Source organism: Armatimonadota bacterium (genome assembly GCA_031459855.1).
Taxonomy (GTDB): Bacteria; Sysuimicrobiota; Sysuimicrobiia; order Sysuimicrobiales; family Humicultoraceae; genus Fervidifonticultor; species Fervidifonticultor primus.
Genome location: JAVKHP010000001.1, coordinates 633,332 through 1,094,704 on the forward strand (window position 1 = coordinate 633,332; position 461,373 = coordinate 1,094,704).

General features: G+C 71.4%; 422 protein-coding genes, 4 tRNA genes, 2 pseudogenes and 2 riboswitches (1 of these 430 running past the window's edge). Of the genes and pseudogenes, 230 read left to right on the top strand and 198 right to left on the bottom strand.

Annotated elements, in window-relative coordinates; translation table 11 throughout:
- Positions 1-9 precede the first annotated feature (9 nt).
- From holB to QN157_02910, 6 genes are all read right to left on the bottom strand, one after another.
- Positions 10-1,053, bottom strand: coding sequence for a DNA polymerase III subunit delta' (holB, locus tag QN157_02885; protein ID MDR7554529.1), 1,044 nt, complete (start codon positions 1,051-1,053; stop codon positions 10-12).
- A gap of 11 nt (positions 1,054-1,064) precedes the next feature.
- The gene (locus tag QN157_02890; GenBank protein MDR7554530.1) at positions 1,065-1,394 is read right to left on the bottom strand and encodes a cyclic-di-AMP receptor; all 330 of its coding nucleotides are present in this window, start codon (positions 1,392-1,394) and stop codon (positions 1,065-1,067) included.
- 5 nt (positions 1,395-1,399) lie between these two features.
- Positions 1,400-2,122, bottom strand: a complete 723-nt coding sequence (tmk, locus tag QN157_02895; protein MDR7554531.1) for a dTMP kinase — start codon at positions 2,120-2,122, stop codon at positions 1,400-1,402.
- Positions 2,123-2,127: 5 nt separating this feature from the next.
- Positions 2,128-3,669: a R3H domain-containing nucleic acid-binding protein gene (locus QN157_02900; GenBank protein ID MDR7554532.1), complete on the bottom strand. Its 1,542-nt coding sequence runs from the start codon at positions 3,667-3,669 to the stop codon at positions 2,128-2,130.
- A gap of 215 nt (positions 3,670-3,884) precedes the next feature.
- Positions 3,885-5,150 (bottom strand): endonuclease Q family protein, encoded by a 1,266-nt coding sequence (locus tag QN157_02905; protein MDR7554533.1) that lies wholly within the window; start codon positions 5,148-5,150, stop codon positions 3,885-3,887.
- A gap of 272 nt (positions 5,151-5,422) precedes the next feature.
- On the bottom strand, positions 5,423-6,751 hold the full coding sequence (locus tag QN157_02910; protein ID MDR7554534.1) for an NAD(P)/FAD-dependent oxidoreductase: 1,329 nt from the start codon (positions 6,749-6,751) through the stop codon (positions 5,423-5,425).
- A 275-nt stretch (positions 6,752-7,026) separates the two neighbouring features.
- On the opposite strand from QN157_02910, the gene QN157_02915 reads away from it, so the two are divergent.
- The 3 genes from QN157_02915 to QN157_02925 all read left to right on the top strand — a co-directional run bounded on the left by QN157_02915 (position 7,027) and on the right by QN157_02925 (position 10,034).
- Positions 7,027-7,572 carry a DUF192 domain-containing protein gene (locus QN157_02915; GenBank protein MDR7554535.1) on the top strand — a complete coding sequence of 182 codons (546 nt, stop codon included), beginning with the start codon at positions 7,027-7,029 and terminating at the stop codon, positions 7,570-7,572.
- A gap of 28 nt (positions 7,573-7,600) precedes the next feature.
- On the top strand, positions 7,601-9,271 hold the full coding sequence (locus tag QN157_02920) for a GAF domain-containing protein (GenBank protein ID MDR7554536.1): 1,671 nt from the start codon (positions 7,601-7,603) through the stop codon (positions 9,269-9,271).
- Between the two features lie 190 nt (positions 9,272-9,461).
- Positions 9,462-10,034 carry a response regulator gene (locus tag QN157_02925; GenBank protein MDR7554537.1) on the top strand — a complete coding sequence of 191 codons (573 nt, stop codon included), beginning with the start codon at positions 9,462-9,464 and terminating at the stop codon, positions 10,032-10,034.
- On the opposite strand, the gene QN157_02930 is transcribed toward QN157_02925, so the two are convergent.
- Together QN157_02930 and QN157_02935 are read right to left on the bottom strand one after the other, a co-directional pair.
- On the bottom strand, positions 10,000-10,848 hold the full coding sequence (locus QN157_02930; GenBank protein ID MDR7554538.1) for a metal ABC transporter permease: 849 nt from the start codon (positions 10,846-10,848) through the stop codon (positions 10,000-10,002). The genes QN157_02925 and QN157_02930 overlap by 35 nt on opposite strands.
- Positions 10,849-10,925: 77 nt before the next feature.
- Complete coding sequence (locus QN157_02935) at positions 10,926-11,768, bottom strand: MBL fold metallo-hydrolase (GenBank protein ID MDR7554539.1); 843 nt, start codon at positions 11,766-11,768, stop codon at positions 10,926-10,928.
- Positions 11,769-11,792: 24 nt separating this feature from the next.
- Between QN157_02935 and hemH the strand changes: the two genes are divergently transcribed.
- A complete protein-coding gene (gene hemH / locus QN157_02940) occupies positions 11,793-12,704 on the top strand; it encodes a ferrochelatase (GenBank protein ID MDR7554540.1) in 912 nt (303 codons plus the stop codon).
- Between the two features lie 135 nt (positions 12,705-12,839).
- Here the strand turns inward: hemH and QN157_02945 are convergent, their stop codons facing one another.
- The 3 genes from QN157_02945 to QN157_02955 form a co-directional block, all read right to left on the bottom strand.
- A complete protein-coding gene (locus tag QN157_02945) occupies positions 12,840-13,649 on the bottom strand; it encodes a metal ABC transporter ATP-binding protein (GenBank protein MDR7554541.1) in 810 nt (269 codons plus the stop codon).
- Complete coding sequence (locus tag QN157_02950; protein ID MDR7554542.1) at positions 13,646-14,563, bottom strand: metal ABC transporter substrate-binding protein; 918 nt, start codon at positions 14,561-14,563, stop codon at positions 13,646-13,648. Before QN157_02950 ends, QN157_02945 begins: the two co-directional genes overlap by 4 nt.
- Before the next feature lie 135 nt (positions 14,564-14,698).
- A complete protein-coding gene (locus QN157_02955) occupies positions 14,699-15,094 on the bottom strand; it encodes a transcriptional repressor (protein MDR7554543.1) in 396 nt (131 codons plus the stop codon).
- 525 nt (positions 15,095-15,619) lie between these two features.
- A riboswitch (cyclic di-GMP riboswitch) is annotated at positions 15,620-15,702 on the bottom strand.
- A 223-nt stretch (positions 15,703-15,925) separates the two neighbouring features.
- On the opposite strand from QN157_02955, the gene nadE reads away from it, so the two are divergent.
- The 8 genes from nadE (at position 15,926) to QN157_02995 (ending at position 24,728) form a co-directional block, all read left to right on the top strand.
- On the top strand, positions 15,926-16,660 hold the full coding sequence (nadE, locus tag QN157_02960) for an NAD(+) synthase (protein MDR7554544.1): 735 nt from the start codon (positions 15,926-15,928) through the stop codon (positions 16,658-16,660).
- Positions 16,661-16,838: 178 nt separating this feature from the next.
- Positions 16,839-20,237 (top strand): transcription-repair coupling factor, encoded by a 3,399-nt coding sequence (gene mfd / locus QN157_02965; GenBank protein MDR7554545.1) that lies wholly within the window; start codon positions 16,839-16,841, stop codon positions 20,235-20,237.
- 130 nt (positions 20,238-20,367) lie between these two features.
- Positions 20,368-21,348 carry a peptidylprolyl isomerase gene (locus QN157_02970; protein ID MDR7554546.1) on the top strand — a complete coding sequence of 327 codons (981 nt, stop codon included), beginning with the start codon at positions 20,368-20,370 and terminating at the stop codon, positions 21,346-21,348.
- 4 nt (positions 21,349-21,352) lie between these two features.
- Positions 21,353-22,021 carry a MazG family protein gene (locus QN157_02975; GenBank protein MDR7554547.1) on the top strand — a complete coding sequence of 223 codons (669 nt, stop codon included), beginning with the start codon at positions 21,353-21,355 and terminating at the stop codon, positions 22,019-22,021.
- Positions 22,022-22,054: 33 nt separating this feature from the next.
- Positions 22,055-22,315 (top strand): S4 domain-containing protein, encoded by a 261-nt coding sequence (locus tag QN157_02980; protein ID MDR7554548.1) that lies wholly within the window; start codon positions 22,055-22,057, stop codon positions 22,313-22,315.
- A gap of 15 nt (positions 22,316-22,330) precedes the next feature.
- The gene (eno, locus tag QN157_02985) at positions 22,331-23,617 is read left to right on the top strand and encodes a phosphopyruvate hydratase (protein MDR7554549.1); all 1,287 of its coding nucleotides are present in this window, start codon (positions 22,331-22,333) and stop codon (positions 23,615-23,617) included.
- 312 nt (positions 23,618-23,929) lie between these two features.
- Positions 23,930-24,286, top strand: coding sequence for a septum formation initiator family protein (locus tag QN157_02990; protein MDR7554550.1), 357 nt, complete (start codon positions 23,930-23,932; stop codon positions 24,284-24,286).
- A 67-nt stretch (positions 24,287-24,353) separates the two neighbouring features.
- Complete coding sequence (locus tag QN157_02995; protein MDR7554551.1) at positions 24,354-24,728, top strand: S1 RNA-binding domain-containing protein; 375 nt, start codon at positions 24,354-24,356, stop codon at positions 24,726-24,728.
- A gap of 139 nt (positions 24,729-24,867) precedes the next feature.
- Here QN157_02995 and QN157_03000 read toward each other — a convergent pair whose 3' ends face one another.
- From QN157_03000 to QN157_03035, 8 genes are all read right to left on the bottom strand, one after another.
- Complete coding sequence (locus QN157_03000; GenBank protein MDR7554552.1) at positions 24,868-25,506, bottom strand: hypothetical protein; 639 nt, start codon at positions 25,504-25,506, stop codon at positions 24,868-24,870.
- A gap of 105 nt (positions 25,507-25,611) precedes the next feature.
- The gene (locus QN157_03005; protein MDR7554553.1) at positions 25,612-28,113 is read right to left on the bottom strand and encodes a copper resistance protein CopC; all 2,502 of its coding nucleotides are present in this window, start codon (positions 28,111-28,113) and stop codon (positions 25,612-25,614) included.
- A gap of 14 nt (positions 28,114-28,127) precedes the next feature.
- Positions 28,128-28,481, bottom strand: coding sequence for a hypothetical protein (locus tag QN157_03010; GenBank protein ID MDR7554554.1), 354 nt, complete (start codon positions 28,479-28,481; stop codon positions 28,128-28,130).
- A complete protein-coding gene (locus tag QN157_03015) occupies positions 28,478-30,316 on the bottom strand; it encodes an ABC transporter ATP-binding protein (protein ID MDR7554555.1) in 1,839 nt (612 codons plus the stop codon). Before QN157_03015 ends, QN157_03010 begins: the two co-directional genes overlap by 4 nt.
- The gene (locus QN157_03020) at positions 30,313-32,346 is read right to left on the bottom strand and encodes an ABC transporter ATP-binding protein (protein MDR7554556.1); all 2,034 of its coding nucleotides are present in this window, start codon (positions 32,344-32,346) and stop codon (positions 30,313-30,315) included. The genes QN157_03015 and QN157_03020 overlap by 4 nt, the downstream gene beginning before the upstream one ends.
- A 61-nt stretch (positions 32,347-32,407) precedes the next feature.
- The gene (locus QN157_03025) at positions 32,408-33,169 is read right to left on the bottom strand and encodes a 5-oxoprolinase subunit PxpA (protein MDR7554557.1); all 762 of its coding nucleotides are present in this window, start codon (positions 33,167-33,169) and stop codon (positions 32,408-32,410) included.
- Positions 33,170-33,253: 84 nt separating this feature from the next.
- A complete protein-coding gene (locus tag QN157_03030; GenBank protein MDR7554558.1) occupies positions 33,254-33,901 on the bottom strand; it encodes an MBL fold metallo-hydrolase in 648 nt (215 codons plus the stop codon).
- On the bottom strand, positions 33,898-34,209 hold the full coding sequence (locus QN157_03035; GenBank protein ID MDR7554559.1) for a hypothetical protein: 312 nt from the start codon (positions 34,207-34,209) through the stop codon (positions 33,898-33,900). Before QN157_03035 ends, QN157_03030 begins: the two co-directional genes overlap by 4 nt.
- 33 nt (positions 34,210-34,242) lie before the next feature.
- Here QN157_03035 and QN157_03040 point away from each other — a divergent pair, with 33 nt between their 5' ends.
- The 9 genes from QN157_03040 (at position 34,243) to tcuB (ending at position 44,406) form a co-directional block, all read left to right on the top strand.
- The gene (locus QN157_03040) at positions 34,243-34,803 is read left to right on the top strand and encodes a thioredoxin family protein (GenBank protein ID MDR7554560.1); all 561 of its coding nucleotides are present in this window, start codon (positions 34,243-34,245) and stop codon (positions 34,801-34,803) included.
- A 22-nt stretch (positions 34,804-34,825) separates the two neighbouring features.
- On the top strand, positions 34,826-35,527 hold the full coding sequence (locus QN157_03045; GenBank protein MDR7554561.1) for a putative N-acetylmannosamine-6-phosphate 2-epimerase: 702 nt from the start codon (positions 34,826-34,828) through the stop codon (positions 35,525-35,527).
- Positions 35,528-35,655: 128 nt separating this feature from the next.
- Positions 35,656-36,906 carry an extracellular solute-binding protein gene (locus QN157_03050; GenBank protein ID MDR7554562.1) on the top strand — a complete coding sequence of 417 codons (1,251 nt, stop codon included), beginning with the start codon at positions 35,656-35,658 and terminating at the stop codon, positions 36,904-36,906.
- The gene (locus QN157_03055; protein ID MDR7554563.1) at positions 36,890-37,924 is read left to right on the top strand and encodes a sugar ABC transporter permease; all 1,035 of its coding nucleotides are present in this window, start codon (positions 36,890-36,892) and stop codon (positions 37,922-37,924) included. Before QN157_03050 ends, QN157_03055 begins: the two co-directional genes overlap by 17 nt.
- A 109-nt stretch (positions 37,925-38,033) precedes the next feature.
- Positions 38,034-38,861: a carbohydrate ABC transporter permease gene (locus tag QN157_03060; GenBank protein MDR7554564.1), complete on the top strand. Its 828-nt coding sequence runs from the start codon at positions 38,034-38,036 to the stop codon at positions 38,859-38,861.
- Between the two features lie 61 nt (positions 38,862-38,922).
- The gene (locus QN157_03065; GenBank protein ID MDR7554565.1) at positions 38,923-39,870 is read left to right on the top strand and encodes a pyridoxal-phosphate dependent enzyme; all 948 of its coding nucleotides are present in this window, start codon (positions 38,923-38,925) and stop codon (positions 39,868-39,870) included.
- Positions 39,871-39,881: 11 nt separating this feature from the next.
- Positions 39,882-41,651 (top strand): ABC transporter substrate-binding protein, encoded by a 1,770-nt coding sequence (locus QN157_03070; GenBank protein ID MDR7554566.1) that lies wholly within the window; start codon positions 39,882-39,884, stop codon positions 41,649-41,651.
- A gap of 195 nt (positions 41,652-41,846) precedes the next feature.
- The gene (tcuA, locus tag QN157_03075; GenBank protein ID MDR7554567.1) at positions 41,847-43,247 is read left to right on the top strand and encodes an FAD-dependent tricarballylate dehydrogenase TcuA; all 1,401 of its coding nucleotides are present in this window, start codon (positions 41,847-41,849) and stop codon (positions 43,245-43,247) included.
- The gene (tcuB, locus tag QN157_03080) at positions 43,240-44,406 is read left to right on the top strand and encodes a tricarballylate utilization 4Fe-4S protein TcuB (protein ID MDR7554568.1); all 1,167 of its coding nucleotides are present in this window, start codon (positions 43,240-43,242) and stop codon (positions 44,404-44,406) included. The genes tcuA and tcuB overlap by 8 nt, the downstream gene beginning before the upstream one ends.
- A gap of 202 nt (positions 44,407-44,608) precedes the next feature.
- On the opposite strand, the gene QN157_03085 is transcribed toward tcuB, so the two are convergent.
- Entirely contained in the window at positions 44,609-45,037 is a 429-nt protein-coding gene (locus QN157_03085; protein MDR7554569.1) for a YbaK/EbsC family protein, read from the bottom strand.
- A 566-nt stretch (positions 45,038-45,603) separates the two neighbouring features.
- Here QN157_03085 and QN157_03090 point away from each other — a divergent pair.
- The 5 genes from QN157_03090 to QN157_03110 all read left to right on the top strand — a co-directional run bounded on the left by QN157_03090 (position 45,604) and on the right by QN157_03110 (position 51,846).
- Positions 45,604-45,735, top strand: coding sequence for a hypothetical protein (locus QN157_03090; protein ID MDR7554570.1), 132 nt, complete (start codon positions 45,604-45,606; stop codon positions 45,733-45,735).
- 9 nt (positions 45,736-45,744) lie between these two features.
- Positions 45,745-47,025 (top strand): DUF4010 domain-containing protein, encoded by a 1,281-nt coding sequence (locus QN157_03095; GenBank protein MDR7554571.1) that lies wholly within the window; start codon positions 45,745-45,747, stop codon positions 47,023-47,025.
- Between the two features lie 234 nt (positions 47,026-47,259).
- Positions 47,260-48,672 carry an efflux RND transporter periplasmic adaptor subunit gene (locus tag QN157_03100; protein MDR7554572.1) on the top strand — a complete coding sequence of 471 codons (1,413 nt, stop codon included), beginning with the start codon at positions 47,260-47,262 and terminating at the stop codon, positions 48,670-48,672.
- A 49-nt stretch (positions 48,673-48,721) separates the two neighbouring features.
- Positions 48,722-49,429, top strand: a complete 708-nt coding sequence (locus QN157_03105) for an ABC transporter ATP-binding protein (protein ID MDR7554573.1) — start codon at positions 48,722-48,724, stop codon at positions 49,427-49,429.
- A complete protein-coding gene (locus tag QN157_03110; protein MDR7554574.1) occupies positions 49,426-51,846 on the top strand; it encodes an FtsX-like permease family protein in 2,421 nt (806 codons plus the stop codon). The genes QN157_03105 and QN157_03110 overlap by 4 nt, the downstream gene beginning before the upstream one ends.
- A 52-nt stretch (positions 51,847-51,898) precedes the next feature.
- On the opposite strand, the gene QN157_03115 is transcribed toward QN157_03110, so the two are convergent.
- A complete protein-coding gene (locus tag QN157_03115) occupies positions 51,899-52,279 on the bottom strand; it encodes a spore germination protein GerW family protein (GenBank protein ID MDR7554575.1) in 381 nt (126 codons plus the stop codon).
- A 168-nt stretch (positions 52,280-52,447) separates the two neighbouring features.
- Here QN157_03115 and QN157_03120 point away from each other — a divergent pair, with 168 nt between their 5' ends.
- Positions 52,448-53,035 (top strand): DoxX family membrane protein, encoded by a 588-nt coding sequence (locus QN157_03120; protein ID MDR7554576.1) that lies wholly within the window; start codon positions 52,448-52,450, stop codon positions 53,033-53,035.
- Between the two features lie 774 nt (positions 53,036-53,809).
- Positions 53,810-56,704, top strand: a complete 2,895-nt coding sequence (ppdK, locus tag QN157_03125; GenBank protein MDR7554577.1) for a pyruvate, phosphate dikinase — start codon at positions 53,810-53,812, stop codon at positions 56,702-56,704.
- A gap of 204 nt (positions 56,705-56,908) precedes the next feature.
- Here ppdK and QN157_03130 read toward each other — a convergent pair whose 3' ends face one another.
- Entirely contained in the window at positions 56,909-57,979 is a 1,071-nt protein-coding gene (locus QN157_03130) for a CBS domain-containing protein (GenBank protein ID MDR7554578.1), read from the bottom strand.
- A gap of 217 nt (positions 57,980-58,196) precedes the next feature.
- Here QN157_03130 and QN157_03135 point away from each other — a divergent pair, with 217 nt between their 5' ends.
- A complete protein-coding gene (locus QN157_03135) occupies positions 58,197-59,576 on the top strand; it encodes a cyclic 2,3-diphosphoglycerate synthase (protein MDR7554579.1) in 1,380 nt (459 codons plus the stop codon).
- On the opposite strand, the gene QN157_03140 is transcribed toward QN157_03135, so the two are convergent.
- A complete protein-coding gene (locus tag QN157_03140; protein MDR7554580.1) occupies positions 59,548-60,651 on the bottom strand; it encodes a VLRF1 family aeRF1-type release factor in 1,104 nt (367 codons plus the stop codon). The genes QN157_03135 and QN157_03140 overlap by 29 nt on opposite strands.
- 174 nt (positions 60,652-60,825) lie before the next feature.
- Between QN157_03140 and QN157_03145 the strand changes: the two genes are divergently transcribed.
- From QN157_03145 to QN157_03175, 7 genes are all read left to right on the top strand, one after another.
- Positions 60,826-63,552, top strand: a complete 2,727-nt coding sequence (locus QN157_03145; GenBank protein ID MDR7554581.1) for a GNAT family N-acetyltransferase — start codon at positions 60,826-60,828, stop codon at positions 63,550-63,552.
- A gap of 6 nt (positions 63,553-63,558) precedes the next feature.
- Complete coding sequence (locus tag QN157_03150) at positions 63,559-64,311, top strand: DUF1751 domain-containing protein (GenBank protein ID MDR7554582.1); 753 nt, start codon at positions 63,559-63,561, stop codon at positions 64,309-64,311.
- Between the two features lie 15 nt (positions 64,312-64,326).
- A complete protein-coding gene (locus tag QN157_03155; protein MDR7554583.1) occupies positions 64,327-65,088 on the top strand; it encodes a CBS domain-containing protein in 762 nt (253 codons plus the stop codon).
- A gap of 184 nt (positions 65,089-65,272) precedes the next feature.
- Complete coding sequence (locus QN157_03160; GenBank protein MDR7554584.1) at positions 65,273-66,598, top strand: BMP family ABC transporter substrate-binding protein; 1,326 nt, start codon at positions 65,273-65,275, stop codon at positions 66,596-66,598.
- Between the two features lie 146 nt (positions 66,599-66,744).
- Positions 66,745-68,310 (top strand): ABC transporter ATP-binding protein, encoded by a 1,566-nt coding sequence (locus QN157_03165; protein ID MDR7554585.1) that lies wholly within the window; start codon positions 66,745-66,747, stop codon positions 68,308-68,310.
- On the top strand, positions 68,276-69,316 hold the full coding sequence (locus tag QN157_03170) for an ABC transporter permease (GenBank protein ID MDR7554586.1): 1,041 nt from the start codon (positions 68,276-68,278) through the stop codon (positions 69,314-69,316). Before QN157_03165 ends, QN157_03170 begins: the two co-directional genes overlap by 35 nt.
- Complete coding sequence (locus tag QN157_03175) at positions 69,313-70,287, top strand: ABC transporter permease (protein MDR7554587.1); 975 nt, start codon at positions 69,313-69,315, stop codon at positions 70,285-70,287. The genes QN157_03170 and QN157_03175 overlap by 4 nt, the downstream gene beginning before the upstream one ends.
- 75 nt (positions 70,288-70,362) lie before the next feature.
- Here the strand turns inward: QN157_03175 and QN157_03180 are convergent, their stop codons facing one another.
- Positions 70,363-70,839, bottom strand: coding sequence for a universal stress protein (locus QN157_03180; GenBank protein MDR7554588.1), 477 nt, complete (start codon positions 70,837-70,839; stop codon positions 70,363-70,365).
- A 317-nt stretch (positions 70,840-71,156) separates the two neighbouring features.
- On the opposite strand from QN157_03180, the gene QN157_03185 reads away from it, so the two are divergent.
- Positions 71,157-71,711: a CBS domain-containing protein gene (locus QN157_03185; GenBank protein MDR7554589.1), complete on the top strand. Its 555-nt coding sequence runs from the start codon at positions 71,157-71,159 to the stop codon at positions 71,709-71,711.
- 19 nt (positions 71,712-71,730) lie between these two features.
- Positions 71,731-72,420 (top strand): deoxyribose-phosphate aldolase, encoded by a 690-nt coding sequence (gene deoC / locus QN157_03190; GenBank protein ID MDR7554590.1) that lies wholly within the window; start codon positions 71,731-71,733, stop codon positions 72,418-72,420.
- A gap of 10 nt (positions 72,421-72,430) precedes the next feature.
- Here deoC and QN157_03195 read toward each other — a convergent pair whose 3' ends face one another.
- Entirely contained in the window at positions 72,431-73,102 is a 672-nt protein-coding gene (locus QN157_03195) for a CBS domain-containing protein (protein ID MDR7554591.1), read from the bottom strand.
- Between the two features lie 222 nt (positions 73,103-73,324).
- On the opposite strand from QN157_03195, the gene QN157_03200 reads away from it, so the two are divergent.
- Together QN157_03200 and QN157_03205 are read left to right on the top strand one after the other, a co-directional pair.
- On the top strand, positions 73,325-73,690 hold the full coding sequence (locus QN157_03200) for a hypothetical protein (protein ID MDR7554592.1): 366 nt from the start codon (positions 73,325-73,327) through the stop codon (positions 73,688-73,690).
- A gap of 372 nt (positions 73,691-74,062) precedes the next feature.
- Positions 74,063-75,001 carry a sigma-70 family RNA polymerase sigma factor gene (locus tag QN157_03205; protein MDR7554593.1) on the top strand — a complete coding sequence of 313 codons (939 nt, stop codon included), beginning with the start codon at positions 74,063-74,065 and terminating at the stop codon, positions 74,999-75,001.
- Between the two features lie 188 nt (positions 75,002-75,189).
- Here QN157_03205 and QN157_03210 read toward each other — a convergent pair whose 3' ends face one another.
- Entirely contained in the window at positions 75,190-75,597 is a 408-nt protein-coding gene (locus QN157_03210) for a cupredoxin domain-containing protein (GenBank protein ID MDR7554594.1), read from the bottom strand.
- Positions 75,598-75,670: 73 nt separating this feature from the next.
- Here QN157_03210 and QN157_03215 point away from each other — a divergent pair, with 73 nt between their 5' ends.
- Positions 75,671-76,459 carry a MarR family winged helix-turn-helix transcriptional regulator gene (locus tag QN157_03215; protein ID MDR7554595.1) on the top strand — a complete coding sequence of 263 codons (789 nt, stop codon included), beginning with the start codon at positions 75,671-75,673 and terminating at the stop codon, positions 76,457-76,459.
- Positions 76,460-76,539: 80 nt separating this feature from the next.
- Here QN157_03215 and QN157_03220 read toward each other — a convergent pair whose 3' ends face one another.
- The 3 genes from QN157_03220 to QN157_03230 form a co-directional block, all read right to left on the bottom strand.
- On the bottom strand, positions 76,540-77,193 hold the full coding sequence (locus QN157_03220) for a dienelactone hydrolase family protein (protein MDR7554596.1): 654 nt from the start codon (positions 77,191-77,193) through the stop codon (positions 76,540-76,542).
- 463 nt (positions 77,194-77,656) lie between these two features.
- Positions 77,657-78,631: a CapA family protein gene (locus QN157_03225; GenBank protein ID MDR7554597.1), complete on the bottom strand. Its 975-nt coding sequence runs from the start codon at positions 78,629-78,631 to the stop codon at positions 77,657-77,659.
- A 198-nt stretch (positions 78,632-78,829) separates the two neighbouring features.
- A complete protein-coding gene (locus tag QN157_03230) occupies positions 78,830-79,330 on the bottom strand; it encodes a universal stress protein (protein MDR7554598.1) in 501 nt (166 codons plus the stop codon).
- 199 nt (positions 79,331-79,529) lie between these two features.
- On the opposite strand from QN157_03230, the pseudogene QN157_03235 reads away from it, so the two are divergent.
- The 10 genes and pseudogenes from QN157_03235 to QN157_03280 all read left to right on the top strand — a co-directional run bounded on the left by QN157_03235 (position 79,530) and on the right by QN157_03280 (position 90,300).
- Positions 79,530-80,789: pseudogene (locus QN157_03235) on the top strand (malic enzyme-like NAD(P)-binding protein).
- Positions 80,790-80,841: 52 nt separating this feature from the next.
- A complete protein-coding gene (locus QN157_03240) occupies positions 80,842-81,960 on the top strand; it encodes a sensor histidine kinase (GenBank protein MDR7554599.1) in 1,119 nt (372 codons plus the stop codon).
- Positions 81,953-82,615 (top strand): response regulator transcription factor, encoded by a 663-nt coding sequence (locus tag QN157_03245; GenBank protein MDR7554600.1) that lies wholly within the window; start codon positions 81,953-81,955, stop codon positions 82,613-82,615. The genes QN157_03240 and QN157_03245 overlap by 8 nt, the downstream gene beginning before the upstream one ends.
- Positions 82,616-82,756: 141 nt before the next feature.
- A complete protein-coding gene (locus QN157_03250; protein MDR7554601.1) occupies positions 82,757-83,911 on the top strand; it encodes an FAD/NAD(P)-binding oxidoreductase in 1,155 nt (384 codons plus the stop codon).
- Positions 83,912-83,922: 11 nt separating this feature from the next.
- Positions 83,923-84,408, top strand: coding sequence for a hypothetical protein (locus tag QN157_03255; GenBank protein MDR7554602.1), 486 nt, complete (start codon positions 83,923-83,925; stop codon positions 84,406-84,408).
- Positions 84,409-84,413: 5 nt separating this feature from the next.
- Entirely contained in the window at positions 84,414-88,025 is a 3,612-nt protein-coding gene (gene nifJ, locus QN157_03260; GenBank protein ID MDR7554603.1) for a pyruvate:ferredoxin (flavodoxin) oxidoreductase, read from the top strand.
- A gap of 19 nt (positions 88,026-88,044) precedes the next feature.
- The gene (locus QN157_03265; GenBank protein ID MDR7554604.1) at positions 88,045-89,070 is read left to right on the top strand and encodes a dihydroorotate dehydrogenase-like protein; all 1,026 of its coding nucleotides are present in this window, start codon (positions 88,045-88,047) and stop codon (positions 89,068-89,070) included.
- 41 nt (positions 89,071-89,111) lie between these two features.
- On the top strand, positions 89,112-89,498 hold the full coding sequence (locus QN157_03270; GenBank protein MDR7554605.1) for a cupredoxin domain-containing protein: 387 nt from the start codon (positions 89,112-89,114) through the stop codon (positions 89,496-89,498).
- A gap of 147 nt (positions 89,499-89,645) precedes the next feature.
- Complete coding sequence (locus tag QN157_03275; protein ID MDR7554606.1) at positions 89,646-89,858, top strand: hypothetical protein; 213 nt, start codon at positions 89,646-89,648, stop codon at positions 89,856-89,858.
- A 133-nt stretch (positions 89,859-89,991) separates the two neighbouring features.
- The gene (locus tag QN157_03280) at positions 89,992-90,300 is read left to right on the top strand and encodes a hypothetical protein (protein MDR7554607.1); all 309 of its coding nucleotides are present in this window, start codon (positions 89,992-89,994) and stop codon (positions 90,298-90,300) included.
- A 62-nt stretch (positions 90,301-90,362) separates the two neighbouring features.
- Here QN157_03280 and QN157_03285 read toward each other — a convergent pair whose 3' ends face one another.
- The 4 genes from QN157_03285 to QN157_03300 form a co-directional block, all read right to left on the bottom strand.
- Entirely contained in the window at positions 90,363-91,688 is a 1,326-nt protein-coding gene (locus QN157_03285) for a citrate synthase (protein MDR7554608.1), read from the bottom strand.
- 52 nt (positions 91,689-91,740) lie between these two features.
- Complete coding sequence (locus QN157_03290) at positions 91,741-92,244, bottom strand: OsmC family protein (protein MDR7554609.1); 504 nt, start codon at positions 92,242-92,244, stop codon at positions 91,741-91,743.
- A 92-nt stretch (positions 92,245-92,336) separates the two neighbouring features.
- Positions 92,337-92,567, bottom strand: a complete 231-nt coding sequence (locus tag QN157_03295; GenBank protein ID MDR7554610.1) for a DUF2892 domain-containing protein — start codon at positions 92,565-92,567, stop codon at positions 92,337-92,339.
- Positions 92,568-92,640: 73 nt separating this feature from the next.
- Positions 92,641-93,315 carry a Crp/Fnr family transcriptional regulator gene (locus tag QN157_03300; GenBank protein MDR7554611.1) on the bottom strand — a complete coding sequence of 225 codons (675 nt, stop codon included), beginning with the start codon at positions 93,313-93,315 and terminating at the stop codon, positions 92,641-92,643.
- A 203-nt stretch (positions 93,316-93,518) separates the two neighbouring features.
- Here QN157_03300 and QN157_03305 point away from each other — a divergent pair, with 203 nt between their 5' ends.
- From QN157_03305 to QN157_03370, 14 genes are all read left to right on the top strand, one after another.
- Positions 93,519-93,743: a hypothetical protein gene (locus QN157_03305; GenBank protein MDR7554612.1), complete on the top strand. Its 225-nt coding sequence runs from the start codon at positions 93,519-93,521 to the stop codon at positions 93,741-93,743.
- Positions 93,740-94,066, top strand: a complete 327-nt coding sequence (locus tag QN157_03310) for a hypothetical protein (protein ID MDR7554613.1) — start codon at positions 93,740-93,742, stop codon at positions 94,064-94,066. Before QN157_03305 ends, QN157_03310 begins: the two co-directional genes overlap by 4 nt.
- Positions 94,067-94,333: 267 nt before the next feature.
- Positions 94,334-94,813, top strand: a complete 480-nt coding sequence (locus QN157_03315) for a hypothetical protein (GenBank protein MDR7554614.1) — start codon at positions 94,334-94,336, stop codon at positions 94,811-94,813.
- Positions 94,810-95,985 carry a molybdopterin-dependent oxidoreductase gene (locus tag QN157_03320; GenBank protein ID MDR7554615.1) on the top strand — a complete coding sequence of 392 codons (1,176 nt, stop codon included), beginning with the start codon at positions 94,810-94,812 and terminating at the stop codon, positions 95,983-95,985. Before QN157_03315 ends, QN157_03320 begins: the two co-directional genes overlap by 4 nt.
- A 114-nt stretch (positions 95,986-96,099) precedes the next feature.
- Positions 96,100-97,188, top strand: a complete 1,089-nt coding sequence (locus tag QN157_03325; GenBank protein MDR7554616.1) for a molybdopterin dinucleotide binding domain-containing protein — start codon at positions 96,100-96,102, stop codon at positions 97,186-97,188.
- A 2-nt stretch (positions 97,189-97,190) separates the two neighbouring features.
- Positions 97,191-97,802 carry a 4Fe-4S dicluster domain-containing protein gene (locus QN157_03330; protein ID MDR7554617.1) on the top strand — a complete coding sequence of 204 codons (612 nt, stop codon included), beginning with the start codon at positions 97,191-97,193 and terminating at the stop codon, positions 97,800-97,802.
- The gene (nrfD, locus tag QN157_03335) at positions 97,799-98,848 is read left to right on the top strand and encodes an NrfD/PsrC family molybdoenzyme membrane anchor subunit (GenBank protein ID MDR7554618.1); all 1,050 of its coding nucleotides are present in this window, start codon (positions 97,799-97,801) and stop codon (positions 98,846-98,848) included. The genes QN157_03330 and nrfD (QN157_03335) overlap by 4 nt, the downstream gene beginning before the upstream one ends.
- A gap of 148 nt (positions 98,849-98,996) precedes the next feature.
- Entirely contained in the window at positions 98,997-99,446 is a 450-nt protein-coding gene (locus QN157_03340; GenBank protein MDR7554619.1) for a rhodanese-like domain-containing protein, read from the top strand.
- A 327-nt stretch (positions 99,447-99,773) separates the two neighbouring features.
- Positions 99,774-100,811, top strand: coding sequence for a substrate-binding domain-containing protein (locus QN157_03345; protein MDR7554620.1), 1,038 nt, complete (start codon positions 99,774-99,776; stop codon positions 100,809-100,811).
- A gap of 76 nt (positions 100,812-100,887) precedes the next feature.
- A complete protein-coding gene (locus QN157_03350; GenBank protein ID MDR7554621.1) occupies positions 100,888-102,375 on the top strand; it encodes a sugar ABC transporter ATP-binding protein in 1,488 nt (495 codons plus the stop codon).
- A gap of 5 nt (positions 102,376-102,380) precedes the next feature.
- On the top strand, positions 102,381-103,391 hold the full coding sequence (locus QN157_03355) for an ABC transporter permease (GenBank protein MDR7554622.1): 1,011 nt from the start codon (positions 102,381-102,383) through the stop codon (positions 103,389-103,391).
- Positions 103,384-104,355 carry an ABC transporter permease gene (locus tag QN157_03360; protein ID MDR7554623.1) on the top strand — a complete coding sequence of 324 codons (972 nt, stop codon included), beginning with the start codon at positions 103,384-103,386 and terminating at the stop codon, positions 104,353-104,355. Before QN157_03355 ends, QN157_03360 begins: the two co-directional genes overlap by 8 nt.
- A gap of 63 nt (positions 104,356-104,418) precedes the next feature.
- Positions 104,419-104,772 carry an aspartyl protease family protein gene (locus QN157_03365; protein MDR7554624.1) on the top strand — a complete coding sequence of 118 codons (354 nt, stop codon included), beginning with the start codon at positions 104,419-104,421 and terminating at the stop codon, positions 104,770-104,772.
- A gap of 42 nt (positions 104,773-104,814) precedes the next feature.
- A complete protein-coding gene (locus QN157_03370) occupies positions 104,815-105,300 on the top strand; it encodes a ferritin-like domain-containing protein (GenBank protein ID MDR7554625.1) in 486 nt (161 codons plus the stop codon).
- Between the two features lie 147 nt (positions 105,301-105,447).
- On the opposite strand, the gene QN157_03375 is transcribed toward QN157_03370, so the two are convergent.
- The 11 genes from QN157_03375 to QN157_03425 form a co-directional block, all read right to left on the bottom strand.
- Positions 105,448-106,806, bottom strand: coding sequence for a HAMP domain-containing sensor histidine kinase (locus QN157_03375; protein MDR7554626.1), 1,359 nt, complete (start codon positions 106,804-106,806; stop codon positions 105,448-105,450).
- The gene (locus QN157_03380) at positions 106,806-107,429 is read right to left on the bottom strand and encodes a V-type ATP synthase subunit D (protein ID MDR7554627.1); all 624 of its coding nucleotides are present in this window, start codon (positions 107,427-107,429) and stop codon (positions 106,806-106,808) included. The genes QN157_03375 and QN157_03380 overlap by 1 nt, the downstream gene beginning before the upstream one ends.
- Positions 107,426-108,817, bottom strand: a complete 1,392-nt coding sequence (locus QN157_03385) for a V-type ATP synthase subunit B (protein ID MDR7554628.1) — start codon at positions 108,815-108,817, stop codon at positions 107,426-107,428. Before QN157_03385 ends, QN157_03380 begins: the two co-directional genes overlap by 4 nt.
- Positions 108,814-110,634: a V-type ATP synthase subunit A gene (locus QN157_03390; protein ID MDR7554629.1), complete on the bottom strand. Its 1,821-nt coding sequence runs from the start codon at positions 110,632-110,634 to the stop codon at positions 108,814-108,816. Before QN157_03390 ends, QN157_03385 begins: the two co-directional genes overlap by 4 nt.
- A 16-nt stretch (positions 110,635-110,650) precedes the next feature.
- Positions 110,651-110,968: a V-type ATP synthase subunit F gene (locus QN157_03395; GenBank protein MDR7554630.1), complete on the bottom strand. Its 318-nt coding sequence runs from the start codon at positions 110,966-110,968 to the stop codon at positions 110,651-110,653.
- Complete coding sequence (locus QN157_03400; GenBank protein ID MDR7554631.1) at positions 110,961-111,968, bottom strand: V-type ATPase subunit; 1,008 nt, start codon at positions 111,966-111,968, stop codon at positions 110,961-110,963. Before QN157_03400 ends, QN157_03395 begins: the two co-directional genes overlap by 8 nt.
- Positions 111,965-112,543: a V-type ATP synthase subunit E gene (locus QN157_03405; GenBank protein MDR7554632.1), complete on the bottom strand. Its 579-nt coding sequence runs from the start codon at positions 112,541-112,543 to the stop codon at positions 111,965-111,967. The genes QN157_03400 and QN157_03405 overlap by 4 nt, the downstream gene beginning before the upstream one ends.
- Positions 112,544-112,580: 37 nt before the next feature.
- Positions 112,581-112,799: an ATPase gene (locus QN157_03410; GenBank protein MDR7554633.1), complete on the bottom strand. Its 219-nt coding sequence runs from the start codon at positions 112,797-112,799 to the stop codon at positions 112,581-112,583.
- A 4-nt stretch (positions 112,800-112,803) separates the two neighbouring features.
- Entirely contained in the window at positions 112,804-114,669 is a 1,866-nt protein-coding gene (locus QN157_03415) for a V-type ATPase 116kDa subunit family protein (protein ID MDR7554634.1), read from the bottom strand.
- Entirely contained in the window at positions 114,666-115,010 is a 345-nt protein-coding gene (locus QN157_03420; protein ID MDR7554635.1) for a V-type ATPase subunit subunit G family protein, read from the bottom strand. The genes QN157_03415 and QN157_03420 overlap by 4 nt, the downstream gene beginning before the upstream one ends.
- A gap of 329 nt (positions 115,011-115,339) precedes the next feature.
- Positions 115,340-115,822: an adenosine-specific kinase gene (locus QN157_03425; protein MDR7554636.1), complete on the bottom strand. Its 483-nt coding sequence runs from the start codon at positions 115,820-115,822 to the stop codon at positions 115,340-115,342.
- A gap of 399 nt (positions 115,823-116,221) precedes the next feature.
- On the opposite strand from QN157_03425, the gene QN157_03430 reads away from it, so the two are divergent.
- Both QN157_03430 and QN157_03435 read left to right on the top strand, forming a co-directional pair.
- Entirely contained in the window at positions 116,222-116,482 is a 261-nt protein-coding gene (locus QN157_03430) for a type II toxin-antitoxin system prevent-host-death family antitoxin (GenBank protein ID MDR7554637.1), read from the top strand.
- Positions 116,479-116,916 carry a type II toxin-antitoxin system VapC family toxin gene (locus tag QN157_03435; GenBank protein MDR7554638.1) on the top strand — a complete coding sequence of 146 codons (438 nt, stop codon included), beginning with the start codon at positions 116,479-116,481 and terminating at the stop codon, positions 116,914-116,916. Before QN157_03430 ends, QN157_03435 begins: the two co-directional genes overlap by 4 nt.
- A 19-nt stretch (positions 116,917-116,935) precedes the next feature.
- Here QN157_03435 and QN157_03440 read toward each other — a convergent pair whose 3' ends face one another.
- The 8 genes from QN157_03440 to QN157_03475 all read right to left on the bottom strand — a co-directional run bounded on the left by QN157_03440 (position 116,936) and on the right by QN157_03475 (position 125,958).
- The gene (locus QN157_03440) at positions 116,936-118,852 is read right to left on the bottom strand and encodes a molybdopterin-guanine dinucleotide biosynthesis protein MobB (GenBank protein MDR7554639.1); all 1,917 of its coding nucleotides are present in this window, start codon (positions 118,850-118,852) and stop codon (positions 116,936-116,938) included.
- A gap of 42 nt (positions 118,853-118,894) precedes the next feature.
- Positions 118,895-120,028 carry a zinc-binding dehydrogenase gene (locus tag QN157_03445; GenBank protein MDR7554640.1) on the bottom strand — a complete coding sequence of 378 codons (1,134 nt, stop codon included), beginning with the start codon at positions 120,026-120,028 and terminating at the stop codon, positions 118,895-118,897.
- Complete coding sequence (locus QN157_03450; protein ID MDR7554641.1) at positions 120,025-120,681, bottom strand: ATP-binding cassette domain-containing protein; 657 nt, start codon at positions 120,679-120,681, stop codon at positions 120,025-120,027. Before QN157_03450 ends, QN157_03445 begins: the two co-directional genes overlap by 4 nt.
- Positions 120,678-121,424: an ATP-binding cassette domain-containing protein gene (locus QN157_03455; protein ID MDR7554642.1), complete on the bottom strand. Its 747-nt coding sequence runs from the start codon at positions 121,422-121,424 to the stop codon at positions 120,678-120,680. Before QN157_03455 ends, QN157_03450 begins: the two co-directional genes overlap by 4 nt.
- On the bottom strand, positions 121,421-122,362 hold the full coding sequence (locus QN157_03460) for a branched-chain amino acid ABC transporter permease (protein MDR7554643.1): 942 nt from the start codon (positions 122,360-122,362) through the stop codon (positions 121,421-121,423). The genes QN157_03455 and QN157_03460 overlap by 4 nt, the downstream gene beginning before the upstream one ends.
- Positions 122,359-123,255 carry a branched-chain amino acid ABC transporter permease gene (locus QN157_03465; protein MDR7554644.1) on the bottom strand — a complete coding sequence of 299 codons (897 nt, stop codon included), beginning with the start codon at positions 123,253-123,255 and terminating at the stop codon, positions 122,359-122,361. Before QN157_03465 ends, QN157_03460 begins: the two co-directional genes overlap by 4 nt.
- Before the next feature lie 119 nt (positions 123,256-123,374).
- Positions 123,375-124,709, bottom strand: coding sequence for an ABC transporter substrate-binding protein (locus QN157_03470; GenBank protein MDR7554645.1), 1,335 nt, complete (start codon positions 124,707-124,709; stop codon positions 123,375-123,377).
- Positions 124,710-124,725: 16 nt separating this feature from the next.
- Positions 124,726-125,958, bottom strand: coding sequence for an ABC transporter substrate-binding protein (locus tag QN157_03475; GenBank protein MDR7554646.1), 1,233 nt, complete (start codon positions 125,956-125,958; stop codon positions 124,726-124,728).
- Between the two features lie 164 nt (positions 125,959-126,122).
- Here QN157_03475 and QN157_03480 point away from each other — a divergent pair, with 164 nt between their 5' ends.
- From QN157_03480 to QN157_03510, 7 genes are all read left to right on the top strand, one after another.
- A complete protein-coding gene (locus tag QN157_03480) occupies positions 126,123-127,697 on the top strand; it encodes a PucR family transcriptional regulator ligand-binding domain-containing protein (protein MDR7554647.1) in 1,575 nt (524 codons plus the stop codon).
- A 275-nt stretch (positions 127,698-127,972) separates the two neighbouring features.
- A complete protein-coding gene (locus QN157_03485; protein ID MDR7554648.1) occupies positions 127,973-129,457 on the top strand; it encodes an NAD(P)-dependent oxidoreductase in 1,485 nt (494 codons plus the stop codon).
- A gap of 321 nt (positions 129,458-129,778) precedes the next feature.
- Positions 129,779-130,909: a PstS family phosphate ABC transporter substrate-binding protein gene (locus tag QN157_03490; GenBank protein ID MDR7554649.1), complete on the top strand. Its 1,131-nt coding sequence runs from the start codon at positions 129,779-129,781 to the stop codon at positions 130,907-130,909.
- 75 nt (positions 130,910-130,984) lie between these two features.
- A complete protein-coding gene (gene pstC / locus QN157_03495) occupies positions 130,985-132,025 on the top strand; it encodes a phosphate ABC transporter permease subunit PstC (protein ID MDR7554650.1) in 1,041 nt (346 codons plus the stop codon).
- Positions 132,022-132,903 carry a phosphate ABC transporter permease PstA gene (pstA, locus tag QN157_03500; GenBank protein ID MDR7554651.1) on the top strand — a complete coding sequence of 294 codons (882 nt, stop codon included), beginning with the start codon at positions 132,022-132,024 and terminating at the stop codon, positions 132,901-132,903. The genes pstC and pstA overlap by 4 nt, the downstream gene beginning before the upstream one ends.
- A 96-nt stretch (positions 132,904-132,999) precedes the next feature.
- Positions 133,000-133,749: a phosphate ABC transporter ATP-binding protein PstB gene (pstB, locus tag QN157_03505; protein ID MDR7554652.1), complete on the top strand. Its 750-nt coding sequence runs from the start codon at positions 133,000-133,002 to the stop codon at positions 133,747-133,749.
- A gap of 241 nt (positions 133,750-133,990) precedes the next feature.
- Positions 133,991-134,935, top strand: coding sequence for a DUF47 family protein (locus QN157_03510; GenBank protein ID MDR7554653.1), 945 nt, complete (start codon positions 133,991-133,993; stop codon positions 134,933-134,935).
- 91 nt (positions 134,936-135,026) lie between these two features.
- On the opposite strand, the gene guaB is transcribed toward QN157_03510, so the two are convergent.
- The 4 genes from guaB to QN157_03530 all read right to left on the bottom strand — a co-directional run bounded on the left by guaB (position 135,027) and on the right by QN157_03530 (position 139,170).
- Positions 135,027-136,466 carry an IMP dehydrogenase gene (gene guaB / locus QN157_03515; GenBank protein MDR7554654.1) on the bottom strand — a complete coding sequence of 480 codons (1,440 nt, stop codon included), beginning with the start codon at positions 136,464-136,466 and terminating at the stop codon, positions 135,027-135,029.
- Between the two features lie 167 nt (positions 136,467-136,633).
- On the bottom strand, positions 136,634-137,398 hold the full coding sequence (locus QN157_03520; protein MDR7554655.1) for a ZIP family metal transporter: 765 nt from the start codon (positions 137,396-137,398) through the stop codon (positions 136,634-136,636).
- A 244-nt stretch (positions 137,399-137,642) separates the two neighbouring features.
- A complete protein-coding gene (locus QN157_03525; protein MDR7554656.1) occupies positions 137,643-138,452 on the bottom strand; it encodes a hypothetical protein in 810 nt (269 codons plus the stop codon).
- Between the two features lie 331 nt (positions 138,453-138,783).
- The gene (locus QN157_03530; protein MDR7554657.1) at positions 138,784-139,170 is read right to left on the bottom strand and encodes a DUF3795 domain-containing protein; all 387 of its coding nucleotides are present in this window, start codon (positions 139,168-139,170) and stop codon (positions 138,784-138,786) included.
- 357 nt (positions 139,171-139,527) lie between these two features.
- Between QN157_03530 and glnA the strand changes: the two genes are divergently transcribed.
- Entirely contained in the window at positions 139,528-140,850 is a 1,323-nt protein-coding gene (glnA, locus tag QN157_03535; protein MDR7554658.1) for a type I glutamate--ammonia ligase, read from the top strand.
- On the opposite strand, the gene QN157_03540 is transcribed toward glnA, so the two are convergent.
- The 3 genes from QN157_03540 to QN157_03550 form a co-directional block, all read right to left on the bottom strand.
- Complete coding sequence (locus QN157_03540; GenBank protein ID MDR7554659.1) at positions 140,801-141,175, bottom strand: nucleotidyltransferase domain-containing protein; 375 nt, start codon at positions 141,173-141,175, stop codon at positions 140,801-140,803. The two genes, glnA and QN157_03540, sit on opposite strands and share 50 nt — an antisense overlap.
- 101 nt (positions 141,176-141,276) lie before the next feature.
- Complete coding sequence (locus tag QN157_03545; protein ID MDR7554660.1) at positions 141,277-141,531, bottom strand: HEPN domain-containing protein; 255 nt, start codon at positions 141,529-141,531, stop codon at positions 141,277-141,279.
- A 146-nt stretch (positions 141,532-141,677) separates the two neighbouring features.
- On the bottom strand, positions 141,678-142,406 hold the full coding sequence (locus QN157_03550) for a DUF881 domain-containing protein (GenBank protein MDR7554661.1): 729 nt from the start codon (positions 142,404-142,406) through the stop codon (positions 141,678-141,680).
- Between the two features lie 179 nt (positions 142,407-142,585).
- Between QN157_03550 and QN157_03555 the strand changes: the two genes are divergently transcribed.
- Entirely contained in the window at positions 142,586-143,155 is a 570-nt protein-coding gene (locus tag QN157_03555) for a DUF420 domain-containing protein (GenBank protein MDR7554662.1), read from the top strand.
- Between the two features lie 97 nt (positions 143,156-143,252).
- On the opposite strand, the gene QN157_03560 is transcribed toward QN157_03555, so the two are convergent.
- Positions 143,253-143,918: a hypothetical protein gene (locus QN157_03560; GenBank protein ID MDR7554663.1), complete on the bottom strand. Its 666-nt coding sequence runs from the start codon at positions 143,916-143,918 to the stop codon at positions 143,253-143,255.
- Positions 143,919-144,147: 229 nt separating this feature from the next.
- Between QN157_03560 and QN157_03565 the strand changes: the two genes are divergently transcribed.
- From QN157_03565 to sfsA, 7 genes are all read left to right on the top strand, one after another.
- The gene (locus QN157_03565) at positions 144,148-144,489 is read left to right on the top strand and encodes a hypothetical protein (GenBank protein ID MDR7554664.1); all 342 of its coding nucleotides are present in this window, start codon (positions 144,148-144,150) and stop codon (positions 144,487-144,489) included.
- Between the two features lie 118 nt (positions 144,490-144,607).
- On the top strand, positions 144,608-145,531 hold the full coding sequence (locus tag QN157_03570; GenBank protein MDR7554665.1) for a 4Fe-4S dicluster domain-containing protein: 924 nt from the start codon (positions 144,608-144,610) through the stop codon (positions 145,529-145,531).
- Positions 145,532-145,541: 10 nt separating this feature from the next.
- The gene (gene nrfD / locus QN157_03575) at positions 145,542-146,771 is read left to right on the top strand and encodes an NrfD/PsrC family molybdoenzyme membrane anchor subunit (protein MDR7554666.1); all 1,230 of its coding nucleotides are present in this window, start codon (positions 145,542-145,544) and stop codon (positions 146,769-146,771) included.
- On the top strand, positions 146,768-150,022 hold the full coding sequence (locus tag QN157_03580; GenBank protein ID MDR7554667.1) for a molybdopterin-dependent oxidoreductase: 3,255 nt from the start codon (positions 146,768-146,770) through the stop codon (positions 150,020-150,022). Before nrfD (QN157_03575) ends, QN157_03580 begins: the two co-directional genes overlap by 4 nt.
- A 95-nt stretch (positions 150,023-150,117) precedes the next feature.
- Positions 150,118-150,267, top strand: a complete 150-nt coding sequence (locus tag QN157_03585; protein ID MDR7554668.1) for a hypothetical protein — start codon at positions 150,118-150,120, stop codon at positions 150,265-150,267.
- A gap of 57 nt (positions 150,268-150,324) precedes the next feature.
- Positions 150,325-150,597 carry a DUF411 domain-containing protein gene (locus QN157_03590; protein ID MDR7554669.1) on the top strand — a complete coding sequence of 91 codons (273 nt, stop codon included), beginning with the start codon at positions 150,325-150,327 and terminating at the stop codon, positions 150,595-150,597.
- Between the two features lie 75 nt (positions 150,598-150,672).
- On the top strand, positions 150,673-151,404 hold the full coding sequence (sfsA, locus tag QN157_03595; GenBank protein ID MDR7554670.1) for a DNA/RNA nuclease SfsA: 732 nt from the start codon (positions 150,673-150,675) through the stop codon (positions 151,402-151,404).
- Between the two features lie 76 nt (positions 151,405-151,480).
- Here the strand turns inward: sfsA and QN157_03600 are convergent, their stop codons facing one another.
- Entirely contained in the window at positions 151,481-151,996 is a 516-nt protein-coding gene (locus QN157_03600; protein MDR7554671.1) for a Uma2 family endonuclease, read from the bottom strand.
- Positions 151,997-152,040: 44 nt separating this feature from the next.
- Here QN157_03600 and QN157_03605 point away from each other — a divergent pair, with 44 nt between their 5' ends.
- The 7 genes from QN157_03605 to QN157_03635 all read left to right on the top strand — a co-directional run bounded on the left by QN157_03605 (position 152,041) and on the right by QN157_03635 (position 161,193).
- A complete protein-coding gene (locus tag QN157_03605; GenBank protein MDR7554672.1) occupies positions 152,041-155,616 on the top strand; it encodes a molybdopterin-dependent oxidoreductase in 3,576 nt (1,191 codons plus the stop codon).
- Positions 155,617-155,622: 6 nt separating this feature from the next.
- Entirely contained in the window at positions 155,623-155,952 is a 330-nt protein-coding gene (locus tag QN157_03610) for a hypothetical protein (protein ID MDR7554673.1), read from the top strand.
- Entirely contained in the window at positions 155,945-157,198 is a 1,254-nt protein-coding gene (locus QN157_03615) for a 4Fe-4S dicluster domain-containing protein (GenBank protein MDR7554674.1), read from the top strand. The genes QN157_03610 and QN157_03615 overlap by 8 nt, the downstream gene beginning before the upstream one ends.
- 20 nt (positions 157,199-157,218) lie before the next feature.
- On the top strand, positions 157,219-157,968 hold the full coding sequence (locus tag QN157_03620; GenBank protein ID MDR7554675.1) for a molecular chaperone TorD family protein: 750 nt from the start codon (positions 157,219-157,221) through the stop codon (positions 157,966-157,968).
- Complete coding sequence (locus tag QN157_03625) at positions 157,965-158,888, top strand: hypothetical protein (GenBank protein ID MDR7554676.1); 924 nt, start codon at positions 157,965-157,967, stop codon at positions 158,886-158,888. Before QN157_03620 ends, QN157_03625 begins: the two co-directional genes overlap by 4 nt.
- Positions 158,889-158,968: 80 nt before the next feature.
- On the top strand, positions 158,969-159,895 hold the full coding sequence (locus QN157_03630; GenBank protein MDR7554677.1) for an ethylbenzene dehydrogenase-related protein: 927 nt from the start codon (positions 158,969-158,971) through the stop codon (positions 159,893-159,895).
- Between the two features lie 176 nt (positions 159,896-160,071).
- Positions 160,072-161,193 carry a TIGR04053 family radical SAM/SPASM domain-containing protein gene (locus tag QN157_03635; protein MDR7554678.1) on the top strand — a complete coding sequence of 374 codons (1,122 nt, stop codon included), beginning with the start codon at positions 160,072-160,074 and terminating at the stop codon, positions 161,191-161,193.
- Between the two features lie 125 nt (positions 161,194-161,318).
- Here QN157_03635 and QN157_03640 read toward each other — a convergent pair whose 3' ends face one another.
- Positions 161,319-161,606 carry a hypothetical protein gene (locus QN157_03640; protein ID MDR7554679.1) on the bottom strand — a complete coding sequence of 96 codons (288 nt, stop codon included), beginning with the start codon at positions 161,604-161,606 and terminating at the stop codon, positions 161,319-161,321.
- Between the two features lie 184 nt (positions 161,607-161,790).
- Between QN157_03640 and QN157_03645 the strand changes: the two genes are divergently transcribed.
- The 32 genes and pseudogenes from QN157_03645 (at position 161,791) to QN157_03800 (ending at position 190,266) form a co-directional block, all read left to right on the top strand.
- Positions 161,791-162,285 carry an Rrf2 family transcriptional regulator gene (locus tag QN157_03645; GenBank protein MDR7554680.1) on the top strand — a complete coding sequence of 165 codons (495 nt, stop codon included), beginning with the start codon at positions 161,791-161,793 and terminating at the stop codon, positions 162,283-162,285.
- Positions 162,286-162,292: 7 nt separating this feature from the next.
- Positions 162,293-164,290, top strand: a complete 1,998-nt coding sequence (gene nosZ / locus QN157_03650) for a Sec-dependent nitrous-oxide reductase (GenBank protein MDR7554681.1) — start codon at positions 162,293-162,295, stop codon at positions 164,288-164,290.
- Between the two features lie 220 nt (positions 164,291-164,510).
- Entirely contained in the window at positions 164,511-164,984 is a 474-nt protein-coding gene (locus tag QN157_03655; GenBank protein MDR7554682.1) for a hypothetical protein, read from the top strand.
- Positions 164,981-167,008, top strand: a complete 2,028-nt coding sequence (gene nosD, locus QN157_03660; protein ID MDR7554683.1) for a nitrous oxide reductase family maturation protein NosD — start codon at positions 164,981-164,983, stop codon at positions 167,006-167,008. Before QN157_03655 ends, nosD begins: the two co-directional genes overlap by 4 nt.
- Positions 167,005-167,931: an ABC transporter ATP-binding protein gene (locus tag QN157_03665; protein MDR7554684.1), complete on the top strand. Its 927-nt coding sequence runs from the start codon at positions 167,005-167,007 to the stop codon at positions 167,929-167,931. Before nosD ends, QN157_03665 begins: the two co-directional genes overlap by 4 nt.
- On the top strand, positions 167,928-168,755 hold the full coding sequence (locus tag QN157_03670; protein ID MDR7554685.1) for an ABC transporter permease subunit: 828 nt from the start codon (positions 167,928-167,930) through the stop codon (positions 168,753-168,755). The genes QN157_03665 and QN157_03670 overlap by 4 nt, the downstream gene beginning before the upstream one ends.
- A 97-nt stretch (positions 168,756-168,852) precedes the next feature.
- Complete coding sequence (locus QN157_03675) at positions 168,853-169,512, top strand: thioredoxin domain-containing protein (protein MDR7554686.1); 660 nt, start codon at positions 168,853-168,855, stop codon at positions 169,510-169,512.
- Positions 169,481-170,002 (top strand): vitamin K epoxide reductase family protein, encoded by a 522-nt coding sequence (locus QN157_03680; protein MDR7554687.1) that lies wholly within the window; start codon positions 169,481-169,483, stop codon positions 170,000-170,002. Before QN157_03675 ends, QN157_03680 begins: the two co-directional genes overlap by 32 nt.
- 101 nt (positions 170,003-170,103) lie before the next feature.
- Positions 170,104-170,601 carry a hemerythrin domain-containing protein gene (locus tag QN157_03685; GenBank protein ID MDR7554688.1) on the top strand — a complete coding sequence of 166 codons (498 nt, stop codon included), beginning with the start codon at positions 170,104-170,106 and terminating at the stop codon, positions 170,599-170,601.
- 13 nt (positions 170,602-170,614) lie between these two features.
- A complete protein-coding gene (locus QN157_03690; protein MDR7554689.1) occupies positions 170,615-171,340 on the top strand; it encodes a CBS and ACT domain-containing protein in 726 nt (241 codons plus the stop codon).
- Positions 171,341-171,667: 327 nt separating this feature from the next.
- Positions 171,668-172,810 carry a multicopper oxidase domain-containing protein gene (locus tag QN157_03695; GenBank protein MDR7554690.1) on the top strand — a complete coding sequence of 381 codons (1,143 nt, stop codon included), beginning with the start codon at positions 171,668-171,670 and terminating at the stop codon, positions 172,808-172,810.
- Positions 172,811-173,070: 260 nt separating this feature from the next.
- On the top strand, positions 173,071-173,778 hold the full coding sequence (locus tag QN157_03700; GenBank protein MDR7554691.1) for a CBS domain-containing protein: 708 nt from the start codon (positions 173,071-173,073) through the stop codon (positions 173,776-173,778).
- Positions 173,779-173,930: 152 nt separating this feature from the next.
- On the top strand, positions 173,931-174,359 hold the full coding sequence (gene hypA / locus QN157_03705) for a hydrogenase maturation nickel metallochaperone HypA (GenBank protein MDR7554692.1): 429 nt from the start codon (positions 173,931-173,933) through the stop codon (positions 174,357-174,359).
- Positions 174,307-175,530 carry a hydrogenase small subunit gene (locus QN157_03710; protein ID MDR7554693.1) on the top strand — a complete coding sequence of 408 codons (1,224 nt, stop codon included), beginning with the start codon at positions 174,307-174,309 and terminating at the stop codon, positions 175,528-175,530. Before hypA ends, QN157_03710 begins: the two co-directional genes overlap by 53 nt.
- A pseudogene (locus tag QN157_03715) lies at positions 175,530-177,239 on the top strand (nickel-dependent hydrogenase large subunit). The gene QN157_03710 and the pseudogene QN157_03715 overlap by 1 nt, the downstream one beginning before the upstream one ends.
- A gap of 5 nt (positions 177,240-177,244) precedes the next feature.
- Positions 177,245-177,937, top strand: coding sequence for a Ni/Fe-hydrogenase, b-type cytochrome subunit (gene cybH, locus QN157_03720; GenBank protein ID MDR7554694.1), 693 nt, complete (start codon positions 177,245-177,247; stop codon positions 177,935-177,937).
- On the top strand, positions 177,934-178,464 hold the full coding sequence (locus QN157_03725; protein MDR7554695.1) for a HyaD/HybD family hydrogenase maturation endopeptidase: 531 nt from the start codon (positions 177,934-177,936) through the stop codon (positions 178,462-178,464). Before cybH ends, QN157_03725 begins: the two co-directional genes overlap by 4 nt.
- 277 nt (positions 178,465-178,741) lie before the next feature.
- Positions 178,742-179,401 carry a hydrogenase nickel incorporation protein HypB gene (gene hypB, locus QN157_03730; GenBank protein MDR7554696.1) on the top strand — a complete coding sequence of 220 codons (660 nt, stop codon included), beginning with the start codon at positions 178,742-178,744 and terminating at the stop codon, positions 179,399-179,401.
- Complete coding sequence (locus QN157_03735) at positions 179,398-179,886, top strand: NAD(P)H-dependent oxidoreductase subunit E (protein ID MDR7554697.1); 489 nt, start codon at positions 179,398-179,400, stop codon at positions 179,884-179,886. Before hypB ends, QN157_03735 begins: the two co-directional genes overlap by 4 nt.
- A complete protein-coding gene (locus QN157_03740; protein MDR7554698.1) occupies positions 179,876-181,522 on the top strand; it encodes a NuoF family protein in 1,647 nt (548 codons plus the stop codon). The genes QN157_03735 and QN157_03740 overlap by 11 nt, the downstream gene beginning before the upstream one ends.
- A complete protein-coding gene (gene hoxU / locus QN157_03745; protein MDR7554699.1) occupies positions 181,519-182,235 on the top strand; it encodes a bidirectional hydrogenase complex protein HoxU in 717 nt (238 codons plus the stop codon). Before QN157_03740 ends, hoxU begins: the two co-directional genes overlap by 4 nt.
- A complete protein-coding gene (locus tag QN157_03750; protein MDR7554700.1) occupies positions 182,235-182,825 on the top strand; it encodes an oxidoreductase in 591 nt (196 codons plus the stop codon). The genes hoxU and QN157_03750 overlap by 1 nt, the downstream gene beginning before the upstream one ends.
- Positions 182,826-182,906: 81 nt before the next feature.
- Positions 182,907-184,352 (top strand): Ni/Fe hydrogenase subunit alpha, encoded by a 1,446-nt coding sequence (locus QN157_03755; protein ID MDR7554701.1) that lies wholly within the window; start codon positions 182,907-182,909, stop codon positions 184,350-184,352.
- A complete protein-coding gene (locus tag QN157_03760) occupies positions 184,349-184,816 on the top strand; it encodes a hydrogenase maturation protease (GenBank protein MDR7554702.1) in 468 nt (155 codons plus the stop codon). The genes QN157_03755 and QN157_03760 overlap by 4 nt, the downstream gene beginning before the upstream one ends.
- A gap of 188 nt (positions 184,817-185,004) precedes the next feature.
- Complete coding sequence (locus QN157_03765) at positions 185,005-185,583, top strand: hypothetical protein (protein ID MDR7554703.1); 579 nt, start codon at positions 185,005-185,007, stop codon at positions 185,581-185,583.
- Between the two features lie 9 nt (positions 185,584-185,592).
- Positions 185,593-186,237 (top strand): CBS domain-containing protein, encoded by a 645-nt coding sequence (locus QN157_03770; protein MDR7554704.1) that lies wholly within the window; start codon positions 185,593-185,595, stop codon positions 186,235-186,237.
- Positions 186,238-186,260: 23 nt separating this feature from the next.
- Positions 186,261-186,722 carry a universal stress protein gene (locus QN157_03775; GenBank protein ID MDR7554705.1) on the top strand — a complete coding sequence of 154 codons (462 nt, stop codon included), beginning with the start codon at positions 186,261-186,263 and terminating at the stop codon, positions 186,720-186,722.
- A gap of 31 nt (positions 186,723-186,753) precedes the next feature.
- Positions 186,754-187,524 carry a CBS domain-containing protein gene (locus QN157_03780; protein ID MDR7554706.1) on the top strand — a complete coding sequence of 257 codons (771 nt, stop codon included), beginning with the start codon at positions 186,754-186,756 and terminating at the stop codon, positions 187,522-187,524.
- Positions 187,502-187,780 carry a 4Fe-4S dicluster domain-containing protein gene (locus QN157_03785; GenBank protein MDR7554707.1) on the top strand — a complete coding sequence of 93 codons (279 nt, stop codon included), beginning with the start codon at positions 187,502-187,504 and terminating at the stop codon, positions 187,778-187,780. The genes QN157_03780 and QN157_03785 overlap by 23 nt, the downstream gene beginning before the upstream one ends.
- Before the next feature lie 17 nt (positions 187,781-187,797).
- Positions 187,798-188,859 carry a 3-methyl-2-oxobutanoate dehydrogenase subunit VorB gene (gene vorB, locus QN157_03790; GenBank protein ID MDR7554708.1) on the top strand — a complete coding sequence of 354 codons (1,062 nt, stop codon included), beginning with the start codon at positions 187,798-187,800 and terminating at the stop codon, positions 188,857-188,859.
- A gap of 32 nt (positions 188,860-188,891) precedes the next feature.
- A complete protein-coding gene (locus QN157_03795; GenBank protein MDR7554709.1) occupies positions 188,892-189,704 on the top strand; it encodes a thiamine pyrophosphate-dependent enzyme in 813 nt (270 codons plus the stop codon).
- A gap of 13 nt (positions 189,705-189,717) precedes the next feature.
- Complete coding sequence (locus tag QN157_03800; protein ID MDR7554710.1) at positions 189,718-190,266, top strand: 2-oxoacid:acceptor oxidoreductase family protein; 549 nt, start codon at positions 189,718-189,720, stop codon at positions 190,264-190,266.
- A gap of 81 nt (positions 190,267-190,347) precedes the next feature.
- Here QN157_03800 and QN157_03805 read toward each other — a convergent pair whose 3' ends face one another.
- From QN157_03805 to QN157_03830, 6 genes are all read right to left on the bottom strand, one after another.
- Positions 190,348-190,599 (bottom strand): hypothetical protein, encoded by a 252-nt coding sequence (locus tag QN157_03805; GenBank protein MDR7554711.1) that lies wholly within the window; start codon positions 190,597-190,599, stop codon positions 190,348-190,350.
- 175 nt (positions 190,600-190,774) lie between these two features.
- Positions 190,775-193,495, bottom strand: coding sequence for an aconitate hydratase AcnA (acnA, locus tag QN157_03810; GenBank protein ID MDR7554712.1), 2,721 nt, complete (start codon positions 193,493-193,495; stop codon positions 190,775-190,777).
- 276 nt (positions 193,496-193,771) lie between these two features.
- Positions 193,772-195,046: a hypothetical protein gene (locus tag QN157_03815; GenBank protein MDR7554713.1), complete on the bottom strand. Its 1,275-nt coding sequence runs from the start codon at positions 195,044-195,046 to the stop codon at positions 193,772-193,774.
- Position 195,047: 1 nt separating this feature from the next.
- The gene (locus QN157_03820) at positions 195,048-195,704 is read right to left on the bottom strand and encodes a response regulator transcription factor (GenBank protein MDR7554714.1); all 657 of its coding nucleotides are present in this window, start codon (positions 195,702-195,704) and stop codon (positions 195,048-195,050) included.
- Positions 195,680-196,882 carry a GAF domain-containing sensor histidine kinase gene (locus QN157_03825; protein ID MDR7554715.1) on the bottom strand — a complete coding sequence of 401 codons (1,203 nt, stop codon included), beginning with the start codon at positions 196,880-196,882 and terminating at the stop codon, positions 195,680-195,682. Before QN157_03825 ends, QN157_03820 begins: the two co-directional genes overlap by 25 nt.
- Before the next feature lie 73 nt (positions 196,883-196,955).
- Entirely contained in the window at positions 196,956-197,984 is a 1,029-nt protein-coding gene (locus QN157_03830; protein ID MDR7554716.1) for a 4-hydroxythreonine-4-phosphate dehydrogenase PdxA, read from the bottom strand.
- Positions 197,985-198,308: 324 nt separating this feature from the next.
- Here QN157_03830 and QN157_03835 point away from each other — a divergent pair, with 324 nt between their 5' ends.
- The 11 genes from QN157_03835 to QN157_03885 all read left to right on the top strand — a co-directional run bounded on the left by QN157_03835 (position 198,309) and on the right by QN157_03885 (position 209,531).
- Positions 198,309-199,118 carry an ABC transporter ATP-binding protein gene (locus tag QN157_03835; GenBank protein ID MDR7554717.1) on the top strand — a complete coding sequence of 270 codons (810 nt, stop codon included), beginning with the start codon at positions 198,309-198,311 and terminating at the stop codon, positions 199,116-199,118.
- On the top strand, positions 199,115-199,984 hold the full coding sequence (locus tag QN157_03840) for an ABC transporter permease (GenBank protein ID MDR7554718.1): 870 nt from the start codon (positions 199,115-199,117) through the stop codon (positions 199,982-199,984). Before QN157_03835 ends, QN157_03840 begins: the two co-directional genes overlap by 4 nt.
- 24 nt (positions 199,985-200,008) lie before the next feature.
- Entirely contained in the window at positions 200,009-201,025 is a 1,017-nt protein-coding gene (locus QN157_03845) for an ABC transporter substrate-binding protein (protein ID MDR7554719.1), read from the top strand.
- Positions 201,026-201,077: 52 nt separating this feature from the next.
- The gene (locus QN157_03850) at positions 201,078-202,511 is read left to right on the top strand and encodes an MmgE/PrpD family protein (GenBank protein ID MDR7554720.1); all 1,434 of its coding nucleotides are present in this window, start codon (positions 201,078-201,080) and stop codon (positions 202,509-202,511) included.
- 97 nt (positions 202,512-202,608) lie between these two features.
- The gene (locus tag QN157_03855) at positions 202,609-203,331 is read left to right on the top strand and encodes a GntR family transcriptional regulator (GenBank protein ID MDR7554721.1); all 723 of its coding nucleotides are present in this window, start codon (positions 202,609-202,611) and stop codon (positions 203,329-203,331) included.
- Positions 203,328-204,305 carry an aminopeptidase gene (locus QN157_03860; protein ID MDR7554722.1) on the top strand — a complete coding sequence of 326 codons (978 nt, stop codon included), beginning with the start codon at positions 203,328-203,330 and terminating at the stop codon, positions 204,303-204,305. Before QN157_03855 ends, QN157_03860 begins: the two co-directional genes overlap by 4 nt.
- A gap of 64 nt (positions 204,306-204,369) precedes the next feature.
- The gene (locus QN157_03865; GenBank protein ID MDR7554723.1) at positions 204,370-205,335 is read left to right on the top strand and encodes a tripartite tricarboxylate transporter substrate binding protein; all 966 of its coding nucleotides are present in this window, start codon (positions 204,370-204,372) and stop codon (positions 205,333-205,335) included.
- A 13-nt stretch (positions 205,336-205,348) separates the two neighbouring features.
- Positions 205,349-205,801: a tripartite tricarboxylate transporter TctB family protein gene (locus QN157_03870; protein ID MDR7554724.1), complete on the top strand. Its 453-nt coding sequence runs from the start codon at positions 205,349-205,351 to the stop codon at positions 205,799-205,801.
- Entirely contained in the window at positions 205,801-207,303 is a 1,503-nt protein-coding gene (locus QN157_03875) for a tripartite tricarboxylate transporter permease (protein ID MDR7554725.1), read from the top strand. The genes QN157_03870 and QN157_03875 overlap by 1 nt, the downstream gene beginning before the upstream one ends.
- 3 nt (positions 207,304-207,306) lie before the next feature.
- On the top strand, positions 207,307-208,083 hold the full coding sequence (locus QN157_03880; protein ID MDR7554726.1) for an SDR family oxidoreductase: 777 nt from the start codon (positions 207,307-207,309) through the stop codon (positions 208,081-208,083).
- Entirely contained in the window at positions 208,080-209,531 is a 1,452-nt protein-coding gene (locus tag QN157_03885; GenBank protein MDR7554727.1) for a DASS family sodium-coupled anion symporter, read from the top strand. Before QN157_03880 ends, QN157_03885 begins: the two co-directional genes overlap by 4 nt.
- A gap of 213 nt (positions 209,532-209,744) precedes the next feature.
- Here the strand turns inward: QN157_03885 and QN157_03890 are convergent.
- Positions 209,745-209,820: transfer RNA gene (locus tag QN157_03890), tRNA-Glu, on the bottom strand.
- Between the two features lie 490 nt (positions 209,821-210,310).
- On the opposite strand from QN157_03890, the gene QN157_03895 reads away from it, so the two are divergent.
- From QN157_03895 to QN157_03905, 3 genes are read left to right on the top strand one after another with little or no spacing between them, the layout of a single operon-like run.
- A complete protein-coding gene (locus tag QN157_03895) occupies positions 210,311-210,949 on the top strand; it encodes a methyltransferase domain-containing protein (GenBank protein MDR7554728.1) in 639 nt (212 codons plus the stop codon).
- 3 nt (positions 210,950-210,952) lie between these two features.
- Positions 210,953-212,527: a PIG-L family deacetylase gene (locus QN157_03900; protein ID MDR7554729.1), complete on the top strand. Its 1,575-nt coding sequence runs from the start codon at positions 210,953-210,955 to the stop codon at positions 212,525-212,527.
- 13 nt (positions 212,528-212,540) lie between these two features.
- Positions 212,541-213,524 carry an EamA family transporter gene (locus QN157_03905; GenBank protein ID MDR7554730.1) on the top strand — a complete coding sequence of 328 codons (984 nt, stop codon included), beginning with the start codon at positions 212,541-212,543 and terminating at the stop codon, positions 213,522-213,524.
- A gap of 2 nt (positions 213,525-213,526) precedes the next feature.
- On the opposite strand, the gene QN157_03910 is transcribed toward QN157_03905, so the two are convergent.
- The gene (locus QN157_03910; GenBank protein MDR7554731.1) at positions 213,527-214,534 is read right to left on the bottom strand and encodes an LLM class flavin-dependent oxidoreductase; all 1,008 of its coding nucleotides are present in this window, start codon (positions 214,532-214,534) and stop codon (positions 213,527-213,529) included.
- Between the two features lie 41 nt (positions 214,535-214,575).
- Here QN157_03910 and QN157_03915 point away from each other — a divergent pair, with 41 nt between their 5' ends.
- The 5 genes from QN157_03915 to QN157_03935 all read left to right on the top strand — a co-directional run bounded on the left by QN157_03915 (position 214,576) and on the right by QN157_03935 (position 220,101).
- Positions 214,576-215,313, top strand: coding sequence for an L-2-amino-thiazoline-4-carboxylic acid hydrolase (locus tag QN157_03915; GenBank protein ID MDR7554732.1), 738 nt, complete (start codon positions 214,576-214,578; stop codon positions 215,311-215,313).
- Positions 215,314-215,396: 83 nt separating this feature from the next.
- Positions 215,397-216,896 (top strand): ABC transporter substrate-binding protein, encoded by a 1,500-nt coding sequence (locus tag QN157_03920; protein MDR7554733.1) that lies wholly within the window; start codon positions 215,397-215,399, stop codon positions 216,894-216,896.
- A gap of 79 nt (positions 216,897-216,975) precedes the next feature.
- Positions 216,976-217,902 (top strand): ABC transporter permease, encoded by a 927-nt coding sequence (locus QN157_03925; protein MDR7554734.1) that lies wholly within the window; start codon positions 216,976-216,978, stop codon positions 217,900-217,902.
- Positions 217,903-217,972: 70 nt separating this feature from the next.
- Positions 217,973-218,806: an ABC transporter permease gene (locus QN157_03930; protein MDR7554735.1), complete on the top strand. Its 834-nt coding sequence runs from the start codon at positions 217,973-217,975 to the stop codon at positions 218,804-218,806.
- Positions 218,803-220,101 carry an amidohydrolase family protein gene (locus QN157_03935; GenBank protein ID MDR7554736.1) on the top strand — a complete coding sequence of 433 codons (1,299 nt, stop codon included), beginning with the start codon at positions 218,803-218,805 and terminating at the stop codon, positions 220,099-220,101. The genes QN157_03930 and QN157_03935 overlap by 4 nt, the downstream gene beginning before the upstream one ends.
- A 6-nt stretch (positions 220,102-220,107) precedes the next feature.
- On the opposite strand, the gene QN157_03940 is transcribed toward QN157_03935, so the two are convergent.
- From QN157_03940 to QN157_03955, 4 genes are all read right to left on the bottom strand, one after another.
- Positions 220,108-221,367 (bottom strand): MFS transporter, encoded by a 1,260-nt coding sequence (locus tag QN157_03940; protein ID MDR7554737.1) that lies wholly within the window; start codon positions 221,365-221,367, stop codon positions 220,108-220,110.
- Complete coding sequence (locus QN157_03945) at positions 221,364-222,101, bottom strand: glutamine amidotransferase (GenBank protein ID MDR7554738.1); 738 nt, start codon at positions 222,099-222,101, stop codon at positions 221,364-221,366. The genes QN157_03940 and QN157_03945 overlap by 4 nt, the downstream gene beginning before the upstream one ends.
- Positions 222,102-222,109: 8 nt before the next feature.
- Positions 222,110-223,525 (bottom strand): MurT ligase domain-containing protein, encoded by a 1,416-nt coding sequence (locus QN157_03950; GenBank protein MDR7554739.1) that lies wholly within the window; start codon positions 223,523-223,525, stop codon positions 222,110-222,112.
- A 114-nt stretch (positions 223,526-223,639) separates the two neighbouring features.
- Complete coding sequence (locus tag QN157_03955) at positions 223,640-224,185, bottom strand: LemA family protein (protein MDR7554740.1); 546 nt, start codon at positions 224,183-224,185, stop codon at positions 223,640-223,642.
- 216 nt (positions 224,186-224,401) lie between these two features.
- Here QN157_03955 and QN157_03960 point away from each other — a divergent pair, with 216 nt between their 5' ends.
- On the top strand, positions 224,402-224,902 hold the full coding sequence (locus tag QN157_03960; GenBank protein MDR7554741.1) for a bifunctional nuclease family protein: 501 nt from the start codon (positions 224,402-224,404) through the stop codon (positions 224,900-224,902).
- 120 nt (positions 224,903-225,022) lie between these two features.
- Here QN157_03960 and QN157_03965 read toward each other — a convergent pair whose 3' ends face one another.
- From QN157_03965 to QN157_03990, 6 genes are all read right to left on the bottom strand, one after another.
- The gene (locus QN157_03965) at positions 225,023-225,703 is read right to left on the bottom strand and encodes a metal-dependent transcriptional regulator (protein ID MDR7554742.1); all 681 of its coding nucleotides are present in this window, start codon (positions 225,701-225,703) and stop codon (positions 225,023-225,025) included.
- Between the two features lie 28 nt (positions 225,704-225,731).
- Complete coding sequence (locus QN157_03970) at positions 225,732-226,904, bottom strand: metal transporter (protein MDR7554743.1); 1,173 nt, start codon at positions 226,902-226,904, stop codon at positions 225,732-225,734.
- Positions 226,891-227,970, bottom strand: coding sequence for a multicopper oxidase domain-containing protein (locus tag QN157_03975; protein ID MDR7554744.1), 1,080 nt, complete (start codon positions 227,968-227,970; stop codon positions 226,891-226,893). The genes QN157_03970 and QN157_03975 overlap by 14 nt, the downstream gene beginning before the upstream one ends.
- A gap of 202 nt (positions 227,971-228,172) precedes the next feature.
- Positions 228,173-228,337, bottom strand: coding sequence for a hypothetical protein (locus QN157_03980; GenBank protein ID MDR7554745.1), 165 nt, complete (start codon positions 228,335-228,337; stop codon positions 228,173-228,175).
- Positions 228,334-228,765 carry a CoA-binding protein gene (locus QN157_03985; protein MDR7554746.1) on the bottom strand — a complete coding sequence of 144 codons (432 nt, stop codon included), beginning with the start codon at positions 228,763-228,765 and terminating at the stop codon, positions 228,334-228,336. Before QN157_03985 ends, QN157_03980 begins: the two co-directional genes overlap by 4 nt.
- The gene (locus QN157_03990; GenBank protein ID MDR7554747.1) at positions 228,762-228,941 is read right to left on the bottom strand and encodes a glutaredoxin family protein; all 180 of its coding nucleotides are present in this window, start codon (positions 228,939-228,941) and stop codon (positions 228,762-228,764) included. Before QN157_03990 ends, QN157_03985 begins: the two co-directional genes overlap by 4 nt.
- Positions 228,942-229,438: 497 nt before the next feature.
- Between QN157_03990 and QN157_03995 the strand changes: the two genes are divergently transcribed.
- Positions 229,439-230,110, top strand: coding sequence for a response regulator transcription factor (locus QN157_03995; GenBank protein MDR7554748.1), 672 nt, complete (start codon positions 229,439-229,441; stop codon positions 230,108-230,110).
- Between the two features lie 553 nt (positions 230,111-230,663).
- Here QN157_03995 and QN157_04000 read toward each other — a convergent pair.
- From QN157_04000 to QN157_04015, 4 genes are all read right to left on the bottom strand, one after another.
- On the bottom strand, positions 230,664-231,338 hold the full coding sequence (locus QN157_04000; protein MDR7554749.1) for a response regulator transcription factor: 675 nt from the start codon (positions 231,336-231,338) through the stop codon (positions 230,664-230,666).
- A gap of 67 nt (positions 231,339-231,405) precedes the next feature.
- A complete protein-coding gene (gene gnd, locus QN157_04005; protein ID MDR7554750.1) occupies positions 231,406-232,308 on the bottom strand; it encodes a decarboxylating 6-phosphogluconate dehydrogenase in 903 nt (300 codons plus the stop codon).
- Between the two features lie 40 nt (positions 232,309-232,348).
- Positions 232,349-233,986, bottom strand: coding sequence for a hypothetical protein (locus QN157_04010; protein MDR7554751.1), 1,638 nt, complete (start codon positions 233,984-233,986; stop codon positions 232,349-232,351).
- A 9-nt stretch (positions 233,987-233,995) separates the two neighbouring features.
- Positions 233,996-234,916, bottom strand: coding sequence for a cation diffusion facilitator family transporter (locus tag QN157_04015; protein ID MDR7554752.1), 921 nt, complete (start codon positions 234,914-234,916; stop codon positions 233,996-233,998).
- A 385-nt stretch (positions 234,917-235,301) separates the two neighbouring features.
- Between QN157_04015 and QN157_04020 the strand changes: the two genes are divergently transcribed.
- The 3 genes from QN157_04020 (at position 235,302) to QN157_04030 (ending at position 240,872) form a co-directional block, all read left to right on the top strand.
- The gene (locus QN157_04020; protein ID MDR7554753.1) at positions 235,302-237,725 is read left to right on the top strand and encodes a 3-hydroxyacyl-CoA dehydrogenase/enoyl-CoA hydratase family protein; all 2,424 of its coding nucleotides are present in this window, start codon (positions 235,302-235,304) and stop codon (positions 237,723-237,725) included.
- A gap of 22 nt (positions 237,726-237,747) precedes the next feature.
- Complete coding sequence (locus QN157_04025; GenBank protein MDR7554754.1) at positions 237,748-238,923, top strand: acetyl-CoA C-acyltransferase; 1,176 nt, start codon at positions 237,748-237,750, stop codon at positions 238,921-238,923.
- A 167-nt stretch (positions 238,924-239,090) separates the two neighbouring features.
- A complete protein-coding gene (locus QN157_04030; protein ID MDR7554755.1) occupies positions 239,091-240,872 on the top strand; it encodes an acyl-CoA dehydrogenase family protein in 1,782 nt (593 codons plus the stop codon).
- Between the two features lie 40 nt (positions 240,873-240,912).
- On the opposite strand, the gene QN157_04035 is transcribed toward QN157_04030, so the two are convergent.
- Together QN157_04035 and QN157_04040 are read right to left on the bottom strand one after the other, a co-directional pair.
- Positions 240,913-241,779, bottom strand: a complete 867-nt coding sequence (locus QN157_04035; protein MDR7554756.1) for a thiamine pyrophosphate-dependent enzyme — start codon at positions 241,777-241,779, stop codon at positions 240,913-240,915.
- A 2-nt stretch (positions 241,780-241,781) separates the two neighbouring features.
- Complete coding sequence (locus tag QN157_04040) at positions 241,782-243,665, bottom strand: 2-oxoacid:acceptor oxidoreductase subunit alpha (GenBank protein MDR7554757.1); 1,884 nt, start codon at positions 243,663-243,665, stop codon at positions 241,782-241,784.
- A gap of 217 nt (positions 243,666-243,882) precedes the next feature.
- Here QN157_04040 and QN157_04045 point away from each other — a divergent pair, with 217 nt between their 5' ends.
- The 6 genes from QN157_04045 to QN157_04070 all read left to right on the top strand — a co-directional run bounded on the left by QN157_04045 (position 243,883) and on the right by QN157_04070 (position 250,197).
- Positions 243,883-245,172, top strand: coding sequence for a transposase family protein (locus QN157_04045; protein MDR7554758.1), 1,290 nt, complete (start codon positions 243,883-243,885; stop codon positions 245,170-245,172).
- A gap of 247 nt (positions 245,173-245,419) precedes the next feature.
- Positions 245,420-246,421, top strand: coding sequence for a branched-chain amino acid ABC transporter permease (locus QN157_04050; GenBank protein MDR7554759.1), 1,002 nt, complete (start codon positions 245,420-245,422; stop codon positions 246,419-246,421).
- A gap of 14 nt (positions 246,422-246,435) precedes the next feature.
- Positions 246,436-247,353 carry a branched-chain amino acid ABC transporter permease gene (locus QN157_04055; protein ID MDR7554760.1) on the top strand — a complete coding sequence of 306 codons (918 nt, stop codon included), beginning with the start codon at positions 246,436-246,438 and terminating at the stop codon, positions 247,351-247,353.
- Between the two features lie 34 nt (positions 247,354-247,387).
- On the top strand, positions 247,388-248,572 hold the full coding sequence (locus QN157_04060) for an ABC transporter substrate-binding protein (protein ID MDR7554761.1): 1,185 nt from the start codon (positions 247,388-247,390) through the stop codon (positions 248,570-248,572).
- A gap of 48 nt (positions 248,573-248,620) precedes the next feature.
- Positions 248,621-249,415: an ABC transporter ATP-binding protein gene (locus tag QN157_04065; protein MDR7554762.1), complete on the top strand. Its 795-nt coding sequence runs from the start codon at positions 248,621-248,623 to the stop codon at positions 249,413-249,415.
- Positions 249,412-250,197, top strand: coding sequence for an ABC transporter ATP-binding protein (locus tag QN157_04070; protein MDR7554763.1), 786 nt, complete (start codon positions 249,412-249,414; stop codon positions 250,195-250,197). Before QN157_04065 ends, QN157_04070 begins: the two co-directional genes overlap by 4 nt.
- 13 nt (positions 250,198-250,210) lie before the next feature.
- Here the strand turns inward: QN157_04070 and QN157_04075 are convergent, their stop codons facing one another.
- Positions 250,211-252,040: an AMP-binding protein gene (locus QN157_04075; GenBank protein ID MDR7554764.1), complete on the bottom strand. Its 1,830-nt coding sequence runs from the start codon at positions 252,038-252,040 to the stop codon at positions 250,211-250,213.
- A gap of 233 nt (positions 252,041-252,273) precedes the next feature.
- Here QN157_04075 and QN157_04080 point away from each other — a divergent pair, with 233 nt between their 5' ends.
- Complete coding sequence (locus tag QN157_04080) at positions 252,274-253,053, top strand: SDR family oxidoreductase (GenBank protein ID MDR7554765.1); 780 nt, start codon at positions 252,274-252,276, stop codon at positions 253,051-253,053.
- A gap of 15 nt (positions 253,054-253,068) precedes the next feature.
- Here the strand turns inward: QN157_04080 and QN157_04085 are convergent, their stop codons facing one another.
- The 5 genes from QN157_04085 to QN157_04105 form a co-directional block, all read right to left on the bottom strand.
- Positions 253,069-254,067, bottom strand: a complete 999-nt coding sequence (locus tag QN157_04085) for a radical SAM protein (protein MDR7554766.1) — start codon at positions 254,065-254,067, stop codon at positions 253,069-253,071.
- A 4-nt stretch (positions 254,068-254,071) separates the two neighbouring features.
- On the bottom strand, positions 254,072-254,938 hold the full coding sequence (locus QN157_04090; GenBank protein ID MDR7554767.1) for a carbohydrate ABC transporter permease: 867 nt from the start codon (positions 254,936-254,938) through the stop codon (positions 254,072-254,074).
- Between the two features lie 73 nt (positions 254,939-255,011).
- Positions 255,012-255,950 (bottom strand): sugar ABC transporter permease, encoded by a 939-nt coding sequence (locus tag QN157_04095; GenBank protein ID MDR7554768.1) that lies wholly within the window; start codon positions 255,948-255,950, stop codon positions 255,012-255,014.
- The gene (locus QN157_04100; GenBank protein MDR7554769.1) at positions 255,937-256,986 is read right to left on the bottom strand and encodes an ABC transporter ATP-binding protein; all 1,050 of its coding nucleotides are present in this window, start codon (positions 256,984-256,986) and stop codon (positions 255,937-255,939) included. Before QN157_04100 ends, QN157_04095 begins: the two co-directional genes overlap by 14 nt.
- A 75-nt stretch (positions 256,987-257,061) precedes the next feature.
- Positions 257,062-258,528, bottom strand: a complete 1,467-nt coding sequence (locus tag QN157_04105; GenBank protein MDR7554770.1) for an extracellular solute-binding protein — start codon at positions 258,526-258,528, stop codon at positions 257,062-257,064.
- A gap of 270 nt (positions 258,529-258,798) precedes the next feature.
- On the opposite strand from QN157_04105, the gene QN157_04110 reads away from it, so the two are divergent.
- Positions 258,799-259,743, top strand: a complete 945-nt coding sequence (locus QN157_04110) for an MBL fold metallo-hydrolase (protein ID MDR7554771.1) — start codon at positions 258,799-258,801, stop codon at positions 259,741-259,743.
- Between the two features lie 355 nt (positions 259,744-260,098).
- Complete coding sequence (gene proC, locus QN157_04115; protein MDR7554772.1) at positions 260,099-260,902, top strand: pyrroline-5-carboxylate reductase; 804 nt, start codon at positions 260,099-260,101, stop codon at positions 260,900-260,902.
- A gap of 21 nt (positions 260,903-260,923) precedes the next feature.
- On the opposite strand, the gene QN157_04120 is transcribed toward proC, so the two are convergent.
- From QN157_04120 to QN157_04135, 4 genes are all read right to left on the bottom strand, one after another.
- Positions 260,924-262,555: a peptide ABC transporter substrate-binding protein gene (locus QN157_04120; protein MDR7554773.1), complete on the bottom strand. Its 1,632-nt coding sequence runs from the start codon at positions 262,553-262,555 to the stop codon at positions 260,924-260,926.
- Positions 262,556-262,741: 186 nt separating this feature from the next.
- On the bottom strand, positions 262,742-263,683 hold the full coding sequence (locus QN157_04125; protein ID MDR7554774.1) for an ABC transporter permease: 942 nt from the start codon (positions 263,681-263,683) through the stop codon (positions 262,742-262,744).
- Positions 263,640-264,614, bottom strand: a complete 975-nt coding sequence (locus QN157_04130; protein ID MDR7554775.1) for an ABC transporter permease — start codon at positions 264,612-264,614, stop codon at positions 263,640-263,642. The genes QN157_04125 and QN157_04130 overlap by 44 nt, the downstream gene beginning before the upstream one ends.
- Complete coding sequence (locus tag QN157_04135) at positions 264,611-266,404, bottom strand: adenine deaminase C-terminal domain-containing protein (GenBank protein MDR7554776.1); 1,794 nt, start codon at positions 266,402-266,404, stop codon at positions 264,611-264,613. Before QN157_04135 ends, QN157_04130 begins: the two co-directional genes overlap by 4 nt.
- Positions 266,405-266,631: 227 nt before the next feature.
- Here QN157_04135 and QN157_04140 point away from each other — a divergent pair, with 227 nt between their 5' ends.
- The 7 genes from QN157_04140 (at position 266,632) to QN157_04170 (ending at position 278,467) form a co-directional block, all read left to right on the top strand.
- Entirely contained in the window at positions 266,632-271,017 is a 4,386-nt protein-coding gene (locus tag QN157_04140) for a DEAD/DEAH box helicase (protein MDR7554777.1), read from the top strand.
- Positions 271,018-271,068: 51 nt separating this feature from the next.
- Positions 271,069-272,424 carry an extracellular solute-binding protein gene (locus QN157_04145; GenBank protein ID MDR7554778.1) on the top strand — a complete coding sequence of 452 codons (1,356 nt, stop codon included), beginning with the start codon at positions 271,069-271,071 and terminating at the stop codon, positions 272,422-272,424.
- 169 nt (positions 272,425-272,593) lie between these two features.
- Positions 272,594-274,324 carry an iron ABC transporter permease gene (locus QN157_04150; protein ID MDR7554779.1) on the top strand — a complete coding sequence of 577 codons (1,731 nt, stop codon included), beginning with the start codon at positions 272,594-272,596 and terminating at the stop codon, positions 274,322-274,324.
- Positions 274,321-275,415, top strand: coding sequence for an ABC transporter ATP-binding protein (locus tag QN157_04155; GenBank protein ID MDR7554780.1), 1,095 nt, complete (start codon positions 274,321-274,323; stop codon positions 275,413-275,415). The genes QN157_04150 and QN157_04155 overlap by 4 nt, the downstream gene beginning before the upstream one ends.
- A gap of 419 nt (positions 275,416-275,834) precedes the next feature.
- The gene (locus QN157_04160) at positions 275,835-276,779 is read left to right on the top strand and encodes a dienelactone hydrolase family protein (GenBank protein MDR7554781.1); all 945 of its coding nucleotides are present in this window, start codon (positions 275,835-275,837) and stop codon (positions 276,777-276,779) included.
- Positions 276,780-276,857: 78 nt separating this feature from the next.
- A complete protein-coding gene (locus QN157_04165; protein ID MDR7554782.1) occupies positions 276,858-277,814 on the top strand; it encodes a sugar kinase in 957 nt (318 codons plus the stop codon).
- Between the two features lie 5 nt (positions 277,815-277,819).
- Complete coding sequence (locus QN157_04170; GenBank protein MDR7554783.1) at positions 277,820-278,467, top strand: bifunctional 4-hydroxy-2-oxoglutarate aldolase/2-dehydro-3-deoxy-phosphogluconate aldolase; 648 nt, start codon at positions 277,820-277,822, stop codon at positions 278,465-278,467.
- A 10-nt stretch (positions 278,468-278,477) separates the two neighbouring features.
- Here QN157_04170 and QN157_04175 read toward each other — a convergent pair whose 3' ends face one another.
- From QN157_04175 to QN157_04185, 3 genes are all read right to left on the bottom strand, one after another.
- Complete coding sequence (locus tag QN157_04175) at positions 278,478-279,644, bottom strand: M20 family metallopeptidase (GenBank protein ID MDR7554784.1); 1,167 nt, start codon at positions 279,642-279,644, stop codon at positions 278,478-278,480.
- Positions 279,641-279,976: a helix-turn-helix domain-containing protein gene (locus QN157_04180; GenBank protein MDR7554785.1), complete on the bottom strand. Its 336-nt coding sequence runs from the start codon at positions 279,974-279,976 to the stop codon at positions 279,641-279,643. The genes QN157_04175 and QN157_04180 overlap by 4 nt, the downstream gene beginning before the upstream one ends.
- A gap of 154 nt (positions 279,977-280,130) precedes the next feature.
- Positions 280,131-281,723 (bottom strand): glycosyltransferase family 39 protein, encoded by a 1,593-nt coding sequence (locus QN157_04185; protein ID MDR7554786.1) that lies wholly within the window; start codon positions 281,721-281,723, stop codon positions 280,131-280,133.
- Positions 281,724-281,939: 216 nt separating this feature from the next.
- Between QN157_04185 and ugpB the strand changes: the two genes are divergently transcribed.
- From ugpB to QN157_04245, 12 genes are all read left to right on the top strand, one after another.
- The gene (gene ugpB, locus QN157_04190; protein MDR7554787.1) at positions 281,940-283,316 is read left to right on the top strand and encodes a sn-glycerol-3-phosphate ABC transporter substrate-binding protein UgpB; all 1,377 of its coding nucleotides are present in this window, start codon (positions 281,940-281,942) and stop codon (positions 283,314-283,316) included.
- A 171-nt stretch (positions 283,317-283,487) separates the two neighbouring features.
- On the top strand, positions 283,488-284,402 hold the full coding sequence (locus QN157_04195) for a glycerophosphodiester phosphodiesterase family protein (protein MDR7554788.1): 915 nt from the start codon (positions 283,488-283,490) through the stop codon (positions 284,400-284,402).
- Positions 284,403-284,637: 235 nt separating this feature from the next.
- Entirely contained in the window at positions 284,638-285,519 is an 882-nt protein-coding gene (gene ugpA / locus QN157_04200) for a sn-glycerol-3-phosphate ABC transporter permease UgpA (protein MDR7554789.1), read from the top strand.
- Entirely contained in the window at positions 285,519-286,370 is an 852-nt protein-coding gene (gene ugpE / locus QN157_04205; protein MDR7554790.1) for a sn-glycerol-3-phosphate ABC transporter permease UgpE, read from the top strand. The genes ugpA and ugpE overlap by 1 nt, the downstream gene beginning before the upstream one ends.
- Complete coding sequence (locus QN157_04210; protein MDR7554791.1) at positions 286,367-287,476, top strand: proline racemase family protein; 1,110 nt, start codon at positions 286,367-286,369, stop codon at positions 287,474-287,476. The genes ugpE and QN157_04210 overlap by 4 nt, the downstream gene beginning before the upstream one ends.
- Before the next feature lie 286 nt (positions 287,477-287,762).
- Positions 287,763-288,920 (top strand): acyl-CoA dehydrogenase family protein, encoded by a 1,158-nt coding sequence (locus tag QN157_04215; GenBank protein ID MDR7554792.1) that lies wholly within the window; start codon positions 287,763-287,765, stop codon positions 288,918-288,920.
- A 156-nt stretch (positions 288,921-289,076) separates the two neighbouring features.
- On the top strand, positions 289,077-289,598 hold the full coding sequence (locus QN157_04220; protein MDR7554793.1) for a MaoC family dehydratase: 522 nt from the start codon (positions 289,077-289,079) through the stop codon (positions 289,596-289,598).
- Positions 289,599-289,813: 215 nt separating this feature from the next.
- The gene (locus QN157_04225) at positions 289,814-290,620 is read left to right on the top strand and encodes a putative hydro-lyase (protein MDR7554794.1); all 807 of its coding nucleotides are present in this window, start codon (positions 289,814-289,816) and stop codon (positions 290,618-290,620) included.
- A 92-nt stretch (positions 290,621-290,712) separates the two neighbouring features.
- Complete coding sequence (locus QN157_04230) at positions 290,713-291,993, top strand: ABC transporter substrate-binding protein (GenBank protein ID MDR7554795.1); 1,281 nt, start codon at positions 290,713-290,715, stop codon at positions 291,991-291,993.
- 261 nt (positions 291,994-292,254) lie between these two features.
- The gene (locus tag QN157_04235) at positions 292,255-293,118 is read left to right on the top strand and encodes a branched-chain amino acid ABC transporter permease (GenBank protein MDR7554796.1); all 864 of its coding nucleotides are present in this window, start codon (positions 292,255-292,257) and stop codon (positions 293,116-293,118) included.
- Positions 293,115-295,055: a branched-chain amino acid ABC transporter ATP-binding protein/permease gene (locus QN157_04240; protein MDR7554797.1), complete on the top strand. Its 1,941-nt coding sequence runs from the start codon at positions 293,115-293,117 to the stop codon at positions 295,053-295,055. Before QN157_04235 ends, QN157_04240 begins: the two co-directional genes overlap by 4 nt.
- Complete coding sequence (locus QN157_04245; protein ID MDR7554798.1) at positions 295,052-295,864, top strand: ABC transporter ATP-binding protein; 813 nt, start codon at positions 295,052-295,054, stop codon at positions 295,862-295,864. Before QN157_04240 ends, QN157_04245 begins: the two co-directional genes overlap by 4 nt.
- A gap of 8 nt (positions 295,865-295,872) precedes the next feature.
- Here QN157_04245 and QN157_04250 read toward each other — a convergent pair whose 3' ends face one another.
- The 4 genes from QN157_04250 to QN157_04265 form a co-directional block, all read right to left on the bottom strand.
- A complete protein-coding gene (locus QN157_04250) occupies positions 295,873-296,874 on the bottom strand; it encodes a uroporphyrinogen decarboxylase family protein (GenBank protein MDR7554799.1) in 1,002 nt (333 codons plus the stop codon).
- A 90-nt stretch (positions 296,875-296,964) separates the two neighbouring features.
- Positions 296,965-297,147, bottom strand: coding sequence for a twin-arginine translocase TatA/TatE family subunit (locus QN157_04255; protein MDR7554800.1), 183 nt, complete (start codon positions 297,145-297,147; stop codon positions 296,965-296,967).
- A 57-nt stretch (positions 297,148-297,204) separates the two neighbouring features.
- A complete protein-coding gene (locus QN157_04260; GenBank protein MDR7554801.1) occupies positions 297,205-297,861 on the bottom strand; it encodes a class I SAM-dependent methyltransferase in 657 nt (218 codons plus the stop codon).
- Positions 297,862-297,902: 41 nt separating this feature from the next.
- Positions 297,903-297,977: transfer RNA gene (locus QN157_04265), tRNA-Thr, on the bottom strand.
- A 362-nt stretch (positions 297,978-298,339) separates the two neighbouring features.
- Here QN157_04265 and QN157_04270 point away from each other — a divergent pair.
- Complete coding sequence (locus QN157_04270) at positions 298,340-298,612, top strand: hypothetical protein (protein MDR7554802.1); 273 nt, start codon at positions 298,340-298,342, stop codon at positions 298,610-298,612.
- 125 nt (positions 298,613-298,737) lie between these two features.
- Here the strand turns inward: QN157_04270 and QN157_04275 are convergent, their stop codons facing one another.
- The 5 genes from QN157_04275 to QN157_04295 form a co-directional block, all read right to left on the bottom strand.
- A complete protein-coding gene (locus QN157_04275) occupies positions 298,738-299,841 on the bottom strand; it encodes an aminopeptidase (protein MDR7554803.1) in 1,104 nt (367 codons plus the stop codon).
- 70 nt (positions 299,842-299,911) lie between these two features.
- Positions 299,912-299,987: transfer RNA gene (locus QN157_04280), tRNA-Val, on the bottom strand.
- A gap of 65 nt (positions 299,988-300,052) precedes the next feature.
- Positions 300,053-301,456, bottom strand: coding sequence for a glycosyltransferase family 39 protein (locus tag QN157_04285; protein ID MDR7554804.1), 1,404 nt, complete (start codon positions 301,454-301,456; stop codon positions 300,053-300,055).
- Between the two features lie 161 nt (positions 301,457-301,617).
- On the bottom strand, positions 301,618-302,364 hold the full coding sequence (locus QN157_04290) for a uracil-DNA glycosylase (GenBank protein ID MDR7554805.1): 747 nt from the start codon (positions 302,362-302,364) through the stop codon (positions 301,618-301,620).
- Positions 302,361-302,933, bottom strand: coding sequence for a hypothetical protein (locus QN157_04295; protein ID MDR7554806.1), 573 nt, complete (start codon positions 302,931-302,933; stop codon positions 302,361-302,363). The genes QN157_04290 and QN157_04295 overlap by 4 nt, the downstream gene beginning before the upstream one ends.
- A gap of 54 nt (positions 302,934-302,987) precedes the next feature.
- Here QN157_04295 and QN157_04300 point away from each other — a divergent pair, with 54 nt between their 5' ends.
- The 3 genes from QN157_04300 to QN157_04310 are packed head-to-tail and all read left to right on the top strand — an operon-like array spanning position 302,988 to position 308,440.
- Positions 302,988-303,929, top strand: coding sequence for a DUF1177 domain-containing protein (locus QN157_04300; protein ID MDR7554807.1), 942 nt, complete (start codon positions 302,988-302,990; stop codon positions 303,927-303,929).
- A 36-nt stretch (positions 303,930-303,965) separates the two neighbouring features.
- The gene (locus QN157_04305; GenBank protein MDR7554808.1) at positions 303,966-305,360 is read left to right on the top strand and encodes an efflux RND transporter periplasmic adaptor subunit; all 1,395 of its coding nucleotides are present in this window, start codon (positions 303,966-303,968) and stop codon (positions 305,358-305,360) included.
- On the top strand, positions 305,357-308,440 hold the full coding sequence (locus QN157_04310; GenBank protein ID MDR7554809.1) for an efflux RND transporter permease subunit: 3,084 nt from the start codon (positions 305,357-305,359) through the stop codon (positions 308,438-308,440). The genes QN157_04305 and QN157_04310 overlap by 4 nt, the downstream gene beginning before the upstream one ends.
- 213 nt (positions 308,441-308,653) lie before the next feature.
- Here QN157_04310 and QN157_04315 read toward each other — a convergent pair whose 3' ends face one another.
- From QN157_04315 to QN157_04350, 8 genes are all read right to left on the bottom strand, one after another.
- A complete protein-coding gene (locus QN157_04315; protein MDR7554810.1) occupies positions 308,654-308,797 on the bottom strand; it encodes a hypothetical protein in 144 nt (47 codons plus the stop codon).
- Between the two features lie 171 nt (positions 308,798-308,968).
- Positions 308,969-310,120 (bottom strand): PQQ-dependent sugar dehydrogenase, encoded by a 1,152-nt coding sequence (locus tag QN157_04320; GenBank protein ID MDR7554811.1) that lies wholly within the window; start codon positions 310,118-310,120, stop codon positions 308,969-308,971.
- Positions 310,121-310,404: 284 nt separating this feature from the next.
- Positions 310,405-310,482 (bottom strand) — tRNA-Glu (locus QN157_04325).
- A 402-nt stretch (positions 310,483-310,884) separates the two neighbouring features.
- On the bottom strand, positions 310,885-311,694 hold the full coding sequence (locus QN157_04330; protein ID MDR7554812.1) for an SDR family oxidoreductase: 810 nt from the start codon (positions 311,692-311,694) through the stop codon (positions 310,885-310,887).
- Positions 311,621-312,487 carry a LytTR family DNA-binding domain-containing protein gene (locus QN157_04335; GenBank protein MDR7554813.1) on the bottom strand — a complete coding sequence of 289 codons (867 nt, stop codon included), beginning with the start codon at positions 312,485-312,487 and terminating at the stop codon, positions 311,621-311,623. The genes QN157_04330 and QN157_04335 overlap by 74 nt, the downstream gene beginning before the upstream one ends.
- Positions 312,488-312,625: 138 nt before the next feature.
- Positions 312,626-313,237 (bottom strand): histidine kinase, encoded by a 612-nt coding sequence (locus QN157_04340; GenBank protein ID MDR7554814.1) that lies wholly within the window; start codon positions 313,235-313,237, stop codon positions 312,626-312,628.
- Between the two features lie 46 nt (positions 313,238-313,283).
- Positions 313,284-313,826, bottom strand: coding sequence for a sigma-70 family RNA polymerase sigma factor (locus tag QN157_04345; GenBank protein MDR7554815.1), 543 nt, complete (start codon positions 313,824-313,826; stop codon positions 313,284-313,286).
- Positions 313,721-313,993 carry a sigma factor gene (locus tag QN157_04350; GenBank protein ID MDR7554816.1) on the bottom strand — a complete coding sequence of 91 codons (273 nt, stop codon included), beginning with the start codon at positions 313,991-313,993 and terminating at the stop codon, positions 313,721-313,723. Before QN157_04350 ends, QN157_04345 begins: the two co-directional genes overlap by 106 nt.
- A 318-nt stretch (positions 313,994-314,311) precedes the next feature.
- On the opposite strand from QN157_04350, the gene QN157_04355 reads away from it, so the two are divergent.
- Entirely contained in the window at positions 314,312-315,109 is a 798-nt protein-coding gene (locus tag QN157_04355; GenBank protein MDR7554817.1) for an alpha/beta hydrolase, read from the top strand.
- Between the two features lie 25 nt (positions 315,110-315,134).
- Here the strand turns inward: QN157_04355 and QN157_04360 are convergent, their stop codons facing one another.
- From QN157_04360 to QN157_04440, 17 genes are all read right to left on the bottom strand, one after another.
- Complete coding sequence (locus QN157_04360; GenBank protein MDR7554818.1) at positions 315,135-316,277, bottom strand: citrate synthase; 1,143 nt, start codon at positions 316,275-316,277, stop codon at positions 315,135-315,137.
- Between the two features lie 255 nt (positions 316,278-316,532).
- Complete coding sequence (gene dnaB, locus QN157_04365; protein ID MDR7554819.1) at positions 316,533-318,872, bottom strand: replicative DNA helicase; 2,340 nt, start codon at positions 318,870-318,872, stop codon at positions 316,533-316,535.
- Positions 318,873-319,168: 296 nt separating this feature from the next.
- Entirely contained in the window at positions 319,169-319,615 is a 447-nt protein-coding gene (gene rplI, locus QN157_04370) for a 50S ribosomal protein L9 (protein ID MDR7554820.1), read from the bottom strand.
- Entirely contained in the window at positions 319,612-320,628 is a 1,017-nt protein-coding gene (locus tag QN157_04375) for a YybS family protein (GenBank protein ID MDR7554821.1), read from the bottom strand. The genes rplI and QN157_04375 overlap by 4 nt, the downstream gene beginning before the upstream one ends.
- Before the next feature lie 76 nt (positions 320,629-320,704).
- Positions 320,705-320,956, bottom strand: coding sequence for a 30S ribosomal protein S18 (rpsR, locus tag QN157_04380; protein MDR7554822.1), 252 nt, complete (start codon positions 320,954-320,956; stop codon positions 320,705-320,707).
- 102 nt (positions 320,957-321,058) lie between these two features.
- Complete coding sequence (gene ssb, locus QN157_04385) at positions 321,059-321,454, bottom strand: single-stranded DNA-binding protein (protein ID MDR7554823.1); 396 nt, start codon at positions 321,452-321,454, stop codon at positions 321,059-321,061.
- 25 nt (positions 321,455-321,479) lie between these two features.
- On the bottom strand, positions 321,480-321,866 hold the full coding sequence (gene rpsF / locus QN157_04390) for a 30S ribosomal protein S6 (protein ID MDR7554824.1): 387 nt from the start codon (positions 321,864-321,866) through the stop codon (positions 321,480-321,482).
- A gap of 277 nt (positions 321,867-322,143) precedes the next feature.
- Entirely contained in the window at positions 322,144-323,238 is a 1,095-nt protein-coding gene (gene ychF / locus QN157_04395; GenBank protein MDR7554825.1) for a redox-regulated ATPase YchF, read from the bottom strand.
- Between the two features lie 45 nt (positions 323,239-323,283).
- The gene (locus QN157_04400) at positions 323,284-325,539 is read right to left on the bottom strand and encodes a diguanylate cyclase (GenBank protein ID MDR7554826.1); all 2,256 of its coding nucleotides are present in this window, start codon (positions 325,537-325,539) and stop codon (positions 323,284-323,286) included.
- A complete protein-coding gene (locus tag QN157_04405; protein ID MDR7554827.1) occupies positions 325,536-325,772 on the bottom strand; it encodes a DUF951 domain-containing protein in 237 nt (78 codons plus the stop codon). The genes QN157_04400 and QN157_04405 overlap by 4 nt, the downstream gene beginning before the upstream one ends.
- Before the next feature lie 375 nt (positions 325,773-326,147).
- Positions 326,148-327,653, bottom strand: coding sequence for a fused MFS/spermidine synthase (locus QN157_04410; GenBank protein ID MDR7554828.1), 1,506 nt, complete (start codon positions 327,651-327,653; stop codon positions 326,148-326,150).
- A gap of 210 nt (positions 327,654-327,863) precedes the next feature.
- On the bottom strand, positions 327,864-330,488 hold the full coding sequence (gene clpB, locus QN157_04415) for an ATP-dependent chaperone ClpB (GenBank protein ID MDR7554829.1): 2,625 nt from the start codon (positions 330,486-330,488) through the stop codon (positions 327,864-327,866).
- Positions 330,489-330,508: 20 nt separating this feature from the next.
- Positions 330,509-331,489 carry a DnaJ C-terminal domain-containing protein gene (locus QN157_04420; protein ID MDR7554830.1) on the bottom strand — a complete coding sequence of 327 codons (981 nt, stop codon included), beginning with the start codon at positions 331,487-331,489 and terminating at the stop codon, positions 330,509-330,511.
- Between the two features lie 26 nt (positions 331,490-331,515).
- Positions 331,516-332,181 carry a nucleotide exchange factor GrpE gene (locus QN157_04425; protein MDR7554831.1) on the bottom strand — a complete coding sequence of 222 codons (666 nt, stop codon included), beginning with the start codon at positions 332,179-332,181 and terminating at the stop codon, positions 331,516-331,518.
- Positions 332,182-332,191: 10 nt separating this feature from the next.
- Positions 332,192-334,093 (bottom strand): molecular chaperone DnaK, encoded by a 1,902-nt coding sequence (dnaK, locus tag QN157_04430; protein MDR7554832.1) that lies wholly within the window; start codon positions 334,091-334,093, stop codon positions 332,192-332,194.
- A gap of 178 nt (positions 334,094-334,271) precedes the next feature.
- Complete coding sequence (locus QN157_04435) at positions 334,272-334,721, bottom strand: Hsp20/alpha crystallin family protein (GenBank protein MDR7554833.1); 450 nt, start codon at positions 334,719-334,721, stop codon at positions 334,272-334,274.
- Positions 334,718-335,077 carry a MerR family transcriptional regulator gene (locus QN157_04440; GenBank protein ID MDR7554834.1) on the bottom strand — a complete coding sequence of 120 codons (360 nt, stop codon included), beginning with the start codon at positions 335,075-335,077 and terminating at the stop codon, positions 334,718-334,720. The genes QN157_04435 and QN157_04440 overlap by 4 nt, the downstream gene beginning before the upstream one ends.
- A 522-nt stretch (positions 335,078-335,599) precedes the next feature.
- Between QN157_04440 and QN157_04445 the strand changes: the two genes are divergently transcribed.
- Positions 335,600-336,757 carry a carboxypeptidase regulatory-like domain-containing protein gene (locus QN157_04445; protein ID MDR7554835.1) on the top strand — a complete coding sequence of 386 codons (1,158 nt, stop codon included), beginning with the start codon at positions 335,600-335,602 and terminating at the stop codon, positions 336,755-336,757.
- Positions 336,758-336,877: 120 nt separating this feature from the next.
- Here QN157_04445 and QN157_04450 read toward each other — a convergent pair whose 3' ends face one another.
- The 3 genes from QN157_04450 to QN157_04460 are packed head-to-tail and all read right to left on the bottom strand — an operon-like array spanning position 336,878 to position 339,036.
- Positions 336,878-337,162 (bottom strand): PqqD family protein, encoded by a 285-nt coding sequence (locus QN157_04450; protein ID MDR7554836.1) that lies wholly within the window; start codon positions 337,160-337,162, stop codon positions 336,878-336,880.
- Positions 337,163-337,186: 24 nt separating this feature from the next.
- Positions 337,187-338,035, bottom strand: coding sequence for an ABC transporter permease (locus tag QN157_04455; protein MDR7554837.1), 849 nt, complete (start codon positions 338,033-338,035; stop codon positions 337,187-337,189).
- Positions 338,032-339,036 (bottom strand): ABC transporter ATP-binding protein, encoded by a 1,005-nt coding sequence (locus QN157_04460; GenBank protein MDR7554838.1) that lies wholly within the window; start codon positions 339,034-339,036, stop codon positions 338,032-338,034. The genes QN157_04455 and QN157_04460 overlap by 4 nt, the downstream gene beginning before the upstream one ends.
- A 430-nt stretch (positions 339,037-339,466) precedes the next feature.
- On the opposite strand from QN157_04460, the gene QN157_04465 reads away from it, so the two are divergent.
- Together QN157_04465 and QN157_04470 are read left to right on the top strand one after the other, a co-directional pair.
- Complete coding sequence (locus QN157_04465; protein MDR7554839.1) at positions 339,467-341,263, top strand: asparagine synthase-related protein; 1,797 nt, start codon at positions 339,467-339,469, stop codon at positions 341,261-341,263.
- A 4-nt stretch (positions 341,264-341,267) separates the two neighbouring features.
- On the top strand, positions 341,268-342,200 hold the full coding sequence (locus QN157_04470) for a hypothetical protein (GenBank protein MDR7554840.1): 933 nt from the start codon (positions 341,268-341,270) through the stop codon (positions 342,198-342,200).
- Between the two features lie 431 nt (positions 342,201-342,631).
- On the opposite strand, the gene QN157_04475 is transcribed toward QN157_04470, so the two are convergent.
- From QN157_04475 to QN157_04600, 26 genes are all read right to left on the bottom strand, one after another.
- Entirely contained in the window at positions 342,632-343,852 is a 1,221-nt protein-coding gene (locus QN157_04475) for a hypothetical protein (protein MDR7554841.1), read from the bottom strand.
- A 3-nt stretch (positions 343,853-343,855) separates the two neighbouring features.
- Entirely contained in the window at positions 343,856-345,232 is a 1,377-nt protein-coding gene (locus QN157_04480; protein MDR7554842.1) for a glycosyltransferase, read from the bottom strand.
- Between the two features lie 28 nt (positions 345,233-345,260).
- Positions 345,261-345,878 carry a sugar transferase gene (locus tag QN157_04485; protein MDR7554843.1) on the bottom strand — a complete coding sequence of 206 codons (618 nt, stop codon included), beginning with the start codon at positions 345,876-345,878 and terminating at the stop codon, positions 345,261-345,263.
- A gap of 116 nt (positions 345,879-345,994) precedes the next feature.
- Positions 345,995-347,224, bottom strand: a complete 1,230-nt coding sequence (locus QN157_04490) for a glycosyltransferase family 4 protein (GenBank protein ID MDR7554844.1) — start codon at positions 347,222-347,224, stop codon at positions 345,995-345,997.
- A 42-nt stretch (positions 347,225-347,266) separates the two neighbouring features.
- Positions 347,267-348,556 (bottom strand): glycosyltransferase, encoded by a 1,290-nt coding sequence (locus QN157_04495; GenBank protein MDR7554845.1) that lies wholly within the window; start codon positions 348,554-348,556, stop codon positions 347,267-347,269.
- A 106-nt stretch (positions 348,557-348,662) separates the two neighbouring features.
- The gene (locus QN157_04500; GenBank protein MDR7554846.1) at positions 348,663-349,868 is read right to left on the bottom strand and encodes a DUF1972 domain-containing protein; all 1,206 of its coding nucleotides are present in this window, start codon (positions 349,866-349,868) and stop codon (positions 348,663-348,665) included.
- Positions 349,869-349,924: 56 nt separating this feature from the next.
- Positions 349,925-350,998: a nucleotidyltransferase family protein gene (locus tag QN157_04505; GenBank protein MDR7554847.1), complete on the bottom strand. Its 1,074-nt coding sequence runs from the start codon at positions 350,996-350,998 to the stop codon at positions 349,925-349,927.
- Positions 350,999-351,164: 166 nt separating this feature from the next.
- Positions 351,165-352,577, bottom strand: coding sequence for a hypothetical protein (locus tag QN157_04510; protein ID MDR7554848.1), 1,413 nt, complete (start codon positions 352,575-352,577; stop codon positions 351,165-351,167).
- A 74-nt stretch (positions 352,578-352,651) separates the two neighbouring features.
- Positions 352,652-353,626, bottom strand: a complete 975-nt coding sequence (locus tag QN157_04515) for a glycosyltransferase family 2 protein (GenBank protein ID MDR7554849.1) — start codon at positions 353,624-353,626, stop codon at positions 352,652-352,654.
- A gap of 87 nt (positions 353,627-353,713) precedes the next feature.
- A complete protein-coding gene (locus QN157_04520) occupies positions 353,714-355,231 on the bottom strand; it encodes a flippase (protein MDR7554850.1) in 1,518 nt (505 codons plus the stop codon).
- Positions 355,232-355,274: 43 nt separating this feature from the next.
- Positions 355,275-355,889 (bottom strand): DapH/DapD/GlmU-related protein, encoded by a 615-nt coding sequence (locus tag QN157_04525; protein ID MDR7554851.1) that lies wholly within the window; start codon positions 355,887-355,889, stop codon positions 355,275-355,277.
- Between the two features lie 134 nt (positions 355,890-356,023).
- Positions 356,024-357,358 (bottom strand): glycosyltransferase, encoded by a 1,335-nt coding sequence (locus QN157_04530; GenBank protein ID MDR7554852.1) that lies wholly within the window; start codon positions 357,356-357,358, stop codon positions 356,024-356,026.
- A gap of 54 nt (positions 357,359-357,412) precedes the next feature.
- Positions 357,413-358,720 (bottom strand): SAF domain-containing protein, encoded by a 1,308-nt coding sequence (locus QN157_04535; GenBank protein ID MDR7554853.1) that lies wholly within the window; start codon positions 358,718-358,720, stop codon positions 357,413-357,415.
- Between the two features lie 67 nt (positions 358,721-358,787).
- The gene (gene rfbC, locus QN157_04540; protein ID MDR7554854.1) at positions 358,788-359,324 is read right to left on the bottom strand and encodes a dTDP-4-dehydrorhamnose 3,5-epimerase; all 537 of its coding nucleotides are present in this window, start codon (positions 359,322-359,324) and stop codon (positions 358,788-358,790) included.
- 27 nt (positions 359,325-359,351) lie between these two features.
- Positions 359,352-359,996, bottom strand: a complete 645-nt coding sequence (locus QN157_04545; GenBank protein MDR7554855.1) for a hypothetical protein — start codon at positions 359,994-359,996, stop codon at positions 359,352-359,354.
- A gap of 142 nt (positions 359,997-360,138) precedes the next feature.
- Entirely contained in the window at positions 360,139-361,260 is a 1,122-nt protein-coding gene (locus tag QN157_04550; protein ID MDR7554856.1) for an SDR family oxidoreductase, read from the bottom strand.
- A gap of 124 nt (positions 361,261-361,384) precedes the next feature.
- The gene (gene rfbF / locus QN157_04555) at positions 361,385-362,161 is read right to left on the bottom strand and encodes a glucose-1-phosphate cytidylyltransferase (GenBank protein ID MDR7554857.1); all 777 of its coding nucleotides are present in this window, start codon (positions 362,159-362,161) and stop codon (positions 361,385-361,387) included.
- Positions 362,158-362,742 carry an SIS domain-containing protein gene (locus QN157_04560; GenBank protein ID MDR7554858.1) on the bottom strand — a complete coding sequence of 195 codons (585 nt, stop codon included), beginning with the start codon at positions 362,740-362,742 and terminating at the stop codon, positions 362,158-362,160. The genes rfbF and QN157_04560 overlap by 4 nt, the downstream gene beginning before the upstream one ends.
- Positions 362,720-364,063, bottom strand: coding sequence for a sugar transferase (locus tag QN157_04565; GenBank protein MDR7554859.1), 1,344 nt, complete (start codon positions 364,061-364,063; stop codon positions 362,720-362,722). The genes QN157_04560 and QN157_04565 overlap by 23 nt, the downstream gene beginning before the upstream one ends.
- Before the next feature lie 19 nt (positions 364,064-364,082).
- Positions 364,083-365,117 carry a GHMP kinase gene (locus QN157_04570; protein MDR7554860.1) on the bottom strand — a complete coding sequence of 345 codons (1,035 nt, stop codon included), beginning with the start codon at positions 365,115-365,117 and terminating at the stop codon, positions 364,083-364,085.
- An 89-nt stretch (positions 365,118-365,206) separates the two neighbouring features.
- The gene (locus QN157_04575; GenBank protein MDR7554861.1) at positions 365,207-365,884 is read right to left on the bottom strand and encodes a CpsD/CapB family tyrosine-protein kinase; all 678 of its coding nucleotides are present in this window, start codon (positions 365,882-365,884) and stop codon (positions 365,207-365,209) included.
- 13 nt (positions 365,885-365,897) lie between these two features.
- Positions 365,898-367,487, bottom strand: a complete 1,590-nt coding sequence (locus QN157_04580) for a GNVR domain-containing protein (protein ID MDR7554862.1) — start codon at positions 367,485-367,487, stop codon at positions 365,898-365,900.
- Between the two features lie 34 nt (positions 367,488-367,521).
- Positions 367,522-368,649, bottom strand: a complete 1,128-nt coding sequence (locus QN157_04585) for an SLBB domain-containing protein (protein MDR7554863.1) — start codon at positions 368,647-368,649, stop codon at positions 367,522-367,524.
- A 155-nt stretch (positions 368,650-368,804) separates the two neighbouring features.
- Positions 368,805-369,365, bottom strand: a complete 561-nt coding sequence (locus QN157_04590) for a transcription termination/antitermination NusG family protein (protein ID MDR7554864.1) — start codon at positions 369,363-369,365, stop codon at positions 368,805-368,807.
- A 610-nt stretch (positions 369,366-369,975) separates the two neighbouring features.
- The gene (locus QN157_04595; protein MDR7554865.1) at positions 369,976-370,614 is read right to left on the bottom strand and encodes a response regulator transcription factor; all 639 of its coding nucleotides are present in this window, start codon (positions 370,612-370,614) and stop codon (positions 369,976-369,978) included.
- Between the two features lie 395 nt (positions 370,615-371,009).
- A complete protein-coding gene (locus tag QN157_04600; protein ID MDR7554866.1) occupies positions 371,010-372,311 on the bottom strand; it encodes a UDP-glucose/GDP-mannose dehydrogenase family protein in 1,302 nt (433 codons plus the stop codon).
- A gap of 404 nt (positions 372,312-372,715) precedes the next feature.
- On the opposite strand from QN157_04600, the gene QN157_04605 reads away from it, so the two are divergent.
- Genes QN157_04605 through QN157_04615 form a run of 3 tightly spaced genes read left to right on the top strand, consistent with a single transcriptional unit; the run spans position 372,716 to position 376,216 of the window.
- Positions 372,716-373,657, top strand: a complete 942-nt coding sequence (locus QN157_04605; GenBank protein MDR7554867.1) for a GDP-mannose 4,6-dehydratase — start codon at positions 372,716-372,718, stop codon at positions 373,655-373,657.
- Positions 373,654-375,240, top strand: coding sequence for a cellulose synthase catalytic subunit (locus QN157_04610; GenBank protein ID MDR7554868.1), 1,587 nt, complete (start codon positions 373,654-373,656; stop codon positions 375,238-375,240). Before QN157_04605 ends, QN157_04610 begins: the two co-directional genes overlap by 4 nt.
- Positions 375,155-376,216, top strand: coding sequence for a glycosyl hydrolase (locus tag QN157_04615; protein MDR7554869.1), 1,062 nt, complete (start codon positions 375,155-375,157; stop codon positions 376,214-376,216). The genes QN157_04610 and QN157_04615 overlap by 86 nt, the downstream gene beginning before the upstream one ends.
- 108 nt (positions 376,217-376,324) lie before the next feature.
- Here QN157_04615 and QN157_04620 read toward each other — a convergent pair whose 3' ends face one another.
- Positions 376,325-377,698 (bottom strand): glycoside hydrolase family 2 TIM barrel-domain containing protein, encoded by a 1,374-nt coding sequence (locus QN157_04620; protein ID MDR7554870.1) that lies wholly within the window; start codon positions 377,696-377,698, stop codon positions 376,325-376,327.
- A 66-nt stretch (positions 377,699-377,764) separates the two neighbouring features.
- Positions 377,765-378,754, bottom strand: coding sequence for a beta-galactosidase (locus QN157_04625; protein MDR7554871.1), 990 nt, complete (start codon positions 378,752-378,754; stop codon positions 377,765-377,767).
- 226 nt (positions 378,755-378,980) lie between these two features.
- Positions 378,981-379,057, bottom strand: a riboswitch (cyclic di-GMP riboswitch).
- A 404-nt stretch (positions 379,058-379,461) separates the two neighbouring features.
- On the opposite strand from QN157_04625, the gene trxB reads away from it, so the two are divergent.
- Complete coding sequence (gene trxB, locus QN157_04630; protein MDR7554872.1) at positions 379,462-380,382, top strand: thioredoxin-disulfide reductase; 921 nt, start codon at positions 379,462-379,464, stop codon at positions 380,380-380,382.
- 235 nt (positions 380,383-380,617) lie between these two features.
- Here the strand turns inward: trxB and trxA are convergent, their stop codons facing one another.
- Complete coding sequence (trxA, locus tag QN157_04635) at positions 380,618-380,956, bottom strand: thioredoxin (protein MDR7554873.1); 339 nt, start codon at positions 380,954-380,956, stop codon at positions 380,618-380,620.
- Between the two features lie 388 nt (positions 380,957-381,344).
- The gene (locus QN157_04640) at positions 381,345-381,887 is read right to left on the bottom strand and encodes a tetratricopeptide repeat protein (GenBank protein MDR7554874.1); all 543 of its coding nucleotides are present in this window, start codon (positions 381,885-381,887) and stop codon (positions 381,345-381,347) included.
- Between the two features lie 676 nt (positions 381,888-382,563).
- On the opposite strand from QN157_04640, the gene QN157_04645 reads away from it, so the two are divergent.
- The gene (locus tag QN157_04645; protein ID MDR7554875.1) at positions 382,564-382,920 is read left to right on the top strand and encodes a hypothetical protein; all 357 of its coding nucleotides are present in this window, start codon (positions 382,564-382,566) and stop codon (positions 382,918-382,920) included.
- A 285-nt stretch (positions 382,921-383,205) separates the two neighbouring features.
- On the opposite strand, the gene QN157_04650 is transcribed toward QN157_04645, so the two are convergent.
- The 19 genes from QN157_04650 to rpmH all read right to left on the bottom strand — a co-directional run bounded on the left by QN157_04650 (position 383,206) and on the right by rpmH (position 398,583).
- The gene (locus tag QN157_04650) at positions 383,206-383,655 is read right to left on the bottom strand and encodes a reverse transcriptase-like protein (GenBank protein MDR7554876.1); all 450 of its coding nucleotides are present in this window, start codon (positions 383,653-383,655) and stop codon (positions 383,206-383,208) included.
- A 319-nt stretch (positions 383,656-383,974) separates the two neighbouring features.
- Positions 383,975-384,601, bottom strand: coding sequence for a transcriptional repressor LexA (lexA, locus tag QN157_04655; protein MDR7554877.1), 627 nt, complete (start codon positions 384,599-384,601; stop codon positions 383,975-383,977).
- A gap of 423 nt (positions 384,602-385,024) precedes the next feature.
- Positions 385,025-385,972 carry a threonine/serine dehydratase gene (locus tag QN157_04660; protein ID MDR7554878.1) on the bottom strand — a complete coding sequence of 316 codons (948 nt, stop codon included), beginning with the start codon at positions 385,970-385,972 and terminating at the stop codon, positions 385,025-385,027.
- Positions 385,969-387,447 (bottom strand): aminomethyl-transferring glycine dehydrogenase subunit GcvPB, encoded by a 1,479-nt coding sequence (gene gcvPB, locus QN157_04665; GenBank protein MDR7554879.1) that lies wholly within the window; start codon positions 387,445-387,447, stop codon positions 385,969-385,971. Before gcvPB ends, QN157_04660 begins: the two co-directional genes overlap by 4 nt.
- Entirely contained in the window at positions 387,444-388,814 is a 1,371-nt protein-coding gene (gcvPA, locus tag QN157_04670) for an aminomethyl-transferring glycine dehydrogenase subunit GcvPA (protein MDR7554880.1), read from the bottom strand. The genes gcvPB and gcvPA overlap by 4 nt, the downstream gene beginning before the upstream one ends.
- A complete protein-coding gene (gcvH, locus tag QN157_04675; protein MDR7554881.1) occupies positions 388,811-389,197 on the bottom strand; it encodes a glycine cleavage system protein GcvH in 387 nt (128 codons plus the stop codon). The genes gcvPA and gcvH overlap by 4 nt, the downstream gene beginning before the upstream one ends.
- Before the next feature lie 18 nt (positions 389,198-389,215).
- A complete protein-coding gene (gene gcvT / locus QN157_04680; GenBank protein MDR7554882.1) occupies positions 389,216-390,319 on the bottom strand; it encodes a glycine cleavage system aminomethyltransferase GcvT in 1,104 nt (367 codons plus the stop codon).
- Positions 390,316-390,969, bottom strand: a complete 654-nt coding sequence (locus QN157_04685) for a phosphoribosyltransferase (protein ID MDR7554883.1) — start codon at positions 390,967-390,969, stop codon at positions 390,316-390,318. The genes gcvT and QN157_04685 overlap by 4 nt, the downstream gene beginning before the upstream one ends.
- Positions 390,970-390,984: 15 nt before the next feature.
- On the bottom strand, positions 390,985-391,443 hold the full coding sequence (locus tag QN157_04690; protein ID MDR7554884.1) for a DUF4446 family protein: 459 nt from the start codon (positions 391,441-391,443) through the stop codon (positions 390,985-390,987).
- 77 nt (positions 391,444-391,520) lie between these two features.
- A complete protein-coding gene (locus QN157_04695; GenBank protein MDR7554885.1) occupies positions 391,521-392,264 on the bottom strand; it encodes a DUF554 domain-containing protein in 744 nt (247 codons plus the stop codon).
- Complete coding sequence (locus tag QN157_04700) at positions 392,261-392,836, bottom strand: HDIG domain-containing protein (GenBank protein MDR7554886.1); 576 nt, start codon at positions 392,834-392,836, stop codon at positions 392,261-392,263. Before QN157_04700 ends, QN157_04695 begins: the two co-directional genes overlap by 4 nt.
- A complete protein-coding gene (locus tag QN157_04705) occupies positions 392,836-393,726 on the bottom strand; it encodes a ParB/RepB/Spo0J family partition protein (GenBank protein ID MDR7554887.1) in 891 nt (296 codons plus the stop codon). The genes QN157_04700 and QN157_04705 overlap by 1 nt, the downstream gene beginning before the upstream one ends.
- Positions 393,698-394,474, bottom strand: a complete 777-nt coding sequence (locus QN157_04710) for a ParA family protein (GenBank protein MDR7554888.1) — start codon at positions 394,472-394,474, stop codon at positions 393,698-393,700. The genes QN157_04705 and QN157_04710 overlap by 29 nt, the downstream gene beginning before the upstream one ends.
- A 1,070-nt stretch (positions 394,475-395,544) precedes the next feature.
- Positions 395,545-396,507 (bottom strand): 16S rRNA (guanine(527)-N(7))-methyltransferase RsmG, encoded by a 963-nt coding sequence (gene rsmG, locus QN157_04715; protein MDR7554889.1) that lies wholly within the window; start codon positions 396,505-396,507, stop codon positions 395,545-395,547.
- Entirely contained in the window at positions 396,398-397,141 is a 744-nt protein-coding gene (gene jag / locus QN157_04720; GenBank protein MDR7554890.1) for an RNA-binding cell elongation regulator Jag/EloR, read from the bottom strand. The genes rsmG and jag overlap by 110 nt, the downstream gene beginning before the upstream one ends.
- A complete protein-coding gene (locus tag QN157_04725) occupies positions 397,138-397,845 on the bottom strand; it encodes a YidC/Oxa1 family membrane protein insertase (protein ID MDR7554891.1) in 708 nt (235 codons plus the stop codon). Before QN157_04725 ends, jag begins: the two co-directional genes overlap by 4 nt.
- 21 nt (positions 397,846-397,866) lie before the next feature.
- Positions 397,867-398,079 (bottom strand): membrane protein insertion efficiency factor YidD, encoded by a 213-nt coding sequence (yidD, locus tag QN157_04730; protein ID MDR7554892.1) that lies wholly within the window; start codon positions 398,077-398,079, stop codon positions 397,867-397,869.
- The gene (gene rnpA, locus QN157_04735; protein MDR7554893.1) at positions 398,079-398,438 is read right to left on the bottom strand and encodes a ribonuclease P protein component; all 360 of its coding nucleotides are present in this window, start codon (positions 398,436-398,438) and stop codon (positions 398,079-398,081) included. Before rnpA ends, yidD begins: the two co-directional genes overlap by 1 nt.
- Positions 398,439-398,445: 7 nt before the next feature.
- On the bottom strand, positions 398,446-398,583 hold the full coding sequence (rpmH, locus tag QN157_04740) for a 50S ribosomal protein L34 (GenBank protein MDR7554894.1): 138 nt from the start codon (positions 398,581-398,583) through the stop codon (positions 398,446-398,448).
- An 881-nt stretch (positions 398,584-399,464) separates the two neighbouring features.
- On the opposite strand from rpmH, the gene QN157_04745 reads away from it, so the two are divergent.
- From QN157_04745 to QN157_04810, 14 genes are all read left to right on the top strand, one after another.
- Complete coding sequence (locus QN157_04745) at positions 399,465-400,253, top strand: ATP-binding protein (protein ID MDR7554895.1); 789 nt, start codon at positions 399,465-399,467, stop codon at positions 400,251-400,253.
- Positions 400,254-400,289: 36 nt separating this feature from the next.
- The gene (dnaA, locus tag QN157_04750; protein ID MDR7554896.1) at positions 400,290-401,633 is read left to right on the top strand and encodes a chromosomal replication initiator protein DnaA; all 1,344 of its coding nucleotides are present in this window, start codon (positions 400,290-400,292) and stop codon (positions 401,631-401,633) included.
- Between the two features lie 232 nt (positions 401,634-401,865).
- Positions 401,866-402,975, top strand: coding sequence for a DNA polymerase III subunit beta (dnaN, locus tag QN157_04755; protein ID MDR7554897.1), 1,110 nt, complete (start codon positions 401,866-401,868; stop codon positions 402,973-402,975).
- Positions 402,976-403,179: 204 nt separating this feature from the next.
- Complete coding sequence (gene recF / locus QN157_04760) at positions 403,180-404,322, top strand: DNA replication and repair protein RecF (protein MDR7554898.1); 1,143 nt, start codon at positions 403,180-403,182, stop codon at positions 404,320-404,322.
- A gap of 829 nt (positions 404,323-405,151) precedes the next feature.
- A complete protein-coding gene (gene gyrB / locus QN157_04765) occupies positions 405,152-407,059 on the top strand; it encodes a DNA topoisomerase (ATP-hydrolyzing) subunit B (protein ID MDR7554899.1) in 1,908 nt (635 codons plus the stop codon).
- Between the two features lie 4 nt (positions 407,060-407,063).
- Positions 407,064-409,514 carry a DNA gyrase subunit A gene (gyrA, locus tag QN157_04770; protein MDR7554900.1) on the top strand — a complete coding sequence of 817 codons (2,451 nt, stop codon included), beginning with the start codon at positions 407,064-407,066 and terminating at the stop codon, positions 409,512-409,514.
- Positions 409,511-410,158, top strand: coding sequence for a site-2 protease family protein (locus QN157_04775; protein MDR7554901.1), 648 nt, complete (start codon positions 409,511-409,513; stop codon positions 410,156-410,158). The genes gyrA and QN157_04775 overlap by 4 nt, the downstream gene beginning before the upstream one ends.
- A 15-nt stretch (positions 410,159-410,173) precedes the next feature.
- A complete protein-coding gene (locus QN157_04780) occupies positions 410,174-411,001 on the top strand; it encodes a GNAT family N-acetyltransferase (GenBank protein MDR7554902.1) in 828 nt (275 codons plus the stop codon).
- 17 nt (positions 411,002-411,018) lie between these two features.
- Positions 411,019-412,428, top strand: a complete 1,410-nt coding sequence (rmuC, locus tag QN157_04785) for a DNA recombination protein RmuC (GenBank protein ID MDR7554903.1) — start codon at positions 411,019-411,021, stop codon at positions 412,426-412,428.
- Between the two features lie 79 nt (positions 412,429-412,507).
- Positions 412,508-412,969: a DinB family protein gene (locus QN157_04790; protein ID MDR7554904.1), complete on the top strand. Its 462-nt coding sequence runs from the start codon at positions 412,508-412,510 to the stop codon at positions 412,967-412,969.
- A 143-nt stretch (positions 412,970-413,112) separates the two neighbouring features.
- On the top strand, positions 413,113-413,931 hold the full coding sequence (locus tag QN157_04795; protein ID MDR7554905.1) for an ABC transporter permease: 819 nt from the start codon (positions 413,113-413,115) through the stop codon (positions 413,929-413,931).
- Complete coding sequence (locus QN157_04800) at positions 413,931-415,103, top strand: ABC transporter permease (protein MDR7554906.1); 1,173 nt, start codon at positions 413,931-413,933, stop codon at positions 415,101-415,103. The genes QN157_04795 and QN157_04800 overlap by 1 nt, the downstream gene beginning before the upstream one ends.
- A 16-nt stretch (positions 415,104-415,119) precedes the next feature.
- Positions 415,120-415,863, top strand: coding sequence for an ABC transporter ATP-binding protein (locus QN157_04805; protein MDR7554907.1), 744 nt, complete (start codon positions 415,120-415,122; stop codon positions 415,861-415,863).
- On the top strand, positions 415,860-417,314 hold the full coding sequence (locus tag QN157_04810; protein ID MDR7554908.1) for a hypothetical protein: 1,455 nt from the start codon (positions 415,860-415,862) through the stop codon (positions 417,312-417,314). Before QN157_04805 ends, QN157_04810 begins: the two co-directional genes overlap by 4 nt.
- A gap of 227 nt (positions 417,315-417,541) precedes the next feature.
- Here QN157_04810 and QN157_04815 read toward each other — a convergent pair whose 3' ends face one another.
- The 3 genes from QN157_04815 to QN157_04825 are packed head-to-tail and all read right to left on the bottom strand — an operon-like array spanning position 417,542 to position 420,887.
- Complete coding sequence (locus tag QN157_04815) at positions 417,542-419,089, bottom strand: ABC transporter substrate-binding protein (GenBank protein ID MDR7554909.1); 1,548 nt, start codon at positions 419,087-419,089, stop codon at positions 417,542-417,544.
- Between the two features lie 23 nt (positions 419,090-419,112).
- Positions 419,113-420,000, bottom strand: coding sequence for an ABC transporter permease (locus tag QN157_04820; GenBank protein MDR7554910.1), 888 nt, complete (start codon positions 419,998-420,000; stop codon positions 419,113-419,115).
- The gene (locus tag QN157_04825) at positions 419,997-420,887 is read right to left on the bottom strand and encodes an ABC transporter permease (protein ID MDR7554911.1); all 891 of its coding nucleotides are present in this window, start codon (positions 420,885-420,887) and stop codon (positions 419,997-419,999) included. The genes QN157_04820 and QN157_04825 overlap by 4 nt, the downstream gene beginning before the upstream one ends.
- 221 nt (positions 420,888-421,108) lie before the next feature.
- Between QN157_04825 and aroC the strand changes: the two genes are divergently transcribed.
- The 6 genes from aroC (at position 421,109) to aroA (ending at position 426,612) form a co-directional block, all read left to right on the top strand.
- Positions 421,109-422,233 carry a chorismate synthase gene (gene aroC / locus QN157_04830; GenBank protein MDR7554912.1) on the top strand — a complete coding sequence of 375 codons (1,125 nt, stop codon included), beginning with the start codon at positions 421,109-421,111 and terminating at the stop codon, positions 422,231-422,233.
- Between the two features lie 70 nt (positions 422,234-422,303).
- Positions 422,304-422,870: a GNAT family protein gene (locus QN157_04835; GenBank protein MDR7554913.1), complete on the top strand. Its 567-nt coding sequence runs from the start codon at positions 422,304-422,306 to the stop codon at positions 422,868-422,870.
- The gene (gene aroB / locus QN157_04840) at positions 422,870-424,456 is read left to right on the top strand and encodes a 3-dehydroquinate synthase (protein MDR7554914.1); all 1,587 of its coding nucleotides are present in this window, start codon (positions 422,870-422,872) and stop codon (positions 424,454-424,456) included. The genes QN157_04835 and aroB overlap by 1 nt, the downstream gene beginning before the upstream one ends.
- Positions 424,438-424,893, top strand: coding sequence for a type II 3-dehydroquinate dehydratase (aroQ, locus tag QN157_04845; protein MDR7554915.1), 456 nt, complete (start codon positions 424,438-424,440; stop codon positions 424,891-424,893). Before aroB ends, aroQ begins: the two co-directional genes overlap by 19 nt.
- Positions 424,893-425,333, top strand: coding sequence for a chorismate mutase (gene aroH, locus QN157_04850; GenBank protein ID MDR7554916.1), 441 nt, complete (start codon positions 424,893-424,895; stop codon positions 425,331-425,333). Before aroQ ends, aroH begins: the two co-directional genes overlap by 1 nt.
- Positions 425,320-426,612 (top strand): 3-phosphoshikimate 1-carboxyvinyltransferase, encoded by a 1,293-nt coding sequence (gene aroA, locus QN157_04855; protein ID MDR7554917.1) that lies wholly within the window; start codon positions 425,320-425,322, stop codon positions 426,610-426,612. Before aroH ends, aroA begins: the two co-directional genes overlap by 14 nt.
- 247 nt (positions 426,613-426,859) lie before the next feature.
- Here aroA and QN157_04860 read toward each other — a convergent pair whose 3' ends face one another.
- Positions 426,860-427,564 carry an esterase gene (locus QN157_04860; protein MDR7554918.1) on the bottom strand — a complete coding sequence of 235 codons (705 nt, stop codon included), beginning with the start codon at positions 427,562-427,564 and terminating at the stop codon, positions 426,860-426,862.
- A gap of 84 nt (positions 427,565-427,648) precedes the next feature.
- On the opposite strand from QN157_04860, the gene QN157_04865 reads away from it, so the two are divergent.
- From QN157_04865 to QN157_04880, 4 genes are all read left to right on the top strand, one after another.
- Positions 427,649-428,608 (top strand): MoxR family ATPase, encoded by a 960-nt coding sequence (locus QN157_04865; protein ID MDR7554919.1) that lies wholly within the window; start codon positions 427,649-427,651, stop codon positions 428,606-428,608.
- Positions 428,609-428,676: 68 nt separating this feature from the next.
- A complete protein-coding gene (locus tag QN157_04870) occupies positions 428,677-429,900 on the top strand; it encodes a DUF58 domain-containing protein (protein MDR7554920.1) in 1,224 nt (407 codons plus the stop codon).
- A complete protein-coding gene (locus QN157_04875; protein ID MDR7554921.1) occupies positions 429,872-431,461 on the top strand; it encodes a DUF4129 domain-containing protein in 1,590 nt (529 codons plus the stop codon). The genes QN157_04870 and QN157_04875 overlap by 29 nt, the downstream gene beginning before the upstream one ends.
- A gap of 14 nt (positions 431,462-431,475) precedes the next feature.
- Entirely contained in the window at positions 431,476-432,135 is a 660-nt protein-coding gene (locus QN157_04880; GenBank protein MDR7554922.1) for an O-methyltransferase, read from the top strand.
- A 93-nt stretch (positions 432,136-432,228) separates the two neighbouring features.
- Here the strand turns inward: QN157_04880 and QN157_04885 are convergent, their stop codons facing one another.
- From QN157_04885 to QN157_04900, 4 genes are all read right to left on the bottom strand, one after another.
- On the bottom strand, positions 432,229-433,425 hold the full coding sequence (locus QN157_04885; protein ID MDR7554923.1) for a Xaa-Pro peptidase family protein: 1,197 nt from the start codon (positions 433,423-433,425) through the stop codon (positions 432,229-432,231).
- 169 nt (positions 433,426-433,594) lie between these two features.
- Entirely contained in the window at positions 433,595-434,548 is a 954-nt protein-coding gene (locus tag QN157_04890) for an ABC transporter permease (GenBank protein MDR7554924.1), read from the bottom strand.
- Positions 434,541-435,485, bottom strand: coding sequence for an ABC transporter permease (locus QN157_04895; GenBank protein ID MDR7554925.1), 945 nt, complete (start codon positions 435,483-435,485; stop codon positions 434,541-434,543). The genes QN157_04890 and QN157_04895 overlap by 8 nt, the downstream gene beginning before the upstream one ends.
- Before the next feature lie 90 nt (positions 435,486-435,575).
- Positions 435,576-437,093, bottom strand: coding sequence for an ABC transporter substrate-binding protein (locus QN157_04900; GenBank protein ID MDR7554926.1), 1,518 nt, complete (start codon positions 437,091-437,093; stop codon positions 435,576-435,578).
- A gap of 345 nt (positions 437,094-437,438) precedes the next feature.
- Here QN157_04900 and QN157_04905 point away from each other — a divergent pair, with 345 nt between their 5' ends.
- The 19 genes from QN157_04905 to QN157_04995 all read left to right on the top strand — a co-directional run bounded on the left by QN157_04905 (position 437,439) and on the right by QN157_04995 (position 457,128).
- A complete protein-coding gene (locus QN157_04905; GenBank protein ID MDR7554927.1) occupies positions 437,439-438,407 on the top strand; it encodes an aminopeptidase in 969 nt (322 codons plus the stop codon).
- 43 nt (positions 438,408-438,450) lie between these two features.
- The gene (locus QN157_04910; protein MDR7554928.1) at positions 438,451-439,119 is read left to right on the top strand and encodes a cyclase family protein; all 669 of its coding nucleotides are present in this window, start codon (positions 438,451-438,453) and stop codon (positions 439,117-439,119) included.
- Positions 439,112-439,585 carry a VOC family protein gene (locus QN157_04915; protein MDR7554929.1) on the top strand — a complete coding sequence of 158 codons (474 nt, stop codon included), beginning with the start codon at positions 439,112-439,114 and terminating at the stop codon, positions 439,583-439,585. Before QN157_04910 ends, QN157_04915 begins: the two co-directional genes overlap by 8 nt.
- Positions 439,582-440,481, top strand: a complete 900-nt coding sequence (locus QN157_04920; GenBank protein ID MDR7554930.1) for a nitrilase-related carbon-nitrogen hydrolase — start codon at positions 439,582-439,584, stop codon at positions 440,479-440,481. Before QN157_04915 ends, QN157_04920 begins: the two co-directional genes overlap by 4 nt.
- Before the next feature lies 1 nt (position 440,482).
- Entirely contained in the window at positions 440,483-441,280 is a 798-nt protein-coding gene (locus QN157_04925; GenBank protein MDR7554931.1) for an SDR family oxidoreductase, read from the top strand.
- A gap of 112 nt (positions 441,281-441,392) precedes the next feature.
- On the top strand, positions 441,393-442,613 hold the full coding sequence (locus QN157_04930) for an amino acid ABC transporter substrate-binding protein (protein ID MDR7554932.1): 1,221 nt from the start codon (positions 441,393-441,395) through the stop codon (positions 442,611-442,613).
- On the top strand, positions 442,614-443,360 hold the full coding sequence (locus QN157_04935; GenBank protein ID MDR7554933.1) for an ABC transporter ATP-binding protein: 747 nt from the start codon (positions 442,614-442,616) through the stop codon (positions 443,358-443,360).
- Complete coding sequence (locus QN157_04940; protein MDR7554934.1) at positions 443,353-444,054, top strand: ABC transporter ATP-binding protein; 702 nt, start codon at positions 443,353-443,355, stop codon at positions 444,052-444,054. The genes QN157_04935 and QN157_04940 overlap by 8 nt, the downstream gene beginning before the upstream one ends.
- Positions 444,055-444,067: 13 nt before the next feature.
- Positions 444,068-444,961, top strand: coding sequence for a branched-chain amino acid ABC transporter permease (locus QN157_04945; GenBank protein MDR7554935.1), 894 nt, complete (start codon positions 444,068-444,070; stop codon positions 444,959-444,961).
- Complete coding sequence (locus tag QN157_04950) at positions 444,958-445,917, top strand: branched-chain amino acid ABC transporter permease (protein ID MDR7554936.1); 960 nt, start codon at positions 444,958-444,960, stop codon at positions 445,915-445,917. The genes QN157_04945 and QN157_04950 overlap by 4 nt, the downstream gene beginning before the upstream one ends.
- Positions 445,914-448,193 carry a xanthine dehydrogenase family protein molybdopterin-binding subunit gene (locus QN157_04955; protein ID MDR7554937.1) on the top strand — a complete coding sequence of 760 codons (2,280 nt, stop codon included), beginning with the start codon at positions 445,914-445,916 and terminating at the stop codon, positions 448,191-448,193. The genes QN157_04950 and QN157_04955 overlap by 4 nt, the downstream gene beginning before the upstream one ends.
- Entirely contained in the window at positions 448,190-450,538 is a 2,349-nt protein-coding gene (locus QN157_04960; protein MDR7554938.1) for a xanthine dehydrogenase family protein molybdopterin-binding subunit, read from the top strand. The genes QN157_04955 and QN157_04960 overlap by 4 nt, the downstream gene beginning before the upstream one ends.
- Positions 450,539-450,641: 103 nt before the next feature.
- Positions 450,642-451,235 carry an XRE family transcriptional regulator gene (locus QN157_04965; protein MDR7554939.1) on the top strand — a complete coding sequence of 198 codons (594 nt, stop codon included), beginning with the start codon at positions 450,642-450,644 and terminating at the stop codon, positions 451,233-451,235.
- 13 nt (positions 451,236-451,248) lie between these two features.
- Positions 451,249-452,334, top strand: a complete 1,086-nt coding sequence (locus QN157_04970) for a BMP family ABC transporter substrate-binding protein (GenBank protein ID MDR7554940.1) — start codon at positions 451,249-451,251, stop codon at positions 452,332-452,334.
- Between the two features lie 192 nt (positions 452,335-452,526).
- On the top strand, positions 452,527-454,026 hold the full coding sequence (locus QN157_04975) for an ABC transporter ATP-binding protein (protein MDR7554941.1): 1,500 nt from the start codon (positions 452,527-452,529) through the stop codon (positions 454,024-454,026).
- 4 nt (positions 454,027-454,030) lie between these two features.
- Complete coding sequence (locus tag QN157_04980; GenBank protein MDR7554942.1) at positions 454,031-455,137, top strand: ABC transporter permease; 1,107 nt, start codon at positions 454,031-454,033, stop codon at positions 455,135-455,137.
- Positions 455,134-456,057, top strand: a complete 924-nt coding sequence (locus QN157_04985) for an ABC transporter permease (GenBank protein MDR7554943.1) — start codon at positions 455,134-455,136, stop codon at positions 456,055-456,057. The genes QN157_04980 and QN157_04985 overlap by 4 nt, the downstream gene beginning before the upstream one ends.
- A 2-nt stretch (positions 456,058-456,059) precedes the next feature.
- Entirely contained in the window at positions 456,060-456,776 is a 717-nt protein-coding gene (locus QN157_04990; GenBank protein MDR7554944.1) for an isochorismatase family cysteine hydrolase, read from the top strand.
- A complete protein-coding gene (locus QN157_04995; GenBank protein MDR7554945.1) occupies positions 456,769-457,128 on the top strand; it encodes a cupin domain-containing protein in 360 nt (119 codons plus the stop codon). Before QN157_04990 ends, QN157_04995 begins: the two co-directional genes overlap by 8 nt.
- A gap of 52 nt (positions 457,129-457,180) precedes the next feature.
- On the opposite strand, the gene QN157_05000 is transcribed toward QN157_04995, so the two are convergent.
- The 5 genes from QN157_05000 to QN157_05020 form a co-directional block, all read right to left on the bottom strand.
- Positions 457,181-457,885 (bottom strand): ABC transporter ATP-binding protein, encoded by a 705-nt coding sequence (locus QN157_05000; GenBank protein ID MDR7554946.1) that lies wholly within the window; start codon positions 457,883-457,885, stop codon positions 457,181-457,183.
- Positions 457,886-457,952: 67 nt separating this feature from the next.
- Positions 457,953-458,735, bottom strand: coding sequence for an ABC transporter ATP-binding protein (locus QN157_05005; protein MDR7554947.1), 783 nt, complete (start codon positions 458,733-458,735; stop codon positions 457,953-457,955).
- Between the two features lie 72 nt (positions 458,736-458,807).
- On the bottom strand, positions 458,808-459,764 hold the full coding sequence (locus QN157_05010) for a branched-chain amino acid ABC transporter permease (GenBank protein ID MDR7554948.1): 957 nt from the start codon (positions 459,762-459,764) through the stop codon (positions 458,808-458,810).
- Positions 459,765-459,875: 111 nt separating this feature from the next.
- On the bottom strand, positions 459,876-460,742 hold the full coding sequence (locus QN157_05015) for a branched-chain amino acid ABC transporter permease (GenBank protein MDR7554949.1): 867 nt from the start codon (positions 460,740-460,742) through the stop codon (positions 459,876-459,878).
- 138 nt (positions 460,743-460,880) lie between these two features.
- Positions 460,881-461,373: the 3' portion of an ABC transporter substrate-binding protein gene (locus tag QN157_05020; protein MDR7554950.1), read on the bottom strand. It continues 806 nt past the right edge of the window; 493 of the gene's 1,299 nt are visible here — the last part of the coding sequence; its start codon lies beyond the right edge, outside the window; its stop codon occupies positions 460,881-460,883.

Sequence of the window (461,373 nt, forward strand, 5' to 3'; positions counted from 1 at the left end):
TTCCCGCGCCTACGGCACCGGCGTCGCCGCAGGCGGTGCGCCAAAGGAGAGGAACAACCGCTCCAGCACCAGCCGCGGGTTGGCGTTGCGCCGCAGGGCCTCCTTGGCGTCCTCCAGGGCTGCGATCCGCTCGCCCAGGCGTGCGTCGTCGTAGCCCGGCGCCAGGCGGGTGATCGCCTCCAGACGGTCCTGGTTGGCCAGCCGGGACGGCTCGCCCAGCTGGCGGTAGACCAGCAGGTCGCGGTACCACAGGATCGCCAGGTCCAGGAGGTCGGGCAGCAGCTCGGGCTCCTTGGCCAGGGCCTCGGCGGCGTCCAGCTGCGCCAGCAGGTCGCCGCCTTCCAGCTGCGGCAGCAGGTCCAGCAGGCGCTCGCGTGCGGCCAGGCGCGGCTCCGACTGCGCCCACTCCAGCGCCCGTCCCAGCCGGCCGTCGGCCAGCAGGGCCAGCACCCGCGCGCGCGCATCGGGGACCTGCCACCGGACGCACAGCGCACGCTCGATCTCGTCGGCGCGCAGGTACGAGCAGCGCACCAGCTGACAGCGGGACACGATGGTGGGCAGCAACGCGGTGGCCGACTCGGCCACGAGGACGAACACCACGCGCGCGGGCGGCTCCTCCAGCGTCTTGAGGAGACTGTTGGCTGCCGCGGGGCTCATCCGCTCGGCATCGGCGACGATGTACACCTTCCACGGGGCCTCGTAGGGCGGGAACGCCGCGTCGCGCCGCAGCGCGCGGATCTGGTCGACCGGGATCTCCTTGCCCTTGTAGTCGCGCGGGGGCTGGTCGATGAAGCGCTCGTGGGCGACGTCCAGCACGCGCACGTCCGGGTGGGCCCCGGCAGCGATCCGCCGACACGTCCCGCAGCCCCCGCACGCATCGCCGTCCGCTGGCCGCTCGCAGTTGAGCAGCTGCGCGAACGCCAGCGCCACCTGCCGGCGCCCGACGCCCGCCGGGCCCACCAGCAGGTACGCGTGCCCCACCTTGCCGGTGCGCACGGCGGTGCGCAGCAGCAGGATCGCATGGTCCTGGTTGACGACGTCGCGGAAGGGCATCCACCTGCCCGCTAGACCCGCTCCATCCGCTCCACGTTGAGCACGAACGCGATCGCCCCGCCCACCTCGACCTTCACGGGGTAGGTCACGTACGAGTCGACGGGCTCCACCACCGGGGGAATGGGCGTCATCAGCTGCTCCCGCCGCTGACAGGTGCGGCGGACGATGCCCAGCACCACGTCGACCTGGTCGTCCTCGACGACGGTGAGGATCGTGGCGTTGCCCTCCCGCAGGAAGCCCCCGGTGCTCGCCAGCATCGTTGCCTGGAGGTCCGCCTCCGTCAGTGCCTCCAGCAGCCGTCCCGCGTCGCGGCTCTGCACGATGGCCAGCACGAGCTTGATGGGGCTCACCCCTCTCCCGGCCGGCCGCCGACCGGGGCATCGAGCCCCTCGACGCCCCACCCGCGGGCGACCAGCAGCCGCCGCACCGCCGCCAGCGCCGCCGCGAAGACCGCGTCGGGTGCGCCGGCACCGTCGATGACGACAAATCGCGCCGGTTCTTCGCGCGCCAGCTGCAGGAATCCTGCGCGCACGCGCTGGTGGAACGCGAGCGTCTCCTGCTCCAGCCGGTCGCCGCGCCCCGGCGTCCCCTCCTTGCCCGCGGCGGCGCGGGCGCGGGCCAGGCCCACGGCGGGGTCGATGTCCAGCAGGAGCGTGAGGTCCGGGCGCACGCCGCCGGTGGCCAGGTCGTTCACCTGCCGGACCACCGCCACGGGCAGCCCGCGGCCGAACCCCTGGTAGGCCACGGAGGCGTCCACGTAGCGCTCGGAGAGCAGGCACACGCCGGCCGCCAGCGCCGGCCGCACGACCTCGGCCACGTACTGGGCCCGGCTCGCCGCGAACAACAGCATCTCCGTCTCGGGCCGCATCGCGCGGTGCGCCTCGTCGAGCAACAGCCGGCGGATCGCCTCGCCGATGGGCGTGCCACCCGGCTCGCGGGCCAGGCGCACGGGCACCCTCCCGCGCAGCGTCTCGTAGAGCCGGCGCGCCGTGGTGGTCTTGCCGGCACCCTCGGGGCCCTCGAGGGTGATGAACACCCCCTGCCGCGGTGCGGGCGCGGACGCGGGCACGGTGGTTACTTGGGGAAGATCACCACGCGCCGGAACGGCTCCTCGCCCTTGCTCTCCGACGCGAGGCCGTAGCGCTGGACGAGCTGGTGCTGCAGGCGGCGGATGTACGCGTTCTGCGGGGCGAGTTCCACCGGCTTGGCCGACTCGAGGACGGCGGCGATCGCCCGTTCGACCTCGGTCAACGCGGCCTCGTGCTCGGCGGCCCCCTCCTCGATCTCGAACACCTCGCGCAAGAACTCCTGGATCTGGCTCACCGTGTTGCTGCGCAGTACGTGGACGGGCACACCGCGGCCGGCGGCGTCGTGCAGGCGCCGGGGCTGGCGCTTCTCCTGCGACTTGAGGGTCAGGACCAGATCGGCCTCGGCCAGCGACTCGGCGACGAAGGCCGGCACCCCCAGCTCCCGGATCGCCCGCTCCAGGCGGTTGCGGCTGACCGCGTACGGGTAGATGCGCAGCGCGCGGTGGCCGGGCCGCCTGGCGTCCTCGGCCGGAGCCGGGGCGAACGGACCTTCGGGCGCCCAGCGCGGGGTGGGCGCGGGCGACGCCGAGATCTCCACCTGACCGCCCTCGGTGCGCACCCGCAGCTCGGGGCGGGGCGCCACGCCCCGCAGGTAGCGGTCGACGACGGTGGCGACGTCGTGGTGCACCGCCAGCCGGTCCTTGTCCTGGATCTCGATGACGACGTCGAAGGTCGGCGGGGCCTTGCGCTCCAGCACGGTCTTCTGCGTGCCGCGCCGGCGGGCTTCCTCGTCGGAGAGGGTCACGGCCTGGATGCCCCCCACCAGGTCGGAGAGGGTGGGGTTCTGCAGGAGGTTGTCCAGGGTGTTGCCGTGGGCCGTCGCGATGAGCTGCACGCCGCGTTCGGCGATGGTGCGGGCGGCCAGCGCCTCGGCCTCGGTGCCGATCTCGTCGATGACGATCACCTCGGGCATGTGGTTCTCCACGGCCTCGATCATCACCGCGTGCTGGAGCGTGGGCACCGGCACCTGCATCCGGCGCGCCGCGCCGATCCCCGGATGGGGGATGTCGCCGTCGCCGGCGATCTCGTTGGACGTGTCGACGATCACGACGCGCTTGCGCAGCTCGTCGGCCAGCACCCGGGCGGCCTCGCGCAGGAGCGTCGTCTTCCCCACGCCCGGCCGCCCCAGCAGCAGGATGGAGCGCCCCGACTCGATGACGTCGCGGATGATGTCGACGGTGCCGAAGACCGCGCGCCCCACGCGGCAGGTCAGGCCGATGATCTCCCCGCGGCGGTTCCGGATGGCGCTGATGCGGTGCAGGGTGCGCTCGATGCCCGCCCGGTTGTCCTTGCCGAACGCGCCCACCCGCTCGGTGACGTACTGGAGCATCTCGCGGGTCACGAAGTCCTCGCTGAGGTAGAGCGCCTCGCTGGGGAACCGGGCCTCGGGCCGGCGGCCGAGGTCGAGCACGACCTCCAGCAGCTGGTCGAGGTCAGGCCGGCGTTCCAGCGCCGCGCGGAGTTCCGGCGGCAGGACCGCCAGCAGCAGGTGCAGGTCATCGGTGATCTGGATGCGCCTGGCGGTCACGCGTGCCGGTGCTCCCCGCGCGGACGTGGAAATGGCAGGAGGCCCCGGGGGGCCTCCTGCGTCGACGCCGGCGGTATACGGCTGTTGCCCTCGTAGCGTCGTCACTGCGCTGCGAACGCGATCGACCATCACCCAGAGCCATTATACTACCCCGGCTGCGGGGTCGGAAAGCCGTCCCGCCGCTCCGGCCGCAGCGGCGTGACGGCCGGGACGGCTCAGAACAGGCTGGTCTGGGCGGGCTCGGGGGTCCGGACGGGCACAGCCCCTGCTCCGCCTGAGGGCGCGCTGTCGGCGAAGATGCTGATGGTGCCAAAGACGCCGTCGTAGCCCGGCGCGATCGTCACCCGCCCTTCGCGGACACGGCGCAGCCCCTCCGCAACCCGCGCCGTCGTCACGCGCTCGACCTCGGCGACGGGCACGTCCAGGAGGACGGCGAACTCCCCGCCGAACTCCTGACAGAGCGTGGAGTACGCTTCCCGCACCGCCACCGTGCCGGGCTGGGCGCCCATGGCCTCCGCGATGATCTCCTCCAGCGGGATCAGGTTCCGGTACGGGATCGCCCCCTCGGGCACGAACCCCTCCTCGCGGTCGGCCAGGACCTCCACGCGGTGCAGCACCCCCACCGTGGGCGGCTTGCCGCACACGGGGCACCGGCCGCCAGAGGCCCGCGTCTCCTTCGGCGTCATGCGCCGGTTGCACGCGCGATGCCCGTCGTAGTGGTACTTCCCCTCTTCGGGGAAGAACTCGATGGTGTACAGGAAGCGCGCCGTGTCCTTCTCGCGCAGCACCCGCACGATCTCGAAGTAGTCGAGCTCGCAGGCGAAGACGTTGGCCTCGCGGCCCAACTTCGCCGGCGAGTGGGCGTCGGAGTTGCTCACCAGCACCACCCGGTCGAGCTCCGAGAGGCGCCAGTTCATGGGCGGGTCGCTGGACAGGCCGGTCTCGACGGCCGCGATGTGTCGCAGCTGGTCGCCGAAGCACTCGGCGATGGAGTCGAAGCCAGAGTGGCTGCCGTACAGGGAGAACCACGGCGTCCACGCGTGCGCGGGGATGACCAGGCAGTCGGGCGAGATCTCCATGACGTACTCGACCAGGCGATCGCTGGGCAGGGTGAGGGTCGGACGCCCGTCGGCCAGCAGGTTGCCGAACCGCCCGAGGACGGCGTTGATGCGGTCCACCACCTCGAACGACGGCGCCAGGATGATGTTGTGGATCTTGCGCAGCCGTCCTCCGGCCGGGTAGACGTTGGAGACCTCGACGGTGAGCATGAAGTGCGCGCCGCCGTGGGTGTACAGCCCGCGGTCGGTGGGGCGCAACTTCGCCCGCAGCTCCCGCAGCCAGACCGGGTGCGTGAAGTCGCCGGTGCCCAGCAGCGTGATCCCCTTCAGCCTGGCCCACCGGGCCATGTTCTCCACGTCCATGTCCCGGCTGGTCGCCCGGCTGTACCGCGAGTGCAGGTGCAGGTCGGCAATGATCCGCACGGCAGCTCGCTCCCCTACCAAGATGTAGTGGATCTTCCGTCTCTTTCGGCACGATATATAGTAGTTCCTTGCTGGCAGGAACACTACCTGGTGCCTCGCCCCGACGGCTCCTTCCCCCGAGATCTTGGGCTGGTCAGGCACCCGACGCGGCGCCCGGGTGGGCGGCCAGGTCGTTGGAACGCCAGGCCGGCCTCGGACCGGTCACGATTCCGTCTGGCGTGGTAAAGACGATACGCTGGCCGCAGACCATCGCGGTCATCGTCGGTGCGGGGTCACGACTCCGGCCGACGCGGTGGGGACGACAGGAACCGTCCATCGCGCGGGGCCCTGTCGGCAAGGGCGCCATCGCCACGTGCGCCGTCGCGCCACAACGCGAGCGCTGCCGCGCCCAGGGCCGCCGCCACCGTCGGGGTCAGGCGGACGTCGCGTACCCCGGCGCGCAGCACCGCCCCCAGCACCGGGCGCAGCAGGCGGGACTGGTACTGCGTGTCGCCGTGCTCCTCCACCGCCCGGCGCAGGCCGGCGTCGGTGGCCAGCGCGCGAATCGCCATGTTCAGGTGGCGGTCGGGGAGGCGGTTCAGGGCTGCGCGGACGATCGACGTGAACCGCACCTCGCGCCCGAACGCCGCCTGCCAGGCGCGCTCGTAGCCGGCCAGCGCGCCGGCGGCGACCGCCCCACCCGCGACCACGTCTGCGGCCGCCCGCGCGGCCAGTTCGCCGGCCAGCATGGCGAAGTAGATGCCGCCCCCGCTCGTCGCCTTGACGTGTCCCGCAGCGTCCCCGACGACCAGCATGCCCGGCACGTAAGAGGGCCGGCGCGGGCCGAGCACCGGGATCCGGCCGGCCAGGCGGCGGACGATGCGGGCGCCTCGCAGGCGGCGCGCGGCCAGCGGGTGCTCCGCCCGCAGCCGCTCGAGGTAGTACGCGGGCGACCGGGCGGTGAGCCGGGGATCGATGGCCACCCCCAGCCGTCCGCGGTCCCCGCCGATCGGCATCAGCCAGCCGAAGAAACCAGGCGCCACGTCGGCACCGAAGTAGAGCTCCGGGGTATCGTCGGCGTCGATGCGCGCGCCCTCCACCTCGTACTGCAGGCCGTGCACGAGCCGGCGGCGCAGGCGCAGCCCGAGCTGGGCCGGCAACACGGGATGGGCCCCCTCGGCGTCGATCACCACGACCGCGTCGATCGTCAGCCGCCCCCGCGGCCGGTCGGCCACCACACGCAGCCGCCCGCCGGTCCGCTCGACCAGGCGCGCTCTGGCCTCCGTGATCACCTCGGCGCCGGCGGCGGCCGCACGGTCGGCCAGGAAGCGGTCGAACACGGCCCGGTCGACCACGTACGAGTCGATCGCCGCGCGCCGCACCACGGCCGTGCCGCCGTCGGGGGCGCACAGGACCGCCGCCCGCAGCGCGGTCTGCGCGAGCGCGACCGGCAGCGCGAACCGGCGGAACGCATGGACCGACAGTTTGCCGGTGCAGTGGGTGGGGCACCCGACCTGGCGGTGCGCTTCCAGCACCACCACGCGCAGCCCGGCCAGCGCAGCGGCACGGGCCGCGCTGGCACCGCCGGGCCCGGCCCCGACCACCAGGACGTCGCAACGCACGATGGGCTCCTCGACGCGCATGCGCCGCGGGCCGCGGCTCGGTCCCGCGACGACGCCGGTCTGTGGTACCGTAGTGAAAGAGTCTACCACACGGGCGGCGCGGTGTGCCGCGGCATCGGGGTGCCGGCGTTGCGGCCGCCACCCCGCCGCCGGGGACAGGGTCTGCGAGCACGAGCCGAACGCAGCGGGGAGTACTGCCGACGATGCCCACACCTCGGGAGCCTGACACGCACGGCGACCTGCAGGCGCCCCCCGGAGCCCTCTCGCAGGGCGCGATGCCCGCACCCCGGGCGTCCGCAGCCGCCGCGCCCGCGGCCCGCAGCACCGCACGCCGCCGCGTGGCCGCGACGCTCGTCGTCGCCGCCATCGGCACTGCGGCGCTGTGGGGGCTGCGCGAGCCCTCCGTGCCCGCCGGTCCGCAGCCACGGTTTGGCCGCGGCACCCTGGTGTTCGTTCAGGACGGGCGGCGCGTGCGCCTGGCGGTCGAGATCGCCGACACGCCCGAAGCCCGCGCCCAGGGCTTGATGTACCGGCGGCACCTGGACGAAGACGCGGGGATGCTGTTCGTCTTCGACGAGGACGCCCGGTGGGGCTTTTGGATGAAGAACACGTTCATCCCGCTGTCCATCGGGTTCCTCGATCGCTCCTGGCGGCTGCTGGAGATCCTGGACATGGCGGTGGCGGCCGATCCGGAGCGCGGGCCATGGCCGATCTACGAGCCCGCACGCCCCTACCGGTACGCGGTGGAGGTCAACCAGGGCTACTTCCTCCGCCGGGGGATCACGCCCGGCGCGCGGGCCGAACTGGTGGTGCACAACTAGCCGGACGCGACGGCGAGGACGACCGGAGATGAGCCTGAGATCGTCGGAGGTCGAGCAGGCCCAGCGGCTGGCCCGCAAGGAGGCCGAGATCGCCGCGCTGCGGGAGATCAGCCGCGCCATCTCCGCCGCCCTCGACCTGGAGGCGACCCTGCAGCTCATCACCCGCACCACGGCCGAGGTCATGAAGATGGACTCGTGTTCCATCTACCTGCTGGATCCGGCCGGCGAGTGGCTGGTCCTGAAGGCCACCACGGGCCTGGCGGCGGAGTCCATCGGGCGCGCGCGGCTGCGCTTCGGCGAGGGGCTGACGGGCTACGCCGCCCAGGCGCGCACGCCGGTCTACAGCAGCGACGCCGCCAGCGACCCCCGCTTCGTCTACGTCCCCGGCACGCGGGAGTACGCGTTCCGCTCGCTGCTGGCCGTCCCGCTGCAGACCGCCGGCAAGGTGCTGGGTGCCATGAACGTCCAGACCACCGCCGTCCACGAGTACGGGCCCGACGAGATCGAGCTGCTGTCGATCATCGCCGACCTGGCAGCGGGCGCCATCGAGAAGGCCACGCTCTACGACAGCATGCGCCGGCAGATCGCCGAGCTCTCCACCCTGGCGGAGGTCAGCAAGACCCTCACCGCCCCGCTGTACCTGGAGGAGATCCTGCGGCTGATCTGCGAGATGGCCGCCGGACTGCTGGATGCCCGGCTGTGCGCCCTCATGCTGCTGGACGAGCAGACGGGCGAGCTGGTGCTTGCGGCCTCCCACCGGGCGGGCGAGCGCTACCAGCGCAAGCCCGCGCTGCGCGCCGGCGAGGGCATCAGCGGCCTGGTGGCCGCCACGGGCGAGCCCGTCGCGGTCCCCGACGTGCTGGACGACCCGCGCTTTATCCACAAGGACCTGGCCCGCGCCGAGGGGCTACGGGCCCTGCTGACCGTGCCGCTGCGCGTGCGCGATCGCATCATCGGCGTCTTCAACTGCTACAAGGATCGCCCCTACCAGTTCAGCCGCGACGAGATCTCGCTGCTGTCCACCCTGGCGAACCAGACGGCGCTGGCCATCGAGAACGCATCGCTCGTGGTGCGCTCGGCCATCGTCCGGGAGATGCACCACCGGGTCAAGAACAACCTGCAGACCATCGCCATGCTGCTGCGCCTGCAGCTGCGCGACGGCCGCGAGGTCTCGGGGCGCGAGGTGCTCACCGAGACGATCAACCGCATCTTGAGCATCGCCGCGGTGCACGAGATCCTCTCGGTCGAAGGCTTCCGGCTCATCAACCTCCGCGACCTGCTCGAGCGCGTGACCCGGACCGTGAGCCAGACCATGGCCCGGCCGCCGTTGCAGGTGGCCATCACCGTCGAGGGCGAAGCCCTGTTCCTGCCCTCGCAGCAGGCGACGTCGGTGGCCCTGGCGGTCACCGAGCTGGTGCAGAACGCCATGGAGCACGCCTTCCCCGAGCGGACGACGGGCCGCATCCGCATCGTGCTGGCCCAGACCGACCGCGACTGGCTGCTGGAAGTGACCGACGACGGCGTGGGCCTGCCGGCTGGCGCCGACCCCCTGGCCACCGACAACCTGGGGCTGAAGATCGTGCGCGCCCTGGTCACCGAGGACCTGCAGGGGCGCTTCGACCTGGAGGGCGCACCCGGCGCTGGCACCCGGGCGGTGCTGACCATCCCCCGGGTGCGCGAGACGGGCCCGGTGCGGTGACCATGGCGCGCCCGCAGCGTCCTGTCACCGTCGCGCACGCCCCCCGGCACGGCACCCGCCGTGCACCCGCACGGGCGTGGGTGCCCGCACGGAGTCGGAGATCCGCACGGCCCTGCCTCACCCCGTGCTGCTGGCCGCGCGCGCGTCCTGGCCGAGGCCGGCGGGCGCCGCGCGGATCGACCTGTCGCCGATGCCGCCGCTGCGGGTCCTGATCGCCGACGACGAGGCCCTGATCCGCATGGGCCTGCGGGCCATGCTCACCGAGGCGGGCTACCAGGTCGTCGGTGAGGCGGGCGACGGGCGGCGCACGTTGGACCTCATCCGCAAGCTGGACCCCGACCTGGTCTTCCTGGACATCAAGATGCCGCCGCCCGATGGGCTCGCCGTCGCCGAGCAGGTCATGGCCGCGGCGCCGCGCCCGATCATCCTGCTGACGGCCTACGGCGACCGCGACTACATCGAGCGCGCCCGGGCGGCGGGCGTGATGGCGTACCTGGTCAAGCCCATCAAGGAGGCCGACCTGGTGCCCACCATCGAGCTGGCCCTGCAGCACTTCCGCACGCAGGGGGCGCTGGCCGACGAGATCCGCAGCCTCGAGGACGCCCTGCAGACGCGCAAGCTGGTGGAGCGGGCCAAGGGCGTGCTGATGGAGCGCGAGGGCCTCTCGGAGGTCGACGCGTTCCGCCGCATCCAGCGGGCCAGCCGCGACGAGCGGCGGCCCATGAAGGTCATCGCGCAGGAGATCCTGGAGGGGAAGCGCTAGGGGGCGCGCCCTCGCCTCGCCGGCGCCCCACGAGCGACGCCGCACCGAACAGCCCCAGGGCCACCAGCACGATCGCCCCGCCGGCGGCCAGGTCGAGGTAGAAGGCCGCCACCAGGCCCAGCAGCACCGCGGCCAGGGCGAAGGCCACCGCGGCCACCACCGTGCCGCGGAACGACGTGGCCACCCGCATGGCCGCCAGCGCGGGGACGACCAGCAGCGCGCTCACCAGCAGGATGCCCACGACCCGCATGGACAGCACGACCACCAGCGCCGTCAGCACCGTGAGCAGGGTGTTGAGCGCACCGACGGGCATGCCGCTGGTGCGGGCGGCCTCCTCGTCGAGCGTGACCGCGAAGAAGTCCTTGTAGAGCACCAGCACCACGGCCGCCGTCGCGGCGCCCAGCCCGGCCATCACCCGCAGGTCGGCGGGCTGCACGGTGGCGATGCTGCCGAACAGGTACCCGAACAGGTCAACGGTGAAGCCCCGGGCCAGGCTGATCAGCACGATGGCCACCGCGAGCCCGCCCGAGAGGAACACGGCCAGGGCAGCCTCCCCGGACAGGTGGCCGCGCGTGCGCAACGCCTCGATGCCGACCCCGCCCGCCACGGCCACGATCAGCGCGCCGGCCAGCGGCGGCGCGCCGGCGAACAGCCCCAGGGCCACGCCGGCCAGGGCGAGGTGCGCCAGGGTGTCGGCGATCAGTGCGAGCCGCCGCAGGACCAGGAAGACCCCGATGAGCGGGCAGACCACGGCCACGATCACGCCGGCCAGCAGGGCCCGCTGCATGAAGGCGTGCTGGAGCACCTCGGGCATGGCCGCCTCAGGCGACGCGCAGCGCCCCGGCGTCGTCCCAGGGGATCTCGGAGGGCGCGCGCCGGCGGCGCACGGCGCTAGCGGGCCAGGTGCGCGCGCAGCCGGGCCACCGCCGTGGGCAGCACGACCTCGAGCCGGTAGCCCGGGAACCGTGTGCGCAGCGCCTCGACGATGCCCTCGTCCGTCCAGCCTGCGGCCAGGCCGTCGCGCACCACCGCCTCCACCGCGTCGTGGTAGGCGGCCTGCAGGTCGATCACCTCGGCCCCGGCGACGGGACCGTGCCCCGGGACGAAGACGTCGGCGTCCAGGGCGCGCAGCGCGTCGAGCCCGCGCCGCAGCTGGTCCAGCCGCGCGTGCTCGTAGTTGTAGTGGTAGCCGTTGAAGAGCAGGTCGCCCGCGATGGCCACGCGCTCGGCCGGCACGTAGACGAAGGCGTCGCCGGGCGTGTGCACCCATCCCGGGTGCCACACCTCGACCTCGAGCCCGCCGGGGTGCACCGTCAGCGTCTGCTCGAAGGTGACCAGCGGGGCCACCACCTCGGCGTCGGCGAACAGGTCGGCGAGCTCCGGACGGGCCCGCCGCTCGGCGAGCAGGGCCGGGTGTTCGGCCAGGATGCGCTCGCGGCAGGCCTGGTGGGCGATGACCGCCGCGCCCTGACGCGCGAACAGCGCGGCGCCCAGCGTGTGGTCGGTATGGTGGTGCGTCAGCACCACCGCCCGCACCGGCGCCGCCGTGTGCGCCCGCAGCGCGGCTTCGACCTCGCGGGCGTGCGCCGGCGCGATCAGCGGATCGACCAGCACCACGCCCTCGCTGCCGACGACCGCGGCGCAGTTGGTCCCGTACGCGGCCTGGATCGTGTCCTCCCCGAACGTCCAGACGAACACCCGGTCACCGATCTGGTACTCCGTCAATGCGCTCATGCCTATGGTATTCTGTGTGGAGCCATGAGTCCCTCGGCCGTCCTGCTGATGGCATACGGGACGCCGGCATCGCTGGCCGACGTGCCCGCGTACTACACCCACATCCGCCAGGGACGCCCGCCGACGCCCGAGCAGGTGGCGCACCTGGTGGCGCGCTACGAGGCCATCGGCGGCACCTCGCCGCTGCTGGCCATCACCCAGGAGGTCGCCACGGCGCTGGCTGCGCGCTTGGCCCTGCCCGTGTACGTCGGCATGAAGCACTGGCACCCATTCATCGCCGACGTGGTGGCGCAGATGCACCGCGACGGCGTCGCCCGGGCCGCGGCGATCGTCCTGGCGCCCCACTACTCGCGCATGAGCGTGGGCGTCTACCTCGCCACGGCGCAGGAGGCGGCGGCCCGGTGCGGCGGGCCCGCGCTCGTGCCCGTGGAGGCGTGGCACCTGCACCCCGGGCTGGTGGCCACCCTGGCCGACCGTGTGCGGGCCGCGCAGGCCGGGCTGTCCGCCCGCGCTCATGTGCTCTTCACCGCGCACAGCCTGCCCAAGCGCATCCTCGCGTGGGGTGATCCGTACCCGGGGCAGCTCGTTGCCTCGGCGCGCGCCGTGGCGGCGGCCGCGGGCGTGGGGCGGTGGTCGTTCGCCTTCCAGAGCGCCAGCGCCACCGGCGAGCCGTGGCTGGGCCCTGACGTGCTCGAGGCCCTCCGCGACCTGCACGCCGCGGGCGTCAGCGAGGTGGTCGTCTGCCCCATCGGCTTCGTCGCCGACCACCTCGAGGTGCTCTACGACCTCGACGTCGAGGCCGCGGCCCTGGCGCGCGAGCTGGGCGTGCGCCTAGTGCGCACGGCCTCGCTGAACTGGTCGCCGCCGTTCATCGACGTGCTGGCCGACCTCGCCGCGACTGCCCTCGGCCTGCGCTACCCTGCCGCCCATCGGTGACCGCAGCGCCCCGGAGCGCGCGCCCGACCGGTCCACACGGCACCCGGCACCCGCTGTCCGACGCCGCGGGCACGCTCGCCCGAGCGCTCGCGGCCACCCACCGGCGTGTGCGCCGTGGCCGGTGGCGCGTGCCCGTCAGTGCACGTGGGAGACCACGCGCACGCCGGTGCGGTAGACGGCGCGCAGGGCGTCGCTCTCGAGGAAGCCTGCGGGCGCGCCGTGGTAGACCAGCACCCCATTGAGGCAGGCCAGCGTCGTCACCTCCGAGGCGATCACCCCCACGTCGTGGGACACCATGACGAGCGTCACCCCGAGGTCGCGGTGGAGGTGGCGGAGCAGCGCGTAGAAGTGCGCCTGGGCGTCGGCGTCCACGCCCACGAGCGGCTCGTCCAGCACCAGCAGGTCGGGCTCGCTGGCCAGCGCACGGGCGATGAACGCCCGCTGCTGCTGGCCGGCGGAGAGCGCTCCGATGGGTCGATCGCGCAGCGCGGCCAGCCCCACCGTCTCCAGCGCCTGCACCACGGCGCGCTGGTCGGCGGGCGAGAACCGACGTCCGACCCCGGCCCGCGCGGCCCGACCGCTGGCGACGACTTCCGCCACCGTGGCCGGGACGCGCGCCTCCAGGCCGACGACGCGCTGCGGGACGTAGCCGATCCGGCTCCACTGCCGAAACCGCGCGATCTCGGTCCCAAACAGCCGCACCGTCCCGCACTGGGGCCGCAGCAGGCCCAGCACGATCTTGACCAGGGTGGTCTTGCCCGACCCGTTCGGGCCGATGATGCCCAGGAAGTCCCCGGCGGCGACGGTGAGGGTGATGTCGTCCAGCACGCGCTGCCCGTCGTAGGCGAAGCAGACGCCCGCCACTTCCACGACGGGGGTGCCCCGCGCCGGTGGCCGCCGCCGCTCCCGCGGGCCGACGAGGCCGGGGCGCTCGGGTGTGCTCATGGCGCGCACCCCAGCTCGGCGCGCAGCGTGCGCAGGTTGGAGCGCATCGCGCTGAAGTAGTCGCCGCCCGCAGGCGGCGGGCTCTCCACCGGATCCAGCGGCACCGTGCGCGCGCCGATCTCCTGCGCCAGCGCCTCCGCCAGCCGCGACGGGCCACCCGGTTCCACGAAGATCGTCCGCACCCCGCGCGCCCGCAGCGCCCCGGCCAGCCTGGCGACCGCGCCCGGCGCCGGGTCCGCTTCCGGGGTCGCGCCGGCCAGCCCGACGTGCTCGAGCCCGTACCGCCGGGCCAGGTAGGCGAACGCGGTATGCGAGGCCACCAGCAGGCGGCGCGCACAGCGCTCCAACCCCGCCTGGAACTCGGCGTGGAGCCGGTCGAGCTCTGCGCGGGTCCGCGCCGCACCGTCGCGGTAGATCCGCGCGCCGTCGGCGTCGGCGGCGATCAACGCGAACGCGATAGCTTCCACGACCTGCTGCGCCAGGACCGGATCCAGCCAGACGTGGGGATCCCAGCCCTCCTGGCCGGGGCCGCCGGGGCGACCCGCCGCCGGCAGGAGCGGCAACCCGGCGGTGGCCCGCACCACCCCCACGCGCCGCGGCAAGGTGGGCACCACGCGGCCGACCCAGGGCTCGAACCCTGCGCCGACGTAGACGAACAGCCGCGCGCGGCCAAGCGCGACCAGGTCCTGCGGCGTGGGCTCGTAGTCGTGGGCTTCGACGCCCGCGGGCACCAGCACCCGCACCGCCACGCGCTCGGCGCCCACACGGCGCGCGAACTCGGCCAGGGGGGCGATGGTGGCCACCACCTCAAGCCGCGGGCTCCCCTGGCGCCATCCGGCGAGCCGCGCGGTAACCACCAGCGCCGCCACCAGCGCGGCCACCACGCCCACCACCGTCGCGATCCGGCGCGTCACCCCCGATTCCCCCACGCCGTGCGCAACGACGGCGCAGCGCCTGCAGCGGACGCTGCCGCGCGCCGAGGACACGCCGCGCGCGGACGGTCACCCCACGCCCCGTGCACGGCCATCGAGCGGATCGTCGCCATCGCCCTACCCGCCGCCGGCCTGGCAGGCCGCGCAGATCCCGTAGATGCCCAGCTGGTGCCCGGTCATGCGGAACCCCGCGGGCAACAGGCGCGGGACGTGGGGCACGATGCACTGCCGCAGCGCCTGAAAGCGTCCGCAGCGCACGCAGACGGCGTGGTCGTGGTGTTTGGCCGCGAGCCCGTAGCGGACGCCGCCGTCGGCGAGGTAGGCTGGCTCCACCAGCCCGCTGCGCACGAACAACTCCACGGTCCGATAGACCGTGGCCAGCCCCACCCGGTGCCCGCGCCGCCGCAACCGGCCGTGGATCTCGTCCGCCGTCAGATGACAGCCTGCCGCCGCGAGGATCTGGAGGATACGCGCGCGCTGGCGTGTCTGCCGTGGTGTCGCTGCGATGTGCATGCACGCCCCGCCCGGTTTTACTTGAGAATTATTTTCAAATTCGAGCCCATGGTAGGCCCACCGCGGTGGACCTGTCAAGTGCGGGCACGGCTGCGCGGGTACGGCGGTGGTGGCGTGGCGGAGGACGCGGTGCCCGGCACGGGGCTCCGCCGAGGCCGCGGCCGCAAGCCCGCGTGGTGGGCCCGTTCCTCGGAGGCGTCCGGGCAGACCGGGACGTGCCCGCGAGGGCGTTGACCGGTTGCCCGAGGCGTTCCCCGTCGTGCTGGAAACCGTCGACGCAGGCTGGCACGGCCGGCCCGGGGGAGGCAAGGGGATGCGACGGTGCGCCCAGTTGCCCGCAGGGCGCTGCGCAGGGGAAGATCAGGTCGGCGTCGGTACGCCGTGCCGGAGTCGGCGACCAACGCGTGCTCCCCGGTGGGCCGGCCGCGCCATCTCCAGCGTACTGGTGAGGACGCGGCCCCAAACGGGCCCCGCAAACAACGACGCGAGCGCCGGGGAAGCACTCGCGTTCGCCTGTGCTTCCTCTTCGGCAACCCGGCCGACCACCGCTCCCGGTGGTCCCGTCGGCTTTGCGTCCCCGGATTACTCCGGGTTTGCCCGTTCGGAGGTTCGCCGCGCTATGCGATTGGTGCCTTGCATACTAGCGCATCCGCGCCGTTTTGGCAACGCCAGTTCGGGAGAGGTTCGTGGCGAAGCCAAGGGAACTTCCGCGTGTGGCCGTCGTGGCCCCACCGGCCGAATTCGGGCGCGCAGGTCCCCACCTCCGCCAGCGACGACGCTTCCACAACAGGACGCAGGAGGACCCACGGCACTTCGCCGAAGGCAACGCCCGTGCAGGATGCCGAGTACCTGATCCGACACCTGGTGGACTGGCTGCGGGCACGTGCCGATGAGGCCGGCGCCGTGGGTGCGGTGGTGGGGATCTCCGGCGGGGTCGACTCGGCGACCGTGGCCGCGCTGTGCCTGCGTGCTTTCCCCGACGCCACCCTGGGCGTGGTGATGCCCTGCCACTCCGACCCGCGCGACCTCGACGACGCCCGCACGGTGGCCGGGGCGCTGGGTCTGCCGGTGACGACCGTGGTGCTCGACGGAGTCTACGACGCCCTGGTGGCCGCGCTGCAGACGTCGGCCTACTACGCCGACCACCGCCTTGCGCTGGCCAACCTGAAGCCGCGCCTGCGCATGACCACGCTCTACTACTTCGCCAACCGCCTCAACCGGCTGGTGGTCGGCACCGGCAACCGCAGTGAGCTCGCGGTCGGATACTTCACCAAGTACGGCGACGGCGGTGTGGACGTGCTGCCGCTGGGCTGCCTGACCAAGGGCGAGGTGCGGGCGCTGGCCCGGGCGCTCGGCGTGCCGGAGGCGATCGTGGACCGCGTGCCCACGGCCGGGCTGTGGCCGGGCCAGACCGACGAGCAGGAGCTCGGCCTAACCTACGCCGTCCTCGATCGGTACCTCCTCACGGGCGAGGCGCCCGCCGACGTGCGCCAGCGCATCGAGCGGCTGCGCGCGGCCAGCGAACACAAGCGGCGCCCCCCACCCGTTCCCGAGTTGCCCCGCTGAGCGCCGGCGCTCCGCGGGCACCGCCTCCCGGGCGCCGTCGGGGATTGCCACCCCAGGGAGGACTCCCGGGGTCTGGCGGTCGTCTCCCAGGCAACGCACGGCATCGCGGAGCGCGCGGGGTCTCCGCGGGATCGCCACGGTATAATGAAAGTTACGGCCGAATGATCCGGAGACACGCGTGCTGACGGGAGTCCTGGCGCTCCTGCGGGAAGCGCCGCAGTACCATCTGGTCCGGGAGACGTTGCGGGCGGGCGCCGCGCCGGCAGTACTTGGCCCGTCGGCGACCGCGGCGGCGGCGGTGCTCGCGGCGGTCCTCACCGATCCTGCGCTCGCAGCCCAACCTGCGCTGGTGGTGACGCCGTCGCAGGACGTGGCCGAACGCCTGGCCGACGACCTGCGCGCCCTGCTGGACGGCACCGACCTGCACGTGCGCGTCTACCCGGCGGGTTCCGGGCCGGGGACGCGTGACGAGACGACGGACGACGAGCGTGCGGCGGCCGCCGCCGCTGTGGCGGAGCGCCTTGCGATCGTCGAGGCACTGGGGCGCGGCCTGGCATACGCTGGACCCGCAGGCACAGGACCTGCAGACGCGGGACTCCGTGAGACCGACCCGGCGCCTCCGCGCCCCGTGGTGGCGGTGGCCTCGGTCGAGTCGGCCATCGAGCCGCTGCTGGCCCCGCCAGCGCTGCAGGCCGCCACCCTGACGCTTGCGCCCGGCGCGTACCTCCCGCGCGACCAGTTCGTCGCCCACCTGGAGGAGGCGGGCTACACGCGCGTGAGCCTGGTGGCCGCACCAGGGGAGTTTGCGGTGCGCGGCGACGTGGTCGACGTCTTCCCGGTCGGCGCGCCCGCGCCGCTCCGTGTCGACCTGTGGGGCGACGAGGTGGAGCGGCTGCGGACCCTCGACGCCGCGACCCAGCGCGCGGGACCCACGGTGCAGGCTGCGCGCCTCCGGCCGGCACGCCTGGCCGCACCCACCCCTGCGGTCGCAGCGGGACTGGCCGCCCATCTGGCACCGGGAGGCGTGCTGGTCCTCTACGAGCCCGCAGAGAGCGCCGCACGGGCAGCCGAGCTGGCCGGGCACGCCGCGCACGGCGGCGTGCCACCCCTCACCTGGACGACGGCGGTCGACGTCGCGCCCGACCGGATGCGCCTGGCCATCGCGGGAGCGCGGTGCAGCGAGGACGCATGGGTCGAGATCCGCATCCCGGTCGGCGGCATCGAGGCGTTCGGGGGACAGACCCATCTCCTGGCCCAGACCCTGCGCGGGCTCGCCGGCGAGGGGCTGCGCGTGGTCGTCGCCTCGGCCCAGGCGGCGCGCGTCGTCGACATCCTGACCGAGGCCGGGGTGGACGTGGCGCGCGCCGACGCGCTGGAGGTACCGCCGCCTGTCGGGCGCATCGTGGCGATTCCGGCACGGCTGCACCGCGGCTTCCGCGTGGACGCCGTCGGCCTGGCGGTGCTCACCGACAGCGAGATCGTGGGCTGGCGGCGGCGCCGGGCACGCATGCGGTACCTGCGCGACGGCGAGCGCCTGACCTCGTGGGCCGACCTGAGGCCCGGCGACTACGTGGTCCACGTCCACCACGGGATCGGGCGGTACCGCGGGCTGGTGCAGGTGCCCGCCGACGGCGCGGCGCGCGAGTACCTGTTGCTGGAGTACGCGCAGGGCGACCGGCTCTACGTGCCCGTCGAGCAGATCCACCTGGTGCAGCGCTACGTCGGCGCCGAAGGCGAGCACCCGCGGCTGCACCGGCTGGGCGGCGCCGACTGGGAGCGCGAGAAGCGGCGCGTCAAGGAGGCCGCGCGGGAGATGGCCGCCGAGCTGCTGAGCCTCTACGCTGCGCGTGCCTCCACGCCGGGGCACGCCTTCGGTCCCGACACGCCGTGGCAGCGCGAGATGGAGGCCGCCTTCCCCTACACCGAGACGCCCCACCAGCTCCGGGCCATCGAGGACGTCAAGCGCGACATGGAGGCCCCGCGGCCCATGGACCGGCTCGTGGCGGGCGACGTGGGGTACGGCAAGACCGAGGTGGCGCTGCGCGCGGCGTTCAAGGCGGTGATGGACGGCAAGCAGGTGGCCGTGGTCGTGCCCACGACCATCCTGGCCCAGCAGCACTACGCCGTCTTCGCCGAGCGCTTCGCCAAGTTCCCCGTGACCGTGGAGCTGCTCAGCCGCTTCCGCACGCCTGCGGAGCAGAAGGAGATCCTGGCCCAGACCGCGGCGGGGGTGGTGGACGTGCTGATCGGCACCCACCGGCTGCTGGCCCGCGACGTGGTCTTCCGCGACCTGGGGCTGGTGATCATCGACGAGGAGCAGCGCTTCGGCGTGCGCCACAAAGAGCACCTCAAGATGCTGCGCAAGCACGTGGACGTCCTGACGCTGACGGCGACGCCCATCCCGCGCACGCTGCACATGGCCCTCAGCGGGCTGCGCGACCTCACGGTGATGGAGACGCCGCCCGAGGCGCGGCTGCCGATCCACACCGAGATCCGCCCCGACGACGATGGCGTGGTGGCCGAGGCGATCCGCCGCGAGCTGGCTCGGGGCGGGCAGGTCTACGTGGTCCACAACCGGGTGGAGACCATCGAGCGCGCCGCCCGGCGCATCCGCCAGCTGGTGCCCGAGGCCACGGTGGCGGTCGCCCACGGCCAGATGCCCGAGGAACGCCTGGAGGCCGTGATGCTGGACTTCCTGGGCGGGCGCTTCGCCGTGCTGGTGTGCACCACCATCGTCGAGATCGGTCTCGACATCCCCCGGGTCAACACCATCATCATCGAGGACGCACACCGGCTGGGCCTGGCGCAGCTGTACCAGCTCCGCGGCCGCGTGGGCCGGGCCGACCGGCAGGCGTACTGCTACCTGCTCTACCCGCGCCACGTGCCCCTGACCCCGGAGGCCGAGCAGCGGTTGCGCGCCATGGCCGAGTTCGTGGAGCTGGGGTCGGGGCTGGGGCTTGCGATGCGCGACCTGGAGATCCGCGGCGCGGGTAACCTGCTGGGCCCCGAGCAGCACGGGCACATCGCCGCGGTGGGCTTCGACCTCTACTGCCGGTTGCTGGACGAGGCGATCCGGGAGGCGAAGGGCGAGATCGTGGAAGAGCCCCGCGACCCGGTCCTGGAGCTGGGCGTCGACGCCCGCCTGCCGGCAACGTTCCTGCCCGACGAGAACGAGCGCCTCCGGATCTACCGGCGGCTGGCCGCTGCGCGCAGCCTGGACGACGTCGACGACATCGCCGCCGCCCTGGCCGAGGCGGGGCCGCTGCCCCCGCCGGTGGAGGCGCTGCTGGACGTGGTGCGGGTGCGGGTCGTGGCCCGACAGGTGGGCGTGGCCGCCATCACGCGCGAGGGCGACCAGTACGTGGTGCGCCTGGCCGCGGCCGGTCACCTGGACGGCGCCACCCAGCGACGGCTGCAGCAGGCGCTGGGCACCCGGGCGCGGGTCACCGCGGTCGGGCTCGCGGTGCGCACGGGCGGCACGACGTTCGCCGAGCAGGCGGCCAGCCTGCGCGAGGTCCTGGCGCTGCTGGGGTGGGTGGGCGCGGGCGCTATGCCGGTGCCCGCGGCCTCGCGGTAGTCGCCGCTGGGGCTGTGCGCGTGGGGCCTCGCCACGGCGTCCCATGCCAGGGCACATCCGGCGCCGTGCGCTGGCCCCGCAGCCCCTCGTGCGGTATGCTGGACCCGCTGTCCAAAAGGAGGGAGCGTGCATGACAGTCCGCAGAGTCGCGGTGGCCGTGGCCGTGGTGGTCGCGCTGGGCGCGGCCGGCGTGGGCGCCTGGTATCTGTCGACCCAGGCACGACGGGGCGCAGCCGTGGCCGTCCGCGTGAACGGCGAGGCGATCTACTGGTCCCAGGTGGACGCCGAGGTCAGGCGCGCCGCCGCGCAGTTCGGGGTCGACCCGTCCACCCCCGAGTTCGAGAAGCAACGGGAGCAGATCACCAAGATCATCGTCGACCAGATGGTGGCCCAGCGCCTCATCATGCAGGAAGCCCGCAAGCGCCACCTGACCGCGACCGACCAGGAGGTCGAGGCACAGCTGGCCGAGATCGTCAAGCGGTTCCCCGGCAAGGCGGAGTTCGAGCAGGCGCTGGCCCGCAACCACCTCACCCTGACCGGGCTCCGGGACCTGCTGCGCGTGCAGCTGACGCAGCGGCGCGTGGCCGAGGCCGTGGCGCAGGTGACGGTGAGCGACGACGAGGTGCGCCGGCAGTTCGACAGCAACCGGCGCCTCTACGATCGGCCCGCGCAGATCCGCGTGAGCCACATCCTGGTGCGCGTGGCGGACAAGACCCAGGAGGCCGTGGCGCAGGCGAAGGTCAAGGTCGTCCAGGCCCGCCTCGCGGACGGCGCCGCCTTCGACGCGCTGGCCCGGCAGTACTCCGAGGACCCGGGCAGCGCGCCCCAGGGCGGTGACCTCGGCTACGTCAGCCGGGGAACGCTCGTCAAGGAGTTCGAGGACGCGGCGTGGGCGCTGAAGCCCGGCCAGGTCAGCGGGCCCGTCCGGACCCAGTACGGCCTCCACATCATCAAGGTGACCGACGTCCGGCCGGCCGAGGCCGCAGACTTCGCCAAGGTCAAAGAGCAGATCCGCCAGGAGCTGCTGGCGTCCAAGCGGGAGAAAGCCTTCGAGGCCTGGCTGGCGCGGGTGCGCAAGGAGGCCGCGATCGAGCAGTTCCCGCGCATCTAGGACGATGCGGTTTCGGTTCGACGACCTCGTGGCCGTGATGGCGCGACTGCGCAGCGACCAGGGGTGCCCCTGGGACCGCCAGCAGACCCACGCCACGCTGGGCCGCTACCTCCTGGAAGAGGCTCACGAGGCCCTGGAGGCCATCGCCCGGGACGACCCCGCCGCGTTGCGACAGGAGCTCGGCGACCTGCTGCTCCAGGTCGTCTTCCACGGCCAGCTGGGCCGCGAGGCAGGCACGTTCACGGCCGACGACGTGGTCGACGGGCTGGTGCGCAAGCTCCTCGCCCGCCACCCGCACGTCTTCGGCGACCTGCACCTGGGCACGGCGCGCGAGGTCGAGGTGCAGTGGGAAGAGCTGAAGCGTCGCGAAGAGCCTACCCGCGGCCCGCTGGACGGGATCCCGGCGACGCTCCCGGCCCTCGCGCGCGTCCAGGCGATGGTCGAGCGGCTCGCCCGGGCCGACGACGGACGCCACCTGGCCGATCCGACGGCGGCGGCCGCTGCCCTCCGCGCCGCCGTGGACGCCGCGCTGGCCGCGACGCACGCGCCGGAAGCCGCGCGGACCCGCGCGTTGGGCGACCTGCTGCTGGCGGCGACGCGCCTGGCCGTGGCCCTGCAGGTCAACGCGGAAGCGGCCCTGCGCGCGGCGGGCGAACGTATCGCGGCAGGGTGATGGCCGGAGCGTCGATGCGGGCGCGGTATCGCCGTGCGGCTGGATAAGTTTCTGCAGGTCAGTCGCCTCGTGCGACGCCGCGTCCTGGCCAACCGGCTGTGCGACGCCGGACGGGTCACCCTGAACGGCAGACCCGCCAAGGCGGCCGCGCCGGTGCGCGCCGGCGACGTGCTGGGGATCGCTCTCGGGGCGCGGCGCCTAGTGGTGCGGATCGTCGAGGTGCCCGACGGACGGCCCGCGGTGGACCCGCCCTACGAGGTGCTGGAGGACCAGCGGGTCGCCGACGCCTGGTGAGAGGCAGGGGTGCCGATGCCCACGATCGCCCGCATCCTCGCCCGCGAAATCCTGGACTCGCGTGGCAACCCCACGGTGGAGGCCGACGTCGTGCTCGACGACGGCACGGTGGGGCGCGCGGCCGTGCCGTCGGGCGCGTCGGTCGGCGAGCGCGAGGCACTGGAGCTCCGCGACGGCGACCCGCACCGCTACCTGGGCCGGGGCGTGCTGGGTGCGGTGCGTCGCATCACCGAGGACCTGGCGCCCCTGCTGGTAGGGCGCGACCCCACCGACCAGACGGCCATCGACCGGCTGCTGATCGACGCCGACGGAACACCCAACAAGAGCCGGCTCGGCGCCAACGCGCTGCTGGCGGTGTCGCTGGCCTGCGCGCGGGCCGCGGCCGCCGCCCGTCGCGTCCCACTCTGGCAGCTGCTGGGCGACGCGGGGGTGCTCCCGGTCCCGCTGCTCAACATCGTCAACGGCGGCGCCCACGCCCAGAACCGTCTGGACGTCCAGGAGGTCATGATCGTCCCCGCCGGTGCGCCCACGTTTGGTGAGGCGTTGCGCTGGGGCGTCGAGGTCTTCCACTACCTCCGGCGGCTGCTGCACGCGCGCGGGCTGGCCACCGGGGTGGGCGACGAAGGGGGCTTCGCCCCCGACCTGGCCACCACCGAGGACGCCCTGGCCGTGGTGCTGGAGGCCATCGTGGCCGCCGGCTACGAGCCGGGGCGGCAGATCGCCCTGGCGCTGGACGTGGCCGGAAGCACGCTCTACCGCGACGGCGCCTACGTGTTCGCGGGCGAGGGACAGCGCCGCGAGCCGGCGGCGATGCTCGACTACCTGGCCGGATTGGTCGAACGGTTCCCGCTGGTGTCCATCGAGGATGGCCTCGACGAGGACGCGTGGGCCGACTGGCAGGCCCTCACGCGCCGTCTCGGCGGCCGGGTACAACTGGTGGGCGACGACCTCTTCGTCACCAATCCGACGTTGCTCCGTCGCGGAATGGCCGAGGGGGTCGCCAATGCCGTGCTCGTGAAGCCCAACCAGATCGGCACGCTCACCGAGACGCTGGAGACGATGCGGCTGGCGCGGGAGGGGGGTTACGCCGCCATCGTCTCGCACCGGTCGGGCGAGACCGACGACGTGACGATCGCCGACCTGGCCGTGGCCACCGGCGCCGGCCAGATCAAGACCGGCGCACCGTCCCGCGGCGAGCGCGTGGCCAAATACAACCAGCTGCTGCGCATCGAGGAGGCGCTCGGGCCCCGCGCGCGGTACGCCGGCTGGGCCGCGTTCCCCCCGGGTGCACGACGAGGGTAGCCGGCCCGCAGGTACCGTGGGGCCTGAGGCTACCCGGGGCGTTCGGCCGCGCGGGCGGATGCCAGGCCGGGGCAGGCTGTCGGGAGCATCACCCGGGAGGTCGGGCCGCGGCGGGGTGGCTGGGGATCCAGCCATTCCTACGCGGCGCAGGCCGTCAGGGCACCACACGAGACGCTGGAGCCGGTGGCTCCGGGGCAGGAGTCAGGCGCCCGTGCGCGAATGGCCCTGTAGTCACCCGGTTCGGGCCGCCGTCGCAGCGACATGGCATCCTCCGCGCACCCTTCCCTCCCGCCCCGCCCGTTTCGCCGTACCGTGCCGCGCTGGCTCGGGCCGCTGGTGGCCATAGCGCTGCTGGCAGGGGCCGGCGCGGTCTTTGGGGGAACCTACTGGGGCACGTACGAGCTGCGCCGCGAGGCGGCACGGCTCGCGCAGGAACGGGATGCGCTGGTCCGGCAGAAGGCGCAGTTGCGCGAGGAGATCCGGTTGCTCCACCGGCCCGAGTACATCGAGCGGCTGGCGCGAGAGCAGCTCGGGCTGGTGCGGCCGGGGGAGATCGCGGTGATCGTGGTCGAGCCCACGCCGGCGCCGTCGCCTGCGCCCGCGGACGGCGTCCCGCGGTGGCCCCGGCAGGGCCCGGGACGCGCCAGCCCGCCGGACGGTGTGCGTTGACACCCGCGGGGGGTGTCGGTACAATCACCCCGCCACATCGCAACGGAAGGAGCGGAGCCGACAGGGAATGAGCGTGGAGCCGGGAACGATCGTCGAGGGCACCGTGGTCAAGATCACGCCCTACGGAGCGTTCGTCGAACTCCCCGATGGCAAGAGCGGCCTCGTGCACATCTCCGAGATCGCCGACACCTACGTCAAGGACGTCAAGGACTACCTCAAGGAACAGGATCGGGTCCGGGTGAAGGTCCTCGGGCTCAACGAGAAGGGGAAGCTCGACCTCTCCATCAAGCAGGCGCTCTCCCCCGAAGAACGCGCCCAGCGGGCCCGCCAGAAAGCCTCCTTCGAGGAGAAGCTGAAGGCCTTCATGAAGGAGAGCGAGGAGCGCCTGCTCGACCTCAAGCGGAACACCGAGGCCAAGCGCGGCGGCCGCCGGCGGCGGTAGGGCCGGAGCCGGTCACCGCTTCGTATCGCTGACCCGGCTGGGGCATCTTTCTGCGCAACAGGAGACGCGGAGGGCGCCTGCGTCTCGGTAGCGTGCAGACCGCGGCCAGAACGCTGATGGGGCGGTCAACTGCGACGTCTCATCGTTCCTCATGCCCGAGCAGGACATCAAAGAACTGATCGATGTTGTTTCGGACATTCCTGACCAACGCGATGTACCATTCATACCCGGCTCCAACACACTCCTGTAACACCTCTCTAGTAATAACCAGCTCCACGCTCACAGGAGCCACGCACTGCCGCAATTCGGCCAACGCGTCGCTCATGCCCTGCTCGTGGTCCCACCACGAAACGATGAACCCTGAGATCTCGTACTCCCGACGTCTGTACTCAACTTGTCGTGCGAGCAACCAAGCAAAATCCCAGACCCGTTTAGTAAATGGTGATGGGGATAACTCCTGCACCCAATTCTTGGCCTCCCACACGAAGTACCCGTTGCCTCGTCGAAAGAGGCCATCGGGCGTGCAATAGGCCGCGTGTCGTTGAAGCTGCCTCAGTTTGGCTGCGAGCCGTGCATGGTAGCCGCTTCGCACTTGAACCGGCAAAGGGATCTTCTTCCAGAAAATTCTGGGCTTGCCCGGAAGAACTTCGTACCCCCTGTGCGTGAAGTAGCCACGCAAGAGGTCTTCATAGAACTTCGCAAATAGTGCAACCCGCAGTGCGCCAGCATTTGCTGGACTAAACAACTCGTCGATTGGCGCCTGCATCCGCTTGCTCATCACTACAACCCATCGCGCGCTCTTCGCACGGACTTTGTGCCAGCCCAACAGTCCGTCGACAAGCCCGGCGAGCGCGCGGCATACCCGCGTGGCTGGCGGAACCGGTCAGCGCGGTCCCCCGCGCGGGGGCTCGATCAGGAGCGCAGCACCGAAGTCGTACGCGCGCAGCGCCATGTAGTGCGCCGGCGCGGCCATGAGCAGCCGGTGGATACGGCCGTCAGCGAGGCCGATCCACGCGGCGAAGGCCGCCGTCTGATCCGGCGCATCCCAGAGGACGATCTGGCACGTGGCGTCGCCGCAGGGCAGCCGCCGCCCGAGCCGTGCGCCCTGGGCCCCACGGGTGTAGCCGAGGGCGCCCTCGATGGGCCCGCCCTGCTCGAGATCGCGTACGACCCAGGCGGCCCCGGGTTCGCGCAGGTACTGCCGCTGGCCGATGCGGATCAGGTCCACCCCGGTCGACGTCCGCAGCCGCAGGCGGTCGCCGTAGCGAATCTCGTAGTGCGCGGTCAGCGCGCCCCCTGCGCCGTCGGTCAGATGCTCTTCCTCCCGCCACGTACGCGCGGCGGCCATCGCGGCTCGGGCGCGCTCCAGCAGGCGCTGCGCCTGCGGATCGGGTGCCGGCCGCTGCGGGCCCGCGACGAACGGGAACCCCAGCACGACGTCGGGCTGTCCCCGACGTCGCACGGTGACGACGAGCTCCCACCAGCCCGCGACGGCCAGCTCTGCCCCCTCCCCGACGGCCCGCCCGGGCCCGGCACCGCGCAACGTCGGCACGACCACCTCGGTCTCCTCGGCGAGTTCGACGAAGCGCAGCAGCACCCGGCTGTCGGGGTCCAGCGGCCGTCCGTCCGCGTACCGCGCCGTCACCTCGTACCGGGACCAGCCGGGGGCGCCGGCCGGGGCGACCACCAGTCCCACGCGCAGCCCGCCCACCAGGCTGGCGAACACCAGTGGCCGCTGCACCGACGCCGACGCGGCCTGCTGCTCGCTCACCGTGCGGGCAGGTGGCGCGAGCGCGATCACCGTGGCGACGCCGACCACGAGCGCCGCGACGGCCAGCTCGAGCCGCACGACCCGCAGCAGGCCCGCCAGGGCTGCGCCCGTGGCGTGGGGCGGGGCGTCGGCTGCAGCGGACCGTGGGGTGGGCGACCGGGTTGCCGCTGCCGGGTCGGGAGGCTGGAGGAGGACCAACGGACCTGCTGCTGTGGGGTCGGCAGGTCGCGCACCTTCCGCCACGCCCGCGCCGAGCACCTGCGGCACCAGCCGGAACCGATTCACGGCCCCCAGCGCCGCCACCGCGGCCACCAGCAGCGCCTTCACCAGCAGCCCGCGGCCGTACAGCGTGTCGACCAGGGCGCGCAGCCCGGGCACGTGCAGCCCCGCCGCGTACGCGCCCGTGACCGCCACCGCGCCCAGGGCCACCGCCGCGACACGCGACGCCCGCGGCACGAGGACCGCCGCAAGCGCTGCGCGCTCCGGGGCTGAGGCCGGCGCGACGGCCACCACCACCGCAGCCAGGCCGCCCAGCCAGGTGGCGGCGGCGACCAGGTGCACCCAGTCCACCACGCCCGCCACGACGCCCGCGCCTGCCGCATGGGACGAGAGGGTGAACCCCAGGAGCAGCAACGCCGCGGTCGCCAGCGGCACGGGGCGCATCGCAGGGACACGCACGTCGCGGATCTGGGGCAGCAGCGAGGCCGCCAGCACCCCGAGCATGCCGTAGACGGACGAGGTGAGCACGACGAGGGTGCCGTGCGCGCTCCCAAGCGCCGACAGGCCGCCCAGCGCCGTGGTCATGAGCCCGACCAGCACGAGCCAGAGTAGTCCGGTCAGTTGCAGGATGCGCCCGGACGGCGAGGGCGGCGCCAGGAGCACCAGCGCCAGCGCAGCGCGCCACAGCGCGCTCTGCCCCGGGCGCGTGGACACCAGGAACGTGGCGACCCCGCCGCGTGCGACGACCGCCAGCGCGGGCTGGTCGAAGGCCAGGCTGGCCTGCGCGACCACGTCGACCGCGGTGGCCGCAACGAGGGTGCCGGCCGCGGCCATCGTGAGCCGGCGCAGCCGCCCCAGGGCGGCGCCAGCGGCGGCCGCGGCGAGCGCTGGCAGCGTGGGGGCCGCGAGCGTCGCGCGCACCCACGTCGCGCCGAACAGCACCATCGCCGCGGCGGTGGCCGTCCACCGCGCCCCGACCAGCACCGCCGGAGGCGTGGCGACGGCCCCCGACGGTGCCGAGGTCCCGAGCGCGCCGGGTGCCTCCTGGCCCACGGCGAACACGAACGCCCCGGCGGTCTGGTGACCATCGACCAAAGACAGCACGCGCCACCGAACGGTGTAGACCCCGGTGCCAAGGCTCCGCAGCGGGACGACGACCGTGCGCCCGTCGGCACCCGTCGCCGCTCGGCCGGACACCGTGGCGCCCGCGGCGTCACGCACGACCGCGCCGCTGAAGCTGGCGTCGACCGGCTCTGTGAACCGCAGCACGAGCTGACGCGGCGGCGCCTCCAGCCGGCTGCCAGGGGCAGGGGTCGCGCGCTCCAGCACGGCGTGGGCGGCGGCCGGAGAGGCGGTCATCGCCGCGGCCCCGAGCACGAGCAGCCCGAGCAGCACGGACGCCCGGCCCCTCAGTCGATGCCCAGCAGCCACACCACGTCCTCGAACGCCCGCCAGGTGATGTCGTCACGCTCCAGCGCCCGCGAGCGGTCGGAGATCTCCGTGCGGGCGTCCAGCGCGCGCAGTTGCTCGTCCATGCGGGTCAGGCGATTGCGCACGCCGGCCAGCTCGGGCAAGTCGACGTCGTCGGGCAACGCCGCCCGGATCTTCTCGATGGCCTCCCGCTCGATCTGGCGGGCCATGCGGTCCATCTCCTGGGCGTCGATGCGCGCGTAGATCACGAGACCGCGGCGCTCCTCCAGGGCCGCCAGCGCGGTCTCCCGCAGCCGCTTCAGCACGGGGTGGCCCTGTCCCCGCGTGCTCATGGTCCTCCTCCCCCTCCTCGTCCGACAGCGCCGGCCGCATCCGACCGGCGCACGCTGGCCTCCTGCTCACGATACTGCAACTGGTACAGGCGCGCGTACAGCCCGCCGCGTGCCAGCAGCGCGGCGTGCGTCCCCTCCTCCACGATCCGGCCCCGGTGGAGCACCAGGATCCGGTCGGCGTCCTGGACGGTGGACAGCCGGTGGGCGACGACGATCGCGGTCCGGCCCTGCAGCACCCGGCGCAGCGCCTCCTGGACCAGGTGCTCGGTCTCGGGGTCCACGCTGCTGGTGGCCTCGTCGAGGACGAGCACGATCTGGGGGTTGTGGGCCAGGGCGCGGGCCAGCGCCAGCAGCTGCTTCTGCCCCACCGACAGCGTCGCGCCGCGCTCGTGCACCACGGCCTGGTAGCCGCCGGGCAGCCGCTCGATGAACGGCGCGGCGTTCACGAACGCGGCCGCGCGGCGCACCGCATCGTCGGTGATGCCCGCTGTGCCCAGCCGGATGTTGTCGGCGATCGTCCCCGAGAACAGGAAGACGTCCTGGGCCACCAGGCCCAGCTGCCGCCGCAGGTCCTGCTGGCGCCACGCGCGCACGTCGACCCCGTCCACCAGCACCTGCCCGCGCTGGGGGTCGTAGAAGCGCAGCAGCAGGTTGATGATGGACGACTTGCCGGCGCCGGTGGGCCCCACCAGCGCCACGCGCTCGCCCGGGTGCACCCGGAACGAGACGTCGCGCAGCACCCAGTCGTCGGCCTCGTAGGCGAACCACACGCGGCGGAACTCGATCTCGCCCCGCACGGCCGGCACGACGACCGGCGCCGGGGGGTCGTCCACCTCCACGGGTTCGTCCAGCAACCGGAAGATGCGCTCCGACGACGCCATGGCGGCCTGCAGGATGTTGTACTTCTCGGCCAGGTCCTCGATGGGCTCGAAGAAGCGCTGCGCGTACTGGATGAACGCCACCACGAGCCCCACCGTCACGCCGCCGGCCAGCGCGCGCACGCCGCCGTACGCCACGATCACCGCCACGGCCGCCGCCGACAGCGCGCCGACCATGGGGTGGAAGAACGCAAACGACCGCAGGGCCGCCAGGCTGGCCGCGAGGTGCTCCCGGTTGAGCGCATCGAAGCGCGCCTGTTCGCGCGCCTCGCGGCCGAACAGCTGCACGACCGTCATGCCCATCAGGTGCTCGTTGAGGAAGGCGTTGATGCGGGCCAGGCGCAGGCGCACCTGCCGGTACGCCTCCCGGGCGCGGACGCGGAACCGCAGGGTGGCGGCCACGATGAGGGGCAGGACCGCCAGCGTCGCCAGCGCCAGGCGCCAGTCGAGGTAGAGCATGATGGCCACGATCCCGACCAGCGTGACCAGGTCGCCGAAGACCGCCACCACGCCCTGCGTGATCAGCTCGTTCAGCGCGTCGATGTCGTTGGTGACGCGGGTGACCAGCCGGCCGACCGGCTGGCGGGTGTAGAAGCCCACCGACAGCCGCTGCAGGTGCGCGAACACCTCGGTGCGCAGGTCGTGCATCGCGCGCTGCCCCACCCAGGCCATGACGTACGCCTGCGCGTACCGCAGCCCAAACCCCGCCACCAGCGCGCCCACGTACGCCGCGACGATCCAGCCCAACCCGGCCAGCCGGCCCGGGGCGATGTGGGCGTCGATGGCCACCCGCACCAGGTAGGGCCCCGCCAGGCCCGCGGCCGAGGTGAGCAGCAGGAGCACGACGGCAGCCGCCACCGCGCCGCGATACGGCTGCACGTAGCGCAGCAGGCGGCGCAGCAACCGGCCGTCGTAGGCGACGCCGGCGAACTCTTCCTCGGGGAGGTGCACGCTCACGTCTGCCCCCGATCGGACGAGGCGGCGTCCGGCGGGGCGTCATCTGCGGCCGCGGGGGCAGCCGCCGACGCGGGACCCGTTGCCGCCGCGAGGTCGCCGTCCGCGGCCCCGTCCTCGGCGTCCAGCGCCTCGCGCAACAGCTGGCGCTGGTACAGATCGGCATACAGGCCGCCGCGCGCCAGCAGGTGCTCGTGGGTGCCCTGCTCGACGATCGCGCCGCCGTCGAGCACGACGATCAGATCCGCGTGCCGCACCGTAGAGATCCGGTGGGAGACGATCACCGTGGTCCGGCCCGCGGCGACGGCGCGCAGGCCGCGGAGGATCTGCTCCTCCGTGGCGGCGTCCACGCTCGAGAGCGCATCGTCGAGGATGAGGATGGTGGGGTCGCGGGCCAGCGCGCGCGCCAGCGTGGCGCGCTGCTTCTGTCCGCCCGAGAGCGTCACGCCGCGCTCGCCCACGGGAGTGGCGTACCCGTGGGGAAACCCGGCGATCTCTCCCGCGAGACCGGCGACCGCCGCAGCCTGCCGCACCCGCGCGCCGTCGGTGTGCATCCCATCCGACCCTGCAGCGCCTGCGGCCAACCCGTCGTGGCCTGGCGCGCCGCGGCCGCTGCGTGCCCCGTCGCTGGCTGACACGGTGCGGCGGGCCGGCACCGTGCCGCTGGCCACCACACCGCCATCGGGCGCTGCGCCCGTCCCAGCCCCGTCGCGCTCGGGCGCGTCGTCGCCCAGGCCGAAGGCCAGGTTCTCCTCCAGCGTGTCGGAGAACAGGAAGGGCTCCTGGGGCACGAACCCGATCTGCCGGCGCAGCGCCTGGAGGTCCCAGGCCCGCACGTCGAGGCCGTCCACTAGCACCGCGCCGGCCGTGACGTCCCACAACCGCGGGATCAGCGACACCAGGGTGCTCTTGCCGGCGCCGGTGGGCCCCACGATGGCCACCGTGGCGCCGGCAGGAATCACCAGCGAGACGTCCCGCAGGACCGGCGCACGGCCGTCGTAGGCGAACGTCACCCCGCGGAACTCGACCGCACCCCGTCGCACCGGCGGCACCCGTGCCGCCGGCGGCGAGGCGATGGCCGGACGCAGGCTCAGGATCTCGTCGATGCGGCGCATCGACGCCAGCCCCTGCTGGGCGATGTTGGCCACCCACCCCAGGGCGATCATGGGCCACGACAGCATCATCAGGTAGCCGAAGAACTGCACCATCTGCCCCAGCGTGATGCGGCCCGCCACCACCGCCACGCCGCCCTGCCAGAGCACCAGCGCCGCGGCCAGGCCGAGGATGAGGGTCATGGCGGGCCACACCGCCCCCGAGGTGCGGGCCAGGCGCAGGGCGCGCGCGACGTACTCGCGGCCCGCGGCCGCGAAGGTCTGCAGCTGCGCCTGCTCCTGGGCGAACGCCTTGACGACGCGGATGCCCGAGAAGTTCTCCTGCGCCAGCGCCGAGAGCGTCGAGAACTGCGCCTGCAGCTGCTCCGAGTGGTGGTGCACCCGCCGGCCCAGCACCAGGAAGACCACGCTGACCAGGGGGAGCACCGCCAGCACCAGGAGTGCCAGGGGCGCGTCGATGGCGACCATGAACACCCCCGCCGCGGCGAACATCACCACGGTATGGAACCCGTACATGACCCCGACGCCGACCAGCCGCCCCACCGCGGTGAGGTCGTTGGTCGCCCGGGCCATCAGGTCGCCCGTGCGCGCGTGCTGGAAGAAGCCTACCGGCAGCCGCTGCAGGTGGGCGAAGTAGGCGTTGCGGAGCTCGTACTCGATGGTCCGCGCCGCGCCCAGCAACCGCAGACGCCAGAAGAACCGCACCGCGCCGCCGGCGACGGCCACGCCCAGGTAGGCCAGCGCCAGCATGGCGAGCTGGTGGGGTGCGGCGCCGGTCCGAATGCCGTCCACCGCCAGGCGCAGCACCCAGGGGTTGGCCAGCGAGAACCCGATGCTGACCAGGCTGAGGGCGAAGCCGGTGAGGTACGCGCGCCGGTGGCGCAGGAGCAAGGCGCGCAGGCGCCGGACGCTGCTGTCCATGCGAGGCGACGGTCGACCCGTCGTGACTACCGCACCGGAGCGACGCCGTGTCCGCTCACGATCAGTCCTCCGGGGGGGCCAGGCGCACGCCCGCGCGTTCCAGCGCGGCGCGTGCGGCCGCGGCCAGCGCCGGGGCCCCCGGCGTGTCGCTGTGGACGCACAGCGTGCGCGGGCGCAGCGTGACCGGCGTGCCGTCGGTGGCTTCCACGACGCCCTCGGTGGCGAAGCGGACGGCCCTGGCGGCGACGCGCGCGGGGTCGGTGAGCAACGCGCCGGGGAGTGCGCGGGGCACCAGCGTCCCGTCGGCGCGGTACCCCCGGTCGAGGAACCCCTCGGCGGCCACGCGCACCCCGCGGGCCCGGGCAGCGGCCGCCATCGGCGAGCCGGGCGGCGCGTAGAGCCACAGCCCGGGGAACGCGGCCGCCGCGGCCACGATGGCGCCGGCGACCGCGTCGTCACGCTCGGCGAGGTTGTAGAGGGCCCCGTGGGCCTTCACGTGGCGCAGCCGGACGCCCTCGGCCGCCGCCAGCGCCGCGACCGCGCCGATCTGGTAGATGAGCATGTCGGTCAGCTCGTCCGGGGGAATCTGCATCGCCCGTCGCCCGAAGCCCTGGAGGTCGGGAAACCCGGGGTGGGCGCCCACGGACACGCCGCGCGCGGCCGCGGCCCGGATCGTCCGGCGGATCACCACCGGATCACCGCCGTGGTAGCCGCACGCGACGTTGATCGAGGTCACCGACGTCAGCAGCTCGTCGTCGGCGCCGATCGTGTAGGCGCCGAACCCCTCGCCGCCGTCGGCGTTCAGGTCGATCACTGCCGTCACGCGTGCTTCCCTCCTTATGCGCGCCTCGGGTGAATGCCTCAGGGACGGCCCCCCGCCGTCGGCGCCCGGTGGCCGCCTGGGCCGCTAGGCACCCGCCGCCGGCGACAGCCCGATCAGGAAGGGGTTCGTGCGCCGCTCCGCGCCCACGGTCGTGGCCGGCCCGTGCCCGTTGTACAGCACGGTCGCGTCGGGCAGCGTCAGGATGTGGCGCGCGATCGACCGCAGCAACGTGTCGTAGTCGCCACCCGGCAGGTCGGTGCGGCCGATGCTGCCCTGGAAGATCACGTCGCCCACGAACGCCAGGCCGTCGCCGATCAGGCAGAGGTGCCCGGGGCTGTGGCCGGGCGTGTGGACCACCCGAAACGTCCGGCCGGCCAGGGTCACCACCTCGCCGTCGCGCAGCAAGCGGGTCGGTGGGGGCGGGGGCGGGATCGAGACGCCGAACAGCAGCAGCGCCCGCTCGGCTGCCACCTGCAGCACCGGCAGCTCGTCTTCGTGGAGCAGGAAGGGCGCGCCGGTGGCCTCGACCAGCGGCCCCACGGCACCCACGTGGTCGAAGTGGGCGTGCGTGGCGACGATCGCTTCGACGGTGAGCCGGTGGTGCGCCACGACCGCCAGCACGCGCTCGGGGTCGTCACCGGGGTCGATGATCGCGCCGGCCCGCGTCGCCTCGTCGCCGATGACGTACGCGTTGGTCCCCACGGGCCCCAGCTGCAGGGCTTCGAGGATCATGGCCGCCGCGGGGCGCGGCCGGGCCCGGCGGCGGGAATAGCCGCGCTGCGCGCCGTCGTAAACCCGGCCAGGTACCGGCGCGCCGCCTCCAGGCGGTCACGCAGGCGGGCGTCGGCATCGGGCGCCTCCAGGTCGTCGGCCGGCAGGAACAGGAGCGCGTGCGCGTCGCCCAGGACCAGGTTGTAGTAGACACCAGCGTAGGGCGCGTCGACCCAGCGGATCGACCCCCGCTCGACGACGAGCGCAGGGTCGATCGCCCGGGCGACCTCGCGCAGCCGCCGGTAGACATCGGTTTCGGACCGTCCCATGGTGCTACGATTGTACCGTAGGAGGACGACGACATGAACTGGCAACATGCCTGGGAGCGTGGGCTCCCGTACGCCGAGTTTCTGGCGCAGTACGGCGAGGAACGCCACCGGGAACGGTGGCAGCGCGTCTACGACCAGGTGGTCCTCGACGACGCCCAGCGGGCGCTGCTGGCGGGGTTTGTCCGCACGATGCACCTGCTGTGCGTGGCCGGCGCGTGGTGCGGGGACTGCGTGCTGCAGGGCCCCATCCTGCAGCGCATCGCCGAGGCCGCGCCGGCCATCGCCCTGCGGTTCCTCGACCGCGACGCGCACCCCGACGTCGGGGACGCGCTGGTCCTCAACGCGGGCCGGCGCATCCCCGTGGTCCTCTTCCTCGCCGAGGACTTCGAGGAGTGCGGCCGGTACGGCGACCGTACCCTGTCGGTCTACCGGCGGATGGCCCGGGACCGGCTGGGACCCGCGTGCCCCACGGGCATCGTGCCGCCCGACGACCAGTACCTCCAGGCCGTGACCCGCGACTGGCTGGACGAAGTGGAGCGGGTGCAGCTCATGCTGCGCCTCTCGCCGCGGCTGCGGGCCCGGCACGGCGACTAACGCACCGCGGCTGCCAACGCAGTTGCACCCGGCCGATCGTTGGAACGCCACCCTCGCCCGCCTCGCCGGCGGGCTCATCGTGTCGTGCCAGGCGCGCCCCGACAACCCGCTGCACGGCCCGCAGTTCATGGCGGCCATGGCCCGCGCGGCGGCAGACGGTGGGGCCGTGGCCGTGCGGGTCAATGGCCCCGACGACGTGCGGGCGGTACGCGCGGCGGTCGCGGTGCCCATCGTCGGCCTCTACAAGCGGTCGCTGGATGCCTCGCCCGTGACGATCACGCCGACCTTCGCAGACGCCGCAGCCGTGGCGGAGGCCGGGGCGGACATCATCGCCCTCGACGGCACGCGCCGACCGCGCCCCGGCGGCCTGACGCTGGAGGTCCTGATCGCGCGCGTGCACACCGAGCTCGGGCGCCCCGTGCTGGCCGACGTGGGCGACCTGGCCGACGGCCTGGCCGCCGCGGCGGCGGGCGCCGACGCGGTGGCGACGACGCTGGCGGGCTACCTGGACCCCGCCCAGCCGCCGCCGGAGGACCCGGATCTGGACCTCGTCGGTGCCCTGGCGGCGCGCCTGTCGGTGCCGGTCATCGCCGAGGGGCGCATCCGCACGCCCGCCCAGGCGCGGATGGCGCTGGCGCGAGGGGCGTTCGCCGTGGTCGTGGGCACGGCCATCACGAACCCGCGGGAGATCACGCGGTGGTTCGTGGCGGCCCTCCGAGCATGACCGCCAGCCCCTCGCGGCCATCGGACCCCGACCCGATCGCCCAGGCGGCGGCATCTGTCATAATGAACATGAACCCGTCCGCCGATGGCACAGGTAGCTGACGATCGGAGACAAGGAGGGACCTGGCCGTGAGACGAGTCCTGGCAGTCGCGCTGGGCGTGCTGGTGGTCGCAACGCTGGCGCCGACCGTGGGGGCGCAAGCGCCGGTGAAGCTCACGTTCTGGAGCTGGCGCACCGAGGACAAGTGGGCCTACGACCGGATCATCCGGGTGTTCGAGCAGCGCAACCCCGGGATCAAGGTCGAGTTCATCCCCTTCCGGCAGGTGGAGTACAACACGATCCTGTCGTCGGCGCTGCAGGCGGGCCGCGGGCCGGACATCATCCACCTGCGGGCCTACGGCGGGCTGGAGCAGTTCGCGGCCCCCGGGTACCTGCTCCCCCTGGACTACGACCAGGTGCCCGAGTTGCGCCGGTTCCCGCTGCAGACCATGGTGGGCGCCCGCAGCCGCAAGGACGGCAGGATCTACGGCGTGCCCTTCGCCACCCAGACGCTGGTGATCTTCTACAACAAGCGCATCTTCCGGGAGGCCGGGGTGTCGCCCCCGCGGGACTGGGACGGCTTCCTCGGCCTGATGAAGACCCTCAAGGAGAAGGGCATCACGCCGCTGGCCAACGGCGGCAAGGACGGCTGGACGCTGGAGGTCGTCTCGGGGGTGATCGCGCCCAACTTCTACGGCGGCACCACGTTCTACGAGGCCGTCACCCGCGGCCAGACCACGTTCCGTGACCCGGCCTACACCGGCGCCATCGCCAAACTGCTGGACCTGCGCCCCTACATGCCGCAGGGGTTCATGGGTGTCGACTACGCCACGATGCAGCAGCTGTTCCTCAACGAGCAGGCGGCCATGTTCATCGGCGGCGCGTGGGAGATCGGGTTCTTCAAGCAGCAGAACAGGACCCTCGAGTTCGACGTGTTCCCCGGCCCGCCGCCCCGCGCGGACCAGGTGCCGTGGGTCTCGTCGTTCGCCGACGGCAACTACGGCATCAACGCCAAGACGGCGCACCCTGAGGCGGCCCTGAAGTTCATCCGCTTCACGGCCACCACCGAGTTCGGGCAGATGTTCACCGACCTGCTGGCCCAGATGTCGGCGGTGCCCGGCGTCGTGATCAAGGATCCGGTGCTCAAGCGGGTGCAGGAGATGAACCGCAAGGCTACGCCCTACATCATGCTGGTCGGCTTCCGGTGGCAGACGCCGACGGGGTCGACCCTGCTGCAGAGCGCGCTCCAGGCCATGATGGCGGGCCAGATGACGCCGCAACAGGTGGGCGAGGAGGTGACGCGGGGGCTGGCCGCCTGGGTGGATGCCTTCCGGCGGTAGTCCGCCCCGCACGCTGGCGCACCCTGCGGGCGCGGGCCGTGCCGGGCGAGCCGGGCTGGCGCGCCTGCGTCCGCCCGCCGCGCTCGGGCAGCCGCGCCTCCGGCTGAGCCTCCGGACCGGCCGGCGCCTGTGGCTGGTGGTCTTCCTGGCGCCGGCCGTCCTGCTCTTCGCCACGTTCATCACCTACCCGATCGTCTCGGCGCTGGCCTACAGCCTGTTCCGCTGGGAGGGGATCGGCCGCCGGGAGTTCATCGGGCTGGGCAACTTCGTCCGGCTGTTCGCGACGTTTCCCTACCCGCGGCTCCTGTGGAACGCCTTCTGGCACAACGTGGCGGTCTTCGTGCTCACCATGGTCGTCCAGAACCTGACGGCGCTGGGCCTGGCCCTGCTGCTGGCCCGCAACCCGCGGGGCGCGCGGGCCTACCGCGTGGTGTTCTTCCTGCCCGTGACGCTGTCGCTGGTGATCGTGGGCTTTCTGTGGGGGCTGTTCCTCAACCCCATCTTTGGCGTCGTGAACAAGGCGCTGGCGCTGGCGGGCCTGGGCCACCTGGCGCGCCCGTGGTTGGGCGATCCCGCCACGGCGCTGGTGACCCTCGTGCTGGTGAACGCGTGGCGGTGGCTGGGCTTCCCCACCCTCGTCTTCCTGGCCGGCATCCACGCCGTGCCCGACGACTACCTGGAAGCCGCCCGCATCGACGGCGCCTCGGAGTGGGACGTGACGCGGCGGATCGTCTTCCCGCTGCTGGCCCCCGCGGTGACGATCATCGTCATCCTGACCTTCATCGGCTCGTTCAACTGGTTCGAGCTGCCCTACGTCATGGCCGGGGTGGCGGGCGCGCCCAACCGCGCCACCGACGTGCTCGGTCTGTTCTTCTACCGCATGGCGTTCGGCGAGGTGGACACCGGGCTGCAGGACATCGGGATCGGCTCGGCCATCGCGGTGCTGATGTTCGCGTTGCTGGCGGGCGTCTCCACCGTAGGAGCGGTGTTGCTGCGGCGGCGCGAGGTAGAGTACTGATGCAACGGTCGGGCGGGGCCAGGCGGGCGGGGCGTACGCGCCACCGGGCCACGGCGCGCGGTAGCACAACGAGGACACGGCCAGGCGGGGCCGACAGCGGAGACCAGGCGTGAGCGGCCGGTCGGGGTGGGCCCTCGTCGTCCAGGCGGTGCTGGTGGCCAACGCCGTCCTGGTGCTGGCACCCATGGCCATCATGGTGATGTCGGCGTTCAAGTCGACGCGGGAGATCTTCCAGAACCCCTTCGGGCTGCCGGCCGTCTGGCGCCTGGAGAACTTCCAGCGGGTGTGGGTCGAGGCGCGCTTTGGGGCCTACTTCCAGAACAGCGTGGTCGTGACCGTGGTCTCGGTGGCCGTGCTGGTCGTCCTGGGCGCCATGGCCGGCTACGCCCTGGGGCGGTTCGCCTTCCGCGGCAACGACGCGCTCTACCTCTACTTCCTCAGCGGCCTGATGCTTCCGGTGCGGCTGGGCGTCGTGCCGCTGTTCATCCTCATGCGCAACCTGGGCTTGCTGGACACCCTGTGGGCCCTGATCCTGGTCTACGCCGCCTCGGGGCTGCCCAGCGCCATCTTCATCCTCACCGGCTTCTTCCGCACGCTGCCCGCCGACCTGGAGGGCGCGGCCCGCATCGACGGCGCCAGCGAGTGGACGATCTTCACGCGCATCATGCTGCCGCTGGTGCGGCCGGCACTGGTCATCGTGACGATCTACAACGCCATCCCCATCTGGAACGACTTCTTCTTCCCGCTGGTCTTCATCCAGTCCGACGCGCGCAAGACGCTGCCCCAGGGCATGACGGTCTTCTTCGGCCAGTACTACACCGACTACGCCACGCTGTTCGCGGGCCTGACGCTGGCCGCCGTGCCCGTCGTGGCCCTGTACGTGCTGCTCTCGCAGCACTTCATCCGCGGGCTGACGGCCGGGGCGGTGAAGGGCTAGTGCGGCGTGCGCGGCGCGCCATGCCGTGCACGGGACGCGGCGGCCGTGGGGGAGGATGCGGGTGACGTTCGCGCAGGTCGAGGAGGCCCGGCGGGTGCTGCGCGCCTACCTGGCGCCCAGCCGCCTGGTGCCCGCCGAGGCCCTCGCGCGGCGGGTCGGCGTGCCGGTCTTCCTGAAGCTCGAGACCGACCTCCCCACCGGGTCGTTCAAGCCGCGCGGGGCCCTCTACGCGCTGTGGACGCGCCAGCAGCGCGGGCGGGTGACCGAGGTCGTGGCCGCCAGCACCGGCAACCATGGGGCCGCGGTCGCCTACGCCGCGCGACAGCTGGGCGTACTGGCCACCATCTTCCTGCCACGCAATCCAAATCCGGTGAAGCGGACCCGCATCGACGCGCTGGGCGCGCGGGTCGTCGAGCACGGCGCCGACCTGGCCGACGCCGCCCAGGCCGCGCGCGCGCACGCAGCGGCCACCGGGGCCTACGTGCTCGACGACGCCACCGACCCCGACCTGCCGGCCGGGACGGCCACCATCGGGTGTGAGATCGTTGAGCAGGCGCCCGAGGCGGCCGTGCTCTACGTCCCCATGGGCGATACGGCGCTCGTCCGCGGGGTGGCGCTGGCGGCCAGGCACCTGCGGCCTCAGATCCGCGTGATCGGCGTGCAGGCCGCGGGCGCGCCGGCCTACGTGCTGTCGTGGCGCGCAGGCCGGCCGGTGCCCACCGCCACCTGCACCACGATCGCCGATGGCCTGGCCACGCGCACGCCGGTGGCCGCCAACGTCGAGGCGATCCGGCGGCTGGTCGACGACGTGCGGCTGGTGAGCGACGAGGCCCTGCTCGAGGCGATCCGCGTGCTGCTGCTGGACGAGCACGTCGTGGCCGAGCCTGCCGGTGCCGCAGCCACCGCCGCGCTGCTGGCCGAGGACACGCCCCCGACCGCGCCGGTGGTGCTGCTGGTCACCGGCGCCAACATCGCGCCCGACGTGCTGCGCCGGGCGCTGGCCCCGTGAGGAGCGGGCCGGTGCGCCGCAGGACCACACCCCGCGTCCCCGCCACCGTCCGCCTGGCCCTGCTGTACCTCGCGGTGGTGCTGGCCGGGGGCGCTGCGCCGGGCGCCTCGGCACCCGCGCTGCCCGACCTCCCCAACCCCAAGGTCGCCGTCGACGCCCCGGAGCTCGGCCGGCCGGGCGGCACGCTGGTCGACGCGCAGAGCGGCGAACCGCGCACGTTCAATCCGGTCATCATCACCGATGCGTCGTCGGGGGCGGTGGTGGCGCCGCTCTTCGACACCCTCGTCGAGAGCAACTACCTGACCGGCGAGATGGAACCGGCCCTCGCCGAGTCCTGGACCCTGTCGCCCGACCGTCGCACCTGGACGTTCGTGCTGCGCGCCGGGCTGCGGTGGTCCGACGGCCGCCCCCTGACGACCGACGACGTGGCCTTCAGCCTCCAGGTGATCTTCACCAAGGGCGTGCAGAGCACCGCCGCCGACCTCCTCACCTTCAAGGGACAGCCGGTGCGCTGGCAGGTGCTGGACGCGCGTCGCATCGCCCTCACCACGCCCGCACCCGTGGGCTTCTTCCTCCGCCTGGTCAGCAGCGTGACGATCGTGCCCCGCCACAAGCTGCAGGCGGCGCTGGCGCGCGGCGGCGCCGCCTTCAACACCGCCTGGGGCATCAACACGCCGCCCCGCGAGCTGGTGGGCAGCGGGCCGTTCGTGATGCAGAGCTACGTCTTCGGCCAGCGGGCCATCTACCGGCGGAACCCGTACTACTGGCAGGTGGACCGCGCCGGGAGGCGCCTGCCCTACCTCGACCGGTACGTGGTGCTGTTCGTGCGCAACCAGGACGCCGAGCGGCTCAAGTTCCTCGCGGGCGAGATCGACCTCTACAGCGCGCGCCCCCGCGAGTACGCCGAGCTCAAGGCCGGCGAGCGCGCGGGGAACTACACGGTGTACGACGGGCCCGAGACGTTCTCGTCGCAGTACCTGGTCTTTAACCAGAACCCCCGGGGCCTGGCCCCACCCAAGCTCACGTGGTTCCAGGACGTGCGCTTCCGCCGCGCCCTCAACCACGCCATCGACCGCGACACCATCGTCAAGCAGGTCTACCTGGGCCGGGCCACGCCCGCGTGGAGTCCCGTCAGCATCGCCAACCGGCTCTACTACAATCCGAACGTCCGGCGGTATCCGTACGACCTGGCCCGCGCCCGGCAGCTGCTGGAGGAGGCCGGGTTCCGCAAGGGAACCGACGGCCGGCTGCGAGACGCGCAGGGCAACGGGGTGGCGTTCACCCTCTCGGTGAGCGCCGAGAGCCCGGACGGGATCGCCATCGGCAACCTGGTGCGGCAGGACTTCGAGCGGCTCGGCATCACGGTGCTCTTCGCCCCCGAGCCCTTCGCCAACCTCGTGACCAAGCTCGACAACACCTTCCGCTGGGACGCCATCATCATCGGGCTCACCGGCGACATCGAGCCCGGCGTCGCCCGCACCTACTGGCTGTCCTCGGGCGCGCTGCACGACTGGAACCCGCGCCAGCCCACGCCGGCCACCGCCTGGGAGGCCGAGATCGACCGCATCTTCGAGCAGGTGGCGCAGGAGGTGGACCCCGCACGCCGCCGGGCGCTCTACTTCCGCTGGCAGGAGATCGTGGCCGACCAGGTGCCGGTCATGTACTTCACCAACCCCAAGACCCAGCCGGTGGTGCGCAACACCCTGGGCAACACCCGGCTGGGCCTCCAGGGCGCGACGGGCCTGCTGGCGTGGCGGTACTACCGGACGGGGCGGCGGTAGGGAGTCCCAGCCCCGGGCCGCGCCGGTAAGCGCACCACAGATGCTCCTGACCGGAGTGACGGGCACGCGCGAGAATGGACCCGCTGGTTCCTCCGTGGGGTATCACCGTCGCAGACCGCTGGCCATCCCCCGTTCGACCTGGCATCGACGTAGTGTGCGCCGGCCTGCTGCAGCGCGAGCCGGCGCGTGCCGCCCATGACGGCACAGGCCTCAAGCCACGTCGACGTGGTCGTCGCCGGGGGCGGAAATGCGGCCCTGTGCGCCGCGCTCGCGGCCCGGGCGCGCGGCGCCACCGTCGCCGTCCTGGAACGGGCACCGCAGCACATGCGCGGGGGGAACAGCCGCCACACCCGCAACCTGCGGTGCGCCCACGACGCGCCCCACGCCTACGTGACCGGCGTCTACACGGAAGAGGAGTTCCTCGACGACCTCCTCGGCGTCACCGGGCACGCCACCAACCACGACCTGGCCCGGCTCCTCGTCAGGGAGTCGGCGACGGTTCCGGACTGGATGGCGGCGCAGGGGGTCAGGTGGCAGCCCCCGCTCGCCGGCACCCTGGCGCTGCACCGCACGAATCTCTTCTTCCTGGGCGGGGGGAAAGCGCTCCTCAACACGTACTACGCGCGCGCCGAGCGGCTGGGCGTGTGGATCCGCTACGAGACGGCGGTGACCGACCTCCTCCTGGACGGGCGCCGCCTGGAGGGGGTCCGGCTCGCCGACGGCACTGTCCTGCGCGCCCGCGCAGCAGTCATCGCCACCGGCGGCTTCGAGGCCGATCTCGGGTGGCTGGCCGAGTACTGGGGTCCGGCGGCCCACAACTTCCTCGTGCGCGGGACGCCGTACAACGACGGTGCCATGCTGCGCCTGCTGCTGCGCTGCGGCGCGCGCTGCGCGGGCGATCCGCGGGAGTTCCACGGGGTGGCCATCGACGCCCGCGCCCCGAAGTACGATGGGGGCATCGTGACGCGGGTCGACGCGATCCCCTTCGGCATCGTCGTCAACCGCCTCGGCCACCGCTTCTACGACGAGGGCGAACAACTCTGGCCCAAGCGGTACGCGATCTGGGGCAAGCTCATCGCCCAGCAGCCGGATCAGATCGCGTTCGTGGTGCTCGACGCGCGGGCGATCCGCCGCTTCATCCCCCCGCTGTTCCCACCGATCACGGCCCCCTCGCTGGTGGAGCTCGCCGGCCAGCTCGAGGCGCAGTTCGGCGTCGACCGGCAGGCGCTGGTGCGCACCATCGAGGAGTTCAACCGCGCCGCTGCCCACAACACCCGCATCGTGCCCGACGTGCTGGACGGGGCCTGCACGCGGAACCTGGATCCGCCCAAGAGCAACTGGGCGTTGCCCGTCGCGACCCCGCCGTTCTTCGCGTTCCCCCTGCGCCCCGGGGTCACGTTCACGTACATGGGGGTAGCCGTGGACGCCGCCGCGCGCGTCCTGCGTCAGGACGGGGTGCCCTTCCACAACCTCTACGCCGCTGGGGAGATCATGGCAGGCAACATCCTGACCCGCGGGTACCTGGCGGGCATCGGCATGACCATCGGGACCGTGTTCGGCCGTATCGCGGGCACGCACGCCGCCGCCCATGCGTGACCCTGACCTGGCGCGCGAGGCCACGCGGCAGCTGACGATCTGCAACGCGTGCCGCTACTGCGAGGGGTACTGCGCCGTCTTCCCCGCTCTGGAGTTGCGCCAGACGTTTACAGGAGGCGACATCGCCTACCTCGCCAGCCTCTGCCACGACTGCCGCGCCTGCTACTACGCGTGCATGTACGCGCCGCCGCACCCGTTCGCCGTCAACCTTCCCCGCACGCTGGCGGCGGTGCGCACCGACACGTATCGACGTCACACGTGGCCAGCGGTCCTGGGCCAGCTGCACAGCCGGTCCACGGCCGCGGCGGTCGTCGCCGCCGGGGTGGCGCTGCTGGTGACGTTGTGGGCCGCCTGGCTCGCGGGCGAGCGGCTGTTCCAGGTCCACACCGGTCCGGGCGCGTTCTACCGCGTGATTCCCCACTGGGCCATGCTGGTCGTGGGGCTGGGGCTGGGCGGCTACTGGATGGCCGTGTGGGCCATCGCCGGCGTGCGCTTCTGGCGTGAGTCCACCACGGGCGCGATGCGCGTTCAGGCCCGGGCGCTGGGCCTGGCTGCGTGGGACGTCCTCCGGCTGCGGTGGCTTGGCGGAGGCGACGCCGGGTGCCCGTATCCCACCGAACGCCCCTCCCAGAGCCGGCGGATCTCCCACGGCCTGGTGTTCTACGGGTTCCTCGCCGCCTTTGCATCCACGACGTCGGCGGCCATCTATCAGGAACTGCTCGGCAGGCTCCCACCCTACCCTGTGGTCAGCCTGCCGGTCCTCCTGGGCAGCGCCGGCGGCGTGGCCATGATCGCCGGGTGTCTGGGGCTGTGGCAGCAGAAACGTCACAGCGACCAGGCGCCCGCGGCCGCCGAGACCCTGGGGAGCGACTACGTCTTCCTGATAGCCCTGGGCATGACCAACGTGACGGGCATGCTGACGCTCTTCCTCCGCCAGACCCCGTTGATGGGCGTTACGCTCGCCGTGCATCTCGGGACCGTGGCGGGCCTGTACGTCACCGCCGCCCACGGGAAGTTCATCCACGCCGTCTATCGCGTGCTCGCGCTCGTGCGCAGCCGCGCCGAGCAGCGCACGGGCCACCTCCCTCTGGAGGTCGCCCCCGCAGCCCGACATCACGCAGGAGCGATCGATCCTGACGGGTCCGTCCCGCCTCAGTGACGACCCTCAGTGACGACCGCAGGATCTGGTCGGTCGCCAAACTGGGGCCGTGATTGGCCGTGACACGGCCGGCCCTCGTTCCCCAGCGACGCGGTGTCGGGTCAGCGAGAGCTACGGCACCCCAGCCTGCGCCCTCCGCACACCAGCCAGGACGGCACGGAAGGTGGCGGCCGGCGCCTCTTGACGTCTGACACCAGTGCCCTCACCGTGGCCCCTGCGCGAACTCGAGCACTGTGGGCCGTACCAGCCGCTCGTAGTCGGCGTAGGCGATGGTCATGGTCTCGCGGTGCGTGCCGGCGTTGAAGGTGATCTCGCGGTTACGGGTCAGGGCCCGGTCGACGTAGACGGGCACGTTGTAGAGGTGGCCGAACGGCGGCATGGCGCCGACCTCACAGTCGGGGAAGACGTCGGCGAACTCGCGCTCGTGCGCCAGGCGTACCGTCCCGGCACCGAGCTGCTGTTTGAGACGCACCAGGTCCACCCGGTAAGGAGCGGGCAGTACGAGCATGACCAGGCGGTCGTCGACGGTGGCCATCACGACCTTGGCGACCTCGTAGCCGCTCACGTGCTCGGCGGCCGCGATCTCCTGCGCGGTGAAGGCCGGCGGGTGCGGCGTGACGCGGTAGGCCACCCCGGCCTCCCTGCACATTTGCTCCAGGCGCTCCCGGCAGGTCACAAGGCACCTCCTCTCCCGGCTGAGGGATCCGTAGGCTCACCTCCAGCATGGCACGGGCTGGCGCCGGCCGCCACAGGGGGCCGGCCACGCCGCAGCGCCGGCAGGTCCGGACCCTGCCGGTGCTCCACCGACTCGTCTCGATGGCCAGCGGCCAGGTGCGTACCGGCAACTCGTTCGGCCCACGCGCCCATGGTGCGGCAGCTGGCGGTCGGCGCGCGCGGCAGCGGTTGCTCCACGCGTCCGTGGATCGGCAGAAACTCGACTGGCCACGACCCGCCACGCAGTCGGTTGCCCCACGCGCCCGTGGATCGGCAGCGATCGACCAGCGCTGGGCTCCGGGGTGGTACGCGGCGCGACCACGCACGACGCTCCGGCGAGAAATCGGGCGGCCAGCCGAGGGCGACGGTCTCCCGGCCGTGGTTTAATGGAAGCATGGGAGCGTCTCTTGTTCGGCATGGGCGCAGTGGCGTCGACCGACCGCTGGCCCACCAGCCACATCCTACCGAGGGGAGGAGACCGTGATGAGAGTGCTCCCGCCCGTCGTGCGCTGGACCCTGCTGGGAGCGGGCGTGCTGTCGGGCCTGGCCCTGGGGGCGCTGGCCGCGTACACCCTCTACGTCGCCTGGCGCTGGCACCAGGCCGCCGGCGCCTAAACCCCGCCCGTGACCGGCGGGCACGACGTCTTTCAACCGGCCATCGGGACCGACGTCGTCCTCCTGCGGCTGGTGGTCGCGGCCGCGCTGGGCGGCCTCATCGGCATCGAGCGTGAGCGCGCCGAGGGCACCGGCTCGCCGCAGTTCGCCGGGGTGCGGACGTTCCCGCTGTTCAGTGTGCTCGGCGCGGTCGTGGCCCTGGCGTCGGGCCAGATCGGGTCCGCCGTCATTGCGGGGTTCGCGGCGGTGGCCGCGCTGGTCGTCGTCTCGTACCTGCGCAGCAGTCGCCGCGACATCGGCACGACCACCGAGACCGCCGCGCTCGCCACCTACTGGGTGGGTGTGCTGGCGGGCGCCGGCGCGCTGCTGCTGGCGGCCGTGCTGGGCATCGGCATGACGGTGCTGCTGGCGTCCAAGGAGCGCCTGGAGGCGTTTCCCCGCGGGCTTAGCCGTGACGAGGTGCAGGCGGCGCTGGTGCTGGCCGTGATCGCGGCCGTGGTGCTGCCGCTGCTGCCCGACGCGCGGTACGGTCCGTGGGGCGTCTGGAACCCCCGTCACCTGTGGGGCATGGTGGTGCTCGTCTGCGGGCTGTCGTTCGTCGCGTTCGTCGGCATGCGGATCTGGGGCGAGGCGCGTGGCCTGTACGCCAGCGGGCTGCTGGGCGGCCTGGTCTCCAGCACGGCGGTCACGGTGTCGTTGGCGACGCGCTCCCGTGAGGAGCCGGTACGCGCCGTGCCGCTGGCGGCCGCCGCGGGCCTGGCGTCGCTGGTGATGCTGGTGCGCGTCGGCGTGCTCGCGGCGGTCGCCGGGCCGGCAGTGTTGCCGCTGCTGCTCCCGTTCCTCGGCGCGGCGCTGGCCGCCGGCGGGGCGGTCGTGGGGGCGCTGGCGCGGCGGCCAGCGCCGGCCCGCGCCGGCGCGCCGGGCCTGGGGAGCCCGTTCCGGTTGTCCCACGCGATGCGCTTCGCCGCCCTCTACGCGCTGGTGCTGCTCGCGGTCGAGGCAGCGGCGCGGTACACGGGGGCGTGGGGCGTGGCTGCTGCAGCCCTGCTCGCCGGTCTCACTGACGTGGACGCCATCACGCTGGCGCTGGCGAGCGCCGCCGGGGGTGACCTGCGTTCGGACTTGGCTGCGCGCGCCATCGCCCTCGCGGTGCTGTCGAACACGGTCGCCAAGGCGGCCTACGCCGCCTGGCTCGGCAGTCCCGCGTTCCGGCGCGCGATCCTCGCCGTGCAGGGTGCAGCGGTGCTGGCCGGGATGGCCGCGCTGGCCACGGTGCACCTGAGGACCTGAACGGGCAGTGGGGCCTGCACGCAACGGGCGACGGCTGGACTCGCCGCGCACGCGGTCCCTCCCGGTGAGCGGTGTGCACGAGCGCATGGACTCGCCGCCCGGCGCGCCGGGCCGCCGCGGAATCGGCTGGGGGCCCGATGGGCAGCGCTCACCGGGCCGTCTACGCTGCAGAGGGATCCGGCATATGACGACCTCGTTTTCCCGGGCCGCCACCACATGCGACGACGCGTGACGGTGCTCGCGGTTCTCCTGCTGGCGGCAGGCGCGCTCGTCTACCGCGACTGGCAGGCGCGCGCGGGCCCCGTGCCGGTCGTTGTCGGCGAGGTCCGACGTCAACCGCTCGCGGCGTCGTTCATCGCCGACGGCATCGTGCAGGCGCGCACCGTGCATCTCGCGCCGAAGCTAGCCGGCCGGATCGCCGCCATCCTCGTGCAGGAAGGCCAGGCGGTGCGGGCCGGGCAACCCCTCCTGCGCCTGGACGATCGCGAGCTCCAGGCAGGCGTCGAGGAAGCTCTGGCCGCAGTGGCCACGGCCCAGACCGCGCGCCAGCAGGCCAGGATGGCGCTCGCACTGGCCCGGGAACGCGCGGCGGCCGAGGAGGCGCAGGCGCGGGCACAGCTGGCCGCGGCGACCGCCCGACTGGATCGGGTGCTGGCCGGCACGCGTCCCGAGGAGATCGCCCGGGCCGAGCAGCAGCTCGCGCAGGCGCGCGCAGCGCGGCAGGCAGCCGAGGCAGCCGCGCGGCGCGCACAGGCGCTGTACGCAGCCGGAGCCATCGCGCGGGCCGAGCTCGACGAGACGCTGACACGCCTGGAGGCGGCGGCGGCACAGGAGGAGGCCGCACGTCAGACCGTGGCGCTCCTCGCGGCCGGGGCGTCGCGAGAGGAGATCGCCGAGGCCCGCGCGGCGGCCGACGCCGCGCGGGCCTCGCTGGCGCGCGCCCTGACCGCCCGGGGCGAGGTCGGCCTGCGCCAGGCCGACGTGGCTGCAGCGCACGCCCGTCTGGCCCAGGCGCGGGCAACGCTCGTCCGCGCCAGGGCGCTCCTGGCAGACGCCAGCGTGCGTGCGCCCTTCGACGCGGTCGTCGCCAGCGTCGCCGTAGACGTCGGCGAGATCGTCTCGCCCACGACGCCGGTGATCACGCTGGTGGATCCCCGGGACGTGTGGGTCGACGCCGACGTTACCGACGAGGACGCCACCAAGGTCCGCGTGGGCCTGGAGGTCACGGTGACGGTGCCGGCCTACCCGGGTCGCCGCTTTCGGGGTCGCGTCACGGACCTGGCGCCGGCCGCCCGGACCCGCACCGACCTGGCCCTGCGCACGCGCATCGTCCGCGTCAAGGTCCGGCTCCTCGACACGCCGGCGTTGACCCCGGGGCTGGAAGCCGACGTGGAGGGGACGGCCACCGTGGTGCCCTCGGCGCTGGTGATACCCGCCGACGCCCTGGCCTTCCGCGAGGACCGCACCGTGGTCTTCGTCGTCGAGCGGGGCATTGCGCGGGTGCGCGAGGTCCACACCGGGTATGCGACCGTGGCGCTGGCGGAGGTCACCGGCGGGCTACGGGAGGGCGAGCTGGTCGTGGTCGACGGGAAGGACCGGCTGGTCGATGGCCGCCGCGTACGCGTCGTCGGCACCGTGGGCCCGTAGCCCCGCGCCACCGGTCCTCATGGCGGCCTCGCACACAGGCAGCGCCTCGGTGGCGGCCCCCCTGGTGCGCCTGGAGCGGGTGTCCAAGGTGTACCGCACGGGCGCCGTCGAGGTCTGGGCCCTGCACGACGTCGACCTGGACGTCCCGGCCGGGGCCTTCGTCGTGATCCTGGGACCCAGCGGCTCGGGCAAGACCACGCTGTTGAACCTGGTGGGCGGGTTGGACAGCCCCTCCAGCGGCCGCGTCGTCGTCGACGGGATCGACATCGCCACCTACGACGACGACGCCCTGACGGCCTACCGCCGTGACAAGATCGGCTTCGTCTTCCAGTTCTTCAACCTGATTCCCACCCTCACGGCGCGGGAGAACGTGGAGCTGGCGGCGGAACTGGTCCCCGCGCCGCGGTCCGTGGACGAGGTGCTGGCCGCGGTCGGCCTGCGCGAGCGTGCGGACCACTTCCCGGGCGAACTCTCGGGTGGCGAGCAGCAGCGGGTGGCGATCGCGCGTGCGCTCGTCAAGAACCCCACCATCCTGCTGTGCGACGAGCCCACCGGCGAGCTGGACGCCGAGACCGGGCGGCGCATCGTGGGCTTGCTGCGGCATCTGAACCGCAGCGAGGGACGCACGGTGCTGCTCGTGACGCACAACACCGCCCTGGCCCCCGTCGCGGACCTGGTGGTGCGGCTGCGCAGTGGTCGCGTGGACGCGGTCGAGCGCAACTCGGCGCCGGCGGACGTTAGCACCCTGCGGTGGTGACCATCCCCGCCCTCGCCCGCAAGCTGCTCCGGGACCTCCGGGCAGCGCGGTGGCAGTACCTGGCCGTGGCGACGATGGTAGCGTGGGGCGTGGCGTTCTTCGTCGCGTCCTTCGCCTCGTACCGCAACCTGGCGGCCTCGTACGCCTTCTCCTACGCCCGGCTGCGCTTCGAGGACTTCAGCGTCGCCGTCCACGCGGCACCCGCGCAGGTCGCCAACCGCCTCCGCGCGGTCCCCGGCGTGGCGGCCGTCGAGGGCCGGCTGGTGGAAGACGTGGCCATCGAGCTGCCGGGGCGGACGGCGACCCGCCGGCTCGTGGGGCGTCTCGTGACGGTGCCGGGGAACCGCCGCCCCCTGGTCAACGACCTGCACCTCGTGGCTGGCCGGTACCTGCGCAGCGCCACCGCGCGGGAGGTCTTGCTCGAGGCGAGCTTTGCGCGCCACCACCGCCTGGGCCCGGGGGCCACCATCGACGTCGTGCGGGGCGCGGCCCGCGTCCGCATGCGCGTGGTGGGGATCGTGCAGAGCCCGGAGTACTTCTTCGTGGTCCGCAGCACGCAAGACATCCTCCCGTACCCGGAGACGTTCGGCGTGATGTTCGTCGCACAAGACGTGCTGGCATCGATGGTGGGAAAGCCGGGACTGGTGAACGAGCTGCGCGTGCGCGTCGACGACCCGCGCCGGCGGCCGGCAGCGATGCGCGAAGCCACCCGCCTGCTGCGAGCCTACCACCCGGAGGCGCCGGTGCCCCGGGAGGAGCAACCGAGCTACCAGCTGCTGGACCAGGACCTGCGGGGCTTCCAGGCGTTCGCCACCCTCTTCCCGCTGCTCTTCTTGAGCGTGGCGGGGGCCACGGTGTACATGCTGCTGTGGCGCATGGTGCACGCCCAGCGGCCGATCATCGGCCTGCTGCGCGCCCTGGGGGTCGGGGCACCGCGGGTGGTGCTGCACTACCTGGCAGCGGCGGCCGTGGTCGGGGCGCTGGGCGGCCTGGCCGGCAGCGTGCTGGGCCACCTGCTGGCGCGCGTCACCACCCACTGGTACGCCACGTTCCTGCAAACCCCGGTCGTCCTGACCCCGCTGCGATGGACCGTCCTGGCCGCGGGATGGCTGATCGGCACCGGCACGTGCGTGCTGGCCGGGATCGTCCCGGCGCGCGCGGCCGCCAGGGTGCGGCCGGCGCAGGCCCTGGTGGAGCCCACGGACGCGGCGGCCCGCGTGCTCCCGCTGGACCGGCTCCTGCCCGGTCTTCGCCGGATACGACTGGCATGGCGCCTGCCGGTGCGCAGCCTGTTCCGCCAGCCCCGCCGCACGCTCTCCACGATCTTCGGCGTGGTGGCCGCCATGTCGCTGATCATCGTAGCGCAGGGCCTGCTAGACTCCTCCACCGCGGCACTCGACCTCTTCCTGGGCAGCGCCGCCGACGACGTCCGCGCGGAGTTCCTGGACTACCAGGACCGAGGCCTCGTCGAGCGCATCCGTGGCTGGCCGGGCGTGCTCTGGGCCGAAGGGACCCTGGAGGTCCCGGTGGAGTTCCGCAAGGGCCCGCGGACCTACGCCGCCCTGCTGGTGGGTCTGGAGCCGGGCACCCGACTCCAGCGTCTGGCCGACGACGGCGGCAGGCCCGTGCGCCCCTCGCCCCACGGGCTGCTCTTCGGGCAGACGCTGCGGGACACGCTCGGCGTCGAAGCAGGCGACGTCGTCCAGGTGACGGTGCCGCTCGCGCGCGTTCCGCACCGTACCCGCCCGGTGCACGCGGCGCGCGTGGCCGGGTTCGTCTGGCAGCCCGTGGGCACCATCGCCTACCTGCCGGCGGACCGGGTACGCCAGCTGCTGGGGGAGACGCTGGGCATGCCGCCCGGGGCCGTTACCAGCGTGCGCGTGAAAGTTGCGCCTCGCGCCCTGCGGGAGATCAGACAGCGGCTGGCCGCCCTCCCGAGCGTTGGCGCCGTGCACGTTCAAGCCGACTTCCGCCGGATGCTCGCGGACCTCATGGCGTTCGCGCGACGGTTTTACACCGCCATGTCCGTCTTCGGCATGGCCCTGGCGTTCTCCATCACGTTCAACACCGTGACGATGAACGTGCTCGAGCGCACCAACGAGGTGGCCACCATGCGGACGTTGGGGGTCAGCCGTGCCCGCATCGTGGCGTGGATCACCGCCGAGAACCTCCTGATCGCCGCCGCGGGCGTGCTGCTGGGCTTGCCGGCAGGACGGGCGCTCACCGAGGCGTTCTTCCGCGCGGCGCAGACCGAGGAGCAGATGGCACTGTTCTCGATGCAGATCGTGATCGCGCCGCGCACTTACGGGCTGGCCACCGCGGCCGTGGTGGTGGTGATGCTGCTCTCGCAGCTCCCGGCCCTGGCGCACCTGCAGCGCCTGGACCTGGCGCGTGCCACCAAGGAACGCGCGACATGAGTCCGGTCCGTGAGGTGCGCCGCCAGCCCTTACGCGGCCCCAGGCGCGCGCCTCACGCCCGCCGTGCGCGGGCGCGCTCCACGGCCCGCACCGTGTAGGCGATCCAGAACACGTTCCAGGCCACCAGCGCCAGGCCGGCCAGGGCGAGCCGCGTCACGTCCACGATGGGCCGGACCGCGGTGCCGGCCTCGGTGATCTCCAGCACGGCCATCGGACGCACCGCGACACCGCCACCGCCACCGCCGCCTTCGCCGGCTTCCTCTTCCCCGTCGTCCTTCTCCTGGTTGCGGCCCAGGCCGAACCCGAACCCGTACGTCACCCTGGCCACCGGCACCAGCGTGCGGCCGTCGGCGCGGATGGGGTCGCCGAAGACGGTCTTGACGGTGGCCTGTTCCTCGATGCGGGCGATGCGGCCGATCAGGTCCTCCAGCACGGTGCATCCCTCCCCGGGACACCGACCCCTTCTTCAATTTAGAATACCGTCGGCGGCCGGAGTGCACATCGGGTCCTGGCTGGAGTCGCGCCGGCGTGAAAATCGGCCTGGCGCCCGATACCGGCACCCCGGGCCGCCCCGTACGCTGCCAGACGGGAGGTGAGGGCAATGGCGAAGGTCACCATCGGCCGGACGGAGATCCAGGATCCCCCGCTGGCCACGTTGCTCTTCAGCAACGTCAAGATGGCCTGGGTGTGGCTGCTCGTGCGCGTCTGGCTGGGCTGGCAGTGGATCGAGGCCGCCCTGCACAAGGTCAACGACCCGGACTGGGTCGTCACCGGGGCTGCCCTCAAGGCGTTCTGGGAGCGCGCCGTGCAGATCCCGGCGCGGGGACGGCCGCCCATCGCCTTCGACTGGTACCGCGACTTCATCAACTACCTGCTGGCGACCGAGAGCTACACCTGGTTCGCGAAGCTGGTGGCCTGGGGCGAGCTGCTGGTTGGGATCGCCCTGGTCCTGGGCGTCTTCACCGGCATCAGCGCCTTCGTCGGGGCGTTCATGAACTGGAACTTCATGATGGCGGGCACGGCCAGCACCAACCCGGTGCTGTTCGTCCTGGCGATCCTGCTGGTGCTGGCGTGGAAGATCGCCGGCTACATCGGGCTGGACTACTTCCTGCTGCCGATGCTGGGCACACCGTGGCGGCCAGGACGGGTGTTCACGCCGTCGACGAGCCCCGCACGCCAGGGAACCTGACGGCCGGCCTGTCCAGCCAGGACATGCGCGCGTACGGCGGCCGCCCACGGGCGGCCGCCGTATTTCGACTCCCTCTTCCGGGAGCCGCCCGACGCCGCGACCGCGGGTCGACACCCTGACTTGACAACGTGATACGTTCCCGTGCGTAGCTCGAGGCCGTGGCGCACCGCTGGCCGCCGCCGACGCCCCGGACGCGATCCCGGGAACCGGTCGCGGGGAAAATCCAACTGCCCACACGGTGCCCTGCTCGCAGCGCCGGCGGCCGGATCCGGGTGCGGAGAAACGTTGGCGCAGGAATTTCGACAGTGTCACCTGTGTGGTGGGTGGTCTTCTGTGGTGGGTGGTCTTCCTGCTGTCGGCACGGTGGGCGTGGGAGAAACGTTCTCGCCGAAATTCCGCCAGCGCTGCGGCGCGGTGGCTGACGCGGTGCCGGGCCCCGGGACGGAGAAATGTCCTCGCAAGAATTTCGATGCCGTGCTACCATCGTGGGGAGTGCGCGGCGGCGCGCCCTGCCAGTGCACGCTACTGCTCGCGCTGTGCGTATACTCTAGTGGGAGTTGGGGATCGGGCAGGATAGGCCGCCAATTTCCGTGGGAGCAAGGGGGCGAGGCGTGCCGTCGTCTGGGTCCGGGCGCAGCCTGGCGCGCGGACCCCGCGGGCGCATTCTGGCGAGTTGCGCGCATTTCGGGCGCCGAGACGACAGGACCGTGCGACCGCGGCGTGCGACCACGGGCGTGAAACCGCTGCGGTGAGACCACGCATGGAGGGAAGACGATGACGATCGTAGAGGCACCACGCACGCAGTTCCGGTGGACGCTGCTCTTCGAAGAGGGCGATGCGTCGATGCGTGACCTGCTGGGCGGCAAGGGCGCGGGGCTGGCCGAGATGAGCCGCATCGGGTTGCCCGTCCCGCCGGGGTTCACCATCACCACCCGGGCGTGCGTCGAGTACATGCGGGCCGGCCGTCGGTTCCCCGAGGGCCTGATGGACGAGGTGGCCGAACGGCTGCGGGCGGTGGAGGCCAAGACCGGCAAGCGCTTCGGCGATCCGGCCAACCCCCTGCTGCTGTCGGTGCGCTCGGGCGCCAAGTTCAGCATGCCCGGCATGATGGACACCGTGTTGAACCTGGGGCTCAACGACCGCACCCTGGAGGGGCTGATCCGCCTCACCAACAACCCGCGCTTCGGCTGGGACGCGTACCGCCGGCTCGTGCAGATGTTCGGGAAGATCGTGCTGGACATCCCGGGGGAGCAGTTCGAGCACCTCATCCAGCAGGCGAAGCGGCGCAAGGGCGTCACCGAAGACACCGCGCTGGAGGTCGAAGACCTCCAGGAGCTGGTGGCGGCCTTCCGGGCGCTCATCAGGAAGGCGCGGGGCGTCGACTTCCCCCAGGACCCCCACGAGCAACTGCGCATGGCCATCCAGGCGGTGTTCGACTCGTGGTGGGGCAAGCGCGCCGTCGACTACCGGAACTTCCACGGCATCCCCCACGACCTGGGGACGGCAGCCAACGTGCAGGCGATGGTGTTCGGGAACATGGGGCCCGACTCGGCGACGGGCGTGGCCTTCACCCGCAATCCGGCCACGGGCGAGAAGGAGCTCTACGGCGAGTACCTGCTGAACGCCCAGGGCGAGGACGTGGTGGCCGGGATCCGGACCCCCAAGCCCATCAGCGCGCTCGCCCAGGACCTGCCCGAGGCCTACGCGCAGTTCGTCCAGGTGTGCGAGCTGCTGGAGCGGCATTACCGCGACGTGCAGGACGTGGAGTTCACCATCGAGCGCGGCCGGCTGTGGATGCTGCAGACGCGGACCGGCAAGCGGACGGCCCAGGCCGCAGTGAAGATCGCGGTGGACATGGCCCACGAGGGCCTGATCACCCGCGAGGAGGCCGTGCTGCGCGTCGAGCCGGGCCAGATCGACCAGCTCCTGCACCCGCGCTTCGACCCGAAGGCGAAAGACGCCGCAGCGCAGGACGGCCGGTTCCTGGCCCGCGGCCTGAACGCCTCACCCGGCGCCGCCGTGGGGCTCGCGGCGTTCGACGCCGACACCGCCGAGGCCTGGGGCCGGGCGGGCAAGCCGGTGATCCTGGTGCGGCCCGAGACCAACCCCGACGACGTCCACGGGATGCTGCACGCCCGGGGCATCCTCACCAGCCGCGGGGGCGCCACCAGCCACGCGGCGGTGGTGGCCCGGGGGCTGGGCGTGCCGTGCGTGGCCGGGTGCGAGGCGATCTACGTCGACCCCGAGCGCCGACAGCTCTCGGTGAACGGACAGGTCGTCAAAGAGGGCGAGTACCTCTCCATCGACGGCACCACGGGCGAGGTGTTCGCGGGCCAGCTCCCCGTCACCGAGCCCAGCCTGGAGGAGCAGCGCGAGCTGCTGGAGCTGCTGGGCTGGGCCGACGGGTTCCGGCGCCTGGGGGTCTGGGCCAACGCCGATTACCCCCGCGACGCGCGGCGGGCGCGCCAGTTCGGCGCCGAGGGCATCGGCCTGACCCGCACCGAGCACATGTTCTTCGAGACCGACCGGCTCCCCATCGTGCGGCAGATGATCCTCAACGCCGCCGAGGCCCAGGCCGCCTACGACCGCGTGCGCGCCGCCGAGCAGGCCCTGGCGCAACAGCCCGACGACCGCAAGGCCAAGGCGGCGCTGGCCGAGGCGAAGCGGGCCGTGCGCACCTCGCCGGCGGTCCGCGCCTACGAGGACGCCCTGCGGAAACTCGAGCGGCTGCAGCGGCGCGACTTCGAGGGGCTCTTCGAGGCGATGGACGGCCTGCCGGTGATCATCCGGCTCATCGACCCGCCGCTCCACGAGTTCCTGCCGCCCCACGACGAGCTGCTGGAGGAAGTGGCGGGGCTGCGCGCGCGCGTGGACGTGCTGCAGGTGCTGCGGCGCCGCGGCCGGCCGCGCAAGGGCCAGCTGTCGCTCGCGGCGCTGCGCGCGCTGCTGGCCGAGAAGGAAGCGGTCCTCCGTCAGGTCCGGGCCCTGCGCGAGGCCAACCCGATGCTCGGCCTGCGGGGCATCCGCCTGGGGCTCACCTACCCGGCGATCACCGCCATGCAGGTGCGGGCCATCATCGACGCGGCCTGCCGGGTGACCAAGCGCGGGATCAAGGCGATGCCCGAGATCATGATCCCCCTGGTCAGTCACCTCAACGAGCTGCGGGAGACCCACCGCGAGCTGGAGGCCGCGGCCCGGGCGGTCATGGCACGTCACAAGGTCACCGTGCCCTACAAGTTCGGGACGATGATCGAGATCCCGCGGGCCTGCCTGGTGGCCGGCGAGATCGCGCAGCTGGCCGAGTTCTTCTCGTTCGGCACCAACGACCTGACCCAGACGATCTTCGGCATCTCGCGGGACGACGCCGAGGGCAAGTTCCTGCTGCGCTACGTCGAGCGCGGGATCCTGCCCGAGAACCCGTTCCAGACGCTGGACCGGGCTGGCGTGGGCGAGGCGATGCGGATCGCCGTGGAGCGCGGCCGCGCCGTCCGCCCCGACCTGGAGGTCGGCATCTGCGGCGAGCACGGGGGCGATCCGGCGTCGATCGAGTTCTGCCACCAGCTGGGGCTGAACTACGTGAGCTGTTCGCCGTTCCGCGTGCCGGTGGCCCGTCTGGCGGCGGCGCAGGCGGCGCTGCGCGAGCGCGTGGAGGTGCGCAAGGACGTATAGGGTCCGACGCGCCCCGGGCCGGCGGGGCGCGCCGGGGCCGATCGCGATATCGGCTGCGGGGGGGCGGCGAGACACGTCCCCCCGCGCTCCCGGCACGGGACGCGCGTCGGGTGAGACGTGCCGTGGGAGGCAGCTGGTCCGGCCCGGCGCGCTCTCAGCACCGCCATGGGATGCGCGTCGGGTGAGACGTGCCGCGAGCGCCAGCTAGTCCGGCCCGCCGCGTTCCTGCAGGGCCCGCACGATGTCGGCATCGCCCACGACGCCGATGATGCGCCCCTGCTGCACGACGGGGAGTTCGCGGGCGCCGGCGCGGGCCAGGCGCGCCGCGCACTCCCAGATGGACAGCTCCGGCGACAGCGTCTCCGCGCCCGGCGCGGGCAGGCCGCCCGCCAGGGGCCGCATGACGTCCGCGGCGATGGCGGTCGTGGGGCCCGGCCGGCGGCCCACCCACCGGTGACCGGCGACCGCCGTCAGGATATCGGAGTCGCTGACGATGCCCACGATCTCCCCGGCCCGGGTGACGGGGAAACGGCGCACGCGCAGCACGCCCATCCGCCGCGAGCACTCCTCGATGGGCGCGTCGGCCTCGACGGTGCGGAGAGGTGCGGAGGCCAGGGCGCCTACGGGCGTGCGCGCCGGATCGCCGCCGGCTGCCACCACCTTGAGCACGACGTCCCGCTTGGTCACGATCCCGCCGCCGGGGAGGTCGGCCACCAGCAGGCTGCTGATGCCCGCCGCCACCATCTTGCCGACGGCCGCCTGCACGGTGGCCTCGCGGTCGATGGTGAGCACCGGCGCCGACATGACGTCGCCGACCGTGCGGGCGGGCCCGGAGCGCTGGGCCCGCTGCAGCGCGCGGTCCTTGCGCACCCGGCGCACGTGCTCCCAGTCGTGGCGCGGCACCAGCGCGGTGAACAGGTCGGTGTCGCTGACGACGCCGACCAGCGTCCCGCCGTCGACCACGGGCAGGCGGCGGACGCGGGCCTGCGCCATCACCTCCGCCACCCGCCGCAGCGGCCAGTGCGGCCGGGCCGTGACCAACCGCCAGGTCATGATGTCGCCGACGGTCAGGCTGTCCGGATCGAACCCCTCGGTGACGATCTTGGTGACCACGTCGCGCATGGTCACGATGCCGTAGTCGACGCCCCCGACGGCGGGTGCCACCAGCACGCTGGAGATCCCCCGCTCGTGCATCGTGCGCACCGCCTCGGCCACGGTGGCGGCGACCGGGACGACCACGGGCCGGGTGGTCATGACGTCGGCGGCCGTGAGCATCGTGTCCCCCTCCTGCACGCGTCGCACCGCTGCAGCGACCGGTACGCCCATGGTAGCATCTGGTGCGCGCTGCCCGCCACGCGGCCGCGGCGCTCACGCGCCCCGTGCGGCTGGAGGCGCCCCCAGGAGGCCGGTGGCGACCCCCAGGAGGCCGGTGGCGACCCCCAGGAGGCGTCGGGCGGCGACGGGAACAGTGCCGCGAGCGGAGGTGATCGGCGTGCACGACGCGCGCGCAGCGCATCCGGGTTCGGCCCCGATCCGCATCGTCCTGCTGGGCGCCGGCGGGCGGGAGTTCCACAACTTCAACGTCTGCTTCCGTGGCCACCCCGGGTACCGGGTCGTGGCCTTCACGGCGACCCAGATCCCCAACATCGCTCACCGCGTCTACCCGGCGGCGCTGGCGGGCCCCGGCTACCCGGAGGGCATCCCCATCGTGCCCGAAGAGGATCTGGAGGACGTGGTCCATCGCGCGCAGGTGGACCAGGTCGTGTTCGCCTACAGCGACGTCTCCCACGAGCACGTCATGCACCTGGCCTCGCGGGCGCTGGCGGCCGGCGCGGGGTTTCGCCTGCTCGGGCCCAAGGAGACGATGCTGCGGGCGCGCGTCCCGGTGCTCGCGGTGGGCGCCACGCGCACCGGCAGCGGCAAGAGCCAGACCGCGCGCCTGGTGGCCCGGCTGCTGCGCGACCGCGGCCGCCGGGTGGTGGTACTGCGGCACCCCATGGCCTACGGCGACCTGGCCGCCCAGGCGGTCCAGCGCTTCGCCACGCCAGACGACCTGGACGCTGCCGGTGTCACCGTGGAAGAGCGCGAGGAGTACGAACCCCACCTGGCGCGCGGCATCGTGGTCTACGCCGGCGTGGACTACGCGGCGGTGCTCCGCCGGGCCGAGGCGGAAGCTGACGTGCTGGTGTGGGACGGCGGCAACAACGACTTCCCGTTTCTCTGGCCGGACCGGCACCTCGTGGTGGTCGACCCGCACCGCGCCGGGCACGAACTCCGTTACCATCCGGGCGAGACGAACCTGCGCATGGCCGACGTCGTCATCATCAACAAGGTGGATTCGGCACGGCCCGACGCCGTGGCGACCGTGCGCCGCAACGTCGCGGCCGCCAACCCCCGAGCGCTCGTGCTCGAGGCTCGCTCTCCGATCAGTGTCGACCATCCGGACCTGGTGGCCGGTCGCCGGGTCGTGGTGGTGGAAGACGGCCCGACGGTCACCCACGGGGAGATGGCCTACGGCGCCGGGCTGATCGCCGCCGAACGCCTGGGGGCGCAGATCGTCGACCCGCGCCCCTACGCGGTGGGCAGCCTGCGGGAGACCTACGCCGCCTACCCGCATCTTGCGCGGGTCGTGCCGGCGATGGGCTACGGGGAGGCGCAGCGCCGGGACCTGGAGGAGACCCTGCGGCGCACGCCCGCCGACGTCGTGGTGATCGGCACCCCCGTGGACCTGCGGCGATTGCTCCGGCTCGACAAGCCGGCCGTGCGGGTCACCTACGACCTCGACGCCGAGACCGCGCGGGCCCTGGCCGAGCTCCTGGACCGCTGGACGGCCGACGGATCGCTCAGCCCGCGGCCGTCGACGGGGTCCTGAGCACCGCCGCGATGCCTCCACCTGCCGCCAGCGGCGCGGCCGCGTCGGCGTGGACCAGCTCCAGCCGTGCGCCGGCCTGGCGCGCCAGGCGAGGCAACTCCGGGTGGTGTGCGAGGCGGGAGGACTCGACGACCACCAGGTGGGCCTGGCGCAGCCGCAGGGCCTCGTCGACCGCCGGCCATCCCAGCACGGCCCGTGTGCCCTGTGCCTCGAGCACGGCGGCCACCAGCTCGCGATCCCGCCGGCGCTCGGCCTCCACGGCGGCCTGCACCGTGCGCTGCAGCATCTCGGCCAGGCCCTCGTAGCGCGGCAACGGCACCGTGCCGACCAGGGCGCGGCGCGCCTGCGGGGGCAGCGCCCGGACCACGGCCGCGGCCGCCTCCTCGGGCCCGCCGACCACCAGCGCCGTAAGACGGCGCGCGGCCAGGAGGCGTGCGGTCTCGGCGGCCACGTGCTCCCAGAACGCCTGGACGTGCGCGCGCCGCCGCGCCTCGAAGGGATCCCGCTGCGTGCCGCGCCCGGCCCCCTCGCCCATCCGGCGAGCGGCGGTCGGACGGCGGCCGGAGGTCTGCCGCCAGTGCTCCGTGTGCAGGTCCAGCGTCTCCTCGGCCAGCAGGGAGGCGTTCCCCAGGTACCCCACGGCCAACCGCGCGTGCCGGGTATCCACGGCGAGGATCGCGTAGGGCGGGCAGGCGTCCAGCGCCTCCAGCAGGGCCGTGACGTCGGGCAGCCCGAACCGCACGCGGTTGGGCAGCGGCACCTGCACGGGGTAGACGCGCCAGAGGTCTGGCGCGGCGAAGAGCGCGAGCCCGCGGGCGGAGGGCTTCCACGTCCTGACGTAGGCCGTCACGCGCTGCGCCAGCGGACGCGCCACGCGCCGCCGAGGAGGCGGGAGGTCGCGCAGCAGGTCGCGCAGGGCGTTCTCCAGCCAGATCAGGTAGGCGGGGTGCACCGCCTGGTGCTCGGGCAACGTGGGATCGGTGGCCAGCGCCACCGACAGCACGTCGTCGCGGTCACGCTCCAGCAGGTCGTCGAGGTCCTCCGCGCGCGGGAGCAGGGACAGGTCGCCGGCCATCGCAGTCCTCCGCAGAACGGCTGGAAAGGCGTTCCAACACCATTGTACGGCGCAGAGCGCGCCCCGGGATCGGGTGCCGACCCGAGGGGCCCGCAACGCCCACCCGATGGCACCAGACGCCCGCATCGGGCACAATGGAAGCACGACGTCCCGATCGCATCCCCGGAGGGCACGATGGCGCGACAGGTGGACGAGGGGCAGTATCCCGCGCACCGTGAGGCGGACGTGGTGCTCCGCGACGGGTCCACCGTGCACCTGCGCCCGGTGCGGCCCGACGACGAGGCCGCGCTGCTCACCTTCTTCCGGGCGCTCTCCGAGCAGGCGCGCGCGCTGCGCTTCTTCACCCGCACCAGCGACGAGGCGCTGGGGCCGCTGGTCCACAAGATGGTCCACGTGGACTACGTCCGGCGCTACGGGATCGTGGCGACCGTGGGCGTCCCGGAGCGCATCATCGGACACGCCATGTACGCGACCCTCGACGGCGACCGCGCCGAAGTGGCGTTCGCCGTGGCCGACGACTACCAGGGGCGGGGCCTGGGAACGCTGATGCTCGGCCATCTGGCCGAGCACGCCGCCGAGCACCACATCCGCCTCTTCGAGGCCGAGGTGCTGCCCACCAACATCCGGATGCTCGACGTCTTCCGCGACGCCGGGTTCCCCACCGAGGTGCAGATCGTCGCCGGCGAGGTGCACGAGCGCTTCCCCACGGCGCTGACCCCGGAGGCGCTCGCCAAGTTCGAGGAGCGCGAGATGGTGGCCGCGGCCAACGCGCTGCGCACGTTCTTCTCCCCGCGGGCGGTGGCGGTGGTGGGCGCCTCCCGCCAGCGGGGCAGCATCGGCGGCGAGCTGTTCCACAACCTGCTGGCGTACGGCTTCGCCGGGCCGGTCTACCCGGTGAACCCCCGCGCCAGCGTCGTGCAGTCGGTGGTGGCCTACCCCACCGTGGAGGCGATCCCCGGCCCGGTGGACCTGGCGGTGATCGTGACCCCCGCCGAGCACGTCGTCGAGGCGGCGCAGGCGTGCGCCCGCAAGGGCGTGCGCGCGTTGGTGGTGATCTCCGCAGGGTTCGCCGAGACCGGCGACGCGGGGCGCGCGCGGCAGGCCGAGCTCCTGGCCGTCTGCCGGGCGAGCGGCATGCGCCTGATCGGTCCCAACTGCATGGGGATCATCAACACCGATCCCGCGGTGCGGCTGAACGCCACCTTCGCGCCGGTGGAGCCCCCGGAAGGGCGCATCGGCTTCATGTCGCAGAGCGGCGCGCTGGGCCTGGCGATCCTGGACTACGCGCGCATGCTGGGCCTGGGGATCTCCACGTTCGTGTCGGTGGGCAACAAGGCCGACATCTCCGGGAACGACCTGCTGGCCTACTGGGAGCAGGATCCGCGCACCGACGTCATCCTGCTCTACCTGGAGTCGTTCGGCAACCCCCAGAAGTTCTCGCGCCTGGCGCGGCGCGTGGGACGGCGCAAACCCATCGTGGCCGTCAAGAGCGGCCGCACCCGGGCTGGCGCCCGCGCCACCTCGTCGCACACCGGTGCGCTGCTGGCCGCCTCGGACATCACGGTGGACGCCCTGTTCCGGCAGGCGGGTGTCATCCGCACCGACACCCTGGAGGAGATGTTCGACGTGGCCGCGCTGCTGGCCCACCAGCCGGTGCCCGCGGGCCGGCGCGTTGGCATCATCACCAACTCGGGCGGGCCCGGCATCCTGTGCGCGGACACCTGCGAGGCCGAAGGGCTCGAGGTGCCAATCCTCGCCGAGGAAACCCAGCGGCAGCTGCGCGCCTTCCTGCCGCCCGAGGCCGCGGTCAGCAACCCCGTGGACATGATCGCCTCGGCCACGGCCGCGCACTACCGCCAGGCGATCCGCGTGGTGGGCCGGGATCCGCACATCGACGCCCTGGTGGTGATCTTCATCCCGCCGCTGGTGACCCGCGCCGAGGAGGTGGCCGCCGCCATCGTGGACGCGGTGCGGGAGCTGGGCGGGGCCAAGCCCGTGCTGTCGGTGTTCATGTCCTCGCGGGGGGTCCCCGAGGTGCTGCGCGCCTCCGACGTGCGCATCCCCTCGTACCTGTTCCCCGAGGCGGCTGCCATCGCCCTGGCCCGGGTCGCCCGCTACGGCGCGTGGCGCGCCCGGCCGCTGCCGACGCCGGTCCGCTTCGACGACCTGCGCCGCGACGACGCCGCCGCGCTGGTGGACGCCGCCCTGGCGCGTGGCGAGGGCTGGCTGCCGCCCGGTGACGTGCAGGCGCTGCTGGAGTGCTACGGCCTGCGGATGGTGGAGCAGCGCATCGTGCCCACCGCCGAGGCCGCCGCGCTGGCGGCCGAGGAGTTCGGCGGGCCCGTGGCCCTCAAGGCCATCGCGCCGGGTGTCGTGCACCGGACCGAGGTGGGGGCGGTGCGTCTGCACCTGGAAGGGGGCGAGGCGGTGAGGCGCGCTGCCGCCGAGATGACGGCCCGGTTGCAGGCGGCGGGCACGCCCCTCACTGGTTTCATCGTCCAGCGGATGGCCGCGCCGGGCGTCGAGATGATCGCCGGCGTGGTGCGCGAGCCGCAGTTCGGTCCCGTGGTGGCGTGCGGGGCCGGCGGCACGCTGGTCGAACTGATGGGCGACGTGGCGATCCGCCTGACGCCGCTCGCGCGCGAGGAAGTCCGCGAGATGCTCCAGGAGCTGAAGTCCTACCGGCTGCTCACCGGGTTCCGCGGCCAGCCGCCCGCTGACGTCGCCGCGCTGGAGGACGTGCTGCTGCGGCTCGGCGCGCTGGCACAGGACCTGCCTGCCGTGGCCGAGCTCGACTGCAACCCGGTCATCGTCCACGAGCGCGGCGCCACCATCGTGGACGTCCGCGTCCGGGTGGCGCGTCCGGAGCCGGCGCTGCCGCTGGGCGCCCGGCGGCGGTAGCGCCCCATGGCACGACGCGGGTTCGCGCTGTCCCGGCGGCCGTCGGCGCTGCCCGGCGACTGCCCGATCACGTGGACGCTGCTTGCGGCCAACGCGGGCACGTTCCTGCTGGGGTTCGCAGGAGGCCTCGATGCCCTGCCCCCGCTGGCGTTCGTCGCGCCGCGGGCGTCGGCGGCGCCGTGGACGATCCTCACGTATCCGCTGGTGGGCACCGGCGGGATCCTCGGGGTGCTGCTCGGCGGGTACATGCTGTGGGTGTTCGGTGGAAGCCTCGAGCGCGCGTGGGGCTGGCGTGACTACGTGCGCTTCCTCGGGCTGGTGACCGCGGCGCCCGCGCTGGCGCTGTGGGTGGGCAGCCTCGCGATCGGACGCCCCGTGGTGCTGGCCGGGCCGTGGCTGCTGCTGGCGGCGGCGGTGGTCGCGTGGACCACCGTCAACCCCGCCGAGCGCCTCCTGGCCTTCTTCGTCCTCCCGGTGCAGGCGCGGTGGCTGGGGCTGGTGGCCGCCGTGCTGGTGTTCTTCTCGCTGGCGTTCCCCATGGGCGCGTTCGCGCTGGCCGGGTGCGGCGCGGCGCGGTGGTACGCGGCGAGGGGGCGCATGGGGTTCGTCCCACGCGCCCGCGTGCGCCCCCACGGACGACCCGCCTCCCGGCACAGGGAGGAGCCTCCGGTCGGATGGAACCCCATCGAACGGCTTCGGCGCTGGCGACGCCGGCGCCAGGTCGCGCGCCTGCTGCGGCGCGCCGGACTGCACGACTGACCACAGGAGGGCACGATGAGCGCCACGGCAGACCCATCCCGCCCTGCCCGCCGCCTGATGCAGCTGCGGGCCCGCGACATCATGACGACCCCGGTGATCACCGCTCCACCGGAGGCCACCGTGCGCCAGCTGGTCGAGCTGATGACGACCCACCGCATCAGCGGGATCCCCATCGTCTCGGCCGCCGGCGAGCTGCTCGGCATCGTCACGGAAGGTGACCTGCTCTACAAGGAGCTCACCCCGCGCCCCGAGGAGCCGCCGGAGCTGGTCCAGCGCCTGCTCCCCTTCCCCGGCATCGCCGCCGCCGCCGACCGGGCACGCAAGGCCGAAGCGGTCGTGGCGCGCGACCTGATGACCACGCCCGTCGTCACCGTGGGCGAGGACGCCACGCTGCACGAGATCGCCAACCTGATGACGCGCCATGGCATCAACCGGGTGCCGGTGGTGCGCGACGGCCGGGTGGTGGGCATCGTGAGCCGCAACGACGTGTTGAAGGCGTTCGCGCGGTCCGACGAGGAGCTCGCCCTGGCCATCCGCGACGCCCTGCTGCACGACCTGTGGATCGATGTCTCGCGCGTGCAGGTCACCGCCCACCACGGCGTGGTGACGCTGGAGGGCCGCGTGGAGCGCTGGTCGGAGCGCGAGCTGGCCGGGAAGTGGGCGGCGCTGGCCGACGGCGTGGTGCGCGTGGAGAACCGGCTGACCTACGAGCTGGACGACCGGAAGATCCCGCCCGAGACGCCCCGGCTCCCGGGCGAACGCGGGGCCAAGCCGTAACCGCGGCCGCCTGCGGCCGGGGCCTGGCTGGCCCGCAGGAGCGCTTCTGCAGGACGCCGTAGCCCTTCGTGGGTCGGTCTGCGTCCCAAGACCCCGCCGCGCAGCCGGGCGCGGGCATCGCGCAGGAGCACGCCATCTCCTCGGGCTGGTCTGCAGGCCGGCACCACGCCGGTGGGAGGGGACCATGCGATCCACGATCGGGTTGGTGGTGGCCCTGGCACTGACCGCAGGCCTGGTGGCGCACGGTGTGTCTGCCTCCTCTGCTGCCCCGCGGACCTTCAAGATCGCGGTGGTCTCGGACGTGGGCGGCCGGGGCGACCTGAGCTTCAACGACATGGCCTTCAAGGGCGGCGACGACGCGGAGCGGGACTTCGGCGTCCGGATGGTCGAGCTGGTGAGCAAGGTGGAGGCCGACTACGTCCCCAACCTGACCCGGGCGGCCCGGGATCCCGACGTGCAGCTGATCGTGGGCGTGGGGTTCCTGTTGAGCGACGCCCTGGCCCAGGTGGCGCGGCGCTTCCCCACCAAGAACTTCGTGGGGATCGACACCTTCGCGCAGTCCATCGTGAAGGAGAAGTTCGCCGCCCAGTACCCGCTGCCCAACCTCATGGACGTGGTCTACGAGGAACACAAGGGCAGCGCCCTCGTCGGTGCCCTGGGCGCGCTGCTGGCCGCCCAGTACGCCAGTCCTCACATCGGCGGTGTGTTCGGCATCGAGATCCCCGTCCTGTGGAAGTTCGAGATCGGCTACAAGTGGGGGGCGCGGTGGGCGACCGAGTGGCTGGCCAAGCGCCGGCCGGAGCGTGCGTTCCCCTACCGCAAGGACTTCGTCCTGTGGACCTACACCGGGACCTTCAGCGACATCCCCAAGGGCTATGCCGCGGCCAAGGCCATGTACGCCAGGAACGCGGTGGCGGTGTACAACATCGCGGGGCCGCTGGGGCTGGGCATCAACCAGGCGGTGCAGGAGATCGCGCAGCGGCAGCAGCTGCGTATGGGGCCGCCGTTCTGGATCGGGGTGGACGCCAACCAGGACTGGATCAACCCGGGCTTCGTGATCGCCAGCATGATGAAGCGCGTCGATCGGGGCGTGTACTACGCCACCCGGTGGGTGCGGGACGGGCAGTTCCGGGACCTGGTCCGCCGCACGCAGGGCGTGGTGACCCTGGGCATCGGCACCCGCGTGGCGGGCCAGCTGACCGAGGGGATCTCCGTGAGCACCCTGGACGACCTGGACGAGTTCATCCGGATGGGAGTGCAGGCAGAGCGCCTGACCCGCAAGAAGGTGCTGCCAGCCCCGCCCGCGGAGATCAAGGCCAGGGTCAAGACCATGCGGGAGGCGCAGCCCGCGTGGGTGTGGGAGGCAGTCGCGGAGCTGGAGAAGAAGATCCGCGACGGCCAGGTGACCGTGCCCCTGGCGGTCACCAAGCCCGACATCCAGCGGTGGCGCAACGACCTGGGCCTGGGGCCGGGCGCCCTGGTCGCAGCGGCCTCCCGGCTGCCGCGGTGACCCCTCGCGGCGCACGTCTGCCACCCTTGTGGCCCCGCCGGGCGACCCGCAGCGCAGCCACAGCGGTGACCGCCGCGTGAGCCGCCGGCCTGCCGCGGCGCAGGCGCGCGGCGCACCCCTGCCATGTGACGCCGAGGGTCCCCCCGGTGACTAGACCTGCGCGCGTCCAGATGCGCGGGATCCACAAGGTCTACCCCGATGGGACCGTGGCCCTTGTGGGCGTGGACTTCCAGCTCCACGCGGGAGAGGTCGTTGCCCTGCTGGGCGAGAACGGCGCGGGCAAGACCACCCTCATGAAGATCCTCTCGGGCCTGTTGCGGCCCACCCGCGGGGAGATCCTGGTGGACGACCGGCCCGTGCAGTTCCGCACGCCGGCCGACGCCTTGCGGTGCGGGATCGGCATGGTGCACCAGGTGTTCACCCTGGTCCCGCCGTTCACCGCCCTGCAGAACATCCTCCTGGGGCACGAAGGTGTCGGGGTGCTGCGCGCGCTGCCGCAGGACACAGCCCGGCAGCGCGTGCAGCGACTGCTGGAGGAGACGGGGTTGACAGTGCCCCTCGACGTCCCCGTGGAGTCCCTGCCCCTGGGAGTGCAGCAGCGGGTCGAGATCTGCAAGGTCCTCTACCGCGCCACCTCCGTCCTCGTCCTGGACGAACCCACCTCCGCCCTCACCCCGGTGGAGGTGGAGGAGTTCTTCCGGTTCTTGCGCCGGCTGCGAGACCGGGGGACGTCCGTCGTGTTCATCACCCACAAGCTGCGGGAGGTCCTGGAGGTGACCGACCGCGTCGTGGTGCTGCGCCAGGGCCGCGTGGTGGGCGAGCTGCCTACCCGTGCCGCCACGCCCGAGCAGCTGGCCGAACTGATGGTGGGCTCCCCCGGCGTCCTGCGCGTACGGCGCACTCCGCGGCCGCCGGGCAGACCGGTGCTCGCCGTGCGTGCGCTGCACGTCCGCAGCGACCAGGGGCACGTGGTGGTGCGGGATCTGTCCTTCGAGGTCTGCGAGGGCGAGATCCTGGGTGTGGCGGGCGTGGAGGGGAACGGGCAGAGCGAGCTGGTGCAGGCGCTGACGGGGCTGCGACGACCCGAGGCAGGCGACGTCTGGCTGGACGGGGAACGGGTGCCCTCCCTGGAGCCGCTGCGCCTGTACCGCCGCGGCCTGGCGCACGTGCCGGAGGACAAGGCGCGGTTTGGGCTGGCCCTGGGCTTCGACATCGTGGAGAACAGCATCCTCGGCCGCCAGCGGGAGCCCCAGTTCCTGGGCCCGTGGGGCCGGCTGCGCCGGTCCGCCATCGTCCGCTACGCGGAAGCATTGGTCCAGCGCTTCCGCGTGGTGGCTCCCGACCTCTGGACCCCTGTGCGCAGCCTGAGCGGCGGCAACCAGCAGCGTCTCGTCGTGGGTCGGGAGATCAGCAAGGAGCCCACGGTGGTGGTCGCGATGCACCCCACCCGCGGCCTGGACGTGGCGTCTGCGGTGCACATCCGCGAGCTGCTGGTGCGGATGCGGGATGCGGGCAAGGCGGTGCTGCTGGTCTCCGCGGACCTGGACGAGGTCCTGGAACTGAGCGACCGGATCGCGGTGATGTACGAGGGACGGTTCGTGGGCGCCGGTCCTGCGGAGACGTTCCGCCGGGAGACGGTGGGCTTGTTGATGGGCGGGGTGGTGCCCGCGGGCACGGATGCGGACGCCGCGCGCGCTGCGTCCCCTCGCTGAGTCGCTGGCCACCGTGGCCCTGGGCCTGGTGGCCGGCGGGCTGCTGGTCTGGGCCTTCGGCCATTCGCCCGTGGCCGCCTACCGCGCCCTGGTCGCGGGCGCGTTCGGGACCCGGGAAGACCTGCTGGAAACCCTGGCGTTCGCCACGCCCCTCATGCTCACGGCACTGACGTTCGCGGTCGGCATGCGGGCCGGGCTGTTCAACATCGGTGCCGAGGGCCAGATGTACCTGGGAGCCGTGGGCGCGGCCTGCGTGGCGGGCATGGTGCCCCTGCCGCCGGGCGTCCACCTGGGCGCCGCCACTGCAGCAGGGATGGTGGCGGGCGCGCTGTGGGCCCTGATCCCCGCGGCGTTGAAGGCGTGGCGTGGTGCCCACGAAGTGATCTCCACCATCATGTGCAACTGGATCGCCCTGCACCTGTCCATGTACCTGACCATCACCTTCCTGGCCGAACCCGGACGCGCCGAGCGTACGGTGCCGGCCTTGCCCACCGCCCGCTACCCCGTCCTCTCCGAGGACAGCACGCTCACCGCGGTGGTGTTCGTGGCCGTGGGCGTGGCGCTGCTGGCGTATGCGTACCTGTGGGGCACCCGGGCGGGGTACGAGCTGCGGCTGGCGGGCGAGAACCCGGACGCCGCACGCTACGCGGGGGTGCGCCCGGAGCGCGTGGTGACGGCGAGCTTCGTGCTCGGCGGACTGGCGGCCGGACTGGCGGGCGCCAGCCAGGTGATCGGCCGACCTCCCGCGTGGTCCCTCTACGCCACCATGGGCAACGTGGCCACCCTGGGCTTCGACGGCATCGGGGTGGCGCTGGTGGGCCGCAACCACCCGGTGGGTGGGGTGCTGGCCGCGGTCCTGTTCGGGGCCCTGGCGCACGGTGGCCGGCTGATGGAGTACGAGGTGGGCGTACTGAGCGAACTGGTGCGGGCCCTCAACGGCATCATCGTGTTCGCCATGGCCGTACCGGAGCTGTGGAAGATGGTCGGCAGGAGGCTTTCGCGGTGAGGAAGGCCGCGCTGGCGTGGGCTGCAGCGGTCGTGACCGCCGCCCTGGCGCCGCGGGCGCTGGCTCAGCTGGGCCTGCCGCCCGTATCCCTGGTCGAGACGGGGCTGTTGGCCATGACGCCCCTGGCCCTGGCAGCGGTGGGAGAGTGCCTGAACGAGAAGGCCGGGCTGGTGAACATCGGCCTGGAAGCGATCTTCATGGTCACCGCGACGGTAGGCGTGTGGTTCGCGGAGATCGGGCGCAGTGGCATCGTCGGGCTGCTGGGTGGGGCCGCGACCGGGAGCCTGTTGGGCCTGGGCATGGGCGCGGTGAGCGTGTACGGGAAGGCGGACCAGATCATCGCAGGCATGGGGCTCAACGTGTTCGCGCTGGGGTTCGTGCCCTTCCTGCTCATCAGCCTGTGGGCGTTCCCGGGTGTGCACGTGTTCCCCAACGAGCTGATGGTGCCGCGCCTGACGACGCCCCTGGGCCAGGTCAGCCCTGTGACGATCGGCGCGGTGGTGGCCGCCGTGCTCGCGCACCTGGTGCTGCACCGGACGGTGGTGGGGTTTCGTCTTTGCGCCGCTGGGGAGAAACCCGAGGCGGTGGACGTGGCCGGGCTCCGGGTGGACCGGTTGCGGCTCCTCACCGCGACCGTGGGCGGGGCGCTGGCGGGGCTGGGCGGGGCCTTCCTGCCGCTGGGCTGGTTCGGGGCCCTGGTGAAGGAGATCTCCGCAGGGCGCGGCTTCATCGCCCTGGCGTGCGTGGTGTTCGCCGGACTGGAACCGCTGGTGGCCCTGGGAGCGGCGCTGCTGTTCGGGCTCGCGGACGGCTTTGCGTCCGCGGTGGCGGTGACGCCCGGGGTCAAAGAACGGGTGCCGTTCTACTTCGTCTCCATGATCCCCTACGTAGTCACCCTCGTGGTGGTGGCCGCGGTCATCGGCCGCAGGCGGTTCCCCAGCACGGTAGGCCGACCGTACGCACGCGAGTGAGCGGTGCCGTCCTGCGGCCGGCTGCGCAGGACCGCGGGGCGACCCTGCCGGCGCAGCGTCGCCGCCGATCCACGGCTAGGCGTCCGGCTGACGCACCGTCAGCACCGGCACCGGGCTGTGGCGCACGACGTGTTCGGCCACGCTGCCGAAGAGGACCTTCGCGAGCCCGGTGCGGCCGTGCGTCCCCATGACGATCAGGTCCGCGCCGATCTCCTTTGCGACCTCCAGGATCGCGGCCCGCGGCGTGCCCTCCCGCAGGAGGGGCACGGCGTCGGGAAAGCGTGCCGCCAGCCGGCGCATCTGCTCCTCGGCCTCGGCCCGCACGCGCTCGGCCAGCTCGATGGTCGCCGGCATGGCCGCCATCTCGGGCGGCAGCCCGGCCAGGGCTCCCAGGCTCAGGTCGAGCACGTGGAGCAGCGTCACCCGGGCATCGAAGCGCGCGGCGAGGCCCATGGCCCACCGCAGCGCCGGCTCGGCCCCGGGCGAGAAGTCGGTGGCCGCCAGAATGCGCTGCAGACGTAGCGGCGCGGTATCGGATGGACCGGACGTCATCGCTCACCCCACATCGTAGACTGCCAGCTTGCTCCATGGTTACATACTGCGGCCGCCGTATCCTCCGCGCCGCACGGCCGCCGGCTGCGTCGTCTGCACCGAGAACCATGCTTGCACACTGCGGCCGCCGCACCCTCCACCGCGCACCCGAGCAGCGGAATCGGGCAGGCACCCGATGGCCGCGCCGGCGCCGCACGCGTACCCTGAGAAGGGCACGGCGCGGGGCACCCGGAGGCACGCACGCGCGAGGCCGTGCGCGTCCGGGTGGCGCAGCGCGTCGGGAGCCGCCCCACACGTCTGGACGCGGGGGTGCGAAGATGCTCACCGCCGGCGACATCATGACGCGCGACCTGGTGGTCGTCACACCCGACATGCTGGTGGAGGAAGTGGGCGACCTGCTCACGCGCTATCGCATCCACGGGGCGCCGGTCGTCGACAAGGACGGCCAGCTGGTGGGGATGATCAGCCTGGTGGATCTGGTGGGGCGCGTGGGGGAAACCGCGCGCGACGTGATGAGCCCCGACCCCGTCACCGCCACCGAAGATACGCCGCTGGACGAGATCGCGGGCATGATGCTCGACCAGATGGTGCGCCGGATCCCGATCGTCGAGGGGAATCGCGTGGTGGGCATCGTGAGCGCGAGCGACCTGATCCGCGTCTTCCTGAACCTGCACGAGGCAGCCCCGGGGCGGGCCGGCGAAGGGACGGCGCCCGCCCCGGCATCCGGCCCGGCAGCGGGCGTCCCACGCCCGGGGCCGGCTGCGCCGCCGACCACGACCCCGGCCCGGCAGCCGGGCGCGGGACGACGGACCGCGCGCGCCCCACGGCCTGGGTCGCGGGTGGCGCGCCGGCGGCGCGCCACCCGCCGGTGACGGCTCGCCGCGGATCTCTATGAACCCCCGCGGGATCTCCATGGACCCCGCAGACCTCGCCAGACGGCTCGAGCACGCCGTCTTGCATCCGCAGGCGACCCGCCAGGACGTGCTGCTCGGCGTGCAGACCGCTGTGCGGTGGGGCGTGCGGGCCCTGGTGGTCAAGCCCTGCCACGTGACGCTCGCAGCCCGGGAACTGGCCGAGACGTACGTGAAGGTCGTCACCGTCGTCGGGTTCCCGCACGGCGGGCACACGGTGGCCACCAAGGTCGCAGAAACCCGTGAGGCGGTCGCCCACGGCGCCGAGGAGGTGGACATGGTCCTCGACCTGGGCGCGCTGCGCGACCGCGATCTCGCCACGGTGTTCTACGAGACCCGCAGTGTGGTCGACGCCGCGCGCGGCCGGCCGGTGAAGGTCATCCTGGAGACCGCGTACCTCACCGACGCCGAGAAGCGCCTGGCCTGCCGGATCGCCGCCCGCGCCGGTGCGGCCTACGTCAAGACCAGCACGGGCTTCGGCCCCGCGGGGGCCACGGTGGCCGACGTGGCGCTGCTGCGCCGCGTGGTGGGACGCCGGCTGGGCGTCAAGGCCGCCGGCGGCATCCGCACCTACACCGATGCAGTGGCGTTGCTGGAGGCCGGCGCCGATCTCCTGGGCACCAGCCATACCGACGCCATCCTGCGCGAGGCCGCGGCCAGGGTGGCCTGAGCCGCGCGCTTCATCGCACGTGCACGCGCTGCGCCCGCGTGGGCCGGTCGATGTGCAGGTACGACACCTCGTACCCGGATGCGGCCAGGTGCTCGGCCACCACGAGGGGGGCTGCGGTCGCCACCCGGAGGTGCGCCCGGCGCCCCGTGCCGTCCAACCGGGCGCTGAGTGCGACCGGCTCGTCGGGCCGCGCCCGCTGCTGCAGGGCCGCTGCCAGCCTGGCCAGGTCGGTCAGGCCCGCGGGCAGCTCGACGGTGACGCGCAACCCGGCCAGGTCGCCCCCCAGCATGTGGATCAGCGCGTCGAACAGGTCGCTCTCGGTCACGATGCCCACCAGCATCCCCTGCTCCACCACCGGGAGGCACCCGATCTTACGGTCCCGCAGCAGCCGCGCGGCGGCTTCCACCGGCACGTCGGGCGCGACCGTGAGTGGATCCGGGGTCATCACGTCGCGCACGTAGGTCTGTTTCAGCAGCGCAGCCAGCCGGCGGCCGGGGAGCGACTCCATCGGCGGGGCAGCCCGCATCAGGTCGGTCCAGGTCACGACGCCCACCAGACGGTGCCCGCGCATCACCGGCAGGTGACGCACCCGCAAGGCCCGCATGAGGGTCAGCGCGTCCTCCAGCGTTGCGTCGGGCTCGATCGTCCGGGGATCCGGGGTCATGCAGTCACGGACCAGCATGGCGCACCGTCCTCTCCACGCGCCTTCCTGAACGATCCTTCCCGAGCAGTGTAGCCCGGGGGCCCGGACGCTCGCCATCGGCCGCGGTGTGGAATCCCGATCGGGCGCTGGCCCGATCTTCCCGTCGGCCGCCGGGCCGGGGCGGCCCGCGCACTGCCGCCCATCGGGCGAGGGCCCGATTCACGCGGCCCGTCCTCGCGCGTATGGTTGAGCCGACCGGCCATGACCGATGCGCTGCGCGTCGCCATCGTCGACCCCTTGCCCGAGATCCACGCCGCGATCGCCGACCTGCTCTGTGGCGTCGCGGGCATCCGGATCGTCGGACATGCCCGGTCGCTACGGGAGTACGCGAGTAGCGCAGACGAACCGGCCGACGTGCTGGTCGTCGACCTGCGGACCTGCCTGGGGCCCGAGCGAACGGTGCTGGACCGCCTGCGCGCGCAGCATGGCTTTCGGGTGGTCGTGACCACCAGCGACACCGAACCCCACTACGGCGAAGCGGCGCTGCGCCTGCAGGCCGACGCCTGGGTGCCCAAAGCCCGCCTGGCGGTCGACCTCGTGCGGACGCTGCGCGGGCTTGCCGTGTAGCCGGACCGGCCAGCGGGCTGTAGCCGGACCGACGGGCGGGCCCGGTGACCGCCAGTTGGAACCGAGGTCCGGTGCGAATCGGGCAGGGGCCCGATACCACCACACCGCCGCGCGCCATAGCATGGAGACGGCACCCGCTCGCGCGGGTGTGCCGCGGAGGGTCGACCATGCGGGCATCGGGGTCGTCGCACGCGCTGCCGGGTGCGTGGCGACCCAGCGTCGGTGGCGGACGTCAGTGGTTCGGTCCTGCCGCAGTCTGTCAGCACATGGGGAGGGGTTGAGGTGCGCGCTACGGCCGCGCGTTCCGCGCTCCCGCGACCTCGCGGCCGGCTACGACCTCATCGGCCGCACCCGCGGAGATCCGACCTGGCCGTGCAACGGTCGCGCCCGTCTGCGCCGCGCCGACGCCGGCCTGCGGCGGCCGTACCCGTTCGCCCGCCGGTCGCTCTCCACCCTCGCACGGAGGACCTGACCGCCGTCGAACGGCCAGGCGACGGCGAGGACATCCTGCGGGTCTACCTGTCGGAGATCGCACGGGCGCCCCTGTTGACGCGTGAGGAGGAAGCAGCGCTGGGGCGCCGGATCGAGCAGGGCGACCGGGCGGCCTACCAGCGGCTGGTCGAGTCCAACCTGCGGCTGGTGGTGGCGGTGGCCAAGCGGTACGTCGGGCGTGGGGTGCCGCTGCTGGATCTGATCCAGGAAGGCAATCGTGGCCTGCTGCGTGCGGCGGAGAAGTTCGACTGGCGCCGGGGGCTCAAGTTCAGCACGTACGCCCACTGGTGGATCCGTCAGGCGATCACGCGTGCCCTCGCGGCCCAGGCGCGCACGGTACGACTGCCGGTGCACGTCCGCGACACGCTGGCACGACTCACGCGGGTCACCGACCAGCTGCGCCAGGACCTGGGACGCGAGCCGACCCCCACCGAGCTGGCACGCGCGACGGGGTTGTCGGCGGCCGTGGTGCGCGACCTGACGCAGGTTGCTCAGGAACCGGTCTCGCTGGACCTTCCCGTCGGCGAGGAAGAAGAAGCCACCCTGGGCGAGTTCGTCTCCGACCGCGGCGCGCTGGCCCCCGAGCAGCCTGTTTTCGCCGCCCTGGAACGGCAGATCCTCGCTCGGGCGCTCGCGGAGCTGACCCCGCGGGAACGTCGGGTGCTCGTGTTGCGGTTCGGGCTGGCCGGCGCCCGGCCGCACACGCTGGACGAGGTGGGGCGGATCTTCGGCGTCACGCGCGAGCGGGCCCGACAGATCCAGAACCGGGCGCTCGCCAAGCTCCGACACCCCGACCGCTTGGCGGCGCTGCGGGAGTAGCGATCGTCAGCTGCGCTCGAGGACGCCTCGGTGGCGTAACACCCCGGCGCGGGAGCGGCTACTACGCCGCCTCCCCCACGAAGCGCGTCCAGGGCGGAGTCGCCTTGCAGGGCCGTCGTCGGAAGGCTCCTGAGAGCGACTCCCGGTGACCTTCGGTCCTCTGAGTCCCGAAGGGGCCCGAGCTGCGGTCAGCGGCGCGGCGCCACCAGGAGCGTGCCAGTGTAGTGCACGCTCATGGGGTGCAGGTGGCAGTAGATGGTGTAGGCGCCCGGACGGACGTTGCGGATCCGCACGGTCTTGGTCTCCTTGGGCTGCAGGACCTCCTTGACGCCGAAGGCGTCGATGGCGAAGCCTTCCGGGATGGGGCTGTCGTTGCGCACCACGAACTCCACGGTTTCGCCTGCGTACGCAAAGGCGTCCGCGGGGAGGTTGGTCACCGCGATGGTGGAGACCTCCGCCACCGTGGCCTTCCAGAACTTCATGACGACCTGGTAGCGGCGCACAGCGGGGGCGCCCAGGACGGGCTGCGCCGCGGGCAGCAGGAGAACGGCGGCGGCCAGGGCCGCCACGGCCAGGGTACGCGTACGGTGGGTCACGGGAACCACCCTCCTGTATTTTGGAGTGCTAACAATGTACTATAGAGGGCAGCGGAGCGTCAAGGAGGCAGCGATGACCAGGAGCGGGCGGTTAGGAGGTCCCTTTGGGAGCCGGGAGGAGACCGTCGAACGCGTGGCCCAGGCGCTCGGGCGCATCAGCACCACCCTGCGCAGCTACGCGTGGGAAGAGGCCATGGGACGGGGCCTCACGCCCACCCAGGCGCAGATCCTGGGCTACCTGAGGTTCCGGGGGCGGCTGGGCGCCCGGGTGTCTGAGGTCGCCGAAGCCCTGGCGGTCACCCCCGCTACCGCCAGCGAGTCCGCTGATGCCCTGGTGCGCAAGGGCCTGGTCCGGAAGCACCGGGTGGCGGAGGATGGCCGAGCCCGGCTCCTGGTCCTCACCGCCGCAGGCCGCAACGAAGCGGAGCGCGTGGCAGGCTGGCCGGAGCTGCTCCTGGAGGCGGTGCGGTCCCTGCCCGAGGCCGAGCAGGCTGCCTTCCTCCGGGTGCTGCTCAAGACCATCCGGCACCTCCAGAAGGCGGGACGGATCCCGGTGTCCCGCATGTGCGTCACCTGTCGGTACTTCCGGCCGTACGCCCACGCCGACCCCCAAACACCCCACCACTGCGAGTTCGTGGACGCCCCCTTCGGCGACGGCCTGCTGCGGGTGGACTGCGAGGACCACGAGCCGGCGTCGCCACAGCAGCAGGAGGAGAACTGGCGGCGCTTTTCTAGCGTCCCCTCAGGCGCTGCCGGTCCAACAAGCGTCAGGGTGCGTGGCAAGTGGAGAACTGGCGGCGCTTTTCTGGCGTCCCCTCAGGCTGCGCGTCCTAGGGGAGGCGAGACGCCCGCTCCACGTTGAGCGCCCTCAGGCCTCGGGTCGCAGAGCGGATCAGCTGGTCGTCTGCCACACCGACATCAACGTCTTCCCCGAGGAGATTGCTACGCTGCGTGCAGGTGCCGGCGGAACCACCCCGCGGCCAACCGCGCCACCTCGTCCAGGGCGCCAGGCTCCTCGAAGAGGTGCCCGGCACCCGGGACGATGGCGAGTTCGCTCTCGGCCTGGAGCGCCGCCAGGGCCTGCCGGTTCAGCTCGAGCACTGCCAGGTCGCGCCCGCCAACGATCAGCAGCGTCGGTGCGCGCACGCGATCCAGCACGTCGGCGGCCAGGTCGGGGCGGCCGCCCCGCGAGACGATGGCGGCCACGTCCTCCGGGCGCTGTGCCGCGGCGACCAGGGCTGCGGCCGCACCGGTACTGGCGCCGAAGTAGCCGATGGGGAGGTGGCGTGTGCGCGGGTCGGCGCGCGCCCACGCGGTGGCCGCCAGCAGCCGGCGCGCCAGCAGCGGGATGTCGAACCGCAGCCGCGCGGTGCGGACGTCTTCGGCCTCCTCGGCGGCCGTGAGGAGGTCGAACAGCAGCGTACCCAGCCCAGCCTGCTGCAGGACCCGTGCGACGTGCCGGTTGCGGGGGCTCCACCGGCTGCTGCCGCTGCCGTGGGCGAAGAGCACCAGGCCGGCGCTGCGCGCGGGCAGCACCAGACCGCCCTCCAGCACCTCGCCGTTGGCGGGAATGTGCACGGCGTGTTCCTCGTCCATCGCCCACCCTCTCGCGGCGCTCATCGCGGCGGCCGCCCGTCTCCTGGGGCGAGCGACCGATGGGCGTCCCTGGAACGATCGTAGCAGGATCGCAGTCGCGACGAAGCCAGAGGCCGACAGAACCGAAGAGGAGCGCTCGTCGACGGGCTTTTCACCGTCTTTGGCTCCGCCGCCGGTGTCTACCGTCCGCCAGCCGTTCTCCGGAGTTACCCCCGAAGTACACTTGGTGGACTCTCGACGTCCACGTACGGAGCGTTTGACTCGGCTACTTCGCCCGTCAACTTGCGCTCCTCGATCTCAACAATACCATATGTCCCCGAACGCGCCATCGGGCGCGGAACGTATTTTCCGTGGCCGCGGATCCCCCGGCCCCGGACCGGTGCCCGCGACGGCGGTTCCCATCGGTGGGGGGCGCAGGCCACCGCCTGTGCTCGTGGGGGGTGGGATGACAGGCGGTTCCCGATCAGAAGGGGGCGAGGAGTTCCAGGCCGTCCGGGGTGCACCGCGTCTCGGTGCCCAGGTCGGCGCACAGTCGCTGCATCCGTCGCACGATCGCGTCGCGCTCCGCCCCGCGCGCCAGACGGGCCTGGCAGTCGCGGATCACGGTCGGCACCAGCCGCACCCCCTCCACGCGGCCGCCGCGCACGTCCAGCACGAACACGAACGACCAGTCGTTGCGCTGTACCGGATCGACGACGTAGTCGTCGACGAAGTCGCCGCAACTGTACAGCACCAGGCCGTCTTTGCCCCACGCCGCCCCGCGGACGACGTGGGCCGAATGTCCGTAGACCACACCAGCCCCGGCCTCCAGCAGGCGCTGCGCCGCCGTCCGGTGGGCAAGCGGCGGGGCCAGCCCCCAGTTGGGGCCCCAGTGCGCCGAGACGATCACGAGGTCGGCGACCTCGCGCGCCCGGGCCACCTGGGCCAGCAGCGCGCGGAACGCGGGGCTGTCGGGGTCGTCGACGGGCACGTACCACACCCCGGGCCGGTCGGCCGTCGCCGCCCAGCCGGGCTCGTTGTCGGTGACGGCGAGCAGCGCCAGCACGCCGTCGCCGGCCTGCACCACCGCCGGCGCCTGAGCCTCGTCGAGGGTGCGGCCGGCACCGGCGCGAGCGATGCCTGCCCGGTCGAGCACCGCCAGGCACTCGAGCAACGCTCCCGCGCCGTAGTCCAGCGTGTGGTTGTTGGCGAGCGACACGGCCCGGACGCCGGCAGCAGTCAGCACCGCGACGTTCCTGGCGTCGGACCGAAAGGTGAACGTCTTGCCGGGCTGCGGCCGCCCGCGGTCGGCCAGCACGCACTCCAGGTTGATCACGAGCGCATCCGCTGCCCGGAGGACGGGCAGAACATCGCCCCAGGGGTACGTGGCCGGCAGGCGCGCCAGCGCCTCGTTCACGAGCCGCCCGAGCATCACGTCCCCCACCAGCGCGAGCCGCATGCCCGCCCCCCACACCGTCCCCGCCCGACCGGCGGGCCCGGGCCAGGCCACCACCGCACCGCGGAGCCCGGGCTGCGCGCGGGACCCGGCCGGTCAGCTCCCACCCGTACCGGTCACGCGGCCGAGCCCCTGGCCGGCGTGGCGTGTGCAGCCGTCTTCAGCATGCCACGCCCCGCCGGACGCGGCGAAGGTCGCGGGCTACGTCGCCGACCCGCCGGCGGTCGTCGGGGCAGCGCGCGCTGCGGGCGCGAACCTGGACGCCACCGCGTGCGGCACGACCAGCACCGGCGTGGTAGCGTGCCGCATGACCGCCTCGGCGACGCTGCCCAGCAGGACGCGCCGCAGGCCGGTGCGGCCGTGGGTACCAACGACGACCAGGTCGGCCTCCACGTCGGATGCGATCTGCAGCAGGTCCTCGGCCACGCCACGCTGGCGCATCCGCACCACGACCTGCGCGGGCTGCGCCCCGTCCGTGGCGTCCTCGAAGTCGAGCAGGATGGTGGCGCGGAACCGCTCGATGAACTCGTCCACGCCCATGGGTCGCTCGCGGCGCAGCTCGTCGTACTCGCCGGGATCGGCCACGTACGCGACCACGAGACGCGCCCCGGACTGGCGGGCCAGGGCGTGCGCCAGCGCGTACAGCGCCGGCGAGACCTCCGAGAGGTCGGTGCCCACGAGGATGCGCTGCAGTGTTGCCATCGTCACCACCTCCGGCCGTCCCCTTCGACGATAGGCCGGGTCCCACCGGGCGGCCAATCGGGCGCCGAGCCGATCCGCCCCCGCACGGGCGCCCCGCGTCCGCCCCAGGGAAAATCGGGCCCCTGCCCGATGGAGGGCGCAGGTAGCCTCGCTACGCTGGAACAGGAACCGTGGCGTCTGCCACCCTGGAGGCGGTGCCGTGCAGATCACCCGTGAGGAAGCGCTGGAGTACCACGCCCGGGGACGGCCAGGCAAGCTGGCCGTCGCCATCACCAAGCCCTGCGCCGGGCAGCGTGATCTGAGCCTGGCCTACACCCCCGGGGTCGCCGAGGTGGTCCGCGAGATCCAGCGGGACCCCGAGGCAGCCTACCGGTACACGGCCCGGGGCAACCTGGTGGCCGTGGTGAGCAACGGGACGGCCGTGCTCGGGCTGGGGCAGACGGGCGCCCTGGCCGCCAAGCCCGTCATGGAAGGGAAGGCGCTGCTCTTCAAAGCCTTCGCCGACGTGGACGCGTTCGATCTCGAGATCGACGCCACCGACCCCGACGAGGTCGTGCGGATCGTGCGGGCGCTGGCCCCGACCGTCGGCGGCATCAACCTGGAGGACATCAAGGCCCCCGACTGCTTCGTCATCGAAGAGCGCCTGCGGGCGCTGCTGGACATCCCCGTCTTCCACGACGACCAGCACGGCACGGCGATCGTGACGGGCGCCGCGCTGCTCAACGCGCTGGAACTGGCCGACAAACCCGTGCACAGCGTACGCACCGTCATCAGCGGCGCCGGCGCCTCGGCCATCGCCACGGCGGCGTTCTTCGTGGAGCTGGGCATGCCGCGCGAGCACATCACCCTGGTGGACACCACTGGGGTGGTCTACGCAGGGCGTGCGGTCAACATGAACCCCTACAAGGCGCGCTTTGCGGTCCAGACGCAGGCGCGCACGCTGGCCGAGGCCCTGGAGGGAGCCGACGTCTTCGTGGGCCTGTCGGTGGGCGGGATCGTCTCGCCCGAGATGGTCCGCCGCATGGCTCCACGTCCGATCCTGTTCGCCATGGCCAACCCGGATCCCGAGATCACCTACACCGACGCGCGCGCGGCGCGTCCCGACGTCCTGATGGCCACGGGCCGCTCCGACGACCCCAACCAGGTGAACAACGTCCTGGCGTTCCCCTTCGTGTTCCGCGGGGCGCTCGACGTGCGGGCCCGCGCCATCACCGAACGCATGAAGATCGCGGCCGCCCGGGCGCTGGCGGCGCTGGCCAAGGAAGACGTGCCCCTCGCCGTCCGCGACGCCTACGGGCTCACCCAGGTGACCTTCGGCCCCGACTACTTCCTGCCCAAACCGCTCGACCCCCGCGTGCTGGTCTGGGTGGCCCCCGCCGTGGCCGAAGCCGCCATGGCCGACGGCGTCGCCCGGCGTCCGCTGGACCTGCAGACCTACCGCCAGGAACTCGTGGCCAGGGCCCACCGGCGCCTGGCCGGCGGCGCGCTGGCGGCGGCGAGGTAGGTGCGCGGTGACGGACACGCAGGCTGAGACGTCGCCGGTACCCGGCGGCCGGTGGCAGCGGCTCTGGCGGCGCGTGCCGATCCTGCACCGCATCCTCGGAGCCAACGCCGCCATCATCGTGATCGGTGCCGTGGGGGGCACCCTGATCGCCGTGCGCCACGGGGCCGCCCACCCGTCGTCGCCGCACTATGAGCTGATCGCCGGCTTCCTGCTGGCAGGCATCGCGGCCAGCGTGCTGGCCAACTTCGTGGTGCTGCGGGCGGTGCTGCGTCCCCTCGACCACCTGCAGCGGGCGGTGGAGGCGGTACGCACCGGCGCCACCGGCGTGCGCGTCCAGCGGCACGGGCTGTGGGACGAGCGCCTGGAGCACCTGGCCGACGCCTTCGACGGCATGGTGGCGGCGTTGGACGCCCAGACCGAGCGGCTGCGCCGTCTGCCGGGGCAGATCCTCCGCGCCCAGGAAGAGGAGCGCCGGCGCATCGCCCGCGAGCTGCACGACGAGGCGGCGCAGGCCCTCACCTCGTTGCTGGTGCGCCTGCGGCTGCTGGAGCAGACGGACGAGCCGACGCAGGTCCGGGCACGGGTCCGTGAGCTGCGGGCACTGACCGCACGGGCCCTGGACGACGTCCGCCGCATCGCGGTGGAGCTGCGTCCGTCGGTCCTGGACGACCTGGGCCTGGCTGCGGCGCTGGCTGCCCATGCCGACGCCCTGAACGCCTCCGGCGAGATGCGCGTCACCGTGACCGCCGGATTGAACGGGCGGCTGCCGCCGGAGGTCGAGCTGGCGCTGTACCGCGTCGCCCAGGAGGCGTTGACCAACGCTCGCCGGCACGGGAGGGCCACCGCGGCCGATGTGCGCCTGTGGCATGGCATGGGCGAGGTGCACCTGGAGGTCCGCGACAACGGTGTTGGCTTCGACCCCGCCCGCGTCGGCCGCGCGGTAGGGCAGGCCACCCCAGCGGCGGCACGCAACGGCGCCAGCGGGTTGGGCCTGGCAGGGATGGCCGAGCGCATCGCCCTGGTGGGCGGCCGCCTGGACATCCGCTCGGCGCCGGGCGCCGGCACCACCGTCGCCGCCACGGTCCCGCTGCCCGTCGCCGCACCGGGGGCCGTCGACGGTGGCTAACACGATTCGCGTGCTGCTGGCTGACGACCACCCGGTGCTGCGCGCCGGGTTGCGGGCGCTGCTGGAGCACGAACCCGACATGGTGGTGGTGGGCGAGGCGTCCACGGGGCGAGAGGCCGTGGCCCTGGCCGCGCAGACGCATCCCGACGTGGTGGTGATGGACATCGGCATGCCCGAGATGGACGGGCTGGAGGCGACGCGACAGCTCCGCGCGCTGGGCCTGCGGACCCAGGTGCTGATCCTCACGGTGCACGCCCAGGAGCGCTATCTGTTTCCGGTGCTGAAGGCCGGGGCGGCTGGCTACGTCAACAAGACCGCGGCCGACGTCGAGTTGATCACCGCCATTCGCACCGTGGCCGCCGGTGGCGCCTACCTCCACCCGGCCGCGGCGCGCGCCCTGCTGGAAGACTTCGTGGCCCGGGTGCGGGCGGGTGAGGAGCAGGACAGCTACGACCGGCTCTCCGAGCGGGAACGCGAGGTCCTGAAGCTGGTGGCAGAAGGATACACGACCCGCGAGATCGCCGAACGCCTGTTCCTGAGCCCCAAGAGCGTCGAGACCTACCGCGCGCGCATCCTCGAGAAGCTCGAGCTCCGCACCCGTGCGGAGCTGGTGCGCTACGCGCTGCGCCGGGGGCTGCTGCTGGAGGAGGTCTGAGCGACGCCGAGTAGTCCTGTGCGTGGATGGGAGGGACCGGCGCGCCAGGCAGCGTCGGCGTCTGGCCGGGACACCGCGTGGAGCGCACCCCACGGGGCCGCCTGGCGCGACGAGCGATCTGCAGCCTAGAGGAGGCCAGCCATGCGACGTGTCGTCATCCTGGGCGGGGGCAGTGGCGGGGCGATCGCCGCCCGACGGTTCGCCCAGTGGAGCCGCCCGGGCGAGGTCGAGGTCGTGCTGATCGACCGCAGCCCCTGGCACGAGTACCGGCCGTCCTACCTGTGGGTGATGACCGGCCGGCGTCGCCCTGACGAGGTACGCCGGCCGCTGCGCCTGCTCGAAGCGCGATACGGCACACGGGTGATGCAGGCGACGGTGCAGACGATCGACCCGGACGCACGGCGGGTGGTGACCGAGCAGGGCACGGTGGACTACGATTTCCTCATCGTCGCCCTGGGGGCGGTGCTGAAGGAGGACCCCACCCTCCAGGGAGTGGAAGCACCGTGGGAACTGGACCACGCGCTGGCGCTGCACCAGCGGCTGGCGACCTTCCAGGGGGGCCGGGTCGTCGTGGGGCCGGTGGCGTGGCCCTACCGCTGCCCGCCGGCGCCGTTCGAGGTGGCGTTCATGCTGCGCTACCTGGCCGACCAGCGTCACGTCTCCGACCGGACCGAGATCACGGTGTTCCATCCGTGGCAGCGCCCCATGGAGACCTTCGGCCCCCTCATGGTGGACGGCTTCAGCCGGTTCATGCGCGACTTTCGGGTGCGCTTCGAAGGCGGCTTCACCCTGGCCGCACACGATCCTGACCGCCGCGTGCTGCGCGCCGCCGACGGCCGCACGCTGGAGTACGACCTGGCGGTCGTGGTCCCGCCGCACGAGGCGCCGGCGCCCGTGCGGGCATCGCCGCTGGCTGCCGCCGGCGGCTACATGGACGTGGTGCTCCCGGCCATGATCTCGCCCCGGTACCCCGAGGTCTACGGCATCGGCGACGTGGTGGCACCGACGATCGGTCTGGGCATGGCGGGGGTCTTCGCGCACCTCCAGGCCGACCACGTGGTCACCCAGATCCTCGACCGGGTGCGCGGGGTCTTCGTGGGCGAGCTCTACAACATGGTGGGCGTGTGTGTCATGGACACGGGCTACATGGGCGCCGCCGTCTGGTGCGACTTCACCGACAAGCTCTACGGCCGCGCCCCGCACCCGGACTGCCGCATGCTGGGCGGCATGCGGCTGTTCCGGGCGGTCAAGGCGGGCTTCGAGCGTTTCTGGTTCGCCAGTCTCTTCGGCGCCTAGGGAGGACCGCGATGTCGAACGCACAGAGCTCCCCCCCGCTCGCCTCTGACCTGAGTCCCGAGGATCGCCAGGCCCTCGAGCGCCTGCTGGCCGAGGTCGCGCGCAACGCCGGTGCCCTCGAGCAGGGCGTGCGCATCGTCCAGCGGCTTGCCGATACCGGCCTGCTGGCCGCCGCCGAGGCGGTCCTGGAGGAGTTCGACGAGGCGTTCAGCGCCTCGACGCGCCCCGAGCTGATGAGCATGGTAGCCAACCTGATGATGGTCCTGGGGACCCTGGGCCAGCTCGCCTACGGACCGTTCTTCACGGCCGCCATGCAGGTCCCAGCCGCGGTGAACGCCGCCTATCCCGCAGCTGCAGCGCGCCGCACGCCGCTGCGTTTGCGCGAGGTCGTGGCGCTGCTGCGCAGCCCGGAGCTGGCAGGCCTGCTGGAGCTGGTGATGGCCGCGCTGCGGGCCATGCGCGCCCCCGCCGGGTCGACAGCGGGGGACGGGAGGTGAACCCGATGGCACCCAGCACGGCGACCGCCATGGTCACCCTCGACGGCAACGAGGCCGCCGCCTCGGTCGCCTACCGCCTGAGCGAGGTCATCGCCATCTACCCGATCACCCCCTCCTCGCCCATGGGCGAGCTGGCCGACGAGTGGGCGGTCGCCGGGCGGCGCAACCTGTGGGGCCAGGTCCCCGAGGTGATCGAGATGCAGTCGGAAGGCGGCGCCGCCGGTGTCGTGCACGGCGCGCTCCAGGCCGGCGCCCTGGCCACCACGTTTACCGCCTCCCAGGGGCTGCTGCTGATGATCCCCAACATGTACAAGATCGCCGGGGAGCTGACGGCGTTCACCATGCACGTGGCCGCCCGCACCGTGGCCACCCACGCGCTGTCGATCTTCGGCGACCACTCCGACGTCATGGCGTGCCGCCAGACGGGCTTCGCCATCCTGGCGTCGGGGTCGGTGCAGGAAGCGGGCGACCTGGCCTGCATCGCCCACGCCGCCACGCTGCGCAGCCGCGTGCCGTTCCTGCACTTCTTCGACGGGTTCCGCACCTCCCACGAGATCAACAAGGTGGCGCCCGTCGACGACGCGACCCTGCGGGCGATGATCCCCGACGAGCTGGTCGAGGCGCACCGTCGTCGCGCGCTGTCGCCCGACCGCCCGGTCGTGCGTGGCACCGCCCACAACCCCGACACCTACTTCCAGGCCCGTGAGGCGTGCAACCCCTTCTACCTCGCCTGTCCCCAGCACGTGCAGGACGCCATGGACCGCTTCGCCGCGCTGACGGGCCGGCAGTACCACCTGTTCGACTACGTGGGCCACCCCGAAGCCGACCGCGTGGTGGTCCTCATGGGCTCGGGGGCCGAGACGGCCCACGAGACGGTGGAGTGGCTGGTGGCCCGCGGCGAGCGCGTCGGCGTGGTCAAGGTGCGACTGTTCCGGCCGTTCTCGGCCACCGACTTCGTGGCGGCGCTGCCGCCCACGGTGCGCGCCATCGCCGTGCTGGACCGCACCAAGGAACCCGGAGCGCCCGGCGAGCCCCTCTACCTGGACGTGGTCGCGGCCCTCTACGAGGCCACCACCGACGGTACGGCGGCCCGGCGGCCGATGCCGCTCGTCATCGGCGGCCGCTACGGGCTCTCGTCCAAGGAGTTCACCCCGGCCATGGTGGCGGCCATCTTTGCCGAACTGGCCCGACCGGCGCCCCGCCGCCGCTTCACGGTGGGGATCACCGACGACGTCACGGGCCTGTCGCTGCCCTACGACCCGGCGCTGGACATCGAGCCCGCCGACGTGACCCGCGCCGTCTTCTTCGGCCTGGGCGCCGACGGCACCGTGAGCGCCAACAAGAACTCCATCAAGATCATCGGCGAGGAGACCCCGCTGTTCGCCCAGGGCTACTTCGTCTACGACTCCAAGAAGTCGGGGTCGATGACGATCTCGCACCTGCGCTTCGGCCCGCGGCCGATCCGCTCGACCTACCTGATCCAGCGGGCCAACTTCGTTGCCTGCCACCAGTGGGCGTTCCTGGAACGCGTGGACGTGCTCCGCTACGCGGCGCCGGGCGCGGTCGTCCTGCTCAACGCCCCGTACGGCCCCGACGCGCTCTGGGACCACCTCCCCCGCGAGGTGCAGGAGCAGATCGTCGAGCGCGGCCTGCGGGTCTACACCATCAACGCCAGCGACGTGGCCCGCCGGACCGGCATGGGCGGCCGCATCAGCACCATCATGCAGACCTGCTTCTTCGCCCTCTCGGGCGTGCTGCCGCGCGAGGAGGCCATCGCCAGGATCAAGGACGCGATCCAGAAGGCCTACGGGCGCAAGGGCGACGAGGTGGTCCGGCGCAACTGGCAGGCGGTGGACGAGACCCTGGCCCACCTCCACGAGGTGCCCGTGCCCGGGCGCGTCACCGCCACGCGCGGCCGGCCGCCCGTGGTGCCCGCCCACGCCCCCGACTTCGTCCGCCGCGTGACCGCCGTGATGCTGGCCGGCCAGGGCGACCTGCTGCCCGTCAGCGCCTTCCCGCCCGACGGGACCTGGCCGGTGGGCACCAGCCGCTGGGAGAAGCGCAACATCGCCCAGGAGATCCCGGTGTGGGATCCTGCCATCTGCATCCAGTGCAACAAGTGCGTCTTCGTCTGCCCGCACGCGGTGATTCGTGCCAAGGTGGTGCCTGCCGCCGCCGTGGACGGCGCGCCGCCCACCTTCAAGACCATGCCGTTCCGCAGCCACGAGCTGCTCGATCACGTCTACGCCCTGCAGGTCTCGCCCGACGACTGCACGGGCTGCAGCCTGTGCGTCATGGTGTGTCCGGCCAAGGACCGCACCAACCCCCGGCACAAGGCGCTGGCCATGGCCCCCCAGGCGCCGCTGCGCGAGGCCGAGCGGGCCAACTGGGAGTTCTTCCTCACGCTGCCCGACCTCGACCGCACCCGGGTGCGCCGCCACGACGTCAAGGACTCCCAGTTCCTGGAACCGCTGTTCGAGTTCTCGGGCGCGTGCGCGGGGTGCGGCGAGACCCCCTACCTGAAGCTGCTCACCCAGCTGGTGGGCGACCGGCTGTTGATCGCCAACGCCACGGGCTGCTCGTCGATCTACGGCGGGAACCTCCCCACGACGCCCTACGCGGCCAACCGCGACGGCCGGGGGCCGGCGTGGTCCAACTCCCTGTTCGAGGACAACGCCGAGTTCGGGCTGGGCTTTCGCCTGGCGATCGATCAGCTGACCGCCGAGGCCCGGGCGTTGCTCGAGCGCCTGGCGCCGGCGGTGGGCGCCGACCTGGCGGCGGCGCTGCTGGCCGCCGACCAGCACGACGAGGCGGGCATCGCCGCCCAGCGGGCGCGGGTCGCCACGCTGCGGGAGCGGCTGGCCGGGCTCGACGACCCGGCGGCGCGACGCCTGGACGTGCTGGCCGACTACCTGGTGCGCAAGAGCGTGTGGATCGTCGGCGGCGACGGGTGGGCCTACGACATCGGCTACGGCGGCCTCGACCACGTGCTGGCCAGCGGGCGGGACGTCAACATCCTGGTGCTCGACACCGAGGTGTACTCCAACACCGGCGGCCAGCAGTCGAAGGCGACCCCGCGGGGCGCGGCGGCCAAGTTCGCTGCGGCGGGGAAGCCCACCGCCAAGAAGGACCTGGCGCTGATGGCCATGGCCTACGGGCACGTGTACGTCGCGCAGGTGGCGTTCGGCGCCAAGGACACCCAGACGCTGCGGGCGTTCCTCGAGGCCGAGAGTTACCCCGGCCCGTCCCTCATCATCGCCTACAGTCCGTGCATCGCCCACGGCTACGACCTGGCCTTCGGCGCCGAACAGCAGAAACTGGCGGTGGAGACCGGCTACTGGCCGCTGTTCCGCTACGACCCCCGGCGGGCGGCCGAGGGCAAGAACCCGTTGCAGCTCGACTCGGGCCCGCCGAAGGGCGACCTGGCCCGCTTCACCTACAACGAGACGCGCTTCCGCATGGTGGAGGCCATCGACCGCGAGCGCGCCCGCCGCCTGCTGGACGCCGCGCGGAACGACGTGCGGGCCCGCTGGCGGATCTACGAGCAGCTGGCGAAGCTGCCCGCCGCTCCGGCGGAGGAGCCGGCGGCCCCCCGCGCGGGCAGCGCCGCCGACTGAGGACCGCGGAGTCGCCGCCGTGGACCTGACGACCACCTACCTGGGCTTCCACCTCCCGCACCCGCTGATGCCGGGCGCCTCGCCGCTGGTGGACGACCTGGACACCGTGCGCCGGTTGGAGGACGCCGGGGCGGCGGCCATCGTCATGCACTCGCTGTTCGAGGAGCAGATCCTCCAGGAGCAGCTGGCGACGCACTACCACATGGAGACGCCCGCCGAATCGTTCGCCGAGGCGCTCTCGTACTTCCCGCGGCCCGGCGAGTTCGCGCTGGGGCCCGAGCAGTACCTCGACCAGATCCACCGGATCAAGCGCCTGGTCTCCGTGCCGGTCATCGCATCGCTCAACGGGCACACGCCGGGCTGGTGGACCGACTACGCGCGCCGCATGCAGGAGGCGGGCGCCGACGCCATCGAGCTCAACGTCTACCACGTGGCGACCGACCCGGCCGAGCCCGCAGCGGCCGTCGAGCGCCGCACCCTCGACGTCCTCCAGGCGGTCAAGGCCAGCGTCACGATCCCCGTGGCGGTGAAGCTCTCGCCGTTCCACTCGTCGCTGGCGCACCTGGCGGCCGCGCTGGACGCCGCCGGGGCCGACGGGCTGGTGCTGTTCAACCGGTTCTACCAGCCCGACATCGACCCCGAGGCCCTGGAGGTGGTGCTGCACCTGGAGCTGTCCACCAGTGCCGAGCTGCTGTTGCGCCTGCGCTGGCTGGCGATCCTCTGCGACCACGTGCGCGCGTCGCTGGCGGCCTCGGGCGGCGTGCACACCGCACGGGACGCCGTCAAGGCCATCATGGCCGGCGCCCACGCGGTGCAGATGACCTCGGCGCTGCTGCGCCACGGGCCCGAGCACCTGGCGGTGGTGCGCCGCGAGCTCGAGGCCTGGATGCACGACCACGGCTACGACAGCGTGGCCCAGATGCGGGGGAGCCTGAGCCTGCGACGCTGTCCGGACCCGGCGGCGTTCGAGCGGGGGAACTACGTCCGGCTCCTGCAGACTTGGCACCCCGAGACCACCGGGTGGCCGTCGCGGCCGCGCGTGTGAACGGTCGCCGGCCGCACTATGCACCGACGCAGGTGTCGTCCATGAGATGCACGGTGTGGCTCCTCATCGTTGCCCTTGTGGGCGCCGGCGGATGCGCCGGCCGTGCCCCGCAGCCCGCGCCCACGCCCACCGCAGGGCCGCCACGGGTCGGCGGCGTGATCACCATCCTCATGAAAGACAACTTCTACGAGCCGTCCAGCGTCGAGATCACCGCGGGCGTCGCGTACGAGTTCGTGACCCCCAACCAGGGCACGACGGTGCACAACTTGGTGATCCAGGGCGTCGAGGGCGGCGACATCACCTCCGACATCGCCGTCAATCCGGGACAGACGAGCCGGTTCACGGTGAGGATCGATCGCCCGGGCACCTACAGGATGCAATGTACGTACCATCCGGAGATGACCGGGGAGCTGCGGGTGGTGCGATGACGCGGCTGCCGCCGCGCGGGTGCGTAGCCGATACCACGCGCCGCGCCGGGGCCGGCTCCTGCTGGAGCAGGGCGCAGGCCGGGAGTGCGAGGGTTGCACGCCTCGGTATAATAGATCTGTAGGGGATGCCCGACGAGGCGGAGGCCCATGGTGGTCGCGACCCAGGAGACGACGAAGACCCGACCGGCGCCGGTGACCGTCCGGTGCCCGGCCTGCGGCGCCGAGGCGCTGGTCACCCCTGCTGTCGGTGAGATCGTGGCCGTGTACCACCTGTGCCCGCGCCCCGACGGTGAACGACGTCCCCCCGCGTTGACCCGCATGGAGGTCTCCCCCCTTCCGCCACCGGAGACGAGATCCTGATCGTCACGCCGCACGGCGGCGTCGGCGCCTCTTCGCCGCCGATCTTGGCATCGACCTGGCGTCCGGGCAGGAGCAGGAGCGGTTCAAGTGGTTCCTGGCCTGCCTGCTGTTCGGCAAACCCATTCAGCAGACCGTGGCGCGGCGCGCCTACGACGAGTTCGTGCGGGAAGGCCTGACCAGTCCCGACGCGATCCTGGCGGCCGGGTGGGACCGGCTGGTCGCGGTGCTGGACCGCGGACACTACGTGCGCTATGACTTCTCCACGGCCACCAAGCTCCTGGAGGTGTGCGCCGCCCTCAAAGAGCGGTACGGCAGCGTGACCGGGCTGCTGGCCCAGGCGACCGGCCCTCGCGACCTCGCCCGGCGGCTCCAGCAGTTCAAGGGGGTCGGCCCGGTCACGGCGCGCATCTTCCTGCAGGGCCTGCGCGGCACGTGGCCGTAGCGGCCACGGTGGGCGTCGACGCGGTCCGTGGCCCCCGCGGGGGCGTCAGGGGCGCACCTGCTTCAGGCCGCCTGCCCCCGCCCCCGGGCCTCGATGGGCACGTACTCGCGCACGTCGGGCCCCACGTAGAGCTGACGGGGGCGGCTGATCTTCTGCTCGGGATCCCGTAGCAGCTCCTCCCACTGGGCCAGCCAGCCCGCGGTGCGCGGGATGGCGAACAGCACCGGGAACATCTCCACGGGGAACCCCATGGCCTGGTAGATGATCCCCGAGTAGAAGTCCACGTTGGGGTACAGCCGCCGCGTGACGAAGTAGTCGTCCTCCAGCGCCACGCGCTCCAGTTCCAGGGCGATCTCCAGCAGCGGGTTGACCCCCGTGACCGCGAACACCTCGTCGGCGACCCGCCTGATGATCCGCGCCCGCGGATCGTAGTGCTTGTAGACACGGTGACCGAAGCCCATGAGCAGGACCTCACCAGCCTTGACCCGCCGCAGGTATGCGCCAACCCGATCCTTGCTGCCGATCTCCTGCAGCATGCGCAGCACCTGTTCGTTGGCGCCCCCGTGCAGGGGCCCGTACAGCGCGGCGGCCGCGCCGGCCAGGGCCACGTAGGGATCGGCGTGGCTGCTGCCGATGCCCCGCATGGCGTTGGTGCTGCAGTTCTGCTCGTGGTCGGCGTGCAGGATGAACAGTACGTCCAGCGCCCGCTCCAGCACCGGGTGCGGGGTGTACTTCACCTCGGTGGTCTTGAAGAGCATGTTGAGGAAGTTGCCGGTGTAGGAGAGATCGTTGTCGGGATACGCGTAGGGGAGGCCCCGGCTGTGCCGGTACGCGAACGCGGCGATGGTCGGCATCTTGGCGATCAGACGGACGATCTGCTTGCGCCGCACCGCCGGGTCGTGGATCTGCTTGGCCTCGGGGTAGAACGTGGACAGCGCCGCCACGGTGCCGATGAGCATGCCCATCGGGTGCGCGTCGTAGTGGAACCCGTCCAGGAACTTCTTGATGGATTCGTGGATGAACGTGTGGTGCGTGATCTCGTGGGTCCAGGCGTCCAGCTCGGCCCGCGTGGGCAACTCGCCGTGCAACAACAGGTAGGCGACCTCGAGGTAGGTGGCCCGGTCGGCCAGCACCTCGATGGGGTAACCGCGGTAGCGCAGGATGCCCCGCTCGCCATCGATGAACGTGATGGCGCTCCGGGTGGATGCGGTGTTCAGGAACGCCGGATCGTAGGCCATCAGCCCGAAGTCGTCGTCGTCGACCCTGATCTGGCGCAGGTCGCTGGCCCGTATCGCCGCGCCGTAGCGCGGATAGGTGCCGTAGACGATGGGGAGCTCGTAGGTCCTCCCGGTGCGGTTGTCGGTGATGGTCAACGTGTCCTTGCCCATGGCCGTCCCACGCCTCCCGGGGCCCGTGGCGGCTGTGTCGCCGCGGGGCGTATCACCTGTCAGTGTACGCCGTCGGTCCACCCGCGCCTATCCGGTCCCGGCCCGATTCCCCGGCGCCCGACGCCTCCCGGACCTCGAGCGCGACGTCCACCGGCACACCGTGCCGGACGCTCTCGGTGACGATGCAGTAGTCTTCGAAGACCTGCTGGCAGCGCCCGACCGCGCCCTGCTGCGCGGGATCGATCCCGTCAACGGCCATCGTCACCTGCAACCCGCTCACCCGCCATCGGCCGCGCGCGTTGCGCCGGATGGTCGCGGTCACGGTCGTGCGAACGCGGGCCCCATCGACCCTCGCTTTCCGCAGGCAGAACAGCAGGCTGCTGGACAGACAGTGCCCGACGGCGACGGCCAGCAGGCGGGCCGGGTTGGGCCCCGTGCCCTGCCCGAGCGGCGGCGCCTCGTCGACCACGAGCGCCCACTCGGGCCGGTCCATCTCCACCGCGAACCGATAGCCCTCCTCCAGGGTCAGCCGGACGGTGGCCTGCAGTTCGTCCATCGCATCGCCCTCGTCTGCGCCCCGGGCGGGGGTGCGTCGGTGTCCGCCGTACCCTGACACCCGCTGGCACCCCCGCCCCGTTGCGATCCCCGCTACCTACGCGTGGCGCGAATCGCCGCCCCGCCGAATGGACGGCCAAAGAGCGGCGCGAACAGGCAGAAGTCCAGCAACCCTGCCAGGAGGGGCACTGCCCCTACCACGGCCACAGCGATCCCGGTCCCGCCGCCCAGGCGCAGCAGCCCCCAGGCGATCAGGGCCGCGCCAGCCACGATGCGGAGCAGGCGGCCGGCGGGCGAGGCCATGAACCCCACGAATCCCTCCATTGGTCCCATCCCCCTCGACAGCGTGTCTTCGCCTTCACTGTAGAGGGGCAGCGGGACGCCGTCGGTGACATGGTCACACAGCCGCGCGCTGCTGCAGCCCCGCGACGTCCACGATCTCGACGAGACCGCGTCGGGTCCGGACGAGCCCCTGGCGCGCGAACTCCTCCAGCACGCGGCTGACCACTTCCCGCGAGGTGCCCAGTTCCGCCGCGATCTGCTGGTGGGTCACCCGGACCGGGTTGTGCCCCCGGGCCCGCGTCAGCAGCCAGGCGGCCAGACGGGTATCCAGCCGGCGGAAGGCCACCTGGTCCAGCACGTCCAGCAGGCTGGCCAGCCGCTGCGCCAGCATGTCGAACACGAAGTCGCGCCACAGGTCGAACCGGTGCACCCAGCGGCGGAACGTGTCCGCCGGCACCAGCACCGCCTCGGCGTCCTGCTCGACGGTCGCGATGGCGGGAAAGGTCCTGCGGTGGAGAATGGCGCTCGCCGTAAGCACGCACGACTCGCCCAGGCCGAACCGGTAGAGGGTGATCTCGCGACCGGACTCCCCGATCTTGTAGACGCGCACCCTCCCCGACAGCAGCAAGGCGATGGCCTCCACCCGATCGCCCTCGGCGAAGACGTCGCTGCCGGCGGGCAGGCGCACCAGCGTGGCCGCCTCCCGGAGCTCGCGGACCAGCTGCGGGTCGGCGCGGCGCAGCACGGGCAGGGCGCGCACCACGCGGGCGTAGTCGTGGTCGTCGATCATCGGCAGACGCCCGGTCCGACGGACGGGCGGTAACCGGCAGCGCGCAGTCACCCCCCGGCGCGCGGCCCCCTCAGCGAGTACGACGGGTGTCTTGGGGATCCTGCCCGGGCGCGCAGGTGGGTGCAGGCGGTTGTGGCCTCGCACGCGCCGCTCTACGATGGACGCGATGGCCATCAGCAGGTCCGATCTCCTGGCGCTCGTACGTGGCACAGGTCTTCGCGCGGGAGTTCCTGGCACCGGCTGCATGGGACGTCCGCCTTCGCGACACGGGGTGTGTCGTGGTGCGAGCGGGACAGGGCGTGTACCAGGTGCGTGGGCCGGTGCCGCTCTTCGTCGTCACCAGCCGGCGCAGCCTCGTCGCCAACCTCGGCCAGTGTCTGCGGCGAGCCCATCGGGCGGCCAGCGAGCGCGTGGAGGTGCAGCGGTGAGCCTCTGGCGCAGGCTTGGGGCCTTCCTGCGGGCACGGGCACCGACGGAAGACGACACGGCCATCGTCTTCTACGTACGGTGCGACCGGTGCGGCGAGGTGATCGCCGTGCGGGTGGACCGCCGCTGGGACCTCGTACAGGAGTTCGACGATGGCATCGTCGGGTACTCGCTGCACAAAGAGGTCCTGGGCAGCCGGTGCAATCGCCTGCTGACCGTTCGTATGACCTTCGACCGTCACTACGCGCTCGTGGAGCGGGAGGTCGAGGGAGGGCGGTTCGCGACGCGCGAGGAGTACGACGCCGCCCGTACCCAGAGGGGGTAGGCCGCCGCCCGCCTCCGGGCGGCCGGACACACCGCGTGACGCGGCGGGACGCGCCTGACCGGACGACCCCGCGGGCGGCCACCTGCTGCGGTTCGCCCGGACGGCGCGCCTCCCTGCCGTGATGGGCCGCTGCGCCAGGGCGGCGCCGGCGCCATCGAGCGTCCACCTGCGGACCGCCCCCGGTGCTGTCGGGAAAACTGCGCCCGACCTTTCCAGGAATCCCTGATTTTCGCCACCGCCCAGGGGCGCCACCATGGGAGCGGTGACGTGGCCGTGGCGTTCCGCCTGCTGATTGCCGAACCCCATCCGGAGCTGCAACAGACGGTCGCCGAAGTCGTGGCGGCGGCCCGGTCGCTGCTCCCGCTGGACCTCGAGGTGGCAGACGCCGCGACCCCCGCCGAGGTCCGGGCCCGCGTGGCCACCTGGCGGCCTCACGCGGTGCTGCTGGACTGGGACATCGCCGTGGACGCCACGCCGCGGTTCGTGGACGAGATGTGCCACCACACGCCGGACCTGCGCGTCCTGGTGCTGCTGCCTGCCAGCGAGTCCCAGTACCGCGCCGCCGTGTGGGACGCCGGCGCCTGTGCCGGCATCCCGCGCGACCGCATGGACGGCGAGTGGCTGGCCACTGCCGTCTGCCTGGTGCGGCGGGCGATGGAGCGGGAGCGGGGCCTGTGGCACCGGGCCGTCGCCCGCTGCCCGGTGCTGCGCGAGCTGCCGCAGGACCTGGAGGTCGGTGCCCGATGAAACTGTCGCGGCGCGAGTTCCTGATCGTCACGGGCAGCACGGCGGCCGTGGCCGCCGCGGCGTCCGCGCCCGCGGTGCGCCGCCTGCTGCCGCCCAGGCGGCGGTTCTGGTACCAGCAGCCCACCACCGCGGTCCCCACGGTGTGCGAGATGTGCCTGTGGCGGTGCGGGGCGATCGCCTACGTGGGCGGGGGCCGGGTGTGGAAGCTCGAGGGCCATCCCGACAACCCCAAGTCCAACGGCCGGCTGTGCGCCCGGGGCCTGGGTGGAATCGGCGAACTCTACGACCCCGACCGACTGCGGTGGCCGCTGATCCGTACCGGCGCCCGCGGCGAGGGGAAGTTCCGCCAGGCGACGTGGGACGAGGCCCTCGACGTCACGGCCAGGGCGTTGCTGCGCATCAAGGAACAGTACGGGCCGGAATCCGTGGCGTTCTTCGGGCACTACGCGGGCGACCGCTGGTTCGTCGACTACCTGGCCCCGGCGTGGGGCTCGCCCAACGCCGCCAAACCGTCGGTCGGCATGTGCACCACCCCGCGCGAGGTGGCGGCGCTGCTGACCTTCGGCCGCCCGCTGGGCGGGCACGAGCCCGTGGACTGGGAGCATACCCGCTACATCGTGCTGCTCGGTACCCACATCGGCGAGAACGCCCACAACACCATGATGCAGGAGTTCGCGGCCGCACGCGCCCGGGGCGCGAAGGTCGTGGTGGTGGATCCCCGCTTCTCGACGGTGGCCGGCAAGGCCGACCGCTACCTGCCCATCAAGCCCGGCACCGACACTGCGCTCCTGCTGGCGTGGCTGCACGTGCTGGTGACCGAGGAGCTCTACGACCGGGACTACGTCGCTCGCTGGACGGAGGGCTTTGAGCAGCTGGCGGCCCACGTGCGGCCGTTCACGCCCGCCTGGGCCGCGGCCATCACCGAGCTGCCGGCCGAGGTCATCGCCGAGGTGGCCCGCGACCTGGCGCGCTACCGCCCGCGCGCGGTGGTGGTGCCCGGCCGGCACGTGGTCTGGTACGGCAACGACACCCAGCGCCTGCGGGCGCTCTACCTGGTCAACGTCCTGCTGGGCAACTGGGGGCGACCCGGGGGCTTCTACATCCCCGAAGCGCCCTACGTCGACGAGTACCCGCTGCCGCCCTTCCCCATCGGCTCTGAGGCCGGGGGCTGAGCGGGCCCGACGGCCTCCGGTCCGGAGGTCCCCGCAGGACGGAAGCCCAGGGCCGACGGCGGTCGCACCCGGTTCCTGCGCGGCGGGATCGCGATCCAGGAACTGATCGAGCCGATGATCACCGGGAAGCCGTACCCGATCAAGGGCCTGGTCACCTACGCCGTCAACCTGTTCCACTCGCTGCCCAATCCGGCCCGCACGCGCCAGGCGCTGGACGCCCTGGACTTCCACGTGGTCATCGACATCCTGCCCCAGGACCACCTGCGCTGGGCGGACGTGGTCCTGCCCGAGTGCACCTACCTGGAGCGCTACGACGACCTGATCACGGTGGCGCACAAGCGGCCGTTCATCGCCCTGCGCCAGCCGGTCGTATCACCGCTGTACGACACCAAGCCTGGGTGGTGGATCGCGCGGGAGTTGGGCCTGCGCCTGGGGCTCCAGCAGTACTTCCCCTGGACCACCATCGAGGAGTACCTGGAGCAGCGGCTCAACTCCATCGGGCTGACGCTCGAGGAACTGAAGAAGACCGGTGTGCACGTGCAGAAAGGCAGGCCCTACCTGGAGGACTGGACGACCCGCTCACCGTTCCCCACGCCGAGCGGGAAGATCCAGCTCTACTGCGAGGAGCTGGCCCGGGCGGGGCTGGACCCGCTGCCGCGATACGAACCGATCCCGGAGCCGCCCGAAGGCTACTTCCGCCTGCTGTACGGCCGTGCGCCCGTGCACACCTTCGCCCGCACGCAGAACAACCCCATCCTGGCCCGCTTCATGGAGACCAACGAGGTCTGGGTGAACCGCCAGGCGGCCGCCGCCCTGGGCCTGCGCACCGGCGACCAGGTCATGCTGGTCAACCAGGACGGCGCCCGCAGCGGTCCGGTGACGGTACGCGCCACGGCCCGGATCCGGCGCGACTGCGTCTACATCGTCCACGGCTTCGGGCACGATGCGCCGGGCATGCGCCGCGCCCACGGCAAGGGCGTCTCGGACACGGCGCTGCAGACCCGCTATGCGCTCGATCCCATCAGCGGCGGCGCGGGCCTGCGGGTCAACGTCGTGCGGCTGGAGCCGGTGGGGACCTCCGGCGGGGCGACGCGGCGGCGGCCAGCCGTGCAGGATCGGAGCGCGACGGCGCCAGCGGCCACCCCGGCGCGCCGGGCTGCAGCGGCAGCCATCACGCCGCGGGACGCCGACGGGAGGCGCTGACGATGCCACGCTACGGCATGGCCGTCGACCTCGACCGCTGCATCGGGTGCCAGGCGTGTGCCGTGGCGTGCGCCGTCGAGAACCAGGTGCCCGAGGGGTTCTTCCGGCGACGGGTGGGCGAGGTCACAACGGGCGACGACCCCGCGACGCTGCGCCTGACGTTCCTGCACCTGCAGTGCTACCACTGCGAGCGTCCGCCGTGCGTGCCGGTCTGCCCCACGGGGGCCACCTACGTCACCCGCGACGGCCTCTGCCTGGTGAACTACGACATCTGCATCGGGTGCCGGGCCTGCGTGACGGCGTGCCCCTACGGCATGCGCTACCCGCATCCGCGTGGCGTCGTGGACAAATGCTCGCTGTGCGACCACCGCATCGCCGCCGGACGGCTTCCGGCGTGTGTCGAGGCCTGCCCGACGCGCGCGCTGGTCTTCGGCGACCTCGACGATCCCGCCAGCCCCCTCCGGCAGGCCATCGCCGCGGCCGCGCGCGTGGAGGTCGACCGACCAGAGCTGGGGACACGGCCCAAGTTCTTCCTCCTCAACGGCCGGGTGAGCCTGCCGGAAGCGCGTGGCGAGGGCATGCCCGCTCAGGCGGCGGAGGTGACGGGACGATGACCGTTGTGACCGCGACGGTGCCATCGAGCGGTTGCCGCCGCAGGGGCGCTGCGGCGTCCGCAAGCGCCGCGGTGATGGCGGCGGTCGGCGGCGGGGTCGCGCCGGCGGTCGAGCGCCACGGCGACGTGTTGAACACGCACCTCGACCTGTGGGGCTGGGAGGTGGCCGCCTACCTGTTCCTGGGCGGCCTGGCGGCCGGCCTGCTGATCGTCGCGTCGTGGGCGGTGCTGGCCGGGCGGCGCCGCGAGTACCTGCCCGCGGTGCGCGTGGCGACCCTGCTCGTCCCGCCGCTGATCGGGGCAGGACTGGTGCTGCTGTGGCTGGACCTGGGGAGCAAGCTCACGCCGTTCTGGCTGTACGTCACCCTGCGGCCGACCAGCCCGATGTCGTGGGGGGCATGGATCCTGCTGGCGGTTCTCCTCACCTCCTCCCTGGCGGCGATCCCTGCCCTCCTCGCGATGCGGGCCCGCGCGAGCGTCCCCTGCAGGCTCCCGCGACTCCACCGCGTTCTGGAGCACGTCGGGCGGTGGGCAGCCCGACACGGACGGTGGCTGGCGTGGATCAACCTGTGGCTTGGCGTGGGCCTGGGCCTGTACACCGGCATCCTGCTGGGCACCATGGTCGCGCGACCGGCCTGGAACAGTCCGATGCTCGGACCGCTCTTCCTGGCCTCGGGGCTCTCGGGTGCCGTGGCGCTGCTGCTCCTGCTGCGCCCGCGCGGCCCGTGGGCGCCGGTGTTCGTACGGGCAGAGGTGGGTCTGCATGCGACCAAGCTGGCCCTGCTGGGCCTCTACCTGACCGGGCTGGCGACCTCGGGCGCCGCCCCCCAGGCTGCGGCCGCCGCCCTCGTGCGCGGGGTGTGGGCGCCGGCGTTCTGGACCCTCGTCGTCGGCGCTGGCATGGCGGTCCCGCTGGCGGTGGGACTGCGCGAGGTGACGGTGCACCGCTGCCCGCGGCGGCTGGCCGTGGCTTCGTGCACGCTGGCGCTGGCAGGCGGCCTGGCGCTGCGCGTGGTGTTGGTCTACGCGGGCCAGCACGGGCTGTGAGGGGCGGGCGGCGGTAGCCCGTGGAGGCTGAGAGCGCCCGGCCCGTGCCGGGGCAGCGAACGGGAGGTGATGCAACGCCGGCGGTGAGCTCGAGGAGATTCTGACGATCCGGGGCGGAGGTCATCAACACACCAGGGAGGGAGCGATCATGCGCAAGTCGCTCGTCGTGGCCATGGCGGTGATTGTGGCCCTGACCGTCGTCGGTCCGGCGGTCACCAAGGAGTGGATCGAGAAGCCGTTGCTCGTGGCGGCCGAACGCGTGCTGACCACGATGCCGGCCGACTTCTACCAGATCGACCCGCAGGCAGCCGAACGCCTGATGGAGACGGCGAAGCCGCTGGTCCTCGACGTGCGCGAGAAGGCCGAGTGGGACACCGAGCGCATCGCGGGCGCGGTGCACGTGCCCATCCGCGAGCTGCCCAAGGCGCTGGACCGCCTGCCCGACAGCCGTGGCGCCCCGATCATCGTCTACTGCGCCATCGGCGTGCGCGGGGCCATGGCGACCACCGTCCTGCGCATGTGGGGCTACACCAACGTGCGCAACCTGCGGGGCGGGCTGAACGGCTGGAAAGCGGCGAACCTGCCCGTGGTCAGGTAGTGCGCAGCACGGCCCGGCCCGGAGTGCCCTCGTCCGTCGGGCCGGACCCCCGCGGGCGGGGCACCGGGCCGGACCCGTCGCGCAGCGGTGTGGACGACGCCCGGGGCGCGGACATGGCACGTGCGCGACGGCCGGCGCGGGCCCCACCGGTGCGACCGGGGTGGTGCCTGCCGGTGCTCCGCGGCCGGGACGCCGAATCGGGCCCTCGCCGGATGGCGAGAGAAGGCCAGCCGTCCTACGCTGAAAAGGTGACGGGGCACGAACCCCGTCGCAGCCATCGTGCCCCGGTGGGCTACGGACCACCGGATACGGAAAGGAGGACGGCAAATGAGAATACGGACGGCGCTGGTCACGGCGGTCCTGCCGGCGCTCCTCACCGCTGCGCTGATCGTCCCGACCCTCGTCGCTCCGCGTGCCGCCGCCCAGGCTCGGCAGGAGGTCGTCGTGGTGGTGAAGATCACCGGTATCCCGTGGTTCAACCGCATGGCCAAGGGCGTCGAGGAGGCCGGCCCGAAGTTCAACGTGAAGGCTTCCCAGGTCGGGCCGTCGACGGCGGACGCCGCGGCCCAGGTCTCCATGGTCGAGGACGTGGTCAACCGCGGCGTCGGGGCGGTCGCCGTGGTGCCCACCGACGCCAAGGCGCTGGCGCCCGTGTTCACCCGGGCCCGCGAGAAGAAGATCGTGGTGCTCACCCACGAGTCGCCCTTCGAGACCGCTGCCATCGACTACGACATCGAGATGATCGACAGCGACGCCTACGGGCGCCTGGCCATCGACGAAGTGGACCGGGGGCTCAAGCAGCTCGGCATCCGCTGCTCCACGGCGTCGCCGTGCGGGTTCGTCATGCTCGTCGGCGGCCTCACCGTTCCCCTGCACAACTACTGGGCCGACGTGGCCCTGAAGTACGCGCGGGAGAAGTACCCGTACCTCAAGGAGCTCACGTCGCGCCTGCCCACCGCCGAGAGCGTGGACGACTCGCGCAAGGCCGTGCTGGACCTGACCAAGACCTACGGGGAGCGCCTCCACGCCGTCATCGGGTGGGGCAGCCTGGGCCCGCTGGGCGCCGCGGCCGCGGTCCGCGAGAAAGGGCTCCGGAACAAGGTGGTCGTCGGCGGCAGCGCGATCCCCTCCTCGGCCGTCGCGTACCTGGCCGATGGGTCCATGAAGTGGGCGCAGCTGTGGGATCCGCGGGACGCCGGCTACGCCATGGTGGCCGTGGCCAGCACGATGCTCAAGGGCACCCCGCTCGCCACGGGAATGGAGGTGCCCGGGCTGGGGAAGCTGGCCATCAAGGGGAAGGTCATCAGCTTCAACAAGATCCTCCTGATGCGCAGCGCCGACGACGCGCGGAAGATGGGCTTCTAGCACGCCCGCGTGCTCGGCGCGTGCGGGATGTCACGAGACGAGGGGATGGGCGCGCCTCCCATCCCCTCCGCGTCCGATGGCTGAGGTCTTCCTGCGGGCCCGTCACGTCACCAAGCGCTACGGCGGGGTCGTCGCCCTCCAGGACGTGGACCTGGAGATCCGCGCCGGAGAGATCCACTGTCTGGTCGGGGAGAACGGTTCGGGCAAGAGCACCCTGATCAAGATCGTGACCGGCGTGGTGTCGCCCGACCCGGGCGCGGACCTGGAGATCGGTGGGGTGCGGGTGCGCGGCCTGAGCCCTGCAGAAGCGCTCCGTCGCGGGATCCAGGTGGTGCACCAGGACCTGGCGCTGTTTCCCAACCTGTCGGTGGCCGAGAACATCGCCCTGCTCCGGGTGACCGCGGGGCGCCGGATCGTGGACTGGCGGGCGGTCTCGGCGATCGCGCAGGCCGCCCTGGCGCGGATCGGGGTGACCCTGCCGCTCGATGCGCCGGTGGGCACGCTGCCGGTCGCCGACCAGCAGCTGGTGGCGATCTGCCGGGCCCTGGCCAGCGACGCCCGGCTGGTGATCACCGACGAGCCAACCGCCTCGCTGACCCAGCGGGAAGCCCAGCGCCTGTTCGGCATCCTGCGAGATCTCCAGGCCCACGGCATCGCCACGCTGTTCGTCAGCCACAAGCTGGACGAGGTCCTGGAGATCGCACAGCGGATCACCGTGTTGCGCGACGGTCGCAAGGTGGGCACGTTCGACCGATCGGCCGTCGACCGTGACCGCCTGGTCCAGCTCATGACCGGGCGGACCATTCCCGCCCGCCGCCGGTCCGGCGTGCGCCCTCCAGGCGCTCCGATCCTCGAGGTCCGGGGCCTGCGCCGACGCGGGCAGTTTGCCGACGTCTCCTTCACCCTGCACCGCGGGGAGGTCGTGGGCCTGATCGGCCCGCTGGGCGCGGGCAAGACCGAACTGGCCCTGGCGCTGTTCGGGATGAACCCCCCCGATGCGGGCGAGGTCCTGGTCGACGGCCGGCCCGTGCGCCTGCGCACCACCGCCGACGCCGTCGGCGCGGGGATCGCCTACGTGCCCGAGGACCGGCTGTCCCAGGGCATCGTGGCCCGGCAGCCGGTCCGCAGCAACCTCGTGGTAACCGTGCTGGACCGCCTCACCGGTCCCGGGCGATGGCTGGCCCCGCGGCGGACCGCGGCGTTCTGCGCGGACGTCGTGCGCGCCTTCGACATCCGCACCCCCTCCATCGACCAGCCGGTCAGCGCGCTCTCGGGCGGTAACCAGCAAAAGGTCGTCATCGCCAAGTGGCTGTCCACGCGCCCCCGGGTCCTGATCCTCGATCGCCCGACGGCGGGCATCGATGTCGGCGCCCGGGCAGTGGTCTACGACATCATCGACCGGCTGGCCGGGGAGGGGGTGGGCATCCTGCTCGTCACCGAGGAGGTCCCCGAAGCCCTCGCGGTGTGCGATCGCATCCTGCTCATGAAGCACGGTCGGCTCGTGACCGAGGTCAGCGGCGCGGACGCCAGCGAGTCCGAGCTGCAGCGGGCCCTGACCGCCTGACGGCCATGGATGGGGTGGTCCGGCGACTGGCGCGGCGTACCGAGACGTACCTGGTCGCGGTACTGGTAGTCCTCGCGGCCATCGTGACCGCGGGGCGCCCCGAGTTCCTCACCGCCGAGAACGCCTTCGACGTCCTGCGGAACAATGCGTTCCTGGGCATCGTCGCCCTGGGCCAGCTGGTCGTGCTGGTCTCGGGCGGCATCGACGTGTCGTTCACCGCGGTCGCCACGGTAGCGCAGTACCTCATGGGGTTGGTGCTCACCACCCGCGGGATCACGTCGGTATGGGTCGCCCTGCTGATCCCGCTGCCCATCGGGCTGACGTTGGGCCTCGTCAACGGCCTGCTGGTCCACTACGCCCGCGTGCATCCCGTCATCATCACCATCGCGACCCTGAGCACGTTCTACGGCCTGTTGATCGTCTTCACCGGCGGCACCTGGATCACCGACCTGCCGATGCCGTTCCAGGAGTTCGCGCAGTACAAGCTCGTCCGGTTCACCACCGCCGGCGGCGCCGAGTACGGCCTGTCCACCCCCATCCTCTTCTGGGGCGCCGCCGCGCTCCTCACCTGGGTCGTCCTCAACTTCCTGGCCGTGGGCCGCCGGATCTACGCGCTGGGCGGCAACGCGGAAGCTGCACGGCGGGCAGGGTTCCCCATCCTGCGCCTGCAGCTGTTCGTGTACGCGTACATGGGCCTGCTGGCCGGGATGGGAGGGTTCGTCCAGGCACAGCTCGCCCAGATCATCCAGCCCAACGCCATCGTGGGACGCGAGCTGGACGTCCTGGCGGCGGCGGTCCTGGGCGGCGCCAGTGTCTTCGGCGGTGCGGGGACGGTCGGCGGGACCATCCTGGGCGTGCTGCTCATCGCCGTGATCCGCAACGGCCTCATCTTGCTGCGCATCTCGTCCTACTGGCACGACGCGGTGATCGGGCTCCTCATCGCCGCCGCGGCGGCCATCACGGCCGCCCAGGAGCGCCGCCGGCGCGCACGGGCGGTGCGGATCCACGATGCATGACCGCCAGGCGACCTGGATCGCCCGGTACGGCGAACTGGCCGTCCTGGGCGCGATGCTGGTGGTGGTCACCGGGCTGCTGGCCGTCGTCACCGACGGTCGGCTCCTGGGTCTGGAGAGCCTGGCCTCGATGGCGATCCAGATGCCGCTGCTGGGGATGCTGACGCTGGCGCAGTTGCTGCCCATGCTCACCGGCGGCATCGACCTCTCGATCGTGTCCACGGCCAACCTCGCTGGCATCACCGCTGCGTACGTGCTCACGCAGAGCGCGGGCTGGTACGCGACGCCCGCCGCCGTCGTCCTGGGGCTGATGGCGGCCCTCGCCGTGGGTGTCACCAACGGCGCGATCGTGGCGTATCTCGACGTGCCGCCCATCATCACCACCCTGGCGTCCATGATCTTCGTCAAGGGGATCGCCCTGGCCGTCACCCGCGGGGCCGTCCTGGCGGGCTTTCCCGCGTCCTTCCTCTTCCTGGGTGGCGGCACACTGCTGGGCGTCCCGGTGCCCTTCCTGCTCTTCGCCGGCGCCGCCACGGCGATCGCCGTGGTGCTGCACCGGACGCCCTTCGGCGTGGTGGAGTACCTCCTGGGATCGAACCCCACGGCCACCCGCTTCTCCGGCGTCGACGTGCCGGTGATGCTCTTCCGCACGTACCTGACCTCAGGTGTCCTGGCCGGCATCGCCGGCCTGCTGCTCATCGCCCGCTTCAATGCCGCCCAGGCCGACTACGGCTCCTCCTTCCTGCTCCTGACGGTCCTCATCGCGGTGCTGGGCGGCGTGGATCCCTCGGGCGGCGCGGCGACGATCACCGGCCTGGTGGTGGCCGTGGCGATCCTGCAGGTGGTGGCCACCGGTTTCAACCTCATGGGACTCAGCGCCCACCTGGCCAACGCCCTGTGGGGCGTGATCCTGGTGCTGGTGATCATGCTCCGCCGCCTGGTGCAGGCCCGCAGCGGCCGGACGTAGCCCCCCAAGCGCACCGCCGGCCCCATGCCGCCCGGGAGCGACAGCCGATGGTATGATGATGGTGTGGAACTCTTTCGCGTCGCCGGCCGTCTCGCCGGGCCGACGGGCATCGTCGAAGACGTGGACTTGCTGGTCGACACCGGCGCCACGCTGTTGGTGGTTCCGCGCGACCTCGCGGACCGGCTGGCGTTGCGCCCCACACGGCAGCACCCGGTGGTGCTGGCCGGCGGCCGGCGCGACGTCTGGCCCGTCGCAGAAGTGCGGCTGACGTTGAACGGGCAGGAGGTCACGACCCCCTGCTTCGTCGCACCCGGCGGTCCGCCGTTGCTCGGCGCCGTCGCTCTGGAGAGCCTGTTGCTCGCCGTCGATCCGGTGGCGAAGCGGCTGGTGCCCGTCGAGGGGTTTGTCGGCGCGTAGAACGGGTCCACGCGAACACCATCTCGTCGCGAGGAGGGTCCGATGGGACAGACCGGACGTGCTATCGTCGAGCTCGACGTTGAGCAGCTGCTCGCCGAACTGCGGAAGGCCTACCTGGACGAACTGCTGGCCTTCTACTCCTACTGGATTACGGCCCTGGTCGCCGAGGGCTGGCACGGGGAAGAGTTGACCGAGCACTTCAAGAACGAAGCCCGTGACGAGCTCGGCCACGCGGAGAAGCTCGCCACCCGCATCATCGAGCTGGGCGGCGACCCCGTCGTGCACCCGGTCGACTGGGAGCGGGGTGCCAACGGCCCGTGGACCGCGCCGCGCGCGGACCGGGCCGACGCCGACGGCATGGTGGCCGACCAGCTCAAGGCCGAGGCCGCGGCGATCCAGGCCTACCAGCGTCTGGCCAAGATGACGTTCGGGAAGGATCCCGTCACCTACCAGCTGGCCACGGAGCTGCTGGCAGACGAGGTGCGGCACGAGGAGTTCCTGGAGAACCTGCTGAGCCGGAAGCGCTAGGCCGCCACCGACCGCACCCATCCTCGACCCGGATCACACGGTGCCGCAGCACCGTGCCGTGGGGCGCTGCGGTGCTGTGGGCAGCGCCCCACGGGTGAACGGCCACCAGCGCCCTCGGGCCCCGTGCCGGTGGCGGGCACCCGCGGATCAGCCGCCAGCGGACGGTGCGCCAGCCCGGACCCCTGGCGCGACGGGCAGGGTCAGGGTGAACGTGCTGCCTTCGCCCACGCGGGTGGACACCGTCACCTCGCCCCCGTGGAGCTCGGCGACGTACTTCACGATGGCCAGCCCCAGGCCGCGGCCCGGGGCCAGGTGCCGCGTGCGCTCGGCGCGGTAGAACTCCTCGAAGATGTGCGGCAGGTCTTCGGGCGCGATACCGGGCCCGTCGTCGGCCACGATGACCCGCAGGCGGTCGGCGTCGACGTCGATCCGGGCCGTCACCCGTCCGCCGGGACGGCCGAAGGTCAGGGCGTTGCGCAGCAGGTTGCGCAGCGCCTGCGCCAGCGCGGGCCCGTTGGCGAACACCGGGGGCACGTGGGCGGGGACCTCGACATCGAGGGCGACCCCCCGCGCCGTCGCGACCTCGCGCAGGTCGGCGGCGGCTTCGTAGAGCAGCCGCGGCACGTAGACGTGGGTCCGCGGCAGCTCGCCGGCGGCCCGGAGGCTCGAGAGGTCCAGGACGTCGCGCACGAACGTCTCGAGCCCTGCCAGCCAGGTCTGGACGCGCGCCAGCATGGCCCGCGCGCGCTCCGACACTTCCCCGCGCATCTGGCCGTCGATGACCGCCAGCGCCTGGCGGACGTCGCCCAGCGCGGTGTCGACCGTGTGGGCCACCATGAGCACGTACTGCGACTTGCGGCGCTCGGAGGCGGCCAGCAGGTCGGTGGCCGCAGCCAGCGCCCGCTCGCGATCGGCCAGCCGTCGGGCGATCGTGGCCGTGATGTAGGCCGTCGCGGCCAGCAGCACTGTCAGCGAGAGCAGGACGTTGCCCACGTACGCAGGGTGGCGGTACAGGTCGGCGGGCAGCAGGCGCACCAGCGGCCGGTGGGGGAGCACGCCGGTCATCTCGGCCACGGCCAGGACGACGGCCAGGAGCAGCCCGGCACCCGCCACCAGGAACGCGGCCCGCGGCGAGAGCAACATGGCGGCGATCACCACGTGAAAGACGTAGGCCACGATGAGCGGATTCTCGACCGTGCCGCTGGCATGGAGGAGCGCCGAGAGCGCCCCCAGGTCCAGCGCGATCTGGACCACCACCGCGGCACGCACCTGGCCGGCGGGCGCCTCCCGGCGGCGCCACCGAACCCAGAAGACCGTGTTGTAGGTGGCGATGGCAGCCGCCAGGGCGGCCACCGGACCGGTGGATCCCACCACTGGGACACCGACCTGCGCCGCCGCCGCGGGGAGCGTCAGCGCTGCCAGCGCCACCCCCGCGGCGGCCAGCCACCGCACCCGGATCAACCAGCGGATCCCCGCTGCCGCACCGTCTGCAGGCGCGCGCCCCATCACGGCGACGTCGCCTCGTCCTGCTGGCCGAGCAACAGCAGGCGAAACAGGTCTTCGCGCTCTTGCTCGTCCAGGGCGGCCGCGATGGTCCGTGCCTCCCGGGCCAGGCGCGGGAGCAGGACGTACCGCAGGGTGTTCACCTTGCGGCTCGTCCGGCGAATCTCAGCAGCCAGGCGGCGCAGCCGCACCTCGCGCGGCGTGTGCTCGAGGGCAAACCCCACCAGTCGCTCGAACGCGCCCGCGGCGTCGTCGACGCTCGCCGAAGTCCCCAGCAGCCCGTAGCCGCGGTCGGCCGGCCGCCGGACCACGGGCGCCGCGCGCACTGCGGGCACGCGCACCCCCCACACGTTGCGCACCTCGACATCGACCAGGACCTCGCGCCTGGCTGCCGCCGCGGCGGCGCGCAGGCCCTCGGGGCCCTCGTGCCCGTGGGCCGCCGTCAGTGCCGTCACCGCCTCGGCGGCCAGCGCCGCCAGATCCTGCCGCGCGGCCAGCACCTCCTGAGCGCTACGCAACATCTCCTGCAGCAGCGCGTCGCGCTTGCGGGCGAGGACCTCCTGGCCCCGTGCAGCCAGCGTGTACGCCGCGCGGGCCGCCAGGAGGGCGGTGCGCGTCCGCTTCACGGTGCGGCTGGCTCCGATGGGCCGAGGTAGCGGTCGAGCAGCCGCGAATCGATGCGGCTGAGCTCGCCACGCGGCAGCCGCCGCAGCAGGTCCCAGCCCAGGTCCAGGGTCTCGACGAGGGTGCGGGGCTGCCGCCCCTGCCCGACGAAGCGCTCCTCGAACTCGTCGGCGAACGCCAGGTAGGCCCGATCCAGCTCGCTCAGGGCGTCGGCGCCCACGATGTCGCGCAACCGGCGTGCGTCGACGCCGCGGGCGTAGGCGGCGTAGAGCTGGGCGGCCAGCGCCTTGTGGTCCTCCCGGGTCCGCCCGGGCCCGATGCCCAGGTGCATCAACCGCGACAGACACGGGAGCACGTCCACCGGGGGGAAGATGCCGCGGCGGTGCAGTTCGCGGCTCAGCACGATCTGCCCTTCGGTCACGTAGCCCGTGAGGTCCGGAATGGGATGGGTGATGTCGTCGTCGGGCATGGTGAGGATCGGCACCTGCGTGATGGAACCGGCCCGGCCCTTGATGCGGCCGGCCCGTTCGTAGATGGTGGCCAGGTCGGTGTACATGAAGCCGGGGAAGCCCCGCCGGCCGGGCACCTCGCGCCGCGCGAGCGCCACCTGCCGCAGGGCCTCGCAGTAGGTGGTCATGTCCGACAGCACCACCAGCACGTGCATCTGCAGGTCGAAGGCCAGGTACTCGGCCAGCGTCAGCGCGAAGCGCGGCACCAGCAGGCGTTCCACCGCCGGGTCGTCGGCGCGGTTGAGGTAGAGCGTGGTGCGCTCCCGGGCGCCCGACCGCTCGAACGTCTCGAGGAAGAACTCGGCCTCGTGCCCGGTGATCCCGATGCCGGCGAAGATGACGGCGAAGGGCTCGCCCCCGGGTAGCTGGGCGTGCTCGATGATCTGCGCCGCCACCTCGTGCGCCGGCAGCCCGGCACCCGAGAAGATGGGTAGCTTCTGCCCGCGCACCAGCGTGTTCATGCCGTCGATGACCGACAGGCCGGTCTGCACGCACTCCGCCGGCTCGTCGCGCGCGTAGGGGTTGAGGGGCGCGCCGGTCGCCGGCAGCAGGCGGTCGGGAACGACGGGCGGCAGGCCGTCCAGCGGCGCGCCGATCCCTGTGAACGCCCGGCCCAGGCAGCGCCGGCTCACCTCCACCAGGACCTGGGCCTCCCCGAGCCGCACCGCCGTGGTGCGAAGATCGAGTCCCTCGGTGGTTTCGAAGACCTGCACGCACGACAGGTCCTCGGCGGCGTCGATGACCTGCCCCCGTCGGCGGCTGCCATCCTCGAGCACGAGCTCGACCACGGCGCCGTAGGTGGCCTGGCGCACGCCGCGCACGAAGACCAGCGGGCCCGACAGCCGCGTAAGGGTGCGATACGTCAGCACGGGGCCGGTCACGGTTCCTCCCCTCCGCCAGGGCGCGCCACCTCCGGCTGCGCCCCGCGCGCGCCCTGGTCGACGGTCGCCTGCGCCGTGCCGCCCGGGGCGGCCGCGTCGCGCAGGGCCGCGAGCTCGGCGTCGAGCGCGGCCGCCGTCGCCGCGAACGCGTCGTGGGGGACGTCGCGCAGCCGCAACAGCCGCTCGCGCAGCGGGTGTGCCAGCAGGTGCTCCAGCGGCAGGCCGTCGCGCAGGGCGGCCGCGGCGTGCTCGTGGTAGTCGAGGATCAACCGCAGCATCGTCACCTGCCGCGGCAGCGGGCACGGCGTGTCGACCGGGTGGAAGCCATCCTGCTGGAGGAAACCCTCGCGGAGCAGGCGCGCCGCGTCCAGGAGCAGACGCTCCTCGTCGGGCAGCGCGTCCATCCCGACGACCTGGACGACCTGCTGCAGCTCCTGCTCCTGCTGCAGCAACCGCACGGCCCGCGCCCGCAGCCGGGGCCACGCCGGCGAGCCGTGCTCCACGAACCACCCCTCCAGCCCCGGTACGTACTGGGAGTAGCTGGCGACCCAGCTCACCGCCGGGAAGTGCCGCCGGTGGGCCAGGTCGACGTCCAGGGCCCAGAGGGCTCCGGCCACGCGCAGCGAGGCCTGGGTCACGGGCTCGGAGAAGTCGCCACCCGGGGGCGAGATGGCGCTCACCACGGTCACCGAGCCCTCGCGCGCGGGCACCCCCAGGCACCGCACGCGGCCCGCGCGCTCGTAGAACTCCGCCAGCCGCGCCGCCAGGTACGGCGGGTAGCCTTCCTCGCCGGGCATCTCGCCCAGCCGGCCGTGGATCTCGCGGAGCGCCTCGGCCCACCGGCTGGTGGAGTCGGCCATCAACGCCACGTGGTACCCCATGTCGCGGTAGTACTCGGCCACGGTCATGCCCACGTAGATCGAGGCCTCGCGCGCCGCCACGGGCATGTTGCTGGTGTTGGCCACCAGCACGGTGCGCTCCAGCAGCGGCCGGCCGGTGCGCGGGTCGACCAGGCGCGGGAACTCTGCGAGCAGCGTCGTCATCTCGTTCCCGCGCTCCCCACATCCCACGTAGACGATCACGTCCACGTCGGCATGCTTGGCCAGCAGGTGCTCCACCACGGTCTTGCCGGTGCCGAAGCCACCCGGCACCACGGCCACGCCTCCTCGCGCGACGGGGAAGAAGGTGTCGAACACGCGCTGGCCGGTAAGCACCGGCTCGCTCGACGGCCGCCGGCCCTGGTGCGGCCGGGCCCGCCGCATCGGCCAGCGGTGGGCCAGACGCACCGGCGTGCCGTCGTGCAGCAGCACCACGGCGTCGTCGACCCGCGCTGGCCCGGACCGCACCGTCGCCACCACCCCGCGCACCCCCGGCGGTACCAGGATCAGGTGACGCAGCCCACCCTCCTGCACCCAGCCCACCGCATCGCCCGCATCAACGGTCGCCCCTTCGTCGACCAGCGGGGTGAACAGCCACTCGCGCTCGCGGTCCAACGGCGCCGCGACGATGCCCGGCTGCATGAACGCCCCACCGGTGGCGAACACCGCCGGCAGCGGCCGCAACAGCCCGTCGAAGATGCTGCCCAGCAACCCGGGACCGAGTTCGACCACCAGGGGTGCACCCAGGTCTTCCACGGGTTCGCCCAGGCCCAGTCCTGCGGTATCCTCGTAGACCTGGATGCTGGCGCGCGCCTCGTCCACGCGGATCACCTCGCCGGTCAGCCGCCGGTGGCCCACGGCCACCAGGTCGTTGAGCCGGCAACGCTCCATCGCGTCGGCGACGACCAGTGCGCCCGTGACCCTGACCACCCTGCCCATCGGTCCGCCCGGCCTCCTACCGCAACCGTACGTGGTACCCGATCACCCGTCGGAGCATCTGCTCGAGATACTCGCGCTCCAGCGCGCCGCCCCGTCCCATGGGCACCGGCACGACCAGCGGCCGATCGCTCTCCTCGACCACGCGCCGCATCGGCGCCTCCAGCGCCTCGATCAGCGCGTCGTCGACCAGCACCACGCCGACCTCGGCCGACCGCACGAGCGTCAGGAGGTGGTCGCGTCCCTCGCGTGACGTGGTGTACGCTCGCGTCTCCACGCCCGCCAGCGCAAACCCCGGAGCCACGGACGCCGGGCAGACCGCCACGACCCTACGCACTGACCAGCTCCTCCTGCACCAGCGACGGCGGCAGCCCGGCAGCCAGCCCGGCGGCCACCGTGCGCAGGTCGCGCACCTCCGCCTGCGTGGCCGCGAGCACGAAGCTGACCGGCGCCACGCCGAGCGGATCGCTGGCGAACACCAGCCGGCGGTGCAGGGCCAGCACACGTCGCTCGAGGGCGCGTTCGATCCGACGCCAGGACGTCGGCGCACCGCCCTCCAGCACGCCGGCATACGGGGTCGGCGCGAGCCACGCTGCCGCCACGGCGGGATCGGGGTCGTCCGCAACAGCGCGCAGCAAGTCGTCGTGGAGGTAGCGTCCGCCCGGTAGGAAGGTCCTGCGTTCGCCCCCGCCCCGCAGGGCCGCCAGCAGGTTGCGCACGTCGATCTCCCATCCGAGCACCTCGCGCACCACGCGGCCGTTGGGTCCCTCCCCGCAGCGCGCCAGGACGTCCTCCGCCCAGGCCAGGTCCAGACGGTCCTCCAGGTCCGCAAGGCGCGCAGGGAGGCCGGCCCGCAGCACCCGGGCCAGTGCCGTCCCGGTCGGCCCCGTCATCGCGAGCCGGTCGGCGAGCGCCTGCACGCTGCCGGCGGCGTCGAGCGCCTCCAGGGTCTGGGCGTCGAGCACGCCGACCGCCGGGGGATGCCAGACGCCGGCCTCGCGCGCGTGCCACCGTCGCAGCACCATCTTGACAGCCTCGACGTCGTTGCGGCTCAGCAGGATGCTCACCAGCACCCGCGCTTCGCCGCCCGCCGCCGTCCACAGCAAGCGGGCCACGCGGGCCCGGTGGTGGTCCAGCGCCTGCGTGCAAACCTCGAGCGGTGGTGCGCTGCCGGCCACCGCGGCCACGTCCGCTGCGTAGCCGGGTGTGGCCGCCAGCTCCGCGACCAGCGCCTCGACGCCGTCGAGGGCACAGAACGCGCGCACCCGCTCGGCTGGCAACAGCCGTCCCAGCAGGCCGCGCGCGCGGGCGCTCAGGTAGTCGTAACCGACCGTCACGGCTCCAGCAGGCGCCCGACCTGCACGCGCAGCCGGTGCGCCTGCGCCTGCAGGCGTGCCTCCAGGGTGTTGTCGGCGACGAATGCGCCGTCCCACGCTTCCACGATCACGCCGCCCGCGCAGCGCAGGTCGCCGACGACCCGCACCTCTGGCGGCAGGACCGCGGCCGCGGCCAGCGCCGCATCCCGCGCGTCCACGTGCACGGTGATCGGGCCGGGACGCGGTGCCTGCGCCAGCGCCTCGTCGAGCAGGCGCTGGAAGATCGCGGGGTAGTCGGACCGCTCCCGGACGGTCGCGAGCATGTCGGCGGCACGGGTGAGCGCCTGCTGGACTGCAGCGTCCAGCAGGCGCGCTTCGTTCGCGAGCAGCTCCATCCGCGCACGGCTGCACAGGCGCGCGGCTTCCCGACGCCCGCGGGCCTGGCCGGCGGCCGCGGCGGCGGCCCGCACGACCTCGGCGTCGGCCTGCGCCCGCGCCCGCAGTGCGGACGCCGTGGCCGTAGCCTCCGCCAGCACCTGCGCGCGCTCGGCCTCGGCACGGCGCAGGATCGCCTCGGCCAGGGCCCGGTCCTTCACCCGCGGTCTCTCCCTGCGGTGCCGCGCAGCCCCGGCGTCACCGCAACAACAGCAGGATCATCGTGGCCACCACGAACCCGAGGATCACCGCGGTCTCAGGGATGGCCATGAGGATCACGCTGGGCCCCATCAGCTCCGGACGCTCGGCCATCGCCCCAAGCCCTGCGGCGCCGATGCGCGCCTGCGCGTACCCCGTCCCCAGCGCCGACAGCCCCACCGCAAGCCCTGCGCCGAGCGCGATGCCAAACACCTCCATGCCCTCACGCCCCTTTCCGTGCGAAGGGTTGGTAGACGACGCCTCCCGGTTCGTAGAACTTGGAGAAGCACTCGACGTAGTGCAGGCGCAGCGCCTGGATCGTCGGGCTGAACGTGCCCATGACCAGGTTCAGCGCGTGGAGCAGCACGCCCACGATGAGCCCGACGACGACGCTGCCCGCAGCCCCGCCCAGGCGATTGGCGACCTCCGCCAGCATCAGGGAGGCCAGGCCAAGGGCCATCAGCCGGGCGTACGACAGGACGTTCCCCACGACCCCGATCGCCTCGATGGCGCCCAGCAGCCCCCCGGCGTACATCAGCACCGGCAGTGCGGCCACCAGCAGCGCCACGCCCGGCCCCAGGAGCGCCCGGGGCAGCAGTCCCGCCAGGGCCCCCGCGACGGCGAACAACGTGACGAGCAGCGCCAGCAGCGCGCCACGCTCCACGGCCCGATGCGGCTCGCGCAGCCGCCACGCCTGCACGATGCCCAGCGCGGCCCCCAGCGCCGTGTGGGCCAGCCCGATGGACAGCGCCAGGACCAGGAACGCCAGCATGGCTTCCTTGCGGTCGAAGAGCACCGGGCGCAGGTAGGGCCGTGCCAGGTCGCCGAAGCACTCGCCGAACAGCACGCCGAAGAGCACGGCGCTCCCGCCCATGGCCACCAGCAGGTGCCGCACGGTGCCGGCCCACGGGCTGCGCCACCGGCGCGTCAGCGCGGCGCCCAGGAGCAACACGGCGCCATAGCCGGCGTCGCCCAGCATGAGGCCGAAGAACAGTGGAAAGAAGAGCGCCAGGACCCAGGTGGGGTCCAGCGTGCCGTAGGCAGGCGGCCGCAGCGGCCGGAGCAGCACCTCGAACGGCCGCACGGCGCGCGTGTTGTCCAGCAGCACCGGCACCGCCGCGCGCTCGTGGGGCGCCGGCGGCCGCACCCACACGAACACCTCGCCCGGGAACGCGCGCTCCAGGGCGTCGCGCAGACCGGCGGCCCGCGCTGCGGGCACCCATCCGGCCAGCGCCACGGTGCGGCGCGAGGCCACGCCCTGGGTGGCGGCGCGTAACTCGTCGAGGCGATCGGCCGCGACCGCCCGCGCGGCCCGCAGGAAGCCGGCATGCACCTGACGCGCGCGCCGGGCGGCGCTCTCCGCCTCCTCGATCTGCCTGGGGAGGACAGCTCGCCGCGCCGCGATGGTCTGCAGCACGTCCTCCAGCGGCCTGCCGAGGAACTCCGGGGGCAGCGCGAGCCGCTCCACGCCCTGCCCCCACAGCAGGTCCTCCACGGCCCGGCGGTGCCGCTGGTCGTAGAGCAGGACCGCCGCCAGCCGCTCGGCGTCCAGCACGGCCACCGCCAGTTGCATGCGGCCGCGCGTTTCGCGCTCCAGCGCCGCGCGCAGGCGCGGAAGGTCGGCCTCGCGGCTGCGATCCAGGATCAAGCCGGTCGCCGCCCAGTCGGGCCGCCAGTCGAAGGCGTAGGTCTGCGCCAGAAAGGCTTCCAGCAGGTACGCGTACTGGGGCAGGAGGCGGAGCTCGTCGCGCAGGCGCTGGAGGTGCGCGTCGGCGCGCTGCAGGGCGTCCAGGCGCTCGCGCACGGCCGCGTGGAGGGCTTCGGTGGACATCCCGGCCAGGGCTGCAGTGTCGTCGGCCGGTCCTGTCCCCACCGCCTCGTCCACTGCCCGCACGAGCTCGTCCAGCAGGGCGCGCTCACGCTCGGCCGCCTCGTCCAGCCGCAGCGGGACCAGGCGCTGGACTTCCGGGGTCGGCGGCGGGCGCCAGGGCACCAGGTGGACGACTCCCGCCTCGTGCAGGAACGCGAGGACGTCGCGGAAGCGCTCGCGCAGGCACACGATGTCCACACGCGCCATGGGAGCGATCACGGCGTTGGTCCTGCGGAGTGCGGGCCGCCCACCACCGTCTCCACGACGGCCGCGGCGGCCTCGGCGAGGCGCGCGGCGATCCGCGCCTCCAGGACCTCCCGCCGCGCCGGCCACTGCGCGCGCAACGCGTCGGCCTCCGCGCGGCCGCGCGCCACCTCGTCGTCGAACGCGCGCCGCTCGATCTGCGGAGCCTCCTCCCGGGCTGCCCGCAGGATCGCATCGGCGTCCCGGCGCGCTTCGTCCACCAGCCGGCGCGCCTCCGCCCGCGCCGCGTCGACCAACAGGTCGGCCTCGCGCTCCAGGTCGGCGATCAGGGGTAACGGCGACGTATCGGGCTCCATGGACCACCCCCTCCCACCGTAGCGTGCCCCCTCACGAGGCCGGTATCGGGTTTGGGACGGATCTTGGCCGCGACGAAGACCAAGCCGACGGCGAAGCCCAAGAGGACTGGTCGCCGTGGCCCCCACCACGGCGCCCGAGTCGGGGTTGGGAGGATCCTGACCGCGCGGTACGCGCACACCCCGACCGCCAGGGGGCCGCCGGTGGGCATGGCGATCGACGAAGAGGGTGGCGATCTCACGGCCGTCGCGCAACGGACCGCCGCTGGCCGTGGCGATCGACGGGGGTAGGGACTGCGAGACCCGGAGATCGACGGGCCTGCAGCACGGGCCTACAGTTTGTAGCCGAGCTTCCGAAGCAGGGCCTTCCGCTGGGCCACGTCGTCGTCGCCCTCGACGCCCCGGGACTTCACGCCGTCGATCACGCCCAGGATCCCCCGGCCCTGCGCCGTCTCCGCCAGGACGACCTCCACGGGGTTGGCCGTTGCGCAGTAGATACCGCACACCTCCGGCACCTGCTTGATGGCGCCAAGCACGTTGATGGGATAGGCGTTCCCCAGGAAGATCACGAAGCAGTGGCCTGCCGCCAGGCGGAGCGCCGTCTGCCGCGCCAGCTCCACCAGGTCGGGGTCGGTCCCGCTCCAGCGCACCAGGGCCGGGCCCGACGACTCGCAGAACGCCAGGCCGAACTTCACCCCGGGGACCGCCGAAACGAGCGCCTCGTGCACGTCCTCGACGGTCTTGATGAAGTGCGCCTGGCCCAGAATGACGTTCACCTCGGCAGGTTTCTCGATGGTGACGGTCAGTAGCTCCATCGTCTCCTCCTCCGGTGTGCCCGATGTCCCGTAGCCACCGCGACGTATCCCACCGTGGCGGCACACGGGAGTTCGACTCTCGTTCACCGTGCGGCGGTCGAACCCGAGGAGCAGTTCGGGGTCCGCCGGGCCCGTCTCCTGGCGAGGGCCGCCGACAGGGCACTGCAACCGTGCAGTGACGGTGAGGTGACACCATGCGACCGGCATCCAGCTGGCGACGGCTGCCGACGGGGCACTGCAGCCGCGCAGGCGCGCTGGTCGGCGCGAGACGCGCACCGTCCGGCAGGGCAACGGGCAGGGCTCCCTGGGCGCCGTCCACCGGATCCTGGACGCTGTGGCCTCAAAAGCCTACAATGTGACCACCAGCGTTATCAGGAGGACGAGCGCGTGGCTACCCGGGTGAATGTTCGCGAGCTCAAGAGCCGCTTGAGCGAGTACCTCCGGCGAGTGAAAGCAGGGGAGACCGTGGAAATCGCCGTGCGCGGCACGCCCGTGGGCCGCATGGTGCCGGTCGAACGTCCCCTCGCTGACCGCCTCGAGGCCATGCGCCAGAGTGGGCTGGTCCGGTGGAACACGCGCAGGCTGAAGCGCGCTGCCCCTGTGGCGCGTGCACGCGGAAGACGCACCGTAGCGCAGCTCCTTGTCGACAACCGAGGATGATCGTCTACCTCGACGCCAGCGCTCTCGTCAAGCGGTACGTGGCGGAAGCGGGCTCAGCCGACGTTGGACGCTTGCTCGCCCGCGCGGAGGCGGTCGGGACGGCCACCGTCAGCCGGGCCGAAGTGGCGGCGGCCCTGGCGCGTGCGTATCGCACAAACGTCTTGCAGCACGACGAGGCGCGGTCCGCCCTACAGGTCTTCACAGCCGAATGGGACGACATCATCCGCATTCAACTTACGGAGGGTGTGGTGAGCCGGGCTGCCGCGCTTGCCTGGGATCACGCCCTGCGCGGCTATGACGCCATCCACCTGGCTGCCGCCCTGTCCTGGCAAGACCTTCTGGGCGAGACCGTTACCGTCGCGACCTACGACCGCCAGCTGTGGGAAGCCGTCCGGCGCAGTGCGCTGGTCGCGTGGCCCACACGCCTGCGGTGAGCCCGAACGAGAACGATTGTCATCCTGCGAGGCGCGAAGCCAGGTAGTCCGCCAGGCGGTCCAGCTCGTCCCAGGAGAACCAGGGGACGGTCGCCTCGGTGAGCACATCGCCGACGCCCGCCAGGAACGGCCCCGGGGGATCGGGCCGATCGGCGCTTGTCCCTGCCCGGCGCACGAGGATCTTCGGCAGCGCCGCATCACTGAACCCTTCCACCAGGACCAGCTCGCCAGGCGCGGCCCACCGCAGGATGTCGTCGAGCGTCGGGCCGGCAGGCTGTGAGCCTGCGGCATCCGTGCCAGCGCCGGCCCGCCAAGGTTCAGCCGGGATGGCCTCCCGCATGCCTGCCACGCCTGCCCGGTGCCCGCCTGGCGAGGGTGGCGATGGCGGTCCAGCAGGCGACCGTCCCGCCAGCAGCGGTGGCGCCGGCTCGCGGATGACGACGCCGGCGGGCCCCGCCAGGATCGTGCGCGTCGCGCCCGCCGCCGCCGCCCGGGCCGTGTCGGTGCCGGCCTCGTCGAGGGCCACCAGGTGGGCGTGGTGCTTGACCACCGTCACCCGCACCCCGCGCGCCGCCAGCAGCGGGATCAGACGCTCCACCAGCGTGGTCTTGCCCGCCCCGCGCGCGCCGACGATGCCCACCGCCGTCGGCCCCTGCGCGGCGCGCGCGGGCGACGGCGCGGGGAGCGCCCCCAGCAGCAGGACCGGCACCGGCGTGCCGGCCGGCAGATCGCCGGTCGCCGGGTCGAGCACGATGAGCGCGTTGGCATCAGCGGACGAACGCAGGGCCGCCGTGCTCTGCACGTACAGCGGCGCCACCGTCAGGCCCCAGGGCCCCAGCCGTGCGGCGCCCCAGAGATACCGCGCGCGGCCGGGCCGCACGCGCACCGGCGCCTCCAGCTGCGCCACGCCCTGCGGCCGCGGCGGATCGGCGCAGCCCAGCATGACGCCCAGGGCCGGGACCACCAGCACCTCGAACGCCACGCGGCATGCGCTGGGCGTGCCGGGCAGGGCGAACACGGGACGGGAGGCTGCAGGCAGACCTGGCCCGACGACACCGAACGCCGCGGGCGCGCCCGGCTTCATGGCCACGCCTTCGAAGGCGAACTCGACGCCCGCGCGGCGCAGGACCGGTCGGATCAGGTCGCGCTCGCCCACCGACAGGCCCCCGCACGTGATCAGCACATCGCCCACTTCCAGGCCGCGGCACACCAGCGCGTCGAGCTCGGCCGCGTCGTCGCGGGCGCGGCCTACGACGAGCGGCACCGCGCCCAGCGCGCGCACCTCGGCGGCGATGGTGAACGAGTTGCTGTCGCGCACCAGCCCCGGCCGCAGCGGCGCCTCGGGCGCCACCAGCTCGTCGCCGCACGTCACGATGGCCACCACGGGTCGCCGCACCACCGGGACCTGCGCCCACCCAATCGACGCCAGGAGCCCGATGTGGCCACCGTGCAGGACGGTGCCTGGCGCCAGCACCTGCTCGCCTGCCCGAACGTCCTCTCCCGGCGGGAAGATGTGCTGCCCCGGTGGCGCCGGCCGGTCGACCAGCACCGCGCCCGGCTCCCACCGCACGGCTTCCTGCGGGATGACCGCATCGGCCCCCGGCGGAATCGGCGCGCCGGTGGCCACGCGCGCGGCCTCGCCGCTGCCCAGCTGCTGCGGGGAGGGCTGCCCCGCGTACGCCGCGCCCGTCAGGCGCAGGCGCACGGGGCGCTGCGGCGAGGCCCCCGCCACGTCGGCGGCGCGCACGGCGACGCCGTCCATGGCGGCGCGCGGGAAGGGCCACAGGTCCTCGGCGGCGACCACCGGGGCAGCCAGCACCCGCCCAGCGGCCTCCGCCAGGGGCACCTCTTCCACGGGGGCGCGGTGGACGGCGCGCATCACCAGCGCCAGTGCCGTGTCGACGGTGACCGGGCGTGCGACTGCCTCGGCGCTCACGCACACATTCTACGGCACCCGCAGCGACGGGAGAATCGGTGGTCAGTCGCCCAGACGCACGATCTGGCGAACCACCTCGCCCTGCGCCAGGGCGTCGAACGCCTCGTTGATCTCCGACAATGCCACGGTCCGCGATCGTAGGGCCTCCACAGGCAGCAGACCCGCGCGGTGCATGGCGATGAACCGCGGGATATCACGGCGCGGCACGGCCGATCCCATGTAAGAGCCCATCACCGTACGCTCCTCGGCGGCCAGCGTCACCGCGGGCACACTGAACAACCGTTCGGGATGCGGCAGGCCGATCGCAACGGTCGTCCCGCCCCGCCGCGTGGCCTGGAACGCCTGCACCAGCACCCGCTCGCTGCCCACGCTCTCGAACACCCAGGCTGCGCCGCCGCGCGTGAGCTCCTTGATGGCCTGGACCGGATCCTGATGCCGCGCGTCGACAACGGCTGTGGCCCCCAGACGTCGGGCCAGCTCCAGCTTGACCGGCACGACGTCGACCGCCACGATGGGTGACGCCCCCACCGCTCGCGCGCCCATCACCGCACTGAGCCCCACCCCGCCCAGCCCGAACACGGCCACCGAGGCACCGGCCGGAACCCGCGCGGTGTTCACCACCGCCCCTACCCCGGTCACGACGGCGCACCCGAAGAGGGCAGCGGTCTCCAGCGGGACGTCCGCGTCCAGGGGCACCAGCGACTCCTGGGCGGCCACCGTAAAGCGCGAGAACGCCGAGACCCCGAGGTGATGGTGCAGGATCCGTCCGGCACCGTCCACGAAGTGCCGGCTGCCGTCCAGCAGGCTGCCCGCGGCGTTGGCGGCGTTGCCCCGCTCGCAGAGGGCGGGGCGTCCGACCAGGCAGAATTCGCACCGCCCGCACGCTGGCACGAACGAGAACACGACGTGATCGCCGGGACGCACGTCCCCGACCCCCGGGCCGATCTCGCGCACCACGCCGGCCGCCTCATGGCCCAGCGCCATGGGCATCACCCGCGGCCGCGACCCGTCGATCACGGAGAGATCCGAGTGGCAGACCCCCGCGGCGACGACCTCCACCAGCACCTCGCCCGGCCCCGGGCCGAGCACCTCCACTTCGTCTACCAGGAGAGGCCGCGTCTCGGCGTACGGACGGGGCCGTCCCATCTCGTAGAGCACGGCCGCCATGGTCTTCATCCTTGCACCCCGACGATCTCGCCCCGCTCGATGGTGTACGTCCGTGCAGCGAGCCGCCCGACGTGGAGCAGCTCCGATTCGGCCACCAGCACCGCCGTCTGTGAACCGGCCAGGCGCTGCAGCACCCCGGCGATCTGCTCCACCAGCGCCGGGGCCAGCCCTTCGAACGGCTCGTCCAGCAGGAGCACCTCATCCCCCACCATCAGCGCCCGGGCCAGCGCCACCAGTTTCTGCTGCCCGCCGCTCAGCTGGCCGGCGCGACGAGGGGCGAACGCCCGCACCCCCGGCAGCACGTCGTAGACGCGTTGCAGGCGCTCGCGCCCGTCGGGCAACCGGTTGGCCCAGACGGGCACCAGCAGGTTCTCCTCCACCGTGAGCTGTGGGATCAGGCGCCGGTCCTCGGGCATGTAGCCCACGCCCAGCGTCGCCCGGTGGTGCGCGGGGCGGGCGCGCAGGTCCGTGCCGTTCAAGGCCACCGCGCCCGCGGCGATGGGCACCAGGCCCATGATCGCGCGCATGGTCGTGGTCTTCCCCGCGCCGTTGCGCCCCACGAGGGCCACGACGGTCCCGCGCGGCACCTCCAGCGTCACCCGCCGCAGCAGCACCAGCTGGCGGACGACGACGCGCACCTCGACGAGCCGCAACCCGCTCATCGGTGTCCCGCCGGCGCCTGCCGGACCGTCGGCCCGTCGAGCACGGCCGCAGGAGGCCCGTCGGCCACGATGCGCCCGCTGTCCAGCACCAGCACACGGGTGGCGTACCGCCGCACGACCTCCATGTCGTGTTCCACGAAGATGGCGGTCACGGCCCCGGCGCGCAGCACGCCCGCCAGGGTATCCATGACCGGGAACTTCTCCTGCGTGCTGACGCCGCTGGTGGGTTCGTCCATGAGCAGCAGCCGCGGCCGCAGCGCCAGCGCCAGCGCCACATCCAGCAGCTTGCGCCCGCCCTCGGGGAGTTCGCCGGCCAGGCGTCCCGCGTCGCCTGCGAGCCCCAGCGCGCCCAGCAGCTCCTGTGCGGCAGCAAGTCGCCCGCGGCCGTACAGCGGCCGCCAGACGTCCAGCGCCTGGCGTGACGCACAGGCCAGGGCCACCAGCACGTTCTCCAGGACCGTCAGCCGCAAGAAGAGCTGCGGGATCTGAAACGACCGCCCGATCCCCAGGGCCGTGATCTGGTGCGGGTGCAAGCCCACGATGTCCCGTCCCAGGAACCGGATGCGCCCCGCTTCTGGGCGGTGGTACCCCGTGATCAGGTTGAGGAGGGTGGTCTTCCCCGCGCCGTTGGGGCCGACGATGCCCACGAACTCCCCGGGGGCCACCGCCACGGTTTCACGCTCGGCGGCGGTCACGCTGCCGAAGTGCAGCGTGAGGTCCGTGACTTCCAGGATGGGCGTCATCCGCGGCGGCGGTGCAGCGTCCGCTCCAGCGGCGCCCACAGGCCCTCGGGCCGAAAGAGGATGATGGTGAGCATGATGGCCCCCATCAGCAGCTGCCAGGCGAACGGCGCGTACTTGAACGCGTAGCTCTTGATCAGCTCGTAGACCACCGCCCCCGCCAGCGGCGCCAGGACGCCCTCGGCGCCGCCCAGGAGGGCGATGAAGACGAACTCCCCTGACGTGGTCCAGTAGGCCAGGTTGGGATCGATGTGCCCCACCGTCAGCGCGACCAGCACGCCACCCAGGCCGCCGAGGCCGGCCGACAGGACGTAGGTCCGCAGGATGGCGCGAGGCACCGACGCCCCCAGGTAGGCCACGCGGACCTCGTTGTCGCGAATGGCCTGCATCACGTATCCCAGCGGGGCGCTGGCGTAGCGCATGGTGAAGGCGGCGACGCCCGCCACGGCGGCCAGCGCCACGTAGTACAGCGCCAGCCGCGCCTGCGTCAGCGGCGGATGCAGGCCGCCGATGGTGGGGACCGGGATGCGCAGGCCGTCGCTCCCGCCGGTGAGGGTGTAGGCCTTGATCAACACCCCGTAGAGCACCATGGAGAACGCCAGGCTGAGCATGGCAAAGAAGATCTCGCGGTAGCGTGCGGCGAGCAGGCCGGTCACCAGGCCCAGCGCCAGCGCGGCGCCGACGCCCACCACCACGAGTCCCGCCGCCTCCCGCATCCCCCAGAGCTTCGCGGCAAACCCCGCCGCGTACGCGGCGCCGCCGAAAAACAACCCGTGCCCGAAGGAGACCAGCCCGGCTCGCATGAGGATGACCACGGCCAGGACCGCCAGGCCTTTCGCCAGGGCCAGGGTCAGCACGAACACGAGCCAGCCCGGCAGGATGGCGCCCAGCACGGCCAAGAGCCCGAGCGCGGCGGGCGGGAGCAGACGCGGCCAGGTCATATCCGCCGGGCTTCTCCCCGGGCGAACAACCCCTGGGGGCGTACCAGCAGCACCGCGGCCATGACCACGTAGATGGTGAACAGCTCGACGGCGGGGAACAGGTGCACCGCCGCCGAGCGCACCAGCCCGATCAGGAGGGCGCCCACGGCCGCGCCTTCCAGGCTGCCGAGTCCCCCCACGACGACCACCGCGAACGCCACCACGATGACCTCCACGGCGATGCCCGGGACCACCGAGATCATCGGCGCCGTGAACGCCCCGCCCAGCGCCGCCAGGGTGGTGCCCAGGGAGAACGCCAGCGCGTGGACCCGTGGCAGGTTCACGCCCAGCGCGGCGCTGATCTCGGGATCGTGGATCACCGCTACCAGCAGGCGGCCGAAGCGACTGCGGTTCACGAGCGTCCACAGGCAGACGCCGGCCAGCAGCGCTGTGCCTGCCAACACCAGGCTGTAGCGCGAATAGGCCACGGCGCCGATGGTGACCTGACCCAGCATCGCGTAGGGGCGGTACGCATAGTAGGGGCTGGGCCCCCAGATGAGCTTGACCGCGTCTTCGAAGATCAAGAAGAGCGCGAAGGTGACCAGCAGCTGCAGCACCTGCTCGCGCCCGTAGATGCGGCGCAGCACGCCGCGCTCCACGGCGGGGCCGATGACCGCACCGACCAGCACCGCCGCCAGCCCCAGCATGGCCAGACTCCCCGGCGGCCACCGGTCGCCCTCCACGTAGCGGAGGACCAGCACGGCCCCCGTGTACGCGCCCAGGGCGTAGAAGCTGCCGTGGGCGATGTTCAGGATGCGCAACACGCCGTAGATGAGGGTGAGCCCCACCGACACCAGGAAGAGCCACGAGGCGAAGACCACGCCGTCGACGGCGATCACCGTGGCGGTATTCATGGGCTCACACGGACACGGTGCATCTCACCCCGGCGCAGCGCAACGTGCCTGACGAGCCAGCCACCTGCGCGTACTCCGCCTGACCGTCGCGGCGCACGGGCGACGCTCCCGACCGCCTGCTACGGACACCGGGCGCCCGGAAAGCCTTGGGCGATCCAGTCGGCGCTCTTGACCCCCTCCGGCGGGTTGACACACTCCGCCGGAAACGTGATGACGCGGGTCAGTTCGAACTCCTTCAGGGCGGTGTTGTACCGGCCGGTGACGCCGTAGGCGACAGGCTCCACCGCCTGGTGGCCGCCGCCCAGCGCCATCCGAATCGTCCCGCTGGGCGTCTCGAACGTCAGCCCCTCGAACGCCGCAATGAGCTGCTCTTTGGTGGGCCACCCGCCGCGCGCGGCGGCCTTCTCGTAGGCCGCTTTGACGCCCAGCAGGGCCTGCGACATGTGGTAGGACGGGTACACCGGCCGCGTGCCGAAGCGGGCGGTGTACGCCTGCTTGAACCAGCGGTTGAGCGGCACGTCCGGGGCCAGGGCTCCGTGGGGGCCGCGGGCGCCGATGACGACCCCCGGCGGCATGTCCCGGCCCAGCCGTGGCAGGACCGTGTCGCCGGTGGTCAGGACCAGCAGGCTCTGGGCGTAGATGCCGCGAGGCAGGCCCTGGATGAGGAAGCTCTCCAGGTCACCGCCCCAGAAGCTGGTGTGGATCACGTCGGGGCGTGCGGCCAGCAACGCCGAGAGCTCGGCCGAGTACTCGCCGGCGAACAGCCGCGGGAACTGTTCGGCCAGTACCCGCACGTCGGCCTTCAGTTTGCGCATCGAGTCGCGGAACGTCGTCCACGAGTCCTGGCCCCACGCATAGTTCTGGTTGATGCCGGCGATGGTGGCGACTGCGGACTTCTGGCGCAGGACGTACCGGGCGGCGCCCACGTTGTCCAGGATCTGGTGTCCGTGGGTTCGAAACACGTAGCGGTAGCGGCGTTCCTCGAAGATCTGGTTTGTCCCGCAGTCGAACATCACCAGCAGGGCCCGCAGTTCCTCGGCGACCGGCGCCACCGCCAGGCAGTCGGCGCTGGAGATGTAGCCGATGACCAGATCAACTCGCTCGTCCAGGATCAGGCGGCGGAACTCGGCGACCTGCTTGTCCGCGCCGCCGGCTTCGTCGACGACGACCGTGCGGATGGGCACCCCGTTGATGCCCACTTTGTTGTACGGGGCGGGCACGCGCCCGGCGTTCAACTCGTCGACCAGCACCTCGGCGGCATTCCGGGCCGGGATGCCGAACGGCGCAGCCGCGGCCCCCGAAAGGAAGGTCACGATCCCCACCTTCACGGCCCCGGGTGCCGGCGCCGCGGCCACCACCGGACGGACCGCACCGCTCAGCACCAGGACCAGCAGCACCGGCAGCGTCCACCGCCCTCCTCGTGCCCGTGCTGTTCCCCCACGCGTTGGCACCATGCCCGTTCCTCCTCCGTTATGACGTGGCGGGTTGTCCCCGGACCCTGGCCTCTTCCCGCGCCCTGCGAATCTCGTCCTCCGACGGCAGCGCGTCGGCGGCCCCGATCACCTCCCACTGCCCCAGCAGCACCCGTGCAGGGGGAAACGCGTCCGACGGCTCGCTGACCCCGATGTACATCTCCTGGACGACCTGGTGGTCGATGGGCCGTATCCACGAGGGGGCGCCGGGGCGGTCCCGCGGCGTGGGCACCACCAACCCTTCCGCGGCCCGGACGACCTCCTCGACGTCCACCGTGCCGGCCCGCGTTACCGCCCGTGCGATGAACTGCACGCCGACATACGCCCCGTGCGCCGTGTAGGATGGGAACCGACGCGTCCGCTGCCAGAACGCGTGTACGAAGCGGCGGTTGTCCTCGGTGGGTGGGAAGTTGTTGTGGTGGCGGGCGCTCAGCACCAGCCCCGTGGGCATGCGGTCGCCCAGTGCCTCGAAGACCTCGTAGTTGCCCCCGGCGTCGAAGCTCATGACCCGCGTGCGCTCGAACAACCCGGCTTCCAGTCCCTGCTGGAGGAAGGCAATGGTGTCCCCGCCCCAGAACCCACACACCAGCACGTCGGGGCCGGCGGCCAGGATGGCGCGCACGTAGGGGCGGTAGTCGCGCTCGTAGAGCTTGGGCCACGCCAGCCCCACCACGCGGGCGTCCGGGCGCAGCCGCAGGAGGTGCTCGCGGAAGTCCTGCCACTGCCGGTGTCCGTACTCGTAGTCGGGCCCGATGTAGTAGAGCGTGTGCCACGGACGGCGACTGAGGTAGATGGCCCCTGCCCGCATCGACTGCGCGGTGTTGTTGGTCACACGGAAGTAGTACGGCTGAAACTGTTCCACGGTCAGCCGCGTCGACGCGTGGTCGGTGCCGACGAAGATGACACCGAAGTGCCGGGAGACCTCGGTCACCGCCAGCGCCACCGCGCTGCTGACCACGCCCATGAGCACGTCCACCCGGTCTTCCACCACGTACCGCTGCGCCACCTTGACCGCGTAGGTGGGATCGGATCGGTCGTCGGAGAACAGGAGGCGCACCTCGCGCCCCAGCACGCCTCCGGCCTCGTTGACCTCGTCGGCGGCCATCTCCGCCCCGACGATCGCATCGTGGCCATACCGCGCCGCCCTCCCGGTGAGCGGGTACAGACACCCGACCGTGAGGACATCGCTAGCCCGGGACCGTCGCGGCCCGCGCCCCATGGTGGCGTCCATCCTATCCACACGACCGAGCAGGAATCAACGGGCCAGCGTCATAGTTTTGGGTGCAAATGCTTGTGACAGGATCACAAGAAGAGGGCTCCATCCCCATGACGGCCCGTGCACCGGAACCGCGCCCTCCGCAGCCAGCACCGGAGGACCGCTCGAAGCCGCTCACCGTGGCAGACATCCTCGGCCTCGACGTCATGCGGGGCGTTCGCGTGCGCGCCGGGCACGACCTGCGCCGCGAGGTCCGGTGGGTCCACACCTGGCCTGAGGTCCTGCCGTGGTTGCACGGTGGGGAGCTGTTGCTGACCACAGGGTACAGCTGGCCCCCGGAAGCCGACGAGCAGCGGCGCATCGTGCGGGACTTGGAGCGCACCCGGGTAGCAGCCCTCCTCTTCCGCGTTGGCGGGCCGTTCTTCCCGCAGGTGCCCGACGCGGTCGTCGACGAAGCGACGCACGTGGGCCTGCCCGTCCTCGAAACCGGTGAGGACGCCTCCTTCGTCGAGCTGACCGAAACCCTCAACCGGGAGATCATCCGGAGTCAGGTCGCGTTGCTCGAGCGGTCGGAGCAGATTCACCGCACACTGACCGCCGCCGCGCTGGACGCCGAATCGGTGGCCGACATCGCGGCGCGCCTGGACCACCTCATCGACTGCGACGTCCTCATCCTGGACCGTCGGATGCAACCGCTCAGCCCGCCCATCCCGGCGTGGGACCAGCTCCCGCGCCACGTGGCGCTGACGGTGGCGGCCGAGGGCCACGCCGCGCGTCTTGCCCTCGAGCCCGCCGGCGAGGCGATCCTGCAGCCCGTGCGCGTGGGCCGTGACATCCCCGCGGTGATGCTCGTGGCTACCCGCCACGGGCGCCCCCTGACGGAACTCGACCGGCGTGCCACGGAACACAGCGCCGTGGTCGTCGGGTTGCACCTGCTGCGCCAACAGGCCGTGGCCGACGTAGAGACCCGCGTCCGCAACACCTTCGTGGAAGCGGTGCTCCAGGGCCGGCTGGAGCGCGAATCGGCACTGCGCGAGCGCGCTCAGCTCCTGGGGTTCGACCCCGACGGTACCTACGCGGTGGGCATCGTCATCCCCGTCGATGGGGACGGCGTCGTCCGACCGCGAGCGCTCACGTCGGCTGCCGAGTTCGCATCGCGCGTGCAGCTCGGCCAGGCGGTGCAGCACGCCCTCGAGCGTGAGCAGCTCCCGGTGCTCATGGCGTATGCCCTGAACCAGGTCGTGGTGATCCTTCCGGCGGGGGAGCCGATCGCCCGAAGGCGCGAGCGCTTCCACCGGATCTGGCGGACGGTCCAGGACGCGGCATCCGCGCAGGCGGTGGCCGTCGTGCTCGGCGGCGCGCAGCGGGGCCCCGCCGGCGCGCCGGTCAGCTTTCGCCAGGCGCAGGCCGTGCTCCCGGTGGCCCGCGGGGCTGGAATCTGGTGGTACGAGGATCTCGCTGTGCTGCGCATCCTGGACGCCTGCCAGGATCGACAAGTGTTGCAGGACCTCTACGACGCCACCGTCGGCGTGCTCCGCGCCCACAGCGCCGCGCTGTACGACACCGCGCGCACCCTGATCGCCGCAGGGTTCAACCAGCGGCTGGCCGCACGCCGACTCGGCGTGCACTGGAACACCATGCGCAACCGGCTCGCGCGCATGGAGGCGCTGCTGGGCGGGCACCTCGACGATCCCGCCCTGCGGCTGCGCGTGCAGCTGGCCTTCGAGATCGAAAGCCTGCTGGCACGAGGGTAGCCGGCGCGAGACGCCACCGCGTGCCCCGTCGCTCCGTCGAACTCCTGCCGGTGCGGGGTGGCCCCCTGGCCGTCCGCCTGTCTCACGACCCGCGACTGCGCGCCGACCCGCGCGCACCGATCGGCTGGCGTCGATCACCCGCAGGCTCCCGCCCACCCGTCAGCGTGCCGGGCGGTAGTTCCGAAGAAGATCGGGCCCCCGCCCGATTGCCGCCCGCCGTCCGGCGTCGCCATGCTTGCTCCCGGGACCGTTTCGCCACACCCTGGAGGCTCGCGATGGCCCGACCCGACAAACGCACCCGGCTGACGCTGCCCCACCAACCCCCACCCAAGCGTCCGCCGGGCGATCGCCTCGCGGACTTCTGCGAGGTCACCCTGCCCTACACGCCCGAGCAGGCCGTGGCCGAAGCGTCCCGGTGCGTCGAGTGCGTCAAGGCGCCGTGCGTGCAGGCCTGCCCGCTCCACAACCCGATCCGCGAGTGGCTGACACTCACCGCCGAGGGGCGGTTCCTGGAGGCCGCGCACCTGTCCCGTACGACCAACCCCATGCCCGAGATCTGCGGCCGGATCTGCCCCCAGGACCGGCTGTGCGAGGGCGCCTGCATCGTCGGCGTCAAGCACGAACCGGTCGCGATCGGCGCCATCGAGCGCTTCATCAACGACTACGCCATGGAGGTGGAAGGGCTGCCGCTGCCGCCCACGCCCCCGGCTACCGGCTACCGGGTGGCCGTGGTGGGCGCCGGCCCTGCGGGGCTGGCGTGCGCCGGCAGCCTGGTCCAGCGGGGGCACCACGTCACCGTCTACGATGCGCACCCCGCACCGGGCGGGTTGCTGCGCTACGGCATCCCGGCCTTCAAGCTGGAGAAGGCCGTCGTCGACCGGCGCGTGCGCTACCTGGAGGCGCTGGGGGTCGAGTTCGTGTGTGGGGTACGGGTGGGCGACGACGTGCGCCTGGACGAGCTGCGCGAGGCCGGCTACCACGCGATCTTCCTGGCGCCGGGGGCGACCACGCCCAAGCGCGCGCACATCCCCGGCGAAGAGCTCGACGGCGTCGTCGACGCGCTGCCGTTTCTGATCCGCAACGCCATGGAGAGCCCCCACCCGACGGCGCCGGACGACCTGCGCGGCCGGCGGGTGGTGGTGCTGGGTGGCGGCGACACGGCCATGGACTGCGTGCGCACGGCCCGGCGGCTGGGAGCCGTCAGCGTGACGTGCGTCTACCGGCGCGACGAGGAGAACATGCCGGGCAGCCGCCGGGAGGTGCAGGCGGCCAAGGACGAAGGCGTGACGTTCCGCTGGCTGGCCGCGCCGGTGCGGTTCCTGGACGACGGCACGGGCAGGGTCTGCGGCATCGAGTGCGTGGCGATGCGTTTGGGCGCTCCGGATGCCAACGGCCGGCGCCGGCCCGAGCCCGTGCCGGACAGCACGTTCGTCGTCGACGCCGACCTGGTGATCCTGGCCTTCGGGTTCGACGGCTCACCGGTACCCGCCGACGACGGCCCGGCACGCACGCCCTGGCAGACCTACGAGGTCAATGACGACCTGGCGACGACCGTCCCCGGGGTCTTCGCGGGCGGCGACGCCATCCGGGGCCCCGACCTGGTGGTGACGGCGCTGCGCGACGGGCTGCGGGCGGCCGAGGCGATCGACCGTTACCTGCGCGGGGCCGGCATGGATCCGACGGCTGCAATGCTTGCGGAGCGCTCCCGCAGGCCGTCGCTGCTTTTGGATGCGCCGGGGCAGGGGCGGTCGTCTCCCTGACCGCCCCCCCACGACGCCGCGCCGCTGCCCGATACCACGTGATGGCGCGTGCTCGGGCCTGCGCGTGCTCGACGATCGGTGCGGGGTCGTCCTGGCTGATGACGGTGACCATCGACGCGGTGGCAGCAGCCCTCACCGAAGACGGCCGACCGACGGCCAGGGCCCGTCGGCGTTGACGAACCCATCGCCCACATTTCACGCTCCCTTCACCCTCCAGGTCCCGCTGTGCACGTAGGCTGAAGACGGTCGCGGTGGCCGGGTGGACGTGCACACCGACCATCGCGAACCAAACCGCGTGCAGATCTCTGGAGGTGGTATGTGGTGACAACCTCAAAGGTCCGCTCGGCGGTGCTCGCCGCCGCGTTGGTCTTGCTCCTCGCCAGCGCAGGGGTGACGCAGGAACGCCCCGGCGCCACCGCCAGCCCACCCGGCACGATCGTGATCGACGGCTCCAGCACCGTGGGGCCGCTCACCAGTGCGGTCGCCGAGGAGTTCCGGAAGACCCCCGCAGGCCGGACGATCCGCATCACCGTGGGGATCAGCGGCACAGGGGGCGGATTCAAGAAGTTCTGCGCGGACAGCCCTCAGTCGCGGACCGACATCCAGGACGCGTCGCGGCCGATCCAGGCGACGGAGGACGAAGCCTGTCAGCGCAACCAGGTGAGCTACGTGGAGGTGCCCGTGGCCATCGACGGCCTGAGCGTGGTCGTCCACCCGCGGAACACCTGGGCCACCTGCCTGACAATGGGTGAGCTCAAACGCATCTGGGAACCGGGCGCCGAGCGGCGCATCACCAGCTGGCGCCAGGTGCGCGCCACCTTCCCCGACCGGCCGCTGCGGCTCGCCGGGGCGGGTGCCGACTCGGGAACCTTCGACAGCTTCACGGAGATGGTTGTCGGCAAGGCCAAGGCCAGTCGCGGCGACTACCTGGCCACCGAGGACGACAACGTGACCGTCCAGTTCGTGCAGCGGGATGACGGGGCCATGGGCTACTTCGGCCTCGCCTACCTCGAAGAGAATCAGGGCCGGGTCAAAGGGGTCGCCATCGACCCCAGCGGCCGCGTCGACCTCGCCTCCGACGCTGACTGCAAGGGGGTCCAGCCTGACTTCGACACGAGCAAGACGGGACGCTACCCCCTGACCCGGCCGATCTTCATCTACGTCAATCGCACCAGCGCGCTGTCCAAGCCAGAGGTCCGGCAGTTCGCCGCCTGGTACGTCGGGCAGGGCACGGGTGTCGCCCTGACCGTCGACGACCCGCGCCAGCCTGGCAAGCGGACCAACCTCACCAGGGCGGTCGGGTACGTCGAGTTGCCGGATGCGGTCTACGTCGCAGCCAGACAGTGCCTCGCGCGCCTGACACCGGGGACGGCTTTCAAGGAAGGTGGCAAGGCGGCAGGGCATGCCTCCCTGGCGCAGCTGAGCGGCAGCTACGTGGCGCACTGCCGGTAGCGGCATGCGCGCGTCACCGGCCGGCACGGTACGAGCGTCCATCCGCGCCCGCAGGACGCTGCCGGGAGGCCCAAGGTGAAGACGACCACAGCAGCCGGGGCCGAAAGCAAGAACAAGGCCCCGGCTGTGAGGCTGCGACGTCGACAGCGGGATGGACGTCTGATCGCAGCGGTCCTGGCTGCCAGTGCGTACGTCTCGGTGGCGGTGACCCTCGGTATCGTCGGCGTGCTGGCCTATGAGGCCGTGCAGTTCTTCCGCCTCCCGCTGGACGCCGCCGGTGCGGGGCGTCTGGCGGGACGGGCCGACCTGCAACGGTTCGCGGAGGCCCGCCCGGACCTGCTCGGACGCCCGCTGGCCCTGGTCCGGGAGTTCTTCACCGAGACGACCTGGAGTCCGCTGTTCGCCAGCAAGCGGTTCGGCGTGCTCCCGCTGGTGGCCGGAACGATGGTCACCAGCGCCATTGCCCTCGCGGTCGCCGTTCCCCTGGGGCTGCTGGCGGCCATCTTCTTGAGCGAGTTCGCGACGCGGAGACTGCGGGACCGACTCAAACCAAGCCTGGAGGTGCTCGCCGGCGTTCCCACCGTCGTGTACGGGTACTTCGCGTTGACGTTCGTCACACCATGGCTGCAGGACCACGTCTTCGGGCAGGCCCTGGCCGGGCAGAACGCGCTGGCCGCGGGGCTGGTCATGGGTGTCATGATCCTCCCCCTGGTGGCGTCGTTGAGCGAGGACGTCATGCGCGCTGTGCCCGCGGACCTGCGCCACGCCGCCTACGCCCTGGGGGCCACGCCGCTGGAGGTAACGCTCCGAACCGTGCTGCCCGCCGCCCTTCCCGGCATCGGCGCAGCGTGCATGCTGGGTCTCGCGCGGGCCCTGGGGGAGACCATGATCGTCGCCCTGGCAGCCGGGCAGTCGCCGGCGTGGACCGTCAATCCCCTGGAGCCGATGATGACGCTCACCGCCTTCGTCGTGCAGGTCAGCCTCGGCGACACGCCCTACGGGTCGGTGGAGTACCGCACGCTGTTCGCCACCGGCGCACTCCTGTTGGTCATGACGCTGGCGATCAACGCGACCAGCATCGCGGTGATCCAGCGCGTCCGCCAGCGCTACGCATGAGCGTGCGCTCCCTGCCCACGGTCACCCCCCGACCACGGACCGTCCGCGTGCGTCGGGCGCGCTGGTTCGTGGCTGGTTGCCAGGCCGCCACGCTGGTGGGACTGCTGTTCCTCGGCGTGCTGCTGGCCGATGTCGTGCGCGACGGCGCGCCGATGCTGCGGCCGCACCTCGTCACGCACTTCCCGTCGCGCTTCCCGGCACAGTCCGGGTACGCCAGCGCCCTGGTGGGGACCGTCCTGGTGATCAGCCTCATGGCGTTCCTGGCGTTTCCGCTGGGCGTGGCGGCGGCCGTGTACCTGAGCGAGTACGCGCGCCCGGGGCGGCTGGCGACCCTGCTCCACGTCAACATCGCCACCCTGGCCGGGATCCCGTCGGTCGTCTACGGCCTCCTGGGCCTTGGGCTGTTCGTCGAGCTGGGGCGCATGGGCAAGAGCGTGCTTGCGGGAGCCTGCACACTGGCGCTGCTGGTGTTGCCCCTGACGATCCTCACCGCCCGCGAGGCCATCGCTGCAGTACCCAGGAGCGTACGGGACGCAGCCTACGCTCTGGGGGCAACGCGCTGGCAGGTTGTCCGCTACCAGGTGTTGCCCTACGCCGCGCCCGGCATCCTGACGGGGCTGATCCTTGCGCTCTCCCGCGCCGTCGGCGAGACGGCGCCGCTGATCATGCTGGGTGCCCTGCAGTACGTCCCGTTCCTGCCCCGAAGCCCGCTGGACTACTTCACCGTCCTGCCGATCCAGATCTTCAACTACGTGTCGCAGCCGCAGCCCGCGTTCCATGCGGTCGCCGCGGCCGGTATCATCCTGCTGCTGGCCGTCCTGCTCTTGCTGAACGCAACGGCGATCTGGCTGCGCACGCGCTGGCAGGTACGCTGGTAACTGACCGGAGGTGGTACGGTGCAATCCACAGTAGACGCGCGCCCCAGGCTCCACGGGCACGCCGAGGCCGTCGCGGAACCACCCGGCACGGACGCTGTGCTGGAGACTGACGCGCTACGGGTATGGTACGGAGACCGGGCCGCGGTGCAGGGCGTCACCCTAAAGGTCCCCGCGCGGCGCATCACCGCCATCATCGGGCCGTCGGGATGCGGCAAGAGCACGCTGGTGCGGTCCTTGAACCGCTTGAACGATCTCATCCCCGGGGCACGCGTCGCCGGACGAGTGCTGTTCTGGGGCCAGGACGTCTACGCCCCTGATGTGGACCCCGTGGAGGTCCGCCGCCGGATCGGCATGGTGTTCCAGAAACCCAACCCGTTTCCCACGTCGGTGTACGACAACGTCGCGTTCGGGTTGCGTCTGCACTACCGGCTCTCCCGCCGGGACCTGGACGCGCGCGTGGAGCGTGCGCTCCGGCAGGCCGCCCTGTGGGACGAGGTCAAGGACGTCCTGCATCGGCGCAGCGGCCTCGAGCTCTCGGGAGGACAGCAGCAGCGGCTGTGCATCGCCCGGGCGCTGGCCGTGGAGCCGGAGGTGCTGGTGATGGACGAGCCCTGCTCTGCGCTGGATCCCACTGCGACAGCCCGCATCGAGGAGCTGATGACCCACCTGGCCCGCGAGTACACCATCGTCATCGTCACCCACAACCTCCAACAGGCCGCCAGGGTTTCGCACTTCACCGCCTTCCTGCTGGACGGCCACCTGGTGGAAGCGGGCCCGACCGCCGAGCTCTTCGCCCGCCCCCGGGACCCGCGCACCGAGGCGTACGTGACCGGTCGGTTCGGATAATCCGTATCCTCCGCGGGCGTCGCGTCCGGATGCCCGCACGGGTGCCTTCCTGGGACGTGCGCGCGGCAGGACCCGCGGCCGCGCCGCCACGGGGGCGGGGGTACGAACGACCTGCTGCGTCGCGAGAAGCGCGGGAGACACCAGGTGACGCCCGGGCCCACGTTTCACGTAGTCTTGACGCAAGGTTCACGAACTGTTGGTATCGTGTCAAGGGCGGGCGCGCGCATCCGGAGGATGTTGCATGGCCGTATCACCGTCGTTCTCCGCCAAGCCGTCGGCGTCACCCGAGGAGCGGGAGTACGCCCTGCTGGACGAGATGGCGACGGCCATCGAGCAGGCGGCGATCGCGCTGGAGGCGCTCCTCGACGGGCGCGCCGCGGCGGCGGCGACCTGGCACACCATCCGCGACCTCGAGCACAAGGGCGACGCCATCGCCCGCGACCTGTTCGACTTACTCGGCACGGCACCGAGCGACCGACAGGATCGGGCGGCCCTCCAGACCCTGGTGGGGTTGCTGGACGACGTCCTGGACGCCATCGAGGCCGCCGCCGCACGGCTGGCCATGCACCGCATCCGGCGCGCCATCGCGCCCGCGCGCACGATGGGGCAGGCCGTCCTGGCCGCGGCGCGGGACCTCCGCCTGGCGATGGGGAGCCTGCGGCGCGCCAGCGACGTGTTCCCGCACACACGAGCGCTGCACCGCCACGAGAACCTGGCTGACGACGCCCTCCGCGCGGCGATCGACTACCTCTTCACCAACGGCGCGAGCGCCAGGGACATCATCAAATGGAAGGACATCTGTGAGTTCCTGGAGGCCGCGACCGACCGGTGTGAGGACATCGCCAACGTGGCGGAGACGCTGGCCGTGCGCTCCGGCCGGGAGGGCCGGCTGGTCGCCGGGCAAGTGGTCATGGACGTGGAACGGCATGAGGTCACGGTGGCGGGCGCACCGGTGCCGTTGTCGGTCAAGGAGTTCGAGGTGCTGCGCCTGCTGCTGCGCCACCAGGGCAAGGTCGTCCGCCGGCAGCGCCTCCTCCACGACGTCTGGGGCGACGACTACGTTGGCGACACGCGGACCCTCGACACGCACATCGGCTGGTTACGCAGGAAGCTCGAGCCTCGTGGCCAGGTCCGTATCGTGGCGATGCGCGGCGTGGGCTACCGCCTGGACTTGATCCCAAGCTAGCGCCGCGGGCGGGACTGCCGACCCGGCGGTACGTGCCGCGTCGCCCCGACCGGCCGCCGCCGGGCGGGTTCCCCGAGGCCCGCCGGCGCCCCTACAGCAACTCGACGTCGTGGGGCAGGCTCTCCCGCAACCCCGCGGGCGTGATGCGGATGAACTCGGCGTTGGCCCACAGCTCGGGAATGGTGCGGGCCCCGCAGTAGCTCATCCCCGAGCGCAGCCCGCCCAGCAGTTGCTGGAGCACGTCGGCGACCTTGCCGCGGTAGGGCACCAGGGCCTCGACACCTTCGGCCACGATCTGGCTGAGGTCCTCGTCATCCACCGGCGCGTCCAGCGCCCGGCGGCGCGCCGTGGCCCACAGGCTGGCCATGCCGCGGTAGGTCTTGTACTGGCGACCGTTGCGGACCACCGTGGCGCCCGGGCTCTCCTCAGTGCCGGCCAGCAGGTTGCCCAGCATCACCGTGCTCGCGCCGGCGGCCAGGGCCTTGGTGATGTCACCCGAGCCGCGGATCCCGCCGTCGGCGATGATGGGCACCCCGGTGCCGGCGGCGGCGCGGGCGCAGTCCATGATCGCCGTGAGCTGCGGCACGCCGGCACCGGTGACGATGCGGGTGGTGCACGTGGAGCCGGGACCAACCCCCACCTTGACCGCGTCGGCGCCCCGGGCAATGAGGTCGCGCGTGCCCTCGGCCGTGGCCACGTTGCCGGCGACGAGCGGCACGTCGGGGAACCGGGCCCGGAGCCGCTCCAGGGCGGCCAGCGCCGTCTCGGTGTGCCCGTGGGCAACGTCCAGCACCAGGGCGTCGACCCCCTCGGCCACCAGCGCCGCCGCGCGCTCGAGGTAGTCGCCGCGAATCCCCACCGCCGCCCCGACCCGCAGGCGCCCGCGCTCGTCCTTGGTGGCCTCAGGGTGCTGGAGGCGACTGCGGATGTCGCGGCTGGTGATGAGGCCGGCCAGGGTACCGTTGCCGTCCACCAGCGGCAGCTTCTCGATGCGGTGCGCGTGGAGGATCCGGCGCGCCTCCTCCAGGCCGGTGCCCGGGGGCGCGGTCACCAGGCGCTCCCGGGGGGTCATGACCGCGGCCACGGGCTTGTCCAGGTCGTCTTCGAACAGCAGGTCGCGCGCCGTCACCATCCCCAGCAGGTGCCCGTTCTCCACCACCAGCAGCCCGGCCGAGCCGTGCTCGTCCATGAACGCGAGGGCATCGCGGATGGGCCGGGTGGGCTCGATGGTGTAGGGTTCCTCGATCACGACGCTCTCGGCGCGCTTGACGCGCCGCACCTCGGCCACCTGCCGTTCGATGGGCAGGAAGCGGTGGATGATTCCCATGCCGCCCTCGCGGGCGATGGCGATGGCCATCTCGCTCTCCGTCACCGCGTCCATGTTGGCGCTCACGATGGGGATGGCCATGCTGATCTGCCGGGTGAACTGCGTGCGGGTGGACACCTGCGCGCGGGTCTCCACCGCGGAGCGCTTGGGCACCAGCAGCACGTCGTCGAACGTCAACCCCACGCGGATCTCGTCCTGTCGCATGTCGCGCGCTCCACCGAACGAACCCCTGTCGTGGACGCCCCAACCGGGACCGTGCACACCGTGACCGGGCGGGTCTCCCCCGCACCGCGTCCTGCGCACGCCACGGCCCGGCGTCCCACGACCATTGTACGCCTCGCCCCGGCCACCGGTGTATGCCCTGCCCCGGGCTACTGCAGCACGTTCTGCAGCAACATCATCAGCAGGAAGCCGACCAGCACCGCGGCGGCGGCGTCGTTGCGGTCGCTGTGCTCCAACGCTTCGGGGAGCATCTCGCCGAACACCAGAAAGCCCATGGCCCCGGCGGCGAACCCGAGGCCCAGGGGGACCAGCGGGGAGAACAGCGCCACGGCCAGCGCCGCCGGCACGGCCAGTACCGGCTGGGGCAGACTGGTGAAGATCGCCCACCAGATGCAGGCCCATCCCGAGAACCCCTCGGCCCGCAGCGGCAGGGAGACCGCCAGCCCCTCGGGGACGTTGTGGATCGCCAGTGCGATGGTCAGCAGCACGGCCAGGGTCATCTCGCCCGAGCCGAACCCCACGCCGATGGCCACGCCCTCGGAGATGCTGTGGACGAACATCGCGCCGATGACCAGCAGCGCCCGGCGCGCCGGCGCGCCCTGCAGATGGTAGAAGTTGGGGTGCGCGTGGCGTAAGCGTCGCTCGGCTACCCAGAAGAACAGCGCGCCCAGCGCCGCGCCCGCCGCCACGGTGGTATGGCCCGCACGCTGGACGCCCTCGAACACCAGGTTGAACACCGAGGCCGACAGCATCATGCCGCCGCTGAAGCCCCAGGCCAGGCCCAGCAGCCGTTGGGGGAGCGCGGAGACGAACAGGAAGGGCACCCCGCCCAGTCCCGTGGCGATGGCGGTGGCCAGGCCGGCCAGGAAGGTGAGCAGGGCGAGGGCGTCGGGGGAGAGCGTGCTGGGATCCATACTCCTCCACTATGCCCGGTCGGCCGCCCACCCTCAACCGGTGCCAGCGCACGTCGGGCCGCACCTGCAGGTGCTACCTTGGCGGCTACCTTGGCGCTACCTCACGGCGCTACCATACAAAGAGCAGATCGCTGCCCCTCAGGCCCTGCTACAGGACACCCGCCGGGCCGCACCCCGGGTACTCCCCCGTTGGTGCGGCCCGGTTGGGCGTCAGCGGGCCACAGACATGCGGCCCGTGCGTTCGTTAGAAGTGCTTCTCCCTGATGAAGGTCCCGTGCCAGGTGTGGTACCAGACCTGGCCCGTGTAGGCGTTGACGCTCAGCATGCCGATCGTCTTGCCCGCCCGCTCGACGTCGAAGGTGAAGTAGCCATAGAAGGCGGTGCCCTCATCGGGGACGGCTCCGGGCAGGACCTGCGCCAGGTACTCCGCCGCGAGGGCGCGGGCGCGGTCCCGTGTGATCGTGGGGGTAGCCGCAGGCGCACCGGGTGCCGCACCGGGCCCACCCTGCACGCACCACCCGCCGCCCATCATGCCGGGACCGTACGGGCCCGGCCCACCAGCGCCGCGGCCGGGCGTCCCGCCCGGTCCCATCATGCCCGGACCCCGGGGACCACCGCCCATCATGCCCGGGCCATACGCGCCACGGGCTGCCCCTGCGAAGCCCCCAACCCCGGCCATGTGTCCGTACTTCGTGTTCCACATCATGTTCGGCCCGGGCTCTGGCCGTACTGCCCCGTTCCGCGCGACCAGGAGCTCGAACGCCCCGAGGCCGGTGCTCTTCTCGACGACGACCGCGTAGAAGTGGTTGGAGAACTCCATGATCTCTTTGAGTGCCAGGTCCGGGTTGCCCCATGCCGCCAGCACCTGCCGGACGCGCTCGGCGGCGGCATCGATGGTGAGCGCGCCCCCGCCTGCCGCGGGAGGCGCGGACCACCACCACCCGTGCATTCCCCACGCCGGGAACCCTGGCCCCGGCTGCGCGAGGACAGGTACGGCGAGGGCGGCCACGACGGCCAGCACTCCCGCGCTCAGGTAGACGTGTCGACGACTCACGGTGCCTCACCCTCCTTGGAACATCCAGTCTCCCCCTGTCCCACGCTAGCGGGCCCGTGCGAACCCGTCATGAACGACGTGTGAACCGCCCGTGAACCGCATCGCTACCCGCAGGCACGCTGACGTGGGGCCAGCCGAAGAACCCGGAGCAGCGCAGCGTGGGACGCAGGCGACCCTCGTCGGGCACGCGGACACGTGGCCCGGCAGGCCACGGGGCCCGGTTCGGGACATACTGGCCGGCGGCGTCCGGAGCGTGTCTACAGCGTGTCTCCCAAGACAGCGCGTCGACGTCGCGCCGCCGACGCTGCGGGCGCGCTGGCCCGACCGTTTCCTACCGCGACCGCGGCTGCAGCGGGCAGAGCACCCCGGTGAACGACCGCTCTTTGGCCCACGCGGCCCAGGCGCGCTCGCCCAGGCTCGCCCGCATGGCGGCCGAGACGACGCGCTCGCCCGGCTTGGGATCGTGGGCGCTGAAGAGCAGCAGCAGGTGGCAGGGGAACTCCGGGCACACCCCGCAGTGCTCCACCCCGCGAATGCGGGCGCAGGTATAGATCGGGCAGATGTTCCGCAGGTCGACTTCCTCCTGGCGTGAGCAGGCAGGCACGTTCTGCTCGAACCAGGAATCGCCCTCGAAGTAGGCCCCGCAAATCCCGGCGAAGCGCCGCCCTCCCAGTTCCTCGTCGGCGCGGCGAATGGCCTCTTCCCGTGTGGTGACCATGGCCGGCCCTCCTGTGATTCCACGGTAGCCCCTGGCGGTGCGGGTGTCTATCGAGCGCCCGCTGTATTCGGCCTCCGCGCCTGCGCCACGGCGTCCGGACGGTGCCGCCCCAGGTAGGCACCACCTGGCCAGCCCCCTTCCCGGGCCCCGCCCCAGGTGGTATCGTGCAGCTGGACCCCGGGTGGACCCTCGTCAGGCCGGCGTTTCCCGCTCGCAGGACAACGAGGTCGCGCGCCCGCAACCGGCCGTCGCGCGTTCGCGCGCGGCCTGCGCTGACGTGAGGGGGAGGCGTCACGGGCCCCGCCGGCAGCAGCGCCAGCAGCGTCCAGACCATCCCGTGGGCCAGGAGGCGACGCCATGACCACAGCACAGGTCCTCGAGCAGGCCGCCGCGCGCGGCGTGCGGTTCGTACGGCTGCAGTTCACCGACATCCTGGGCGTCCTCAAGAACGTCGAGATCCCCGTGGACGAGCTGGAGAAAGCGCTGAACAACGAGATCATGTTCGACGGCTCCTCGATCGAAGGGTTCGTGCGCATCGAGGAGTCGGACATGTACCTGATCCCCGACCCGGCCACGTTCGCCGTCTTCCCGTGGAAGGATCAGGAGGGGATCACGGCGCGCCTGATCTGCGACGTCTACACCGCCGACGGGGAACCCTTCGCCGGTGACCCGCGGTCGGTACTCAAGCGGGCCATCGCCGCCGCGTCGCAGCGGGGCTTCACCATGATGGCCGGACCGGAGTGCGAGTTCTTCCTCTTCCCCCTCGACGCCAGCGGCCAGCCCGTCCTGCAGACGCACGACCGTGCCGGGTACTTCGACCTGGCGCCGGTCGACAAGGGCGAGGAGGCCCGGGCCGACATGGTCACGGCGCTGTCGGCCATGGGGTTCGAGGTGGAAGCCGCCCACCACGAGGTGGCGCCGGGGCAGCACGAGATCGACTTCCGGTACGCCGACGTGCTGCGCACCGCCGACAACGTGGCGACGTTCCGGTTCGTGGTGCGCACCATCGCCAGGCGTCACGGCCTGCACGCCACGTTCATGCCCAAGCCCCTGGCCGGCATCAACGGCTCGGGCATGCACACCCACCAGTCGCTCTACCGCGGTGGCACCAACGCCTTCTACGACCCGGACGGCCCCTATCAGCTGAGCGCGGTCTGCCTGCACTACACCGGTGGGCTGCTGGCCCACGCCCGGGGCATGACCGCGGTCACCAACCCCCTGGTGAACTCCTACAAGCGGCTGGTGCCGGGCTACGAGGCGCCGGTCTACATCGCGTGGGCCGAGCGCAACCGCTCGCCGCTGGTGCGCATCCCCGCGGCGCGGGGCCCCGCCACCCGCGTGGAGCTGCGGATGCCCGATCCCTCCTGCAACCCGTACCTGGCCCTGGCCGTCATGCTGGCCGCCGGGCTCGACGGCATCGACCGGCGGCTGGACCCGGGGCCACCGCTGAACCGCAACATCTACGCCATGACCGAGGACGAGCTGGACCAGCTGGGCATCCAGGTGCTGCCCCGCAACCTGGACGAGGCCATGCGGGAGCTGCTGGCCGACGAGGTGGTCTGCGCGACCCTGGGCGGGCACATCGTCGACCACCTGCGCCAGGCCAAGCGGCTGGAGTGGCGGGAGTACGTCAGCCGGGTCCACCCGTGGGAGGTCGATCGCTACCTGACGACGTTCTGAGGTCTTCCCAGACCGTCACCCCGTCGCGGACCGCCTCGGCCACCGTCGAGATCTCCCGGGCCTTTCGCGCAAACTCTTCGGGCGTGTAACAGAGCGGCTCCAGCTCCACGTCGAGGTCCCAGAGATCCAGGACCGCCCGGAGCCGAGCGGTCCACGCCACGCCCGCGAATGCCGGCGAGACGAAGAGCAGGTCATAGTCGCTGTCGTCCAGCTCGTCGCCTCGCGCCCGGGAACCAAAGAGGATGACCCGCACCAGGGGCAGCCGTGCGTGCACCCGGCGCAGAAACCGCTCTAGTCTCGGCCGGTCAACGCCGAGGTGACCCACCGACGTACGCGTTCGGCCGCCTGCAGCAACCCGGAGGCCTTGCGTTCATCGTAGTTCTCCGTAGGCACCCCGTTGGCCGCGTCGGGATAGCGCGAGGCGGCCTACTCCGGATTGAGCAGCCGCAGGTCGCTCATGACCTCCTCCGGCACCTCCAGCGTACGGCCCAGTTCGACCAGGTTGGGCGTTCGGGGTGGCATGGTCCGCCGGAGTTCGATGATCGCGCCTTTCAGCCACTTCGCGGTCGCCTGGTGGCATGCGAACGCGGCCGCGAAGTAGAACCCTGCCTGCGCGCTGGCCCGCGCGTGCGCCATGTCGGCGTCGGCCTGTGCCAACCACCGCCGTGCTTCTTCACGCATCCGTGCCTCCGGCGCGACCCGACGTCGTCACGACCTCTCCTACGCATACTACCGCAGACGGTGAACCCGAGCGCGGCCCGCTCTGCCGGGCCGATCCATGGCGCCCACCTGGACGGGGCCCGCTGTCGTCCCCTCGTCCCGCCGGGCTACCGCAGATCCACCGGGCGGACGTACGAGAGGGTCTGAGGCCCTCGGTAGGCCGGAATCCGCACCCGCTCGGCGCGCGTCACGCGCACCGGGAAGCCGAAGGCGCGCAGGTAGTCCAGGTAGCCGCCCCGCCGGGAGACGTACTCCGCCAGCTGCGTTGCATCCCCGATCGCCGCGATCTGCAGCGGCGGGGTCATCCGGCGGCCGTTCACGCGGAAGGTGTGGAACAGGCTCTGGATCCCGGTGGTCGCCACGACCCGTTCCCCGTTGATCGCGACGGCTTCGGCGCCCGCGCCCCACAGGTCGTGCAGCACCATGGCCACGTCGTAATTGTGGAGGATCACCTCGTTGGGGTCCTCACCCGGCCGCAGGGGACGGGGGTTGTCCGCCAGGTCCACCACGATGCCCGGCCCCTCCAGCGCGGTCATGCCCGCCCGCGCGCGCAAGGGCTCGAGGTCGCGCAACAACGCACCGACGCCGTGGCGCTGCCCTGCGGCTGCGTCCTGCAGGGCAGCGATCCGCGCCCGCAGCGTCTCGACCTCGGCGCTCAGGGCGGCAATGGCGCGATCCTGCACCCGCAGGCGGTAGGCCAGCTCCTCCAGCCCAGGCGGCGGCACGCCAAACGTGGAGCGGATCGCCAGCGCGGTGCGCAGCTGGGTGCCCATGCCAAGCCCCAGGGCGAGGCTGACGGCGGCCATGGCGAGCTGCAACGTGGTGCGCGTGTGCACGGCGGTCCACCGGCACCTACAGCGTGGTTCGCCGGACCGGCGGGAGTTCCTGGGCGCGCCTGCGATTCGGCACGGCGGGCACGACGATCCCGTCCGGACTCCCCGCCATCGGTGGACGGGTACCACTCTCGTGCCGGCACAGCAGGGAACGCGCTGCCCGCAGGCCGAACCCCTTTGTGATGGCACGCAGGAATCCCACCGACACTCCTGGGGCGTCCCTGGCCGGCACCGCAGCGATCACCCTGGTAGCCTACGCGGTGCTCGGCTACGTGCTGTCGCGGCGGCCTCCCGCCGAGGTGTCCCCCCAGGTTCGCCACGCGCTGGGGATCCTCCCGACCCTGATTGCCCTGGTCAACGCCACGGCCCTGGTCTTTCTTCTGGCCGGCTGGAAGGCCGTGCGCGCCGGGCGCATCGCCGCCCACCGTCGGTTCATGCTCGGGGCCGTGGCGCTGATCGCGGTGTTCCTCGTGCTGTACGTGACGCGGGTGGCGCTGGGCGGGGTGAAGGCGTTCCCAGGGCCGCCCGAGGTCCGCCGCTACGTCTACCTGCCCGCGCTAACGGTACACGTCGTGCTCTCGATCCTGACCGTGCCGCCGGTCGTCTTCAACGTCCTGACGGGTCTGGGCCGGCGCATCGACGAGGTGCCGACGACCGCGCACCCCCGGGTGGGGCGGGTGGCCGTCACGCTCTGGTCGGTCAGCCTGGCCCTGGGAATCCTGGTCTACTTCCTGCTCAACGTGTTCTACTAGCATCGTCTGCCGGCATCGCCTGGACACCGGGCAGCGCGGAGGACCGAGCGCGCGGGCAATCGGCCGGGGGCAGGTCGCGTGTCCCCGTCGCGTGTCCTCATGGCTCCACCACGAACGCCCCGGGGGCGATCATCCACTTGTGTCCCCACCCGCACGTCCCTGTGCCCGCCAGCGGGTCGGCGTCGAGGCAGATGACATCGAACCGGCCCGACCGCCCCGCGGTGAAGGTCACACTGACGATCGCCGGGGCGCGCTGGCGCACGGCGTCCTGCACCGTGGCCGGCGCCGGCGTCTGCGGGGGCCGTCCTCTGAGCGCCTCGGCCACCCTGGTCGTGACGTAGACGGGATGGCCCGCGATCCCGACGATGTGCTCTACGTTCCCCAGCGCCACGTCCTCCAGGATCCGCGCCTGGATCCTGGGGTCTCCTGGCGCAAGACCGGCGATCCCCTGCTGTACGGTGCGCCGCGCGTAGGCCAGAAACGTCTCGCGCCGCAGCGCGAGCGCGGGGACGATGTGCAGGGTGACCTGCTCGCCGGTCCGCACCCTGATGGCCGCCACTTCGACGAGGTCCTGATCGTAGAACGCGAACCCGTAGTGGTAGGGGACGACGTAGAACGTCCGCCCCGCCGCACGCGGCGTCGGGGGTGGTACCCGCCCCCGCCCCCACAGGAACAGCACGGCGAGCCCGGTGGTAGCCGCCAACAGCAGCGTGGCCGCGAACCGGCGTCCCGGGCGCCAGCGCCAGCTGCGTCGAAGCATCATCCCACCACCTCCAGCATCGTGACCCCGTGGCTGCCGTCGGCGACGGCGGATGCGTTCTGTGACGTGTGCGCACCTCCTCCCGACCGCCGCGCAGCGTGCCGTTCCCTCTCCGCGCGATCCTGGTGTGCGCTGACCTAAACACCCTTGAAAGGGGCATCGACCTAGCAAAGAGGGTGGCCACTGCCGCGCGCTGCTGCGCGCACGAGCCGTCCGCCGCGATGCGGACGCCGTGACCCTGAACTTCACGCCCGCGCGCTGCACCGCGTGCGAGCTGTGCGTGGGAACATGCCCGGGACGAGGTGTCCTGGCCGTTGCGCGCATCACCGACCTCCAGCAGCTCAGCGGCGGCTCCGTGGTCCTGGCCCGCAGCGCGCACCAGTGGTGCGCGGCCTGCGGCGCGCTGTTCGCTCCGGAGGCCATGGGAGCCAGAGTAGCCGCGCTGCTCGGCGCGGCGTCGTCCTCCGCCCGGCTGGTCACGGGCCTGTGTCCTGCCTGCCGGCCGGTGGCCATCGGGTCTGCGCCCGATATGCCGGGGCTCCCGCCCGGTGCCGCCACCCGCAGGATCGGGTAGATGCCCGATTGCTGGCACAGGGGTCCTTCTCTAGGCTCGACAGCAGAACCGCCCCGGGAGGAGGACCATGGTGCCCACACGGGCTCACCCGACCGGCACGCGCCCAAAGACCGCGGGCATGCGCTCCACCACTGCCGACGACCCCACACCGCACGCACGCGCGACGGCCCCACGACGCCAGTTCCTGCAGACCCTGGGTGCCGGCGCGGCCACACTGCTGGCGCTGGACGTGCTGGAGAGCCTCGCGGCTGCGCCCGCAGCGGCCGCCCCACCGCCTGCCGCGCCGGCTGTGCAGGCCACGACGCCGGGCCCGCCGCCGGCTGGGGGGCCCGACCCCGCGCCGCAGGACGTGCTGGTCCGCATGCGGGCCGACCTGGAGCGGGCCCTGCGCAAGCCCGCCACCCAGCGCCAGTGGGTGATGGTCATCGACCTGCGCAAGTGCGTCGGGTGCAGCGCGTGCACCATCGCCTGCGTCGCGGAGAACAAGCTGCCACCGGGCGTGGTCTACCGCCCCGTCGTCGAGGAAGAGCTCGGTACCTACCCCCACGTGACGCGACGGTTCCTCCCGCGGCCGTGCATGCAGTGCGACAACCCGCCCTGCGTGCCCGTCTGCCCGGTGGCGGCCACGTACAAGCGCCCTGACGGCATCGTGGCCATCGACTACGACCGGTGCATCGGGTGCCGGTACTGTCTCGTGGCCTGTCCGTACAACGCGCGGACCTTCGACGCCGGCGAGCGGTACACCGACGGGACCCCCGAGACGAGCCCGGTGGAGCGGCTGCCGGCGTTCGAGTACGGCCAGCGCCGCACGCGCGAGCACGACGCCTCGCCCGTGGGCAACGCCCGCAAGTGCCACTTCTGCACCCACCGGCTGGAGGCCGGACTGCTGCCGGCCTGCGTCAGCACCTGCATCGGCCGGGCCACGTTCTTCGGCGATGCCAGCGACCCGGACAGCCTGGTCAGCGAACTCGTGGCCAAGCCCAACGTCATGCGGCTGAAGGAAGAGCTGGGCACTCAGCCGCGCGTCTACTACCTGCTGTGAGGGAGATCCCATGAAGCGCGCGCTGTACGTGCTGTGGGCTGTCGCCTTCGCCCTGGGCGCCTGGGGCGTGTGGGAACGGCTGACCCTGGGCCACCGCCTGGCGGGGTACGGCTCCTACGTGGTGTGGGGGCTCTGGGTCTCGGCCTACATCTACCTGGTGGGGCTCTCGGCGGGGGCATTCCTCCTGTCGTCGCTCGTGTACGTCTTCGGCCTCCAGCGCCTGGAACGCATCGGCAAGCTGGCGCTCTTCACCGCCATCGTGACGCTCCTGGTGGCCCTGCTGTCCATCTGGTTCGACCTGGGGCACATGGCGCGGTTCTACCGGGTGTTCACCTCGCCCAACTTCAGCTCCATGATGGCCTGGATGATCTGGCTATACACCGCCTACTTCGTCCTGCTGCTGGCCGAAGCGTACCTGGCGTTCCGCCCCGACCTGGTCCGGTGGAGCCGCGATGCGGCCCGCACCCCCATCCAGCGCGTGGTCGCCCGCTGGCTCACGCTCGGGCGCACCGCCCTGGACCCGGCCACGGTGGCCGCCGAGGGCCGCGCCGTCAGGATCCTGGGCACCATCGGTGTACCGCTCGCCGTGGCCTTCCACGGGGGCGTCGGTGCCCTCTTCGCCACCGTCAGCGCCAAGCTCTACTGGCACCAGTCCATCGTGCCCATCCTGTTCCTGACCGGCGCCCTGGTCTCGGGCGGAGGGTTGCTCACGGCCGTCGTCGCGTTCGCGTGGGCCCCGCGCGACGACGCCTGGCGGCAGCTCACGGCGCTGCTCGGCCGCCTGCTCCTGGTGCTGGTCCTGGTCGACGTCCTCCTGGAGTGGGCCGAGTTCTCGATCCCGCTCTGGTACGGCACGAGCCCCGAAGGCCACTTGCTGCGCCAGGTGCTGTGGGGGCCGTACTGGTGGGTCTTCTGGATCGTGCACCTGGGACTGGGCACCGCGATCCCCACGATTCTACTGGTCGCCCGCGGCCGTGACCCCATCGCGGTGGGGACGGCCGGCCTGCTGGTCGCGGCCACCTTCATGAGCGTGCGTCTGAACGTGGTGATCCCCGCACAGCTGGAACCGGCGCTGCGCGGCCTGGAGCGGGCGTTCGTCGGGCCGCGCCTGGTGTTCCAGTACGCGCCGACGGTGCACGAATGGCTGGTGACGCTCTTCGTGCTGACCGTCGGGGCCGCGCTGTTCTGGCTGGGAGCCAGGATCCTCCCGCTGATCGACGCAAAGGAGGTCGTGCGATGAGCGAGCGCTCGCTGTCCGTCGGCTCGCCTGGCCGCCTGCGGGTCACCCGGCGGCAGGTCCTCAAGGCCACCGCGCTGGCCGGCAGCGGGACGCTGCTGGGCCGGATGCCGGGCCTGGTCGGCAGGCTCCAGCAGGCCGGCGCCCAGCCGCCTGATGTCCGCTATCCCCTCGCCCGGCCGGAGAACGTCCTCTACTCGGCGTGTCTGGGCTGCAACACCGGCTGCGGCATCAAGGTGGGCATCGTCGACGGGGTGGCCGCCAAGATCGACGGGAACCCCTACAACCCGTTCACGCTGGTACCCCACCTGCCCTACGCCACCGCGCCCGCCCAGGCCGTGGGCGTGGAGGGCGCCATTTGCCCCAAGGGCCAGGCGGGCCTGCTGACAGTCTACGACCCGTTCCGCATCCGCCGGGTGCTCAAGCGCGCCGGCCCCCGAGGCTCCAACCGCTGGCGCACCATCCCCTTCGAGCAGGCGGTGACCGAGATCGTGGAGGGCGGGCGGCTGTTCGCGGACATCGGCGAAGATCGCCACGTCCCCGGCCTGCGCGAGGTGTGGGCGCTGCGGGACCCCAAGGTCGCCAAGGCCATGGACGCCGCCGTCGGCGCGATCCGCGCCGAGAAGGATCCGGCGAAGAAGCGGGCGCTGGTCGAGCAGTTCAAGCGTGATTTCCGCGAGCACCTCCACACGCTGATCGACCCCGACCATCCCGACCTGGGGCCCAAGAACAACCAGTTCCTGTACGTCTTCGGACGGCAGAAGGCAGGGCGCGCCGAGTTCGTGCGGCGGTTCGTGGTCGACAGCTTCGGCTCGGTCAACTTCCACGGCCACACCACCGTCTGCCAGGGGTCGCTCTACTTCGCCTGCAAGGCCATCAGCGAGCAGTACCAGCTCGACCCCAAGAGCGGCAAGATGAAGTGGACGGGCGGGGCCAAGGCCTACTGGCAGGGCGACGCGGAAGGCGCCGAGTTCATGATCTTCGTGGGAGCCTCGCCCTTCGAGGGCAACTACGGGCCGTCCAACCGCGTCCCGCGGATCACCGAGGGCCTGGTCAGCGGTCGGCTGAAGTTCGCCGTGATCGACCCGCGGCTCTCCAAGACCGCCGCCAAGGCCTGGCGGTGGGTGCCGGCACGGCCCGGCACCGAGGCGGCGTTCGCGCTGGGCATGATGCGGTGGATCATGGAGCACCGCCGCTTCGACGAGCGCTTCCTGCGCAACGCCAACAAGGCGGCGGCCGCGGCCGACGGCGAGCCGTCGTGGACCAACGCCACCTGGCTGGTGAAGCTCGACCACGGCAAGCCCGGCGCGTTCCTGCGCGGCTCCGACCTGGGGATCAAGCCCGCCACGCGCACCGCCACGGTGAAGGACAAGACCGTGGAGTACGCGTTCGATCCCTTCGTGGTGCTCAGCGGCGGCCAGCCCGTGCTGGTCGACCCCTACGACGAGCAGACGCCGGTCGAGGGCGACCTCTTCGTCGCGGGCACCGTCGGCGGGCACCAGGTCAAGAGCGCCCTGCAGCTCCTGTGGGAGGAGGCTGCGGCGCGCACCATCGAGCAGTGGGCCGAGATCTGCGGGGTCCGCCCCGCGGACATCGTCGACCTCGCCCGGGAGTTCACCAGCCACGGCAAGAAGGCCGTGGCCGACATCCACCGCGGCGTCAGCCAGCACACCAACGGGTTCTACAACGTGGTGGCCTGGATGAGCCTGAACGCGCTGATCGGGAACATCGACTGGAAGGGCGGCTCGGCCTACGCCAAGGTCTACGACATCAGCGGCAGCAAGGAGGGCCAGCCCTTCCCGCTGGCCGACCTGCACCCGAAGAAGACCACGGCGTTCGGCATCTCGCTGATCCGCCACGAGACCACGTACGAGGAGTCGACGCTCTTCGCCGGCTACCCCGCCCGGCGGCCCTGGTACCCGCTGGCGTCGGACATCTACCAGGAGATCGTGCCCTCGCTGGGCGACGGGTATCCGTATCCCATCAAGATCGCCTACCTGTACATGGGCTCGCCGGTCTACGCCCTCCCCGGGGGCCACACGAACATCGAGATCCTCAAGGACCCCGAGAAGCTGCCGCTGTTCATCGCGTGCGACATCACCATCGGCGAGACCTCCATGTACGCCGACTACATCATCCCCGACCTCTCGTACCTGGAGCGGTGGGAGTTCCACGGCTCGCACCCCAACATGACCGTCAAGGTGCAGCCGGTCCGGCAGCCCGTCATCCCACCCATTCCCGAGACCGTCCGCGTCTTCGGCGAGGAGATGCCGGCCTGCCACGAGGCGTTCTTCCTGGCCTGCGCCGAGAAGCTCGGCCTGCCCGGCTTCGGCAAGGATGGGTTCGGCCCGGGGATGGACTTCCGGCGCCCGGAGGACTTCTACCTGAAGCAGGTGGCCAACCTCGCCGCGGGCGAGAAGCCCGGCGACGCCGTGCCCGACGCCGACGACGCCGAGGTCCGGCTCTTCCTCGAGGCGCGCCGGCACCTGCCCGGGACCGTGTTCGACCCCGAGAAGTGGAAGGCCGCAGTCGGCGACGCGTGGTGGCGCAAGGTCGTCTACGTCCTCAACCGCGGCGGCCGGTTCCAGGACCACGCGAAGGCGTACAAAGGAGCGCAGCTCGGCAACCCCTACGGCAAGCTGTTCAACCTCTACCAGGAGAAGACCGCCAAGACCAAGGACTCGATGACGGGCAAGCCCTTCCCCGGCCTGGCGACGTACCTGCCCGGCCCGGTGGACGTGACCGGCAAGCCCATCGACGACGCGGCGGCAGGATACGACCTGCGCCTGATCACCTACCGGGAGGTGACCCACACCAAGTCGCGCACGGCCAGCAACTACTGGCTGCTGGCACTGTTGCCCGAGAACAGCGTGCTGGTGTCTCGCCAAGACGCCGAGCGCCTGGGGCTGCGCGACGGGGACAGCGTGCGGGTGACCTCGGCCAGTAACCCCGAGGGCATTTGGGACCTCGGCAACGGGCAGACCAAGCCCATGGTCGGACGCGTCAGGATCACCGAGGGCCTGCGCCCCGGCGTGGTGGCGTTCTCGCTGGGCCACGGCCACTGGGCCTACGGCGCCACCGACGTGGTCATCGACGGGAAGACGGTCCGGGGTGATGCGCGCCGCGGCCGCGGGATCCACGCCAACGCCGCGATGCGCCTGGACCCGGTGTTGAAGAACACGTGCCTGAGCGATCCGGTGGGCGCCAGTGCGGTCTTCTACGATACGCAGGTGAAGCTGGTGAAGAGCGCATGACCGCCCGGGACGGGCACGCTGGAGCAGCCGGCCGGGGACGCGTTCGGGGTCAGCGCCGGGTGGGCCGACGCCGGGGCCCGCGGTGGGGAGCGTGGGTGGCGGGTGCTGCGGGGCTGGTGGCTGCGGTCGCGGCGCTGGTGCTGCTGGTGACGCGCCCGCCGACGGTCCCGGCGCCCGCGCCGGCTGCCCATCCCTCGGGCGCCGCGCCCTCGGCGACGCTGGTCCTCTACCAGCCGCCCACCTGAGCGTGCTGCGCCAGGTACGCAGCGTACCTGGCAGCGTCGGGGGTCCCGACGCAGGCGATCACGACCGACGCGCTGGACGAGGTCAAGCACCGCCACCGGGTCCCCCATGAGCTCGCGAGCTGTCACACCGCGGTGGCAGGACGGTACTTCGTTGAAGGTCACGTGCCCGTGGCCGCCATCGCGCGGTTGCTGCGCGAGCAGCCGGCGATCCGGGGCATTGCGTTGCCGGGCATGCCGCCCGGGTCGCCGGGCATGGACGGGGTCCAGGCCGGGCCGCTGATCGTCTACGCGGTATCGGACGCCGGGATCCGCGAGTTCGCGCGGTTCTGACGCAGGCCCGTTGGCGCTGTGGGGAGACGGAACCCACCAGAAGTCTCGGTCCCCCTCCCTGCGCCCCTCGTCCCCGTGACGGTGATCGTTCGCCGCAACCGGTTCGCGGTCGACGTCCGACAGGGTCGGCGGCGCCTGCGGCTGCACCTTCCCAACCCCGGCCGCATGGAGGAACTGCTCGTGCCCGGCGCGCGCGGCCTGGCCGTGCTCACCCCCAGGCGCGGACGGCGGACCGCGGGCACGCTCCTGCTCGTCCGCCACCGCGGCCGGTGGGTGGGCATGGACGCCCGCCTGCCGAACCGTCTCTTCGAGGAAGCGTTGCGGCAGGGGGCGCTGGTGCCCTTTCGCGGGTATCTGCGGTGGCGGCGCGAGGTAGCACTCGGGGGCTCCCGCATCGACTTTGTGCTGGAGGGCCCCGCTGGCCGCTGCCTGGTGGAAACCAAGTCGTGCAACCGGGTGGACCACGGCGTCGCGCTCTTCCCCGACGCGCCCACGGCGCGGGGCGCCGTGCACCTGCGGCTGCTGGCCCGCGCCGCTCGGGCGGGCCGGCGGGCCGCAGTGGTGTGGTTCGTGCAGCGCGACGACGCGCGCGCGCTGCGGCCGTTCGCGGAGGTGGACCCGCAGTTCGCGCAGGCTGTGGCGCAGGCCGCGCGGGCCGGGATCGAGCTGTACGCCTACGCGTGTCGGGTGACGCCCCAGGCGGTAACGATCGGCCGCGCGATCCCCGTGATCGGCTCCTCCACGCCGGCGCACGGCACCGGGCGGGCCTGGCACTCCCGCCAGTGGTCACCGGTGGGCGCGCGCTAGAACTGAGCCGACAGGGCGCACAACACTGGGCGGGCCTAGCACTCCCGCCAGGGCTGCTGAAGCGATTCCAGCACGGCTATTCGAGGCAGGCGAACAGGGCGACCAGCGACAAGACCAGGGCGGCGAGTGGCGGTTCGCCGCGCACGACCTCGCCGACGGCGTAGCGCGTCGCCCCGCCCCGGGTGTGGGCGGTGAAGGTACGCCGTTCTGGGTCCACGATCCAGACCGCGGTGGCACCCGCCCGGAGAAAGTCTGCGATCCTCGCCGCCACCTCGCCGGGGCGGTCGTCGGGGGAGAGCACCTCGACAGCCAGGTCGGGAGCGCCCGGGAAGAACGCACAGGGGATCGGCGAAGGCACCCGGTGGCGCAGCACCACGGCCACGTCAGGCGCCCATACGGTGGAAGGGTCGACGCCCAGGACGAACCCCGTCTCGACCAGGACGATCCCGCCCCTCGGGGCTCGGTGCGCTCGTCGCCGATCCCCTCGCGCGCTTGGTGAGGGGAAAATCGGGTGGGCGCCCGATTGCGCACCTCGGGCGCACGCCGTAGGACAACAGCAAAGGGACCGGCGGAATTGGACCGTTTCCTCCACATTCGGGCGGCGCGCGCCGGCGGCCGCACTCCCAGGGGGACCTCATGGGAACCGACGATGCGACCCTGTCGGCCAGGGCGGCCACCACGGAGGGAGCGGCACCGGTGCCCGATCGCGACGATCGCTGCGCTGAACGCGACCAGGCCGCCGATAACGACGTCGTACCTCCGCCCGCGCGCCTGCGTCGCCGGGAGTTCCTCCAGCAGGCCGGCACGCTGGCCGGGGGCGCGGTCCTGGCGCAGGCCCTGCCGCTCCAGCTCCTGCAGACGCTGTCCACCGTCACCAACCCGCTGGAGGCCTACCCCGACCGCGCCTGGGAACGCGTCTACCGCGACCAGTACCGCTATGACAGCAGCTTCACGTTCGTCTGCTCGCCCAACGACACCCACCACTGCCGGCTGCGGGCCTTCGTGCGCAACGGCGTCATTGTCCGCATCGAGCAGAACTACGACGTCGACCGCTACCGCGATCTGTACGGCAACCGCGCCACGCCGGCGTGGAACCCCCGGGGGTGCCTGAAGGGCTACACGTTTCACCGGCGGGTCTACGGCCCGTACCGGCTCCGCTACCCGATGATCCGGCGGGGCTGGAAGCAGTGGGCCGACGACGGGTACCCCGAGCTCACCGACGAGCTGCGCCGTCGCTACCGCTTCGACAGCCGGGGACAGGACACGTTCGTCCGCGTCTCCTGGGACGACGCGTACGCGTACGTGGCGTCGGCGTTCATCGCCATCGCGCGCCGGTACAGCGGCGAGGAGGGCGCCAGGCGCCTGCTGGCCCAGGGCTATCCGCCCGAGATGGTCGAGGCGATGCACGGCGCCGGCGTGCGCACCTTCAAGTTCCGCGGCGGCATGGGGCTGCTGGGCGTGATCGGCAAGTACGGCCTGTGGCGGGCCGCCAACATGATGGCACTGCTGGACGCCCACGTGCGCGGCGTCGGCCCCGACGAGGCCCTGGGCGCGCGCAAGTGGAGCAACTACACCTGGCACGGCGACCAGGCGCCCGGGATGCCCTTCGTGCACGGCCTGCAGACCTCCGACGTGGACTTCAACGAGCTGCGGCACGCCCGGCTGCACATCCAGGTCGGCAAGAACCTGGTCGAGAACAAGATGCCCGAGAGCCACTTCTTCATCGAGCTGATGGAGCGGGGGGCCACGATCGTCGTCATCACCCCCGAGTACAGCCCGCCCGCCACCAAGGCCGACTACTGGATGCCGATCCGCCCCCAGACCGACGCCGCGCTGTTCCTGGGCATCACGAAACTCCTGATGGACCGCGGCTGGTACGACGACGCCTTCGTGCGGCAGTTCACCGACTTCCCGTTGATCGTCCGGACCGACACCCTGACGCGCCTGCGGGCCCACGAGGTCTTCCCCGACTACCGGTCCGGGCTGGCACCCGACGGACCCAGCGTCCGACGGCAGAACCTGCAGCCCGACCAGTACGCGCGGCTGGGCGACTTCGTGGTGTTCGACAAGACCACCGGGCGGCTGCGCGCCATCACCCGCGACGACGTCGGGCAGCGCATGACCGCCAAGGGTATCGCGCCAGCGTTGCGCTGGCGCGGCAGGGTGCGGCTGACGGACGGCAGCGAGGTCGAGTGCCTTACGCTGTGGGAAGCCTACCGCGACCACCTGCGGGACTACGACCTGGACACCGTCGCCGAGATCACCCACGTGCCCACGCGGATGATTCAGCGCCTGGCCCGCGACATCGCCACCCGCAAGCCGGTGGCCATCCACATCGGCGAGGGCATCAACCACTGGTTCCACGCCACGCTGGCCAACCGGGCCTTCTACCTGCCGTTGATGCTCACGGGCAACATCGGCGTCCCGGGCGCCGGCTGCCATACCTGGGCCGGGAACTACAAGGCCGGCATCTTCCAGGGGTCGCCGTGGACCGGCCCGGGCATCACGGGCTGGCTGTTCGAAGACCCGTTCCAGCCGACGCTGGACCCCAACGCCCACGGCAAGACCATCAAGGTCCGCAAGTACCTCAAGGACGAGGAACCGGCCTACTGGGACCACGGTGACGTGCCCCTGGTCGTCACCACCCCCAAGGCCGGCCGGAAGGTCTTCACCGGCCAGACCCACATGCCCACACCCACCAAGGTCATCTGGTACAACAACGTCAACCTCATCAACAACGCCAAGTGGGCCTACGGCGTCATCAAGAACGTCAACCCCCGGGTCGAGCTCATCATCAACCAGGACGTGGAGATGACGGCCTCGGCCGAGTACGCCGACGTGATCCTCCCGGCCAACACCTGGGTGGAGTTCCAGTCGTGGGAGCTCACGGCGTCGTGCAGCAACCCCTTCCTCCAGATCTGGAAGGGCGGCATCCGGCCCCTGTTCGACACCAAGGACGACGCCCTGATCATCGCCGAGGTGGCGGCCAAGCTGGCGGTCAAGACCGGCGACCGCCGGTTCCGGGACTACTTCCGCTTCATCCTCGACGGCCGCCCCGAGGTCTACATCCAGCGCATTCTGGACAGCAGCACCTCCACCGTGGGCTACCGCTTCGCGGACATCGTGGCCGGCAGGTACGGCGAGCCCGGCGCGGCCCTCATGCTCTTCCGCACCTACCCCCGGGTGCCGTTCTACGAACAGGTGCACGACAGCGAGCCGTTCTACACCGACACCGGCCGGCTCAACGCCTATTGCGACATCCCCGAGGCCATCGAGTACGGTGAGAACTTCGTGGTCCACCGCGAGGGGCCCGAGGCGACGCCCTACCTGCCCAACGTCATCGTGTCCAGCAACCCGCTGGTGCGGCCCGAGGACTACGGCATCCCGCTCGACGCCCTCCACTGGGACCTGCGGACGGTGCGCAACGTGAAGCTGCCCTGGACCAGGGTCAAAGAGACCACCAACCCCCTGCGCCAGCGCGGCTACCGGTTCTACTGCCTGACCCCCAAGACCCGGCACCGCGTCCACTCGTCGTGGAGCAGCACCGACTGGAACCTGATCTGGGACTCCAACTTCGGCGACCCGTACCGGCTCGACCGGCGCACGCCGGGCGTGGGCGAGCACCAGCTGCACATGCACCCGCAGGCGGCTCGCGACCTGGGCATCAACGACGGCGACTACGTCTACGTCGACGCCTTCGCCGCGGACCGGCCCTACCTCGGGTGGACCCCCGCCGACCCCTTCTACCGCGTGGCACGGTGCATGGTGCGCGTCAAGTACAATCCCGCCTACCCCTACGACGTCGTGATGATGAAGCACGCGCCGTTCATCGCCACCGAGAAGTCGGTGCGCGCCCACGAGACCCGCCGTGACGGCCTGGCGCAGTCGGCCGACACGGGCTACCAGGCCAACCTCCGCTACGGCAGCCAGCAGTCGGTGACCCGCGACTGGCTGATGCCCATGCACCAGACCGACACCCTGTTCCACAAGGCCAAGGGAGCGGTGGCGTTCGTCTTCGGGGGTGAGGCCGACAACCACGCGGTCAACACGGTGCCCAAGGAGACCCTGGTGAAGATCACCAAGGCCGAAGACGGTGGCCTGGGCGGCCGGGGCCTGTGGGAGCCGGCGCGCACGGGCCACACGCCGGGGCGCGAGCGCCCGTTCATGCGGCGCTACCTGGCCGGCCGGCTCGTCACCATCTCGAGGGGCTGAGCGACGGTGCCCGACAAACCCTTCGAGCCCGACGACCCGCTGGCGCTGGTTGGCGTGGCGGTCGACGCCGACGCCGCGGCGGCGGAAGCCATGGCCAGGTGCCTGGTGGAGGAGTACCTGCGGGAGGGGTGGACGCCCGACCGCCTGCTGGCGCTGTGCCGCAACCCGTTCTACCAGGCGCTCCACGCCATCTACCGGGAGCGCGGGGAGGACGGCGTGCAGGCGTTGATCGCCGAGGCCGCGGCCACCTGGGGCGTCTGGCGCACCACGGTGGGCCCGGTGCGCCCCCACCGGCCCGGCACACCCGATGCGGCGGGAGGTCGCGACGATGCCTGAGGTCTACAACTGGCAGCTGGGCCGCAAAATGACCTACCGCTTCCCGGAGCGGCACAGCCGCTGGCAGTTCGCGGCGGTCTTCAACATCAACCGGTGCATCGCGTGCCAGACGTGCACCATGGCGTGCAAGAGCACCTGGACCCACGCCCGCGGCCAGGAGTACATGTGGTGGAACAACGTGGAGACCAAGCCCTACGGCGGCTACCCGCACTTCTGGGACGTCAAGACCCTGGAGTTGCTGGAGCAGGCCAACCCGGGCGGGCAGACCTGGACGCTGGCCGGGCGGGACGGCCGGCGGGCACCCTACGGGGTCTACGGCGGGAAGACGATCTTCGAGGCGGCACCGCGGGGCCAGGACTACGTGGGCTACCTGCCGACCGACGACGAGTGGCGGGCGCCCAACCTGTACGAGGACACCTCCACCGCCTACCCCACGGGGCCGGGCCGCTACCACCCCACCGGCGAGACGCTACCCCAGCACCGCACCTGGTTCTTCTACCTGCAGCGGATCTGCAACCACTGCACCTATCCGGCGTGTCTGGCGGCCTGTCCCCGCAACGCCATCTACAAGCGCCCCGAGGACGGCATCGTCCTCATCGACCAGCAACGGTGCCGCGGGTATCGCAAGTGCGTCGAAGCGTGCCCGTACAAGAAACCGATGTTCAACGCGTTCACCCGGGTGGCCGAGAAGTGCATCGCGTGCTACCCGCGCATCGAAGGCCGGGACCCCCTCCACCCCGGCGTGCCCATCGAGGCCCGGTGCATGGCAGCGTGCGTGGGCAAGATCCGGCTCCAGGGGCTGGTGCGCGTGGACGCCGACGGCACCTGGGTCGAAGACCGCTACCACCCGCTGTACTTCCTCGTGCACGTGGCCAGGGTAGCGCTGCCCCTGTACCCGCAGTTCGGGACGCAGCCCAACGTCTACTACATCCCCCCGCGCTGGGTGCCGCGCCCCTACCTGCGGCAGATGTTCGGCCCGGGCGTCGACGAGGCCATCGCCGCCTACACGGCGCCGTCCCGGGAGCTGCTGGCGGTGCTGCAGCTGTTCCGCACCACACAGCGCATGATCTTCCGCTACCGCATCACGCCCGGCCGCAAGGTGTTCGAGACGACCATCGCCGGGAAACCGTGGGCGATGTACAACGACACCATCGTGGGCCTCGATCGCGCCGGCCGGGAGGTCGTGCGCGTGACGGTCGAAGAGCCGGTCTTCGTCCGGCCCCGGCAGCACCTGAACACCATCTGACGCCATGGGAATCTGACGCCATGGGCGCACGATCCCCTCAGATCGCCGCAGACGCCGTGGCCGGACCGCTGTGGCGCAGCGCCGTCTACCGGTTCTTCTCGCAGGCACTGCGTCCGCCAGACCGGTGGGCGCAGGACCTCCAGGCCCCGGACCTGCCGGCACCGCCGGATGCGCCGGCAGACGGCGCGGCAGCGGTCGCCGCGGCGGTCGACGCGCTGGTCGCCACCCCGCGCGCGGTGCTGGCCGACGCATACCAGGCAGCCTTCGGGCATCAGCTCGGCACCCGGGCAGCGCTGGACGAAGCGCGCTACGTGCCCGGCGGCGTCTTCGCCCAGGCGCAGTGCACCGCAGACGTCGCCGGCTTCTACCGGGCGTTCGGGCTCGAGGTGGCCGACCGCGCGCACGAGCGCCCCGACCACCTCAGCGTGGAGCTGGAGTTCATGCACGTGCTCGCGTACCGGGAAGCCTACGCGCGGGTCCACCACGGGCCCGAGCAGGTGGCGCTGCTGGTGGGCGCCCAGCGCCAGTTCCTGCAGGACCACCTGGGTCAGTGGGTGCCGGTGCTGGCCCGGGTCGTGCAGGCCCAGGCGCCGGGCCCCTACGCCCGGGTGCTGGCCGCGCTGGCGACGTGGGTGACCGCCGACGCGACGCGGATGGGCGCCACGCTGGCGCCGGACCCTGCGCTCGTGCCACCGGACGATGCGCCGGCCCCCGACGACGACCGTACCGCGTGCGGGATCGCGCGCTGTCCGCTGGAGGTGCCACCGTGACCACGCAGACGCCGGCGATCCGCTACCAGGCGGACCTGGTGGAAGCGGTGGTGCAGCGCGAGCTCGCGCGCCGCCAGCAGGCCGGCGAGGACGACTGGTTCGTACGGTACCGCAGCGCCGCCGACCGCCTCTACATCCTCCACCCGGACCCCCAGCCCCGCGCGGCGGCGTTCCAGCGGCTGCACGCCGAGTTCTTCGAGGCGCTGGGGTGCGGACGCCCCATCCTCGATGCGGTGGCCCGCGCCCGCCTGCCCTGCGCGATCGTACTGGTCGCCCGGGCGCGAACGCCGGACGAGGAGCAGGCCGACCTCTCTGCCGACCGCAGCACCGTTGGCCTGCGCATCATGGCCACGCGGTTCGGCACCCCGGAGCTGGAGCGGCTGCTGGACCACGAGCTGGGGCACGTCGCCGACATCCTGGACCCCGCCTTCGCCTACGGTCAGCTGGCAGACGACAGCCCTGCGGTCCGGGGCGCGGCAGGCATCCGGTTCGGGGTGTTGTGGTCCTGCGCGGTCGACGGGCGCACGGCCCGCAGCGGGCGCCAGCCGCTGCGCACGCAGGAAGAGTACGAGCAGGCACTCCGGGACCTGTTCCCGATGGTCGCACCGGACGGCGCGCGTGCGGTCGTCGCCCGGCTGTGGGACGGCCCGCGGCCCCCGTACGGGACGCTGGTGCGCTTCGCGTGCGACCCCGGGGCGCTGGCGGCGTGGTGCGGCGTCCCGGTGGCCACGACCGCGACGCCGCTGCCGGGCGCGCCCTGCCCGCTGTGCAGGTTCCCCACCTACGCCTGGGCGGAGGTACCGCCGCAGATCGCCGCGCAGATCGCGGAGGAGTTTCCTGCCTGGACGCCGGCAGCCGGCGCCTGCGAGCGGTGCGTGGAACGCTACCTCGTGATAGCAGAACTGGGAGGCGCAGGATGAAGCCCTGCAGGCTCGTGGTCGTGGGACGCGGCGTCAGGGGCATCGCGGACACGCCGGTCGGAGGCTTTAGGGGCCGGCCCGTGGCAGCCGGAAGCAGACGCCGGATCGTCGGCACCAGGCTGGCAGCCGCCGCAACCAGGCTCGTGGGTGTCGGCGTGGTCGGGACGGTGGTCCTGGCGGCGGCGCTCCTGTCCGCGATCGGACAGACGCAGCGGCCGCCGATCACGGTGCGCTTCACCACGGCCCGGGTCCCGGTCGACCCGGCGGCCGCCGCCATGGTCTTCGCGCAGGCCGAGGAGCGGGCGATCCCGCTGGTGGCCCAGACCGTGGTCAAACCCTTTGGCGGCGGCGCCGTGCAGGAACTGCGCGTGCGGGCCCTGCACGACGGCCGGATGGTCTACTGGATGCTGTACTGGGCCGATGCCACGCCCGACCGGATGCCCCCGCGCACGACCGCCTTCACCGACGCGGTCGCCCTGCAGTTCCCGGTGCGCTACGAACCCGGCCGCCTGCCCAGCCCCATCATGGGCGAGGCGACGCGCCCCGTGAACATCTGGCAGTGGAAGGCGGCCTGGCAGGACGATCTCACGCGCGGCCGCGACGTGCGCATCGCCTTCCCCCACATGTTCGTGGACTACTACTACGACGTGCACCTGGCGACGACCGCGCGGGCACGTGCGGGCTTCAACGCCGGCGTGGCCGCCGGGAACCCGATCTCGCAGCTGCGGCGGACCTCAGCCGCCGAGGACCTGGTGGCCTGGGGCTACGGCACCCTGGCGCACCAGCCACGGCAGGACGTGGTCGGGTTCGGCCGCTGGCGGGCCGGCCGGTGGACGGTCGTCCTGGCCCGTGCGCTGACGACGCCCGACGGGATGGACGCCCAGTTCCAGCCCGGCGGCCCCACGCTCGTCAACTTCGCCGTGTGGGACGGGGGCCATGGCGAGCGCAACGGGCAGAAGAACGTGACCCTCTTCTGGTGGGACGTCCGCCTGGACCCGATCCGGTGACGCAACGTCAGGCCCACGGGCGCAGGTCGGTTGGGATCGGGCGGCCGCCCGATTGCACCTGGGGGCAGTCTTCCCTAGACAGAAGGTACACGGATGACGACGCGGACGGCACACCGCGGGCAGCACCGGGCGTGCGCGGTCGCTGCAGCGCGCGTTCCCCGACATAAGGGACACGGATGACGACCCGGGATCTCGCTGCGGCAGACCACCGTACCGGCGCCTTCGTCTTCGCGCGGGCACCGGTGATGCTCTACTGGGAGGTCACGCAGGCCTGCGACCTGGCCTGCCGCCACTGTCGGGCCGACGCGATGCCCGACCGACACCCCCAGGAACTGGACACGGCGGCGGCGCGGACCTTCCTGGCTCAGATCCGCGACTTCGGCGAGCCCTTGCCCCACCTGGTGATCACCGGCGGTGACCCGCTGAAGCGGCCCGACCTGGACGACCTGATCGCGCATGCCCGCGAACTGGGCCTGCCGGTCTCGCTGGCGCCCAGTGCCACGCCCCTGCTCACGCCACAGCGCCTGCGCCGGCTGCGCGAGGCAGGGATCATGGGCTTGAGCCTCAGCCTGGATGGCGCGACCGCCGGGCGGCACGACGCGGTGCGGGGCCTCTCGGGCACGTTCGACCACACACTGGCCCTGGCCCGCGCGGCGACAACCCTGGGCCTGCCCCTGCAGGTGAACACGCTGGTCAGCACCGAGACCCTGGCGGATCTACCGGCGCTGTTCGACCTGGTCCGCAGCCTGCGCGTCCACCGCTGGAGCCTGTTCCTGCTGATCGAGGTGGGGCGGGGACGGCTGCTGCGGGGCATCACGCCCGCCCAGGCCGAGACGCTCTGCCACTGGGTGGTTACCCGAGCCCAGGAGGCACCGTTCGCCATCGCCGCCACCGAGGCGCCGTTCTACCGCCGGGTGGCGGTGCAGCGCCTGCGCCGGGCCGGCGCCGGCGACCGGACGATCGCCACCACACCGGTGGGCCGGTCGTTCGGCATCCGCGATGGGAACGGGATCGCGTTCGTGTCCTGGCGCGGCGACGTGGCGCCGTCGGGCTTCCTGCCGGTGCGCGCCGGCTCGGTGCGCCACGACTCCATCGTGCACCTCTACCGGCACGCGCCGCTCTTCGTACGGTTGCGGGATCCCGACGGGTTCCGCGGCAAGTGCGGCTACTGTCCGTTCCGGTACCTCTGCGGTGGCTCGCGCGCCCGGGCGTTCGCCCACACGGGCGACTACCTGGCCTCGGACCCGCTGTGCGTGTACGAGCCGCCGCCACCGGCCGCGCAGGGCGACGCAGGATAACGCGGCTCAACCTCACGCGCCGCGTCCAGGCGCGCGCCGACCACAGGCATCGTGCGCACGGCGGACAGGCTGCCGGTCGCCGCGTCCACGCGCGCGCAGCCCGCGCAGGGTAACGCGGTCGTCCTCTACGCGGCCCGGCCCTTCTTCCCGAAGTACCGGTCGTACAGGCGCAGGAGCTTCTGCCCTTCGCGCTTCGCCTGCTCCCAGGCGTCCCGGAACTCCCAGGCCGTCGTCTGGGCCTCCTCCAGGGCGCGGCGGTGTGCCCGGGCGGCGTGGGCGGCCACCTGACGCAGTTGCTGCCGCTCGCGGCGCAGGCGCTCGCGCTCGCGGTCCAGGATCTCACGGTGCAGGTCGAGGGCACGCAGGGACGCGGCGCGCACGGCGCGCAGCGCGCGACGGTGTTCGGAGAGCACGGCGTCACCTCCCGCGCCCACCGTAGCGGGCCACCCCCGCCACGCCCATCGGGCGCCCGCCCGATCTCGGCCGCACAATCTGCGACGGAACGTCCCGGCGAGAATCGGGCGCCCGCCCGATTGTGACGTCCGCGCGGGGCACGTAGCGTCGAAGGCGACGAACAGTGCGGATTCATCCGATTCGATGCAGCTGAGCCGCGCCAGCCAGTTTGCCCTCCGCGCCGCCCTGGACCTCGCGGTCCACGGCCCGGGGCGGACTGCCGAGATCGCCCGCCGCCGCGGCATCCCGCCGGCGGCCGCGGCCAAGGTGGTGCAGGCCCTGGTGCGAGGCGGTGTGGTGCGCACCGCGCGGGGCGCGGGCGGCGGCGTGCGGCTGGCCCGCGCGCCGGGCGAGATCACGCTGCGCGACGTCGTGGAGAGCGTGGAAGGGCCCACGGCCGTCGCGCGGTGCCTGGTGTGGGACGACTGCCCGTGCGTGCAGCCCTGTCCCGTGCGGCTGGCGCTGGCTCGCCTGCAGACCGAGATGGACGCCCTGCTGGCGCGCACGACCCTGGCCGACCTCGCTGCCGACGCGCGGCGGCTCGAGGAGGCACGGAGCGCCGGGGCGGTCGTCGATCGTCACGGGGACAGACGTACACCCCACACGGCCGTGCGCACGGCCGAATCTCCCGGGAGGTGAGGAGACGATGAAACGCACGACCACAGCCATCGCCGTGGTGGTGGCCGCGGTGCTGATCGTGGGCGCGTACCTGGCCGGAGCGCGCTCCGCGGCGCGGTACGCGGCCTTCGCCGACGCCAGCGAGATCGCCGCCGCCCGCGGGCTCCAGCCCGCCGAGGTGGCCAGCGCGGTTCGCAGCTTCGTGCCGCCGGGCAAGGCCGACGAGTACATCATGTTCTCGTCCGGCGGCCACTCCGGGCAGGTGCTGGTCATCGGCCTGCCCTCCATGCGGCTGCTGAAGGTCATCGGGACGTTCGCCACCGAGCCGTGGCAGGGCTTCGGCTACGGCGCCGACTGGAGCGAGCGGGTGCTGGACGAGGGGACGGCCAACGGGGAGGCCACCGGCCGCCTGACCCCGCGCTTGACCTGGGGCGACACGCACCACCCGGCCCTCTCGGAGACCAACGGCGAGTACGACGGCCGCTGGCTCTACATCAACGACCGCGCCAACGGCCGGATCGCCATGATCGACCTGCGCGACCTCAAGGTCAAGCAGATCGTCCAGATCCCCAACATGCAGACCTCCCACGGCGGCGTCTTCGCCACGCCCAACACCGACTACGTGCACGTCTCCAGCAAGATCCCCACGGTGTGGGGCGGCGGCTACGCGCCGCTGGAGCAGTACCGGGAGCGGTACCGGGGCGTCTCGGCGTGGCTGGCCGTGGACAAGCAGACGGGCCGCATCGACCTGTCGCGCTCGTTCCAGATCGAGCTGCCCCCCTACAACCAGGACCTGGCCGACGCCGGCAAGCTGGCCAGCGACGGGTGGGGGTTCATCAACTCGTACAACACCGAGATGGCCACCGGCGGCAACATGGAGGGCAAGCCCGCCATCGAGGCCGGGGCGTCCAAGAACGACTTCGACTTCCTCCACATCATCAACTGGAAGAAGGCCGAGGAGGTCGTCCGGGCCGGCAAGGCCGAGATGCGCAACGGCATCAGGGTCATCCCGCTCAAGACCGCGGTGGCCGAGGGGATCCTCTACTTCGCCCCCGAGCCCCGGAGTCCCCACGGCGTGGACGTGGCGCCCAACGGGCGGTACATCGTGGTCTCGGGCAAGCTCGACCCCCACGTCACCGTCTACGACATCGAGAAGATCAAGCAGGCCATCGCCCAGAAGAACTTCGAGGGCACCGATCCGTTCGGCGTGCCGATCCTGAAGTTCGACGCCGTGGTGGCCGGGCGCGTGGCCGTGGGCAACGGTCCGCTCCACACCCAGTTCGACGACAAGGGCTACGCCTACACCAGCCTGTTCATCGACAGCGCGGTGGCCAAGTGGACCCTGGGCGAGCCCTACTTCACCGGCGACCGGGCCTTCAAGCTGGTGGACAAGGTCTCGGTCCACTACAACATCGGCCACCTGGCCACGGCCGAGGGCGACACCGTGAGCCCCGACGGGAAGTACCTGGTGGCGCTCAACAAGTGGTCGATCGACCGTTACCCGGTGCTGGGCCCGCTGCACCCGCAGAACTTCCAGCTGGTGGACCTCACCGGGCAGAAGATGCGGGTCGTCTACGACATGCCCATCCCGAACGCCGAGCCCCACTACGCCCAGATCATCAAGGCCGACAAGCTCAAGCCCTGGGCGGTCTACCCGGTGGGCACCGACATCCGCACCATGCAGCGCAGCCCCTACGCCACCGCGCGGGGCAAGGAGCGCATCGAGCGCCGGGGCTCCACGGTCGAGGTGTGGATGACCGCAGCCCGCAGCAACTTCCGCCCCGACATCGTGCGGGTGAAGAAGGGCGACACGGTCATCCTGCACATCACCAACACCGAGACGATCCGGGACGCGACCCACGGGTTCGCCATCCCGGAGTACAACGTGCAGATGAGCATCGATCCGGGCGAGACCGTCACCGTCCGGTTCGTCGCCACCAAACCCGGCGCGTTCTCGTACTACTGCACCGAGTTCTGCTCGGCCCTCCACCTGGAGATGCAGGGGTGGCTGCTGGTGGAACCCTGAGGGGCAGATGCGCACGACCCGTTGCGTCACGTCAGGCCTGCAGTCCCCTCCGGCGGGCGTCCCCGCCGGGGGCGGCTGACGCGGCGCCGCGCACGGAGGGGAGGAGCGCGGGCGCGCTCCTCCCCTCGCGGCCGAGGGTGCCGCTGAGGCGAGACCAGACGCCGGCGGGGAACGCCCGGATCGTGCCCGCCGCCTCGACCGACCGAGGGGGCAACCGAGGATGCCGACGACACGACGACGGTTCCTGATCCTGGCCACCGGGGCGGCCGGCGCCGCACTGACCCCGGCGCTGTGGGCGCTGTTGGGCCGTGCCGACGGCACCGGGCCGCCGCAGATCCGCTACGGGGTGGACCGCTGCCAGGCGTGCGGCATGCTCATCGCCGACCCGCGCTTTGCGGCCGCCGCACGGATCGGCGCGAGCGTCCGGCGCTACGACGACATCGGCTGCCTGGTGCGCGACGCCGGCGATCTGCTCGCCGCGGAGCGCGCGGTGGCCTGGGTGCACGACCTGCCCAGCGAGCGCTGGCTGGAGGCGTCCCGTGCGTGGTACGTCCGCTCCCCTACCCTGCGCACCCCCATGGGGTACGGCCTGGCGGCCTACGCCGACCGCGGCGCCGCCCGGCAGGCACACCCCACCAGGCCGGTGCAGTCGTTCGCCGACCTCCTGGCGGCCCGCCACGAGGTGACGTCGTGACGCGACAACTGTCCGACGCCATGCCGACGCCGCTGGCGACGCGTCTGGTGGTCGCCGGCGTTGCCCTGGCGCTGCTGGTAACGGGTGCCCTGCTACCGCTGTGGCGCATGACGCTCCACGCCCCGCAGTACCCGCAGGGGCTGCGCCTGGTGATCGACGGCCGTGGGGTGCACGGGGACGTGGACGAGATCAACGCCCTGAACCACTACATCGGCATGCGCCCGCTGCCCGGCGGGCGGCAGCCCGTGCTCTACCGCGGCGAGGACGACGAACGGGACGAGCGGGGCGAACCGGGCCGGGGCGCGCCGATCCCCGAGCTGGCCCTGTTCTTCCCCGCGGTGGGCCTGCTGGCAGCGGGCATCGTCCTGAGCGCCGTGCTGCCCTCGCGGTGGCTGCGGTGGCTGGTCGTCGCTGGCGCGTGGGCCCTGCCCGTCGTCTTCCTGGCCGACCTCCAGGCGCGGCTGTACGTCTACGGGCACACGCTCGACCCGCACGCGGCGATCCGCCTGCCGCTGTTCACCCCGCGGGTGCTGGGTCCGACGTCGGTCATGAACTTCAACGTCACCGCGCTGCCCGGCGCGGGGTTGGTCCTCCTGGTCCTGAGTGCGCTGATCCTCACGTGGGGCCCGCGCGTCCACCTGCGCCCCCCGGCCAGACCCGCTGCCCGACCGCTGGCAGCAGTGGTGGGGCTGGTCGGCGCCGCAGTGGTGCTGACCGCCATGCCCGCGCGCGCGGCGACGTTCGACCTGGCCGCAGCGGTCGCCGCAGCGCCTCCCGGTGCCGTCGTCGAGGTGCCCCCGGGCGTCTACCCCGGGCCGCTGCGCCTGACCCGTCCCGTGACGCTGCGAGGCCGCGGCTGGCCGGTGATCGACGGCGGGCGGCGCGGGCACGTCGTGGTCGTCGCCGGCCCCGACGTGCACCTGGAGGGCTTCGTGATCCGCGGGAGCGCCCTGGCCTACAGCAGCGAGGCCGCCGGGGTGGTCGTCGAGGGTCCGCGGGCGGTGGTGCGCGGGAACCGGATCGTGGACGTGCTGTTCGGCCTCTACCTGGCGGGCGCCCGGGACGCCCTGATCGAGCGCAACACCATCGCCACCGCCGACCTGCCGCCGGAGCGCCGGGGCCATGCGGTCTACCTGTGGCGGGTCCGGGGCGCGCGCCTGCGCGCCAACCGCATCGTCCGCGGTAAGGACGGGTTCTACTTCTCGTTCTCGGAGGACACGCTGGTCGAGGGCAATACCGTCACCGGCTGCCGGTACGGTATCCACTACATGTACTCGCACCGCAACGCCTTCGTGGCCAACACCTTCGTCGACAACGCCGTGGGCGCGGCGGTGATGTACTCCACCGACGTGCGCCTGGTGGGGAACACGTTCCAGGGCAGCCGGTCGGCCGCCGTGGGCGTGGGGCTGATCCTCAAGGACGTCGACCGGGTGCTGGTCCGGGGCAACCGTATCGCCGGCAACGCGACGGGCGTCGAGGTGGAGAACGCGCCCCAGACGGCGGAGGGCTGGGTGCGCCTGGAGGGCAACCTGGTGGCCTTCAACGGCGTCGGCCTGAGCCTGATGAGCACCGCGGCGATCACTGCCACCGGCAACGCGTTCGTCGAGAACCTGCGACCCATCGAGCCGCGCGGCGCGGTGCGCGCCGGCGCCAACACCTGGGCCGAGCACGGCCGGGGAAACTACTGGAGCGACTACGCCGGTTTCGACGCCGATGGCGATGGCGTCGGCGACGTCCCCTACCGTCGTACCGACGTCCTGGAGGATCTGACGGTGCGGGCGCCCGCCTTGCAGGCGCTGCTCTTCACGCCTGCCCACCACGCCCTCGAGACCGCCGCCCGCCTGGCGCCGCTCCTCCAGGGCATGCCGCTCGTCGACGACCCCGCGCCGCTCGTCCGGCCGCCGGCCACGGGCGTCCCGCCTGCCCCGGGAGATGCGCACGACGCCTGGGGTATCCTCTGGGTGGGGCTTGCGCTGCTCGTGCCCGGCGTCGCCACCGTGGCGCGCGTCCGCAGGGAACGATGATCGAGATCGTCGACCTCCGCAAGCGGTTCGGGGCCACGCTGGCCCTCGATGGGGTCACCGCGTCGGTCGGGACCGGCGAGTTCGTGGTGCTGCTGGGCCCCAACGGTGCGGGAAAGACCACGCTGCTGCGCTGCGTGCTCGGCCTGTTGACCTTCGAGGGCACGGTGCGGATCGGCGGGGTGGACGTGGCCCGATGGGGCCGCGCCGCGCGCCGGGTGGTCGGCTACGTGCCCCAGCGCCCGGCGTTCCCGCCGGACCTGACCTGCGCCCAGGTCCTGGACCTCTTCGCGCGGCTGCGCGGGCAGCGTGGCGGCGATGCGTCCTGGCTCGCCCGCGTCGGCCTCGACGACCAGGCGCGCACGCCGGTGCGTGCGCTCTCGGGCGGCATGCGGCAGCGCCTGGCCCTGGCGGTGGCGCTGCAGGCCGCACCGGCCGTGGTGCTGTTCGACGAACCGGCCGCGCACCTGGACGCCACCGCGCGGCGCACCCTGCACGACGTGCTGCGCGAGCTGGTGGCCGCCGGCCGGACGGTGATCCTCTCAACGCACCTGGCCGCGGAATCGCTCAAGCCCGCCACCCGGGCGCTGGTGCTGGCGCGTGGACGGCTGGTCTACGACGGCCCGCCGCAGGGCCTGGGGAGCGCCGTCGTGCAGCGCATCGTGTTCACGCTGAACGGCAGCGGACGCGACGATCTGCTAGCGGTTCTGGCGGGCATGCCCGAGGTCACCGCCAGCGCAGCAGGCGCCGCGGTGGTGGCGCTGGCACCCGCGGGACGCGCCTTCGATGTGCTGGCCGCGGTGGCGGCGGCAGGCATCAGGCCGGCGGCGGTCCACGTGGACGAGCCCGCGGTGGACACCGGGCTGGCGGCAGGCGGGTGGGCTCCGGACGGGACACGGGCGCCGGCCCGGGGGGAGGGACCGTGACGGCCACGCGCGCGCTGATCGCCCACGAGCTCGGCGACGCCCTGCGCAGCCGCTGGTTGCTGGCCTACGCCGTACTGTTTGGGGGGCTGGCGCTCGGCCTGTCCCTGGTGGGGCTGCGGAACGTGGGCGCGGTGGGCCTGGAGGGCTACGGCCGCACCACCGCCAGCCTGATCAACCTGTGCCTGCTGCTGGTACCGCTGGTGGCCCTGCTGCTCGGGAGCGGCAGCGTGGCCGCCGACCGCGAGAGCGGGGTGCTGGAGGTGCTGGCGGCCCAACCCGTGAGCCGGACCGAGCTGGTGCTGTCCCGGTTCGCCGGCGCGCTGGCCGCAATTGCGGCCGCCACCTCGCTGGGCTTCGGCATCGCGGGGGTGCTCATCGGGCTCGCCACCGGTGCCGCCGGGGGGCTGCGCTACCTGGCCTTCGTCGGGATCGCCCTGGCCCTGGCCGCGGTCTACCTCGCGCTCGGGCTCGTGATCTCCGTGATCGCGCGCAACCGCACGCGGGCAACGGCCGCAGCCCTGGCGCTGTGGTTTGCGAGCGTGGTGGCGTTCGACCTGCTGCTGATCGGCGCCGGGGCATTCGCGCTGGCCGGCGTTCGGGGTCTGGCTGCTGCCCTGCTGCTGAACCCCGTCGAGGTCGCGCGCCTGCTGGCCTTGTTGATCCTCGACCCGACGCTGGAGGTGCTCGGGCCGGTCGGTGGGTTCCTGGTGACGCGACTGGGCACGGGAGGCACGAGCGTGCTCCTGCTGGGCGCCCTGGCGGCCTGGCTCGCCGGACCGCTGGCCGTAGCGACGGCGCTCTTCGCCGAGGCAGACATTCCATGACCGTGGGACAGCGCACCACCTGTCGGCGCCTGATCGACCACAGCCGGCCTGCCGGTGGCACGCGCTCCGGCGCCCACGCCCCCTCGGGTGCCCTCACGTGACGCGGCGCCAGGACCGCACCGGTCGTCGAGCCATCCTGCTCCTGGCCGCCGCTGCGGGGGTTGCGGCGGCCCTGCTGGTGGCGACCACGCACTACGTCATGGCGCCCTCGCCGGTGGCCACTGCGCCACCCGGCCTGCCGGAGCCTGGCGGCAAGGTGCGCGGTGCGGCCGGTGCGCCCGTCGTCGTCGAGGTGTTCTCCGACTTCCTGTGCGGGCACTGCGCTACGCTGGCCCGCGAGATCGAACCCGCCCTTGTGGTGCGGTACGTCGAGCCGGGTGTAGTGCGCCTGGTCTACCGACAGTTTCCGATCCTCGGGCCCCTGTCGCTCGAGGCCGCCGTGGCCAGCGAGTGCGCAGCGGACCAGCGGCGGTTCTGGGCCTATCACGACCGGCTCTTCGACCGTGCGCGGCGCGGGGCCGTGCGATCCGGACGTGACCTCGACGCGATAGCGCGCGACCTCGGCCTGGACCTCGCCGCGTTCACCACCTGTCGGGCCGGTGCCGCCGCGCGCCAGCGCGTGGAGGCCGACGTGCGCGACGGGGTGCGCCGGGGCGTGCGCGGCACGCCCACCACCTTCGTCAACGGCCAGCCGATCGTGGGCGCGCAGCCGCTGGAGGTCTTCGGTGCGGCCATCGATGCCGCCAGGGCGCGATAGGTCCGGCAGCGCGGCCACGACGCGGTCCGCACGGATTCGCCCCCGGGCTCCGCTGCCGGCCGCGGGTACCGTCACCACCCGCCTGTGGTGGGGCGCGGCGGCGTTGGCAGGGGCCGGGGTACTCGTCGCCGGCATTCTCGTCATGCTCGCGGTGCGGGGGACGACACCGCTGTGCCTGACCGGCGCCTGCGACGCGGTAGCACGGGGCCCCTACGCCCGGTTCCTGGGCGCACCCCTGGTCCTGTGGGGCCTGGTGGCCTTCGGTGTGACAGCCGGCACGGCCATCGCCGGCGCCCAGTCCCCCCGGCGACGGGGGGACCTGTTGCCGGTGCTGGTCGGCCTGGTGGCGTTCGGCGCTGCCTTTTCGGCGTACCTGACGTGGCTGCAGGTGGGCGTGCTCCGGGCCGTGTGTGCCTGGTGTGCCGCCAGCGCCCTCCTGTGGTTCGCGCTGGCCGCCTGCGGGAGCCTGCTGGCCGCCGCGACCCCATGACGGATCGGCGCGGTATCCGCCAAAAATCCGTCCTGCACCCGATGGGCCGGGACGCCACCACCACCTACGATGGGAGCGATCAGTCGACGCGGGGGAGTGCCATGAGTCAGGCCAAGGCGGCGCTGCTGGAGGCGTACCGGAGGGAGCATGCAGACCTCGGGGCCGGGCTCGAGGCGCTCACGCAGATGCTCGACCGGCTGCACGACGGCCAGCCGGCGCCCGGGGCGGTGCGGGATGCCGAGCGGTTCTTCCAGCAGGTGATGATTCCCCACGCCGAGTGGGAAGAGCTGACGTTCTACCCGGCGGCGGGCGAACTGCTCCGCCAGCACGGCGACGTCAACGCCGCGATGGTCCTGGACCACCGGGAGATCGCCGCTCGCGTGGCCGACCTGCTAGCCCTGCTGGCGCGCATCGAGGCCGGCGACCGCGAGCCCGCGCTGATCGACCGCGCCCGGCTGCTGGGCTACCAGATCCGCGCGCTGGTGGAGGTGCACTGCCGCAAAGAGGAAGAGATCTACTGCGCCCTGGTGCGCCGCCATCTCTCCGACGGCGACGTGGTCCGCGCCCTCGCCATCGGGGACCAGCTGGGGCACGACTGACGGGACGACGACCATGCTGGTGCGTGACCGCATGAGCAGCCCGCCGATCACGATGGACGTGCGGGGGTCCATCGTGGAGGCCCACAGCCTGATGCAGCACTACCAGATCCGTCGCATCCCGATCCTGTCCCGCGGCCGGCTGGTGGGCATCGTGAGCTGGACGGACCTGATGCGGGCCCTGCCCTCGCCCGCCACCTCGCTGGGCGCGTGGGAGATTCCCGGCCTGTTGCTGCGGGCCAGCGTGAAGGAGATCATGACCCCCGAGCCGATCACCATCGAGCCCGAGCAGCCCGTCGAGGAAGCGGCGCTGATCATGCGCACCCGGAAGATCGGCGGGTTGCCCGTGGTGGAGGCCGACGGAAGGCTCGTCGGCATCATCACCGAGAGCGACGTCTTCGACGCCTTCCTCGAGATGACGGGCCTGCGTCAGGGCGGCGTCCGGCTGGTGGTCGACCTGGAGGACCGTGCGGGAGCGGTCGCGGACGTGATCGCGGTCCTCGACGCTGTCGGCGCCGCCCTGACCTCGCTCTCCGTCTACCCGGAGGACGGCCGGCGGGTCGCGGTACTGCGCGCCGCGTGCAGCGAGCCGACGCGCCTGGTGGACGCGCTGCAGGCGCGCGGGGTGCGTGTGCGCCAGTGCACCCCGGTCGTGCCGCCGGCCCAGACGCCGGCTCGATCGGCCGTGCCCGTCACGCGGGGCCCGACGTGGCGCTCCGCCCCGCTGGCCCCGGGGGTGTAAGACGGTGGCGGCGCTGCCCTGGCAAACTCCCCCGCCGAACGGCGCGCCGGTGGCTGCGTCGCCACCCGGTGGAGCTACCGAGGCGCTCGTCGGCAGCCGCCCAGTATAGAGCCGTCTCCCCCCCACGGCTCTTTTACCGGTACTCCCGGGCTGGGCGGCTGTCCGACTTCTCGCGCGAAGCGCGCCCACAGGCGCCCGGCGGCCACCCGATGTGCACATCGGGCATCCGTCGCGCGAAATCCGACGCCGACCCGATTCCCCCTCCCCTGGCAGATTGTGCATCATGACAGTCAAGTTTCCAGACCTGGCAGAAGGGGAGGCACACCTATGCGTCGACACACGATCGCACGGCTGCTCATGGTGACGGGCATGACAGCGCTGATCACCACTGCGTGGATGCTCGGCGGGCTGTCTGGACGGGCGCGCACGGCGCCGCCAGGTGGCGTGCAGGCCCCGCACACGGACCATGTCGGCGGCCAGCGGATGTTCATGGACTACCTGATGGGTGGCCCCCTGGCAGCGCAGGCCGCGCAGCTCGCCGCCGCGCAGCTCGCGTCCCGCCCCGCCGCAGCGGCGCCGCCCCGACCACGGGTCTTCCAGACGGGCGGCCGCACCGTGCGGGAGTACACCCTCGAGATCGTGGAGCGGACCATCGACTTCGGCGGCGGCAACACCTGGACGGTCTGGACGTACAACGGCTCGGTGCCCGGGCCGACGCTGCGCGGACGGGTCGGCGAGGTCCTGCGCGTGCGGGTGATCAACCGGCACACCCGCACCCACAGCTTCCACACCCACCTGAGCCACTACCCGATCGAGTACGATGGGTCGCAGATGAACGTCATCTCCGGGAAGGGCACCGGCGCCATGATCCCCCCCGGTGGGGAGTACACCTACCAGTTCCTGCTCGAGAGCCCGGGCGCCACCTACTACCACTGCCATGCCGCCGACAAGGAGTTCCCCATCAACCAGCACATCCTCCAGGGCCTCTACGGCATGATCGTCGTCGACGACGCCCGGTCGGCGGCGGTGCGCCAGGAGGTGCTCTTCTTCGCCGAGACCACGCGGGTGAAGAAGGGGGACAAGGTGCCCACCTATGTCATGAACGGCCTCGGCGTGCCCGGCGGCGAGCTGGCGCTCGAAGAGCTGTTCAAGGAGAAGGGCCTGCCCGGCGTGGTGGAGCAGCTGGGGAAGACCGTGCCGTTCTTCAAGGTCAAGGTCGGCGAGACGCTGCGGCTGCACGTGGCGAACCTGGGCAACATCGAGCACAGCCTGCACGTCCACGAGATCCCGCTGGTCTCGCTGGGCGTGCTGGGCGGTCGGCCCTGGCCCGCGCAGGTGGTGCCGCTGGTCAGCGGTGCCCTGGACACGGTGCAGATCCGGTTCCGTCAGCCCGGGCTGTGGCTCTTCCACTGCCACGTCGTCGACCACGCCGACCGCGGCATGGTTGGGGTCTTCGTCGTCGAGCCGTAGCACCCGGCCGGGGCCCGGCCAGGCAGCGGCTGCTGCGCGCCGGCAGTTCTGCGGTCCCCGAGGGCGGTCAGCCAGGTACCGGCGTACCTGGCCAGACGGTCGCCGCGTACAACGCACGGCCACACGACCGGCCCCGGCGCGGCCTGGGGTGCGCCGGCGGCCGGGCAGTGCGGGCGGCGGGGAAATCGGGTCCAGACCCGATGGCTCCCCGCCGCCCGGTCGAGTATGCTGCTTGGCAATCTCCTGCGGGGAGCCTGGCGATGCTGGTCCGGGACTGCATGACCCCTGACCCGACCACCGTGACGCCGCAGGCCACGCTGCGCGAAGCGCTACGCCTGATGCGCCGCCAGCGCATCCGCCACCTGCCGGTGGTGGAGCACGGCCGGCTGGTGGGCATCGTGACCTGGACCGACCTCATGCGGGCCTCGCCGTCGCCGGCCAGTGGCCTGGCCGCGTGGGAGATTCCCGAACTGCTGGGGCAGACGGCGGTGCGCGACGTCATGACCGAGCACCCCATCACGGTGGCGCCAGACCTCCCCGTGGAAGACGCCGCGCGCCTGCTGCGCGAGCGCAAGATCGGGAGCCTGCCCGTGGTGGACGGCGATCGCCTGGTCGGCATCGTCACCGAAACCGACCTCTTCGACGCCATCGTGCACCTGCTGGGCGGTGACATCGGCGGGGTTCGCATGGCGGTCGACTTTCCCGGCGGCCTGGCCGACGTCGACCGGCTGATCCACGTCCTGGCAGGGCTCCCGGGCAATACCCTCACGTTGGCCATCGCCGTCCGCCTCGACCAGGCGACGCGCCGTGGCTACGTGCGGGTGTCCACGGCCGCGCCGCTGCAGGTGGCCGAGACGCTTGTCGCCGAGGGCTTCCACGTGTTCCAGGTAAAAGCCGTGCTGCGTCCGCGGCCCGAGGGCCCCCCGTCGGCGGGGCCGGCGGCGGCCGAGGGCTCCGGTCCGGCCTGACGGCGGGGTCCGCGGTGGCCAAGGACCCGCGCCAGCCTGACGGCGCGACCCCATCGGGCGCGCGCCCGATGGACGCCGCACGCTACTCCAAGTAGGATGCAAGTACCCACCGTGACGTCCGCCGGCCTGCACGGGCCGCCGGGGGTGCTGGAGTGCACGAGCTCTCGATCTGCCAGGCGCTGATCGAGGCCGCCGCCGACGCCGTCTCCCGGTTGCCTGCGCCACCGCCGCGGGTCCTGCGCGTCACCCTCCGGATCGGCCACTTAACTGCCGTGGTGCCCGACGCGCTGCGCTTCCACTTCGACCTCCTGACGCCGGGCACGGTCCTCGAGGGCGCAACGCTCGACATCGAAGAGGTCCCGGTACGCGGACGCTGCGGCGCCTGCGCGCACGAGTTCGTCACCGAGGCGCTCGTGCTGCGCTGTCCGGCCTGCGGCGCAGGCGACGTGCAGGTGCTGGCCGGACGGGAACTGGAGCTCGTCGCGCTGGACGTGGCCGATGGGCCGGAGAGCGAGGAGGTGTCCGCCGATGCCGGAGACGGCCTGGACACCGCACCGGCAGCTTCCGCCTCCCCACCGTGACGTCGCCCCCGACGGCCGGTGGCCCCAGGACCCCTGGGAGGCGCGCGCACCGCTGTGGGCGGCGCACGGGATCTCGCGACGGACGTTCCTCAAGTTCTGCGCGGCCATGGCCGGCGTGCTGGCGCTGCCGGAGCGCTACGCCGCGCGCATCGCTCGGGCGTTGGAGGCGGTCCGACGTCCCGCCCTCGTCTGGCTCGAGTTCCAGGACTGCGCGGGCTGCACCGAGTCGTTCCTCCGGGCCAGCCGGCCCTCGGTGGCCGACCTGGTCCTCGACGTGCTCTCCCTGAACTACCACGAGACGATCATGGCGCCCGCGGGGGCGGCCGCCGAACGGTCGCTGCAGGAGACCGTGCGCAACCAGCGCGGCCAGTACCTCGCGGTCGTAGAGGGGGCGATCCCGACCCGCGATGGCGGCGTCTACTGTACCATCGGTGGGCGCACGGCCCTGGACATCGCCCGGGACATCTGCACCAACGCTGCCGCCACCATCACCGTTGGCGCCTGCGCGTTCTACGGCGGGTGGCCGGCGGCGTACCCGAACCCCACGGGCGCCGTGGGCGTGGCACAGGCGGTCCCGGGGATTACCGTCGTCAACCTGCCCGGGTGTCCGCCCAACGCCGTGAACATCACGGCGACGCTGGTGCACTTCCTGACGTTCGGGGAACTGCCGGCCACCGACCGGCAGGGCCGCCCGCTCTTCGCGTACGGGGAGCGCATCCACGATCGGTGCGAGCGCCGGGCGCACTTCGACGCCGGCCGGTTCGTGCAGGAGTGGGGCGACGCGGGTCACCGCCAGGGGTGGTGCCTCTACAAGATGGGCTGCAAGGGCCCGGCCACCTACCACAACTGTCCGGCCGTGCGCTGGAACGACGGCACCAGCTGGCCGGTCGCAGCCGGCCACGGCTGCGTCGGGTGCGCCGAGCGGGACTTCTGGGACGTGATGACGCCGTTCTACCGCCGCCTGCCGCACGTGCCGGGGGTGGGCATCCACACCACGGCCGACCGGATCGGCGCGTGGATCGCCGGGGGAACCGCGGCGGCCTTCGCCGCCCACGGTGTCGCCAGCGCGGTGCGGGCCCGACGGCGTCCTGGCAGCAGCCCTCCTGCTGCCGGCCCGACCGCACCGCCGCCGAGCACGCCTGAACCTGCGCAGGGAGAGGAGGAGCCCTGATGCCGAGGATCGTGATCGACCCCATCACCCGGATCGAGGGACACCTGCGGATCGAAGCCCAGGTCGACGGTGGTCGCGTGACCGACGCCTGGAGTTCCAGCACGATGTTCCGTGGCATGGAGCTCGTGCTCAAGGGCCGGGACCCGCGCGATGCGTGGCTGTTCGCCCAGCGCATATGAGGGGTCTGAACGACGGTTCACGCCGCCTGCTCCGTGCGAGCAGTTGAAGACGCGCTAGGCATCGACATCCCGGACAACGCCCGGATCATCCGCAACATCATCGCGGGGATCCAGTACGTCCAGGACCACGTCATCCACTTCTACCACCTCCACGCCCTCGACTGGGTCGACATCACGGCCGCGCTCAAGGCCGACCCCGCCCAGACCTCCCGCCTGGCCCAGTCGCTGTCGCCGTGGCCGAAGGCCAGCACCACGTACTTCAAGACGGTGCAGGATCGACTGCGCCGGTTCGTCGAGTCGGGCCAGCTCGGGCTCTTCGCCAACGGCTACTGGGGTCATCCCGCCTACCGGCTGCCGCCGGCCGCCAACCTGATGGCCGTGGCGCACTACCTGGAGGCCCTGGACTGGCAGCGGGAGGTCATCAAGATCCACGCGATCCTCGGGTCCAAGAACCCGCACCCGCAGACGTACCTGGTGGGCGGGATGGCGATCCCGCTGGACCCCGACAGCCCCTCTGCGCTGAACGCGGACCGCCTGCAGGCGCAGCGCCAGCTGCTGCTGGCCGCCCGGGAGTTCGTGGACCAGGTCTACCTGCCCGACGTGGTGGCCATCGCCGGGTTCTACAAGGACTGGGCCCAGATCGGTGCCGGCGTGGGCAACTACCTCTCCTACGGCGACTACCCCACCGACACCAGCGCCGACCCGGCGCGCCTGTGGCTGCCCCGCGGCGTGATCCTCAACCGCGACCTCTCCCGCGTCCACCCCATGGACCACCGGCAGATCACGGAGTCCGTAACCCGCGCCTGGTACACGTACAGCGACGGTGACGAGGCCGCGCGACATCCGTGGGACGGCGAGACCGCACCGCGCTACACGGGGCCGACGCCGCCCTACCAGTTCCTCGACGTCGAGGGGAAGTACAGCTGGATCAAGGCGCCCCGGTACAACGGGCTGCCCATGGAAGTCGGCCCGCTGGCGCGCATGCTGGTGGCCTACGCCGCCGGGCACCGGCAGGTGAAGGCTGCCGTCGACCGCATGCTGGCGGCGCTGGGCGTGGGGCCGTCGGCCCTCTTCTCCACCCTGGGCCGCATCGCAGCCCGCGCGGTCGAGACCCAGCTGGTGGCCCACGAGCTGCTGGTCTGGCACGACCAGCTGGTGGCCAACATCAGGCGCAGGGACCTGCGCATCCACAACGGCGAGCGCTGGGATCCCGCCACCTGGCCTCGCGAGGCCCAGGGATGGGGCTTCCACGAAGCGCCGCGTGGCGCGCTGGGCCACTGGGTGCGGATCAAGGATGGGGCCATCGTCAACTACCAGGCGGTGGTGCCCAGCACCTGGAACGGTTCGCCCCGCGACGCGCAGGGCCAGCGCGGCCCCTACGAGGCGGCGCTCGTGGGCACGCCGGTGGCGGATCCCGCGCGGCCCGTGGAGATCCTGCGCACCGTGCACTCGTTCGACCCCTGCATGGCGTGCGCCGTGCACGTGGTGGGGCCGGGACGGGAACCCATCACGCGGATCCGGGTCGTGTGAGAGCGATGGCGACCGCGGGCGACGTCCGGCCTTCCGTGGAGCAGGCGGCGACCGCCGCCGTCGTCCATCGCGTCTACGTGTGGGAGACGCCCGTGCGCCTGACCCACTGGGTGAACGTCCTGGCCATCCTGGTGCTGTCGGCCACCGGGCTCTACATCGGCGCCCCGTTCCTGCCGGGCGGCGCGGCGGTGATGACCTGGATGCGCGCGGTCCACCGGCTCGCGGCGTGGGTGTTCGTGGCCAGCCTGGCGCTGCGGACCTACTGGGCGTTCGCCGGCAACCGGTGGGCGTCGTGGCGCGCGCTGGTGCCCTACCTGCACGCCGCCGGGCGTCGGGAGGCGGTCGAGATGGCGCTGTACTACACGTTCGTCCGCCGCCGACCGCCTCCGGCCGTTGGACACAACGCCCTGGCCGGGATCGCGTACTCGGTGGTCGTGGCGCTGATGTTCGTCGAGGTCGCGACCGGCTTTGCCCTGCAGGCGCTGGAGACGCCAGGGTGGCGGACCGCGCTGTTCGGCTGGCTGGTCGCGCTGCTGGGCGCCCCGACGGTGCGGCTGGTCCACCACCTGGGCATGTGGCTGCTGCTCGGCTTCGCCATCCACCACACCTACAGCGCCGTGCTCATCGACATCGAGGAACGCAACGGCCTCGTCACGAGCATCGTCTCCGGGTACAAGTTCTTGCACCGGCCTCCATGAACGGCACGCTGGTGCTGGGCGTCGGCAACATCCTGCTCCGCGACGACGGGCTGGGCGTGTGGGCTGCCCGCGCTCTCCGCCGGTTTCTGCCGCGGGACGTGGTCGTCCTCGATGGTGGGACGCTGGGCCTCGACCTCTTGCCCTACCTGGACCGTGTGGCCCGGTTGCTGATCATCGACGCCGTCCGCGCCGGCCACGTGCCCGGCACGCTGGTGCGTCTGGCCGGCGACGCCATCGACCGCATGGCCCGTGTGGTGGTCTCCCCGCACGAGGTGGGCCTGCCGGACCTGCTGGCGGCCGCTGCCCTGCTGGACCGTCGCCCCTCTACGGTGGTGCTCTGGGGCATGGAGCCTGCAGACCTCACCCCGGGCGTGGGGCTCTCGCCCATCGTCCAGCATCGGTTGCCCTGCCTGATCGAGGCCGTGCTGGAGGAACTGTACCGGTGGGACGCCCCGCCCGCCGCCATCGGACGTGCCACCGCGCGCCCCCTGCGGCGACGGCCGGCCACACCGGTCGTCGCCGCCTGACGCACCCGCGCCTCCGCAGACGCCTGCGACGCTGCCCCAGCACGCATCGGGCGCCAGACCGATAGCCCCGCAGGAACACGCGCGGCCATAATACAATCAAAGCCATAACGGCGCGGAGGTCCGCATCGCGGGGGCGTACACCGAGGTCTGTGCGCGCCGACGCCGGTGTCGGCGCGTCCGCTGACCGTCGCCGGGACTACGAAGCCCGAGGATGCCAGCAGCGTCCCCGCCGGGCACCGCGTCAGGCACGAGGCAGCCTCCCAGGAGGCGACAACCCATGCGGGTGGAAGTCGTCGAACGCGTGCTGCGCGCCAACGACGCGCTCGCCGAGGAACTCCGGGCGCGCTTCGATCGGGCGGGCGTGTTCGCCGTGAACGTCATCGGGTCGCCCGGCAGCGGGAAGACGGCGCTGCTGGAGCGCACGGTGGCCGCCCTGCATCCCCGCGTGGCCATCGGCGTCATCGAGGGCGACATCGCCACCACCCGGGACGCGGAGCGGCTGGCCGGGTACGGCGTGCGGGCCGTGCAGATCGAGACCCGGCTGGTCGGCAACGCGTGCCACCTGGACGCCCACCTGGTCCGCACGGCGCTGGCGCACCTGCCCGTGGAGCGGCTGCAGCTTCTCCTCATCGAGAACGTCGGCAACCTCGTCTGCCCGACGGCCTACGACCTGGGGGAACACCTGCGGGTCGTGGTGACCAGCGTGCCCGAAGGCGACGACAAGCCGCGCAAGTACCCTGCGACCTTCGCACGGGCGGACGCCGTGGTCCTCAACAAGATCGACCTGCTGCCCCACACGGACTTCTCCATGGAGGCGTTCGACGAGGGGCTGCGGCAGGTCAGCCAGGCGCCCGTCTTCGCCCTCTCGGCGCGCACGGGAGAAGGGGTGAGCGCGTGGACGACGTGGCTGGAGTCGCGCCGGACGCACAGGGGTTGACCGGAACGGCGCTGGCCGACCCGCGGTACCGCGAGCTCGATGCGGTCGTCCGCCGCTACCACCGGCGACCCGACAGCCTCATCGAGGTCCTCCACGTGGCCCAACGGCTGTTTGGCTACCTGCCGCGCGAGGTCCTGGTCTACGTCGCCCGCAGCCTTGCCGTGCCGCCCAGCCTGGTCTACGGTGTCGCCACCTTCTACCACTTCTTCTCGCTGACGCCCCGAGGGCGACACACGGTGACGGTGTGCACCGGCACGGCCTGCTACCTCAAGGGAGCCGGCCGTATCCTGCAGGCCCTGGAACGCGCCACCGGCATCGCCGCCGGTGGGGTGGCGCCCGACGGCACGCTGGGCATCGAGGCGGTGCGCTGCCTGGGGCCATGCAGCCAAGCGCCGGTCGTCGTGTTCGACGAGGAGGTGACGGGCGAGCTGACGCCCGAGGACGTCCTGCGACGGCTCCGAGGGTGGGGTGGCGATGACGCCTGAGGAACTGCAGCGCATCGCCGAGGCCGAGCGCGCGCGCCAGCAGGCCTTCCGCTACCGGGTGAAGGTGTGCGAGGGCGCGGGCTGCCTGTCGCGGGGGGTGACGGCGCTCAAGGCGGTCTTCCAGACCGTCGCCCGGAGCCAGCCCGCGATCGAAGTCACGGGCGCCGGCTGCATGGGACCGTGCAGCGAGGGCCCCCTGGTCAGGATCGAGCCCGACGGTGCCCTCTACCGCTGTCGCTCGGCCCGGGACGTCCACGACATCGCCCTGACCCATCTGCGCGAGGACCGCCCGGCGACGCACCTGGCATTGGATCCCGCCGGCCCGTTCTTCGCCGCCCAGCAGCCTGTCGTGCTGGCCTCCTGCGGCCGCATCGACCCGGAGCGGATCGAGGAGGCGATCGCCGCCGGCGCCTACCGCGCGCTGCTGCGCGCGGTCACGGAGATGACCCCGGCCCAGGTGATCGAGCAGGTGCGCCAGAGCGGTCTGCGCGGACGCGGCGGTGCCGGGTACCCTACCGGCCTGAAGTGGGCCACGGTGGCCAAGGCCCCGGGCGAGCGCAAGTACGTCGTCTGCAACGCCGACGAGGGCGACCCCGGGGCGTTCATGGACCGCACCGTGCTGGAGGGCGACCCCCACCGGGTCCTGGAAGGCATGGCCATCGGGGCCTACGCGGTGGGGGCCAGCCAGGGCTACGTCTACGTGCGCGGCGAGTACCCCCTGGCCATCCGTCGGCTGCAGATCGCCATCCGGCAGGCCGAGGCGTTGCGCCTGCTGGGAGCCCGGATCGCCGACTCGGGGTTCAGTTTCCGGGTCGACCTGCGCATCGGCGCCGGCGCCTACGTTTGCGGTGAGGAGACGGCGCTGCTGGCCTCGATCGAGGGCAGGCGCGGACAGCCGCGGCCCCGGCCGCCGTATCCGGCCGAGTCGGGGTTGTGGGGTGCGCCCACGCTCATCAACAACGTGGAGACGTTCGCGGCGATCCCGGCGATCGTTGCCCGCGGCGGCGCGTGGTACGCGGCCATGGGCACCGAGCGCAGCCGCGGCACCAAGGTCTTCAGCCTAGCCGGCACCGTACGGCGCACCGGTGTCGTCGAGGTGCCGATGGGCATGCCGCTGCGCCGTATCGTCGAGGAGATCGGTGGCGGGCCGCCGCCCGGGCGGACCGTCAAAGCCGTGCAGACCGGTGGGCCCGGCGGCGGATGCGTGCCCGCGGCGTTGCTCGACGTGCCGGTCGACTACGAGGCGCTCACGGCGCTGGGCTCGATGATGGGCTCGGGCGGCATGATCGTGCTGGACGACCGCACGTGCCTGGTGGACGTGACCCGCTACTTCATGCGCTTCTGCATGGACGAGTCGTGCGGCAAGTGCATTCCCTGCCGGGCCGGCACCGTCCAGCTCTACGACCTGCTCACCCGCATCGCCGAGGGCCAGGGCACGCCCGAGGACCTGGATCGCCTGGAGGCGCTGGCCGACCTGGTCCGGCATGCCAGCCTGTGCGGGCTGGGGCAGAACGCGCCCAACCCGCTGCTGGCCACCCTGCGGCACTTCCGCGACGAGTACCTGGCCCACGTGGTCGAGCACAGGTGCCCGGCCGGCGTCTGTCCCATGCAGCCGGCGGCGGAGGTGCGGCCGTGACGGTCAGGACCCTGGTCATCGACGGCGAACCGGTCGGCGCCCGCGAGGGCGAGACGATCCTGGAGGCGGCCCGCGAGCACGGCATCGTCATCCCGACGCTGTGCTTCCTGGAGGGCCTCTCGGCGGTGGGCGCGTGCCGGCTGTGTCTGGTGGAAGTGGCCGGGGCGCCGCGCCCGCTCGCAGCCTGCGTCACGCGGGTGGCCGAGGGCATGGAGGTCGCCACCGATACCCCGCGCCTGCGCGCGTACCGCCGCATGATCCTCGAGCTCCTCTTCGCCGAGGGCAACCACGTCTGCGCCGTGTGCGTGGCCAACGGCCACTGCGACCTGCAGGCGCTGGCCGCAGCGCAGGGCATGACGTCCGTGCGCTTCCCCTACCGCGCGCCCGCGCGGGCCGTCGACGCGTCCCACGACCGGTTCGTGCTGGACCACAACCGGTGCATCCTGTGCACGCGCTGCGTGCGGGTCTGCGACGAGGTGGAAGGCGCCCACACCTGGGACGTCGCCGGGCGCGGGGCGGGCTCACGGGTGATTGCGGACCTCGACCAGCCCTGGGGGACGTCCGACACCTGCACCTCGTGCGGCAAGTGCGTGCAGGTCTGCCCCACGGGCGCCCTCTTCGAGAAGGGGCGTGGCGGCGGCGAGATGACAAAACGGCGAGAGTTCCTGGCCTACATCACCACGGCGCGCCAGGCGCATCGGTGGATCCGCTGATGGCCGACCTGCCGTCTTCTCCGGGCCTGCCGGCGGGATCGGACGCCCCTGCCGCGCGCGGCGAGCGTCTGCGCCTGGCCACGGTCTGGCTCGGTGGCTGCAGCGGGTGCCACATGTCGTTCCTGGACCTCGACGAGCGGCTGCTCGCCCTGGCGCCCCGCATCGACCTGGTCTACAGCCCGCTGGCCGACATCAAGACGTTCCCCGCGCGGGTGGACGTCGCCCTGGTGGAAGGCGCCGTGGCCACCTCGGACCACCTGGAGCTGATCTACACCGTACGGGCCCGCACGCGGGTGCTGGTGGCCTTCGGCGACTGCGCGGTCACGGGCAACGTCACCGCGATGCGCAACCCGATCGGGCCGGCCGCCGTGCTCCAGCGTGCCTACGTTGAGACCGCGTCGGCCGGCGCAGGACCACCCGACGACGTCCTGGTCCCGAAGCTGCTGGCCCGGGTAGTCCCCGTCCACCATGTGGTGCCGGTGGACGTCTGGCTGCCCGGGTGCCCGCCGTCGGCCGACGTCATCTACGCGGTGCTGACCGACCTGCTGGCGGGCCGGCCTCCGGCCACCGGCGGACTGCGGTTCGGATAGGAGTAGGGAATGAACCCCACTGCGAGAGACGCTGTTCCTGGCCGCTGGGACGACGGGCTACGGTTCGGGTAGGAGCAGGGGATGAACAGCAGGCGCATCGTCATCGACCCTGTGACCCGCATCGAGGGGCACGCCAAGATCAGCGTGCTCCTCGACGAGGCCGGCCGTGTGGCCGAAGCGCGCTTCCACGTCACCGAGTTCCGCGGATTCGAGAAGTTCTGCGAGGGCAGGCTGTTCTGGGAGATGCCGGCCATCACGGCACGGATCTGCGGCATCTGCCCGGTGAGCCACCTGATCGCCTCGGCCAAGGCGGGCGACGCCATCCTGGCGGTGGAGATCCCGCCGGCGGCGGAGCGGCTCCGGCGGCTGCTGCACCTGGCCCAGCTCGTGCAGTCCCACGCGCTCTCGTTCTTCCACCTGTCCTCACCCGACCTGCTGTTGGGCTTCGACGCGCCCCCGACCGAGCGCAACTTGTTCGGGCTGATCGCCCACCATCCGGAGGTCGCCCGGGCCGGCATCCGCCTGCGCCAGTACGGGCAGACGATCATCGAGCTGCTGGGCGGCCGCCGCATCCACCCGACCTGGGTGGTGCCCGGCGGCGTGGCGACGCCCCTGCTTCCCGCAGTGCGCCAGCAGCTGCTGGCGGCCTGGCCGCAGGCGCTGGAGGATGCGCGCACTGGCCTGGACGCGTTCAAACGGGTCCTGGACGCCCACGCCGAAGAGGCCGCGATCTTCGGCACCTCTCCCGCGTTGTTCGCCGGTCTGGTGGACACGGCGGGCCGCGTCGAGTACTACGAGGGGCGCCTGCGCATCGTCGGCCCCGACGGCGAGGCGGTCGCCGAGGGGCTCGACCCGACGCGCTACCAGGACTACCTGGGAGAGGCCACGGAGCCCTGGTCGTACCTGAAGTTCCCGTACTACCGTCCGTACGGCTACCCCGACGGCGCCTACCGCGTCGGGCCCCTGGCGCGGCTCAACGTCGCTGCGGCCTGCGGAACGCCGCGGGCCGATGCCGAGCTGACGGAGTACCGGCAGCGCACGGGCCGCGTGGCGCTCAGCGCGTTCTACTACCACTACGCGCGGCTGATCGAGATCGTGCACGCCCTGGAGCAGATCGGCAGGCTCCTGGACGACCCCGCCATCCTCGATCGCGACGTGCGTGCCCGAGCCGGCCGTAACCGCCACGTGGGGGTCGGCGTCGCCGAGGCGCCGCGGGGGACCCTCTACCACCACTACGAGGTCGACGACGACGGCCGCCTGGTGCGCGTCAACCTCATCATCGCCACGGGGCAGAACAACCTGGCGATGAACCGGGCGGTGGCGCAGGTGGCGGCACACTACATCACCGGCGACGACGTGCGCGAGGGCGTGCTGAACCGCCTGGAGGCCGCCATCCGCGCCTTCGACCCCTGTCTCTCCTGCTCGACCCACGCCGTCGGGGCGATGCCGCTGGTGGTCGACATCGTCGGCGCCGATGGGCGTCTCGTACGGCGGGTGCGCCGCGACCCGGCCGCGACGAGCCGATGAGGCGCGCCCCGCTGGTGATCGCCTGGGGCAACCCGCTGCGCGGGGACGACGGCGCAGGTCCGGCCGTGGCCCGCGCCGTGGCGGCCCGGGGTAGCGCGACGGTCCGCATCTGTCACCAGCTCACCCCCGAACTGGCTGCCGACGTCGCCGCCGCCAGCCGGGTGGTGTTCGTCGATGCACGGGCCGGGCCGGCCGGACGGACCGGGGCGTCTGCGCGCGGGGTGCGTGTGCGCCGCCTGCGAGGGCAGCATACCCCTCCCGCAGCCTTTAACCACGCCATGGCTCCCGAGACCCTGCTGATACTGGCCCGGACGCTGTACGGCACCGCACCGCCGGCGTTCCTGGTCACGGTGAGGGGCGCGCGGTTTGCGCTGGGCTCCGGGTTGTCGCCATCGGTCCGCCGCCTGATCCCCGCCGCCGCCCGTGTCGTCCTCCGGCTGCTGCCCCCTCGACCCGCGTCCTGACGGCAAGTCCCCGGCCTCCAACGGGCACGCAACCGGGTGGGCATCAGCGCCGTCCCCTCGGCTCGTGCGCTGACGGCAAATACAGCGACCGTCCGATAGGCCGGGGGCGGCGTGGGCCCTATGCTGGCAATGGAATGGGTACCGCAGCCACTGCCAGCTGCACGTCCGGGCCCGCGGATGCGCCGCAGGTGGTCACGCTCCGCGGTGTCGGCGCACTGCGTCCCTATGCGTTGGCATCCGACCTGGGGGCGCTGGCGGGCTATGCGCCCGGAAGCGTGGCGTTCGTGCGCACCGCCCTGGAGCGCATGCTGGCGGCGGGCGGCGAGGTGCACGCGGCGGTGGTGGGCAACGTCATCGTGGCGTACGTGGGCGTCGCACCCGCCAGCGCAGACCAGCCCTGGGGGCGGCTGCGCGACCCGCGCATCCAGGAAGTGGTGCTCGAAGTCGCCCGGAGCTACCGGGGGCGTGGGCTGGCCCGCGCGTTGCTGCGCCGGACCTTCGCACATCCCCAGGCCGAGTCGCGCGTCTACGTGGCGACCGGGTATGCCTGGTGCTGGGATCTGGAGGGGACCGGCCTGAATGCCGCCGCGTACGGCAGCCGTCTGTTGCGCCTGTTCGAGACGTTCGGGTTCGCCCGCGAGCCGACCGCCGAACCGAACATCGCCGGAGAGCCGGCCAACTTCCTGGCTGTCCGGGCAGGACGGCTGGTGCCGCCCGCCGTGGTGGGACGCGTCCGCCGCGCCTCCAGGGAGCGGGCGGCAGCCTGAGGTGGCGCCATGCGCGTCCGCGACGTCATGACCAGTCCGGTGCACACCGTCGGTCTCGATGCGCCCGCCTGGGAAGCCCTGGGGCTGATGCGCGCCCACCGCATCCGCCGGCTGCCGGTCGTCGACGACGGCCGGCTGGTGGGCATCGTCACGTGGACCGATCTGGTGCGCATCCGGCCGCCGGCGCTGGGCGGCCGCTGGCACGTGCCCCATCTGGCGGCGGGCGTGCAGGTCCGCCACCTGATGGCGACGGCCGTGGTCACCGTCGATCCGGAGACCCCGGTGCAGGACGCGGCGGCCCTCATGCAGCGCCACAAGGTCGGCGGGCTGCCCGTGGTGGAACAGGACCGCCTGGTCGGCATCGTCACCGAGAGCGACCTGTTCCGCGTCTTCGTCGAGATCTTCGCGGTCGGCCCGCACGAGGCGCGGCTGTGCGTGCCGGTGCGCAGCGTCGCTGATGACCTCCCCGCCGTGGTGGCGGCGCTCGTGGACGCCGGGATCGCGGTCCTGGGTCTCCACACGCTGCGGCTGGGGGCCCAGGACACCATCGTCCTCGTGGTGCCAGCGGCCGAGGCAGCGCGGGCGCGGGAGCGGCTGGACGTGCTGCGTGCGGCGGCACCCACCGCACCGGGCGCGCCGGCGAGGCGCGGGTGAGACGGAAGGCAGAGGTGAGCAGCATGCGCATTCTGGTGCCCGTGGACCTGGGCGACGAGTCCGCTGCACTGGTCCGCTACGCCGCGCGGCTGGCCGCGGTTCTGGGCGGAGAACTCGAGATCTTCCACGTCTACACCCGCGAGGGCGCTATGGCGGCCCTGCGCGACGAGGGCCTGTTCCTCGACCTCTACGTCAGCCGCCTGCGCTCGGAGCTCAACTACCTGAAGGCGCAGGCCGGTATCGCCGGCCAGCGCGCCCGGGTGGGGGTCTGGCAGGGCGATCCCGTCGAGGGGATCGTCACGCGTGCCGTCGAGTCCAGGGCCGACCTGATCGTCATGGGAACCCACCGGCACACGGGCCTGGCCCGGCTGCTGGTGGGCAGCGTGGCGGCCGGCGTGCTGCGCCGCGCGCCGTGCCCCGTGGTGCTGGTGCCGGCCCGCGTGCTGGCGGGCCAGGCCCGCGACGCGGTCCGGGCCAGCGCCTGAGACGAACGGCGCGGGAAAGGAGGACGTCGCCATGCCCGTGGTCCACGACGCGACCCGCAGGGATCACGCCCCGGGCCTGCGGCTGTACGCCCGCGACGTCATGACCCATCCGGTCATCACCGCGCGGACCGACGCCCGGGTGAAGGACCTGGTGGCGCTGATGATCACCCACCACATCAGCGGGATCCCGATCCTCACCCCGGCAGGCGAGCTGGTCGGCATCGTGACCGAGGGCGACCTGCTGTACAAGGAGCTCGAGCCACGCCCGACGGAGCCGACCGGCATCGTCGCGCGGCTGCCGCTGCGGTCGGTGGCCGAGGCCATCGAGCGCGCCCGCAAGGCCGAGGGGCTGCGTGCCGACGAGATCATGACCTCGCCGGTGATCGCCGTCACCGAGGCCACCCCGGTGCGCGAGATCGCGCAGCTGATGGTCAAGCACCGCATCAATCGGGTCCCCGTCGTCCGGGCCGGGAAAGTCGTCGGCATCGTCAGCCGCAACGACATCCTCAAGGCGTTCACCCGCAGCGACGAGGAGCTCGCAACGGCCATTCGCGAGAGCCTCGTCCACGACCTGTGGATCGACATCACCCGCGTGACCGTCGAGGTGAAGGACGGTGTCGTCTACCTGGAGGGGGTGGTCGACCGCCGGTCCGAGAAGGAGCTGGCCGAGAAGTGGGCGGCCATGGCCGACGGCGTCGTCGGGGTGCAGAGCCGGCTGACCTACGAGGTCGACGACCGCACGCTGCCGCCCGAGTCGCCGCGGAGGTTCCCCGGTGAGTATGCCGGTCCTCTGGGACGCTGACGAGCCCGTCCTCCGGCCGGCCACGACGCCACGGGTGGTCATCGCGGTCGACCGGTGCAAGGGGTGCGGGTTGTGCGTCGCGGTCTGCCCGCCCCGGGTCCTGGCCCTGGGTCCCCTCAACGCGCGCGGGTTCCCCGCCGCGGTCCTGCTGGACGACGGGCGGTGCACCTCGTGCGCCGCCTGCGCCCTGCTCTGCCCGGATGGGGCCATCACTGTGTTCCGCCCGCGCCGCCGCGCCGCGGCGGCCGCCGCGTGATCCGTATGGAGACAGGCATGCCGCCAGCGGGTGCGCGTGTCCTCATGAAGGGCAACGAGGCGATCGCCGAGGCGGCGATCCGCGCCGGGTGCCGGGCGTACTTCGGGTATCCCATCACCCCGCAGACGGAACTGGCCGAGTACATGGCCAGACACCTGCCGCGCGCCGGGGGCGTCTTCCTGCAGGCCGAGAGCGAGGTGGCGGCCATCAACATGGTCTACGGCGCAGCGGGCGCGGGCGTGCGGGTGATGACCAGCACCAGCAGTCCGGGCTTCAGCCTCATGCTGGAAGGGCTGTCGTACCTGGTGGGCGCCCGCCTGCCGTGCGTCGTCGTGAACGTCATGCGCGGCGGCCCCGGGCTTGGGAACATCGCCCCCGCCCAGAGCGACTACGCCGTGATGACCCGGGCGATGGGCCACGGCGACAGCCACGGCATCGTGCTGGCGCCGGCCACCGTGCAGGAAGCTGTCGACCTCGTGCGCCTGGCGTTCGAGCTGGCCGAACGCTACCGCCTGCCGGTGCTGCTGGCCGCCGACGGGCTGTTGGGCCAGATGATGGAACCGGTGGTGCTGCCCGACCCCGTGCCGCCGCCGCCCCCACCGCCGTGGGCGACCACGGGCGGGGGACGCCGGCGGATCTCGTCGATCTACCTGCAGCCCGAAGACCTCGAGGCGCACGTGCGCGACCTGGTGGCGGTCTACGAGGCGATCGCCCGCACCGAGGCGCCCGCGGAGGCCTACCGCCTGGACGACGCCGAGGTGGGCGTGGTGGCCTACGGCACCGCCGCGCGCATCGCGCGGGCGGCGGTGGACCGCGCGCGGGACGACGGGCTGCGGGTCGGGCTGCTGCGCCCCATCACGCTGTGGCCGTTCCCGACGGCGGCGTTCGCCCGGCCGGTGGCCCGGTGGCTCGTGGTCGAGCTCAGCGCGGGCCAGATGCTCGACGACGTCCGCCTGGCCGTCGCCGGCAGGGCGCCGGTGGCGTGGTACGGCCGCGCGGGCGGGGTCGTACCCACGCCGGTCGAGGTCCTGGCGGCGATCCGCCGTGTCCTGCGAGCGGAAGGCGAGGTGGTGGCATGAGCGCGACGCTGGAGGTCACACCGCCGCCCGCGATGGAACAGGTCGCCGGGCGGCCGCGGGTGCTCCTGGACGTGCCCATGCACTACTGCCCGGGCTGCACCCACGGCATCGTCCATCGCCTGGTGGCCGAGGTGATCGACGAGCTCGATCTGCGCGAGCGTACCGTGGGCGTGGCCTCGGTGGGGTGCTCGGTCTTCGCCTACGCCTACTTCGACCTGGACTTTCAGCAGGCCGCGCACGGCCGCGCGCCCGCCGTCGCCACGGGTATCAAGCGCGTGCGTCCCGACCTGGTCGTGTTCACCTACCAGGGCGACGGCGACCTGGCGGCGATCGGCACCGCCGAGATCGTTCACGCGGCGGCGCGGGGCGAGCGGCTCACCGTGATCTTCGTCAACAACGCCCTCTACGGGATGACGGGCGGGCAGATGGCGCCGACGAGCCCGGCGGGCATGCGCACGACAACGACGCCGGAAGGCCGCCAGGCCCGGGCCCACGGGTATCCGCTCCGGATGACCGAGATGCTGGCAGGGCTCGACGGCGTGGCCTATGCGGCGCGCGTGGCCGTGACCAGCGTGGCCGGCGTGGTGCGGGCCAAGAAGGCGATCCGCGCCGCCTTCCAGGCACAGCTGGACGACCGCGGACTGGGCATCGTGGAGGTGCTCTCCACCTGCCCGGTGGGATGGGGCCTGGATCCCGTGGACGCCTTGCGGTGGTGCGAGACGCAGTTGATCCCGGTCTTCCCGCTGGGTGTCTTCAAGGACACCGCCAGTGTGGACCACGCGCCGGCGCGGGCCCGCAGGCACCCGGCACCCGCGCCGGCCGGCGTGCGCACGCGCGCACCGTAGCGGGGAGCGGGCGATGGCCGCCTGGGAGGTGCTCGTCGCGGGCTTCGGCGGGCAGGGTGTGCTGTTCCTGGGCGAGGTCCTCGCGCGCGCAGCGGTGCACGAAGGGCGCGAGGTCACCTGGCTGCCGGCCTATGGCCCCGAGCAGCGCGGCGGTACCGCCCACTGCACGGTGGTGATCGACGATGCGCCGATCGCCTCACCGGTCGTGGCCGACCCCACGATCCTGATCGCCATGAACCGCCCCTCGCTCGACCGCTTCGAGCCACAGGTGCGGCCCGGCGGCGTCATCGTCTGCGACGTGACCGTGACGGGCCGTCTGCCGGCGCGCGCGGACGTCACGGCCCTGGGCGTGCCCGCCACCGCCATCGCCGTCGCCATGGGCGCGCCGCGCGCCGCCAACATGGTGCTGCTCGGCGCGGTGCTGGCGGTCAGGCCGCCGTGCGGGCTCGAGGCCATCCGGGCCGCGCTCGACGAGATGGTCGCCGACCCCGAGGCGCGGGCGCGCAACCTCGAGGCGTTGGAGCGCGGCCGGCGCGAGGCCGCTGCCCTGACGGCACGGTGAGCACAAACGACGGCCCGCGCTCGCCGTGCACGTGCGAGCGCGGGCCGCAGGACGGGGCGCCATCGCCCGCCGCTGGGGGGGTCAGGCGGCGGACGACTTCACGCCGCGAAACCGCGCGAGAAACTGCAGCAGCCTCGCGCCCTCGCGTTTCGCCTCCGCCCACTCCTTCTTGTACGCGCGGGCCTGGAGCCGGGCTGTCTCCAGCGCGCGCCGGTGGTCACGCACCGGCCCTGCCGCCGCGCGCTCGCGCCGCAGGATCTCGCGGTGCTGGGTGAGCGTCCGCTCGGTGGTACGGCGGATCTCGTGCATCATGCGCCGGTGCTCGGGCAGCATGGCTCCACCTCCGTGGCTCCACGCTACCCTGCCCCGCGCGCGCCCCCCATCGGGTCCGAGGCGGATTTTCGCCCTCGGGTATGGACCCGATGCGAAATCGGGTCAGCGCCCTATTGACAACTGCCGCGGTACTATTCACACGCTGTCGTCCGTCGCGTTCCGGCAGACGGCTGGCTCAGCGTGCCCCCGTGTCCGCCAGCAGCCGCCGCAGCACCATTGGCAACACGCCGCCGTGCCGGTAGTACTCCACCTCCATGGGGCTGTCGATGCGCACGATGGCCCGGAACGTGACCACTCGTCCATCGCCGTGGGCGTGCACCGTCACGCGCTGCCCCGGGGCGAGGCCGGCCGCCAGGCCCACGATGTCGTAGCGCTCGTGCCCCGAGAGCCCCAGGCTATCGGCGTTTTGGCCGGGCTCGAACTGCAGTGGCAGCACGCCCATGCCCACCAGGTTGCTGCGGTGGATGCGCTCGTACGACTCCGCCAGCGTCGCGCGCACACCCAGGAGCATCGGCCCCTTGGCCGCCCAGTCCCGCGACGATCCCGCGCCGTACTCCTTGCCGGCGATGACCAGCAGCGGGGTGCCCTCCTGACGGTAGCGGACCGCGGCGTCGTAGATCGTCATGAGCTCGCCGCTGGGGATGTGGGTCGTCCACCCGCCCTCGCGCCCGCCCGCCAGCCGGTTGCGCAACCGGATGTTGGCGAACGTGCCGCGGATCATCACCTCGTGGTTGCCCCGCCGCGCGCCGTACGAGTTGAACTCGGCCTTGGGGACGCCGCGGTCCAGCAGGTACCGGCCCGCGGGGCTCTCGGCGGGAATGGATCCTGCGGGCGAGATGTGGTCGGTGGTGATCGAGTCGCCCAGCCACGCCAGGACCCGCGCGCCGGTGATGTCGGCTGGCGGCGCGGGCTCCAGGCGCAGGTCGACGAAGAACGGCGGCTCCTGGACGTAGGTGGACGTCGGGTCCCAGGCGTACAGGGCACCGGTGGGTACCGGCAGCGTCCGCCAGGTGTCGTCGCCGGTGAACACGTCGCGGTAGCGCTCGATGAACAGCTCCGGGCGCACGGCCTGGGCCATCGTCTCCTGGATCTCGTGCGTCGAGGGCCACAGGTCGCGCAGGTAGACCGGCCGGCCGTCACGATCGCGGCCCAGCGGGTCGCGCGTCAGGTCCACGTCCACGGTGCCGGCCAGTGCGTAGGCCACCACCAGCGGCGGCGAGGCCAGGTAGGCGGCGCGCACCTGGGGGTGGATGCGGCCTTCGAAGTTCCGGTTGCCCGAGAGCACGGCCGCCACTACCAGATCGTGGGCGGCCACGGCCTGCGCGATCGGCTCGGGCAGCGGCCCGCTGTTCCCGATGCACGTCGTGCACCCGTATCCCACCAGGTGGAAGCCCAGCGCCTCCAGGTACCGCAGCAGGCCGGCCCGCTCCAGGTACGCCGTCACCACCGCCGAGCCCGGCGCCAGGCTCGTCTTCACCGTCGGCGGCGTCGCCAGGCCACGCTCGACCGCCTTCCTGGCCAGCAGGCCCGCGCCCAGCATGACGGCCGGGTTCGACGTGTTCGTGCACGATGTGATGGCCGCGATCACCACCGACCCGTCGGTCAACGTGGCCTCCCGGTCCCCCACCTTCACCGGCACCACCCGGCGCCGCTCGGCTACGGCGACGCCGCCACCCGGCGCAGACGCCGCCAGGCGCTCGGCGAACGCCGCTTTGAAGCTGGCGGGGACCTGCGCCAGCGGCACGCGGTCCTGCGGCCGTCGGGGCCCGGCGACCGAGGGTTCCAGGGTGGCCAGGTCGAGGGTCACCACCTGGTCGAAGACCGGGTCGGGCGTCGCATCGTCGCGCCACAGCCCCTGGGCCTTCGCGTACTGCTCGACCAGCGCCACGTGCGCCGGGCTGCGGCCGGTCATGGTCAGGTAGCGCAGCGTCTCGGCGTCGATGGGGAAGAGGGTGGCCGTCGCCCCGAACTCGGGCGACATGTTGGCGATGGTGGCCCGATCGGGCAACGACAGGTGCTTGACGCTGGCGCCGAAGAACTCCACGAACTTGTCGACCACGCCCACCCGGCGCAGGAGCTGGGTCACGGTCAGCACGAGGTCCGTGGCGGTGACGCCCTCGGGCGGCGTCCCCACCAGCTGGAGGCCCACCACCGCCGGCCGCAGCAGGTAGAGCGGCTGGCCGAGCATCGCCGCCTCGGCCTCGATGCCGCCCACACCCCACCCGAGCACGCCCAGCCCGTTGACCATCGTGGTGTGCGAGTCGGTGCCCACCAGCGTGTCCGGGAACGCCAGCACCTCGCCGTCGTCCTCGCGCGTGGCGACCACCGAGGCCAGGTACTCGAGGTTCACCTGGTGGACGATGCCCGTGCCCGGTGGCACCACCCGGAAGTTGCGGAACGCCTGCTGCGCCCACCGCAGCAGCGCGTAGCGCTCGCGGTTGCGCTCGTACTCCTTCTGGACGTTGTACATGAAGGCGTAGGCCGAGCCGAACATGTCGACCTGCACCGAGTGGTCGATGACCAGGTCGGTGGGCATCAGCGGGTTGATCCGCTCAGGATCGCCGCCCAGCCGCGCCATCGCCGAGCGCATGGCGGCCAGGTCCACCACCGCCGGCACGCCGGTGAAGTCCTGCAGGAGGACCCGCGCCGGCAGGAACGGTACCTCGCCGCCGTCGGACTGTCCGGGCGCCCAGGCTGCCAGGGTCAGCACGTCCCGCTCGGTGAACGGCGCGGTGCCGCAGTGGCGCAGGACGTTCTCCAGCAGGATCTTCACGGTCACGGGCAGCCGCTCCAGCGGCGTCGCCAGCCGGTCGCGCAGCGCGGCCAGCCGGACGTAGCGCACGTGCCGCCCGCCCGCCTCCAAACGCGCGTAGGCATCGAAGGGATCGGTGCTCACAGCATCGCTCCTCTGCAGGTGTGCGCCCACCCCCACGGGACGGACGCCAGTTCATTGTGCCACGGCGGACCGCGCCGGGGCCAGGGGCCTGCGCGCCCTCCGCCCACCGCGCGCCCGGGGATACTCCGACATCTGCCTGCTCGTTGGTGATGAGCATGCCCCGCCCACCGCGCGCCCGGGAACACTCCTGGATCCAGCGTCGCACGTCGCCGGCTGCCAGCCGGCCGGGCGCGGCCTGACGCCCGCGTGGGATGGGCCCGCGCCCTTCGGGGCCTGTCAGGACACCTGCCGGAACGCGGCCCGCATCCACGACACCGCCATGAACAGGCTGAACGCCACCGTGCCCGCGCAGAAGACCGCCGCGCCGATCGTCGCCAGCAGCGGCGCCCGCAGCAGCACCCCGAGGGCGACTCCGATGCTGCCCGCGGCGCTGGCGTAGAACGGCAGACGACCCTCGCGCGGGTGGTAGGGCGCCGGCAGCCGCGGCACCTCCAGCGCGCTCAACCCGCGGGCGTACCGGTAGAACCACATGAGGAAGGGTGTCACCTTGTAGAGCTGGCCCATGATGGCCAGCGTCACCCAGCCGAGCAGCACCAGCACTCCGGCCGCCACGGCCAGCCGGTACGGCGCGAGCGGCACCTGCCCCAGCGCCCAGGCACCACCGGTGGCGCTCAGCGCCACGGTCTGGGCCCAGATCACCCACCAGTGCTGGATCGTGAGGTCCGGCTTGCCGCCCCGGGCCACCTGCAGCCACCGCCACAGGTCCACCGCGTAGACCGCCCCGGCAGCGGCCAGCAGGGCCACCCCGGCGCGCGCACCGGGGTTCCACGCTGCAAGCGCCGCCACCACCAGCACGGCGATGCCCGCGTTGAGCAACCCGAGCACCACCGGCAGCCGGCCCTCGTCCAGCGGGCGCACCCCGACGAACCGTGGCAGCAGATAGTACGAAACGCTCACGACGAGCTGGACCAACCACCCGACGAGCCCCAGCGTCACGTGCGTGCCGATGCCGGCGACACCGAGCAGGTGCCACCAGAACGGCCACCGCCAGTTGGCGGCCATCAGCACGCCCCAGCTGGCCGCCGCCACCAGGTAGCCGAGGCTGGCGGCCACGCCGACCCCCGACAGCGGCCACCGCCGACGCTGCGGGGCCAGCCGCGCCAGCAGCCAGAGGAAGTACACGATGCCCGCCCAGACGACGAGACCGCCGGCGACCAGCACCCCCCGCTGCCGTGTCAGGAAGCCCGCGGTCAGCATCCCCAGGCCCAGGAGCGTGACGCCACCCTGCGCCAGCACCTGGCGTCCGGGCCTGGCCGCGATGCCAAGCATCGCCGGCGCCAGCTGGTGCAGCGCGCCCATCGCCATCAGCGTCGCCCAGCCGAGGGTGGCCAGGTGGTTGACCGCCAGCACGGGCCAGGCCCGGACGTTGCCGCCGGCCAGCGGTGCCGCCACGAGCACCGCGCCGACGCCCACCGCCGGCAGCAGCAGCAGCGCGGCCGCCATGAACAGCACCGCCGGGGTGTACCCGGGCAACCCGGTCAGGCGGTGCACGCTATGGCTCGATCAACCCCTTGCGAATCGCGTAGCGGACCAGCTCGGCGCGATCGTGGAGGTTGAGTTTCTCCATGATGTGCGCGCGGTGCGTCTGCACCGTCTTGATGCTGATGTAGAGCCGGTTGGCGATCTCCTGGTTGGTGTACCCCTCGGCGATCAGCGTGAGCACCTCGCGCTCGCGTTCGGTGAGCCCGTCGAGGGCATGCTCTTTCTCCTTGGGCGACGCACGCTGCAGGAAGTCCTGCACCACCATCTTCGCCACCGAGGGGTAGAGGAACGCCTCGCCGCGGTGGGCAGCGCGGACCGCCGCCACCAGGTCCTCAGCCGCGGCGCGCTTGAGCACGTAGCCGGCCGCGCCGACCTTCAGCAGCTCGAAGACGTAGTTGCCTTCCTCGTGCATCGTCAGGCCGAGCACCTGCACCTCCGGCAGCTCCCGGCGGATCAGCTCGGTGGCCTGGATGCCGTTCAGATCCGGCATGCTGATGTCCATGACGACCACGTCGGGCCGCAGCCGCCGGGCCTGCTCGACGGCCTCCCGGCCGGTGGCGGCCTCGCCGACCACCTCGAAGTCGTCCTGGCCGGCCAGGATCATGCGCACGCCCTCGCGCACGATGCTGTGGTCGTCGGCGATCAGGATCCGGATCTTGTCGGCCATGCCGTCTCGCCTCCCAACGGGAGCCGGGCCAGCACGGTGGTCCCCGCGCCAGGCACCGACAGGATCTGCACCGTCCCCCCCACCAGCTGCGCCCGCTCGCGCATCCCGTCCAGGCCCAGCGTGCGACGCGCCCCGGGCGGGTCCTCGGGGTCGAACCCCACCCCGTCGTCGCGGACCATCACCAGCAGCGCATCGCCGCGCCGGTCCACCCGGATCTCCAACTTCGAGGCCCGCGCGTGTCGGAGCGCGTTGGTGACGGCTTCCTGGATCACGCGGAACGCCACCGTCTCCACGTCCTGCGGCAGGCGCTCGCCCAGCTCGGCGACGTGCAGATCGGTCTGCAGCCCGGCGGGGATCACGTAGGTGTCCACGTACCACCGCAGCGCGGGGCCCAGGCCCAGGTCGTCGAGGATCGACGGCCGCAGCTCGTAGACCAGCTTGCGCAGCTCGTCCAGCCCCTGCTGCGCGAGATCGTGCAGACGACGGAGCTGGGGCGCCATGGCGCCGTTGTCCTCCTCGGCGCGCGCGGCCAGCTGTGCCAGCTGGATGATGAGGGCGGTCAGCATCTGCCCGGCATGGTCGTGCAGGTCCTGGGCGATCCGGCGGCGCTCCTCCTCCTGGGCGACCAGCAACCGGTGGAGCAGCTCGCGGTGGGTGTGCTCTTGATCGCGCACCTGCTCGAACAGCCGCGCACGCTGGATGGTGATGGCCAGCTCGTGGCCCACCGACTCCAGCATGTGGAGCTCTTCGACCGTCAGCGCGCGGCCGGACGGGAGCAGCAGGTTGAGGATGCCCAAGGCCTGATCCTGCGCCACCAGGGGGACCGACGCATGCCGGTGCACGGCAGGGTTCGTCGGAAGGGCCTGCTCCAGGCGCAGGCACTGCACGTAGTTGACCGCGTCGGTGAGCAGGCCCTCGCGCAGCATGGTGATGCAACGGCACTCGCCCGCCATGCGGCGCTTGCTGGCCACGGTGAGGGCGGCGGGGAGGTTCACGTCGGCTGCCAGCCGGAACTGCCCGGTCTCGGGGTCGAGGAGGAAGATCCAGCCGGCCTCGACCCCCATCAGCTCCACGATCCGGCGCAGGGCGCTATCCAGCGCCTCGCGCAGGGTGAACGACCGGTTGAGGACCTCGGCGATGCTCCGGAAGATGGCGAGCTGACGGGCGGTCTCCATCATCGTTCGCCCGGTGCGGGCATCGCGGCGCCGGCCTGCATGGCGTCTTCAGCATACCAGAACCGGTGTGCGCTGCTTAAGGGGCGTCGCCCCGGGCGTCCTGCGTGAGTACCACCGGCCGCAACCGCACGGCCAGGTCCAACGCCTGTTGCATCGGCCGCGGGTCGGCACGGCCCGTCCCGGCGATGTCGTGCGCGGTCCCGTGCGAGGGCGTGGTGAGCACGAACGGGTACCCCACCCCCACCGACACGCCCCGGTCGAACCCCAGCAGCTTGGTGGCGATCTGGGCCTGGTCATGGTACATCGCCACCACCGCGTCGAACTCCCCGGCGCACGCGCGCCGGAAGACGTGGTCCGCGGGCACCGGCCCGGTCGCGGCGATGCCCTCGGCCGCGGCCGCTGCCACCGCCGGCGCGATGAGGCGCTCCTCCTCGTCACCCAGCAGCCCGCCCTCGCCGGCGTGCGGGTTCAGGGCGGCCACCGCCACCCGGGGGAGGCCCGCACTCGTGGCGACGGCCACGCGGTGGACGAGCCGGATCGCGCGCAGGACCCGCGCGGCGCTCAGACGCCCGACGATCTCCCGGAACGGCAGGTGCCCGGTGACCCGCGCTGCCCAGAGCAGCCGGCCCTGCGGCCCGGCCGGATGCGGGATCACGTTCACCTCGTCGTGGTCGCGCACCCCCACCAGCTGCGCGCAGAGCTCGTACTCGTCGCGCACCGGATACCCGGCGCGGATGATCGCCTGCTTGTTCAGCGGGGCGAAGGCGACCGCGCGGCCGTCGTCCGCCAGCGCCAGCCGCACCGCCACCTCCAGCCACTGCGCCGCCGCGCGGCCCGCCGCCGGGCTGACCTGCCCTGAGGTCCAGCCGCGGTCGGCCGGCGGGACGTCGAGAAAGGGAACGCGGCCACCCTCGAGGACGCCGGGGCGGTCTGCCGGCACCGGCCGGAGCACCGCCGACGTCCCCACCCGCCGGGACGCCTCTTCCCAGGTCCGCAGGTCCCCCACGACCAGCAGGGGCGTCGCGGGCGGTGTCGCCAGCGCCCTGGCCAGTACCTCCGGTCCGATGCCGGTCGGGTCTCCCAGCGTCACGATGAGTGCAGCCATCCGGCCCTCCACCGCCAGGTGGTCGGATCGCCGTCTGCGCGCGGCGCATGCAGTCGACGACGGCGGGGGCACCGCCGCGAAGCCCGCTCATCGCTGCCGACGGCGTCCGCCGTGGCCCTCCATGACCCTCGCCCCGGCAGCAAGCGGGAGGCACATCATCGCCCGCGGGCAACCCGTTCGTCGTCGCAGTGCCACCTCACCGCATGCAGGGCCGCTCCCGCCACGCACGGCAAGTACAGGTTCACGAACTCGTCGTCGTACTGCCACCTCACCGCATGCAGGAGTTCGACATAGGTATATTGTATACCAGCACGAGCGATGCCTGTGACCGCACCCATCATCGAGGTTCGCGACGTTTACAAGGTCTTCGTGCCCCGCGGGGGACGCGAGCGGCGTGCGTTCGTCGCCCTGCGGGACGTGGCGCTGACGATCGAGGCCGGCCGGTTCGTCTCGTTCGTGGGCCCCTCGGGATGTGGCAAGAGTACCCTGCTCAACATGATCGCCGGCCTGGTACGCCCCACCGACGGGGAGGTGCGGTACCGGGGTGCGCCGGTGGACGGCGTCAACACCGACGTGGGCTACATCACCCAGGACGACAACCTGCTGCCCTGGCGGACGCTGCAAGAGAACGTGGAGCTGGCCCTGGAGTTCCGGGGCGTCCCGGCCCCCGAGCGCCGCCGGCGCGCGGCCCAGTACATCGCGCGAGTGGGCCTGGCGGGGTTCGAGCACCACTACCCCCACGAGCTCTCGGGCGGCATGCGCAAGCGGGCGGCGCTGATCCGCACGCTGATCTACGAGCCGTCGGTGGTGCTGATGGACGAGCCGTTCGGCCCCCTCGACGCCCAGACCCGGGTCATCATGCAGGACGAGCTGCTGCGGCTGTGGGAGGGATCGGGCAAGACCATCGTCTTCGTCACCCACGACCTGGTGGAGGCCATCGCGCTCTCCGACGAGATCGCGCTGTTCAGCCGCGCGCCGGGGACTATCAAGCGCGTCTACCGGGTGCCACTGCCGCGGCCCCGGGACGTCTTTCACATCCACGCCGCCCCGCACTTTCCGGCGTTCTACGACCAGCTGTGGCACGACCTGCGCGAGGAGATCGCAGACGTCGGACTGGAGGCGATGCCCACATGAGCGCGGTGCACACCGCGGCCCACCCGGCCGCCATGCGCGCCGAGGCACTACGCCAGCGGGTCGAGCGCGAGGAGATCCGCCGCCAGCGCCAGGAACAGCGGCGCACCACCATCGGCCGCCTGCTGTTCGCTGGTGCGCTCCTGGGGGCCTGGGAGCTGGCCGCGGGCCGGCTGCTCGACGAGTTCTTCACCAGCCGCCCCAGCGCCATCGCCGCCGCCTTCTGGGGCATGCTGACCCGCGAGCAGCTGCTTTACCACCTGCAGTTCACCGTCGCCGAGGCCCTGGCCGGGTACGCCATCGGCGCCGCCGCCGGGCTGGCCTGCGGGTTCCTGCTGGCGCGCCTGGAGGCCGTCTACCGCATCGTCGAGCCCTTCGTCGTGGCGTTCTATGGCATTCCCCGCATCGCGCTGGCGCCGCTGTTCATCCTGTGGTTCGGCATCGGCATCGCCTCCAAGATCGCCGTGGCCGCCGTCATGGTCTTCTTCATCGTCTTCATCAACACCATCGCCGGCATCCGGGCGACGCCGCCGCAGTTCCTGCAGATCGCCCGGGTCATGGGCGCCTCCGAGTGGGACCTGATGCGCAAGGTGGTCTTCCCGGCCGCCACGCCGTTCATCATCGCGGCGCTGCAGATCACCGTGCCCCAGGCCATGATCGGCGCCATCGTGGGCGAGTTCATCTCCGCCAACCGCGGCGTCGGCCACCTGATCAACCGGGCGGCCGGATTCCTCGATACGCCGGGGCTGTTCGCGGGGATCGTGGCGCTGCTGGTGATCGTGCTCCTCATGAACCAGGCCATCACGGCGCTGGGGAACCACCTGATGCGCTGGAATCCCAAGCACGGGACGACCCGGGAGCTGCCGTAGGCGGCCCCAGAAGGGGGGAGACGGATGCACAGGACGACAGGGCGCTCCCTGGCGGTGGTTGCCGCAGTACTCCTCGCCGCTGCCAGCGTCCAGGCCCAGGCACCGCGGGTGAAGATCACCGAGGTGCACACCGGCACGCTGTTCATGGCCCCGGTCTACATCGCCGAGGCCGCGGGCTTCATGGCCGAGGAAGGCATCGACCTGGAGCTCATCGAGGTGGAGAGCGGCGCGCTCGGCATCGCGGCCCTGGTCGCGGGCCAGGCTCAGTTCTTCGACGCCGACCCGTTCCAGGCGGTCCAGCTGCGCCGTCAGGGCAAGCAGATCCTCTTCGTCTACAACCTGACCAAGCGGGTGACGCTGGACCTGGTGATGCACCCCGAGGTGGCCCGCCAGCGCAACGTCACCCGGCAGACCCCGCTGGCCCAGCGGCTGGCGGCGCTGCGCGGGCTGCGGCTGGGCATCACGCGCCCCGGCGCGGCCACCGACGTCTACATGCGCTACTACCTCAAGCGCGCGGGACTGGATCCCGACCGCGACGCGCAGCTGCTGACCATCGGCGGCGGGGCGGGCCTGCTGGCCGCCCTGCGCACCCGCCAGATCGATGCCTTCCACCTGTCGGCGCCCACACCGTACGTCGCCGAGCGCGATGGGTTCGGCGTGGTCGTCATCAAGGCCTCGGCGGGCGACGTGCCCGAGCTCGACAACTTCCTCTACACGGGCGTGGCCGTCCACAACGTCTACGCCAACAGGAACGCCGACGTCGTGCGCCGGTGGGTGCGCGCGGTCACGAAGGCCAACCAGCTGATGCGCCGTGACCAGGCCGCCGCGGTCCAGCACCTGCGCAAGCACTTCCCGCGCACCGACCCGGCAGTGCTGGCCCTGGCGCTGCGGGAGATGCTGCCGGCGCTGTCCGAGGACGGTTCGATGAGCGAGCAGATGATGCAGAAGCACATCGACTTCATGTACGACACGGGCCAGATCACCTACAAGCCCTCGGCCCGGGAGGGACTGTTGTGGACGAACCGGTTCATCGGCAAGTGACCTGCGGGCACCCCGGGCTGGCGCAGGAGGTCGGATAGCGGGAGGTCGGAGGGTGGACACGCAGCAGACCGCGCATCTGCCGCCTGCGGCGGCGGAGGCCGCCGCAGGCCTGACCGAAGACGTCGCCCGCTTCGTGGTCGAGACCACCGCGGTACCCGACGAGGTGCGCGCGCGGGCCACGCAGCACCTGGTGGACGGCGTGGCCGTCATGCTGGCCGGGGCCACCGAGGCCAGCGGTGCCCTGGTGCGCGCGCACCTCCGCGAGGTCGGCGGCCGCCCCCAGGCCCAGGTCCTGGGCGCGGCGTTGCGGGCGCCGCTGCAACTGGCGGCCTGGGCCAACGGGGTGGCCGGGCACGCCATGGACTACGACGACACGCAGCTCGCCACGGACCCCCGCAGCGTCTACGGTCTGCTGACCCACCCCACGGTGCCGACGCTGGCCGCTGCGCTGGCTGCGGCCGAAGAGCTCCGCGCGCCGGGTGGTGCGCTGCTGGACGCCTATACGATCGGCGTCGAGGTCGCCTGCCGCATCGCCGACGCCATCGACCCGCGCCACTACCGTGACGGGTTCCACTCCACGGCGACGATGGGCGTCTTTGGCGCCGCGGCCGCGGCCGCCCGGCTGTACCGGTGCGACCTCGACCAGACGCTGCGCGCCTTCGGCCTGGCCGCGTCCATGAGTGCGGGCCTGCGGGAGAACTTCGGCACGATGACCAAGCCGTTCCACGCCGGCCGGGCCGCCGAGTCGGGCCTGCTGGCCGTGCTGCTGGCGCGGCGCGGGTGGACGGCAGCCACCAACATCCTGGAGGCTCCGCGCGGTTTCTACCGGGCGGCGGCCGGCGGCTTCGACCCCGCCAAGATCCGGGGGAAGCTGGGGCGGCCGTACTTCTTCATGGCGCCCGGCATCTCCATCAAGCCCTACCCCTCGGGGTCGCTCTCGCACCCCGCCCAGGACGTCCTGCTGGACCTGGTGCGCACCCACGACGTGCGGCCCGAGCAGGTGGCCCGTATCGAGGTGGGGGTCAACTCCCACGTGCCCAACGCCCTGATCCATACCCGGCCCCGCACGGCCCTGGAGGGCAAGTTCAGCCTGCAGTTCCAGATGGCCATCGGGGTGCTCGAGCGCGCCGCCGGCATCCGGCAGTTCACCGACGAGAAGGTGCGCGACCCACGGACCCGAGCACTGATGGAGCGCGTGGTCGTGCACGTGGACCCCGAGATCGACGCCCAGGGCTACAACGAGATGCGCATGACCGTGCGCATCACCCTGACCGACGGCCGGGTGCTCGCCGGGCGCGCCGATGCCGCCCGGGGGCATCCGCGCAAACCGATGAGCCGCGCGGACTTGGAGGCCAAGTTCCTGGAGTGCGCGGAGCTGGTGATGCCACGCGCCCAGGCCGACGCGCTCCTGGCGCGCCTGTGGGAGATCCGGACGGTGCCCGACGTCGCCGCCCTGGCGCCGTTGCTGGCGGGCACGGCCCCATGACCGCATCCCCTACGCCCGGCCGGGACGGGCCCGCGACCACGGCTCCGGTGGGCTGCGCGGTGGCGGCAGCGTTGCCGGAGGAGGTGAGGACGCCCCGGTGCGCGACCTGCTGGTAGTCGAGAACCTGCCCACGCGGGAGCTGGTGGCCCGCAAGCTGCGCGACGCGATCCTCTCGGGCCGCTTCCAGCCCGGCGAACGCCTGGTGGAACGCGAGCTGGTGGAGCGCATGGGCGTGAGCCGCACGCCGATCCGCGAAGCGCTGCGGATGCTGGAGCTCGAGGGGCTCGTCACCACCGTGCCCTACCGCGGGCCCGTGGTGACGCGCCCCACCCTCGATGACGCCCGCGCGCTCTACGAGGTCCGGGCGGCGCTGGAAGGTCTGGCGGTGGCGCTCTTCACGCGTCGGGCCGACGTCGCCGCCGTGGAACGGCTGCGCGGCCACGTGGCCGCGGCCGAGGAGGCCTGGGCGCGCGGGGACATCCCCGGGATCGTGGCCGCCAACAACGCCTTCCACGACGAGCTCGCCGCCGGCTGCGGCAACGCGCTGCTGCAGGCGCTGCTGGCGAACCTGCGCGCCCGCATCGTGCTGCTCCGGGTCGAGTCGCTGTCCTACCCGGGCCGCCCCCCGCACACCATCGCCGAGCACAAGGCCATCGTGCGCCGCATCGCCCAGGGCGACGCGGCCGCCGCCAAGCGCCTGAACGAACGCCACATCATGCACGCCTGGCGCGCCGCCCGGGCCCAGCTCCAGGCCCGCCCCGCGCCCGCCGACGCCGGACCGCGCGGTGCGGCCCCCGCGCCGTCGGAGGCGCGGCCATGATCGCCCCCATGGCCCCCACGGCCCGGCGCATCATGGAGCAGGTGCTGGGTGTGCGGCCGGGCGAGCGGCTGGTCATCGTGACCGATTTCGAGCGCCCCCGCACCATCACCGACCTGCTGGCCGCTGCCGGCACGTTCTACGGCCTGGAAACCGTGGTGGTCACCATGCCCGCCCGCGAGATGGGCGGCGAAGAACCCCCGCCGGCGGTCGCCGCGGCGATGCGCACCGCCGACGTCATCATCGTCCAGACGTCGCACTCGATGACCCACACCAACGCCGAGCGCGAGGCGCTGCGCGCCGGGGCCCGCGTCTGCAACCTCCGCGAGGTGGACGAGGAGATGATGGTGCGGGGCGGGGTCACCGCCGACTACGAGCAGGTCGACCGCATCACCCGCCGCGGCGTGGCGCTGCTGGCGGAGGCTGCGCGGGCCCGCGTGACCACGCCAGAGGGCACCGACCTCACGCTGGACCTGACCGGCCGGCCGGCGTTCGGCCTGGCGGGCTTCGCGCGCCGGCCGGGAGAGTTCTCGGGACTGCCCGACGGCGAAGCTGCCATCGCCCCGCGGGAGGGCCGCACCGAAGGCGTGCTGGTCGACCCCTACCTCATCGAGAAGATCGGCCCGGTGACCGAGCCGTTCCGGCTGGAGGTGCGCGCCGGGCAGATCGTGCGGGTGGACGGGGGCGCCCAGGCCGCCGCCCTGCACGCGATCCTCGAGCGCAAGGACCCCGGCGGTCGCAACTTCGCCGCCGAGCTGGCGCTGGGCACGAACCCGGCGTGTCGGGTGATTCCCAAGAGCCGCGAGATCAAGAAGCGCCTGGGGCAGGCGCACCTGGCGCTGGGCGACAACCTGAGCCTGGGCGGGGTCGTCGACAGCGCCATTCACCTGGACATCATCCTCCTCCAGCCCACGGTGACGCTCGACGACGAGGTGGTCATCGACCGCGGACGGCCGGTGTTCGCGGAAGGCCTGTAGCGCGCCGGGACCGCTCTCCCGGCGCGGCAGCGCACGGCAACAGCTCGGGAAGGAGGGGAGCGACATGCGGTACGGCGGCAGACTGGCGGCGGGCGTGGCGCTCGTCGCCATGGTGTGTGGTCTGGGCGTGGCGGCCCTGGCCCAGGGCACGTACCCCAGCAAGCCCATCACGTTGGTGACCCACTCCAGCGTGGGCGCGGGCGGGGACATCTTCCTGCGCAACCTGGCCAAGCACCTGGAAGGCATCGTCCCGGTGCCGATCGTCGTCGAGAACCGCCGGGGTGGCGCGTCGGCCACGGCCGTGACCTACGTGGCCACCAGCCCTCCCGACGGGTACGTGCTGTACGGGTCCACCCCCACGATGCTCCAGACGCCGATGCTCACCCGCACCCAGCACACCTACCTCGACCTCCAACCGGTCGTCAACGTCTTCTTCGACCCGATGATCCTCTACGTGAAGGCCGATTCGCCGTGGAAGACGCTGCCCGACATCGTCAACGCGGCCAGGGCGAAGCCGGGGCAGATTCGCTTCGGCGCCGCCACCCCGGGGTCGGTCGAGCACATGATCGCCCACCAGATCCAGAAGGTCGCGAAGGTCTCGGTGCAGCCCGTGACGTTCGAAGGGGGCGGCGACTTGCTGCTGGCGGTGCTGGGCGGGCACGTGGACCTGGGCGTGGGCGAGTACGCCGAGGTCGCAGCGCAGGTCGAGGCCCGGCAGGTGCGGGTGGTGGCGTCGTTCACCAAGGACCGCCTTCCCCGCACCACCATCCCCACGGCCACCGAGCAGGGCGTGCCCATCGTCGTCACCAAGTTCCGCGGGCTGCTGGGGCCCAAGGGGATGGACCCCCAGGCGGTCGCCTACTGGGAGCGCGTGGTCAAGCAGGTGCTGGAGAAGCCCGCGTACAAGCAGTACTACGAGTCGGTCTACCTGCTGCCGGGCTACATGGACCACAAGCAGTACCGCGCCTACCTGGACATGATGAACCAGACCCTGCGCCGCTACCTCAAGGAGATCGGCGTCCTCAAGTAACGCCGCTGCTTCGGTGCGCCGCGCGGACCTGCTCATCGGGCTCGGCCTGCTGGCCTTCGCCGGCGCCTACTACCGGGCGTCGCTCGACATCGCCCTGGGGTTCGCGTCCGACCGGCTGGGCCCGACGTTCTTCCCGCGGCTGCTGGCTGTCGCGCTGGCGGCGTGCGCGCTGGGCCTGGTGGCGCGGGCGGTGCGCGGCCGGTCCGACCCCGGCCCGCTGCCGCGGGCCCGCGCCGGCGCCCTGGCGCTGGTCGTGGGCCTGACGGTGGGGTACGGCCTGGCCCTGCGACCGCTGGGGTACCCGGTGGCCACGGCGCTCTTCCTGGCCGCGGTGATCCGGGTGTTGGGCCACCGCGACCTCCGCACGCTGGCCGGCGTCGCCGTGGGGGTCACGGCCGCGCTCTACCTGGTCTTCGCGCGCGCCCTGCACGTGCTGGTCCCCATGGGCCCGCTGGGAGGCCGGTGATGCTCGACCGGTTCGTGCTGGGCGCGCAGCTGGCGTTCCAGCCGGTGGCCCTGCTCATGATGCTTTTCGGCGTCGCGTGGGGGATCGTGGGCGGCGCCCTGCCCGGGATCTCGGGGTCCATCGCCATGGCCCTGCTGCTGCCGCTGACCTTCGGCATGAACCCTGCGGTGGCGCTCATGATGCTGGCGGGCGTCTACATCGGTGCCATGTACGGGGGCTCGATCACCGCCATCCTGATCCGCACGCCCGGGACGCCGGGTGCGGCGGCCACGGTCATCGACGGGTACGAACTGCACAGGCGGGGCCTCTCGGGCAAGGCCCTGGGCGTCTCGCTGGTCACCGGGACCGTGGGCGGCCTCGCCAGCGTCGTCATCCTGGTGGCCTTCGCTGTGCCGCTGTCCAAAGTCGCCCTGGCGTTTGGCCCGCCCGAGTACTTCGCCCTGGGGGTCTTCGGCCTGGCCCTCATCAGCTCGTTCGTCGGGCGCGACCTGCTCAAGGGTGCCATCTCGGCGCTGCTGGGCCTCATCGTCGCCACCGCCGGCACCGATCCGTTCTCGGGCACCCCGCGGTTCGTCTTCGGGGGCACCGACCTGCTCACCGGCGTGGAGGTCGCTGCGGGGATGATCGGCCTGTTCGCGGTCTCGGAGATCTTCTACCAGATCGCCGAGGGCGGCGCGTGGGAGACCATCAAGGGCAGGTTCACCACCGCCCTGCCGACCTGGGCCGAGCTGGTGCGCCTGCGGGTGGCCATGCTGGTGGGCATCGTCATGGGCACCATCGAAGGCCTGCTGCCGGGTGGCGGCGGTGCCATCGCCGCGTTCATCTCGTACAACGAGGCCAAGCGCTGGTCGAAGCACCCCGAGGAGTTCGGCCGTGGGTCGCTGGAAGGGGTCGCAGCGCCCGAGACCGCCAACAACGTGGTGACGGGCACGGCGCTCATCCCGCTGCTGACGTTCGGGATCCCCGGGTCCAACTCGGCGGCGATCATGCTGGCGGCCATGATGCTGCACGGGATCGCGCCCGGCCCGCAGCTGTTCGAACGCAGCCCCCAGCTCGTCTACGGGCTCTTCGTCGGGCTGGTGATCGCCAACCTCATGATGCTCGGGCTGGGTCTGCTGGCCCTGCGCCCCGCCATCGCGGTGGTGAACGTGCGGCCGCCGCTGCTGTTCGCGGCCATCCTGGCGCTGGTGCTGGTGGGTGCCTACTCCATCAGCAACCGCATGTTCGAGGTGTGGGTCGTGCTGCTCATGGGGCTGGTCGGCTACGGAATGCGTCGGTTCGGCTTCAACGTCCTGGCGATGGTGCTCGGCCTGGTGCTCGGGTTCCTGGTGGAAGTGAACCTGCGGCGCAGCCTGCTGATCTCGCTGGGCAACCCCTGGGTGTTCTTCACCCGCCCGATCTCGCTGGTGCTGCTGGTGTTCGCCCTGATCACGCTCCTGTGGCCCATCGTCCGCCGCGCCCGGGAGGGCCACACCGTGCGCCGCGCGGCGGCGACCGCCTAGTCCGTGGACCTGGGGTTGCGCGGGAGCGCCGTCCTGCTGGTGGGCGGCAGCCGGGGCATCGGGCGCGAGGTGGCGCGCCTGCTGGGCGCCGAGGGCGCGCGGGTGGCGCTGGTCGGCCGTGACGCGGCCGCGCTGGACGCGGCGGTCGGGGACACGGTCGGCGCCGGGGGCGAGGCCTACGCCGTCCCCGCCGACGTGACCGATGCGGCCCAGGCGACGCGCGCCGTGGCCGCGGCCGTGGCGTGGTTGGGCGCCATCGACGCCTACGTCCACGCCGCCGGACGAGGCGTGCGCGGGGCGTTCGTCGATCTCGACGACGCCGTCTGGCGCGACGCCTTCGACCTCAACGTCTTCGCCGTGGTGCGGATGGTACGGCTGGTCGTCCCCCACATGCGTCGCGGCGGGCGGATCGTGCTGCTGGGCGCTGCGTCGGGCAAGGCGCCCCACTTCCACCAGTCGCCCTCCAACGCGGCCAAGGCGGCGCTGGCCAACCTGACGGTCTCGCTGGCCGCGGAGCTCGCCCCGGACCTGGTGGTCAACTGCGTGGCCCCGGGGCGGATCCTCACCGAGCGGCGCCGCGCCCGCGCCGAGGCCGAGGCCGCACGGGAGGGCCTGACGCCACAGACCTGGCTGCAGCGCGACGCGGCGCCGGTGCCCCTCGGCCGCCACGGCACGCCGCGCGAGGTGGCCGGCGTCGTCGTCTTCTTCGCCTCGCCCTGGGCCTCGTACACCACGGGCCAGATCATCATCGTCGACGGAGGCCTGGTGCGCGCGCTGTGACCCCCGACGAGGTCGCCGCCGACGCCCTGTCGACCGACGCGGCCGCGGTCCGGTCACGGTGGCCGACGGCCGTGTGGGCGACCGCCATCGCCCTGTTCCTGCTGGCGGGGCTCGGGCCGCTCCCGCCGGGCCTGACGCGCGCTGGCGCGCTGGCACTGGCGGGCGTGGGCGCCGCCGTGGTCTTCTGGGCCAGCGGCGTCCAGGATCCCGCCATGACCGGATTGCTGGTCGTCTCGGCCCTGGCGCTGCTGCGCGTGGTGACGTTCGAGGAGGCAGTGGCGGGATTTGGCGCCGAGTTCGTCTGGCTGCTGGCGGCCACCTTCATCCTCGCCCAGGGCATGGCCGATGCGGGCCTGGGGCGGCGCATCGCCCTCGGCATGCTCCGCCTGGCCGGCGGGCGCGCGTCGCTGGTGCTGCTGGCGCTGCTGGGCGTGGTGGTGGTGCTCACGTTCATGGTGCCCACCGCCGCCGGCCGCATCTCGATGGTGCTACCCATCTGCCTGGGGATCGTGCAGGCCGCAGGCATTCCGCCCACGTCCAACTTCGCCCGGGCGATGCTGATCGGCACCTCCCATACCACCATCATGGCGGGCATCGGCGTCGTCACCGGCGCGGGGGCCACCGTCTACGCCGCGGGCGCCTTCGCCAGCCTCGCAGGCCATCGCTGGACGTACCTGAGCTGGATGCTCGCGTTCTTCCCGCCCGTCGTGATTTTCGTGCTGGTGCTCTGGCGCTTGCTGCTGCGCGTCTTCCCACCCGAGCGCGCCGACCTGACGGGCGGTGCCACCTACGTCCGTGACGAACTGCGCCGCCTGGGCCCGCTGCGGCCCGCCGAGCGCAAGCTGCTCGCGGTCTTCGCGGGCATGTACGTCCTGTGGATCGCCGGCCCGCGCTGGCAGATCACGACAGCGCAGGCCGGGCTGCTGGGCGCCCTGGCGCTGCTGGTGCCCGGGATGCAGGTGCTCACCTGGGAACGGGCACTGGGTGCCGTCAAGTGGAACGTCCTGATCCTGTTCGCCGTCTCGCTCACCCTGGCCCACGCGCTGGAGTCCTCGGGCGCCGCGGCGTGGCTGGCCGCCGCCGCGCTGGGGCTGCTGGCCCATCCCTCGCCCCCTGCCGTGGTGGCGGTCCTCGCCCCGCTCATCGTGCTGCTCCGCGTGGGCTTCGTGAACAACCTGGGCATGATCGCGCTGGGTCTGCCCCTGGCCTTCACGCTGGCACGCGGCTGGGGGCTCGACCCGGTCTGGATCGGGCTGATCGTGGTGATGACCGCAGGGCCGGGTTTCCTGCTGCCGACCCAGACCCCAACGGGCATGATCACCCTGGGGTACGAATACTACACCACGCGCGACTACTTGCGGTCGGGACTCCCTGCGTCCTTGGCGCTGCTGGCGCTGGTGGCCGTGTGCGCGCTGGTGTACTGGCCACTGATGGGCTGGCGGCCCTGAGGACGGCTCCTGCCGGCGCCACACCGGCCGGAATGCCGCGCGCAACCGCGGACGACGCGGCGACGTTCGCACCCCGGCGCCACCCGGCAGGACGTGCCCGGCAGAGCCTGACGACCACCACCGAGAGGGCCCGTCGACAACGCCACGACGCGCGAACCCGCTGGGCCAGACGGGGCGCCCGCCTGCCGTCTGTCGTCCCGTCGTGGTGGCTCGTGGTGGCCCCAGGGGGATTCGAACCCCCGTTTCGGCCTTGAGAGGGCCGCGTCCTGGTCCCCTAGACGATGGGGCCGTACCGCTGTACGCGCCGGCTCATTATACGGGACGGGCGCAGGGGTGACAAGGCGCCGGCACACAGCGCGGGTGCAGTGCACGCGCTGCTCCCTCCACGCGGAGCAGCGCCGGGAACACATCGCGCAGGCGGCTCGGGAGCAGTGGCCGCTCTTCCACGCGGACCAGCGCCCGCGTGCAGGTGACATCGCGGGCGTGCGTGGGCGGGCCGTTCCAGCGGACGTGGGCTGTGCAGCGAATACCGCAGGCCCCACCGACTCCGCGGTTCACGGCGCCAGCCGCTCCAGCGCATGCGCACCGTGCAGGGACGACAGACGCACCGCTCCAGCAGCGCACGGGGCATCTCGGTGCCGACAGGAACTCGGGCCCCGGTGAAGAACATACCCTGGTGTTCGCGGCACATCGAACGCCTGTCCGTAGTGTAGAGTCCGGCCGGATACCGGCGCCGGCTTCCGCCACGTAGGCACCCAGGCCTCACGACGGAGCACGTGATGCGGGCGATCTGGCTCGGGTCGTTCCTCACCGACACGGTCTACCTCACCGCGGGCGCGCTGACGTCGCGCTTCGTCGGCTCGCCGCTGCAGCGGGCCATGGCCCGCGGTCGCTACCGCCGCCTGGCGCCGCGCTACGACGCGGACGTCGTGCCACAGGCCGGCTACTTCGACGCGCTGGCAGCCGCCCTCGACCGCCTGCCTGCGGCGCCCGGCCTGGCCCTCGACGTCAGCACGGGCACGGGCGCCGCCATGGGGCTGCTGGTGCGCCGCTTCCCGGGCTGCCGTGGCGTCGCGGTCGACCTCTCACCCGCCATGCTCCAGCACGCCGTGCAGCGGGGGCGGCGCGAGGGCTGGCCGGTGACGTTCGCGGTGGCGGATGCGGCGCGCCTGCCCTTCGCCGACCGGACGTTCGACCTGGTCACCGTGCAGAACGCTTTCCCCGTGCCGCGGGAGCTCGTGCGGGTAACGCGGCCCGGTGGCTGGATCGTCTTGAGCTACTCGACAGGCGGCCCGGCGGTTCCGTGGGTGGCGCGCGCCCTCCTGCGGCGCCTGCAGCAGCTGGGCTGCACCGTGGCAGAGACGCAGCCTGCGGGTCCGGGGCGCTACTTCCTGGCCCGACGCGGGGAGGTCCGGTAGGCCGTGGGCGTCTCCTGTATCGTCGCCGCGTACAACGAGGAGTGCCGCATTGCGGGCGTGCTGGATGCCGTGCGCCGCGTGCGCGAGGTCACCGAGATCATCGTGGTCTCCGACGGGTCGACCGACCGCACGGCGGAGGCCGCCGCGGCGGCTGGCGCCGACCTGGTGGTGGCGCTCCCCAGGAACCTGGGCAAGGGCGGTGCCATCATGGCCGGGGCGCGGCGCGCCAGCGAGGCGGTGGTGTTGCTGCTGGACGCCGACCTGGCCAACCTCAACCCCGCGGAGATCTCCGCGCTCGTCGCGCCCGTGCTGCACGACGGTCGGGACATGGCCGTCGGGGTGCTCGCCCGCGACGTGCTGCAGGCGGTGCTACCGCAGCTGTCGGGGATCCGCGTGGTGCGCCGCAATGCGCTGCTAGCGCACCCCCACCTGGCCCTGACGCGCTTCGGGTTCGAGCGGGCGCTCACCGCGGTGGCACGGCGCGAGCGGTGGACGGTGGCCCGCGTGCCGCTCACCGGCGTCGTCCACCCCACCAAGGAACAGAAATACGGGCTGCTCCACGGCTACCAGGGCAAGGTCCGCATGACGCTGGAGATCCTGGCGCCGCACCGGCGGCGCCGGCATGGGGCCCACGCCGTGCGCCGTGGCGTCCTGGTAGCCACCGGGTTGGCCGTGGTGCTGGGGTATCTGACCATGGGACTGTTCACGACGTCACGGGCCATTGGCAGCCAGCTGGAACCGTTCCCGGACCCCGTCCCGGGTGACCGGTTCCTCGTCGTCGCCGCCCACGCGGACGACGAGATGCTGGCGGCGGGCGGATTGATGCAACGGGTCCTGGCCGCCGGCGGCGATGTCTACGTGGTCCTGGCCACCAACGGCGACGGCAACCGGCTGGCCGCCGCCATCGGCGGCCGGCGACTGATCCCGCGCCCCGCCGACTTCATCGCCGAAGGCATGGAGCGCCAGCGCGAAGCCCAGCGGGCGCTTGGCCGGCTGGGCGTGCCCCAGACGCACATCTTCTTCCTGGGGTACCCCGATCGGGGCCTAATGGCGCTGGCGCAGCAACGCCGGGCGCGCTCCCGCCCGTTCGTCTCCCCCTTCACCAAGTCGTCGCGGTCGCCCTACCCGCTGGCGTTTCGCCCCAACGCGCTCTACACCGGCGACGACCTCCAGCACGACCTGGAGACGATCCTGCTCATGGTGCGCCCCACGGCGATCCTGGTCCACCATCCCGCCGACCGCCATCCCGACCACCAGGCGCTGTTTCAGTTCGTCCGCTTCGCCCTGCGCGCGCGGGAGCGCGACGGGCTGGACCCGTGGCCGCGCCTGTACACCTACCTGGTGCACGCGTGGGACTTCCCGCGGCCGCTGCGCTACGCGCCGGACGCCGACCTGCTGCCGCCGAAGTCGCTGCGCGACCAGCACCGCTGGCTGCGCTTCGACCTGCGCCCCGACGAGCTGGCCGCCAAGCAGGCGGCCATCCGTGACTACAAGACCCAGATGGAGAGTCCCTACCTGCGCCTGCTGCTGTCGAGCTTCATCCGCCAGAACGAGCTCTTCGCCGTCGCCGAGCCCTAACGTCGCGTCGCCCTTGCCGCGCACCCCGCGGGGGCCTGCAGCCCCCCACGACGGAACCACTCGCCAGGCCCCACCGGGGGCGATCGCCACGGCTGCAGCCGGGCGCGCGGGCCCGGGCGCCACGGCGACCCTCGTCGGGTACGCGGCGGTAGCGGGCGCGGCGGTGCTGTGGGGCACCATCGGGCTCGCCTCCCACAGCCTCTTCGCGCGCGGCATGACGCCGCTGGGTGCGGCCACGTGGCGCGCGGTGGGCGGGTGCGTGCTGCTGCTGGTCTACAGCCTCGTCGCCACCCGTCGCGTGCCGCGCGTCGCCGCGCGCGACCTCCCCCTGTTCGCGGCGTACGGCCTGGTGGGCGTCGCCGGGTTCATGACGATCTACTACACCGCCATCGCCCTGACCACGGTGGCCACCGCCGCCGTGCTGCTGTACACGGCACCGGCCTGGGTCGTGGTGCTGGCGCGGGTATGGCTCGGCGAACCGCTCTCGCGCGCCAAGGTGGCGGCCGTGGGCGCCGTCGTCGCCGGATGTGCGCTCACAGCCGGGGGCGGCGGATCGCTGCGCCCCAGCGGCGTCGGCGTGCTGGCCGGACTCGGCGCCGGGCTCACCTACGGCCTGTACAGCATCTTCGGCAAGACGGCGCTGCGCCGCTACCCGCCCCTCACGGTGGTCACCTGCGCCCTCGGCAGCGGGGGCCTCGTGCTGCTCGTGGCGGCGGGCGGCCTCCCGCCCGTACCCGCGGGCGCGGCCGCGGCGCTGGCGTACACCGTCGTCGGGCCCACCGCCCTGGCCTACCTGCTCTACACGACGGGCCTGCGGCGCATCGAGGCGGGCCGGGCCAGCGTTGTGGCGACGATCGAGCCGGTGGTGGCAGCGGTGGGCGGCGCGCTGCTCCTCCGCCAGCCCTTCGGACCGGCGCAGTGGCTGGGCGCGGCTCTGGTCCTGATCGGGGTGCTCGTGGTCCAGGGCGGGAGCCTGACTGACAGGACCCGATCCTGAGGTTATCGCGCGCGCGCGAGGATGTGCTGCGCCGTCAGGCGCAGCGCCCGCTCCTTGTCCAGGCCCAGCGGCGGCCCGACGTTGATCTGTGTGGCTCCCTGGGTGCGGAGCCACGCGATGCGGTCGAGCACCTGGTCGGGGTCGCCCGCGATCGCCAGCCGGTACATGGGGGCCGTCACCAGTGCCTCCGCGCGCCGGAGGTCGCCCGCCGCGACCGCCTCCCGGATCCCGTCGAAGTCGCTGGGCGTCAGCCCGATGGGCGCCAGGGTCTCCGCGCGCAGCGAGGGGCCGTAGTAGGCGATGAGCGGCCGCAGCGCCGCCTGCGCCTGTTCTACGGTCTCGTCGACCGCCCACCAGACGCATGCAGCCACGTCGAAGCCCTGGAGCGACCGTCCGCTTCGCGCGGCGCCCGCGCGAATGTGCGCCACCGCCGCCGGCAGCGTCTCGGGTGGAAAGGCGATGGGCAGCCCGCCATCGGCCACCTCGCCCATGAGCTCCAGGACGCGCGGGCCCTGTCCGCCGACGTAGATCGGGATCGGCGTGGGGTGCAGCGGAAACCGCAGCCGCGCCCCGGCGGTCCACCCCCGGAACACCGCGCCGTCCCACGGCGTGGCCTCGCCGCGCAGCAGGGCCCGCAACAGTCCGACCGCCTCGCGCAGCCCGCCCACCGGCCGGCGCTGGCGCAGCCCGACCCAGCTCAGCGCCGGTGGGTCGCCCGGCCCGATGCCGAGCACGAACCGTCCGTCGCTGACCTCCTGCAGGGTCGCCGCGCGCATGGCCAGCTCCGCCGGGCTGGCCGAGAACGGGTTGACGATGCAGGTCCCGATCCGGATGCGCCGGGTGGCCGCGGCGACCGCCGTCAGCACCACCCAGGCGTCCCGCAGCATGAGGTCGTGGCAGTACCAGACGTCGTCGAAGCCGAGGTCCTCGGCCAGGCGCGCCCACCGCACCACGTCGGCAACGGTTCCCGACGCGCTGTTGAATCGTACCCCGAAGCGCACAGAGGACACCGAGCTCACCTTCGGCTCCCGCAGGAAAGGTCCTCCGGGCCATGGAACCATGTCAGACCACCGTGGGTACGCTGCGTCCCCACCGCGTGCAGAAGCAGGTGTGCCGGGCTGCCGTGGCCGATGTCCTGGGCCCGGCGGTCGCCGAGGTCGTCCTCCAGGAAACTGGCATCGCGGACCTGCCCGAGACGCTCCCGGCGGCACCCCGGGACCTCGCCGCGCTGGCCGCGGAACTGGCGCCCTTCGTGGCGCTCTACCGGGCGCTGCTGCACCGGTGCGATCGGCAGACCGCACTGCGCATCGTCCGTCGCGCCATCGTCGAGTCAGGGCTCATCGGTCACGCCCACGCCGCGCAGGCCCCGCCGGAGGGACCGTCCGCGGCGCAATCGCCACGGGCCGCCCCGGCCGCAGACCCCTCCGGTCCGGGGCTTTCGCTCACGAGCCCCCCGCCGCCGGGATTCCACGCGACGCCCGCGACGCTACGCGAGCAGTTCGACGTGGCCATGCGCTACTTCTCGTGCGAGGGACGCTTGCTGGCGTACACGCCCGAGTACGTGCGGTTCCACGTCACCCGGTGCAACTGGGTGCGCGCCATGGAGCAGGCCGGCGTGCCCGAGTTGATTCCGTTCTTCTGCGAAACCGACGAGCGGTTCATGGACCGGCACCCGACGCACCGTCTCGACCGCCCCACGGCCATCGGCCTGGGCGATCCGTACTGCGACTTCCAGTTCGTGCCGCGAGCGGGCGGCAGCACCTCACCGCCAAGGGGGGACGCGGAATGACCGATATCCCATCGCACGACGTCAGGCTGACACGCCGGACCCTGCTCCGCCACGCGGCATCTGCCGGGGCGGGGATGGCGCTGTTGCGCACCACGTGGCGGGAGCTCGCCGACGCGCGGTCCGCGCTGGCCGCCCCGGCGCCCGTCACCCCCGTCGGGAACCTCCTCATCGTCCAGGGCGTCGACGCCGAGTCGCTCGACCCGCACGTGACGACGTCCGGGGCGTCCAAGGGCATGATGTGGGCGATGTACGACAAGCTGCTCGAGCGATCGCCCGACATGAAGATCGTGCCCTGGCTGGCGACGTCCTACCGCGTGGTGAACGACACCACGTGGGAGTTCCGCCTGCGCGACAACGTGTACTTCCACAACGGCGAGAAGTTCGGTGCCGAGCACGTCCGCGAGACGATCGCACGGTTCAAGCACCCGCAGCTGCGCAACGTCTACGCGGGACAACTGCGGCCGGTGCGCGAGGTGGAGGTCGTCAATCCCCTCACGGTACGCATCCACACCGACGGCCCGTTCGCGCTGCTGGCCGAGGTGCTGTCGCTGTACTGCGAGATGCTGCCCAGGGCGATCACCAGCGGGCAGGTGGATCCCACCCGACAGGCGATCGGCACCGGCCCCTACCGGTTCACCGAATGGATCCCCAACCAGCGCATGGTGATGGACTTCGCGCCCCGCCCCCACTTCAGCGGCCAGCCCAGGCTGCGCCGCCTGGTGTGGCGCCCGGTGCCGGAAGCAGCGACCCGGCTCGTGGAGCTCAAAACCGGGGCCGCCCACCTCATCACGCCCGTGGATCCGATCCAGATCCCCGAGCTGGAGGCGACCAGGAACGTCGCGATCGTGCGGTTCCGTCAGCTCGCGTCGCAGATCGTCGTGTTGAACATGCTGAAGGTCCGGGCGTTCCAGGACGTCCGGGTGCGTCAGGCGCTCAACTACGCCACCGACGTGGACACCCTGATCCGCACCGTCATGCGCGGTGCCGCCTACCGCCTGGCCAGCGCCTTCGGGCCGGGCATCCCCGGGTACGACGAGACCCTGCGGCCGTACCCCTACGACCCCGAGCGTGCGCGGCAGCTGCTCGTCGAAGCCGGCTACGGCGGCGGGTTCGACGTGACGCTGGTCACCCCTGAAGGCCGCTACCTGAACGACCGGCTGGCCAGCGAAGCCATTGCCGGCATGTGGACCCGGGTGGGCGTGCGCACGCGCGTCCAGGTCATGGACTGGAGCCCGTTCGTGCAGGGCGTGCTCGGCAAGACGCACGACGCGTTCTTCTTCCAGCAAGTGGGCGTGCTGTTGGATGCCACCACGAGCATCAACTTCGACTCCGACCGCAAGGGCGCGGCCTGGCAAGGCTATCACAACGAGGAGGCCAACCGGCTGATCCAGGAGGCGCCCAGGACGATGGACCCGACGCGGCGCAACGAGATGTACCGACGCCTCAACCAGATCCTGCACCGCGACTGCCCGTGGGTCTACCTGTGGAACCAGCAGGGGGTCTACGCGCTGCAGCAGCGGGTGAAGGGTTGGGAGCCGCACGTGGACGGCATCATCCGGCTGGGGAACATCAGCCTCGTGTGAGGCCCCACCCACCGGGGCGCCACGGCCGTGCAGCCGCGCACGACCCGTCCGGCCCTCGAGACGCGCGTGCACGTCCGCGATGACCCGGTTCCTGCTGCAACGACTGGTCCACCTCGCCTGGGTCGTGCTGGCCATCAGCATCCTCGTGTTCGTGCTGATCCACCTGAGCGGCGATCCCATTCGGCTGCTCACACCGCTCGACGCCCGCCCCGAAGACATCGAGCGCGTGCGACGGCTGTACGGGCTCGACAAACCCCTCGTGCTCCAGTACGTGGACTTCCTCGGCCGCGCGGTCCGCGGGGACCTGGGGGAGTCGTTCCGGTTCGGACAGCCGGCGATGCCCCTGGTGCTCCAGCGCCTGCCGGCCACCGCGCTGCTGGCGGCCAGCACCGTGGCTGTCACCATCGCCGTGGGGATCCCTCTCGGCGCCTGGTGTGGCGCCCGGGCCGGCAGCACCGCCGACTGGGCCGTGTCGGTGGGCACCTTCGCGGGGATCAGCCTGCCCTCGTTCTGGCTGGGCGTGCTCCTGATCCTGCTCTTCGCCGACCGCCTGCGGCTGCTGCCGGCCTCGGGGTTCGATGGCCCTGCGCACCTCGTCCTGCCGGTGGCCACGCTGTCGGTGTACACCACCGGCCTCATCGTCCGCATGGTCCGCGCCGACGTCATCGCCGTGCTCGGTCAGGAGTTCGTCCGCACCGCACGGGCCAAAGGGCTGCCCGAGGGCGCGGTCCTCGGCCGGCACGTGGTGCGCAACGCCCTGCTGTCGACGGTCACCGTGCTCGGCCTGCAGCTCGGCTCCCTGCTGGGTGGGTCGGTGGTCGTCGAGGCCGTGTTCGCCTGGCCGGGCGTCGGGTGGCTCATGCTCCAGGCGATTCAGACGCGGGACCTCCCGCTGGTGCGCGCCGTCGTGCTGGTCGTGGGCACGGCGTTCGTCCTCATCAACCTGGTCGTGGACTTGCTGTACGCCGCCCTCGACCCGCGCATTCGCTACGACCATGCGGGTTGACCGTCCGCACCGGGGCGGCCGCGCGGGGCCGGTGGCTGTCGCGCTGCGGCACCGGCCCGGTAAGCGCCCTGTGCCCGCACCGCCACGACGCCATCGCCGTCCCGTCCAGTTCTACGTGGGGATCACGATCCTCGCGTGCGTGGCCGTGGCGGCCGCCGTGGGACCGTACGTGACGCCCCACGGGTACGCCGAGCAGGACCTGCTGCGCTCGCTGCAGCCACCGGCCTGGGTCAGCGGCGACTGGTCCCGGCCGCTCGGCACAGACCGCCTGGGCCGCGACCTGCTGGCACGCCTCGTGGTGGGCGCGCGGGTGTCGATGGCCGTGGCGGCCCTCTCGGTGTTGCTCGGCGGGGGGCTCGGCACGGCGCTGGGGCTTGCCGCCGGGTACTTCCGGGGGCGCGTGGACCGCGTGGTGAGCCGGCTGATCGACATCCAGCTGTCCTTCCCGCCGGTGTTCCTGGCCATCGCCATCATGGCGGCGCTTGGCCAGAGCCTCACCAAGCTCGTGGCGGTCCTCGCCTTCGTGTCGTGGGTCCAGTACGCCCGTATCGCCCGCGGGAACGCCCTGGCGGTGCGCGAGCGTGAGTTCGTGCAGGCCGCACGGGCCCTGGGCGCCGACGAGTTCCGGATCGTGCGTCGGCACGTGCTGCCCTCCATCGCGCCGCCGCTCCTCGTCGTGGGAGCGGTCAACATCTCCAGCGTGATCCTGGCCGAGGCCGCGCTGAGCTATCTGGGCCTTGGGGTCCAGCCGCCCACGCCGGCCTGGGGCAGCATGGTGAGCGAAGGACGCGCCGTGCAGGCCCTGGCGTGGTGGACCACGGTGTTCCCGGGCCTCGCCATCGCGGTGCTCGTCGCCGGCGCGAACCTGCTGGGCGACGGCTTACAGAGGAGGAGGACGACATGACCACCCTGCGCCTGCAACACTGCCGGCTGGTGGACGGCACGGGGGCCCCTGCCGTGGAGCGTGCAGCACTCGTCATCGCCGACGGGCGCATCGCCTGGTGCGGGCCGGCAGACGACGCGCCGGGCTCGCCCGCACCCGGCGCCCCGGGACCGGCTGCGGACCGGACCGTGGACCTCGACGGGCTCACGGTGCTGCCCGGCCTGTTCAACGTCCACGTCCACCTGGGCCTGCGGTTGCCGTTCCCGGAGCGCCGGAGCGATCCGTTCACGCCCGGGTACCGCGTGCTGCTCAACTACCGCCGGGCGCTGGAGGCCATCCTGACCGGGACGACCAGCCTGCGGGTCGTCGGTGAGCCGTACTTCACCGACATCGACGTCCGTGAGGCGATCCGCCGCGACCTGCTCCCGGGACCGCGTCTCGTCTGTGCTGGGCACGCCCTCATCGCCACCGGCGGGCACGGGCACAACTCGGTCGGCTGCGTGGAAGCCGATGGCCCGGACGCCTTTCGCCGTGCGGCGCGCGAGCAGCTGCGTGCGGGCGCCGACCTGCTCAAGATCTGCCTCACGGGCGGCATCGGCACCCCGGGCGAGGCACCGGCCGACAAGCAGATGACCGACGACGAGGTGCGCGCCGTGGTGGACGTGGCGCACAGCGCCGCCAAGCGGGTGGCCGTCCACGTGGGCGGCGACCGCGCCCTGCAAGACGCCGTCCGCCTGGGGGTCGACTCCATCGAGCACGGCTACAGCTTCACGGACGACACCGCGGCGCAGATGGCCGACGCGGGGACGTTCCTCGTCCCCACCCTGTGCGTGACCCAGGAACTCGAATACCTGCGCCGCCACGGCGTCCAGGACTGGATGCTTGCCAAGGCCCGCCAGATCGCCGCGGAACACCTGGCGTCCATCCGGCGCGCCGTGGCGCGCGGCGTCACCATCTGCTGCGGCACCGATCTCCTCCCCAGCGATCCGGTGGACGGCACCGTGGCGACGATCCGGGAGGTCGAGCTCCTGGTGGAAGCAGGGCTGACGCCGCTGGCGGCGGTGCGCGCCGCCACGCTGGACGCCGCCCGTCTCTGTCAGGTGGACCACGTGACCGGGTCGCTGGAACCGGGGAAGGCGGCCGATCTGATCGCCGTGGCAGGACGACCGGACCACGACATCCGCGACCTGCGGAACGTGCGCCTGGTCCTCAAAGACGGCGTGGTGTTCCGCAGCCAGGTACCCGGCCTGCCCGATCCCGGCCTGCTGGCCCTGGGGCCGGCGATGGCAGGCGGCACGTTCGCCCGGATCTGGTAGCAGGTCTCAGCGGCCCGACGTCTCGCGCACCAGCGCCTCGTGCCGCCGGACCGCTGTCATCGCGAGCACCGCACCCGCGGTGAGTACCGCCGCGCTCGCCACGAACGGCGCTTGCGGCCCGGCGGCATCCCACAGCAGCCCGCCCACCAGCGGCCCGACCACCAGGCCCAGGGCCTGCGCCGTCTCGGATGCGCCCACGGCCAGCCCCAGGCGGTCGGGCGGCGCCAGCTCGCTGACGAGCGCCAGCCACGCCGGCGCGGAGGCAGCATAACTCGCGCCCAGCAGCACAGCGGCACCCGCCAGTTCCCACAGTCGCGTCGCGAACGGAATCGCCCACATGCCCGCGGCACCGAGCGCCATCCCCAGCAGCACCATGCGCGCCTTGCCCACGCGGTCGGCCAGCCGGCCCGCGGGGACCGTGGCAGCCGCCACCGCCAGGACCAGCACCAGGAAGACCACGCCGATGGCGTGCTCGCTGAGCCCGACCACCTGCCTGGCGTAGATGGCCGCGATCGGCACCAGCAGGCCCGCGCCCAGCATCTGCACGAACGCCACCAGGTACAGCGCCGCCAGCAACGGGTCTATGCGGTTGCCCGCCACCAGACGCTGCAGGTCGCGGGGCCGTACCGGCGAGTGGTAGTCGTTCCAGCGCGCCGGGGCCTCCGGCCGCGCACCCGGGAACATCCACGCGGCCAGCACGGCGCCGGCCAGCAGCAGCAGGCTCGCCAGCACGAAGCCCGCGCGGACGTCGCCGGCCAGCCCGGCCACGAACAGTCCCGCCGCCGGGCCCAGCGCCAGCCCGGTGAGGAAGCACACGTTCAGGGCGGCCATACCGGTGGCGCGCCGGTGGGGCGGCGTCGCATCGGCGATGGCAGCCGCCGCCGCGGGCCACAGCGCTGCCGAGCCCAGTCCGTCGACGAGGCGCAACGGTAGGAACAGCACGGGCACGCGCAATACGACCATCACCGCCGGTGCCAGGCTGCTCAGCACCAGTCCGCCGATCATCACCGGCTTGCGGCCCAGCCGGTCGGTCAACCCACCCCACGCGGTCTTGAACACCGTCTCGACCAGAGCGAAGGTCGCCACGATGGCGCCGACCAGCTTCACCGAGGCGTGCAGGTGCTCGGTCAGGTAGAGGGGCAGCAGCGGGATCACGGCACCAAACCCGAACTGTGCCACCCCCAGCACGACGCCGACGCGCCACACCGTCGGCGCCAGCGCCTCGCCCGCGGCCGGCGCCGACGTCGTCCCCTGTGGCGCCCTCACCCGGTCCGTGCCCGGGCTGCCGCCACCTCGGCGGCCCGGTGCTCCTCCTCGTCCGACAACGGTGCGAGCGTGACGGCCCCGTAGCGGCGCTCCAGCGCCTGCGCGATGAGCAGGTCGGCCAACCAGGGGTTCTTCGGGAGCAGCGGGCCGTGGAGGTAGGTCCCGTAGACGCGCCGCCAGACCGCGCCCTCGGTGCGGTCGGTCCCGTTGTTGCCGAACCCGACCAGCACCTCACCCAGCGGGTGCACCTGCGGACCCAGGTACGTGCGCCCGCCGTGGTTCTCGAACCCCACGAGCCGCACGCCGCTGGTGCGCTCGCGGATCACGACGTTGCCGATCAACCGTCGGGCGCCCGGGCCGGGATGCACCGTGTGGAGGTCCAGCAGGCCCAGGCCCTCCAGGTCCGGGCCCTCGGCCGGTCGGTAGAAGTGCCCCAGCAACTGGTACCCGCCGCAGACCGCCAGCACGACCGCGCCGTCGGCCGCGGCGGCGCGCACCGCGTCGCCCTTCACCCGCCGCAGGTCGGGGGCGGCCAGGCGCTGCTGGCGATCCTCGCCGCCGCCGATGAAGAACAGGTCGTGCGCCTCGGGGTCGACGGCATCGCCCAGCCGCGCCTCCACCACGCGCACCTGGATCCCGCGCCAGCGCGCCCGCGCCACCAGCGTGGCGACGTTGCCGCGGTCGCCGTACAGGTTGAGCAGGTCGGGGTACAGGTGGCAGATGCGCAGCTCCATGGTCGCGCTCACTGCGCCCAGAAGCCGGGCACGACGCCCTGCCGGGCCAGCAGCGCCCGCAGCTGCAGCATGGCGGTGTACGTCGGGAGGATGTACAGCCGCCGCCCGGCGGGGAGCCGGCGCAACGCGGCCGTGAGGGCCAGGGCGCTGTCGCGCTCCAGGGTGATCCGCGCCGGTGGCACGCCCGCGTACTTCAGCCGCAGCGCCATCTCCTCGCCGCGCAGCCCGGTGACGACGGCGGCCCGCACGCGGTCGGCCAGCAGCTCGAAGTCCACGTCCCACAGCCACGAGACGTCGCGCCCGTCGGCGATCAGGTCGTTGATGGCGATGAGCACCACCGGGGCGCCGTCGGCCAGCAGCACCGTCCGGAGCACCTCGTTGAACCCCGCGGGATTCTTGGCCAGCAGCATGACGGCCTCGCGCCCTTCGAGCACCACGCGCTCGCCGCGCCCAAACGCCGGTGCGGTCTCGTCGAGCCCGCGGACGACGGCCGTGGCGTCGACGCCCAGCGCCCACGCCGCCGCCGCGGCGGCCGTGGCGTCGTAGACGTTGTACAGGCCCGGGAGCCGCGTCCGCACCGCCAGCCGTGCGCGGGCGTCCGGTGCGTCTGGCGACCCGCCGCGCGGTCCTGCGTCGACGACGAACGCTGCGCCGTCGACGCCCTCCAGGTGCACCTCCACGGCGCGCACGTCGGCCGCAGGCCGCGCGGTGCCGCACTGGGTGCAGGCGTAGTGGCCCATGTGGCCCAGCGTGACCAGCGTGTACACGTAGGGGCGGCCACAGGCGTAGCAGTAGCGCGAGTCCGCGGCGTGCTCGGGCGCCTGCCGCGACGGCAGGGCCTCGGGGAGCGCGTCCAGCCCGAAGGCCACGCGCCGGCCGGTGTGCGCCTGTGCCACCTCGGCCACCAGCGGGTCGTCGGCGTTGTACACCACGGCGGCCTCGCGCGGCAGGCGCGCCAGCGCGCGCCGCCACCGGTCGGCCAGCAGGTCGATCTCGCCGTACCGGTCCAGCTGGTCGCGGAAGAGGTTGAGCAGCACCACCAGCCGCGGCTCGGTGGCCGCGAGTGCCGCGGGCAGCGTGGCCTCGTCGACCTCGAAGACGCCAAGGTCGCCGTGCACCCGCCCGCGCGCGGTGGCGTGCGCGAGCAGCGCCGCCGCGATCCCCGAGAGCAGGTTGGCGCCGGCCCGGTTGTGGACGACCCGCAGGCCGGCCGCCTGCGCGATCCCGCCCAGCAGGCGCGCCGTCGTCGTCTTGCCGTTGGTGCCCGAGATCAGCACGACGCCGCGGCGCAACTGGCGGGCGAGCGTCGGCACGAGGTCCGGAGCCAGCGCCATCGCCAGGCGGCCGGGCAGCGTGGTGCCCCCGCCGACCCGCAGCGCCCGGCTGCCTGCGGCGGCCGCCCGGGCGGCCAGGAACGCGGCCATGGTGCGCATCTCCTTCCGCATTATAGCCGCACCGCACAGCGCTCGGCCCGGCCACCCCCGCCAGCGGCATCCCACCGCGCCCGCTGGGGCGGCCGCGCAGTCCACGGTAGCGCCCTACCCGAACGCGACCGGGACCGGCTGGCGGGCTGCCTCGTCCATCTCGAAGTAGTCGCGCGGGGCGAAGCCGAACGGGCGCGCCATGAGGGTGGTGGGGAAGCTCTGCAGCGACGTGTTGTACCGCATCACGGTGTCGTTGTAGAACTGCCGGGCGAAGGCGATCTTGCTCTCGGTCCCGGCCAGCTCCTCCTGGAGCGCCCGGAAGGTCTCGCTGGCCCGCAGCTGCGGGTAGTTCTCGGCCACCGCGAACAGGCTGCGCAGGGCCTGGGTGAGCATGGTCTCGGCCTGTCCCTGGTCGCGCACGGTGCCCGCACTGACCGCGCGGGCCCGCGCCTCGGTGACCCGTTCGAACACCTCCCGCTCGTGGGCAGCGTAGCCTTTGACGGTCTCCACCAGGTTGGGGATCAGATCGTAGCGACGTCGCAGCTGCACGTCGATCTGCGCCCAGGCGTTGTCCACCCGGTTGCGCAGCGTCACCAACCGGTTGTAGACGACGATCGCCCAGAGCACCACCAGCGCCAGCGCCCCGACGACGTAGAGCATCGGCCACCTCCCTCGTCCTGCGGTCTCGGGCCGTCCACCACCCTCGGTACCGGCGGGTCGGCCGGCCATCGGGCGGCTGGCCCCCGCGTCCGCCCTCGCCGGCCAGTTCGCGCCCGGCCGGCCGCAGTCCCGCCATCCCCCCCGGACGTCCCCGCGACGGGTCTGGTATAATGGGTCCAAGGTCGGTGCAGGAAAGGGGTATCCGCCGTGCGTCTGATGCGAGTGCGTCGTGTCGCCCTCGATCAGCAGAACAATCCGGTGGTGCTGCTCGTCGACGAAGACGAGACGATCGCCCTGCCCATCTGGATCGGCCAGGCCGAGGCCATGGCCATCGCCATGCGCCTCCAGAGCGTGCAGCCGCCGCGGCCGATGACCCACGATCTGCTGGCCAACGTCCTGGAGCAGCTCGCGACCAAGGTGTTGAAAGTGGTAGTGTCCGACGTGCGCGACGCCACCTACTACGCCGAGATCCACCTGTCGCGGAACGGCACCGCCTACGTGATCGACTCCCGCCCCAGCGACGCCATCGCGCTGGCGCTGCGCGCCGACGCGCCCATCTACGTGGAAGACAAGGTCGCCGCGCAGGCCATCTCGCTGCGCCGGCTGCCCGTCGAGGGCGAGGAACGCGCCGAAGAAGAAGGCGAGCTCGACCCGCAGGAGTTCCGTAAGTTCCTCGAGCGCGTCAAGCCCGACGACTTCCGCCGGACCGTGCACTAGCGGCCCACGCGGGGCACGGCACGCGCGCCCGCGCTGCCGCGGGCGGCGCGGCCCGCCCGGGTGTCCCGGGCGGGCTTGTGGGTGCGCGTCGCGGCCGCCGTCGCAACGCCAGGGCGGGGGTTACGCGTCGCCTGCGGGTTGCTCGCCTTCCAGGGTGAGGTAGACTTCGCCGGCGAGCGCGGGGCCGATCCGGCGGGCGTGGCCTTCCACACGGATCTCCACGCCCCGTCGCCCCGCGGCCACCACCTCCACCGGCGCGCCAGGGACCAGGCCGGCGGCTGCCAGTTCGCGCACGGTACCGGCATCGCGGTCGTTCACCCGCGCCACGGTGCCCCGTTGCCCGGCTCGGGCATCGGCCAGCACCACGCCCGTGGGCGGCGCCACCGCGCCCTCCCGGGTGGGGATCGGGTGACCGTGCGGGTCGACCGCCGGTTCGCCCAGCGCTTCGGCGATCCGGTCTTCCAGGTCTTCGGAGAGCGCGTGCTCCAGGCGCTCGGCTTCCCCGTGCACCTGATCCAGGCTGACGCCCAGGTACCTGCTGAGGTAGAGCTCGAGCAACCGGTGGTGACGGATGACCTCCAGCGCCACCTTCTCGCCGGCCTCCGTGAGCTCGACCCCGCGGTAGGGCACGTGCCGCACCAGGCGCAGCCGTGCCAGCCGCTTGAGCATGTTGGTCACCGAGGCGGGTGCCACGGCCAGCTCCTGGGCCAGGCGAGTCGTGGTCACGGGACGCTCGCGTTCGGCGAGGCGGTAGATCGTCTTGAGGTAGTCTTCGACAGCCTGACTCAGCGGTGCCGCCATGCGCTGCTCCCGGGAGCGCCCTGGCTCCTCATGCGACGAACAGTCCCGTCAGGTACATGATCGCCAGCCCCACCACGAACCCGGCGACGTTGGTCGCGGTCATCAGCTCGTCCCCGGCCTGCTGGGCCATCAGGCGGCCGAGCTCGTAGACCACCTGGAAGATCGCGCCGGCCCCGATGGCCAGGAACACGGTGGCGGCCACCGGCGAGTAGACGAACCCGCCAAGCCACGCTCCCAGGATCGTGGGCGCGCCGGCGAGCAGCCCCATCCAGAGGAAGTGCGCCAGCCCCGGCCGGTCCCGGGCCACGGGGGCGACGATCCCCAGCCCCTCGGTCGTATTGTGCAGCATGAACCCCAGCACGAGGAAGGTGCCCAGTGCGATCTCGCCCACCGCGTAGGCGGCGCCGATGGCCAGCCCTTCGCCCAGGTTGTGCAGCCCGATGCCCAGCGCGATCAGGTACGCCAGCACGAGCCGCCCGGCCGCACCGCCCCCGGCCGCGCGGGCGGTCCGCCGCACCACCAGGGTCAGTCCCAGCAGCGTCCCCAGCACGCCCACGGCCACCAGCGCGGTCCCCTGGAGCGCCTCGGGCACTCCGGCGCGTAGCTCCAGGGCCTCCTCCAGCGTGTCCACGCCCAGGAACACCAACAGGCCACCGGTGAGGCTCAGGAAGAAGTGCGTCCACCGCCGCCCCAGGCGCCGCAGGAACGGGAACCAGAGCAGGCCCACGAAGACGGGGATCACGCCGACGTAGAGGCCCAGCAGCGTGAACGTCGCCAGGTATCGGGCGTCGGGTGCCGGCGAGGCCACGGCCACGGGCACGTCGTGGGTGATCACGAGGCCGGTGCTGGTCAGGAGCTTGAGGGCCACCGGCTCGCCCTCCACCCACGGGTAGGGGATCGTGATCACCGCGCGTCCCAACCGCGGGATGGTGCGGTCCGGCGTGATGGTGTGCCGCCAGTACGCGTCGTCCACCAGCACCTGGGCCACCGTCACGGGTTCCGGCCCGCCGTTGGTGACGTGCACCACCACCTCGCCGTCTCGCAGCACCACCCGCTCCACGGTCAGGCGCTCCACGGGCGGGAACGCCGCCTCGAACACGCCCAGCGGCCCGTAGCGCAGGAACAGCACGACGACGGCCGCCAGCAGCGCCAGCGGCGCGAGGCCGTAGAGCACCACGCGCCGGCGCTCAGACGGCCCCATCGGGGATCACCTCGAAGAAGCCGGTCCATCCCAGCTCGGTGAACTCGCTCTGGTGGGCGTGGAACATGAACCGGCCGGGACGCCGGTAGCGGAACTCCAGGATCGCGCGCTGGGCCTGGCAGAGCATCACGGTGTCGGTGTACTCCGACGGGGTGAGACTGGTGCCCGTGGGGTAGACGTGGAAGAAGTTGGCGTGCAGGTGCAGCGAGTTGATGGGGTCGAACTCCGTGATGTTGACCAGGTAGATGCGCACCAGCTCGTGCTGCCGGATGCGGATGGGGTGCCGCAGGTAGTAGAACGGCACGGTGTTCACGGCGTAGATCTCGTTCTCGCCGTCGAAGTCGGTGTCGAAGGCGTTCATCATCATGACCAGCTCGCGGGCCGGCGGACGCCCCTGGGGCGGGTCGACGATGAAGACCCCGTAGAGCCCCTTGTGGATGTGGCGCTTGAGGGGCTGCACGTGGCAATGGTAGAGGTGCAGGCCGAACGGCGCCGCGTCGAACTCGTAGACGAACGTCCTGCCCCGCGCGATCGGCTCGATCCCGTCCATGGCCGCGTCGTGGAACCCGTGGAAGTGGATGTTGTGCGGGTGGGTGCCCGCGTTGACGAAACGCACGCGCACCCGGTCGCCCTCCCGGGCCCGCAGCGTGGGGCCGGGCACCTGGGCGTTGTACGTCCACGCGGCGAACCGCACGCCGGGCGCCACTTCGATCTCCCGATCGGTGGCCACCAGCTGGTATTCCCGCAGGGTCTGCCCGCTGGGGAGCCGGCTGACCCGCCCCCAGTCGAACGCGGTCAGGTACCGCATCGGGTCGACGCCGGCATGGCGCAGCTCGACTTCGCCGACCGTGCCCAGGCCCTCGTGCGCCCCGTGTGCCTCCGGGGCCTGGGGCAGGCCCGTGCTCCCGGCGGCTGCCAGCATCCCGCCACCGCTACCTCCGGCCGACGCGCGCGCGGCGCGCGCGCCCGCCATCAGTCCTGCCCCGCTGACTCCTCCTGCGGCGGCCCCGGTCGCACCGAGTGCCGCCAGCCTGAACAGCTCGCGACGGGACAGCCTCCCCCCCATCGGCGCGCCTCCTTTAGGAGAAACTAAATTAGTCTGGGTTAAATCTTGCGGGCTGGAGCGGTGGCTGTCAAGCCCGCTACGAGGGCGGTCATCTCCTGACGGGCTCCGCAGGCGACGTCCACGGGCACACGCACCGGTCCGCGGTACCCGTGCGGCGACTCATGGGCCCAGGGCAGGGCGGGGCGCATCCGAGCGCCCGCGCTTAGAGTCGCCAGTCGCTGGATCGGATGAAGACGATGACCGCGCCGCGCGGGCCGCGGATCGTCTCGAACGTCTGCTGGCGGCCGCCCTGGTCTTGGGCGGCAAATGGCGGGATCCGCGTTCCAACCGCCGGCCCCACCGCTGCGGTCGGCGCCTCGTCGCTCATGGCGTCCCCAGCAGCGCGTCGTGGGTCGTGGCCATACAGGTGTCCATGACGACCTCGAGCCCGGCGGCACGGGCGCGGGCGGCAGCCTCCTCGTGGACGACCCCCGGCTGCATCCAGACCACCCGCGCGCCGATGGCGATGGCGTCGTCGACGATGGGCGGCACGAACGCGCTGCGCCGGAAGATCAGCACCACGTCCACGGGCTCGGGAACGTCCCGCAGGCTCGGGTAGGCACGCTCGCCCAGCACCTCGGTGAGCCTGGGGTTCACCGGCACGATGCGGTAGCCTGCCTCCTGGAGGTACCGCGCCACGGCGTGGCTGGGCCGCTCCGGACGGTCGCTCAACCCGACGACCGCGATCGTCCGCGTGGCGCGCAGGATCGCGGCGAGGGCCTCGGGAGCCGGTCGCCGCGCGTCGGGCACGCTCATCCCTCCAGCAGCTGGTCGAGCTTCGCCCGGTTGAACCCCACCACGGCCTCGCCGTCGATCACGGTCACCGGCGTCGCCGAGTAGCCCATCTGCAGCAGTTCTTCCAGCGCCTGCTCGTCGGCGCTCACGTCCTTCTCGGTGTACGCCACGCCCCGTTCGTGAAGGAACTCCTTCACCTTGCGGCAGAACAGTCAGCCAGGCTGGGAGTAGACGACGACCGTCCTGGGCATGGCGTGTCTCCCTCCGACACGGCGTGGGACTCACAGCGCACCGTCTCCCGGAACGTGTTCCCGCCCCGGACCGCCGACACGCTGCGTCCGATCCGAACAACCGCGCGGCCCGGTGCTGTATTCCGCACCGTACGGGGCGGCGGGATCCGGCTCCCCGCGCAAGAAATGTGTTGCGTCATTCGTCCGGCACGTCTATACTAGCAGGACCTCCAGCTGGAGGTTTCACCCGATGCGTGGACGTCCTCTTGCACCGTTGACCTTGCCCGCTACCCAGGAGGAGACGCCGCAGCAGTGGATGCGGCGTCGGCAGACCGCCCAGGTCCTGGTCGTGCGTGCCCGGTGATCCTGACAGTGGCGGATGGGGCGCCCGCCCCCATATCGCCGAGCACCTGCGCGTGACATCCGGCCGGGGTGAAGGCCCGCGCGCTGGCTGCTGCCTTGCGGTGAGGCGCCGCTACGGGTACGAACAGGGCCTCGTGCGGGCCATGACCGTGGGCATCATCCACGCCAGCCCGTTGATCCGGGACGCCGTGGCCGGCCTGCTGGGCCAGCGGCCCGGTGTCCGCGTGGTGGCCACCTTCGGCAGCGGGCGGGAGGCGCTGACGGCGCCCATCGCAGAGGAGCACGTCCTGTTGTACGACCTGGCCACGCACAAGGCCGATGGCAGGGCGGTGCTGGCGGCCCTCCGCCAGCGGGTGCCCGGCGGCAAGATCCTCATCTGGGGAGTGGCCGACGACGACCAGGCGATCGTCGAGTGCGTGCGCGCCGGCGCCGCCGGGTGCGTGCTGCAGGGCACGTCCGCCGACGACCTCGTGGCGGCGGTGCACTCCCTGGCCGACGGGATCCCGCCCGTCTCCCCCAGGGTCGTCACGACCCTGTTCAGCTACGTGGCACGCCTGCAGGCGGGCGAGCCCGTGCCTCCCGTGGAGGCGCTCACGCCGCGAGAAGAGCAGATCCTGCAGCTGCTGGTGGAAGGTCTCTCGAACCAGGAGATCGCCCAGCGCCTGTACCTGCAGCCCCAGACCGTGAAGAACTACGTCCACCTGGTCCTGCAGAAGCTGAACCTCCACAGCCGTCTGGAAGTCATCCGGATGTTTCGGGCCGGTAAGCCCTGAATCCGCCCGGAGGCGAGTCGGCAGTAGGAGCACCGCCAGGGCCGGCACGAGCAGCGCATCCAGTTGGGCTCGACGGCTGGACTGGCTGAGCGGCTGCGTGTCTTGCCGCCACACCTGTACACACTGGAGGACTCCCGTGGACTGGGCGGTGGACTGCGCGGCGGGCGGCAACCGTGGATTGCGACGGTACGTCGGTACCGGACGGCCACGCCCTATCTTGGGTACCGCGGTACGTGGTGGAACACCCCGGGCACCCCTAACGTTGAGGATGCGACTCGACTCGCGATTCGGTGTCGGGCCGACGACCCGAGGGGGTGGAGAACATGCGAGGGTTCTTGACGATCTTGGCGCTGGGCGTAATCCTTGCGACCATGGCGGTGCCCGCGTCCGCTCAGGTGGAGTTGCCGTTCTTGCAGCGGGGGCCGGGCAGCGAGAGCACACCGAGTGCAGCGATCACCGTACCGGCGCGTCCGGCGGTGAGCAAGCCGGCGGTTCCAGCCTCGACGCCCATCAGGCCTGCGCTGCAGCTGTCCCTGGCTGACATCGGCCTCCACTAACTGCGTATCGGCAGATCGCGGGGGAACGAGCAGTCGAGGCCTGGCCTGCGGGGACGACGCTCCGGGAAAGACCGACCGACGGTGGCTTGGGGGGCGGCAGCGGGAATCCCGCTGCCGCCCCCGCCGTTATCGATGCGCTGGAGCCCGATGCTCCTGGAGCGTGCCTGGGCCAGTCCGGGACATCGCACCCTGCTACCGCAAGGCGCAGCCACGGAGGTCGCCTCCTGGTGCACTTGGGTCCGTTTCAGACACCACTCCGGGCGCGGTGATGACCTCACGGGGCTCAGTGCTTGCCGGCCCGAAACATCCGGATGACGTCCAGACGGCTGCGGAGGTTGAGCTTCTGCAGAACCGCCCTGCAGCACGCACCCGGCGGCGCCGGCGTGCACGCACTCGACGATCGCCTGGTCGTCGTCGGCCACTCCCCAGATGAGGATCTTGCCGCCGGGCACCCGCTGGCGGAGGGCCGCCAGCACCGCCCTGCCATCGGCCTTGTGCGTGGCCAGGTCGTACAACAGCACGTGCTTTTCCGCGATGGGCGCCGTCAGCGCCTCACGCCCGCTGCCGAAGGTGGCCACCACGCGGACACCGGGCCGCTGGCCCAGCAGGCCGGCCACGGCGTCCCGGATCAACGGGCTGGCGTGGATGATGCCGACGGGTACAGGTCCCACGACTCCCCACTATCACCGTCGCGGGGGCGTGGACTGCTGACTGTGAGGCAGCAAACAGCCGCGGGCCTCACCCTGGCCGGACGGGATGTCCTCCGAACTGCTGACGGAGGGCTGCCAGAAGCCGGTCACCGAAGGGCGCGGGATCGCGCGACCGGAAGCGCCGCTGGAGCGCCAGCGTGATCACGGGGATGTCGCACGCGAGCTCCACGGCCTCGATGACCGTCCAGCGTCCTGCGCCGCTGTCCTCCACGTAGGGAGCGATCCCCGCCAGCGTGGGGTTGGCGGCCAGGGCGCGGGCGGCGAGGTCCAGCAACCACGAGCGCACCACGCTGCCGTGTCGCCACAGCTCCGCGACCTGCGCCAGGTCCAGGGCGAACTCCGTTTTTCGCGCCATCAACGCGAAGCCCTCGGCGTACGCCTGCATGAGCCCGTACTCGATGCCGTTGTGGACCATCTTGACGAAGTGGCCCGCGCCCGGAGGGCCCACGCGCGCCCAGCCGCGATCAGGCTGTGGGGCCAGCGTCTGGAACACCGGTGCCAGCCGCGCGACGACGTCTGCGGCACCCCCGATCATCAGGCAGTAGCCGAGCTCGCGCCCGGCCAGCCCGCCGCTGGTTCCAACGTCGAGGAAGTGCACACCGCGCCGCGCGAGCGCCTCGGCCCGGCGCATCGAGTCACGGTAGAACGAGTTGCCACCGTCGACCAGCACGTCACCAGGCGCGAGGTGCGGGAGCAGCCCTTCGATCGTCTCGTCCACCGCTCGCACCGGCACCATCATCCAGACGACACGCGGAGGAGTCAGCCGAGCGGCCAGATCGCCCAGCGACGTGGCCCCAGCGCCTCCCTGGACCACCAGGCGCGTGACGGCCTCGTCGTCCGGCGCGTAGCCGACCACGCGGTGTCCGCCGCGGATCAAGCGCTCGGCCATGCCCCCGCCCATGCGGCCCAGCCCGACCATCCCGATCTCCATCCCGGTTCCTCCCGCCGTTGCGCGCGCGGATCGTCGCCCGTCATCCCAGCAGGTGCCGGAGCCTGGCCAGCAGCCGGGCGAGCCCTGCTGGGGCGTCCCGCCCGAGCCCGATGCGCAGCACGTGCCGGCCCCGCTGCACGAGCGCCTGGTAGTCGCCGTCGGCCTGCGCCCGGAGCAGCGCGTGGAACGTGAGGGCTCGGCCAGGCACGGGCGCATCGTCGACCGGTTCGTCCACGAGCTGCAGGAACCACCCGCTGTGCGGTCCGCCCTTGTGGAGCTGCCCGGTCGAGTGCAGGTAGCGCGGCCCGAACCCCACCGTGGTCGCCACGCGTCGCCGCTGCCCAAGCAGGGCACGAATCTCCTGCAGGCCGTGCATCACCTCGGGCCGTGGCGCCAGGAACGCCAGCACCGCCACGTATGCGCCCTCCTGCAGGCCCGCCAGCCAGGCGCGCAGCGCCTGGGACGTCGCTGCGTCATCCACCGCGACCTCCGGCACGGCACCGGGCGGCGCGTCCTGGGCCATGGCGCGCTCTGTCAGGTCCTTGGCCAGCTGGACGTCGGGTTGGTTGAACGGATGGACGCCGAGCACCGCGCCGGCGGCCGCGGTGGCCACCTCCCAGCGCAGGAACTCTTGCCCCAGCTGGGTGATGGCATCCAGGGTAATTTCCACCACCGGATGCCCCGCCGACGCCAGCGCCGCCAGGCGATCGTCCAGCACGTCCGTCGCACCGGCCATGCCCACGCCCACGAAAACCCGATCGGCCCCGTAGGCACCGTCCAGCCACGGTTCGTCCACCACCGGCACCACGCCCCGGCCGTCCTTGCCCGTGCTCTCGGCCAGCAGTTGCTCGACCCACACCGGAAAGGCGGCGATCGCCGGCGACGCCAGGAACGTCACCTTGTCGCGTCCTGCCAGGACCAGTTCGCCCAGCGCCGCACCCAGCGCCAGCGCCGGGTTGTCCGCGCACGGGACCTCCGGGCCGATCGCCGCGGCGAAGGCACGGGCACCGGCCAGCACAGCGCGGACGTCGACGCCGACGAGGGCTGCGGGCACCAGCCCGAACACCGACAGGGCCGCATACCGACCGCCGACGTCGGGCGGGGCGTACACGATGCGGCGGAAGCCGCGCGCCGACGCCAGCGCCGCCAGCGGCGTCTGCGGATCGGTGATGGCCAGGCACCGCCGACCCGGCGGGCCGCCGGCGGTGCGGCTCCACTCCCAGAAGTAGTGGAACAGCGCCAGAGTCTCGGTGGTGGTGCCGGACTTGCTCGACACGACGATGAGCGTGCGGGCGGGATCCAGTCGGGCCGCCACCGCCCGGACGGCGGTCGGGTGCGTCGAGTCCACCACGGTGAGCGCCAGCGCGCCCGGCCTGGGCGGCGTCGTGCGCGCGAACACCTCGGGGGCCAGGCTCGACCCACCCATGCCCAGCAGCAGGACGTCCGTCAGCCCCTCGTCGCGCACCTGGTGCGCGAGCGCGTCGAGCTCGTCGACCAGCGTGGGCGGCGCCCATGGCAGCCCGAGCCAGCCCAGGCGGTCGGCCAGCTCGGGCAGAGGGGCTGGGGCCCACAGCGTCGGATCCCGGGCCCACAGCCGGCGGCCGAACCCGATCGCGTCCCACTGCCGCAGGCGATGCGCGACCTGCCCCTCGTAGGGGCCCAGCCTCATGCGCTGCATGGGAGGGGACTACTCGGCACCCGTCCGCCATCCCTCCGCAGGCCGGGCAGGCGGGTCCGCGCGCCTCGTGGCTTCCAGCGCCGCGCAGCGCGCACACGACGCGTCGCAGGGCTCCACGTGGATGGTGACGTCCACGCCGGGCAGCGCGTCGCGGATGTGCTGCTCGAGGTCGTCGGTGAGCGCGTGGGCTTCCTGCACCGTCGACGACCGGTGCACGACCAGGTGCACGTCGATGAACCGGTCGGCGCCCGCCTGCCGCGTGCGCAGGGCGTGGTAGTCGAGCACGTCCGACCGATGCGCCTCGAAGATGCCGTGCACCGTCTGGATCTCGTGGGGCGGGAGCTGCACGTCCATCAGCCCGGCGACCGAGCGGCGTACGAGCCCCGCGCCCATCCAGGCGATGTGGCCGCCCACGACGAGCGCGGTCAGCGCGTCGAAGGGCGCCCACCCGGTGAGGGTGGCCAGCCCCAGGCCCACCGCCACGCCCACGGAGGTCAGGACGTCCGAGAGCAGGTGCCGGGCGGACGCCTCGAGCGCAATCGATCGGCTCACGTGGGCGATGCGCAGCAGGAACAGCGCCACGGCCAGGTTGGCCGCCGCGGCCAGGGCCAGCAGCCCGAAGCCGACGGGAAGCTGCTGCAGCGGCTGTGGCCGGAGCAGGCGCCCCACCGCGGCCACGACCACCCAGCCGCCCGCCACGGCGATCAGGGCGCCCTCGGTCGCGCTGCTCACGTACTCGGCCTTGGCATGCCCGTACGGGTGCGTCTGGTCGGGCGGCCGGCCGGCGACGACGATACTCACCAGGGCCACGTTGGCCGCGACGACGTTCACCACCGATTCCGCAGCGTCGGACAGGAGGGCGACCGAGCCCGTGATCAGGTAGGCGGCCACCTTGAAGACGAGGATCGCCACGCCGGTGATCACCGACACCAGCGCGGCACGGACTTTGACCGGAGGGACGCTCGCCAGCTGTCACCACTCGCTTCCGGCACGGGCAGGCTGACACGCTGCCCGCCAGGCGCCGGCGCGCGGCAGGGTGCGTCACCACCGGCTCCTCGCACGGGCAGGCCGGCACCTGTCCGATCCATTGTAGGCGCATCCACGGGAGGGCGCATCCGTGCACACGCGCAGCTCCAGCGTCCGCGCTCGGCACCTGCCGCGGCGCCCGACGCCGTCCCAGCGTCCGTGCCCGGTACCTGCCGCGGTGCCCAATGCCGCCCGTCGTCCGCCACCCCGGCCGTGGACCCCAGGAGTCACGGGCGCCGATCCCGAACCCTTCCTCAGGCCGGGTGTTCCCGGCGTGTGATCTGCGTCCATGGCCGTCTCCTCTCCCGCCACCGTCCGCCGCCGCGGCCGCCTCGCCCGTGCCGCCGTGCTGGGTGCCGGCGTGATGGGCGCCGCCATCGCGGCGCACCTGGCCAACGCCGGCGTGCCCACCCTGCTCCTGGACATCCCGCCGCAAGACCTCACCGACGACGAGCGGCGCCGCGGCCTGACGCTGACCTCGCCCGAGGTGCGCAACCGGCTGGCCCGCGCGGGGCTGGAGCGCGCGCTACGGGCGCAGCCCGCGGCGTTCTACAGCCCTGCCCGGGTCGGGCTGGTGACCGTCGGCAACCTCGAGGACGACCTGGCGCGGGTGCGCGAGGTCGACTGGATCATCGAGGCGGTGGTCGAGGACCTGGCGGTCAAGCAGGAGCTCCTGGCGCGGCTCGAAGCGCACTGGACGCCCGGGACGATCGTGAGCACCAACACCTCGGGGCTGCCGGTGGCACAGATCGCCGCGCACACCGGCGAGGCCTTCCGCGCGCACTTCCTGGGCACCCATTTCTTCAACCCGCCCCGCTACATGAAGCTGCTGGAGGTCGTCCCGACGCCCCACACCGCGCCCTGGGTGGTGGCCACCGTCGCGCGCTGGGGCGAGGAGATGCTGGGCAAGGGCGTGGTCTACGCCAAGGACACGCCCAACTTCATCGCCAACCGCATCGGCACGTACGGGTTCCTCAAGGCCGTCCACCTGATGGTGGAGCTGGACCTCGACGTGGACGAGGTCGACGAGCTCACGGGCCCGCTGGTGGGACGGCCGCGCAGCGCCACGTTCCGCACCACCGACCTGGTCGGGCTCGACGTGGCGCTGCACGTGGCGGCCAACTCGGCCCGCCTGCTGGCCCACGAGGAGGACCGGGAGGTCTACCGGCCGCCGGCCTTCATGGAGGAGATGGCCCGACGCGGCTGGCTGGGCGAGAAGGCCGGCGCAGGGTTCTACCGGCGGCAGGACGGGGAGATCCACGTCCTCGACTACCGCACGCTGACCTACCGGCCGCGTCGGCGTCTGGCGACGCCTGCGCTGGAGGCGGCGCGTGCCATCGAGGATCCCGCGCGGCGGCTGGCCGCCCTGCTGGCGATGCAGGACCGCTACGGCGAGTTCCTGCGGCGGCTGGTGCGGGCGGTGGTGGTGTACGCCGCGCACCGCATCCCCGAAATCAGCGACGACGTCACCAACGTCGACCGCGCCATGCGCTGGGGCTTCGGCTGGGACCAGGGGCCGTTCGAGCTGCACGACACGCTGGTGGCGGTCGGGGCAGCGCAGACGCTGTTGCCCGCCGAAGGCGCCCTGCCGCCGCTGCTGCGTGCGGTGCGCGCGCGCGGCGTGGGGACGTTCTACCAGGACGTGGGCGCTACCCGGCACGTCTTCGACCCCGCCACCGGCACGTACCGTCCCGAACCGGGCACCCAGGACCGTCTGCTGCTGGTCCGCCTCAAACGCGCCGGCGGCGTGGTGGCCACCAACCCCGGCGCGAGCCTGGTCGACCTGGGCGACGGCGTGGCCTGCCTGGAGTTCCACGCCAAGGTCAACGCCATCGGCGAGGATACCCTGCGCATGGCGCGCATGGCGCTGGAGCGGGTCGCCGCCGACTTCGACGCCCTGGTCATCGGCAACCAGGGACAGGACTTCAGCGCCGGCGCCAACCTCATGCTGGTGCTCCTCGAAGCCCAGGAGGGCAACTGGGAGGAATTGGACCTGGCGCTGCGCGCGTTCCAGCAGGTGACGACCGCGATCCGGCGCGCGCCGTTCCCGGTGGTGGCGGCGCCCTTCGGGCGGACGCTGGCGGGCGCCGTGGAGCTGTGCATGGCGTGCGCGCACGTGCAGGCCGCGGCCGAGACGTACATGGGCCTCGTGGAGACCGGCGTCGGGCTGATCCCGGCCGGCAGCGGCACCATGGAGATGGCGCGGCGCGCCGCCGCGCGGATCCCCGACGGGGTCGACGCCGACCTGCTGCCCTTCGTGCGGTGGGTGTTCGAGACCATGGCCACCGCGCGCGTGTCCACCTCGGCGGAGGAGGCCCGTGCGCTGGGCTACCTGCGGCCCTCGGACGGTATCACGATGCATGGCGACCGGCTGCTGGCCGACGCCAAGGCTGCGGCGCTGGCGCTGGCGCGCGCCCACTGGCGGCCCGCGCCGCCCGCACCCATCCGGGTCGTGGGGCAGCGCGGGTACGCGGCGATCGAGTCCTGGCTCCACATCATGCGCACCGGCGGGCACATCACCGACCACGACGTGGTCGTGTCCCGGAAACTGGCGTACGTCCTCTGCGGGGGCCCGGTGCCCGACGGCACCCGTGTCGCCGAAGAGTACCTGCTGGACCTGGAGCGCGAGGCGTTCCTGAGCCTGCTCGGGACCCGGGCGACCCAGGACCGCATCCGCCACATGCTGCAGACCGGCAAGCCGCTGCGCAACTGAGCCGGCGGGGAGGGAGCGCGTCATGCGAGAAGCCCTGATCGTCTCCGCGGTGCGCACGGCGGTGGGCAAGGCGCCCCGGGGCGCGCTCAAGGACACGCGTCCCGACGAGCTGGGCGCGCTCGCCGTCCGCGAGGCCATCCGCCGTGTCCCGGGGCTGTCGCCGGACGAGGTCGAGGACTGCATCATGGGTTGCGCCCTGCCCGAAGCCGAGCAGGGACTCAACATGGCCCGCATCATCGCCTTGCGCGCCGGTCTGCCCGTGACCACGGCGGGGATCACCATCAACCGGTTCTGCTCCTCGGGCCTCCAGGCCATCGCCTTCGCAGCCCAGCAGATCGCCACCGGGCAGCACGAGGTGGTGGTGGCCGGCGGCGCCGAGAGCATGAGCCTGGTGCCCATGAGCGGCAACAAGTACGCGCCCAACCCCACGCTGGCGACGGAGTGGCCGGACGTCTACCTGAGCATGGGCCTCACGGCCGAGATCGTCGCCCGGCGATACGGCGTCTCCCGGGAGGACCAGGACCGGTTTGCGCTGCGCAGCCACCGGAACGCGATGGCCGCGCAGCAGGCGGGGAAGTTCGACGACGAGCTTGTCCCGGTGGAGACCGTGCGCTGGCAGGTCGACGACGGGCGGCCGCGCGCAGAACCGATCACGCTGCGGCAGGACGAGGGGGTCCGTCCGGACACCAGCCTGGAGGCCCTGGCGAACCTCAAACCGGTCTTCGCCCGCGACGGCACCGTCACCGCGGGCAACGCCTCACAGACGAGCGACGGCGCCGCCGCCGCGGTGGTCATGTCGGCCGAGCGCGCCCGCCGGCTCGGGGTCGAGCCACTGGCCGTTTTTCGCGCCTTCGCCGTGGCGGGCGTCGCGCCCGAGGAGATGGGCATCGGCCCGGTGCAGGCCATCCCCAAGGCGTTGCGCCTCGCCGGGCTGCGCCTGGACGACGTCGGGCTCATCGAGCTCAACGAAGCGTTCGCGGCGCAGGCCCTGGCGGTGATTCGGCTCGCCGGGCTGGACCCCGACCGGGTCAACGTGAACGGCGGGGCCATCGCCCTGGGCCACCCGCTGGGGGCGACCGGCGCCAAGCTCACCGCCACGCTGCTGGCCGAGATGCGCCGCCGGCAGGTGCGCTACGGCATGGTGACGATGTGCGTGGGCGGCGGGCAGGGCGCCGCCGGGATCTTCGAACTCGCGTAGGCCCGCGGCCACGACGCACGGCCAGGTGCAGCGCGCCGGGGCACGGGCTGCGCGCCGCGGGACGGTGCTGCGCTGCGCGCGCCACACCCTGCGGGGCACGACGCGTGTGCACCGACCGAGACCTGGGAAACGGCAGGACACCGGGGGGAGACGGGAGGCAGGAGGGAATGGACACCGGCACCATGCACGCCGCGCAGGTCGGGGCCCCCGGCGGCGGGTTCCTGCTGGGCCCGACGGCTCCCGAGGCGAGCTTCACCCCCGAGGACCTGACCGACGAACAGCGCCTCGTGCGGCGCACCGTCCAGCAGTTCATCGAGGACGAAGTGCTGCCGCAGACCGCCGCCATGGAGCAGCACGACTGGGCGCTGGTGCGGCGGCTCATCCGTCGCGCCGGCGAGCTCGGGTTCCTGGGCGCGGACATCCCCGAAGCCTACGGGGGCAGCGGCCTGGACAAGATCACGGGCCTGGTGATCAAGGACGCCCTGGGGATTGGCGCCTCGTTCTCGGTCTCGGTGGGCGCGCACATCGGCATCGGCACGCTGCCCATCGCGTTCTTCGGCACCGACGCCCAGAAGCGCCGCTACCTGCCCGGGCTCGTGGCGGGCGAGGTGATCGGCGCCTACGCCCTCACGGAACCCACGGCGGGCTCCGACGCCATGGCCATCCGCACCCGGGCGACCCGGACCGCCGACGGCGGGTTCGTCCTGGACGGGACCAAGCAGTTCATCAGCAACGCGTCGTTCGCCGACGTCTTCACCGTCTTCGCCAAGGTGGACGGCGAGCACCACACGGCGTTCATCGTGGAACGGCGCACGCCCGGGCTGACGGTGGGCCCCGAAGAGCACAAGATGGGCATCCGGGGCTCTTCGACCGCGAGCGTGATCCTCGAAGGCGTGCGCGTGCCGGCCGGGGCGGTGCTGGGCGAGATCGGTCAGGGGCACAAGATCGCCTTCAACATCCTCAACGTGGGCCGGTTCACGCTGGCCGCCGGCGTCACCGGCGCCGCACGCTACGCCCTGCGCCAGGCGACCGGCTACGCCCGGGAACGCCGCCAGTTCAACCGGGCGCTGGTGGAGTTCGGGCTGATCCGGCAGAAGCTGGCCCGACTGGCCACCGCCATCTACGCGGCCGAGAGCATGGTCTACCGCACGGGCGGACTCGTCGCCGGCGCGCTGGGAGCGCAGCACCAGGATCCCGCGCAGGTCATGGCCGCCCTGGAGGAGTACGCCGTCGAGTGCTCCATCGCCAAGGTCTTCGCCTCCGAGATGCTGGATCTCGTCGTGGACGAGATGGTGCAGATCTACGGCGGCTACGGCTTCATCGAGGACTACCCGGCCGCACGGGCCTACCGCGACGCCCGTATCAACCGCATCTTCGAAGGCACCAACGAGATCAACCGGCTGCTGATCCCGGGGATGCTCTTCCGGCGGGCGCTGAAGGGCCGGCTGGACGTGCTGGGGGCCGCGCGGCGGGTCGCCGACGAGGTGCTCGCGCCCGCCCTGCCCGATGGCGGGGAGCGCGGGCCGCTGGACGAAGCGCAGCGCCTGGCCGACGGCGCGCGCAAAGCGACGCTGTTCGCCGCGGGTGCGGCCGCCCAGAAGCACCTCGCGGCGCTGGAGCACGAGCAGGAGCTGCTGGGCTGGATCGCCGACCTGGTCATCGAGACCTTCGCCGTCGAGAGCGCGGTGCTGCGGGCGGTCAAGGCCGCCAGCCGGGGCGACCCCGCCGCCGACCTGCACACGGCCATGGTGCGCCTCTACCTCGACGACGCGCTGCCCCGGATGGAGGCGACGGCCCGTCGCCTCCTGGCGGCCACCGCCCAGGGCGATACGCTGCGCACGATGCTGGCCGGGCTGCGGCGGTTCCTCAAGGTCCCGGCGCTCGACGTCGTGGGGACCGCACGGACGGTGGCCGACGCGGTCGTCGACGCCGGCGGCTATCCGCTCTGAGCCCGCCGGCGCCCCGGGTGCTGGGCCGGAGCGTACCGTCCTACCGGAACAGCCGCAGCATGGGCTCGGGATCCACGTCTGCCAGCTCCTCGTCCCACAGCGGCAGGCGCTGGTGCGCCGTCCGCTGCCGGGGATGCCGGTAGACGACCCCCAGGGGGAGCTTGCCCTTCCGATCGAACTCGTCGAGCAGGCGCCAGGCCGCCTGCATGTCGGCAGGATCGTGGTCCTTGGGCAGGTGCTCCACGTGCTCCTTGTACCAGTCGTAGGTGTTGAACTTGTTGTAGGTCACGCAGGGCGAGAAGTCGTTGATGACCGCAAAGCCAGGATGTCGCAGCGCCTCCACTAGCACGTCGGCCGAGTGCTTGGGGTCCCCGGAAAACGTCTGCGCCACGAACGACGCCCCGCAGACCAGCGCCAGCCGCAACGGGTCCACGAACGGCGGATCTTCTTCGGTCGACACTCCCTGCGGCATACCCAGCCCGTGGGTCGGCGACTTCTGCCCCTTCGTCAGCCCGTAGACGCCGTTGTTCATGATCAACAGCGTCACCGCCGGATCGCGGCGGCAGACGTGCACGAAGTTCTCGATGCCGATGGCCAGGGTGTCGCCGTCGCCCGCCAGCGCGATGACCGTGAGCGCGGGGTTGGCCATCTTGGCGCCCAGGGCGTAGGCCAGCGCCCCCCCGTGGGTCCCGTGGAACGCATTACCGTTCAGGTAGTTCCGGATCTGCCCGGAGCAGCCGATGCCGCCCACCAGCAGCACGTCGTGGGGCATGAGCTCCAACCGGGCCAGGGCGGCCTTGAGGGCGTTCAGCACGCCGAAGTCACCGCACCCCGGGCACCACTGGATCCGGTGCTTGGGGGTGGCGTTCTGCTCCCACAGCTTCTGGTTCACTGCCGCCGTGCTCACCGCTAGTCCCCCTCGGGTACCGTTTCCAGCACCACGGCTGGCGCGCGGTCGCCGACCCGCACCACCCGCGTGCCGTTGGTCAGCAGCTGCCGGACCCCGCCGGTGATGTCGGACGTGTAGAAGGGCCGGCCGTTGTACTTCAGGATGCGACGGGTGGGCAGCAGGCACTCCTGCTGGATCAGGTCCGCGAGCTGGCCCGCGTAGTTCTGCTCCACCACGATGATGTCCTTCCCGCGCTGCAGCAGCGGCCGGACCAGGTGCGTGGGGAACGGCCACAGGTGCGTGAAGTGCACCACGCACGTCTCCAGGCCCTCGGCCCGCAGGCGCGCCTGCGCGTCCAGCAGGGGCAGACGCGTGGAACCCCACCCCACCAGCAGCACGGCGCCATCGGGCGTGCCGAACACCAGGGGCGGTTTGGCGTCTTCCTTCAAGTAGGTCTGCATCTTGCGCATGCGCTTCTCGACCATCGCCTTGCGCTTGGGCGGGTCGGTGGTGATCATCCCCTGCTCGTCGTGCTCCGAGCCGCTGCTCTTGAAGATGCCCCCGGGCACCCCCGGCACGTTGCGGGGCGAGATGCCCGACTCGGTGATCTGGTAGCGCCGGTACCCGTCCTGGCGCAGGTCGGCCTCGCGGAGCAGCCCGTGGCGGACGACGGGCCGGCGGTTCTTGAGGAAGAACTCCTCGGGCACGTCCCGTCGGCCGTCGGCCAGCGTCAGGTCCGACAGCAGGAACACCGGGCACTGGTACTTGTCGGCCAGGTCGAACGCTTCGAACGCCAGGGTGTAGCACTCTTCGATCGTGCCGGCCGCCAGCACGATCCGCGGGATCTCCCCGTGGCCCGCGAAGACCGCCATGGCCAGATCGCCCTGCTCGGGCTTGGTCGGCATGCCCGTCGAGGGGCCCGCACGCTGGGTGTCGATGATCACGACGGGGGTCTCGGTGACGCCGGCGACGCCGAACTCCTCCACCTTGAGCGAGATGCCCGGGCCCGAGGACCCCACCGCGCTGCGCACGCCGGCCAGCGCCGCGCCGATCGCGGCGCGGATCGACTCCCGCTCGTTCTGCCCTTGCAGCGCGCGCCCACCGTAGCGCGGCAGGTGGGCCTCCATGAACTCCAGGATGGCGGACGCCGGGGTGATCGGGTATCCGGCGTAGAAGCGACACCCGGCCAGGATCGCCCCCATGCTGAGGGCGTCGTTCCCGTTGAGGAGCACCGCCCGGCCCGTCGTGGGCTGGGGCACCAGCCGGTAGCCCACGTCGTGCCAGCCGTTGGTCCGCAGGACCTCCTCGATGACGGCGCGCCCGCGGCGGGCGGCTTCGAGGTTCAGCTCAACGATGTCCTTCCCCTTGCGCCCGAAGCGTTCCTCCAGGTACTGGCGGAACAGCGCCAGGTCCATGTCGAACTCCAGCAGGCGCAGCAGGGCGCCGGTCACCACCGTGTTCTTCACGACCTCGCGCTTGAGCTCCCGCAGGGCGATCTGCCGCGCGGGGAGGGGGAACACCTTCACACCACGGCGCTCCAGGTCGCCGGTGTCCACCGTACCCGTGGTGCTGTCGTAGAGCAGCACCCCGCCGTCGACCAGGTTCTTGCCGTGGCGCAGGATCGTGTCGCGATTGGGCTGGATCGGGGCGTCGGGGTTGGTGTCGAACTCGAGGGCCACCAGGATGTCGGAGCGGTCGTCCCCGTAGGACAGCGGTGGCGTCGCCGACACCACCATGGGATCGTACTGGTGCGCGCCGTAGATCGTCGACGCGTAGCCCTTCTCCATCGCCAGCACGTGCAGCCCTGCGCGCACGAACATCTTGCCCAGGATATCGGTAACCGTCGTGACCCCGTCGCGCAGCTGCACGCCTCCGACGAGCAGCTTCAGGTTGTTGACCACCACTGCGGCTCGCTCCTTTGCTGCGAGTTCGACCGCCTCACAGACACAACAACCCCTGGCGGGGTGCGTCGCGGGACCCCGCGCAGGGCAGGTCCAGTATAACACAGGGGCCCCGGGCGAACCACACCGCGAATCGCGCCATCTAAAGTGTTACCGAGGGGGCTATCGTCGCGCCACAGAAACTGTTACCGAAAATCGTCCTTTTCCCCGGAGCGAGCCTATGAGCCCCACATCCAAGCGCGAGTACCTCCAAGCCGTTCGCCGGCGCTATACCCAGGCCTCCAAGGGGGCCAAGGGGCAGATCCTGGATGAGGTCTGCGCCACCCTGGGCTATCATCGCAAGGCGGCCATCCGGGCCCTGGCCGGGTCGGGGCCCCGCCCAGGCCGTCGCCGTCGCCCCGCCCGGACCTATGGGGACCAGGCGCTGGGCGTGCTGAAGGCCATCTGGGAGGCGGCCGGGTTCCCCTGGTCCGTGCGCCTGAAGGCGCTCCTGCCGCTGTGGCTGCCCTGGGCCAAGCAGCGCTGGGCCCTCCCCCCGGCAGTCGAGCAGCAACTGCGCGCCATCAGCCCCCGCACCATCGACCGCCGCCTCCAGCCCTACAAACAGCGGCTCCGCCGGCGCCAGTACGGCCGCACCAAGCCCGGGACGCTGCTCAAGCACCACATCCCCATCAAGGCCGACCGCTGGGACACCACCGTCCCGGGGTTTGGCGAGGTCGATCTGGTCGACCACGGCGGTGGCGCCACCGACGGCGAGTATGTCCACTCCCTGAACTTCACCGACATCGCCACGACCTGGGTGGAGACCCACGCCGTGTTCGGCAAGAGCCAGCGGGCGGTGGGCCAGGCCCTGGACGAGATCGCCGCCGCGCTGCCCTTCCCCCTGCAGGGCATCGATTCCGATAACGGCACGGAGTTCATCAACGCCCACCTGCTGCGCTACTGTCGCGCCCACGGCCTCCAGTTCACTCGCAGCCGGCCCTACAAGAAAGACGACAACGCCCACGTCGAGCAGAAGAACTGGACCCATGTCCGTAAGCTGCTGGGTTGGGACCGCTACGCCTCCCCGGACGCGCTCGCCGCCATCAACGAGCTGTACCGCCACGAGTGGCGCCTCATGATGAACCTCTTCCAGCCCTCCGTGAAACTGGTCCGGAAAGTCCGCGTCGGCTCCCGGCTGCAGCGCCTCTACGACCCCCCGCAGACCCCGCTGGATCGCCTGCTCGCTTCCGGGCAGGGCGACCCGGCCAGGGTCCAGGCCCTCCAGACGCTGCGGGCGCGCCTCGACCCCTTCGCCCTGGCCGAGGCGATTGAGCGCAAACTCGCCCAGATCCATCGCCTGGCCACCCTGCCGCCGCGGTCGCAGCTCCCCGCCAGCGCACGGGCGGCATTCCGCGAGGTCACCCACCGCCTGCGCATCCCCACCGTCGTGGGTGAGGCTCCCCCTGGCCTGAACCCGCGCTACCCTTCGGTAACACCTTCGATGGCGCGACGACAGAGGATTCGGTAACACCTATTGATGGCTTGACAGGCACCGGTGCGTGGCGTCCTCTGCTGCGCGGCGTCATCGTCATCTGGAACCGTTCTTGGACCATCTACGGGAACGTCTACGGAAGTGTCGACGCACCGGCTGGACACGGCCGCCGCCCGGCCGTCCGATCGGAACGTCCACGGAAGTGTCGCCGCCGCCCGCCACGGGCACCGTCGTCTCAGATGCGGCAGGGCGCGCCCCCGCGCGGCGCGAACCTCCTCGGCCGGTGGCCACAGACCTCCTCGAACGCTACGAAGACGACCTGGCCCTGGTCAAAGGCGCTGCCGGCTGGACCGCGGTGCTGGCGTTGCTTGGCGCGCTGGCCGTGGCACCGCTGCTGCTCCCGCGCCTGGGCCTTGGCTACCTCCTGTTCATCGCGGTGCTCGCGGCCGCCCACGTCGTCGTGGCCGTGGGGCTGAACCTGCTGGTGGGCGTCGCCGGCCTCATCTCCCTAGGCCACGCGGGGTTCGTGGCCATCGGCGCCTACGCCTCAGGGCTGCTGATGGCCAGGGTCGGCGTGCCGTGGTACCTGGCGTGGGCCGGCGCTGCGGTGGCCAGCGCCCTCTTCGGCTTCCTCGTGGGGCTACCGGCCCTGCGGCTGGCCGGCCCCTACCTCACCATCGCCACCCTGGGGTTTGGCATCGCCGTCTACCAGGTCCTCACCAACTGGACCGCGCTGTCGGGCGGACGCATGGGGCTGCCCGTGCCCGCGCTGCCCGTCTACGTCTCCGGGCTGAGCGCCATGCAGCACCTCTACTACCTGGCCGTGGGCACGGCCGCCCTACTGGTGTGGATGGCGTACAACCTGACGCGGTCCCACGTGGGCCGGGCGTTCGTGGCCCTGCGCGACAGCGACATCGCCGCCGAGGTGCTCGGGATCAACCTCACCCGGTACAAGACCCTGGCGTTCGGACTCTCGGCCGCATACGCGGGCGTCGCCGGCGCGATCCTTGCCCAGGCCCTGCGGCACCTGGAACCCCAGGCGTTCACCTTCCTGGAGTCGATCACCTACCTGGCCATGATCGTGGTCGGCGGGCTTGGCACCGTCTCAGGTGCGGTCATCGGCGGGGTGCTGCTCACGCTCCTGCCGCACTACCTGTCGGACCTCAAGCAGTGGCTGCCCGTGGTCTACGGCGGAGTGATCATGCTCATGATGGGCCTGGAGCCCCTGGGGCTGTACGGCCGCTGGGTGCGCATCCGCCTGTACCTGCGGCTATGGCCCCTGTAGGCGACACGAGTCTCGTGGCGCCGGGGGCCGCGGTGGTGGGGACGCTGGCCCAGGCGCTGGGCCCCGCGGCCCAGTACGCGATCGGGGGACTGGCGACCGGCAGCCTGTACGCGCTGGTGGCGCTGGGCATCGTCCTCCTCTACCGCGCCTCCCGGATCCTCAACTTCGCCCATGGGGACCTGGCCACGTTTGCCACCTTCGTCGCCTTCACGCTGCTCGGCCGGGGCGCCCCGTTTGGCGTGGCCGTGGGGGTGGGCCTGGCGGGGGCGGCGGCCATGGGCGCGGGCTTCTACGCCGTCGCGATCCGCCCCATCCGGGAAGGCACGCTGCTGGGCCAGATCGTGATGACACTCGGGCTGGCCCTGGCGCTGTCGGGGCTGATGCAGGTGCTCTGGGGCGCACAGACCGAGGTCTTCCCCTTCCCCCTCTCCCAGACCCGGGTCTACCGGCTTGGGAGCCTGGTCGTCAGCGAGATCAGCCTGGGCACCATCGCTGCGGGCGTCGTCCTCATGGGGGTGCTCTACGCGCTGGTCCAGCGCACGCGGATCGGGCTGGCCATGCGCGCCGTCGCCCAGCACCCCACGGCGGCCCAGGCCCTGGGCATTCCCACGCGGCGCATCTACGCGGCCACGTGGGCGCTGGCGTCCGCCCTGGGTGGCGCCGCCGGCATCCTGCTGGCGCCGGTCGTCTACCTCGACCCGTTCATGATGCTGGATCCGTTCCTCAAGGGCTTCGCGGCCGCCGTCCTGGGCGGGATGGACAGCCTGCCGGGCGCGGTCGTCGGGGGATTCCTGCTGGGCGTCGCCGAAGCCCTGTTCGCAGGGTTCGTCTCGCTGACGTTCAAGACGACCCTGGCGTTCGTTATCATCATTGTGGTCCTGCTGGTCCGTCCCCAGGGCCTCCTGGGGCGGGAGTACCGCCGGCGGGTATAGGAGACGCACGACCCGCACAGAGGAGGGGTGCAGCATGCGCACCGGACTTCGTCTTGCGGGACTGCTGGCGCTCGTGTCGCTGGTGGCGGCTGCGGCCGTCGCCCAAGAGCGCGGCGTCACCGCCACCGAGATCGTCCTGGGCACGTCCATGCCCACCTCGGGCCCCGCGGCCTTCTGGGGGTTGGGCGTCGGCGGGGGCATCGACGCGTGGCTGCGGCACACGAACGAGCAGGGCGGCATCCACGGCCGCCGGTTCCGGTTCATCGTCAAGGACGACGGCTACCTGCCACCCCGTGCCGTCGCCAACGTGCGCGAGCTCGTCGAGCGCGATGGGATCTTCGCCCTCGTCTCGCAGATCGGCACCGCCAACTGCTTTGCGGTGCGTGACTTCGTGGTGGAGGCTCGGGTGCTCTGGATCACCCCCGCCTGCGGCGCCGACATCTGGGCCGGGATGCGCGACCGCAACCGCTACCTCTTCGTCACCTACCCCGGCTACACGGACGAAGGCATCTTCCTGACGAAATACGGCGTGGAGAAGCTCAACGCCAGGAAGATCGCGGTCTTCTACCAGAACGACCTCTACGGGCAGCAGGGGCTGCTGGGCGTCAAGCGCGGCGTCGCCCAAGCCAAGGGCGCCAGGCTCGTCGCGCAGGTCTCCTACGAGGTGACCGACGCCGACGTGGCGGCCCAGGCGCTGAAGCTGAAGGAGTCGGGCGCCGATACCCTGATCCTCTACGCGACGCCGCGCCACGGGGCGCTGATCGTCCGCGAGATCGTCAGGCTGGGCTACCGGCCCACCCTGCTGTCCACGTTCACCCTGCTGGATCCCATCATGTTCCAGCTGGCGGGCGACGCCTGGGACGGCGTCCACCTGGCGTCCTACATCCCGCTGCCGGGTACTGACCCCAAGGTCGATGCCGTGCTGGCGACGCTGACGCGCATCAACCCGGCGCTGGCGCGCAATCCCTTCAACGCCATCGCCGGCGTCTCGTTCGTCGAGCCGTTCCTGGAGGGCCTGCGGCGGGCCGGGCCCGCCCTGACGCGGGACCGCGTCGTCGAGGCGATGGAGACGATCCAGAACTGGGACGGTGAGGTGATCCGCGGCGTCACCTTCTCGCGGGAGCACCGGCAGGGCATCAACCGCCTGTTCATGGTGCGTGTCGAGCGGGGGCGCTTCGTGAAGCTCACCGACTGGTACACGTACCCCAAGAAGTTCTGAGATGGGCGGGCCGATCGCCTGAGGGTGCGGCCGGCCGCCCGAGGGCCCATGGCGGGCGAATCCGATCCCGCCGCGCGGGAGGTCCCCCTGCTGGAGGTCGCGGGCCTGTCCATGGCCTTTGGCGGGATCGTGGCGCTGCACCGCGTGGACCTGACCGTCCGGGCGCGGGAGCTGGTCTCCATCATCGGGCCCAACGGCGCGGGCAAGACCACCCTGTTCAACTGCATCTGCGGGCTCTACCGGCCCCAGGCCGGCGTCGTCCGCTTCCGCGGCGCGCCCCTGCCGCCGCGGCCCGACGCCGTGGCCCGGTGCGGCATCGCCCGCACCTTCCAGAACATCGAGCTGTTCCGCGGCAGCACCACCCTCGACAACGTGATGCTCGGCCGCCACCTGCACATCCGCGCGTCGTTGCTGGACGCTGCCCTGGCCACGCCGCGCTGGCGGCGCGAGGAGGCCCGGCACCGCCGGCGGGTCGAGGAGATCCTCGACTTCCTGGACCTCCAGGCGTACCGGCGTCGCCGGGTCGGCGACCTGCCGCTGGGGCTGCAGCGCCTGGTGGAGATCGCCCGCGCCCTGGCCACCGAGCCCGCCCTCCTGCTGCTGGACGAACCCTCGGCCGGCATGACCGCCGAGGAGAAGGCCGACCTGGTCCACCGCATCCGCGACATCCGCGAGGAGTGGGGCATCACGGTGATCTTGGTCGAACACGACCTCAAGCTGGTGATGGGCATCTCCGACTGGATCGCGGTCCTCGACCACGGCGAGAAGATCGCCGAGGGCCCTCCTGCGGCCGTGCAGCGCGATCCGGCGGTGATCAGCGCCTACCTGGGGGAGCCCGCGTGACCGACGACGCGGCCCTGCTGCGAGTCCGCAACGTCGAGACCGCGTACTACGGCCGCCTGACCGTGCTGCGGGGGGTCTCGCTGGACGTGCGGGCGGGCCAGGTGGTGGCGATGCTGGGGTCCAACGGCGCGGGCAAGACGACCCTGCTGCGCACCATCATGGGCTTCATCCCCGACCAGCCCCACAAGGGCACGGTGGAGGTGCTGGGCCGTCGGGTGAACGGCTGGGCCCCCGAGGACATCGCGGCGCTGGGCGTGGCCTACATCCCCGAGGGCCGGGGCATCTTCCCCGAGCTCACCGTGGAAGAGAACCTGGTGCTGGGCGCCTACACCCGGCGCGACCGGGACGTGGCCGCCGACCTGGCGGCCCTGACGGCGCGCTTCCCGATCCTCGCCGAGCGCCGCCACCAGCTGGCGGGGACGCTGTCGGGCGGGGAGCAGCAGATGCTGGCCATCGCCCGCGCCCTGCTGGCCCGCCCGAAGCTGCTGCTCCTCGACGAGCCGTCGCTGGGGCTGGCCCCGCGGGTGGTCGTCGACGTCTTCCGCATCCTCCGCGAGATCCATGCGGCGGGCGTGGCGATCCTGCTGGTCGAGCAGAACGCGCGCCAGGCGCTGGCCGTGGCCGACTACGCCTACGTCCTGGAGAACGGCCGCATCGTGCTCGAAGGCGCCAGCGCGCGCCTTCAGGAGGACCCCAACGTGCAGGAGCTCTACCTGGGGGTCGTCCGCGAGGAGTCGGTGAAGGGCTACCGGCGCTACAAGATCCGGCGGCGGTGGGCCTGAGCCCGCGCGCCGGTCAGTCGCGGTACAGCGCGGCGATCACGTCGGCGTACTTCTCCATGATCGCCTTGCGCTTGACCTTCAGGGTGGGCGTCACGTCGCCTTCCTCGGCGTGCAGCCGCCGGGGGAGGATCGCGAACCGCTTGATCTGCTCGGGCGAGGACAGGGTCCGGTTCACCGCGGCCACCTCGGCCTTGATCAGGTCGTAGACCTCCGGCCGGGCCGCCAGGTCGGCGTAGGTCGTGAACGGCACGCGGCGGTCCTGCGCCCACGTCGTCACGTTCTCCTCGTCGATGACGATCAGCGCGGTGCAGTAGCGACGCCCGTCGCCGATCACCACGGCGTCGTTGATGTACGGGCTGGCCTTGAGCTTGTTCTCGATGTACTGGGGCGCGATGTTCTTGCCGCCCGCGGTGATGAACAGGTCCTTCTTGCGGTCGGTGATGCGCAGGAAACCGTCGGCGTCCAGCTCCCCCACGTCGCCGGAGTGCAGCCAGCCGTCGACCAGGGCGGCCGCGGTCGCCGCCGGGTCGCGGAAGTAGCCCGCGAAGACGTTGGGCCCCCGCACCAGGATCTCGCCGTCGGGCGCGATCCGCACCTCCACGCCGGGCAGCGGTTTGCCCACGGTGCCCAGCCGGATGTCGTCGCCCTGCACCATCGTGGTGGGGCCGCAGTCCTCGGTCTGCCCGTAGATCTCCCGCACGGGGACGCCGATCGTCCAGAAGTACGCCAGCAGCTCCGGGGCGATCGGGGCGCCCGCCGAGTAGGCCAGCCGGATCCGGTGCAGCCCCAGCCGGCGGCGCAGGGGCGCCAGCACCAGGCGATCGGCCACCCCGGCCGCGGCGCGCAGCCAGGCGGGCACCGGCTGGCGCGCCAGTCGCCGCTGCACCGCCGCGCGGGCGACGGCCAGCGCCACCCGGTAGGCCGTGCGCTTGACCGCGTCGTTCTCCTGCATCCGCAGGGAGACGCCCGAGTAGAGCTTCTCCCACACCCGGGGCACCCCGAAGAAGACCGTGGGCGCGACCTCCCTGAGGTTCTCCAGCACCGTATCGGTGTTCTCGACGAAGTTCACGGTGTAGCCCCACCGCGCCGGGAGGAAGACCGAGAACTGCCGCTCGGCGATGTGGGCCAGCGGCAGGTAGGACAGCACCTCGTCGTCGGCCCGGACCGGCGTGGCGGCGTCGATCGCCGCCGTGGTCCACGTGATGTTGCGGTGCGTGAGCATCGCGCCCTTGGGCGGGCCGGTGGTCCCTGAGGTGTAGATCAGCACCGCGACGTCCTCGGGCGCGATCTGGGCCAGGCGCTCGTCGACGGCGGTAGGCGCGCGCCGGGCGTGCTCTGCGCCCAGGGCCAGGAACTGGTCCCACAGGAGCACCTGGGGGTCCTGGAACCCGCGCAGGCCCTCGGGGTCCATCACGACGATGTGCTCCAGCACCGGTAGCCGGCTGCGGACCTCGAGGGCCTTGTCGAGTTGCTCCTCGCCCTCGACGATGAAGACGCGGCACCCAGCGTGGTCGAGGATGTAGTGCACCTGCTCGGGGCTGCTGGTGGTGTAGATGCCTGTCGTGATGGCCCCAACGCTCTGAATGGCCAGGTCGGCGAACAGCCACTCGGGCCGGTTCTCACCGATGAGCCCGACGCGCTCGCCGCGCTGCACGCCCAGGGCGAGCAGCGCGTGCGCCACCAGGCGCACCTGGGCCGCGTACTCCTCCCAGGTGATGCGCTGCCAGATGCCGTAGCGCTTGCGCCGCAACGCCACCGCGCGCCCGCGGCGGGCCGCCTGGGCGAAGAAGAGGCCCGGGACCGTCTCGAGGGAGACCGTGGGCGGTGCCAGGGTCACCGTCATATGCCACCTGCAGCCGCCGCCGCGTCCTGCTGCGCGGCCACGCTTCCATGTTAGCACCGCCGGGGCCGGCCTCCTGCCGCGGCCGCCCTGCGCCCGTGCCCCGACGCGCCGCCGGCCGCGCGCAGCGTCGTCCACACCACCTACGGCTGGACACGGGCACACCTGACCGTGCCCGTCGTGCCCCCGGCAGGGCGCAAGGGGGGCTGGACGGAATACTCGCAGGCGACTGCGCCATGGCCGGAATTCTCGAGCGGCTCTTCGACCTCCACGGCCACGCCGCCCTGGTCACCGGCGGCTCGCGGGGCATCGGGTTCGAAATCGCCCGGGCGCTGGGCGAAGCCGGCGCGCGGGTCGCGATCCTCGCGCGCCGCTCCGAGTGGCTGCAGCCCGCCGAGCAGGCGTTGCGCGCGGCGGGCGTGCCGTGCGCGGGCATCGCCGCCGACGTGGCCGACCCTGACCAGGTGGCCCGCGCGGTGGACGCCGCGCAGCAGGCGGTGGGCGACCTGACGATCCTGGTGAACGCCGCGGGCCGCACCTGGGGCGCGCCGGCCGAGGCGATGCCCCTGGAGCGCTGGCGCGAGGTGATGGAGGCCAACGCCACCGGCACGTTCCTGGTGAGCCAGGCGGTGGGGCGCGGGATGATCGCCCGGCGGTACGGGCGGATCCTCAACGTGGCGTCGGTGGCGGGCCTCCAGGCCTCAGCCCCGGAGATCGCGCCCATCTCGGGCTACGCCGCCAGCAAGGGTGCCGTCATCGCCTACACGCGCCAGCTGGCGGTCGAATGGGCGCCGTACGGCATCACCGTCAACGCCCTGGCACCGGGATTCGTGCACACCCGCATGGCGGACGTGGTGATCACCCGCGCGGGGCAGCGCTTGGTCGACCGGATCCCGGTCGGCCGCGTCGGCGAGCCCGCCGACCTGCTGGGCATCGTCCTGGCGCTGGTAGCGCCGTCGGCCGGCTACATCACGGGACAGGTCGTCGTCGTGGACGGCGGGATGACGGCGGTCTGACTGGCGCCTGTGTCCTCAGAACAGCGCGATTTGGGTGGCCACGGGACACGTCGTCGGCGTCGGGTGGACGTCGTCTGCGGGGGGCTCCACCGCGCCGGACGGAGCGCCCGCGGCGCGCGGACGCGCTCTGTCCGCGGCAGGCCCATCATCGAACCCCGCCCGGCGCTTGACCGCCGCCACGACGGCCTGGACCCGTCGCTGGTAGGCTCGGGGCGCGTACTTCCCCCGGTAGAGCGCCGCGTACTCCTCCACCAGCTCCGGGTGCCACCGTTCCAGGTAGGCGAAGAAGGCCTGGCGCGTGACGTCGCCCAGGTGCAGCGTGTTGGTCCACAGCCAGCGGGCCCCGTGCGCGCGCGCCGCCTCGACTACCGCCGCGAGCTGCGCCGGCGCGTCGGTGAGCCCCGGGAGCACCGGCGCCAGCAGGACGCCGACCGGCACGGCGGCCTCGGCCAGCGTCCGCAGCGCCGCCAGCCGGCCCTCCGGCGGCGGCACATCGGGCTCGAGCTGGCGCGCCAGCGCCACGTCCAGCGTGGCGATGCTGACGCAGACCGTCACCCCCGGACCGCACGCCAGCTGGCGCAGCACGTCGAGGTCGCGGACGACCATGGTGGACCGGGTCACGATGCAGGCCGGCGTGTGGAAGTCGCGCAGCACCTCCAGGATCCGCCGGGTGAGCCGGTAGGCGCCCTCGGCCGGCTGGTACGGGTCGGTGGCGGTGCCGATGTGGACCTCCTCGCGGGTCCACGCAGGGTGCGCCAGTTCCCGGCGCAGCACCTCGGGCGCGTTGACCTTGACGAAGATCCGGGCCCCCCAGTCCTGCACGCCGTCCTGGTCCAGGAACCAGTGGGTGCGCCGGGCGTAGCAGAACACGCACTGGTGCTGGCAGCCGCGGTAGGGGTTGATCGACCAGCGGAAGGGCATGCCCTCGACGCGGTTGAGGACCGACCGGGCCTCGACCTCGACCCACTCGACCCGGGGCAGCACGCGCACGCCGGTGGGCTGCCACGGTCGCATGGGCTCAGCCCTTCACGGCCCCCGCCGTCAGCCCTGCGATGAAGCGGTCGATCACCAGGTTGTAGACCACGGCGATGGGGACGCTGGTGAACAGACAGGCCGCCATCAGCGAGCCCCAGTAGAAGACGTCTCCCCGCACCAGGGCCACGGGCACGCCCAGGCTGACGGTCATGCGGTCGACCGAACTGATGAACGTCAGCGCGTAGACGAAGTCCTGCATGACCTGGGTGAAGGCGAAGATGGCGATGGTGAGCAGGCCCGAAACCGCCAGTGGCAGCACCACGCGGCCGGCGACCGCCAGGCGGCTGTACCCGTCGATCATCCCCTGTTCCTCGATGTCGCGCGGGATCGACCGGAAGAACCCCGCCATCAGCCAGGTGCAGAACGGCACGGTGAACGTCGGGTAGACCAGCACCAGCGCCCACAGCGAGTTCTGCAACCCCAGCACGGCGATCAGGCGCGAGAAGGGGATGAACAGCAGCGTGGGCGGGACCAGGTAGGTCAGGAAGATCCCGATGCTGAGCCGCTCGCCCCACCGGCCGGTGAGCCGGGCCAGGCTGTACCCGGCGGGGGCCGCCAGCACCAGGGTGATCGCTACCACCACCAGGCCGACCAGCACGGTGTTGCGCACCCAGACCAGGTAGAGCGTCTGCCGCAGCAGCAGGGTCACGTGGTCCAGCGTCGGGGGGAGGTTGAAGATCCACGGGATGTGGGTCATCACCGTGCCGCCGACGTAGAGGTCCCGGTCCTGCTTGAACGTGGTCAGGAACATCCAGTAGAAGGGGAAGACGGCGAAGACGGTGAAGGCGGCCGCCGCCAGGTAGAGCGCGGCGCGGCGGACGGCACGGCCCAGACGGCGCCGGCGTCTCATGGAGCTCCCTCCACCTGCGCCGGCCGTGGCCACGTCGCGGTCTCGCAGCGGTACGCCCGCGCGCGTGGCGGCGTCACGTCCCCACCTCGGCGCGTCGCGCCGTCCGCAGCATGCCCGCCGCGACGACCACCAGAACGGGCAGCAGGAACAGCGCCACGGCGGCGCCCTGGCCCAGGTTGGCGCCCAGGATGCCCCGCTGGAACGCCAGGCTCGCCAGCACGTGGGTGCTGTTGTAGGGGCCGCCGCGGGTGAGCAGGTAGACCACCCCCAGATCGGTCGACGTGAACACCACCCCGAAGAGCACCGCGACCGTCACGATGGGCAACAGCAGCGGCAGGTTGATCTCCAGCAGCCGGCGCCAGAAGCTCGCGCCGTCGACCACCGCCGCCTCGGTGATCTCGTGGGGCAGTGCCGTCAGCCCGGCCAGCGTCACCACCGTGGCGAAGGGGAACATGCGCCAGACGTGGACGGTGATGATGGCGATCATGGCCAGGGTGGGGTCCCCGAACCAGTAGTACCAGTCCTGGGTGAGCCGCAGGAACCGCAGGGTCCAGTTGACCACGCTGAACGTCGAGTCGAAGATCCACGTCCACGCCATGGTCGCCAGCGACACGGGCGCTGCCCAGGGCAACAGCAGCAGGAAGCGCACGGCGCGCCGGCCGAGGAAAGCGGCCTGCAGCACGTGCGCCGCGGTCACCGCCAGGACGATGACGAGCGCCTGCGAGACCAGCGTGAAGATCAGCGTGTTCCACAGCGCACGGTGAAACTGCGGGTCGGGCAGGATCGCCAGGAAGTTCCGCAGGCCGACCCAGGAGAGCTCCAGGCTGCCCGCGGTGGCCGACGAGAAGCTGAGGACGATGGCCAACACAAACGGCACGCCCACCAGCGCGATAACGTAGACGAGGGCCGGCGCCAGCAGCAGCCGCGCCAGCACGTCGTCGCGGTCGGCCAGGGTGCGTCGCGCGACAGCGGCCGGTGCGGGCAGCGCGCGGGCGCCGCTAGGCAGGGCCACGGGTACGGGCCAGCCCCGTGCGGGCGTCGAAGTAGCGCAGCGCGCGTCGCGGCACCACGAAGGGGTAGACCTCGCCCTCGGCGATGGCCACGGTGACGGTCGCCGGCAGGTCGGCGATGACCGTCCGCTCGGCTGCCGGACGGTCCTCCAGGGCCCCGTAGAGCAGCCGAGACGCCCCCAGGTGCTCGATCTGGCGCACCCGGAACCGGAAGGACTCCACGTCCTCGCCGGGCGGCACCGCCTCCCGCGGCAGGAAGGCCTCCGGTCGGAACCCCAGCAGCGTGCCGTCGGTCCACTCGACCAGGTTCATGGGCGGCGAGCCCAGGAAGGTGGCCACGAACACGTCCGCCGGGTAGTCGTAGACCGCCTGGGGCGTGCCGATCTGCCGGATCTTCCCCTTGTCCATGACGGCGATGCGGTCGCCCAGGCCCATGGCCTCCACCTGGTCGTGGGTGACGTAGATGGTGGTGGTCCCGATTTGGCGCTGGAACTCCTTGAGCTCGTAGCGGGCGATAGCGCGGAGCTGCGCGTCGAGGTTGGACAGTGGCTCGTCGAAGAGGAAGACCTTGGGGTCGCGCACCACCGCCCGGGAGAGCGCCACCCGCTGACGCTCGCCGCCCGAGAGCTGCCGGGGCCGCCGCGGCAGCAGGTGCTGGAGCCCGAACTTCCTGGCCGCCTCATGCACCCGCTCCCGGATGGTGGCCGGCGGGGTGCGCAGCGCCTCCAGGGGGAACGCGATGTTCTGGAAGGCGGTCTTGTGCGGGTAGAGGGCGTAGCTCTGGAAGACCATGGCGATGCCTCGGGCCCGCGGCGGGACGTCGGCATCCATCAACTGCCCGCCGATGTAGATCTCGCCGGCGGTGGGCACCTCCAGGCCTGCGATCATCCGCATCAGGGTGGTCTTCCCGCACCCCGAGGGCCCCAGCAGCACCAGCAGTTCGCCCTCGAAGACGGTGAGGTCGACGCCGTCGACCGCGCGCACCTCCCCGAAGTGCTTGCGCAGCCCGCGGGTTTCGACATAGGCGGTCTGGCTCACGACGTGCTCCGCACCCTGCAGGGCCGCACGTGGGGGCGCCCGCCTGCGGCGGGCGCCCCTCGCATGCCCCCTACACTACACCTTGCGATCGCGGCTGCCACCGCCGACCAGTCCGGCGCGCCGCCACTTCTCGAAGATCTGCAGACAGCGACGGTGCGCCTCCTCCACGGCCTGCTTGGCGGTCAGCTGGCCCGTGGCCGCCTTGGCGAACATGTCGGTGATCACGTAGGTGTCGAAGATCTCGCCCTCGGCGGCATTGGCCGGTCCCGGATGGCCCACGTTGGTGGACCACTTCTCGGCATCCGCCAGCACCTTCAGCTTGTCCGGCGGAATGGAGCCAAACGGATCGCGGAACACCTGGCGACGCAGCCACTGGCGTCCGGCGTCGGGCTTCTGCGCCACCGGCACGGTGCGGTCCGCCACCGAGCCCATGAACGACGGGAAGTTGTAGAGCTTGCTGGCCATGACGGCGTCGCGGTAGTTGTCCAGCAGGTGGAGCAGGAACTCCTTGGCGTGGTCGGGGCTGCGCGAGAACCGCCAGATCACCCACACGCCCATGACGTGCTCGCTGGCCCACGCCGCCCTGGGCCCGCGCAACGCCGGCACGAAGAAGATGTCGGGCGCCGTGGGCAGGTTGCGGTCCTGGGCCGAGCGGTAGGCGGAGATCGAGTTGAGGATGTAGGCCGTCTGGCCGGCCTCCAGGGCCTGGTTGTTGGACGCCGCGTTCCAGCTCAGCACCGCCGGGGTCATCGCCTCGCGGAAGAGCCGCGTGGCGAACTCGACGGCCTGAATGGTCTCCTCGGAGTTGAGGACGACGTTCTCCTCGGCATCCTGGATCGAGGCCCCGAACGACCACAGCATGGCCCGGGTGGCCATGTTCGAGTCGATGTCCTGCGACAGGCCGATGCCGATGGGGATCTGGATCTGGGGGAACTTCCTGCGGATCTCGCGCCCCGCGGTCAGCAGGTCGTCCCAGGTCCGCGGCCCGTTCACCATGCCGATGCCCGCCCACACGCTCTTGAGGTAGTCGCCGGGGTCGGGCACCCAGTTGTCCGAGAACCCGAAGTACTTGCGGGTGCGGGCGTTGTAGGTGCTCTTCTTCGCCAGCGGGTGGATGGGGCCGTAGCGCCGTTCCGCCTCCGCCACGACGTCGGAGAGGTCGAGCACCTGCGGCTCGAACGCCGCGGGCGGCGCCAGGAAGAAGAACAGGTCGTGGCCCTGCTGCGCCGCCACCTGCGCGTTGGCCCGGGGCACGATGTCGGCGAACGAGATGTGGTCGACCGTGACCTGGATGCCCTTGCTCTCGCCCCAGGCCCGCGCGAAGGGGTCGAACCACCGGTCGAACGCCGGCACGAAGTGGCTCCAGGTCATGATGCGGAGCGTGCGGGGCTGTGCGTGCACGATGTAGGGCCCGGTCAGGCGGGCCGCGCTGCCCAGGCCCAGCCCGACGGCGCCGGCGGCCGTGAGCTTCAGCAGGTCACGCCGGGTGACCCGGCGCCAGCGACCGTCGTCGATACGGATCCAGCGTGCGTCGTCGCCCATCTGTCTCCACCCCCGTCGCGGGTCGCTTCCGGTTCCGGCCAAACACCACGCAGTTGCAGGGAGAGTATAGGATCCTGGGCATTCCTCTTGCAACAGTGAACACCGCCCCGCGCCCATGGGCGCAGGCCCCGGGGATGCGCCCACGCCGGGGCCGCCGCGTGCCCCTGCGGCTCGCAGACCCGGTGCTGCCGGCGACATCGACACGCCCACGCCCCCGCGCCCGTGGACCGCAGGGGAACGACAGCCCCCCTGCCGAAATGCCGCAGCGTCGTGCGCATCACGCCGATCCCCCTGCCCACCCCGTTTCCTGTCGGGGCTGTAAACGCCTACCTGCTGCCCGGGCCGCCGGTCACCCTGGTCGACTGCGGACCCAAGACCCCCGAGGCGCTGGATGCGCTGCGCCAGGGCCTGGCCGCCGCGGGGATGGGCCTTGAGGCGATCGAGCGCCTGATCCTGACCCACGGCCACCTGGACCACTTCGGGCTGGCCGCCACGGTGGCCGCCGCGAGCAACGCCCGCATCTACGCCCACCCCGCCGAGGTCCCCAAGCTGACCGCCGACCGCGCGTTCGTCGAGCCCGCCCGCGTCTTCATCAGGGAAGCCGGGTTCGAGGCCGATGTAGCCGACCGGTGGCTCGAGGTCATGCGCAGTTACCGCCACCACCTCGATCGCGTGACGCCCACAGACCTGGTGGACGACGGGGACCGGCTGCCGCTGGGCGATGGCACCCTCGAGGTGCTGCACACGCCAGGCCACGCGCAGGGCCACATCTGCCTGTGGGACGGACACAGCCTGATCGCCGGTGACCTCCTGCTGGAGGAGGTCAGCCCGAACCCGGTCGTCGAGTTCGACGCCACCGGCCAGCGGCTGCGCACGCTGCCGGCCTACCTGCGGTCGCTGCGCCGCGTGGCCGCCCTGCGCCCCGCAGTGGCGTACCCGGGCCATGGCTCACCGCTCCAGGCACCGGCGGCCCGCGCCCTGGAGCTCATCCGCCACCACCAGGCGCGCAAGGACGCCCTGGCCGCGCTCCTGACCGGGCGGCGGTGGACCGTGCGTGACTTGATCGCCACGTGGTTCCCCACCCTGGACCCCCGCCAGCTCTACCTGGCCATCTCCGAGGTGACGGGCCACCTTGATCTGCTCGACGCGGAGGGCCGCCTGGTCGTCGAGCGCCGAGACGGCGTCTGCTACTACACGCACGCCACGGCGGCCTGAGCGCAGACACGGGGACGACCCGCGCAACAGCGCCCGCTGCTTGATCCCGCTGCGCGCGCGTGCTACGCTTCCATGCACCGGGTACTGGCGATGACGGAGGCCAGTAGCGGCGGGCGCGGCGGAAGCGAGCCGGGGACGGTGTGAGCCCGGCGTCGGTGCCGCCGGCGAACCCACCTCCAGAGCTGCGGCCGAGATCGTTCTCGCGCAAAGGCCGCCGGGTCGTGCCCGAGATCGCACGCCGAGTGCGCGGGCGTGCTGTCAAGCCGCAGCCGCCCGCGAACCGAGGTGGTACCGCGGACGCCCCTCCGCCCTTGGCGGAGGGGCGCATGTTGTTTTCGGCAGGACGGTGAGGGTGATGAACGCGACGATCGGGTTCGTGGGCGCCGGCAACTTCACGGAAGCCCTGATCCGGGGGCTCCGCATGGCCGGCGTGGCGGGCGACCGGCTCCTGGTCACCACGCGCAGCCGGCTGGATCGCCTCGAGGCCCTGCAGCGCCAGTGGAGCGTCGTGCCCGTGCGGGACAAGGCCGCGCTCTGCCGTGCCGCCTCGGTCCTGATCCTGGCCATGAAGCCCCAGGATCTCCACGAGGCCATGCGGGACCTGGCACCGGCCGTGACCACTGGTCACATGCTGATCACCGTGCTCGCCGGCGTCCCGACCGCGGCGGTCGAGCGCTACGTCGACGGCGCACCCGTCATCCGAGCCATGCCCAACCTGCCCATGGCGGTCCGCGCGGGCGCCACCGCGATCGCCTGCGGCCGGCACGTCCGCGACGAACACCGGGCGCAGGCCCGGGCGCTCTTCGACCTCGTGGGCGAGACGGTCGAGGTCAGCGAGGAGTGGATGAACGCCGTGACGGCCGTCTCGGGCAGCGGCCCCGCCTACGTCTACCTGCTCCTCGAGGCGCTCATCGAGGCAGCCGTCGCCGTGGGCATCCCGCCCGAGCCCGCCCGCGCCCTGGCCCTGCAGACCGTGCTGGGTGCCGCCCGGCTCGTGCGCGACACGGGCGCCGATCCGGCCGACCTGCGCCACCGCGTCACCTCCCCCGGCGGAACCACCCGCGCCGCGCTGGCGGTGCTGGAGGCACGCGGGTTCAAGCCGGCGGTGATCGAGGCGGTCCGGCGGGCGACGGAGCGGGCGCGGGAGCTGGGAGCGTAGCCCCGCGCGGGCTCAGAACCGCTAGCGCGTCATCCACCACTCCTCACTGTTCCAGAACAGCCCCACGAACGCCTGCGGGTTGCTGGGCCGCAGTCCGCGCACCCGATGGTGGACCGAGTTGATGAGGATGCGGTTAAACATCGGCATCAGGGCGTAGCTGTTGTAGACCATGCGTTGTGCGCGATCCAGCAGCGCACGTCGCCGTTTTGGATCGGGCGTCTCGTTGAGTTCCTCCAGCACCCGGTCCAACGAGGGAGTCCAGAAGCCAGTGAAATTAAACCCTGTTGGCCGGCGCTCTGAAGGTATCTGGCTCGAGTGCCACCAGGTGTACAGGTCGGGATCGAGCCCCGTCAGCCCGTTCGCATGCCCGGCCATGTCCCACTGGCGACGATAGAGCACGGCACCGGTCGCCCATGATCCGAAAAATCGCGGCGGCGGGTAGTTCTGGATACGCATCTCGATGCCAACCTCGCGGAGGTTCTGCTGCATGACAACCTGCATCGCCTCACGCGTCGGATCGCCGGCGGTGGTTGAATGGACGAAGCTGAACCGCACCCCCTCCTTGACCCGAATACCATCAGGTCCCAACCGCCACCCCGCACGGTCCAGCAGCTCCCGAGCCCGTGCGGGATCCACCGGGTACGGCTTGAGGTCCTTAGCAAACCACGGCGTGTTTTGCAGCATGTTGACGGCCTCGGTGGTTGCCCCCCGCAGAATCGTCTTGATCATCGTGACGCGGTCGGTGGCAAAGACCACTGCCTGCCGCGCCCTCACGTCTGCAAAGATTGGATGCGGTTGGCTGAGATCCCGTGGGTCGTTCAGATTGAACAGCCACCGTTCCAGTGTCGCTGGGAAGACGTTGACGAGGCGCACATCGCGCAGCCGCTCCAAATCACCCAACTGCGCCTCGGAGAAGTTGATACCTATCTGTACCTCCGCCGTCTGGGCCTGCGCCAGCATCACAGCACGATCCGGCACGACCTTGAACACGATGCGGTCCAAGTACGGCTTCCCCTGCTGCCAGTACGCTGGATTGCGCTCGACCGTAATGTGGGAACCAGAAAGCCACTCGACGAACCGGAAGGGCCCGGTGCCGACCGGCCGACGTGCAAACTCCCGCGGCGCAGTGCGCGTCAGCACGTGCTCGGGGAGCAAGAAACCATGCGCAAGTACGTTTTCGAGGAACGGCACGTACAGGTTCTTGAGACGCACAGTGGCCGTTAGCCCGTCGGCGGCCACGTCGACGCTAGTGATGCTGTCCCAGCCGCGACGGTAGACAGCGCCACTTCCCGGATCGGTGATCCACCGCCAGGTGAATGCGAAGTCCCGCAGCGTCACCGGCTGCCCGTCATGCCAGCGCAGGCCGGGACGTAGCTTCAGCGTGTACGTCATTCCATCCAGGGCAATGCCGCCGTTGTCCCGCGTCGGCACTTCCCGCAGCAGCCGCGGGACGAAGCGATTCTGATCGTCCACGGCGATCAGCGGATCGTTGATGGTCGTCATCACCATCATCGACATCGCGTACGGGGTGGCGTGCTGCGGCCATAAGAGCGTGACGGGCTCCTGCCAGATGCCGACCACCAGCGTACCGCCACGGCGCGGGAGCTCGGTGGGCGCGGAGTTACCGCGCAAGGGCATCAGGACCACGACCACTGCGCACAGTCCGAGCACAAGCCCACCCAGGGCGGACGACCGCCGACTACGCATCCGCGTGTTCCTCCTTACCGAAGACGTTGGCTGGCTTCCATGGAACAACACTCCACACACGGAAAGCCACACCGTTATACACCACGCCACCTGGCCATTGCCCCCCGTGTGCTGCATGCCGTCGGACCGAACTCATGCGCCGGTTCTCGTCACCCGCGGATCCAGGGCGTCCCGCAGGCCATCGCCGACGAAGTTGGTACCCAGGACGGTGACGAAGATCAACAGCCCCGGGGGGATCGCCACATGCGGCGCTTGCAGCAGGTACTTCTGCGCAGCATAGAGCATGTTACCCCACGACGGGTCCGGTGGTTGTACACCGAGACCCAGGTAGCTGACCGTCGCCTCGGTCAGCAGTGCGTTCCCGACACCCAGCGTCGCGCCCACCACGACGGCGGCCATCGTATTCGGCAGGATGTGCCGACGGATGAGGAAGGCGTCGGTGGCCCCCAACGCGCGTGCGGCCTGGACGAACTCCCGCTCGCGCAAGGCAAGCACGCTCGCACGGATAACCCGAAACGATTCCATCCAGGACAGCCCACCGATCACGAGCACCAGGGTGGGCACGCTGGGACCGAAGAATGCGGCAAGGACGATGAGGAGGAACAGACGCGGCAGGCTCAGCAACACCTCGCTGGCTCGCATCAACACCGCGTCCACCCATCCCCTGTAGAAACCCGCGGCCGCGCCGAACGTCGTACCGACCGTAATGGCCACCACCATGGCGAGCACACCCACGGTGAGCGACACACGCGCACCAACCACTAGGCGAGCCAGCACATCGCGCCCCACCTCGTCGGTACCCAGCGGGTGCGCAGCCCCAGGTGGCATGAACATCCGGCCGGGCTCCGGTCGATACGCGAGGTCGCGAGGCACGAGCGTGGGCCCCACCGTTGCCATACCAACGACGGCCAGCAGAATGCCAAACCCCACCACCGCCAGCCGGTGTCGTGCGAAGCGACGCCCGGCTGCCCACAAAGGCGACATTGGCGGTGATACTCGTCGTGCCACCACTGCTTGCACCAGCCTGCGCTCACCCGCGCACGTCATAGCGGATCGTTGGGTCCAGGAAGGCATAAAGGAGGTCGGCGATCAGGCTGGCCAGTGCCACAAGCCCCGCCACACAAACGACAAGCCCCATGAGCACAGGGTAGTCGCCACGAAAAGCATGGTCGACGAACAAGCGCCCCATGCCCGGCCAGGCAAAAACCTGCTCCGTGACGAGCGCCCCGGAAAACAGCCGAGGGATGTCCAGGGAGATCAATGCCACAAGAGGCGCACACGCGTTACGAAACGCATGGCGCACGTGCACGGTGCGTGGTGACAGTCCCTTGGCGCGCGCCGTTCTGATGTAGTCCATCTCAAGTATCTCGATCATCGCCGATCGCAGGTATCGGGTGTAGGTCGTCACAGGAAGGACGCTGAGGACGAGTGTGGGAAGAATCAAGTGGCGCACCATCGACAGAAACGATCTTCCCGCCGCCAGGTCGTACATGCCGCCCGCGGGGAGCGCGGGCAACCCCCAGGCGGAAAACTGCACGTTGAAGAACAGAATCAGCAGTATGCCCAACCAAAACGAGGGGGTGGCATAGGCGGCAAACGCTGCACCGGTGAGTAGATAGTCCGCCCATGAATAGCGCCGCACTGCCGAGTAGATGCCCAGCGGCACCGCTACCGTCAGGCTGAGCGCGAACGCCGACCCCATGAGCAGCAGCGTATTGGGCAGCCGCTCCAGGATGAGGCTGAACACCGGCTGTTGCACGTACAGCGACGTCCCCCAGTCGCCCGTAGCCATGTCGCGGAGCCAGTAGAGGAACTGCATCGGCAGGGGCCGATCCAGGCCGTGGTGCGCCCGTAGTCGCGCCACGTCTTCCGGACGCATGCCGGGATCCTGGACGTACATGGCCAGCGGGTCAGCAACGCTCCGAATCAGGTAAAAGGCCAGCGCGGCCACCACCAGCAGAGTGGGGAGGAACTGCAGGGCACGCCCGACCAGGTAGCGCGTCACGGCAAGAACAACCCTACCCCCTCCGCCCGTCCCGGCGCGACCTCCACGAGCCCGGCACAACAAATCTTCAGGGACGGAATGGCTCGGGGCATGGAGATGAACGCCACAGGCCGCCACACTTCACGGGGCGCCTGCAGTTCCACCGCTATGGCTGCGTTCAACCGCTCGAACTTCTCGACCACGACCTCCAACGGTTCTGCGGCCATAACACCCAATAACGGCATCTCCACCTGGCCAATAATCCGTCCTCCCCGCGCCGCAGCGAATCCGCCGCCAGCCGCCACAATGGCGTTTGCCGCGGTCACGATGTCCTCGTCGTTGGTGCCGATGACCGTCAGATCCTCCACGCCCGGGGTCCACGACGCCCCCACGGCTCCGGCGCGCAACCCCACGCCCTGAACGAAACCCTTTCCAACCCGGCCTGACCCGTGGTGGCGGTCGAACACGACCACCTTCAGAATGTCATGCGCCAAATCGGGCTGCACCGCGCCATCACGTACGGGCAGCACCGCGCTTCGTGTCTCGGTTCGGAAGAGGGGATGCGGGCACCCGATGACGCGGACCCGCACCTGCTGAAGGCCGGAGGGTGCTCCGATGCGTACGTCGTCGAGCGCCACGGTCTTCCCAACCTTCATGGTCGCCTGCCAGCCCGCAGGGTATGCCGGTGCCTCCAGCGGCGCCGTGTAACGGTAACGTTCCGCGACCAAGGTTCCGCGCGCGAACACTGCGGCCACTGGGAAGGTTTCGTCCAAAGCGTCAACGACGCACACGTCGGCCATCTTGCCGGGCGCAATGCTGCCGTAGTCGTCGTGCACGCGAAAGTACTCGGCGTTATTCAAGCTCGCCATCTGGATCGCCGTCACGGGATCCACTCCTAGCCGGATGGCGATCCGAATCTGCTCGTCCAGATGTCCCCGTCGGTAGAGATGGTCCGGCGTGTCGTGGTCCGTGGAGAATGAGATGTAGCGACTGTTCACGCGGCGCTCGACCACCAGCCGCAGAATCGGTTCCATGAAGTCGACCGCGCCGTTCTGCTTGATCATCACCTTGTATCCTCGCCGGAGCTTCTCCAGCGCATCATCGGCGCTTACCGCCTCGTGGTCAGAGTACCCGTTGACGCACGCATAGGCCTGGACCGCCGGCAGCGGGTAGGAGTGAGCGTGCCCCACCAGAAGTCGGCGCTCACGAAGCATTCGCTGGAAGAGCAGCTGTACATAGGGATCGTTGCGATCAACCATGTCGTAGATCCACTCGCTGATCCCCACAGTCTCCGGCCAGTCGTAGCAGGCCAGCATGTCGTCTCCGGAAATCTTCCCCGTGTGGCCGAACTTCTCGTTTTGCAAGTACATCTGATAGCCCACCGTCAAGAGCGTTCGCAGCGGCGTCTGATTGAGTTCGTCGAGACAGAACCGCATGGCCTCCAGGCCGCCAACGACGGCGGCTTCGTACAGATCAGTGCAGATCACAGTGGTGCCGTGCGCCACGAGGACCTTTGCCAGCTCGGTAAGGGACACCTGACAACCTGTGGCGTGGATGTGCCCCTCGATGAACGCGGGGGTCAGGAACTTGCCGGTCGCATCGTACACGTGAGTCCGAGGGCCCATCGTGTAGCTGACATCGCCGGTCGCAGCGATCCGTGGCCCCTTGATGGCGACATCGGCAGGGTAGATTTCACCGGTGTGTACGTCCACCAACCGCGCACCGCTGATGATGAGGTCAGCCGGCTCCTTGCCTTGCGCCACACGCCAGCAGGCGACGCGCGCTGCGGCGCTGTCAACAATGTCGTTCATACAGACACGCTCCCTGACACCGGGCTCAAGACCACGTGCACTGTTCCTTCGTTCGTCACATCCGTCGACCCTGCAGCGTCCCACAGTACGAGATGCCACAGCAGCGCTGGCCTCGCGCAACGCGACGCAGTGGGCCCAAAGCGGCGGGCCGGGCACAACCGTCACGGGCGCGCGCGTATGCTGCGATCCAGTAGGCTCAGAAAGCGAGACCAGTTACTATAGACTCTGTGAGCGCAGTCTTCCATCCCCTGGTCGCCCGCTGGTTCGCCGGGCGATTCGCCGCGCCCACGCCCCCGCAGGCCGCAGGCTGGGCGGAGATCGCCCGGGGGCGCGACGTGCTGATCGCCGCGCCCACCGGATCGGGCAAGACGCTGGCGGCGTTCCTGTGGGCGATCAACGGCCTGGTCGAGGCCGCGACGCGCGGCGCGCTGCGCGACGAGACCGCCGTGGTCTACGTCTCGCCGCTGCGGGCCCTCAGCAACGACATCGAGCGCAACCTGCACGACCCGCTGGCGGGCATCCGCGCCCTGGCTGCACACGACGGCCTGGCCCTGCCCGAGCTCCGCGTGGCGGTGCGGACCGGCGACACACCAGGGCACCAGCGGGCGCGGATGGGCCGCCGGCCCCCGCACATCCTGATCACGACCCCCGAGTCTCTCTACATCCTGCTCACCGCCGAGCGGAGCCGGCAGTGGTTACAGACCGCCCGCGTGGTCATCGTCGACGAGCTCCACGCCGTCGCCGGCGACAAGCGCGGCGCCCACCTGGCGCTGTCGCTGGAGCGCCTGGATCTGCTGGCGGGCACGCGTCTGCAGCGCATCGGCCTGTCGGCCACGCAGCGGCCGATCGAGGAGATCGCGCGGTGGCTCGTGGGCACCGCGCGGCTGCACCCCGACGGCACTCCCGACTGCGCCGTCGTCGACATGGGCCACCAGCGCGCCTGGCAGCTCTCGATCGAGGTCCCCCAGCAGCCCCTGGGGGCGATCGCCACCCACGACCACTGGGCCGAGGTCTACGACCGGGTGGCCGCGCTGGCCACGGCGCATCGCACGACGCTGGTGTTCGTCCACACCCGCAGGCTCGCCGAACGGGTGGCACACCAGCTCACCCAGCGCCTCGGCCCCGGCCGCGTCGCCACCCACCACGGAAGCCTGGCGCGCCACGTGCGGCTGGACGCCGAGCAGCGGCTGAAGACCGGCCAGGTGCCCGTGGTGGTCGCCACCGCGTCGCTGGAGCTGGGCATCGACATCGGGGAGGTGGACCTGGTCTGCCACCTGGGCGCCCCCCGCTCGCTGGCCCAGCTGGTGCAGCGCGTGGGCCGGTCGGGCCACGGCATCGACGCCGTGCCCCGCGGCGTCCTCTTCCCCCTCACCCGCGACGATCTGCTGCAGAGCGCGGCGGCGGTGTACGCCGTGCGCGCGGGCCAGCTCGACCGCACGGTGCTCCCCGACGCGCCGCTGGACGTGCTGGCGCAGCAGATCGTGGCCACGGTGGCCGCGCAGGAGATCTCCGAGGAGGCCCTGTGGACCATGGTCCGCCGGGCCTACCCCTACCGGGGGCTGTCCCGCGCGGCGTTCGAGCAGGTCGTCGCGATGCTCGCCGACGGCATCGCAGCGCGCCAGGGCCGGACCGGCGCGTACCTCCACCGCGACCGCGTCCACGGCATGCTGCGCCCCCGGCGCGGCGCGCGCCTAGCGGCCATCACCTCGGGCGGCGCCATTCCCGAGACCGCGGACTACGACGTGGTCGAAGATCCCACCGGCGTCACGGTCGGCAAGGTCAACGAGGACTTCGCCGTGGAGAGCCAGGCCGGGGACATCTTCCTGCTGGGCAACCAGTCGTGGCAGATCCGACGCGTCGAGGCGGGCACGGTGCGGGTGACCAACGCGCACGGGGCGCCCCCGTCCATCCCGTTCTGGCTGGGCGAGGCGCCAGGCCGGACGCCCGAGCTGTCCGCCGCGGTGTCGGCGCTGCGCGAACGTCTGGCGGCCGGGCTCGCCGACCGGGAGGCCACCATCGCCTGGCTGGTGGAGGAGACCGGCGTCGACCGGTGGGGCGCCGAGCAGCTCGTGGCGTACGCGGCGGACACCATCGCCGTCCTGGGCGTGATGCCCAGCCAGCGCACCGTGGTGGCCGAGCGGTTCTTCGACGAAGCGGGCGGCATGCAGCTGGTCCTCCACGCGCCCTTCGGCAGCCGGATCACCCGGGCGTGGGGGCTGGCGCTGCGCAAGCGCTTCTGCCTGACCTTCGACTTCGAGCTGCAGGCGGCCGCCACCGACGATGGGATCGTGCTGTCGCTGGGCGAGCAGCACGCGTTCCCGCTGGAGAGCGTCTTTGCCTTCGTGCGCACCGCCACGGTGGAAGCCGACCTGGTGCAGGCGCTGCTGGCCTCGCCGTTGTTCACCACCCGCTGGCGGCAGAACGCGACCCGGGCACTGGCGGTCCTCCGGTACCGGGGCGGCCGGCGCGTGCCGATGCCCATCCAGCGCATGCGCGCCGAAGACCTCCTGGCCGCGGTCTTCCCCGCGCAGGTGGCGTGCCAGGACAACCACGCCGGTCCGATCACCCCGCCGGACCACCCGCTCGTCACCGAGACGATCCGCAACGGGCTCTACGAGGCCATGGACCTCCAGGGCCTGCGGGCGGTCATCGGCGCCCTCGAGCGGGGGGAGATTCGCACCGTGGCGGTGGAGACGCCGGCTCCCTCCCCGGCCTCCCACGAGATCCTCCACGCGAACCCCTACGCGTTCCTCGACGACGCGCCGCTGGAAGAACGACGGGCCCGCGCCGTGCGCGTACGTCGCCTCGCCCCCGAACTGGCGGCTGGCGTGGGCGCGCTGGACGATGCGGCCATCGCCCGGGTTCGCGCCGAGGCCTGGCCTCCGGTGCGCGACCCGGAGGAACTGCACGACCTCTTGCTCACGGTGGGGCTGCTCCCGGTCGACGACGCGCCCGCGTGGACGCCGTTCGCGCAGGCGCTGGCCGCAGCCGGTCGCGCCACCCTCGTCACCTGGGACGACGCGCGCGGCCGCGCACACCGCGCCTGGGTGGCCACGGAACGCCTGGCGCTGGTCCGCACGGTGTATCCCGACGCGACGTGCGCCCCCGAGGTCAGCGGGGCGGCTTGCGGCGCGCCGGCGCCCGACAGCCCCGAGGCGGCCCTGATGGCGCTCGTGCACGGGTGGCTGCAGGTGATCGGCCCCACAACGGCGGCGGCGCTGGCCGACAGACTCGGCCTGCCCGTCCGCGGCGTCGAGCAGGCCCTCCTGGGGCTGGAGGCCCAGGGGGTGGCGCTGCGCGGTCGGTTCACCTCCGACGTGGAGGAGCTCGAGTGGTGCGAGCGCCGGCTGCTGGCGCGCATCCACCGGCTCACGCTGGGCCGGCTGCGCGCCGAGATCGACCCGGTACCCGCCGCGGAGTTCATGCGGTTCCTCTTCCGGTGGCAGCACGCGCACCCGGGCACCCAGCTGCACGGCCGGGACGGGCTGCTGGCGGTGATCGGGCAGCTGCAGGGCCTGGAGCTGCCCGCGCCAGCGTGGGAGGCCACGGTGCTGCCGTTGCGCGTGCGCGCCTACGACCCGGCCGACCTCGACGCGCTCTGCCTGGCCGGCACCGTGACGTGGGGACGGCTGTCCGGAGGCGCGGAGAGCCCGCCTGCGGACGCGCACGCCGCGCCGCGCCGTGGTCGGCCGCCCCGACCCCTGCGTACGGCGCCGCTGTCGTTCGTGCTGCGCGACGACCTGCCGGCGCTGCTGGACCCGCACAGGAGCGCCCGCACGCAGGTCAAGCTGTCGCCGGCGGCGCGGGAGGTGGTGGCCCACCTTGCGGCGCACGGCGCGTCGTTCTTCCCCGAGATCGTCCGGGCGGTCCGGCGCTCGCCGACCGAGGTCGAGGACGCCCTGTGGGAGCTCGTGAGGCGCGGGTGGGTGAGCGGCGACGGCATGGCAGGCTTGCGCCGTCTGCTGCGGGGACCGTCGCCCCATCGGCGCCGCCCGACGTATGCCGCGGGCAGCGGATCGGGCTGGAGCCGGGCGGGCGGGCATCCCGAGGGGTCGCTCGCCGGACCTGCAGCAGACCGCTCGTGGACCGGGTGGAGCCTGCGGATGCACGCCCGCTCCTTGCCCACCGGCCGCTGGGCGCTGTGGCCTGCCGGCGACGAGCGCACGCCCGCAGGAGAGCGCGCCGAAGCCTGGGCGCGTCAGCTACTCCGGCGCTGGGGCATCGTGCTGCGGGAAGTGCTGACCCGTGAGCACGCCGCGCCGCCCTGGCGTGTCCTCCTGGAGGTCTACCGGCGCTGGGAGGCTCAAGGGCTCGTCCGTGGCGGGCGGTTCGTCGCCGGGTTCGTCGGCGAGCAGTTCGCGCTGCCCGAAGCGGTCGAGGCGCTGCGCGTCGTGCGGCGGACGCCGGCAGCCGGCGAGGTGGCCGTGGTCGCCGCGGCCGACCCGCTCAACCTGGTGGGCGTCCTGCTGCCGGGCGCTCGCGTGGCGCCCACCGCCGACCTGGCCATCGCGTTTCGCGATGGGGCACCGCTGGATGCCGGGCCACCGGGCGCGGTGCTGCGCCGGCTGCAGCCGTCCCTCCCCCCGCCGCCATCGGCACGCACGCAAGGATAGCACCCCGGCCATGGGGTAGTTCTTCCCTACCCTACGAGCGAGGTGAGCGACATGCGCACGCAACTCCGCCCGGTCCTTCGTACCGCGCGCTTTGCAGCGGTCGTGCTGGCGGTGGCGGTGGTGCTGGCACCCACGCCACTGCGCGCGCAGGGCCAGCAGGTCGTGGTCCTGACGTCGTTTCCCAAAGAGCTGTTCGACGCCTACAAGGCCGCGTTCGAACGCGCCAACCCCGGCTGGACGATGGTGGTCGTCCCCAAACCCACCTCGGCGGCCATCACCCACGTGCGTGAGCGCGGCGCCCGCCCCGACGTCGACGTCTTCTGGGCCAGCGCCGTCGACGCGTTCATCTACCTAAAGGCCAACAACTTCCTCGAGCGCTACACGCCCCCCGCCGACCTGCGCCGCGGCATTCCCGAGAAGGTGGCCGGGTTCCCCATCAGCGACAGCGATGGGTTCTTCCACGGCTTTGCGGTCAGCGGGTACGGCATCATGTGGAATCGGACCTACCTGGAGCGCCACCGGCTGCCGGCCCCGCGGGAGTGGGACGATCTCGTCAAGCCCGTCTACTACGGCCACCTGGTCATCTCCGCGCCCAGCCGCAGCGGCACCACGCACCTCACCGTCGAGACGATCCTGCAGGGCTACGGCTGGCAGAAAGGATGGGAGTTGCTGATCCAGATGGGCGGCAACATGGGCGCCATCACCGAGCGCTCGTTCGGTGTGCCCGAGGCCGTCATCGCCGGCCACTACGGGCTGGGGATCGTCATCGACTTCTTCGCGCTGTCGGCCATCGCCTCGGGCCAGCCCATCGACTTCGTCTACCCCACCCTCACGTCCATCGTGCCCGCCAACGTCGGCATCGTCCGGGGCGGCCCGAACCCCGAGGGGGCCCGGCGGTTCGTGAACTATCTGTTGAGCGACGACGGCCAGCGCCTGCTGTTCCGGCCCGAGATCGGCCGCCTGCCCGTACGCGCCACCCTCTACGCCGAAGCGCCCAAGGGCATGCCCAACCCCTTCAAGATGAAGGCCGGCGTGCAGTTCAACGCCGACCTGTCGGCCGGACGCTACCAGGTGACCAACCGCATGTTCGACCAGATCATCACGTTCCGCCACGCGGAGCTCAAGCAGGCGTGGGGCGCCATCTACCGCGCCCAGCAGGCGATCGACGCCGCCCGGCAGGCGGGGCGCGACGTGACCGACGCCGAACGGCTGCTGCGGCAGGCCGTGGCCTCGGCGCGCTACGTCCACGTGAGCGAGCGCATGGCCGCGGAGGTGAGCGGCGGCATGGAACGCGACGCGGCCTACCGGGCCGCGAAGGAACGCGAGTGGGGCGAGATCGCACGCGCCAGCTACCAGCGGGCGGCGCAGCTGGCCGCGCAGGCCGAGGAGGCCCTCCGGCGGCGGTAACGGCCCCGGGCGCTCAGGGCGGTGGTGCGGGCGCGGCGCCCTCCGTGGGGAACGTCCGGCACCCGCGGGGTTCCGCACCGCGCGCCTGCGCGGGGACCATGACCGCCCAGGCGCTGCCCGCAGGATCCGACGGGCCACCCGCGTGGGGCGGGCCGTCGGTAGACGGACGATGACGATCGAGACCCTACCCGCGGTCCCACGGCCGCGGCTGCCCGCGGTCTGGCGCGCGCGCGTCGATCCCGGGCACCTGCTGCTGATGCTCCTGCTGCTGGGGCTCCTGAGCGTGCTCGTCGTGCTGCCCATCGCCACCGTGCTCGCGGTCGCCCTTACCGACGCCAACGGGCGTCCCACCCTGGCGCACGTGGCGCGGTTCGTCCAGAACCCGCTCTACCGCGAGTCGCTGGCCAACAGCCTGATCGCGGGCGCGTGGACGGTGGTGGCAGGCAGCGCGCTGGCCCTGCCGCTGGCCTTCGTGGTGGCGCGCTTCGACTTCCCCGGCCGCGTCCTGGTGACCACGCTGGCCACCCTGCCGCTGGTGCTGCCGCCCTTCGTCGGCGCCATGGCGCTGCTGCAGGTGTTTGGACGCGCCGGGACCGTGACGTTGCTCCTCCAGGACGTCGTCGGGGTGCGCGCCAACCTCATGGAGGGACTGCGCGGCGTGATCCTGGCCCAGGCCCTGCACTTCTTCCCGTTCATCTTCATCACCGTCAGCACGGCGCTCGCGCGCCTGGACCCGTCGCTGGAAGAGATGGGACAGATGATGGGCGCCTGGGGCTGGCGCCTGCTGCGGCGCGTGGTCTTCCCGCTGGTGCTGCCGGCCTACGCCGCCGGGGCGCTGCTGGCGTTCGTGCGCGCCGTGGACGACATCGGCACGCCGCTGATCCTCAACGTGAAGAACATGCTGGGCCCCCAGGCCTACCTGCGCATCACCACCGTGGGCCGTGACGATCCCGACGGCTACGCGATCTGCGTCGTCATGGTCGTGCTGTCGATCGCCTGCGTGCTGGCGGCCAACCGGCTGGTGGCCCGGCGAGAGTACGCCACGGTGCAGACGGGTGCCCCGGCGGAGCACCGGCGCGCGCTGCGCGGCTGGCGGCTGGCGGCGACCGGCAGCCTGTGCGCGGGCGTGCTGGGACTGGCGCTGCTCCCCCACCTGGCGGTCGTCATCCTGTCGTTCAGCAGGGTGTGGAGTCTGAGCTACCTGCCCAGCGCGTACACGCTGGGCCACTACCGGGAGATCTTCGTGCGCGCGCCACAGTTCGTCTGGAACACGGTGGGGTACAGCGTCGCCGCCGCGGTGCTGGCGGCGCTGGTCGCCACGGCGACCGCGTACCTGCTCCAGCGCGGCCGCGCGCCGGGCCGCGGGCTGCTCGACGCCGTGGCCATGATGCCCATCGCCCTGCCCGGCGTGGTCATCGGCATCGGGTTTCTGCGGGTCTTCTACGGCCGCCCGTTGCCGGGCCTGGACGTGCCGCTGACGGCCACCTGGCTCGTCTTCCCGCTGGCGTTCATGGTCCGCCGGCTGCCCTACGCCCTGCGGGCCAGCCACGCCGCGCTCCACCAGGTGCACCCCTCGCTGGAAGAGGCCGCGGCCGTGGCGGGCGCGCCGCGCGTGCGCGCCTTCCGCCGCGTGGTGTTGCCCCTGATCGCCGGTGGCGTGGTCGCCGGCGCCCTGCTGGTCTTCGTCACCGCCGCCGTGGAGTTCAGCGCCACGGTCATCCTGGTGACGCGCATCGAGCAGAGCCCGCTCTCCTACGGCATCTACGTCTATTCCCAGAGCCCGCTCGGGCGGGGCGCGGCGGCAGCGCTGGGCGTCGTGGCCATGGGCCTGGTCACGGCCGGAACCTATCTAGCCAACCGCCTGAGCGGCCGCGGGCGGACGGCGTTCACCCTGGGATGACTGCGGTCGAGGTCGAGCTCCGCGGGCTGTCCAAGCGCTTCCGCGACCACGCGGCGGTGGTGAACCTCTCGCTGCACGTGCGTCGCGGTGAGTTCTTCACCTTGTTGGGCCCCAGCGGCTGTGGAAAGACCACGACCCTGCGCATGATCGCCGGGCTTGTGGACCCCGACGCTGGCGAGATCCTCTTCGACGGCCGACCGGTGACGCGCACACCGCCCTGGCGGCGCAACATCGGCATGGTCTTCCAGCACTACGCGCTGTGGCCCCACATGACGGTCTTCGAGAACGTCGCCTTTGGGCTGATCGAGCGGGGCGTGCCGCGGCGCGAGGTGGTCCGACGGGTCGAGGACGCGCTGGCGCTGGTGGGGCTGGCGGGCGCCGGCGCCCGGTTGCCCTCCCAGCTCTCGGGGGGCCAGCAACAGCGCGTGGCGCTGGCGCGGGCCGTCGTGGTGCGGCCCGCCCTGCTGTTGCTCGACGAGCCGCTGTCGAACCTGGACGCGCGGCTGCGGGTGCAGATGCGCGCCGAGCTGGTCCGGCTGCAACGGCAGCTCGGCATCACCACCATCTACGTCACCCACGACCAGGAAGAGGCCCTCATGCTCTCCAGCCGCATCGCGGTGATGTCCCAGGGCCGCTTGGTCCAGCTCGGCACGCCCCAGGACGTGTACGAGCGGCCGGCCGACCCCTTCGTCGCGGACTTCCTGGGCGGGGCCAACTTCCTGCCCGGGGTCGTGCGCGAAGCAGGCGGCGAGACGGTGGTGGTGGACCTGGAAGGCCTGGGGCGCCTGCGCGCCGCCGCGGCGCGCAACCCGGGCGTGACGGCGGGCGCGCGTGTGGTGGTCTGCCTGCGCCCCGAGGCACTGACCCTGGCGTCCCCGGCGGCCGCCGGCACGGACAACACCCTGGCGGGGACGCTACGCCTGCGCACCTACCTGGGGTGGCTGGCGGCCTGCGAGGTGGAACTGCCCACCGGCGCCGTGTTGCGCGTCCACAGCGCCAACCCCCGCGCGGCGCTGGGGTTCACGGAGGGGGCACCGGTGGCCGTGCGGGTGGCGCCGGACGACGTGCTATTGCTCGCCAGGTCCGGATGAGCCGTCCGAAACCCTCGTGCCCTTTGGCGTCGCGGTGGTGCTCACGCCGTTGCGATCCGTAGCCCTCCTCGCCCACGCGCAGCGCCACACCCGCGCCCGTGAGACGCCCGCACCCGCGCCGCACGGTTGAGGAATCGCGGACGGCTCCTACGGCCGTACCAGCGTGCGCAGCGTGCCAACCAGCTCGTCTCGTCCCGCGGGCCGAACGCTGCGCGCACCAGGCTCCCGTCACGGGCGATCACGGCCCACTACGGTTGGTGGGCGAACCCGTAGGCCCGCGCGATGCGTCCGTCGGCGTCGAACCCGTTGGGAAACGTGAGGTAGCACAACGGCAACGCGCACGCCCCCATTTTCGGGAATACGCCGGACGGCCGCTGCACGTTGTCTTCCTGCGAACGTGACCTCACGGAGGGGGGGCGATGGCTGTGACCGACATGGAGCGGTACGTGCTGGAAGAGTGGGCCGAAGACTATCGGGCCGGCCGGCTGGCGCGGCGCGAGTTCTTGCGCCGTCTGACGGTCATGGCCGGCGGCACTGCACTGGCCGTCCCGATCCTGGAGCGCCTGGGCATCGCAGCCAGCGCGGACGAGCTCGCCCAGGCCGCGGGGACACCGCCCGCAGCCGCCGCTGCGCCCTCGGGCGTGACCGTCCCACCCGACGACCCGGCCATCGAGGTGGTGGGGATGATCACCTTCCCCGCGGGCACCGGCACGGGGCTCGGGTACGTGGCCAAACCCCGCGGCAGCGGCCCCTTCCCCGGCGTGCTGGTGATCCACGAGAACCGTGGCCTCCTTGAGCACTTCAAGGACGTCGTCCGGCGTCTGGCCAAGGTGGGGTACGTGGGGCTGGCCGTGGACCTCGCGTCGTACCAGGGCGGTACGGAGCGCTTCAGCGACCTGGCCCAGGTCACCGCGGTGCTGGCGCAGACGCCGCCCGATCAGCACGTGGCGACCATGAACGCCGCGATCCGCTACCTGCAGGGCCTGCCCTACGTGCGCCGCGACCGCATCGGCGCCACGGGCTTCTGCTTCGGCGGCGGCATGTGCTGGCGGCTGGCCACCGCCAACCCCGACCTGCGCGCGGCCATCCCCTTCTACGGCCCCAATCCCCCGCTGGAGGACGTGCCGAAGATCCGGGCCGCGGTGCTGGCGATCTACGGCGAGCTCGACGGCCGCATCAACGCCGGTATCCCCGCCCTGCGCGAGGCGCTGCAGCGCGCCGGCGTTACGCACGAGATCGTCATCTACCCCGGCGCCGACCACGCCTTCTTCAACGATACCGGCGCCAGGTACAACGCTACCGCGGCACGCCAGGCGTGGGAGCGCCTGCTGGGCTGGTTCGACCGGTACCTGCGCGGAGGATGAGATCGTCTGGCGCCGTGCTCGCCCGATGGGCGCCCCCAGGCAGGGGGCGGTACGCGGCCGGCCAAGTAGTGATGCGCCATGCTCGACGTGGTGGGCATCGGGGAGGCCATGCTCCGTCTGTCGCCGCGCCGGGGCGAGACGCTCGAAGCTGCAGCCGTCTTCGAGGTCCGCGCCGCGGGCGCCGAGGCCAACGTCGCGGTCGCGCTGGCCCGCATGGGCTTCAGGGCCGGATGGGTCTCGCGCCTGGTCGAGGGGCCGCTGGGCCGCCGCATCGCCGCCGAGTTGCGGCGGCACGGGGTGGATCTGTCGGCGGTCGTCTGGACGTCGCATGGACGCACCGGCCTCTACTTCCTCGAGCCCGGCGTGCCCCCGCGCGCCGCCGTGGTCCACTACGACCGCGCGGGGTCGGCCGCGAGCGCGCTGGCGCCCGACGACGTCGACTGGGCCTACGTGCGCAGCGCGCGCTGGATCCACCTCACGGGCATCACCCCGGCACTCGGCCCCTCCTGCGCCGCCACGGTCGCGCGGGCCGTCCAGGAGGCACGGGCAGGCGGCGTGCGCGTGGCGTTCGACGTCAACTACCGGCGCACGCTGTGGCCGCCGGACCGCGCCCGTGCCGTGCTCGAACCGCTGCTGGCCGGCGCCGACCTGCTGCTGTGCGCCAGCGACGACGCCCGCGAGGTCTTCGCACTCGACGGTCCGCCGGGGCGGCAGGCCGAGGCGTTGCGGGCCCGCACGGGGGCCGGTGCGGTGGTCGTCACCGCAGGGCCGGACGGTGCCTACCTGGCGGCCGGCGATACTGGCGTCGTACACCAGCCGGCGATCCCGGGCGAGGAGCTGGACCGTATCGGCCGCGGGGACGCGTTTGCGGCAGGCGTGCTGTGGGGTGCCCTCGAAGGTGACCTCCGGGCGGGCTTGCGCTATGGCTCCGCGCTGGCCGCGCTGGCGCAGACGTACTATGGCGACGTCGCCTGGAGTACCCGCGCCGACGTACTGCACCTGCTGGCGGGCCAGGGGCAGCGCCCGCACCGGTGATCGCCATGCCAGACGCTCACACCGCCGCCCTGGTCGCCGCCCACGTGCTGGACGCGCGCCTGATCGCCATCCTGCGCCGCCTGCGGTCGCCGAAGGTCGAACGCGTCGTCGAGACGCTGCTGGAGGCCGGCGTCCGCTGCGTCGAGATCACCTTCGAGACCGCCGGCGGGGCGGCGGCGCTGCGAGCGCTGCACCACACGTTCGGCGATGCCGTGATCCTTGGCGCCGGGAGTCTCCTGGAGGGGGGACAGGCCACGGAAGCGATCGATGCCGGTGCGCAGTTCCTGGTCTCCCCAGGCCTGGTCGAGGAGGTCTCGCAGATCGCCCACCGGCTGGATCGGCTCTACATCCCCGGCGTGACCACGGCCACCGAGGTCGGGGTCGCGCTGCGGTGGGGCCATGCGATCCAGAAGCTGTTCCCGGCCGGGCTGCTGGGCCCCGACTACCTGCGCGCCCTGCAGGCGCCCTATCCCCAGGTGCGGTTCCTGGCCGTGGGCAACATCGGTGTGGGCGACGTCGCCGCCTACCTGCGCGCCGGTGCCGCAGGGGTGGCCATGGGCTCGCAGCTCGTCACCCCCGGCGTCCCCCTCGAGGTGCTGGCCGCGCGCGCCCGCGCGGTCACCGCGCAGCTGCGCGCGCTGGCGTCGGCCTGAGCAGCGTCGCCTACCCGACGATCTCCGGCCGCCGGCAGGCTTCGGGCACCACCAGCGCCAGCAGCGCGGCCCGGTGCGGCAGCGACGCGATCTCGAGGTACTCGTCCGCGCTGTGGAACCCGCCGCCGACCGCGCCCAGGCCATCCAGCACGGGCACGCCGAGTGCGGCCACAAAGTTCCCGTCGGAGCCGCCACCGGTGCTCGTGGCGGGGAGCGGCAGCCCCAGCGCCTGAGCGCAGCCCTGCGCCAGCGCCAGCAGCGCGTGACTGCGGGGGGAGGGTTCCATCGGCGGCCGGTTGAGTCCCCCCTCCAGCACGCCGCGCGTGCGCGGCAGGTGTTCGTGGGCAGCGATCTCCCGCAGGCGCGCTTCCAGCGGGGCGACCTGGGTCAGCGCCGGCACCCGCACGTCGATCTCCGCCCGCGCGATGTCCGGGACGACGTTGGCCCGCGTCCCGCCCTCGGTGACGATGGCGTTCACCGTGAGCCCCCGGGCGTAGTCGTTCAGTCCGTGCAGCGCCACGATCTTGTGGGCCAGGGCCACCACGGCGCTCGCGCCGTCCTCCGGGTACGCCCCCGCGTGGGCTGCTCTGCCGTGCACGGTGAGGGTGTACCGGCCCACCCCCTTGCGCGCCGTCACCACCGACCCGTCGGGGCGGCCGGGCTCGAGCACGAAGCACACGTGGGCGCGGCGGGCTTCCTCCTCGATCACGGCCCGCGAGCGGGGCGACCCGATCTCCTCGTCGGCGTTGTGCACGACCACGAGCGACGCGTAGTCGGTCCACCCGGCGGCCGCCAGCAGCCGCAGCGCCTCCCACAGCGTGACGACGCCACCCTTCATGTCGGCCACGCCGGGCCCGTACGCCCGCGCCCCGTCGGTGCGAAACGGCCGGCGTCGCACATCGTCGGCCCCGAAGACCGTGTCGTAGTGCGCCAGGAAGAGCACGCGCGCGCGGCCGGTGCCGGTGCGCGTCCCCACGAGCACCGGACCGGTGTCCGGGAACTCCAGACGGCGCACCGCGAACCCCAGCAGGTGCAGCTGCGTCTCCACCCACCGGCTGGCAGCCGCCAGCGCCTCCAGTGCGTAGGACCCGGTGTCGAGGTTGACCAGCGTCTCGAGCAGGGCCAGCGCCTCTGGGAGACGGCTCCGGGCCAACGCGAGCGTGTCCTGCGCGTTCATCGGTCGCCGATCCACTCCTCTGCCGGCGGCAGCGGCAGCCGCAGTGCGTGTCCTCGACCGCGCCGACCGGCAGGCCGGAGACGCACCAGGGCCTCCACGTCGCGCCGCAGGTAGAGGCGTCGGCGCCGCATCCCCTGTCGGTAGCTGCGCAGAATCCCGCGGCTGACGTAGGCGTACAGCGTCTGCGGCTTGACGCCCAACACCGCGCACGCCTCTGCGGCTGTCAGGTACTCCTGCTCGTCGATGCGCACGACCATGGCTGCACCGCCCTCACCCGCGCGCCGCTTGCGTCCCACCCAGCGGTGGCCCGATGGGCTCGACGCGCTGACCAACGAGCCCCTCCTCCAGACCTGCGGAGCCCTCTACCAGCAGTCAACCGCACCCAAGCAGTCAAAGCGCACCGCTGCCGTCGCTGCAAGCACTGATCTTGATTGAAGTTGATTCTACCAGCTTGAGATTGACCCCTCCAGGCTCTCGTCATCGGCCTCACCGGCGCGGCGACCTGTTGGTGACCACCGCCCAGCCAGCAGGCGTGGTGAGCACCGTGTGGACGCGGGGCTGCGGGGGCAACTGGTCGAGGTCCCGGACTCTGAGGAACACAACAGCAGGCTCCAACGTCCACCACCGCCCCAGGGTGGCGGCATCCTCGGTGTGCTCCACGTCGACATCGAGGACGTACTCGGGGAAGTTCAGCGCGGCGCCGCGAAAGACGACGACCCGATCCCCTGGCTGCATCAGATGCGTGATCGTCGCGCCGATCTGTCGCCAGGGCCACAGCCGCGGCCAGTGGACCGCAAGGCCGCGCTCTGCAAGCCCCCAGGCCACCAGCGCGCCACCGGCGAGGAGCGCGACGGCCGTCCGGGGCCGGCCGGCGAGCGCGAGCACGGCAAACAGCACCAGCGCGCCGGCCAGCGCCAGCGCAAAGGGCGCCACGATGGGCAGGTACAGGCCGGCCTCGTCCGGAAAACGGCCCGCCAGCCAGGCTGCCGTGAGCGCAAGCGCGGGCGCAGCGACGAGCACCCCGCCCCAGGCCGCGCCGCGCAGGGCGCGCGGTGCGTCCCACGTCGAGGTCACCGCGCGCGCCGTCAGCACGGCCAGCGGCGGATAGATAGGGTGGAGGTAGCGGAAGACCTTGTCGGTCGCCGACACGGACAGCAGCAGGAACACGCCGGCAGCCCAGATGGCGCACAGCCGCACCGACGGCGGACCGCCGCGCACCCCGCGCCATCCCGCGCGCAGGGCCCCGGGCACCAGCGGGGTCCACGGGAGGAATCCGACCAGGAGCACGGGGACATAGGCCAGCACCGCCTGCCAGAGCGGGGGCAACGCAGAGATCCGCGGGCTGAAGAAGCGTCCGGGGCCCAGGTTCCCACCGAGGAAGAACGCCTCGGCGAACGGCTGGCCCTGACGGAGGAGGCCGACGACGAACCACGGTGCGCCCACGAGGACCAGCACCACCGCTCCCACCGCCGCCGCGCGCCACGGCCAACCGCGCACCTCGCCCGCCCGGCGTGCCAGCAGCCATTCGCCGCCGGCTGTCATGGCGAAGATCGCCACGGCCACCACGCCTTTGGCGAGCACCGCCAGCGCCAGCCACAATCCGGCCGCCGCGGCCGACCGCACGCGCCCGTCGTGCCTGTACGCGAGGTACGCCAGGTGCGCGAGCGCCAGGAAGAACGACAGCGCCACGTCTTGCTGCGGGGTCAGGCTCTGGTAGAGCACCTGCACGGCGGTGAGCAAGACCAGGGCCGCGAGCAGCGCCTCTTCCCGGTTCGCGTGCAGGCGGGCCAGCCTGTAGGTGACGACCGCCAGGCCCAGCGTCATCAGCAGCTGCCAGCCGCGCAGGGCCGCGTCGCTCTGGCCCGCGACGCGGAGCGACGCCGCGATGAACCAGATCGTCAGCGGGGGCTTGTCGACGACCCAGTCCTGGGTGAATCGCAGCGTCAGCCAGTCGCCGGAGCGAAGCACGTTCTTCGCGATGCGCCCGTAGAGGGCCGCATCACCGTCGACGTGCGGCAACGGCGCCGCCGCCAGCACCAGCGCGCCGGCTGCCCACAGCAGCCACGTCCACGTCCGCACCGCCATGGCTCCTTCCACTATAGCGGGTGCCAGATCGTCCGGCCGGGCAGGGCCCGCGCAGGCCACCACCCGCGCGGGCTACCGCCGCGAACATCCGGTGGCCGCCCGATGGCTAGGCCCCGGTCAGCTGGCTATCGTATGCTGTAGCTGGACTTCCACCGACACCGGGCAGGGGGCGCGCGCCTGTGCCGCCCTGCCGACAGGGGGTAAAACACGATGAGGACCAGAGCGATCGCAGGCCTCGCCGCTGTGGTGGCGCTGGCCGCAGGGGTGAGCCTGACCGGACCGACCGCGGCGAGCCCCACCAGCGGGCCGACGCTGGTTGCGCAGGCCCCGCGCATCCAGCTCGAGTTCTGGCACGGCCTCCGGGGGCCGCTGGGCGAAGCCCTGGAGTCGATCGTCGCGGGCTTCAACGCCTCCCAGACGCGCTACCAGGTCAACGCCACGTTCAAGGGATCGTACCCCGAGACGATGGTGGCGGCCATCGCCGCGTTCCGGGCGGGCAACGCGCCCCACGTCGTGCAGATGTTCGAGGTCGGCACGGCCACCATGATGGCGGCCAAGGGGGCGATCAAACCCGTGCACGAGCTGATGCGGGAAGCGGGCATCCCCTTCGACCCCAGCATCTACCTGCCGGCGGTCCGCAGCTACTACAGCGACGCCGCCGGCCGCATGGTCTCGCTGCCGTTCAACACCTCGACGCCGGTCCTGTGGTACAACAAGGACGCCTTCCGCCGGGCCGGTCTGAACCCCGACGCGCCACCCAAGACCTGGAACGAGGTCCGGGCGGCGGCCCAGCGCATCCGGGCGGCCAACGCCGCGCCCTGCGGGTTGTCCACGGCGTGGCCGACGTGGGTGCAGGTGGAGAACTTCGGCGCGATCCACGACGTGCCGTTCGCCACGAAGGCCAACGGGTTCGAAGGCACCGACGCCGAGCTCACGCTCAACCTGCCCCTGTACGTCCGCCACCTGCAGTTCCTGGTGGACATGCTCCGGGAGGGAACCTTCAAGTACGGGGGGCGCGACGCCGCCGGCGACGCGCTGGGGCCCTCGGGCGAGTGCGCGATGCTCACGGCGTCGTCGGCCCTGTTCGCCCGCTACCAGCGCGAGGCCAAGTTCGACTGGGGCGTCACGTTCCTGCCCTACTACGACGACGTGAAGGGCGCGCCGAAGAACTCCATCATCGGCGGCGCCAGCTTCTGGGTGATGACCGCGCCGCGGCGGACCGCCGAGGAGTACCGCGGGGTCGCCGAGTTCTTCCGCTACGTGAGCTCGCCCGAGGCGTCGGCGAAGTGGCACATGGAGACCGGCTACGTGCCCATCACCTTCACCGGCGCTCAGCTGGCGCGTGCCACGGGCTTCTACCAGCGGAACCCCTGGGCGGAGATCCCCATTCAGCAGCTCACCCGCACACCACCCACGCGGAACTCGCGCGGCCTGCGGCTGGGCAACCTCGTGGAGATCCGGGTGGTGCTCTACGAGGAGATGGAGCGGGCGTTCCAGGGACAGCAGACGGCGCAACAGGCGATGGACAACGCGGTGCGCCGCGGGAACCAGATCCTGCGCCGCTTCGAGCGCACCGCAGGGCTGTAGGAGCTACGAGGGGTGCCGGTCGGGCGGGGCACGGGCAGCCGCCCCGCCCGACCGGCCGGGACCAGCATGCCCACAGGCGGTCCGTGCCGCGCTCGCAGGTCGTCCGGCGCGGATGCGGTTATGGCGTATACGCCATGCCGTGATCGTTCACGAGGCGGGCAGTCGCCAGCGGTGGATCGGTGTCCGCACCGCGCCCGTGCCCGGCGCAGGTCGTTCCAGCCGGCGCTCCGTTCCATCATCGTCCTGACCAGCCTCGCCGCCCTGGCGACGGCGGTGCTCCCCGCCGGTCTGGCGCAGACGCTCACGGTGGACGTGCACGCCCATCGGGGCGGCGCAGGGCTGGCCCCCGAGAACACGCTGGCCGCCTTCCGCAACGCCATCGCGCTGGGCGCCGACGTCCTCGAGCTCGACCTGCACGTCTCCAAGGACGGCGAGCTCGTGGTGATCCACGACGCCACCGTCTCCCGCACGACCACCGGCCGCGGGTACGTCCACGAGATGACCGTCGCAGAGCTCAAACGCCTGGACGCAGGCGTGCACTTCCACCCCCGGTTCGCCGGCGAGCGCATCCCGACCCTGGGCGAGGTGCTGGCGTTGGTGGCCACCCAGGCCCCGCCCCACGTGCGGCTCAACATCGAGACCAAGTACCCCTCACCCGGCCAGTATCCCCCTCCGCCACCCGACTTCGAGGCCAAGGTGATTGAGCAGGTGCGCGCCGCCGGCCTGCTGGACCGCGTGATCGTGCAGTCGTTCCACTACCCCTCGATCCGCAGGGTGAAGGCCCTGGCGCCCACGGTGCGCACCGCCGCGCTGCGCGCGGCGCGCGACCCGACTTTCGACCCCGTCGCCGTGGTGCGGGAGGTCGGCGCCGACCTGTGGGCCCCGCAGGGCGACCAGGTCACCGCCGACGTGGTGGAGACGTTGCACCGCGCCGGCATCCCCGTGGTGCCCTGGACCGTGAACACGCCCGCCGAGATGGCACGCCTGCTGGACGCGGGCATCGGCCGGCTGCCGGGCGACGGCATCATCACCGACTACCCGGACCGCCTGCTCCAGGTCCTGCGCGCCCGCGGGATCCGGCGGTGAGCGGCGCCCGCGTCCAGGCGGCCGGGGCGCCAGGGTATCGTGCTGCCCGCAGGCGTCGGGAGCGGAGCAGCGCCGGGCGGCTGACCGGGCGGCTGGCCGGGCGGCTGACCGGGCGGCTGGCCGGGCGGCTGACCGCCCGGCGGACGCCCCGCCGCGGTCTTCCGCAGGTGGTGCGCCAGCGGCGCGGAGCGCGCGGGAGCCAGCACGGCCCGCCGCGAACATGAACCCGTAGACGATGCGCCGCCGGACGATCTTCCCCAACAAGGTGCTGCCCTACGCCCTGCTGGCGCCGCAGCTGGCCGTCACCGTCGTCTTCTTCTTCTGGCCCGCCGCGCAGGCCATCGTCCAGTCAATGCTCCGGCAGGACCCGTTTGGCCTCAGCACGGCGTTCGTGGGGCTCGAGAACTTCGTCACCGTGCTGACCGACCCGTTCTACCTGCAGACCCTGCGGGTGACGTTCGTCTTCTCGGCCGCCGTCGTGCTCCTGGCCATGGCCACCGGCCTCCTCCTGGCCACGACCGCCGACAAGGAGATCCGCGGCGCGTCGGTCTACAAGACCCTGCTCATCTGGCCGTATGCCATCGCCCCGGCGGTCTCCGCCTCCCTGTGGCTGTTCATCTTCCACCCGACCATCGGCATCGTGGGCCGCGCGCTGATCCGCCACGGCATCCCGTGGGACTACACCCTCAACGGCACCCACGCCCTGGTCCTGGTGATCCTGGCCGCCGCCTGGAACCGGGTGGCCTACAACTTCATCTTCTTCCTGGCCGGCTTGCAGTCGATTCCCCGCTCGGTGCTGGAGGCCGCCGCCGTGGACGGCGCCACCTCACGGCAGCGCTTCTGGCGCGTGGTGTTCCCGCTGCTCTCGCCGACCACGTTCTTCCTGCTGGTGGTCAACGTCATCTACGCCTTCTTCGACACGTTCGGCATCGTCCACGCCCTGACCCGCGGCGGCCCGGGCAAGGCCACCGAGACGCTGATCTACAAGGTCTACGTGGACGGCGTGATCAACCTCGACCTGGGGGGCTCGTCGGCGCAGTCGGTGATCCTGCTGCTGGTGGTGATCGCCCTGACGGCGCTGCAGTTCCGGTACATCGAGCGGCGGGTGGCGTACTGATGCGGCTGCGCCGTCGCCTGCGCCACTGGCAGGCGCACCTGATCCTGCTGGCGGGCGTGGCGCTGTTCGCGTTCCCGGTCTACGTGGCCCTGGTCGGCTCCACCCACGACCTGGGCACGGTGGCCCGCGGCGAGATGGGCCTGCGTCCGGGCCCCTACGCCGTGAAGAACTACACCCAGGCCTTCACCACCGGCAGCGGCGAGCGCATCCGCGGGGCGCCGGTGCGCCTGATGATGCGCAACAGCCTGATCATGGCCCTGGCGATCCCCACCGGGAAGATCCTCATCTCGCTGCTGTCGGCGTTCGCCGTGGTCTTCTTCGAGTTCCCGCTGCGCATGTTCTTCTTCTGGATGATCTTCGTGACGCTCATGCTCCCCGTGGAGGTCCGGATCATCCCCACCTACAAGGTGGTCGCCGACCTGGGCATGATCGACACCTTCGCCGGGCTCACCGTCCCGCTGATCGCCTCGGCGACGGCCACGCTGATCTTCCGCCAGTTCTTCCTGACGATCCCCGACGAGCTGGTGGACGCCGCCAAGGTCGACGGGGCGGGCCCCATGCGCTTCTTCTGGAGCATCCTGCTGCCGCTCTCCTCGACCACCACCGCGGCCCTGTTCGTCATCCTGTTCATCTACGGCTGGAACCAGTACCTCTGGCCGCTGCTCGTCACCACCAGCCAGGAGATGACGACCGTGGTCATCGGCATCACGCGGATGATCGGCACGGGCGAAGCCCTGGTGGACTGGCCCATCATCATGGCCACGACCATCATGGCGATGCTGCCCCCCGTGGTGGTCGTGATCCTCATGCAGCGATGGTTCGTGAAGGGCCTGACGGAGACCGAAAAATGACCCCCAACGGCACACGGGACACCGGGGCTCGCGCGGCGGGTGCGGCGGGCGAGGCCACCTCAGACGCCCTCGTGGCCGCCGTGCGCCGGTGGCGCCCGCCGGACGACCACCCGATCCTCACGGTGATCGACGCCCACGCCGCGGGCGAGCCCCTGCGCGTCGTGACCGGTGGCTGGCCCCCGGTTCCGGGGAACACGATGTCTGCCAAGCGAGGGTACGCGCGCGCACACCTCGACCACCTGCGGCGGGCGCTCGTCTTCGAGCCGCGGGGCCATGCCGACATGTACGGGGCCGTGCTCACCGACCCCGTGACGCCCGACGGCGACCTGGGCGTGCTGTTCCTGCACACCGAGGGATGGTCGACCATGTGCGGCCATGGCGTGATCGCCCTGGTGACCGTCCTGGTGGAGACCGGTGCCGTGGTCGCTACCGGTCCCGACGCTGTCGTCCGCCTGGACACGCCCGCTGGCCGCGTGGTGGCCCGCGCGCGGCTGGATGCGGGGCGCGTGCGCAGCGTCGCCTTCGAGAACGTGCCCTCGTTCGTCGTCGCCCTCGACCAGACGGTCGCGGTGCCGGGTTTGGGCACGGTGCGCTACGACGTGGCGTTCGGCGGCGCCTTCTACGCATACTGCGAGGCCGCGCCGCTCGGCCTGCGCCTGGTCCCCGAGGAGTACCGCCAGCTGATCGCCACCGGCGAAGCCATCACGCAGGCGGTGGCGGCGCGGCAGGCCGTCCGACACCCCGACGACGACACCCTCAGCTTCCTCTACGGGACGATCTTCACGGGCCCAGCCCACGTGCCCGGCGCCCACAGCCGTCACGTCTGCGTGTTCGCCGGCACCCAGGTGGACCGGTCGCCAACGGGCACCGGCGTCAGCGGCCGTCTGGCACTGGAGCATGCCCGCGGGCGCCTGGCGCCCGGGGCACCGCTGGTGGTCGAGAGCCTGATCGGCACGCGCTTTACCGGCCGCATCGTGCGCACGACCACCATAGGGACCATCCCGGCTGTGGTGCCCGAGGTCGAGGGGAGCGCGTTCATCACCGGCCGGACCGAGTTCGTCCTGGACCCCGCCGACCCGCTGCGCGAGGGGTTCTTCCTGCGGTAGGCGTCCGGGGTACAAGGCGGCGACCGGCTCGGCCCGGGCCTCCTACGCTGCGCGAGGGGTTCGTCTTGCGGTAGGCGTCCGGGGCCGTCCGCACCCGGCGCGGTGCAGGGCCGATCCCCGCCCGTGCCGAGAGCGCGCCGGGTCCCCCGAGCCGAGCCGCGCCGTGCCGCGCTTTCCACTCCATGCTGGCAGTCCATGCCGACAGGGTGTCGGGACGCCGTGCCGGTGTCCATGCAGGGCACAGACCGCGCCCGCGGCGAACCAGGAAGCGCGGAGGGAAGGGACGATGCCGCCGATCCCCGAGGCGCACGGGCTGCTGCGCGACGCGGTCCGCGACCTCTGCCGCCGGTTCCCCGACGAGTACTGGCGCGCAACAGACCGCGCCCGCGCCTACCCCGAGGAGTTCGTGCGGGCGCTGACCGGCCACGGCTACCTGGCCGCCTTGATCCCCGAGGAGTACGGCGGGGCCGGTCTGGGCCTCACCGAAGCCAGCATCATCCTCGAGGAGATCCACCGCAGCGGCGGCAATGCCGCCGCCTGCCACGCCCAGATGTACGCCATGGGCACGTTGCTGCGCCACGGCTCGCCCGCCCAGAAAGCCCGCTACCTCCCCGCCCTGGCGGCAGGGGAGCTGCGCCTGCAGGCCTTCGCCGTGACCGAGCCCGACGCTGGCTCCGACACCACGCGCATCGCCACCATGGCCGTGCGCCGGGGTGACCGCTACGTCGTCACCGGCCAGAAGATCTTCACCTCGCGGGTCCGCCAGTCGGACCTGATGTTGCTGCTGGCCCGGACCACACCCTACGACGCGGTCACCGACAAGACCCTGGGCCTGTCGCTGTTCCTGGTGGACCTGCGGACGGCCGGCGATCGCCTGCGCGTCGAGCCCATCGAGACCATGCTGAACCACCACACGACCCAGGTCTTCTTCGACGGCCTGGAGGTGCCGGCCGAGAACCTCGTCGGCCAGGAAGGCCACGGGTTCCGCCACGTCATCGACGGCTGGAACGCCGAGCGCATCCTGCTGGCGGCCGAGGCGATCGGCGACGGGCGGTGGTTCATCGACCGGGCCGTGCGCTACGCGTGCCAGCGGGTGGTCTTCGGGCGGCCCATCGGGGCCAACCAGGGCATCCAGTTCCCCATCGCTGCGGCCTACGCGCGGATCGAGGCTGCCGACCTCGTGCGCTACGACGCGGCCCGTCGCTTCGACGCGGGCGAGCCGTGCGGCCCACAGGCCAACATGGCCAAGTACCTGGCCGCAGAGGCCGCGTGGGAGGCGGCCAACGTCTGCCTGACCACCCACGGCGGCTACGGCTTTGCGGTGGACTACGACGTGGAGCGCAAGTTCCGCGAGACGCGCCTGTTCAAGGAGGCGCCGGTGAGCAACAACCTGGTGCTGGCCTACCTGGGGCACCGCGTGCTGGGCCTGCCGAAATCCTACTGACCGCGGGCACCCGCCCGTGCCGCCCCGCTGCGGGGCTGCGGTAGAGGGCCAGGTGACGCCGCGACGCGCCTGGCCAGGGTGGGCGGGTGGTGCCGCGCCAGCGCGTGCAGGGTCCGCCGCCAGACCGCGGACCGCGCAGGGAAGGGAGGGGTCGTCGTGCTCAAGCCCGGATGGGAAGGCCGGTTCTACGAGGACTTCGAGGTCGGCGACGTCTACCGCAGCCGGATGGGCCGCACCATCACCGACACCGACAACATCTGGTTCTCGCTGCTGACGGCCAACCCCAATCAGATTCACTTCAACGCCGAGTACGCCCGGCGCACCGCGTTCGGCCGCCCCCTGGTCAACAGCATCCTCACCCTGGGCATCGTGGTGGGACTCAGCGCCGATGACGTCAGCCAGAACGGCGTTGCGCTGGGCTGGGAGGAGATCCGGCTGCCGCACCCCGTCTACGCCGGCGACACGCTCTACGCCGAGACCGAAGTGCTCGACAAGCGCGAGTCGCGGTCCCGTCCCGAGTGGGGCATCGTCAGGGTCCGCACCCGCGGTCTCAATCAGGATGGCGTCGTGGTCATCGAGTACACGCGTACGGTCATGGTCTGGAAGCGCGACGCCGCACCCCGGCGCGGCCTGTTCCCCACGCCCCCACCGGCGTCGTCCCCGACGGCAGCGAAGTGACAGTCGGGATGCGGCAGGGGCGCATCCGTGTGCCACCAGTCGACGTTGGGCCGATCCGTGCCCGCCGGGCCGGCGTGGCCTCTGGCGTGCCCGGGAGAATGCGCCCACGGTCCGGGATCGTACCACGCCCGCCTGTTGAGCTGGCGTAGCGTCTGGCGCGCCCGGAGGAACCGCACCGCGTCCACGGAATTCAAGAAGGGGTGGTGAGGACGCCCGTGCGTACCGCAGCCGAGTGGCGGCAGGAGATCCGGGCCGGGCGCTGGAGACGGCCCACCGCAGGCCTGGCGCCGGGGTTCGTGCAGGCCAACCTGGTCGTCGTGCCCGCGGCAGCGGCCGACGAGTTCCGGCGCTTCTGCGAGCGCAACCCCAAGCCCTGCCCGCTGCTGGAGGTCACCGCGCCGGGCGACCCCGAGCCGCGCCGGACCGCGCCGGGTGCCGACCTGCGCACCGACCTGCCGCGCTACCGCGTCTTTCGCGACGGCCAGATGGTCGAAGAGCGGGACGACCTGCACGACCTCTGGCAGGACGACTTCGTGGCCTTTCTGCTCGGCTGCTCGTTCACCTTCGAGGAAGCCCTGCTGCAGGCGGGCCTGCGTCTTCGCCACCTGGACCTGGGCCGGAACGTCTCCATGTACGTCACCACCCGGCTGTGCGAGCCGGCCGGACCGTTCGCCGGCCCGCTGGTAGTGAGCATGCGGCCGTTCCCGGCGGACGACGTGCCACGGGTCGAGGCAATCACCGCGCGCTACCCGCTGGCCCACGGCGCCCCGGTCCACGCCGGCGACCCGGCCGCGCTTGGGATCGCCGATCTGGCCCGGCCCGACTTCGGTGATCCCGTCCCGGTGGACCCCGGCGAGGTCCCGGTCTTCTGGGCGTGTGGCGTCACCCCGCAGGTGGCGCTCCGGCGGGCCCGGCTGCCCATCGCCATCACCCACGCGCCGGGCCACATGTTCATCACCGACCTGACCGCGGACCGCATCGCAGGCGTGGCGCCGGGGAGCGTGCTCGTCCCCGGCTGCTGACGCACAGGGAGGGAGCAACGATGAGGAGCACCAGGCGGACGTCCCCGGACGCACGTCGGACGCATCGTGCACCGTCGGCGGGGTGGCCGGCGATGCGGATCACCAGACGGAGGTTCCTCAGGTACACCGGCGCGGGGCTCGGGGCGCTGGTCATCGGCGACCGGCTGGCGTCTGCCCTTGCCGCCCAGGACGCGACGATCCCGGTCGGTGCCGTCTACCCGCTCTCGGGCGCGCTGGCGCGCATCGGCGCCGGGATTCGCAACGGCATCGAGCTGGCGGTCGACATCGTCAACAACGCCTACCCCGACCTCACGCTCCCGCTGGCTCCCACCGCCGGACTGCCCAAGCTCGGCGGCCGCAAGATCCGGCTGATCTGGGGCGACAGCCGCGGCGATCCGGCCACCGGCCGCGCCGAGGCCGAGCGCCTCATCGAGCGCGAGCGCGTGGTGGCCCTGATCGGCTCTTACCAGAGCGCCGTGACGGCCACGGCCAGCCTGGCCGCCGAGACCCGGGGCATTCCGTTCCTCAACCCGGAGTCGTCGTCGCCACGGCTGACCGAGCGCGGGTTCAAGTGGTTTTTCCGAACCGGCCCCCACGACACGACCTTCACCAAACTCTTCTTCGACCTCATGGAGGACATGAAGAAGCGGGGGCACCGGATCTCGCGTGTGGCGATCCTCGCCGAGGACACCGAGTTCGGCGCCACCGCCGCGGGCGTGGCCGATGGCTTCGCCCGGGTCTACAAGTACGACGTGGTGGCCAAGGAACTCTACACGTCGCCGCCCGCCAGCCTCACCGCCGAGTTCCTGCGCCTGCGCCAGGCCAACCCCGACGTCATCATCGGCGCCAACTACCTGGTCGATGCGGTGCTCATCGTCCGCACGCTCAAGGAGATGCGCTGGACACCGCAGGCGTTCATGGCCCACGCGGGCTTCACCACCGTGCCGGACTTCCTGCAGGCCACCGGCCGCGACGGCTGGTACTTCTTGGCGCGCGCGCCGTGGGCGCTGGGCATCGCCGCCCGCAAGCCGCTGGTCGCCCGGGTCAACGACCTCTACCGGCGCAAGTACAACGCCGACATGGACGAGGTGGTGGCGCGGGCGTTCACCGGCATGCTGACCCTGGCCGACGCGCTGAACCGCGCGGGGAGTACTGCGCCTGCGGCGATCCAGGCGGCGCTGCGCGAGACGAAGATCCCCGGCGCGCAGCTCATCATGCCGTGGCAGGGGATCGAGTTCGACCAGTACGGCCAGAACAAGCACGCCGCCGGCATCATGACCCAGATCCTCGACGGCCAGTACAAGGTAGTGTGGCCGTTCGAGATCGCGGAGGCGCCGATCGTCTGGCCCATGCCGGCGTGGGATCGACGCTAGAGGCCCGCCCGCCGCGCCGTCGGCCCGGGGGGAGTCCGCCGGGGGCCCCTGGTACACACGGGACCTGCGGGGCCCTCGGCGTTCCTGGGGTCCTCAGGGTGCCTGGGATGCTCGCGGCGCCTGGGGCCCTCGGCATGCCTCGGGTCCCCGGTGCGTCACGGATCCTTGGCATGCCCAGGCGTCCTGGCGCGCCCGCGGCCCTTGGAATGCTCCGGGCCGCGGGGCGATCCGGAGCGTCGTGAGCGCTCCCGAGGCAGCGCGGTGACGCTGCTCCTGCACGCGACGGTCAACGGCCTGATCCTGGGGCTCGTGTACGCCCTGGTGGCGTTGGGGCTGTCGTTCATCTGGGGCGTCATGGACGTGGTGAACCTGGCCCACGCCGAGTACCTGATGCTGGCGCTGTACGCCACGTACTGGCTGTGGGCGCTGGGGCGGATCGAGCCGGCCCTGGCGGTGCCCGTGGTGGTACCCCTGTTCTTCCTGGCGGGCTGGCTCACCTACCATCTGCTCGTCCGCCGCATCCTGCGGGCGCCGCTGGCCACCCAGATCTTCGCGACGTTCGGCCTGTTGTTCTTCCTCCGCTACAGCGCGTTTGCCGCCTTCGGCCCCGACGTGCGCGGCTTCCTCGAGGCCGCGGCACCGCCCAGCGTGCCGGTGCTGGGCGTACCCATCGCCGTGCCCAAGTTGACAGCCGCCGGTGGGGCGCTGGCGGCATTCGCGGCGCTGGCCCTGTTCCTACGGCGCACCAAGACCGGCCGGGCACTCCAGGCCGCGGCCCAGAACCGCGATGTGGCCCTGGCGCTGGGGATCCCCGTCGAGCGCATGTACGCGCTGGCCTGGGGCATCGCCATCGCCAGCGTCGCGCTGGCGGGCGTGCTGGTCTTCCCCTTCTACCAGGTCTCGCCGACCATCGGCGACGCGTTCCTGCTGGTGGCGTTCGCCAGCGTGGTGCTGGGCGGCTTCGGCCGCGTGGACGGCGCGCTGGTCGGCGGTGTGGCCATCGGGCTGGTCGAGAACGTGCTGGGCACGCTGCTGGCGCCGTCGTTCAAACTGCTGTTCGTCTTCGTGATCTTCGTCCTCGTCCTGCTGGTGCGCCCCCACGGGCTCATCGGCGAACCCGCATGACCACCCAACCCGCTGCGTGGCCCCCGCCGGCGGCGGGCAGCGCCCGCGCGCTGGCCAACCCGCCGGCCTGGGCGGTGCTCGCCGTCGGGGCGGCCCTGGCCCTGGTGCCGCCGGGCGTGCGCGACGCCTTCTTCCTCAACGCGATGATCACGGTCTTCCTGTTCGGCACCGTCGCGCAGGCCTGGAACCTCATCGGCGGTTACGCCGGACAGATCTCCTTCGGGCATGCGGTCTTCTTTGGCCTGGGCGCCTACACGGCGGCCGTGCTGCTGAAGGAAGTCGGGCTGTCGCCGTGGCTGGGCATGTGGGTCGGCGCGGGGATCGCCACCCTGGTCTCGCTGGCCATCGGCTATCCCACGTTTCGGCTGCGCCGGCACTTCTTCGCGCTGGCGACGCTGGCGCTGGGCGAGATCGTGCGCATCCTCTTCCTCAACTGGCCGTTGGTCGGCGCGGCCGTGGGCTACTACCTGCCGCTGGAGTACCGAAACCGGCCGGGGTACCTCATGTGGGACGCCAAGGCGCCTTACTACCTCGCGAGCCTGGCGCTGTTCGCGGCCGTCACGCTGACCGTGGGGCTGCTCGATCGCCGTCGGGTTGGCGTCTACCTGCGGGCCATCAACCAGGACGAAGACGCCGCCGCGATGCTCGGACTGCCCACGCGCCGCTACAAGCTCTACGCCATGGGGCTGTCGGCGGCGTTCACGGCGCTGGCCGGCACGCTCTACGCCCTGTACGTGCTCTACATCGACCCCTACAACGTGATGCCGGGCCGTCTGTCGCTGCTGGCGGTCGTCATCGCCCTGATCGGCGGCCGCGCCACGGTCACGGGCCCGGTGCTGGGCGCGTTCTTCATCGTGTTGCTCAACGAGTACACGCGGTCGTGGCTGGGGGGCGGGGGCCGTGGCGTCGACTTCATCCTGTTCGGCGCGCTGGTGATGCTCGTCTCCATTCGCGAACCGGGCGGACTGGTCGGCTGGCTCGTCCGCGCCGGCGCCCGGGCCCAGCCCGCCGCCGACAGCGAGGCTGCCCTGTCGCCACCTGCCGCCGACATGCCGTCCGCGCACGCCTCACCCGCGCGCCCGGGGGACGCCCACACCGCGCATCCCGACGCCACACCCGCCGCCCCGACTGCAGACGCCGACGCGCCGCCCGCGATACCGGCCGTGCCGTCCGCGGCGCCGGTCGTGCCGTCCGCGACCTCGGTCGTGCTGCGCATTGCAGGCCTCTCCAAGCGCTTCGGGGGCGTGCAGGCGGTGCGGGACGTGTCGCTCGAGATCTTCCGCGGCGAGATCTGCGGCCTCATCGGTCCCAACGGCGCCGGGAAGTCCACCCTGTTCGACTGCGTGACGGGATTCACCCGCCCCGACGCGGGCGCGGTGTACCTGGCCGAGGTCCCGCTCACCGGCCGCGAACCTCACCGCGTGGCCTGGGCAGGGGTCGCCCGCACGTTCCAGACGATCCGCATCTTCCCCGAGCTGACCACGTGGGAGAACATGCTGTGCGCCCAGGAGCACCGGGCGGAGAGCCTGTGGACCGCCTCGACCCGCCCCACCCCGCCCCAGGTCCAGCAGCGCGCCCGCGGGCTGCTGGAGCAGTTCGGGTTGTGGCCGCTGCGCGACCTGCCGGCCGGTGCGCTCTCCTACGGGCAGCAGAAGTTGCTGTCCCTGGCCATGGCGGTGCTGCGCGCGCCCCGCCTGGTGTTGCTCGACGAACCGGCCGCGGGTGTGAATCCCGTGCTGGTGGACGCCATCGCCCGGCACATCCGCCGTCTGAACGCTGCCGGCATCACGTTCCTGGTCATCGAGCACAACATGGACCTGATCATGCACCTGGCGCACCGCGTGGTGTTCATGGCGGGCGGCGAGATCGTCGCGGTCGGCCCGCCCGAGGCCATTCAGGCCAACGCCACGGTCCGGGAGCTGTACTACGGCCGATGAGCCAGCCCCAGCACCCCCCGGACCTCCCTGCCGGCCCGCCCGCCGGGGCGGCGACGGCGCCCCCGGCCGTCACGGCACCGGGCCGCAGCACCGCGCCGCCGCTGCTCGAGGTCGTCGACGTGCACGCCGGCTACGACCGACGCGAGGTGCTCCGCGGGGTCAGCCTGGTGGTGCACCCGGCGGAGATCGTGGCGATGATCGGCCCCAACGGTGCGGGGAAGTCCACGTTGCTGAAGACGGTGTTCGGCTACCTGACGCCCTCGGCGGGCGACGTGCGCTTCCAGGGCGCGTCGATCGCCGGCCGCACCCCGCCGGAGATCCTCCGCCGCGGCGTCTGCTACGTGATGCAGGGCTACAGCATCCTGCCCAACCTCACCGTCGAGGAGAACCTGGAGCTGGGCGCCTACATCCGCACCGACCGCCGCGTCCGCGACGACGTCGCCCGCCTGTACGACCTCTTCCCCATCCTGCGCGCCCGGCGACGGCAGCCTGCCCGGGTGCTGTCGGGCGGCGAGCGCCGCATGCTGGAGCTGGCGCGGGTGCTGCTGCTCGAGCCCCGGCTGGTGCTGCTCGACGAGCCCACCATCGGGCTCGCGCCAAAGGTCATCGACGAAGTCTACGGCATCGTGCACGACCTGCGCGCCAGGGGCATCGCGCTCCTCATCGTCGAGCAGAACGCGCGCATGGCCTTGCGTCACGCCGATCGGGCCTACGTGCTGGAACAGGGCCGCATCCGGTTCGAGGGGAGCGGCGAGGAGATCCTGCACCACCCCGAGGTCCAGCGGGCCTACCTGGGCTCCCGCGCCTGAGGCGCCGGCTACGCGCGCAGCCCTGCCACCGCCGCGCGGACCGCATCCAGGTGCTCCGCCGGCGTGGTCACCGGCACCACGCACCCCGGCGCCAGCAGGTGCCGCACTCCGCCGGTGCGCCGGATTGTAGCGACCACGTCGTCGCGGATGCGCGCTGCAGGGCCGTCGTGGACGACTCCGCGCTCGTCGAGCCCGCCGGCCACCGCACCCCGCGGCCAGCGGGCGCGGCCCTCCACGAGATCCGGGGACGTCCGCCGGTCGTGCCAGTTGATAATCGGTAGCGGGTAGTCCGCAAACAGGTGGAACAGCGGCCGCGCGCCGTGCAGGTGGAGCACCGACAGGTGCTGCCGGCCGGCCAGCGGCGCCAGGGCCACCAGGTCGTAGGGCACGCCGAACGTGGCGTACTCCTGCTCGGTGAGCACCCCGTCGCCTGCCAGCTGCGTCGCGAAGAAGACCCCATCGGCACCCGCAGCCAGACACGCCGCGACGAACGCCTGCTCGGTCCTGGCGACGGCAGCCAGCACCCGATGGGCGTGCGCCGGATCGCTGCGGAGCAGGGCCAGCCAGCGATCCCGGCCCGCCGCCTTGGCGACGGTGGTCGCCGGGCTGAAGACCGTTTGCAGCACCGGCACGTCCTCGCCGCCACGCAGCGCCCGCCGCACCAGCTCCAGACACCGCAACTCGCGACCGCGGGCCCCGCGGTCGGGTGGCAGCACGCGCTCCAGCACCGCCCAGCCATCGGGCCCGTCCACGGGGGTGTGCAGGACGCGCTTGGCGCCGGTTGCGGGATCGGGCGCTCCTACCGTGCACCCGTAGTCCTCAACGCCGTAGACGCCGCTGGGCATGAGCTTGACCAGGTCGAGGTCGTACCGACGCTGGAACGCCACCAGCGTCTCGGCCAGCTGCACCGGATCGTGGTCGACGTCGGGGAAGTGTCGCCAGAAGCTGACCGGCGGGCGGTCCGGATGCCCGCCCTCGAGCGTCCGCAGGACGCGCTCACGTCGGGTCATGCTCGTGGGGTCACAGTTCTCCGGCTGCCATCACGGTGCGCGGCCTGCAAGCACCGCGCGGCGCATCACGCCGGGCGCGGGTACGCGTGGTTACGAGTCGGAATGCGTCCGCCGGGGGTTCGTGATCTCCTCCTCCACCTCGCTCATCGCCTTGCGGAACTCGCGGATCGTCTTGCCTGCGGCCGCACCGAGCCCCGCCAGGCGACTGGGGCCGAAGAGCAGCAGGAGCACCAGCAGGATCACCAGCATCTCCATGGGCCCGACGTTGCCCATCCCTGCGCACCTCCGGGGTCCATTATACCTCCGGGCGCGGGCGACCAGCCCGCACCGTCACGCGCGGACGTAGAGCCCGTGGACGTTGACCCAGAAGCCGCCCAGGTCGGTCGCACGCCTGGTCGTCGTGGTGGGCGCCAGCGGCGCGAACCCGTGGGATGCGACCAGCGCGTCCAGCTCGTCGGGCTCCAGCAAGACCATCCGCCGCAGCCGGGGGCCGGGGACCTCGACCACGTGGTCTGCCAGGCGCCGGATGCCCTGCCCTGTGGGATCGGAACGCGGGCTGAACTGTTGCACCAGCAACCGCCCGCCGTGGGCGAGGACCCGCGCCGTCTCGGCCAGCGCACGATGCCACGCCGCCATATCCGCCGCCTCGTGGTAGACGCCCAGGGCCACCACCAGGTCGAACGTCCCGGTCTCGAACGGATGCAGGTCCTCCATCCGGCACTGCTGCACCCGTCGCCGGGCTTCCGCCTCGCCGAGGTAGGGCGCCACCCGGGCCCGCGTCCGCGCCACCATGGCCGCGGCGCTGTCGCAGGCCCACACGTCGAAGCCCGCGCGCGCCAGCCACTCCGTGTTGCGCCCACCCGCGCACCCCAGGTCGAGTACCCGCGTGTGCGGCGGTGCACCGGTCAGCAGCTCGACCATGCGGGCGTCCGGAGGCCGCGCCGCGAAACGCTCGACGACCTCCGGGTCCTCCCAGTACGACGCCATCAGCGCTCGAGCGGACTGACGCTGGCCATGCGAGATGTCTCTGGAGCCGGCGACGGGATTCGAACCCGTGACCTGCGCATTACGAGTGCGCCGCTCTACCGCTGAGCCACGCCGGCCTGACCGGCTCTCATTCTAGCAAAGCCACCCGCGGGCGCAAAGGACGCCGTCCATGACGCCGCCCGTGCCAGCACCGCCGTCTCCCGGCCGGGCGCGTGCGAGCGGGCCTGCCGTCCTCCCGGCGCCGACCGCCTTCGCCGCCCCACGGCCGCGGCAACCGGGATGACCGCGTACGACCGTGTGGTCCGTTCCCTGGCACACGCCGACATCTACTGTCCCGCAGCCGCACCAGCCTGGCTGCCAGCCGTGCGCCGCTCCGGAGGCGGGGCCCCGTCGTGCCCCGGATGGTCTGGCCGGTGCAGGAGGAATCTCCCGCACGCGCACGAACACCCGCACTGGTCACAGCGGCGGGGTGTCTGCCATGACTGAGCGGCTGTGGGAAATCTACGAGCAGCTCTGTCAGGTCGAGATGCGTGGCCTCGACGAGTTCGTCCGCCGCCTCAAAGCGGGGGAGTTCGGCGAGTTCCCGCGCGCCGAGGTCATCGCCTTTCTCCGCGAGATCGAAGCCACCATGGTGCAGAACATCCAGACGAAGGCGATGGAGCACCCGCGCTACGCCGAGATGGCGGACCAGGTGAGCGAAGAGACGCATCAGATGTTCGACGAGCTCATCGAGGACTTCGAGCGCGCCTGAGGCCCACCCCCGCAGCGCCTGCGCTGGCTGCGCCGGCCCCGCAGCGCCCGATGCACGGCCGTCTGCGCGCCGTCGCGTGGGCTCGCGCCACGAGGGCGTCTCGTTCGGCGTCTGGTCCGCTGTCCTCAGACCAGGAACCGCCCGTCCCGGTAGACCACCTCGCCGTCGGCCAGGATCTCGGTGTCCGTGCGCAGGTCGCAGATCATGTCCCAGTGGAGGCCCGACGTGTTCCGGGAGCCCGTCTCGGGATACCCGGCCCCCAGTGCCAGGTGCATGGTGCCGCCGATCTTCTCGTCGAACAGGATGTTGCGCGTGAAGCGCGTGATCCGCTCGTTGAGCCCGAACGCCACCTCGCCCACGACGCGGGCGCCGGCGTCCAGGTCGAGCATCGCCCGGAGGAACTCCTGTCCCTTCGCCGCATCCGCCTCGACGACGCGCCCCCCGGCAAAGCGCAGGCGGACGCCCTGCACTTCGCGACCGCCGTAGATCGCGGGGTACGAGAAGCGAATCCACCCCTCGGTGGCATCTTCCACGGGGCCGGTGAAGATCTCGCCGTCGGGGAAGTTGTGCTCGCCCGCCGCGTTGATCCATCGCCGGCCGCCGACCCGAACGGTGAGGTCCACGTCCGGCCCGCGGACGTGGAGCACGTCCTTCGCCTCCAGCAGCGAGATCACCCGGGCCTGGGCGTGCCGTACCGCTTCCCAGGCCGCGACCGGATCCGGGTGGTCCAGCCTCCCCGCGGTGAACACGAACTCCTCGTACTCGGCCAGGGACATCTCGGCCTCCTGGGCGTCTGCCGGCGTGGGGTACTGCGTGCCCACCCAGCGCAGCGCCCCGGCCGCGGCCCGCTCGAGGAACCGCTGGACCAGTCCGCGGGTGGCCTCGCGCCGCAGCGCGAGCCGCTTCGGGTCCACACTGGTCAGCGCCCGGGTGTTCGAACTCCCCCAGATGCTGAGGTCGGCATCGATCACCTCGACCTCCTGGGCAGCCAGCGGCGAGACGAACCGCAGCTGCGCGTCTCTGGCGTGCCTGTAGAAGATCTCGTCCAGCCCGTCCAGGTGCACGCGGACCACCACGTGGGCGCCGGCCGCCAGCGCCGCCCGATAGGCTTCTTCGATCAGCGGCGCGGCGGTCGGAATGCCGCTGATGCGTACCAGGTGCCCGGGCTGTACGCGCAGCGAGTAGTGCAGCAGCACCTGGGCCAGTTTCTCCACCCTGGGATCACGCACGACCGTCCTCCAGCACACCCGCCATGCTCGCCATGGCGGGTCGTTCCCGCAAGACACGCAGCCGCGACCGTGGTGGGCGGTGCAGGATTTGAACCTGCGGCCTCATCCGTGTGAAGGATGCGCTCTCACCGCTGAGCTAACCGCCCGCAGGAAGGCATTCCCAGTATATGGAGCGCAAAAACGCACCGTCAAGGACGCGTCCGACGTCGCCTCAGGGGGAACGCAGCCCCTCGCAGGCCCACACCGTCGCCACGCGCCCGGGACCCAGCGTCACGTCCTCCAGCCGGCGCAGGCGCCGACACCGCCGCGGCAGGTCCAGCGGCGTTCCGCCGGGCTCTTCCACGGCCACCGCATGCCTGCCTGTCCACTGGTCCATCCGCTGCCACACCAGGAACGCGCGCTCGACGGCGATCACCTGCAGCCGTGGCTCCAGACGATACGCCAGGTGGCTCGCCGCCTGGTAGCTGTCCGCCAGCACCATGACCGGACCTGCCAGCGCAGCCGCGTGCCGTGCCACCACGCCGGCGGCGCGGTCCCAGTCGCCGATGCCGCGGGCCACGGCGGCCACACCCCACGGCGAGAGTCCCGCCAGGGCCAGCCCCGCGCTCAACGCCGCGGTCACCGCCGCGGCCCCGCGCACCCAGCGCCCCCACCGGCCCGTCCACGCCTCCTCGAGCCCACCCAGTGCCAGCGCGGCGGCCAGGTACGCCGGTGCCGGCCAGTGGGGTTTGGTGCGGCCGCCCAGGGCGGCAGCGCTCATGACGGCCAGCAGCGGCAGGCTCGTCCACGCCAGGTAGCGCCAGCGGACGTCGCGTGCGCGTCGCGCCGCCGCGACGACTGCCGCCACCAGCACCGGCGCCAGCATCCCGTAGTACGCGAGCTGCCCGCCGGCGAACAGTGCCACGCGCTGCACCCACGTCCCGCTGCCCGTCCAGGGCTCGCGCCCCAGCGTGACCTGGACAAGCAGCCAGTCGTGGCGCAGGTTCCACAGCACCGCCGGCGCACACAGCGCCATGGCCACCCCGACACCCGCGACGAGCCAGGGGTCGCGCGGCCGCGGTCGCGCGGCGAGCCACGCCCCGCCGATACCCAGCGCCAGCGCCAGGCCCGTGAGTTTGGACAGCAACGCCCCGCCAACAGCGGCGCCGGTGGCGACCCACCACACGCCGCCCCGCTGCAGCGCGCGCCAGCCGCACCACAGCCCGACAGCCCACCACAGCGCCAGCACGGTGTCGGGGAAGGCGAACGTCCCGCCCACGGCGAACGCGGGCAGCAGCAGCACGCTCCAGGCGGCGCGCTGTCCAGCCACCTCGCCGTGCAGCGCGCGTCCCGCCGCATAGACGGCCAGGGGCACCAGCGTGGTCAGCACCAGGCCGAGGGCCCGGATGCCCAGCGGGCCGTCGCCCACCAACCGCATGGAGGTCGCCACCACGGCGGCGATCATCGGCGGGTGGTCGGGATAGCTCCAGGCCAGGTGCTGCGCCCACAGCCGGTAGTAGAGCTCGTCGTCGCCAAGAGGGACCCGCACGGCCAGCCCCAGGCGCAGGAGGCTCCCCATTGCCACTGCGGCCAGCAGCCAGCGTCGGGCGCCGATCTCAGCGGTTGTCGGACTCACGCAGCCGTGTCCCTCCAGCTGGACCGCCGATCGCTGGGAACCACCGGGCTCACCGGCTATCGGCCCCCGCCAACGTGTCCTGCGCTGGTCCGTCGGGTCCCGGGGCATGGCGCCCTGTCGTCGCCCGCAGGCGTCACGCAGGCGCCGCGGGCATCAGGGCATCATGGAGGCGCCGATGGTGTCAGCAGCGCCCGGGCGCGTCGGAAGATCGCGTCCAGCATCGCAGGAGTCAGCCGGCCCGTGGCGGTGTTCTGCTGGCTCGGATGGTAGGACGCGATCACCACGAGCGTCCTGCCGTCCCACGCGAGGCGCGCCTCGGCACCGTGCGCAAAGACCGGCCGCGGCCTGGGGAGCGCGGCGCCCAGCTCGCGGGCCGCGGCGAGCACCGCGTCGTGCGCGATCCGGCCGAGCGCCACCACCACCTGCAACCGCTCCAGCAACCGCAGCTCTGCCACCAGGTACGGCCGGCACCGGGCCAGTTCGATGGGCAGCGGCTTGTTGTCGGGAGGCGCACAGCGCACGGCGGCCACCAGGTAGAGGTCCACGAGGCGCAGCCCGTCGTCGCGGGCGACCGAGTGCGGCTGCGAGGCGAACCCCGTCCGGTACAGCGCGCCCATCAGGGTGGTGCCCGAGGAGTCGCCGGTGAAGATGCGGCCGGTGCGGTTCCCGCCGTGGGCGGCCGGCGCCAGCCCCACCACCAGGACCCGGGCAGCCGGGTCGCCGAACCCGGGCACCGGCCGCCCCCAGTAGTCCCAGTCGCGGAACGCCCGGCGCTTCGCCCGCGCCACCTTGCGGCAGTACGCGATCAGCCGCGGGCACTTGCGGCACGCGACGATCGTCTCGTTGAGGGCCGCCAGCGTGGCGGGCGCATCACGGTGCGGGGAGGTGGCGCGCGATCCCGCGCTCATCGCGGCCGCAGCGCCAGGTTCGCGGCCAGCACGGCGCCCGTTTCCAGCGCCGCCGCCACTTCCTCGGCCCGCTGGGCGACGATGGTGCACAGCGCGCCCGGGTGGTGCCGGCGCGGGGCGCCTCCCCCGTAGGGCGCGTCGAGGGTGGCGCCGTTGGGGCTCTGGAGCACCGCCTGCAGCGCCTGCACGGCGGCCGCGGTGAGCTGCGCGCCTCGCGCGATGGCCTCGCGCGTGGCCTCGAGGTCCCGCCGCGCGCCATCGCCCGCCGCCGCCAGGTCCGCATCGGTCGCCAGCAGCACCGCGGGCGCGCGCTGGATCTCGCCGACGACGTGTTCCAGACGCCGCAGCGCCTCGAGGAAGGCGGGCCCGGGCGCCGGCCGCTCGCCGGTGAGAGGATGGAATTTGAACGTGGCGGCCTGGTGGCGCAGGATCGCTGCCGCTTCGCGCAGCGCACGCGCCCAGCCCACGGCGGCAGCGGCGCGCGCGGCGACCTCGGGGGGCACGACCGGTGGTTCCACGTCCATGGGCAAGCCGCGGGTATCGTAGCACTCCGGGTTGCCCGTCGACAACGCCGGCCACCTGCGGGAGGAGCCGCCCGGCGCCCACGCGAAGATGGCCGGGCCATGAGCTGGAGTCATACGCTGGAAGCCTACGACCTGCTGGACTCCGCCCACGTCACCGGCGAGCGCGTGGCCGCTGTCCTACGGACACGGGGCGCGGACTGCCAGGTCGAGCGGGTCGAGGGTGCCCATGGGACCACTGACGTCGTCCGGATCTTCGTCCCCGGCGCCCGCGGCCGCGCCGGCGGGGGCGACGCGCGCACGCTGGGGATCATCGGCCGCCTGGGCGGCATCGGCGCACGGCCGGCGCGGCTGGGCCTCGTCTCCGACGCCGACGGGGCCATCACCGCCATCGCGTGCGCCCTGAAGCTGGCCGACATGCGCCGCGAGGGCGACGTCCTCCCCGGTGACGTGATCCTCGCCACGCACATCTGCCCGCGGGCGCTGGTGCGCGAGACGCCGACCGTCCCCATGATGATGTCACCGGTGGACATGGCCGTGCTCAACGCCCGCGAGGTGGATCCGGCCATGGAGGCCATCATCTCCGTGGACACGACGCGCGGCAACCGCGTGATCAACCACAAGGGCATCGCCATCTCCTTCCCGGTGAAGGAGGGGTACATTCTCCCCGCGCCCGACGCCCTGCTGGATCTCTACCAGTGGGTGACCGGGCGACCACCGGTCATCCTTCCGCTGACCACGCAGGACATCACGCCATACGGCACCGGGCTGCGGCACATCAACAGCATCCTCCAGCCCGCGACGGCGACCCGGGCACCGGTGCTCGGGCTCGCGCTGACCGCAGAGACCATGGTCCCGGGGTCGGCGACAGGAGCCAGCGACGCCGCCGACATCGAGGTAGCCGTGCGGTTCTGCCTGGAGGTCGCCAAAGCGTTCGGCGCGGGCACCTGCGACTTCTACGACGCCCGGGAGTTCGACGAGCTGGTGGCGCGGTTTGGCCCCATGACGCGCCTGCAGACCACCGGCCAAACCCTGCCCGGCTGAGGGCCGTCATATACGAAGATGGATGGGGCCGCCATCATGAGACGCCTGCTCCGTACCCTCCTGACGTTGGGGCTCCTGGCAGCACTGGCCCTCGCCGTGGTCGGAGCGACCCAGTGGATCGGGCGGCGGTCGGCTGCCCGCGAAGCCCCCCAGCAGCAGCCGCGGCCGGTGCCGCTGGTCCGCACCGCCACCGTGGTGGCCACGCGGCTCGTGGAACAGACGACGCTTCCCGGTGAGGTTCGCGCGTCGGCCGTCGTCGACGTGACCGCGCGGATCCCCGGGCGCCTGGGTGCGATTCTCGTCGAGGAGGGCGCGGTCGTCGCCGCCGGACAGCTGGTCGCCCGGCTGGACGACCCTGAGCTCGAGCACGCCGTCCGGCAGGCGGAGGCTGCGCTGGACGTGCAGCGGGCCCGGCTGGCCCAGCTGCGGGCGGGTGCCCGCCCCCAGGAGGTCGCCCAGGCCGAGGCAGCGGTCCACCAGGCCGAGGTCGCGCTGGCGCAGGCCGAACGGGAGCTCGCCCGGACGCAGCAGCTGTTCGCCGACGGCCTCGTGGCCCGGGCGGCGGTCGATCGCGCCCAGACCGACGTCGAGCTGGCACGAGCCCGGCTGCGGGCCGCGCAGGAGCAGCTGGCGCTGGTGCGGCAGGGGCCGAGGGTCGAGGATCTCCAGGCACAGGAAGCCCTGGTGCGGCAGGCCGAGGCCACGCTGGCCCAACAGCGTGCCCGCCTGCGCGAGCTGCGCATCACCGCGCCCATCGGCGGCGTCGTCACCCGGGTGCCGGTGGAGCGTGGTGCCGTCGTCTCCACCCAGACGGTGATCGCCACCATCGCCACGCTGCGGCCCGTCGAGGTGGTCGTGCGCCTGCCCGAGACCGACCTCCCGCGCCTGCGTCCGGGCAGTCGTGCCCGCGTGGTCGCAGACGCGGTCCCCGGTCGGGTCTTCGAGGGGCGGATCGCCCGCCGCGCGCCGGCGCTGGACCCGGCCTCCCGGAGCGTCGAGCTCGTGGTCGAAGTCCTCAACCGCGATCTCGCACTGCGTCCCGGCATGTTCGTCCGGGCCACCGTGGTCTTCGACGAGCGCGACGCCCTCATGGTACCGTCCGACGCCATCGTGCGCCGCGGGGATGCGGCAGTGCTCTTCGTGATGCGCTCCCCGACCGTCGTCGAGGAACGCCGCGTCCGGATCGGCTACGTCGACGGCAGCCGCTCCGAGATCGTGGACGGCCTCACCGCCGGCGAGGAGGTGGTCGTCGCCGGCCAGCAGGGGCTGCGCGACGGCATGCAGGTCCGCACAGGCCCCAGCCGGCCACAGGGTCCTGCGGGCACCGATGCGGGCCCCGACCGCCCCCGCACCGGGCGGTCCCCCGGCACCACACCGCCCAGCCCCGACCCCGTCCGGGAGCCGGGCCGGCCACCCGGTACGCGACCGTGAACCTGGCCCGCGGCGCCATCCACCGGCCCGTGACCACGGCCATGATCTACCTGGCCGTAGCCTTCCTGGGGCTGGTGGCGTTCACGCGGCTCCCGGTCGACCTCCTCCCCGACATCTCCTTCCCCACCCTGAACATCACCACCGACTACCCCGGGGCGGGCCCCCAGGAGGTCGAGCGCGAGGTCACCGTCCTGCTGGAGAACGCGCTCAGCACGGTGCCCGGGGTCACGCAGATCTCGTCCAACTCCGTCGAGGGGCGGAGCAGCATCCAGCTGCGCTTCAACTGGGGCACCGACCTGGACGTGGCCGCCAACGACGTGCGTCCCGCCATCGACCGCGTCCGCGACCGCCTGCCGGACGGCGCGGAGACCCCGCGCATCGCCAAGTTCGACCCCAACCTGTTCCCCATCGTGCTGCTCGGCATCGAGGCCCGTGGCGACGTCGACGCCCTGCGCGACCTGGCCGAGAACGAGTACAAGCCGCGCTTCGAGCAGATTCCCGGGGTGGCCAACGTCGACGTCCGCGGCGGCCGCGAGCGCCAGGTGCACGTGCTCCTGGACCGCCAGCGCCTGGAAGCCCTGGGCGTCTCCGACCGTGAGGTCATCGCTGCGCTGGGTGCCGAGGCCACCGTCGAACCCGGCGGCGACGTGCGCGTGGGCACGCAGCGCCGGGTGGTACGCACCGTCGGCCGCTTTGCGTCCGTCGACGACATCGCGCGGGTCGTGGTCGCCACGCGCCAGGGCCTGCCCGTGCGCGTGGCCGACCTGGCCCAGGTGGTGGACACCCGGGAGGAGCCCACGTCGCTGGTACGCATCAACGGCCGCCCGGGTATCCTCATCGCCATCTCCAAACAGTCGGGCACGAACACCGTGGCGGTGGCGCGCAGCATCTTCCGGGTGGCGCGGGAGATCAACGAGCAGTTCCCCCAGGCCCGGCTGGTGACCATCAACGACGGCAGCCGATTCATCCGGCGGTCCATCGACACCCTGCGCAGCGCCGCCCTGGTGGGCGCGGCGTTGACGGCAGTGGTGCTGCTGGCGTTCCTGCGCAACGTCAGCAGCACCCTGATCATCTCCACGGCCATCCCCACGTCGATCCTGGCCACCTTCCTGTTGATGTTCTGGGGCGGTTTCACCCTCAACCTCATCACCTTTGGTGGCCTGGCGCTGGCAGTGGGCATGCTGGTGGACAACGCCATCGTGGTCCTCGAGAACATCTTCCGGCACCGCGAGGAAGGCCGCCCGGCACTGCTGGCCGCCGAAGAGGCCACCCGCGAGGTGGGCACGGCCATCATGGCCAGCACGCTGACCACGGTCGTGGTCTTCCTGCCCATGTTCTTCACCACCGGCATCGCCAGCGTGCTCTTCCGCCCGCTGGCCTACATGGTCACGTTCGCCCTGCTCTGCTCGCTGGTGGTCGCCCTGACCCTGATCCCCTCGCTGGCCGCCCGCGCCCTGGTCGTGGGCCACGGGCGCGGGGCGGCCGGTCGCCTGGCGGCCATGGCCGAACGGGCGTTTGGCGCCGTGGAAGACGTCTACCGGGCGGTGCTGATCCGGGCGATGCGCCGTCCATTCGTCGTCATTGGCACCGCGATCGTCCTGATCGTCGTCGCGTTCTCCGCGCTGCCCCTGCTGGGCCGCGAGACGTTCCCCCAGGCCGACGAGCGCGGGTTCTTCATGATCGTCCAGCTCCCGCGCGGGACGGCCCTCGACGTCTCCGATGCCACCGCGCGCCGCCTCGAGCAGGTGCTCATCGCACAGACGCCGGGCACCGACCTGGTGCTGTCGCTGGTGGGCAGCACGTTCGCCGCCACCAGCACCCACGTCACGACCTTCCGCGTCAGCCTGACGCCCGACGCCCCGCCCACCCAGGAGGTCATCGCCGACCTGCGCCGCCGCGTCCGGATCCCCGGCGCCACGGTGATCTTCCGCCCCTTCAGCTCGCTGTTCTTCTTCCGGTCCCCCGACCCGATCAGCATCGACCTGCGCGGCTTCGACCTGGAAGTCGGCAACGCCACCGCCCGACGGCTGCGCGGCGTGCTGGAGGGCATCCCCGGCGTCACCGACGTGCAGGTGAGCCGGGAGGAGAGCGCCGAGGAGTTCACCGTGCAGGTCGACCCGGTCAGGGCCGCCGCCTTCGGCACGACGGCGGCCCAGGTCGCAGCGTCCGTGCGCACCTACGTCGGCGGCCGCACGGCCGCGCTGTTGCGCAGCGGCGGCGAGGACGTCGACGTCGTCGTGCGCCTCCGGGAGGCCGATCGCCTGACGCCCGACCGCCTGGCGGCCCTCCCCATCAGCACCCCACGGGGCATCGTCCCGCTGCGCCAGCTGGCGCAAGTCACCGGCACCCCGGGCCCCACGCAAATCCAACGCCGCAACCGCGAGCGGGTCGTCACGCTGACCGGCAACATCACCGGCCGTGACGTGGCCAGCACGCTCCGCGACGTCCGTAGCGCGGTCCTGGCCCAGCGGCTCCCGCAGGGGTTCGCCGTGGCCTTCAGCGGCGAGTTCGAAGAGCAGCAGGAGTCGTTCTCCCAGTTGCTCTCCGGCTTCCTGATGTCCCTGGTGCTGGTCTACATGGTCATGGCGGCCCAGTTCGAGCGCCTGTTCGAGCCCTTCCTGATCATGGCGGCGGTCCCGTTCGCGCTGGTGGGCGTGCTGGGCGCCCTGCTGCTGACCGGCACCACCCTCAACGTCCAGTCGGGGCTGGGCGCCATCGTCCTGGTGGGTGTCGCCGTGAACAACGCCATCGTGCTCATCGACTACTCGCTGCAACTCCAGCACCGGGGTCTTCCCCTGCTGGAAGCCCTGGCCCGGGCCGGCCAGCGCCGGTTGCGGCCGATCCTGATGACCACGGCGACGACCATGTTCGGCCTGTTGCCGCTCGCTGTCGGCATCGGGGAAGGCGCCGAGCTCCAGGCGCCCCTGGCCCGCGCCATCGTCGGCGGGCTCGTCACCTCGACGCTGGCCAGCCTGTTCCTGATCCCGGCGTTCTACGTCGTGCTGGATCGCGTCCTGCAGTGGGCGCGCACCCGCCGCGCCCTGCCCGCGGGGGCGGTGGAGCCGACCGAGGGGAAGTAGAACCCCAAGGACGCGCGCCGACGAGCTGCAGGCCTGGCGTCAATTCGTTGTATCGTGGGAGCGGCGGAATCGACCGAAAGGAAGCAAACGGCCGTGGCGCGCGCCGACTGAGAGGTGGCCTGACATCGGTTGGTCATGTCGTAGGGACGGTCGGGGACCGGCCGAAGGGAAGCGAGCGGACGAGGCCTGGCCGACGCCGGCGCCAACCGGGGGCTACGGCGCACGGGGCAGTTCCAGACGAATCCAGCCCAGCGCGACCGCCAGCGCCAGCAGCACCAGCACGCTGGCGACCACCAGCCATTCCTTGCGGCTGTCGCCCGTGACCTGCCCGACGAACTTGGCTACGCGGCGGAGCACCGTGCGCCCCCTGGTGCCTTCCGGTACGATCCCGCTCCTGCTGCGAGGAGCAACGTCCACGTGCCTGCCATGCTGCCGCCCATCATCGCCGCGTCGGGACCCTCGCCGACGTCCACCGTGGCCTCAGGATCTGAGCGCTACCGTTCTGCCGCCCGTCATCGCCTCCGTCCGTCATCGCCCCATCGGGACCAGCCGGAGGATACGTCCTCGGGGGTTGTCCGTCGCCAGGTAGAGCAACCCGTCGGGCCCCTGCACCACGTCGCGGATGCGCTCGTGGAGGTCTGCCAGGTAGCGTTCCTCCCGCGCCACCCGGTCACCCTCGAGGACCAGCCGCACCAGCAGCCCCGGATTGAGTGAGCCGATGAACACGCTCCCCTTCCAGCCCGGGTAGGCGTCGCCCGTGTAGAACGCCATGCCCGAGGGCGCGATGACCGGGTCCCAGTAGTAGACGGGCTGTTCCATCCCGGGCTTCACGGTCGCCTCACCGATCTTCGCCCCCGAGTAGTCCACACCGTAGGTGATGACCGGCCAGCCGTAGTTCTTCCCCGCCTCGACCCGATTCAGCTCGTCGCCACCGCGGGCACCGTGCTCGGCCGTCCAGAGCTGTCCGGTCTCCGGGTGAAGGGCAGCCGCCTGCACGTTCCGATGGCCGTACGACCAGATCTCGGGCCGTACGCCCTCACGTCCCACGAACGGGTTGTCGCGCGGGACCGACCCGTCGGGGGCGATCCGCACGACCTTGCCGATCGTCGTCGACAGGTCCTGCGCACGCTCCCGGTAGGCGAACCGGTCGCCCAGCGTCACGAACAACGTGCCATCACGGCGGAAGACGAGCCGCGAGCCCCAGTGGTTGACGCTGGGGACCTTCGGCTGCTGGCGCCAGATGACCTGGGTACCCTCGAGGCCGGCCTCGCCCAGGCGCCCGCGCGCCACCGCCGTGCTGCCCCCGCCATCGCCCGGCTCCGCAAAGGAGAGGTAGACGGAGCGGTCCTGCACGAACGTCGGGCTCAGCTCGACGTCGAGCAGGCCGCCCTGTCCCTGGGCCAGGACCTGGGGAACGCCCGCCAGCGGGGCCGAGAGACGCCCGTTGCCGTCGACGATCCGCAGGCGTCCCGGGCGCTCCGTCACCAGGATGCGCCTGTCGGGGAGGAAGACCAGCCCCCAGGGACGCTCCAACCCCTCTGCCACCGTGACCACCCGGACGGGGGCCGCCGTGGGTTCAGGGGTGGGGGAACGGGGCGCCTGGGCCCGTGCCTGCAGGGGCAGGAGCAGGGACCCCACCAGCGTGACGCCGAGCAGCGCGTGCCTGATCCGACGATCCATCGGTGCGGCTCCTTTCGCCTGGAAACACTGCCCGCGGAGGAATGCTGCCTGCAATAGCGAACGTGCTCCGTCCGCACGGTCATTCCGGGATCGACGCGCCGGCTACCCTGGACACGCTCGCGACATGCGCGGAGCCCGTTGTCTTTGCCACGATCGTGGGCGCGCGGGCTCGCCCTGGACCTGGAATGCGCATCGGACAACTGAAACCGGTGCGACGGACCAGGACGCGATGAAGCTACACTGATGCCGACCCTGTACTGCACACGCGCGCATCGTGCCTGCACTGGTGCCCCCAGCGGGATTCGAACCCGCGTTACCGGCTTGAAAGACCGGTGTCCTGGGCCTGCCTAGACGATGGGGGCAGCCTGCGGCGTGCCGACGCGGCGCATGTGGTCGCTCGCCCCGACATGCCACCCGCTGCTCGCTGCGGCAGCCCGCACCGCTGCGCGCAGCGCCGCCTCCTGAGTATAGCAGTCGTCTCTGCGCCGGGCGAGCCTGAGCACAGCGCGCGTCCACCCACCGGCAAGGCCACCGCGCCAGGGCGCGCGGCGCCAGCTCCCCGGAGCGCGCCAGCTGCAGCGACGGCGTGTGCGTGTCGACCTGGCGGAGACGTCGCCGATCACTGGAACCGGAGGCCCACCCGCAGTACGCGCAGGTGGCCTGCGTCGACCCCGGCGGAAGCTCGGCCTGCGCGCGCCCCTTGGCGTCTGCGGCGGGTACGCGCAGGTTGCCTGCGCCGACCTCGGCGGAAGCGTCGCCGGCCTCTAAAACGGCCCCCGCACCACGCCACCGTCGACCTGAAAGACGCCGCCGGTGATGAACGACGCCCGCTCCGAGGCCAGGAAGACGGCCAGCGCGGCGAACTCGCGCGGCTCGCCCAACCGGCCTAGCGGCACCTGCGACACCCACAGGCGCTGGAGGGCCTCGTCGGTCGAGATGCCCTGGCGTTCCGCGTACTGGCGGGTCAGGTCCACCAGGCGGTCGGTCGCGATCGGCCCGGGGCACAGCACGTTGACCAGGATGTTGTGCGGCCCCAGCTCCACCGCCTGGGTCTTGGCCAGCCCCACGACCGCCAGGCGTACCGCGTTGGACAGCACCAGGTTCGGCAGCACCTGCTTGACCGTGAACGAGGCGATGTGGAGGATGCGCCCCCAGCGGCGCTCCTGCATGACCGGGATGACCGCGCGGGACAGCCGCACCGCGCCCAGCAGCAACGACTGCACCGCGGCCTCCCACTGGGCGTCGGAGACCGCGACCGCCGGGCCCGAGGGCGGCCCACCCGCATTGGTCACCAGGATGTCGACGCGTGCCCACCGCCGCAGGGCTTCGTCGACCACCCGCTGACAGTCGGCCGCCTGCCCGACGTCGGCAACCACCGGCACGGCCTCCCCGCCGGCCTCGCGCACCCCGTCTGCCGCATTGATCGCCGACGCCGTCGCGGTCAGCACCTCGGCCGTCCGCGCGCACAGCACCACGCGCACGCCCTCGGCGGCCAGCCCTTCAGCGATCGCGCGTCCCAGGCCCCGGCTCCCGCCGGCCACGATCGCCACGCGCCCCTGCAAGCCCAGGTCCATGCACCCCTCCTGCCGCGAACCAGATCACACTCCGTCGAAACGCGGCCAGCCGTGACTTGGCAACCGGCACGTGCGTTTCCTGCGCGTCGTCCAGCACCAGGGTGTGGACGTGACGCGACCACGGGACCAGCGCGCGCACCCGGCGCAGGTTCACCAGGTACGCGCGGTGGGTGCGCAGGAAGCCGAAGGCGCCCAGCGCCTGCTCGAACCGTCGCAGCGGCGCCCGCACCGCCACCGTTCCCACGTCGCTGTACACGATGCAGGTGCTCCCGCGCGCTTCCACGTAGACGATCCCCTCCGGCGCCACGGCGCGGTGGTGGTCGCCCGCGGCCAGGAAGAGTCGGGGCATGCTGCCCCCGCCTCCCGCATGGCGGGCAACGCCGCTCGCGACCGATTCCGTTCCCCTCTCGGGGCTGCTCCCTGTCCGCCGCAGACGCAGGCGCACCCGACGGACCGCCTCGCGGACCCGCGCAGCCGACAGCGGTTTCAGCAGGTAGTCGACCGCATCCAGCTCGTACGCAGCGGCAGCGTAGTCGGCAAACCCCGTGGTGAACACCACCACCGGGCGGGGACTCGACGCCAGGTGACGCGCCACCTCCACGCCATCCCCGTCGGGCATGCGGACGTCCAGGCAGACGACGTCGCACGGCACGCGCGCCAGCATCGCCAGCACCTCCTGACCCGAGGCGCACTCGGCGACGACCCGCACCCCGCTGGCCGCCAGCAGCCCGCACAGGTGCGCGCGGGCGGGTGGTTCGTCGTCGGCGACCAGGGCGCGTAGCGCGCGACTCACCTCGTCCTCAGCCCTTTCCGTGGGGCACCTGGCTCGTCCGCCTCGTCGAGGAAGCTGCGAGTGATACCCACCTTGCCCTCAGCCCTTCCCGTCGGGCACCCGGCACTGCCGGCACACCCTGGGTACATAGCGGGCGGCTCACCTCGGCAGGACCACCACCGCAAGCGTGCCCCGCGGCCACCGACGCCATACCCGGAGCCGCGCCCGCGCGCCCCAGAGCGCCACCAGCCGCCCCCGCAGCGCCACCAGCCCCCCACCGGTGCGAGCCGGGAACGGCCGCGCGACACCCGGGCCATCGTCGGCCACTGCCAGCAGCAGGTGCCCTGCAGCAAGGCGCACGCGCACGCACACGCAGCCGCCCTCCGGGCGTCGGACCACCGCATGGTGGATGGCGTTCTCGACCAGCGGGTGGAGGACGAGCGGCGGCACCAGCGCCCCCATTGCCTCGGGCGGACATGAGACGTGGAGGCGCAGCCGCCCGCCCAGGCGCGCTCGCTCCACTCCCACGAGGGCCAGCACGAGGCGGATCTCCTGCGCAAGTGGCACGACCGGCCGCGCAGGCTGGAGCAATCCACGCAGGTAGCCGGCCAGGTGCGCCAGCAGGTCTTCGGCTGCCTCCGGACGACGTCGCGCGAGCAGGGCAGTGGCGGCCAGCGCGTTGGCCAGCGCGTGGACCTGCGCCCGCGCCTGCCAGTGCGGCAAGCCGCGCAGCGCGGACAGCGCCGATGCCCGGCGTCGGTTGCGCGTCACGGGCCCTCACGCTCGGCCGGCCTGGATCCCAACCAGGCCGGATGCTTCAGCAGGACGGACGGGGGGCCGCCGGGGCTCGCCTCGTCGGAGCATGAACCGACGGGTCGACGGACGAGACGCGCCGTGCGGCACACCTCCCATTCGGGGCGTGCCGGCGCGGCTCCTGCCCACCGGCGCACGCCGGCGACGTACCGGCCGCGTCGCCATCGACGAACCGCCGCAGCCGGTGCTGGGCGCGCCGCTGGATCTCCAGCACGCGCGTCACCGACAGCCCCATGGCCACGGCGGCGCCCCGCACCGACAGCCCCCGGACGAACCGCAGGGTGAGCACCTCGCGGTCGCGCGGCGGCAACGCCAGCAGGCCGCGCCAGACCTGCGCCCGCAGGTCGGCCTCGAGCGCCAGCGCTTCGGGGTCGTCGGCGTCGTCGGGGAGCATGGCAGCCTGCTCCAACTCGACAAGCTGCACGGGGGGCGGGCCGCCGGTCACTCGCAGGGCGCGGCGGGCCGCGCGTGGCAAGAAATCCCGCGCCCGCAAACCGTCGTAGATCGCTCCACGGATCCGGTAGCCGGCGTAGGCGCTGAACCCCACGCCACGGTGTGGGGATCGTAGCGGTGCGCCGCCTCCATCAAGCCGACCATTCCGTCGCCGATCAGGTCGCCCCGGTCGACGGTGGACGGCAACCGCCGTGCCACCATCCGGGCGATGGCGCGGACGAGGGGCAGGTAACTCTCGACCAGCTGCGCTGGCTGCGACATGCTGCACCTCCGGATGCACCTGGCGGTGGTTCCACCATGCCCGATGCCGCGCACGGTGACACAGCGCCCGGGGCAACAGGGGCACGCTGTCGTCAAACGGGTGCACGCGAGATGCAGACGGGATGTCGCGGGCACGACGCAGTATGCTATCCAGCAGGTAGTACCGTGCGCTCGGACGCCGGTGCCGCCTGTCGGAAGACGCGGGAACGGTCCCTGCCCGCGACGCGACGCCTCGGTGTGGCGACCTGCCCGACGACCGGTCCCGGCACCGGGGCGGCGTCGCGGCCGCTGCGCCATGGGCGGGAGGAGGAAGGGACGATGCACCTCGAGGTGAACGGCCAGCGCCTTTGGGTCCACACGTGGGGGACAGGTCCGCCGGTCGTGCTGCTCCACGGGTTTCCGCTGAACGGCGCGATGTGGCGCGTTCAGGGCGAGGCGCTGGCAGACGGCTGGCAGGTGGTCGCGCCCGACTTCCGCGGCTTTGGCGATTCCGACCCGCCGGGCGCGCCCGTGTCCCTCGACGCCTATGCCGAGGACGTGCTGCGGGTGGCGGACGCCCTGGGGCTGTCGCGGTTCGTGCTGGGGGGTCTCTCCATGGGTGGCTACGTGGTGTTCCGTGTCCTGGCGAGGGCCGCGGACCGCGTGGCCGCGGTCATCCTCGCCGACACGCGCGCCGACCCCGATACCGACGAGGGCAGGCAGCGCCGGTTCGACGCGATCGCCCGCATCGAGCGTGAGGGCCCGGACGGGTTCCTGGCCGACTTCACGGCCACGCTCGTGGGCGCCACCACCCGGGCACACGGAAGCGAGGTCCTGGAGGCCGTCCGCGCCATGGCCCGACGCGCCCATCCCCGGGGCCTGACCGCAGCGCTGGCCGCGATGGCCGCGCGCCCGGACAGCCGGCCGCTGTTGGCGCGCCTGACCGTCCCCGTGCTCGTGCTCGTCGGCGAGGAAGATACGTTAGCCCCGCCCGAGGTCGCCCGCACGATGGCCGCAGCCACTCCCCGCGGACAGCTTGTGGTGATCCCAGCCGCCGGCCACCTGAGCAACCTGGAGCGGCCCGACGTGTTTACGGCGGCCGTGCGGACGTTCCTGACGGAAGTGCCAGGCCCCTGAGACCGCTCCTCCCAGGGCCCGGTCGCTACCGCCGCTCCTCGAGCGGTACGAACGTCCTGTCCAGCGGCCCCACGTACTCGGACACCGGCCGGATGAGCCGGTTGTCGGCGTACTGCTCCATGACGTGGGCGGTCCAGCCGACGATGCGGCTCACGGCGAACACCGCCGTGTAGAGGTCGGTGGGGATGCCCATCGCGCGGTAGACCGACGCCGAGTAGAGATCGACGTTGGCGTGGATCTTGCGCTGGGCGGTCACGACGTCCTCGACTCGCCGGGTGAGCTCGTACCAGCGGACGTCGCCGGCGCGCTCGCCCAGCCGCTTCGAGAGCGGCCGCAGGATTCGGGCCCGCGGGTCCTCGGTGCGGTAGACCCGGTGCCCGAACCCGGGGACCTTCTTCTTGGCCGCCAGCATCTCGGTGATCACCGGCTCCACGCGCTCGACGGTGCCGATCTGCTCCAGCAGCCGCATGACCTCCTCGTTGGCCCCCCCGTGGAGGGGACCCTTGAGCGTGCCGATGGCCGACACCACGGCCGAGTGCAGGTCGGAGAGGGTGGCGGCAGTCACGCGCGCCGAAAAGGTACTGGCGTTGAACTCGTGGTCAGCGTGGAGGATCAGCACCACGTCCAGCGCCCGCGCGACCTCCGGGTCGGGCGCGGCGCCGTGCAACTGGTAGAGGAAGTTGGCCGCGTGCCCCAGTGTCGGCAGCGGGGGCAGCGGCTCGGCCCCGGTGCGCAGCCGGTGGAACCCCGCCACGATGGCGGCCACCTGCGCCGTCAGGCGGACCGCCTTGCGGAGGTTGGCCGCCGGCGCGTTGTCGGCGGCCTCGGGATCGAAGTGGGCCAGGGCCGAGACGGCCGTGCGCAGCACGGCCATGGGATGCGCATCGGGCGGCACCAGCCGCAACACCTGCACCACGGGCCCTGGCAGGCGGCCCGCCGCCACCAGGTCGGCACGCAGCTGGTCGAGGGCGGACCGCGACGGCAGGTCGCCATGCCAGAGCAGGTAGGCCACTTCTTCGAAGGTGGCCCGCTCGGCGAGCTCGATGGCGTCGTATCCCCGATAGATCAACCGGCCGTGGACGCCGTCGACCAAGCAGATCGAGGACAGCCCTGCAACAACGCCCTCCAGGCCCTCGGCGACCTGGACCTTCCCGGGTGGTGTGGCCATACGTCCTCCCCGCGCGGGAACCGCGCTGTGACGGGTGCACCGGCAGTGTCTCGTGCAGTGTCTAGTGTAGCCGCGGCCCGCGGCTACTGACAAGCAAGCGGGCTTTGGCTGCCGCGCCGCACCTGGTCACCCTCTGGCCGCACCTTGCGCCGCCCTCGACCCTACCCCGCCGCATCCGGCGCCGCCCTCAGCCCACTCCTTACCGCACCGGCGCCGCGCTGGACCGCCGCTCCTCTCACCCCGTCGCCGTCGGTGCTACGACCCCGCCGCCGCGTGGCGCCGGTCGAGGTCCATGAACCGCCCGTACTCCCTGTGGAAGAACATCTCGATGTCGCCCACCGGCCCGTTGCGGTGCTTGGCGATGCGGATCTCGGCGATGTGCTCCTTGCCCTCGGCGCGGGCCTTGGCGTGGTCGTAGTAGTCCTCACGGTAGATGAACAGCACCAGGTCGGCGACCTGCTCCAGCTCGCCCGACTCCCGCAGGTGCGACAGCTGGGGACGCTTCGTCCCCGACAGCTCCACGACCCGCGACAGCTGCGAGACGGCCAGCACCGGGATGTCCAGCTCCTTCGCCAGCGACTTGATGGCGCGGGCGATCTCCGACACCTCCTGTGTCCGGTTCTCCGCCCGCTTGTACGACTGGATCATCTGCAGGTAGTCGATGATGATGAGGCCCAGGCCGTGCTCGGCTCGCAGCTTGCGGGCTTTGGCGCGCATCTCGATGGCGGTCAGGTTGGCGGTATCGTCGATGAAGATGGGCGCCTCCGACAGCCGCCCCATCGCCGCCGCCAGCCGGGGCCAGTCGGCGTCGGTCAGGTAGCCCGTGCGCAACCGGGACGAGTCGACCTGCGCTTCGCTGCACAACATCCGCTGCACGAGCTGCTCCTTGTTGGTCTCGAGGCTGAAGATCGCCACGGGGATCTTGTGCTCCAGCGCCGCATGCTGCGCGATGTTCAGGGCGAACGTCGTGTTGTGCACGCAGACGTCGTTGGCGACGAAGTTGTGGGTCTCGGGCACGGTGAGGTCGTACACCTGCGAGGCCCCGGCCTCCTCGATGTGCACGATCTCCTCCCACATGATGTCCACGTCGTCCAGCAGCGAGCGCTGGGCGTGCCGGGCCCACCGGCGCAACCGCTCCCACCCGAACAGGCCGCACTCGCGCACGACCGCCAGCGTCGCGCTCACCCCCAGCGCGAGCGTGGCCCCGTCCCGGACGGCCGGGGCCCCAAACCGCAGCAGCAGGTGCTGCACCTGGCGCGCCATGCGCGCCGACGGCAACACAACCGTCGCCCGGTAGCCGTCCGGGTGGTCGACCACCTCGGCGGTGGCCCCCAGCAGGCGGTTGAGGAACAGGGCGAGTTTCTCGCGCCGCAGGGTGAAGACGGCTGCGGGCAGCCCGCGGGCGCCCGCGGGCTGCGCCAGCTCGGGGTAGCGCCAGCGCAGGTCCTCGATGGCCAGTCCGCCTTCGGCGCCACCACCAATGGCGCGGACATCGACCGGTCGGCGCGCGGCCGCCAGGATCGCCTCGGCCGCGGCCGCGGCGTCGGCGAAGTCCTCGGCGATCGCGGGATGGGTGGGCAGGCGCCCGCTGCACACGTAGGCCAGCAGCTTGATCTCGTGGTCGGGCAGCTCGCCCCGGCCGAACACCGGCAGGCGGCGCGGCACCGCCACCAGCGCGCCCGGCTGCAGTGCGGCCAGCGGCTCCCACCCGTGGGGCGTCAGGAACGGGTGCGTGAGCGTCGTCTCCACCTGGCGCCCGCCGCTCGTGGTGACCCGGAAGACCGGCTTGATCCCGTCGTCGACGAAGAGGCTGGGCTCGGCGGGGCGGAACCGGTGGTCGGCCCCGAGCGTCAGCAGGCGCGCGCGGCCGGCAGCCACCAGCTCCTGGATCGTCCGCACCTCGCCCGTGACGGCATCGACCACCTCAGCGTCGAACTTGAGACACTTGCCCATCGACGGTCGGGCGGCCACGATGATGAGGTCGGCGGGCTGCAGGCCGGAGGTCAGCTTGTCCAGCTCGGCGAACCCCGTGGGCACCCCGGTGATGGTCCCCTTCTCCCGGTAGCGCTTGTCAATGCGGTCGAAGCTCTCGCGCAGGATCTCCGGCAGCGGCACGAACTCCTGCCCCATGCGCCGGGAGGCGATGCCGAAGACCAGCTTCTCGGCCTGGTCGACGAGCAGCTCGACGTCCTGGTCTTCGCGGTAGCCCATGTCCACGATCCGCGTGCCCGCGTGGATCAGCTGGCGGAGCATCGACTTCTGGACGACGATCCGGGCGTAGTACTCGACGTTGGCGGCGGTCGGCACCGCGTGCAGTAGCGAGGTGACGTAGGCCACGCCGCCCACGTCGTCGAGGAGCCCGCGGGCGCGCAGCCGGTCGGTGACGGTGATCAGGTCTGCGGGCTCGCCGCGCTCGAACAGATCGGCGATCGTCTCGAAGATGCGCCGGTGGGCCTCGCGGTAGAAGTCCTCTGGACGGAGGATCTCCACGGCCCGCGCGATGGCGTCGCGCTCGAGCAGCATCGAGCCCAGCACGCTCTGTTCCGCCTCGAGGTTCTGCGGCGGCACGCGGTCTATGGCCGGGCTATCAGCCATATCCGAACTCCCGTTCGCTCTTGGCCTCCAAGTATATCGAACAAATGTACGATATGTCAAGCGGCCCGAAAAAGAAACTCCAGGCACAACGGTTTGGCACTCCCTTGTGGAATCCCTTGGGGACGCGATGCGCGCAATGGCACATCGCATCGTTCAATAATGGTGGATTGCCGGTGAGCATCCTGTGGACGATCGGCAACGGTGGCACCGCCCGCAGAGGGCATCCGGACGATCCGGGCATCCTGCGGGCAGCCGGCACTCCCGCCACGGCCACCGCAGCAGGCCGGATGGTGGGGTCAGCGGCTTCCGACGACGTTCACCTCGACGTGCACCACCACCCCCGGACGCAGGCGGACCGGCACCTTGTAGAAGCCCTCCGCCCGAATGGGCTCGTCGAGCTCGACCTGTTTCCGCGTCACCGGGAACCCCCGCGCCTCCAGCGCAGCCGCGATCTGCTGCGCCGTGACAGCGCCGAAGAGCCGTCCGCGCTCCCCGGCGCGGGCACGGATCTCCAGCACCAGCGCCTCCAACCGCCGTCGCTGGTCGGCGAGCTCCTGGCGTTCGCGCTCGAGACGCTGCTGGCGCGCGCGCCGCTGCTGCTCGAGCTGTCGCAGGGTGCCCTCGGTGGCCTCCACAGCCAGCCCGCGCGGCAGCAGGTAGTTGCGGGCGTGCCCTTCCTTGACCTCGACGACCGTACCGGCCTTGCCCGTCCCCGGCACGTCCTTCAGCAAGACGACTTTCATGAGCCCGCCTTGGACCGCTGGTCCCGCGGCAGCCCCCAGCGATCCCGTACCTTCAGGAGGCTATCGGCGATCCCCAGGTAGAACACCACGAGGTTGAGGAACGGCAGCGCCGTCGAGAGCATGAACAGCAGCACGACGGCGAACCAGCGCTCGCGGCGCGACAGCTCCAGGTTGCCGAGGATCACCCAGGTGGCCAGGAGCCCCTGGAACATGAAGGCGATCATCGACGCAAACAGCATCGACAATCCCGCGCCTGCCAGCGAGACGCCACCGACCCGAGGTCCCGCCGCGCTCAGCACGAAGCCCAGCACGGGGAACCAGACCGCCCAGGCGGGCAGCCGCCACTGTCGGGCCGGCGGCAGCGGGCGCAGGCTGAAGCCGAAGCGTCCGAGCACGCGCCGCGCCACCTCGTAGTTGAGCCACGCGGCCAGCACGGCGCCCAGCACGAACGACGCGGGCAGCAGGTAGGGAAGGAAGCGCGCCGCCTCGGTCATCTGCCGGGTCACGGCCTCGAGCTGCTCCGGCGGGACGCCCAGGCGGGCATAGAGCCCGGTGGCCATGGCTGCGCTGCGCTCCATGGTGCGCTGCATCTCCTGGGCCACGGCGGTAGGGCTCATGCGCCCACCGCCCAGCAGCCCCAGGAAGCTCAGAGCGGTGGAGCACGCCGACACCAGGGAGCCCGCGGCCACCACGCGCGCGGCCGGCCACCCGCGCGCCGCCCCGGTGCCGATCACCAGCCCCATGGGCGCGAACGAGATCAGGATCGCGACCCCCACCAGCGGGCCCGCCAGCGTGGCGCCCACGAGCCCGCTGGCCGCTGCAGCGACGATTGCGACCCGCAAACCGTGTCGGATGACCAACACAGCCAGGGGCAGCGGACACAGCAGGGCGGTCGCGATTCCCACCAGCGGCAGGTAGCGCGTGGCAACGGCGAACAGCGCCACCAGGGCGGCGAGGATCGCGCCCTCGGTCAGCCCGCGCGTGCTGATCGTCTTCGCGTCGCTTCCCGCCACGTCGTCTTTGCCCCGCGGGCGGCCGGAGTCTTTGCACGCCGCCCCCGCCGGCCGACTGCGCCGCTACAGGGCGCGTCTAGTCGACGGTCGTGTACGGCAGCAGGGCCAGCTCGCGGGCCCGCTTGATGGCGACGGCCAGGAGGCGTTGGTGCCGGGCGCAGTTGCCAGAGACGCGCCGGGGCACGATCTTCCCGCGGTCGGTCACGTACCGCCGCAGGCGCTGCGCATCCTTGAAGTCGATCTCCCGGGCCTTCTCGGCGCAGAACGCGCAGGTCTTGCGCTTCTGCCTGCGTCCCCGCCACTGTTTCTTCGGCGCTGCGTCTGCCATACGTTCCCTCCGGGATGCTCCTGTCCGATTGCCGTCTGTCGTCGCCACACGCCCCGCGCCCGCCGGTCCGCGGCGCCCGCCGCGCCGGATACTCGCCGGGCCCTAGAAGGGGACGTCCTCCTCGACCTCCTCGGCGAACTCCTCGCCCTGGGCGGGTGCCGCCACCGCCGCGCCTGCTGCCTTGCGGTCGAGAAACCGGACCGCGTCGGCCACCACTTCGGCGACCCGCCGCTTCTGGCCGTCCTGCGTCTCGAACGACCGGATCTGGAGCCGGCCCTCCACGGCCACCAGACGCCCCTTGGACAGGTGCTGGCTGACCTGTTCCGCCAGCTTCCGCCAGGCCACGACGTCGATGAAATCGGTCTCGCGCTCGCCCTGCTGGTTGGTGAACGGGCGGTCGACCGCCAGGGTGAACGACGCTACGGGCTGCCCGCTGGGCACGTACCGCAGCTCAGGGTCACGGGTGAGCCTGCCGATGAGGATGATCCGGTTGAGCACCGCACTCCCTCCCCCTGCCGGGACCTCAGGTCCCGGGCGTCTCGGTTCTTGCCGCTGCGGGCGTCGCCTCGGGCTGCGCGGCGCCGAGCTGACCGGAGGGTGGCGCGGACGCGGCCTTGGCCAGGGGCCCGACCGCGACGGTCACCGAGGCGCGCAGGATCTCCTCGCTGAGGCGCAGCGCCCGCTTGATCTCGGGAATGGCATCCCCCGAAGCCGAGAAGCGGACGAACACGTACTGCCCCTCCCGATGCCGCTGGATGGGGTAGGCCATCCGGCGCTTGCCCCAGACCTCCGTGTGCTCGACGACGGCATGCTGCTCGCGCAGCCGCTGATGCACGCGCTCGACCAGTGCCGCCAGCGCCTCGCCGTCGAGGTCGGGTTTCGCGATGTACACCAGATCGTAGCTCTTCACCACAGCCCCCTCCTCCTCTGGACTTCCAGACCCGCAGCGCCAGGTCCGGAGGGCGCATCGCCCACGGCCCTCCGCACGACGGGCGCCGCCGGAGGGCAGGAGGAACGCGCGGTACGAACAACCGCACCGCTACAAGCGACGCCAATTCTAGCATCGGCGCTCACATGGGACAAGTACGGGGGTGGCGCCGGGCAGCCATGTGAGGTTGCGTCCGTTGGTGCGGACCCCAGAAAGACGCGGCGCGAGCGGTAAGGGTGCCGCGCGCAGGGAGCACCGGTCACACCGCGAAGCGAAACGTGATCACGTCGCCGTCCTGGACGAGGTAGTCGCGCCCTTCGAGCCGGACGAGCCCGCGCTCGCGTGCCGCCTGGAGCCCCCCGGCCGCCACCAGCACGTCCCAGGGCACCACCTCGGCACGGACGAATCCGCGCGCCATGTCGGTGTGGATCCGGGCGGCGGCCTCCACTGCCGGGGTACCCCTGGGCACCGGCCAGGCCCGCACCTCGCGCGAGAGGACCGTGAAGAAGCTGACCAGGTCCAGCATCGCGAAGCCGGCCCGCACCAGCCGCGGCAGCCCGGGTTCCTCCAGCCCGACCGATGCCAGGTAAGCACGGGCGTCGGCCTCGGGGATCTCGCGCAGCTCGGCCTCCAGGCGCGCGCACAGCACCAGACACCCTGCGCCCTCGCGCTGCGCCAGGGCGGTCAGCGCCGCGGCGGCAGGACCGCCGTCGGGCAGCGCCTCCTCGTCGACGTTGGCCACGTAGAGCACCGGCTTGAAGGTGAGCAGACGCAACTGGACCGCCTGGACGCGTGCCGCCTCGGAGAGCGGAGCCCGCCGCAGGGGCTCGCCCCGTCCCACGACGGTTGCCAGCTCCTCCAGCGCCGCCAGGTGCTCCCGCGCGGCGCGCTCGCCGGCCCGGGCGCGCGGGGTCGTGCGCTCGATCGCCCGCTCCACCGTTTCCAGGTCGGCCAGCGCCAGTTCTGTCTCGACCACGCCGGCATCGCGTACGGGATCCACCGCACCCTCGGGGTGGGCGACGTCACCGGCCGCAAAGCATCGGACCACGTGCACGATCGCGTCGACCTCACGGATGTGGGCGAGAAAGCGGTTGCCCAACCCCTCGCCGCGGGACGCGCCGCGGACCAGACCCGCGATGTCGACGACGCGTACCGCTGCGGGCACGATCCGTTCGGGGTGCGTCACCGCCGCGATGGCAGCCAGCCGGTCGTCTGGCACCGCTGCCTGGCCCAGGTGCGGCGCGATGGTGGTGAAGGGGTACGGGGCGACCGCAGCCCCCGCCTGGGTGAGCGCGTTGAACAGCGTGGACTTCCCGGCGTTGGGCAGCCCAACGATCCCCAGCGCCAGGCTCATGGCCGCCCGCCCCCGCGGTACAGGCGGCGCCGCGTCTGGGGCCGCTTACGCACCGTGGGCCACGTGCACCCGGTTGCCACCGGACCGCTTGGCGGCGTACTGCGCGCGGTCTACGGCCTCGACCAGGGCGTCCACGGTCTGTCCGTCGACGGGGAAACTGGCGACTCCCACGCTCAGCGTCACCGAGGCCACGTCCTCGTCGCCCAGCGCGAACGGGTGCAGCTCAACGCTCCGGCGGAGGCGCTCGGCCGTGTCGACGGCCGCCGCCTTGGGGGTGCCAGGCAAGACGACCATGAACTCGTCGCCGCCATACCGCGCCACGACGTCCGACGGCCGGCTGCCGCGCCGCAACACCATCGCCACGGTGCGCAGCACCTCGTCCCCACGCCGGTGGCCGTACACGTCGTTGAAGCGCTTGAAGCTGTCGATCTCCAGCATGACCAGCGACAGCGGCTGCTCGTCGCGGCGCGCGCGCTCGACCATCCGCTCCAGGGCTTCGTACAGGTACCGGTGGTTGTAGAGTTCCGTCAGCCCGTCGGTGATCGCCAGCCGGCGCGCCTGCTCGAACAACCTGGCGTTCTGCACGGCGAGGACGGCGTACGACGCCACCGTGGTCAGCAACTGCAGGTCGCGCTGCCCGAAGGCCGCCACGCGCCCGCTCTCGACGTTGAGCACGCCGAGCACGGTGCCCTCGGCGATGAGCGGTACCGCCAGCTCCGACCGAGTGCGACCGTCGCCGGGGTAGTACCGCGGATCCTGCCGCACGTCGTCGACGATGAGCGGCGTCCCCGTGCGCGCCACCCAGCCCGTGATCCCCGTGCCGGGTGGTAACCGCAGGCCGCGCACGGACGTCCGGTAGCCGTAGGCGGCCTCCACCACGAGTTCCCCCGTCTCGCGATCCACCAGCACCAGCGCGCCCAGGTCGTACCCGAAGACGCGGCAGGTCACCGAGACCAGCGTGTCCAGCAGCGTCGGCAGGTCCAGCGTGCCGCTCACCGCCCGCGCCGCCTCGTAGAGGACCTGCAGTTCGTCGCGCGCCCGGCGCACCTCGTCGAACAGCACGGCGTTGCGCATGGCCACCGCCAGGTGCTGGGAGAGCGCCACCAGCAGCTCGTACAGCTCGGCCGTTACCGGGTGGTCCGCGGTGCCTTCCGCCACCAGCACGGCCACGGGCGCTCCGTCCAGCAGAATCGGCACGGCCGCACGGCTCGTCGCCGGTGTCTCCCCACGGGTCCCCGTATCGTCGGAGCCTACCACGAACTCCGCCCGTCCCGTGCGCACCACGCGTGCCAGCAGGTCGGCCACCAGCGGATCCTCAGGGGTCGACGCCGCCGTGCCGGCCTGTGCCACCGCTTCGACCCGCTGTCCGTTCACCCGGTACGCCCAGATGCGTAGGGCGCCCGAGACGTCCGCGATGCCGGTGGTGGCCCGGGCCAGTACCTCGGCGGGCTCCAGCGATCCGCTGACCGACTGCAGGATCTGGGTGAGCAGCGCCGCTTCCCGGCGCTCACGCACGCTCCTGGCGAGCAGCGCGGTCTGGTGCACCGCGGCGGCGACGTGGTCGGCCAGCTCCCCGGCCAGGTGAAGCATCCCCTCAGAGACCGCGGGGCGCCGCGCGTAGAGGAAGACGAGCATGCCAACGCTTTCCTCCCGGACTCGCAGGGGAAGGAACAGACCGCCGGTCACGCCGTCGGCCGCCGCGGTCGCCGCCAGCGCCGCCGTCCGATGGTCGTCCCCGAACGCCGGCACCACCACGGGGTCGGCGGCCGGGCCGAACAGGGCCGCCTCCCCGACCGTGTGGTCGGCGAGGGCCCGGGCCAGTCCCTGCGACAGGCCGTCCGCCAGCACCGTGGCGTGGTAGCCCCGACCGCCGCCATGGACGAGCGCCACCCGGGCGGCGCCGAAGACCTCCCGGGCAGTGTCGGAGACAGTCCCGTAGATCTCGTGGAGGTGCCGCGCAGTCGCCAGGTATCGGGTGACCCGGAGCAGCGCCTCCAGATGGCGGAGGCGCTGGGGGACGACGGCGGACGGCGGTGCGACAGGAGCCTCCGGCAGCCGCTCCGATGGCGCTGCAGGCGTGTCCGCTGTCCTCGCCGTCCGGTCGGACACGCGGTCTCTGCGCGCCGCCGCGTACACCACCGCGGCGCCGACCACGGTGCCTGCTGCCGCAACCCCCGCCGGTACCCGGACCTTGGGCACCGCCAGCGCGAGCACCGCCAGCAGGGCTGTGAGGCCGGCGCACGCGCCGATCGCGAGCCCGGCCCCGAGCCCCCCTCCCGGCGGCCCACCTGTCGGGGTCACACGGGCCCCGCCTCGACGGGGGGCGGGGGCGGTGCTGCACCCGGTCCCCGGCGCACGAACGTCTTGATGCGCCGCTCGAACTTCACCCGCGGCATCAACACCCGGCGTCCGCATTTGAGACATCGAATGCCGATGTCGGCGCCCAGCCGCACGACCTCCCACTGGTCGCTGCCACAGGGATGCGTCTTGCGCATGCGCACGACGTCGCCAAGGACGATCTTCAGCACTGGCATGGTGCCGCGACCTCCCCTCCGGCGGGGCGACACCGTCCGCGTAGGGGTATTTTGCCCACCCGGCCGTGCAGCGAGTCACCCCGGGCTGCCACGCTCCCCCGGGCCATCCGACGTCCGTCGACCGCCGACCCGCGCCCGGGCACGGACCGACAGCAGCCACGGCCGGCGCAGGTCCCGGACCCGGCGCAGCGGCCACCGGCACGGGACCCGGGCCGAGCCCATCGGCCACCGGCCCAGGACGCGGGCCGAAAGCAGCGACGGCCGGAGCGGCACGCGGCCCCGAGAGCCGTGCCCTCACCCCTCGATCGGACAGTGTCTGCGCCTGCCCACCGGCCAGCCGTCGGAGCACTGGTGGGTTTCGCGTCGGGGGAAGACTCAGCGACGCGGAATGAGAGCATCCACGGGCGCGAAGTCGTCGGACAAGACCGGCACATCGTCGGTCCGGATCGGCGCCTCGTAGAGGCTGGCGGCCGCCTCCACGAAGCGCTCGACCGTCACCCGACCGCTGGCCGCCAGCGCCTGCGCGCGGCGACGCACCTCCGCCGCCGACCAGCGGGGCGCGTCGGTGGCCACCACGATGATGTTTCGCAGCGACGCGGGCGACCCGTACCGGGCGAAGTCCACGGGGAACACATACACGGTGGGGAAGACCTGCCCAATCGTCTTGTAGATGGCGCGGAAGAGCCGACTGTCGGGGCCCTCCAGCGCGCCAATGATGTTGGACGTCACCACGCCGCCGGGCGCCAGCCGCGCGCGGGCCAGCGCGAAGAACTCGCGGGTGGCCAGGTGGAAGGGGATGGTATCGATCAGGTAGGCGTCGGTGAGGATGACATCCTGGGGCTCCGCCAGCCGCAGCAGGTGCAGACGGCCGTCGCGCGCTTCGATCCGCAACCGCTCGCCGGGCGTCACGGCGAAGAAGTCGCGCGCCGTCCGGACCACCTCCGGGTCGAGTTCGGCCACGGTCATCACGACCGACGGGTAGTCGGCCACGTAGCGGGCCGGGACGGTCCCGCCGCCAAGCCCGATGAGGAACGCCCGCCGGGGATCGGCGACGAAGACCAGCGGCAGGTGCATGTAGTCAGCGTAGGCAAACACGGTGCGCCGTGGCTGTTCGCGGTCGGTCGCGCTCTGCCAGTAGTTGTCGAGCTTCAGGTACCGGATCGGTCCTTCGTCCGTGACCGTGATCCGGTGGTAGACGGTATCCCGCGCGTAGACCACCGGGGGCGTCAGCGCCTCCGGCCGCGCCACGCCGCCCACCAGCACCACCACCAGCGCGACGCCCGCGCCCGCCGGCACCATCCGGCGCCCGGCCAGCCAGCCCAGCACGGCCATCCCCATGAGCGCGAAGCCCATGAGCAGGATGATGGCCCGCACCCCCAGGTAGTTGATGAGGACGAACGACGTCGCCAGCGTGCCCACGATGGAGCCCACCGTGCTGATGGCGTACAGCGAGCCGGCCGTCTGCCCCATGGTGGCCACCGCGCGCGCGCGCAGGCGCACGGCGAAGGGCGACACCATGCCCATCACGACGCTGGGCACCACGAAGAGCACGGTGGCCCCCACCAGCGGGTTCAGCTGGGGGCCGAAGTCGGCCCGGGCGATGGCGTCCAGCACGGTGGGAGCCATGACCGGGATCGGCACCGTGAGCAGCCCCGCCAGGAAGACGATCCCGGAGAACACCGTCGGCGAGGGGAAGCGGTCGGCCAGCCGACCGCCCACGGCGTAGCCGACGGACAGCGCCGTCAGGAAGACACCGATCAGGCTCCCCCAGACGTAGATCGAGTTGCCGAAGTAGGGGGCCAGGACCCTGCTGGCGATGATCTCCAGCGACAGCAGCACGCCTCCGCTGGTGAAGACGATGACCTCGAGGATCGACGCCACCTCCCGTTCGCCGGCTGGTTCGCCCCCATGCTACCACGGCCCCACCGCAACGCGGATACCGGCTGGCCACCCCCCCTGCGGTACACCACAGCGCAACGCCAGGCGACGTCGGAGGCCGACCGGCGCCGGCCTGCGAAGCCGCGTGCGCGCCAACAGGGCACAGCGCGGCCGCACCGTGGTCACGGTGCGGCCGCGCGTGCGGATTCCCTGCTACGAGACCACTTCCGCCGGCACGCGGGCGGTGAAGGTCAACCGCTCGCCCTCCAGATCGACCACCACCGTCTGCCCCGGGCGGAACTCGCCCGCCAGCAGGCCGCGCGCGATGGCGTTCTCCACTTCCTTCTGAATCAGCCGGCGCAGCGGCCGCGCGCCGAAGTCGGGGTTGTAGCCTTCCCGGGCCAGCCAGGCCTTGGCGGCGTCCGTCACCTCCAGCCCGATCCCCTGCGCCGCCAGCCGTGCCGCCAGCTGTCGCAGCTGCAGCCCCGCGATCGCCACCAGCTGCTCGCGCGTGAGGGGCCGGAAGACCACGATCTCGTCGATCCGGTTCAGGAACTCCGGGCGGAACGTCTTGCGGCACTCCCCCAGCACCAGCACCCGCGCCATCTCGAACGCCGCCGGGTCCCGGTCCTCGAGCCCCTGGAGGTGGCGGCTGCCCAGGTTGCTGGTCATGATGATCACCGTGTTCCGGAAGTCCACGGTGCGGCCGTGTCCGTCGGTCAACCGGCCGTCGTCCATGATCTGCAGCAGCAGGTTGAAGACGTCCTGGTGCGCCTTCTCGATCTCGTCGAACAGCACCACGCGGTAGGGCCGCCGCCGCACGGCCTCGGTGAGCTGGCCGCCCTCCTCGTAGCCCACGTACCCGGGGGGCGCCCCCACCAGGCGGCTGACGGTGTGGCGCTCCTGGTACTCGGACATGTCCAGCCGCACCATGGCGCCCTCGTCGTCGAACAGCACCTCGGCCAGCGCCCGGGCCAGCTCCGTCTTGCCCACACCGGTCGGCCCCAGGAAGAGGAACGACCCGATGGGCCGGCGCGGGTCCTTGAGGCCCGCGCGCGCGCGGCGGATGGCGTCGGCCACCGCGGCCACCGCCTCGTCCTGCCCGACGACCCGCTCGTGGAGCCGCGCTTCCAGGTGCAGCAACTTCGCCATCTCGCCCTCCAGCAACCGCTGCACCGGAATCCCCGTCCAGCGGGCCACGACCTCCGCGATCTCGTCGGCCGTCACTTCCTCGTTGAGCAGTCGCCCGTGGGCCTGCACCTGCCGCAGCTGCTCCTCCTGGGCCCGCAGCTGACGCTCCAGGTCGGGCAGCTCGCCGTACCGCAGCCGCGCCGCCCGCTCCAGGTCGGCCCGGCGCTCGGCCTCCTCGATCTGGTGACGGACTTCCTCGATCTTCTGCTTGGTGGCGCGGATGGCCAGAATGGCCTGCTTCTCCTGCTCCCACTGGCGGCGCAGCGCCTCCGACTGCTGGCGCAGGCCGGCCAGCTCCTCCTCCAACCGCTGCAGCCGCTCGCGGCTGGCCGGGTCGGTCTCCCGGCGCAACGCCTCCCGCTCGATCTCCAGCTGCATGATCCGCCGATCGACCTCGTCGAGCTCGGCGGGCTTGCTGTCGATCTCCATGCGCAGGCGGCTGGCGGCCTCGTCGATGAGGTCGATGGCCTTGTCGGGCAGGAAGCGCCCGCTGATGTACCGGTCCGACAGCGTCGCGGCCGCCACCACCGCCGAGTCGGCGATGCGCACGCCGTGGTGCACCTCGTACCGCTCCTTGAGCCCGCGCAGGATGCTGATGGTCTCTTCCACCGACGGCTCGCCGACGTAGACCGGCTGGAAGCGGCGCTCCAGCGCCGCGTCCTTCTCGATGTACTTGCGGTACTCGTCGAGGGTGGTGGCGCCGATGGCGTGCAGCTCGCCCCGGGCCAGCATGGGCTTGAGCAGGTTGGCCGCATCGATGGCGCCCTCGGCCGCGCCCGCGCCCACCACCGTGTGGAGCTCGTCGATGAACAGGATGATCTGCCCCTCGGCGGCGGCGATCTCGCGCAACACGGCCTTCAGGCGATCCTCGAACTCCCCGCGGTACTTGGTGCCCGCCACGAGCGCGCCCATGTCCAGCTGGATCACGCGCTTGTGCTTGAGCCCTTCCGGCACGTCGCCGCGCACGATGCGCTGCGCCAGCCCTTCGACGATGGCCGTCTTCCCCACGCCCGGATCGCCGATGAGCACCGGGTTGTTCTTGGTGCGCCGGGCCAGGATCTGGATCACCCGGCGGATCTCCTCGTCCCGGCCGATGACGGGGTCGAGCTTGCCCGCCGCCGCCAGCTGCGTCAGGTCGCGGCCGTAGCGCTCCAGCGCCTGGTACTTGCTCTCCGGATGGGGATCGGTGACCCGTTGCGCGCCCCGGATCTCCTCCAGTGCCTGGTAGATGCGGTCTACGGTGACGCCCGCCTCGCGCAGCAGCGCGGCCGCCTCCCCGTCGGCGTCCTGGGCCAGGCCCAGCAGCAGGTGCTCGGTGCTGACGTAGTCGTCCTTCAGCCGGTCCGCCTCGCGCTGCGCGGCCTCCAGCACGCGGGCCAGCCGCGGGGTCAGCGCGATGCCCCCCGCGGGCGCAGGCCCCCCGACCACGCGGGGGCGACGATCGAGCCCGTGGACCAGCCGGGTGCGCAGCACCCGGGAGTCCACGGACAGCTTGGCCAGGATGCGCGGCACCAGCCCGTCCGGTTGCGTAATCAAGGCCAGCAACAGGTGTTCCGGGTCCGGCGCCTGGTGTCCCCGTGTCGTCGCCTCCTGCTGCGCCGTCAGCAACGCCTCCTGCGCCTTTTCGGTCAACCGATCGAATCGCATCGCCATCTCCCGTCCCTCGCTCAGACCTTCCGCGACGGCTCACGCTGCAGCCGCCGCAACTCCTCCAGCAGTGCCCGTTCCCGGGGCGACAGCGTCGTGGGCACGGTGACCTTCACGCGGGCGTACAGGTCGCCCCGCCCTCCCTGCGCCCGGGGCAACCCCTGCCCGCGCAGCCGCAGCCGCTGGCCCGACTGCGTCCCGGGCGGAACCGTCACCACCATCCTGCCCTCCAGCGTCGGCACCTCGACCTCGCCGCCCAGCGCGGCGTCCACGAACGGCACCGAGACGTCCACCACCAGGTCGTCGCCATCGCGCTCGAAGACCTTGTGGGGCGCCACCTCGACAGTCAGGTACACGTCCTGCCCGCCGGCGGCACCGGGCAGGCGGATGGCCTGACCCGCCCGGACCCCCGGTGGCACCTGCACCTCTACCTGCCTGCCATCCGGCAGCCGGACACGCCGCCGGGCCCCGTGGAGCACTTCCTCCAGGGTCAGGGTAAGCGTGCCACTGTGTCCCGGCGGCCGTGCGCCCGCCGTGGGCCCCGAGGGCTGCACCTGGTCCCAGGGCTCGGCGACACGCCCGCTTCGGCCAGTCCGGCCGAACCCGCCCAGACCGCCCAGGTCGCCGAAGAACGCGCGGAAGAACTCTGAGAACCCGCCTAGGGTGCCTCCGAGCAGGTCCTCCAGGTTCTCGCCGCCCACGGTCACGGTGAACCCGCCGGGGCCCGTCCACGTGCGCGCGCCGCCCACGCGGCCGAACAGGTCGTGCAGCGGCACGCCGGACTGGTATGCGTCGTAGATCTGGTCGTACTGGGCCCGCTTCTGCGGGTCGCTTAGGACCTGATAGGCTTCGTTGATCTCCTTAAAGCGCTCCTCGGCGCCCTTCGATTTGTTGACGTCCGGGTGGTACTGCCGTGCCAGGCGGCGAAACGCCTGGCTGATCGCCTTCTGATCGGCTCGCCTGTCGACGCCCAGGATCTTGTAGTAGTCCTTGAACTCCATGGCTCACCCTGGGCGCCGGGGCACGACTACTGCGCCACCCGCACCCTGGCTGGCCGCAAGACCTCGTCGCCCATCATGTACCCCCGCTGCACCTCGCCGACCACTGTGCCCGCGGGCGTCTTGTCGTCGGACGCCACGGCCTCGACCGCCTCGTGCACCCGCGGGTCGAACGGCTGCCCCACCGCATCGATGGGGCGCACGTTCATGCCGCGCAGCGTCTCGAGCACTTCGCGGTGCGCCAGGCGAATCCCGTCGAGGATGGCGGCCGCGTTCGCCTCGCCCGCACCCTCGCCGGCGTGCTGCAGGGCGCGCTCCAGCGTGTCGACCACCCCCAGCACGACCCGCAGCAGGGCCCGCCGGGTGGTGGCGACGGCTTCCTCCCGCTGCCGGGCGGCGTGTTTCCGGTAGTTCTCGAGGTCGGCGGCCGTGCGCAGGAACTGCTGCCAGTTGCGCTCGGCTTCCTCGGTCAGCCGAGCGACCTGCTCTCGCAGCGCCGCCATCTCCTGGTCGCGTGCGGACACGGCCTCCTCCTCACCGGCGGCCGTCCCGCCCTCCGCGACGTCCCCGGCCGCCGCCATCCCAGGGATCTGGGGCTCGGGCTCCCCGGTGCGCGTGGTCGCCTGCGCGTCGTGGGGCGCCGAAGAGCGCTCGTCGCCCGCGACCTCGCCGTTGATCGTCCGTTCCCTGTCCATCGTTCCTAACCTACGACGTCGGCTTGTACTCGGCGTCGATCACGTCGTCACCGCCCGGCTTGCCAGCGGGCCCACCTGTTGGCCCTCCCGCGCCGGTCGGGGCGCCCGCCGTCGCCTTGTACATGGCCTCGCTCAGCTTGTACGACGCCTGCTGCACCGCGTCTGCGGCGCGAGTGATGCGTGCGATGTCGTCGCCCTTCAACGCCTCGCGCAGCTCCCCCAGCGCCTGCTCCACGCGGGCACGCTCGTCGGCCGAGACCTTGTCGCCGTGCTCGCGCAGCAGCTTCTCGACCTGGTAGAGCACCGAGTCGCCGCGGTTGCGCGCCTCGGCGGCCTCGCGCTTCCGGCGATCCTCCTCGGCGAAGCGCTCGGCCTCCTTGACCATCTTCTCGACCTCTTCCTTGGAGAGGGTCGAGGTGCCGGTGATCTTGATGGACTGCTCGCGGCCCGTGGCCTTGTCCTTGGCCGTGACGTTCAGGATGCCGTTGGCGTCGATGTCGAACGTCACCTCGATCTGCGGCACCCCTCGCGGCGCCGGCGGGATCCCGTCGAGGATGAAACGTCCCAGCGTGCGGTTGTCACGCGCCATCGGCCGCTCGCCCTGCAGCACGTGGATCTCCACCTGCGTCTGGCCGTCGGCGGCCGTGGTGAACGTCTCGCTCTTGCGGGTGGGGATCGTCGTGTTGCGGGGGATCAGCGTGGTCATCACGCCGCCCAGGGTCTCCACGCCCAGCGACAGCGGCGTCACGTCCAGCAGCACCACCTCGCGGACCTGCCCCGCCAGCACGCCGGCCTGGATCGCCGCCCCCACCGCCACTACCTCGTCGGGGTGCACCTCGCGGTTGGGCTCCTTCCCCGTCAGGCGCCGGACCAGCTCCTGGATCATGGGCATGCGGGTGGCCCCGCCCACCAGGATGACCTCGTCGATGTCCTTCTCGGTCATCTTGGCGTCGGCCAGGGCCTGCTTGAAGGGCCCGATGCAGCGCTCCACCAGGTCGGCTGTGAGCTCCTCGAACTTCGCCCGGGTCAGCACCATGTCCAGGTGCTTGGGCCCGGTGGCGTCGGCAGTGATGAAGGGCAGGTTGATCGTGGTCTGGACCACGGTCGACAGCTCCACCTTGGCACGCTCGGCCGCCTCCCGCAGCCGCTGGAGCGCCTGACGGTCGTGGCGCAGGTCGATCCCCTGCTGCTTCTTGAACTCGTCGGCCAGCCAGTTCACGATGCGCTCGTCCCAGTCGTCGCCACCCAGGTGGGTGTCGCCGCTGGTGGCCTTCACCTCGAAGACCCCTTCGCCGATCTCCAGGATCGAGACGTCGAAGGTGCCCCCGCCCAGGTCGAAGACCAGCACCGTCTCCGCGCCCTTCTTGTCCAGGCCGTAGGCCAGGCACGCGGCCGTGGGCTCGTTGATGATGCGCAGGACCTTCAGCCCCGCGATCTCGCCGGCGTTCTTGGTGGCGGTGCGCTGCGCATCGTTGAAGTACGCCGGCACCGTGATGACCGCCTCGGTCACCTTCTCGCCCAGCACCGCCTCGGCGTCGGTCTTGAGTTTCTGGAGGATCATCGCCGAGATCTCCTCCGGCGTGAACGTCCGCCCGGCGGCCGGGATACGCACCACCGCCATGCCGTTCTGCCCCTCTTCGACCTTGTAGGGCACCATCTTGCGCTCGGTCTCGACCTCGGCGTACCGGCGGCCCATGAACCGCTTGATGGAGTAGACCGTGTTCTCGGGGTTCAGGATCGCCTGGCGCTTGGCCATCTGGCCGACCAGGCGCTCGCCGGTCTTGGTGAAGGCCACCACCGAGGGCGTGAGCCGGCTGCCCTCGGCGTTGGCGATCACCTGCGGCTCGCCGCCCACCACGTGGGCGATGACCGAGTTCGTCGTGCCCAGATCGATCCCCACGACCCTGCCCATTGTGCACTCCTCCTGCGGTGCCGGGACGGCGAGCCCCTGTGCGCCCTGCACGAGGGCCCGCCGCCCGGCACCTCTCTGATCACTGCGTCATGCACCCGCCGGCGACCGCTCTCCGGTGGCGTCCGGTCGGTCCATCTCCTACGACCCCGCACCGGACGCCGCACGCCCGCCGCCGGGGTTACGACGCCACCTCGACCTTGACCGTCTTGGGCCGCGCCCGCTCCGACTTCGGCACCCGCACCTCCAGGATGCCGTGGCGGAACGTCGCCTTCGCCTCTTCGCTCTTCACCTCGCCCGGCAGCGGGATCAGGCGCTGGAACGCCCCGTACCGCAGTTCGCGGCGGTAGTAGTTCCGGCCCTTCTCCTCCTGCTCGGCCTTGTGCTCGCCCTTGATGCTCAGCCCCTCCGGCGTCACCGTCACCTCGACGTTCTTGGGATCGAGGCCGGGCAGCTCGACCTTCGCCACGACCTCGGTGTCCGTCTCGTAGACCTCGACGGCGGGCTCCCAGATCGCCGGCACCATGGCGCGCCGGGTCCGCCGCGGTCCGAAGAAGTCCTCGAACAGGCGGTCCATCGACTCCCGCAACGACATCAGGTCGTCGAACGGATCCCACCGCATCAGGCTCATCGTCCTCGCCCTCCTTCGCCTTCGAGTAGTCGTTCCACCAGCCATCGCACGATGTCACCGTCCTGCCCCTGCTGCTCCGGCGCTGCGGCGCCCGCCCGCGCCTCCAGCCGCTCGAGCATCTTCAGCACCAGCCGCACCCCCGCCAGGTTCAACCGGTGGTGCTCGATGAGCTGGCGGATCAGCCGTACCCGCTCGATGTCCTGCTCCGAGTACAGCCGAATCCGATTCCGCCGCGCCGGCTGCAGGAGCCCTTTCTCCTCGTAGATCCGCAGGGTGCGCGGGTGCAGCCCGCAGATCTCCGCGGCCACGCTGATGACGTAGACCGGACGGGTACTCCGCATGATCCGCACCCGCATCCCGCACGCACCCCACTCGCCTTGAATATACCGACTGGCATCTATGTTGTCAAGAGTACTGATAATGATATTGTCAATGTTTTGCTATCGCTTCCTGTCACTCGTGCACCGGGACGTCCGCGCCCGGAACGCCGAAACGGCCCGTCATTCCCTGCGTCCAGGTCTGGACCCCTGCGCAGTTGGGCATGCCCAATACGGTGCCTCCGGCATCCCGGAGCCGGAGGGTGGTCCAGCAGCGACCACGACCGCGACAGGCAGACCCAAGGTACTCCAGGCACGCGGTGCCATGGGACCGGCCTGCGCGGATGCGCCGGCGGCCGCTAGGCCGGGGTGCCGACGCGGGTGATGTGATGGCCCACCCAGCAACGCAGGTGGAGCAGCGGCGGGGCGGGCTGTGTTGTGTCGCCATCGCAAACGAGCGAGGCGCTCTCGCACCTCTCACCAGGAGGAAGCGCTATGCACAAACGGGAACCACGTAGGCTCACGGTGAGCATGGAACTGCTCGTCCTCGCTCTAGGAGCCATGTTGGTCTTTGCGCGTGCTCCGCTCACCGGGCAGGCGTGGGGTGCCGCCGCCAACTGGCGCCAGAGCCCGGGCACGCTCACCGGACGGGTCGTCGACGCCATCTCCCGCACCGGCCTCCCTGCTGTTGTCTTCACCAAGGGAAACATGACCTGGGCAGGACAAACCGATGGCAGCGGCTACTATACGACGCAGCTGCCACCGGGCAGCTACTCCGTCATCGCCAGTCGCTCAGGATACAAGGAGGAAAAGAAGCAAACGCTCGTCAAGGGCGGCGCGACGACGCGGGTGGATTTCGCGCTCCAGCCGTTGAGTACCGCGATCGCGCCGAGTCCGACGCCCACGCCCACACCGACGTCAGCACCCACGCCGGCGTCCGACGAGATCGCCCAGTTGATCTACGAGTGGTTCGGCCCGCCGTTCCGCTCCGGGCTGGAGTACGGCTGGGGGCCGCCGTGGGGCCAGCATGAAGCCCGCCTGGCCACCAACCCGTCGTGGGACTGGACCGAAGGCGCCCGGCCAGCCCAGTGGGCGACCCCGCCGCCCGGGTACACCGCGATGAGCGGGTGGGGGCAGGTCGTGGAGGCCGCCGTCGGCATCGGCCCGACCAGGAACTTCCGCGTGCACGTTCGGTGGAACCGGCTCTACGCGTTCGTCAACGGGGTGTGGATCCTTGTGGAGTCCACCGAGCAGTACGGCATTCAGGGCGGGTGGTTTCGCACCAGCGACTTCTCCGCTGCCAGCGGCTACGTCAGCTGGCGGCGGGAGGCCGAGGGGTTCTCGGTCTCCTGGCAATCCGCACCGCCTGGCACGTTGCTCCACTGGTGGATCAACTCCTGGCCGCACCCCCTGATTCCGGCGGGCGCGACGGCCTTCTACGCGGTGGCGCAGATGCGGCTCATCCCCGACACCGACCCGGGCGCAGACCTGACGGCGGTCCAGGTCTACGGCGCCGTCGGCAACGACTGGTGGGACTCGCCGACGGGTCGTGGCGGGCCGGGGACGGGGATCCCACGGCACAAGCGCCTGACCACCCAGTGGAAGACCTTTGCGTCGGCCACGATCCCTGTCCCCGCACCGCCCAAGTACGACCCGAGCTACGACTACAACACCGCCGTGCGATCCTTCCTGCAACTGCCGCCGCTGTTCTACTACTGACACGGCCTCACTGGCCCAACGGAGAGCAGGGCACAGCCGCTCGCGGCCGTGCCCTGCTCCGCAGTTGCCCTCACGACGTGCGGGTGTCTGTTGACAGCACCGCGGGTTCCGGTCCGAACGCTACTCCTGCATCCTGACCAGACCGCACCGCGCGAGATCCGCTACGAAGGCCTGCACGTCGACGACGAACGACGCCGGCGCATCCACCACGCGCTTGCGCAGTTCCTCCAGAACCTCGTCCAACGTGCGCGTGCCGTCGAGCAGGGTCCAGACGATTGCCCCCACCTCGTTCAGTCCGTAGTAGGCGCCCGACTCGAGATTGAGCAGAACGGCCCCTTCGCCCTCCGAGAGCTCTCGATGGACGACTCTGGGGTGCCTGTGGATCCGGACGTTCGTCGGCACCATGACTGCATCTCCCTCCGGCACAGGTCAGTACTGCCCCAGCGTGCCGGTGCGCAGCTCGCTCCGTAGGGCCAGCCGGAAGAGCCAGACGCCGCCCGCGAGGGCCAGGAGCGAGGTGGGTGCAAGCACCAGGAGCGCTGGGGTGACCGCAGCCCAGCTGCCGCCGCCGAGCAACGCCTCCCGGGTGGCATCGAGCGCGACGGCCACAGGGTTGCGGGCGGCGAACCCGGCTACCCACCCGGGCAGGAGCTCCCGGGGGAAGTAGGCGCCCGACCCGACCGCCAGGCCGTACCCTACGAGACCGACCACCGCCGGTACCCGCCGAAATCGCAGCACCGCAGCGGCGCTCGCAGCGCCCAGGCCACCGGCGAAGGGCACGAACAGGGCGAAGACGGCGGCCGCGGGCACGATGCCGCTCAGATGCACCTCCACGCCGAAGAGCACCGCCGCCACGACCAGGAACACCGTGATCTGCACCGGCAGGTAGAGGAGGTCGTAGGCCACGAGTCCCACGAGGATAGTCAGCTCCGAAGTGGGCGTCACCAGCAGCGACTCCAGCGTGCCGAGGAGTTGCTCATTGCGCAGGGCCGAGCCCACACGGCTCAACCCCAACTGCAGTAACGCGCTGATCGCGATACCCACCACCACGAACGCGAGGTACGTGGGACGCGCCTCCCCGACCACGGGGACCCGGGCCGGATCGACGAGCCTCGCCACGAACGAAAAGACGACGACCTGCGCGATGAGATTGATCAGGTCGGAGACGAACGCCAGCCGATAGCTCAACGCCGTGAGCAGGTCGCGACGCAGGAAGGCTGCCAGCTTGCCTACTTCCTGCCCCACGGCGCCCCAGCCGTGTTCGCGCCCCGCGATCATCGGTCCGTCGCCTCATGCATCGTCGATCCACTGCCTCGTGCACCGCCCGTGAGCCGGAGAAACGCCTCCTCGAGCCCCGGGCGTTCCTCGCGACAGCTCAACACGTGAAAGCGGGCAGCACTGAGCGCCGCCAGCGCATCCCCCAGGACGGCGCCATTGTGCATGGTCAGCACGTAGTCTCCCGCGTCCTGCCCGCCCGCCCGTGCAATGGTCCCGTGGCGGCCGAGGGCCGCCTGGAGCTCCGCTGCCGACGGATGATTGCCACCCCGACCGTTCGTGACCCGGAGCACGTACCGATCGGGTACCGTCTGCGCCAGCAGCTGCGGCACGGTGCCGCTGAACCTGACCATGCCCCGGTGGAGCAGCGTGACCGTGTGCGCGAAACCGCGGATCTCGTCCACCCGCTGGGTGGCCCAGAGGACTGCCGCACCCTGGCGAGCGGCCGTGGCGACGAGTTCCCGTACCGTCCGACTGGCCTCCGGGTCGAGGTCGTGCGTGGCCTCGTCGATCAGCAGCACGGGAGGATTCGGGAGCAATGCCCGAGCAATGGCCAGTTTCTTCTGCATCCCGTGCGAGTAGGCCGCGACCCGCAGGTGGGCGACCCCGTCGAGTCCCACCTCTGCCAGCCTCTGCAGAGCCCGGGTCCGCGCCTCCCCGACGGTCATGCCCCACAGCCGACCGAAGAAGATCAGGTTCTCGAGCCCGCTGAGCCTGAGGTAGAACGTGCGGTCGCCCCCCGGCACGAAGCCGACCCACCGGCGAGCGGCACGCGGTGCCTCGGTGACCGGCCGCCCCATCAGTCGCACAGCCCCTGTTGTAGGCGTCAACAGGCCACAGAGGATCCGCAGCAGGGTGGTCTTCCCTGCACCATTTGGCCCGAGCACCGCGTGGATCTCGCCCGCGGCGACCCCGAGGGAAACGTCCGACAACACCACCGCGGCGCCGTAGCGGTGACAAACACCAGAAACCTCCGCGGCATATCCCGCACCGCGGAGGTTCACGGTCTCCCTGTCTTCGTACAACTCGCTCGGCGCGCCCGGACTCCTCTTGTCCCTACTACTTGTCCCTACGACCTACCCACACATCCTTCCTTGGTTGTTCCCGGAAAGTCCAACCCCGAACCGCCGGACCGCTCGTTGTGCTGGTCGCAGTGCCAGATGTCCGTCCCGCCCTTGATCGTCGCTCCCACTGCGAACGTGTGGCGAGCGATCGATCCGAGTTCCATGAGCTCCGGCGGCTTGTACGTCACGAGACGCTCAAACGCTGGCCCCATACGTTGCCCTCCTCACCGAGGCGCCCATCCACCCCACTGCCCCATCCTAGGCCGACACCCGGGCGCGTCGCAATCCCTCAAAGGACAGATGCACGACCTGCACGGAGGGGAATTTACCAGATAACCGCGTTGTGCTAGCATAGCACGCACTGCGACTCATGGGCGCCATTGCGGCGGTCTTCTCTCCGGGCAGGCACGTCGAGGCCGCCGTTCCCCGGCGGATGCTGGCAGCCTCTCCACACCGCGGGGCCGAAGCCCACGTCGTCTCCTATGGGGACACGGTGCTGGGTATCGCCATACGTCCAGACGATCGGGACGCGTGGGTCGCGCAGCGCGGCCCCCTGCTGGTCGGATTTGTCGGAACCCTGGACAACGCCGAAGAGTTAATAAAACTCTATAACATTGGGGTAAGCTTTAGCGCCCGAGCACACCCGGCCGACCTGGTAGCTGCGCTCTATCTGGCGCTGGGAGACAGCACTCCAGAAGTCCTCCGGGGAGCCTTCGCCTGCATCGTCACGGACGGCACCAGGTTCGTGGCCTTCCGGGACCACCTGGGCCTTGGCACCCTGTTCTACCGGGAGGACGCGCAGGGGCTGTTCGTAGCCACCGAGGCCAAGCAGGTCGCGATCGGAGCCGGCATCTCCCTGCAGCCCGACCTCGAGGTCCTCGAGCGGATGTTCTACAACCTGTCGTCGGGCGACGCGTTGTCCTGCGCCCTCAAGGGCGTGCACCGCCTGCCCAAGGCCTCGATCCTCCGCGCCATCCCAGGCAAGCCGACCGTCGTCGCACGCTATTGGGCTCCGGAGCGCCTGCTCGAGACCGCCCGGCTCTCCCTCGACGACATCCGAGCCCGCTTCGAAGAACTGATGGATCGTGCCGTGACCCGCGCCATGGCCGGCACACCTGTGTTGTCGCTCAGCGGCGGCATCGACTCGACAGCCGTCGCGGCCTTTGCGGCACCGGCGCATCTCCGGCTCACAGGCAGGCCCCTGCCGGCGATCACCCAGGTCTTCCCCGACCATCCGACCGTGGACGAACGCCGGTACACGGAGATGGTGGCCGACTATCTGGGGATCACCTTGCACACCTACACGTCGGCAGTGGGGCACCTCGACGATCTCGACCACTGGGTGCGCCTCGTCGACGGCCCCCCGCTTGCGCTGTTACCCGAGATCGCGTACCAGCAACGGCTGGTGCGCAGGTTGGGATTCCGGACGGTCCTGACGGGCGAGTTCGGAGAGTTCGTCTACGACATGCGCACTGCCCTCGTCACCCACCTGGCGGCCAAGAAGCGCTACGCGGCGCTATGGCGGATCTTCCGTACGTGGCCGGCTGACGGCATGTTGCGGGCACAGCTGGCCCGTGACGTCCTCGCGGCTTTCGTCCCTCTTCCCCTTGCAGTGGCGTACCGGCGCCTCGTCCGGAGGCGCGGCAACCCCATGCTGCCCGACTGGATAGACCGCCGTCTGGGCAGCCGGGCGTTCTACCATCACCACCTCAACACTCCACCGGGGCGCCTGTGGTCGGAAGCGCAGCTGGTGGCGTTCACCGAACCGAGCATCGGCATGGAATCGCTGGAAATCTGCGGGGCGTTCCACGGCGTCCGGACGCGCCAGCCGCTGGCGGACGTGGACCTTTGGGAGTTCTTCCTCTCCCTCCCCGCGGAAGTGAAGTACCCCGAGAGGCTCTCCAAAGCCCTGGTGCGGTCACTGCTGCGGGGTAGACTCCCCGACGCCGTGCTGGCCCGCAGGGACAAGACCGTCTTCGACGAGTTCGCCGTCGCCAAGACAGACTACACGGCGCTGCGACGGTGGCTGCTGAACGGCTCGTATCGCATGCCGGGAGTGGACTACGCCCGGCTGCAGGCACAACTGGACCGTCAGGACTTCGCGCTGCGGGACGTCGTGTGGGCCAACGACCTGGCGGCAATCCACGCGTTCGTGAGCCTCTGGTGAACGCATGCCCGACGTATCACCGCACGGGTGGAAGGAAACGACCGGCACCTGCTACGGGCTGCAGGTCGCGTCGTCGTTACCGTTCGCCTACCTGCGCGCCGGGGCCGGAATCCCGCTGGACGTGGCAGTCGGCCCGTCGCCGCCCATACCCCCGGGCGCCCGCCTCCTCCGGGAGTGGCCGGCGCGGCCGGGGCGCACGCTGTTAGCCCGCCTGTACCAGGATGGCACGCGCTACCTGTTCTGGAACGAACTCGCGGAGGTCTTCGTGGTGGAACCCGCCACGCTCCGGGTGACGGTGCCCGACATGGACCCGGTCCGCCGCGAGGACATCCTCTGGGGCATCCCCGCGAGCCTGTGCCTGCTACACCTGGGGCACCTACCGCTCCACGCCGCAGCGGTGGAGGTCGACGGTGGAGCGGTCCTCTTTGCCGCGCCGGGCGGATTTGGGAAGACCACGCTGGCCGCAGCGTTCCACGCGGCCGGGCATCGTGTGCTCTCGGAGGACATTGCCTGCGTGACGACGCAGGCATCGCCGGCCGTGATCCCAGGTCCCGCCAGCCTGCGTCTTCGGCCGGACGTGGCCGACCACCTGGCTCTCCCGGGCGTCCAGGTCGTCAGGCGCACCGACGTCCGGATCAGCCTGGCGCTCGACCGAGCCTGCCGCGGGCGGTGCGACCCCGTGCCCATCAGGGCGGTCGTCTTCCTGCGGGTCGCACGCGACATCGCCGTGACCCGCGTACGGGTCACCGACGCCATCCCGGACCTGTGGACGCTGAGCCAGTCCTACGTCGACGATGCCGAGCACGCCCGGTGCTTCAGACATGTCGTTGACCTGGCCCGCAGCGTCCCCCTGTGGAACGTGTACCGGCCCCTGCGGTTCGATGCACTCCACGGCACGATCGAGCGGATCCTGTCGGTCTGCCTGGCCAATGTCTGACCGTCGCGCGCGGCTCTCGCTCGCCGACAAGACCCGCCTGGCCGCGCGCGTCTGGGGCGCGTACGTCCTCGTCCGACTGCAGGTGCACCGGTGCCCCTTGCCCGACCTGGTCGCACGTCTCGGCACCCGGTCAGGCCCGGTGCGCCATCGGTACGCGCCGGCATCACTGTCTCGAGCGGTGCATCGTGTCTTGGGCATGCGCCTCACCGAGCAGACCTGTCTCGTACGCGCACTGGTCCTGTACCGGCTCCTGCGGGCCCAAGGGGACGATGCCGAGCTGGTGATCGGACTTCCGCCGCGTCCGGTCGACCACAAGGCCCACGCGTGGGTGGAGCTAAACGGCGTCGACCTGGGCCCGCCCCCGGGGCGGGGCGCATATGAGCCCCTGGCGCGATACCCCGCGCGCCCGGTCACGACGGTGTCCGACCAACTCAAAAGAGCGCCTTGACAGCGTCCTCGAACCTCGCCGGCCGATCCCGCACCAAGTGCAGTGCCTGGACGGCGAACATGGTCGCCCACGACGTCACGCGCGGACTCGTGCGGAACCTCAACCCCCCTGCGAACAATCGCTCCTCGTAGAACCCTCCGTCCGCGCCGGGATCCTGACTGCGGGCTTGCATCTGCAGCAGGAACTGTGCGCCTGCCGCGGCCGCATCGCGCAGGCGCGCGGCAGGCCTCACCAAGTCGAGCAGGAGAAAGACCCGCACCGCCTGCGCGACGGCGTACGTGGCCGTCGGTGTCCACCAGCCCCCGGTCCACAACGGAATACTGCCATCCGGCCGCTGGCGCACGAGCACCCAGGCCACGGCCCGTTCAGCCGCGGTCAGGAACTCCTTCCACCCCTCCAGCGCGTACGCGACCAGCAGCGCCTCCACCGTGTAGAGGTGCGCATGCAGGTTGACGCGCGCGGTAGTCCTGTTGGCGGGGAAGCTGCCGTCTGACCGTTGTTGCGCCGTCGCCCACTGACAGAGCCGGGCTGCTGCCCGCCGCAGGTAGTCCTCTCCCCCGCTGGTCGCCAACTGCAAGAGCGGGATGGCGATCTTCGCCTGGAAGCTGCCGCTCACCATGAACCACGCACGTCGGTTCTCGAGGAACCGGCCGCTGGGCAGGTCGAGCACGGGCTTGACGGATCCGTCGTCGTTCAGAGCCTCACGCACCAGCCAGTCTGCGAGGCGCGTGGCGTGCTCCCTGTATGCAGGGACGCCCGTCATCTCGTACAGGTCCAGCAGGCCCTTGCAGCAGACGCCGTTGTCGAACGCGTACACCTGGTCGATGCGCGCTCCGTCCTGTACGCCCATGATCAACGCAGGGCGAGGCCGAGCCGCCAGCGACAGCAGCCACGCACCGCCCGCCCGGCCGAGCGCAGCCCAATCCCCGGCCCGGCCCAGATGCCGCAAGTACTTGCACAGGCTCAACAGGTAGCCCACGGCCTCGGCGTACAGCAGCACGTGGGCACGCGCCCGGGTGTCGTAGTAGGAGTACACCGCGCCCGCGTGCGCGCTCGCATGGCCGGGGACGCAGATGCCCGAGTGCAGCAACCACCGCTCAGCCAGCTCCACGGCCACCGCCACTCTGTCGTCCCACCCGAGGGCACGGCTGCGCCCGTAGCCCGCACCGGAGGTGAGGTCTCCCGGTGGCGTGGACGTGGCCATCGACTACGCCTCCAGCAGCCGCACGAACTCCCTGGTGATCTCCCGCCAGGTAAATCGGTCGATCCCCCGCGGGGCCACGGACCGAACACCATCCCGCCATCGCGCATAGCACCGCACCAGCGCGTCGCAGATCCCCGCAGTGTCATCGGGGTGTACGACGATGCCGGCGCCCGTCTCCTCGATCAGGTCGGCTGTCGGCCCTGCGGGCGCCAGTGCCAGGATCGGACGGCCGGCGGCCAGGTACTCGTAGAGCTTCGTCGGGACCAGGGTCCGTCCGCCCCAGCCGTCGTCCGTCACGAGCAGGAGCACCGCCGACTCCACGAGGCGCCGCAGACCCTCGCCATAGGCCACCACTCCTTCGGTGTGCACGACTCCCTCCAGGGCATACGCCCGCACGAGCTTTGCCGTCAGCGCCTCGGCGTCAGCGTCGAAGCCGCCCAGCAGTCGTACGGTAACGAGATCCCGGGGCAACAGCCCGTCCCGCACGCACCGCCCGAGGGCTTCCAGGAACGGCCCAGGCGACCGCGGGCCGTAGAAGAACCCGAGGTGCGTGATCGTGAACGTCGGTGCCACGGCGACTCCGCGCAGGTCTCCAAACGCCTCTGGGTCGAACCCCATGGGCAGCACCGCGAACTTGCTCGCCGGGATCGCGGGATACGTCCGCTGCAGCATCGCGGCGATCGGCCCCGTGGTCACCGTGACGCGGTCGGCGTCTCGAAGAATCAGGTGCTCCAGGCGCGCGGCCAGGACGGCGTGCGGCCACGACGGCAACCCCAGGATCTCATTGTGCGCCCAGGGGTCCTGGAAATCGGCGACCCAAAAGGCCCCCGACGCACGTTTCAACACTCGGGCCACGAGATGACTGTTCACGCTCGTGGACGTGGAGTAGATGGCGTCGAACTGCTGCCGCTTCGCCAGCGAGAGCCCACGGGCCAGGGCGAAGGGCAGCCAGCCCACGTGTCGGTCGGGAAAGAACATCCACTGGAGGACTCTGCTGATCGCCCGCGCACCGCGCCCACGGCGCTGCCTGCCACGGCTGCTGCGGGTTCCACTGCTGCCCTCACCGCCCTGTCGTGAAAGGACCCGCTTGACGAACCTGACGGGTTCCAGCGACGGTGTGCGCTCTACCCGTAGGGTGGCGGGCACGCGTCGGAGCAAGGAGACGTCGTGGTGTACGTGCTCGGGCGCCCGAGAGGTCAGCACTAAGGGCTCCCAACCGAAGTCGGGGAGGGAGGACGCAAGCCCAAGGGTGCGGTGTACGGCGGCGCCGCCGGCGGGCGGGAAGAAGTAGTCGACCATCAGCAGCACCCTGGTCCGCGCACCGACCGTGGCCGTCGGGCTTCCGCGGCCATCGTCCTTTCGCAGCATCGCCGTACGCATCGGGGTCCCGTCCCGGGGGAGCAGCCTGCTAGTAGTTCCGGCCCGCCAGGATGTAGAACGGCGCAGCGGCCAGCACCTTCAGGTCCATCCACAGCGACCAGTTGTCGATGTACTCCAAGTCCAAGGCGACCCACCGGTCGAAGTCTCGTGGCTGCCCCCGGATGTGCCACAGGCAGATGATCCCGGGCTTGACGCTGAGCTTGCGCCGTTGCCAGGGCTCGAACTGCTCCCACTCGTACGTCAGCACCGGACGCGGCCCCACCAGGCTCATATCGCCTTTGAGGACGCTCCACAGTTGAGGAATCTCGTCCAGTCCGAACTTTCGCAGCACTCGCCCCACCGGCGTCACGCGCGGATCGTTCTTCGCCTTGAATACAGGGCCGCTGGCCTCGTTGAGGTGTGTCAGGCGAGGCTTGAGGTCATCCGCGCCGACCACCATGGTGCGAAACTTGTAGGCCTTGAGCGGCCGCCCGTCGTACCCGACCACCGGCCAGCGGTAGAACACGGGGCCGGGCGAACTCGCCTTGATCGCCGCGGCGATGACCGGTACCAGCGGCGCAACCAGCGCCAAGCCCAGGCTCGCCACCACGACGTCGAGCACGCGCTTGGCGGTACGCTGCCAGCCCGGACGCGCGCGTGACGTCACCAGCCCCTCCGCACGGCACTCATTGCAGGACCGCCCGAAGCCCACCTGGCGCCTCCACGCCCCTCCTCGGCCAGGACCATGCACAGGGCCCCCAGGCCCAGACCGAGGAACGACCGTCATGCCACGCCGCGAACCTCGTCGTAGACGGCGCCGATCGCCTGCAGATGGGTATCCGGACCATAGAGACGCTCGACTTTCGCACGCCCGTTCCGTCCCATGGCCTCGATCGTCTGCGGCCGCGCCATCAGCCAAGCGATGGCGTCTCGCAACGCTGCGGGGTCACCCGCAGCCACGAGCATACCGTCATCCCCGTCCGCGATCAGCTCGGGAATGCCACCCAGTCGTGAGCCGATTACCGGCTTGCCCATGGCGAATGCCTCGAGCACCACGAGCGGACAGTTGTCATACAGCAGGGAGGGCAGCACCACGACCGCTGCGCCACCCACGAGTGCGGGGAGCTCCCGATGGGGACGCGGGCCCAGAAAGCGCACATTGCGGATCCCTTTCCTGGCGCACTGCTCCTGCAGCGGTCCTCGGGCGTCGCCATCACCGACCACGTACGCCATCAGCTGCGGCAGGTCGGCCATGGCCTGCACCAGCACACCCACGCCCTTGTCGAACGTCACGCGCCCCACGTAGACCACGTACCCATCGCTCGGGCCGTACCGGGGCGAGAACGCGTCCACGTCGACGAAGTTCGGAATGTGTCGCACCCGACGCACGTCCATGCCAAACTCCGCGAGCTTGTCCCGCAGGAAGCGGCTGGGACTCACGAAGGCATCAACGGTACGGGCATAGGTCTTGAGCGCCCCGTGGAGATACATCTCGACCGCCCCCACTAGGCTGGCGCCCAGCCCACCTTTGCAACAGCGCTGCACCACTGCGTGGAAGTGTCGGTTACCCTTACACCGCTCGCAGATGGCACCGCGCGTGAAGAGACTGTAGTTGGCGCAGATCAGCTTGAGGTCGTGCATCGTGTGGACCACTGGGACGCCGAGATCCTTGAGCGCGACCAACACGGAGGGCGACAGGTGATGGTAGATGTTGTGGACGTGGGCCACCTCAGGTCGTACATGCCGGACGAGCCTCGCCACCGCCTTGGCTGCGTCGGCCGAATACACAACGCGCACCGCGGTCCAGAACCGCTCCCGCAGGGGGAGCGGTCCCCGTACCCGTACGTGTGGGCTGAACCACCGCGCATAGGGCGTGGGCATGTTGCGGGTGTCCTGCATGGCGAACGGAATGACCTCGTGCCCTGCGCGTTCCAACAGCGCCGACAGCGACAGCATGTATCGTTCCGCGCCGCCGGCTTCGTGGTAGAACTTGTTGACCATCAAGATGCGCACCGCAGGGCTCTCCCACTCAGACAAGACCGATCGCTGCCCGCACTACGTCGCGTGACGCTCTCCCCGCCACGCCAGCGCGCACACCTCATCAAGGACACCGGCAAAGCGTTCCGCGCTCCTCCTCCATGAACGCGCACGGGCCACGTCGCGTACCGCGGGGCCCGCGAGGCGTCCTTCCCTCCACAGGGCGTGCAGATCCAGGATCGCGTCCCGAACCGCCCTCACGTCGTCAGGGTCGACGACGGGTCCCGCCCCCACAACGTTGAGGAACCTGGCTGTCTCCCCTGGCGGGGTCAGCGCAAGGATCGGCCGTCCAGCGCCGAGGTACTCGAAGACCTTGCTGGTGATCATCTTCTCGCCCCAGAGCCCCCGCGCGTGCACAAGCAACAGGACGTCGGCGCTGGCCATCGCCCGGATGGCCTCGCGGTACGGAACCACGCCGAAAGCCCGCACGACCTCTTTCAACCCGTAGCGGCCGATCGCTCGCTCTGCAGCCTCCAACGACAACGCGTCGAAGGTGCCGAAAAACCAGACCTCTGCCTCGCGCGCCAGCTCCGGGCGCGCGCGAATGCTCTCCCCCAGCGCCTCGAGGAACGTGCGCGGCGACCGCGGCCCGTAGAACGCGCCGAAATGGCCAATCGTGAACTTCCCCTGTCTGGTCGGCTGTACGCCATCGAAGACCCGCTCGTCGAACCCGATCGGAATGGCCACGAACTTCCTCGCATCAAGGAAGGGGAACATCTTGCACACGAACTCGCGGTGCGCTTCCGTCGTGACTGTCACACGGTCCGCCCTGCGGATGATGGCTGCCTCCAGAGCGCGGGCCAAGCGCGCATGCGCCCGGGACGGAAAGAGCGGCAGGGGATTGTCCGCCCACGGGTCCTGAAAGTCCGCTACCCAGGGAATCCTCAGGATCCCGGTGAGCAGGTACGCCACCAGGTGACTGGTAATCGCCGTCGACGTCGAGTGCACCACATCGATGGATTGCCGTCGACAGATCGACAGCCCGCGGCCGAGCGCGAACGGCAACCATCCCAGATGCCGATCCGGGAAGAAGAGCCATCGCTCCCACGCCACCCACCGGGGACTTCGCACCAGAGGACGTCCCGAGCGGGCCCCGTAGTCCCACGCCCCGCGGATCGTCCCAAACAAGAGGCGCTTGACCAGCCGTACGGGTTCGATGGAAGGTGTCCTATGGATCTCGAGACCGTCCGGCACCCGCTCGAGCATGGAGACATCGTAGAACCCATGCTCGCCCTCCTGCACCGTCAAGACCACCGGCGTCCACCCGAACGCGCCCAGGTGCGTGGCATAGCTCAGGGTCCTCTGCACCCCTGAACCGGCTACCGGCGGAAACTGGTAGTCCACCAGCAAGACGGACCTGCGCGTCCCCCGACGCACTCCCGCGGCGTCCCTCACCACCGTGGGCATGGTCCGCTCAACGGGCATCGCCGCTCGCACTGCCGCTCCGCCCATCGTGCACTGCACGCGCAGGCCCCCCACGGGTACGGGCGCGCTGCTGCCACGCCAGCAACGACGGTGCTTCTCCACGTACGAGGTCGAGGAAAAACCGCTCGTGGGCGTCCGCGGCCATCTCCCACGTGTAGTGTTGCCGCACGCGCTCTACCGCCAGGGCACCGTACCGCGCCGCAAGCTCCGGATTCGCCAACAAGCGGCGCATCTTGTCCCGTAGGTCCTCCTCCGACTTCTTCCAGAGCAGTCCCGCGTCGCCTACCACCTCCGCGTTGAACGGACGGTCGAATACGAGGACGCAGGCGCCACATCCCATGGCCCTGAGGAGTCCAGGACTCGTGCCGCCGACCTCGTGTCCGTCGATGTACGCGAACGCGTACCGCAGCAGGGTATCTACGTGCCCGGGGCGATACACGGGCCCTGTAAAGACCACCCGCGGATCCTTGGTGCGCCGCAGCCGACGAACGTAGCGACTCCGATAGTTCACCCCGCCGACCACGACCAGACGCTTCGAGGTCTCCACTCCTTCGAATGCGCGCACGATCAGGTCGACGTTGTTCTCGGGCTCAATACGGCACACCACGAGGAAATAGCCGCCCGGAGTCAACCCGTACTCTTCGAGAATGCTCGCGGCGACCGGCGGGAGCACGTACGCGCCCCAGCTCAGGTAGTGCGCCTCGACGCCGAACTCCCGCCGGATGTACTCACAGATCGCCCGCGAGTCGGACGTCACGCGTGTAGCCAGCCGTAGCGCCGCCCAGAAAGAGAACCGCAGGTACGTCCTAACCACAGCGCCCCACTTTCGCCTGAGCCAGTCTAGACCGTTGGTGTTGAACACGACCCGCTTGCCGGCGAGTCGATGCAGCACGTAGCACCAGCTCGTGCGACAGCACAGGACGTAGTACACGTCGAACGGCTGCACCAGCGAATGCAACGCGGACACGACCTCGTGCGACGGGCTCTCCAGGTACTTGCCGGGCAGGTACGGTGTATAGACGAGCCTGACGGACCGGTACTCTCGCGGACGCGAGGGATCGGAGTAGCGCGCCCGGCAATAGACAGTCACCTCGTGGCCCCTGGCTGCAAGCCGTGTCGCGAGTTCTTCGCTCACCACCTCCGCGCCGCCCCAGCGGGCAGGGATGCCACGTGACCCGAGGATCGCAATACGCATCTATACCTCCCTTCGAACGCTCGTCGCCGCGGGCGGGACGGCGCAACGCCAGCGGCTCATTCCGCCATCGGCGTCGTGCGCGGCGCGTGGTGGCCATCAAGGCTTCTCCACAGCACTCGCAACACCGCCGGCAGCACGGCGCCTACGAGCAACAACCGGCGACCACGGCTCAGAGCGCCAGGCCCTTCCGGGTCGAGTTTCTCCGGCCACAACGTGCGCTGCACCAGCAGTTTCGGAATACGGCCCGCATCATCGACCACGACGTACGGAGCCAGCCAGGCTACTTCCCGTCCCCCGTCCTGGAACTGCTCCAGTGCCGCCATCATCGCTACCGACCATTGCACCCGACGGATGTAGCCCTCCGGTCTGACGTCAGCCGCCACGGGTGCCGGAAGGGCCACGCCGAAGAGGGCCGATACCACGTACAGGGCGGAGCGCGCCAGCGCTCCCATCCGCCATGCATCCGCTCGACGGAACACGTCGCCCCAGTCGATGGCGTGACTCCACCGCGATGCGAGGAACGCCACGTCCACGAGCAGTCGAACCGCCCAGTGATGGTGCCCTAGCTGCATGGCCGTCAGCAGCAGTTGATCGTGCACCGCTGGCACCCGTATCACGCACCCGGCTACGTCCACCGCCACCGATCGCGCACGAATCCCCTCCACGTCAGGCGTGATGCGGCGCACCTGGTCCACCAGGTCGAAATGGACCTCTACCGCCGTGACCAGACCGCCCGCCGAGCCCACATACCGCAGGTGGTAGGGATGCGCGGCGCTCGCCGGCCCCTCGTACCCCATCTCTTGCAGCACTGCACTCACGTCGTCCACGTCACCGCGGCGAACCAGGATATCCACGTCGTCGAACAACCGCACGTTCACGCCTACCCCAAAGTGCGCCAACCCCGGGCCCTTCAAAACCAGCGGGACAACGCCCCTGCGCGCGAGCTGCGCGTTGATTTCGCGGAGCCGATGGAGGAGCGCCAGATTCCGCCCCACGGCAAAGTAGTACTGATGGCGCAACCACTCAACGACGTCCCCGGGCAGCACACCTGCGAACCGGCGCAGCCGGTCATAGACCAATGGCGCCAGCATCACGCGGTGGGCGTGTGCACAGAACGACACCCAGTCCACGCGCCGGGCCAACCGCTCGACGTGATCAGGGGCGAGCTGCGCCGATGGCCGGAGGACCTCCATCAACAAATTGCCTGGACCCCCTGCCATGGGCGTCGGCAGGACCTCCCCGACCCGAGCTACCACCCTGGGCCTCGCATCAGATGGCCCATCGCCGCACAGGCCATCACCCAGGGCTCTCGCGCCCCGGCGCCCCGTGCGTGACGTCTCCCTCTCCGACCGGTACCATCTGCGTCACGCGCCGCACGAGACCCACCAGCGTCCAAAAGTAGAGCTGGTTGGCGGTCTGGCCGATCACGTGGTCGGTCAGACCGATCACAGGATACGCCAGGGCGACACCCAGCAAACCCAGGGCCACCGCCTTCAGTGCCGGTTCGCGTGACATCCGCCAGCCGGTGTAGGCCAGACGCACCACCACACCGATCAGGACAAGGTAGAGCGCGAGACCGAAGATCCCGTACTCCACCAGTAGTGCCAGGTAGTCGTTGTGCGCTCCGAACGGAATGCCGCGCACCGGTGCGGTAATGGTCCCCACGGCTCCTGGGCCGAGCCCCACGAGCCGATTCAGCGCCACCGACACGCTGTTTTGCTCCGCAGCGGTGATCTCTACCCAACGCTCCATGGTCGCCTGCCACAGGAGCACGCGATCGGCAAAACTGCCGCCAAACGGATCGGCCAGCCTTGCAGCAATCTCCGGGACGCGTACTGCGACCACGGCCGCCACCGGCAGCGCGGCAAGCAGCAGCGGGCGCCGCAGCAACCCGATCACGCCCACCACGATGAGCGCTCCCACCCATGCTATGCGCGTGAACGTCATGCCCAGCAACGTGCTGCAGATCATCACGACGCCCCACGCCATCCACCGACTCCACCCCGTCAGGCTCACAGCCCGGGCCAGGAAGACACTCAGGATCAGCACCAGGTAGATCGCGAACGCGTTGGGATGTGCAAACGTTCCGGACACTCGGAAGAGCCCCAGTTCCGGGACGGCGAAGTACGCACCACCGGTCCACTGCAGGAAGGCGACCGCCGCAGGCGCGACGAGCGACGCCGCGAAGATCCCCACGACCCTTGTGATCTCTCGTCGCGTCTGGAACTGGGACGCCGCCAGGCCGTACGCCACGAACGCCGCGACGATCGGCAGCCATTCGGCCAGCCCGGAGAGCATCCTCCCCGAACGCAACACGCCGACGAAGCCGGTCACCGCCAGGAACGTGAGCAGGATGCCCCCGGGAAGGCGTACGAGAGGGAGATGTCGTCGAAGGAGAAACCCACCCCCGGCCAGTACCAGCACGGACACGAGCGCCGCGTTGGGCAGTGCCGCCAGGCGCACAGGCTCCGCTGCCGGGTTGTCGGGAAGCAGAACATAGCCGATGTCCGTAGCCGTGCGAACGACCAGCGTGAACAGCAGCCCCAGATCCGGTCGCTGCAGAAAGCCTGCCAGGAAGAGCACGGCCAGTGCCCCGCCCAGCGTCACGGTCAGAGGGGCGCGCATGATCAGGGCTGCCAGCCCGAGTCCCAGCAGCACCAGCAGGAGCGTCTGTACACCCAGCGCCGCGGCAGTGCTTCGAGAACTCACCGTGGCCATCCCGACACCCCTCCGCCCGCGCAATCACCCGCCGGTCACACACCGCGCCGCCCCGGGAAGCGGCCTCACCGCACGGGCTGCAGGCCCCTGCGGAACTCACGGACGGGGTGCAACACGACCTGCACCGCCTCCCGGATCAGGCCCGCCACCACCCGTGACGCCGTCAGTGGAAGACCCAGATCGTCCAATCGCTCCTTGTGGTAGGTCCAGAACTCCCGGGACCGCCGTCGCAGCACGTTCTGGCCCAGAAACCCATAGTACGCGCGCACGCGCGCACGCCAGAGGCGCTCGTACTCGTCGTGCGTAAGGTACACGGGCCCATACGCCCGGAGCATGTCCAGCCACGACCAGTGGTACGTATTCAGCCGATTGGCCACCGTAGCCGTCACCGAATCGCCATGAGGTCGGACGAAGGTCAACACCTGGTGGACGAAGCCGAAATCGCAATACCGCAACGCCTCTAGGCACGCCTCGACATCGGCGTGGATGTGGGACTCGTGGTAGCGGAACCGTCCACTCCGTAGCAGGTCGGAGCGTACCATGATCGCGCTCGGTGAGACGAACGCGTAGAACTCCCTGAACAGCGTCTTGCGCCCCATGTCCCGTCCGGAAAGCACCGTCACCGTCACCGGCAGGCCGTCGCACCGCACCTCGTCTCCGTACAGGCAGTACGAGCCCACCAGCCCGACGGAGAGATTGCGTTCCGCCACCTCCACCATGCGCGTCAGGCACTCCGGAAAGAGCCAGTCGTCGGCGTGCAGGATCTTGCAATACCGGCTCGCCGTCGATACGGCACGAAACGCAACGTTGTGATTCTCCATCAACGTCAGCGGCGTCTCGTTACGGAGAACGCGAATGCGGCGGTCACGTTCCGCGTACGTGCGTGCGATCTCCAACGTGCGATCGCTGCTGCAGTTGTCGACGACGACCAGCTCCCAGTTCTCGTACGTCTGGCCGAGGACGCTCTCGATGCCCTCGACCAGAAACACCTCGCCATTGCGCACGGGCATCACCACGCTAACCAGAGGCTCGCCTGGCATGCACATCCCCTCCCCCTTGCCCCGGGCGCCACGGCATCCGTAACCACTCCCACACACCTGGGCGCGACGCGTCAGCGTCGCCCGGCCTCAGGCTACAGGCTCGGGCCTCCTGCGTATCGCACCCCGAAGGGACTCCACCGGCAACCCTCCCAACGCGGAGAGCAGGGCCACGTAGACGAGCGCCCCGAGCGGCACGCCGACGCCGACCGCCGCCCACAGCGGGAGCGCTTGCACCGGCCATACAACCGCCCCCATGGTCGCCGCGGCGACGCCCGGCTTCCAGACATCCACCACCGCCAACCGCATCTCCGCCGATCTCGTAAGCATCCACCACCCGGTGGCGACCATGAGCACCTCTGTCAGCACCGTTACCACCGAGACCCCAGCGTACGAGTACCGCGGAATCAGCACGTAGCTGGCCGCAACGCTGCCCAACGTCACGATCGCGACGACGCGCAAGTACCGTGCCTGCAGGCCCCGCAAGATAACCAGCGAAAGCCCCAGGTGCGCAAACCCGCCGGCGAGCACCGCCCACACCAGTACCCGCAACGCATGCACGGCGGTCACCGGGGTGCCGAATACACTCACGGCAGACGCTGCCAGGTACGTCTCGCCGCCAGTCAGGCGAACCAGGGGCGCTGCCAACACGAACGCGCCAACGACGACGGGAAACGCGCACGCCGCCAGCGCACCCACGGTCCGCCGCACCACCGCGTCGGCGCGATCGCGACGGTCGAGAGCCCGCGCGAGGACTGGAAACAGGTTGCCGACGAGCACCGCAGGGAACGCCACGAGCACGTCTGTGAGCTTGAACGCCACTCCGTAGACTCCCACGTCGAAGCTCCCCCGCATGGCCGCCAGCAGTATCACGCTCGCCTTACCGTATGCCAGGGACAGGACAGCGATTAGCCCCACGGGCACGGCCTGCGCCACCAGCGCGTGCCAGTACGTGCGGTCCACGCACCACCCCAACGGCTCGAAGCGACGCAAGAACCCCACGCACACCCCAGCCATGACCAGGGAGCCCAGCAGCGAACACGCGATCACGACGAGCAGCGGCGCACCCGCCAGCGCGGCAACCGTCATGCCCAGCAGCGCCACGAGGCGTCCCAGCGCTTCCGCGGCCACCGGGTAGACCATCAGGTGTCGGGACTGGAAATACGCCATGGCGGTATTGAAGACCGCGCCCCAACACGTCGAGACGGCCAGCAGCGCCACGCCGATCGTGACCACGGGTTCGAAGCGGAGGACGAGTGCCAGTCCCGTGCCGGCGACGGCAACGACCCCAGCGAGCAACAGCCGCAACGGCAACGCTCTCGCGAGAATCTCGGTAGCCTGGTCTTCTCGCTCCGAGAACTCCTTCACCAACGTCGCGAAGAAGCCAAAGCGCGCGAACGTCTCGAAGACCACGGCGAACGTCATGATGGTCGTGTACCGACCCATCTCCCGCACGCCATCTACCGGACCGAGATGGTGGACGAAGGCGCGCGCCAGGACCATGACGAGCAGGGCCTGGGTCAACGTCGTGACGATCCGCCCAATGAACTGGATCCCGGTGTTCCACGCCACCGCGCGAGCAGAGACGCCCAGAGCAGAAACCGGCACAGCGCGCCCTGCCGCGCCACCCACGGACAGCACCCCACCCTCCCTACGCGGTGTGCACGCGTTCTCCATCGCCGACCCCATGGCGCATCCGAAGGACCCGGGCGGGTACTCCCGCGGCGATCGCGCCGGCGGGGACGTCTCGCGTCACCACGGCGCCCGCACCGATCACCGCCCCCTTCCCAATGCGCACGCCGTCCAGCACGATCACGCCCACGCCGAGCCACGCGTGGTCTTCGATCACGATCGGCCCCTTGCTGTCCGCGGGCTGCCGTGAAATGGGCGCGTCCGGTGCCATACCGTGGTTGTACGGGTAGAACGCACAGTTCTGCGCAATCCCCACGTCACGACCGATCTCGATCGCGGTCTTGTACGCGACCAGCTGACACCCTCGGTGGATGCGCGAGTCCGGTCCGATGCGTATGGACCCCCCCAACCCGACCTCCAGAACCGCGTCGCCGAATATCTTCACCCGGTCGCCGATCTCGACGGGACCGCCGCCCACCTCCTGGAAGATGATGACGCGGTCACCAATGAACACGTGTCGCCCGAGCCGCAGCGCCTTGTGATGAATCTCCGCACTGGGTGCCACGAACCCCTTGCTCGTCATGCGGGCCAAGTACAGCCTGGCCTTGTAGGGAGGTGCGAACCACGTCGCCACGCGAGTCGCCAGACGCCCAGGCCAGCTCAGGCCAGCGAACTGCATCCAGAACCCGCCCCAGAGGTGGAAAAACCTCACTTTCCGCATGTCTCGCCAAGGGAGGTCTCGCCAGTTCATGCTCGGCAGCCCGCCTCCTACGACACCACACCCGCCGCCGGCTTGGCGCCGACTTCTGCAGGACCTCCCACACCGGCTCCTACCTCGCGCCGCCCGGCGAGCGCGGCCCGGTAAAGCTCCACGTACCGCCGCGCCTGTACCTCGAGTGTGTACTCGTCCAGTACCACCTGCCGCGCCCGTTTGGCCATCGCCACCCGCAGGTCATCGGCCTGCAGCAAATGACGAATCGCGTCCGCCAGCGCCGAGATGTCGCCCGCGGGCACCACCAGACCGGTGACCCCGTCACGCACAACCTCCGGGATACCTCCGGCTGCGAACGCAACCACGGGCGTCCCACAGGCTTGCGCTTCTAACACCACCTGCGAAAACGTCTCCGCGATCGAGGGAGCCACCAGCAGATCGGCTGCGCTGTAGACAGCAGACAATAGGCGCTCGCTCTGGACGCGGCCCAATCGCAGGTGCGGCACGGGTACTGCCGCTGGCAGCGGACCACCTCCTGCGGACACCAACATGAGGTCGCGAACATCACCCAGCCGGTGCAAAGCGTCGGCGAGCAACGCGAACCCCTTCTCATGGCGCGCCAGCGGGTGAGCGACGAACAGCACGATCCGCGCGTCGCCAGGGAGCCCGAGCAACTGCCGGCAGAACCTGCGGTCTCGGGGCGCGAACATGTCGGCATCCAGCCCGTGCGGGATCACGGTGATCTCGAAGTTGCTCACCACGCCGGCCTGCCGTGCAGCCGTGGCCAGCCACCGGCTGGGTGCGACCAACCGCAACCGTGCCCGCGGTAAACGCGCAAAGAGCGCCTGTTTGCGCAACCACACCTGCCGCGACAAATCGTTCTCGCGGGAGGACCCCAGTTGCGGGCAGGCGCCGCAGCCCGTTACGAACCTCCCACACCCATGGTCGTAGTGGCAGCCTCCCGTAAAGAAGTTCATGTCGTGCAGGGTCCGCACCACCGGCGCGCGCGCGGCAGCGGCCAGCAGACACCGGTAGTCGAGGAACCCGATCATGGCATGTACGTGGATCACATCCGCCTGCGGGAGCTGCGCCAGGACTTGACCAGCGTGTACGCTACGGTCGTCACTGAAGATGCTGACCCACGCTGGCCTGGACCTTCGATAGGGCAGGCGACTCGCAGCGAACACCGCACGCCGTACCTGCCGCGCGATCCGCGCCACCGCGTCCTGCGGCGGACGGTACCGCCGAACACGCGCCCCGGCGAGGTCGCCTGGGTCGCCCGCGACGAAGACGATGGAATCGACGCCACAGCCCAAAAGCCCACGATGGAGCCGCATGACAGCGGCCCCGACACCATCGGTCGTCATGGTGGTCACCTGGACGACTCTCATGACGGTGGGCTGCCCCAACCTCCAGTCATGGGTGGCGCCCAGGCCACTGAACGATCACCGCGCACCACCGTCGACCGGGAACATCGCGTCCTGCTCGGCCCTCAGACGGTCACACAGACGACCCGGGGGCACCTCCACATCGTCGTAGCTGAGGACCTGGTCGCGCGCGACCGCGCGTCTCAGGCGGCATCCCTCCGCGAGCCCCATCGGCAGCAACCGCTGGGCCCTCACGATCGGGGCGTTCTCGCACTGCCCGTACACCGTGAACCCCCCGATGCCGTCCAGCTCCTGGCCCGCAGCCAGGTCGGTTTTCGCGGTCGCCACCACGTCGACACAAGGCGCACCACGAGGCGCGACGGCCGCGTCGCCAAAGATCACCGCTCGCGCCACGGTATTGGGGACCTCGAAATGGCACAGGTGATATGGCGTGTAGAAGCAGTACACCGGGCCGGGCCCAAGCTTGTAGAGCTCCAGGTACCGCCGCTGTACCGGATGCTCGTGCGTCCCCAGAACGAACACGCCCGGACTCGGCACTGCCCCAACGACGTAGTCGACGATCCCATCTCCGTGCAACAGCTCCGCAAGGGGGAACACCCGAACCGCCTCCTGAATGAACGTCCCTGCCGGCACCGTAAACCCGTACATCCCGCGGCGTGCCACCCGCATGCCCGTCGCGTTAGCCACGACCGCCTGCTCGAATGCGATCTTGGTGCCGTCCGCGAACGAGGTCACCATCTCGGGCTTCTGTCCCCACTTCCGAGCGAATTCCCGCTGCGTCACCGGTGTCCGGTATGGATCGTGCAACCCCTTGATGTTGCCGCACAGGATCGGGCGGACGCCGATGCCCCTCACGAACCGATAGAGGTTCATGAGGACGCCTGGCTGATCGCCGTCGGCGTTGGTGATGACCACGTTTCGCCTGCTGGCGTACGTACGCAGCAAGGGGCCAATCGTTCCGTCGAGTTCGGCATTCATCAAGATCACGTGCTTCCGGTTCTCGATGGCGGCCATGACCACACCGGCGGCAAACTCGACCGTCCCTGTGACCTCGATGATCGCCTCGACGGTCTCCGCTCGACAGAGGAGGAACGGGTCCTCGGTCACGGCGCACTGCCCGCGCGCGATGAGCGCTTCCAGCTCCGCCTCGGTCTCCACGACCCGGGGCGTGACACCGGCGGCCTCGTAGGCTCGTCGCGCTTCGTCGACGCGCCGGTTGGCGATGGCCACGAGCCGCATGCCCGGCACAGCAGTCAGAAGCTGCAGGGCGATCCCCTTCCCCATGAAACCCGCCCCCACCATGGCCACGCGAATAGGGCACCCTTTGGCCTCGCGACGCGCCAACGCTTCGTCAACGAGGATCATGCGCCTCTCCGACCGCCCGTCGGCGGGGTGCACTCCATCCCAGGGCAGGGTACCGCATCCGACAACGTCACCCGCCCGCTCGATAGTTGGGCCAGCTCCGGTCCTTCGCCGACACCACCGTGACCTCCAGCGGCCACACGATGCCGAAACAGGGATCGTCGTAGCGCACGCCCCGCTCCGCGTCCGGTGTGTAGAACTGTGACACCTGGTACACGACCTCTGAATCGTCCTCCAGCGTCTGGAACCCGTGAGCGCACCCCTCGGGCACGTACAGCATGCGACACCCGTCGGCCGTGAGCTCAACGGCCATCCACCGCATGTAGGTCGGCGACTCGGCTCGCAGGTCGACCACCACGTCGTAGATAGCTCCTCTGGCACAGCGCACGAGCTTCGCTTCCTCAAACGGCGCGACCTGATAGTGCAGCCCCCGTATCGTTCCCCGCCGCCGGGTACGTGATATGTTGATCTGCACAAACCGCACGTCGAGGCCCGCAGCTGCGAATTCGCGCTCGCACCACGTTCGCGCGAAGAACCCGCGTTCGTCGCTCCGCTTCTCGAACTCGATGAGAAATGCTCCCTGCACGTCGGCTTCCAAAAAGATCACGACCCTCTCACCGTCCGCCGCTCGTCGTCACGCCAGGGGCAGCTCCGGCGATCGCACCAAGCCGTCGTGCTCGGCATACCGGCTGTGGTCGAAGATGTGCGCCATCCAAAACTGCTCCACCCACATCGTGTCGGCGAAGGGCGAGGGGACGAAGTACCTCAACCCAAAGATCGGCGAGAGCTTCCGGACTTCGTGCGTGTGGTTGAACTCCGCGATCGCCAGCCGTTCGCCGTTGAATTCACTGTAGGTAAACCCCATGACGTCATCGAAGTAGCAAACGACGCGAGGGAGCAGCACCTCCTCGGACGCCTCCAAGAGCCGCAGCGCAGCCCGGGTGGAGCTGTAGTAGTCCAGGTCGAAAGACGCGAAAGCCACGGGGGCAAGGCCAGTCTGCAGCACGTTGTCCAGCGTATCCTCCACCAGCCCCAGGACCAACCGCGCTCTGCGCAGGCGCCGCACGAGTTTCTCCACGTCCATCGGGAAGTACGCTGCCGCCCACAAATTCGGGCAGTCTCTGACGTCCTGCGGTCTCGGCATCCCCGTCCCTGTATCAAACCCATAGACGTCCACGGCCACACCTAGCTGCGTCTCTACCCGTTCGGCGATGCGCTCCAACGCCACGAGCCCGTTGCCCCCCGCAACGCCAAACTCGACCACCGACACACGGTCCATGCGCAGCACTCGGGCCAAACTCACGCCCTGCACGACGCCCCACGCGTACTGCGGTCGGGAACCGCACACCGGATCCGTCACGATCCGCCGAAACACCGATGCAAGGTCTCTGTACAGATACCCGGGATCCCGCACGGGCGCCTCACGAAACCAGTCCTGGCCCCGGCCGATAAGCCACCGAACGCGCGTTCCCAACAGGTGTCTCAAGCCCACACCCTGACTCCTCCAGTGCCCGGCGACGATGTCGCCAAAAGAGCGCCTCGTCGACCTGGCCACCGGTGATCAACCTCTGCAGGCACTTCACGCGTGTGAACGTCGGCATCTCGAACACTGCCCGCGTCAACTGCACGCGCTCGAACAGCGCCCGCAGCTCGTGCGCACCCGCTCGGACATCATGCTGGCATCGAAACCCGGGCAACACGGCGTGAATCTTCTCGAATGACACCCGATAACTCCGCTCATCGCTATCGGTCTGCCCCAGCGACACCCGGCATCCGGGAAACACCTGGGCGACGATCTCGGCGATCTCAGCCACACGGTAGTTCTCCTGCGTCTGTCCCACGTTGAAGATCTGGCGGTGGACGACGGCGCGCGGCGCGTCCAGCACGCAGGCGACGGCCTCGGCGATGTCCCGTACGTGGACTACCGGACGCCACGGGCTCCCGTTACTGGTCATGCGGATCTCGCCAGTGGTCCACGCCCACCCGGCGAGGTTGTTCAACACCAGGTCGAATCGCATCGCGGGTGATGCGCCGTAGGCCGTCGCGTTGCGCAGAACTGTGGGGGAAAACTCGTCGTCGGCCATGCGCAGCAGTTCTTGCTCGACGAGCACCTTGCACACCGCGTACGGCGTCCGGGGATCGAGAGCCGATTCCTCGACGCGGTAGTCCTCCGAACCTCTGCCGTACACGCTGCACGAGGAGCTGTAGACGAACCGCGGCACTCCCGCCTGCTTGCACAACCGGGCCAACCGGACCGAGCCACGGTAGTTGATCTCGTAGGTGACGGCCGGGTTCAAGTACCCCACCGGATCGTTCGATAGCTCGGCCAGATGCACCACCGCGTCGTAGCCGACGAGGTCTTGGGGCTCCAGCTCTCGAACGTCACATGCCAGGTATGGCGCGACCCCGGCACCGTCATCGTAGAGCAGTCGCTCGCGGTAGAAGCCGGTATCAGCTCCCGCGACGACGTGCCCCCGGCTCCGCAGGGTCGCTCCGAGCACGGTACCGATGTAGCCCTGCAACCCCGTCACAAACACCCGCATACAGGCAACCCCACCTTCGCACCACTCACAGGACCCGGGCTCCTGGCACTACCGCAGACGAGGGGGGCCCACCGTATCTCTGTGAGGCTGTCGGCTGCTCGGAGACTCCCAGGTAAGGGGAACCTCAAGGCCAGATCTTCCACGGCGCCTTGCCGCTTGCCCACAACTCCTCCAACATGTTCTTTTCCTTTAGCGTGTCCATACACGACCAAAACCCATGATGCCGATAGCCCATCAACTGCCCGTCGCGCGCGAGACGCGGCACCGCGTCCCGTTCCCACACGGTCTCGTCACCGTCCACGTAGTCGATGGCGGCCGGCTCCAGGACGAAGTATCCTCCGTTGATCCACCCTTCGCTCCGCTCGGGCTTCTCGTAGAACTCCACGACCCGGTCGCCCTCAAAAGCGATCCTCCCGAACCGCTCCGGCGAACGTACGGTCGTCACCGTCGCCAGTTTCCCGTGCGAGCGGTGAAACGCGAGCAGCGCGCTGATGTCGATATCGGCCACCCCATCGCCATAGGTAAACATGAAGGTCTGGCCGTCATCGAGCCAGGGCCGCAGCCGCTTCAACCGACCACCCGTCTGGGTGTACAAGCCGGTGTCCACCAGATGCACTTTCCACTTCGGCTGCGTGTACCCGTTGTGGACAACGACGCTGCCGGTCTCCAGGTCTACGGAGATATCGTTGTTGAGGGCGTAGAAACTCAAAAAATACTGTTTGATGATCTCCGCCTTGTAGCCCAACGCGATGACGAACTCGTTCACGCCGTGCGCGGAGTAGATGTTCATAATGTGCCAGAGGATCGGCTTGCCGCCGATCTCCACCGCGGGCTTCGGGCGAGACGCCGTCTCCTCCGAGAGCCGCGAACCGAACCCTCCAGCCAGGATGACCGCCTTCACCGTTCCAGGGTCGCAACCGGTGTCATGGCGGCGATCCGCGCGCGCAGGGCGACGCACAGTGCATGTGCGACGACCAGATGAACATCCTCGATCTGCTCCATCCGGTGGGTCGGGGCGAGCACACAGTGGTCCACCAGACCACGTAGTTGGCCACCGGTCCCACCCGTCAGTCCGACAACCGTCGCCCCATGCTCACGGGCCCACCGCGCCGCCGCCACGATGTTGGGCGAGTTCCCGCTGCCGCTGATCACGACGAGGAGATCCCCTGGACGACAGAGATTGGCCAGCTGTTCCACGAAGATGCTGTCGTACGCCACATCGTTAGCCCACGCCGTCATGAGGGGCACGCTGTCGGTCAGGGCGACCGCTCGAAACCTCGGTTGCCCCGGCACCGCGGTGCCCTTGTTGAGATCGTTGGCCCAGTGCGATGCAGTGGCGGCGCTCCCACCGTTGCCTGCGATGAAAACCAGCCGCTGCTCCCGCCAGGCACGCAGCAAGACCTCCTCGACGCGCATCAGCGCCTCCGCCGACACCGCGGCCAGGGCGCTTCGCAGGTCGCTAATGTACTGCGACACGCCCACGTGCCGCACCCCCCTCCATCGCCGGGTGCGCCCAGCGACCACCCACGAGACGCAACACAGAGCGCACCAGCAGTTCAAGATCCAGCCAAATCGTGTAGTTGCGGACGTAGAACAAAGTTGCGCGCATCTCGTCGTCGATCGAAACAGGCTCGTCCCACAACGCCCACATGCCGGTAAGTCCGGGCTTTACCAGCAGCAGGTCCGGCATCCACGACTCGTAGACTGCCCGCCGCGCGACGGGAATTGGGCGGGGCCCCACGACGCTCATCTGGCCACGAAGGACGTGCAGCACCAGCGGAAGCCTGTCCAGCCCCAGACGGTACAGCAACCGCTGCACGGCGTTCTGCACACCGCCAGGCCAGCCTGTGTCCAGGAAGACAGCCCGGAACGTCGTGCCCCCTCGGCCGACCATGCGAACGACCCGAAACGGTCGGACGCCGGTCACCAACAGCGCTGTTGCCGCAAGGCCTACGACTGGCAGCACCACGGGCAGCGCGCCAAGGGCCAGGGCATAGTCCATCGCGCCCTTCAACACGGCATCCACGCCGGAAATCCGAAAGCGCTCCAACGTCAGGAAGGGCAGAAACCCGCGCTCATGCACCTTGACGTTGGCCGCCACCACATCGCGCACGGCCGGTAGCACACGAATCGCCGTGCCGTTGAGGTTCAAGCCGCTGTGAGACAACTCCCGAAAGCTTTCCCATGCCATCGCGGCAGGGACCACAATCACCTCATGAGCACCGGTCTCCTCCACCACCCGCGCCAACGAGCTGGGCGGGCCAAGGACCTTCAATCCGTCCACCACAGGGGTGCCCACGGGCAAGAAATCATCGACGAACCCCACGATCCTCACACCGGCGTGTTTGAGGTCGGCAAAGTGTCGTGCCAGGGAGAGCCCCGCGGCACCAGCGCCTACAACGATCGCGCGCGACGTCAGGCCGCCGCGCCGGCGGATCGTTCGCACGACCCGCCGCAGCAGAAAACGCGCAACCCCCACCGCCAGAATCAACAGTACCCACGCCAGCGCCGCAAGCTCGCGTGAGGACACCACGCTGGCCGGCTGGGTCCAGAACCCCAAGACGATGAGCCCGAGGGTACTGACCGTACACCCGTAGATGACACGTCCGTATTCCGTTGGGCCCTCAAACAACTCGTCGAGCACGTAGAGCCTGTGCAGGCCAAACACCGCAACGGCAACGGGGACGCCCACCAGCAACGGCAGCACCCCAGCCCAGCTACCATCCTGATCCGACGCAAGCCACTGCGCGGCCGCCAACGCCACGGCCACCGCTACGCTGTCCAGCAACAACAGCCCCAGCACTAGTACACGCCGCGTTCGTCTACGCATACCGCGCCGCTGCCAACGGAAGCGTATTGTTCACCAGAATTCGCGCGCCGTCCCGATCCATGGCGAAGTCCATACGGCGCAGCCCTAACCTCTCGAGGGCGTCCGTCACCCTGCCCACGCGACGCAGCGGGCAATAGAGCATCAGAAACCCGCCGCCGCCTGCTCCCGCGATCTTCCCTCCGATGGCGCCGTGCGCCCGCGCCGTTTCGTAGTATTCGTCGATGCGCGCGTTCGAGATCCCCGGCGCCAGTCGCTTCTTCTGTTCCCACGAAGCATGCAGCAACTCGCCCACGCCGCCCAAATCGCCTGCAAGAAGGTAGCGTCGCATCTCCACCGCTGCGGCCTTGATGGCGTGCAACGACGTCAGCACCGCCGCGTCGTCCGCCGCGATCGCGCGTCGCTGCGCGTCGAGCACTCTCGCGGCTTCGCGCGCAACCCCGGTATAGAAGAGGAGAATCTCCCGCTCCAACGCCTCCAACGTGTCGGAACGCAAGGCCAGTGGCTCCACGGTGACGCCGTCGCGTTCGAACGTAATAGCGTTGACACCGCCATAGGCTGCCGCAAACTGGTCCTGCTTGCCGATCGGCATTCCGAGCTTCTCGATTTCGATAAAACACGCTAGCTCCGCAACCTGCCGCTTGGACAGCTGCAGCCCCAGCGCACCACTGACCCCCTTCAGGACCGCCACGGTGACTGCGCTCGACGACCCGAGTCCGGTCCCGGGCGGCACCTGAGATGCAAGGAACATCGAGAACCCTTCGCGGATATTGAAATGGTTCAGCACAGCGCGCGGGAGCGCCAGGTCGCCGTCCCAGAGCATGTTCTCTTCGGCTCTCTGCCGGTGGAACGTTCGGTAGTCCGACGACATGATTTGGATACTCTCGCCCCTGTTCACGGTAAGGAACACGTAGATATACTTGTCGATGGTCGCGCTCACGACGAGACCACCGAAACGCGCATAATAGTCCTCGAAGTCAGTACCGCCCCCGGCGAAGCTGATCCGCACGGGGGCGCGAGCGATCAGCATCGGTGCTCCTCACTCACGAGCATGTTATCCCCTTCAAAGCCACCCCACACCGATCCGCCCTGACGTGCCCGTACTGACATGGCAACAGCTCAACGCTTCAAGCGCCCATAGTAGCTGTAGGATGCTAGCTCGCTGCCGGTCACTGGAACGTTGTTCAGTACCACCCCGATGACATTGACACCGTGGAGCCGCCGCCTGATCATTGAGTTGACGTCCACTGGGGCCGCGCCAGCCTTGACCACCAGCAGCAGCCCGTCGAGAGCGGACGCGATCAACGACGTGTACGCCACAGCCGCGACGGACGGCAGATCGAAGATCACGAAATCCGCTTCAGAACGCAGCTGGATTAGCAGTTGCCTGACGCCCTCGGGTTGTAGTATCGACATCGGGGTCTTCGGCTTCGGTCCCGCAGGCAGCACCCGCAGCCCGCGGATCCCGCTTACGGGCCGCAGGGCCGGTTGCAAGTTCGCGTGCCGCTGCAACACCGTAGACAATCCGACGTCGTTCGGGACGTCGAACACCCGGTGGAGCGACGGCTTATACAGGTCGGCATCCACCAGGACCACCCGCTGCGCAGTTTCCACCATGACCAAGCCTAGGTTCGCCGCGGTGGTGGAGCTGCCGTGCTTCGGCTGCACTCCGGTCACGCCCAGAGACCACAGGTCCTTGTTGGTTTGCAGCATGTTGACTCGCAAAATACGATAGGCCTCCGCGAACGGCGAATCTTCGCCGTAGGTCGTGAACAGCTCGGCAGGTTTAGTCACCATGGCACAAACCGCCTCAAAGAACGGTGGACAACGAGTGCAAGATCCCCTGTCCCAGCCGCACGACATGATCTCCCGCGGCCGTCACCGAGCCATAGACCAGCTGCCATCCGAAGCTCAATGCACCGGCCTGAACCCGCGCAACGAACGCTGCGCCAACCGCGACCAGCGCAAGGACTACCAGTACCGGCAGGATGAAACTGCTGAGGCTGGGCGCCACCGTCAGGTATCGATACGTGCTGTTGCTCATGACGGGCACGGCAGTCAGCACCGGCACGCCGAAGGCGCCTTCGGCCTCATGGGTAGTACGAATCTTGTTGTCCACACTCTCCGCCAAGACCGCGAGGGCGGCACCCAGGAGCAGCCCCACGAAGCCTGCCAATCCAACCTTGACTGGCAGCTGCGCCGACTCGGGCTCGGTCGGAACAGTGGCTCCATCGACGATGGCAATGACCGCCTGCGCAGACGACTGTGCTCGGCTCTCACGGATCACTGCCTCCTGATGCAGACCGGCCAAGCGGATGTAGGTGGTCTCCGCGACGCGCACGTCGCGCTGCAGGCGCCCGAGCGTCATCTCGTTCTGCGGGACACCAACCAGCGCCGCCTCCGTCTCGCGCAGCAGCCGTGCCGTTGCTGTTGCGCGCGCTCGCGCCACCACGGCATCGATGTCAGCGCCAAGCATCTCCCGCAGAAACTGCTCGCGTAGCGGGCTAATACCCAACGACTGATCGCGTACTGCCCGCTCCGCCTCCAACCGAAGGCGCCGCTGTGCATCGGCTATGCGCGCGACCACCGCCTGCACCCGCGGGTGCTCATCGGTGTACACGTTTCGCAACCCTGCCAACTCCAGCTCCAGGTTCGTCAGGTGATCGCGCACCTGCACCACCACTGGGTTCGTCGCGATGGACACCGCCGCCAGTCGCCCGTCGTTGCGCGCGTTGAGTTGGGCCCGAATCGCATCGGCGCGTGTCCTGGCTAACCTCTCGTCCAGCAGCGCCCCATCGTGCGCAGCCTGCAGGTCAAAGACCCGCTGGACTCTCCGGGAGATCTCCTCAGAAGACCCCACGAACCGCGTCCTCGACTTGAACCCCAAGAGGGCTCGCTCCGCCGCGGCCAACCGCTTGCGCGACTGCTCGAGCTGCTCTTCGATGAACCGTCGGGTGCGTGCGGCATCGGCGCGGTTGACCTCGCCGTAGAACCGCTCGAACTCTCGCGCCACTGCGTTGGCAGTTCGCGCCGCTCGCTCGGGTTGCTCGTCCACCGCGCTAATGATCAAGAAATCACTGCCGCGCACCTGCGTCACGCGGATGCGGGGTGTCGTGCCCACCTGCTCGGCCACCCGTCGCAGCACCGTCCTACTTGTGATCATCAGGCTCACGTTCCGAAGCACCGTCTCACGGAAGACCCCAGACAGGGGCGCAAGGTTGGGATCTTCGTATGCCGTGGGGGCGACGATGCGTGGGGTGACGAGAAGGCTAGCCTCGGCCCGGTACAGTGGGCGCAACCCACGTGTCTGCACCACGACCGCAGCCACGGTCACAGCCACCAGGACGGCAATCATCCATGCCCGCTTCCTCATGATTTCGTAGTACTGCCGTAGCTCCATTGAGCGTCACCCCTTTCGGGTCATGCAGCAGCCGCTAATAGCCACCGAAAATGAGCCGCAACAGGCTGGCTGCGTTCAGGTACTGGAGTACCTGGCGGAGGTCGAGTCCCGCCTCCGGGACGTACACAACGTCACCGTGCTGCAACGGCACGTTCTGTGCAGCGTCCTGCCTTGCGAGGATCTGATTCACGTTGACGGTCACCGACCGTGTCCGCCCTGCTTCTAGACGGATGACGACCACCCGTGACAGGTCCCCCCGCTCGCCACGTCCACCGGCCATGGCGATCGCATCGACCAACTTCATCCCGTCGGCCAGGTCATAGGTACCCGGCCTGACCACCGCGCCCAGCACAGCAACGCGGCTCTGGTTCTCGGGAACCACCAGCATATCGCCCGGCCTGACCTGCAAGTTGGCCTCAGTGGCTCCGGCGAGTATCTTTTGCAGATCGACAGAGATCTGCTCCGTCCCCCGCACGATGAACGCGCGGGACAGTGCGGCCTTGCTGGTGACTCCTCCCGCGGCCGCGAGCAGGTCGGCGACCCGCTGGCCCTCCATGAGGTCGTAGGCTCCAGGGCGATTGACTTGCCCGAGGACAACGATGCGCCTGTCGGTCTCCGGAACAAACAAAACGTCACCAGGCTGAAGGTCGACGCCAGGGTTCGCGCTCTTGGCGATGGCTTCGAGCAGATTCAGGGGGATAGTTTGGGTGCTGCCACGGATGAGAACCGCCTTGGCCAGGTCGGCACGGGTCGTCGGACCTCCGGCGCTCGCCAAGACTTCCAGCACGCCCACACCCGGACGCACCTGATACTCCCCGGGGCGTTGCACCTGCCCCAACACGTAGACCCGATTCGTCCGAAACTCCCTGACGGTGACGGACACCCGTGGCGTTCTCACATACCGTGCGTAGAGCCTGGTGAGCTCCCCCACCAGTTGCTCCGTCGTCTTGCCAGCGGCCTTGACCTCGCCGATCAACGGCAATGCGACGGTGCCGTCTGGTTTGATCGTCACGGTTCGCGAGAGATCTGCTTCACCGAACACGGCGACCTCGATGACGTCCCCCGGACCGAGCACGTAGGCGGCCTGAGCCCACGCTGCAGGCGTAACCGCTATGCTCAAGAACAGCACGGACAGGATGCTCAACAGAGCGCCAGTCTTCATGACCGACCCCCAGTTACTTGCCCGACGACCAGTTACCCGTGAACCCGTCACCGGGGCGTGCAAGGGTATGCAAGACACAGCTCCGCCGCTCGCGCACTTAGCCGCTGACGCAGTGCGCTGGCCACCGGTATAGTCCATCCGTGCGTTCCCTCGTGTCAGGCCGACTCGAGCTCTCGTTGGTCAACCTCGACACCACGCTGCTGCCCAAGTAACTCCAGCAACACCCGCACGCGACCGACACGGGACATCGGACGGTCGAACACCGCTTCGAGCCCTTGTAGCGGTCCCGACCGAATCGTCACTCGAGCCCCCCGCTGAAAGCGGGGCCGCTGACGCACGAACCCGTGCTCTCGCACCCGCTCCTGGATAGCCGCGATCACTGCGGCCGGCACAGGAACGGGATCCTCCGCCACCCCAAGCACCCGTCGTACCCCTGGGGTCCACCGCACCGCGTCCCACATGCGGGGTATCAACGGATTGTCCAGGCCCACGAACAGGTAACCGGGGAACAACGGCTCCAGCCGTGGGCTCCGGCCGTTGCCACCGCCCCGGGACACTTCGAGAAACGGCAGAAACGTTGGAATTGCCTTGTGCGCCAGCAATCGGACCACCCGGGCCTCGGCATGACGCTTCACCTGGACGGCGTACCACACGAGCGTCCCGGTGCCGGCTCCGTCAACTGCCCACCGTCCTGCGGAGACAGCTTGGTCCTTCATGAGGCCCCCCCTATGGTGCCCGTTGTGGCCGACCACCCCCTCTCCCCATGGCCGTTGCGCAGCCGGAGGATGTAGAACAACTCCCGGTGTCCGTTCAAGTCACCTGCAAAGTAGAACCCCACCAGGACGAACTCATCGCCCCGGTAACTGACGATCCGCTTTCCGTGTTCGAGCCCCGAAGAAGTACACTGCTCTGCCCGAGCGTGTAGGTGGTGCTCGTCGGTAAGGAGAACATCGGTAGCAGCTGGGACCATCAGCCACCCCCCCGGGCTGCGGTTGTCCGTCCCCAGCCCCAGGTGACGCCGCAAGCCTCCGGTCCACCACCTGCGGTGCCCCGGCGGCCATGATCCGCCGCGGCCTCAGAGGGCAGCCTGAGGAGCCCGCGCACCTGATGATGTACCCTGGAGAACGCCGCGATTAATGTAAGAAGAATCTGCCGCGAGGGTCGATCTATCCGAAGAGGGAAGGGCCTCTCGAAAGAGGTAGATTCTCGGCCATCGAGCGGAGCGCGGCCGGACCGTACCTAGCCACAGCCCAAGCCCGCTACACCCCCAGGGCAGGCAACGTCAGCGTACAGGGACTCCGGCGGGAGAGGGGAAAAGAACCGCCGCTACTGAATCAGCCCGCGGCGCAAGACATACGCGACGGCCTGAGTGCGGTTTCGAACCCCCAGCTTGCGGAGGATATGCCGGATGTGGGTCTTGACCGTTCCCTCGGCGAGGAAGAACTTCGCCGCGATCTCCCGATCGGTACTCCCCCGAGCCAGTTCAATGAGGATCTCCATCTCGCGCTGCGTAAGACCCTCCGACTCCAGTCGTAGCTTTGAGCGTTGCTCGCGCGTGATGTGCAGCAGGCGCTCCATCATCCTCCGCGTAACCTCGGGGTGGAAGAATGCGCGCCCATTGCACACCGCCCGCAGGGCAGCAGCGAGATTTGCCACCGGGATGTCCTTCAAGATATACCCTGTTGCACCCGCCTCGATGAATTGAAGTGCCTTTACGTCGTCGAGACGATCGGTCATGATCACGACTTCGATCTGTGGAAATGCTTCCTTAATCACCCTGGTGGTCTGCAGCGTATTGCTTGGCATGTCCTGATCCATCAGCACCACGTTGGGTACCTTCTCGCGAACCAATTGAATGACGTCTTCAGTCGACGCCGCTTCGGCAACAATCTCGACATCCTCCACGGCACTCAAGAGAACGCGAATACCCTGCCGGACCAGCGCAAGATCGTCCGCCAACAGCACGCGAGTGGGCGCAGAATCGCCGATCGTCCTTCACCTCTGAGGTCATCTTAGCTCATCTACCCAATCTATACCCATCGACATACGTCCTTAGACACACACGTCTGCCACGGCCTAACCACGCACCCGGCAGATCGTGAGGCGCGGTTGGGTACGCGAACTGGTGTTCCGATCCGACAGCGGCACCTCCATCATCCGTCGCAGTCTGGGTGAGCCGCGGTCTTGCCTTGCGAACAGGACGCCTGCGTGAGGCGCTCCTTCGCCCAACGACAGGAGAACTGTGCGGGGGCTATCGGCTTCAGAACCACGATGGCATGGCACCCGGGCAAGAGGCATATGCCCTTGAACCCAGCGTCTCTCCCGCCAGCCCGCAAGGATGCTCGGCACGAGGGTCTACGTTATCGGCGGCCCATCCCGCGATAGACGAAGCCTGCCTCCCGCGCTTTGCCAGGATCGAGCACATTGACACCGTCGAGAATCCGCGGGCGCGCTACCACACGCCGCAATCGTACGAGGTCCAGTTGGCGAAACTCCTCCCACGCGGTGAGGATGACCACCAGATCGGCGCCCGCGGCAGCAGCGTACGCGTCGTCGTACAGCGCGACGGTAGGAAGGATGCCGCGCACCTCCCCGTTGGCCACAGGATCATATGCCCGGATCCTCGCCCCCCGGCGCTCCAGCCGGTCGATGATCCGGACTGCCAGGGAGTTACGTACATCACTGGTGCCGGGCTTGAACGCCAGTCCGAGCACCGCCACAGGGCGCGCGTAGGCATCGCCATCGAGCAGGTCGAGCGCCTTGCGCACTGTCTGTCGCACCTGGTGATGGTTCTTCTCCATTATCGCCCGAAAGAACGCCGGTTCGTACCCGGTGCCCTCTGCGATTCGAATGAGTGACACAATATCCTTTTCGAGACAAGGCCCACCGAAACCTATCCCGGGCGATAGGTAAGTACTTCCGATCCGCGGGTCGTAGCTCATGCCCCGCAGGACCTCGAAGACGTCGGCACCGGCTGCATCGCAGAGGTTGGCCAGTTCATTGACAAACGAAATCCGCATGGCCAGGAAAGCGTTAGAGGCGTACTTGATCAGCACAGCGTGCTCGAATGTCGTCTCGAGCACCGGGGCCTCCAGGCGTACGAACAGCTCCCGGACCTGCCGTCGCGCCTCAGGGTCACTTCCGCCGACGACGATCCGGGTGGGGTGGAAGAAGTCGTAGACCGCATTCCCCTCGCGCAGGAACTCGGGCAGCATCACCAGATCGTAGTCACGGCCTTCAACGAGCGCGTGCCGCTCGAGAATACGTCGCAGCACTTGGTGTGTCCCCAACGGTACCGTGCTCTTGATTACGATGGTCACTCGATGCTGCAACACGCCAGCCAGCTCTTCGGCTGCCGCAATCACCTGGGAAAGGTCGGCCTCCCCGTCGTAGCGAGGTGGCGTCGCCACCGCGATGAACACCATGCGCGCGCCGCGAACACCCTCAGCCACGCTATCCGCCAGGCGCAACCGACCGGATGCCAGGTGCGCGTCCAGCAGCTCGCGCAACCCCGCCTCGTGAAACGGCAGGCATCCCTGCCGCACCAACGCCAGTCGCTCGCGGTCAGCGTCCACGACGGCTACCTCGTGCCCTAACTCGGCAAGCCCCGCGCTGGTCACGAGCCCGACGTAGCCCAACCCGCCAATGACGCAGACACTCACGGCCGTCCCCTCACTCAGACGATTCCACCGCTCAGAAGTACGCTGCCATCCCTGCGGTCCCTTCTGCAACTTTTCGGACGGCACGCGCAGGCAGTCTCTGGCACTGTACTCTGTACCCCGAAACGCTCGGTGGCGCCGTTTGAGCCCACTGCCACTACCGCTCCGTGCGCATTGTACCCGACGAGCAACTATACTAGTCTTGACACCCTACGGGTAACGGTCGTCCATGTAGGTGACCGCGGCGCGTAAAATCCGGCGGCTTGGGCATACACCTGAAGGGGCGCGGGAGGCTACGCAGGGAGCAGCCGAGCTGACCCTTGCGGTCGGCGTCGAAGCGCACCGCTCACGTGGACCATCGGTAGGGATACACGTAGGGACAAGGAGCGACACGTGTGGTAGCCATCGTGGGACGGGCACTCATTTCCGGCGGAGCCGGTTTCATCGGTTCCCACCTGTGCGAGGCGCTGGTGGCTGCGGGATGGCACGTCACCGCCCTGGACGACCTCAGCACCGGACGTCGCGCCAACATCGCCTCGCTCCTGGCACACCCTCGCTTCACCTTTGTTGAAGGCGACGTTCGGATGCCGGTTGCCTGGACCGGCGACGTCATCTTCCATTTGGCGAGTCCGGCCAGTCCCGCGGCCTACGCCCGGGCGCGCGTAGAAACCCTGACCACCAACGCCCAGGGGACCCTGCGAATGCTGGAACTCGCCAGGCGAACCGGCGCTCGCCTAGTCCTGGCGTCGACGTCGGAGGTTTATGGCGACCCGGAGGAACACCCGCAGCGTGAGACCTATCCGGGCCGCGTCGATCCGACCGGTCCCCGGTCCTGCTACGACGAGGGCAAACGCTACGCCGAGGCGCTCGTCGCAGCCGCGGTACACGAGTGGGGTATCGACGCACGGATCGCCCGGATCTTCAACACCTACGGTCCGCGGATGCGCCCGGACGATGGACGTGTGGTCGTCACGTTCGTCACCGCGCTCCTGGAGGGCCGGCCACTGCGCATCTTCGGGGACGGCCTCCAGACCCGGAGTTTGTGCTACATCGACGACATGGTCCGAGGGTTGGTCCGGCTAGCCGAGGTTCCCGGGCTGGCGGGTGAAGCGATCAACTTGGGGAACCCGGACGAGCGCACGGTACTGCAAATCGCCGAGGCGGTGCAGCGTGTGGCAGGGCGCACGGCGCGCCTGGTGCACCTCCCGCCGCAACCGGGCGATCCGCAACGCCGCTGTCCCGACATCACGAAAGCCCGGCGCCTGTTGGAGTGGTCGCCGGAAGTTCCGCTGGAAGACGGCCTCAGGCGTACTTGGCAGTGGTACGAAGCCCACGTCGCGGTCTCATGACGTGCCTCGAACGGCTCGTCACCTGGCTGCTAGTGTCGATTGGCCTGCTAGCGCTGGTCCACTTCTTCGCGTGGTGGACCACGCCGGGGCACGTGGCCAGCCTGCCGCTGTTCATCCTCTTCACGGCCGCCGCGTGGTTCTCGGCGTTTCGCATGTTCGCCAACTGGTTCGCCCTCCTGCACGTCGAGCGTCCTGCCCATCGGCCCCCGCCGCCCGGATGGACGGTGGACGTCATGACCACCGCGGCGCCGGGAGAACCACTGGCGTTGTTCGAAACGACGCTGCCTGCGCTGGTCAACCTCCGCTACCCCCACAGGACGTATCTGCTGGACGACAGCGGCCGCGAGGAACTCCGGCGATTGTGCGAGGCGCTCGGGGTCCACTACCTTCGTCGCCCGCACCCCGGAACAGGAGGCAAGGCCAGCAACGTCAACTACGGCCTCGCCCACACCACCGGCGAGTTCGTCGCCATCTTCGACCCCGACCACGTGCCGGTCCCCGAGTTCCTGGACAGGGTCCTCGGCTACTTCACCGACCCCCGCGTCGGCTACGTCCAAGCCCCGCAGGTCTACCACAACGAACACGAGACGGCGGTGGCCCGGGGCGCCGCAGAGCAGACCTACGAACTCTACGGGCCCACCATGATGGGGCTCCACGGCCTGGAGGCCCCCCTGGTGTTCGGCTGCCATACCACCTTCCGGCGCACCGCCCTCGAGTCCATCGGGGGCTACGCCGTGCACAACGCCGAGGACCTGCGCACCGCCATGCGCCTAACGGCCGCCGGCTGGAAGGGCGTCTACGTACCGGAGGTGTTGGCCCGAGGACTGGCGCCAGCCGATCTTGCTACCTTTTTCCGTCAGCAGTTCCGGTGGGCCCACAGCGTGTGCGACCTCTTCTTCCGTGACTTCTGGCGGCTGCTGCCCCGCTGGAATGTGTTCCAGGCCGTCACCTTCTTCATGGTGGGCACCTACTACTTCGTCGGACCGGCCATCCTGGTGAACCTCCTCCTGCCGCCCTTCCTGCTGTTCGCAGGCGTGCGCGGCGTCGCGGACACCGCCGCGTCCTTCCTGACCCATCTGGGCCCCCTGGTGGCGTGCAACTTGGTCATCCGACGGTGGGGCCAGCGGTACCTGCTGCGGGCTGAGGAGCGCGGCTGGCATCCGCTCGGCATGGTGCTGTTGTTCGCAAGCGCCTTCGTACACACCGCAGGCCTGGTGGCAGCCCTGATCGGCGTCCGGGTACCCTATCTGGTGACGTACAAGACGCGCCAGCCCAGCGGACTGCGTCACGTGCGCCTCCACCTACTGGTGGGTACGGTTTCCATAGCGGCGGTGCTGCACGCCTTCGTCACCGCGCAACCCGATGCCGCCATGTTGGAACTCCTGGCTCTGTGGAACACCGCCATGATGGGAGCCGCGGTCTGGATCGCCCTGGAGGAGGAAACGTATTACCGGCGACAGCGCGCAAGCTCGCCGCGCGGAGAGGGGACTGGCGTGCATGCGGCGCCACTGGAAGACCGTTCGCCTGCTGCTGCTGGCCGGCTGGCTGCTGGTTCTGTGGTGGGGCGGGCGCTGGAGCGTTGAGCGCCTCGCGGCCGCGGCCCTGCGATGGCGCCCCGCGCCACCAGCACCGTTCTCCCTGGACGACCTTCGCCGCCCGCCCCAGGGCTGCTACCTGGGCATCTACATGCCGTTCGTTCCGCAGGAGATGCAGCCGCTCAAGACGCTGGAACGCCGGGTGGGCCGGGGCTTCACGATGATCAGCCTGTACCAGGCCTGGGGGAGCCGTAGGGAACAGCAGTTCGACCCGGCTCCGCTCAACCGCATCCTGGCGCACGGTGCCGTACCGGTCCTCACATGGGAACCCTGGGTAACGGACTTCGAGGGATACGGGCTCCCGCCGATGCCAGATCGGCAGTTCCGTAACCTGCAAGCGATCGCCCGGGGCGACTACGACTTCTACCTGCGACGCTGGGCGCGCGATGCGCGCCGGTGGGGCCGTCCGCTGCTGATCCGCCTGGGGCACGAGATGAACGCCACCTGGTATCCGTGGGGGGAACGCGCGTACGGCAACACCGCACAGGACTACGTCGCCATGTGGCGTCACGTGGTCGAAGTCTTTCGGCAGGAAGGCGCCACCAACGTCCTCTGGGTCTGGTCGATCGCCCAGCGACCGTTCCAGGGTCTCTACCCTGGCGCTGGATGGGTCGACTGGGTAGGCGTCACGGTGCTGAACTTCGGGACCGTGCCCCCTGGCTGGCGATGGCGATCGTTCCCGGAGCTCTTCCGGCCGCTCTACCGGGAACTGGCACCGTTGGGCAAGCCGATCATGATCGCCGAGGTCGGGTCGGCTGAAGACGGCGGTGACAAGGCTGCGTGGGTATGGGAAGCCATGACGTCGCTCAAGACCGAGTTTGCGGCCGTGCGCGCGTTCATGTGGTTCAACAACGCGCAGGACATCTACTGGCCCATCAACTGGTCACTGACGTCGTCGCCCGGCGTGGTCCAGGCGTTCCGCCGCGCCGCAGCGGATCCGTACTTCATCGCCCCGCCGCGGTGACCCCGACGCGTCGGCCGGACCCGGGTGCGTCTCGCCCCATGACCGCAACCCCGCGGGAGACGCAGCTTGCCCTCAGTACGCGAACGCCCGTCCGCTACCTGCACGTCGCTAGGGCGTCCGGGGCGCGTCGTACACACCGAAGGTGACACTGCCGGTGCTGACCCACCGATCGTCCCGCGTGGTGACATACACGTACAACCGGTAGATCCCGGGGGTGCCCGGACTCTCCAGCGTGACCTGCGGCAGGTCGGACGTGAACTGCGCGGTCACGTGCGTCATGGTGACGGGGGCGATCAGGTACGTGTACCGGTACCGGGCAGGATCCAGTGCCGGGAGTAACCGCGTTTGCACGATGAACGACTCCTCGGGCCGCATCCAACGCTTGTAGAGGACCACCGCAGCGACGACGGGCCGTCCGGACGGCGCCGGCTGACCCGTCCATGCCTCCCGCAGCGCCCAGTACGCCGGCTTGAGCCGATCGCGGGAGTCGGTCAGGCCGAACCACGTGAACGATCCCTCGTGTTTGTCCTTCCACGTAAACGCGTTGCCTCCCAGGTTCCACCCTCGGTAGGCCACCACGTACTGCTGCCAGTTCGCGGCGTACGCCCTGGCCTTGACGACGTCGGAGGGTTCGACCGGCTGTCCCAGGTCGTCCACAACTCGATGCGGTAACCAGTACCCCGGCGGCCCGAACTCGGCCACGAGGTACGGTCGTCCGATCTGTGCGCGCATGACCGTGGCGTGCAGATTGCTGATGTCTTGCTCGAAGTAGCTGTTCACACCAAAGACGTCCGCGGCCGGGACGAGACGGCGAAACATCGCCAGCGAGGCCCCCAGACCCAGGTGCTCGGGCTCGTCGGGTGCGTGTTCGTCCACCACCATAACGGGATGGGCAGGATCCAACGCCTTCACCAGCAGGGCAAGGTCGTTCACAAACCTGTAGAACGCCTCGCGCTGCGGAAACAGCTCGTGCGCCCGCGGGTACGTCTTCTTCAGCAAACCCCACGTTTCATTCCCCAGCGCCCACATGAGCACCGCAGGATGTCGCCGGAACCGCAGCACCCACTCCTGGACGCGCCGCCGGTACATATCCAGACGCCGCTGATCCCGCAGGTAGTCGACGTCGTGGTCCAACCAGAACCCCAGGATGACCATCAGCCCGTGGTCACGCGCTGCGTCGAGAATGGCCGGGAGATCGTCCGTGTAGCCGTAACGCCGAATCGTGTTGGCCCCCAGGGCGCGGATGCGCCGGAGGTGCACAGCGAGCCGGGTGGGCGTCAGGGGCTCGCTGGGGTCGTCGGGGTCCTCGTTGAGCGAGAATGAAACACCCTGCACGTACCACGGACGTCCATCGACTTCAAGCCGGTAGGCTCCTGGCGTTCCCGTGACGCGCACCGTCCGCTCCACGAGCGGTCCGGCGGTCACAAGCACCGTGCTTGCGATGACCAGCCAGGCAGGAATCACCCGCAGCGACACACGCACACTGTGTCCTTCCACGCTAGGAGCGATCGGCCCTCCCGGGCCGCGCGCCGCCGTGCGCGATGGGACCTACGGGTACACGACGTTGGAGGCTGTCAGGCGTCGCGCCAGCGCCTGGAACGCGTAGTACGCGGGTTTTCCGCGGAAATCGTGCCACACCAGGCCGTAGTTGTGCTCGACATTGGTAGGGTCAGTACCCTTGTCGCGCAGGTTGTACCACATGGCCACCTCGACGAACGGGTACTCCCGCTGAATCTTCTCGTAGGCCCGCGTCAGGTACGTGGCTTGGGTCTCTACCGAGACCCCTTCCGCCCAGTCGCCCACCGCGGCGGGTGCGCGCCGGTGGGTCGGCCATGACATCTCGGTGATCCAGATCGGCTTGTGGCCGTCGCCATGGGCAACCATCACACGCCGCAGTTCGGCGATGCCGTGGAACGAATGGCGCACGTCGGGATGCACCTCGTCCGGCGCCCGGCGGAACACGTACGGATGCACTCCTAGCGCGTCGAAGTAGCGTCCGGCTCCCAGGGCATACATCTGCCGGAGGTAGTCCACGTTGTTCCCCGCGAGCCCGCCGGAAATGAACACCGCCTGTGGATCCGCAGCTTTCCCCCGCACGTACGCCTCGGCCAGCATCTCCACGAACCGCCCAACGTTCGGCACGGGGCGCCAGAAGACATACCAGTCGGGTTCGTTCCAGATCTCCCAGTGCCGTACCCGACCGCGCAGCCGCCGGACCGCGTATTCCACGAACTCCCCCAGGTCGCGCATCCGCAGGGGCGGGGCATCCCACCCCAGCGGATTCGCCCACGGCGGCGTGGCCAGTACCAACAGCATGACGCGCAGTCCCGCTTCCTGCAGACGCGCCAGCAAATCCTCCAAACTGCGGAAGTACGCTTCGTTGTACCGCCCCTTCTCCGGCTCCGCCACGTACCAGTTGAGCACGATGCGCACCCACTCGACTCCCGCGTCGCGCATCAACGCGATCTCACGCTGCTGCACGGCAGTGGGCGCATCCGGCTGCAGGTCGCTCTGGACCCCGAACCCCACACGGCGCACTGGATGCGCCGCCCGGTCGGAAAGTGCGTCTCGATCTCGTGCGATAGCAGAGAACTTCACTGCAACCTCAAGCGACCCATCCGAGCTCCCGAATGCCTGTGCCGACGGGAGCCTCGCGTCACCCGCCCAGAAGGCGCCGCACAACGCTATCGCAACGGCTGCGATCAGGACGGCTGCTTTGCCCAGGAGCCTGACGCGAAGCGACCCGACCACGTGCCCAACTCCCTTCGGCAGCCCGACCGACCGTGGCACGGTCTCGCGGCTTTGCGTCCCTGCCTCGCGGCAGGTTTGCCTTTGTCGGGGAGCGGCGTGCCGGTCGCCCCAGCTGCCCGGAGCACAGCTCGCGCCGCACCCTGTCCACCGGGGTTATGCCCGTCGCCTGGGCGGACCAGACCTGCGAGATCTCGAAGTTTTGGAAGAACTTCACCGGAAGATCACTACCACGAGCCCGCCGGGTCGACGGTCGCCGAGGCCTGGGTCAACCGCCGATCAACGACCAGGATCGCGAAGGTCGACGTCAGCGACAAACAGAGCCGACACCGATCCCTCGGGCATGCGGACGCCGCGCCTGCCGGCTCTAGAGGCGCCTCTGCGCCACCCTGGCCGTCATCGGCGACGGATCACGGAATACGCGTTCGTGGCTGGCTGTTGTGACCCATATGGTATCGGCATAATAGTGCAGGACGGACGTGCAGGAGGACGATGCGATGCGTGACGTGGTCATTCTCGGTGGCGGTCCGGCCGGCCTCACCGCGGCCATCTACGCCGCCCGAGCCAACCTGGCGCCGCTGGTGATCGAGGGGAGCCAGGCCGGAGGCCAGCTGATGCTGACCACCCTGGTCGAGAACTACCCGGGGTTCCCCGACGCCATCATGGGGCCCGAACTCATGCAGGCGATGCGCAAGCAGGCCGAGCGGGTCGGGGCGGAGTTCCGCACCGAGGATGCCACCGCAGTGGACTTCACCCGCCGGCCCTTCGTCATTACCACACAGTCGGGCGAGCACATCGCGGCCCGAGCCGTGATCGTGGCCACCGGCGCGTCGGCGCGGATGCTCGGCGTCCCTGGCGAGGAACGACTGCTGGGCCGCGGGGTGTCCACCTGCGCGACCTGCGACGGCTTCTTCTTCCGCAAGAAGGATGTCGTGGTCGTCGGCGGTGGCGACTCGGCCATGGAGGAGGCGCTGTACCTGGCCAACTTGGCCAGGTCGGTGACGGTGATCCACCGGCGCGATCGGCTCCGCGCCAGCAAGATCATGCAGGAGCGAGCCTTCAAGCACCCCGCCATCACGTTCGTCTGGAACACGGTCGTCGAAGAGATCGTTGGGGACGGCGTGGTACAGGCCGTCCGGTTGCGCGACGTGCAGTCGGGGGCCGTGACCGAACGCAAGACCGACGGTGTATTCGTCGCCATCGGCCACGTGCCCAACACGGCGCTGTTCCGCGGCCAGTTGGAGCTAGACGACGCGGGCTACATCAAGCTGCGCGACCGCTCCATGACCAGTGTGGAAGGGGTGTTCGCCGCCGGCGACGTGCACGACCACACGTACCGCCAGGCCGTCACCGCCGCCGGCTACGGCTGCATGGCCGCCATCGACGCGGAGCGCTGGCTCCAGCACCAGGACCGGTGACGTGCTCGCCCTGGGCACTGCGTCCCTTGTCCGACGGTTCGAGCGGTTGACGAGGTCCCTGACGACGCGGGAGCCCGCTCCCTGTGGCACTGCGTCCGCCGGTCCGACGACCCGCTGTGGGCAATCGCCCGCTCCACCGGCGTGACGGTTCCGACGCCGTACTCGAGCGCCGTAGACCGCCGCCATCGCCCTGGCCTGACGTCACCGGGCGGCGGCTTCACCACCCAACGTGCCGTTACCCGACCTTGGTCTGGAGCGCGCCCTCGATGCGGCGCTTCAACTCTGCCTTGGGCATGTAGCCGACGATCCGCTCGACCATCTGCCCGCCCTTGAACACTCCCAGGGTAGGAATGCTCATGATGCTGTAACGCATGGCCAGGTGCTGGTTGTCATCGACGTCCACCTTGACGACTTTCAGGCGGCCGGCGTACTCGCCGGCTAGCTCCTCCACGATGGGCGCGATCAACCGACATGGTCCACACCACTCCGCCCAGAAGTCCACCAGCACCGGCAGGTCGGCCTGCAGCACTTCCTGCTCGAACGTCTGCTCCGTCACCGCTACGGGCTTAGCCATCCGCAGTCATCCTCCTCGAGAACGCTTCGTCCCCCGTGGTGCATCCGGCGCACCATCGGACCAGGGCCCCGGACGGACGGCCATTGCGCTTTCTTTCGCGTCCATCCGCCCACCGGTACCACTGGTTTGAGACGCCGGTTGATCAAACCGGCGTACCGGTCAGGGTTATTCCCCAAAAAGTCGCCGGCGGCGGCCGTTGCGCCCTTAGGCCTGCAGTATTAGCGACGTCACCGCCAGCGCGTTCCAGCAGGTGGCGCGCAGCACGGCCTGCTTCTGCTCGCGTATCAGCGACGTCACCGTCAGCGTGTTCCAGCAGGGCCGGGGGCTCAGACCCCCGTGTGTACACAGACGCTGAACCAGCGGTCTCGACGGTTGACCCGGTCGGCCCTCAGAACCGCGCAGCCAGTAGTGTAGCGATCCCCACCGCCACGGCGAAGACCATCACTACCATACCCACGCAGCCCATGCGGCGCCCTTCACCTGCCCGGGGCGGCCGCACGCTGGCCCGCAGCGACAACTTAGTCGCTCTCCGCAACGACGCGATCGCCTCGGCGGTGCGACCCAGCTGCTTGTACAACCCCCCAAGGTTTTGGTGCGCAATCCAGTAGTCGGGATCTACGGCGATGGCGCGTTGATAGGCCTCCAGGGCTTGGTCCAGGCGGCCGGTCTCGCGGTAAACGTTCCCCAGGTTGCTCCAGGCAGGGGCGTACCGCGGGTTGAGGCTCACCGCCTTCGCGAACGCCTGCTCGGCTTCGTCCAACCGCCGCTGCCGGGCCAGCGCGACCCCTAGCTTGCTATAGGCGACGTGGGACGACCCATCGCTCTCGATGGCACGCCGAAAGGCAGCCTCTGCCGCTTCCCACTCGCCGGCCTCGAGGTGCCGCTCCCCCTCGTCGAGATGGTGTGCCGCGCGATCGGACCCCTCGGACATCTTGGCAGCTGGGGACGTTCTGCACGCACGCCGATGACCCCTGCGCGTCCCCCCACCGGTAGTGCCCCGGCGCAGCGCTGCCAACCGCGCAGCCGTGAGGACGCCACCAACAGTCACACCAGGACCCTCCTCAGAACCGTTGCACTGTCACATCGCCCCAGCGCCCCAGCGGCCGTTTCGATGCAGCGCATACCGCCGGATCATCGTGCTCGCCGTCCCTGCCGCCGCCTATGGTGGAGGCGCGCCAGATTCTGTTCGACCAGCCGCCGCCCTAGTTGACGATGCCGTTGGAAACCGGCCACCCCTTGCCGGACAGCCTCCCATTTGATCTGCGGGGACGAACCGCATTTTGATCCGGCCAGCTTCGCGTTGCGATAGGTACCGGACAGGACCGTACTTCGCGGGAGAGAATGTGTGGTATCAGGCGGCCGCGGCTCCAGAGTCAGGGTAAACACCCGTACCACATCCGCGCCGGCTGGAAGGGACGATCCTGCGCAGACGGGTGTCCTACCGGCTTCCTGCAGCGCGCCGCGGCTGGCGCAGGTGCTCACGGCGGTCGTGGTGGACGCGTTGCACCAGGGGGAGGCAACGGAGTCGTGTCCGATGACGGAGGGCCGGTCCCCGCGGAGGACAGGCGTCCCGGGCGGGTTGCCGCATTCTAGGGTCGGGTGTATCGATGGCTGACGACGTGGACGTTCTCCTGGTGATTCCCGACCGCCGCCTGCGGGCGTTCGCTCTTGCGGAGTTGATGGAACAGGGATACGAGGTCATGGCCGTACCTCGAGCTCGTCACGCACGGGCCCTGCTGCGCGCGGGGGTGAGCCCGCGCCTGGTGATCGTGGACCTGGTCGGACTCGCCGAAAACGGCGATGCCCTCCGCGACCTCCTCGGCGACTCCCCGGAACGCCTGCTGGTCCTGGTCGGCGCCCTCGAGCGACAGGAAGTGGCTCAGCTGCCTCCCTGCCGCGTGCTCGGCCGTCCGTTCACCGTAGGCCAGCTGGTCGAGCGCGTTCAGCGCCTCCTGGGATCCTGACGACAGAGGGGCGGGCGAGCACGTCCTGGCGCGCGGATTCCTCACTCGGAATCGCGGGAAAGCGCCCAGGCCGCCCGGCGCGTTCGTGGGAAAGCGAGCAGCGTCTCGGGACAGTGTCACGCGAAAAGTGATACGGTGGCTGCAAACGGGGATGCGTCAGTGAAGGCGGTGCGGGCCGCCAAAACCGTCGATCGCGGGTGCGCGTCAATTCGGCCAGCCGTGATGGTCCAGGCTTGGCGCAAAAGGTCATCGATCATCCGACGCGCGCGACAAAATCCCAAACGGTCAGAAGGTTGCCCACAACGGCAGGTCGCGGTAGATGGGCTCGCGCGCGCCCCTCACGGCTGCGGCCGCAAAGACGGCGTCATTCTCTTCGTCCGGGATGCACCGGAGTGTCGCCGTATCGAACGCGTTGAGCAACGCACGGCTTTGGAGCACCGCCACCACAGCGGTCGGTGGTGCTTCCACCTGCCCGGTCACCTGCGCCACCACCTCGCCGTTATCGACCTCAACGACCACCCGGCGCGCTCCGGCCCGCCGGGCTGCCCACAGCGCAGCCAGCACGGCCCGGTGCGCCGCTGGCGTGCGGTTGGGATGCACGGTATGAACCAGCACGCGACGCGCGCCGCGGTCAGGGTCCCTGAGCACGACCGCAAGGGTCAGACGCCCATCAGGTGCCGGGCGCGCGGCGGCTGTGACATGCAGCGGGTCACCGACAGGTCGCGGTGCTACCACGGCGGTGGTCCCTCCAGTATCGCCGCCACCAGCACACAGAACGCCAGGAGCAAGACCTTGAGCCCCACGGCCCGCTGGTCGTCAACAAACCCCACCGCCACCTCCGCCAGCACGTGTCGCCATCGTCGGTTCGCGCGACCGTGCACAACACTGCGCCCAGCATAGCTCCCTCCGGCGCCGGTGCTACCGGCTGCAGACCAGCCGCCTGGGGACCAGTCACGCAGCGCGCATCCCCCGCCTCGCGGGGTGTCCTCCGACTGCAACGCGCAGCGCACACCACTCGCGTTCCGCCCGCGGCCCCCCGGGACGGCCGACCGGTTCATATCGCCCCTCCGACGGGGTACCGGCGTAGCAACCCCACGACTTTCCCCAGGATCTCGAATGGGCCGAGGACCGGGGGGTACGCGGGGTTCTCCGCCTGCAAATAGGGCTGCCCGTCGCGGCACGCGAGCCGCTTGACCGTCGCCTCGTCGCCCAACAGGGCCACGACAATGTCGCCCGGTGATGCCGTATCCTGACATCGCACGATCACGAGGTCGCCGTCGTAGATCCCGGCCCCGACCATGCTGTCGCCGCGCACGGTGAGGAGGAAGCTCTGCTCCGTCCAGCCCACGAACCGTCTGGGGACAGGGATCATCTCCTCCACGTGCTCATCGGCCAGAACGGGCGCGCCGGCCGCCACGCGGCCCACCAGAGGCACCAGCGCCACCTCGTCGCTCGCGGGCCAACGGCGGTCGGTGATCTCCAGCACGCGCATGCGGTCGCTGCCACGGCGGAGGTACCCCTTGCGTTCCAGCGCCACCAGATGGTGGTGCACGGTAGACGGCGAGTGCGCCCCAAGCGCAGCTCCAATCTCACGGACCGACGGCACGATGCCCCTCCGTTTGATGCTGTCCACCACGTATTCGAAGATCTCGCGCTGGCGGCGAGTCAGTTCTGTTCGCACCGGACCACCCCCGCCAGTCACTATATCGAACACACGTACGTATGACAACTCAGCGAATATCGAACGAATGTACGCTATAGGGCGCCACGGACACAAACCTGCCTAAAATCCACGCATACCTCCAATTCTTTCGCGGAATCGAGGTCAGACGATGTCGAACGACTGCCTGTGGCTACCGTTCTCGAGAGAACGTCATGTGCTGGCGCCCACCAAAAGAACCAGGGAGTGGAGTAGGGAAACAGTCCAGCCACACCTCACGCCATGCCAGGCAACCCGAGTATTGCTCCGCAGTGAGGAAATTAAAGCCCGAACTTTGCAGAAATTGAAAATGATGAGTATTACCGGAAATCTATGGTGAATAGTGAACCGGTCAGCTATTCTCCTCTTCGGTAGGGTGTTTCACGGAGATCGAAAAAAGAAAACTTATGGAACCAGCATTTCCTCCGACTTCGAGCGCACTACCAGCGCGGGATCGAGGTTCCCCCCACTGACGACGGCCACCGCCGGTCGCTCGACCACCCGCCCCTCGAGAAGCGCGGCCACAGCGATGGCCCCCGAAGGCTCAACGACAAGTCGCGCCTCCCGCCACAGTCGCCCGACCGCCCTCAACACGGCTGCGTCGTCCACCGCGACGAACTCGTCGACATAATGCGCCACCAGTTCCCACGGCAACGCCCCGGGCTGCTGCACACGCAGGCCGTCGCAGACCGTCTCGGTCGACGGCACCGTCACCCGCGCCCCGGCAGCGCGAGAGGCAGCGAACCGTGCGACGTTCTGCGGTTCGACCCCTACGACCCGTACCTCCGGACGCAGGGTCTTGACAGCCAGCGCAACCCCCGAGAGCAGGCCGCCCCCGCTCACCGGTACGACCACAACTGAGACGTCCACCGCCTGCTCGGCGATCTCCAGCCCGCAGGTGCCCTGACCCGCGATGACCAGCGGATCGTCGAACGGAGGGACCACGTGCAGCCCCCGCTCGCGAGCCAGGGCGTTCGCGAGCTCGAGCCGCTCGGCTGCCGTGGTGCCGCAGCGGATCACCTCGGCGCCCCAGCGCGCGATACCGGCCGCCTTGGGCGCCGTGACCGTCTCCGGGACCACGACAACCGCCGGCAGCCCCATACGAGAGGCCACGTAGGCCACGGCCTGCCCATGGTTCCCCGACGACGCCGTCACGACACCGCGCAGCCTGGGTCCCAGCGCGCGCATGTGGTTGGCCGCGCCGCGCACCTTGAACGACCCCGTTGGCTGCAGGCTCTCCAGCTTGAGCAGAATGCCGTCGGCACCGTCGAACGGATGGAGGGGAGTCCGCCGCGCGTCTCGGGCGATGCGCGCCGCCGCGGCCCGGACGTCGTCGATAGTCGGCAAGCTCACCGCGTACTGGCGGCGCGCACCGGGCCGCGCCAGCGCAGGTTGGGGTGACGGGCTGCGGCAACCTCGTCGAGTCGCGCCACGACCGTCCGGTGAGGCGCCGTGCGGACGGTCTCAGGATCGCGGGCGCACTCCTCGGCAACCTGAATCAACGCGTCGGCAAAAGCATCGAGCGTCTGGCGACTCTCGGTTTCCGCAGGTTCGATCATGATCGCCTCGTCGACGATCAACGGGAAGTAGATCGTCGGCGCGTGGTAACCGTAGTCCAGCAGCCGCTTGGCGATGTCGAGCGTCCGCACCCCATGCTGCGCCTTCTGCCGGCGACCCGAGAGCACGAACTCGTGCATACACGGTCGGTCGTAGGGCACGTCGAAGTACTCCCGCAGCCGGGTCAGCAGGTAGTTGGCGTTCACGACCGCCGCTTCGGAGACCTGGCGCAGCAGGGGGCCGTAGGCCCGCAGGTAGGCGTAGGCCCGCACCAACACCCCGAAGTTCCCGTGAAACGCCCGCACCCGTCCGATCGCCTTGGGCCTGGCGTAGTCGAGGCGGAACCGATCCCCGTCGCGTTCCACGGTCGGCACCGGCAGGTACGGCGCCAGGAACGCTTTCACCGCCACCGGTCCTGCCCCCGGCCCGCCGCCGCCGTGGGGGGTCGAGAACGTCTTGTGGACGTTCATGTGCATCACGTCGAAGCCCTGGTCGCCCGGTCGGGTCACGCCCAGCACCGCGTTGAAGTTGGCTCCGTCCAGGTAGAGCAGCGCACCGCACCCGTGGACGATCTCGGCCACCTCGACGATACGTTCCTCGAAGAGCCCCAGCGTGTTCGGGTTGGTCAGCATGAGGGCCGCCACCGAGGCGTCCGCCACCTGCCGCAGAGCATCGACGTCGATGTTGCCCCGGCGGTCGCTGGGGACCGTCACCACGGTGTAGCCGCACATCGCGGCCGACGCGGGATTGGTCCCGTGGGCGGAATCCGGGACGATCACCCGTGTGCGCCGGTCCCCGCGGTCCTCGTGGTAGGCGCGGATCATCATCAGGGCGGTCAGCTCCCCGTGGGCACCGGCCGCAGGCTGGAAGGTCACCCGATCCATGCCGCTGATCTCGCACAGCATCTGCTCCAGCTCCCACAACAGCTGGAGCGCACCCTGCGCGAGGTCGTCGGGCACGTTGGGGTGCAGGCGCGCGAAGCCCGGCAGGCGCGCCGCGTCCTCGTTGACCTTCGGGTTGTACTTCATGGTGCAGGACCCCAGAGGGTAGAAGCCGACGTCGATCGCATAGTTCCGCTGCGAGAGCCTCGTGTAGTGCCGCACGAGATCCGGCTCGCTGACCTCGGGCAGGTCGGCGGGATCACGCCGCACCAGCGAAGGTTCGACGATCTGCTCGAGCGGGACGTCGGGGACGTCGGCCTCCGGTGCAGCGACCGCCACCCGGCCGGGGCGGCTGAGCTCGAAGATCAGGGGGAAGTCCCGCTGCGTCATCGCGTCACGACCTCGGCGACGGCGTCGACCAGGGCATCGATCTGCGCCCGTGTACGCGCTTCGGTCACGCAGACCAGCCAGGCGTCGGCCAACTCCGGGTACCAGAGGCCCAGGGGCAGGCCGCCCAGGATCCCGCGGTCGAGCAGGCGAGCGTTCACCTCCGCGGGCGGCACGGGCAGGCGCAGGACGAACTCGTTGAATACGGGCGCGTCGAACCCGGCCCGCACCCCGGGGATGGCACACAGGCGGCTGCGGGCATAGTGGGCTCGCCGGGCGTTCACCTCGGCGATCTGCCGCAGCCCGGACTTGCCCACCGCCGCCATGTAGATCGCGGCCGCCAGGGCGTTCAGCGCTTCGTTGGTGCAGATGTTGCTCGTGGCCTTCTCCCGCCGGATGTGCTGCTCCCGTGTCTGCAGCGTCAGGACGAACCCCCTCCGGCCGTGCCGGTCGACGGTGGCACCCACGAGACGTCCGGGCATCCGTCGCACGAACGCGTCCCGTGTCGCGAGCATTCCCAAGTAGGGCCCTCCGAAGTTGAGGAAGTTGCCCAGCGGCTGCCCTTCGCCCGCCACGATGTCGGCGCCCCAGTGGCCAGGGGGAGCCAGCAACCCCAGACTGAGCGGCTCGGCGACCGCAGTGATCAACAAGGCGCCGGCGTCGTGCGCCACCCGGGCGAGGGCCGGACCGTCTTCGATGCAGCCAAAGACGTTGGGGAACTGGATGACGAGGGCCGCCGTCCGCGCCCCGAGAGCCTCCCGGGCCCGGGCGACCGATGTCACGCCATCCTCGTAGGGCACCTCTCGGACGTGCATGCCCAGGTGCCGGGTGTACGTCCGCAGGACCTCCCGGTAGTGGGGGTGCACGGCCGTCGAAACCACGATCTCGTTCCGACGGGTGAGGTCGCGCGCCATCACCGCAGCCTCCCCTGTGGCGCTGGCGCCGTCGTACATCGACGCATTGGCCACGTCCATGCCGGTGAGCTCACAGAGCATCGTCTGGTACTCGTAGGTGGCCTGCAGTTCCCCCTGCATGATCTCGGCCTGGTAGGGGGTGTAGGCGGTGTAGAACTCCGCCCGCCCGGCCAGGTGCCACACTACGCTGGGGATCCAGTGGTCGTAGGCGCCACCCCCCAGGAAACACACCAGACGATCGGCATGACCGTTGCGCTCTGCCAGCCCGCGCAGGTGCGCCAGCAGGTCGACATCGGCCATCGGCGGCGGAAGGTGCAGGGGCCGGCTCAGCCGCACGCCGGCCGGGATGTCGGCGAGCAACTCGTCCACCGACGCCACGCCGATCGCGCGGAGCATCTCGTCCCGCTCCTGCGCGGTCATCGGCAGATAACGATGAGAATGCCAGGCGGCGTTCATGCGCCCTCCGCGGCTACCAGCGCAGCGTACGCTTCCGCGGTCAGCAGCTGGTCCCACTCTGTGTCGTTGGCGGGTTCCACCACGATCAACCATGCGTCACCATGGGGATCCTGGTTGATTCGCTCCGGGTGCTCCAGGAGGTCTGCGTTCACCTCAACCACGCGCCCTGAGACCGGCGCGTACAGGTCGCTGGCGGCCTTCACCGACTCCACCACCCCAAAGGGCTGCATCGCTCGTACTTCCGTGCCTACTGTCGGCAGCTCGATGTACACCACATCCGAGAGACGCTCCGCAGCAAACCGTGTGATGCCCACGCGCACGCGTCCGTCCTCGCGTTTTGCCCACTCGTGCTCGCGGGTGTACCGTCGGTCGTCAGGATACATGCTTCACCCCACACCGGATCAGTGTGTCGGCCGTCGGTAGAAGGGCAGGGACACGACCCGTGCCGGCACGTACGTGCCGCGGGCCTCGATCTCCAGCCTGGTCCCGACCGCAGCGTACGCCACCGGCACGTACCCCAGGCCGATAGGTCGCTGGAGGGTGGGCGCGAACGTGCCGCTGGTGACCCTGCCGATGCGGACGCCCTCGGCCCAGATCCCCTGGTGCGCGCGGGCGATCGCCCGATCCACCACTTCGAAACCAACCAGCCGCCGCGTGACGCCCTCAGTATGCTGACGGATCAGCGCCTCGCGCCCGACGAACTCGCCCTTGTCGAACTTCACGGTCCAGGCCAGCGGCGCTTCCAGTGGCGTCGTGGTCTCGTCGATGTCGTTGCCGTAGAGCATGTACCCCGCTTCGAGGCGCAGCGTGTCACGGGCTCCGAGGCCGGCGGGCACGAGGCCTTCGGGCTGCCCCGCCTCCAGCAGCGCGTACCAGACCCGCGGCGCCTCGTCCCAGGGGACAGCCAGCTCGAACCCATCCTCGCCGGTGTACCCGGTCCGGGACACCCAGGCCGGGACGCCAGCGATGCGCACGTCGTCAAGCGCGTGGAACCGGGGAAGGACTGTGACCTCACCGTCCGCCACGCGCGCCAGGATCGCCGCCGCCCGCGGTCCCTGCAATGCCAGCAACGCTGTCGCATCCGACACGTCGTGCACAGTAGCGGTCGCCCCCGCCGCGTGTTCGGTGATCCACGCCACGTCGCGCTCCCGACGGGCCGCGTTCACCACGAACAGATAGACGTCCTCCGCCACCCGGAACACCGTCACGTCGTCAACGATGCCGCCCGACGGGAGACACATGGGCGTGTACAACCCGCGGCCAACGGACAGGCGGCTGGCGTCGTTGGTGATCACCCGCTGGACCACCTCCAGTGCCTCCCGCCCCTCCACCCGGATCTGCCCCATGTGCGAGACGTCGAACAGGCCTGCCCGCGTGCGCACCGCCACGTGTTCTGCGACGATCCCCACGTACTGGAGCGGCATCTCCCACCCCGCGAACGGCACCAGGCGCGCGCCCGCCGCACGGTGCGCCGCGTGCAAGGACGTCTGCCGCAACGCGCTCACGACGGCGCGTCGGACGCATCGGGCCCTGTGGCGACCTGGAGCAACGCCACCACCTCGTCGTCGTCCACCTGCGTGAAGTCCTCGTAGAACTGCCCCACTGCCTGGAAGAGCGCCGGCGTGCTCAGGCAGACCACCTCGTCGGCGTCTTTCGCCAGGGCCGCCAGGCTTTCCGGAGGCGCCACCGGCACGGCAGCGACCAGCCACCCGGGCCCACGGGCGCGGACGGCCCGTAGCGCGGCGATCATGGTGGCACCGGTGGCGATGCCGTCGTCAACGACGATGCCGGTGCGTCCATCCAACGGCGGCAGCGGCGCCCCACCCCGGTACACCTGAATCCGGCGCGCGATCTCCGCCCGCTGCACGGCGATCTCCTGTTCCACGTACTCCCGCGCCACCCCCCGGCTTAGCTCCTCGTCGAGGAAGACCGCACCGTCCTCGGCCACGGCACCGATGGCCAGCTCGGGGTTATAGGGCGATCGCAGCTTGCGGGGAACCACCACCGCCAGGGGCGCGCCCAGCACTGCGGCCACCTCACGTCCGACCACGACGCCGCCGCGCGGAATCGCCAGCACCACCGGATCGCGGTCGCGTAGGTGGACCAGGGCCCGGCCCAGGCGACGTCCTGCATCCCGGCGGTCGCGAAAGACCATGGTCGCCGCATGCTCCTACGCCTGCACGATGGCGCGCCGCTCCTCGTCGGAGAGCATCGCCGACGACGCACCTGCCCGCACCGGTTTCGCGTACGCCCGTGCGCCCTCGCGCCCGTTCAGCACGCTCAACACGAACCCGTTTCGGTCCGCGTCGAGCAACGCAATACTGAAACTCAGCTGACCTCCGAGGTCTTGAAAGGCATCGTAGCGCACCAGTCCCACCCGCTGCAGGCTCCGCTGCGCCTGTGCTCCGATGTGCTCCATCCGTTGGGCCACGTGGTCCACCCGGCGGCCCAACGCGTCCACCGCGCTATTCAGGCGATCGACCTGCTCCAGCAGCGGCGGCGCACCGGTTACCGCCGCCAGCTGGCGGGTCAGTACACGGAGACGTACCACCAGCCATGCGGTCACCAGTGCCAGCATGGCGCTCCCCACCAGGGCCGCGAACGCCCACGACTCCGCCCGTCCCGTCATGCTCTGGTTGCCCCCCGGAATCGTTGCGTCTTTCCACGGTCGGCGGATGTTCTCCTGTCCCGTCCCACCACCGTCTCTCACCGCCTCCACACCGCTCTTACTACGCCCCACCACGGTTCGAGCGCGACAACGATCCCCATCACCACCAGCGCAGGCAGCAGGTTGCCCACGCGGACGCGACGGACTTCGAGGATCCCCAACCCCAGGCCGAAGATGAGGACGCCACCCACGGCGGTGACTTCACGGACGACCTCGGGCGTCATCCCTTGCTGGACGACGCCCGCCAGCAGTGTCACCCCGCCCTGGTAGACCAGCACGGTCGCCGCGGATACCACGACGCCGGCGCCCAGCGCGCCAGCCAGCGCCACCGCCGAGATGCCGTCGAGCACCGATTTCGTGTACAGCAACACCGGCGGCTGTCCCAACCCATCCTGGATGGCACCCAGCAACGTCATGGGGCCCACGCAGAACAGCAGGCTGCTGGTCACGAACCCCTGGACGAAGCCCCCGGACGTCCCACTCGGCCCCAGACGCCGTTGGACCAGAGCACCCAGACGTTCCAGCCGGTCCTCGATGCGGAGGAGTTCGCCCAGAACACCCCCCGCCGCCAGACTGACGATGAGCCCAACCACGTTGCGCACCTGCAGCGCCATCTGGACGCCGATGAGCACTGTCGCCAGCCCCACGCCCTGCATGACGATGCCCCGCACGCGTTCGGGCACCCGCCGGCCGATCGCCAACCCGGCTCCGCCCCCGAGCACGACCGCCGCCGCATTGACCAGTGTGCCTTCCACGGTCTCCCCGCTCGTATCGTCGCTCACGCACTCAACCCGAGATCGGCGGCAATCCCCCGCAGTGCGTCCACGACGATCGCGACGTGTTCGTCGAACGGTACGCCCAACGCTTCCGCAGCACGCAACAGTTCGTCGCGTGACACCGCACGGGCGAAGGCCTTGTCCTTCATCTTCCGGCGCACGGCCGCCCCGTCGACGCCCGCCAGGCTGCGGTGGGGCCGCACCAGTGCTACTGCGATCACGAACCCGGTGAGGTCGTCGCAGGCGTGCAGCGCGTGCTCCATGCGCGAGACCCGCGGGACACCGGAGTAGTCGGCGTGGGACAGGATCGCCCGACAGATCACCTCAGGGTAGCCCAACGTACGTAGATGCTCGACACCGCGGAACGGGTGACCCGCTTCCTGTGACGGGTAGCGCTCGTAGTCGAGGTCGTGGAGCAATCCCACGAGCCCCCAGAGCTGCTCGTCCTCGCCGAAACGCCGGGCGTAGGCCCGCATGGCGGCCTCTACAGCCAGCATGTGCTTGCGGAGGTTCGGGTTTTGGGTCCACTCGCACACGAGCGCCCAGGCGTCGTCTCGAGATGGCCACGCGGCGTCGATCACGCGATTGCACCACCCTTCAGCTGGTCCACCAACCTGTTCAAGGCATCCACTGAGTATAATTTTATAGATATAACCCAAGATCCATCTCTATTCCTGGAAATCCTCACCGGGCTTCCCAGTACGGACGAGATCTCTGTCTCTAGATTCTCTATATCTCGTGGCTTCTTAACTTTCTTTATTTCACGTGGAATAAGTACGCTCCGAGCTAACGTCTCGGTCTCTCTCACGGACAGCCCACGTGATTCCACACGTTTCCAGAGTTCCAGCATGCGACTGGTATCCTGAACGGACAGGAGGGCTCGTGCATGCCCCTCTGAGATCCGGCCGGACTCTAACGAAGCCAGCACTTCGTTCGGCAACGAGAGAAGCCTCAACGAGTTGGCAACTGCCGGCTGGCTCTTGCCTACCCGTCTTGCCACTTCCTCCTGAGTCAAATGGAACTCCTCGAGCAGCTTGAGGTATGCTCGTGCCCTGTCGACAGGATTGAGGTCCTCGCGCTGCAGGTTTTCGACCAGAGCTGCCTCTGCCGCGGCGCGATCATCCATCTCTCGCACCACAGCAGGAACGACACGAAGTCCAGCAGCCACAGCCGCACGCCACCTTCTCTCTCCAGCGACGAGTTCGTAGCCTCCCGGTACCGGGCGCACGATCACGGGCTGCAAGACGCCATGCTCCCGTATAGAGGCCACGAGCTCTTCGAAAGCCTCCCCTCCAATGGACGCTCGTGGCTGCCTTGGACTCGGACGAATCTGATCGACCTGAATCTCGGTGATCTGGGACGTCGTGGGTTCGGTAGCGCCAGGTATCAGTGCGCCCAATCCTCTACCCAGCCCCCGATACCGTCCGGTTCTCTGTTGGTCAGGAGAATGCCGCTCGTCGCTGGCCACGTTCGACAACCTCCCTGGCGAGTTCTCGATATGCCATGGCGCCACGGGATCCTGGATCGTAAATGGCAACGGGCTTCCCATGGCTTGGAGCCTCCGCAAGCCTGACACTTCTTGGGATTACGGTACGGTAGACTCGATCGCCGAAGTGTTGCCGTACTTCCTTCTCAACCTGCGCCGAGAGATTCGTACGGGGGTCGTGCATGGTGAGGAGCATCCCGGCGAGCTCAAGGTCCGGGTTGAGGTGTTGCCGCACGAGGTCGATCGAACGGAGCAAGTGCATCAGGCCCTCGAGGGCGTAGTACTCGCACTGAATGGGGATGATGGCCTCCGTCGCAGCCACCAGCGCGTTGATGGTGAGAAGCCCAAGCGATGGGGGGCAGTCGATTAGGGCCATGGAACACTGCAGGCCTTGTATCGAGCGTTTGAGCCTGTGCTCGCGATCCGGCATTCCTGCCAGCTCTACCTCTGCGCCAGCCAGGTGTATCGTGCTGGGGATTAGGTACAGACCCATGACCGCCGTTGGAACCACGGCATCCGCAGCACCAACGTCCCCCAGTAGCAGGTCATATGTGGAGAGCCTCACGGCTCGTCTGGGAATGCCAAGCCCGCTCGTGGTGTTGGCCTGAGGGTCCAAATCGATCAGAACAACCGTGTGCCCATCCGCGGCAAGGGATGCTCCGAGGTTGATGGCGGTCGTCGTCTTCCCGACGCCGCCCTTTTGATTCACGATCGCGATAACCCTGACCACCTGAGACGAACATTCGGCGCCGTCTCGGAGGGTTCCCCCCGGGCTCCGGGGTGTTCCGCACCAAGCGGCCACCGTGGTGATCCTGGTCGCTCTCGTCAGCGGCGGGCTGCCTCCCGACGCAGATAGCGATGGCGTCGCCCAGCTTCTGGTGGCTGCGCAGCCTGAAGCGACCGCCCGTGGCCAATCCGGGGCGGCCAGAGACGGCGCACGTCCAGGATACTGGATGTTCCGTCACGGGAGGTGGTCAAGGACACTGCAGGGGGACTCCTGCGGCAGACAGTACTCGGGTCACCACGGGGCGCCTCGGATGGAGCGCGACCGAGCAGCGTCGACCCGCAGCCCCTCGTCACGCGTCTGTTCGATGCCGCCGACGAGCGTGTCGTCCCCAGGGTCTACGCCGGGGAAACTCATCCGGTGTTGGAGCGTGTTTGCGAACTAGCACTATGACCGTGCGCCGCGTACCCCCCGGTGCGAAGCAGGTGCGCGTGGACTCCACTCTTCCCCCCAGCCTTTCGATATGGTCCCCTGCGGCCGACAGTTCCGCATCCACTGCGGGTCCTTTGACGTAGACCGTTACGCCTCCCAGGCGGCACAACGGGAGACAGAGCTCGACGGCCACGAGCAGTGGTGCCGCCGCGCGTGACACCACGATGTCGAACGCCGAACGGAACGCGGGCTGGTGCGCCAGGCGTTCGGCCCGCTCGCAACGCACCACCACGTTCCCCAGTTCAAGAATATTGCACATGTGTTCGAGGAACGCGGCCTTCTTACGGGTTGCCTCGATGAGCGTCATCGCGAGATCACGGCGAACGATTGCCATCGGTACTCCCGGAAAGCCGGCTCCGCTTCCGACATCAGCGACCGCCGCGCCGTGTGGTAGGTCACAGGTTGCCAGGACACACAGCGAATCAGCGAGGTGGCGGTCGATGAGCGTCTCGAAATCGGCGGGGCCGGTGAGGTTGAGCCGCGTGTTCCACCGCAGCACGTGGTGGACATATTGGCACAGCGCAACGACAACCGCGGGCTGCAGCGCGAGCCCAAAACGCGCCGCGACCCCTGCTACCCTGTCTTCACACGTCCCCGCTGTCGTCCTCGTCGATGTCCTCTGGGGCACCAGGCGGTCGTGCACCCCGCCGCCACTCTGAAGGGTGAACCACGACCCGGCGGTCGTCGTTCTCACCGACGCTGGACGTGGTCACGCGCCGATCGTCCCGCAACGCCAGGTGCACGACACGCCGTTCCCTGGCGCTCAGGGGAAACTCATCCGGTGTTGGAGCGTGTTTGCGAACTAGCACTATGACCGTGCGCCGCGTACCCCCCGGTGCGAAGCAGGTGCGCGTGGACTCCACTCTTCCCCCCAGCCTTTCGATATGGTCCCCTGCGGCCGACAGTTCCGCATCCACTGCGGGTCCTTTGACGTAGACCGTTACGCCTCCCAGGCGGCACAACGGGAGACAGAGCTCGACGGCCACGAGCAGTGGTGCCGCCGCGCGTGACACCACGATGTCGAACGCCGAACGGAACGCGGGCTGGTGCGCCAGGCGTTCGGCCCGCTCGCAACGCACCACCACGTTCCCCAGTTCAAGAATATTGCACATGTGTTCGAGGAACGCGGCCTTCTTACGGGTTGCCTCGATGAGCGTCATCGCGAGATCACGGCGAACGATTGCCATCGGTACTCCCGGAAAGCCGGCTCCGCTTCCGACATCAGCGACCGCCGCGCCGTGTGGTAGGTCACAGGTTGCCAGGACACACAGCGAATCAGCGAGGTGGCGGTCGATGAGCGTCTCGAAATCGGCGGGGCCGGTGAGGTTGAGCCGCGTGTTCCACCGCAGCACGTGGTGGACATATTGGCACAGCGCAACGACAACCGCGGGCTGCAGCGCGAGCCCAAAACGCGCCGCGACCCCTGCTACCCTGTCTTCACACGTCCCCGCTGTCGTCCTCGTCGATGTCCTCTGGGGCACCAGGCGGTCGTGCACCCCGCCGCCACTCTGAAGGGTGAACCACGACCCGGCGGTCGTCGTTCTCACCGACGCTGGACGTGGTCACGCGCCGATCGTCCCGCAACGCCAGGTGCACGACACGCCGTTCCCTGGCGCTCATAGGATCGAGAAACACCGGCTTGCGCTCACGCGCCGCTCGGTCGGCCGCTTTGCGCGCGATATCGCGCAGCACTCGCTCGCGTTTCTCGCGATACCCTTCGGCGTCGAGCGTAAGGAAGATCCGCCGACCAAAGCGATTACCGAGGGTAAGTGCGGTCAGGAGTTCGATGGCATCCAGCGTCTGGCCGTGGCGCCCGATCACTGCCGACACGTCCCGACCTGCAATATCGACAACAACATGCTCTCCCTCGCCACGCGCCCTCACGGTGACGTCGAGCCCCATGCGCGCGGTCATCCGCGCCACGACTTCCGCTGCTGCAGTTTCCAGATCCGCCGAAGGCAGCCCTGGCTCTTGCATCGAACCAACGTCAGCGCGGCCTTCCGGTTCTGCCTCTTTGACCGTCACTCTCACAATTGCATCCTTCCGGCCCAATCCCAGCAGCGCAGGGCGAGGAGACTGCAAAATCTCCACCACTGCCCCCTGACGCGTCACCCCTAGCTGGGCGAGCGCCTTCTCCACCGCCTCATCCACCGTACGCCCGGTCGCCTCGACAGACTTCATCGATTACCACCGCTGGCACGCGGCTGCGCACTGCCGGATCTCTTGCGTTTGGGAGGCGCAACGCCTACCGGTCTGGGTCGCCCCACAACGAGAACGTACTCAACAATGTACAGCGACGTTGAAACAATCCAATATAACGAGAGCCCGATCGGGAACCACCCAGCAACCGTGGTCCAGGCGATGAACAACGGCATAAAAATGAACATCTTCTGCTGCTGGGGATCCGTAATGGTCATCATCTGCTGCACATACGTTGTAGCGGCGGTCAGCACGGGAATCAGTGCGAGCGGAGGATGCGCCGCTACCAGGGCGATCGTGAGGTTGGCCTCGAGTGCGACACCGAACAGCTGCTCTCCGCCAAACACTCCTTCCCGGCGAAAGAGCGCGAACAGCGCCCAGAGCACGGGCATCTGCAACACGAGTGGCAAGCACCCGCTGAACGGGTTGACGCGGTGGGCCCGATAGAGGTTCATCACCTCGATGTTCAGCTGGCGGGGGTCTTCCCGGTACTTCCGGCGGAGCACTTCAAGTTGCGGCGCCAGCGCTTGCATCGCTTTCATCGACTTCAACTGCTTCCGTGTCAACGGGTGCAGGACGAGCTTGATGAGCACCGTCAGGATGACGATCGCAGCCAGCGAGCTGCCCGTGACGGCCCGCACGAAGACCAGAACCTGCGCCAGCAGCGATACCAACGGGTCGATCACCGCACGATCCCCTACGCTACCCTATGGTACCGGGTCATAACCGCCCGGATGCAGTGGATGGCAGCGAACGATCCGTCGTACCGCAAGCACGACGCCGCGCCAGCTGCCGTGGCGCTCGATCGCCTCGAGAGCGTACGACGAACACGACGGATAGAAGCGGCACGACCGCGGAAGCAAGGGGGACACGACCCGTTGATAGGTCCTGATGACACCGATCAGCACGCGCTTTCCCATCAGCGAAGATCACCGCGGGATTCCTGTGCCAGCACACCGAGAGCCGCCAACGTGTCGCCAAGATCTTGTTGCAACGCGGCGAACCCCATCGACAACGCAGCTGGCCGCGGCACGATCACCACATCGACACCGGCCGTCAGCCGTTCCGCGAGCCTACGGAGCGCCTCCCGAACCCTGCGCCGCGCACGATTGCGGCGGACGGCGGGACCGAGGCGACGGCTCACCTGCACACCCACGCGGGTCACCCCGCGCGGGCTCGGCATCACGTATGCGACTCCGGCACGGCCCACGGCCCGGTACCCCTGTCGACACACCCGGTGGTAGTCATCTGCCCGCCGCAGCCGCTCTAACCGCCGCATGGGCCGCTCACACCGTACGCCGAGTCCGCCCCTTCTGCCGCCGCCGCTTGAGCACCCGGCGCCCGCCCGAGGTTCGCATGCGCTGCCGGAACCCGTGTACCCGGCGACGCCGCCGTTTCTTGGGTTGGTACGTCCGCTTGACCATATTTCCTCCCGAAGGCAGAGCTTACTATAGCACAAAACCTCAGGCGGTTCACCCAACGCAGTGTTGGCGAGCGCTCCTGCTTTCACGCCACGCCCGTCGGGCATAGACGCCCTGGTAGTGCCGACGGTGGATCAACGGCTCTATGGCGCCCTGACACCGGGCCGATCCGTACGTCTACCCCATACGTATGCGGACCCATGGTCCGACCCGGTCGGGACCGCGGCCGTGCCGACCGTCTACCCCCTACGTGCGTGGATCCACGGTCCACTACGAGGGAGCCAGGCACAAACATGGTCGTCTACCTTTTACGCGCGTGGATCCACGGCACGCCTCGGGGTTATCCAGGACACGCTACAAAGGTCCGCCCCCGTGCGTGGATCGACCCCCAGGGGTCCACCCCCATGATCGCGGCGAGTCCAACGGATTCCTGCCTGCTCAGGACGAGAGATCCCCTCCTACGACAGCCAACCCGCGCTCCCGGACGCGATCTAGAAACCCAAGCCCTCATCTGTACACAACCTGTGGATTCCGAGGACAGCTGTCCACATCTTTGCCGCTGGTTGGGACGTTGAAGGTGACGCCCGTCAGTCTGGGTCCGGGATGTCCTACGGGTATCAGGTGCACACCCCCAGTTGTCCACAGGGTTATCCACCCTGTGGACAACCCGCGAAACCCTTATACCCGAACCACTGCCGCCGCCATCGCTGCAGCAGGAATCCCCCTCCCGACGGCCGAAACTCCCGTGGCGACGACCCTGACTATCCACACTTGTGCCATGCTGCTGGTGGGCGGACGGCGGGCGTGAACTCTCCGAACGAATCAACGCCCAAGTAGGAGTCCCGACCACTGCGGCCAATCACTGTGTCTGCGCCCGAGGGCTCATGTCGCTGCGCGCATTCCTTGCCCGGCTGATCGACGAGCGTCGGATCGAGGCGCCGCTGGCTTTGGAGGACGACGAACCTGAAGTCCGCCTGGCCATTTACGATTCGCCGCTCTCCGAACCGCAGGTCGTCTCCGTGCGCGGCGACGACTTCCACACCCTCGTCGGCGAGATCGCCGCACGCACGTACGCTGTCTCTCGTGAGCGCGGTGGACGCGTACCGTACGGGGTGATTCGCGAAATCGTGGAAAACTTGATTCATGCGTACTTCCGCAACGCCACGATCACCGTCTTGGACGACGGAAACACCATTCGCGTCTCCGATCAGGGCCCCGGCATCGCAGACAAAGAACGGGCTCTGCAGCCGGGCTTCTCCACGGCTACTGGATTGATGCGCCGCGTCATCCGGGGGGTCGGAAGCGGTCTCCCCCTGGCGAAGGAACAGCTGCAGTTCCTGGGTGGTACACTTCATATCGAAGACAACCTCGAACGTGGTACGGTCGTCACGCTGTCGCTCCGCCGCGACCCAGCCACCGCTAGCACGAACACTGCGAAGGCGTCCGAGCGTCCTCACGTCACCATCCGGCAAAAGAAGATCCTCCTCCTCATTGCGGAGCTGGGCGCCGCCGGCCCTACGACCGTGGCCAAGGAACTCGACGTCAGCCACAGCACCGCCTACCGCGAACTCCACGCTCTTGAAACCCTGGGCTTGATCGCTCATCGCGGTCGTGGGCAACGTACTCTGACCGAGCAGGGCATCGCACTCCTGGAAACAACGCTGCAGACGTAGTCGTCAGCAGACTCGACGTTGAGAAAGGAGTCTACTGTGTCCGTCGACGCTTCTCCCACTACCCTCTGGCGCGACGCCTTGCGACAGATCGAGGGCCAGCTCAACAAACCCACGCTGGAATCATTCTTGAAAATCATGCGGCCCCTCGACCTTCGCGACAACGTCTTCACCCTCGCCGTCCCCAACCGATTCGCGAAGGAATGGGTCGAGCAACGCCTTCTCACGATGATCCGTACCGCCCTCGTCGCATCCCTCGGTCGTGACATCGCAGTCCAGGTTGTGATCGCCGAACCTCCTGCCCTTCCTACCGTTCGACCAACCCTACCTACCACCGTACCGCGACCCGAAGGGCTTCACCTGTCCCCCAAGTACACGTTCGAAACGTTCGTAGTAGGCGCCGGCAACCGCTTTGCACACGCCGCGGCACTCGCCGTTGCCGAAGCCCCTGCCCGCGCTTACAATCCCCTCTTCATCTACGGCGGCGTCGGTTTAGGCAAGACCCACCTCTTACAGGCGATCGGTCACCGCGTACTGCACAACGTCGGCGTCGCACGCGTTGCGTACGTCAGCAGCGAAAAGTTCACCAACGAACTCATCAACGCAATTCGCGACGACAAAACCGTCGATTTCCGCAATCGTTACCGCAATGTCGATGTCCTCCTCATTGACGACATCCAGTTCCTCGCCGGCAAAGAGCGTACCCAGGAAGAGTTCTTTCACACCTTCAACACTCTTCACGATGCCAACCGACAGATCATCATTACGTCCGACCGTCCACCGAAAGAAATCCCCACGCTAGAAGATCGTCTGCGCAGTCGGTTTGAATGGGGTCTCATCGCCGACATTCAACCACCCGATCTCGAAACACGCATTGCCATCCTCAAAAAGAAAGCCGAAACCGACGGTATTACGGTACCCGACGACGTTGCGGAATTCATCGCCCAACGCATCAATACCAACATCCGCGAACTCGAAGGTGCACTCGTACGCGTTGTCGCCTACGCTTCGCTCACTCGCTCACCGATCACCGTAGAATTAGCAACCGACGTCCTGCGTGACCTTCTGCCACCTGTACGAGTGCGTACCCTGACGATCGCAACGATCCAGCAGGCCGTGGCTGAATTCTTCGGCATCCGTCCGGAGGAGATGCGCGCCAAACGCCGTACCAAAGGCATCGCCTTCCCGCGTCAGGTCGCTATGTACCTGGCGCGGGAACTTACTGACGCGTCGCTTCCCCACATCGGCCAGGAGTTCGGCGGACGGGACCACACCACGGTCATGCACGCCTGCCAACGAGTCCGGGAAGTACTGCAGCGCGATGTGCACCTGGCCGCCAGCCTCAAACGTCTTGTGGAGACCCTGCAACGACGAGGCGCATAAGCTGTGAACAGTCCTGTCTCTCCTTTTCCCGTGAGCACCTCTGCTCGTTCTGTGCCGGTATCTTTCCACAGACGAACCCAATATTCGTCCACCGTGCTCTACAGCAGCGCGTCAAGACCTACGGGGTGTGTGCTCAACTGTCCACAGTGTCCTCAACCTGTACTACTATGACGGTTTTGATGTACGCTAGATAGTACAAGCACTCGCGGACTTCCACGGAGGATACGTACTAATGCTGTTTACTTGCGAGCACAAACATTTGAGTAGGGCCGTAGCGCTGGTAGGGCGAGCTGTCTCTGTGCGTACAGCGATGCCCATTTTGGCGAACATTCTTCTGGAGACCCAGAAAGGCGCAGTGAAACTTATCGCCACCGATTTGGACCACGGCATTCAGACAACGATTCCAGCTACGGTGACGCACGGTGGAGCAGTTACATTGCCTGCTCGTTTATTGAGTGAGATCGTCACCAACCTTCCGGATGCACCAGTGCAAATTCGCGCAAGCGACAGCAGTCGGGAGGTGGAGATTCAGTGTGAACGGGTAACTTATGCACTGGTGGGAATGCCGGCGAGTGATTTTCCGATCGTGCCCGAACCGACCGTAGCGACAACGGTGTCGGTTGACGCAGGAACGTTACGCAGTATGATGCGACAGACGGCGTTCGCCGTATCGACCGATGAGACCCGGGTATTCCTAACGGGATTGTACCTGGTGCTGGAAGCTGCGGAGATGCGGCTGGTTGCCACTGATGGTGGCCGTCTCGCCCTACGAACGACACGGTTGGCAACACCGGTCGTACAGAACGTGGGGATCATCGTGCCAGCGCGAACAATGAACGAGCTCAACAGAGCGTTGGCGGGGTTCGAAGGGTTGGTGGAGATCGCTGTCGCTGAGAACCAAGTAGCGTTTGCGTTTGCCGATACGCGGGTGGTAAGCCGCTTAATTCCGGGACCGTTTCCGAACTACCAGCAAGTAATTCCACAAGGGCACAAACAACGCATTGTGGTGGCAACTGATGCGTTGCTTGGTGCGGTACGGCGTGTAGCAGTCACAGCGAGGGATTCAGCGAACGTAGTGCGTGTGGTAGCGCAAGGTGACAGACTTACGTTGTCCTCTCATACGCCCGAGTATGGAAGGGCCGAGGAGATATTGGAAGTGCGAACCGAAGGGGAAACGGTGCCGACAGCGTTCAATGCGCGGTATTTAATGGAGTGCTTGGCCGTGGTGGAAGCGGCGGAAGTAGCGTTAGAACTCACGGGGTCGTTGAGTCCGGGAGCAGTGCGCCCGGTAGGACAGCCGGAGTACGTGTACGTGTTGGCACCGGTGCGTGTCGCGAGTTGAACGGTTGGTGCAAGTTGCCGCAGACAGCATTGTACAGGGTGCGTTGTCAAAGTTGATGAGTGTCACGGCGACAGGAGGAAGCGAAGGCGCTGACATGTAGTGGTGCGGTGCGAGTCAAAAGGACGGTTTATGTCGTCGTGAATGGCGAATGTTTCTCGGCGGTGACGTGGTGGAACTCGTCGGGTACAAACGTGTGATGCGGTGATGGCCGTGACATGCAACGTACGTCGGCTAGCGTTGCGGGATTTCCGCAACCATGCGCGAACGGACCTTGAGCTGCAGGACGGACTCACGATCTTCGTGGGTGGCAACGGACAGGGAAAGTCGAACCTTCTTGAGGCGTTGTACGTTGTCGCGACAGGGCGTTCCTATCGCACCACGCGGGATGCGGAGATGATCGCCCATGGCGCACATCTGGCACGAGTGCATGCGGTGGTGATCCGTCGCGGCGGTCGGGAAGAAGAGCAGGAAGCACTCATCAGTCGTCATGGTGAAACGGGATCCGTGCGCTTGCGCGTGAGTGGTGTTGAAACGCCCCGCAGCCGGGTCTTGGGACGGGTGCCGGTCGTCGTGGCGGCGCCGTGGGATCTCGACGTCGTACGGGGCGCGGCGGTATTGCGTAGGCGTCTGTTGGACGCGGCGCTGGCGCAAACGAGTCCGGCGTACTTTTTCGCACTGCATCGGTATTATCGGGTACTTGCGCAGCGGAACGCCGTGTTACGGCAGCGGAGTGGTGCGCACTTCGAACCGTGGGAAGCACAGATGGTCACCCTCGGTGCGCGTATCACGGCGCGACGCCGCACTTATGTGGAACGACTCAACGCACGGGCGGCCGAGTGGTTCCGGCATCTCGGTGGCGTAGGACGTCTCGAAGTGCGGTATCGGCCGTCATGGACGGGTGCGTCGGAAGAGGAAGTTGCGGTTGTGGCCAGGGAAGAACTCCGCCGGCGTCGTGCCGATGAAATACGACGGGGAAGCACGTTGTCGGGGCCCCAGCGCGACGAAGTGGAGTTCGTGCTGGACGGCGTGCCGTTGCGCAGCACAGGGTCGCTGGGGCAATGGCGCCTGGCGATGCTAGCCGTACGGTGCGCCGAACGTGAGGTCGTGGAAGCGGAGCTGGGGACGCGGCCGCTGTTGCTGCTCGATGACGTGCTGGCGGAGCTGGATGACGCGCGTCAACAGCGGGTCTTGCAGTTGACCGGGACGGGTCAGGTGCTGGTGACCATGACGGTGCTTCCGTCGGAACCACGGGGGGTCGAGTTGGTCAGGGCAGGAATGCGCGTGTTGAACGTCTCGGGCGGAACTGTCGGGGAGGGGGTATGGTCGCACCGATCCGCGACGTCCTAGGGGCGACAGCGAAGCGGTGGGGGCTGGCCAGGCTTGCGTGGCTTGTCGACCTGCAACGCCGGTGGCCTACGATCGTGGGGCCAACGTTGGCCAGGCTGTCGTGGCCCGAGCGTGTGCGGGGCGATGCGTTGGTCGTGGCGGCGAGGCAGCCGGCGGTCGCGCAGGAACTCCGATGGCGAGAGCGTGCGATTTTGCAGGCGGCGGGAACCGGGCAAGAAGGGTGGCCTGCCCGTCTCCGGGTGGTCGTGCGGACGCGGTTGCCAGGTGGGGTCCGGCGGGCTGCGTCCAGCGGAGTGCGCGGCGGACACGGTCGCTCGGTGGGTGGTACCACCCACCGTCGTCAGGGGTGAGAGGGTGCTGGTCTACCTGGGGGCCGATCTGGTCGTGGACGCCAGGGAAGTCGTGGCGATTCTGGCTGTGCGTGCACAGAGAGGGGGTGCGGGTCCATCAGAACGCGGTCGGCGGTCGAGGCCCGGGGAACCGATGGGACCGGCGGTGGCGCGGGCACGGGTGGTAACCACGCGGGGGATCTTGCTGACCGAGTTGGCGCCAGCGACGGTGGCGCGGCGGGTGGCACGAAACGGCGGACGGACCCTAGCGTGGCGGCGGCCTGGAGTGCAGAAAAATAGCGCACGGAGGGGCCTGGAGGGACCGTATCAGGTGGGGGTCTGAGTCGGTCGGCACTGGACGACTGGAAACGCTGAAGGTGCGCGTTCCGACGGAGGGGTGCACTCCTGTTGTTGACACTTTAGCCGCGGCAGTGGTACAGTTTTTTAGGGCATGCGCGGGTTCTCGCGTGTGCCTCTTTGCGTGATTGGAGCGTGTTTGCATGACCGACACCCCCACCTACACCGCTGAACAGATCCAGGTCCTGGAGGGTCTCGAGGGTGTCCGTCGGCGTCCGGCAATGTACATCGGAAGCACCGGGCCCGATGGGCTGCACCACCTGCTGTACGAGGTGGTCGACAACTCCGTCGACGAGGCCCTCGCGGGCGCGTGTACGCGCATCGAGGTCGTGCTGCACGCCGACGGCAGTGCCACCGTGCTGGACGACGGTCGCGGCATCCCGGTGGACAACGTTCCCAAGGTGGGGAAACCGGCGGTCGAGGTGGTGCTCACGACGTTGCACGCCGGTGGGAAGTTTGGCGGGGGTGGGTACCGGATCTCGGGTGGGCTGCACGGCGTGGGCGTGTCGGTGGTCAACGCCCTGTCGGAGTGGTTGGAGGTGGAAGTCTACCGCGACGGGAGGACCTACCGGCAGCGGTTCGAGCGGGGGAGGCCGGTCACACCGCTGCGCAGCGAGAAGGGCGCCCGCCAACCCCACGGGACGTGCGTGCGGTTCAAACCTGACCCGACGGTGATGACGGCCACCGAGTTCGCGTTCGACGTAGTGGCCAAGCGACTGGAGGATATCGCGTACCTCAACGCAGGGCTGCAGATCCACCTGACGGACGAGCGCAGTGGCAAGCAGGTGACCCTCCGTCACGTGGGCGGCATCAAGGAACTGGTGGCCGCACTCAATCGGACGCGCACGAAGATCTCCGAGATCATCTACAAACACCTTGAGCGTGACGGCGTGGACGTCGAGGTGGCCATTCAGTACAACGACAGCTACCTCGAGCACGTGCTGACCTACGTCAATACCATTCCCACCACCGAGGGGGGGACCCACCTGGCCGGCTTCCGGTCGGCGCTGACGCGGTCGATCAACGAGTACGCGAAGCGCGCGGGGCTGGTGAAGGAGAGCGATCCGGTCCTCACCGGCGAGGACGTACGGGAAGGGCTGGCGGCGGTCCTGTCGATCAAGCTGGCCGAGCCGCAGTTCGAGGGCCAGACGAAGACCAAGCTGGGGAACACCGAGGTGAAGGGGATCGTCGAGTCGGTGGTGGCCGACGCCATCGAAGAGTTCCTCGTCACTCACCCTGCCGACGCGCGGCGCATCGTCGCCAAGGCCCTGACAGCGGCCCGGGCTCGCGAGGCTGCCCGCCAGGCGCGGGAGCTGGTGCGCCGTAAGAGTGCCCTCGAGGTTGGCACGTTGCCCGGCAAACTGGCGGACTGTGTGGAACGCGATCCGAACCAGTGCGAGCTGTTCATCGTCGAAGGGGAGTCGGCCGGAGGGTCGGCCAAGCAGGGCCGCGACCGCCAGTACCAGGCGATCCTGCCCATTCAGGGCAAGATCCTCAACGTGGAGAAGGCCCGGGAAGACAAGATGATCGCCCACGAGGAGATTCGAGCGATCATCACGGCGTTGGGCACGGGCGTGGGCGACGAGTTCTCGCTGGAGCGGCGGCGCTACGACCGGGTCATCATCATGTGCGACGCCGACGTGGACGGCAACCACATTCGCACGCTCCTGTTGACGTTCTTCTACCGCTACATGCGGGCGCTCATCGAGCACGGCAAGGTGTACATCGCCCAACCTCCGCTCTACCTGATCCGGAACGGGAAGGAGCGGCGGTACGCGTACACCGACGAGGAGCGGCAGATCCTGGTGCAGGCGCTGGAGCGACGGGGGCAGAAGGTCGAGGTCCAGCGGTACAAGGGGCTCGGCGAGATGAACCCGGAACAGCTGTGGGAGACGACCATGAACCCGGCGACCCGGACGCTGCTGCGGGTGGAGTTGGAAGACGCCGAAGCGGCCGACGCCATCTTCCGCACCCTGATGGGCGAAGAGGTCGAACCCCGCCGGCAGTTCATCATTCAGTACGCGCGCAACGTCAAGAACCTGGACGTGTAGCGACATGGCAGGCGACGAGGACCTGCGTATCATCTCCCGCCCCATCGAGGAGGAGATGAAGAGCTCCTACCTCGACTACGCCATGTCCGTCATCGTGAGCCGGGCGCTGCCCGACGTACGCGACGGGTTGAAGCCGGTGCAGCGGCGGATCCTGTACGCCATGGCCGAACTGGGGCTGCGCCCCGACGCCGCGTACCGGAAGAGCGCCCGCATCGTAGGGGAGGTGCTGGGGAAGTTCCACCCCCACGGCGAGGTGCCGGTGTACGACGCGCTGGTGCGCATGGCCCAGGAGTGGTCCTTTCGCTACCCGTTGGTGGACGGCCAGGGGAACTTCGGGAGCATCGACGGCGACGCGCCGGCGGCCATGCGGTACACCGAGGCACGCCTGGCACCCGCGGCGGCCGAGCTGCTGGCCGACATCGACCGGGACACCGTGCCCTTCGTCCCCAACTTCGACGAGAGCCTGCAGGAACCGGTAGTGCTACCGGCGCGCCTGCCCAACCTGTTGATCAACGGGGCCAGCGGCATCGCCGTGGGCATGGCGACCAACATCCCGCCGCACAACCTTGGGGAGGTCGTCGACGCGCTGGTGGCGTTGATCGACAACCCCGCCCTGGAGACCGAAGAGCTGCTGAAGATCGTCAAGGGGCCGGACTTCCCCACCGGGGGGGTGATCCTGGGCCGCGAGGGGATCCACCAGGCGTACACCACGGGGCGGGGAAGCCTCACGGTGCAGGCACGCACCGCGTTCGAAGAGCTGCGTGGCGGGCGGGTGGCCATCGTCGTCACCGAGATGCCCTTCATGGTCAGCAAGGCGGCGTTGCTGCAGCGCATCGCCGACCTGGTCCGGCAGAAGAAACTGCAGGGGATCGCCGACCTCCGCGACGAGTCGGACCGCCGGGGCCTGCGGGTGGTCATCGAGCTGCGCCGGGACGCCAACCCCCAGATCGTCCGCAACCAGCTGTTCAAGCACACCCAGATGCAGACCACCTTTGGGGCGATCCTGCTGGCGCTGGTGGACGGGGCCCCCCGACAGCTGACCCTGAAGGAGATGCTGGAGCACTACCTGGCCCACCGGCGCACGGTGGTGATCCGGCGCACGCGGTTCGACCTGGCCCGTGCCGAGGAACGGGCCCACGTCCTGGAGGGGCTCAAGATCGCTTTGGGCGCACTGGACGAGGTGATCGCCCTGATCCGCCGGGCGAAGGACGTGCCGGCGGCTCGGGAGGGGCTGATGAACCGCTTCAAGCTCTCGGAGGTGCAGGCTACCGCGATCCTCGAGATGCGTCTGCAGCGTCTGACGGCGCTGGAGCGCACCCGCGTCGAGGAGGAGTACCGCGCGCTGCTGCGCGACATCGCCCGGTTCCGGGAGATGCTCGCCGACGCCGATGCGCCGCGGCCGCGGCTCATCATGGCCGCCATCCGCGAGGAGCTGCTCGCGCTGAAGGAGCGGTACGGAGACGCACGCCGCACGCGCATCCTCAGCCGGGAGGCCGAGGCGTTCGAGGCCGAGGACCTCATCCCCGACAGCGACGTCGTCATCACGCTGACGCGCAACACCTACATCAAGCGCATGCCCCTGGAGACCTACCGGGTGCAACGGCGCGGCGGGCGGGGCGTGGCCGGCCTGGCGATCCGCGAGGAGGACGTGGTCGAACACGTCGCTGTCACGACCAACCACTCGTTCCTGTTGTTCTTCACCGATCGGGGGAAAGTGTACCGCATCAAGGCCCACGAGGTGCCTGAAGCCGGCCGCACGGCTCGCGGTCTGCCGGTCGTCAACCTCATCAACGTTGCCCAGGGCGAGCGGGTCAACGCCGTGATCTCGTTGCGGTCCTTCGAGGAAGCCGGGGCGCTGTTCATGGTGACCCGGAAGGGGCTGGTGAAGAAGACCGGGCTCATGGAGTTCGTGAACGCCCGGCGCGCCGGGATCTTCGCCATCACCCTGGAGGGCGACGACGAGCTGGTCGGCGTGCGGTACGTGCAGAAGGATGCCGAGGTGGCGCTGGCCACCCGGCAGGGACGCGCCATCCGGTTCAAGGCGAGTCAGGTGCGCGAGATGGGCCGGACGGCACGCGGGGTCATTGGCATTCGCCTCCGGGGCGACGACCGGGTCGTTGGGCTGGCGGACAACACGGAGGGCCGCTACCTCCTCACCATCACCGAACTGGGTTACGGGAAGCGGACACCGTTCGTCCAGTACCCGGTGAAGCGACGTGGAGGCATGGGCGTCATCAACATCAAGGTGACCAGGCGCAACGGACCGGTCGTCGCTGTCCGGGCCGTGGACGACGACGACGAGGTGTTGATCATCTCTGCTGCCGGGTTGGTGAACCGCGTGGCGGTCCGGGAGATCGCCGTCCAGGGCCGGCAGGCACAGGGCGTGCTGGTGAAGCGGCTCGAGGCAGGAGACCGCGTGGCGGCCGTAGCCCGGATCGCCGGGCGCGACACGTGAGCGGGCCCTGGGCCGGCAGGGCGCAGGCGCTGGGCGTTATCGGCGCCACGGTGGCACTGCACGAACTCGCCCATGCCGCCGTGGCGCGTGCGGTGGGAGGTCAGGTCCGCGAGGTGGCGCTGGGCTTCGGCCCACCGGTGGCGCGGGGACGTATCGGCGGGACCACGCTCTCACTGCGACCGGTGCCGCTGGGGGGGTTCGCCGCGATCGACATCGACCGGCTGCCGCCAGCGCGCCGCCTGCCGGTATTGCTGGCCGGGCCGCTGGCCAACCTTGCCGTCGGCTTCGTGCTCCGGGCGCTGGGCGATCGACGGGGCCCGGACCGGTTGCCGGGGCAGCGACGCGCCGTGGAGGTCGGCGGCCTGCTGGCGGCGCTCGCGATGCTGCAGCAGGCGGCCTCCATGGGACCGCAGGCGCTGGTGCGCACGGCAGGAGTCCTCAACTTCAGCGTCGGCCTCGCGAATCTCTTGCCCCTTGTGCCGCTTGATGGCGGACACCTGGCGATGGCGCGGATGGAAGCAGCGGGCGTGAGTCCGGCCGCGCGCCGGTGGTTTCGTCGGTTGACGGTGGGACTCTTCGTCGGTCTGGTCGCCCGCGTGTTCTTCGCCGACCTGGCCCGCCTGGTGCAGGCATCGCGCTCGTAGGACCCGTCGGGACCGGTGCAGACCGTCATCACGCCACTCCGCGACGAGCTCCCCGCGGATCCGCACGCGCTGCCCGCCGAGTGGGCATCCTGGGCCGAGGAACCCGGGCACCTCGTGAGCGTCGAGGAAGAGGGGCAGGTCCTCGGGCGCGTACACGTGGTCGTCGTCGGTCGCGACGAGGCCTGGCTGGAAGGGTTGTGGGTGGCGCCGTCGGCACGTGGCCGCGGGGTGGCCCGGCGACTGGTGGCCGCGGCGGAAGAGGTGGCGCGACGGTACGGGACGGGGGTTGTGCGGACTGCCGTGCCCCGGCACGACTACGCCGCCACGGCCGTCGCAGAGCGTGCAGGATTTCAGCGGACGTGCGACGCGATAGTGCTGGTGACCGGCGTGCCCGCGGGGCCGCTGGAGTCCCCGTTCGAGGCGCCGGTGGTGCCAGCGGTCGAGGCAGACGTGCCGACGCTGATCGCGATGCTCGGTGCAGCGCCGGTGCTGGCTGCCTGGCGCGGGCTCGTGCCCCTGGGGTGGCGGTTTCGCCGTCTCGTACCCGAGCTGGTCCGCGGGCTCGTCAAGGACGGACGCGTGCTACGGGCCGGCGACCCGCCGGAGGGCACGGCCGCGTTCGCGGTGCGCGGGACGGATGCGGTTGTCTCGTGGGTGACCGGTATGGCGGCGCACCAGCAGGCGTTGTTCGCAGCGATCGCCGAACGTGCCCGTGCTGCCGGGGCCGGGCGGGTAGCGGTGTTTGCGCCCGACGCGCGGGCCGTGGACGGTGTGCGCGTCGCATTCACGCCGCACCCATGGTGTCCGGACGGCATGCTGGTGGTCGAGAAACGGCTGGCCTGACGGCGAGGTGAAGCGGGGTGGGCGAGGTCACCTGGGCGGTGCTGGCGGCGGTGCTGGCGGCCGGGCTGGGCGCGGCGGTGGCGTGGATCGTGGCCAGCGCCCGGGCGCGGGCGGGAGCGGCTGGCGAGCTCGCCGAGGTGCGCAGCCGGCTCAGTGCGGCCGAAGGGGTGGGCGCGGAGCTCCGGCAGCACCTTGCGCAGCGGGAGCACGAGCTGGCAGCGGCGCGGTCGGCGCTGGAACAGGAACGGCAGGCCCGGATCGAGGCGCAGACCCGGCTGGTCCAGGCGCAGGAGAACCTGCAGGCGCAGCAGCGGTTGCTCGAGGAGGCCACGGTGCGCCTGACCGATACGTTCAAGGCGTTGAGCGCCGAGGCGCTGCGTAGCAACAACCAGTCGTTCCTGGACCTGGCGCGGCAGGCGCTGGGCGCCGTGATCAACGAGGCCAAGGGCGAACTGGGCCAGCGGCAGGAGGCCCTGGGCGCCATGATCCAGCCGTTGCAGGAGATGCTGCGGCGGTACGAGGAGCAGGTGGCCGACCTGGAACGCCGGCGGCAGGCCGCGTACGGGAGCCTGGAGGAACAGCTGCGTGCCCTCAGCGCGACGCAGCAGCAGCTGCAGCGGGAGACGGGCAACCTGGTGGCGGCGCTCCGCAGCCCGCGGGTGCGCGGGCGGTGGGGTGAGACGACGCTGCGGCGGGTCGTCGAGATCGCGGGGATGACCGAGCACATCGACTACGTCGAGCAGGAAACGCTCGATGGCGAAACGCGCCTGCGGCCCGATCTCATCGTCCACCTGCCCGGCGGGCGGTCGATCGTCGTGGATGCCAAGGCACCGCTGGACGCCTACCTCGACGCCGTCAACGCCGTGGACGAGGAGGCGCGCCAGGGGGCCCTCAAACGGCACGCGCAGCAGCTCCGCGGACACATGACGGCGCTGGCCAACAAGGCGTACTGGGACCGCCTGCCGGGCACGCCGGAGCTGGTGGTGATGTTCATCCCCGGCGAGTCGTTCTTCGCGGCGGCGGTGGAGGCCGATCCGCAGCTGCTCGAGGACGGCATGGCCAGTCGCGTGGTGCTGGCGACGCCGACGACGCTGTTGACGGTGCTGCGCGCCGTGGGCTACGGGTGGCGGCAGGAGCAGATCGCGGAGAACGCGCGGCAGATCAGCGAGCTCGGCCGACAGCTCTACGAGCGCATGGCCGTGCTGGCGGACCACCTGAACACCATCGGCAAGGCGCTCGGGCGCGCGACCGAGGCATACAACAAGGCCGTGGGGTCGTTGGAAAGCCGCGTGCTGCCCGCAGCGCGACGGTTCCGGGAACTGGGGGCGGTGGCCGGGGAGGAGATTCCGCTGCTGGAGACGGTCGATCAGGAACCGCGGCAGCTGAGCCTCCCCAGCATGGGGGAGTCCGGACAGTCCGGAGCGTAGCACGTCGGGGCGGAACGGGGCCGGGCGAACCGGCCCATGCTGGCGGCCGGGCGGCGCGCGAGGTCGTAGGGGGATGGAGATGGATCCGTTGATCGCCGCGCACTGGAAGATGCTGGACGATCTGCACCGCCAGATCGTCGAACTGGTGGCGCCGCTGTCAGACGAGGCGCTGAACCGCCGGGTCCCCGGCCTGCGCAACACCGTCGGCATCCTCCTGCGGCACGTTGCGGGGTCGGAGCGGTATTGGATCGGCGAGGTCCTCGGCGGACGCCCGGCGCACCGGCGACGGGCCAGCGAGTTCGAGCACGACCGGGTCGATGGCGCGACGGTGCTGGCGGAGCTGGCCAGGGTACGGGCGGGCACCCGCGAGGTGCTGGAGAGTCTCCGTCCGCAAGACCTGCTGGCCGACGTGCCGGTCGAGCGGTCCACCGGACCTGCGAGGGAAACCAAGGCCTACGCGCTCCTCCACGCCATTGCGCACGCCGCGTACCACCTGGGGCAACTGCGATACCTGGTGACGCTGCTCCGCCAGAAGGCATAGCCCGCGTGCGGGTCACGGTGGGAATCCTGCTCGTCGCCGTGGCGCTTGCACTCGCCGCAGGTGCCCTCAGGCTGGGTACAGGTGTCGGGGGCCCGGCGTGGGCGACGGGAGCCGATACTTGGGCCGGCGTTCGGGTAGCGGGCGTGGCCGCGGTCCGGGACGGGGCCCGCGGGCCAGCCGACGACGGGCAGCACGCATCGGCCGTCCCCCTGGCCGTGTCCGCGCGCACCGCCGCGCGGCTGGGGCTGCGTGTCGGAGATCTCGTGGAGATCGGCGCCGAGCCGTCCCTTAAGCGTGCACGACGCGCGCGCGTGGTGGCCGTCTGGGAGGGGCCGGAGCATCCGGCTGACGTTGCCAGGCAGGAGGCGCAGGTGCGCCTGCCGCTGTCTGTTCTCGAAGCGGTGCTGGGACGGGAGGATACCGTCGACCGCATCGTCGTCCGGCTCCACGCCGGGGCGGACCCCGCGCGCGTGCGCGACGATCTCCGGGCGATGGTGGCCGGTGCCGACGTGTACACCGCCGCGGACCTGGCCGAGCGCACGTCGCGGGCATTTGCGGTGATCGCCCGGTTTCACCGGGCGATCGGGGCCGTGACCATGCTGGCCAGCGGGGTCTTCCTCGTGGCGATCGTGTCGCTGAAGCTGTCGGAGCTGCGGCGGGACCTGGGTGCCCTGCGCCTGGTCGGGATCGGAGCGGGGACCGTGTGGCTGACGGTGGCGGGGCTGGCCGCCGTGGTGGCGCTGGTGGGCACGGCCGCCGGGGTTGCCCTGGGGGCGGTGCTGACCTGGGGCATCAACGCCTACTACCGACCGCTCCTCGACAGCGCGCTGGTGTTCGCGCGCCTGGAGGGGCGCACGGTCGTCAGGGCCGTCACGCTGGCCGTGGTGGTGGCGCTGAGCGCCGGCGTGGTCACCGCGGCGCGGCTGGCACGCCGCCGTCCTCTGGACCTCGTCGGCCGCTGATGGTGTGGTTCCTGGCGCGGGGTGTGCTGCGGCGGACGCCGGGGCGGACCGGGCTGCTGGTCGTGGGCGTGGCCGTGGCGGGCGCGCTGGTCTTCGACATGGCGATGCTGGGCGACGGGCTCGAGCGCAGCTTCGGCGAGGTCCTGGCCACGCTGGGCTACGAAGTGCGCGTCGTCCTCCGGGGGACGCTCCCGCTGGCCACCGAGGCCTTGCTGCCACAGGCGGATGCGGTGGCGCGGGCGCTGACACGACACCCCGACGTGGCCGCGGTGATGCCGGTCCTGGTGCACCAGGTGTACCTGGAGACCACTGCCGGCCCCGTGCCGGTGGTGGTCGTGGGCGTGCAGGGGGACGCCGGAGGCCTCGTGCGGCCGCGTGGCGCCGCACCGGCAGGCGGTGTGCTGGTGAATCCCCGCCTGGCCAGCGCGTTCGGCCTGCGGCCGGGCGCGCGGGTGCGGCTGGCCGCGCGGCGCGATCCCCAGACGGGGGCGGTGCTGCGGGCGCGCGACGTGCGCGTGGACGGCATCGCCGAGTTCGTCTTCGACCTGCAGGGGCAACGCTCGCTGGCCATGCCCATCGGCGCGCTGCGTGACCTCCTCGGGGTCGACCCCGGCGCGGCGTCGTTCCTCGCGGTCAAACTGCGGCCGGCCGCCGACCCCGACCGCCTCGCGGGGTGGGTGGCCGCCACGTTCCCCACGCTGGAGGCGCTGTCCGTCCAGCGGCTGCTGGCCCAGGTGCGCCGCCAGCTCATGTACTTCCGCCATTTTGCCGTGGTGCTGAGCGGTGTGGGGTTGCTGCTGGCGGGGTTGCTGGTCGGAGCGGTGCTGACGGTGGCCATCGGTGAGCGGCTGGGCGAGCTCGCGATGCTGCGCGCCGTGGGGCTGGCGCGCCTGCGACTGGCGCAGCTCGTGCTGGCCGAAGGACTCGTGCTGGCGCTGGCGAGCGTGCCCCTGGCGCTGTTGCTGGGCATGGGCGTGGGCACGGTCCTCGACGGGATCCTGCGGACGACGCCGGGGATTCCCCAGAGCCTGCGCTTCTTCGTGGTCACACCGACGGCCGCGGTGCGCGCTGCGGGACTCGTGGTATTCACCGCCGCGCTGGGTGCGGTCTACCCGGCGTGGGTGGCCGGGCGGTTGAACGTCGCGACGACGCTGCACCAGGAGGTGCTGTGACCTGCGAGCGCTGAGGGTGGTGCGGACGTGGGCGCGGCGGCAGGACGGCTGGCCGGCGGTAGCACGGCACCTGGCGGCGCGCGCGCCACACGAGCCGGTGGTGGACGTCGTGCACGCGACCCGTACCTACGCGGTGGACGGCGCCACGGTGACGGCTGTGCGCGACGTGTCGCTGCAGGTGCACCCCGGGGAGTTCGTGGCGATCGTAGGGCCCTCAGGCAGTGGCAAGTCGACGCTGCTGCACCTGATGGGCGGTGTCGACCTGCCCAGCGCCGGCGAGGTGCGGCTCTTCGGGCTGTCCACCCACCGGCTGTCCGACGCCGCTCTCTCGGCGCTGCGTCTGCACCGGATCGGCTTTGTCTTCCAGCGCTTCTTCCTGCTCCCGATGCTGAACGTGGAGGAGAACGTCTCCCTGCCGTTGCTGGAGGCGGGTGTACCGGCACGGGAACGGCGGACGCGAGTGGACGAGGTGCTGGCCTACGTTGACCTGCGCCACCGCCGCACGCACCGGCCGGGGCAGCTCAGCGGCGGCGAGCTGCAGCGCGCGGCCATCGCCCGGGCACTGGTCAACCGGCCGGCGCTAGTGCTGGCGGACGAGCCCACCGGTGAGCTCGACCAGCGCAGCGGGCAGGAGATCGGGCTCCTGCTGCGCCGGCTCCACGAAGACGGCACCGCGGTGGTCGTGGTGACCCACAACATGGAGATCGCCGCGCTCGCGGGACGAGTGCTGCGCATGCGCGACGGTCGGGTGGGCGCATGAAGGGCGCTGCGCTGTTGATCGCGCGCACGCTGCTGTACCGGCCCTGGCGCACGGTGGTGTTGCTCGGCGGCGTGGGGCTGGGGGTGGCCGTGATGGTGGCGTTGCTGGCGGTGGGCGACGCGCTCCTCGCGCAGGCCCGCGACCGCGACGTGGTGGCTGGCGGGGACGTGGTCCTCCTGCCCGCGGGGCTGGATCCCGAGGTGCTCAAGGTGGGGGCCGTGACCGCCATGTACCTGGCGATCCCCCACGCACGCTTCCTGACCCGCCAGGTCCTGCTGGGGCCGCGCTATGTGCGGACCGTCGCGGGGGCGTCGCCCGAGATCGTGGACAAGCTGGTGTACGTGCGCACCCCCGATGGTCGCGTGCACACCGCCCGGGCCGGCGGCTTGGTGTCGGAGGCGGCCCGCCGCGCGGGCAGCGCGCTGGCCGTGGACCTGCCGGCGGCCGCTGACGACGTCGACCCGCCGTGGCCGGTCCTCCTGGAACGGCTGGACCGGTTCCACGAACCGCCTGTGGGTGCAGCGGGGCGCACGTGGGCCGAGTGGTGGTACTTCAACCTGGCAACTGCCGATGGGTCCTACGGGTACGTCAGCATGATCGCTGACCGGCACCGCCGCGTGACGGTCGCAGTCGAGTGGCGGCGGGCGGGCCGGCCGCCGGTGCGGTGGGCCGAGCGACACGACCAGACCGTGCTGCCCATCACCGGGGCCGCGCTCGTCGCCGGGCCGCACCGGGTCGACCTGCGCCACGGCGCCTACGTTGTGCGCCTGCGGCGTCGGGGGTTCGTGGCGGACCTGGTGTGGCGGCCGGTCCCGCACGCCTACCTCCCGCCGCTGGAGCTGGACACCGGGGTGGTGCGGTCGGGCTACGTCGTGCCCGCACTGCGGGCGGCGGTGACGGGGACGGTGCAGGGGGGCGGCGAGACGGTGGCGGTGGACGCCGTGGGCTACCACGACCACAACTGGGGTGCCTGGTCCGGGATCACGTGGGAGTGGGGCGCAGTGAGCACACCGGAGGTGGCGCTGCTGGCCGGGAGCATCCGGCACGCGTCCCGGCCTTTGCGTGAGATGGTGGTGTCGGTGTATGCGGTGGGTGCACCGCGTCCGGGTGTCCTGGGGGTGTTACGCGCACCCGAGCCGGAACGTGAGGGGTGGTTCGCCGGCCCGCGGATCGGCGACCGAGCGGTACGGGTGCCCCGGCGGTTGACCTACCGAGCCACGAGCGATGCCGGCGACTGGCTCGACGTGCAGTTTGCGGTCTTGGCGGTCACCGCGACGCCGCTGCGGCCAGCGGAAGGGGTGGGTACCGACGCTCTGGAGCGGGCGCCGCCGGGCCGCGAGGTGTTCCTGCAACTGCGAGGGCGGTACACGGTCCGGGGCGTCGTGGGCGGGCGGACGGTGGCGTTCGTGGCACCGGGGTTTGCGGAGACGTTCGTGGGGATGCCGCGGTGAGAGGCGGCGAGGGTGGACCGGGTTCCGGGGCGACGCGCATGGTTGTGCGCGCCGCCCCGTTGCCACGCCCCGTCTGCCCACCAGCACGCGCGCCTGAAGGGCGCGCGGCGTATCCGGGCGCGACCTCGCCAGAGGTTACGTCACGCCCCGTCCGCGTACGGTACCCCTGCAGGGGCAAGCCCCACGGCGTGCGACGACTCCACGGGTATCCCGCATCGGCGGCGGTCCTACCGTGTCAGATACGTACGCCGTAGCCCAAGATACGAGGTGTTGGGCCAGTGCTCGAACCCCTGCACGTGGCGGCGTACGGCTTCGTACTGGGTCGAGTGGAACAGGAAGACCATGGGTGATGTCTCCAGGATCCGCAGCTGGAGCTGGTCGTAGATGCGCTTGCGCTGGGCCTCAGTGCTGGCCGCGCGGCCCTCGTCGAGCAGCCGGTCGACCTGCGGGTCGGAGTAGTTCACCAGGTTGAGACCGGCCCCGGTGCGGAACGACGGGTACAGGAAGTCGTCGGGGTCGACCTGCCCCGAGGTGCCCAGGATCGACAGCGTGTACCGCTTCTGGAACATCGTGGGCAGGTAGACGCTCCAGTCGGCGGCCTGGATGCGCAGCCGGATGCCGATACGGCCCAGTTGCGCCTGGAGGACCTCGGCGGGCGTCCGCAGGAAGTCGTAGGTGCTGGTGACGTAGAGGTCGGCCTCGAAGCCGTTGGGGTGACCGGCTTCGGCCAACAGCCGTTTCGCACGCTCCAGGTCCACCCGGTCGTACACGCGTCGGCGCAGCGCGTAGAAGTTGCCCGGAGGGATGGTCGTGGCGGTGGCCTCGATGCCGCCGACGCCGAACAACGCCGTGTCGACGATCTCCTTCCGGTTGACCGCCCACGCCATGGCCTGCCGGACCTTGACGTTGGTGAAAGGCGCCACGGCGTTGTTGATGTAGATGGCGCGGAAGTTGGCCGACAGCCCGCCCACGACCTCGATGTTGGGATCGGCGCGCAGGCTGCGGACCTCCGAGGCGGGGACGTACTCGATCCAGTCGACGGCTCCGGCGCGCAGCGCGGTGGCGCGGGCGACCGCATCGGGCAGGAAGACGAACTCGATGCGGTCCACGTAGGGCAGCCGGCGCCCCGTCTCGTCGCGTTCCCAGTAGTCGCCGTTGCGCACCAGGACCAGGCGCTGCTGGGGGGTGTAGCCCACGAAGCGGAACGGGCCGGTACCGGTCGGGGCGGTGTTGAGGTCGCCGTCGCGCTCGACGACTTCCCGCGGCACGATCACGTTGGTCGAGAACGCCAGCTTGGCCAGCAGCGGGCTGAACGGACGCTTGAGCCTGATCACCACGGTGTGGGGATCGGGGGTGGCGATGGTGTCGACTTCCGCGAAGTCGCCGGCGCGCGGCGACCGGGTGCGCGGGTCGCGGATCCGGTTGATGGAGTAGGCGACGTCCTCGGCGGTCATGACGCGGCCGTTGTGGAACTTCACCCCACGGCGCAGCGTGAACGTCCAGGTCAGGCCGTCCGGAGACACCTGCCACGCCTCGGCCAGGCCAGGGGCGTAGCGGCCCTCGCTGGTGACGAACACCAGCGTGTCGTAGACGTTCTCCATCATGTTGCGGGTGGCCGTGGCGGTGGTGAGGTGCGGATCCAAGCCCACGGGGTCGGTCTGCATGCCCGCGCGCAGGGTCCCGCCGTAGCGCGGGCCCGTTGGCTGCGCGGGTGCGGAGAGCGGCACCAGGCCGGCGAGCAGTCCGGCGATCAGGACCAGCGTGAGCAGATACATCGGCATCCCCCCTGCACGTGGAGTCACGGTACAGCCGTGTGTGGATCGAGGGCGTCCCGAAGACCGTCGCCGAGCAGGTTGAAGCCCAGCACGGTCACGGTGATGGCCAGTCCGGGGCCCACAGCCGGCCACGAGGTGAACGTCATCACGGCGCGGCCCTCCGCGATCATCTGCCCCCAGCTGGGCGCCGGTGGCTGTGTGCCCAATCCCAGGAAGGAGAGCGCCGCCTCGGCCAGGACGGCCAGGGCGAGGCGGAGGCTGCTCTCCACGATGAGCGGCGCTGCCGCGTTGGGTAGAATGTGGCGGCGGAGGATCCGGGAGGCGCTGCCGCCGATCGCTGCGGCGGCCGTGACGAACTCTTCGTGGCGGACGGCGAGGACGGCAGCCCGGGCCACGCGTGCCATGGGGGCAGTATAGACCAGGGCGATGGCCAGGACAACGTTCCAGAAGCCACCGCCCAGGAAGGCCAGCAGCCCGATGGCGAGCAGGATGGCGGGAAACGCCAGGAGCACGTCGGCCAGGCGCATGACGGCACTGTCCAGCCAGCCGCCCCAGTAGCCCGCGGCCGCCCCCAACGCGCCACCCGCCACAAGCGCCAGGCCGACGGACAGAGCCCCGACTGCCAGCGAGATGCGACCGCCGTACAGCACCCGGCTCAACGTGTCCCGGCCGTAGAGGTCGGTACCCAGGGGATGCGACAGGCTCGGGGGGGCCAGCCGCTGTTCGGGTGCGATGCGGAGCGGGTCGGCCGGGGCTAGGTACGGGGCGCCCAGGGTGCCGCCCACGACCACCAGCAGCAGCGCGGTCCCCAGCCGCGCGCTGGGGTGGCGCGCCAGTCGCCCGACGACGCCGGGCCGACGCCAGACCGGGGACCGGTGTCGCGGGGCGGACAGGGAGGCCGCAGTGCTCATTGGTAGCGGATGCGCGGATCGAGGAGGCCGTAGCAGACGTCGATCGCGAGGTTGACCAGGGTGAACGCCAGCGCGATGGCGAGCACTGCCCCCTGAACGACCGGATAGTCGCGCAGGTTGATGCCCTCCAACGCGTAGCGTCCGATGCCGGGCAGGCCGAAGATCTGTTCGATGATCACCGTGCCACCGAGCAGCGTCCCGAACTGGAGCCCCAGCACGGTGACCACCGGGATCAGGGCGTTGCGCAGTGCGTGCCGGAGAATCACCACCGGCTCGGCCAGGCCCTTGGCACGGGCCGTCCGGACGTAGTGTCGGCCGAGCACTTCCAGCAGGCTGCTGCGCACGATGCGCGTGCTGGCGGCTGCCAGGACCAGTCCGAGCGAGAGGGCCGGGAGCGCCATGTGGCAGAGGCTCGCCCACAGGTCCTCCCCCGGGGAGACGTACCCGGTCGGGGGAAGCACGCCCAGCCGGAGGGCGAACAACAGGATCAGCAGCACCGCCAGCCAGAACGACGGCACCGAGAGGCCCAGCAGGACGAAGGTCGTCGCCAGGTAGTCGGTCAGCCGGCCCCGGTGCAGGGCGGCCAGGATCCCAAGCGGCACGCCGATGCCGACGGCGACGACCATGCCCGTGACCGCCAGCTGCACCGTCACCGGAAACCGCCGCCGCAGTTCGGGCCCCACGGGCCGGCCGGTGCGGAGGGACCGGCCCAGGTCACCGCGGAGCACGCTGCGCAGGTAGTCGCCGAACTGCACGTGCAGGGGGCGATCGACGCCGAAGAGCCGGCGGAGTTCGGCGACCCGCTGTGGCGAGATGGACGCTTCCAGTCCGATCAGCTGGGTGACGACGTCGCCGGGAACGAGGCGGATGAGGAGGAACACGGCCACCAGGACGCCCAGGACTGTCGGGACCGTCAGGACCAGCCGGCGGAGGATGTAGGCGCTCAGCGTGCCCTCCTTGTTCTGGCGAAGGGCTTGTCGGTATGCTGAACGATACGGCGCGTACGACGTGCCGTCCTACCGTCGGTCGTCGCGCAGCCGCGCTGCGGGAGGCGGTGGGGGTGCGGGGTCACGGCGCGGACACCAGGTACGGAGGCGGAGGGTACTGCATGTTGCGGTTTCTCACGGCGGGCGAGTCGCACGGGCGTGCGCTGGTGGCCACGCTGGAAGGCCTCCCGGCGGGCGTCCCCGTCGACGCCGACGAGATCAATGCCCAGCTGGCGCGCCGGCAGCGCGGCTATGGCCGGGGCGGCCGCATGCAGATCGAGCAGGACCGCGTGGAGATCATCGCCGGGGTGATCCGTGGCGAGACCATTGGCGCGCCGGTGGCCCTCTGGATCGAGAACCGGGACTGGCGACCGGACGAACCCGACATCACGCGGCCGCGGCCGGGGCACACCGACTTGGTGGGAGCCCTGAAGTACGGGTTCGACGACGTGCGCCGGGTGCTGGAGCGCTCCAGCGCCCGCGAGACCGCGGCGCGGGTGGCGGTCGGCGCCGTCTGCAGGCGCTTTCTCGCCGCGTTCGGAGTGCAGATCCTCAGCCACGTCACGGAGATCGGGGGCGAGGTGGTCCGCGCACGGCCGGCGCGGTGGGAGGAGATCGCCGAACGCGCGGAAGCCTCTCCGGTGCGCTGCGTGGACCCGGAGGCCGAGCGCCGCATGATGGCGGCCATCGACGCCGCCGGGGAGCGTGGGGACACGTTGGGGGGCGTGTTCGAGGTGGTGGCGCTGGGACTGCCCCCGGGGCTGGGCAGCTACGTGCACTGGGACCGCAGGCTGGACGCCCGCCTGGCCGCGGCGCTGATGTCGATCAACGCCATCAAGGGCGTGGAGATCGGCCTGGGGTTCGAGGCCGCCCGGACGCCCGGCAGCCGGGCCCACGACGAGATCTTCTACGACCCGGCCCGCGGGTTCTACCGGCAGACCAACCGCTCGGGCGGACTGGAGGGGGGCGTCACCAGCGGCGACCCGCTGGTCGTGCGAGGGGCGATGAAGCCCCTCTCGACCCTGCGCACGCCGCTGCGCTCGGTGGACCTGCGCACCAAGGAACCGGTGGAGGCAGTGGTGGTGCGCAGCGACGTCTGCGCCGTTCCGGCGGCGGGCGTCATCGGCGAGGCGATGGTGGCCTACGTGCTGGCCGATGCGTTTCTCGAGAAGTTCGGGGGCGACGCCATGGGACACGTCCGGCGCGCCTACGAGGCGTACATGGCCGAGATCCGCCGGGCGCCGTGAGGGGTGCCGGGGCTTGGTGCGCGTGCGGGGACCGCGCTATTCGCCGCCGCGTTCGTCGTGGTGAGCTCCGGTGCTGACCATCGTGGGACGCAAGGTGCACCTGCGTGAGTTCCAGCCGGGCGACGCGCGGTGGCTCGTGCAGGCCATGGCGCGCGGGTCGTGGTGGCGGTGGGACGCCCCCTGGGAAGGACGGCCGCAACCGGACGAGCTGCGGCGCATTCCCGCCCGGGTAGCGTTCCTGGTCCGCGAGCAGGCGTCGCCGCCCCGACGGATGGTGATCGAGACGCGGTCCGCGCGGCCGATCGGGACCGTGTCGCGGTACTGGGTGGACGAGCGCACACAGTGGCTCGAGGTGGGGATCGCCATCTACTCGGCGCGGGACTGGGGGCACGGCTACGGGTTCGAGGCGCTGGGCCTGTGGGTAGAGCACCTGCTGACCGAGATGCCCCTGCGCCGTATCGGGTTGCGCACGTGGTCGGGGAACACGCGTATGGTACGGTTGGCGCGCCGGCTGGGGTTTCGCCTCGAGGCCAGGTTCCGGGAGGCCTACGTGGCCGCCGACGGCGTCTACGACCGGCTGGCGTTCGGCCTGCTGCGGCGGGAATGGCGCCGCGTGCGACAGACGTGGTGGCGGTAATGCGCGCCGTCACGCTGGTGGGTCCCATGGGCGCGGGGAAGAGCGCGGTCGGTGCCGCGCTGGCCCGGCGGCTGGGCTGGACGTTCGTGGACACCGATGCGGTGATCACCGCCCGCGAAGGGCGCAGCATCGCCGAGCTGTTTCGGGACCGCGGAGAGGCGTACTTCCGCCGCGTGGAACAGGCCGTGGTGCGGGAGGTCGCCCGGCGATCGCGGGTCGTGATCGCCACGGGCGGCGGGGCCATCGTCGCGGCGGCCAGCCGGCGGCTGCTGCACGCTGCGGGGCCGGTGGTGTACCTGCGCGCGCCGCTGGACGTGCTTGTCGCCCGCGTGGGGGGTGACCCGGCGCGTCCGCTGCTGGGGGACGACCCGCGCGCGGCGCTGGCCCGGCTGCTGGCCGAGCGCGAGCGCTTCTACACAGCCGGCACGATCACGGTGGACGCCAGCGCGCCGCCGGAAGCGGTCGCAGACGCCGTGGTGGCCGCTCTGGACGAACGGCGGCGGACGGTGCGGGTCCGGGCAGGGGGCGTGGTCTACGATGTCAAGGTCGGTGCTGGCGCGCTGGCACTGCTGGGCGAGGACCTGCGGCGCCTCGGGGTGCGCGGGGCGGCTGCGATCGTCACCCACGGGGCGCTCGCCCGGCGTTTCGGCCCGATGGTGACGGCAGCCGTGGAGGCTGCCGGCCTCCGGCCCGTCGTGCTCACCGTGCCAGTGGGGGAGCGAGCGAAACACCTGTCGCAGGCGGCGCGCGTCATCGACCGCATGGCCGCCGTGGGGCTGGAGCGGGACACGACGGTGCTGGCGCTGGGCGGGGGCGTCGTGGGCGACCTGGCGGGGTTCGTGGCCGGCGTCTACATGCGGGGGGTGCGCCTGGTCCAGCTGCCGACGACACTGCTGGCGCAGGTCGACAGCAGCGTCGGTGGCAAGACCGCCGTCAATCACCGGCGGGCCAAGAACCTGATCGGCGTCTACCACCAGCCGGCCCTGGTCGTGGCCGACGTGGCCACGCTCCGCAGTCTGCCGCTGCGCGAGTGGAGGGCAGGGCTGGCCGAGGTGGTGAAGTACGCCATGGTGCTGGATGCGAATTTGCTGGGTCTGCTGGAGCAGCACGCCGCGACCGGGGACCGCTGGACCCCCGCGGTGCTCGAAGAGGTCGTGGCGCGCTGCGTCGCGTTGAAGGCCAAGGTGGTCGAAGCCGACGAACGGGAGGCCGGACCCCGCGAGGTCCTCAACTACGGGCACACGGTGGGACACGCCCTGGAAGCGGCGCTGCCGGGGCGGTTCGTCCACGGGGAGGCGGTGGCCATCGGCATGCGGGTGGAGGCCGCGCTGGCGGTGCGCCTGGGGCTGCTGACCGCAGGGGACGCGGCGCGGCAGGACGCGCTGCTGGCGCGCCTGGGGCTGCCGGTGGCGGTGCCCGCCGGGCCCGTGGAGCCCCTGGTGGACGCACTGCGCCTGGACAAGAAACGCCGCGGCGGTCGGCTGCGGTGCACGCTGCCCGAGGGCCTCGGGCGGGCGCGGGTCGGGGTCGAGGTGGACGATGCCATGATGCGGGAGGTCCTGCTGGCGTGCCAAGAGTCCTCGTGATGTACGGGCCCAACCTGAACCTGCTGGGCGAGCGGGAGCCCCAGCACTATGGGGCACTGTCCCTCGAGGCGCTCAACCGCCAGGTGGCACAGGCGGCGGAGGGTCTCGGGCTGGAGGTGGAGTTCTTCCAGTCCAATCACGAGGGCGCCCTCATCGACCGTCTGCACGCGGCGCGGGAACGCTACGACGCCGTGGTGCTCAACCCGGGCGGGTTGGGGCACACGTCGGTGGCCCTGCGCGACGCGGTGGCAGCGATCGGCCTGCCCGTCATCGAGTGCCACCTCTCCAACGTCGCGCGGCGCGAGCCCTTCCGCCACACGTCGCTGCTCACCGCGGTGTGCGCGGGGGTGATCACGGGGTTCGGGCCGATCACCATGGTGCTGGGCGTGCACGCCGCTGCCCTGCTGCTCCAGGCGCGCCGGAGGGAGGAGCGCTGATGCACGTGCGGGGCGTGCGCGGTGCGGTGACGGCTGAGGCCAACACGGAGGAGGCCATTCTGGACGCCACGCGGCGGCTGCTGGTGGAGATGGCCAAAGCCAACGACGTGGCACCCCACGAGCTCGCCGCCATCGTCTTCACCGCCACGCGCGATCTCACGGCGGCCTTTCCGGCGGAAGCCGCCCGCCAGCTGGGGTGGGCCTCGGTTCCTTTGATCTCCGGGGTGGAGATCGACGTGCCGGGGGCACTGCCGCGGTGTATTCGCGTGCTGATGCTCTGGAACACCCCGCGCGCCCCGGAGGAGATCGTCCATGTCTACCTCGGCGCCGCAGCGCAGTTGCGGCCCGACCTGGCCGTCTCGGGGCGGACCACAGGGAGCACCCCTCGCCCCACTGCAGCGCCCGACGCGGCGCCGGAGCGATCGGATGGCGCTCCCTGACGAGCCGGTGCGGGAGATCCGGCCTCTGGGTCGGCCTCCCCGCGCGCGTGTGGCGCTGCCGGGGTCCAAGAGCCTCACGAACCGCGCCCTGGTGACAGCGGCGCTGGCTGAGGGGCGCACCACCCTCGTCAATGCGCTGTTCAGCGACGACACGCTGGCCATGGTCGACGCCCTGCGACGGCTGGGCGTGGCCGTGGCAGTGGACACCGCCGCCCAGACGATCCACGTGGACGGCTGCGGCGGCGCGCTCCCGGCCCGCGGCGCGACCCTCGACGCCGGTGGCGCCGGGACGGTGGCCCGGTTCCTTACCGCCGTGGTCGCGCTGGGGGTCGGGCGGTTCGTCGTCGATGGCAACGCCCGGATGCGGCAGCGGCCCGTGCAGGATCTGGTGGACGCGCTGGGCGCGTTGGGCGTCCGGGCCGCCGCCACCCGCGGGTGCCCGCCCGTGGTGGTGGATGCGGCCGGGCTGGCGGGTGGGCGCGCCGTGGTGCGCGGCGCGACCAGCAGTCAGTTCCTCTCGGGGCTGTTGCTGGCCGCGCCCTACGCGCGGGCCGACGTGGAGCTGGTGGTGGACGGCCCGCTGGTGGGCGCGCCCTACGTCGAGATGACGATAGCGGTCATGGCGGCGTTCGGCGTGCAGGTCGAGCGCGAAGGGTTGCACCGGTTCCGCGTGCGGGCCGGACAGCGGTACCGGGCGCGCCTCTACGCCATCGAACCCGACGCGAGCAGCGCGGCGTACTTCTTCGCCGCCGCAGCCCTCACCGGCGGCCGCGTCGAGGTCCCCGGGCTGTCTGCGGCGTCGCTGCAGGGGGACGTACGGTTCGTGGACCTCCTGGAGGCGATGGGCTGCCGGGCGACCCGCGCTGCGGATGCGCTCGCGGTCGAGGGCCCGCCGCTGTTGCACGCCGTCGACGTCGACCTGGCGGCGATGAGCGACCAGACCATGACGCTGGCGGCCCTGGCCCCGTTCGCCGACGGGCCGACGCGGATCCGGGGCGTGGCGCACATCCGCCACCAGGAGTCGGACCGCCTGGCCGCGACCGCCGCGGAGCTCCGGCGTCTGGGGCAGGAGGTCGACGAGTTCGCCGACGGGTTGCGGGTCACGCCGCGCCCGGTCCGGCCGGCGACCGTCGTCACCTACGACGATCACCGCATCGCCATGGCCTTTGCGCTGGTCGGGCTGCGTGTGCCCGGTGTCCGGATCGCGGGCTGGCCCTGCGTGCGCAAGACCTTCCCCGACTTCTTCGAACGGTTGGAGCTGCTGCGGATCTCTGCTTGACCCCGGTCACCCACGAGGCGCCGGTGCTGCCCGTCCCGTCGCAAGAGACGGTCGGCGCAACCCGCTGCGGTTGAGAGGTAGGAGAGTACGCCCGCAGCCTCCAGCGGTGTCCTGCGGTCACCGTCAGTGCAGCCCCGTGCGGGGTCTGCAGGCGATCGCTGCAGGCGCGACGATTCCCGCGAGCGTCGACAGCGTCCCCGCGGCCACCCTGCGAAGGTCTGCGAGCAGGCGCTGCAGGTGGGCGTGGCTACAGATAGTGCGGAATCGCCTCCCGCCACAACGGCCAGTCGTGGGTGTAGTTCCACCAGACGATGCACCGTGCGGGCACGCCCTTGGCGGTCAGCACGTCGGCGATGAACTGGGACGGCTGGCGTGCCAGGTCGTGCTCGCCGGTCACCAGCACGATCTCCATGCGGCGCAACGGCGCCAGGTAGGTCTCGTCGGTGAGGTTGGGCAGGTAGTCCACCGGGCAGTTGAAGTAGACGTCGTCGTCGTAGTAGCCGTCGAGGAGCCCCTTGACGTCGTAGCGGCCCGACAGCGCCACGAGCTTGGTGACCAGGTGGGGGTGCCGGAAGGCCAGGTTGGCGGCGTGGTAGGCGCCAAACGCCGTGCCGGTGACGAGCAGCGGACCGCTGTTGCGCTGGCGAATGAACGGCAGGTACTCGGTGACGATGTAGCGCTCGTAGTCCAGGTGGCGCAGGACCCGCTGGCGCGGCGGGACCGCGCGGTTGAACCACGATTCGGCATCGACGCTGTCGGGGCAGAAGAGCTGCAGCAGGCCGGCGTCGATCTTGGGAGCCAGCGCCGCCACCATCCCGAAGTCCTCGTACTGGTAGAACCGGCCCATGGTGGTGGGGAAGACCAGGACCGGCGCGCCGGCGTGTCCGAACACCAGCGTCTCCATGGAGCGCCCCAGGGCGGGGCTGACCCAGTGGTGGTACTCCCGGTTCATCGGAGTATGGGTACGCTGTCGCCCCCCTGGATTCCCGCGGGGCCGGCACAGGGGCGGTGGCACGGGGCGCCGAAGCCCGCACCCATGGACGTCGCCGCGGTGGCCGCCCTGGCCCGCCGGGTGCGGGCCAACGTCGAGCGGGTGTTCGTCGGGAGAGCCGACGTGATCGAGCTCGCGCTGGTGGCCGTGCTGTGCGAAGGGCACGTCCTCATCGACGACGTGCCCGGGACCGGCAAGACGTTGCTGGCCAAGGCCCTGGCCCGGTCGCTGGGCTGTACCTTTCGCCGCCTGCAGTGCACACCGGACCTGTTGCCCTCCGACGTCACCGGTCTCGAGTACTTCAACCAGCGCACCCAGCAGTTCGAATTTCGCCCCGGCCCGGTGTTCAGCCAGGTGGTGCTGGCCGACGAGATCAACCGGGCGACGCCGCGCACCCAGTCGGCGCTGCTCGAGAGCATGGAGGAGCGGCAGGTGACGGTCGAGGGGACGTCCCGCCCCCTCCCCCGACCGTTCATCGTCCTGGCCACGCAGAACCCGGTCGAACTCCAGGGGACGTTCCCGCTGCCCGAGGCGCAGCTCGACCGGTTCCTGCTCCGTCTGGTGCTGGGGTACCCATCGGCGGCCGACGAGCAGGAGATCCTGCGCCGGCAGCGCGTTGCCCCCGCCGTGGACGCGCTGCCGGCCGTCACCGCGCCCGAGGACGTGCTCGCCGCCCAGCGGGCCGTGCGCGACGTGCACCTGAGCGCCGTGGTCGAGGCGTACATCGTGGCCCTGGCCCGCGCGACGCGGACGCATCCGGAGGTCGAGCTGGGGGTATCACCACGGGGCAGCGTGGCGTTGCATCGCGCCGCGCAAGCGCTGGCGGCGATCCGGGGCCGGGCGTTCGTGCTGCCCGACGACGTCAAGGCGGTGGCTGCGCCCGTCATGGCGCACCGGCTCGTCGTTGGCAGCGGGGCCCGGCTGCGGGATCGCACCGCGCAGGAGATCGTGGCCGAGGTCGTGCAGAGCGTTCCTGCACCGGTGGAGCGGGACGTGCGTTCGTAGGGCGGCTGCTGGCGTCGTCGGCCCGGCAGCGGGTGGGTCCGGCGGACGGGGTGGAGGCGACAGGGCGCGTGTTCACGCAAGGGTGGCTGGTCCTGGGCGCGGTGCTGCTGGCGGTGGGTCTCGGTGTCCAGGCCGGCGGGGTCGTCCTGGTGGGCGCCGTGCTGCTGCTGGGCGCCGCGGTCTCGTACCTGTCGCACCGCACGTGTCTGGTCGGCGTGGAGGTGCGCCGCGTGCTGGCGCCGCGCCGCGCGTTCCCCGGCGAGCAGGTAGTCCTGACGTTGGAGGTCACCAACCGGAAGGTGCTGCCGCTGGCGTGGCTCGAGGTCACGGATGAACTGCCCGAGGAGGTCGTCCCGCAGCGGGGGCGCGTCGTACCCAGCGTCCGCCAGCGCCGTCAGCACCTGGTCCACCTGTTCACCCTGCGGTGGTACCAGCGCGTGCGCCGGCGTGTTCCTCTGCACTGCACCGCGCGCGGCTACTTCCCGCTGGGGCCGGTACGCGTGCGGTCCGGCGACCTGTTTGGGACCACCTCGCGCGCGGTGGACCTGCCCCAGGTCGATCACCTGGTGGTGTACCCGCGGGTCGTGCCGCTGGTCGCGCTGGGGCTCCCGGCGCGACATCCCCTGGGCGACGCTGCGATGCCCCGCCCGCTCCTCGAGGATCCGGCCCGCACGGTGGGCGTGCGCGCCTACCAGACCACCGACCCGTACCGGCGCATCCACTGGAAGGCGACGGCCCGGCTGGGGCGGCTGCAGAGCCGCGTGTACGAGGCCACGGCCACCCACCGGGTGGTCGTCTTCCTGAACCTGGACACGCTGGGGGCCTATGCGGAGTATCGGGGGTTCGTACGGCCGTTGCTGGAGCTGGCCATCATGGTGGCTGCATCGGTCACGGCATGGGCGACCACGGCGGGGTACCCGGTGGGGCTGATCGCCAACGGGTACGTCCGCGAGGCGGTCCGGCGCGTGCGCATCGCGCCGGCGCTGGGCACCGGGCACCTCCGCACGATCCTGGACGCGCTGGCCAGGGTCCTCCCCACGCCAATGATGCCGCTTGGTGAGCTGATGTCCCTGGAGAGCGGCGCCCTGCCCTGGGGGTCGACGGCAGTGGTGGTGACGGCGGTGGTGGACCCGATACTGGCGATGGGTGTGCGCCGCCTGCGCGCGGCGGGACATGCGGTGACGGTGATCCTGGTCGGCGACCAGGTGGAGGACCCGGGGTGGGGCGTGCCGACGTGGCGTGTGCGGGAGGAGGCGGGCTGGCGTGCGATGGAGACCATCCGGCCAGCGTAACCGGTTGTCGGCGCAGGCCGACCGCTCTCCCGATGCCGGGGCCCCCGAGACGTCCCCTGGGCGCCCCGTACCCGACGGCGCCGCTGCCCGCTACGGCCCGGCGTCGCTGCTGCCCGTTGCGCGGGTCGTGATGGAGTACTGCTGGCTCGCCCCGTGGCTGGGCGTCGTGGGCGCGGCGTTCTACGGGCCGGGGCAGGCGTTGCTGCCAGGGGTCTGGGTGCTGCTGTTGCTGCTCGGTGGAGACGTCGCCGCCCGCGCGGTGACCGGGCGCATGCTAATCCTTGTCCGTGCCCGGACTACGCTGGTGGCCCTGGGGCTGGCGATCGGGCTTCTGGCCGTTCACCAGCAGTACTACGCCGAGGTGCCGCTGTGGGCGCTGGGCTGGCTGTGGCGCCTGCTGATCGCCACCCATGCCGTGCTGCCGGACGTCCCGCAGGCCGTGGCGGGCGCGGCTGCTGCCGCGTGCCTGTGGTGGCGGGGGCTCGTGCTGGGCATGCGGGCGGTCGATGCGGTGGCGCTGGAGGAGGCGTACAGAACCGGCGTCGCGATGGTCGTGCTCTACGTGGTGGCCGCGCTGCTCTACGGGGACACGCGGGCGTTCGCGGCGACCGGCGGCGCGCTGCCGGCCTCGTTCCTGGCGTTCTTCGCCGTGGGGCTCGCGGCGCTGGCCCTGGCGCGGCTGTGGACGATCTGGGCGCGCGGCCTCGATGCCGCGGCGGCGTCCTCGCGCCGCGACTGGCCGCTTTTAGTGCTGGGCGTGGTGGGGATGGTCGTGGGCACGGCCAGTGCGGTGGCCGGCGTGATCACGGTGGACCTGCAGCGTGCCCTGCGCCTGGTGGTGACGCCGCTGCTGCCGCTCGTGGAGGGACTGTTCGTCGTGCTGTTCCTGGTGGCCAGCGTCGTCGCCCGGCTGGTGCTGCTGGTGCTGGCGCGCCTGCCCTGGCGCCAGGTGGCACCGGGCGACGTGCCGTCGACGGCCCTGGGCGACCTGCTGCGCCGACTGCGCGACCTGGAGGTCCACCCGCACGTGGTCGAAGGCGCCCGGTGGAGCCTGACGACGGTTCTGGTCGCGGCGCTGGTGCTGGGCATGGCTGTGACGGTGGTCCTGGGGCGGCGCCGGCCGCAGCCGTCCGACGCCGACGAGCACGAGTCGGTGTGGTCGACCCGCGAGGCCCTGACGCGGCTGGCAGGAGTGCTGACGCGCCGCCGGTCGGCCACGCGCGAACGGGACGAGCTGGCCGGTGGAGGTGCCGGGACGATCAGGCGGATCTACCGCGATGTGCTGGCCTGGGGTGCGAGCCTGGGCGCGCCGCGGCCGGCATGGGCGACGCCCCGCGAGTACGCCCCGCGGCTGGGTGGCCGCTGCCCGCAGGCCGGAAGCGAGATCGAGGCCCTGACGTGGGCGTACGAGCGCGTGCGGTACGGTCGCTGGCGTCCTGCCCCCGGTGACGTGCAGGCCGCGCTGACTGCGTGGCGGCGCGTGCGGATGCTGGGCGGGGCTCCGCGGGCCGCCCGCGATCCCGGCCGGGTGTCGGGGCGGGACGACCGCTGCACAGGATGAGGAGGCAGAGGCCCATGGCAGGAGACCCATTGCCGCGCTACCTGCACGACTACCTCGACCACTTGGTGCCGCCGCGACCACCGGAGATGCAGGCGATGGAGGCCTGGGCACGCGAGCACCGTTTCCCCATCGTCGGGCCGGCGGCCGGGCAGTTCTGCTACCTGATGGCGCGGGTGTGCGGTGCACGTTCGGTCTTCGAGCTGGGCTCGGGCTACGGGTACTCGACGGCCTGGTTCGCGCGGGCCGTCAGGGAGAACGGCGGGGGCGTCGTGCACCACGTGGTCTGGGACGAGGAGCTCTCGCGCCGCGCCCGCCGCCACCTGGCGACGCTGGGGCTCGCCGACGTGGTGCGCTTCCGCGTCGGCGAGGCGGTCCAGGCGCTGCGCGAGACCCCGGGGCCGTTCGACCTGATCTTCAACGACATCGAGAAGCAGGGCTACCCCGCCTCGCTGCCCGTCATCTGGGAGAAGTTGCGGCCGGGCGGGCTGCTGATCGCCGACAACCTGCTCTTCCATGGCCGCATCTTCGACCCCGACGACCGCTCCCCGCCGGTCGAGGCCATCCGAACGTTCACCCGCATGGTCGTCGACGACACGCGGTGGACGGCGACGATCGTGCCGATTCGCGACGGCCTGCTGGTCGCGCACAAGCGCGAGAGCCCCGCCGGGTGGTAGCGCCCCGGCGCCCACGGGGGCAGTCGGGGACGTCGGCCCGCGCGGCCGCATTGTGGTCAGCGCCCCGGCGCCCACGGGGACGGCAGGGGCGGGTCAGACCGGCACGATCTGGTCGTCCAACCGCTTGCTCCGGCGCGTGATGACCTCGGGGGCCGTGCGGCCCACGATCACGGTGTCGTCCTGGCGGAACCCGCCCACGCCGTAGATGTAGATGCCCGGCTCGCAGGAGTAGACCTCCCGTTCCCGCAGGGGGCGGTAGGTGAACGGCATGTCCTCGGGAAACTCGTGGCCGGCGATGCCCATCCCGTGGCCGGTGCGGTGCATGATGTGCGCGCCGAACCCCGCCTGCTCGATGACCGCCTGCGCCGCTGCATCGACCTCGGCCACGGGCACGCCGGCCACGAACTTCTCCAGCGCCGCCAGGTTGGCGGCGGTGGCCGCCTCGTAGGCGCGGCGCTGCAGGTCGGTGCGGGGCGGGCCGACGAACAGGGTGCGTTCGTTCTCGACGACGAGCCCGTTGAGCCGCACGATGATGATGTTGACCACGCCATCGCCGCGGTCCAGGCGCATGGCCGCGTCGGCGCCGGTACCGTGAGGTGCCGCCGACGCGGGGCCTGCCAGCGAGAAGACCCGCACCTCCAGCCGGTCGGCGGGGAAGCGCGCCGCGCCTTCCACGGCCATGCGGCGCGCGACCTCCAGGTCCAGCTCGGCCACCAGCATGCCAGGCCGCACCAGCTCCATGTAGCGGTCCTGGCCCCAGTCGGTGAGGGCGGCAGCCAGGCGCATGATCTCCAGTTCCGCCGGGTCCTTCACCATGCGCATCTCGCGCAGGAAGCCCGCGGCGCTGGTGAACTCCACAGGTCCCGGCAGCCAGCGGCGCACGCCGCGGAAGGTGGCGATGCGGTCCGCCGCGTAGCGCCCGCGCCCGGCGCCGGCAGCGATCAGGCGGGTCGCCAGGAGCTCCTGCCAGCGGTCGCGGGTGTAGGTGCGCTGCGTCCACCGGGGGTGCTCGACGTACAGGGCGTAGTCGGACACGTAGAGCGTGCCGCGCTCGCGGGCCATCATGAGGTGGTGGGTCGACAGCTCGTTCATGATCAGGAACGGTGGGGCGTCCACCGGCACCACCGCCGCCACCGGGCGCTCCCACGGCGCCACGTCCAGATGGAAGCCCGTCAGCATGTAGAAATGGTCGGGATCGCTCACCAGCAGTGCCTGGCAGCCCTCCTCGCGCAGCCACGCTCTGACGCGTTGATGACGGTCGGCGAAGACCTCCTGGGGGATGAACGGCATCTACGTCCCTCCTCGTCGGGCGCGGGCCGGTGCGTCTCGCGCCTCCTTTGGCTGATGCGGCGCCCTGTCCCTGCCGCAGGGGCGTGGTCTCGCGTGGACGTGGTGGATGGCCACGACGGGCCGGTGTGGGGTCTGGCGGGGACCGCTGGGCCGTCCGGACGTGGCCGCGTCAGCTCGTCAGGCGCGGGTCCAGCGTGTCGCGCAGCCAGTCGCCCACGAGGTTGACGCCCAGGGCGGTGAGCACCAGCGCCAGCCCGGGGAACGTCGTGAGCCACCAGGCGTTGTAGATGTAGGTGCGGCCCTCGTTGAGCATGTTGCCCCACGACGCCGTCGGGGGCTGGACCCCGAAGCCCAGGAAACTGATGGCGGCCTCGGCCACGATGTACTGCGCCACCTGGAGCGACGAGAGGACGATGACGGGCGTCCAGAGGTTGGGCAGCAGGTGGCGGAAGACGATGCGCAGGGCCGGCGCGCCCAGGGCCCGCGCCGCCTCGACGTACTCCAGCGTCTTGAGGGCGAGCACCTCGCCGCGCACCAGGCGCGCGTAGACCACCCAGCCCGTGATGATGAGGGTCAGGACGATGTTCTGCAGGCCGATCCCCAGGATGGCGTTCACCACCAGCGCCAGCAGGATGAAGGGGAACGAGAGCTGCACGTCGACCAGCCGCATCACCACCGCGTCGACGACCCCGCCCAGGTAGCCCGAGAGCAGGCCCAGGACGAGCCCCACCGCGCCGGCGATGCCCACGGTGACCAGGCCGATCACGAGCGAGATCCGCGTCCCGTACAGCACCCGCGTGTACAGGTCTCGGCCCAGCTGGTCGGTCCCGAACCAGTGCGCGCGCGAGGGCGGGCGCAGCGAGCGGCCCAGGTCGGTGTCGACCGGGCCGTAGGGCGTCAACACCGGAGCCAGGAGGGCGGCCAGGACCACCAGGGCGACGATCGCGAGACCACACGCGCCGCCGCGCGAGAGGGCGATCCGGCGGCGCGGCCGGGCGGCGAACGACGCTCGGGGAGCAATGGCGGGGACCGCTCCCCGCGCTGCCGGCCGGGCAGCCGACGACAGGCGCTCGGCCCGTGCGGCGAACGTCCCGGAGGGCGATCGCTGGGGTCCGTCAGGCATAGCGGACGCGCGGGTTGAGCCACGCATACGCCAGGTCGGCCAGCAGGTTGAGCACCGAGTAGGTTACCGCGGTCAGGAAGACGCCGACGAGGACCACGGGAAAGTCGCGGTTGAGCAGCGCCTGGACCAGGAACCGACCGACGCCGGGCCAGGCGAAGATCGTTTCGGTGATGACCGCGCCACCCAGGAGCTGGCCCAGCTGCAGCGCCAGCAGCGTGACGATCGGCAGGCTGGCGTTCTTCAGCGCGTGTCGGTAGAGCACGCGCCGAGGACCCAGGCCTTTGGCCCGCGCGGTGCGGACGTAGTCCTGGCCCAGCACGTCCAGCATCGTCGAGCGCGTCAGGCGGGCGAACCGCGCCGCCACGAACGCGGCCAGGGTGATGGACGGCAGGACGTAGTGCGCCCAGGTCCCCCGGCCCCCGGTGGGGAGCACTTTGAGCCACACCGCGAACACGTAGATCAGCATCAGCCCCAGCCAGAAGCCCGGGATGGCCTGTCCCAGCACGGTGGCACCGATGCTCAGGTGGTCGAACCAAGAGTTGCGGCGCGCGGCCGACAGCACGCCGACCGGGATGGCGATGGCCAGCGCCAGGGCCATCGCCACGCCCGAGAGCGCCAGCGTGGCCGGGAACCGTTCCAGCACCAGGTCCAGGGCCGGTTCGCCCTGGCGCAAGGATCGGCCGAAGTCACCCCGCAGGGCGCCGCGCATGAAGCGGACGTACTGCACGGGCCACGGGTCGTTCAGGCCCAGGCGCTGGCGGAACTCCTCGATCTGCTTGGGGGTCGTGTCGGTCGGCAGGAACAGCTTGACCGGGTCGCCGGCCAGGAACTGCAGGCTGAAGACCGCGGTCAGCGCCAGGAAGACGACGACCGCAGCCTCCAGGAGGCGACGGATGACGAACTGCAGCATCGGACGGGGCGCGGCGGGGGAAGCCATATTGCTTCCCCCGCCGCCGGCGGCGCTATCCGGCCGGCCGCAACGGGGCCATCGGCGTGCGCCCGCGCCGCACCGTGCCAGCGCCCGGCTCTAGCGCCTGGCCCACGAGGCGTCGTGCAGGAAGATCTTCTCTGCCGGATGCGGGCGCCAGTTGACCCGCTTGTTCACCCCGTAGAGGTCGTGTTGCTGCCACAGGAAGATCCACGGCGCCTCGGTGTACAGCATGACCTGGATACGGTACCAGGCCCGTCGCCGCTTCTCCGGGTCGACGACCGGCAGGACCTTGTTGATCTCCTGCGTGAGCGCGGGGGTGCCAAAGCCGCTGTACGTCCGCTCGGGCCGGAACAGCTCGGCGATGGTGCCCTGGGCTTCCAGGGCCGGCCCCCACCCCAGGTAGAACATCTCGCCGGTGCGGCGGTTGATGATCTTGTCCAGGTGCGTGCCCCACTCGTTCACCACCACGCGTACCTTGATCCCGATGCGGCCCAGGTAGGCCGCGATCGCCTCGGCCGCTTCCTTGTCGAGGGGGTACCGGCCCGAGGGCGAGTCGAGGGTGAACTCCAGCCGCGTCGGATCGTAGCCGGCCTCCTTGATCAGCTGCACCGCCCGCTGGGGGTCGTAGGGATAGGGCTTCAGGTTGGGGTTGACGTCCTGGTTGAGGGCCGACAGCGCGCCGGGGATGCGGGTGGCGCGGCCCTTGAACAGGTTGGCGATGATCTCGTCGACGTTCACGGCGTAGTTGAGGGCCTGCCGGACCCGCCGGTCCTGCATGGGGCCGGGCTTGAGGTTCACCAGGGCCACGTAGTTGATGCGCGACGACGCCACGCCACGGACCTCGGCGATGCCGCTGCGGTTCACCTGGTCGACGGCCACGGGGGGCACGTCCTTGACGATGTCCGCCTCGCCCGCCAGCAGGGCCGCCAGGCGGGCGCTGAAGTCGGGGATGAAGCGGAACTCCACCCGGCGGATCGCCGGAGCGCCGTTCCAGTAGGTCGGGTTGGCCTCGAGCACCAGCCGCTCGTCGCGATCCCAGCGCACGAACCGGTAGGGGCCGGCGCCGATGGGCTGCCGGTTGGCCTGCTCGTTGCCGACCTGCCGGATGTACTTCGCGTTGTGCACGGTGAAGTCCACCAGCCAGAAGCGGAGGATCGGCGCAGGCTCCTTGGTCTTGATGCGGACCGTCAGCGGGTCGACGACCTCGACGCTGTCGACGAACGAGAACCGCGGCCGGTAGTGCGACTGGTTGCGCGGGTCGAGCAGCCACTCGATGGTGGACTTCACGTCCTCGGCCGTGAGCGGGTCGCCGTTGTGGAAGCGCACGTTGGGGCGCAACTTGACGATCCACGTGAGGTCGTCCGGGGTCTGGGGCAGCTCGGCGGCCAGCGACGGCTTGATCCGTGGCGGCATGCCGTCCCAGAAGTACAGCCGGTCGTAGATGTTCATCTGCTGGACGTTGGTCGTCCAGTCCACGATGTGCATCGCCAGCAGACTGCGGGGTTCGGCGCCCAGGGCGACGACCAGCGGGCGCTCCTGGGCCTGCCCCGTCGGGGGCAGGCTGCCTGCCAGCGCCAGGAGCAGGGCCAGCAGTCCCACCGCGATTCGGCCCATAGGGGTCCCTCCTCGTACCCTCGACTGTGGTATCCGAATTCATTCCCTTCTCCCGCTGGGGACTCCTTCGGCCAGCGGAGGCGGCCAGCTCCTGCGAACCCGCACGGCGCGCCAGGAATCGCCCAGGGGGCGCCAGAACAGAACAGGCGCCGCAGCGCACGTCTGCCGGATCGCGTGGGTGGTCCGATGCACCGGGGGCGTGGCCCTGCTGCGCAGGAGATCGCACGCGGAGGGAGAGGCCGCTCCCACCGGGGAAGACTCGCCGGAGGAGACCTCGCCGCGGGCGGAGACGGCGTGCGGCGGTATCTCGGGCGTCGGTGACGGGCGCGAAAGGGCGTGATGGCCATGGCGACGGTGATCTCGCTGCAGGACAGCGCGCGGCAGGTGGTGCGCACCTGCGCGCGGGTGCAGCCCGGTGAGCTGGTGTGCATCGCCGCCGACACCCACACGGTGGCGATCGCCCACGTCCTGGCCCAGGCCGTGCGGGAGGTGGGCGCCGAGCCGGTGCTGGTGGTCATGGAGCCGCGCAAGGCCCACGGCAACGAGCCCCCGCGCGTGGTGGCCGCGGCCATGAAGGCGGCTGACGTGGTCCTGCAACCCGTGACCTACGCCATGACCCACACCGATGCCACCCAGGAGGCGTTGCGGGCGGGCGCGCGGGTGCTGGTGCTGCGCGGTGTGACCGAGGAGATCATGACCCACGGCGCGATGCTCGCCGACTACGACGCCATCGACCGGATCACCCGCGAGGTCGCCCGTCGTCTCTCGGCGGCGCACACCGTCCGGGTGCGGACGCCCGCCGGCACGGACCTCACCATGTCGGTGGCCGGCCGGACCGCGGTGGCGTTGACCGGGCGCGTGGGCGGGCCCGGGACCTTCGCGGCCATGCCCGACGGGGAGGCAGCGATCTCGCCGGTGGAGGGCACGGCCGAAGGTACGCTGGTCGTGGAGCACACCATGGACAACCTGGGGTTGCTGGACGCGCCCATCCGCATGACGGTGCGCGGCGGCCGCGTGGTGGAGATCGCCGGGGGGGAGGCCGCGGCCCGCCTGCGCGCCATGGTGGCGGCCGCCGACCCCAACGCCACCAACATCGCCGAGTTCGCCATCGGGACCAACGACCGCGCGCGCCTGATCGGGTCCATGACCGAGGACAAGAAGGTCCGCGGCACCGTGCACGTGGCCATCGGCGACAACCACGTCATCGGAGGCACGGTGACCAGCGAGCTGCACCTGGACGGCCTGCTGCTGCGCCCGACGGTGGAGCTGGACGGCCAGGTCGTGGTGCAGGAGGGGCAGTTGCTGGTGACCTGACCGGCACGTCGGGGCACGGACACGGAGCACAGAGGAGGGCCACGTGCGACTGATAGACCTGACCATCCCGTGGGGCCCGGAGATCGAGCCGGTGCCCGACAACCCCCGGATCTTCTACGTCCCCATCATGCGCCATGAGCTCCACGGCTACTCCACCGGGTTCGCCACCTTCAGCATCCACACCGGGACCCACATCGACGCGCCCTACCACTTCGTCCCCGACGGTCTGACCATGGAGCAGGTCCCGCTGGAGTGGCTCAACGGCCCGGCCGTGCTGCTGGACCTGCGCGCGGCGGCGCGTCCCGGCCAGCCGCTCACGGTGGACGCGCTGCGCGCAGCGGCTCCAGATCCGGCCGAACTCCGCGACCGGCGCGCCGTGCTCTGGACCGGATGGGCGCAGGAGCACTGGCGCGGCCCCGAGTTCTATCGGGACAATCCCTACCTGGCCAACGACGCCGCCTGGTGGCTGGTGGACGCCGGGGTGCGGGCCCTGGCCGTGGACTTCGCCGTCGACGGCGGCCCGCCCAAGCCGCCGGGCCAGCCGCGCTACCCGGTGCACCTCATCACGCTCGGCGCTGGTGTGTGCCTGATCGAGAACCTGATCAACCTGGACCGCATCGGGCGGCGCCACTTCACGTTGCTTGCGATGCCGGTCCCGGTCAAGGGCGGCAACGGTGGCCCGGCGCGGGTGGCGGCGTGGCTCGATGAGTAACGGACCGGGCGGAGCGGGCGGTGCCGGAGCGGCGGGGCCAGGAATCCGCGGCATCCACCACCTGGGGATCGTCGTGCGCGACGCGCGCGCAGCCGCCGAGCGGTTCGCCCGCCTGGGGCTCGAGGTGGCGGCGTGGGAAGAATACGGCCCCGGGCTGCTGCGCATCGGCTTCATCCCGGTCGGCGATGTGCTGCTGGAGCTGATCGAACCCCTGGGGACCGACGACTTCAACGCGCGCTGGCTGCAGGAGCGCGGCGAGGGCGTGCAGCACGTGGCGTTCCAGGTGGACGACCTGCCCGCGGCCCTGGCCTGGCTGCGCGCACGGGGCGTGCCGCTGCAGGACGAGCGCCCGCGCCCCGGGGCGGCGGACACGCTCATCGCGTTCCTGGCCCCCGACGCGGCCGACGGGCTCCTGGTGGAACTGACCCAACCGCTGGGCCCGTGGCCCTGGACCCGTCGGCCGTGACCCGGATCGCGGTCGCGCAGCTGGCCGCGCCCTGGGAGGCGCCGGCGGCCATGCGTGCCCGCACGGTGCGGGCGCTGCACGAGGCGGCGGCGCGCGGGGCGCACCTGGTGGTGCTGCCCGAGCTGTGCACGATCTCCTACGACTTCCGCTGTCGGGAGGACGTCGCCCCGCATGCCGAAGCCCGGGACGGTCCGACGGTGACCGCCTGGGCGGACGTCGCCCGCCACACAGGTCTGCACGTCGTCGCCGGGTTTCCCGAGCGTGCGGGGTCCCGCCTGTACAACGCCGCCGTGGTGCTGGGGCCCGGCGGGCTGCTGGGCGTCTACCGGAAGGCCCACCTCTACGCGTTCGAACGGGCCGTGTTCGAGCCCGGCGACACCGGCTTCCCGGTCTGGGAGACCTCAGTCGGGCGCCTGGGCGTGCTCATCTGCTACGACCTGCGCTTTGCGGAGGCGGTGCGCGTACTGCTGCTGCGGAGCGCCCAGGTCCTGTGCGTGCCGACCACGTGGACGGACCGCGGCAAGCCCCAGCCCTGGGACGACCGCGGCTGGTGCGGTGCCAACTACCTGGCGGCCGGGTACGCGTACGGCAGCCGCTTCTGGGTGGCGTGCGCCGACCGGGCAGGGCAGGACGGACGGGTGCGGACGCTGGGCTGCAGCGTCGTCTTCGCGCCGACGGGACAGCCCGTGGCCGGTCCGGCGCCGCCCGACCGTGACGCCCTGCTGGTGGCAGATGTGGACCCGGCGGCAGCCGACGCCCTGCGCACCGGCCCCGACGCCGACCTGGTGGCGGACCGCCGCCCGGACCTGTACGGGGAGCTCGTCCGTCCCCTGCACCACGACGCCAGCGCCGCGCGGGGGACCAGACGCGAGCGCGGCGCTGCACGAGGAGGGTAGCATGGACCTGGGACTGCAGGACAAGGTGGTCTTCATCACGGGGGGTTCCAAGGGCATCGGCAAGGCCTGCGGCCTGGAGTTCGCCCGGGAAGGCGCCCGCGTGGCCCTGTGCGCGCGGGGCGAGGACGGCTTGCGCGCGGCCGCGGCGGAGATTACGGCCGCGACGGGCCGCGAGGTCTTCACGGTCGCCGGCGACATGACCAAGTGGGAGGACGCCCGCCGGTGCGTCGACGCGGCGGCCGCGCACTACGGCGGCCTGGACATCCTGGTGAACTGCGCCGGCGCCTCGCCGGGCGGCCTCATCCTGAACTTGACAGAAGACGACTGGGCGCTTTCAATGCAATTGAAGTTCATGGGGTACGTGCGGTGTGCCAAGGCGGCCATCCCCCACCTGCTGCGGCGGGGCGGCGGCCGCATCGTCAACGTCGTCGGCAACGACGGCATCAAGCCGGCGTACTGGGAGCTCACGGCCAGCGCCGCCAACGCGGCGGACCTGGCGGTGACCTCAGCGCTGGCGGAGCAGTACGGGCCGCACGGGATCCTGGTGAACGCCGTGAACCCCGGACCGGTGGCCACCGAGCGATGGGACGGCCTGGTGCGCGCGTACGCCCGGGACAAGGGCCTGTCCATCGAGGAGGCCAACCGGAAGGCGCTGGCCAGCCTGCCGCTGGGACGGATCTGCACGCCGCAGGAGGTGGCCTGGGTGGTGGTCTTCGTGGCGTCGGCGCGGGCCAGCTACATGAACGGGGCGTGGATCACCCTGGACGGCGGCCAGCGCAAGGCGATCATGGACATCTGAGCATGAACCTCGCAGGAGCCAGTCGCACACCGCCGACTGCCGGCGTCGGGCGTCTGCCGGGCCGGTGCGCCGGCGGCGGCGTGCACACCGCAGACGAGGAGGCGTGACGACGATGCGACGGATCACGATGGGCGGGCTGGCAGGGCTGGTGGTCTTCGCGCTCCTGGCGCCCGGGCTGGGGGCCGCACCGCCGGCCAGCGTCAAGCTGGGCGGCACGCTGGCGGTGACCGGACCGTTCGCTGCGGAGTGGGGGCCGGTGTACCAGCAGTTCATGCGGGAGTGGGTACGCGCCGTCAACGAGGAGGGCGGGATCATGGTCCGCGAGGCGGGCCGCCGTCTGCCGGTCGAGATGGTGCTCTACGACGACGAGAGCTCGGCCGACAAGGCCGTCGAGCTCTACGAGCGGCTGGCGGCGGTGGACAACGTCCTCATGTTCTTCGGTCCTGCCACCAGCCCCATCACGCTGCGGGCCTCCACGGTGGCCGAGCGGCTGCGCATTCCCATGGTGACCATGGAGGCCAACGACCGCGCCATCTTCGCCCGCGGTTTCCGCTACCTGTTCGGGACGCTCGCGCCGGGCGTCTGGTGGACGCGGCACTACTTCGATCTGGTGCGCCAGGCCAACGCCGAGGGGGCGGGCCTGCGCACGGCGGTCTTCCTCTTCGAGGACACCGCCCACACGCGGGACGTGACCTCGGGGGCCATCGCGTACGCCCGCGAGACAGGACTGACCGTGGCCGACCAGCAGGTAGTGCCGTTCGGGCACTCGGACTTCGCGGCGATCATCGCGCGCTGGCGGGCCCTGAACCCCGATCTGGTGTTCCTGGGGCTGTGGACCGGGCCGTCCATCGCCTACGTGCGCCAGGCCCGCGAGCTGGGGCTGCGGCCGAAGGAGACCTACGTGCGCGCGCTGGCGCTGCCCTTCGTCCAGGGCGGCGGCCCGGCGGTGGAAGGCGTGGTGGGCGCCACCTACACGGCCCGCCGGGCTCTGGATGCCCGGTCGCGCAAGATCTTCGAGCGCATGGGCCGGGACCCGTACGACCTGCCCTGGGTCGCCAATCGCATCGTGGCCCTGGATGTGATCCAGCGGGCGATCGAGGCCACCGGTCGGCTCGACCGGGAGGCGATCGCGCAGACGCTCCGCGATCCCGCGTTCGAGGTGCCCACGGTCATCGGGAAGTTCAAGTTCAGCTGGGACCTCAAACTGGCGGGCTCGACCCTCAACGGCCACGGGAACCAGACGGCGTACGTGGCGCAGATCCAGGGGGGGAAGGTCACCGTGGTGTGGCCGCGGGAGCTGGCCGACGCGCCGTACCGCCGGCCCGGCCGGTAGGTGCTGGAACTCCGCGGCGTCACCAAGCGCTTCGGCGGGGTCATCGCCCTCGACGACGTGCACCTCACCGTCGGCGACGGTGAGGTGGTCGGGCTCATCGGACCCAACGGCGCGGGCAAGACGACCCTGTTCCACGTCGTCTCCGGGTTCCTGCGGCCGGACCGCGGCCGGCTGCGATTCCTGGGTCGGGACCTGGTCGGCCTGCCCCCACACGTCATCTGCAGGCTGGGGCTGGCCCGCACGTTCCAGATCGTGCAGCCCTTCACTCAGCTCTCGGTGGAGGACAACGTGGCGGTGGGCTACCTCTTCGGGCGCCGCGGCGGCCGCGCCAGCGTCCGGCAGGGGCGGGCCGCCGTCGGGCATCTGCTGGAGCTGCTCGACCTGCGCCACGTGGCCGCACAGCCGGCCGGCACGCTGAACCTGGCCGAGCGCAAGCGGCTGGAGGTGGCGCGCGCGCTGGCCACCGGCCCCAGGCTGCTCTGCCTGGACGAGGTCATGGCCGGACTGGCACCGGCCGAGCTCGACCGCATGGCCGCGGTGATCCTCCGGCTGCGTGCGGAGCTGGACCTGACGCTGCTGGTGGTCGAGCACAACGTGCGGCTGGTGACGCGCGTCTGTCCCCGGGTCGTGGTCCTCAACTTCGGCCAGGTGATCGCCGACGGCCCGACCGAGGCCGTGATGGCTGACCCGCGCGTGGTCGCGGCCTACCTGGGCGACCGGCGGGCGCGGACGGGAGCCCATGCTTGAGGTCCGAGGCCTGCACGTCCGCTACGGCGACTTCCACGTCGTCCACGGCGTCTCGCTGCACGTGGCCGCAGGCGAGGTGGTGGCACTGCTGGGGCCCAACGGCGCGGGGAAGACGACGACGCTGCGGGCCATCCACGGCATCGTGCCGGCGGCTGCCGGCGAGATCGTCTACGCGGGGCGACGGCTGGACGGTCTCTCCCCGGCGGCGCGCGTGCGCCTGGGGCTTGGCCTGGTGCCCGAGGGCCGGGAGCTCTTCCCGGCCATGTCCGTCGAGGAGCACCTCGAGCTGGGCTTCGTGGCCGGCCGCGGGCGTCGCCTGGCCGACGCGCGTGAGGAGGTGTACGCGCTCTTCCCGCGGCTGGCCGAGCGCCGCCGGCAGGCCGCCGGATCGCTGTCGGGCGGCGAGCAGCAGATGCTCGCCATCGGCCGGGCGCTGATGGCCACGCCGGCGCTGCTGATGCTCGACGAGCCCAGCCTGGGGCTGGCGCCGCGCGTCGTGGACCAGGTGTACGACACGCTGGCGGCGCTCAACCGCCGCGGGTTGACGCTGGTGCTGGTCGAGCAGCACGTCTACGAGGCCCTGACCCTGGCGCACCGCGCCTACATCATGACCGGCGGCGAGATCACACTGCACGGGCCCGCAGCCGAGGTGCGGGAGCGCCCCGAGCTGCGCGCGAGCTACCTCGCCGTGTAGCGGAGGCGAGGCGGTGTCGGCGGCGCTCTTCGTCGAGTTGCTCCTGGGGGGCGTGGTGGTCGGCGGGCTCTACGCGCTCATGGCGTTCTCGTTCTCCCTGATCCTGGCCACCACCCACGTGCTGAACGTCGCCCACGGCGTGTTCATGGTGCTGGGCGCCGCGGCTGTCACGCTGTTGGTCCGGCACGCGGGGATGCCGCTCGTGCCGGGGTTCGTGCTGGTAGCCGCAGGATTCCTGGCCCTGGGCGCCCTGGTCTACGTGGGGCTGGTCCGACCCCTGGGCGCCCGGCCGCCGGGGGAGATGCTGGTCGGTTCGATCCTGGTGACGTTCGGGCTGGCCCTGGCCGCGGAGGCGCTGCTGGGCTTCTACTGGGCCCGGCTGATCGAGCCCCAGCCGATCTTCGCGCTCGCGCCGCGCATCGCATCGCTGCGCCTCGGGCCGGTCGTCGTCTCCGGCCCCCGGGCGGTGGCGTTGCTGTTCACGGCGGGTGCGGTCGCCGTCCTGCACCTGCTGCTGGTGCGCACGCGCATCGGCAAGGAAGCTCGCGCCGTGGCCCAGAACGCCACCGGCGCCCGCATCATCGGCCTGGAGCCGTCGCGGGTGGCCACGGCGGTCCTGACCGTGGGCCTCATGCTGGCGGCGCTGTCGGGGGCGGTGTTCGTCCTGGCGATCCCCTTGACCCCGTACGAGGGCCTGCGGCTGACGATGATCGCGTTCACCGTGTCGGCCGCCGGCGGGGTGGGCAACCTGCCCGGCGCGCTGGCGGCCGGTGTGGCGCTGGGGGTGGCCGAGGTGTTCACCGGCTACTGGGTCGGGGCGGTTTGGTCGCCGATGACCAGCCTGCTGGTGCTCTTCGGGGTGCTGCTGCTGCGACCGGTGGCGTTGCTGGGAGGCGCGGGACGATGAGCGGCCGCCTGCTGGCCGGCGCGCTGGTGGCGGCCCTGGCCGCAGCGCCGTGGGTGCTGGGCCGCGACCTGCTGACCGCGCTGCTGTTCACGTTCCTGCTCGTCACCCTGGCCTCCAACTACGACCTGCTGGGCGGCTTCCTGGGCCTGTACAACCTGGGCCAGGCCAGTTTCTTCGGCCTGGGCGCCTACGTGGCGTTCCTGCTGCTGCTTCGGACGCCCGCGCTGCTGGCGCTCGGGTGGACCGGCGTCGCGGTGGCGGTGGCGGTCGGCGCGGCGGCAGCGGCGGGCGTCGCCGCGCTGCTGGCCTACCCGTTGCTGCGGCTGCGCGGCGCGTACTTCGCGGTGGGCACGTTCGCGTTGTTGTTGCTGCTGCGGCTGCTGGTGGACAACCTGCCCGAGCTGACCGGCGGCTCCCACGGACTCTACGTGCCCGCGCAGGTCTACCTGAGTCTGACCAGCGCCTACCTGCTCACGCTGGGGCTGGCCGCCGGCTCGCTGGTGCTCAATCGGGCGGTGGCCGCCAGTCGCTTGGGGATGGCGATGCTGGCCATTCGGGAGAACGAGGCGGCGGCTGCCGCAGCGGGCGTGGACCGGTTCCGCACGCAGCAGGTGGCGTTCGTGCTGGGCGCCGTGCCCACGGCGGCGGCGGGCGCGATCTTCGGACTCCACGGGGGCTACATCGACGTGTCGGTGGTGCTGGGCGTGGAGCGCAGTCTGTTTCCCGTGATCGCGGCGATGATCGGCGGCAGCGGGCTGGCGTGGGGCCCTGTGGTCGGGGCGGTGGTCTTGCGGGCGATCGACGTGGCGCTGAAGAACTACGTGCACCTGGCGATTCCGGCGGTGGCCGTCTACGGGGTTATCCTCATGGTGATGTCGCTGGGCATGCCGCAGGGGATCCTGGCCCTGCCGCAGGTGCGGGGGCAGCGGACGCGGCGTGCGTCGGTGCGGGCGTGAGCATCGGCGTCTCGGTGCCGCGCACGGAGGACCCGCGCCTGCTGACGGGACGCGGCCGCTACGTGGACGACGTGCACCTGCCCGAGATGGTCCACGCGGCGGTGGTGCGCAGCCCGCATCCCCATGCGGCGATCCTGGGCATCGATACCGCGGCCGCGCGCGCACTGGACGGCGTGTTCCTGGTGGCCACCGCCGCCGACCTGGGCGACGTGCCGCCGATTCCCATCCGGCTGGGTCCGCACCCCTCGCTGCGCCCCTTCCTCCAGCCGCCGCTGGCGCGCGACCGCGTGCGGTACGTGGGGGAGCCGGTGGCCCTGGTGGTGGCCCGCGACCGGTACCTCGCCGAGGACGCCGCCGAGGCGGTGGTCGTGGACTACCGGCCGTTGCCCGCGGTGGCGGACGCGGACGCGGCGCTGGCCGCTGGCGCGCCCGTCCTCCATCCCGCCGCCGGCGGGAATCTGATCGCCCGGCTCGAGAGCACGGTAGGCGATCCCACAGGTGCGATGGCCGCTGCTCCCGTGCGGCTGCACCGCCGCATCGCGGTGCAGCGCCACACGGCGGTCCCGCTGGAAGGCCGCGGGCTCGTGGCCGCCGTGGACCGCACCAACGGCGTGCTGACCGTGTGGGGGCCCACCAAGGTCGTGCACTTCAACCGCCGGGTGCTGGCCGACCTGTTGGGCTGGCCGGTGGAGCGGGTGCGGTTCGTGGAGCCCGACGTGGGCGGGGGCTTTGGGGTGCGCGGGGAGTTCTACCCGGAGGATTTCCTCGTGCCCTGGGCCGCGGTCCGCCTGGGCCGGCCGGTCAAGTGGATCGAAGACCGCCGGGAGCACCTCCTGGCGGCGAACCACTCACGCCAGCAGGTGCACGAGGTCGAGATCGGCGCCGCGCCCGACGGGCGCATCGTCGCGCTCGTCGATCGCATCGTGGTGGACATGGGCGCCTACGCCCGCACCCACGGGGTGATCGTGCCGGAGCTCACCAAGGCCCTGTTGCCAGGTCCCTATCGCGTCCCGCACTACCGGTGCGAGGTCCTCTGCGTCGCCACCAACAAGACGCCGACCGGTACGTACCGTGCGCCGGGACGGTTCGAGGGCAACGTCGTGCGCGAGTACCTGGTCGACCTGGTGGCGCGCGCGGTCGGGGACGATCCGGCCGAGGTACGCCGGCGCAACTTCGTGCCGCCTGAGGCGATGCCCTACAGCGTGGGCACTGCCGCGCTGGGCGAGGCCACGGTGTACGACGTGGGGCACTACGCGTCGGCGCTGGACCATGCGCTGCGCCTGGTGGACTACGACGGCTGGCGTGCCCGCCAGGCTGCGGCGCGCGCGCAGGGGCGGTGGGTGGGTATCGGCCTGGGCTGTTTCGTGGAGAAGGCCGGGCCCGGGCCGTGGGAGACCGCCCGCGTCGAGGTCACCCCGGCCGGCGAGGTCGTGATCTACACGGGCGCGGCGGCGCTGGGCCAGGGGCTCGAGACGGTGCTGGCCCAGATCGGCGCGGCGACCCTGGGCGTGGGGCTGGACCGGGTCCGTGTGGTGCACGGCGACACGGCGGTCATCGACGACGGCATCGGCTCCTGGGGCAGCCGCGCGACCGTGGTGGGCGGTGCGGCTGTGCTGCAGGCGGCGCAGGAGGCGCGGGCCGCGCTCGTGGCGCGCGCCGCGTCCCGCCTGGAGGCGGCGCCGGTCGACCTGGTCGTGGCCGACGGGGCCGTGCACGTGCGTGGTGTTCCCGGACGCCGCGTCGCGCTGGCCGACCTGGCGCCCGTGGTGGCCGCGGCCCGCTTCGAAGCGCCGAAGATGACGTACCCCTACGGCGCGCACGTCGCCGTCGTCGAGGTCGACCCCGAGCTTGGCCGCGTCGACATCCTGGACTACGCGGTGGCCTACGACGTGGGGAGAGCCATCAACCCCATGCTGGTCCGCGGGCAGATCACGGGCGGGCTGGCTCAGGGCCTCGGCGGTGCGTTGCTGGAAGAGCTGGTGTACACGCCGGAGGGTCACCCGCTGGCCACCACGTTGATGGACTACCTGCTGCCCACGGTCATGGAGGTGCCCCGGCGCGTGCGCGTGGCGGTGTTGGAGGAGACGCCGACACCGCTCAACCCGCTGGGCGCCAAAGGCGCCGGCGAGGGCGGCACGGCGGCGGCGGGCGCCGCGATCGTCAACGCCGTGGCGGACGCGCTCGCACCGCTGGGCGTGGAGCTCGACGCGCTGCCGCTGTCGCCGGCGCGCCTGCGCGCCGCGATCGCCCGCGCCCGCGAGGCCCGGACGCCATGACCACCGCCGCACGGGGGTGGACCGGCCGGCGGCTCGCGCGGCGCGAGGACCCGCGGCTGTTGACCGGTCGGGGGCACTACATCGCCGACCTCGTGCTGCCGGGCATGGTGCACCTGGCGTTCGTGCGCTCGCCGCACGCCCATGCACGCGTGCGGCGCGTGGACGTGGCTCGCGCGCGGACCCTGCCCGGCGTGCTCGGGGTCTTCACGGCGGCGGATTTCTCCCTGGCGCCCATCGAGCCCGCGTTCGCCGGTGAGGGCTATCGCGGCGCGGGCTGGCCGCCGCTGGCTGCGGCCCGGGTGCGCTTCGTCGGCGATCCGGTGGCGGTCGTGGCAGCCGTCGACCGGTACGTGGCCGAGGACGCCGCGGAGCTGGTGCAGGTGGACTACGACGTGCTCCCCGCCGTGGCCTCGGTGGCAGCGGCGACGGCCCCCGGTGCCCCGCTGGTGCACGACGCGGTGCCGGGGAACTGCTACTTTCGACGGGAGCACCGTCACGGCGACGTGGAGGCGGCGTTCGCACAGGCGCCGGTGGTCGTGGGCGGTGCGTTCTCCCACCAGCGCGTGACCGGCGCGCCGATGGAGACACGGGGCATCGCAGCCCAGTGGGACACCCGCGGCCGCCTGGTGGTCTGGGCATCCACCCAGGCCCCCCACCTGCTGCGCGCGGCGCTGGCCCGCAGCCTGGGGCTGTCGGAAGGCGCGATCCGCGTGCTGGTGCCCGACGTGGGCGGAGGCTTCGGGCCCAAGATGCACGTCTACCCCGAGGACGTGGTGACGTGCGCGGTGGCGCGCCGCCTGGGCCGGCCGGCGCGCTGGATCGAGGACCGGCGCGAGCACCTGCTGGCGACGACGCAGGCGCGGGAACAGGTCATCACGGCGGAGGCGGCCGCAGACCGCGACGGCCGCCTGCTGGCCCTGCGCGCGCGCATCACCTGCGACAGCGGGGCGTACTCCGTCTTCCCGCTCACCGCCGTGCTCGAACCCATGGGCACGGCGCAGATCCTCCCCGGCCCCTACCACGTGCCGGCGTACGCGTACACCACCGAGGCCATCGCCACCAACAAGGCGCCGGTGGGTGCGTACCGCGGCGTGGGCATGACCGTGGGCGTCTTCGTCATGGAGCGGCTGATGGACAAGCTGGCCGCGGCGGTCGGACTCGACCCGGCCGAGGTGCGGCGGCGCAACTTCGTTGCGGCGGACCGGTTCCCCTACACGGCGCCGACCGGGCTGGTGTACGACAGCGGCCGGCTGGCACAGACGCTGGAGACCGCGCTGGCGGCCTTCGGCTACGACGAGGCACGTCGCGCCCAGGCGCGCCAGCGCGCGGCCGGGCGCAGCGTTGGCATCGGGCTGGCGGCATTCGTCGAGTACACGGGCATGGGCGCCCGCACCTTCGCGCGGCGGGGCATGCGCGACGTGCCGGGACACGACGGGGCCGTAGTGACCGTCGATGCGGGGGGCGGTGTGCACGTGGCGGTCTCATGTCCCTCCCAGGGCCAGGGCCACGAGACGATGTACGCGCAGCTGGTGGCCGACGCGCTGGGCGTCGACCCGGCGGCGGTGACCGTCGCGCCGCTCGACACCGACGTGGTCCCATCGGGCAGCGGGACGTTCGCGAGCCGGGCGGTCGTCGCCGGTGGCGGGGCGCTGCTGCGCGCGGCGGCGCAGGTGAAGGAGAAGGCGGTGCAGATCGCCGCCCACCTCCTGGAGGCCGCGCCCGCCGACCTGGTGGTCGCGGACGGCCGGTTCCACGTGCGTGGCAGCCCGGAGCGCGCCGTGCGCTGGACCGAGGTGGCGCGTGCCGCGGCCGCACCGGCGCACGTCGGGCTGCCGGCCGACGTCGAGGCCGGGCTGTCGGCCGCGGCGACCTACGACCCGCCGCCTGCGGCGTTTGGCAACGGCGTGCACGTCGCGCTCGTCGAGGTCGACCGCGCGACCGGCCAGGTGCGGGTGCTCCGCTACGTGATCGCGGCGGACTGCGGGCCGCTGGTGAACCCCCTGCTCGTGGACGGGCAGACGCGCGGCGGCCTGGCGCAGGGGCTTGGGGAAGCCCTGCTGGAGGAGATCCGCTACGACGCCGAGGGGCAGCCGCTGGCCGCGACGTTCATGGACTACCTGCTGCCGACGGCGGCGGAGATGCCCGCCGTCGTGGTCACCCATCTGGAGACACCATCACCTCACACCCTGGGCGGGTTCAAGGGCATGGGCGAGTCGGCGACGATCGGATCGCCCGCGTGTCTGGCCAACGCGGTGAGCGATGCGCTGGGCGCCGACATGGACGCCCTGCCTCTGACGCCGGGCCGGCTGCGCGCCGGCGGTACGGAAGCGGGCGCATCGCGCTGAGGCGCGGGGGCCGGCTGCCCACCGGCCGGCAGGGTTTCAGCGAGGTTGAAACAAATCACCCCAGTGGCGGGCAGGCTGGGTGTGGTGCCGGGGGACGGAGACGGTGCCTGACAACCGTCGCGGCGGCCTAGACGACACCCTGCGCCAGGTCGGCCGGCGCATCCGCGACGCGCGACTGCGCCGGCAGCTGACGCTGGTCGAGGTGGGGCGGCGCACGGGCCTGACGCCCTCGATGCTCTCCATGGTCGAACGCGGCGTGGCCGCTCCGTCGATCGGCGCGTTGGTGGCCATCGGCGCGGCCCTCAAAGTGCCGATGGCCGCGTTGTTCGGTCCCGTCCCGGCCAGGAGTGGCCTGCCGGTCGTCCGTCGCGCCGCGCAGCGCGTGGTCACGACCGGCCGGGGCGCCCAGCGCCGCCTGTTGGTTCGCGATGCGCAGAACCTGGTGGAGATGGCCGAGAACACCTACCTGCCGGGGGCGGCCAGCGCGCCCTCGCCCATCCACCACCGGGGGTGGGAGATGGGTGTGGTGCTGGTCGGACGGCTGCGCGTCGAACTGGGCCGCGAGGTGTACGTGCTGCGCCGGGGGGACGCCATCGCGTTCGATTCGTCGATCCCCCACCGCTTCACCAACGTCGGGAAGGAGGTGGTGCGGACCATCTGGGTCAACGTGCACGGCAATCGGTGGTCGGACACGTGAGGAGGCAGAGCGGATGCGACAGGTGATGGCATGGGGTGTCGTGGGGCTCGTGGTGCTGCTGCTGGCGGGGACGCCCGTGCCGCTGGCCGCGCAGGCGAAGCCCAAGGTGGCGTTCATCTACGTGGGGCCCGTGGGCGACGCAGGGTGGACGTTCCAGCACGATCAGGCGCGCCGGTACCTGGCCCAGACGCTGGGGGCCGACACGAAGTTCGTGGAGTCGGTCCCGGAGACGGCGGAGGTGGCGCGGGTGATGGAACAGTTCATCCGGCAGGGCTACAAGATCATCTTCGCCACCGCGTTCGGCTATCAGAACTTCGCGCTCGAGGTCGCCCGCAGGCACCCCGACGTGCGCATCGTCGGGATCGGGCCTGCCATCAAACTGGCGCCCAACGTGAAGACCATCTACGGGCGCATCTGGGAGGGCCGCTACCTGACGGGGTTGGTCGCGGGCAAGATGACCAGGACCAACGTGGTGGGGTTCGTGGCGGCGCACCCCATCACCACGGTCGTGGCGGGCGTCAACGCATTTGCGCTGGGCGTCTGGGAGACGAACCCGAACGCCAGGATCAAGGTGGTGTGGACCCGCACCTGGTACGACCCGCCCAAGGAGAAGGCGGCGGCGAAAGCGCTGCTGGACGCGGGCGCCGACGTGGTCGGGCAACACCAGGACACGCCCAGCGCGCTCCAGGCTGCGGCCGAGGCGGGTCGGTACGGGGTGGGCTCGGAGTCCAACATGCAGCGGTTCGCGCCCCAGGCGTACCTGACGGGCACGATCTGGGACTGGCGCGAGGTGGATGCCGCTATCGTGCGGGGCATCCTGGCCGGGCGATTCGTCTCCGAGGACTACTATGGCGGGTTGGTGGACAAGATGGTCAGCCTCGGCCCCTTCCACCCGACCGTGCCGGCCGACGTGCGGGCGCTGGTCGACCAGCGGCGACGGGCCATCGTGGAGGGGTCGTTCCAGATCTTCCGGGGGCCGCTGGCGGATCAGACCGGGAAGGAACGGGTACCGGCTGGCCGCGCGATGAGCCTGAAGGAGATCCTGGCCTTCGACTGGTTGCTCAAGGGAATCGAAGGTCAGGCGCCGACGGCCAAGTGAGCCGGCGGTGCCCGGTCCACGAGGCCCTGGCCTCCAGGTACCATTCGTTGGGTGCCGAGGACAGCCAGGTGAGCCTGTGGTGCCCCTCGTCCAGGAGGCGGCGTGAAGGCCGGGGGGCTGAGCACGGCCTGATGCGGCAGGCACCGGGGCCGCCGGCCCCGCCGGCGTAGGGCGTCGGCAACAGGGGGCAAGATGTCCCGCTCCCTGGTGGAGATGCGTGGCATCGTCAAGGTCTTCCCCGGGGTGGTGGCCAACGCCGGCGTGGACCTGGCCATCGCCCCCGGGGAAGTGCTGGCGGTGCTGGGTGAGAACGGCGCGGGCAAGACCACGCTGATGAACGTCCTGGCGGGGTTGTACCGCCCGGACGCCGGCACCGTGCTCATCGACGGCAGCCCGGTCCTGCTGCGGTCGCCCGGCGACGCGCTGGCGCGAGGCATCGGCATGGTCCACCAGCACGTTCGCCTGGTGGGCGCGTTCAGCGTCACCGAAAACCTTCTCCTCGGCTGGCGGGAGGCGGGCGTGCTGCTCGACGTGCGGGCGCACGCGGCGCGGGTGCGCCGCCTGGCTGCGGACTACGGTCTGGCCGTCGATCCCAATGCGCGCACCGACACGCTGACGCTGGGCGAGCGGCAGCGGGTCGAGATCCTCCGGATGCTGCACCGGGCCGTGCGCGTGCTGATCCTGGACGAACCGACGGCGGTGCTCACCCCGCAGGAGGCGGCTGGCCTGATCGCCGCGTGCCGCCGCATCGCCGCCCAGGGACGAGCCGTGGTGTTCATCAGCCACAAGCTGGACGAGGTGCTGCAGGTGGCCGACCGGATCGTGGTCCTGCGCGCCGGGCGCGTTGCGGGCACCACGACGCCCGCCCAGACGACGCCCCGGGCGCTGGCGCAGCTGATGGTGGGGCAGGAGGTGGAGGCGACGTCCCGCCCCATGGCAGCTCCCGGTCCCGCGGTGCTGGCGCTGGACGGTGTGTCCCTTGAAGGGCCGGGTGGCCGCGGCCTGCAGGACCTAACCCTGGAGGTCCGGGCCGGCGAGCTCGTCGGGGTGGCGGGCGTCGCCGGCAACGGCCAGCGGGAACTCGCGGAGGTCCTGGCCGGTCTGCGGGTGCCCCGGGCAGGCCGGATCGTGTGGGAGGGCCGCGACATCACCCGGCTGGGCCCCAGGGCGCGCTGGGCGCTGGGACTCGCCTACGTGCCGGAGGACCGGTTGGGCGAGGGCCTGGTCGGGGCGTTTACCGTGGCCGAGAACGCCGTGCTGCGGGACTACGACGGCCCGCCGATCACCAGGGGCCTGCGGATGTACTGGCCCGCGGTGCGCACCCGGGCGAGCACGCTGGTGGGACGCTTCGCCATTCGCACGCCGTCGATCGACACGCCGGCCTGGCATCTCTCGGGCGGCCACCAGCAGCGGTTGCTGGTCGGCCGCGAGGTGGCGGCGACACCCCGGGTGCTGGTGGCCATGTACCCCACGCGGGGGCTGGACGTGCAGGCGACCGCGGCGGTGCACCGCATCCTGCTCGATCTGCGCGCTGCTGGCACCGGCGTCGTGCTGATCTCGGAGAGCCTGGACGAGCTGTTCGCGCTGGCAGATCGCATCGTCGTGATGCACCGCGGTCGCCTGGTCGGCGAGCGTCAGGCCGCCACGGCCACCCGCGAGGAGATCGGGCTGCTGATGGCCGGGGTGCAGTGATCCCATGGTGACCACGGCGCGTGCGCTCGACGTCGCCCCCGCTGTCGGGCGCGGGGTGGCGTGGGCCGAAGCCCTGCTCATCCGCCTGGGAGCGGCGCTGGCCGCCCTGGCGGCGGGCGCTGTCGTCATGCGGGCCGCCGGGTACGACCCCTGGATGGCGTACCGCGAGATGGCTGCCGGCGCGCTGGGGTCCTGGTACGCCGTCGAGCAGACGCTCGTGAAGGCGATCCCCCTGGCCTTGAGCGGGCTTGGCGTCTCGCTCGCGTTCACCATGGGGCTGTGGAACATCGGCGCCGAGGGACAGCTCGCCGTGGGTGCGCTGGCGGCGGGCTGGCTCGCGCTCGGCGCGCCCGGCCTGCCCGCGTGGGCCATGGTGCCGGGCATGGTGGCGCTGGGCGCTGCGGGCGGCGCCGCGTGGGCCGCCATTCCGGGCGTGCTGCGCGCTGCGGTGGGGATGAACGAGATCCTGAGCACCCTGATGCTGAACTACGTGGGCCTCCTGTGGGTCGACTACCTGGTCTTCGGGCACTGGGCCGACCCGACCGCGTTCAGCTTCCCCTACTCCCGGCGGTTCCCCGACAGCGCGCAGCTCCCCCCATTGATGGGGGCCGTGCACCTCGGGGCGGTGCTGGCGCTGGCCGCCGCGGTCGGGCTCTGGCTGCTGCTGCGCCACACCGCCTGGGGCTACGAGATCCGGCTCATCGGCACCAGCCCTCGCGCCGCTCGCTACCGCGGCGCGCCGGTGGCCCGTAACGTCGTCGCGGTCATGGCGCTGAGCGGCGCGCTCGCCGGCCTGGCTGGCGTCGCCGAGGTGGGCGGCGTGGTGCACCGGCTGCAACAGGGCATCTCGCAGGGCTACGGGTACGCGGCCATCATCATCGCGTGGCTGGCGCGGCTGCACCCGTGGGCGGTGGTCCTGGTCGCCGTGCTGATCGCCGCGCTGTTGAACGGCGGCTTCGTGATCCAGACCACCGGGGTCCCCGCCGCCATCGCGTCCATGCTCCAGGCGCTCCTCCTGACGTTCGTCCTGGCCAGCGAGTACGTGGTCCGCCGGCACCGGCGGCGCCGGGCGGTCGCCGCGGCCCGCGCCGGCCTGCGCGCGGGCCCGTGACGGCGGACCAGCTGGTGGCGTTGCTGGCCGCCGCGGTGACGGCCGGCACCCCGCTGGTGCTGGCGGGGGTCGGGGAACTGCTCGCCGAACGCAGCGGCGTGCTCAACCTCGGGGTCGAGGGCGTGATGCTGGTGGGCGCGGTGGTCGGATTCGCCGCGGTGGTGGCTACGGCGGCGCCGTGGCTGGGCGTGGTGGCGGCGGTGGGTGCGGGCGCGCTGCTGGGGGTCGGCCACGCGTTCCTGACCGTCACCCTGGGCGCCGAGCAGGTCACCACCGGGCTGGCGCTGGCGCTGTTCGGGACGGGGCTCAGCGCGTTCGTCGGCAAGCCGTTCATCGGCATCCCCAACCCGGCACCGTTTCGGGCGCTGGCGGTCCCGGGGCTGGCCGACGTGCCGGTCCTGGGCCCGATCTTCTTTCGCCAGGATGCCCTCGTGTACCTGAGCTACATGTTGCCGCTGGTGGTGTGGTGGTGGTTGGTCCGCACCCGGCCGGGGTTGCACCTGCGCGCGTGCGGCGAGAACCCGGAGGCCGCCGACGCTATGGGGGTGGACGTCGCGGCGGTGCGCTACGGCGCGGTGGTCGCGGGTGCGGCGCTGGCGGGGCTGGCCGGCGGCTACCTCTCGCTGGCCTATACCCCGGCGTGGACCGAGAACATGACCGGGGGGCTTGGCTGGATCGCCATCGCCCTGGTCGTCTTCGCCACCTGGCACCCGGGACGGCTGCTGGCCGGGGCGTACCTGTTCGGCGCCGTGGACGTCCTGGGGTTCCGCGCCCAGCTGCTGGGCGTGCAGGCGTCGTCGATCGTGCTGCGGATGCTGCCGTACCTGTTCACGCTGACCGTGCTGCTGGTGATCACGGCGCTCCGGCAGGCGGCGGGCATGCCCGGGGCGCTGGGGCGTCCCTACTTTCGGGAGGAGTGACGGTGGAGGTGAACTCCGTGGAAGCCTACTTCTACGGCGTACGCAAGGCGATTCCCGAGGGGTTCGACGAGTGGCTCGACCCGCGGGTGACCGCGGCCGTGTCCATCGACATGCATCGCGGGCACCTGGACGAGGGGCCGGACTGCCCGTGCCCCGCGCCCCGGGCGCGGGAGATCGTGGCGCCGATCAACGCGTTCCACCGCCAGTGCCGGCGGCTGGGCGTGCCGGTGATCCACGTGAAGACCGTGCTGCGGGCCAGCGGCGTCGACGACACCAAGGGGTTCCCCTCGGCCTGGCGGTTCACGTTTCCTGTCACCGTCGGGCCCATCCCCAATGCCGACAGCCACGGGCTGGCCGGCACCCGGTGGACGGAGCTGGTGACCGAGGTGGCGCCCACCGACCACATCGTCGACACCAAGAAGCGTCTGAGCATCTTCTATCCCACCGACCTCGACTTCTTGCTGCGCCAGCTGCGGCGGCGGACCGTGGTGCTGACCGGGGGCTTCACCGACTGCTGCGTGCTGAACGCGGCGTTCGACGCCGCCAACCGCGACTACCGTGTGGTGGTCCTGCGCGACCTCGTCCGCGGGTTCTCGCCCGAGATGGAGGAGGCAGCGCTGCGCATCGTCTCGCTGCACCTGGGGCTGGTCATGGACGCGGCGGTGCTGGTGGGGGTGTGGGAGCAGCGGCTGGCCGAGACGGGAGCGGCCCGTGGCTGAGGCGCTGCAGCTCGTCGCGCTGGCCGCGCTGCCCTGGGCGACGGTCTACCCGGGCGTGCGGCGCCGCCAGGTGGACGCCGCGCGCATGACGATGACGCTCTACCGGTTTGACCCCGGCGGCCGCTTCCCGCTCCACCGGCATCCCCAGGAGCAGCTCGTGGTGGTGCTGGAGGGTGCGCTGACCTTCACCGGGGCCGGGCAGGCGGTCACGGTAGTGCCGGAGCACGTGCTGGTCGTGCCGCCTGACGTGCCCCACGAGGCCGTCGCAGGACCCGCGGGCGCACTGGTCGTCAGCGTCGTGGCACCGGCGCGGCGGTCGGCGACGGACTACGTGGTGGATCCCGGGGGCTAGGGCCCCGCGCACCGTCGGGTGCTGGAGGCCAGGTCAGCGGCCCCACGCGCCCCTACCGCCGCACGCCCAGGTGGCGGATGAGCACCTCCTCGTCCGCCAGGACGTCCCGGCGCGAGCCGGTGTAGCGGATGCGCCCCGTCTCCAGCAGCGCGACGACGTCGGCCACCTCGAGGGCGGCGTCGACCTTCTGCTCCACCAGCAGCACGCCGACGTCCCGGCGGGCCAGCAGCCCGACGGTCTCCATCAGCCGGCGGACGACCGACGGCGCCAGTCCCTCGCTGGGCTCGTCCATGAGCAGGAAGGCAGGGCGCGCGCACAGGGCCCGGGCCGTGGCCACCATCTGCTGCTCGCCGCCCGACAGCGTGCCGGCGCGCTGGTGGAGCCGCTCCCGGAGCACGGGAAAGAGGTCGAAGACCCAGCGCAGCGTCTCGTCGTCGTGGCCCCGGACCAGCATGCCCATGCGCAGGTTCTCCCAGACGGTGAGGTCGGGAAAGAGCCTGCGGCCCTGCGGGACGTACCCCAGCCCCAGGCGCGGGATGCGGTGGGGCGGCACCCGGGTGAGATCCTCGCCATCCAGCCGCACGCTGCCCTGCACCGGGCGCAGGAGCCCCATGATCGCGCGCAGCAGCGTGGTCTTGCCGGCCCCGTTGCGGCCCAGCAGGCAGAGCACCTGCCCGCGGGCCAGGCGCAGCGATACGTCGCGCACCACTGGCGCGCCGCCGTAGCCACAGGTCAGCCGGTCGAGCACGAGCTCCATGGTTACGGCGCGGCCGGAACGGGGCTCGGCCCGGTGCGCGCACCGTCCGCGCAGACCGCGTGCATGTCTACCGCGTGCCCAGGTAGACGCGCTGCACGGTGGGATCCGCCTCCACCTCGGCCGGCGTCCCCTCGGCGATGATCCGCCCCTGGTCCATCACGGTGATGCGCTGGGCCAGGTCGAGCACCACCCGCACGTTGTGCTCGATGAGCAGGACCGTGCTCGTGCGGGCGATCCTGCGCACGAGCGCCACTAGGCCGTCGATCTCGTCGGGGGCCAGTCCCTGGGTGGGCTCGTCGAGGATCAGCAGGCGCGGGTGCAGGGCCAGGGCCATGGCGATCTCCAGCAGGCGCTGATGCCCGTAGGGGAGTGCACCGGCGGGCTGGTCCCAGGCCTCATGCAGCCCGACGGTCTCCAGGGCCTCGCGCACCGGACCGGCCAGCGCCGACGCCCGCAGCCGGACGATGTCGCCGGGGCCGCGCAGCAGGCGCCGCTGTACGGCCAGGGCCACGTTCTCGAAGACGGTCAGGGTGCGCAGGACGCTGATGAGCTGGAAGGTGTAGACGATGCCGAGCGCCACGCGCCGGTGGGCCCGCGTGGCGGTGATGTCGTGGCCATCGAAGACGATGCGCCCGGCGCTGGGGGCGATGCGGCCGCTGATCATGCTGACCAGGGTGGTTTTGCCCGCGCCGTTGGGGCCGATGATGGCACGGATCTCCCCGCGCACCAGGCGGAAGTCCACGTCGCGCACGGCCACCAGGCCGCCGAAGGCCCGCCGCAGCCCTGTGGTGGACAGCAGCACGTCCTCCGGGTGACGCGTCTGGGGCGGCTGGGCCGCGACAGCGCTCATGGCGCGCGCCTGGTGGCCGAACGCCCGTGTCCGCTCATGGTAGCTCCCGCCACCACCGCGCCCGGAGGCGACTCATGGCAGTTCCCGCCACCAGCGCGCCCGGACGCTGCCCATGACCCCGCCCGGCGCCCAGAGGATCACCAGCACGAGCGCCACGCCCACGATCAGCAGGTAGTTGGTCGTGAGGCTGCTGGCCGTGTCCACCGCGTAGGTCACGAACGCCGTTCCAACCAGCGGGCCCAGGATCGTGCCCGCGCCGCCCAGCAGCGTCCACAGCAGGGGGTAGATGGAGTAGAGGATCGAGGCGAAGGTGCTGCCGACGTACGAGAAGAGGAGGGCGTAGGCGGCCCCTGCTGCGCCGGCGACCCCGCCCGAGCACACGACGGCCAGCAGCTTGTAGGCGAAGGGGTCGTAGCCCAGCATGCGCGTGCGTTCTTCGTGCTCGCGCAGCGCGATCCATACCCGCCCCACCGGCGAGCGCACGAGCCACAGGCTGCCCAGCAGCGTCGCCGTCAGCGCAGCGAGCGCCAGGTTGTAGCGCACCGCGGGGGCGGTGAGGGGAAGCGTCCAGCCCCCCACCTGCACCGGCGCCAGGCGGCCGGCCAGCACGAGGCCCTGGTCGCCGAGGGTGATCCGGTTGAAGTGGAGCGTCGCCAGGTAGCCGACCTGCGCGAAGAGCATGGTGACGATCAGGAAGGCCACGCCCGTGGTCCGCAGGCTGAGCGCGCCGATGCCGGCGGCCAGGAGCAGGCTCGCGGCGACGCCCAGGAGGAACGCCGGCCCCGGTCCCAGGCCCACGTAGTAGACCGGCAGGCCCGCGCCGTACATGCCGGCGGCGAAGAACAGCGCGTGCCCCAGGCTCATCAGGCCCGTGTAGCCCAGCAGCAGGTTGTAGCCGGCCGCGTAGGTGGCGAAGAGCATGATGCGGGTGAGCATGCCGTGGTGGAACGGGGGCAGGACGACCTGCAGCAGCCCCAGGACCGCCGGTACCCCCAGGTGGAGCGCCAGGGTCACACGGCCAGGGGCCATCAGGCGCACCCTGTCGGGCCGGCCGGCTGCGGCGCAGCGGTTGGTGGGCTGACGGGGACGGATGCTGCGCGTCGCCGGGTGTAGGCTGCGAGGCCAGGGCGACAGTACATCCTAGCCCCCGCGCCCGTCGAAGAGCCCGCCAGCGCGTGCTACCAGTACCCCCGCGACCAGCAGCGAGGCGACGATACGCGCCAGCGTCGGCGTGAAGAAGATCGAGACCACCCCGTCCACCAGCCCGACCAGGAACGCCGCGACCAGCGTCCCGCCAAGGCGTCCCAGGCCGCCGATGGTCACCACCATGAACGAGAGGAGTAGCGCATCCAGACCCATGAGGTAGTGGGCTTGCTGCACGGGGACGACCAGCACGCCCGCCACAGCGGCCAGCGCCGCGCCCAGGGCGAAGGCGGCGCTGTAGACCCGATGCACGGGCACGCCGAACGCCTGGGCCACCTCCGGGTCCTGCTGCGTTGCGCGCATGTACAGCCCCAGTGTCGTGGCACTGACCAGCCGCCAGGTGCCAAGCAGGACCAGCCCGGCCAGCGCGGCCGCCACCAGCTTGTAGCGCGAGTAGCCAAACCAGGGGAACTCGACGACCCCCGCCAGCGGCGGGGCCACCGCCCGCGCTTCCGGGCCGTAGAGACCCAGGATCAGCTGCTGGAGGATGTAGAGCAGCCCGATGGTGGCCACGATGGTGGCCTCGGGCGCATACCGAACGGGCCGCAGGACCAGGCGATCCGCCGCCGCGGCGATACCGGCGACGAGCACGGGGGCCACGGCGACCGCGGCCAGGAAGCTGCCCGTGGCGGAGGTGACGACCCAGGCCAGCACCGCGCCCAGCATGAAGAACTCGCCATGCGCGACGTTCACGATGCGCATGACGCCAAAGACCAGCGACAGCCCCACCGCGGTCAGGGCCAGCAGCAACCCCGAGACGGTGCCCTCCAGCAGGGCGAGGACGATCTGCCCGACGGGGGTCACGGATACGCGCGCGACGCGGCCCGCCTGCGGGCACGCCCCGGCAGGCCACCCCGCGCCGGCCGGCGGAGGCCCGGGCCCCCCGGCCGCCGGGTTCGCGCCCCCGCCGTCCGCAACGCGCCGGACAACGGTCGGGGCGGGCTACAGCGGCTGCTTGGTGTAGTCCGCCTCGGGCGGGTACATGCCGTCGTCGATCGTCGTCCGGTGCACCACCTTGAGTTTCTTCCCACGCACCTGCGAGACGAACTGCTGGCCGAAGACCTGGTGCAGGCGGCCGACGAACCGTTTCGGCCCCTGCGGGTGGCCCAACCCCTCGTCGAACTTCTCGGTCTTCTCAAGGGTCTCGATGAAGGCGCGGTAGTCCTTGGGGCTCTTGTAGCCGCTCTTCTCCACGATCTCCTTGATGACGAACAGCGTCTCCCACACCCCGAACATGTGCGAGTACGTCGAGACGTCCTTCGGGTCGCTCTTGCTGGCGCCGTTGGCGTCGACACCCACCGCGTCCCGGAACCGTTTCTCCCACTGGGTGTTGTACTCGCCCGCGTAGCGGGGGAAGGCCTCCCAGAGATACGATCCGTCCAGGTACTCCAGCCCGGGGCTGCCGATGTCGACGCCCTCCAGCGAGTCGATGAAG

Bases quoted from the DNA above. Each gene is read 5' to 3' on its own strand.
- cybH (MDR7554694.1), top strand. From the start codon at position 177,245: ATGGCGACCGCGGGCGACGTCCGGCCTTCCGTGGAGCAGGCGGCGACC.
- QN157_04500 (MDR7554846.1), bottom strand. From the start codon at position 349,868: ATGCGTATTGCGATCCTCGGGTCACGTGGCATCCCTGCCCGCTGGGGC.
- QN157_03220 (MDR7554596.1), bottom strand. From the start codon at position 77,193: ATGGACGAGGAACACGCCGTGCACATTCCCGCCAACGGCGAGGTGCTG.
- QN157_03450 (MDR7554641.1), bottom strand. From the start codon at position 120,681: ATGAGCGGGTTGCGGCTCGTCGAGGTGCGCGTCGTCGTCCGCCAGCTG.
- QN157_02995 (MDR7554551.1), top strand. From the start codon at position 24,354: ATGAGCGTGGAGCCGGGAACGATCGTCGAGGGCACCGTGGTCAAGATC.
- QN157_04245 (MDR7554798.1), top strand. From the start codon at position 295,052: ATGAGCCAGCCCCAGCACCCCCCGGACCTCCCTGCCGGCCCGCCCGCC.
- QN157_04160 (MDR7554781.1), top strand. From the start codon at position 275,835: ATGGCTGTGACCGACATGGAGCGGTACGTGCTGGAAGAGTGGGCCGAA.
- QN157_03055 (MDR7554563.1), top strand. From the start codon at position 36,890: ATGCCTTCCGGCGGTAGTCCGCCCCGCACGCTGGCGCACCCTGCGGGC.
- glnA (MDR7554658.1), top strand. From the start codon at position 139,528: ATGACCACAGCACAGGTCCTCGAGCAGGCCGCCGCGCGCGGCGTGCGG.
- QN157_04105 (MDR7554770.1), bottom strand. From the start codon at position 258,528: ATGGGCGACGACGCACGCTGGATCCGTATCGACGACGGTCGCTGGCGC.
- QN157_03285 (MDR7554608.1), bottom strand. From the start codon at position 91,688: ATGGGCAAGGACACGTTGACCATCACCGACAACCGCACCGGGAGGACC.
- QN157_03710 (MDR7554693.1), top strand. From the start codon at position 174,307: ATGCCGGAGACGGCCTGGACACCGCACCGGCAGCTTCCGCCTCCCCAC.
- QN157_02955 (MDR7554543.1), bottom strand. From the start codon at position 15,094: ATGCACATCGCAGCGACACCACGGCAGACACGCCAGCGCGCGCGTATC.
- QN157_03605 (MDR7554672.1), top strand. From the start codon at position 152,041: ATGGGAACCGACGATGCGACCCTGTCGGCCAGGGCGGCCACCACGGAG.
- QN157_03825 (MDR7554715.1), bottom strand. From the start codon at position 196,882: ATGATGGAGACCGCCCGTCAGCTCGCCATCTTCCGGAGCATCGCCGAG.
- QN157_04465 (MDR7554839.1), top strand. From the start codon at position 339,467: ATGGGCGCCATTGCGGCGGTCTTCTCTCCGGGCAGGCACGTCGAGGCC.
- tcuB (MDR7554568.1), top strand. From the start codon at position 43,240: ATGCGTGACCCTGACCTGGCGCGCGAGGCCACGCGGCAGCTGACGATC.
- QN157_04930 (MDR7554932.1), top strand. From the start codon at position 441,393: ATGCGACGGATCACGATGGGCGGGCTGGCAGGGCTGGTGGTCTTCGCG.
- QN157_03820 (MDR7554714.1), bottom strand. From the start codon at position 195,704: ATGGCCGACAAGATCCGGATCCTGATCGCCGACGACCACAGCATCGTG.
- ugpE (MDR7554790.1), top strand. From the start codon at position 285,519: ATGCGGCTGCGCCGTCGCCTGCGCCACTGGCAGGCGCACCTGATCCTG.
- QN157_03955 (MDR7554740.1), bottom strand. From the start codon at position 224,185: ATGCTCTACGTCGTCGGGGCGCTGGCGCTGGTGGTGCTCTGGGCGATC.
- QN157_04420 (MDR7554830.1), bottom strand. From the start codon at position 331,489: ATGGAGTTCAAGGACTACTACAAGATCCTGGGCGTCGACAGGCGAGCC.
- QN157_04010 (MDR7554751.1), bottom strand. From the start codon at position 233,986: ATGCAGCGCATGAGGCTGGGCCCCTACGAGGGGCAGGTCGCGCATCGC.
- QN157_03295 (MDR7554610.1), bottom strand. From the start codon at position 92,567: ATGGAGGGATTCGTGGGGTTCATGGCCTCGCCCGCCGGCCGCCTGCTC.
- QN157_03140 (MDR7554580.1), bottom strand. From the start codon at position 60,651: ATGGCCGGCGACCTGTCCCTGCTCCCGCGCGCGGAGGACCTCGACGAC.
- QN157_04790 (MDR7554904.1), top strand. From the start codon at position 412,508: ATGGATCCGTTGATCGCCGCGCACTGGAAGATGCTGGACGATCTGCAC.
- QN157_04585 (MDR7554863.1), bottom strand. From the start codon at position 368,649: ATGAAGACTGGCGCTCTGTTGAGCATCCTGTCCGTGCTGTTCTTGAGC.
- eno (MDR7554549.1), top strand. From the start codon at position 22,331: ATGCCCACGATCGCCCGCATCCTCGCCCGCGAAATCCTGGACTCGCGT.
- QN157_04685 (MDR7554883.1), bottom strand. From the start codon at position 390,969: ATGGTCTTTCGCGACCGCCGGGATGCAGGACGTCGCCTGGGCCGGGCC.
- QN157_03700 (MDR7554691.1), top strand. From the start codon at position 173,071: ATGCTGGTCCGGGACTGCATGACCCCTGACCCGACCACCGTGACGCCG.
- QN157_03225 (MDR7554597.1), bottom strand. From the start codon at position 78,631: ATGCGGCTCGCGCTGGTGGGGGACGTGATGCTCGGGCGGCTCGTGAAC.
- QN157_04550 (MDR7554856.1), bottom strand. From the start codon at position 361,260: ATGCGGGTGTTTGTGACGGGGTTGCAGGGCTACATCGGTACCGTGCTC.
- QN157_03860 (MDR7554722.1), top strand. From the start codon at position 203,328: ATGATCGCCCCCATGGCCCCCACGGCCCGGCGCATCATGGAGCAGGTG.
- trxB (MDR7554872.1), top strand. From the start codon at position 379,462: ATGCGTGACGTGGTCATTCTCGGTGGCGGTCCGGCCGGCCTCACCGCG.
- QN157_04150 (MDR7554779.1), top strand. From the start codon at position 272,594: ATGACGATCGAGACCCTACCCGCGGTCCCACGGCCGCGGCTGCCCGCG.
- QN157_03615 (MDR7554674.1), top strand. From the start codon at position 155,945: ATGCCTGAGGTCTACAACTGGCAGCTGGGCCGCAAAATGACCTACCGC.
- QN157_03420 (MDR7554635.1), bottom strand. From the start codon at position 115,010: ATGGAGCCCGATACGTCGCCGTTACCCCTGATCGCCGACCTGGAGCGC.
- QN157_02915 (MDR7554535.1), top strand. From the start codon at position 7,027: ATGCCCGCACCCCGGGCGTCCGCAGCCGCCGCGCCCGCGGCCCGCAGC.
- QN157_04475 (MDR7554841.1), bottom strand. From the start codon at position 343,852: ATGGCCACGTCCACGCCACCGGGAGACCTCACCTCCGGTGCGGGCTAC.
- QN157_03455 (MDR7554642.1), bottom strand. From the start codon at position 121,424: ATGACGCCCATCCTGGAAGTCACGGACCTCACGCTGCACTTCGGCAGC.
- QN157_03530 (MDR7554657.1), bottom strand. From the start codon at position 139,170: ATGGTCACCACACGGGAAGAGGCCATTCGCCGCGCCGACGAGGAACTG.
- QN157_03665 (MDR7554684.1), top strand. From the start codon at position 167,005: ATGATCGAGATCGTCGACCTCCGCAAGCGGTTCGGGGCCACGCTGGCC.
- QN157_03580 (MDR7554667.1), top strand. From the start codon at position 146,768: ATGAGCGAGCGCTCGCTGTCCGTCGGCTCGCCTGGCCGCCTGCGGGTC.
- nosZ (MDR7554681.1), top strand. From the start codon at position 162,293: ATGAAACGCACGACCACAGCCATCGCCGTGGTGGTGGCCGCGGTGCTG.
- QN157_04950 (MDR7554936.1), top strand. From the start codon at position 444,958: ATGAGCGGCCGCCTGCTGGCCGGCGCGCTGGTGGCGGCCCTGGCCGCA.
- QN157_03685 (MDR7554688.1), top strand. From the start codon at position 170,104: ATGAGTCAGGCCAAGGCGGCGCTGCTGGAGGCGTACCGGAGGGAGCAT.
- QN157_04290 (MDR7554805.1), bottom strand. From the start codon at position 302,364: ATGAGCGCGGGATCGCGCGCCACCTCCCCGCACCGTGATGCGCCCGCC.
- QN157_03160 (MDR7554584.1), top strand. From the start codon at position 65,273: ATGCGATCCACGATCGGGTTGGTGGTGGCCCTGGCACTGACCGCAGGC.
- QN157_04545 (MDR7554855.1), bottom strand. From the start codon at position 359,996: ATGGACCGTGTGTCGGTGGTCGAGTTTGGCGTTGCGGGGGGCAACGGG.
- QN157_02925 (MDR7554537.1), top strand. From the start codon at position 9,462: ATGCCGCCGCTGCGGGTCCTGATCGCCGACGACGAGGCCCTGATCCGC.
- hypB (MDR7554696.1), top strand. From the start codon at position 178,742: ATGCGGGTGGAAGTCGTCGAACGCGTGCTGCGCGCCAACGACGCGCTC.
- QN157_03410 (MDR7554633.1), bottom strand. From the start codon at position 112,799: ATGGAGGTGTTTGGCATCGCGCTCGGCGCAGGGCTTGCGGTGGGGCTG.
- QN157_04570 (MDR7554860.1), bottom strand. From the start codon at position 365,117: ATGCTGATCGCTCGCGCCCCCGTGCGGATCAGCTTCGCCGGGGGCGGT.
- QN157_03040 (MDR7554560.1), top strand. From the start codon at position 34,243: ATGAACTGGCAACATGCCTGGGAGCGTGGGCTCCCGTACGCCGAGTTT.
- QN157_03800 (MDR7554710.1), top strand. From the start codon at position 189,718: ATGGCCGCCTGGGAGGTGCTCGTCGCGGGCTTCGGCGGGCAGGGTGTG.
- QN157_04885 (MDR7554923.1), bottom strand. From the start codon at position 433,425: ATGCCGTTCATCCCCCAGGAGGTCTTCGCCGACCGTCATCAACGCGTC.
- QN157_04610 (MDR7554868.1), top strand. From the start codon at position 373,654: ATGACGTGCCTCGAACGGCTCGTCACCTGGCTGCTAGTGTCGATTGGC.
- QN157_03425 (MDR7554636.1), bottom strand. From the start codon at position 115,822: ATGGAGCTACTGACCGTCACCATCGAGAAACCTGCCGAGGTGAACGTC.
- QN157_02975 (MDR7554547.1), top strand. From the start codon at position 21,353: ATGCGGTTTCGGTTCGACGACCTCGTGGCCGTGATGGCGCGACTGCGC.
- QN157_04455 (MDR7554837.1), bottom strand. From the start codon at position 338,035: ATGATCGCGGGGCGCGAACACGGCTGGGGCGCCGTGGGGCAGGAAGTA.
- QN157_04355 (MDR7554817.1), top strand. From the start codon at position 314,312: ATGCACCTCGAGGTGAACGGCCAGCGCCTTTGGGTCCACACGTGGGGG.
- QN157_04060 (MDR7554761.1), top strand. From the start codon at position 247,388: ATGCGCACCGGACTTCGTCTTGCGGGACTGCTGGCGCTCGTGTCGCTG.
- QN157_03945 (MDR7554738.1), bottom strand. From the start codon at position 222,101: ATGGAGCTGCGCATCTGCCACCTGTACCCCGACCTGCTCAACCTGTAC.
- QN157_05005 (MDR7554947.1), bottom strand. From the start codon at position 458,735: ATGAGCGCTGTCGCGGCCCAGCCGCCCCAGACGCGTCACCCGGAGGAC.
- QN157_03695 (MDR7554690.1), top strand. From the start codon at position 171,668: ATGCGTCGACACACGATCGCACGGCTGCTCATGGTGACGGGCATGACA.
- QN157_04745 (MDR7554895.1), top strand. From the start codon at position 399,465: ATGTCGCTGCGCGCATTCCTTGCCCGGCTGATCGACGAGCGTCGGATC.
- jag (MDR7554890.1), bottom strand. From the start codon at position 397,141: ATGAAGTCTGTCGAGGCGACCGGGCGTACGGTGGATGAGGCGGTGGAG.
- QN157_04165 (MDR7554782.1), top strand. From the start codon at position 276,858: ATGCTCGACGTGGTGGGCATCGGGGAGGCCATGCTCCGTCTGTCGCCG.
- QN157_03545 (MDR7554660.1), bottom strand. From the start codon at position 141,531: ATGCGTGAAGAAGCACGGCGGTGGTTGGCACAGGCCGACGCCGACATG.
- QN157_03485 (MDR7554648.1), top strand. From the start codon at position 127,973: ATGGCCCGACCCGACAAACGCACCCGGCTGACGCTGCCCCACCAACCC.
- QN157_04890 (MDR7554924.1), bottom strand. From the start codon at position 434,548: ATGCCTGACGGACCCCAGCGATCGCCCTCCGGGACGTTCGCCGCACGG.
- QN157_03435 (MDR7554638.1), top strand. From the start codon at position 116,479: ATGATCGTCTACCTCGACGCCAGCGCTCTCGTCAAGCGGTACGTGGCG.
- QN157_03755 (MDR7554701.1), top strand. From the start codon at position 182,907: ATGAACAGCAGGCGCATCGTCATCGACCCTGTGACCCGCATCGAGGGG.
- QN157_04065 (MDR7554762.1), top strand. From the start codon at position 248,621: ATGGCGGGCGAATCCGATCCCGCCGCGCGGGAGGTCCCCCTGCTGGAG.
- QN157_03770 (MDR7554704.1), top strand. From the start codon at position 185,593: ATGCGCGTCCGCGACGTCATGACCAGTCCGGTGCACACCGTCGGTCTC.
- QN157_03030 (MDR7554558.1), bottom strand. From the start codon at position 33,901: ATGATCCTCGAAGCCCTGCAGCTGGGGCCCGTGGGGACCAACGCGTAC.
- QN157_04800 (MDR7554906.1), top strand. From the start codon at position 413,931: ATGGTGTGGTTCCTGGCGCGGGGTGTGCTGCGGCGGACGCCGGGGCGG.
- QN157_04925 (MDR7554931.1), top strand. From the start codon at position 440,483: ATGGACCTGGGACTGCAGGACAAGGTGGTCTTCATCACGGGGGGTTCC.
- QN157_03620 (MDR7554675.1), top strand. From the start codon at position 157,219: ATGGGCGCACGATCCCCTCAGATCGCCGCAGACGCCGTGGCCGGACCG.
- QN157_03275 (MDR7554606.1), top strand. From the start codon at position 89,646: ATGGTGGTCGCGACCCAGGAGACGACGAAGACCCGACCGGCGCCGGTG.
- QN157_03195 (MDR7554591.1), bottom strand. From the start codon at position 73,102: ATGCTGGTCCGTGACTGCATGACCCCGGATCCCCGGACGATCGAGCCC.
- gcvPB (MDR7554879.1), bottom strand. From the start codon at position 387,447: ATGACGCAGCGGGACTTCCCCCTGATCTTCGAGCTCAGCCGCCCCGGC.
- QN157_02945 (MDR7554541.1), bottom strand. From the start codon at position 13,649: ATGAGCACACCCGAGCGCCCCGGCCTCGTCGGCCCGCGGGAGCGGCGG.
- ppdK (MDR7554577.1), top strand. From the start codon at position 53,810: ATGACGATCGTAGAGGCACCACGCACGCAGTTCCGGTGGACGCTGCTC.
- QN157_03915 (MDR7554732.1), top strand. From the start codon at position 214,576: ATGGAACCATGTCAGACCACCGTGGGTACGCTGCGTCCCCACCGCGTG.
- QN157_03465 (MDR7554644.1), bottom strand. From the start codon at position 123,255: ATGAATACCGCCACGGTGATCGCCGTCGACGGCGTGGTCTTCGCCTCG.
- rnpA (MDR7554893.1), bottom strand. From the start codon at position 398,438: ATGCGGCGGTTAGAGCGGCTGCGGCGGGCAGATGACTACCACCGGGTG.
- QN157_04030 (MDR7554755.1), top strand. From the start codon at position 239,091: ATGGACACCGGCACCATGCACGCCGCGCAGGTCGGGGCCCCCGGCGGC.
- QN157_03290 (MDR7554609.1), bottom strand. From the start codon at position 92,244: ATGGACGAACTGCAGGCCACCGTCCGGCTGACCCTGGAGGAGGGCTAT.
- QN157_04820 (MDR7554910.1), bottom strand. From the start codon at position 420,000: ATGAGCACTGCGGCCTCCCTGTCCGCCCCGCGACACCGGTCCCCGGTC.
- QN157_03570 (MDR7554665.1), top strand. From the start codon at position 144,608: ATGCGCTCCACCACTGCCGACGACCCCACACCGCACGCACGCGCGACG.
- QN157_04645 (MDR7554875.1), top strand. From the start codon at position 382,564: ATGGCTGACGACGTGGACGTTCTCCTGGTGATTCCCGACCGCCGCCTG.
- QN157_03090 (MDR7554570.1), top strand. From the start codon at position 45,604: ATGAGAGTGCTCCCGCCCGTCGTGCGCTGGACCCTGCTGGGAGCGGGC.
- QN157_03960 (MDR7554741.1), top strand. From the start codon at position 224,402: ATGCGAGTGCGTCGTGTCGCCCTCGATCAGCAGAACAATCCGGTGGTG.
- QN157_04905 (MDR7554927.1), top strand. From the start codon at position 437,439: ATGGCGACGGTGATCTCGCTGCAGGACAGCGCGCGGCAGGTGGTGCGC.
- QN157_03130 (MDR7554578.1), bottom strand. From the start codon at position 57,979: ATGCTCACGGCCGCCGACGTCATGACCACCCGGCCCGTGGTCGTCCCG.
- QN157_03155 (MDR7554583.1), top strand. From the start codon at position 64,327: ATGAGCGCCACGGCAGACCCATCCCGCCCTGCCCGCCGCCTGATGCAG.
- QN157_02930 (MDR7554538.1), bottom strand. From the start codon at position 10,848: ATGCCCGAGGTGCTCCAGCACGCCTTCATGCAGCGGGCCCTGCTGGCC.
- rpmH (MDR7554894.1), bottom strand. From the start codon at position 398,583: ATGGTCAAGCGGACGTACCAACCCAAGAAACGGCGGCGTCGCCGGGTA.
- QN157_04810 (MDR7554908.1), top strand. From the start codon at position 415,860: ATGAAGGGCGCTGCGCTGTTGATCGCGCGCACGCTGCTGTACCGGCCC.
- QN157_04350 (MDR7554816.1), bottom strand. From the start codon at position 313,993: ATGTCGCAGCCAGCGCAGCTGGTCGAGAGTTACCTGCCCCTCGTCCGC.
- QN157_03185 (MDR7554589.1), top strand. From the start codon at position 71,157: ATGCTCACCGCCGGCGACATCATGACGCGCGACCTGGTGGTCGTCACA.
- ychF (MDR7554825.1), bottom strand. From the start codon at position 323,238: ATGAGCCTGGCGCTGGGGATCGTTGGGCTGCCCAACGCCGGGAAGTCC.
- dnaB (MDR7554819.1), bottom strand. From the start codon at position 318,872: ATGGCTGATAGCCCGGCCATAGACCGCGTGCCGCCGCAGAACCTCGAG.
- QN157_03865 (MDR7554723.1), top strand. From the start codon at position 204,370: ATGCGGTACGGCGGCAGACTGGCGGCGGGCGTGGCGCTCGTCGCCATG.
- QN157_03010 (MDR7554554.1), bottom strand. From the start codon at position 28,481: ATGAGCACGCGGGGACAGGGCCACCCCGTGCTGAAGCGGCTGCGGGAG.
- QN157_04075 (MDR7554764.1), bottom strand. From the start codon at position 252,040: ATGACGGTGACCCTGGCACCGCCCACGGTCTCCCTCGAGACGGTCCCG.
- QN157_04895 (MDR7554925.1), bottom strand. From the start codon at position 435,485: ATGGCTTCCCCCGCCGCGCCCCGTCCGATGCTGCAGTTCGTCATCCGT.
- QN157_03375 (MDR7554626.1), bottom strand. From the start codon at position 106,806: ATGGGGCGCGCGCCTGCAGACGGTGCGGCAGCGGGGATCCGCTGGTTG.
- aroC (MDR7554912.1), top strand. From the start codon at position 421,109: ATGTTGCGGTTTCTCACGGCGGGCGAGTCGCACGGGCGTGCGCTGGTG.
- QN157_03320 (MDR7554615.1), top strand. From the start codon at position 94,810: ATGAAACTGTCGCGGCGCGAGTTCCTGATCGTCACGGGCAGCACGGCG.
- QN157_03760 (MDR7554702.1), top strand. From the start codon at position 184,349: ATGAGGCGCGCCCCGCTGGTGATCGCCTGGGGCAACCCGCTGCGCGGG.
- QN157_03555 (MDR7554662.1), top strand. From the start codon at position 142,586: ATGGCACGCAGGAATCCCACCGACACTCCTGGGGCGTCCCTGGCCGGC.
- QN157_03255 (MDR7554602.1), top strand. From the start codon at position 83,923: ATGTCGAACGCACAGAGCTCCCCCCCGCTCGCCTCTGACCTGAGTCCC.
- QN157_03150 (MDR7554582.1), top strand. From the start codon at position 63,559: ATGGCACGACGCGGGTTCGCGCTGTCCCGGCGGCCGTCGGCGCTGCCC.
- QN157_03980 (MDR7554745.1), bottom strand. From the start codon at position 228,337: ATGAGCGACGAGGCGCCGACCGCAGCGGTGGGGCCGGCGGTTGGAACG.
- QN157_03975 (MDR7554744.1), bottom strand. From the start codon at position 227,970: ATGGGGGGGAGGCTGTCCCGTCGCGAGCTGTTCAGGCTGGCGGCACTC.
- dnaK (MDR7554832.1), bottom strand. From the start codon at position 334,093: ATGGGCAGGGTCGTGGGGATCGATCTGGGCACGACGAACTCGGTCATC.
- QN157_04260 (MDR7554801.1), bottom strand. From the start codon at position 297,861: ATGGCGTCGTACTGGGAGGACCCGGAGGTCGTCGAGCGTTTCGCGGCG.
- vorB (MDR7554708.1), top strand. From the start codon at position 187,798: ATGCCGCCAGCGGGTGCGCGTGTCCTCATGAAGGGCAACGAGGCGATC.
- proC (MDR7554772.1), top strand. From the start codon at position 260,099: ATGAACGCGACGATCGGGTTCGTGGGCGCCGGCAACTTCACGGAAGCC.
- QN157_03370 (MDR7554625.1), top strand. From the start codon at position 104,815: ATGGGACAGACCGGACGTGCTATCGTCGAGCTCGACGTTGAGCAGCTG.
- QN157_03725 (MDR7554695.1), top strand. From the start codon at position 177,934: ATGAACGGCACGCTGGTGCTGGGCGTCGGCAACATCCTGCTCCGCGAC.
- hemH (MDR7554540.1), top strand. From the start codon at position 11,793: ATGAGTCCCTCGGCCGTCCTGCTGATGGCATACGGGACGCCGGCATCG.
- QN157_03200 (MDR7554592.1), top strand. From the start codon at position 73,325: ATGACCGATGCGCTGCGCGTCGCCATCGTCGACCCCTTGCCCGAGATC.
- QN157_04215 (MDR7554792.1), top strand. From the start codon at position 287,763: ATGCCGCCGATCCCCGAGGCGCACGGGCTGCTGCGCGACGCGGTCCGC.
- QN157_03845 (MDR7554719.1), top strand. From the start codon at position 200,009: ATGCACAGGACGACAGGGCGCTCCCTGGCGGTGGTTGCCGCAGTACTC.
- QN157_04085 (MDR7554766.1), bottom strand. From the start codon at position 254,067: ATGCGACCGTGGCAGCCCACCGGCGTGCGCGTGCTGCCCCGGGTCGAG.
- dnaN (MDR7554897.1), top strand. From the start codon at position 401,866: ATGCTGTTTACTTGCGAGCACAAACATTTGAGTAGGGCCGTAGCGCTG.
- QN157_04860 (MDR7554918.1), bottom strand. From the start codon at position 427,564: ATGAACCGGGAGTACCACCACTGGGTCAGCCCCGCCCTGGGGCGCTCC.
- holB (MDR7554529.1), bottom strand. From the start codon at position 1,053: ATGCCCTTCCGCGACGTCGTCAACCAGGACCATGCGATCCTGCTGCTG.
- rplI (MDR7554820.1), bottom strand. From the start codon at position 319,615: ATGAAAGTCGTCTTGCTGAAGGACGTGCCGGGGACGGGCAAGGCCGGT.
- QN157_04240 (MDR7554797.1), top strand. From the start codon at position 293,115: ATGACCACCCAACCCGCTGCGTGGCCCCCGCCGGCGGCGGGCAGCGCC.
- QN157_04405 (MDR7554827.1), bottom strand. From the start codon at position 325,772: ATGCCAGTGCTGAAGATCGTCCTTGGCGACGTCGTGCGCATGCGCAAG.
- QN157_03390 (MDR7554629.1), bottom strand. From the start codon at position 110,634: ATGGGCAGGGTGGTCAGGGTCACGGGCGCACTGGTCGTCGCCGACGCG.
- QN157_04590 (MDR7554864.1), bottom strand. From the start codon at position 369,365: ATGAAGGACCAAGCTGTCTCCGCAGGACGGTGGGCAGTTGACGGAGCC.
- QN157_04960 (MDR7554938.1), top strand. From the start codon at position 448,190: ATGACCACCGCCGCACGGGGGTGGACCGGCCGGCGGCTCGCGCGGCGC.
- QN157_03020 (MDR7554556.1), bottom strand. From the start codon at position 32,346: ATGGACAGCAGCGTCCGGCGCCTGCGCGCCTTGCTCCTGCGCCACCGG.
- QN157_04125 (MDR7554774.1), bottom strand. From the start codon at position 263,683: ATGCCTTCCTGGACCCAACGATCCGCTATGACGTGCGCGGGTGAGCGC.
- QN157_03345 (MDR7554620.1), top strand. From the start codon at position 99,774: ATGAGAATACGGACGGCGCTGGTCACGGCGGTCCTGCCGGCGCTCCTC.
- QN157_04440 (MDR7554834.1), bottom strand. From the start codon at position 335,077: ATGCGGGTGCGGATCATGCGGAGTACCCGTCCGGTCTACGTCATCAGC.
- nrfD (MDR7554618.1), top strand. From the start codon at position 97,799: ATGACCGTTGTGACCGCGACGGTGCCATCGAGCGGTTGCCGCCGCAGG.
- QN157_03645 (MDR7554680.1), top strand. From the start codon at position 161,791: ATGCAGCTGAGCCGCGCCAGCCAGTTTGCCCTCCGCGCCGCCCTGGAC.
- QN157_04045 (MDR7554758.1), top strand. From the start codon at position 243,883: ATGAGCCCCACATCCAAGCGCGAGTACCTCCAAGCCGTTCGCCGGCGC.
- QN157_02970 (MDR7554546.1), top strand. From the start codon at position 20,368: ATGACAGTCCGCAGAGTCGCGGTGGCCGTGGCCGTGGTGGTCGCGCTG.
- QN157_03360 (MDR7554623.1), top strand. From the start codon at position 103,384: ATGCATGACCGCCAGGCGACCTGGATCGCCCGGTACGGCGAACTGGCC.
- QN157_02920 (MDR7554536.1), top strand. From the start codon at position 7,601: ATGAGCCTGAGATCGTCGGAGGTCGAGCAGGCCCAGCGGCTGGCCCGC.
- QN157_04880 (MDR7554922.1), top strand. From the start codon at position 431,476: ATGGCAGGAGACCCATTGCCGCGCTACCTGCACGACTACCTCGACCAC.
- QN157_03950 (MDR7554739.1), bottom strand. From the start codon at position 223,525: ATGGCCGCGTTCCTGGCCGCCCGGGCGGCCGCCGCAGGCAGCCGGGCG.
- QN157_04515 (MDR7554849.1), bottom strand. From the start codon at position 353,626: ATGCCAGGCGAGCCTCTGGTTAGCGTGGTGATGCCCGTGCGCAATGGC.
- aroH (MDR7554916.1), top strand. From the start codon at position 424,893: ATGCACGTGCGGGGCGTGCGCGGTGCGGTGACGGCTGAGGCCAACACG.
- tcuA (MDR7554567.1), top strand. From the start codon at position 41,847: ATGACGGCACAGGCCTCAAGCCACGTCGACGTGGTCGTCGCCGGGGGC.
- QN157_03475 (MDR7554646.1), bottom strand. From the start codon at position 125,958: ATGGACGCCACCATGGGGCGCGGGCCGCGACGGTCCCGGGCTAGCGAT.
- QN157_04305 (MDR7554808.1), top strand. From the start codon at position 303,966: ATGAGACGCCTGCTCCGTACCCTCCTGACGTTGGGGCTCCTGGCAGCA.
- QN157_04535 (MDR7554853.1), bottom strand. From the start codon at position 358,720: ATGATCCTCGTTGACGAAGCGTTGGCGCGTCGCGAGGCCAAAGGGTGC.
- gyrA (MDR7554900.1), top strand. From the start codon at position 407,064: ATGGCAGGCGACGAGGACCTGCGTATCATCTCCCGCCCCATCGAGGAG.
- QN157_04435 (MDR7554833.1), bottom strand. From the start codon at position 334,721: ATGAGCCTGATGCGGTGGGATCCGTTCGACGACCTGATGTCGTTGCGG.
- QN157_03805 (MDR7554711.1), bottom strand. From the start codon at position 190,599: ATGCTGCCCGAGCACCGGCGCATGATGCACGAGATCCGCCGTACCACC.
- QN157_03840 (MDR7554718.1), top strand. From the start codon at position 199,115: ATGAGCGCGGTGCACACCGCGGCCCACCCGGCCGCCATGCGCGCCGAG.
- QN157_04255 (MDR7554800.1), bottom strand. From the start codon at position 297,147: ATGGGCAACGTCGGGCCCATGGAGATGCTGGTGATCCTGCTGGTGCTC.
- QN157_04815 (MDR7554909.1), bottom strand. From the start codon at position 419,089: ATGTATCTGCTCACGCTGGTCCTGATCGCCGGACTGCTCGCCGGCCTG.
- QN157_03170 (MDR7554586.1), top strand. From the start codon at position 68,276: ATGCGGACGCCGCGCGCGCTGCGTCCCCTCGCTGAGTCGCTGGCCACC.
- QN157_03180 (MDR7554588.1), bottom strand. From the start codon at position 70,839: ATGACGTCCGGTCCATCCGATACCGCGCCGCTACGTCTGCAGCGCATT.
- QN157_05010 (MDR7554948.1), bottom strand. From the start codon at position 459,764: ATGGCCCCTGGCCGTGTGACCCTGGCGCTCCACCTGGGGGTACCGGCG.
- QN157_04270 (MDR7554802.1), top strand. From the start codon at position 298,340: ATGACTGAGCGGCTGTGGGAAATCTACGAGCAGCTCTGTCAGGTCGAG.
- QN157_04940 (MDR7554934.1), top strand. From the start codon at position 443,353: ATGCTTGAGGTCCGAGGCCTGCACGTCCGCTACGGCGACTTCCACGTC.
- guaB (MDR7554654.1), bottom strand. From the start codon at position 136,466: ATGCGACAGGACGAGATCCGCGTGGGGTTGACGTTCGACGACGTGCTG.
- QN157_04975 (MDR7554941.1), top strand. From the start codon at position 452,527: ATGTCCCGCTCCCTGGTGGAGATGCGTGGCATCGTCAAGGTCTTCCCC.
- QN157_04445 (MDR7554835.1), top strand. From the start codon at position 335,600: ATGTTGGTCTTTGCGCGTGCTCCGCTCACCGGGCAGGCGTGGGGTGCC.
- QN157_03330 (MDR7554617.1), top strand. From the start codon at position 97,191: ATGCCACGCTACGGCATGGCCGTCGACCTCGACCGCTGCATCGGGTGC.
- QN157_04300 (MDR7554807.1), top strand. From the start codon at position 302,988: ATGAGCTGGAGTCATACGCTGGAAGCCTACGACCTGCTGGACTCCGCC.
- QN157_04155 (MDR7554780.1), top strand. From the start codon at position 274,321: ATGACTGCGGTCGAGGTCGAGCTCCGCGGGCTGTCCAAGCGCTTCCGC.
- QN157_03795 (MDR7554709.1), top strand. From the start codon at position 188,892: ATGGAACAGGTCGCCGGGCGGCCGCGGGTGCTCCTGGACGTGCCCATG.
- QN157_04480 (MDR7554842.1), bottom strand. From the start codon at position 345,232: ATGCGTACGGCGATGCTGCGAAAGGACGATGGCCGCGGAAGCCCGACG.
- ugpA (MDR7554789.1), top strand. From the start codon at position 284,638: ATGCGCCGCCGGACGATCTTCCCCAACAAGGTGCTGCCCTACGCCCTG.
- QN157_04580 (MDR7554862.1), bottom strand. From the start codon at position 367,487: ATGGAGCTACGGCAGTACTACGAAATCATGAGGAAGCGGGCATGGATG.
- QN157_05000 (MDR7554946.1), bottom strand. From the start codon at position 457,885: ATGGAGCTCGTGCTCGACCGGCTGACCTGTGGCTACGGCGGCGCGCCA.
- QN157_04135 (MDR7554776.1), bottom strand. From the start codon at position 266,404: ATGAACGACATTGTTGACAGCGCCGCAGCGCGCGTCGCCTGCTGGCGT.
- QN157_04980 (MDR7554942.1), top strand. From the start codon at position 454,031: ATGGTGACCACGGCGCGTGCGCTCGACGTCGCCCCCGCTGTCGGGCGC.
- QN157_03230 (MDR7554598.1), bottom strand. From the start codon at position 79,330: ATGGCAACACTGCAGCGCATCCTCGTGGGCACCGACCTCTCGGAGGTC.
- QN157_04360 (MDR7554818.1), bottom strand. From the start codon at position 316,277: ATGGCCACACCACCCGGGAAGGTCCAGGTCGCCGAGGGCCTGGAGGGC.
- QN157_04210 (MDR7554791.1), top strand. From the start codon at position 286,367: ATGACCCCCAACGGCACACGGGACACCGGGGCTCGCGCGGCGGGTGCG.
- QN157_04320 (MDR7554811.1), bottom strand. From the start codon at position 310,120: ATGGATCGTCGGATCAGGCACGCGCTGCTCGGCGTCACGCTGGTGGGG.
- gyrB (MDR7554899.1), top strand. From the start codon at position 405,152: ATGACCGACACCCCCACCTACACCGCTGAACAGATCCAGGTCCTGGAG.
- QN157_03690 (MDR7554689.1), top strand. From the start codon at position 170,615: ATGCTGGTGCGTGACCGCATGAGCAGCCCGCCGATCACGATGGACGTG.
- QN157_03470 (MDR7554645.1), bottom strand. From the start codon at position 124,709: ATGGTGCCAACGCGTGGGGGAACAGCACGGGCACGAGGAGGGCGGTGG.
- QN157_04230 (MDR7554795.1), top strand. From the start codon at position 290,713: ATGCGGATCACCAGACGGAGGTTCCTCAGGTACACCGGCGCGGGGCTC.
- trxA (MDR7554873.1), bottom strand. From the start codon at position 380,956: ATGGCTAAGCCCGTAGCGGTGACGGAGCAGACGTTCGAGCAGGAAGTG.
- QN157_03965 (MDR7554742.1), bottom strand. From the start codon at position 225,703: ATGGCGGCACCGCTGAGTCAGGCTGTCGAAGACTACCTCAAGACGATC.
- recF (MDR7554898.1), top strand. From the start codon at position 403,180: ATGGCCGTGACATGCAACGTACGTCGGCTAGCGTTGCGGGATTTCCGC.
- QN157_04900 (MDR7554926.1), bottom strand. From the start codon at position 437,093: ATGGGCCGAATCGCGGTGGGACTGCTGGCCCTGCTCCTGGCGCTGGCA.
- QN157_03270 (MDR7554605.1), top strand. From the start codon at position 89,112: ATGAGATGCACGGTGTGGCTCCTCATCGTTGCCCTTGTGGGCGCCGGC.
- QN157_04690 (MDR7554884.1), bottom strand. From the start codon at position 391,443: ATGACGGGACGGGCGGAGTCGTGGGCGTTCGCGGCCCTGGTGGGGAGC.
- QN157_04020 (MDR7554753.1), top strand. From the start codon at position 235,302: ATGGCCGTCTCCTCTCCCGCCACCGTCCGCCGCCGCGGCCGCCTCGCC.
- nifJ (MDR7554603.1), top strand. From the start codon at position 84,414: ATGGCACCCAGCACGGCGACCGCCATGGTCACCCTCGACGGCAACGAG.
- QN157_03355 (MDR7554622.1), top strand. From the start codon at position 102,381: ATGGATGGGGTGGTCCGGCGACTGGCGCGGCGTACCGAGACGTACCTG.
- QN157_04080 (MDR7554765.1), top strand. From the start codon at position 252,274: ATGGCCGGAATTCTCGAGCGGCTCTTCGACCTCCACGGCCACGCCGCC.
- QN157_03560 (MDR7554663.1), bottom strand. From the start codon at position 143,918: ATGATGCTTCGACGCAGCTGGCGCTGGCGCCCGGGACGCCGGTTCGCG.
- pstA (MDR7554651.1), top strand. From the start codon at position 132,022: ATGAGCGTGCGCTCCCTGCCCACGGTCACCCCCCGACCACGGACCGTC.
- gcvPA (MDR7554880.1), bottom strand. From the start codon at position 388,814: ATGAACGCCGCCTGGCATTCTCATCGTTATCTGCCGATGACCGCGCAG.
- QN157_04915 (MDR7554929.1), top strand. From the start codon at position 439,112: ATGAGTAACGGACCGGGCGGAGCGGGCGGTGCCGGAGCGGCGGGGCCA.
- nrfD (MDR7554666.1), top strand. From the start codon at position 145,542: ATGAAGCGCGCGCTGTACGTGCTGTGGGCTGTCGCCTTCGCCCTGGGC.
- QN157_03445 (MDR7554640.1), bottom strand. From the start codon at position 120,028: ATGAAGACCATGGCGGCCGTGCTCTACGAGATGGGACGGCCCCGTCCG.
- deoC (MDR7554590.1), top strand. From the start codon at position 71,731: ATGAACCCCCGCGGGATCTCCATGGACCCCGCAGACCTCGCCAGACGG.
- QN157_03775 (MDR7554705.1), top strand. From the start codon at position 186,261: ATGCGCATTCTGGTGCCCGTGGACCTGGGCGACGAGTCCGCTGCACTG.
- QN157_03035 (MDR7554559.1), bottom strand. From the start codon at position 34,209: ATGGGACGGTCCGAAACCGATGTCTACCGGCGGCTGCGCGAGGTCGCC.
- gnd (MDR7554750.1), bottom strand. From the start codon at position 232,308: ATGGAGATCGGGATGGTCGGGCTGGGCCGCATGGGCGGGGGCATGGCC.
- QN157_04530 (MDR7554852.1), bottom strand. From the start codon at position 357,358: ATGAGAGTCGTCCAGGTGACCACCATGACGACCGATGGTGTCGGGGCC.
- QN157_03520 (MDR7554655.1), bottom strand. From the start codon at position 137,398: ATGGATCCCAGCACGCTCTCCCCCGACGCCCTCGCCCTGCTCACCTTC.
- QN157_04575 (MDR7554861.1), bottom strand. From the start codon at position 365,884: ATGGTGACTAAACCTGCCGAGCTGTTCACGACCTACGGCGAAGATTCG.
- QN157_04970 (MDR7554940.1), top strand. From the start codon at position 451,249: ATGCGACAGGTGATGGCATGGGGTGTCGTGGGGCTCGTGGTGCTGCTG.
- QN157_04615 (MDR7554869.1), top strand. From the start codon at position 375,155: ATGCGGCGCCACTGGAAGACCGTTCGCCTGCTGCTGCTGGCCGGCTGG.
- QN157_03925 (MDR7554734.1), top strand. From the start codon at position 216,976: ATGACCCGGTTCCTGCTGCAACGACTGGTCCACCTCGCCTGGGTCGTG.
- QN157_03895 (MDR7554728.1), top strand. From the start codon at position 210,311: ATGCGGGCGATCTGGCTCGGGTCGTTCCTCACCGACACGGTCTACCTC.
- QN157_02935 (MDR7554539.1), bottom strand. From the start codon at position 11,768: ATGAGCGCATTGACGGAGTACCAGATCGGTGACCGGGTGTTCGTCTGG.
- QN157_04025 (MDR7554754.1), top strand. From the start codon at position 237,748: ATGCGAGAAGCCCTGATCGTCTCCGCGGTGCGCACGGCGGTGGGCAAG.
- QN157_04090 (MDR7554767.1), bottom strand. From the start codon at position 254,938: ATGAGACGCCGGCGCCGTCTGGGCCGTGCCGTCCGCCGCGCCGCGCTC.
- QN157_04170 (MDR7554783.1), top strand. From the start codon at position 277,820: ATGCCAGACGCTCACACCGCCGCCCTGGTCGCCGCCCACGTGCTGGAC.
- QN157_04450 (MDR7554836.1), bottom strand. From the start codon at position 337,162: ATGGTGCCGACGAACGTCCGGATCCACAGGCACCCCAGAGTCGTCCAT.
- QN157_03985 (MDR7554746.1), bottom strand. From the start codon at position 228,765: ATGAGCGTGCCCGACGCGCGGCGACCGGCTCCCGAGGCCCTCGCCGCG.
- QN157_03120 (MDR7554576.1), top strand. From the start codon at position 52,448: ATGGCGAAGGTCACCATCGGCCGGACGGAGATCCAGGATCCCCCGCTG.
- QN157_03215 (MDR7554595.1), top strand. From the start codon at position 75,671: ATGACCAGGAGCGGGCGGTTAGGAGGTCCCTTTGGGAGCCGGGAGGAG.
- QN157_03340 (MDR7554619.1), top strand. From the start codon at position 98,997: ATGCGCAAGTCGCTCGTCGTGGCCATGGCGGTGATTGTGGCCCTGACC.
- QN157_03970 (MDR7554743.1), bottom strand. From the start codon at position 226,904: ATGGGGCCGTCTGAGCGCCGGCGCGTGGTGCTCTACGGCCTCGCGCCG.
- QN157_03875 (MDR7554725.1), top strand. From the start codon at position 205,801: ATGCTCGACCGGTTCGTGCTGGGCGCGCAGCTGGCGTTCCAGCCGGTG.
- rpsR (MDR7554822.1), bottom strand. From the start codon at position 320,956: ATGGCAGACGCAGCGCCGAAGAAACAGTGGCGGGGACGCAGGCAGAAG.
- QN157_04865 (MDR7554919.1), top strand. From the start codon at position 427,649: ATGGACGTCGCCGCGGTGGCCGCCCTGGCCCGCCGGGTGCGGGCCAAC.
- aroA (MDR7554917.1), top strand. From the start codon at position 425,320: ATGGCGCTCCCTGACGAGCCGGTGCGGGAGATCCGGCCTCTGGGTCGG.
- QN157_04145 (MDR7554778.1), top strand. From the start codon at position 271,069: ATGCGCACGCAACTCCGCCCGGTCCTTCGTACCGCGCGCTTTGCAGCG.
- QN157_03780 (MDR7554706.1), top strand. From the start codon at position 186,754: ATGCCCGTGGTCCACGACGCGACCCGCAGGGATCACGCCCCGGGCCTG.
- QN157_03740 (MDR7554698.1), top strand. From the start codon at position 179,876: ATGACGCCTGAGGAACTGCAGCGCATCGCCGAGGCCGAGCGCGCGCGC.
- QN157_03250 (MDR7554601.1), top strand. From the start codon at position 82,757: ATGCGACGTGTCGTCATCCTGGGCGGGGGCAGTGGCGGGGCGATCGCC.
- QN157_04175 (MDR7554784.1), bottom strand. From the start codon at position 279,644: ATGAACGCGCAGGACACGCTCGCGTTGGCCCGGAGCCGTCTCCCAGAG.
- QN157_03000 (MDR7554552.1), bottom strand. From the start codon at position 25,506: ATGAGCAAGCGGATGCAGGCGCCAATCGACGAGTTGTTTAGTCCAGCA.
- clpB (MDR7554829.1), bottom strand. From the start codon at position 330,488: ATGCGATTCGATCGGTTGACCGAAAAGGCGCAGGAGGCGTTGCTGACG.
- QN157_04250 (MDR7554799.1), bottom strand. From the start codon at position 296,874: ATGACCCGACGTGAGCGCGTCCTGCGGACGCTCGAGGGCGGGCATCCG.
- QN157_03350 (MDR7554621.1), top strand. From the start codon at position 100,888: ATGGCTGAGGTCTTCCTGCGGGCCCGTCACGTCACCAAGCGCTACGGC.
- yidD (MDR7554892.1), bottom strand. From the start codon at position 398,079: ATGGGAAAGCGCGTGCTGATCGGTGTCATCAGGACCTATCAACGGGTC.
- QN157_03635 (MDR7554678.1), top strand. From the start codon at position 160,072: ATGACGACCCGGGATCTCGCTGCGGCAGACCACCGTACCGGCGCCTTC.
- QN157_03460 (MDR7554643.1), bottom strand. From the start codon at position 122,362: ATGACCTGGCCGCGTCTGCTCCCGCCCGCCGCGCTCGGGCTCTTGGCC.
- QN157_03510 (MDR7554653.1), top strand. From the start codon at position 133,991: ATGGCCGTATCACCGTCGTTCTCCGCCAAGCCGTCGGCGTCACCCGAG.
- ugpB (MDR7554787.1), top strand. From the start codon at position 281,940: ATGAGGACCAGAGCGATCGCAGGCCTCGCCGCTGTGGTGGCGCTGGCC.
- aroB (MDR7554914.1), top strand. From the start codon at position 422,870: ATGCGCGCCGTCACGCTGGTGGGTCCCATGGGCGCGGGGAAGAGCGCG.
- QN157_03830 (MDR7554716.1), bottom strand. From the start codon at position 197,984: ATGGCTGCACTCATCGTGACGCTGGGAGACCCGACCGGCATCGGACCG.
- QN157_04640 (MDR7554874.1), bottom strand. From the start codon at position 381,887: ATGTCCGAGGGGTCCGATCGCGCGGCACACCATCTCGACGAGGGGGAG.
- QN157_04470 (MDR7554840.1), top strand. From the start codon at position 341,268: ATGCCCGACGTATCACCGCACGGGTGGAAGGAAACGACCGGCACCTGC.
- QN157_03655 (MDR7554682.1), top strand. From the start codon at position 164,511: ATGCCGACGACACGACGACGGTTCCTGATCCTGGCCACCGGGGCGGCC.
- QN157_03325 (MDR7554616.1), top strand. From the start codon at position 96,100: ATGATCACCGGGAAGCCGTACCCGATCAAGGGCCTGGTCACCTACGCC.
- QN157_03750 (MDR7554700.1), top strand. From the start codon at position 182,235: ATGGCCGACCTGCCGTCTTCTCCGGGCCTGCCGGCGGGATCGGACGCC.
- QN157_03145 (MDR7554581.1), top strand. From the start codon at position 60,826: ATGGCGCGACAGGTGGACGAGGGGCAGTATCCCGCGCACCGTGAGGCG.
- QN157_03785 (MDR7554707.1), top strand. From the start codon at position 187,502: ATGCCGGTCCTCTGGGACGCTGACGAGCCCGTCCTCCGGCCGGCCACG.
- QN157_04425 (MDR7554831.1), bottom strand. From the start codon at position 332,181: ATGGACAGGGAACGGACGATCAACGGCGAGGTCGCGGGCGACGAGCGC.
- gcvH (MDR7554881.1), bottom strand. From the start codon at position 389,197: ATGTATCCTGACGACCGACGGTACACCCGCGAGCACGAGTGGGCAAAA.
- QN157_04330 (MDR7554812.1), bottom strand. From the start codon at position 311,694: ATGGACCTGGGCTTGCAGGGGCGCGTGGCGATCGTGGCCGGCGGGAGC.
- QN157_03935 (MDR7554736.1), top strand. From the start codon at position 218,803: ATGACCACCCTGCGCCTGCAACACTGCCGGCTGGTGGACGGCACGGGG.
- QN157_03300 (MDR7554611.1), bottom strand. From the start codon at position 93,315: ATGATCGACGACCACGACTACGCCCGCGTGGTGCGCGCCCTGCCCGTG.